Below are 454,826 nucleotides of genomic sequence, written 5' to 3'. Positions count from 1 at the left end.
GCGCCCGGGGCCACGCTGTCGATGACGAGCTGGCCCACCGGCACCGTCTGCCGGGAGGCTGGCCATTCCACGGTGGGGTCGGTCAGGTTGTCGCCGGCCTCGGCCAGCTGCAGCTTCATGTCGAACACCACCGCGCCGCGGGCGACCCGCTCGCGCAGCTCGCCAGCCAGGAAGTCGTCGGGCAGGCTTTTGATCTGCTCGTCGGTGAGACCGAGCACACCCGCCACCGGCACAAACTGCCAGCGCGCGAAGCGGCTGCTGCCGTTGGCCGCGACGAACTCAAACGCGTTGACGCCCCAGTAGTTGACCGCGCCGTAGCTGGCGGGCACCGGCGCCTGCGCCAGGTAGGCGCCCTGGCGCGTGGTTTCGGGGTTGGCGGCGTTGAAGGCTTTGAGCTTCTCGGCGTCGGGTTTGCCGGTGGCGGGATCGGCGGTGCGCGCCTGCACGAAGGGGGCGAACTGCTCGGGTCGCGCCACAAAGAACACCGGGGCCGAGATGTTGGCCATCTGCCAGGTCTCACCACCGGGCAGCTGAAAACTCAGGGCCAGCCCGCGCACGGTCTTGCCCTTGTCGCTGGCCTTCGGGTTGCCGCCGCCGACCGAGAAACGCGCCACCACCGGCACGCGTTCGCCGCTGAAGGCGCTGGCGCGGCTCAGGCTGCGGCCCACCGCGTTGCCCACGAAATGACCGGCCGCGCACACGCCTTTGGCGCCCGACCGGCGCGAACCCGGCTGGGCGCCGGCCAGCCCCTCCAGCGCATTGACTTGGGCCTCGGCCGCGTTTGTCTGGGCGTGGGCTGCGGAGGGTGTGACGGACAGCGAGAGCGTGGCCAGCAAAGCGGCGACGGCGGCGGCAGCGGGAAGCAGGGAAGGCATGGGGTTCTCCGAAAAGGTGGCCGGCGCACGGTGCGCCGGCTGGTGGGTGGTCGGCCCGGGCCACCGGTTCTTACAGAAGCGCGGCCCTGGGGGTATCGGCGCGCGTCGCTGCCTAGCATGCGCCGCAGGAGACCCCACCCACCGCACCGAGGGCCGCGCCGTGAAAAACGTCGACATCCGTCAACTGGCGCTCTGGTGCGCCTTGATCGACACGCAGAGCCTGACGCTGGCCGCCCAGCGGCTGGCCGTCACCCCGTCTGCCGCCAGCCAGGCGCTCGCGCGCTTGCGGACCCTGATGGGCGACGCCCTGGTGGAGCGCCGCGGTGGACGCTACGAACTCACTCCCTACGGTGAAGCGGCGATTGGCCCGGCCCGGCAGATCGTGGCGTTGTGGCAAGGCATGGGACGGGTGGCTCAACCTCCCGACCTGGCGGACTGCCGGGTCGACTGGGTGCTGGTGCGCGACGCCGCGCTGTCGGGCTGGCAACTCGCCCGCGCCCTGGCCGAGTGCAGCGCGGTGGCGCCGGGCCTGCGGGTGGAGGTCAAGGCGGTCGGGGCCGGCGCGTGCTTCGCCGACGCCCTGGGCGAAGGTCGGGCTGACCTGGCGCTGGGTCTGGGCGGCCCGGCGGAGACCCCGGTGGGGATCGAGCGCTGCACCTTGGGCACGCTGGCCTGGACCCACTGTGTACTGGCCGTCGATCACCCGCGCATCGATGGCACCCTCACGCTGGCGCGCTACCTGGCCGAGGAGCACCTCGTCTGGCACGACCGGCTGGACCCCATCGATGCCGCGCTCACGGCCGCCGGCGTGGGCCCGCGCCGCACCCGGCGCGTGGACAGTTGGCCCACGGCCGCCGAGCTTCTGGCCCACACCGGACGCTTGCTGACCACCCACGCCGGCGAGGCGCAGCGCATGTTGGCGTGGTCGCCCTCGCTGCGTTGCCTGCCGCTGCCGCGCGAGGTGGTGTCGCCGGCGCTGCCGCTGCATCTGGCCTGGCACCGCCGCTGGCAGGCCGATCCGGTGCATCGCTGGCTGCGCGAGCGGCTGACGGACGCACTGCGCCCGCCGCCGGTCACGGTGGCGGGAGTGTGAGCGCGCTGTCGACGGCCAGGTCGGCCGGGACCTCGAAGTCCGCGAGGACGATCACCCGGCCGTCGTCCGCATCCTCGCGCAGGGCGCGCTGCAGGGCGCGCGTGGACGGGGCATCGAGGGCGGCGAAGGGCTGATCGAGGCACACGATCGCGGCGCCGCTGGCCAGCCCGGCGGCCATCAGGGCCTTACGCCGGCTGCCGGTGGACAGCATGGCCAGGGTCTTCTCGAGATGTGGCCTGAGGGCGAGCGCGTCGACCAGGGCCTGCCAACGGTCGTCGTCACCGCCGGGCCAGCGCCGCCGCAGGTCGGCCCACACGGCGCCTGGCGTCCGGGCGTCCGTGGCGTCGTCGTGGACCAGGGCCTGCGGATCGTGGAGCCACACCGACCCGGAAGGCACACGCTCGACACGACCGCCCGACGGCTCCAGCCGGCCCGACAGCAGCCTCAGCAGCGTGGTCTTGCCGCAGCCTTCGTCGCCGGTGATGGCGTGCAGGCCCGGCCCCCAGTCGACGCTGAGGGGCCCCAGACGGGGCCCGTGCGGGCCGTCGAAGCGCAGGTCGGTGGCGGTCAGGCGGGGGGCTGATGGCACGTCACAAACCCACGCGGTAACGCAGGCCGCGGTGGTTGAGCACGGCCGACTGCTTTTCGATCGCTTCCAGCCGCAGCCCCGGCGCGATCTCATCGCCCTCTTGCAGCACCTGCCCGTTGACGATGAGGGTGCGCAGGGCCGCCCGTTCGCTGTAGGTGCTGCCGGTGACGTTGACCGGCGGCAGGGCCGCGCGCTGCTCGGCCGTGAGGTCGGTGAACGCGAGGATGGCCGGCGGTACCCCGGGCTGGGCGACGGGCGCGCCAGCGGCCGCGCGCGCGGGCGCCGCCGAGACGGACGCCGGCGCGGCCGGGGGCGGGGACGCGACCGGCGCAACCAGGGGGGCGAGGATCGGGGGCGGGGCCGCCACGCGGTGGGGGGGCTCGGTCGCGGGAGTGATGGCGGCTGTCGTGGGCGGGCGGTCGGCCGGGGTCGGCGCGGGGATCACCGCCGATCCGCTGTCGGTGGGGGGCGAGGCCGTGGGCCCGGTGTCCCGCGCCCAGAGCCACGCCGCCAGCGCCACCGCCACCAGCACGCCCAGCGCCCCAGCGACGGCCACCGCCTTCGGCGCGCCACCGCGCCGGGGCTGCCGGGCCGTCGACCGGGAGGCCGGTGCGGCGAGGGTGTGGCGCGTGTGCACGCCGGGGGCCTGTCCTTGCTCGCGTTCGGCGTCGGCCCGCCGCAGGGCATCGAGGATGTAGGACATGGGCGCTCAGCGGGCGGTGCCGGTCAGCCGGGGTTCATCGACCCCGGCGGCGCGGTTGAGTTGCATGAAGGTGATGGGGCCGGCCGGTCCGCGGGCGTCGATTCCCTGGCTGCGCTGGAAGGCTTCCAGCCGCTCGGCGGTGGTCCGCGCGGTGGCGGGAATCGCCTGCCGGGCCTGCAGCGCCACCAGCTGCTGGGCGAGCCAGTCACCGGCGGCGCCGGTGCGCCCGTCGGTGAGCCGCCCGCGCTGGCCCGGGGGCAAGCGCCAGACGGTGGCGAAGTCGCCGCGCCAGGCGCGGGCAAAGTCGTCGCGGCGCACGCGCCAGGGGCCGTCGGCCGTCTGCAGCGTCACGGCCTCGGCATCCACGCCCGTCACCAGCGCAGCGCCTGACGCGGTTGCCTGGCGCAGGAGCACGATGCCGGGTCGTCCGAGCGCCATGAGGCCCTCCAGCGTCAGCCGGTCGGTGCGGTAGCACTGCAGCCCGGCCGCCAAGGCCCCGGTGCACGGGTCCCCGGCGCCAGGGTCCACCCGCCACGGACCCAGCAGCGCTCGCCAGGCCTGCGGGTCTTCGCTGCGCCACAGGCCGGTGGTGGGCACGGGGGACAGTGGCAACACCGCCGGCGCCGCGGGGAGCGCGGGCGCGCCGGGGCTCGGCGCCGGGCCGGGGGCCGGATCGGCTGGCGCCACGGGCAGGGCGGGCGCGGTGGCGGCCGGTGGGGAGGCCGGAGCGGCCACCACGGGCGCCGCCGGTGCCGATGGGCTTGGTGTCGGTGCCTGCGCGGGCGACTGGGTCGGTGTGTGGGTGCCGGTCGGCCCGGCGGTGCGCGGCAGCCACCAGGCCAGCGCCACGCCCGCGACGGCGAGTGCCACCGCGGCACCGCCGACCGCCCAGGTCCAGGGGCGCGCGGCGCGGGGGCAATCGCGCGACTCGCCAAACACCTCCAGGGCAGCTCGCTCCACGGTGGTCCGGTCGATGCGGGCCTGGCCTGCGCCATAGGCGCCCAGCATCGCCCGGTCGCACAGCAGGTTGATGCGGCGGGGCACGCCGCCGGTGAGCGCGTGGACGCGCTGCAGCGCCGCGGGCTCAAAGGGCAGCGGACCGCGCAGACCGGCCACGCGAAGGCGGTGTTCGATGTACTGGGTGGCCTCCGCCGGCGTCAGCGCACCGAGATGGAAGCGCGCGATCACCCGCTGGGCGAGCTGTTCCAGCTCCGGGCGCGCCAGCATGTCCCGCAATTCGGGCTGACCGATCAGCACGATCTGCAACAGCTTCTGCTCGTTGGTTTCCAGGTTGGTCAACAGGCGCAGCTGCTCCAGCACGTGGGGTGTCAGGTTCTGGGCCTCGTCAATGATCAGCACGTTGCGCTCACCGGCCCCGTGGCTGCGCAGCAGGTAGTCGTTGAGCGGTTCGATGTGGTCGCGCACCGTGGCCGGCCCGCCCGTGCTGGCCGCCACCGGAATCTGGAATTCCTGGCAGATGGAGCGCAGCAGGTCGCCCACCGTGAGCTTCGGGTTGAAGATGTAGGCCACCCGGCAGTCCGCCGGGATCTGCTGCAGCAGGCAGCGGCACAGCGTGGTCTTGCCGGTGCCGATGTCGCCGGTCAGAACCACAAAGCCGCCTCCCCCGCGCACGCCATACACCAGGTGCGCCAGCGCCTCCCGGTGGCGCTCGGTCATGTAGAGGTAGCGGGGATCCGGCGCGATGGTGAATGGCTCGTGCCGGAGCCCGAAGAAGGCGGCGTACATGGCGCGAAGCATAGCCGCCGCGCCAGTCCCCCGGCAACGCCGGGGCGCGGAGCGCTCAGGCGGCGAGCGCCATGGTGGTGCTGCCGTGGGCGTCGGGGGTGCCGACCGGGCGGTGGCCGGCGTGGCCGCCGGTGCCCGCGCGGGGTGCCGCCGTGGTGCCGCATTCGATGTCGCCGCTGAGCTGGCCGCCTTCTTCCACCACGATCTTGCCGTAGCGGATCCGGCCGGTCACCCGGCCGCTGGCGTGGATGACCAGCTTCTGGCGCACCGTGAGGTTGCCCTCGAACCGGCCCCGGATTTCCGCGATGTCGATCTCGGCCGAGCCTTTGAAGGCGCCCTGCTGTGCGATCTGGATGACCCGCGAATCCATGGTGGCCTCGACCGTGCCTTCGACCACCAGCGTGTCGCAGTCGGTGATCTCCACGCCCTTGAGCTTGATGTTCGGCCCCACCGTGAGCTTGCTGCCGCCGGTTTCCGGCGCACTCACGTCGGCGGTCGCCGCGACGGCCTCTGGCGCGGCCGGCGCCACCGTGGCGGCGGGCGGCGTGATGGTGCCCGGCGCCTGCCGCGGCACGGCTATGCCGGGGCTCAGGGTCTTGGGTTGGTCGAGTTCGCGTTTGCCGAAGTGCAGTGCCATGCGGAAGCTCCTTGTCGGAATGATTTCAGGAGCGGCCATGCTAGGCGCCACGGGGCTTACATTCGACCCGTGCCCGTAAGAGGGGTAACCAGTTGCACCCATCGGCGATCAGGGCTGGGACGGGCGGCGCGCCTCCAGCTCGCGGATCGCGGCGCGGGCCTCGTCGCCCTCGGGGATGGGGCGGCCGCTGTCGCGCCACTGCACCGCGGCCTTGAAACCCTCGGCCTGCGCGTAACGCCGGAACCACAGGCCCTCGGGGTTGTGTCGGGTGATGCCGTCGAAGACGGTGGCCAGGCTTTGACTCTGCTCCAGGCCCATCGTGAGCATCACCTGGTTGACCACCAGCTTGTGCATCGCCAGGTGCGAGCGCGGCACACCGGCGATGCGCTCGGCCAGGCGGCGCACCGCGTCGTCCAGCCGGTCGGCCGGCACGGCCTCGTTGGCCAGACCCCAGGCGGCGGCGGTGCGCCCGTCGATGACATCGCCGGTGAACATGAGCTGCTTGGCGCGCATCGGGCCCAGCCGGTAGGTCCACATGGCGGTCGTGGGGCAGCCCCACACGCGGGTGGGCATGTAGCCGATGCGCGCGTCCTCGGCCATCACCAGCAGGTCACAGCACAGGGCAATGTCGCTGCCGCCGGCCACCGCCGCGCCGTGCACCTGCGCGATGGTGGGTTTTGGGCTTTTCCACAGGCTCATGAAGTCGTCCGTGTTGCGTTTCATGAAGGCGTAGTCGTCCATCGGGTCCCAGGGGTGTCGCTCCTGCTGGCAGGGGTGATCGATGTCGCCCTCACCGAACTGCGAGAGGTCGTAGCCGCCGCAGAAGCCCTTGCCCGCGCCCTGCACGACGATCACATGGACCTGCGGGTCCTCGTTGGCCCACTCCACCGCCGCCCGGATCTCGCGCGGGGTCTGGTCGTTGATGGCGTTGAGGCGTTCGGGCCGGTTGAGCAGCAGCCGGGCGATGCGCGGGTTGGCCGGGTCGTGGTCGATGCGCAGGGTGCTGAAGGCGGGCATGGTGGTCTCCGGTGAGCGCGGCGAGCGCGGTGTGACGCATCCTAGTGCGCGCGAGGCCAGTCCGGGACCGCGGCGGCCCACCGAGGGATGACGTGGCGCCGCTTCGGGCCGCGGCACCGCGTGGGGCCGGCGCCCGGGCGCTGAATGACCACGGGCCCCTCGTGGCGGGGGGTGGGCGCCTAAAATCGCGGTCTCCCGACGCACTCCCCGCCGCCCATCGTGGGTCCGCGCCTGCCCATGAACGCCCCCATCGACGTCTCCTTCTTCCCGCGCGCTGCCAAGCCGATCACCAGCTACCGGCCGTATTGGGCCAAGCGCTTCGGCACCGCGCCGTTCCTGCCGATGAGTCGCGCCGAGATGGAGGCGCTGGGCTGGGACAGCTGCGACATCATCATCGTCACCGGCGACGCCTATGTGGACCACCCGAGCTTTGGCATGGCGGTCATTGGCCGGGTGCTGGAGGCGCAAGGCTTTCGCGTAGGCATCATTGCCCAGCCTGACTGGACCAGCGCCGAACCGTTCAAGGCCCTGGGCAAGCCCAACCTGTTCTGGGGCGTGACCGCGGGCAACATGGATTCCATGATCAACCGGTACACCGCCGACCGGAAGATCCGCAGCGACGACGCCTACACGCCCGGCGATGTCGGCGGCAAGCGCCCCGATCGCGCCGCCATCGTCTACAGCCAGCGCTGCCGCGAAGCCTACAAGGACGTGCCGATCATCCTGGGCGGCATCGAAGGCAGCCTGCGGCGGATCGCCCACTACGATTACTGGAGCGACAAGGTGCGCCGCTCCATCGTGGTGGACAGCAAGTGCGATCTGCTGCTGTATGGCAACGCCGAGCGCGCGCTGATCGAGATCGCCCACCGCCTCGCGGCCCGGGTCCCGGTGGAAGCGATCACCGATGTGCGCGGCACCGCCTTCGTGCGCCGACCCGGTGATCCCACGGCCGAGGGCTGGGTCGAGATCGACTCGACCGAGGTCGACCAGCCCGGCCCGGTGGAAGCCCACCTGAATCCCTACCTCACCACCAGCGAACAGGCCCAGGCCCAGGGGCAGTCCTGTTCGAAAGACGAGCCGGCCAGCGATGCATCGACGCCCGCGCCGCAGGGCGGTGCCATCCAGCCGCTGACGTTTCTGCCGAATCCGGCGCTGCAGGGCAAGGGCAAACGCCCGCCGCGCGAGCGCACCGTGATCCGCCTGCCGAGCTATGAGCAGGTGAAGGCCGACGCGGTGCTGTACGCCCATGCCAACCGGGTGTTGCACGTGGAGGCCAACCCGGGCAACGCGCGCGCGCTGGTGCAGGCGCACGGCGAAGGCGCAACCGCCCGCGACGTGTGGATCAACCCGCCGCCGATCCCGCTGACCACGGCGGAGATGGACCATGTGTTCGACCTGCCGTATGCGCGCAGCCCGCACCCGGCCTACGCCGACGAGCACGGTCGCCACGACGGGCCGACCAAGATTCCCGCGTGGGAGATGATCCGCTTCAGCGTGAACATCATGCGCGGCTGCTTCGGTGGCTGCACCTTCTGCTCCATCACCGAGCACGAAGGCCGCATCATCCAGAGCCGCTCCGAAGACTCCATCATTCGCGAGATTGAGGACATCCGCGACAAGGTGGAGGGCTTCACCGGCGTGGTCAGCGACCTGGGTGGCCCCACGGCCAACATGTACCGCCTGGGGTGCCGCACGCCCGAGATCGAGGCCGCCTGCCGCAAGCCCAGCTGCGTCTACCCGGGCATCTGCCCGAACCTCACCACCGATCACGGCCCGCTGATCAAGATCTACCGCCGCGCCCGCGAACTGCGCGGCATCAAGAAGGTGCTGATCGGCTCCGGTCTGCGCTACGACCTGGCCATCAAGAGCCCCGAATACGTCAAGGAACTGGTGCAACACCACGTGGGTGGCTACCTCAAGATCGCGCCGGAGCACACCGAGGGCGGTCCGCTGTCGAAGATGATGAAGCCCGGCATCGGGAGTTACGACCGGTTCAAGCAGCTTTTCGAGAAATTCAGCGAAGAAGCCGGCAAGAAGCAGTATCTGATCCCGTACTTCATCGCCGCCCACCCGGGCACCAGCGACGAAGACATGATGAACCTGGCGCTCTGGCTCAAGCGCAACGGCTTTCGGGCCGACCAGGTCCAGACCTTCTACCCCAGCCCGATGGCCACCGCCACGGCCATGTACCACACCAGCCTCAACCCGTTGAAAGGCATTCACCGGGACGAGCGGGCCGAACGGGTGGATATCGTGCGCGGCGAGAAGCGCCGCCGCCTGCACAAGGCGTTTTTGCGCTACCACGACCCGAACAACTGGCCGCTGTTGCGCGAGGCGCTCAAGTCGCTCGGCCGCGCCGACCTGATCGGCAACGGCAAGCAGCACCTGATTCCCACCTTCCAGCCGGCCACCGACGGCGCCTACCAGAGCGCCCGCCGCAAGAACAGCACGCCGCCCAAAGGCCGCCTGCTGACGCAGCACACCGGACTGCCGCCGCGCGCCGGTCTCGCCGCGGCCAAGAAAAAGCGCTGAACAAAGGGCGGGCCGGGCGCGGAGCGGGCCCCGTGGCGGGCGCCCGTCAGTCGCCCAGCATGATCACCCCGGCCAGCAACAGGCCCAGGCACAGGCCGTGCAACACGACCGTGCCCCAGAAGGCGCGCTGGAACGGGACTTTGCGGGTCTTGTGGCGGAACGTGCGTTGCGCGCACCAGGCCCCGGGCCAGCCGCCGGCCAGCGCCAGCGCGTGCAGCAACTCCTCCTGGGTGCGCCAGTCGCCTTGCTCCGCGGCGGTCTTGTCGTACCAATAGGCGAAGAAGGTGGCGATGTTGAGCACCGCCAGCGCCGCCAGCCACACCCAGCCGACGCGGTCCAGCGCCACCGCCGCCGCCCAGCCGACCGCCCACGCGAGCATCAGGCCGAGCACGGCGGGAACCAGCCAGCCCGGCTCCCGCGGGCCGGCGGCCCGGGCACGGGCCGGTTCGCGGCGGATGGCGGCGCGGTCGCGCGGGAGCAGGTCGCCGCGGGTGTTGGCCACGCTCATCGCCACCGGGCCGAACTGCGGCTCGGTCATCGGTTCGCGGACCGTCAGCGCGCGCGGGCCCTGACCGCCGACCACGATCTCGTCAAACTCCACCGGCTGGCCGATCTGGATGGGCTGCGGCCCGAGGTAGTCGCGCAGGTGGAAAAACACGTCGGCCACCGTGTCGGGGCTGCGGATGAAGCCGAACGCGCGCTCTTTCTCCCAGCGGATGATGGTTCCCGTCTTCCTCATACCCCGTAGGCTATCGCACGGGGCGTTGTCGGAACCGCAAATCCGACCGGCGAAGCCATGCCAGTTTTCACGCCGCCGGTGCCGCAGCGGTCGTCAGGCCAGGGTGTGCAGCGGGATGTCGTGTTCGACGGCCAGCCGGTCCAGCTCGACCCGGCGGCGCGAGGCGAGGAAGGCGGCGATCGCGGCGTGGGTGGCCGGGCGGAACAGGGTTTTGCCGTCGGTGACCGCCACGCCGGCCAGGCGACACAGCGCCGCGGCGAAGTGGGGCTCGAGTGCGGCAACCGCCACCCGCCCGTCCCGGCAAGGATAGACGCGGTAGCCCGCGTGGGCACCGCCCACCGCGCCGCTGGGCTGGGTGAGGCCCCAGTGCCGCGGGCGGGCGAGCCACGCGGCCGCTTCGGACAAGGCCACCTCCTGAAAGCAGCCGCGGCCGGTGGCCAGCTGGTGCAGGCGGGCCTTGAGCGCGGCCTCGGCCGCCATCAGGGCGCCGCCCATGTCGGCAAACAGCGTGGGCGGCAGGTCAAGGCCGTTGACCAGCCCGGCGTCGGCCAGGTAGGTCAGGTCGTGGCCGGGCTCTTCGGCGCGCGCACCCGGCGCTCCCACGATAGCCACCATGGCCAGCGCCGGGTACTGCCGGTGCAGCCGCTTCCAGTCGAGCCCCAGTTTGGCGAGTGCCGACGGCCGGAACGAGGTCAGCAGCAGATCGGTGCGGGCAAGGGTCCGGTGGAGGGCGCGCTGGCCCGCCTCGCTCTTGAGGTCCATCGTGACCACCTTCACGCCGGCGTGCATCTCGGCGTAGGCCGCCGGGTTGTAGACCCCCATGGGGTCGCCGCTGCCGCCGTCGCGGCCCGGTGGTTCGGCCTTGGTGCAGCGGGCCCCCAGCTCGCGCAGGCGCAGCAAGGCGGCGGGGCCGGGCAGGTTGAGGGCGAGGCTGAGGACGCGGGTGCCGCGCAGCGGCTTGAGGACGGACGAGGGCATGGAAACGGGTCTCCAGTCGGGCAGGGGAATGCCCCGGCACTGTAGCGCCGCCACGGCCGCCGGCCAGCGCGGGCGCGACAGCCCGCGCGGCGGCTCAGGACCGCCCGAAGTCCAGCGGCAGACCGACGTAGTTTTCGGCCAGCGAGCGCGATGCCGCCTCGGAGTTCACCAGGTACTCCAGCTCGGCGTCCTGCACCTTCTGGCCAAAGCCCGCGGTGTCGGGAAAGCGGTGCATCAGCGAGGTGAGCCACCAGCTGAAACGCTCGGCGCGCCACACCCGCGCCAGCGCCCGCGCGGAGTAGTGGTCGATGCCGGCGTCGCTGCCTTCGCGGTAGTGTTCGATCAGGCCGGTCGCGAGGTATTTCACGTCGCTGGCCGCCAGGTTCAGGCCCTTGGCCCCGGTCGGCGGCACGATGTGCGCCGCGTCGCCGGCCAGGAACAGCCGGCCGAAACGCATCGGCTCGGCCACAAAGCTGCGCAGCGGCGCGATGCTCTTTTCGATGCTGGGGCCGGTGACGATGCGGCTGGCCATGTCGGGGTCGAGGCGCCGGCGCAGCTCGTCCCAGAAGCGGTCATCGCTCCAGTCGTCCAGCCGGTCGTCCACCGGACATTGCACGTAATAGCGGCTGCGGGTGAGGCTGCGCATGCTGCACAGTGCGAAGCCGCGCTCGCTGTTGGCGTAGACGATCGCGTGGGGCGACACCGGCGGCACGTCCGCCAGCACCCCCAGCCAGCCGAACGGGTAGACCTTTTCGTATTCGGTGATCGCCTCGCGCGGCACGCTGGCGCGGCAAACGCCGTGGAAGCCGTCGCAGCCGGCGATGAAGTCGCAGGACAGTTCGTGGGTCTGATCACCCAGGCGGTAGCGCACCACCGGGCGGTCACCATCAAAGCCCGACACGCTCACGTCGGCCGCGCTGTACACGGTCGGCAAGCCGGCCGCGGCGCGTGCGTCCATGAGGTCGCGCGTCACCTCGGTCTGGCCGTAGGCCGTGACGACCTTGCCGCCGGTCAAGCCAGTCACGTCGATCGGGTGGCGGGTGTTGCGGTAGACCAGCTCGATGCTGTGGTGCACCGTGCCTTCGCGAGCGACGCGCTCGCCCACGCCCGCCTCGCGCAGCAGGTCGACCGTGATCTGCTCGAGGATGCCGGCGCGGATGCGTCCGAGCACGTAGTCGGCGGTCTGCCGCTCGATGATCACGTTGTCGATGCCGGCCTTGTGCAACAGCTGGCCGAGCAGCAGGCCCGAGGGGCCGGCGCCAATGATGGCGACCTGGGTACGCATGGTGTCTCCTGAATGGGCAAGACTCTAGGAATGCACCGCGGGTCTCACAAGACGGCGCTGCATCCGCTGCGCGATCATCGGATGCTCTGTGCGATCACCGCGCAGAAATCGTCAGCCGGCCGATAATCGCGCGATGGACCAAGCCCCGATCCCTGACAAACCCCCCATCGCGCGGGCCGACTTCATCGAGGGCATGGCCAAGGGCATGGCGGTGCTCGAGAGCTTTGACACGGAGCGCCAGCGGCTCAACGCCACGCAGGCGGCCGAGCGTGCCGGCCTGACCCGCGCTGCCGCCCGGCGCCACCTGCTCACCCTGGCCCACCTGGGCTACCTGGAGACCGATGGCAGCCACTACTGGCTCTCGCCAAAGGTGCTGCGCTTCTCGGGCAGCTACCTCGCCTCGGCCCGGTTGCCGCGGCTGGTGCAGCCCACGCTCAACCGGCTGGCCGCGGCCACGCGCGAGTCGCTCTCGGCCGTGGTGCTCGACGACGACCAGGTGGTGATCGTGGCGCGCGGGGTGTCGCCCGCCGCGCAACGGCTGATGGCCTACGGCCTGCATCTGGGCGCGCGCCTGCCGGCCCACGCCACGTCCACCGGTCGGGTGCTGCTCGCTGCGTTAAAGCCGCGCGCGCTCGACGCCTGGCTGCGGGGCCGGGAACTGCCCCGGCTCACGCCCCACACCGTGGTCGATCCCCGGGCACTCAAGGCGTTGGTGGCCCAGGCGCGGGCCGGGGACCACGCGGTGGCGCGCGAGGAACACGAACTCGGCGTGCTGGCCCTGGCGGTGCCGCTGCGCGACTTGCGCGGACGCACCGTGGCAGCGCTCAACGTGGTGACCACGCCGCAGCGGATGGACGACGCGGCGCTGCGCCGTGAGTGGCTGCCGCTGCTCAGCGACGCCGCGCGGGAGTTGCAGCCGCTGCTGTGATCCCGTGCGGCCGGTGGGTCAGACGCCGAGGTGCTGCTCGAGCAGTTCGGGCTGGCGCAGCAGATCGGCGCTGCTGCCCTCGAACACGACCTCGCCCTTCACGAGGATCACGTTGCGGTCGCTGATCTGGGTGACGTGCTTCCAGTTTTTGTCCACGATCACGCTGCTGATGCCGCTGTCGCGGATGACGCCGCAGATGCGCCAGATCTCGCGCGCGATCAGCGGCGCGAGGCCCTCGGTGGCTTCGTCGAGGATGAGCAGGTCGGGGTTGGTCATCAGCGCGCGGCCGATGGTGAGCATCTGCTGCTCGCCGCCGCTGAGCTGCTGACCGCCGTGGTTGAGCCGCTCGCCCAGGCGCGGAAAGGTGTCGAGCACGCGCTCGTAGGTCCAGTCCCGCTGGCCCCGCGTGCCGGCGCGCGCGGCCATCACGAGGTTCTCCTTGACGCTCAGGTTGCCGAAGATGCCGCGGCCCTCCGGCACGTAGGCGATGCCCTCGCGCGCCACGGCGTACGGCGTGGCCCCGGTCATGGGGCGACCCTTGACACGCACCTCGCCACCGCTGGGCTTGACGATGCCCATCAGCGACTTCAGCAGGGTGGATTTGCCCATGCCGTTGCGGCCCATCAGGCCGATGGTTTCGCCCGGCCGGACGGTGAAATGGATGCCGCGCAGGATGTGGCTCTGCCCGTAGTGGGTGTGCAGGCCGGTGGCCTCGATCAGGGGCGTGCTCATGCGTGTTCCTCGCCCAGGTAGGCGGCCTGCACGCCCGCGTCGGCGCGCACATCGGCCGGGCTGCCGCTGGCGATCACCTGGCCGTTGACCATCACGGTCAACACATCGGCCAGCGCAAACACCGCGTCCATGTCGTGTTCCACCAGCAGCATGGCGTGGTCCGCCTTGAGCCGCTGCAACAGCGCCACCATCGACTCCGCCTCGGCCGCGCCCATGCCGGCCAGTGGTTCGTCGAGCAGCAGCACCGTGGGCTCGGTGGCCAGGGTCATGGCGATCTCCAGCTGGCGCTGCTCGCCGTGGCTGATGGTGGCGGCCACCGCCTGCGCGCGGGCGGTCAGGCCGGCGAGTTCCAGGGCGCGCTCGCAACGCTGGTTGACCGCGGGCATCCGCGCCGCGGCGCCCAGCCAGTGCAGCGGGTTGAAGGGGCGGTGGCGCTCGCGCGATTGCGCCGCCAGCCGCACGTTGTCCCACACCGTGAACGGCAGGAAGATGTTGGTCTTCTGGTAGCTGCGGCCCAGACCGCGGCGCGCGATCGACTCGGGCGATTGGCCGGTGATGTCGTGCCCGTTTAGCAGGATGCGACCCGCCGTGGGCGGCAGGTCGCCGGACAGCAGGTTGGTCAGCGTGGATTTGCCCGCGCCGTTCGGGCCGATGACGGCGTGGATGCGGTCGCGGTGCAGATCGACCGAGACGTCGTTGACCGCGGCCAGTCCACCGAAGCGCTTGGTCAGGCCCTGGGCCGAAAGCAGCGGCTCGCTCATGCGCGGTCTCCCGGGTTGCGGCGGGCCAGCAGGCCCAACAGGCCGCGCGGGGCGACGATCACCACCAGCACGATGAAGCCGCCCATGAGCAGCTGCCAGTGCTTGGTCAGGTCCTTGAAGAAGTGCATCACGTACTCGAACGCGAAGGCGCCGACGATCGCCCCGGCGAAGTTCCCCATGCCGCCGAGGATGACCATCATGATCGCGTGGGCGCTGAGGTGGAAACCCATCAGCTCCGGGTTGACGAAGCCGGTCTGCGCGGCCCAGAGGTAACCCGCCAGGCCCGCCAGTGCGCCGGCCAGCGTGAAGGCGGTGAGCTTGTAGCCGAAGGTGCCGTAGCCGACCGCGCGCATGCGGTGTTCGTTGACCCGGATGCCGGCCAGCACGCGGCCGAAGGGCGAGAACAGCAGGCGTCGCAGGAAGGCATAGACCAGCACCAGCACCGCCAGCGTGACGTAGTAGAAGGTGACTTTGTTCTCCAGGTCGAGGCCCAGCGCGGTGGCCTCGGGGCGGAAGGTGACGTAGATGCCGTCGGAGCCGCCCAGCGCCTTGTTGTCGAAGAAGATGTAGAACACCATCTGCGCGAACGCCATGGTGACCATGATGAAGTAGATCCCGTGGGTGCGGACCACGAAGAAGCCGATTAGCAAAGCCGCGGCGCCCGATGCGGCCACCGCCACCGGCAGCGTCCACCACAGCGCCACCGGCGCCGTCTGCGGCGTGAGGAAGGCCAGCGCATAGCCGGCCAGTCCGAAGTAGGCGGCGTGGCCCAGCGAGACCAGGCCCGTCACGCCCTGCAGCAAATCGAGGCTCATCGCGAAGATCGCCAGGATCATCATCTGCGAGAGCATGCCCAGGTAGAAATCCGCGCCGGTGAACGGCACCAGCGGAAAGGCGGCGAGGGCGATGGCCCCCAGACCCAGCATGAACTGGGCGCTGCGCGGCAGCTTTTCGAGTTGTGCTTTGGCGGCGCTCATCGGGTCCTCACTGCTTGAACAGGCCTTCGGGCTTGTAGAGAAGCACCAGCGCCATGAGCATGTACACCGCCATGCCCGCGATCTGCGGCACCAGCACCTTGCCGAAGGTGTCCACCAGCCCGACGAGCAGCGCCGCCACCAGGGCGCCCCGCACCGAGCCGATGCCACCGATCACCACCACCACGAAACACATGATCAGCACCGAGCTGCCCATGCCGGGGTACACGCTGGCCACCGGCGAGGCGATCATCCCCGCCACCGCGGCCAGGCCCACGCCGAGGGCGAACACCACGCCGTGGATCAGCCGGATGTTCACGCCCAGCGCCTCGGCCATCTCCCGGTTGAAGGCGCCGGCGCGGATCTTCATGCCCAGGCGGGTCTTGCTGATCAGCAGGTACAGGCCCAGCGCCAGCGCGATGCACACGCCCGACATCACCAGCCGGTAGACCGGGTACGACAGGTTTTCGGTGAGCGGGATTGACCAGTTCAGCACCTCGGGCACCTGCACCGCGTGGACATCGTCGCCCCAGAGGATGGAGCGCAACTCCTCGAAGATGTAGATCAGGCCAAAGGTGAGCAGCACCTGGTCGAGGTGGTCTCGGTGGTAGAAGTGGCGGAACAGCAGCCATTCCAGCACCCAGCCAAACACCACCGCCAGCACCGCGCCCAGCGCGATCGCCAGCGCCAGACTGCCCAGCTGGCCGGTGAAGAACCAGGCCAGGTAGGCGCCGAGCATGTAGAAGCTGCCGTGCGCCAGGTTGACCACGCCCATGATGCCGAAGATCAGCGTCAGGCCGGCGGCCAGCATGAACAGCAGCAGCCCGTATTGCAGGCTGTTGAGCAGCTGGATGAGGAAGTTGGCGAAATCCATGGCGCAGGGCGATCCCGGCCGGCCCCGGCGGGGGCCGGCCGATCAGGCCGGGAAAGGTGGTGGGTCGGGGAGGGGGTCAGGCCATGCGGCAGCCGGTGCCGGGGTCGGCCACGGCCTTGCCGGCGATGCCGATCACCTTGTTTTCGCGGTTTTCAACGCGGCGCAGGTAGATGTCCTGGATCGGGTTGTGTTGCGCGCTCATCTTCCACTTGCCGCGCGGGCTGTCGATTTCCGCGCCGCGCATGGCGGTGTACAGCGCCTGCTTGTTGGCCAGGTCGCCTTTGACGGCGTTGGCGCCGCGGATCAGCAGCAGGCCCGTGTCGTAGCCCTGCACGGCGTACACGTCGGGCTGCAGCTTGAAGGTCTTGGCGTATTCCAGGCGGAACTGCTTGTTGCGCGGCGTGTCCAGCGAGTCGCTGTAGTGCATCGTGGTCAGCACGCCGTTGGCCGCGTCGCCCGCTGCTTCGAGCACGCCTTCGGTCAGGAAGCCGGAGCCGTAGAGCTGGATGTTCTTGTTCAGGCCCGCCGCGGCGTAGTCGCGCAGGAACTTGGCCGCGCCGCCGCCGGCGAAGAAGCAGGCCACCGCGTCGGGCTTGAGGGCCGCGATCTCGGTCAGCAGCGCCTGGAATTCCACGTTCGGGAAGGGCAGCCCCAGCTTCTTCACGATCTGGCCGCCCGCGGCGGTGTAGCTCTGCTCAAAGCCCTCAAACGCCTCGTCGCCCGCGGCGTAGTTCCAGGTGATCCACACGGCCTTCTTGTGGCCGCGGTCCATCATCGGTTTGCCCAGCGCCAGCGTGGGCTGGCTGTTGGTGAACGACGTGCGGAAGACGTTGGGCGCGCACTGGGCGCGGGTGGCGACATGCACCCCGGCGTTCGGAATCAGGTTCAGCACGCCCGACTCCCGCGCCACGCGGTGGATGCCCATCTGCACGCCCGAGTGCACCGTGCCGACCAGCACATCCACCTTGTCGCGCTGCACGAGGCGGGTGGCGTTCTCGATGCCCTTGGCCGGGTTGGACTCGTCGTCCACCTTGAAGAACTCCACCTCGCGGCCGCCGAGCTTGCCGCCCTGTTCGTTCAGGGCAAGGCGGAAGCCGTTTTCGATGGCCACGCCCAGCTGGGCGAAGGTGCCGGTGTACGGGAGCATGAAGCCGACCCGCACCTTGTCGGACTGGGCGCGCACGATCTGCGGCAGCAACAGCCCGGTGGATGCGGCGCCGATCACGGCGGCGCTGCGGGTCAGAACGAGTCGGCGGGTGGTCATGGAAGGTCTCCTGTGGTGGGTGGTGTCGCTGGGCACTGTAGGGGGGCTGACCGGTGGTGGCGATCCAGAATTTCCCTTAGTTCACTTGTCAACTATTCAGATTTCAAAGATTCGCCGGCCAGCACCGCTTCCAGCCAGATCCGGCACCAGGCTGCGCCCGCGGCTTCCGGGTCGTGGCATTCCGAGGCGTCGAGTTGCAGCACCTCGCCCAGCCGCACGGCGCCCAGGTCGCGCAGGCGCTCGTCGAAGCGACGCCCGCCGTTGCAGAAAGTCTGGGGGTAGGCGCTGTCGCCCAGCGCGATGACGCCGTAGCGCACATGCCCGAGGAAGCGGGGCTGGGCGTCGAGCGACGTGTACAGGTGCTGGGCGTTGTCCGGCACGTCACCCGCGCCGTAGGTCGAGGTGCATATGACGTAAAGTGCATCTTCGTCGAAGACCGACCCGTCCAGTCCGTCCATCATCCGCACCTCGATCGCCGCCATCAGATCGCCGCACGCCATCTCGATGGCCTGAGCGACGTACTCGGCCGTGTTCGTCATCGTGCCGACGAGGATGAGGAGTTTGGATGGTGCGGGCATGCGATGCACTTTAGTGCATGTTTTGGTTTGGGTGGATGGGGTAAACCCGGGTGGGTCGGCGCCATCAGCGTCGCGCCCTGCCCGCCACCCAGGCGAGGATCCAGGTGCCGTCCTCGGTCCAGCGTCCGGGCAGGTCGTGTGTCAGCCCGCGCGGATCGGCCGGGCGGGCCTCAAAGGCGTTGTCGGGCAGCCAGATGACTTCAACCTCGTGAAACGAGAGCATCCGATGCGTCTGGGGGTGCTGCCACTTGTAGTACGCCTCCTTGGCGCAGAAGAGGCGTTTGGCCCAGCGCCCCCGCTGGACGTCGTCGTCGCCGGGCAGGCGTCGGATCTCGTCCGGGGTGCACACAAGGTCCCACAACCCGGCTTCCAGCGGCGCCGCCGCGTCCAGGTCAATGCCGACGGCGTGGAGGTCGGCGGCGGGAGCCGCCACGGCGAAGCATCCCCGCGCATCGTGCGCGATAGAACCGACCCAGTTCGCCGGCCACACGGGGGCGCGGTCGGCTCCCGCGGGGATGGCGCAGGCGGGCCGTCCGAGGGCTGCCATGGCCCGCCGGGCGGCACTCCGCCCGGCCGCGAACTCCCGCCGGCGTCGCTCGATGGCGCGTGCCACCGCGGGTCGCTCATCCGGCCACAAGGTGTCGGGGTCGCCGTCGACATCCCCCCAGGCGATACCGACGCCCGGTCCCAGCGCTGCCCGAAGCCGGTCGCCGAGGGGAGCCAGCGGATCGTGCCGAAGCCGCGCCGCAGGCGCTTCCATCACGCCTGGGGCGCCTTCCCCGCCCGCATGGCACGCCGGCGTGACATCGCGTCGGCCCGCATCGCCGCGCGCTCGGCGCTGTCGGACGCAGACTCCGTGGTCTCTCTCGGCTTGTCATCGAGGTGGGCTGCCAGCGCCGCGAGCGTGGGGAAGCGGAAGATGTCGGTGATGCTCATGCGGGCATGGCCGAGCGCCTGCTTGATTTCGCGATGCGCCTGCACCGCGAGCAGCGAGTGTCCGCCGAGCGCGAAGAAATTGTCCTTGGCCCCGACTTTGGGCACGCCCAGCACGCGCGACCAGATCGTGGCGATGGTTTGCTCGACTTCGTTCTCGGGCTCGACAAAGACCTCCGTGCGCTCCCGCACCGCAGCCACGCCCGGCGCGGGCAGCGCCTTGCGGTCGACCTTGCGGTTGGGTGTGAGCGGGAATTCGTCGATCACCACCGTGTGGCTCGGCAGCATGTGTTCCGGCAACCGGCTGCTGGCCCAGTCGCGCAGACCGGCGGGCTCGAAGCCCGGGTTGGCCCGCACGTACGCCACCAGACGCACGTCGCCCGGCTGGTCTTCCCGCGCCACCACCACCGCCTGCAGCACGCCCGGTGCGCCCTCCAGCACGGCCTCGATCTCGCCCAGCTCGATGCGGTAGCCGCGGATCTTCACCTGGAAGTCGGCGCGCCCCAGGAAGTCGATGCGCCCGTCCGGCCGCCAGCGCGCGAGATCGCCGGTGCGGTACATGCGTGCGCCGCCGGGCGCGGCACGCTCGGGTTTCACGAACGGGTCGGCGGGGAAACGCTCGGCGGTCAGGTCAGGGCGCTGCCAATAGCCGCGCGTCACGCCGTCGCCGCCGATGTACAGCTCGCCGGGCACGCCCACGGGCAGTGGCTGGCGGTTCTCGTCTAGCACGTAGAACTGCGTGTTGGCGATCGGTCGGCCGATGTTGACCACGGCCTCGGTGGCGCGGGCGGTCTCGGTGGACGACCAGATCGTGGTCTCGGTGGGGCCGTACATGTTCTCGATCGACGCCCGCGTGACCTGGCCCAGTTCGGCGACCAGCGTGCCGGGCAGGGCTTCGCCGCCGATCATCAGATGCTGCACGCGGCCCAGCGCTGCGCGCGCCTCGTCGTTCATCGCGATCATCCGCGCCATGCTGGGCGTGCACTGCAGGTGCGTCACGCCGTGGCGCAGGATCTGGGCGGCGATGGAGAAGTCGTCCTCGGCCACGGCGCTCGGCTCGTTGGCGCGCCGACGTACCTCCGCCAGCGGCTTGAGCCCCTCCAGGACCGTCTCCGTGGGAATGCCGTAGTCGATAAGGCAGGCGACCTCGCCCACGCCGATGGCCTTGAGCTCCTCCACGCGGCGCAGGCAGTCGTCCACCGTGCCGAACAGGCCCGAGTCTTCGAAATAGCGCTGGAAGGCGAAGTCAAGGATGCCTTCCATCTCTTCATCGCTGAGCGAGCGCAGGTCCAGCTCAAAAGGGTTGCTCACGCCGGCAGGCTTCTTGAACGCGGGGAACGCCCAGGCGTACTGCTTGATGAGGCCGGCGGCGCTGCGCAGGTAGGCCTTCATGGGCTCGCGGGCAATCTCGCGGGCCGTCTCGCGGTCGGCCGCCACGAAGGTGTGCAGCATCAGCGTGACGGTGAACTGCGCCGGGTCGTGTCCCGCATCGCGCAAGGCCTGGTGATACAGGCGGATCTTGTCGCCGACCTCCTGCACGCTCTGGCCGAGCAGGTGGGTCAGCACGTTGGCCCCAATCGCGCCGGCCTCGCGCCAGGTGTCGGGGTTGCCGGCGGTCGTGACCCACACCGGCAATTCCTTCGACACCGGACGCGGCTGCGTGACCACGTCGAACAGCGCGCCGCTGGCGGTGGGAAAGCCCACGGCCTCACCGCGCCAGAGTCGGCGCAGCTGGTCGATCGTGTCGAACATCGCCTTTTTGTTGTGCGGCGGCGTGTTCTGCGGCCGCAGGACGAAGTCGTCGGGCTGCCAGCCGGAGGCGATGGCCAGGGCCGCGCGCCCGTTGGTGAGGTTGTCGATGACCGCCCATTCCTCGGCGATGCGCGCCGGGTGGTGCAGCGGCCCGACGCAGCTGCCCGCTCGCACGCCGATGTTCTTGGTCACCGCGGCCACGGCGGCGCCGGTCACCGACGGGTTGGGGTACGGGCCGCCGAACGCGTGAAAGTGCCGCTCCGGCGTCCAGACAGCGCAGAAGCCGTGCGCGTCGGCGAACTTCGCGCCTTCGAGCAGCAGCTCGTATTTGCGCGGACCGGCGCCGTCGTCGTTGCCCCAGTAGTAGAGGCTGAAGTCCATCTTCTGCGCCGAGATGGCCACGCCGCCGCTAGAGACCAGCGTGCGGTTCTCGTCGCTGGACAACACCAGCTTGAAGCCGCGCGCCAAGGTGTAGAACAGCTCCAGCACCGAGATGTCGAAGGACAGGCTGGTGACCGCCAGCCACACGCCCGGCGGGTCGTGGCGGATGCGCTCGTCCATGCCGGTGAAGAAGTTCGACACATTGCGGTGCTCCACCATCACGCCCTTGGGGCGGCCGGTGGAACCCGAGGTGTAGATCATGTAGGCGATGTCCGCCGGCTGCACGCCGCTGTCCGGGTTGCTTTCGGGTTGCTGCGCCAGCGCGGGGTCGCGGTCGATGACCAGCACCTTGGCCTGGTGCGCCGGCAGGCTCGGCACCAGTTCGGCCGTGGCGACGATCACCGGCGCCTGGCTGTCTTCGATGTACAGCGCGATGCGGTCGGCCGGGTAGGCGGGATCCAGCGGCACGTAGCCGCCACCGGCCTTCTGGATGGCCAGGGCGCCGATCAGCAGCTCCAGCGAGCGTGGCGCGTACAGGCCGACCAGCGTGCCGGGCCGCACCCCGAGTTCGATCAGGCGGTGTGCCACGCGGTTGGCGCGTGCGTTGAGCTCGGCGTAGCTCAGGGCGGTGCCTTCAAAGACCACCGCGGTGGCCTCAGGCGTGCGACCGACCTGGGCTTCGAAGAACTGGTGCACGCAGGTGTTGCGCTCGTAGGGGCGCGCGGTGTCGTTCCAGCCGTAGAGCACCTGGTCGCGCTCCTGGGCGGACATGATCGGCAGCAAACCCAGCGCCAGGTCGTCGCCGGCGGTCGCTGCCAGCGCGTCGAGCACCGTCTGCAACCGCCCGACCAGCGTGCTCGCGGCCTCGCGCGGCAGGCGGGAGGCGTCGGTCCAGACGGTGGCGCTGCCGTCGCTGCTCTGGCCTCCCAGGGCCACGGTCAGCACCGCGCCCTCCACCGGGCGCGCACCCGCCGACAGCGCCACCTGCGGCACGGTCAGGCCGTGGATCGCCGGGTCGCGGACCACGAGGTCCAGCGCGAAGGCCGGGTGTTGTCGCGCCGCGGCCCATTCGCTGTTGCAGGCCGCGCGGAACGCGCCGAACCGCTGCTCGGCCGGCGCCGTCACGCGCACCGGCACCCAGCCACTCAGGTAGCCCGGCGCGGGGCTGGTGTCTCCGGCCGCCCAGGCCAAGTCGAAGGCCGCTTTGCCGCTCACGCGGGCCACCGCCGCCGCCAGCGCGGCCAGCACGGCGTCGCCCGAGAGACCCGCAGGCACGCGCAGCGGGTCGGACGCCCAGGCGGCGTCGGCCGTGCTGGCGGTCACCGAAGGCAGGTCGATGGCCTGGGGCGCCTGCAGCCGCGTACGCCACCGCGCTTCCCCCGCCACCACCGCGGCGTGGGCTTCGGTGAGCTGGCGGGCCGTGGCGGCGTCCAGCGGCAGCAGCACGGTGCCCGCGGTGGCCACCGTGCTGGGGCAGACGGGTTGTCCCAGCAGATCGCGCAGCCCGGTCAGGCGCACCGGCACACTGGCCGTGCCCACCACCAGACCGGCCGGCGTGGCCTCGAGCACGGCGCCCGCCGGCGCCGCGGCCCGGTCGGTCTCGGCGCGGGCAGCGCCCACCGCCAGAACCCGGCCGGCCACCTCGACCTTGGCGCAGGTCAGTGGGTTCCAGTACGCGCCATGGTCCAGCGCGCACACCAGCGCCACCAGCGCGTCCGCGGGCTGCGAGAAATCGAGCCGCGCGGCCGCCTCGGGCCGCTTGAGCCGCTCGTGATACGTGCGCTGGCTCAGGTCCTGGGCCACACGGCGCAGACCGGGCCCGCGCAGGTCGGCGAGCAGCTCGCCAAAACTGTCCATGGCCGCTTCGTAGCACCGGGTGTTGAGCGTGAGCGCCGTTTCGTGGGGCGCGAGGTCGAACATCACCTGCCCGACGATGTCACCTTCGTCGATACCGCCCTCAATCAGGTGCCAGGTCACGCCGTGGCGCTTTTCCTGACCGAGGATGGCCCACACCGGCGCGTTGAGGCCGGCGTGGCGGGGCAGGGGGCCGTCGTGGAAGTTGATGGCGCCGCGCGCGGCCTGGTCCAGCAGCGCCTGCGGAATCACCGACAGGTTGGCGATGCTGAACAGCCAGTCAAACGACAGGCCAGCCAGCCGCTGCGGCAGATCGGTGCCCGGCGCTTCGACGCGCAGGCCGTGGCCGGTGGCCCAGCGGCGCACGTCGGCATTGCGCGTGATGACGGCTTCAATCGAATCCCCGCCCTGCAACACCCGCTCGGCGCACTGCACCAGCAGGGATTCGTTGCCCATCACCACACAGGAAAAACGGCTCATCGTCGGCTCCGGAGTCGAAAGAATGGAAGTCAGTTGGCGTTGCCAGGACGGCCGCCCACCAGGCGTCGGTGCCACAGGCAGCGCAGGGCGTGGGAGACGAGGTCCGGGACGAATCGCGCCGGACCTTCCGCGCGTTTTTTGCCCAGCAAGTACCGGGCCATCAGGATCAGGGACCCAGCAGCGTACGCGAATGTGGCCATCGCTGCGTAGGCCGCGCCGTGGTTCTTGGTGAAGTACCAGAGGCGCGAATCGAACCAGTACCCGGGCGTACGGCCCCATCGCTTCATGCCGGTGGAGACCGAGCCGATGTGCATGATCCGGCTCTCCTTCACATAATGGGATCGCCACCCGGCTCGCGCGCCACGCAGGCATAAATCGGTCTCCTCAAAATAGAGGAAGAACGTCTCATCGAAAAGACCGATCTGGTCAAGGGTCGCGCGCCGGATCAAGAGACTGGCTCCTGCCAGCCAGTCCACAGGCATCGACGTCTTCGGCTCCGGAATCGCCACGATATGGCGCCGAAGCAGCCGGGAGATGACGCCGGTGCAGGCAGCCGCTTCGAACTCGCTGAACACGCTCGGAAAGCGAAAGGCGGTTTGATGGAAAGCGCTGTCCTGACCGAAGGTGTGCCCGCCGGCGAAACCACAGCCGGGATCTCCCTTCATGTGCTCCAGCAGCCGATGGATGGATCCTGGTTCTGGAAAGGCATCCGAGTTCAACAAGTAGACAAAATCGGGCGCGCTGCCATCCGGCAAGCCCAGACGAATGCCGATATTGTTTCCCGCGCCAAACCCGCCGTTGCGGCCCGACGCGACGACGCGCACACGGTCCCAGCCGCGCGCCGCCACGGTGTCGCGCATCTTTTCGTACGAGCCATCGCCCGAGTCGTTGTCGACCACCGTGATGCCGCCAGGGATGTCGACCATTTCACGAACGGCAGCCTCCAGCGCGCGCAGGGTCATGTCAGCGGTGCGGAAGTTGACCATCACGGTCAAGACGCTGGGACCAGAAGTCATGGTTGGGAAGACGCTTCGGCGTCCTGGATGCAGGATTTGATGCGCGCGGCCAGCACGCGGACGTTGGGCTCCAGGACCATCGAGTCATGGTCGCCGGGCACTTCCATGATGCGCAGGGCGCTGAGGTGTTGGCGCCACTCGTTGTCGTCGAACACGTACTCCCGGGCCGCGCTCACCCAGCGCCCGCCGGTGACTTTCCAGCGGCGGTCCAGCGGCGGGCGGAACAGAACCGTGGGTCCGTTCCAGGGCGCCACCTGATAGGCCGCCACCGCGGTGCGGAATGCCGCTTCGATTTCCGCGTTGTGCAGTTGATGGGCGTTGCCCGTGGGCACGGCCGGTCCGGCGCGGCGCTGCTTTTCCCAGGCCCAGCGGTCCTGGATCCATTGCCTGAGGTAACCGAGTCCCCCGCGGCGCAGTTCGGCGAGCTTGATGAGGGCCTTGTCCGGCCGCGTGAGCGAGGGTCGCACCGGCAGCGGGGTGTCCAGGAGCACCAGCAGCGAGACTTTTTCGCCGGCCGCTTCCAGCTGGCGGGCGATCTCGAAGGCGGTGATGCCGCCACCCGAGAACCCGCCCAGGAGGTAGGGCCCCTGGGGCTGGACCTGCCGCATTTCGGCGATGTAGTCGGTCGCGGCCTCCACCAGGCTGGTGTGGGGCTTTTGGTCGCCGTACAGCCCGCGCGCCTGCAGACCGTAGAAGGGGCGATCGGTTCCGATGAGGCGGGCGAGGTGGCGCAGGTTGAGCACGTTGCCGAACATGCCGGCCACCAGGAAGAACGGCGTCTTCGGACCGCCTTCGCCGTCGTGCATCGCCACCAGGTGGGTGAAGCGGCGGCGCGGCTCGGCCGCCGCACCCGTGCCGCTGGAGGCTGTCCCCGTGGAGGTGTCGCCGATGCGCTCGCGGATCATGGCCGCGCACAGCGCGATGGTGGGCGCCTCGAAAAGCACCGAGATCGGGAAGTCGACGCGGTAGGCCTTCTTCACCATGGCAAACAGCCGCACGGCAATCAGCGAGTGGCCGCCGAGGTCGAAGAAGCTGTCGTGGATGCCGACCTGATCGACCCCCAGCAACTCTTCCCAGAAACCCACCAGGGTCCGTTCGACATCGTTGGTCGGTTCGGCGTAGGTGCTGTCGAGGTCCGGCCGCTGGAACTTCTGGCCCGAACTGGCGGCGCTGGCGGCGGTGCGCTCGGCCTGGGCGATCAGCGCGGCCAGCGGCAGCGAGGACACGACGACCTGGGGCAGGCCGACGGCCAGGGCGCGGCCAAAGGCGTCGGCGCCCTCGGCCGGCCGGATGCCGAGCGACATGGTGTGTTGGAGCTGCTCTTCGGCGGGCGAGAGTTTGGCGGCGCCCTCGCTGCCACCGCCCGCGGCGAATTCGAGTTCGCGGGCGTCGAGGCGGCCCACCGACGCCGCAAAACCGCCTTCTTGCAGTCGCTTGATGGAAAAGCCCCGGATGTCCACGCACACCCGGCCTTCGGCGTCCGCCAGCGTGACGTCGAACACCGCGAAGGGCGCGTCGCTGCGGTTGTCCTGCGCGTTGCGCACCCAGCTCCACACCTCGGCGGGCAGGGCGCGGTGGACGCGGACTTCGCGGTACGACACCGGGACCCACAGGTGATCGGGTGCGTACCCGGCGATCAGTCGCATCGCCCAGCCGGTGGCCAGGTCCAGCAACGCCGGGTGCAGTTCAAAGCCGTCCGACAGGTCGGCGTGGAAGGCCTCGGGCAGGGCCAGCCGCGCCAGCCCTTCGCCTTCGCCGTAGCCGAGCTGCTGCAACACCCGCCAGCGCGGACCGAAGGCCAGGTGGGCCTCCTGCGGCGAGCGCAGGCCGGCGGAGTCCGAGGCCGTGTCCTGGGTGCAGCGGGCGCCGAGCGACGCCAGGTCGATGCGCTCGGGCGCCATGGCGGGGGTCGGCACCAGCGTGGCCTGGGCGTTCAGTGCAAAAGCCGCTCGGCCTTCGAAGCGAACGTCGCTCCGCACGTCGAACGCGTAACCCTCGTCGGTGCGCGCCAGCCGGACGCGGACTTCACGGTTGCGGTCGTCGGGCGCTTCCAGTGGGCGGAAGAAGTACAGGTCGCGCAGCACAAAAGGTCCGCGTTCGCCATTGCCGCGCAGCGCCTGCGCAGCGAGCTCCAGGTAGCCGGTACCGGGCAGGAGGGCGTGTCCATCGGCGGTGCGGTGACCGTCGAGAATCCAGCGATCACGGGTGACCCAGTGCGCCGTGAACAGGCGGTGACCCTGGGCGTCGAACGTGGCTTCATCCAGAAGGGGGCTGTTGGCGGGGTGCCGCGGCGCGGGCACCGGTTCGCCGAGCCGGGTGGCCATGGCCCGGGCGGCCATGCCGACCTCGTTCCAGATGCCCCAGTCGATCGCCATGACGCGGGTGCGGCCGCCCGCGCGGCTGTGGGCGTACGCGTTGAGGTATTCGTTGGCGGCCACGTAGTCGACCTGACCGGCGGGCGCGGTGATCGTGCTGGTCGAGGAGAACAGGATCAGGCGGTCCACGCTGCCGTCGGGCAGCAGTTCGTGCAGCACCTGCAGCGCATGGACCTTGGGCGCGAACACGTCTTCCACCGTGGCGGAGGTCTTGGTCAGCAGCGGACCGTCGTCGACCACACCGGCCGCGTGGATCACCAGATGGAGCCGGCCAAAGCGCTGCCGCGCGGTGTCAAGCGCCGCGCGCATGTCGGTGACGTTGCAGACGTCTGCGCCGAGCACCAGCACCTCCGCGCCGAGCCCTTCGAGACGGCGCACGGCCTGGATGCGCTGGGCCACGGCCGGTTGGGACGCGGCTTCGTCGAGTGCGCGGTCCCAGGTTTCCCGGGCGGGCAGCGGCTGACGCGCCAGCAGAACCAGTCGTGCCCGACGCTCCCGCGCGAGGCGCTCGGCCACGGTGAGTCCGATGCCGCCAAGGCCGCCGGTGATCACACAGACCACCCCCTCGGGCACGTCGGCCAGGGCGCCGTCTGCCGGCAAGGGCAGGGCGCCGAAGCCGAGCTCGAAGCGTTTGCCGCCGCGCAAGGCCGCCGAGCGATTGCCGGGCGTGGCCACGAGCTCTTCCAGCACCTGGTCGGTCAGCGTGCCCGGCACCGCGGTCGCGCTGCCCGGGCGCCAGCCTTTGGCAGTGGCGGGCAGCTCGAGGTCCAGCGTGTGGCAGGTCAGCCCCGGCAATTCGCGCGGCGCCACGCGCACGGGCCCGAGCGCCGTGGCTTTCTCCGGGTAGGGCAGTGTTTCGTCGCGCACGCGCACAGCGCCGGTGGTCAGCACCGTGATGTGCAAGGGCTTGGGCAGCTTTTCCTCTTCCAGCGCCTGGGCCAGGAACAGCAGGCTGAAGAAGCCCTGCTCGATGTTGCGGTGGAAAAAGCTGCTGCCCGGCCGGAAGCGCTCCTCGCGCGTGACCAGCCAGGCGTGGACGATGTGTTGCGGGGCCTGACCGCTGGCCACGAGGTCGCGCACCAGATCGTCGTAGCCCTCCCGGCCCCGCTCGGGCGCCAGGATGTATTCGCTGTCGCCCACGCGCGCGAAGGTGTCGCCCGCCCGCACCTGCGTGACCGGGTGGCCGACTGCGCGGAGCCGGTCGACCAGCGACTGCGCCAGTCCGGCCTCGTCCATGAAGACCAGCCAGCGGCGTGGCGCGAGATCGGCCAGCTCAACAGTCACGTCGATCGCCACGTCGGCCTGCCGCGGGCGCCAGCGGGGCTGGAAGCCCCAGCCGGCCACGTCCTCGAGACGCTCCAGCTCGGGTGCCTCGGCGGCCTGGGCGGTGGCCGTGCCGGGCTCGATGAAATAGGGCTTGCGCTGGAAAGCGTAGGTGGGCAGCGGCACCCGCTGCCGGCGCGCTTCGCCCCACACGGGCTCCCAGTCCACCGCCACGCCGGTGGCCCACAGGCGCCCCAGCGTACCCAGGAACCACACGTCGTCGGCCACCGCGTGGTCCGCGTGGCGCAGCGCATTGATCACTTGATTGGCCGGGATGCCGTTGGCCTGGGCCAGCGAGCCCAGTGCTTTGCCGGGCCCGCACTCGAAAAAGACCCGTGGCTCGGCGGTTTGCAGGGTGCGCAGGCAGTCCGCGAAATGCACGGTGTTGCGCAGGTGGCCCACCCAATAAAGCGGATCGGTGGCCTGCTCGGCCGTCAGTGGCTGCCCGTCGCGGTTGGAGATGATCGGCAGGCGCGGCGCGTTCAGCCGGATGCGGCGCAGGTAGGCCTCGAAGCGCCCGAGGATCGGCTCAAGCATGCGCGAGTGCGCGGCGATGTCGATCTGGATGCGCTGGGGCTCGATCTCCTGGGCGCGCAGCTCGGCCTCCAGGACGTCGAGCGCGTGCTGCGGTCCGGAAACGACACACAGGTTCGGGGCGTTGACGCTGGCCATGTCCAGCTCGGCGCCCAGCCGCGCGCGCACCTCGTTCTCGGGCAGCGGGACACTGAGCATGCCGCCCACCGGCACGGTGTCGAACAGCTGGCCGCGCAGCAGCACCAGGCCAATGCAGTCTTCAAACGACATCACCCCGGCCAGGCAGGCCGCGGTGTTTTCGCCCATGCTGTGGCCCACCAGTGCCGCGGGCTTCACGCCCCAGGACATCCACAGCTGTGCGAGCGCGTACTCGACGATCATGATCAGCGGCAGCTGGACCGATGGCCGCTTGAGCCGCTCCACCGCTGCCGCGTGACCTTCCGGCGACGGCAGCCAGATGGCGCGCACGTCGTAGTCGACCTGGCGCTGCAGCACCTCCAGACCCTGGTCCATCCAGTCGCGGAAGACGGGTTCGGTGTCGTACAGCTCGCGCGCCATGCCGGCGTACTGGGCACCGCCGCCGGGGAACATGAACACGACCTCGGGGTTGTCGCCCAGACGGCTGTGCGTGAACACCCGCCGGGTGTCGGTCCCCTCGAGCAGCGCCGCCGCCTCTTCGTGGGTTTCCGCCACCAGCACCCGCCGGTGCTCAAACGCCCGCCGGCCTTCCTTGAGCGTGTAGGCCACGTCGGCCAGCGGTTGTTCCGGGTGCGCCCGCAGGTGGGCGGCCAGTGCCTTGGCGTTGGCGTCCAGTGCCGCCTTCGAGCGCCCGGAAACCACCAGCAGCTGGAACGGCCAGTCCGATGGCTCGCTGGCGGCGACCTCAGGGGCTTCTTCGAGGACCGCGTGCGCGTTCGTGCCACCCACGCCCAGCGAGTTGACCCCCGCCCGGCGTGGTCCTTTGTGCGACGTCCAGGGACGCAACACCGCGTTCACCTGGAACGGGCTGTGGTCGAAATCAATGGCCGGGTTGGGACGTTCGTAGCCCAGGCTCGGGGGGATCTCCTGGTGCTTGAGCGCCAGGGCCACCTTGATCAGGCTGGCGACGCCCGCGGCGGTGTCGAGGTGCCCGATGTTGGTCTTGACGGAGCCGATCCGGCAAAAGCCGGTTTCATCCGTCGTTTCCTGGAAGGCCTGCGTCAGCGCAGCCACCTCGATCGGGTCGCCGAGGTAGGTGCCGGTACCGTGGCATTCGACGTAGTCGATGGTGTCGGCCGACACGCCCGCCACCGCGTGGGCCTCGGCGATCGCCTTGGCCTGCCCGTCCACGCTGGGCGCCAGATAGCCGGCCTTGGCCGCGCCGTCGTTGTTGACCGCGGTGCCCTTGATCACCGCCCAGATGTGATCGCCGTCGCGCAGCGCATCCTCCAGCCGCCGCAGCACCACGACCCCCGCCCCGGAGCCGAACACCGTGCCTTGGGCGCGGTGGTCGAAGGCGTGGCAGTGGCCGTCGGGCGAGAGGATCTCGCCGTCCTGGAAGATGTAGCCGCGGGCGTGCGGCAGCTCGATCGTGACCCCGCCGGCCAGCGCCATGTCGCACTCGCCACTGAGAAGGGCCTGGCTGGCGTAATGCACCGCCACCAGCGAGGTCGAGCAGGCCGTCTGGACGTTGACGCTCGGGCCCTTGAGGTCAAAGATGTGGCTGACCCGCGTGGACAGGAAGTCTTTGTCGTTGCCCGTGTGGCGGAGCAGGAACATCCCGGTGTTGGCCACCAGGTCGGGGTTGGAGCAGAGGTTGAAATAGAAGTAGCTGCCCATGCCGCAGCCGGCGAACACCGCGATCGCGCCGGGAAAGCGCTCTGGCGGGTGGCCAGCGCTCTCCAGCGCTTCCCAGGCGACCTCCAGGAACTGGCGGTGCTGCGGGTCGAGGATGGCGGCTTCCTTGGGGCTGAAGCCGAAAAAGTCGGCGTCGAACTGATCGAACCCGTCCAGCACCGCCGCCGCGGGCACGTAGTTGCGGTGGCGCATGCGCTCGCGCGATTCACCGTGGGCCAGGAGCTCTTCGTCGCTGAGGCGTCGGATCGATTCGATGCCGTCGCGGAGATTCCTCCAGTAAGCCTGCGGATCGGTGGCCCCCGGCAGATGCGCGGCCATGCCGACGATGGCGATATCGTTGTTCATGAAATCGTGAACTCGGTGAGTCCCTGGGGAATACATCCCGGCTACATCCCGCCGGCCAGTGCATCCAATGTTACTCAGGGGAAAGTCGGTACAGGTAGGAGTTACGTCACGCTTGGCGCCGCGGCAAGGCCGCCGGGGCGGACGTGACGCTCGGGCGCGACACCGGCAAGCCGGGGGTCACCCGGCTGCGGGTGTCTGCATGCCAGAGTCGCTGAAGACACCATACATCTGCCGATCGCGGATCACCTCGTCGACGATGTTCACATCGATGAGGCGGGCCTCGTGTCCCAGGCCATAGACCAGCGCCAGATCAGCCAGGATGTTGATCGTCCGGGGGATACCGCCAGCCACCTTCGCGATCTTGGCGGTGGCCAGCGGGGTGAACAACTGCCTGTCGCGTCCGGCCACCTTCAGGCGGTGGTTGATGTAGTCGTCCACCTCCACCGAGTTGAGCGGCGGAATGAAGAAATCGGCCGCCACGCGCTGCGCAAACTGGCGCAGTTCGGGCCGCAGGAGCAGCTCCCGCAGCTGGGGCTGCCCCACGAGGATCATCTGCAGGAGCTGATCCTTGTCGGCGTTGATGTTCGACAGCATGCGCAGCGCTTCCATGGCGGCCGGGTTCAGGTTCTGCGCCTCGTCAATGATGAGCACGGTCCGCCGGCCCTGGCGGTATTCGTCAATCAGGAATCGCTGGAAGGTGTCGAACCGCGCCACCGGGCTCATGCCGTCGTACGGCAGATCGAAGGCGAGCATGATCCACTCGGACAGGTCGGCGAGGTTCGGGTGGGTGTTGGTGACCAGCCCAACGGTCACATCTTCTGTCAACTCATTGAGCAACCGGCGAACGAGGGTCGTCTTGCCGCAGCCGATCTCGCCGCAGATGACCGCGAACCCTGCCCGGTTGTGGATCGCGTACTGAAGGATGGTATAGGCCAGCGAATGCCGCTTGCCCATGTAGAGGAAGTCGGGATCCGGCTGGATGGAGAAGGGTTTTTCCCTCAGGCCGTAAAACGATTCGTACAAGCTTGACCACCAAAAAAACGCATCGTAACAGCGTTCGTACTCATATTCGGTCCGCGCGAATCGAGGCAATCGTGAATTCCGCACACCGGTCAGAGCCCCGAAGTCCCCGGCTGCTCAGCCGGCGTTGCCACTACCATAGGCCAGTTTTGTCCACCCTCTGAATGAAGGGTTCCTCGCAGTCCCCCTCTCCGGCGCGTACCCATCACCTGTCATGCCGTTTGATCGCCAAGTTCACGCGCTTCTGGGTCTCCCCATGGATGCCCTCTCCATGTCGCAGGCTGTGCTTCGCGTTCGCGATGCGGCCTTTCTCGGGCAGTCCTGTTTCATTTCTACCCCTAACCTGAACTTCGTGGTGGCCGCGCGCACCGATTCTGAGTTCCGCGATTCCGTGCTGCACAGCGACTTGTCGCTTGCTGATGGAATGCCGCTGGTGTGGGTGGCTCGTCTGCTGGGGATCCCCATCACCGAGCGGGTATCGGGGGCAGGCCTCTTTGAGGCCCTGATGAAGCATCCTGGTGAGCCGGTCGCTGTGTATTTTTTCGGCGGACCGGATGGCGCGGCCGAGGCGGCTTGTCGGCGCGTCAACGCGCAGGAGGGAGGGTTGCGCTGCGTGGGTTTTGATTCGCCTGGATTCGTGACCGTCGAGGCCATGAGCACGGCTGAACATATCGACCGCATCAATCGCAGCGGTGCTCGGTTCGTGATCGTTTCCCTGGGAGCCAAGAAGGGCCAACGCTGGATTGAGCTCAATCGGCATCGCCTGGAGGCTCCGGTCATCTGCCACCTGGGCGCGGTGGTGAATTTCGCCGCCGGTACGGTCAGCCGGGCGCCATCGCTGGTGCAGCGGCTCGGGGCAGAATGGCTGTGGCGCATCGCTCAGGAGCCCATGTTGTGGCGCCGCTATTGGGCCGATGGCACGGCGTTCCTCAACATGGTATTCCGGGAGGTTTTTCCACTGTGGCTGCATACGCGAGGCCGAAAGCCCGGTGAATCCGACGCTGCATTCTCGATCTGCCGTGCTGTGCCGGGCCGCACGGTGCTGGCACTCACCGGTTCGTGGTGCCCAGGCCCCCTGCCTGCGTTTCGGCGTGCGCTGGCCGACGCCCTGGCCACGGGCGACGATTTGGCCATTGACTTGTCCGATCTCGTGGATCTCGATTCGGCGGGACTGGGTTTGTTGATGCAAGTGGCGGGGCAGCGCCGGGTCTACCGGGACGTGGCCGTTTACGGTGCGAAGTCGAGTCTTCGCGGCTTGTTCCGGCGCGCCGGAGCGCTCTACTTGCTGACGCCCGCCTCGAGAGCCGAGGCCTGACCGACGCAGGGCCGAATCAGCCAGGCTGGCGCACTTTCCTACCTGGCAATGGGCCGCTACAGTCGCAGCATGGACAAGACTTCACCCACCATTCAGCGCACGCAGCCTCGACTGCGCCGCCCGCACCTTCTGGGCTTGCTGGTGGCCGGCGTCTTGGCGGCGGGCGCTGGCTACTGGTGGGCTGAGACCGCTGAAGGAGGGAAAGGCGGCTCTAACGCTTCAGACCTCATGGCGGCTGAACTGGCCCGATCTGCTGAGCGAGCCGATCTTTGTATGGCCTCCAACGCCAAGGGCGTGGGCTTGAGAGGCGAATACTTCACAAACTCCAGCCCAGGTTCATTGCCCGCGCTGGTCCGGATCGACGAAGTGATCGATTTCGACCAGGAGATAGCCTTTGCTGCGGGCTCGGAAGCCGCCCCTTTGGTCGCTGTTCGGTGGTCGGGGTGGCTCAAGGCGCCTTTGTCGGGCCGTTACCGATTCCACGCGGACGCTCCAGGGATGAAAGTCGTTGTCGCCCGCCAAGCGATGGCCGGCACCGGAGCTCAGGTTAACGCGTCCATGGAGTTGGCCGCAGGACGCTTCTACCCGATCGAGGTGACGGTCAACCCTTACAGCGCTTCAACAGCTCGTGTTCGACTGGAATGGACAGCGCCCCACGGCGCTCGCTATGTGATCCCACGGGCCCTGCTTCACCTGCCGACCGACACAGTCACCAGCTCTGGACGCTGATACGTGCGGCTTTAGTGTCTGCGCTGGCCACGATCTTCTGAGCTTAGTAAATTGCTCGACCGTCACCGAGCAAGTGGGATGCACAGTCAACAGCGCGCTGATCGCAGTTGCGGACGAAGGTGTCCATGATGTCGGCCCGCCATCCGTTCATCCAGTCGGCGTGGGCCGAGTAGCCGCCCGGCTGGGACGTGCTGTAGTTGTCCGAAGACAGCCTCCAGAAGAGCGGGGCATTAGCTTCGGTGACTGTGTACATCACGTTAAAAGTGATCTCTGGCAGAGCGACCGGGTGGGTGGACGGGCATCCCACGCCAGCAGTTGGATACGCCATGTGGCTTTTGTTGTCCGGTGCAGATAAGTTCACGCCGTCCCAGCATTGCGGGAAAACGATCGTTTGCCAAACCTCACTGCCCGCGGGGCAGTTGGGTATCCCGTAGCCGGTCATGGTGGTGCCCGTGGGGAAGTGGCAATGGTAGGAGAAATGCCCACGCGCCTGCGTGTTGCCAGCGTCTCCTGCAATCATCCTCAGTCCCTGGGGAACGGGCTGTACCGTGCTGGGAACGACGCCGAAGTAGCCCGTCTTGTAATAGAAGTTGGCACCTTTCGGGCGAATGGGAGTACCTGTGCGGGTGTCCACCATAGCCGGAACCCAGTAGGCGCTACGGTTCAAGATTCCGCCGCGGCAGGTCGAGTTGCCGGTGGTGGCAATCGATGTCGGGGTCGAATTCCCGTTGGCTTCTGTGTTGCCGAAGAAGGTGTGCAGGTGCGACCGGCCGGGCTGGCCCGGAAACACCAGCGGGTCGTCAAAGGCCATGTGGCTGAAGTCACACACGGTGCGGAAGGCGCCGGTGCCGTCGCTCGCCCGGGGCTGCTCGGTGGTGGCGGACACGCGCTCGGTCGAGAAGCCAGAGTTGGGTGCCGGAATGGTCGCCGTGTTGATCACTGGCGCCAGGGAGGTCGTTGTGCTGCCGCTGGTGGTCGTCCCGCCACTGGTCGTGGTGCCGCCACTGGTCGTGGTGCCGCCGCTGGTGGTGGTGCTGCCGCTGGTGGTGGTACCGCCGCTGGTGGTGGTACCGCCGCTGGTGGTGGTGCTGCCACTGGTGGTAGTCCCGCCACTGGTCGTGGTGCTGCCGCTGGTGGTCGTACCGCCGCTCGTCGTGGTACCGGACCCACTGCCTTGGGTTTGCTTGGGGCCCTTGGCTTTTTGGCTGCTGTCAACGTCTGATGCGGATCCGCCGCCACCGCCGCCACAGGCCGCGAGGGCAGCGGCCACGATGACCGACAGGGCGACCCGATGGGCAACTGGGTAGGAGCAGGCGGTGGTGGTGTTCATGGTGTGGTACCCGGGCAAACGGTTGAGTCGGCGTGCGTCTAGGGGGTGGGTCAGGGCGGCAGGCTTGGCGAAAGTATCGGCAGCGGTATCTGCGTGATGGATGTCACATCGATAAGCGGAGACCGTGGAGGGCTGAAAGCGGCCGACACGTTCTCAACGGTGCGTTTGCGCGCTCGAGCGGCGCGGCCTTGTGATCTGCCTTCCCTTTCTCAGCATTGGTTCGTGACGAAGTTTGCATTCAGCGCGATTATCTGATCGGGGGAAAAGCGCCGGATCCGTGCCTGTTACAGGTCAGGAGGCCAGGTGGGCGCTGCATGGGTTTTGCCACGCGGACGCAGGGAGGTCTCCTTGGGCTGCGGCTGGGGGGGCCACCATTTATGCGGCGTTTCGGCGGCATCCGAACAGCGTCGACCGCGCTTGGCACCCGAGGCCGGTGTCCGTGGCCTCCCAGTGTGCGGTGATTGGAAGTAGTTCGTTTGGCGTACCGTGGTTGCTCAGTGGATCGGGGGCTTGACTGGCCTACAGCCAACGCTTGTTTCCGACACTTACATCCTGGCGGCTTTGATTCATGCGGGTTGCCGCCGTGCCTTCTGTTTGCAGCGGGACAAGGCCAGACGTCGTCTTCGCCAAGCCGTGTGGTGCTCGCCACGGCGCCTGCTGGCTGTGGTGGGTGGGAGGTCGGTGGTGACCCAGCTCAGCGCGACCAGATCGTTCAGCCCCGATGTTTGGGTTGCCCTGGTCAGTCTCTGCGGGTGCGAATCCACTGGAGCTGGCGGCGGGTCAGGAATGCCGCGTAGACGGGAACTTTGGCAAGCACGTACAGGGGAATCGTGCAGAGTTCGCCAGCCCGGATCCAGCGCCGACCCACACGCCACCACCCGGTCAAGACGATGATTCCCGTCGCGGCAGTCGCCGTCGCGCCTGACATCACCAGCCAGGCAGGAATCCATCCGAGTCCAAAAAGTGCAGTCACCACCGCCAGGAACCCTGCCAGCGCGAGAACCAGCAACGCCAACGGGGGCACGCTCATGTCCACCACCATGGCCAGCAGGGCAAGGTCTCGCTTGGTGACGGCTTTCCAGAGCAGGCGTGGTGCGGTGCCGACCATCATGCTCAAGTGGCCATGCTCCCATCGCTGTCGCTGGGAGCGGGCACCTTGTTCGTTGGCTGGAAACACGCTGGTGACCACGGCGTCAAACCCGTGCACCGGAGCCAAACCTGCGCTCGCCAGATCGAGACCCAGCTTGAGGTCTTCCACCAAATGTCCATTGGCCAGAGAGACTTTCTCCAGCGATGCCCAAGGAAAAGCCATCCCGCTGCCCATCAGTTGGCAGGGCAAGCCGAGACGCCGAAAACCCTCGCTGCGAAAGCGTGACCGGAAATCCCACGCAAAAGCAGCCATGCGCTGTTTGAGTCCGGCCGATTCCGGCGGAAGCATGTCGTATCGACCCTGCACGGGTCGATCGGCGTGCAGTGCCCGGTTGACCAGCCTGTCTACGGCACCGTCTTCGGCATGGCAGTCCGCGTCCAGGACCACCACGACCGCTGGTGGCGCCAATCTGAGCTGATCGACACCGTGCGCCAGTGCATAACCCTTGCCGCGGTGATGAGGGTCGTGTCGCTCCGTCACTTCAGCGCCTGCAGCGCGGGCCCGCCGGGCGGTGCTGTCCGTGCAGTTGTCGGCAATCACCAGCAATCGACCCGTTGGACCTAGCTTGCTGAGGGTGTGTCGTACCGTGTCTTCAATGATCGCCTCTTCGTTGTGCGCGGGCATCAGGATCACAAATTTGCCAGCACCGCTGGTGCACTCGGGCCCTCGTGCATCTGGCCGGGCTGGCAGGAGGTTGGCCAGGGCTTGCACGGCCAACACCAGAACGAACATCCAGAGCAAGACCAGCGGACCCAGCAGGATGAGAGTCAAGGCCGTGGTCACAGGCACTCCTCAAACATGCGGAGCAGCTTGCCCGCTTCCACATTCGCATCGTGCCTCTCCCTCACCCGCGCTCGCGCGCGGGTTCCCATGGCCGTCAGATCGGCTGCAGACAGAGCCAACGCCTGCTCCATCGCATCCGCGAGGGCATGCACATCCCCCGCAGGCACCAGCCATCCGTCTACGCCTTGTCTGACCAACTCTGGAATGCCCGCAATGCTCGTGGTGATCACCGGACGCCCCAAGGCCATCGCTTCCATGATCACCACCGGAAGCCCTTCAGCGAAGCTGGGCAGAACCATGATCCGGCTGTTGATCAAGGCATCTTTCACGGCGTCACTGCTGATCCAGCCGGTGATGTGGACCTGGTCGCCGAGGCGGTGGGTATCGATGAATTGCTCCAGCACGCCCCGCATTTCCCCGTCGCCCGCCAGCACCAATTTCAGTCGAATGCCTCTGTCCTTCAACTGCCGGACGGCCTCCAGCAGAAGGAATTGACCTTTTTGTTCGCACAGACGGCCCACACAGACAAAACGGGGTTCATCGGGGGGCGGCGTGATTTCCGCCGGGGCGAGAAACGATGCTTCCAGTCCGCAGTGAACCACCCTGACCTTCTTCCATTGCCCATGGTCGATCCATCGATACAACTGACTGCGTCCAAAAGAACTGATCGCCACCACGTGCGCGGCGTGATCGATCTTCTCGGCCAGATGGAGCCCCAGCGGCCTGTCGAACTCCTCGGGTCCGTGCACCGTGAACGAATAGGTCGGTCCGCCGACCATCCGGCACAGCATCGCCACTTCAGCCGCGTTGGTTCCAAAGTGCGCGTGAAGGCGATCGATGCCCTCGGACTGACACAACAGCGCCAGCCTGCAGGCCTCGGCCAGGTAGACGAGGTGGTAGGCGAAGCCCTTGTCCGACATCTGGGTCAGGTGGCTGGCCATTCGTAAGGCTTTTATCCAGGCTGCGGGCCGAGTCATCAGGATGCGAAGCATCGCGGGGAACAGACCGGCCAGCCCCTGTCCCAACAGATAGGTCGTCCGTGCGCGTTCATCGATGTCGCGGGGATCAACCAGGGGGTCGTCCCAGCCGCGCACGGCGAACCGCACCACGGGTTGCCCCAAAGCTTCCAGGGCCTGGATCTCGCGCCGGATGAAACTGTGACTGACTTTGGGGTATTGATTCGTGAAATAGGCAATTCGCATCACGGTGTTCCTCGGCGGCGCCATGCGCTGACGGAGATCAATAGAAGGCCGCCAATCTCCAGCCAATGGCTCAGCGTTGTCGCCAACGGCATACGCCCCGGCAGCAAGTCAATGTGCTGAAAACGCGACAGTCGCAGAAGCGCGTATGCGCCCAATCCGGCCGTCCCGAGCATGGCCCCGGATGTGATGGCGGGGGCGCGACGAATAAGCGCCCCTGTCAGCACAAGGAGCGCCAGGCCCGTGGCTCCACCGGCGAGTACCGCGCCGACTTGAAGGGTGTGGCGTTGGGCGTACCAGCCCTGCTCGAGAGCCAGCGCGCGCGCGCTTTGGATCATCAGCGTTTGCAGGTCAAGCTGTTTGTTGAGCCCGAGTCCAAACAATCCCAGGAGAAGCAACTTCCAGAACAAGCGTTCTCGTCCCGTGTCCGGATTGGGTTGCCAGGTCGGCTGGTGACCCACGAGCCTGCAGGTCAGCACCGTGGCCACCACGTAGAGGACGACCGTCAACCAGCCCCGGAAGTCAGGATCGCCGGCGGATGTGGTCCAAACATCGATTGGAGAGGGTGGCATGAATCAGCCGCTTGGAAGCAAGGGTAGGCTGCGTCGCCCGGTCATTTGTATTCGATGATCTGGCTGCTTCTTCCGCGCCATCGTTCGCGGTGGAATTTCCACGCGCCCTGCGCTTCAGCAAACTTCCCCAGCAGCAGGAAGCCACTGGATACCGCTGATCCACTGCGCAGTGCCAGTCTGATCCATTGCAGGGGATAGATCAGGGAAGCCATCAGCGCCCAAGGTCCCAGAACCAGAGTGCTCAAGGCCAGTGCGGCAGGCATGTAGCCGCCCCACCAACGGGCTCGCCTCGCTTCGGTCACCCAGTGCCGTTCGGGACCGCCGCCATGGATCCATGCGCCCTCCTCGAAGGCGTGTCCCGCCCGCATGCTGCGCTTCCACCACTGGCCGAATCGCGTCATGGCGGCGTCGTGCCAGGTCATGTCATGGTCAAGTCGGCGCAGTTTCCACCCCAGGCGCCGCAACCGAAGGCACAGTTCCGGCTCCTCGCCGGCGATGAGTTGATCTCGAAACCCACCGCTGACCTGGAGCGCACTCATCCGCATCATGGCGTCCCCGCCGCAAGCCGTTGTTTCTCCGAGCGGGGTGTTCCACTCTTCATCGCAGAGGCGGTTGTAGACGGAGCGTTCGGGAAAACGCTCGCGGCGTCGTCCGCACACAACCGCGTAGGCGGGGTGATCTCTCAGGAATGAGCTCGCCACATCAAGCCAGCCAGGCACGACCTCGCAATCACCGTCGACAAACTGCACCAATGACACCGTGGCATCAACTTGCATCAGATGCCGCCAGCCTTCGTTGCGCGCGCGCGCGGCGGTGAAGGGGCGTTGCATGTCGAGGTCGACAACCTGCGCACCCATGGCTCGCGCCATGGCGGGAGATCCGTCGGTGGAACCCGAATCGACGTAAACCACCAGCGCCGCCTGGGGCAGCACCGACTCCAGGCAGCGGCGCAAGCGTTCCCCCTCGTTGCGGCCGATGATCACGACCCCCAGGCTTGTCGTGCTCATACATTCGTCTCCGATAGGCGGCTATAGCTCCGTCTCTGACCTGCATTCCATTCACCGGGGCGCAGGCGTTCTCGACGCCAATCGGGTTGAACGGGCACGGTCATGGTGTGCAGAGGGGTCGAAGACGCTGGTGCGGGGCGTGGCAGGGGGGGGCTGGCCGGTGGCGGTCAGTAGGCGTTCTTGCCGGTCAGCGCACCGAGGGTTCTGACGAGGATCGTCAGATCGAGCCACACCGACCAGTTGTTGATGTACTCGATGTCGGCCTCAATCCGCTGCTGCATCCGCTCGATTTCATTGGTTTCGCCACGCAGGCCGCGCACTTGCGCCAGACCGGTGATGCCGGGCTTGATGTTGTGGCGCGCAAAGTACGCGCTGATCTGCTTGGAGTACTCGGCGTCGTGTTGGACCGCGTGAGGACGGGGTCCAACCAGCGACATGTCGCCTTTGAGCACATTGAAGATCTGGGGGAGTTCGTCGAGGCTGGTGCGTCGCAGAAAACGCCCGACTCTGGTGACGCGGGGATCATCCCGGGTGGCTTGCTTGACCTGGCCACCTTCCGGCTGGTGAACGTACATGCTCCGGAACTTCCAGATGTGAAACACCTTGCCACTCCAGCCTTTGCGCGCTTGACGGAAAAACACCGGGCCTTCGCTGTCAAGCCGCACGGCCACCGCGATGATCAGAAGCACTGGCGCGATCAGCAGCAGGATGAGGATGGCCAGCACGCGGTCTTCCACGGCCTTGAACAGGAGGCGTGTGCCCGTCAGGGGTGTTTCTGACAGGGTCAGCACGGGAAGTCCGGCCATTTCCTTCACGCTGTGGTTGACCAGCAGCAGAGAAAAAATGTCCGGCACCCAGTGCACCGCCACGTGACGGTCGAGCAGCTGGAAATGCACATCCTCGATCAGGTCTGACTCGCCCAGCGGGATGGCGAAGTACACCGAGCGCACGTCGTGCGCGTCGATCGTATCGAGCAGATGCTCCACGGACCCGATCACCGTGGGGTCGCTGAGACCGGCGAAGTCCGACGGCTCAAACAGGCCTGCACCGGCCCCGGCCCGGCGCGTCGACCCGGATTCCGGCAGCGCCAAGCACCCGACCACCCGCTGGTTCAGCCAGGGGTTGCTGGAGATCTTGTGGTGGAGGTAACGGGCCAGCTTTCCGTTGCCGATGATCAACACGTTCTCGCTCGGGACGGCGCGCAGCAGGATGCGGGTCTGCACTTGCCGGCTGATTGCGTGAAGCATCACCTGCAAGAGGTAGCCGCCCAGGTAGAGCTGTCCCAGCAACAGCCGTGAATACGTGTCGGTCTGTTTGGTCACGAAGCCAACCACCAGCAGAAACGCGAAGGCCAGGGACCAGGCTTTGAGCAGGGTCAGCGCCTTTCGGGCGAGGCTGCTGTTGCTGCGGTAAACGCCAAACTGGTCGTAGGCAAAAATCATTCCGATGGCCAGCAGCAGCACCAGCACCGAGTACTCGGAGGTCAGGTCGCCGACCTTGTGATCGACCAGGATGAGGGCCAGGACGATCACCGCGGCCAAATCGAGCAAAGTCTGGACGGCGGTGGAGATGCTGCCCCGGCGCTTCAGAATGGACCGGGCGGGGCGGTGGGGGAGAGCCATAGTACGGAAGTATAGGGGGGTGCTACTTTTTGAAGCATGACATGGGTCACGGATCGCATCGCAATCGCGGCGGTCTCAGCGGTCGCACGGGCCGACCAGCGACACGGTGGGGGGTAAGGCATTTCACGGTGATGGTCCCGGTGGTCGGAGGGGAGTGCGGTGGCTCCGCCACAATCCAACACTTGTCGAGGTGGCTGGGCGCGAGGCGATGGCAATGGATCGGATGGAATGCGTGGTCGTGGGCGCTGGCGTGGTGGGTCTGGCGGTGGCCAGGGCGCTGGCGCTGGCTGGGAGAGAGGTGTTGGTGCTGGAGCGCGAAGCCGCCATCGGCACCGGCACGAGTTCGCGCAACAGCGAGGTCATTCACGCGGGCATTTATTACCCGACCGGGTCGCTGAAGGCTGCCTTGTGCGTGCGGGGCAAGGCATTGCTGTACGACTACGCGCAATCCCGGGGTGTGGCGCACCGGCGCTGCGGCAAACTGATCGTCGCGCACACGCCGGGGCAGGTGGCGGGCTTGCCCGCCATCGTGGCCCGGGCGGCCGCCAACGGTGTCTCGGATCTGGAGTTGCTGTCGGCCGCGCAGGCCACAGCCGTGGAGCCGGCGCTGGCGTGCGAGGCGGCGGTGTGGTCGCCGTCGACCGGAATTGTGGACAGCCACGGCCTGATGCTGGCGCTGCAGGGGGATCTGGAGCATGCGGGTGGGCAAGTGGTGTGCCACAGCGGGGTTCGCGCGCTTCGTCGCTGCGCGGACGGTTGGCTGGTCGAGGCCGAAGACGGCACCGAGCTGTGGGCGGAGGTGGTGATCAACGCGGCCGGGCTGGGTGCCTGCGGTCTCGCCGCGCGCACCGAAGGCTTGCCGTCTTCTGCGGTGCCGCGTGCGTGGTACGCCAAGGGCAATTACTTCACGCTCGCCGGCCGGGCGCCCTTCTCGCGCCTGATCTACCCGGCGCCCGAGCCGGACCGGCACCTGGCGGGTCTGGGAGTTCATCTCACCATCGACTTGGGCGGCCAGGCGAAGTTCGGGCCCGATGTGCAGTGGGTGGACGACCCGACCGACCTCGTGGTCGATCCGGCCCGGGGTGAGGCGTTTTACGCGGAGGTGCGGCGCTACTGGCCCGCCTTGGCGGATGGGGCTTTGCTGCCGGGCTACGCCGGCATGCGGCCGAAGATCAGCGGCCCCGGTGAGCCGGCGGCCGACTTTCGCATCGACGGACCGGCCCAGCACGGCCTGCCCGGCTTGGTCAACCTGTTGGGCATCGAGTCGCCCGGCCTCACGAGTTGCCTGGCGATTGGCGAGACGGTGGTCGCGCGGCTCAGCGCCTGAGCGCCGCGATCGCGCGCGCCGCGGCTGGCACAAGCGCCGGGCCAGCGTAGATGAGGCCGGTGTAGATCTGCACCGCGTCGGCACCCGCCCGGATCTTGCCCACGGCGTCGTCGGCCGACATGACCCCGCCCACGCCGATGATCGGAAACTCGGGGCCGAGGGCTTGCCGCAGCGCGCCAATGACGCGGTTGCTGGCCTCGCGGACCGGCGCGCCCGACAGCCCGCCAGCCTCGCTGGCGTGCGGCAGCCCGGCAACGGCCTCGCGGGACAGGGTGGTGTTGGTGGCGATCACGCCGAGTGCGCCGCTGGCGCGGCCGGCGCTGTCGCAGCCATGGCGCTTGAGCGTGTCGGCAATGACCGCCACTTGGCCGTCGTCCAGGTCGGGCGCGATCTTGATGAACACCGGAGCGCGGCGGGCGTGGCGCTGGGCGAGTTGCTCGCGCCGCTCCATGACGGCGCCCACCAGGGCCTCCAGCGCCGCATCGCTTTGCAGGCTGCGCAGGTTTTGCGTGTTGGGGCTGGAGATGTTGACGGTCACGTAATCCGCGTGGGGATAGACGCCGTCCAGACAGATCAGGTAGTCCTCGGTGGCCCGCTCGATGGGCGTGCTGGCGTTCTTGCCGATGTTCAGCCCCAGCACCATGGGAGCCGCGCCGCCGCCCTGGCGAAAGCGGGCGCGCTGCACGTTGGTGAGAAACGCATCAAGCCCGCCGTTGTTGAAGCCCAGGCGGTTGATCAGCGCCTGCCGGGCGGGCAGGCGGAACATGCGCGGCTTCGGGTTGCCCGGCTGGGCCTTGGGTGTGACCGTCCCGACTTCCACAAAGCCGAAGCCCATCGCCGCGAGTCCGTCGATGCACCGCGCGTTTTTGTCCAGTCCGGCGGCCAGACCGACCCGGTTGGGCAGACGAAGGCCGGCGAGCGTGAAGGGATCCTCGACGCGGTCTTGCCGGTACACACAGTTCAGGGGCGAGTGCTGTGACCGCGCGATCGCGCCGAGCGTGAGATCGTGGGCAGCCTCAGGGTCAAGGCCGAACAGAAAGGGCCGCGCGAGGCCATAAGGGAGAAGGGACATCGGATAATCGCGGGTTGGCGGTCGACTCAGCAGCCGCGGATTGTCTCAAATGACCCAAGACGAACTCAAAGCCCTCGTGGGAGAGGCCGCGCTGGCCTATGTGGTGCCCGGTGAGGTGGTCGGTGTGGGCACCGGTTCCACCGTGAACAAATTCATCGACGCGCTGGCCCGTCTGAAGGACCGCATCCCGGGCGCGGTGTCCAGTTCGGTCGCGTCGACCGAGCGCCTTCAGGCCCTGGGCATCCGCGTGTTCGATGCCAATGAGGTCGGTGACCTCGCGGTTTACATCGATGGCGCGGACGAGATCGACGGCCGTGGGCACATGATCAAGGGCGGCGGTGCCGCGCTCACCCGCGAAAAGATCGTGGCGGCACAGTCGCGCCGCTTTGTCTGCATCGCGGACGCCTCTAAGCGCGTGGAACGCCTGGGCGGATTTCCTCTGCCGGTGGAAGTGATTCCGCTGGCCACCGCCCGCATCGTGCGGCAGTTTGCTGCGATGGGCGGGCAGGCCGCGGTCCGGCGCCGCCCGGATGGTGCCCCGCTGGTCACCGACAACGGTCAACACATCGTGGACGTGCGCGGTTTGGTCATTGACGATCCGCTGGCGTTCGAGTCGGCGGTGAATCAGTGGCCGGGGGTGGTAACGGTCGGTGTGTTTGCCCACCAGAAGGCCGACGTCTGCCTGCTCGGCACGCCCGAGGGCGTGCAGACCATCACCTATTGAGCGCGCCGCCGCGGCGGCGTCCGCTCAGAAGCGGATGCCCGCTGGGTTCGTGACCGGTGGCTCGACCGGGATCGGGGCCGGTTCGGTGCTGGCCGCGCTGGTACCGCGGGGTCGCGCCGGTGAGCCGGCGGGGGGCGCGTCCCCCGTGGCAGCGGGCGCGGCCGGGCGGCTGACCGCCACGAGGGGCTCGGCGGCCGGGCGGCGGTAGCTCGATGGCAGTGTGATCCGCGCGGGATAGCCGGCGGCGTTCAGGTATTGCGCCCACTCGACTTCCGAGAAGCCTTTGAGCTGTTGCGTCCCGATCGTCAGCAACGGCAGACCGGTGTCGCCGCCGGCGATGCGCTGGAAGGCCGCGATGTCTTCGGCTGATGTGACGGTCTTCTCGCTGAACGGGATGCCACGGCCCACGAGGTAGTTGCGACCGCTGTTGCACGGCGGGCATTCGGCGGCCGTGTACAGCAAGACCGGGTAGCGGGACGCCACGCGCTGCAGCTCGAAAGGCAGGCCCGCGCCACCGCCGGTCGGCGCCGCGCCGGTCGCCGCGGCCGGGCGGACGGGCGTGGCGGCGGGCGGTGGCTGGTCGGAGAAGGTCACGCGCCCGTCCGGCCCGACGATGCGGTACACACCTTGCGCGAGAGCGGTCGTGGCGAGCAGCGCCCCCACGGTGGCGATGAGGGCGTGGCGCCCGGTGAACACGGTCATTCGGAACTCCCTACAACGGCGGACGGCGTCAGGCCATGCCCTGGTGACGCAGCAGCGCATCGATCTGCGGTTCGCGACCGCGAAACGCCTTGAACGACTCCATCGCTGGCCGGCTGCCGCCCGCTTCCAGAATGGCCTGACGGTAGCGCCGGCCGGTGTTCACGTCCAGCGGTCCGCGACCGCCGTCCGCGCCGGCCTCCTCAAAGGCGGCATACGCGTCGGCGCTCAGCACCTCGGCCCATTTGTAGCTGTAGTACCCCGCGGCATAACCGCCGGCAAAAATGTGGCTGAAGGTATGCGGGGTGCGGCTGTAGGCCGGCGGCTTGAGCACCGCCACCTCGCTGCGCACGGCATCGAGCAGCGCGAGGATCGCGGCGCCATCGGCTGGCGGCGTCTGGCTGTGCAACAGCATGTCGAAGAGGGCGTATTCCACCTGGCGCAGCGTCTGCAGGCCGCTTTGGAAGTTTTTGGCCGCCAGCATCTTGTCGAACAGCGCGCGCGGCAGCGGCTCGCCGGTGTCCACGTGGGCGGTCATGTGGCGCAGCACCTCCCATTCCCAGCAGAAGTTCTCCATGAACTGGCTGGGCAGTTCCACCGCGTCCCACTCCACGCCGCTGATGCCGGAGACGTCGCGTTCGTCCACCTGGGTGAGCAGGTGGTGCAAACCGTGGCCGAACTCGTGGAAGAGCGTGATCACGTCGTCGTGCGTGAGCAGGGCGGGCTTGCCGTTCACGCCTTCGGCGAAGTTGCACACGAGGTGCGCCACCGGCGTCTGCAGGCGGCCGGTGTCCGGCCGACGCCAGCGGGCGCGCACGTCGTCCATCCACGCGCCGCCGCGTTTGCCGGTGCGCGCGCCGGGATCCAGGTAAAACTGTCCCACAAGCTGACCGGCACGCTCGATGCGGTAGAAGCTCACGCCGGGGTGCCAGGTCGGGGCCGTGTCGGGGCGGATCGCCACCTCGAAGAGCGTCTCGACGATCTGGAACAGCCCACTCAGCACCTTGGGCGCCGTGAAGTAGGGTTTGACTTCCTGCTCGCTGAAGGCGTAGCGCGCTTCCTTGAGCTTTTCGCCGATGTAGGTCCAGTCCCAGGCCTGCGGTTCGGTGATGCCGAGCTCGCGCACGGCGAAGTCGCGCATGTCCTGCAGGTCGCGTTCGGCGTGGGGGCGGGCGCGGCGGGCGAGGTCGCGCAGAAACTCGACCACCTGCTCGGGCGTGTCGGCCATCTTCGGCACCAGCGACACGTCGGCGAAATGGCGGTGGCCCAGCAGCGTCGCCTCTTCCTGCCGCAAAGCCAGCAGCTCGGCCATGATGGCCGCGTTGTCGAACCGAACGGCGTCACCGTCGGCCTGGTCGCTGGCGCGCGTCACGTACGCACGGTAGAGCTTCTCGCGCAGCGCGCTGCGGTGGGCAAACTGCATCACCGGCAGGTACACCGGCATCTTCAGCGTGAGTTTGTGGCCGGCGCGGCCCTCGGCTTGCGCCGCGGCGGCGGTGGCTTGCTTCACGTCGTCCGGCACACCATCGAGCTCGTCGGTGTCGACCCACAGGGCCCAGGAATCGGTGGCGTCGAGCGCGTTTTCGCTGAACTTCTGGGCGAGTTCCGCCGAGCGCTCCTGGATGGCGGCGAACCGGTCCTTGGCGGCGCCGCGCAGTTCCGCGCCCCCGAGAACAAAGCCGCGGATGGCGTTGGTGTGGGCGCGCGCCTGTTCCGGGGTAAGGCTCGCGGGGTCCATGGCCTTGTACTTGGCGTACAGACGCTCGTCGGCCCCGAGGCGGGTCCAGAAGTCGGTCACGCGGGGCAGGGCGGCGTTGTAGGCGGCCCTCAGGGCGGGCGTGTCGGCCACGCTGTTGAGGTGGCTCACCGCGCCCCAGGCACGCGACAGGCGTTCGGTCGCCACGTCCAGCGTGCGCGCCATCGCGCCCCAGTCGGCAGGGAAGTCGGCGGCGGTGACCGCTTCCAGCGCTGCGTCGGCTTCGGCCAGGAGGGCGTCGATCGCCGGCGCGACGCCTTCGGGCGTGATCGCGTCAAAGTGGGGCAGGTCGCGGAAATCGAGCAGGGGGGCAAGGCTGTCGGCGGGGGTGCGGTCGTTCATGGCGTCTCAGATGGGGAAACGGGTGCCGGAGTTCAAGCCGCCCGGGGGCACGATCAGCGCGGTGAGGTCTTCTTGACGCTTCTCTGGCGAACTTTGGCGCGCTTGATCTGACCGCCGGGGGTCAGCCGCTGGTTGCCCAGCACGCGAACCACCTTGATCTCGGGCTTCTGGCCGCCGCGCTTGCTGAACTTCACGACCTTCACGTCCTTCGGTCCCGGCATGCGGTCCTCATCGACGGCCCGGGCCTTCTCCGGGACCGGGCGCCAGAGCACGAGCAGCTTGCCGATGTGCTGGATCGGTGCGGCATCGAGCTCGTCGGCCAGGGTGGCCAGCATGCCTTCTCGCGCGGCGCGGTCGTCGCTGAGCACGCGAATCTTGATCAGACCGTGGGCCTTGAGGGCCGCGTCGGCCTCTTTTTTGACGGCGGCGGTCAGGCCCTCGTTGCCGATGTGGACCACCGGGTCGAGGTGGTGGGCGTCGGCGCGGTGCACCTTGCGTTGGGCGGGCGTGAGTGTGATTTGGGGCATGGGACAATTATCGTTGACGCAATCCACCGGCGGGCGCATGGGCATCAAGGTCAACACGAAGAGCAAGAAGGTCAACAAGGCCTGGCTGAACCAGCACGTCATGGATCCCTACGTCCAGCGGGCCCAGAAAGAGGGCTACCGCGCCCGGGCGGCCTACAAGCTGCAGGAAATCGACGAGCTGATGGGCCTGGTGCGGCCTGGCATGGCGGTGGTGGACCTTGGGTCCACGCCCGGCGCCTGGAGCCAGTACCTGCGCCGGCGCATGAACCCGCAGGGCGCCGCGGTGGGCGAAATGCAGGGCGCCATCGTCGCGCTTGACCTCCTGCCCATGGAGCCGATCGAGGGTGTCCAGTTCATCCAGGGCGATTTCCGCGAGGCTGACGTGCTGCAGGCTCTGGAGGCGGCCCTGGCGGAGCGCGGGCTCGAGCGGCTGGACCTGGTGGTGTCCGACATGGCGCCCAACCTGTCCGGCATCGGCAGCGTGGACGCCGCCCGGATCACCGACCTCATCGAGCTCGCCGTCGATTTCGCCCGGCAGCACCTCAAACCGGAGGGGGCGCTGGTGGTCAAGCTGTTCCATGGTGGGGCCTACGACCCGGCCGTGGCCTTGTTTCGCGACACCTTCCGGGTGGTCAAACCGGTCAAACCCAAGGCCAGTCGCGACAAATCGGCGGAAACCTTTCTGGTGGGGCGGGGTCTGAAAGTGGCGCCGGGTCGTTGAGCCGGCGCCGTTGGTCCCCCAGTTTTTGCCTAACCCCGCAATTGACACAACCAAGTCGTCTTTGGACGGCACGCGCGCTTGAAAGTCCTAGAATGGGATGCACATGCGGTGTTGACATTTGTCGTGCCGCTGATCGCGCAACCAGGAGCTGCCCTTGAACAACCAATGGTTTTCGAAAATCGCCGTGTGGATGGTCATCGCCATGGTGCTTTTCACGGTCTTCAAGCAGTTCGACACCCGCGGCCCCGCTGGTGCCGGCTACATGGGGTACTCCGAGTTTCTGGATGAAGTGAAGGCTCAGCGCATCAAGAGCGCGACCATCCAGGAAGGCCAGGGCGGCACCGAGATCGTCGCGATCACCACCGACGACCGTCGCGTGCGCACCACGGCAACCTACCTCGACCGCGGTCTGGTGGGCGACCTGATCAACAACAACGTCAAATTTGACGTGCGTCCGCGCGAAGAGGGCTCGCTGCTGATGACCCTGCTGGTCAGCTGGGGCCCGATGCTGCTGCTGATTGGCGTCTGGATCTATTTCATGCGCCAGATGCAGGGTGGCGGCAAGGGCGGTGCCTTCAGCTTCGGCAAGAGCAAGGCGCGCATGCTCGACGAGAACAACAACAACGTCACATTCGCCGACGTGGCTGGTTGTGACGAAGCCAAGGAAGAGGTGAAGGAAGTTGTCGACTTCCTGAAAGACCCGCAGAAATTCCAGAAGCTGGGCGGCCGCATCCCGCGTGGTCTGCTTCTGGTCGGTCCGCCCGGCACCGGCAAGACCTTGCTGGCCAAAGGCATCGCCGGCGAAGCCAAAGTCCCGTTCTTCAGCATTTCGGGCTCCGATTTCGTCGAGATGTTTGTCGGCGTGGGCGCGGCCCGCGTGCGCGACATGTTCGAGAACGCCAAGAAAAACGCCCCTTGCATCATCTTCATCGACGAAATTGACGCCGTTGGCCGGCAGCGCGGTGCGGGTCTGGGCGGCGGTAACGACGAGCGTGAGCAGACCCTCAACCAGATGCTGGTGGAGATGGACGGCTTTGAAACCAACCTGGGCGTGATCGTGGTGGCCGCCACCAACCGGCCCGACATTCTGGACGCCGCGCTGCTGCGCCCGGGGCGCTTCGACCGACAGGTCTACGTCACGCTCCCCGACATTCGTGGCCGCGAACAGATCCTGAACGTCCACATGCGCAAGATCCCGGTCGGCACCGACGTGAGCGCGTCGGTGATCGCCCGCGGCACCCCTGGCATGAGCGGCGCTGACCTGGCCAACCTGTGCAACGAGGCCGCCCTGATGGCGGCGCGCCGGAATGCCCGCACGGTGGAAATGCAGGACTTCGAGAAGGCCAAGGACAAGATCCTCATGGGCCCGGAGCGCAAGAGCATGGTCATGCCCGAGGAGGAGCGTCGCAACACGGCTTACCACGAAGCCGGGCATGCGCTCATCGGCAAGCTGCTGCCCAAATGTGACCCGGTGCACAAGGTCACCATCATTCCCCGTGGCCGAGCGCTGGGCGTGACCATGAGCCTGCCGGAAAAGGACCGCTACAGCTACGACCGCGAGTTCATGCTCAACCAGATCAGCATGCTGTTCGGCGGCCGGATCGCGGAAGAGGTGTTCATGAACCAGATGACCACCGGCGCGAGCAACGACTTCGAGCGCGCCACACAGATCGCCCGCGACATGGTGATGCGCTACGGCATGAGCGATGCCCTGGGTCCCATGGTGTACGCCGAAAACGAAGGCGAGGTGTTCCTGGGCCGCTCGGTGACTAAGACGACCAACATTTCGGAGCAGACCATGCAGAAGGTCGATGCCGAGGTGCGTCGCATCATCGATGAACAGTACAAGCTGGCGCGCGACCTGATCGAGCTGCACAGCGACAAGATGCACGCGATGGCCAAGGCCTTGCTGGAGTGGGAAACCATCGACGGCGAGCAGCTTGAGGACATCATGGCCGGCAAGCCGCCGCGGCCGCCGAAGGATTTCGTGCCGCGCAATCCCAACGTGGGTGGTGGCGGCGGCGGTGGCTCGGGCGCGGTGACCACCGACCCGGCGCCCAACGCGGCCTGATCGGCGCTAGCTTTCCACACACGGGGCCTCGGGCCCCGTTTTCACGTCCATGATGCCCATGCACTGGCACACCGCGCGCTTCGCCATCGACCTGACCCAACCCCGCGTCATGGGGATCGTCAACGTCACGCCCGACTCTTTCTCCGACGGCGGCCAGCACGCCGATGCCCGGGCGGCGCTGCGTCACTGCGAGCGCTTGCTGCGCGACGGGGCTGACATGCTGGACATCGGTGGTGAATCAACCCGACCGGGGGCGCCCCCGGTGTCGCAGGACGAGGAACTGGCGCGGGTGTTGCCCGTGGTGCGTGGCGCGGTGTCGCTGGGTGTGCCGGTGTCGGTGGACACCTACAAGCCGGCGGTGATGCGCGCGGTCCTGGATGCGGGGGCCGACATCATCAACGACGTGTGGGCCCTGCGGCGGGAGGACGCGCTGGCGGCGGTGGCGGCACACCCGGCGTGTGGCGTGTGCGTGATGCACATGCATCTGGAGCCGCAGACGATGCAGGTCGCGCCGATGGCCGGCGATGCGGTGGCGGCGGTGCGCGGGTTCCTGCGGGAGCGCGTGGCGGCGCTGCAAGCCGCCGGCGTGTCCCGCGCGCGCATCGCGCTGGACCCGGGCATCGGCTTCGGGAAAACGGTGGAACAGAACTTCGCGCTGCTGGCCGCTCAGCCGGCGCTGGCCACCGAGGGCATGCCGTGGCTGGTGGGCTGGTCGCGCAAGTCCTCCCTGGGGGCGGTCACGGGCCGCGCGGAGGCGGCCCAGCGGGTGGCCGCGAGCGTGGCGGCGGCGGTGCTGGCTGCCGAGCGCGGCGCGCACATCCTGCGGGTGCACGATGTGCGCGAGACGGTTGACGCGTTGAAGGTGCTGGGCGCGGTGCGGGCGGCCAGCACCGCGCACTGAGCCGTTTCGCTCAACGGGCGGTGGTGGGCAGCTTCAGGTCTCCCTCCAGCGCGCCGAACACATCACCCAGCACACCGGGCGTGCTGCCAGCCAGCCCACCGACGCCCTGCAGGCGGAAGCTGCCGTCGGCGCCTTCAAACCGCCCGGTGCCGCCGACGAAGCGGCCCTGGCCCTCCTGAGGTCCTGAGATGCTGCCGTCGGCGCTGCGCTGGAAGCGGCCTTCGAGTTGCCCGAGCAGCGTGGCGCCGTCGTCAAAGCGGTAGCGCAAGTCGATGCGCATGCCGAACCAGTTGTCGCCTTGCGGCCCCGTCATCTGGCCGCGGACCTCGAGCGTGGCGGGTTCGGGCCTGCCGCCGAGCCGGAACATGGCGACGCCGCGGCGGATGTAGCCGGCACCTTCGTAACGGTCGAACGCGTGGGCCTGACGCCAGCGCAGCTCTTCGGCGTGGGCCACCGCGGGGGTGAGGGTGATCAGCGCGGCCGCGGCGCAGGCGGCGGTGAGCGTGAGGCGGGTGAGGCGGATGAGGGCGGCGGGGTGACGGGCGGTCATGGTGTCTCCAGTGGGCGCGGCATGGGATGGGATGGGATAGCGCAGGACAGGCGCCCGGCAGGGCGCAGACCCATTCTGGAAACCGGTGGCGGCCGCGTCTTGACCTGGCGCAAGCAGGGCGCGGGGATAATGCGCGCCTTCGCTGGCTTTTGATCTGCATCATGACCCGCCACTACTTCGGCACCGACGGCATCCGCGGCACGGTTGGCCAAGCCCCGATCACCCCCGACTTCGTGCTGCGCCTGGCGCACGCCGTGGGCCGTGTGCTCAAGCGCACCGAGGTCCATCCCACCGTCCTGATTGGCAAAGACACGCGCATTTCCGGGTACATGCTGGAAGCGGCGCTGGAGTCGGGCTTCAACTCGGCGGGCGTGGACGTGGTGCTGCTCGGACCGGTCCCCACGCCGGCGGTGGCCTACCTCACCCGGGCGCAGCGCGCCAGCCTCGGCGTGGTGATCTCGGCCAGCCACAACCCGTTTGCCGACAACGGCATCAAGTTCTTCAGCGCCCAGGGGACCAAACTGCCCGACGCCTGGGAGCGTGAGGTGGAGGCTGCGCTGGACGAGGCGCCGGTGTGGGTGCCCGCGGCGCAGTTGGGCAAGTCGCGGCGGCTGGACGATGCGGCCGGTCGCTACATCGAGTTCTGCAAGAGCACCTGCCCAAACACGTTCACGCTGCGCGGCCTGAAGATCGTGGTGGATGCGGCCCACGGTGCGGCCTATCACATCGCTCCCGCGGTGTTTCATGAGCTCGGCGCCGAGGTGGTGAAGATCGGCTGCGCGCCGGACGGCCTGAACATCAACGCCGGTGTGGGCGCGACCCATCCCGAAGCGCTGGTCGCCGCGGTGCGCGAGCACCGGGCCGACGTCGGCGTGGCGCTGGACGGCGACGCCGACCGCCTGCAGATGGTGGACGCGCAGGGCCGCCTCTACAACGGGGATGAATTGCTGTACCTGATGGTGCGCGACCGCCTGGCGCGGGACGAAGACGTGCCGGGCGTGGTGGGCACACTGATGACCAACATGGCGGTCGAGGTGGCGCTGAAGGCGCGGGGCGTGAAGTTTGTGCGGGCCAAGGTGGGTGATCGCTACGTGCTGGAGGAGCTGGAACGCTGCGGCTGGGTGCTGGGCGGCGAAGGGTCGGGCCACCTGCTGGTGCTTGACCGCCACACCACCGGCGACGGCCTGGTGTCGGCGTTGCAGGTGCTCAGCGCCTGCGTGGACAGTGGCCAGTCGATGGCGCAGCTGCTGTCGGAGGTGACGCTGTTCCCCCAGACCCTCATCAACGTGCGCCTTCAGCCCGGACAGGACTGGAAGGCCAATGAGCGGCTGGCCAGCGAGACGGCCGCCGTGGAGGCCGAGCTGGGCGACAGCGGCCGGGTGTTGATCCGGGCCAGCGGCACCGAGCCGCTGTTGCGCGTGATGGTGGAAGCGCGCGACGCCACCGTGGCGCGCCAGAGCGCCGAGCGCCTCGCCGACACCGTGAGGGCCGGGTGATGGCGGCCGCTGTCGAGGTGCGGCGGGCGGATTACGCCGATCCCCGCGATGCGCAGGCCGTGGTCGATCTGCTCGATGCCTATGCCCGCGACCCGGCTGGCGGCGGCGAGCCCTTGTCGGCCGCGGTGCGCGGGCGCCTGGTGGCTGAATTGGCGTCGAGGCCCTGGGCGTTCAGCGTGCTGGCCTTCGACGCCGGCACGCCCGTGGGCCTGATCAACTGCCTGGAAGGCTTCTCCACGTTCAAGGCCCGACCGCTGGTGAACGTGCACGACGTCGCCGTGCTGGCCAGCCACCGGGGCCGGGGCATCGCCGAGGCCATGATGGGCGAGGTGGAACGCATCGCCCGCGAGCGCGGTGCCTGCAAGCTGACGCTGGAGGTGCTGTCGGGCAACGCGCCGGCCATGCGCCTGTACCAGCGCATCGGTTTCGCCGGCTACCAGCTCGACCCGGCGATGGGCACGGCGCAGTTTCTGCAGAAGTGGCTCTGAGACGCCGCTTGAGCCGCGCTCAGTAGAGCAGGAACGGCCGGCGCGTCTCGATCCAGGCGGCCTCGTCGGCGCGCGCCGCTTCGTCCAGGGCCTCGGGCGGCGCCGTGACGTCGTCCACCCATTCCCGCAGCAGCGGGCTGCCGTTGATGAGATCGATGGCCAGCCGGTCGCGCTCGTACTCGTAGGGGAAGTCGCGCCACAGCGGGTAGTCGGGCCGCTGGCGGCGGATCGCGCGGAAGGCCACCGCCTGCAGACGCCAGGGCTGGAACGCGGCGTGGTCGTAGTGGGTCGGGTCTTCCACGTGGATCTGCACGCCGGCGCACAGCTGGCCGGCGTGTTTGTGGAAGGTCGGCTCGAACCAGCACACGCGCAGCGCGCAGCCGCGCAGCCATTGCGGGGCCAGCGCGCGCATGTCGTCGAGCAGCGCGGTGGCGTCGAGGTCGGGCGCGCCGAACAGCTCCAGTGGGCGGGTGGTGCCGCGGCCTTCGCTGAGGGTCGTGCCTTCGAGCATCACCGTGCCGGCGTAGGCGCGGGCCATCCACAGGTTGGGCGCGTTCGGGCTGGGGTTGACCCAGGTCCGCTCGCCGAGCGGCCATCCGTGGCCGGGGCCCGCGTCGGGCTGCCAGCCGCTCATGGGGATGACGCGGTAATCGACGGACAGCCGCAGTGTGTGGATGAACCAGTGGCCCAGCTCGCCCATGGTCAGCCCGTGGCGCATCGGCATCGGGCCGGCGCCGACGAAGCTCTCCCAGCCCGGGCGCAGCGTCAAGCCTTCCACCGGCCGGCCCGCCGGGTTGGGCCGGTCGAGCACCCAGACGGATTTGCCGTGCTGCGCCGCGGCCTCCAGCACATAACGCAGCGTGGTGATGAAGGTGTAGATGCGGCAGCCCAGGTCCTGCAGGTCCACGAGCAACACGTCGAAGCTGTCCATCATGGCGTCGGTGGGCCGCCGGACCTCGCCGTAGAGGCTGAACACCGGGATGCCCAGCCGGGGATCGGTGAAGTCGGGCGACTCGACCATGTTGTCCTGCTTGTCGCCGCGCAAACCGTGCTGCGGACCGAAGGCGGCGCTCAGCCGGATGTCGGGCAGGGCGGCGAGGGCGTCGAGGCTGTGGGTCAGGTCGCGGGTGACGGACGCGGGGTGGGCGAGCAGCGCCACGCGGCGACCACGGAGGTCGGCGCGCAGCGCTGGGTCGGCGAGCAGGCGATCGAGGCCGAATGGCATGGCAGTTTCAGCGGGGGACGGTGGGGTGGGGCAGCCGGGCGGTCCAGCCGCGGCGGTCGTGGAAATCGGGGCGCTCGCCCGGGTGGTGCAGCGCCCAGTAGGTGAGCGGGCCGCCGCCGTGGTCGATAACGGCGCTGAGGCCCAGCGGCCCGTCGAGCCGCTGGGGCAGGGCCGCGCGCGGCAGCAGCGCGGTCACGGCAAGGCTGCCCGGTTCGGCTTCCACGCGGATCGAAGGCCACGGTGCGTCGGGCGCGCCCGCGGGGTCGCGTTCGCGCGGGCGCACGAACGCGTAGTGCGCGTGCCGGCCATCGGGCGCGAGGTTGAATTCGCGGTAAGCGGGCGTCGCGGGATCGCCGATGAAAAGCTCGAAGCAGGTGGTTTTCCACAGGCCGTCGGCGGGGCCCGCGGGTGCGGCGGGCGGCTGCAGGGCCTGGGCCGAGACGTCACGCCACGTGTAGCGGTAGCCCAGCGTCAGGCCGTCGCCGAGCCAGGCCAGGCTGACAGCCAACTCAGCGGCAGGGCGGGTCAGCGACTGGGGGTGGGGGAGGAGGTGCCAGGCGTTTTCGGTCACGGCGGTCATTGTCGCAGCCCATGCGCCGTGGACCCGCGAGCGCTGGCTGTCATGTGACGGTCACGCCGTCGCCACACGCCGGTCACGGCCGGCGGCCACAGTGCCGGCCATGCACACCGAAGCCATCTCCACCGCACCGCCCGCATTCGCGTTTCCCTTCACCGCCGGCTGGGCGGGCAGCGCTGTGCCCGCCGTGGCGCCCGCGGCAGCGGCCGGGCTCGCCGTGTCCTGGGCCCGCCATCTGGACGAGGTGCGCGAGGCGCAGCGTCTGCGCCACGCGGTGTTCGCCGGCGAGATGGGCGCGCGCCTGCCGGACACCGTGCCCGGCCACGACGTGGACCTGTTCGACGATTACTGCGAGCACCTGCTCGTGCGGGAGGTGGGCAGCGGCGCCGTGGTCGGCACCTACCGGGTGCTCACGCCGGCCCAGGCCCGGCGCGCGGGCAGTACCTACAGCGACACCGAGTTCGATCTCACCCGCCTGCGCCTGGTGCGCGACCGCATGGTGGAGCTGGGACGCAGCTGCGTGCACCCCGATCACCGCCACGGCGGCGTGATCATGGCGCTGTGGGGCGCGCTGGCCGGCTTCATGGCCCACAACCGGCTTGACATCATGATCGGCTGCGCGAGCATCCCCATGCAGCACGACGGCCGCGTGGCCGCGAGCATCTGGAGGCAGGTCCGCCAGAGCCACCTGGCGCCGATCGACTTTCACGTGCGGCCGCGGCTGCCGCTGCCGGTGGACCGGCTGGACGATTCGCTCGACGTCGAGGCGCCAGCGCTCATCCGCGGCTACCTGCGCCTGGGCGCCAAGGTCATGGGGCCGCCGGCCTGGGACCCGGACTTCAACGCCGCCGACCTGCCCATGGTCATGCGCCTGCAGGACCTGCCGCTGCGGTACCGCAAGCACTTCCTCGGCGCCTGACCGCCATGCACCTGCTGCTCGTCACCGACGCCTGGCACACGCCCGGGCTGGGGGTGGGCGCCCTGCTGGTGGAGCTGTCGCGCGAGCTGCAGCAGCTCGGTCACCGCGTCACGGTGGTGCAACCCGGCGCGTTCGCCACGCTGGCCGTCCCGGGCAGCGATGGCTGCCGCGTGGCGGCCTGGCCCGGGCGCCGGCTGCAGCGGCTCATGGACGAGGCGCGGGCGGACGCCATCCACATCGCCACCGAAGGGCCGCTGGGCTGGGCAGCGCGCGCGCATTGCCGCCGCCGCGGCTGGGCGTTCACCACGGCGTGTCACGTGGACTGGCCCGCCTTGCTGCACCGCCGGCTGCGCTGGCCCGTGGCGTGGGGGCGGGCGCTGTGGCGCCGGTTTCACGGTGCTTCCCAGCGGGTGCTGGCCACCCGGCCTGCCCGGGCCGAACAGCTGGCGGGCGATGTCGCCGTGCCGGTGCAGCTGTGGACACCGGGCGTGGACACGCGCCTGTTCTCATTGGCCGATCCGCCGCGCCCCACGGCGGCGCTGGGGGCGCTCGCGCGACCGGTGAGCCTGTATGTCGGACCACTGACCCATGACCGCCAGGTGGACGCGTTCCTGCGCCTTGACGTGCCGGGCAGCAAGGTGGTGTGTGGCGCCGGGCCTCTGGCGCAACCGCTGCGCGAACGCCACCCCAATGCCCACTGGATGGGCTGGTTGCCACGCCACGAGCTGGCCGCGGTGTACGCCGCGGCGGATGTGCTGGTGGTGCCCGACCGTCACGATGGCGCGGGGCGTGTCGTGCTCGAGGCCATGGCCCGCGGCACGCCGGTGGCGGGTCTGCCCGCCGAAGGCCTGCAGCGGCTGCTCGGCGCCGAGGGCGGCGCGCTGCACGAGGACCTCGCCGTCGCCTGGCATGAGGCGCTGCGTTGCCCGCGGCGTGGTGTGCGCGCCCGGGCGCAGTCCTTTGGCTGGGCGGCAGCGGCCCAGCGGTTCGCCCAGGCGCTGGTGCCGGTCGGCCCCGCGGCCGGGGCAGCGTGGTGCGCCGCGACCCGGGTTGTCCCACCGAAAGCACTGCGGCCGGGCCGTCTCGTTGAATAATGAGTCGACAGGACTCCCCACGCCGCCACGCATGACCGCCCCCGCCCCGACGCACCACCTGCTGGACCGCGATCACAGCATCCTTGCCTTCAACGAGCGGGTGCTCGACTGGGCCCGCCGGCCGGACGTCCCGCTGCTGGAGCGCCTGCGTTACCTCAGCATCGTGTCCAGCAACCTCGATGAGTTCTTTGAGGTCCGCGTGGAGCCCCATCTGGCGGCGGCGCAGAACCGCGAGGCGCGTGGCCCCTACACAGCCGAGACCTACCAGCGGCTCTCCGACGCGATCCATCAGCTCGTGGCGGAGCAGTACGCCATCTACAACGACGAGCTGCTGCCCTTGCTGGAGAAGAAGGGCATCAAGCTGGTCACCCACAGCGAGCGCAATGCCCGGCAGCGGCGCTGGGTGCGCGAGTTTTTTGCGGCCGAAGTCCAGCCCTTGCTGATGCCGGTCGGCCTGGACCCCGCGCATCCGTTCCCGCAGGTGGCCAACAAGTCGCTCAACTTCATCGTGCGCCTCACGGGCAAAGACGCCTTTGGCCGCGAGAACGAGATCGCCATCGTCAAGGTGCCGCGCGTGTTGCCGCGCTTCGTGCGCATGCCCCAGGTCAAGGGCTCGCGGCAAACCCATTTCGTCTCCATCTCCAGCCTGATCCGCTCGCACCTGGGCGACCTGTTCCCCGGCCGGCAGGTAACCGAGTTTTCTCAGTTCCGCGTCACCCGGCATTCCGACCTCGCGGTGGATGAGGAGGAAGTCAAGAACCTGCGCACCGCCCTGCGCCAGGGCTTGCAGCAACGCCATTTCGGCCAGGCGCTGCGGCTGGAAGTGTCCGCCGGTTGCTCAGAAACGCTGTCGGGTTTTCTGCTGCAGCAGTTCAACCTGCCGGCGGCGGCGCTGTACCGCGTGCCGGGACCGGTCAATCTCGTGCGGCTGAACCAGCTGATCGACAAGGTGGACGCCCCGGCGCTGCGTTTCCCGGTGTTCAACCCCGGCTGGCCCAGGCAGCTCACGCCGGGGCAGTCCACGTTCGAGCGCCTTCAGCAGGGCGATGTGCTGATCCACCAGCCGTATGAAAGCTTCGACGGCGTGCTGGCCTTCCTGCGCGAGGCGGTGCACGACCCCGACGTGCTGGCCATCAAGCAGACCATCTACCGCACCGGCGCGCGCAGCGAGCTGATGGAGCTGCTGCGCGAAGGCGTGCGCCGCGGCAAGGAAGTGACCGCGGTGGTGGAGCTCAAGGCCCGTTTCGACGAGGAGGCCAACATCAATTACGCCGAGCGGCTGGAGTCGGTGGGGGCGCAGGTGGTGTACGGCGTGGTCGGTCTGAAGACCCACGCCAAGATGCTGCTGGTCACCCGCCGGGAGCCCCAAGGCCTGCGGCGTTACGCGCACCTGTCCACCGGCAACTACAACGCCGGCACGGCGCGCTTCTACACCGACCTCAGCTACCTGACGGCCGACCCGGCGCTCACGGCCGACATCGACCAGGTGTTCCTCCACCTGGCCAGCCAGAACCGCCTGCCCAAATTGAACAAGGCGGTCATCGCCCCGTTCCACCTGCACCGCGCGTTGCTGGACAAGGTGGAGGCCGCCGCTGCGGCGGCCGCGGCCGGTCGCGACGCGCGCATCGTGCTGAAGATGAACGCCCTGACCGACGAACCGCTCGCCCACGCGCTGGCGCAAGCGTCGCAGCGGGGCGTGCGCATCGACCTGATCGTGCGGGGCGCCTGTGTGCTGCCGGCGGGCGTACCCGGCTTCACGGACCACGTGCGCGTGCGCTCGGTGATCGGTCGGTTGCTGGAGCATTCGCGGGTGTTTTACTTCCGCACCGGCGACGACGAAGAACTCTGGCTGTCGAGCGCCGATTGGATGAACCGCAACATGCTGCGCCGCATCGAGCTCGCCTGGCCCGTCACCGACCCTGCGCTGCGCCACCGCATCATCGACGAGTGCCTGCTGGCCTACCTGCACGACAACCGCGACGCCTGGCTGCTGCAGCCCGACGGCCGCTACGTCCCGGCGTCGGCCGCTCCGGGCAGCAAATCGCGGTCGGTGCCGTTTTCCGCCCAGGCCACCCTGATGGCCCGCTACGGCACGCCGGGAACCGCGACCTGACCATGGACCTGATCCTGTGGCGCCACGCCGAGGCCGTTGACCACCCCGATCCGGTGGCCGGCCGGCAGGGCGATGCGCTGGATCTGGCGCGCCGCCTCACGCCGCGTGGCGAAAAGCAGGCCGCCCGCATGGCCGCCTGGCTGGACAGGCAACTGCCGGGCACAGCGCGGGTCTGGAGCAGCCCGGCCCAGCGCTGCGAGCAGACCGTCCTGGCGCTGGGTCGGCGCTACAAGCTGTGTGAGGCGATTGCCCCGGAGTGCGAACCGCAGGCGGTGCTGGACCTCGTTCAGTGGCCCGACGGAAAGTCTCCGGTGGTCGTGGTGGGCCACCAGCCCACGCTCGGGCAGGTGATCGCCCGGCTGCTGGGCCTGCGCGAAGCCGACTGTGCGGTCAAGAAAGGCGCGGTCTGGTGGCTGCGCCACCGTGTTCGCGATGGCGCGGCGCGAACCGTGCTGGTCACGGTGCAGACGCCAGAACTGCTCTGAACCGGCGTCAGCCGATGACGCTCAGGCCGCCGGCGAAGCCGCCCGTTTGGCCCGCGGAGTGGCAGGCTTGGCAGACGCCTTCGGGGTGCTTGCCGCGGCAGCCTTGGGTGTTGCCTTCGGCGCTGCCGGGGCGGGCTTCTTGGCCGTGGCCGGCCGGGCGGCCGGTTTCCCGGTCACGGGTTTCTTGGCCGCAACGGCCGGGGTGCCTCCCGCGGCGTCGGTCGGTGCCGCGGCCTTGGAGGCCTTCGCTTTCGGCGCTGCCGGTCTCCCGGTCTTGAGCGTGGGCACGGCCGCGAGCGCTGCCTTGAAGGCGGCGTCGTTCAGGCCTTGCAGCGCCATCAGGCCGGCACGCAACAGCTCGCTTTTCTTGACGCTTGTGCCCAGCGCGATCGCGCGGTCCTTGAGCGTGTCGATGGCCGCGAACTCGGCCTTGGGGATGGTGAAGCTGTCGCGGACGAGCTTCGGTTTTTTGGACGCAGACATGGAAACCTCCGGAAACAGGGTGGTTTCAGTATAAACCGTATATATTGTTTATACGAAGCCCCGTCGCCGGCTGCCCGCGTCAGCGGATGTCGGCGCTGAGTTTCCAGTTCGTTTTCTGCCAGGCCAGCACCTCTTCGTCCAGCAGCCAGGCCGATTGCGGGTAGCGCCGCGCCCAGCCCGGCTGGGTGGACAAGCGGAACGCGCCGGCCTTGTAGCTGAGCTTCACGGCCTGGTGCTCCGGGAGCTGACGCGCGTGGCACAGGATCACCGCCAGCCGCAGGGCCAGCAGCTGCTTGGCGAACAGCTCGTCCTGCAGGGCGTCTTCGAGCTTGCGCAGCTTGCCGCGCTGACCCAGCACAAGCTGGCTCATGCGGTGCAGCTCGGGCAGCGAGAAGCCGGGCGCATCGACATGATCCAGGATGTAGGCGCCGTGGTGGTGCAGCCGTTCGTGGGAGATGTGGGCGCCGATCTCGTGCAGCCTGGCCGCCCAGGCGAGCTTTTGCGAATAGCGCGACTGACGCTCGTCCGGCGCGGCAATCTGGGCGAAGAGGGCGATCGCCACCTCGCTCACGCGCTGGGCCTGGGCCTCGTCGGCGCTGAAACGCTGGGCGAGCCAGTTCACGGTGCGCTCGCGCACATCGCCGCCGTCGGTGTCGCGGTCGATCAGGTCGTACAGCGCGCCGTGGCGCAGCGCGCCCTGGGCCGGCAGCATTTCGTGCAGGTCGAAGAGGTCAAAGATGGCGCGCAACACACTCAGGCCGCCGGCAATGACCGGCCGACGGTCGTCTTTGAGGCCTTCGAGGCGCAGGCTGTCCACGTGGCCGGCGCGGGCCAGCTTGTCGATCAGCCAGTCGAGGCCGCTGCGCGTGACCAGCCCGGTGGCCCAGCCGTTGGCGCCGAGCATTTCGGCCACCGCGCTGACGGTGCCTGAGGAGCCGTAGGCCACGTTCCACTCGGCCGCGGGAAACCGGTCGAGCGCCTCGTCGAGCACCGCCTTGGCCGCGACCTCAGCCGTCTTGAAGGCGGCGGCGGACACCTGCCCACGCGGGAAATACCGCTGCGACCAGGCCACGCTGCCCAGCCGGTACGACTCCATGCCACGCGCGACGTAGCCCTCGCCCATGATGATTTCGGTGGATCGCCCGCCGATGTCCACCACCAGACGGCGCTCATCGGAGTGAGGCAGCAGGCGAGAGACCCCCTGGTAGATCAGCCGCGCCTCTTCGTGGCCCGACACCACTTCGATGGCGAAGCCGAGGATGGCCTGGGCCTGGCGCAGGAAGTCATCGCGGTTGCGGGCCTCGCGCAGGGTCTGGGTGGCCACGGCCCGCACCTGGTTTTTCTTGAAACCGTGCAGCCGCTCGGCGAACCGTGCCAGGCACTCCCAGCCGCGCTCCATCGCCGCCTGGCTGAGCACCTTGTTGTCGTCCAGGCCATTGCCCTGGCGAACGGTTTCTTTCAGGTACTCGACGCGTTCGATGTGGCCGCCCTGGTACCGGCCGATTTCCAGCCGGAAGCTGTTGGAGCCAAGATCGATGGCGGCAAGGAGGGTTCCGTTTTGCATGGCGGAAAAAATGGCCCGCGGCGGGGCAGGAATCCGGGGGCGGGACGGGGCGATTGTGACGCATGGGGCGCGCGCGCCGTCTTCGGCGCGCGCTTGTGTGACAGGGCGGCCACTGTCACGCGGTCGTCACAAAGGCCTTCTAGAGTCTTGTTCGTTCCATCCACCAACCCTCGGGATTCGCATGAACACCAAACGCACCCTGCTGAAGTCCATCGCCGCCGCCGCCCTGGCCACCGTCGCTCTGGGCGCCGCACACGCTGCCGACATCACCGGCGCTGGCGCCACCTTCCCGTTCCCGATCTACGCCAAGTGGGCGGAGATGTACAAGGCCCAGACCGGCACCGGTCTGAACTACCAGTCGATCGGCTCGTCAGGCGGCATTCGCCAGATCCGCGCCAAGACCGTGGCCTTCGGCGCGACCGACGCCCCGGTGTCGGGCGCCGACCTCGACAAGGACGGCATGGTGCAGTTCCCCGCCATCATCGGCGGCACGGTGCCCGTGTTCAACCTCGACGGTTTCAAGCAAGGCGAAGTCCGCATCACCGGCCCGGTGCTGGCCGAGATGTTCATGGGCAAGATCACCAACTGGAACGATCCGAAGATCGCCGCCCTGAACCCGGGCAAGACCTTCCCGAACCAGTCCATCACCGTCGTGCACCGCGCCGACGGCTCCGGCACCACCTTCAACTGGACCGACTACCTGAGCGTGGTCAGCAAGGAGTGGGCCGACACCGTGGGCAAGGGCGCGGCGGTCAAGTGGCCCGCGCCGACGTCGGTGGGCGGTCGCGGCAACGAGGGCGTGGCCGCCAACGTGACCCGCACCCGCGGCGCGATCGGCTACGTCGAGTACGCCTACGCCAAGCGCAACAACATCCCGTACATGGCCCTGCAGAACGCCGACGGCAACTTCGTGCGCCCCGACGATTCGACCTTCGCCGCCGCGGCGGCTGGCGTGGACTGGTTCAGCGTGCCGGGCATGGGCGTGTCGATGGTCAACGCCAAGGGCAAGGACGCCTGGCCCGTGAGCACCGCCTCCTTCATCCTGATGTACAAGGAGCCCACCAACAAGGCCGAGTCGGCCGAGGTGATCAAGTTCTTTGACTGGGCCTTCAAGAACGGCAAGCAGGCCGCGCTGGAACTGGACTACGTGCCGATGCCCGACGCCGTGACGCAGCAGATCCGCCAGCGTGTGTGGTCGCAAATCAACAACCGCTGATCGTCCGGGCGCTTCCCACCCAACCCGTCGGCCGGAAATGACCCGCCGACGGGTTTTTTACAGTTCAATGTCTGTCACACAGACCCGGAGGGGGTCATGAACACCACCACCACCCGAGCAGACAGCCCCATGGCCAGCCCGATCCCGACACCCAGTTCCACCGAAGGACGCGACGACGTCGCCATGCAGGCCATCGCCCGCCGGCAACGCATCCAGGACGCGATCTTCCACCGCCTGACCCAGACGTTTTCCCTGCTGGTGCTCATCGCCCTGGCGGGCATCATCGTTTCGCTCTTCTACAACGCGTGGCCGACCTTCCAGAAGTTCGGCGTGGCGTTCCTGTGGACCATCGAGTGGGACATCGTCAACGAAGAGTTCGGCGCGGCGATCGCCATCGTCGGCACGCTGCTCAGCGCCGGCATCGCCATGGTGATCGCGGTGCCGCTGGCCTTTGGCATCGCGCTGTTCCTGACCGAGACCTGCCCGGTGTGGCTGCGCCGCCCGCTGGGCACGGCGATTGAGCTGCTCGCGGCGGTGCCGTCGATCATCTACGGCATGTTTGGCCTGTTCGTGTTCGCACCGATCTTTGCGGACTGGTTCCAGATGCCGGTGCAGCAGCTGCTGGGCGGCATGCCGCTGGTGGGCTGGCTGTTCGGCGGCGCCACCAACGGGCTCGGCATCCTGGCCGCTGGCGTGATCCTCGCGTTCATGATCCTGCCCTTCATCGCCGCGGTGATGCGCGACGTGTTCGAGATCACGCCGCCGATCCTGCGCGAGTCGGCCTACGGCCTGGGTTGCACGACCTGGGAGGTGGTGCGCAAGGTGGTGCTGCCATACACGCAAAAAGGCGTGATCGGCGGCATCATGCTGGGCCTGGGTCGCGCGCTGGGCGAGACCATGGCCGTCACCTTCGTGATCGGCAACGCCAACCGCATGCCCGGCACGCTCTTCTCGCCCGGTACCTCGATCGCCTCGGTGCTGGCCAACGAGTTTGGCGAGGCGGCCGACCTTCATTTCAACACCCTGTTCGCGCTGGGCTTCCTGCTGTTCTGCATCACCTTCCTGGTGCTGGCGGCGGCGAAGTGGATGATCCTGCGCGCCGAAAAAGCCAAGGGCATGTGAGCCTGACAGGACACCCGCGATGGAAATGAACCAAACCCTCTACGCCCGCCGCCGGCGGGCCAACTGGATCGGCCTGACGCTGTCCATGTCTGCCATGGCGCTCGGCCTGTTCGTGCTGCTGTGGATCCTGTGGGTGCTGTTCTCCAACGGCATCGCCGGGCTGGACGGCAACATCTTCACCGCCGACACGCCCGCCCCCGGCTCCGAGGGCGGCGGTCTGCGCAACGCGCTGCTGGGCAGCCTGATGATCGTGGGCCTGTCCGTGCTCGTGTCCACGCCGGTCGGCATTCTGGCGGGCGTGTACCTCGCCGAGTACGGTGACACCAGCAAGACCGCCGAGGTCACGCGCTTCGTCACCGACATCATGCTGTCGGCGCCCTCGATCGTGCTGGGCCTGTTTGTCTACGCCATCGCCGTGGCCACCGTGGGCAACTTCTCCGGCTTCGCCGGCAGCCTCGCGCTCTCGCTGATCGCCATCCCGGTGGTCGTGCGGACCACGGAGAACATGCTCCGGCTGGTCCCGGGCAGCCTGCGCGAGGCCGCTTTTGCCCTCGGCGCTCCGCGCTGGAAAGTGGCGACGATGGTCACGCTGCGCGCGGCCAAGAGCGGCGTGATTACCGGCCTGCTGCTGGCCGTGGCCCGCATCAGCGGCGAGACCGCGCCATTGCTGTTCACCGCGCTCAACAACCAGTTCTTCAGCACCGACATGACGGGGCCGATGGCCAACCTGCCGGTCGTGATCTTCCAGTTTGCCCTCAGCCCGTATGACAACTGGATCCGCCTGGCCTGGAGCGGCGCACTGATCATCACGTTGACTGTGCTGGTGCTCAACATCCTGGCGCGGGTTGTGTTCCGCGAAAAGGTCAAAGTGTGAAACACCCCCGACGCGCTTCGCGCGACCCCCTCAAGGGGGCAGTGCCAGCGGCCCGGCAAAGCCGGTTCCGCGGCACCACCCGGTAAACCCTCATCACAGGAATCGCTTCCATGTCTGACACCGCATTCGCGATCAAGCCCGAGAACTTTGCCGCCAAGACCGAGCCGCAGGGCGAGAAGCGCAACGCCATTGAGGTGCGCAACCTCAATTTCTTCTACGGCAAGTTCCAGGGCCTCAAGGACGTCACGCTCGATATTCAGGAGAAGCGCGTGACGGCCTTCATCGGTCCGTCGGGTTGCGGCAAGTCCACGCTGCTGCGCACGCTCAACCGCATGTACAGCCTCTACCCCGGCCAGCGCGCGGAGGGCCAGATCAATTTTTATGGCCAGAACATCCTCGACCCGAAGCAGGACCTGAACCTGCTGCGCGCCCGCATCGGCATGGTGTTCCAGAAACCCACGCCGTTCCCGATGTCGATCTACGACAACATCGCCTTTGGCGTGCGGCTGTACGAAAACCTGTCGCGCAGCGAGATGGACGACCGGGTCGAGTGGGCGCTGACCAAGGCCGCGCTGTGGAAAGAGGTCAAGGACAAGCTCAACCAGAACGGTCTGTCGCTCTCCGGCGGCCAGCAGCAGCGCCTGTGCATCGCCCGCAGCGTGGCGGTCAAGCCGTCGGTCTTGCTGCTCGACGAGCCCACCTCGGCGCTCGACCCGATCTCCACCGGCAAGGTCGAGGAACTGGTGCACGAACTCAAGAGCGACTACACCATCGCCATCGTCACCCACAACATGCAGCAGGCCGCCCGCTGCAGCGACTTCACGGCCTACATGTACCTGGGCGAGCTGGTCGAGTTCGGCGCCACCGAACAGATCTTCTTCAAGCCCAGCAAGACGGCCACTGAGGACTACATCACCGGCCGCTTCGGCTGATATCAGGGGGTTCCATGAGCGATAAACACCTTTCCAGCCAGTTCGACGCCGAACTCAACTCCATTTCCACCCATGTGCTGGAGATGGGCGGCATGGTCGAGTCCCAGCTGCATCAGGCCGTCTACGCGCTGGCCAACATGAGTCTGGAGACCGCGCGGCAGGTCATCGAGACCGAGGCGCGCATCAACCAGATGGAGCTGGCGATTGATCACGAGATCATTTCGACCATCGGCCGGCGCCAGCCGACCGCGCGTGACCTGCGCTTCCTGATGGCGATCTCGCGCACCACGCAGAACCTGGAGCGTGCCGGCGACGAGGTCGCCCGCATGGCCCGCATGGTGCAGTCGATCATCGAAGGCGGCTCGCCGCGCAGCCTGCCGATCTCCGAGCTGCGCACCGCCACCGACCTGGCGGCCGCGCTGCTGCGCAAGGCGCTCGACTCGTTCGCGCGGCTGGACACGAGCACCGCGCTGGCGATCATCAAAGGCGATGACGAGATCGACCAGGAATACAACGGCTTCCTGCGCAAGCTCATCACCTACATGATGGAAGACCCGCGCACCATCACGCCCAGCCTGGACTTGCTGTTCCTGGCCAAAGCGATCGAGCGCATCGGCGACCACGCCAAGAACATCGCCGAGCAGATCATCTTCATCGTCAAGGGCGAGGACGTCCGCCACACGCCGGTGGACAAGGTCGCCTCGGTGGTCGGGTGAGGCGGCCCGGCCATGAAGAAGCTGCCCCGCGTGTTGGTGGTCGAGGACGAACCCTCGATCGCCGAACTGATCGCCGTCAACCTGCGCCACAACGGCTTCGCGCCCACGGTCGTGTTTGACGGCGCGGCCGCCCAGCGTGAGATTGACGCCGTGTTGCCCGATGTGATCCTGCTCGACTGGATGTTGCCCGGCGAGAGCGGCGCCGCGCTGGCGCGCCAGTGGCGCAAGCACGAGCGCACCAAGACCGTGCCCATCCTGATGCTGACCGCCCGCAGCGACGAGTCGGACAAGGTACAAGGCCTCGACGCCGGTGCGGACGACTACGTCACGAAGCCGTTTTCCACCCAGGAGTTGCTCGCCCGCATCCGCGCCGTGCTGCGCCGCCGCGCCCCGGAAGTGGTGAACGACGCGGTCCAGGTGGGCGAGCTGGCCCTCGATGCCGGGACCTACCGGGTGAGTTTCCGCGGACAGGAGATCAAGGTCGGTCCGACCGAGTTCAAGCTGCTGCACTACCTCATGAAACACGCGGAACGGGTGCACACCCGTGGTACGCTGCTCGACAAGGTCTGGGGAGACCATGTCTTCATCGAGGAGCGCACCGTGGACGTACACGTCAAGCGACTCAGGGAAAGCCTGGGTGAGGCCGCCGCCATGATTGAGACGGTTCGTGGGGCGGGCTACCGTCTCACCGCGCAGGCAGCCGCCGGCGCCGCACGCCCTTCGCAGGGCTCCACCGCCTCCGCATGACCCGCCGCGCCATCGAGCTCCTGCTGCTCGTGGCCGCAGGAGCGGTGTGGGGCTGGGCTGAAAACAACACCGCGCTGGCGGTGGGGGGCGCGCTCGTGGGGGCGCTGGGCTGGTCGGTGTTCGATGGCTTGCGCGCCCGCCGGTTGCTCACCTGGCTCAACAAGGCCGACATCACCCGCACGCCTCGCCTCGGCGGTACCTGGGGCGAGGTGCTGGAGCGCTGCCGCAAGCTGGTCAAGAAGCTGGAGAAGAAGGCCCAGAGCAGCGATGCCCGGCTGGACGATTTTCTGGCAGCGATCCAGGCCTCGCCGAACGGCGTGGTGTTGCTGGACGCGGCCGGCCGCATCGAGTGGTCCAACATGACCGCCGCCAGCCATCTCGGCTTTGATCCCCAGCGCGACCTGGGTCAGTACGTGAGGAACCTGGTCCGCAATCCGGCCTTCACCGCGTACCTCTCGGCCGGCGACTTCAGCCACGAGGTCCAGGTGGATGGCGTCGGCCCGCGCCCGACGCAGCCCAGCAAGATTTCGCTGCAGATTCACCCTTACGGCAAGAAGCGCAAGCTGATGCTCACGCGGGACGTCACGGCGGTGCAGCTGGCCGAGACCATGCGCCGCGATTTTGTCGCCAACGTATCGCATGAGATCCGCACCCCGCTGACCGTGTTGAGCGGTTTTGTGGAAACGATGCAAAGCCTTGACCTGAGCGCCGACGAGCGCCGCCAGTACCTGGGGCTCATGAGCCAGCAGGCCCACCGGATGCAGACGCTGGTGAGTGACCTGCTCACGCTGTCGCGCCTGGAAGGCAGTCCGGCGCCGGGGCAGGGCGAATGGATCGATTCCGCCGAACTGCTGGGCCACGTCGTCCAGGAGGCGCGCGGCCTCACGCAGGCCATTGCCGACAAGCCGCACGAGATCGTGCCGGCGCCCGGACCGTCGTTCTGGGTGGCCGGCGCCAAGAGCGAGTTGCTCAGCGCCATGTCCAACCTGATGAGCAATGCGGTGCGCTACACGCCGGGCGGGGGCCTGATCCAGCCGGGCTGGCGGGTGCGGCCGGACGGCTGGGCGGAGTTCTTCGTGACCGACACCGGTCCGGGCATCGAGGCCGAGCACCTCCCGCGACTCACCGAGCGGTTCTACCGCGTGGACCGCAGCCGCTCCCGCGAAACCGGCGGTACTGGGCTGGGCCTGGCCATCGTGAAGCACGTGGCGCAGCGCCACGGCGGGCGGCTGGATGTGCAAAGCACAATCGGGCAGGGGTCGTGCTTCGTGATTGCGCTGCCGCCCACCCGCGTGCGCGAGCGACTCACGGACGCGCCGGCAGACTGACAGCCGATTCCCCGGCCAAGCCGATGCGCTGGTAGACCAGCACGCTTTCCTTGGTGTCCGTCAGCCGCCGCACCGTGGCCCGAAACGCCCAGTCGGTGAGCGTCACGCGCTGGTCCAGCGTGGGCTGGGCGGCGGGAGCGACGATCAGGGTGAGGCAGTCGCCGGCCGGTGCTGGTGTGCGCCGCAGCTCGAGGCCGCCGTGGTGGCGCAGCGCGGCGATCTGCGCCTGGTTCAGTCCGTCCACCAGCACACAGCTGCCCGGCGGCACCAGCGTGGCCACGCGGCGGGACAGGGGGCCATAGCTCCGGCCAAAGTCGAGCAGCGGCAGCCACAGCGTCATCAGCAGGAGCCAGCACAGCGTGCTGCCCGCGGCGGGCAACACCAGGCTTTTCCACAGCGCCTGCCGATGGCGTCCCACCCGCCAGGCGACCAGGCCGATCCATGCCACGGTGGCCAGCATCGCCAGCAGGAACAGGCCGGCGGAGAACTCCGGCACGAAGCCCGGCGCCAGCTTGGCCACGTTGGCGGCGGGCTTGGCCGGCACGCCGGTCTGCATCGCCGTCCACACGACCCAGATCGCGACCGCGCAGAACGTGAAAAACAGGAGGGTGAACCAATCCACCAGCGCCGACACACTGCGACGCAGCGTGGGCAGCGCGAAGGCGGCCAGCACGGCCAGCGCCGGCAGGGCTGGCAGCAGCGCGCGATCGCGGTCGTCCGGGGCGAGGGCGCTGGCGACCACCAGCACCAGCGCCGACCACAAGGGCAGCGCCACATGCGCCGCCACCGCCTGACGCCGCCAGCGCCACAACGTCCACAAGGCCAGCGGCCACGCCGGCCAGGTGAACCACACCAGCAATTGCGCCCAGCTGCCGGCGTCGAACGCGGTGACGGTGGCGTGGGAACCCGCCGGCAGGAGCGCCCAGGACAAGGGCAGCGACGCCCAGAGAACGACGAGCAGCGCTGTGCGCACCGGTCCGAGGGGCGTGCCCGCGGCACGGCGCCCCGGCATGACCAGCCAGACCAGCAACCCGCCCGCCAGTACCGCACCCCAGCCCGCAGCACCGCTGAGGGCCAGCCCGATCGTGCCCAGCCCCCAGAGGGCCACGCCGCGCCACATCTGGCGCAGGCCGTCGCCGTGACTGAGTCGAGCCGCGCCCCACAGGAGGCAGCCCGCGAAGGCCAGCCGCGCCACGTCGGGCGTCGTTTCGTGGCTGAGCTGTGCCAGCCCGAGGCAGGCCAGCAAGGCGAGCAGGCCCGCGTCGGCCAGCGCCCGCGCGTAGTCGGTGGGGTGGGCCTCGCCGCCGAACGCAAACGCGACCGGTTGCGCGGCCCGGTGGCGCGCGAGGTGGTAGGTGGCGTACCAGGTGCAGGCCAGCGTCAGCCCCAACAAGCCCGCGAACGGCAGTCGCGCGGCCAGCTCGGGCGGCAGGAAGGGCAGGGCAACCACGAACAGGGCGCCCAGCCAGTAAGGCAGCCAGGCCATGTCATCGACCGGTGCACCGAGTACGGTCGGATGCCAGGCGCTGGCCAGGCCCTGAGCGAGGTCGAGCATCGCGCCGAGCGAAGCCACGTCCGCCGTCTTCCAGGGTTCCCGGCCCACGAAACCCGGGAGCACATAAGCCAGGCAGAACAGCGCGAGGGCCAGCCGGGGCAGGCGGCGCACGGCCGACTGGGTCACGATGGCGGGAGTGGGCTGGGTCACGGCGCTGGACTATACCGAGAAGCAAGGCGACACCGCGCTCGCATCGAACGCAGTCGTCAGGCGAAAAAAAAGCAGCTGCAAGCAGCTGCTTTCCGGATGCGAGACGGGCTTATTTGGCGGCCGTCTTGCCGTAGCGGTTGCGGAAACGCTCCACGCGACCGCCCATGTTGTCCACGCTCTTCTGCGTGCCGGTGTAGAACGGGTGCGATTCGCTGGACGTGTCGAGCTTGAACAGCGGCAGCTCGCGGCCGTCGTCCAGCTTGATCTGCTCTTTGGTCGGGACGCACGAGCGCGTCACGAACTTGAAGTTGTTCGACAGGTCGAGGAAGCAGACCTCGCGGTAGTTCGGGTGGATGCCGTCTTTCATGGCGTTGCCTTCTGGGTCGGTTGCGACAGCCGCGCCGGAACCGTTCCAACGTACTTGCCGCCAAAAAACCAGGATTATAGCCCCCCGCGCCGCCTTCGGCGTCACCCCCCGAGGGGGCGATGCGAGCGGCCTGGCGAAGCCAGTTCCGCCGCATCCTCGATGAGGGCACACGCGCCGGAGAATGACCGGCAAGGAAGTCGAGGGGGAGTTCGTCCAGAAACGCCGAGGAACCGGCTCCGCCGGGCCTCTGGCGTTGTCCCCCCTCGAAGCGACGCAGTCGCGCCACGGAGGGGGGAAGCGCCGTGAGGCGCGCAGGGGGGAGTCGCCGTTACCCGCCCCTTCTCATCATGTCGAAGAACTCGGAGTTGTTCTTCGTGGCCTTCATGCTCTTGAGCACCATTTCCATGGCCTCAATTTCGTCCATGTTGTACATGAACTGGCGCAGGATGCGCGTCTTTTGCAGGATCTCGGGCTGCAGCAGCAGCTCTTCGCGCCGGGTGCCGCTGCGGTTGAGCTGGATGGAGGGGAAGACGCGCTTTTCGTACAGGCGGCGATCCAGATGGATCTCGCAGTTGCCGGTGCCTTTGAATTCTTCAAAGATCACCTCGTCCATGCGCGAGCCGGTGTCGACCAGCGCGGTGGCGATGATGGTCAGCGAGCCGCCTTCCTCGACCTTGCGCGCCGCGCCGAAGAAGCGCTTGGGGCGCTGCAGGGCGTTGGCATCCACGCCGCCGGTGAGCACCTTGCCCGAGGAGGGCAGCACGTTGTTGTAGGCCCGGGCGAGGCGCGTGATCGAGTCGAGCATGATCACCACGTCCTTCTTGAGCTCCACCAGCCGCTTGGCGCGCTCGATCACCATCTCGGCCACGTGCACGTGGCGCGCGGCGGGTTCGTCAAAGGTCGAGGCGATGACTTCCCCGCGCACCGTGCGCTGCATCTCGGTCACTTCCTCGGGGCGCTCGTCCACCAGCAGCACCATGAGTTCCACGTCGGGGTGGTTGGCGGTGATGGCGTGACAGATGTGCTGCATCATCACCGTCTTGCCGCTCTTGGGCGGCGCCACGATCAGCGCGCGCTGCCCGCGGCCGATGGGCGCGATGATGTCGATGATCCGGCCGGTGATGTTTTCATCGCCCTTGAACAGGTCACGCTCCAGCTTCATCTGTTCCTTCGGGAACAGCGGCGTGAGGTTCTCGAACATGATCTTGTGCTTGTTGTCCTCAGGGGGCAAGCCGTTGATCTTGTCGAGCTTGTTGAGCGCGAAGTAACGTTCGCCATCCTTGGGGATGCGAACCTCGCCCTCGATCATGTCGCCGGTGTGCAGGTTGAAGCGGCGGATCTGGCTGGGCGAGATGTAGATGTCGTCCGTGCTGGCCGTGTAGCTGGTGTCGGGCGCGCGCAGGAAGCCGAAACCGTCGGGCAGCACTTCCAGCACGCCATCGGCGACGATCTGCTCGCCGGCTTTCGCGCGCTTCTTGATGATGGCGAACATCAGCTCCTGCTTGCGCATGCGGCCGGTGTTTTCGATGTCAAGCGCTTCGGCCTGCTTGACCACTTCGGACACGTGCAGGGCCTTGAGTTCGTTCAGGTGCATGGACGGCACTCCGCAGGGAGTTGGGAATCGGGGAAGTCGGGGGAGGGAGCGCGGGGGCCCTGGTGGCGGGCGCTGCGCGGGGGGCTGTGCGGGCGGTGTTGGTGCCCGCTGCGCCGCGGATTATGACAGGAATGACCCGGGCCTTGCACCCGGGTCCCTGACCGATTCGCTCAGGCGAGTTGCTGGTCGATGAAGGCGGTGAGCTGGGCCTTGCTCATGGCGCCCACTTTCGTGGCCGCGAGCTGGCCGTCCTTGAACAGCATCAGCGTCGGAATGCCGCGAATACCAAACTTGGCCGGCACTTCACGGTTGTCGTCCACGTTCATCTTGGCAATCTGGAGCTTGCCGTTGTAAGCGCCAGCCACTTCGTCCAGGATCGGCGCAATCATCTTGCAGGGACCGCACCATTCCGCCCAGAAATCCACCAGCACCGGTGCCTTGCTGTCCAGCACGTCGGACTGGAAGCTGCCATCGGAAACGTGTTTGATCAGGTCGCTGGCCATGGGATCCTCTTCTTGGAAAACGGGGCGGTTACAGTCGGCGCACATGCCCGCGGGACGGTCGGACAAGCGACCCGGCCACCCGGCACGAACGCGCGCATTGTGACAGAAACGACCTTCCCATGATGCCCGTGCGCCCTTCGCCGCAGGCCCTCGCGGCCAGCCCCGAATTCCCCCCGCCGCCGCCCTTGCATCCGGCCTGGGCGTCCGTCGTCAGCGCGCTGGACGCGCTGTGCGATCGCGAGGCCCTTCGTCCATCGGCGGTGGTCGTGCTGGTCCCCTTTGCGCAACTGATGGGCGAGGCGCGGCGCGCGTGGGCGGCGCGCCATCCGCAAGGCTGGATGCCGCGCTTCGAAACCACGCGGAACTGGGCCCACACGGTGGCGCCCTTTGTGCCCGGGCCGACCGACCTTGGGGTGGACATGGCGCGCGATGCGGTGATCGCTGGCTCGCTGATTGATGGGGTGGGCCGCGCGCGGCCCGACGCCGCCCTGCGCCCCGAGCTGGTGGCGCGGCTGGTGGAGGCGGCACGGCAATTGGCGCCCCTCGCCGCCGCCCGTCCCCCGGAGGACCGTCTGGTGTGGGCCGAATCCGTGCGTCCCTCGCTCAGCGCCGGGGCCGCTTTCTTGCACTGGGAGGGGCTGATCGACGCGCTGGCGCTCAGCTGGGCGTCCACCTCCGGCTACGCCACCGACGCGCTGTGGAGCGAGCGCGCCGCGCCGGGCGTGGTGGCGCAGCGGTTGGTGGTGCTGCGCGGCCACCAACCCGACGCGCTGGGCATGGCGCTGGCGCAGCGCTGGGGCGAACGCGCTCAGGTGCTGGACCTGGCCGCTGCGGCGCCGTCACCCGCGACGTCACCCGCGACGTCACCCGCGCCGTCGGCAGCGGTGCACGAGGCCCGCGACGAGGCCGACGAGGCGCAACGCGCCGCCGCCGTCGTGCTGGCCCACCTCCACGCGGGTCGGGCACCCGTGGCGCTGGTGGCGAACGACCGGGTGCTGACCCGGCGCGCCGTGGCGCAGCTGGTCGGTGAAGGCGTGGCAGTGCGCGACGAAACCGGCTGGAAGCTCTCCACGACACGCAGCGCCGCGCGCGTGATGGCGCTGCTGCGCGCGGCCGACCCGAACGCGGGTGTGGACGATGTGCTTGACGCGCTCAGTGGCCTCGGCGCCGCGGCTGCCGCCTGGGACGAGGCCGCCGCCCGGGCGCTGGAGCGGGCGGTGCGCCAGGCGGGCGTGGCGCGCTGGCGCGCAGCGGCCCGGCACCCGGGGGTGGCGCCGTGCGTGCCGGCGGTCTGGGCGTCGGTGCAGGCCTCGCTGCAGCCGCCCCGGCCGCTGTCGCGCTGGGCGATGGATCTGGCCGGCGCGCTGCGGGCGGTCGGCGCCTGGGACCCCCTTGTGGCCGACGCCGCTGGCAGCGCCGTGGTGGCTGCGCTGCGCCTGGGCGACGGCGCGGCCGACGAGCTGGATGCCCTCGGCCCCGGAACCAACGCGCCGCGGCGCTGGACGCTCGCGGCCTTCACGGCCTGGGTGCGCGACGTGCTCGAAGCCGGCAGCTTCACGCCGCCGGTCGACGGTGTCCCGGACGTGGTCGTGCTGCCGCTGGCGCAGCTCGTGGGCCGGGCGTTCGGCGCGGTGGTAGCCCCCGGCTGCGACGACCGCCATTTGCCCGCCAGCCCGGAGCCGCCCGGCGGCTGGTCCGCCGCGCAGCGCGAGGCGCTGGGCCTGCCCACGCGCGACACCCTGGCCGCGGCCCAGCGCGCGGCCTGGCACGACCTGATCGCCCGCCCCACGCTCGACCTGATGTGGCGGCGCGCCGACGGCGGCGACGCCTGCCTGCCCAACCCCTGGCTGCAATCCCTCGGCGCGCCGCCGGCCCCCGATCCCCGCCCGAGCCGCGTTGTCGCCTGGCGGGGCACGCCCCGGCCCGCGCCGAGCGCGCCCGACCTGCTGCCGCGCGCGCTGTCCGCGAGTGCCTACGACAGCCTGCGCACTTGCCCCTACCGCTTTTTCGCGCTGCGGCAGCTGCGCCTGAAAGCCATCGACGAGATCGACCAGGCGCCCGACGGCCGCGATCTCGGGACCTGGATCCACGCCGTGCTGCACGCGTTCCATGCCGAACGGCCCGCTGCGTCCAGCCCCGACGAGGACCGTGCCCGCCTGGACGCGCTGGCCGAGTCCCAGGCGCGGGACTTGGGCCTGGCCGGCGAGGACGGGCAGGGGCCGGACTTCCTGCCGTTTCGGGCCACGTGGCCCGCGCTGCGCGACGGCTACCTCGCGTGGCTGTCCGCCCACGAGAACAGCCCGGGCGCGCCCCGGGTAGAGGCCCTGGAGACCGAGCGCCGCGCCACCGTCGGCCCCTGGACCCTGACCGGCACGCTGGACCGCATCGACCGTGCCCACCACCCCGCGCACGACGCCGCCGGCGACGGCCTCGTCCACTGGATCCTCGACTACAAGACCGAGCGCCGCGGCACCACCAAAGACCGCGTGCGGCCCACCGCCGAAGACACCCAGCTGCCGTTCTACGCCGCGCTGATGCCCGACGAGCGCGTGCGCGCGGCGTACCTGAGCCTCACCGACGGGCGTGGCACCGACGAGGACGAGGCCACCAAGGCCTTCGAGCTGCCGGACGTGGACGCCGCGCGAGACGCCCTGATCGCCGGCGTGCGACACGACCTCGACCGCCTCGCCGCCGGCGCCACCACGCCCGCCCTGGGCGAGGGCCGCGCCTGCGAGCGCTGCGACGCCCGCGGCCTCTGCCGCCGGGATTTCTGGGCATGAGGCCGGCCATGAACACCCCGCCGTCTTCCGGTTCGGCCGGCCTCGCCTACCGGATCGATGATCGTCCGGTCGATGATGCCGCCTTCTACGCCACCGCCTGTGACCCGCGGCGCAGCGTGGCGGTGGAGGCCTGCGCCGGCGCGGGCAAGACCTGGATGCTGGTGTCGCGCATCGTGCGGGCCCTGCTCGACGGCGCCGAGCCCGCGGAGATCCTGGCCATCACCTTCACCAAAAAAGCGGCGGCCGAGATGCGCCAGCGGCTCGACAGCCTGTTGCGCGAGGCCGCCACCTGGGACGAGCCCCGCCGCGAAGCCGAACTCAGGCTGCGTGGCCTGCCCCCTGACCGGGCCCGCTCGCTCGCCCCGGCCCTGGGCGCGCTGCACGCGCGCCTGCTCGACGGCGGCCGGCCGGTCGCGGTGCGCACCTTTCATGGCTGGTTCGCCGCGCTGCTCCGTGGCGCGCCCCTGGCCGTGCTGCAGGACCTGGGCCTGCCGGCGCGCTACGAGCTGCTGGAGGACGACGCCCCGCTGGTCGAGCGCGCCTGGCCGCGGTTCCACGCCGCGCTGGCCAGCGACCCCGCGGCCGAGGCCGACTACGTGGCCACCATCCGCGCGCTGGGTCGCCATCAGACCGCCGAGGCCCTGCGCCAGGCCGTGGCCCGCCGCGCGGAGTTTCGGCTGGCCGACGCCGCCGCGCCGCTGGAGGGTGCGGTGCAGCCGGTGGGTGCGCTGTATCCCGCGTTGCACGGCCTGTCCCACCCGGCCTGCGCGCTGGCCGGCGATAGCGCCCGAAACCGCTGGCACGCCTGGGCCCGCGCGCTCGGCGCCGAGACCACCAAGACCCCCCGGGACGCCGCGGACAAGCTGATCGACGCGTGGGCCGGCGACGACGACGAGGCCACCTGCGTGCGGCGCCTGGCGGACCTGCGCAAGGCCTTGTTCAAAAGCGATGAACTGCGTCTGCGGCAGCATCTGGCCAAGTTCGACGCCGCCCAGGCCGCCGAGGCCGAACTCGTCCTGCTTTGCCAGGCCGCCGACCACCACGCCGCCCTGGACCATCACCAGCGCCTCACCCGCCTGACCCGCGTCATGCTCGCCGCGCTCGACGCGGTCAAGCGCGAGCAGGGCTGGGTCGACATGACCGACATCGAAGGCGCCGCGCGCCGCCTGCTGGGCGACGCCGAGCTCTCGGGCTGGCTGCAGCAGCGCCTCGACGCCCGCGTGCGTCACCTGCTGGTTGATGAGTTTCAGGACACCAACCCGCTGCAATGGCAGGCCTTGTACGGCTGGCTGTCGGCCTACGCCGGCGCCGGCAGCGGCGAGGCGCCCTGCGTGTTCCTGGTGGGCGATCCCAAACAGTCGATCTACCGGTTCCGCCGCGCCGAGCCGCAGGTGTTCCGCGCCGCGCAGGCGTTTGTGGTGGAGGCGCTGGGCGGCGCGCGGCTGAGCTGCGACCACACGCGGCGCTGCGCCCCGGCCGTCGTCGCGGCGGTGAATGAGGTGATGCTGGCCGCGGCGCAGGCGGGTGAGCTGGGCGGTCCGGCCGGCGCCGGGTTCCGGCCCCACACGACCGCCAGCCGCGCCGACGGCGCCGTGCTCGCCCTGCCGCTGGTGGCGCGTCCCCCCAAAGCCGACGCCGGCGCCGATCGCGCGGCCTGGCGCGACAGCCTCACCGAGCCGCGCCACACGCCCGAGGAGGCCATACCGGCGCGCGAGGCCGCGCAGGTGGCCGACTGGATTGCCGCCGAGTGCGCCGCTGGCCGGGTGACGCCCGGGGACGTGATGGTGCTGGCGCGGCGCCGCGAGCGGCTGGGCTGGCTGCACGACGCGCTGCGCGAGCGCGGCCTGCCCAGCGACGCGCCAGAGACCACGGCGCTGCTGGACGCGCCCGTGGCGCAGGACGTGCTGGCGCTGCTGGACGCGCTGGTCTGGCCCGATCACCAGCTTAGTCTGGCGCGCGCCCTGCGATCGCCGCTGCTGGGCTGGGGCGACGACGACCTCGCGGCGCTGGCCCGGGCCGCGCGACGGACCGCGCACGACGGGGCCGAGCCAGCCTGGTGGGACGTGCTGCTCGCCGGGCCGCCAGCCCCTCGGTCTGGCGCCGACGCGGACCCCGAACCCGCCAGGGCCGAGCGCTGGCGCGCCACCGCCGCGCGGCTGCCCGCGTGGCGCGCGGCCTTGCACGCGCTGCCGCCCCACGACGCGCTCGCCCGCATCCTGCGCGAGGCCGACGCCTGGGCCGCCTACGCCGCCGCCGTGCCGCCGGCCCGGCGCGCCGCCGCGCTCGCCGAGCTCGACGCCGTGTTGGCCCAGTCGCTGGCCGTGGAGGGCGGCCGTTTCCTCGGCGCCCACCGCTGGCTGCGCGCGCTGCGCGCCGCCGCCCCCACGCTCGACGCCCCTGCCGCGCCCGGCGCGGTGCGCCTGCTCACCATCCACGGCGCCAAGGGGCTGGAGGCGCACACCGTCGTGCTGCTTGACACCCATTCGCCGCCTTCGCGCGCCAGCGGCCCGGCCGTGCTGGTGGACTGGCCTGGCGAAGCGCCGCACCCGCGCCGGCTGGTGTTCCTGGCGCGGGAGTCGCGCCCGCCGCGCTGCGCCGCCGAGGCCCTCGCCATCGATCAGGCCGCCCGCGCGGGCGAGGAGCTCAACGCGCTCTACGTGGCTCTCACCCGCGCCGAGCGCCGGCTGGTGGTGTCGGCCTTCGAACCCTTCCAAAGCTCGCGATCAACGACCGTCTGGCAGCGCCTGCAGCCACTGGCCGCGCCGCTGGACGCACCGGCGCCGGCCGCCCCGAGCCAGGGGGAAGCCTCTGACGGGGCGCCCGCCGTATCGGCATGGGCGCTGCCCGAACTGCCGTCACACCGCCGGCCGCCGGTGGCCGACACGGCCGCGTTGCCCCCCGCCATCGCCCCCGCTGCGATGAACGACGCCGGTGACGACTCCAGCGACGACGCCGCCACCCGCCTCGGTCTGGCCGTGCACCGCCTGCTGCAGTGGCTGCCCACGCCCGACGCGGGTTTCGACTGGACCGACGCCCACGCGCAGGCCGTCTCGCGCGAGTTCGGCCTCGACGCCGCGGCCCGCGCGCAAGCGCTCGCGCTGGCCGCGCGCATGCGCGGCGGCGACGCGGCCTGGGCCTGGTCGGCCGACGCGGTGGACCAGGCCGACAACGAGGTCGAGCTGCACCACGCCGGCCAGCCCCTGCGCTGCGACCGCGTGGTCCGAACCCGCGCCGACGGCACGTGGTGGGTGCTCGACTTCAAGACCCGCGAACACCCCGGGCGCGACCCGGCCCTGCGCGCGCAACTCGCCCGCTACCGCGACGCGCTGCGCGCGGCCCAGCCCGGCGCCCCGGTGCGCGCTGCCTTCATCGACAACCAGGGCCGCCTCATCGAGCTGCCCCACGCCCATCCCGATTTCGAAGCCGATCCCCCCGCATGACGCCCGCCGATGCAACGTCCGATCGTCCCGTGGCTACCGCCGTTGCTGTCGTCGGCGGCGGTCCCGCGGGCCTCATGGCCGCCGAGCGCCTCAGCGCCGCCGGCATCCCCGTTGATCTGTACGACGCCATGCCCTCCGTCGGCCGCAAGTTCCTGCTCGCCGGCAAGGGCGGCCTGAACCTCACCCACGCCGAAGCCCGCCCCGGCTTCGACCGGCGCTACGGCGAGCGCGCGGCCGACGTCGCCCCTTGGCTCGACGACTTCGGCCCCGACGCGCTGCGCGCCTGGGCGGCGGGCCTGGGCGTGGACACCTTCGTCGGCACCTCGCAGCGCGTGTTTCCGGTGGACCTCAAGGCCGCGCCGCTGCTGCGCGCCTGGCTCCACCGCCTGCGCCACCCGGCCCTGGGCGCGCCCGTGCGTTTTCACATGCGCCACCGCTGGCTCGGTTGGGACGCCCAGGGGCGCCTGCGCTTCGCCACCCCGCAGGGCGACTGCGCCGTGGCCGCCCGCGCCACCGTGCTCGCGCTCGGCGGCGCCAGCTGGCCCCGCCTCGGCTCCGACGGCGCGTGGGTCTCCGCCCTCGAAGCCGTTGGCCTGCCCGTGGCGCCCCTGCGCCCGGCCAACGCCGGCTTCGACGTCGAGGCCTGGAGCCCGCTGCTGGTGGAGCGCTTCGCCGGCCAACCCTTCAAATCCGTGGCTATCCGCGTGCAGGCGGCCGACGGCCGCGTCTTCCAGCGCAAAGGCGAATTTGTGCTGACCGCCACCGGCGTGGAAGGCAGCCTGATCTACGCCGCCTCGGCCCTGCTGCGCGACACCATCGAGGCCACCGGCCAGGCCACGCTGCACCTCAACCTGCTGCCCGACCGCAGCCCCGGGTGGGTGCGCGAGCAAGTCACCCATCCGCGCGGCGCGCGCAGCCTCTCCAGCCACCTCAAAAGCCGCCTGCGCCTCGACGGCCTCAAGCTTGCCATCCTGCATGAGTGCCTCGACCGCGCCACGCGCGACGACCCCGAGGCGCTCGCCGCCGCCATCCAGGCCGTGCCCATCACCCTGCGCCGCGTGCGCCCCATCGCCGAAGCCATCAGCACCGCCGGCGGCGTCCGCTGGGATGCGCTCACGCCCGACCTCATGGCGCGTGCGCGCCCCGGGCTGTTCGTGGCCGGTGAAATGCTGGACTGGGAAGCCCCCACCGGCGGCTACCTGCTCACGGCCGTGATGGCCAGTGGCGTGCGGGCGGGGGAGGGCGTGGTGCGCTGGCTGGGCGCCGGGGGCGGCGCTGCGGCGGGAGGCAGCGCAGATGAATGAGGTGACGAGCCTTGACCCCGGCACTGGCTCCACAGTTAGGGCTGCTTGGTTCCCCACCTGACCCGGTTGGCCGCTTCACCATGCGGGAAGGCCCGTCGGGGTGGATTGTAGGCGATGGGGTGGCGCCGCGCCGTCGCGGCGCGCTGGGGAGGCCGCGCGGGGGTGGCCCGTAGAATCGGCCGCATGTCTTATGTCGTCCTCGCCCGCAAGTACCGGCCGCGCCATTTCGGTGAAATGGTGGGTCAGGCGCACGTGGTGCAGGCCCTGGGCAACGCCCTGACGACCGGCCGGCTGCACCACGCTTACCTGTTCACCGGCACGCGCGGCGTGGGCAAGACCACGGTGTCGCGCATCCTGGCGAAGTCGCTCAACTGCGTGGGGCCGGACGGGCAGGGCGGCGTGACCGCCGAGCCCTGCGGCGTGTGCCCCGCGTGCGCCGACATCGATGCCGGCCGCTTTGTGGACTACACCGAGCTCGACGCCGCCTCCAACCGCGGCGTGGACGAGGTGCAGTCGTTGCTGGAGCAGGCGGTCTACAAGCCGGTGCAGGGCCGCTTCAAGGTCTTCATGATCGACGAGGTTCACATGCTGACCAACACCGCGTTCAACGCGATGTTGAAGACGCTGGAGGAGCCGCCGGAGTACCTGAAATTCGTGCTCGCCACGACCGACCCGCAGAAGGTGCCGGTGACGGTGTTGTCGCGCTGCCTGCAGTTCAACCTGCGGCCGATGGCGCCGGAGACGGTGGCCGAGCACCTGCAGCGCGTGTTGCAGGCCGAGCAGGTGGCCGCCGACCCGGGCGCGCTGCGGCTGCTGTCGCGGGCTGCGCGCGGCTCGATGCGCGACGCGCTGTCGCTCACCGACCAGGCGATCGCCTTTGGCGGGGGCGAGCTGCGCGAGGAGCCGGTGCGGCAGATGCTGGGCGCGGTGGATCGCAGCCACGTGTTGCGCCTGATCGGGGCGCTCGCCGAGGCCGACGGCGCGGCGGTGGTCGATACCGTCGAGGCGCTGCGGCTGCATGGCCTGAGCGCGGCCGGCACGCTGGAGGACATGACCGGGCTGCTGCAGCGCATGGCGGTGCTGCAGGCGGTGCCGGGCCGTTCTGGCGCGGGCGACGATGACCCGGACGAGGCTGAGATCGCTCGTCTCACTGGGGCGCTCCCGCCGGACGAGACCCAGCTGCTGTACAGCCTGTGCCTGCACGGTCGGGCCGAGCTGGGCCTGGCCCCCGATGAATACGCCGGCCTGACCATGGTGTTGCTGCGCCTGCTGGCGTTCAAGCCGCCCGGGGCGGAAAAAAAAAGCCTGAAAACGGCGCCGGCTGAGCCGGTCCGGGTGAGGGCGGACGCCGCCGCCGCACCCGTGGGCGCCGCACCGGCATCGCCGGCCCCGCGCCCGGTGGCGCCGGCGGTTCAAACACCGCCGCCCCCTCCGCTTTCCTCGCCGCCTTCTTCCCCGCCGCCATCGGCGGTATCCCCGGTGGCCGCGCCGCCGGCTGCGCGCCCGGCGCCTGTGTCGTCGGACGAGCCTCCGCTGGACGACGCGCCCTGGCCCGAGCCCGACGATGCCGGTCCGCCGTGGGAGCCCGAGGAGCCGCCCGAGCCGGTGCGTCCGCGGGCCGCCGCACCGGTCTCCTCGTCAGCGCCCTTGCCGCCCCCCGCGCGCGGCGCGGGCGTGATGGCGATTCCGGTGCGCGATCCGGGCGCGCCGGGTCGCCTGGACCAGCCGCGCGCGGCCGCGCCGGCGCTGCCCCTGGTCACCACGCCGGAGGGCGATGCGTGGTTTGAGGTGGTCATGTCGCTGGTCAAGGCCGAGGCCGTGACGGCGCTGGTGCGCGAGCTGGCCCTGCAGTCGCAGCTGGTGGCGCGCGACGACGGGCAGTGGTTGCTGCGCGTGGAGCGCGAGTCGCTCAACCAGCCGACCGCGCGCGAGCGCCTGAGTGCCGCGCTGCAGGCCCACGGTCATGGCGTGCGCCTGGCGGTGGAGGTCGGCGCGGTGAGCGATTCGCCGGCCCGGCGGCTGGCGGCCGAGGCGCAGCGCCGCCAGGCCGAAGCCGAGGCCACCATCCTGGCCGATCCCTTTGTGCAGACGATGATGCGCGACTTTGGCGGCACAATCGTGCCCGGCTCTCTCAAGGCCGTCGGCTGAGCGGCGCGCTCGTCCGTCGGCCCTCCCAACCCAAGGATTTCAGACATGTTCAACAAAGGACAACTCGCCGGCCTGATGAAGCAGGCGCAGGCCATGCAGGACAACCTCAAGAAGGCCCAGGACGAACTGGCTACGATCGAGGTGACTGGCGAGTCGGGCGCGGGGCTGGTGAAGGTCACCATGACCTGCAAGCACGACGTCAAGCGCGTGAGCATCGACCCCAGCCTGCTGGCCGATGACAAGGACATGCTGGAAGACCTCGTGGCCGCCGCGTTCAACGCCGCCGTGCGCAAGGCCGAGGAAACCTCCACCGAGAAGATGGGCAAGATCACCGCGGGCATGCCGGGTCTGCCCGGCGGCATGAAGTTCCCCTTCTGACCGCCCGCCCGGTGGCCGACGCCCATTCCCTGGAGCGGCTGGTGCAGGCGCTGCGCCGCCTGCCCGGCGTGGGCCTGAAGTCGGCCCAGCGCATGGCGTTCCACCTGTTGCAGCACGACCGCTCCGGCGCCCAGGAGCTGGCCGCGGCGCTCGATGCGGCCGCGCGCACGGTCAACCACTGCGCCCGCTGCCACACCTTCACCGAAGCCGAGGTCTGCGCCACGTGCCAGGACCCGCGGCGCGACCGCGGTCTGTTGTGCGTGGTGGAGACGCCTGCCGACCAGGCGGCGATGGAGCGCACCGGCGCGTACAAGGGCCTTTATTTCGTGCTCATGGGCAAGCTCAGCCCCATGGACGGCGTGGGCCCGCGCGACATCGGGCTGGTGCAGTTGTTCGAGCGCATCGACCAGGCCGACGACCCGGTGCGCGAGGTGATCCTGGCCACCAATTTCACGGCCGAAGGGGAGACCACGGCCCACGTGATTCAGCAGGCGCTCAAGGCGCGCGGTGTGCGCGTCACGCGCCTGGCCCGGGGGGTACCGGTGGGCAGCGAACTGGAATATGTGGACCTGGGCACCATCGCCCACGCGCTGGTGGACCGGCGCTGAGCCGCCACCCTCACCCGAGCAACACCATGAAGATCGCCGGACTCACCGTGGCCTACTGGGCCGTCATCGCCGCCGCCCTGATGCCCATCCTCTGCGCGGGACTGGCCAAGTCGGGCATGTTCCGCACGCCGCGCAAGGCGGGCGGCTACGACAACCACGAGCCGCGCGCTTGGCTGCAGCGCCAGACCGGCTGGCGAGCCCGCGCCAACGCCGCCCAGGCCAATTGTTTCGAGGCTCTGCCGTTCTTCATCGGCGCGGTCGTCATCGCCCACCAGCACATGGCGCCCCAGATGCGGCTGGACGTCCTGGCGTTCCTGTGGGTGTTCACGCGCCTGCTGTACGTGATGGCTTATGTGGCCGACATGGCCACGGTGCGCAGCATCGTGTGGACGGTGGCGCTGGCGCTCAACCTCGCGATCCTGTTCATCTGAGCGCGGTCGGCGGACGAACACCGCCTTCTGTGCCTCGGGGAAACCCGCTCGGGATTCGTCCCGATGCGCGATGGGATCGTCGGATGTAGTCTCAAGGTATTCATTTTCCTGAGACGACGCCGCACCCATGCTCCACCGCCGCCATTGGCTGCAATCCCTCGCGGGCCTCGCAGGCCTCGCGCTGGGCGCCGGTGCGCCGGGTGCGCTGGTGGCCGACACCGGGCCTCGCGCGGGGGCGGCGGGCCGCTTGGGCGGCACCCGGCTGGTGGTGGGGCTGGACCACAAAACGGCGCTGGCGAACCTGCCGCTCACCGTGGCGGACCGGTTGGGCTATTTCCAGGCCGAAGGGCTCGACGTGGAGCTGCGCGAGTTCGCCGACGCGGGCGCCGCGGCGCAGGCCGCGCAGTCCCGGGCGGTGCATGTGCTGGCCGCGCCTTACAGCCAGACCTGGTGGCTCGGCGCGCGCGGGCAGCCTTTCACGGCATTTGTGGTCCACGGCCGAGCGCCCCAGGTGGTGATGGGCGTCTCCCTGAAAACCGTGCCGCATTACCGCGGCCTGGAAGACCTGCGCGGCCGACGCGTGGCGGTGCAGTCGCTGGGGGGCGCGGCGTTTCGCGTCGCGCGCCTGCTGACCGACCGGGCTGGCCTGGGGGAGGGCGAGGTGGAGTTCGTCGTGCCGTCCAACCCCTTCGCGGCCGTGCAGGGCTTTCGCAACGGCCAGTTCGATGCCATCAGCTTTCCCGATCCCACCGTGATGCAGCTTGAGCAGCTCGGGGAAGTGCGGGTGGTGGCAGACACCCGCACGCTGCGCGGCACCGCCGATGTGTTCGGCGGGCCGATGCCGTCGGGTTGCCTGTGCGCGCCGGCGGATTTCGTGGATCAGTATCCCCGCTGGTGCCAGGCGTTGGCCGACGCCGTGGTCCATGCGTTGAAATGGCTGCAGACCGCGGGACCCTCCGACCTCATCAAGACCGTGCCGGAAAGCCACTTTCAGGGCGACCGGGCCCTGTATCTCGCGGCGTTCGAGCGCTCGCGCGAGGCGTTCAATCCCGATGGCCTGATGCCCGACGGGGGCCCGGGTGTGATGCTGCGGGTGATGGCGCAACTCGGTGAGCCACTGCCGCCTCAGCCCGCGGCGGCCCTGCCGCAGACATTCACGAACACCTTCGCTCGCCGCGCGAAGCAGCGTTTTCGCGCCTGACGAGGCCGCCCCCGCGACGGATCGGCGGACCTGGGCGCGCACGCCGTGCTCGCGCAGGCCGTGCTCGCCTCAGCGCGCGTCAGGGCTTCTTGGCGGCCACCCGCGTGCGGCTCTCGGCCGCCTTGCGCTGTGCGGTGCTGGTGCGCGCGGCCGGGCGCTTGCTGGCCTGGGCCGTGGCCCGGGGCCGGGGCGTGCCTTTCTTGGCTGACGCGGTGCGGGTGCCGCCGCTGGCGGCGGGGCGCTGCGGCAGCATCAGCGTGATCGACTGGCCCGCTTTCAGGCTGGCCGAGGCCGACACCGGGTTCCATTCGGCCACTTGCGCGGCACTCACGCCGTAGCGGCGGGCCAGCCGCGCGACCGTGTCACCCTGACGGGCTTTCACCACGGTGCGGCGCAACACGCGCTCGGGCTGCAGCGCCAGCATGGCGTTGTCGGCGACATGTCCGGGCACGTCGCGGTCGCGGGCCTGCGAACGGTGGACCAACAGGCTGGAGCCGGCCTTGACCTGCATGCGCGGCGGGATGTTGTTGACCTCGCGCAGCTCGCGCTCGCTCATGCCCACGCGCTGCGCCGCCTGCGCCACGGTCATGGTGCTGGGCACCACCCACGCGGTCCAGGTGGCCAGCGGTCCCTCGTGGGTGGCGAGGTTGCGCTGGAAGATGACCGCGTTGTCCCACGGCAGCAGCACCTGCGGCGAGGCGGCGGCCATGACCACCGGCTGCTTGTGCTGCGGGTTGAGCTGGCGGAAGTCGCTCTCGGCCACGCCGGCCAAGCGCGCGATCAGGGCCACGTCCATGTCGCGGGTGAGCGTGACGGTGTCGAAGAACGGGTGGTTGCCGATGGCGGGCAGGGCAGTGTTGAACGAAGCGGGACGCGCGATGATGTTTTTCACCGCCTGCAGCTTGGGCACGTAGTTGCGCGTCTCGGCTGGCATGGTGAGGTCGGTGTAGCGCGTGGGCAGACCGGCGCGCTGATTGCGCGTGATCGCGCGGTTCACGTTGCCCTGGCCCCAGTTGTACGCGGCCAGCGCGAGGTGCCAGTCGCCAAAGCGGGCGTGCAGCTGCTGCAGATAGTCGAGGGCGGCGCGGGTGGAGGCGAGCACGTCGCGGCGGTCGTCGCGGAAGGCGTTCTGTTTGAGATCGAAAGACGCGCCGGTGGCCGGCATGAACTGCCACATGCCCGCGGCCCGCGCGCTGGAGACGGCCTGCGGGTTGAAGGCGCTTTCAATGAACGGCAGCAGCGCCAATTCCATGGGAATGTTGCGCCGCTCAATCTCTTCGACGATGTGGAAGAGGTACCGGCTCGACCGCTCGGTCATGCGCTGGATGTAGTCGGGTCGCGAGGCGTACCAGCGCTCGTGATCGCGCACAAGATCATTGTCGAGGTCTTCCATCGCGAAGCCGCGGCGGATGCGCTCCCACAGATCGGCGGGTGCCGCCAGCGAAGCCACGGGCACCGCCGGTGCGTCGGCCGTGCCGATGGCGCTGAGCGAGCCCTGGGGCAACACCGGCGCCAATCCACCGCGGGCGCGGTTTGCGTCGTTGGCCACGGGCGCTGGGGTGCCGGCGGTGGGCCCGGAGGGCACGGACGCGCAACCGACCAGCACAAAGGCCAGTCCCACAGCGGCGACGAGCCGCCACACCGGGCGGGCAGTACGGGGGAGGGAAGTCATCGGAAGTTGTTTTTCCATTCGCGCAGCGCGCCCAGCACGGCCACCGGGTCGTTCGCCGCGGGATCGCGGGTTCGCGCGGCCTGCACCACGGCCGGCTCGGTCGTGCGCAGGAAGGGGTTGATGGCACGCTCGAGCGCGATGCGGCTCGGCAGCGTGGGTTGGTCGGCGGCCCGCAGCGTCTCGCAGTGGCGGGCGTGGGCTTGCAGGTCGGGGTTGTAAGGTTCCACGGCCAGGGCGAAGCGCAGGTTGGAGAGGGTGTACTCGTGTGTGCAGCACACGCGGGTCTCGTCCGGCAACGCGGCCAGACGCTGGAGGGACTCGTGCATCTGGCCGGGAGTTCCCTCAAACAGGCGGCCGCAGCCGGCGCTGAACAGCGTGTCACCGCAGAAAAGCAGCGGGCCGCCGGGCGCGCGCGGCGCAAAGTAAGCGATGTGACCGCTGGTGTGACCCGGCACATCGATGACCTCGAAGTCCACGCCGAGCGCTTGCAGGGCTTCGCCGCCCGCGACCCGCTGCAGCGGCTCGGGCATGGGTTCAAAAGCCGGACCGATGACGCGCGCGCCGGTGGCTGAGCGCAGCGCGTCGACGCCGCCGGTGTGATCCGCGTGGTGGTGGGTGATCAGAATCGTGTCCAGCGCCAGGCCGCGTGCCTGGAGCCACGCGAGCAGACCATCGGCCTCGCCCGGGTCCACGGCCAGCGCCCGTTGCCCGTCGTCCAGCAGCCAGATGTAGTTGTCGGTGAATGCGGGCAGCGGGGTGAGGTTCATGGACGGGCTGGCGAGAGGCGGGCGATCGCTGGAGGAGTCGGCCATCCGGGGATGGGGCGTGTAGAGTGCGCGGTGCGCTGCGGGCGCCGGGCGGGCCGGGTGGTCGGGCCCGGTGGTTCCGCCGGACTCTTCACCGGCCATCACGCCGCCGACATGACCGAAAAAATTATAGGGTTGCCCGAGTGGTTCGCCACGCCGCCTGGCCGGTACTTGCTGGCCTGGGAGCAGGACCAGTTCGACCTGGCCGTGGCCGACGTGTTTGGCTTCAATGCGCTGCAGCTGGGCCTGCCTGAGTTGCAGACGCTGCGCGCCAACCGCATGCCACATCGTTGGCTCGCGCTGCCCGAGCCTCAGCCGGGAACGGCCGCCGCGCTGGTCACCGACGCGGCAGCGCTGCCGTTTCCCGCCAACAGCCTGGATCTGGTTGTGCTGCCCCACACACTGGAGTTCAGTGCCGACCCGCACCACGTGCTGCGCGAGGTGGAGCGCGTGCTCGTGCCCGAGGGGCGGGTGGTGATTTCCGGCTTCAACCCGGCGAGCTGGTGGGGCCTGCGGCAGGGCCGCGCGCGGCTGGCGGAGCGGATTGGCCTGGGGCCGGCGCGGCTGTATCTGCCGGACGCGGGCGAGTTCATCGGACCCTGGCGGCTGCGCGACTGGCTGCGCCTGCTGAGCTTCGAGGTGGAGACCGGCCGCTACGGCTGCTACCGGCCGGCCGTGCGCACCGAAAAATGGCTGCAGCGCACCGCGTGGATGGACCCGGCCGGCGCGCGCTGGTGGCCGATCTTCGGTGCGGTTCACTTCATGGTCGCGGTCAAGCGGGTGCGCGGCATGCGGCTGCTGGGGCCGGCGTGGAAGCCGCGCCGGCAGCGCGCGGGCGCTTCGTTGCCGGTGGCCAACCGGCGTTGACGGCCGTGCGCGCCCAGCGTGGACAATCGCGGCCTGGATCGTCGAGCCGCTCGACGCAGTGATCGTTGGAAGGACTCGGTTTGAACCACGTGGTGATGTACACGGACGGCGCCTGCAAAGGCAATCCCGGCCCAGGCGGCTGGGGCGTGCTCTTGCGCAGTGACGGGCATGAAAAGGAGTTGTGGGGCGGCGAGCGTCAGACCACCAACAACCGCATGGAACTGCTGGCCGTGATCGAAGGTTTGAGCGCCCTCAAGCGGCCCTGCCGCGTGTCGCTCTACCTCGACAGCGAGTACGTGCGCAAAGGCATCACCGAGTGGATCCACGGCTGGAAGAAGAAGGGCTGGGTGACGGCGGCCAAGCAGCCGGTCAAGAACGCCGAGCTGTGGCAGCGCCTCGACGCGCTGGTCCACGGTGGTCCTCATCAGATCGAATGGCACTGGGTGCGCGGGCACGCGGGGGACCCGGGCAATGAGCGCGCCGACGCGCTGGCCAACCGCGGTGTGCCGGTCTGAACGATTGAGACCGGCCCATGAACAACCCGCCGCCGCGCTCAGGCCGCGGGAACCGGCGACAGCGGTTTCGCCTCTGCACTGCTACATTGAATGATTCTCATCGGCGCTCTCCCCGCGGAGGGCGCTCGCGTTCCGGCATGGCCGGAGAACCGGATGAACCGATGACACGAAAGAAGACGACGGTGGCGCTGGCGGTGGTGTCCCTCGCGCTGGTGACAGCGGGCGGCTGGTGGTGGCAGAACCGGGGCGCTGCGCCCGCGGGCCCGGCCGCCGCGGGCTCGGCCCCGGGCGGCGCGCGCCCGGGGGGCGGCACGCCCAGCGTGGAAACCGCGATCGTGAAGACCACGCGCCTGCAGGACGATGCGCAGGCCGTCGGCACCTTGCGCTCGCGCCAGAGTGTGGCGCTCAAGCCCGAGACCGCTGGCCGTGTGGCGCGCATCGCGTTTGCCGATGGCGCAGCGGTCAAGCGCGGTCAGGTGCTGGTGCAGCTGGACGACACGCTGCAAAAAGCGGAGCTGCAGCAGGCCCGGGCGCAGTTGTCCATTGCGCAGGCCAACCTCAAGCGCAACCAGGAACTGGTGGCGCAGGGCTTTGTGGCCCAGCGCGTGGTGGACGAGAGTCAGGCGGCGCTCGACGTGGCCCAGGCGCAGGTCACGCTGGCCAGCGCCCGGTTGCAGCGCATGCAGATCGTGGCGCCGTTTGACGGCACCGTGGGCCTGCGCACCATCAACCTCGGCCAATACGTGAAGGACGGCGACACGCTGCTCAACCTCGAGGACACGTCGGTGCTGACGGTGGACTTCCGCTTGCCCGAGCGCTTCCAGGACCGCATCCGCCCGGGACAGGCGGTGCAGGTCTCGCTGGATGCGTTGCCGGGCCGGCGCTTCGAGGCGCGCGTGCTCGCGGTGGATCCGCTGCTCGATGCCGAGGGCCGGTCGATCTCGGTGCGGGCCACCATGCCGCCCGAGGCCGGCCGCGACCTGCGACCGGGCATGTTTGCGCGCGTGCTGACGGTGTTTTCGGTGAATGAGCGGGCCGTGGTGGTGCCCGAAGAGGCGCTGGTGCCGCAAGGCGGCCAGCAGGTCGTGTTCGTGATCGAGGAGCAGGGCGAGGGCGACGCGAAGAAGCGGGTGTCTCGCCGCGTGCCGGTGGAGATCGGCCTGCGCCGCGGGGCGGAGGTGGAGATCGTCAAGGGCCTTCGGGGTGGCGAGACGGTGGTGATCGCCGGCCAGCAGCGCCTGCAGCGCGACGGCACCGCGGTGCGGGTGATCGATGTGGCCGGGGCCGGCCGCCCGGCCGCCGGGGCCGCGCCCGCCGCCGCAGCCGGTGCACCGGCCCCCGCCCGCTGAGCCGCTGGGAGAGAGTGCATGCAACTGCCCGAGATTTCCGTCCGCCGCCCGGTGTTCGCCACCGTGCTGTCCCTGCTCGTGCTGCTGGTGGGCATGGTCGCGTTCAATGGCCTGAGCGTGCGCGAGTACCCGCGCATCGATGAGCCGACGGTGACGGTCACCACGTCCTTCCGCGGCGCGTCCAGCGAGGTGATTGAGAGTCAGGTCACCAAGGTGCTGGAGGATTCGCTGGCCGGCATCGAAGGCGTGGACGTGATCACGTCGATCAGCCGGCAGGAGCAAAGCCAGATCACGGTCCGTTTCAAGCTGGAGCGCGATCCCGATGCCGCGGCCGCGGATGTGCGCGACAAGGTGAGTCGCGTGCGCCAGCGCCTGCCCAGCGATGTGGACGAGCCGGTGATCGCGAAGGTGGAGGCCGACGCCACCCCGGTGATCTGGGTGTCGCTCAACTCCGACACGCTGGATGCGCTGCAACTCAGCGATCTGGCCAACCGCATCGCCAAGCCGCGCCTGCAGACCGCGCCTGGTGCGGCGGATGTGCGCCTGTTCGGCGAGCGGCGGTATGCCATGCGCGTCTGGCTCGATCCCGACCGGCTCGCCGCGTATGGACTGACGGTGCAGGACGCCGAAGACGCGCTGCGCCGCTCCAACCTGGAGGTGCCGGCCGGGCGGATCGAGAGCCAGCAGCGCGAGTTCAACGTGACCGCCGCGACCGACCTGCAGACGCCGGCGGAGTTTGAACAGATCGCGGTGCGGACGGTGAACGGCCAGGCCATCCGCCTGCGTGACATTGCCCGCGTGGAGCAGGCGCCGCAGGACGAGCGCACCGCCATCCGCTTCAACGGCCGCGACGGCATCGCGCTGGGTGTGATCCGGCAGGCCACGGCCAACCCGCTGGAGCTGTCGGCCGCCGTGCGCGACATGCTGCCGCGCATCACCGCCGACCTGCCGGCGGGTGTCAACATCGAGATCGCCAACGACAACTCGGTCTTCATCGACCGCTCGATCAAGGCGGTCTACACCACCATCGCCGAAGCGGTGGTGCTCGTGGCCCTGGTGATCTTCGTGTTCCTGCGCACGCTGCGCGCGTCCATCATTCCGCTGGTCACGATCCCGGTCAGCCTGATCGGCGCGTTCGCGCTGATGGCCCTGTTCGGCTTCTCCATCAACACGCTGACGCTGCTCGCGCTGGTGCTGGCGATTGGCCTGGTGGTGGACGACGCGATCGTGGTGCTGGAGAACATCTACCGCCACATCGAGGCGGGCATGAAGCCCTTCGAGGCCGCGATCAAGGGGTCCAAGGAGATCGGCTTTGCCGTGGTCGCGATGACACTCACGCTGGCCGCGGTCTACGCCCCCCTGGCGTTCACGCCAGGACGCACCGGCCGGCTGTTTGCCGAGTTCGCGCTCGCCCTGGCCGGCGCGGTGATCGTCTCGGGTTTTGTCGCGCTCACGCTCTCGCCCATGCTGTGCAGCAAGCTGCTGCGCCACAACCCCCAGCCCGGACGATTCGACCGCGGCATGGAGCGCGCGCTGACCCGCCTGTCCGACGGCTATGAGGCCGTGCTGCGCAGCTCGCTGCGGCTGCGATGGGTGGTGGTGGCCATCATGGTGGCCAGCGCGGTCGGCAGCGCCTTGCTGCTCAAGACGACGCGGCAGGAACTCGCGCCGCTGGAAGACCGTGGCGTGATCCTCGTCTCCCTCAACGGTCCCGACGGCGCGACGCTGCCGTACACCATGCGTTATGCGCAGGCGGTGGAGCGGTTGGGCGAGGGCTACCCCGAGTTCGACCGCATTCTGAGCAACGTGGGCAACCCGTCGGTGGCGCAGGGCAGTGTGTTCCTGCGCGCCACGCCCTGGGAAGAGCGTGAGCGCACGACGCTGGAGATCGCGCGCGAACTGGGCCCGAAGACCGCCGGCCTGCCGGGGGTGAGCGCGTTCACGATCACGCCGCCCTCGCTCGGCCAGGGTTTCCGCGAGCGCCCGGTGAACTTTGTGATCGTCACCAACGACAGCTACGCCAACCTCGCGCAGGTGGTGCGCCAGTTCCAGGAGCGGCTCGCACAGAACCCGGGCATCGTGCAGGTGGACACAGACCTTAGGCTCAACAAACCGGAGGTGCGGCTGGAGGTGGACCGCGAGCGCGCGGCCGACGCCGGCGTGAGCGTGGACGCGATCGCGCGCACGGTGGAAACCATGCTCGGCGGCCGCACGGTCACGCGCTACAAGCGCGACGGCGAGCAGTACGACGTGATCGTGCAGACCGTCTCGGCCAACCGCAGCGCGCCCGACGACATCGAGCGCCTGTTTGTGCGCGGCCGCGCCGGCGAAATGATCCCGCTGGCGTCGCTGGTCACCACCCGCGAGGTGGTCGTGCCCCGCGAGCTGAACCACTTCGCGCAGCGCCGCAGCGCGTCCATCACCGCCAACATCGCGCCCGACTACTCGCTGGGCCAGGCGCTGGCCTACATGGATCAGGTCGCGGCCGAGGTCCTGCCGCCGGGCTACACGACCGACCTCAACGGCCAGAGCCGCGAATTCCGCAGCGCCTCCGGATCGCTGGCGGTGGTGTTCGTGCTGGCGCTGCTGTTCATCTACCTGGTGCTCGCCGCGCAGTTCGAGAGCTTTGTCGATCCGTTCATCATCATGCTCAGCGTGCCGCTGTCGATGCTGGGCGCGTTGCTGGCGCTGAAGTTCACCGGGGGGACGCTCAACGTGTTCAGCCAGATCGGCCTGATCACGCTGGTCGGCCTGATCACCAAGCACGGCATCCTGATCGTGGAATTTGCCAACCAGCTGCGCGAGCAGGGCGTGGACAAGGTGGAAGCGGTCACGCGCGCGGCGGCGTTGCGCCTGCGACCGATCCTGATGACCACCGGCGCGATGGTGCTCGGCGCGATTCCGCTGGCCCTGGCGTCCGGCGCCGGCGCAGAAAGCCGCCAGCAGATCGGCTGGGTGATCGTCGGGGGCATGAGCCTCGGCACGCTGCTCACCATCTTCGTCGTGCCGGCGATGTACACGCTGCTGTCGCGCGCTCAGGCACACCGGCCGGCGTCGCCGGTGGAGGCGATCCCCGCGAAGTGACGCCGGCCCCACGGCGCCCCGAGCCGGGCGGGCGCTGGAGCGGCGGCGTCAGATGACGCCGTCGAACATCATCACATCGACCGTGTCGCCCACCGCCACGTTGCCCTGGTCGTGGTGGAGCACGATCAGTCCGTTGGCCTCGGCCATCGAGCGCAGCACGCCCGAGCCTTGGTTGCCCGTGGTGCGCACGACCAGCCGGCCATCGGCTTCGCGGCTCACCACGCCGCGCTGGTACTCCGTGCGGCCGGCTTTCTTGCGCATCGCCTCGCCGCTGTGGGCCTGCAGCAGCACCGGCGGCTGCGCCTCGGCTCCCATCAGGCGCTGCAGCGCCGGTCGGACGAAGGCGAGGAAGGTCACCATCACCGCCACCGGGTTGCCGGGCAGCCCGAAGAGCAGGGCGCCCGGGTGCGCTCCTTCAGTGGCCTGTCCCCCGCGCGGCGCGATGCGTCCCACCGCCATCGGCCGGCCGGGGCGCATCGCGATGCGCCAGAACGCCACATCGCCGAGCTGCTTCATCATGGCCTTGGTGTGGTCGGCCTCGCCCATGCTCACGCCGCCGCTGGTGATGATCGCGTCGGCCCGGGCGGCCGCCTCACGAAACGCGGCCTGCAGCGCGGCGGGTTCGTCGCCCACCACGCCCAGGTCGATCACCTCCACGCCCAGGCGCGTCAGCAGCCCAAACACGGTGTAGCGGTTGCTGTCGTACACCGCGCCCTCGCGCGGCGCGTCGCCCAGGCTGAGGATTTCGTCGCCGGTGGAGAAGTAGGCCACCCGCGCGCGCCGGGTCACGCGCACCGAGGCCAGTCCCAGGCTGGCGATCAGGCCCAGTGCCGCCGGTCCCAGCGTTTGACCGCGCCGCAGGGCAGGGCGCCCGGCCATGAGGTCTTCGCCCAGCAGGCGGCGGTTGTCGCCGGGCTTGACCACCCCACCGGGCACGACCACCCGGTCGCCGTCCACCCGCACGAACTCCACCGGCACCACCGTGTCGAGGCCGGCCGGCATGATCGCGCCGGTCATGATCTTCACCGCCTCGCCGGGGCCGAGCGGACCGGACCAGGCCTTGCCGGCGTAGGCCGTGCCGACCACGCGCAGCGTCAGCGCCCCCTCGCCGAGGGCCGCACCGTCGAAGGCGAAACCGTCCATGGCCGAGTTGTCGTGCGGCGGCACGCTGATCGGCGACACCACGTCCTCGGCCAGCACGCGACCCAGCGCGTCAAACACGCCCACGGACTCGGTCTCCGCCAGGGGCACCACCAGGCGGGCCAGGAACTCATTCACTTGCGCCGCGCTCAGCGCCTGCGGGTCGTAGCCCTGCAGCTCGGCGGCGATCTGCTCAATGGTTTTCTGCATGGCGGGCGGCGCTCAGGCGCGTTCGAGGGCGCGGAGTTCGGCCAGGGTGTTGGCGTTGAAAAAGGCCTTGGGATCGTCGGTGGCGCGGTCGAAGGGGACGATCACCGTGCGGTGTTGCGCGGTCCAGGCGTCGATCTTGCGTCCGCCGGCGAGCGTGAAGGTGCTGAGGCTTTCCAGCAGCGTGGCCCGCATCAGGCAGAACACCGGCTGCGGGCGCAGCTGTCCGTCTTCCTCGGGCGCGGCGGCCATGGCGATCTCGGTGGCCTCGTCGTCGAAGGCGGCGGCGAGCCGCTGCGCCAGGTCCAGCGGCAGGCGCGGCGTGTCGCACGGCACGGTCAGCAGGAAACCGGTCTCGCAGCGCTCCAGCCCGGTCTGAAAGCCCGCCAGCGGGCCGGGAAAGTCCGCCAGCGAATCGGGCCACACCGGCACCCCGAACGCTTCGTAGGCGGCGAGGTTGCGGTTGGCGATGATCATCTGGTCGCCGATCAGGTCGCCTTGCTGCATCTGTAGGCGCAGCAGCGTGTGCAGCGCCAGCGGCGTGCCCTGGTAGGTCTGCAGGCCTTTGTCGGTGCCGCCCATCCGGGAGCCGCGGCCCCCGGCGAGCACGAGGCCGGTGATGTCGTGGGTGGCGATCATGGTGATTCGGTCAGTGGGGGAGCGCTGGGCGCTGGGGCGCCGGGGAAAAGGTCAGCCGCCGATGTAGGACATTTCGACGCGGCGCTGGCCGGTGGACTGGTCCGGCGGCAGGCTGGCGCGCAGTTCGGAGTAGCGGTCGTCGCGGCGCTGCCAGATGGAGGCGATGGCGCTGGCGAGTTCGTCGTCGCTGGCCCCGCCGCGGATCAGCGGGCGCAGGTCGTGGCCGTGCGTGGCAAACAGGCACAGGTAGAGCTGGCCTTCGGTGGACAGGCGCGCGCGGTTGCAGTCGTGGCAGAAGGCCTGGGTCACGCTGCTGATCACCCCGATCTCGCCGCTGCCGTCGGCATAGCCCCAGCGTTCCGCGGTTTCGCCGGGGGCCGACGGATCGAGCTGCACGAGCGGAAGCTCGCGGTGGATGCGCTGCACGACCTCGGCGCTGGGCAGCACCTCGTCCATGCGCCAGCCGTTGGTGGCGCCCACGTCCATGTACTCGATGAAGCGCAGCACGATGCCACTGCCCTTGAAATGGCGCGCCATCGGCAGGATCTGGTCGTCGTTGGTGCCGCGCTTGACCACCATATTGACCTTGATCGGGCCGAGCCCCGCCTCGCGGGCGGCGTCGATGCCGTCGAGCACGTCGGCGACCGGGAAATCCACGTCATTCATTGCGCGGAACACCGCGTCGTCGAGACCGTCGAGGCTGATGGTCACGCGCCGCAGGCCCGCCGCCTTGAGCGCCGCCGCTTTCTTGCGCAGCAGCGAGCCGTTCGTGGTGAGCGTGATGTCCAGCGGCAGCCCTTCGGGCGTGCGCAACGCCGCCAACTGCTCGATCAGGATCTCCAGGTTTTTGCGCAGCAGCGGCTCCCCGCCGGTCAGGCGCAGCTTTTGCACACCGTGCGACACAAACAGGCGCGCCACGCGGGTGATTTCCTCGAACGTCAGCAGCGCGCTGTGCGGCAGGTACTGGTAGTCCTTGTCGAAAATTTCCTTGGGCATGCAGTAGCTGCAGCGGAAGTTGCAGCGGTCGGTCACGCTGATGCGCAGGTCGCGCAGCGGCCGCCCGAGCGCGTCACCGAGCAGGCCGGTGGCCGCGATCGTTTGCGCAGGGACGCTGACCACGCGGTTGCGCAGCCGTTGGTCGATCAAGGGAATGACGCGTTCGGACATACCCCGATTATGGAAGATGCTCCCCCGGGCATTGGCCGCACAGGCCGTGCGGTTTTGCCCCGGCCGCAGGCTGGTGTCGTCGGCGGGGTTCAGGCCGCGCCGACGCGGGTGTACAGGTCGGCGTTGTCTGCCAGCCAGCGCTCGGAGAGTTCGCTGTGTTGCTGGTTGGGGTGAAAGTCGGGTCGGAAATAGGCTTTCCAGGGTGCCAGACAGACGCGCAGCAGGCCGTCGCGGCCCAGCAAATGGCGGGCGGCGCTGCGCCACGTCGACCAGCGCCAGAGCGTACCGTCGCGGCGCAGGTTGTCGACCGTCTGGCGCAACGCGTCGGTCAGGAAGATCAGGGTGATGCGGCGCATCCACGTCACCCGCCACGCGTGGTTGCCGCCCAGCGCCTGGTACAGGTCGAAGGCGGTGCACTTGTGTTCGGCTTCCTCGGCGCTGTGCCACAGCCACAGGGCGCGCAGGCGCGGCTCGGCGCCGTCGAGCACGGCCGGGCGCGACAGCAGCCACTCGGCAAACAGGGCGGTGAAGTGCTCGTTGGCGGCGGTGATGGCCAGCGCATGGCGCGGGTCGGCGCCGCCCATCAGCTTCATGCGCGACTCGGCGCGGGGCGCCCAGTGGTTCACCAGCCCGTGCTTCTCGATCTGCGCATTGAACAGCGCGTGGATGCGCCGGTGCGTGGCCTCCTGTCCAACGAAGCCCTTGACCTCAGCGTCCCAGCGCGGCTGCTGGTCGTCCGGCAGCGCCTTGTGGCCCGCGCGCACGCTGTCCAGAAAGAACTGCTCGCCCACCGGAAAGCTCATCGACAGCGCGTTGAACCAGGCGGTGAGGAAGGCGTCGCCGCCGCACCAGTGGCGGTCGATGGGGCGCTCCAGGTCGATCAGCAGGCGGCGGACGGTCAAGGCGGTCATGGCGGCTCCGGGGGCGTGGCGCGGAATGGGCAGCGTCGCGATGGTGGTACGAACGCGTACCAGCGCATGGTGCCGGGGTGGTAGCGCGCTGTCAAGCCGGGGCGACCCGGGGTGCACGGGCGCTACGATCCGCGGCATGACCGCTTCTGAAGACACCCCGCGCGACCGCCTGCTGGCCGCCCTGGCCCGCGTGGTCGCCGAGCGGGGGCTGGCGGGGGCCACCGTGGCCGAGGTGGTGCGCCAGGCGGGCGTATCCAAGCGAACCTTCTACGAGCATTTCACCGACCGCGACGACGGTTTCCTCGCGCTGCACCAGCTGGCCAGCGACGCGGCACTCCAGACGCTGCGCCGTGCGGTGGACCCGGCGCAGCCGTGGCAGGACCAGGTTGAGCGCGCCTTGGGCGCGTATTTCGCCCACCTGGCCGCCGGGCCCGCGCTGCTGCGCGCGCTGTTTGTGGACATCCATCACCTGGGTGAGCCCGGCGCGCGGGCCCGGCGCGGGGTGATGGACGCTTTGGCCACCTTCATGCGCGACACCGTCAACCGCGGCCGGCCGGCCGCGCAGCCCCTGGAGCCGGCCGTGGCCGTGGCCGCTGTGGGCGCGATCACCGAGCTGGTGTTGCTGGCGATCGAGCGCAACGAACAGGCCGACCTGGTAGGCCTGGTCCCCGTGGCCAGCGCCATCGTGCGCCGCCTGGCCCAGGTGTGAAAAGGCCCGCGCGAGGCGGGCCTTCCGGTGATGCGGCCTGAGGTCAGGCCAGGGGCAGCAAGGGCACGATCAGCAGCGCCACGATGTTGATGATCTTGATCAGCGGGTTCACCGCCGGGCCGGCCGTGTCTTTGTACGGATCGCCCACCGTGTCGCCGGTCACGGCCGCCTTGTGGGCGTCGCTGCCTTTGCCGCCGTGATGGCCGTCCTCGATGTACTTCTTGGCGTTGTCCCAGGCGCCACCGCCCGTGCACATCGAGATCGCCACGAACAGGCCGGTGACGATGGTGCCCATCAGCAGACCGCCGAGCGCTTTCGGTCCCAGGAACACACCCACCACGATCGGCACCACCACCGGCAGCAGGCTGGGGATGATCATTTCCTTGATGGCGGCGGTGGTCAGCATGTCGACCGCCTTGCCGTATTCGGGCTTGGCCGTGCCTTCCATGATGCCGGCGATTTCCTTGAACTGGCGGCGCACTTCCACCACCACCGAGCCCGCCGCGCGTCCCACCGCCTCCATCGCCATCGCGCCGAACAGGTAGGGGATCATGCCGCCAATGAACAGGCCGATGATCACCATCGGGTCACTCAGGTCGAAGCTGACCTTGGCGCCGTAGGTTTCGAGCTTGTGGGTGTAGTCGGCGAACAGCACGAGGGAGGCCAGGCCGGCCGAGCCGATGGCATAGCCCTTGGTCACGGCCTTGGTGGTGTTGCCCACGGCGTCCAGCGGGTCGGTGATGTCCCGCACGCTGCTGGGCAGCTCGGCCATCTCGGCGATGCCGCCAGCGTTGTCGGTGATGGGACCGTAGGCGTCCAGCGCCACGACGATGCCGGCCATGCTCAGCATGGCCGTGGCTGCCACCGCAATACCGTACAGGCCGGCCAGCGCGTACGAGGCGATGATGGCCGCGCACACGAACAGCACCGGCCAGGCCGTGGAACGCATCGACACGCCCAGGCCCGCGATGATGTTGGTGCCGTGGCCGGTGGTGGAGGCCTGGGCGATGTGCTTGACCGGGCTGTATTGCGTGCCGGTGTAGAACTCGGTGATCCAGACCAGCACCGCGGTCAGCACGAGGCCGACGGCGCAGGCACCAAACAGCTTGAGCTGGCTGCCGCTGGCGCCTAGCGCGTTGTCCGGAATGATCCACGCGGTGACGAACCAGAAGGCGATCAGCGACAGCACGCCGGCAATCGCCAGGCCCTTGTACAGCGCCGGCATCACGTTCTTCATGCCCGGTGTGGCCTTGACGAAGAAGCAGCCCACGATCGACGCCAGGATCGACACGCCACCCAGCACCAGCGGATAGAGCACCGCCTGCATCGGCGCGGCGGTCACCATCAGCGCGCCCAGCACCATGGTGGCAATCAAGGTGACCGCGTAGGTCTCGAACAGGTCCGCGGCCATGCCGGCGCAGTCGCCCACGTTGTCGCCCACGTTGTCGGCGATCACCGCCGGGTTGCGCGGGTCGTCCTCGGGAATGCCGGCCTCGACCTTGCCCACCAGATCGGCGCCCACGTCGGCGCCTTTGGTGAAGATGCCGCCGCCCAGACGCGCGAAGATCGAGATCAGCGACGAGCCGAACGCAAAGCCGATCAGCGGGTTGAGCAGTTTGGCCAGGCTGGTGGTCGGGTTGAGGTTGCCGTTGCCCACCAGAAACCAGAAGAAGCCCGCCACTCCCAGCAGACCCAGTCCGACCACCAGCATGCCGGTGATGGCGCCGCCGCGGAAGGCCACATCCAGCGCCGGGCCCATGCCCTGCGTGGCGGCCTGCGCGGTTCGCACGTTGGCCCGCACCGAGATGTTCATGCCGATGAAGCCGCAGGCTCCCGAGAGCACCGCACCCAGCACGAACCCGATGGCCGTGGGGCCATCGAGGAACACCCCAATGAGCACCGCCAGCACCACGCCCACGAGACCGATGGTCTTGTACTGGCGGGCGAGGTAGGCGGCCGCGCCGGTCTGGATGGCCCCGGCGATTTCCTGCATGCGGGCGTTGCCCGCGGGTTGAGAGAGGATCCAACTGCGGGACCAGAAACCGTAGACCACGGCGACCAGACCGCACACGAGCGCAAAGATCAGCGCACTTTGTCCAACCATGAAGTCATCTCCTGCTGGGTTCTAGACTTGGAGGGGGCAACGCCTCCGGGGCTGCCCCCGCTGCGTTGCTTCCTCGCTGTCGCCGGCCCGCAGAGCGGGACCGGGCAGGGCGATTGGCCAACGGTGTCAATGTAGCGAGATTGCCCGCGGCTGCCACCGGGGCGTCAGGCTCCGATCAGTAAAATCAGGGTAAATCCCGACCGCCCGGCCGGGCTTAGCGTCGCCCGCGCGACGGCCATCCCCCGTTTCCAACCAACCTCTCACGAGACCCATGTCCCTCGACAACGTCACCCCTGGCACCAAGGTTCCCGATGCGTTCAACGTGATCATCGAAATCCCGATGAACGCCGATCCCATCAAGTACGAGGTCGACAAGGAAACGGGCGCCATCTTCGTGGACCGCTTCATGAGCACGGCCATGCACTACCCCACGAACTACGGCTACATCCCCAAGACGATCTCCGGCGACGGCGACCCGGTGGATGTGCTGGTGATCACGCCGGTGCCGCTGATTCCGGGCGTGGTGGTGACCTGCCGCGCCCTGGGCATGCTGCGCATGGAAGACGAAGCCGGCGAGGACGCCAAGCTGTTGGCCGTGCCGGTGGACAAGATCCTGTCGATCTACAGCCAGTGGCAAAAGCCGGAGGACCTCAACCCGCTGCGGCTGAAGACCATCCAGCACTTCTTCGAGCATTACAAGGACCTGGAGCCGGGCAAATGGGTCAAGGTGCTGGGCTGGGCCGACAAGGCGGCCGCCCACAAAGAGATCCTCGACGGGATCGCCAACTACGAAAAAGCCCAGAAGCAGGGCTGATCGTGTGGGGCCGATGCCCCTTACGCCCCCTACGCGCCGCCCGCCGGCGGCACCGCGTCGCGCAGCACCGGCAACTGGTCCAGGTTGACCGTGCTGCGCACCGGCCCGCAGGTCTGCCCGCCGGGCATGACCTGCAGGCGCCGGGCCTTCAGGGATCCCCAGGTGATCCCACCGGGACCCACGGTCACCGTGCCCTGGGCTTCAAACTGGGTGTCGACCGGGCCACCTTCTTCGCTGCCCACTTCCCCGTACAGGTAGGCGTCGCCGGTCACCCGCACGCGCCCGCGCAGCCGGCCGCCTTCGGCCAGCACGAGGCGGCCGTTGACCTGCAGCTTGCCCGCCAGCGAACCCTCCACCAGCAGGCCCCCCTCGAAAAACAGGTCACCCTGAAGCTCGGTGCCGGCGGCCACGCGGTTGCTCAGCCGCATGGCTTCGAGGTTGAGGGCGGGGGGCAGGGCGGCCATGGGGGCAGTTTATCGGCTGGGCGTTGCCTCGCGGCGCAGCGGGTTGCGGTGGTCGAGGTGTTCGAGGTAAGCCTCGACCCCGGCGCCCTCCCTCGCCAGAAATCGATCCACCGCATCGGCAAATGAAGGGTGGGCCAGCCAATGCAGGCTCGTCGTCTTGACCGGCAGCAGGGCGCGCGCCATCTTGTGTTCGCCCTGGGCGCCCCCCTCGAAACGGCGAAAGCCGTGGGCGATGCACCACGCCAGGGGCTGGTAATAGCAGGCCTCGAAATGCAGGCAATCCACGCGCTCCAGCGCACCCCAATAGCGCCCGTAGGCGACGCCCCGCGCGGCGTCGAGCCCGATCAGGCTGCTGGCCACCGGCCGGCCATCGCGTTCGGCGATGAAGAGCAACAGGCTCTCGGGCTGAAGCCGGTGCACCGCCTCAAAAAAAGCCGGGGTGAGGTAGGGCGCGTTGCCGTGTTCGAGGTAGGTGCGTTCGTAACAGCGGTAGAAGAAGGCCAGGTCCTGCGGCGTGATCGACGCGCCACGGACCCAGCGGAAGCTCACGCCGGCCTCGGCCACCTTGCGCCGTTCCTGGCGGATCTTCTTGCGCTTGTCCTGTTGCAGGTCAGTGAGGAAGGCGTCGAAGCTTGGCCAGGGCGTGCCCTGCGCGCTGGCGTTCGTCCAGTGGAACTGCACGGTGTGGCGCCGCATGAAACCCGCGGCTTCCAGCGCGTCCGCGTCGTCGTCGCGGGCAAACAAGGCATGGACCGAGGACAGGCCCCGCGCCCGCGCCCACCCGGGCAGCCGGGCGGCCAGCGCCCGCCGCGCGCCGGCATCGCGCGCCAGCAGCCGCGAGCCGGGCACGGGCGTGAAGGGCACCGCAATCAGGCCCTTGGGGTAGTAGTCCAGCCCGTGCTGCGCGTAGGCGTTCGCCCAGGCCCAGTCGAACACATACTCGCCGTAGGAATGGGCCTTCTCATACAACGGGCAGGCGGCGCACAGGGTGTCGCCGTCCCACAGGGTGAGGTGGGCGGCGGTCCAGCCGGTGTCGGCCACCGCGCTGCCGCTGGACTGCAGGGCGTGCAGCCAGGCGTGGCGGACGAAGGGGCTGGGGTCGGCGTCCAGCGCCACAAGACCGTCCCAGGCTGCGGGCACCACTTCAGCCAAGTCGGTCACCACCCGGGTGACATAATCAATTTCAGCCACCCGCCGCCCCCGCGCGCGGCCCCGCCGGTGCACCTTCCATCCTGACCTCCATGACGTTTTCCGTTTCCGTTGCCCAACTCAATTTCGTGGTGGGTGACACGGCCGGCAACGCCCGCCGCATCATCGATGCCGCGGTGGCGGCCCACGCGCGTGGCGTGCGCCTGTTGCTCACGCCCGAACTGGCCATCTGCGGCTATGCGGCCGAAGATCTGCTGCTGCGCCCCGCGTTTCTGGACGCCTGCGATGATGCCGTGAACGCGGTGGCGGCGGGCACCGCCCACCTCAAAGGCCTGCGGATCGTGGTGGGACACCCGGCGCGCACCGGCGCCGTTGTCGCCCGCGAGCGCAGCGTCTCGGCCCCGGCCCTGTTCAACGCGGCCAGCGTGATCGCCGACGGCCAGCGCCTGGCGCGCTATGACAAGCAGGAACTGCCCAACTACCAGGTGTTCGACGAGCGGCGGTATTTCCGTCCGGGGGCGGGTCCGGTGGTGTTTGACGTGCCGGGCGACGACGGTCAAGCCGTGCGCGTGGGTCTGCTGATCTGCGAAGACGCCTGGTTCGAGGAGCCCGCCGCGCGCGCCCGGGCGGCCGGTGCCGAGGTCCTGGCGGTGATCAATGCCTCGCCGTTTCACGCGGGCAAAGGGGGCGAGCGCGAGGCCCGCATGGCCGTCCGCGCCCGGGCCACCGGCCTGCCGCTGATCTACGCCCACTTGGTGGGCGGGCAGGACGAACTGGTGTTTGAAGGCCGCAGCTTCGTCACGGCCGCCGACGGCAGCCTCGCGGGTCGCGCCGTGAGCTTCGCCGAAGCCGCGTTCGATGCGCGTTTCGATCGCGCCGGCGGCGGCGGGTGGCGCATCGATGCCCCGATGGACCGCCCGCACAGCGCCGAGGCCGACCTGTGGCATGCGCTGGTGCTGGGCGTGCGCGACTACGTGGGGAAAAACGGGTTCCCTGGCGCCGTTCTCGGTCTGTCTGGGGGCATCGATTCCGCGCTCGTGCTGGCCATCGCGGTGGACGCGCTGGGGCGCGACCGCGTTCGTGCGGTGATGATGCCCTCGCCCTACACGGCCGACATGTCGTGGATCGATGCCCGTGACATGGCCGCGCGGCTGGGCGTGCGCTACGACGAGGTGGCGATCGCGCCGGAGTTCGAAGCCTTCAAGGCCTCGCTGTCACCGCTGTTTGAAGGCCGGGCCGAGGACACGACCGAGGAGAACCTGCAGGCGCGCATCCGCGGGACGATGCTGATGGCGTTGTCGAACAAGTTCGGCAGCATCGTGCTGACGACTGGCAACAAGAGCGAAATGGCCACCGGCTACTGCACGCTCTATGGCGACATGGCGGGCGGTTTCGCCGTGATCAAGGACGTCGTCAAGACGCAGGTGTTCCACCTCGCGCGCTGGCGCAACGCGCACGACCCGTTTGGCACCGGCACCAGCCCCATCCCCGAGCGCATCATCACCCGCCCCCCGAGCGCCGAGCTGCGCCCCGACCAGACCGATCAGGACAGCCTGCCCCCGTATGAGGTGCTCGACGCCATCATCGAGCGCTACATGGAGAACGACGAAAGCCCGGCGACGCTGGTGGCCGCGGGCTTCGATGTCGCCGCGGTCGATCAGGTGGTGCGCCTCATCCGCATCAATGAATACAAGCGCCGGCAGGCGCCGCTGGGGATCCGCGTGACGCACCGCAGCTTCGGCAAAGACTGGCGTTACCCCATCACGAGCCGCTACCGGGCCTGAGGTCCGGCAGACCGGTGCAGGGTTCGGTCACGCCCTCTGCTGCGAATGCGGTATGGGCGTCGCCGGGGCGCTCACTAGCATGCCGGCACCCCGGGCACCATCGCCTGCGGGGCCGTCCGGAGCCTGCGCATGTCCCACGACCCCTTCCTTGGCGAGATTCGCGCCGTGGCTTTCGGTTACGCACCGCCAGGCTGGGCCACCTGCGAGGGGCAGCTGCTGGCCATCGCGCACCACCCGGCGCTCTTCGGCCTGATCGGCGCCGCCTTCGGGGGCGATGGCCGAACCACCTTCGCGTTGCCAGACCTCCGGGGTCGGACGATACTGGGTTGCGGGCTGGGCCTCGGGCTGTCGCCGGTGGAGCTGGGACAGGCGGGAGAGGGGCCGGCGGGTGCCGGCGATCCTGGCGGCGAGGGCCGAGGGATGCTGCCCCATCTGGGCATCCAGTTCATCATCGCGGTCGAAGGCGTGGTGCCTGCGACGCCGTGACCGGTCCAGCCGCCGCCGCGTGGTACATTTTTCGGCGTCGATACCCCCACCGGAGCCGCGCATGAAGCAGATCACCGCCGTCATCAAACCGTTCAAGCTCGAGGAGGTGCGCGAAGCCCTGGCCGAGCAGGGGGTGACGGGCCTGACGGTGACCGAAGTCAAGGGCTTCGGGCGTCAGAAGGGCCACACGGAGCTCTACCGCGGCGCCGAATACGTGGTGGACTTTCTGCCCAAGGTGAAGGTCGAGGTCGTGGTCAACGACGCCGACGTGGACCGCTGTGTGGACGCCATCATCCGCGCGGCGCGCACCGGCAAGATCGGCGACGGCAAGATCTTCGTGACTGCCGTCGAGCGCGTGGTGCGCATCCGCACGGGGGAGCAGGACGAGGCGGCCGTCTGAAGCCGCCCGCCCGGTCGGGCGCTCAGGTTTCGCCGAGGCGGTTCACTGCCGGCAGACCCGCCGCCTGCACCAAGGCCGGCAAGAGGCGATGCGGGTCGTCATCCACCTGCAGCAGCGCCATCTGGCCCGAACCCATGAAGCCTTGGTTCACGCTGCCGGCCAGGAAGTCCAGCAGCCCGTCATAAAACCCGGCGGTGTTCAGCAACCCGACCGGTTTGTCGTGGTAGCCCAATTGGCGCCACGTCCAGGCCTCAAACAACTCCTCGTACGTGCCGATGCCGCCCGGCAGGGCGAGAAAGGCGTCGGCGGACTCGGCCATCAGGCGTTTGCGCTCGTGCATGGTGTCCACCACCCGCAGCTCGCTGCAGCCGGTGTGCGCCCATTCGCGTTCGACCAGCGCGTGGGGGATGATGCCCAGCACGCTGCCACCGGCGGCCAGCGTCGCGTCGGCGAGGCGACCCATGAGGCCGTTGCGGCCGCCGCCATAAATCAGCCGACCGCCCCGGTCGCCGATCCACGCGCCCACGGTCTGGGCGACCGCCGCGAATCGCGGGTCGTCGCCGTCGCGCGAGCCGCAATACACGCAGAGGGAAAAAGCGGGTGTGGTCATCGGATCAGCCTGCGCGCGCGTGGGCCACGATGGCACCGATCCAGGTACCCGCGCACAGCACCAGGCTGAGCAGCACCGCGGCGCTGCCCATGTCCTTCGCCCGTTTCGACAGGGCGTGCCATTCCGGCCCGATGCGGTCAATGGCGGTTTCGATGCCGGTGTTGAGCAGTTCAACCACCATCACCAGCACCACCGTGCCCACCAGCAGCGCCACCTCCACCCAGCTGCGGCCGATCCAGAACGCCAGCGGAACCAGCACGACCGACGCCACGGCTTCCTGGCGGAAGGCCGTCTCATGCCAACCGGCGCGCAGGCCCGCGATCGAGTAGCCGAGCGCGTGCCACAGACGACTCAATCCGGTGCGCCGCTTTTGCGCGTCGGTGGCTTCGTGCGGGGCGCCGGCGTCGCTCACGCGGGCTTGCCTTTGCGCCGCCGGGGCGCCTCGGGGTGTTCGTGGTGGACCAGGCGGGTGCCGGCCAGCGCATCGTGCAAGAACTGCCGCTGGCGGTGGAAGCGGGAGAGGAGGGCCCAGATGAGAATCCAGCCGGTCAGCAGCACGGTGAGTTCGCCGCCGGACAGGCTGCCCAACCCCGACACCGCCAGCGGTGGCAGCAGCCACAGCCAGCTCAGCACATACCGCCACAGCGCTCGCGCCTGACTGAGCGGACGGCCAGCCGCGTCGACCACACGGATGTTCCAGGTCTTCATGGCCAGGGTTTGCCCCTTGGCCCAGAACCAGGTGAAGTAGATGCCGAACACGACAAACAGGAAAAACTGCTGCATGTGGCGGTTGTCCAGCGCGTGACGCGTCTGCGTGAGCGCCGAGAACAAATAGCCGGCGATGAACACCACGCCGAACAGCAGCATGCCTTCGTAGAGCCAGCAGGCCATGCGACGCCGCAGGGAAGGCGCCTGCAGTGGATCGCCGGGTCCGGCCGGCGGGGCCGAGAGCGCGGGATTGGCGGAGGCGGGCGTGGCGGGGGAAGGGGATGGGGGAGCGGTCATGGGTGGGCGCGAAACGGCGCGGATTGTCGCATTCCCGCCCGCAGACCCGCTTTTTTCGGGATGGTTCGCCCTGCGCGGAGCGAAATCGGGGTGTTGCGGTGCGATAATGTTGGGCTGCAATCATCACAAGGCAAACGGATCAGGGTCCGGCGGGGTATGTGCCTGCTCATGGCCACTGGTCTCAAGTCCCGATTCCGCCTCACAAGGGTCGGCGCAGGGGCACCCAAGGTTTTTCGTCAGAGAAATTCTCGAAAGGTTGATCATGGAAATCAGCAAGGCCGAACTGGCCTCGGCCGCTGCCGCCAACGTAGCCGTCCCCCAAGAACTCCGCGGTGCCGAAATCCTCGTCAAGGCCCTCCAGGCCGAAGGCGTGAAGTACGTCTGGGGCTACCCGGGCGGCGCGGTGCTGCACATCTACGACGCGTTCTACAAACAGGACACCATCCAGCACGTGCTGGTGCGCCACGAGCAGGCGGCGGTGCACGCCGCCGACGGCTACGCCCGGGCCACGGGCGATGTGGGCGTGGCCCTGGTCACGTCGGGTCCCGGCGTGACCAACGCGATCACCGGCATCGCCACGGCCTACATGGACAGCATCCCGATGGTGATCATCACCGGGCAGGTGCCCACGGCGGCGATCGGCCTGGATGCCTTCCAGGAGTGCGACACCGTCGGCATCACCCGCCCCATCGTCAAGCACAACTTCCTGGTGAAGGACGTGCGCGAGATGGCCACGGTGATGAAGAAAGCCTTCCACATCGCGCGCAGCGGTCGCCCCGGCCCGGTCGTGGTGGACGTGCCCAAGGACGTGTCCTTCAACAAGACCGCGTGGACCGGCTACCCGGACAGCGTGGAGATGCGTTCCTACAACCCGGTGCGCAAGGGCCACGGCGGCCAGATCCGCAAGGCGCTGCAGCTGCTGCTCAACGCCAAGCGTCCCTACATCTACACCGGCGGCGGCGTGCTGCTGGGCAACGCCACGGCCGAGCTCCGCGCGCTGGTGGATCTGCTCAACTACCCGGTCACCAACACGCTGATGGGTCTGGGCGCATTCCCCGCCACCGACCGCCGCTTTCTGGGCATGCTGGGCATGCACGGCACGATCGAGGCCAACAACGCCATGCAGAACTGCGACGTGCTGCTGGCCGTGGGGGCGCGTTTTGATGACCGCGTGATCGGCAATCCGAAGCACTTCGCCCAGAACGAACGCAAGATCATCCACATCGACATCGACCCGTCGAGCATCTCCAAGCGGGTCAAGGTGGATGTGCCGATCGTCGGCGATGTCAAGGATGTGCTGACCGAGCTGATCCACATGATCCGCGAGACCAGCACGCGCGCCGACGAAAAAGCCATGGCCGACTGGTGGAAGACCATCGAAGGCTGGCGGTCGCGGGATTGCCTCAAGTACGACCGCGGCAACAAGGACGTGATCAAGCCGCAGATGGTGGTCGAAACCCTGTGGAACATGACCAAGGACGTGGAGGCCTACATCACGTCCGACGTCGGCCAGCACCAGATGTGGGCCGCCCAGTTCTACAAGTTCGACGAGCCGCGCCGCTGGATCAATTCCGGTGGCCTGGGCACCATGGGCGTGGGCATCCCCTACGCCATGGGCATCAAGCTGGCCAAGCCGGACAGCGAGGTGTATTGCATCACCGGCGAGGGCTCGGTGCAGATGTGCATCCAGGAACTCTCCACCTGCCTGCAGTACAACACGCCGATCAAGGTCATCTCGCTCAACAACCGCTACCTCGGCATGGTGCGGCAGTGGCAGGAGATCGAATACTCCGGCCGCTACAGCCACAGCTACATGGACGCGCTGCCCAACTTCGTGAAGCTGGCCGAAGCCTATGGGCACGTCGGCATGCTCATTGAGCGACCCCAGGATGTGGAACCTGCGCTGCGCGAGGCCCGCAAGCTCAAGGACCGCACCGTGTTCATGGACTTCCGCACCGACCCGACCGAGAACGTCTTCCCGATGGTTCAGGCCGGCAAGGGCATCACCGAGATGCTGTTGGGCTCCGAAGACCTGTAAATCGTCCGGAGCGGCCCACGGGTCGCTCCTCACCCTTGGTCGAATCTATTGTCCGCCGAGCCTGACACTTACCGGTGTCGGGGGAGGGCGGCGAAAAGAGGAAACTGCACATGAAGCACATCATTGCCGTGCTGCTCGAGAACGAGCCCGGCGCACTCTCCCGGGTCGTGGGTCTGTTCTCCGCCCGCGGTTACAACATCGAATCCCTGACGGTCGCGCCGACCGAAGATTCTTCGCTGTCGCGCATGACGATCCAGACCACCGGGTCGGACGACGTCATCGAGCAGATCACCAAGCACCTGAACCGTCTCATTGAGGTGGTGAAGGTGGTGGACCTCACCGAGGGTGCCTACACCGAGCGCGAGCTCATGATGGTGAAGGTGCGCGCGGTGGGCAAGGAGCGCGAAGAGATGAAGCGCATGGCCGACATTTTCCGTGGCCGCATCATCGACGTGACTGAGAAGAGCTACACCATCGAGCTGACCGGGGATCAGGGCAAGAACGACGCCTTCCTGGAGGCGATCGACCGCAGCGCGATCTTGGAAACCGTGCGCACCGGCGCCAGCGGCATCGGCCGCGGCGAACGCATCCTGCGAGTGTGAGCCACCCCCGAAGCGCTTGCGGCGCCTCCCCCGTCTGGGGGCGCCACCGGCGGCCCGGTCACACCGGTGCCGCGGTGGCCCGCGACTCGGAGGTGGGTTGTCCGGCGTCGCAGGCGAATTCACCCGTGGTTTGATTTTTGTTTTTTTCTGGAGAGACTCATGAAGGTTTATTACGACAAAGACTGCGATCTGAGCCTGATCAAGGGCAAGACGGTGGCCATCATCGGTTACGGCAGCCAGGGCCACGCCCACGCCCAGAACCTCAACGACAGCGGCGTGAAGGTGGTGGTGGGCCTGCGCAAGGGCGGCGCCTCGTGGGACAAGGTGGGCAAGGCCGGCCTCACGGTCATGGAAGTCAACGACGCGGTCAAGGCCGCCGACGTGGTGATGATCCTGCTGCCGGACGAACAGATCGGCGACGTGTATCGCCACAACGTGGAACCCCACATCAAGCAGGGCGCTTCGCTGGCGTTCGCCCATGGCTTCAACGTGCACTACAACCAGGTCGTGCCGCGCGCCGATCTCGATGTGTGGATGGTCGCCCCCAAGGCGCCTGGCCATACCGTGCGCAACACCTACACCCAGGGTGGCGGTGTGCCCCACCTCGTCGCCGTGCACCAGGACCGTTCGGGCAAGGCCCGCGATCTGGCCCTGAGCTACGCGATGGCCAACGGCGGTGGCAAGGCCGGCATCATCGAGACCAGCTTCAAGGAAGAGACCGAGACCGACCTGTTCGGCGAACAGGCCGTGCTGTGCGGTGGCGCTGTCGAGCTGATCAAGATGGGCTACGAGACGCTGGTGGAAGCCGGCTACGCGCCCGAGATGGCGTACTTCGAGTGCCTGCACGAACTCAAACTCATCGTGGACCTGATCTACGAAGGCGGCATCGCCAACATGAACTACTCGATCTCCAACAACGCGGAGTTCGGCGAGTATGTGACCGGCCCTGAGGTGATCAACGAGCAGTCGCGCGCCGCCATGCGCAACGCCCTCAAGCGCATCCAGAACGGCGACTACGCCAAGATGTTCATTCAGGAAGGCCGCCTGAACTACCCGAGCATGACGGCTCGCCGTCGCAACACCGCTGATCACCAGATCGAGGTGGTGGGCGCTCAGCTGCGCGCCATGATGCCCTGGATCGCCAAGAACAAGCTGGTCGACCAGACCCGCAACTGATCGACGCCACCGATCGCGCGGAAGGCCACCTCGGTGGCCTTTCTTTTTGCCAGGCCCGGCATGGGCCTGCCGTACACTGCCCGCATGCACGACGGAACCGACACCCAGATTTCCCCGCCGGAGGCCCCGCGCCGCCCCAAGGGCATCTACTTTCTGCCCAACATGATCACGCTGGCCGCCTTGTTTGGCGGCTTCTACGCCATCGTGATGGCCATGAACGGGCGTTACGACCTCGCCACGGTGGGCATCTTTGCCGCGATGGTGCTCGACAGCCTCGATGGCCGCGTCGCCCGGCTGACCAACACCCAGAGCGCGTTCGGCGAGCAAATGGATTCGCTTTCGGACATGGTGTCGTTCGGGGCAGCGCCCGCGCTGATTGCCTACGAATGGACGCTGCGCGACCTGGGGCGGTGGGGATGGATCGCGGCTTTCGTCTATTGCGCGTGCGCCGCGCTGCGCCTGGCGCGCTTCAACGTGAACACGGGGGTCGTGGACAAGCGCTACTTCCAGGGCCTGCCGTCGCCCGCGGCGGCCGCGCTGGTGGCGGGGTTCATCTGGTTGATGCAGGAAACCGAAGTCCCGCCGCAGGACGTCACCTGGGTGATGTTCGCGCTGACCCTCTACGCCGGGCTGACCATGGTGACCAACGTGCCGTTCTACAGCTTCAAGGACCTGAGCCTGAAGAAGAGCGTGCCGTTCGCGGCGCTGGTGCTGGTGGCACTGGGTATTGCCGTGATCAACATCCACCCGCCCACGGTGTTGTTCCTGCTGTTTGTGGGCTACGGTCTGTCGGGCTACGGTGTGTACCTGTGGCGGAAATCCAAGGGGCGCCAGACCAGCGTGATCAGCACGTCCACCGACGAACCCGACGAGCGTGGTCTGCACGACTGAGCGGGGGATGGACCGATCGGCGCCATCGATTCTTCCAATGGTCTCGCCGCGTCGTTGTGATACATTGCCCAGCATGTTCCGCGCCACCGCCCTGCTACTACTGAGCGTCCTCCACGGGCAGCTTCACTAGCGCGCGAGCGTTTGACGTCAACGGCCCGTATGCACCCGCAGCGGGCCGTTTGTTTTGGAACTGTGGGTTTTTGCCGGGCGGCCAGCCGCCCCCACCGGAGCACGAGAGATGAGCGACAAACTGATCATTTTTGACACCACGTTGCGCGACGGCGAACAGTCGCCGGGCGCCTCCATGACGCGCGACGAAAAGCTGCGGATCGCCCGCCAGCTGGAGCGGCTGAAGGTGGACGTGATCGAAGCCGGTTTTGCCGCCAGCTCCAACGGGGACTTTGAATCGGTCAAGGCGATTGCCGATGTCATCAAGGATTCGACGGTGTGTTCGCTGGCACGAGCCAACGACCGCGACATTTCCCGCGCCGCCGAGGCGCTCAAAGGCGCCAACCGGGCCCGGATCCACACGTTCATCGCCACCAGCGCGCTGCACATGGAGAAGAAGCTGCGCATGACGCCAGAGCAGGTCTTGGAGCAGGCCAAACAGTCGGTGCGCTTTGCGCGCAACCTGGTCGCCGACATCGAGTTCAGCCCGGAAGACGGCTACCGCAGCGACATCGATTTCCTGTGCCGTGTGCTGGAAGCGGTGATCAAGGAAGGTGCGACCACGCTGAACATCCCGGACACGGTGGGTTACGCCGTGCCGGAGCTCTACGGCGAGTTCATCCGCACCCTGCGCGAGAAGATCCCGAACTCCGACCAAGCCATCTGGAGCGTGCACTGCCACAACGACCTCGGCATGGCCGTGGCGAACTCGCTGGCGGGCGTGAAGATCGGCGGCGCACGGCAGGTGGAGTGCACCATCAACGGCCTCGGCGAGCGGGCGGGCAACTGCTCTCTGGAAGAAATCGTCATGGCCGTGAAGACGCGCCGCGACTACTTTGGCCTGGACGTGGGCATCGACACGAGCCAGATCGTGCCGGCCAGCCGCATGGTCAGCCAGACGACCGGGTTTGTGGTGCAGCCCAACAAGGCCGTCGTCGGCGCCAACGCGTTTGCCCACGCGTCGGGCATTCACCAGGACGGCGTGCTCAAGGCGCGTGACACCTACGAAATCATGCGCGCTGAGGATGTGGGCTGGAGCGCGAACAAGATCGTGCTGGGCAAGCTGTCGGGGCGCAACGCCTTCAAACAGCGCCTGCAAGACCTGGGGATTGCCCTGGATTCCGAAACCGAGATCAATGCCGCGTTCGCCAAGTTCAAGGAATTGGCCGACCGCAAGGCGGAGATCTTTGACGAGGACATCCTCGCGCTGGTGAGCGACGACAGCGTGACCACCGAAAAAGAACAGTACGGGCTCGTGTCGCTGTCGCAGCGCAGCGAGACCGGCGAGCGCCCACACGCCAGCGTCGTGTTCACGGTCGATGGCAAAGAATTCCGCGGCGATGCCGACGGCAATGGGCCGGTGGACGCCTCCCTCAAGGCGATTGAGCAGCACGTCAAGAGCGGCGCGGAGTTGCTGCTGTACTCCGTCAACGCAATCACCACTGGCTCGACCGAAAGCCAGGGCGAAGTGACGGTGCGGTTGCAGCACGGTGGCCGCGTGGTCAATGGGGTGGGTGCCGATCCGGACATCGTGGTCGCGTCCGCCAAAGCCTACCTGAGCGCACTGAACAAGCTTCACAGCAAGGCCGACCGGGTGGCCGCGCAGGGTTAAATGACCAATAAAATCAAGTACTTGCGTCTGCTGGTCACCTGAAACGACGAATTGACACCAAATCTCACGTCTGTTCCACCGTTCACTTAAGACTGCGACGCAAGTTTTTGATATTGCTGCGATTTTCCGGAGTGCCTATACTGCGCGCCTAGTCGGTGTTGGCAGGAGTGGCGGAATGGCACAAACGGTGAGGTCGGGTCTGTGGCGGCGTTGGGTGGCAATGGCCGCGGCGTTGGCTTGTGCCGCGTCGGCCGCGCTGGTCGCCGCTCCCGCGGGCGCTGCGGAGAAGCGGGCGTCGGCCAAGAAACCCGTGGCCCAGAAAACCACCGCTGCGCCGAAGAAAAAGGCCACCACCGCCAAGGCCCCGGCGCGTGCCGGGAGCGCCCAGGCCAAGCGCCAGGTCGCGGCGCGCAGCAAGGCCAACACCCGGGTGAAGGCCACGATCCCTGCGGCCCGAAAGGGTGCGACGGCCAAAGCGCGGCCGGTGGTGGTTGTGGATCGACCCACGGTGGGGGAGAAGCTGGGTTTGGCCGCGGTGGCCGATCCGCTCGATCTCAGCAGCAACGTCGCGCTGGTGGTGGATCAATCCACCAACGAAATCCTGTTCAGCAAGAACGACCACGCGGTGCTGCCGATCGCGTCGCTAACCAAACTCATGACCGGCCTGGTGATCGCCGACGCGCACCTGGACATGAACGAGCCCATCACGATCACCCACGACGATATCGACACGCTCAAGGGCAGCCGTTCGCGTCTGGCCGTCGGCACCACGCTGAGCCGCGGCGAAATGATGCATCTGGCGCTCATGTCCAGCGAGAACCGCGCGGCGAACGCCCTGGGGCGGACCTTCCCGGGCGGCATGCGCGAATTCGTGCGGTTGATGAACGAGAAGGCCGCCGAACTGGGTATGCGGGACACGCGCTACGTCGAACCCACGGGGCTGTCCAGCGACAACCGGTCGAGTGCGCGCGACCTCGCCACGCTGGTGCAGGCGGCGTACGAGCGCCCCATCCTGCGCACCTTGTCCACCTCGCCCGGTCACGAAGTGGAGATCGGTCACCGCACACTGCAGTACAACAACTCCAACCGGCTGGTGAAGAGCCCCGAGTGGGACATTGGCCTGCAAAAAACGGGGTACATCTCCGAAGCCGGCCGTTGCCTGGTCATGCAGGCGCGGATCGCCGGGCGCCAGTTGATCCTGGTGTTCCTGGATGCGGCGGGCAAGATCAGCCGCCTGCAGGACGCTGAGCGTGTGCGTCGCTGGGTCGAGCTCAACGTGGAGCCGCGGGCGCCGGTGGCGCGTCCGCAGGGCTGAGTCCCCGGCCGGCCGGGCCGCGGCAGTGTGGCCTTAACTGCGGCCGGGTGGCTGCGGACAGCCCAGCGCGGCGGAGATGTCTGCGGCGGTGGCGCGCAGTTTGGGTAGCCAGCTCTCGTCGATGCGGTCGGCCGGCGCCGAAATCGACAAGCCCGCCACGAGTTTTCGCTGGTCGTCGTAAATGCCGGCGGCCATGCAGCGCACACCCAGTTCCAACTCTTCGTTGTCGCGGGCAATGCCCGCCTGCCGACATTGCGCAAGCTCACGCTCCAGCGCGGGCAGCTGGGTCAGGCTGTTGCGGGTGTTGCCGGCCAAACCGGTGCGGGTGGCGTAGGCACGGACCCGCTGCGGTTCGTCGTCGGCCAAAAAAAGCTTGCCCACCGAGGTCAGGTGCAGCGGCGCCCGCCCACCGATGGCGCGCACCACCTGCATGCCCGACCGCTCGCTGTACGCCCGCTCGACGTAGACGATTTCGTCGCCCTGGCGGACGCTGAGGTTCACCGGTTGCTGGATCAGCTTGTGGAGTTCGCGCATGGGCGCCAGCGCGGCATCGCGGACGCTCAGACGCGCCTTCACCAAGTTGCCCAACTCCAGCAGACGCATGCCCAGCCGGTAACTGCCGGCCTCGGGTCGATCGACAAAGCGCCCGATGGTGAGGTCGTTGAGGATGCGGTGGGCGGTGGAAGGGTGCAGACCGGTGCGCTCACTGATTTCCTTGAGCGACACCGGCTCTTCCTTGGACGCCAGCACCTCGAGCAAGGTGAACATGCGCTCGATCACCTGCACGGTGGGGGTGGCGGGGAGGGAGTCGGTTCGTTTCATCGTGGCCATGGGGTGGCCTTGATTTTACGAGGTGAAAACCGAAACCCGGTTCGTGGAAGCTACAGCCCGTCCTTCAGGCCGCGTCGCCGGGGCGCCAGGCCCCATCGATGAGCCGCTCGTTGGGCCGGAAAGCGGCCTTGTAGGCCATCTTGGCGCTGTCTTCGATCCAGTAGCCGAGGTAGACGTGGGGCAGCCCCAGTTGCCGGGCCTGCTCGATCTGCCAGAGGACACCATAGGTGCCGAAGCTCGCGCGGGGATCGGGATCGTAGAAGGTGTAGACCGCCGACAGGCCGTCGTTGAGGACATCCACGATCGACACCATGCGCAACCGCGGCGGCCCGCCCTGGGGGTCGGGCTCCAGAAATTCAACCAGCCGCGAGTTCACTCTGCTTTGCAGGAGGAACTGGGTGTATTGGTCGATGCTGTCCTGGTCCATGCCCCCACCGGCATGGCGGTGGTTCTGGTAGCGGAGATAGAGCTGGTAATGCTCTGGCAGGTAGCACAGCTTGAGCACCCGGGTGACAAGATGACTGTGCTGCCGCCAGCTGCGGCGCTGGCTGCGGTTGGGCTGGAATCGCGCCACCGGCACCCGCAGCGGCACGCAGGCTTGGCAGCCGTCGCAGTACGGTCGGTAGGTGAACATCCCGCTGCGCCGGAAGCCGTGGGTCACCAGGTCGGAGTAGGCGTCGTTGTGGATGAGGTGGCTGGGCGTGGCCACCTGTGAGCGCGCCTGCCGCCCGGGCAGGTAGCTGCAGGGGTAGGGCGCCGTGGCGTAGAACTGCAGCGCCTGGAGCGGGAGCTCTTTGAGCAGGGTCACGCGGTCGGGGGCACGATGGCTGGATGAAGCTCGGTCCAGTATAGGGGCTGCCATTCCCAGCGCGGTGCGTGTTGACGCAAAGCCAGGCGGACATGCCGGACAAAGTCCGCCCGGGGGATGGGCCGCGCGCCCATGTGGGCGAGGTGGGCCGTTTCCTGCTGGCAGTCGATGTGCGTCACGCCGGATCGCCGACACAGCGCGACCAGAGCGGCCAGCGCGATCTTGGATGCATCGGTCCGCCGGGCGAACATCGACTCACCAAACACCATGCCGCCCAGGTTGACGGCATAGAGCCCGCCTGCCAGTTCCCCGTCCATCCAGGCTTCGACGCTGTGCGCGAGACCGGCATCGTGCAGCCGGCTGTAGGCCTCCACCATCACCGGGAGGATCCAGGTGCCTTGCTGTCCGTCGCGCGGCGTGCTGGCACACAGGCGGATCACCCGGCGGAAATCGTGGTCCACGCGGATCTGCAGCCGGTCCGACGACAGCAGCGACTGGATCGTCTTGCGCAGCGACCGGTGCAGGCGGAAATCCTCCACCGCCAGCACCATGCGCGGGTCGGTGCTCCACCACAACACCGGCTGACCGGCGCTGAACCACGGGAAGATGCCCTGGCTGTAGGCCGCCGTCAGGGTGGGCACGTCCAACACGCCCCCGGCGGCCAGCAGCCCCGGCGCAGGTGAGTCCGGGCCCCAGGCGCGGTCGACCGGCGGAAAGGGGGCGCCGGGATCCAGCCAGGGCAGGCTCATGCGACCGCTCTGCGGTGCTGGCGCCAGTGATGGGTCAAGGCCAGGGCGAGCGCGAGGCCAATGCCATTGGCCAGGGCGTCCTGCCAGTCGCCCATTCGTTCACCCGAGGCGTGCTGCAGCACTTCGATGGTGATGCTCCACACCCAGGCGATCATCAGGACGAAGAGGTGGCGGTTGGGGTAGCCACACACGCCCAACACGCCGACCCCCAACCAAGCCAGCGCATGCTGGGCTTTGTCCCAAATGACGAGGCTGGCCTCGGGCAGGTCGCTGGCCGGCATCAGCGACAGCGCGGTGACCACGCCGCCCAGCACGAAGCACCCCACTGCGCCCGCACCGCTTCGAGACAGCCACGACAGAACCGTGTGTGTTGGATGCTTGATTAGTTCGAAGGAATTCATTTTTCAGCGCCGGAAGATCTGATTTTTCCGGTCGGACCGCTTTGTGTACCGGGCGTCGCCGTCCATCTGCCGTTGGACGCCGCTTGAAAACAATGTGACGACGTCGTGGTGCATCTGCGCCACACCGATTGTGCTCCGCCCCGACCTTGTACGGCCTGCCATGACCCCTCTTACCCCTGCGAAACGCGCTGGCGGCTTCACGCTGCTGGAGCTGATGATCACGGTTGCAATCATCGGGATTCTGGCCGCCGTTGCCTTGCCGTCCTATCGCAATTACGTTTTGAGGGCCCAGCTGGTAGACGCTACGACTGGACTTGCTAACTTCAGAGCCCAGATGGAAAAGCACTTCCAAGACAACCGCACTTACGCCACGGTTGGTGCCTTCACAACCCCTTGTGCTCGCGCCGATGGATCACGAACCATAGGGTCATTTACCGTCGCGTGCGTGGGGGTACCCGACCAAAACGGCTATGTCCTGAGTGCTGTCGGATCCGGATCAACGGCTGGTTTCGAATTCAGGGTGAACCAACAAGATGTGAGGGCTACGGTGGCTGCTCCCGCGGGGTGGAATACTTGTGCCAACCGATGGATTCTGCGGAGGGAGGATTCATGTTGAGACGTTGGCTGTCTCCACATGGGGCAGCTTCCCGTTGTTCGGGTTTCTCTCTGATAGAGGCGATGATCACCCTCACGGTCCTCGCTGTGATCTTGGTGTTGGGTGCGCCTTCACTGGTAAGCTGGACCAACAACGCTCGGGTCCGCACGGCCAGCCAAGGCTTGCAGGACGGTCTGCGTTTCGCTCAGGCCGAAGCGGTACGCAGGAACCGGACCGTGGAGTTTTTCCTGGTGGATGCCCAGCCGGCGCTCGCGTCGGTTTCCGCGGCGAACGGCCGCAACTGGGGCGTGCGCGCGTACCCGAACCCGCCGGCGGCACCCAACGAACTCATCAGGGTGGGTGTCGCCGCATCGAGCAACGACGAGGTGACCGTCACCGGTCCGCGTTCGGTTTGTTTCGGTCCCGCGGGCCAGCAGATCACGCTGGCCGCCATCAACTGCGCCGCAGCCGAGCAGCAATTCAACGTGTCATCCGCGCGTGCGGATCGACCTTTGCGGGTCGTCGTCTCGGTCGGGGGCCGGGTGCGGATGTGTGATCCTGCTCGGGCGCTGGCCGCCAACGTTCCGGAGGGATGCTGAACATGGTTCCTTCGATCTCGCCACAACGGGGAGCCGCTCAGCAGGGCGGGATCCTGATCGAGGTGCTGGTGGCCATCGTGGTCTTTTCGTTCGGGTTGCTGGGGCTGGTCGGCATGCAGGTGTCCGCCACGCAGTACGCGCTCGAGGCCGAAGACCGCGGACGCGCGGCCTTGTTTGCCGACGATCTGGCAGCCCAGATGCGCTTGTCCCGCTCGGTCTCGCTCAGTGTGGACCAGATTGATGACTGGACAGACCGCGTCCGGGGGGTCAATCCCCGCACCGGCGATCCCACCGGGTTGGGCTTGCCCAACGCCAACGTGGACGTGAATGCCGATCCGGCCGCCAACCGGGCGGTGATCACCATCACCTGGCGACATCCTTCACAAGCCGAAGGGGCGGAAAGCCGGCTGGTGACCGAGGTGGTGCTCTCGGCCGAGGAGGTGCTGTGATGAGATCGACCCGCCAGCGCGCGTTTGAACGGGGCGTCACGCTCATCGAGTTGATGGTGGGGCTGGTGATCGGCCTCATCGTTACCCTGGCGATCTTTGCTGTCCTCAATGCCAGCGAGGGGCGATCCAGGACGGCCACGTCGCTTAACGATTCTGCCCAGGCTGGCGCCTACTCAGCCTATGTGCTGGATCGGTACATCCGCAGCGCGGGTACCGGTTTCTCCGAGGGATGGACGCGAATTGGCAGTTGCCGGCTCAACGCCACCCTGCCGAGCGGGGCCGCACTGCCCCGTGTGAATGCCTTCCCCGCCCCGTTTGCGGGCGTCCCGCAGACCCTGCGACTCGCCCCCTTGATGATTTTTGAAGGCATTGGCGCCAACGGGGGCGACGTGGTGCTGGTCATGGGTGGAAGCTCGGGTTTTGCGGAGGTGCCGGTTCCGGTCAACCCGGGCGGTGCCTCGGCGGCCCAGCTCTTGCTGCGCAACACGATCGGTTTTAACTCGGCCGACCTTGTGATGGTCTCAGGCGCTGGCGAATGCCTGTTGTCACAGGTCGCGGCCGGCAAGGCGCCTTGCGCTGGCAATCCGGCAGCGGCTCCCAACACAACCTGCGGTTCTCAGCTGCAGTTGGGCGGCGCTTATTACGACGATGAGTTTCCCAACGCATCCCTGAACGCTTTGGCCGGCGTTCCGGATGTTCAGGTGTTCAACTTGGGGTCCCCCCTGACCAACCCGCCCACGTTTGCGCTGTTTGGCGTGGGCGACAACAGCGTGTTGTTCCGGATGGACCTGCTTGAGACGCAGGGGGTCCCGCCGGTGCCCATGGCCGAAGGTGTGCGGCGTCTGCACGCGGTGTATGGCATCGACACGAACGACGATGGGCGTCTGGACGCTTGGCAGCGCCCGGTCGCCGGCAGTGGCTGGGAGTCCGCGGCGCTGAACAACGGATCACAGGTGTCCGCCGACCGGCTTCGTCAGATCGTGGCGGTGCGGCTGGCGGTGGTCACGCGCTCGGATCTGGTCGAACGCGAACTGGAGCCGGGCGTCCCGGTGTCCCCGGCCAACCTTGAGCTGTTTTCCGATCTGCCGGCGGGCAACCAGGTCGTGATTGACCTCACGGCGGCTGGCGAAAACCGGAACCAGCGCCATCGAGTGATCGAATTGACCGTTCCCGTGCGCAACCACCTGCTGAGGACCCTATGAGACCGCTGCCTCGTCGCCGCCGACAGTCGGGCGTGGTGCTGCTGATTGCGTTGGTCGTTCTTGTGGTGTTGTTGATTTCGTCGACCGCCCTGATCCGGTCGTTTGACGTCAGTCTCAACAGCGCGGGCAACCTCGCCTTCAAGCGCGACCTGGCCCAGCAGAGTGAACTGGCCGCCGAGCAAGCCCTCGCCCGGTTCCGCCCCGCTGGCGATTTCGCCACGGCCGCATCGCGAGCCAACTCCAACGACGCCTTGTTCTACAGCGCCACCGTGCTGCCCACCAATCCGTCGGGCATTCCGCTGGTGCTGCTGGCCGAGCCGCGGCCCGCCAACGTGGCACAGATCGCGGGGCAGGGCGGTGTCACGATTCGCTACATCGTCGACCGCCTGTGCTCAGAGCCTGGCGATGACGGCGCGCTCGGTGGCGACCGATGCGTGCTGGGCGCCACCGTTCAGATTTCGGGTGGCAGCGGATCGGACTGGCTTCGCGCGGAACGGGGCAGCGGTGTGGCCGCCGGTGGTGCCGGCGCTGGCCTGGCTGGAGCGCTGGCGCAACCCGTCATGTATCGCATCAGCGTGCGGGTCGACGGACCGCGCAACTCCCAGAGTTTCTTCCAGACCACCTTCGCCTGCTGCGGCACGTGATTTCGCGTTTCCACAGGGAGCACAACATGTTCGACTCACTCCGCCATCGCCGCCCCTGGCTGAGCGCCGCCCTCGGTATTCCGCTGGCCATCGCCGCATGGCAGGCCGAAGCCACCACGCCGCTGTCCAACACGCCGATCTTCTCCACGACCAACGTTCCCGGCAACCTGGCGCTCACCCTGTCGGTGGAATGGCCCACGCTGCAGCGGACGGCCCACACCGGCCTCACGTACGCTCCCGCGACCACCTACCTCGGCTACTTTGATCCGAACAAGTGCTATCTCTACCGGTACTTTGCGACCGAGGTCGGCGACGATCTCAGTCACTTTTACCCGGAATCGGTGCAGCCCACGCGACAGTGCACCGGCAACGCCTGGAGCGGCAACTTCCTGAACTGGGCAACGACCCCGACGATCGACCCCTTTCGGTGGGCCATGACCGGCGGTTTCCGGGTGGTCGACACCCCGACCACCACCATCCTGCAAAAGGCCCGCAACACAGGTCAGGGCGGATTGGGCATTTCGCTGGACAAAACGCTGGGGACCACCGCGCTGGTGCAGGGCGCCACGCCGTTTGGGACTGCGGCCATGGTGACGCGGGTCAACGGGCTCGGCATTCGCATGCGCTTCGCGCTGACCACCGCCGTGCTGGACGCTCCCGTCACCCTGACGGCTTACAACGGCACGCAGACCACGATCGGTGTCACGCAGGCCTACGAGGTCCAGATGCGGGTGCGCGTGTGCGACTCGGCGGTGGGCGTGGAGTCCAATTGCCGCCAGTACGGCACGAACTGGAAGCCCGAAGGCCTGATTCAGCGCTATGCCAACCGCATTCGCTACAGCGCTTTCGGATACCTCAACGACCCGGCGATGCTGCGCGATGGTGGCGTGCTGCGGGCCCAACAGAAATTCGTGGGTCCGCGCCAACCTGTGCCGGGTGAACCGGACCAGGACAACAATTTCCGCGAGTGGGATCCCGTCACGGGCGTTTTTGTGCGCAACCCCGATGCAGCCGACGCGACCGCCACGACCAACGCGTTCACCCCGTCTACGCCGGTTGAGGACAGCGGTGTCATCAACTATGTCAACAAGTTCGGGCAACTCAACAACAACAACTACAAGGATTTCGACCCGGTCAGCGAGCTCTATTACACGGCGCTGCGCTACTACAAGAACCAGGGAAACGTGCCCGAGTACACGGCCATGACCGGGGCTACCCAGGCCAACCGCACCCGCTTTCTGGACGGCTTCCCGGTGATCACCAATTGGCGCGATCCGATCCTTTATTCCTGCCAGCGGAACTTCATTCTCGGCATCGGTGACGTCAACACCCACCGTGACAAAAACCTGCCGGGCGCGACGGGCACGGTCGATGAGCCGACCAAGCCGGCGGCTGTGGCCAACGACAACACGGTGGATACCGTCCGCTACACCAACCGCGCGTTCAACATCCAAGGCCTGGGCAACCCGAACATCAACAACTACAGCGGCCGCAACAACTCGGCGGGCATGGTGGGCATGGCCTTCTACGCCAACACGGTGGACATCCGCCCGGACGACACGTCGCAGCCCCAGACCATTGGCAAGCAAACCATCCAGACCTTCTGGGTGGACGTGCTGGAGAACCCGTTTGTCACCAACAACCAGTTCTATCTGGCGGCGAAGTACGGTGGCTTCACCGTGCCCGACGCGTTCAACCCGCTGACCTGGACCGGACCGCTGCCCGTGGAATGGTGGAGCACCTCCGGGCAGACCGTTGGCACGCAGCAGCGGCCGGACAACTACTTCACCGCCGGCCAACCGGACGCCATGGTGGCGTCGCTGACACAGGCGTTCGAGCGCATCACCGCGGCGCTGGAGGCGTTCACCACCTCGTTTTCCACCTCCCTGCCTCAGGTGGCCGAATCCGGCAACGCCAGCTACAGCGCCCTGTACGACCCCAACGACTGGAGCGGTGAAATCATCGCGTCCGAGCTGTCGTTCAACAGCTTCGGCGAGCCGCAGCTCTCGGAACGTTGGCGCGCCACCAGCCGCTTGGCCAGCCAGCTTGCCGGCACTGGTTGGGACACGGCACGCCGCGTCGTCACGTTTAACGGTTCCCAGGGGGTCCCGTTCCGGTTCACGGCCACACCGTCGGCCACGACGATGACCGCCGCGCAGCTCGCCAACCTCGACACCCCGCACGACGATCCGAACCTGGCCGATCGCCAGAACTTCATCAACTATGTGCGCGGCGATCGCACCCATGAACGTTCTTCCACCGTCGTGGGCAGCACGCGCGCCTACCGCACGCGCACCCAATTGCTCGGTGACATCGTGGGTTCACGCGCCCGTCCGGTCGGCCCCCCCGCGTTGCCTTTGTCGGATGCGACCAACCCAGGCTACGGTGCGTTCAAGATTGCTTATCGCAATCGCCCAACCATGGTCTACGTCGGTGCGAACGACGGCATGATGCACGCCTTCAATGGCTCTCTCTCGGGTACCGACTCCGGCCGCGAGCTGTTTGCCTACATCCCCAGCCGGGTGATCAGCGGCGTGACCGCACCGGCCGCCGACGGCCTGGCCTACCTCGGCGGCGTGATCGGCGGCAACGCCCACCGCTACCTGGTGAACGCCACGCCGAACGTGTTTGACGTCGACTTTGGCCGCACCTGGACCGGCACGGAGATCGGTACCGCCACCAACTGGCGCTCTTTGCTGATTGGTGGGCTGGGCAAGGGCGGACGCGGCTACTACGCGATCGACGTGACCGACCCCGCATCGATCACCACCGAGGCGATTGCCGCCGGCCGCGTGCTGTGGGAATTCCCGAACGCTGCCGACAACGACGCGCTCAACATCGGATTCACGTTTGGTGACCCGATCGTCGTGAAGACCCGCAAATACGGTTGGACAGTGATCTTCCCGTCGGGCTACAACTCCACCGGCGCGGGCGGCGCTGTTCAGGGCGGCGGCTATCTCTACCTCGTCAACCCCACCAACGGCCGCCTGCTTGAGCGCATCGCCACTGGCGAAGGCTCGGCAACGGCCGACGCCGGTCTCGCCCACATCAACGCCTACATCAACGACCTCTCCGACGGCTACGCGGACGCGGTGTACGGCGGTGATTTGTTGGGCAACCTGTGGCGCTTTGACCTGACGGCCGCCACCGGGCCGCTGCCGGCGCCGGTTCGGCTCGCTCGCTTCGTTCATCCCACCGACGGTGCCCAGCCGATCACGACCAAGCCCATGATCGAGATCAGCCCGCGCGACCGCAGCCGCTACGTGCTGGTGGGAACTGGCCGCTTGCTCGACAGCACCGACATCGGCTCCAACCAGATGCAGACCTTCTATTCGATTCGCGATGGCAACGCGATCCGTCCCAACGCCTCCAGCGATCTGCCGCCGGGCGTGGGCTTCCCCATCGAGCGCAACGAACTGCAGGCGAACACCAACGTGTTGACCGGCGTGACGCTGAGCGCCACCAGCACCACCATGGGGTGGTACTTTGATCTGGGCAAGAACAGCACGAACACGGTGGCATGGCGGCAAACCGCGGAGAGCACCTCCTTCTTCGGCACGGTGGCGTTTGCCCCAACGCTGCCCACCTCCGACGCCTGCAACCCGTCGGGCGTCAGCCGGATCTACAGCGTCGACATCGCCAGCGGGACCACCAAGCTGATTTCGGGCACCTCGTTGTCAGCCTTCCTCGCCGGCGGTGAGGGCGTCATCACCGACCTGCGGTTCCTGAGTGTCGGTGGGCGCATCCGCCTGATCGCGGGCAGTGATCAGGGCCGGCTCCAGCGCGTGCTTGGCGAATTCGGCACGAACCTGGGCCTTCGCCGCAAGAACTGGCGGGAGCTGACGCTCGCGAACTGACACTGCACCGAACCCCGCCCGAGAGACCGCACTTCGCCCGGCGGTGCGGTCTTTGTCTTTGGGGGTCGGTGGGACGCGGGCCCTTGCCCCCGCAAGCGCTTTTTCTGGAAACTGAGCAGCGATCCAGACACAAAAAAGGCCCTTGCATCGCTGCAAGGGCCTTGTGTTTTTTGGCTCCCCGACCTGGACTCGAACCAGGGACCTGCGGATTAACAGTCCGTCGCTCTACCGACTGAGCTATCAGGGAACAGACCAAGATTATAGCGTCATTTTTGACCTGTTTTCAAGGTGCGAGGCGTCGTATTCAGAAGGCGGTTTCGAAGGCGACCCGCAAGGTCCGGGGGGCACCGGGGAACAGGTAGATGTGGTCGTACTGGAAGGGCGCTTCGGCGAAGTAGCGGCGGTCGAACACGTTGTTCAGTCCCACGGTCCAGCTGGCCGGCTGGCCCTGGAAACGGATCTCGCGGCGCAGGCTCACATCCACGCGCGTCCAGGATCCGAGCTCGAGCTGGTTGTCGGGGGTGATGGCGCGGCGGCCTTCGTGCGACAGGTGCGCTCCCACGGTCGCGCCCGGCAGGGCAGCGAGGCGATAGCCGAGGTTGGCCCGCAGGACCCATTGCGGCACGTTGGTGGGCCGTTTGCCGGTCAGTGCCGGGTTGCTGATCACACCGCGGCGCTCCGCGTCGATCCAGGTGAGGCTGCTGTCGGCGCTCCAGGCGCCGACGGTTCGGCCGTAGCCCAGTTCGAGCCCGCGGTGGCGGGCATCGCCATCGATGATCCGGGTGCAGGTGGCCGCAGCGCCGCAGGCGCCAATGTCACCGGCCACGGGGCGCGTGGTGTTGAACCACGTGATTTGCCAGCGTGCTTGCGCGGTCTCTGACTTCAGCCCGATCTCCCACTGCCGGCTTTTGAGTGCTGGCAGCGGTTCGCCCTGGTTGGTGTAGCGTGCGCGACCGGGAGCGACCTCCGATTCGATGCCCTGGCCCCAGCTGGCGTACGCGGTGCGGGCTCCGTCGAGCTTCACGGTGGCCGCGATCCACGGCGTGGTGAACCGGGCCTCGTAGTCGGTGGCGCGCGAGCCGTCGGTGCGGATGCTTTGACGGTCGATGCGCGTGTGGCGCAAACCCAGCCAGGTCTGCCACGCTTCGTTCCAGCGGATGACGTCGGTCACGAACAGCTCGGTGCTGCGCTCCGTGCGGTTGGTGAAGGGATCCCCGAAGACGGGCACTGGTGCAAAGCCGGGCAGGGTGATGATGTTGCCGGTGCCGGCCGCCGCGTTGTTGTCGGCTTGCGGCTGGCCGCGCAGGGTGAAGCGGCTCACGAGCACGCCAGTGGTCAGGCGGTGCTGAAGCGCGCCGGTGTTGAATTGACCGTTGAGTTTCCACTGGGCCGCCTGTGTGCTGCGGCGCTCGCCGAGGCTGCGGAAGTCGTAGAGGTCGAAATCGCCGTTGGGGCAGTAGCGGTCGGCGTAGTAAATGCCCGATCCGGCGTCGAAGCAGCCGAACGGGTAGGCCAGGAAATCGTCGGTGCGCAGGCGCTGGGTGCCGAGCTGGGCCTGCCAGTTCCAGTCGCGGTTGATGGCCTGGGTGAAGCGCAGGCTGCCGCTGGCGTTGCGGAAGTCGACCGGTTGTGACCAGGGCTGGGTGTTGATGTTCAAGCGCGGGTCGGCCGGCGGCAGCGCATCGCCCAGCAGGCTGAGGCCCGGCACGGACGCCTGGCGGCGGCGCGACACCTCAAATTCGCCTTCCAGCAGGCTGTCCGCGGACAGTCGTGCGTCCATCGCCACCGCCAACAGGTGGCGCTTGCCCTCTGTACCGGCCGCCGCGGTGTTCAGGCGCTCAGCCGCCACGTTCACGCGGTAACCGACCGTGCCGTCACCCAGCCGTCCGCCCACGTCAAGATGGCCGAGCAGGTTGCCGTCGCTGGTGAGCTCGGTGCGGAACTGGCGCAGCGGGGTCGCGCCAGGGCGCTTGACCACCGCGTTGAACAGGCCGCCAGGCGCGCTCGTGCCGGCCTGGATGCCGCTGGTGCCTTTGAGCAGTTCGACGCGCTCGAGGTGGTCCAGCGGCAGGCTGGTTTCGGCGCTGATGGGCAGGCCTTCGCGGCGGAAGTTGTAGGTGTTGTCGATGACGAAGCCGCGCACGCTGGCGTAGTCGTAGTAGCCCGCGGCGTTGTAGGCATCGGTGACCGAGGCGTCGAGGCGGTACAGGTCTTTGAGGCGGCGCGCGCCGGTGTCGGCGATGGCGTTGCTGTCGATGACGGTCGCGCTGAATGGGCTGGTGGCCAGCGGCTGGTCGCCGAAGCCGCTGACGTCGGCGACCGGCGCGGCGGTGGCGCCGCTGACAGTGACGGCGGGCAGGGTGGCGTTGTCGGCGAGGGCCACGCTGGCGTTGCCCAGGCAGGCGAGGGCGACGGCGAGGGCCACGCGGTGGCGGCGCGGAAGGAAGGCGGAGGAGCGGTGGTGAAGGTGGGCCATGGTGTGGGTCCGGATGGACATTGCATGGCAGGGCACAGGCAGCCCGGGGCGACCGCGGACGCGGTCAGGCTGCGTTGCTTCCCTGCGCGAGGATTACCTCAATCAGGTTCAAAGGGACTGTCTCAGTCGCGGCCTGTGACGGCCGCAACACCCCCAGCGGAGTTGTTTTCCGGAGAAAACGGGCGTGATTGTAACGACGGGTTGTAGCGGCGGGTGCCGAAGGCCTGGTTTCGCCGGTTGACGATGACCGGCCCGCGTGCGGCCGGCCCGCTCAGTCGGGTGCGGCCACGCCCAGGCGCTGCTGGAGCAGGCGGCTGCTGGTCGTGTATTGCAGCGGGCCGCGTTCGTGGGGGCGCAGCCGGTCGGCGATGTCGAAGGCGGCGAGGGTCGCTTCGTGAAAGCCGCAGACGATGAGCTTCTTTTTGCCGGGGTACTGGTTGATGTCGCCCACGGCGTACACCCCGTCGGCGCTGGTGCGCAGGGTCGCGGGGTCCACCGGCAGCAGCTTGCGCTCCATGGCCAGGCCCCAGTCGGTGATGGGGCCGAGTTTGGGCGACAGGCCCAGACGCACCAGCAGGCGGTCCATGGCCAGCGTGTCGGTGGTCCCGTCCGGGCGGGCAAGCTGCAGGCCGCGCAGCCGGCCGCCGTCCTGCAGCAGCGCCACGGGTTGCCCGATCTCGGCCACGATTCGGCCAGCGGCGCGCTGCTCCCGCAGCGCGGCCAGCGCGTCGGGCTCGGCGTCGAACACATCGCGGCGGTGCACCAGCGTCACCGGCGGACCGGCGCGCGCGGCCAGATCCAGCGCGGCGGTGACCGCATCGGCATCGCCCCCGAGCACGGCGCAGTGCAGACCGTCCCAGTCACCGGGCGCCGGGAGGTGGTAACGCAGGTCCCGGCCGACCATGGCCTCGACACCGTCGAGCTTGAGCGCACGGGGTTCAAATGCGCCGACACCGCCAGCGATGATCACACTGGCGGCGTCCCAGGCCTGGCCGTCGCGCGTGGTAACACGCCAGCGACCGTCGTGGGAGACGAGGCTGGTGACGGTATGGCCGAGATGGAAACCCGGCTTGAAAGGGCTGACTTGTTGCAGCAGGCGCTGCGTCAGTTCACGACCGGTGCATCGGGGCAGGCCCGGGATGTCGTACAGCGGCTTGTCGGGATACAGCGCCTGCGGCTGGCCGCCCGGCTCGGGCAGCGCATCCACCACCTGGCAGGCGATGCCGTGAAGCCCGAGCTGAAAGACCTGCCACAGGCCAACCGGGCCGGCCCCGATGACCAGCGCGTCGGTCGGGATCGGGGCCGCCGCCATGGCGCTCAACGCACCAGCTGGTCGAGCTTGCCGGTTTTGTCTTTCCAGTCGTCCGCGTCGGGCAGGGGCGCCTTGCGCTTGGTGATGGGCTTCCAGCTGCTGAGTTTGGCCAGCTCGGCGTTGAGCTCGGTCATATGCAGCTGGTCCTTGGGAAGGTCTTCTTCGGCGTAGATCGCGCTCACCGGGCATTCGGGGATGCAGACCGCGCAGTCGATGCACTCGTCCGGGTCGATGGTCAGGAAGTTCGGGCCTTCGCGGAAGCAGTCCACGGGGCAGACATCGACGCAGTCGGTGTATTTGCAGCGGATGCAGGCTTCGGTGACAACGTGGGTCATGGTGTGAGGGGGTGCGGGCGGTGAATCCCGCGATTTTAGGGTTTGTGCGGACGTCTTCGGGTCATCGCACCAGAGCGGCCCCGGCGGTTCGATGGGTAGCGGTGTCCACCAGCACCAGGGCGCCGAGCGATCGTGCCTGGGCAAAGGGGAGCACCACGAGGGGCTCCTGCAGGGCCAGCTCGACATGGCCTATCGCGTTGGCTGGCAGGGCGGTCGCATCGCGCTCCTCCAGGGTGTGAATGTCGAGCTGGTGCACCACGCGCTTGACCTTGGCCTTCACCCAGCGGTGTCCGTGCAAGGCCCAATACACGCGACCGGGCACCAGCGGCTCATCGTCAAGCCAGGCCACCGTGGCGTCCAGCTCGCGGCGACCTTCCAGCGCGTCGCCGGCGTCGTCGGCCAGCAGCCAATCACCGCGCGACACATCGACCTCGCGGTCAAGCACGATGCCCGCGCTCTGGCCGGCCACGCCGTCGCCACGGCGGCGTACCGCGTCCAGCACCTGCGCCACCACGGCGGTCGCCCCGCCCGGCGCCACCCGCACGCGCTGCCCCGGTGCCACGCGCCCGCTGGCCACACGGCCCCAGAACACGCGCCGGCCCTGCGAGGTGTCGGCCGATCCGCTGAACTTCTCCACCCATTGCACCGGCAGGCCAAAGGGCAGGGCGGTGTCCGCCGGGGTCACCGGCAACCGCTCCAGGATCGCCAGCAGGGTGGGTCCGTCGTAGCCGCACCAGCCGGTCTGCTCAGGTCCATCCACCACGTTCCAGCCTTTGAGCGCCGAGACCGGCACCGTGGCCTTGACCGCAATGTCGGCCTGTTGGGCGAACGCCAAGAGGGCTGCACTGATGTGGCGGAAGGCCATGGCGCTGTCGTCCACGGCGTCGAGCTTGTTGACCGCAAAAATCACCGAAGGCACGCGCAGCAGCCGCAGCAGCAGGCTGTGGCGACGCGTCTGCGGCAGCAGCGGCAGCGCGGGGTCGCGCCAGTTGAGCTTGGTGGCGTCCACGAGCACGACGGCCGCGTCGGCGCTGCTGGCCGCCGTGACCATGTTGCGGGTGTACTGCTCGTGGCCCGGGGCGTCACCGATGATGAACTTGCGGGTTTCGGTGCTGAAGTAGCGGTAGGCCACGTCGATGGTGATGCCTTGCTCGCGCTCGGCCGACAGGCCATCGGTCAGCAGGGCCAGATCGGTCTGGCCCTGGCGCTGCACGCCGGCCAGGTGGTCCTGCAGCACGGCCTTGCTGTCAACCAGCAGGCGCCCGATCAAGGTGCTCTTGCCGTCGTCGACGCTGCCGCAAGTGATCAGGCGCAGCGCGCTGCGGGTGTTTTGTGAGAGGGCATCGACAGGCTCAGCCCGAACGGTGGTGGTGGTGTTCATGAGAAATCGCTGAGTGAGGTGTCTGCATCCAGTGGCGCCACGGATCCGGCTCTGCCGGTCCGTCGGCGCTGCCCTCCAGTGGGGGGGGGGGAGACGCTCCGCAGGCGCGGCGCGGGGGGGCGTCAAAAGTACCCGTCTTTCTTGCGCTTCTCCATGGACGCGTCGCTGGTTTTGTCGTCCATGCGCGTGGCGCCCCGCTCGCTGACCTCGGCCGCCAGCGTCTCGATGACGATGTCCTGTGGCGTGGCCGCGGTGCTCTCCACCGGGCAGGTGCAGGTGATGTCGCCCACGGTGCGGAAGCGCACGTCGCGCAGTTCAACCTTTTCGCCGGCGCGCGGCGGGGTCAGTTCGGTCACCGGCACCAGCAGGCCGCGGCGGTCCACCACCGGGCGGCGGTGGGTGTAGTAGATCGAGGGCAGGCCGACGTTTTCGCGGGCGATGTACTGCCACACGTCGAGTTCGGTCCAATTGCTGATCGGGAACACGCGGAAGTGTTCGCCGGGCTGCAGGCGGGTGTTGAACAGCGTCCACAACTCCGGGCGCTGGTCTTTGGGCTGCCACTGGCCGAAGCTGTCACGGTGGGAAAAGATGCGCTCTTTGGCGCGGGCCTTTTCCTCGTCGCGGCGGGCGCCCCCGATCAGGGCGTCGAAGCGGAATTCCTCGATCGCTTCCAGCAGCGTGACCGACTGGTGCACGTTGCGGCTTTCGCCCGGATGGGCGAGGCGCACGGTGCCGCGCGCCATCGAGTCTTCCACGCTGCGCACGATCAGTTCCGCGCCCAGTTCACGCGCCCGCTGGTCCCGGAAATCGGTCACCTCGGGAAAGTTGTGGCCGGTGTCGATCATCAGCAGCGGGTAAGGCAGGCGGCCGATGCCAAAGGCCTTTTCCGCGCACTTGAGCATGACCAGCGAATCCTTGCCGCCGGAGAACAGCAGCGCGGGACGCTCGAAGGCCGCGGCCACTTCGCGCAGGATGAAGATGGTTTCTTCCTCCAGCGCGTCGAGGTGGGCGTTGCTGAGGTGGTGGGGCTGGTCCAGCGCGGCTTGCAGCGCGGCGCTGTCGGTGCGTGCGTTCATGCGGCACTCCGTTCGAGGGAAGACACGAGGGGCGTCACGCCCGCGGCGGCATCGGTGGGTTGCACGTGCAGCCCGCACTCCTTGGCGCTCTCCTGCTCCCACCACCAGCGACCGGCGCGGAAGTCTTCGCCGACGCTGATGGCGCGGGTGCAGGGTTCACAGCCAATGCTGGGGAAGAAGCGGTCGTGCAGGGCGTTGTAGGGCAGCTGGTGTTGTGCGATGAAATGCCACACGTCGCCCCAGGTCCAGTCCACCAGGGGGCTGATCTTGGCGCGCTGCGGCTCCTGCACCACCTCGGCCACCTCGGCGCGCGCGTGGGACTGCTCGCGGCGCAGGCCGGTGATCCAGCCGTCGTGGCCGTCCAGGGCGCGCGCCAGCGGCTCCATCTTGCGCAGATCGCAGCAGGCTTTGCGCAGCTCGATGCTGCGGTACATGGCGTCGTCACCATGGGTGCGCACGAAGTGAACCACGGCCTCCTGGACCGGACGAAACACCCGCACGGCACGGCCGTAGCGCGCTTCGATCGCGGGGATCAGCGCGAGCGTTTCCGCGTGCAGCTTGCCGGTTTCCAGCACGAACACGCTGGCGTCAATGCCGGCGAGATGGATCAGGTGGGTGACCACCATGTCTTCGGCGCCCAGGCTGGAGGCCTGCGTGAGGCGGGGCAGTCGCGCGGCCTGTTCGCGCAACAGCGCGACCGCGCGCGCAACTTTGGCGTCAAAGTCCGCACCGGGGCGGTTGTAGAGGTCGATGGCGCTCATGCGGTCACCTCCCGGGAGCGGGAGACGAAGCGCGGGGCGGGCTGCACCGCGTCGCCCTGGTAGAACGCCGGCGCGCTGGCCAGGAGGCGTTCGGCGTGTGCCAGCGACTGGTCGTCGCGCAACACGGCGTCGGTGAAGCCGCTGCGCTGCATCTGCACCAGCTGGTCCACCAGCACGTCGCCGGTGGCGCGGATGATCCCGGTGAAACCCAGGCGGCGGCGCAGCAGGAAGGCCTGGCTGAAGGCGCGGCCGTCGGTGAATTTGGGAAAGTGCAGTTCCACGGCGTCGATGCCGCGCAGGTCGGCCTCGCGCGGGTCGGCGTCGTTGGGCAGGGCGACGCGGCGTTCGGGGCTTTCCGGCGCGGTGAACTGGTCGGCCCGGTGCAGCCGCAGGGTCGGTTCGGTCATGGCGGGCTCCTCAGGCGGTTTCGGTGGGGCGGGCGGTCGCGGTGCGCTGGGCGTTGGCCGCGGCCTTGAACGGATCGGCGCCGACACGGCGCAGCGTGGCGAGGAAGGTTTCCCCTCCCTCGCGCTGGGCGCGGTAGGTGTCGAGCAGGGCCTCAATGACGTCGGCCACCTCGCTGGCGGCGAACGAGGGGCCGATCACCTTGCCCGGCTGCGGCTCGCCGGACAGCGCGGAGCCATCGGAGCCGCCGAGCGTGACCTGGTACCACTCCTGCCCGTCCTTGTCGACGCCCAGGATGCCGATGTGGCCGCTGTGGTGGTGGCCGCAGCTGTTGATGCAGCCGCTCATGTGCAGGTCGATCTCGCCGATGTCGTGCAGTTCGTCGAGGTCGGTGTAGCGCGCGAGCACCGCCTGGGCAATCGGCAGCGAGCGGGCGTTGGCGAGGTCGCAGAAGTCGCCGCCGGGGCAGGCGATCATGTCGGTGAGCAGGCCGATGTTGGGCTTGGCCAGACCCAGGCGCCGGGCTTCGCGCCACAGCTCGGGCAACTGGTCGCAACGCACCCAGGGCAGCAGCAGGTTCTGGTCGTGGGTGACGCGGGCCTCGCCGCCGGAGAAGCGGTCCGCCAGGTCGGCGGCGCGCTCCAGCTGGTCGGCGGTCGCATCGCCGGGGGCCTGGCCGAGGCGCTTGAAGGAGAGCGTCACCGCGCGCAGGTCGGGGTTGCGGTGCGGATGGACGTTGCGCGTGATCCAGCGGCCGAACTCCACATCGTCCTCGGCCGCGGCCTTGAGGATGTGGGCGATCTTGGCGTCGGCGCTCTGGCGGTCGCAGGCCAGCGCCGGCGGCTCGAAACAGGCGCTCACGCGGGCAAGCTCGGCGTCGGTGATGGTGTGGGGGGCGCCATCGCGCTCGACGATGTCGCGGTATTCGGCTTCGACCGCGTCGGTGAAGGCCTGGCCCTCGGCTTTCACCAGGATCTTGATGCGGGCCTTGTACAGGTTGTCGCGGCGGCCGAAGCGGTTGTAGGCGCGCACCACCGCCTCGAGGTAGTTCAACAGCTGGTTCCACGGCAGGAACGGGCGGATCACGGCGCCGATCAGGGGCGTGCGGCCCATGCCGCCGCCCACGCGGACCTCAAACCCGAGGGCGCCCGCGTCGTCGCGCACGAGGCGCAGGCCGACATCGTGCCAGGCGGTGGCGGCACGGTCCTCGCGGGCGCCGGTGATGGCGACCTTGAACTTGCGCGGCAGGAACGCGAATTCGGGGTGCAGCGTGCTCCATTGGCGCAGGATTTCGGCGAACGGCCGCGGATCGGCGACCTCGTCGACCGCAATGCCGGCCAGCGCGTCGGTGGTGATGTTGCGGATGCAGTTGCCGCTGGTCTGGATGCCGTGCAGGTTGACGCTGGCCAGCAGGTCCATGACGTCGGCCGCGCGGTGGATCGGAATCCAGTTGAACTGGACGTTTTGCCGCGTGGTGAAGTGCGCGGTGCGGTCGGGCAGGCTGGGCACGTCGCTCAAGCCGGCATTGGCCTGGCTCGTGTCGTGGTCCTCCTTGTGGTCGAAGTCGCGGGCGACCACGGCGAGCGCGCGCAGCTGGGCACTGCTGATCTCGCCGTAAGGCACGGCCACGCGCAGCATCGGCGCGAAGCGCTGGATGTACCAGCCGTTCTGCAGGCGCAGCGGCTTGAAGGCGTCGGCGCTGAGCTCGCCGGCCTGCCAGCGGGTCAGCTGGTCACGGAACTGGTGGGCGCGCCACTGCACGAAGTGGCGGTCGAAATCGGTGTACTGGTACATGGCAGGTTCAGCGAAAAAAGGGGGGGCTCAGGCGGCGATGAGCTTCAGACCGGCGTAGGCCAGCAACATCGAGAGCAGGGATCGGACGAGCCGCTCGGGCGTGTGGCGCATCAGGCGGGCGCCGAGCCAGATGCCCGGCAGCGAGCCGCACAGCAGCAGGCCGAGCAGGCGCCAGTCGACCGAGCCCAGGCTCGCATGGCCCAGACCGGCGACCAGGGTGAGCGGCACCGCGTAGGCGATGTCGGCGGCCACGATGCGCGGCAGGGGCAGCAGCGGGAAAAGCAGCAGCAACACCGACACGCCGATGGCACCGGCGCCCACCGAGGTGAGCGTGACCAGCGCGCCGATCACCGCGCCGAACAGGACCGGCAGCGCCGGATGGCGGGCGCGGCTGGCCTCGGCCAGGTCGCCCTGGGCCAGGTGGCGCGGCAGCTGCCGGCCGCGCACCGCCTTGTACAGCATGGCCGCGGCGGTCAGCAGCAGTGCCACGCCCAGCGTGCCGGTCATGACCGATTGCACCGCCGGCGAAGCGGGCCCCACGCGGTGCAGCATCAGCAGGGTGATCGCCGCTGCCGGCAGGCTGCCGGCGCTCAGCTGGGCCACCACGCGCCAAGGGACGAGGCGCTGCCGGGCCAGGGTCAGGGTGCCGCCGGCCTTGGTCACGGCGGCGAACAGCAGGTCGGTGCCCACGGCCAGGTAAGGCTTCACCCCAAAGAAAAAGATCAGGATGGGCGTCATCAGCGACCCACCGCCCACGCCGGTGAGGCCGACGATCAGGCCCACGGCAAAGCCGGCCAGGATGAGCGGGAAATCGGGCATGGCCGCGACTGTAGGCGGCACCTTTTATATCGCGAACGATTTTTTTCTCATGCTGCTATATCTCATGAGGCATATAAAGAGCCGCCGGACCCCGCCCACGGATGCGCCCCGCCGGCGTGCCGAAAGCCACGGCCCCGCCATGAAATGCCCGGGCCGCCGCCCGGCAGCCGTCGTGAGTGCGCTTACCATTGCGCCCCATGCAACAGACGGTGATTGGTGTGAGCGTGGTGGGCTTTTCCGACGTGGAAAGGCACGCGCTGAACACGATCTTCCGGCTGTCTCAGGAGCGCGACCTGACCTACGCCCCCTGGATGCCCCTGAGCGCCCCCGGCGTGACGCCCCCGCTGGGCGAGGCCCCGGTGCTGCTGGTGGACGGCGACAGTGCCGAGGCGGTGATGGTGCAGGTGCGCGAGACGCTGCCGCCCGGCCAGCGCCTGATCTGGATCGGCGACGACCCGCCCCACCACGCCTGGCGTGTGCAGCAACGCCCGATTGACTGGGCCGCCTTGCTGCAGGACCTGGACGCGGTGTTCGCCGCCCACCGGGTCGACTCCGGCCTGCTGGATCTGGACATCACCGAACCCGCCCCCTTGGGCCCCGGCCTCGACCTGGACCTCAGCGGCGCCATCGTCGTGGCGCGCCGGGCGCTGGTGGTGGGCGCCTCGGCCGATGAGGCGGTGTATCTCAAGACCCGGCTGGCCCTGGCGGCTGTGCCGGCCATGGACGTGGCACACGACATGGCGACCGCCCACGCCCTGATCACGGACCATCAGTACTGCTGCGGCATCTTCAACCTCGACGCGGCCGGCCTCGACAGCTGGGGGCTCATCGGGCATTTCGTGCGCAGCCAACCGCAGGCGCTCACGCTGGCGGTGAGCGAACTGGCGGGCCCGCTGGGCGGCTGGTGGCGACGGCGACGGCTGCGGCGCGACGCGGCGCGCCACGGCATCGGCGCCTTGTTGCCGCGCCCGCTGCAGCCGCCCGAGGTGTCGCGCTGGCTCGACCTGCTTTGAACAGACGCGGTGGGCGCGCCGGGTGACGGCGCGGCCTCAGCCCGCGCGGCGCCGTGCGCGCCACGCAAACCGCGCCGGGTCCAGTGCCCGCCACAGGTCCTGCGGTGCCTGCACCGGCTCGCCATCGATGGCCTCGGCCAGCCGCTGGCCGCACCACGCCGCCAGCGACAGTCCCCGCGAGCCGAGCGCGGTCAGGAGGTACAAGCCCCGTGCGCGGGGCCACGCGTCCAGCGGCGCGCGGGGGTCGCCGGCCGCCAAGGCCGGCGCGGCACCCACCAAGGGCAGTCGGTCCAGCGAGGCGCAGCGCACCTGGGCCCAGCCCGCCACACCTCCGGCGGCCCAGGTGAGGTCGAAGGCCGCGGCCGCGCGGGCGTCGATGGCCTGCAGGCGCTCGCGGTTGAGGGCGTGGTCGCTGTCCCGGACCGCGGTATTGGTGGCGCCCCGCTCGAAGGTCGACCCCACGCTCCACAGACCGGCGGGCCAGGCCGGCAGCCCGGCGTCCCGGTACGCCGGCACGAAGACCCCATCGCGGCGCTGGGGGCGATCGGCGGTCGGCGCATCGGCGTGGGCCGCGTCGCCCAGGCTCATCTGGCCCCGCACGGGGCGCAGCGGCAGCGCGGCGGCCTTCAGCAGGTCGCGGCTGCCCAGCGCCGCCGCCACGACGGCGACGGGGGCCGAGACCAGCGGCTCGCCCTGGGGGCCGCGGGCGGTCCACCCGCCGGCGTCGTGGTGCGTCAATTCGCTCACGAGCTGGCCCCAGCGGGCCTCCAGGCGGCCCAGGGCCGTGGCTTCGGCCAGCCACGCGCGAACGAGCGCGCCCGGGCGGACCAGAGCGGCCTCGTGTCGTCCGGGGTCGTGGTCGAGGTTGTCGACCTCGGTCGGGCACCAGCCGTGACCGGGCGCTACCAGACGCTGCAGCTCGGCACGGGTCAGCGGGACGCCCAGCGCGGTCAGGCGCGACAGCGGCGTGGGCGATCGGGTGTGGTGGGGGCTGAGCATGCCCACCGGCAGGGCGGATGCCGCGGCGGCCGGCCCGCTGGCGGCGTCGAGCAGCGTGACCCGCCAGCCGCGCCGGGCCAGGGCATGGGCCACCGCGGCCCCCGCCAGGCCAGCGCCAATCACCAGGGCGTGGCGCCCGGAGGAGGGCGTGGCGCTCACGCGCTGCGCTCGGGCCTCAGCCCTGCGTCGGCGGCACGTAGCCGGCCGCTGCGTCCGCGCCTTCGCCGAAAAAGTGCTTTTCCATCTGCCGCGCCAGGTACTGGCGGGCCCGGGCGTCGGCCAGGTTCAGCCGGTTTTCATTGAGCAGCATCGTCTGGTGCTTCAGCCAGGCCGCCCAGGCCTCCTTGCTGACGTTTTCCCAGATCTTCTTGCCCAGTTCGCCCGGGTAGGGCGGGAAATCCAGGCCTTCGGCCTCGCGGCCCAGTTTGATGCAGTGAACGGTGCGTGCCATGGGGGTTCTCGTGGTTCTTGCGGGCGCGTTGAAGGGGACTTTTATATGGCCTGATTTATATCGGCCCAAAGAAAAGTGTTGTTCCCGGAATGAGGTGTTGTCGGCATGATGCGCGGCTTCGCCGCTGGCGCGGCGTGGGCCACCCACGCAGACTGGAACGCCCGGGACTGTACCAAGCCTCGGACGCCCCGGGCAGCGTCAGGGTCGCGCTGGGGGCCGGCAGCGGCCCCGGCGCGGCGGCTTTTTACAATAGCGGATTGCTTTCGCAGGACCCTTCATGAGTGCATTTCTCGAAGAGCGCGTGCTCAGCGTTCACCACTGGACCGATCGGCTCTTCAGCTTCACCACCACGCGCGACACCTCGCTGCGTTTTTCCAACGGCCACTTCACCATGATCGGCCTGCGCGTGGACGGCAAGCCGCTGCTGCGCGCCTACTCCATCGTCAGCCCGAACTGGGCCGAGCACCTCGAGTTCCTGAGCATCAAGGTGCAAGACGGCCCGCTCACCTCGCGCCTGCAGCACATCCAGGTCGGCGACACGATCATCGTCGGCAAGAAACCCACCGGCACGCTGCTGATCGACTACCTGCTGCCGGCCAAGCGCCTCTACCTGCTGGGCACCGGCACCGGGCTGGCGCCTTTCATGAGCATCATCCGCGACCCGGAAACCTACGAGCGATTCGAGCAGGTGGTGCTGATCCACGGTGTGCGGCAGGTCAAGGAGCTGGCCTACCGCGACCTGATCAGCGAACAGCTCAAGCAGGACGAGTTTCTGGGCGAGCTCGTGCGCCAGAAGCTGCTGTATTACCCGACCGTCACCCGCGAACCGTTCGTGCACCAGGGCCGGATTCCGCAGCTGCTGGCCGATGGCGTGATCGCCAAAGACCTCGGCGTGCCGCCGCTGAACCCGGCGGAGGACCGCGTGATGATCTGCGGCAGCCCCGAGATGCTGCGCGACCTCAAGGCCCTGTGCGAGAAGCTCGGCTTCAAGGAGGGCAACACCACCACGCCGGGCGACTTTGTCATTGAACGCGCGTTCGTCAGCTGACTCCAAGCCCATCATGAACGCTGTGACCACCTGGTTGAGTGACCGTCCCCGGGCCGTGCTGGCCCTGATCGCCGCCGCCAGCGTGGCGCTGCTGGCTTTTGGCATGGTGCTGCAGCACGTGGTCGGCCTGGAGCCATGCCCGATGTGCATCGTGCAGCGTTATGCGCTGATCCTGGTGGCGGTGCTCGCCGGTCTGGGGGCGGCGCTCGCGGGAGCCCGTGCTCGCGCGGTGGTGGTCGGCGCGCTGGGCCTGTTCGCGGGATTTGGCGCCTTCACCGCGGCGCGGCAGAGCTGGCTGCAGTGGTACCCGCCGGAAATCCTGACCTGCGGCCGCGACTTCTTCGGCATGATCGAGGCCTTTCCGCTCGGCCGCGCGATCCCCATGATCTTCCGCGGCAGCGGCGATTGCTCCAAGGTCGACTGGAGCTTCCTCGGCCTGACGATTGCGAACTGGTCGTTCCTGTGGTTCGTGGCCTTCACGCTGCTGGCGATCAGTCTTCTGCTGACCCGTCGCAAGACCTGAGGGGTCCTGTCGCGAGGCACCGTGGAACCGGCTTCGCCGGGCCGCCGGTGGCGCCCCCGGAGGGGGTAGCGCGAAGCGCGGCGGGGGTGCTTCAGAGTTTCTTGACCAGGACCTGGCTGCGGCGGTCCCAGTTGTACTTGCGCTTGCGCGCCTCGGGCAACCAGTCGGCGCTGACCTGCACGAACCCCCGCTTGATGAACCAGTGCATGGTGCGCGTGGTGAGCACGAAAATGCTCTGCAGGCCCTGGGCCTTGGCGCGCGCCTCGATGCGCTTGAGCAGCCGCTCGCCGTCACCCTGGCCCTGCGACTGGGGCGACACGGTGAGCGCCGCCATTTCGCCGGTGCGCTCGTCGGGGTACGGGTACAGCGCGGCGCAGCCGAAGATCACGCCGTCGTGCTCGATGATGGTGTAGTAGCCGGCGTCGCGCTCGATCTCGGTGCGGTCGCGTTTGACCAGCGTGCCATCCTTTTCGTAGGGCTCGATCAGCGCCACGATGCCGCTGACGTCGTCGCTGGTGGCTTCGCGCACGCTTTCCAGCTTTTCGTCCACGACCATGGTGCCGATGCCATCGTGGGTATAGATCTCCAGCAGCAAGGCCCCGTCCACCGAGAAGGGCAGGATGTGGCTGCGCTCGACGCCACCCTCGCACGCGCGGATGCAGTGCTGCAGGTAGAAGCCGGTGTCGGTGGGCTGCTCGGCCTTGGGCAGCGAGACCAGCAGACGCCGGGCGTCGGCCAGCGGCAGTTCGGTGTCGATGTCGCTGTTCGGATCGGCGGCGTCGACGCGGATGCCAGGCACCTCGGTCAGGAACATCAGCTTCTCCGCCTGCAGCGCCACCGCCACCGAGGTGGCCACGTCTTCCATGGTGAGGTTGAAGGCTTCGCCAGTGGGTGAAAAGCCGAAAGGCGACAGCAGCACCAGCGCGCCCATGTCGAGGGTGCGCTGGATACCGTCGGTGTCGACCTTGCGCACCAGCCCGGAGTGCATGAAGTCCACGCCGTCGATGAGACCGACCGGGCGCGCCGAGATGAAGTTGCCGGAAATGACGCGCACCGTGGCCCCCGCCATGGGGGTGTTGGGCAGGCCCTGGCTGAAGGCCGCCTCGATCTCGTAGCGCAACTGACCGGCCGCCTCCTGGGCGCAGTCCAGCGCCACCGGGTCGGTGATGCGCATGCCGTGCGAGTAGCGCGCTTCGTGGCCCTTCAGACGCAGCTGTTCGTTCACCTGCGGCCGGAAGCCGTGCACCAGCACGATCTTGGCGCCCATGCTCTGGATCAGCGCCAGGTCCTGCACGATCAGGGGCAGCTTGCCGGCGGCGATGGCCTCACCCGCGATGCCCACCACCAGCGTGTCGCCCCGGTGCTTGTGGATGTAGGGCGCCACCGAGCGGAACCACGGCACAAAGGTGAAATTGAAAACGTTGGACATGGGCGGGGGCGAAATCGGCGCCGAGTACGGCACAGGGGATGGCGCAGGGAACGGCGCGGGATAATCCGCGGCTTGCCGATTTTGACCGAAGTCCCCGCCTTGCCCGACACGCCGATCCACCTTGAGTTTCCCGATCACCTGCCGGTGTGCGGCCGCCGCCACGAGATCGAGGCGGCCATCCGCGACCACCAGGTCGTCATCGTCTGCGGCGAAACCGGTTCGGGCAAAACCACGCAGCTGCCCAAAATCGCGCTGGCCATGGGTCGCGGTCGGCTGCACGCCAAGCCGGGCGAGCGCGGTCGTCTGATCGGCCACACCCAGCCGCGGCGAATTGCCGCCAGCAGCGTGGCCAAGCGCATCGCCGAGGAGTTGCGTACGCCGCTGGGTGAGGTGGTGGGCTACAAGGTGCGCTTCCAGGACCGGTTGTCTGCGGGTGCCTCGGTCAAGCTGATGACCGACGGCATCCTGCTGGCCGAGACGCAGACCGACCCCGATCTGCGGGCCTACGACACGATCATCATCGACGAGGCGCACGAACGCAGCCTCAACATCGACTTTCTGCTGGGCTACCTGCGCCAGCTGCTGCCGCGCCGACCCGACCTGAAGGTGATCGTCACCTCGGCTACCATCGACGCCGACCGCTTTGCCGAGTACTTTGCATCGGCCCGGGGGAAAGCGCCGGTACTCATGGTGTCGGGCCGCACCTACCCGGTGGAGGTGCGCTGGCGCCCGTTCGAGGAGACGCGCGACCACGACCTGAACCACGCGATTGCCGAGGGCGTGGACGAACTGTGGCGGGGGGGACAGGGTGGGGACGTGCTCGTCTTCCTGCCCGGCGAGCGCGAGATCCGCGAGGCCGCCGACCACCTGCGCAAGCACCTGGCCCACCAACCGCTGCACCGCGACGCCGAGGTCCTGCCCCTGTTCGCCCGCCTGTCCCAGGCCGAGCAGGACCGCATCTTCCAGCCCCACGGCCAGCGCCGCATCGTGCTGGCCACCAACGTGGCTGAAACCTCGCTTACCGTGCCGGGCATCCGCTACGTGATCGACGCCGGCACCGCGCGCGTGAAGCGCTACAGCTTCCGCCAGAAGGTCGAGCAGTTGATGATCGAGCCGATCAGCCAGGCCGCGGCCAACCAGCGCGCCGGTCGCTGCGGCCGCGTGGCCGACGGCATCTGCATCCGTCTCTACGACGAGGCCGACTTCGCCGCCCGTCCGCGCTTCACCGACCCCGAGATCCTGCGCAGTTCGCTCGCGGGCGTGATCCTGCGGATGAAGTCGCTGCGGCTCGGGCCGGTCGAGGAGTTTGCCTTTGTGGACGCGCCGCAGCGCCGGGCGATCGCCGACGGCTACCAGTTGCTGGCCGAGCTGGGCGCGGTGGACGACGCCAACGAGCTCACGCCGATCGGCCAGGCGCTGGCGCGCTGGCCGCTGGACCCGCGGGTGGGGCGCATGATCCTGGCCGCCCGCGAGCTGGGCGCGCTTGACGAGGTGCTGGTCATTGCGTCGGCGCTGAGCGTGCAGGACGTGCGCGATCGTCCGATCGACAAGCAGGCGCAGGCGGATCAGGCACACGCCAAGTTCGACGACGAGCGCAGCGAATTCGTCGGCACGCTCAAGCTGTGGAAGTGGCTGGAGGACAGCCGCGGCGGTCACGGCACGGACCACAAGCTCAGCCACCGCCAGTACGAGAATCTGCTGCGCGAGCAGTTCATCAACGTGCGGCGCGTGCGCGAGTGGCGAGACACGCACAGCCAGTTGCTCACCGTGGTGGCCGAGCACGGCTGGAAAGCCACCGCGGCGCCGGGCGCCGGCACCGGCTCGCCGGCCAGCTACGAGGCGCTGCACTGCGCCATGCTCGCTGGCCTGCTGGGCAACGTTGGCTTCAAGAGCGAGACCGAGGACTGGTACCTGGGCGCGCGCGGCATCAAGTTCTACCGCCACCCGGGCGCGCACCTCAGCAAGAAGCCCGGTCGCTGGATCGTCTGCGCCGAGCTGGTGGAAACCGCCCGCCTGTTTGGCCGCGGCATCGCCACCATCGAGCCCGCCTGGATTGAGCGCATGGGCGCCCACCTGGTCAAGAAGCAGCTGCTCGACCCGCACTGGGAGAAAAAGGCCGCGCGCGTATCGGCGCTGGAGCGCGGCACGCTCTATGGCCTGGTGCTGTACGCCAACCGCCGCACCGACTACGCGCGGGTCGATCCCGCCGGCGCGCGCGCCCTGTTCATCCGGGAGGCGCTGGTGCAGGGCGAGTGGGACACGCGCCTGCCGTTCCTGGCGGCCAACCGGCGGCTGGTGCGCGAGGTGATGGAGCTGGAACACAAGTCGCGCCGGCAGGACGTGCTGGTGGACGACGAGGTGATCTTTGCCTGGTACGACGAGCAGGTGCCGGCGCAGGTGTGCTCGGGCGTGACGATGGAGCGGTGGTATGCCGAAGCGTCCCGGGGCAACCCGGCGCTGCTGCGGCTCACGCGAGAGGCGCTCATGCGCCACGAGGCCGCGGGCGTGACGGCGCAGGCGTTTCCGCGGGTCGTCCGCCTGGGCGGCGTGGACTGCGCCGCGGCGTACCTGCATGAGCCCGGCGATCCGCGCGACGGGCTGTCGGTCACCGTGCCGATCTACGCGCTCAACCAGGTCAACGAGGAGCGGTGTGAGTGGCTGGTGCCCGGCATGCTCAAGGACAAGGTGCTCGCGCTGCTCAAGACGCTGCACCAGCGCCCGCGCTCGCGGCTCGTGCCGCTGCCGGCCACCGCGGAGCGGTGGGCGGCGGAACTGGCCGAAGAAGCGGTGTTTGGCCACGGCAGCCTCACCGACGCCGTGCTGAAGAAGGTGAGGGCGGCCACGCAACTCGATCTGGTGCGCGCCGACCTCAAGGTCGACCAGCTGCCGCCCCACCTGTTCATGCACCTGCGCGTGGTCGACGAACACGGGCGCCAGCTCGGGCAGGGTCGCAGCCTGCCGGCCCTCAAGGCCGAACTGGGTGCCCAGGCGCGCGGTGCTTTCCAGGCGCTCGCCGCGCTGAAGGCGGTGGCCACACCAGCGCCCGCGCCGGCCGCGTCCCCCGCTGCCGCGCCCGCGGCCCCGGGGGCGCGGCGTGTGGCGGCACCGGCGCCCGCGCCGGCTGGTCCGCCCGCCGTGGATGCCGCGCAGCGCCACACCCGCTGGGACTTCGGCGCGCTGCCCGAGCTGCTGGAGGTGCGCCGCGGCGGTCAGACGCTGATCGGCTTCCCCGCCCTCGTCGACGACGGCGACGCGGTGCGGGTGGAGGTGTTCGACGAACCGGACGTCGCGCAGGCGCGCCACCGCGAGGGCCTGCGCCGCCTGTGCGCGCTGCAAATCCGCGACGCGCTGAAGTACCTGGAAAAAAACATCCCCGGCCTGCAGGCCATGGGCGCCGCCTACCTGGGCGTGGATAAGGACCGCGGCGGCGGCACCCTGGACGAGCTGCGCGCCCAGCTGATCGATCTGTCGCTGGACCGCGCGTTCCTCCAGGACCCGTTGCCCACCGACGCCGCGGCCTTCGAGCGCCGCGTGGCCGACGGCCGTGGCCGCCTCAACCTGATCGCCGCCGAGATCGCGCGCAGCGCTGGCGCGGTGCTGGCCGAGTTTGCGGCCGCCCAGCGCAAGCTCAAGGACGCGCGGCCGCCCGCCGACGTCGCGGCCGATATCGGGCAACAGTTGCAGTGCCTGGTCGGCCGCCGCTTCCTGACCGACACGCCCTACGCCCAGCTTCAGCACCTGCCGCGTTACCTCAAGGCCGTGCAGCTGCGGCTGGACAAGCTGCGCAACGACCCCGCGCGAGACGCCGCGCGGCTGGCCGAATTGCGCCCGCAAGAGCAGCGCTTCTGGCGGCTGGTGGCCGAACGCAAGGGCGTGCAGGACGCCCGGCTGCAGGAGCTGCGCTGGCTGCTGGAGGAGTTGCGCGTGAGCTTCTTTGCGCAGGAACTGCGTACCCCGCAGCCGGTGAGCCTGAAGCGGCTGGACAAGTGCTGGGCGCAGATCAACAGCTGACCGCCAGCCCCACCAGCCCCTAATCCCGTCGCCCGACTCGGCCTTCTTCCCCCCGCGTTTGACACCCGCGGAGCCATCGGTTTCACTCGGCGCGGGCCGCACAGGTGGCCGACACCACGAGGAGATGACGGGCATGGATCGACGAGAGTTTGTGGAAGTCTGCGGGCTGGGCGCGGGGGCGCTGGCGGCGACGCTGGCCAACCCGGCGTGGGCCGCCGAAGCCAGGGCGCGCAGCTACGGGCGCGTGCTGCTGACCGACGAATTCGGGCAGCCGCTCAAGGCCAAAAGCCTGAAGCCGCAGGTGAACTACGTCTTCCATTACCCGTTCGAGGCCACGCCGGTGTTCCTGCTCGACCTGGGCAAGGCGGCCGAGCCCACCGACCTGGTCACCCGAGACAAGCAGACCTACCGCTGGCCCGGCGGCGTCGGACCCCGGCGCAGCTTGGTGGCGTTCTCCGCCATCTGCGCCCACAAGCTGGTCTACCCGACCAAGGAGCTGAGCTTCATCAGCTTCCGCAAGGGCGGCGTGGCCAACCCGCAGACGCCGTCGCTGGGCGACGACCTCATCCACTGCTGCGCCGATCACAGCCAGTACGACCCGGCCCGCGGCGCCCGGGTGCTCGGCGGACCGGCCGAACAACCGCTGTGCGCCGTGCTGCTGGAGCACGACGCGAAGACCGACCAGCTCACGGCCACCGGCACGCTGGGCGGCGAGCTGTTCGACGACTTCTTCAAGAAGTACGAGATGAAGCTGAGCCTGGAGGTTGGCCCCAACGCCAAGCGGGCGGTGCAGGGCCGCAGCGTGGTGAAGGAGCTGGCCCAGTTCTGCCGCAACCCGGTGCGCTGCTGAGCCACCGGCGCCGGGGCAAGGCCGTCAGAGTCGCGCCAGCCGCTGCAGCGCGGCATCCAGCGTGTCGTCGCGCTTGGCAAAACAGAAGCGGATGACGCGCTGGTCGAACCCGTTGCCGTAGAACGCCGACAGCGGGATCGCGGCCACGCCCACCTCGCGCGTGAGCCACTCGCAGAACGCGCCGTCCGGCAATTCGCGCTCGGGCACCGCGAGCGCGCTGATGTCGGCGCACTGGAAATACGTGCCCTCCGAGGGCAGCAGGCGCAGGCGCGTGTGGGTCAGGCCGGCGCGGAAGCGGTCGCGCTTGGCGGCGTAAAAGGCACTGAGTTCCCGGTAGGGCGCCGGATCGGCCATGTAGGCGGCCAGCGCATGCTGCATCGGGGTGTTCACGGTGAACACGTTGAACTGGTGCACCTTGCGGAACTCGGCCGTCAGCGGCGCCGGCGCCACCACCGTGCCGACTTTCCAGCCCGTCACGTGGTAGGTCTTGCCGAAGCTGCTGACGATGAAGGCGCGGGCAGCCAGACCGGGGTAGCGGGCCGCGCTCTCATGGCGGCGACCGTCGAACACCATGTGTTCGTACACCTCGTCGCTGATCAGCAGCACATCGGTGGGCGCGAGCAGCGCCTCCAGCTGCCGCATCTCCTCGGCGGTCCAGACCATGCCGCTGGGGTTGTGCGGGCTGTTGATCAGGATCGCGCGCGTGCGCGGCGTCATGGCGGCGGCGATGGCGCTGAAGTCCGGCCGGAAGGTTCCGGGCGTGAGCGGCACGCGCACCACCACGCCGCCGGCCAGTTCGATGTTGGGCACGTAGCTGTCGTAGCAAGGCTCCAGCACGATCACCTCGTCGCCCGGGTGCACCACCGCGAGGATCGCGGTGAGGATGGCCTGGGTGGCGCCGGCGGTGACGGTGATCTCGGTGGCCGGGTCGCAGCGCCAGCCGTACAGGACGGCCATCTTGTCGGCCATGGCCTGGCGCAACGCCGGTACGCCCGCCATCGGCGGGTACTGGTTGTGCCCGGCGCGCATCGCCTCGTTCACCGCGTCGAGCAGGCGCGGGTCGCAGCCGAAATCGGGGAAGCCCTGGCCCAGGTTCACCGCGCCGTGCTCGGCGGCCAGCGCCGACATGGTGGTGAAGATCGTGGTGCCCACCGCCGGCAGGCGGGAGGCGAGGGCGGGTGTGGCGGGCGGGGTGGCAACCGTGTCCATCGTGGGGCGCAGGTGGGGTCAGAGTTCGTAGTCGTCCGGTGTGCCGTTCATGGCGCGGTGGATCTGGTCGCGCGACAGGCGTGGGCTGAGCAGTTCGGCAAAGCGCAGCACGAAGTGCCGCAGGTAGGTGCCGCGCTTGAAGGCCACACGGGCCAGGTTGTGCCCAAACAGCTGGGCCGCCGGGCGGGCCACCAGGTCGGGGGTCTGGTTGTCACCCTGCATGGCCATCTCGGCCACGATGCCCACGCCCATGCCCAGCTTCACGTAGGTCTTGATGACGTCCGAATCGATCGCTTCGAGCACGATGTTGGGCTGCAGGTGCCGCATCGCGAAGGCCTGGTCGATGCGGGTGCGGCCGGTGAAACTGGGGTGATAGGTGATCAGGGGCAAGGCCGCCAGATCGTCCAGGCTGATCCGCTCGCGCGAGACCAGCGGGTGGTCGAAGGGCAGCACCAGCACGTGCTGCCACTCATAGGCCGGCAGCGTGACGAGTTCGGGGTAGTTCACCAGCGACTCGGTGGCCATGCCGATCTCCGCCACCTCGTCGATGAGCATGCGGGCCACCTGGTCGGGCGAGCCCTGGTGCAGACTGATGCCGACCTTGGGGTAGGCTTGGCGCAGCGCCGCGACCGGCCCGGGGAGCACATAGCGCGCCTGGGTGTGGGTGGTGGCGATGGACAGCGTGCCGCTGTCCTGGGCGGAATACTGCTCGCCGATCCGCTTGAGGTTGTTCACCTCGCGCAGGATGACGTCGATGCTTTTGAGCACCTGCTGGCCAGGCTCGGTCACGCGCTTGATGCGCTTGCCGTGGCGGGCAAAGATTTCAATCCCCAGCTCGTCTTCCAGCTCGATGATCGCCTTGGACACACCGGGTTGCGAGGTGTGAAGCGCCTTGGCCGCTTCGGTGAGGTTCAGGTTGCGGCGCACCGCTTCCTGCACAAAGCGGAACTGATGAAGGTTCATCGCGGCGCCTCCAGGGCAATCTCGGCCAGCAGCGCGGTCAGGCGCGGGTCTTCGCCAGCGGCAGGCAACTGCTCAAAAACCACGCTGGGGTGCTCGTTGCGCAGCGCGGCCATCAGCTGCGGCAGGTCTTCGCGGGCGTGTTTGCCCATGCCGAAGAACAACGGCAGCACCCGAACCCGCGTGACCCCCGAGAGCACAAGCGCCTGCGCCGCCGCCGGGAGGTCGGGCTCGGTGAGTTCCAGGTAAGCGCAGGCCACCCGGGCCTGCGGGTCGCGCGCGGCGATGCGCGCCGCCACGGCCTCGACCGGCGCGCGCCAGAGCGGGTCGCGCGATCCATGGGCAAAGACGATCACACCCAGCATGACTTACCTCCGAAGGACGAGCCAGCCGAAGGCCCCGAGTGAAATGACCGAATAGATCAGCGCCGGCGAAGCCGCGGCCAGCCAGGGCTGCCACTGGTTGAGGTTGCCGATGTAGCCGAACACGTTGTTGAGCAGAAAGAAGCTGATGCCGGCCATCACGCCGCCGAAGACGTAGCCGGTGATGCTGCCGCTGCGGAAATGCAGGTAGGCAAAGGGCAGGGCGAGCACCACCATCACCAGACAGGACAGCGGGTAAAACACCTTGCGCCAGAACTCGATCTGGTAGCGCTGCGCGGTCTGGCCGTTGGCCTCCAGGTGGCGGATGTAGGCAAACAGGTCGGCGGTGCGCATGCGGTCGGGCCGCAGCAGCGCCACCGACACCATTTCGGCGTTGAGCTGGCTGGGCCAGCGGAAGGTCTCGGGCGCGCTGCGCGCCACGCGCGTCACGCCCTCGGTCACCTCAAACTCGCGCCGCTCCACGCCGCGCAGCGTCCAGCTGTCGTCGTTTTCGATCTGGCCGGTGCGCGCGTGCAGCGTGGAGACGAGGAAGCCCCGGTTGTTGAACTCGAAGATCCGCACGTTCGACAGCTCGCCCTGTGGCGACAGCGCGCCCACGTTGACGGAAAAGTTGCTGTAGTCCTGCTTTTCCTTCAGCCACGCGCCGGTCTGGCCAATGCTGATCGCGCCCTGGTAGCGCGCCTTGAGCAGTTGCCCGGTCTTGTCGGCCCACGGCGCGATGTAGTCGCCGATGGCAAACGTCACTGCCACGAACAGCGCACCCAAACCCAGCAGCGTGCGCAACGCGCGCCACGGCCCCAGGCCGCTGGTGCGCAGGATGGTGTATTCCGAATGCTGGGCCAGCCGCGCGAGCACGAAGATGGTGCCAATCAGCACCGAAATGGGCAGCAGCTCGTAGATCCGGCTGGGCGTGAGCAGCGCCACGTACAGCAGCGCGTGGGGCACGCCGTAGATCAGCGAGGGGTCCAGCGCGGAGGGTTTGCCCAGCGCCGGCAGCTCGTCGACGAAGTCGAAGAAAAAGAACAGCGACAGAAAGGCCAGCAACACAAACAGCACGGCGGCGAACACCTCGCCGTAGATCAGCCGGCGGATCGTTCTCATGCCGACCTCCGCGCCGCGCTGCGCAGCCAGCTGCGCAGGCTCAGGTTGTGGTGGCGCTTGGCCAGCCACAGCAGCGTGAGCACGAGCACCCCGCCGTGCAGCCCCGCCATGAACGGCACGAAGCCGACCAGGCCGCTGGCCATCCAGCTTTGGCCGAGGTTGAGCAGGTTGTAATAGAACACGAAGGCGAAGAGGGTGAAGAAGAGGTTGCCGCCGCGCCCGGCCCGCGGGTTGCCGGTGGTGGTGGCCAGGGCGATCAGCACAAAGTTCAGGGCGGTCAGCGCCATGCCCACGCGCCAGCCCAGCTCGGCGAGGTTCTCGCGGCTGGGCTCGCCCATCAGCACCCAGCTGGGGCGGGCCTTGAGTTCCTGCACCGATCGGGCGCCGACCGGCGTGCCGCCGATCTGGGTGGTGTAGCTGTCGAACTCGCTGACCCGCAGGCCTTCGCCGGGGGTCGATTCGAGGCGTTGCCCGTTGTTGAGCTTGAGCCACTGACGGTCCCCGTCCCACTCCACGCGGCCCGAGCGGGCGGAGGTCACGGTTTCGCGCCCGTCGGGTTCGGTGCTGGCGATGAACACGTTGCGGCCCACGGTGCCGTCGGCGGTGTCCTTGTCGATGAAGAAGACGCGGCGCCCGCTGGAGGACTCCTGAAACTGTCCGGGCGCCACGCGTTCGAGGTCGCCGCGCCGCTCAAACCGGTCGCGCAGTTCGCCGGTCTGCTGGTTGGCCCACGGCCACACGAAAAACACCATCAGCGCGATCACCGCCAGCACCGGCCACGCGAAGCGCAGCACCGGCCCCACAAAGCCCCCCAGCGAGCGGCCACTGGCGAACCAGATGATCATTTCGCTGTCGCGATACATGCGCGAGAGCGTGAACACGATGGCAATGAAAAGCGCCAGCGTGAGCACCGTGGGCATGCGGCCGATCACCGTGTAGCCCAGCACCAGCATGATCTCCTGCGGGTTGACGCTCCCCTTGGAGGCCGCGCCCAGCGTGCGGATCAGCAGCATCGTGATGACGATGGTGAACAGCACCACCAGGGTCGCCCCGAAGCTGCGCGCGAGCTCTTTGCGGATGGACGAATGGAATAACATCGATCGGGAAACGGAAAGCACGATTATGGACTTCGAACTCAAATCCCTTGGACTCTCGGACGTGGCCACGTGGAGCGGCGATGCGCTGCTGGTGCTGGTGCCCGAGCAGCCCGTGCAGGGCGCCGGCGCGCTGGCCTCTCTGGTGGATACCGCACACCGCAGCAAGGACCTGGAAGCCACCCCCGGCGCGACGCTCGCGCTGTACCGCCCCGCCGGCGTCAAGGCCCCGCGGGTGGTGCTGGCCCGAACCGGGGACACCGCCGCGGCGGTGCGCAAGGCGGTGGCCGCGGGGGTGGGTGCTCTGCGCCAGCCCAGCACCAGGCGCCTCGCGCTTGTGTTTGCCGGGGACACCGCGTCGCCCGCGGCGGTACAGGCCGCCGTGCAGGCGGTGGCCGAGTCCAGCTATGTCTACACGACCACGAAGCCCAGCGCCAAAGCGCGGACGCTGCAGAAAGTGACGCTGGGCGTGCCCGACGCCGCCGCGGTGAAAGCCGCGTTCGCCACCGGCCGGGCGCTGGTGGCGGGTGTGGAGACGGCCAAGGAGTGGGCCAACCGCCCGGCCAACCACGCCACGCCGAGCCACCTGGCCGAGGCGGCGCGCGCGCTGGCCAAGCGCCCGGGCTTGTCGGTCGAGGTGCTGGGGCCGAAGCAGGTGCAGGCGCTGGGTATGGGCGCTTTCCTCGCGGTGGCCCAAGGCTCCGAGGAGCCGCTGCGTTTCATCGTGCTGCGATATCAGGGCGCGGCCAAGTCGCAGGCGCCGGTCGTGCTCGTCGGCAAAGGCATCACCTTCGACACGGGCGGGATCTCGATCAAGCCTGCGCCCGAAATGGACGAGATGAAGTTCGACATGAGCGGTGCAGCCAGTGTGTTGGGTACCTTCGCCGCACTTGCCGACCTCAAGCCGGCCGTGAATGTCGTTGGCCTGATTCCCGCCTGCGAGAACATGCCCGACGGTCGTGCGGTCAAGCCGGGCGACGTGGTCACCAGCATGAGCGGTCAGACCATCGAGATCCTCAACACCGACGCCGAGGGGCGGTTGATCCTGTGCGATGCGCTGACCTATGCCAAGCGCTTCAAGCCGCACAGCGTGATCGACATTGCCACGCTGACCGGCGCCTGCGTCATTGCCCTCGGTGCGGTGCGCACCGGCCTTTTCAGCCCGCGCGACGAACTGGCTGACGCCCTGATGGCCGCGGGCGAGCGGGCGGGTGACCTGTGCTGGCGACTGCCGCTGGATGACGAGTACGCCGAGGGGCTGAAGTCGAACTTCGCCGATGTGGCCAACGTCGCCGGTCGCGCCGCGGGCTCGGTGACCGCCGCGAAGTTCCTGCAGCGCTTTGCCACCGAGCTGCCCTGGGCCCACCTGGACATTGCCGGCACGGCGTGGCGCGGCGGCGCTGCCAAGGGCGCCACCGGCCGGCCGGTGGCCCTGCTGGTGCAGTACCTGCTGGACACCGCCGCGGCCGCGGCGCCGGCCGCACCCCGGCGCGGCAGAACCGCTCGGGGCTGAGTCGTGCCGGTGGAGGTCGCGTTCCACTTCAACGCACCGGATCGGGTCGCGTACGCTGCCCGGTTGCTGCGCAAGGCGCACCACAAGGGCGCGCGCTTGTGGGTGCGGGTGGTGGGGGACGAGCTCACGGCCTTGGATCAGGCACTGTGGGTGCAATCGCCCGGCGAGTTTCTGCCGCACAGCGTGCCCGGCGATCCGCCGGCGGTGCGCCTGCGTTCTCCTATCCACCTCGACCCCGGGGAGCCGCAGCCCGGGCAGCATGAGGTGCTGGTCAACCTCGCGCCCGGCGTGCCACCCGGGCACGAGCGCTTCGAGCGGGTCATCGAGGTCGTCACGCTGGATGACGCCGACCGGGCGGCGGCGCGCGAGCGCTGGCGTGCCTACAAAGCGCAGGGCATCGAGCCGCTGCGCCACGACCTGAAAACCAACGCCGGGGCCTGATGCGCGAGGCCGGCACGCGCCGTGCTTATGCCTCATTCGCGGTATTGATCCTGCCCTTGAGGAAAACCCTTGGTCCGGGCGAACACGGGGCCGTATCCCCCGGAAGGCTTGGTTTTTTGGAGTATCTTTACGGGGTGGAGAAAAAAAGTTCCCTCCGCGTTTCAACATCATCCTTTCCGAGGAAACCTATGCAACTGAACATGAAACTGGCCGTCATTGCCGCCGCCGTTGCGCTGGCCGCGTGTGGCAAGAAGGAAGAAGCTGCTCCCGCGGCTGCGCCCGCCGCCGCGCCCGCCGCCGCCCCGGCGCCGGAGACGCTGGTCGTCAAGATCGGTCACGTCGGCCCCACCAGCGGTGCCATCGCCCACCTCGGCAAGGACAACGAAAACGGCGCCCGCATGGCCATCGACGAGCTGAACGCCGCCGGCCTGACCATCGGTGGCAAGAAAGCCACCTTCGAACTGCTGGCCGAAGACGACGCCGCCGACCCGAAGCAGGGCACGGCTGCCGCGCAGAAGCTGGTGGACGCCAAAGTCAATGGCGTGATCGGCCACCTGAACTCGGGCACCACCATTCCCGCTTCCCAGATCTACAACGACGCGGGCATCCCCCAGATCTCCCCGTCGGCCACCAACCCCAAGTACACCCGCCAGGGCTACGCCGGTGCTTTCCGTGTCGTGGCTGACGACGTGCACCTGGGTGGCACGCTGGGCAAGTACGCCATCGAGACCCTGAAGGCCAAGAACGTGGCCGTCATCGACGACCGCACCGCCTACGGCCAGGGCGTCGCCGACGAGTTCGAGAAGGGCGTGAAAGCCGCCGGCGGCACCGTCGTGGGTCGTGAGTTCACCAACGACAAGGCGACCGACTTCAACGCCATCCTGACCACCCTGAAGGCCAAGAAGCCCGACGTGGTGTTCTTCGGCGGCATGGACGCCGTGGCGGGCCCGATGCTCAAGCAGATGAAGCAGCTGGGCATCAAGGCCAAGTTCATGGGTGGCGATGGCATCTGCTCCAGCGAGCTGCCGAAGCTGGCCGGCGACGGCATGGCCGACGACCAGGTCTTCTGCGCTGAAGCAGGCGGCGTGGAAGGCGAAGAGAAGGCCGGCATGGAGAAATTCCGCGCCGACTTCAAGGCCAAGTTCAACGCCGACGTCCAGGTGTATGCCCCGTACGTGTACGACGCTGTGAAAGTCATGGCCAACGCCATGGTGACCGCCGGCTCTGCCGATCCGAAGGTCTACCTGCCGGCCCTGAAGGCCACGAACTACAAGGGCGTGACCGGCAACATCGCCTTCGACGAGAAGGGCGACATCAAGAACGGCGCCCTGACGCTGATGACCTACCGTGGCGGTGCCCGCACCACCCTGGCCGTCATCCGCTGATCGACGCTCGCTCCACAAAAAACCGCCTTCGGGCGGTTTTTTGTTGTCCGCTGCGGGCTCGTGTCATCACGCCGCAGGGTTGCACTGCAGCGGCATGCAGCACCCACAGCCATGAGTCAGTGCCGGCACCAGCACACAAGAAAAAAGCCACCCGCAGGTGGCTTTTTCATGGCGCCCGGGGTTTGACGGGCGCTTGTTCGTGGCGGAGAGGGCGGGATTCGAACCCGCGGTGGGGATTAGCCCACACACGCTTTCCAGGCGTGCGACTTAAACCGCTCATCCACCTCTCCGCGAAGCCTGCGATTGTAGCAGGGGCGCAAACCGCTTCAGGGCTCCGGCGGTGGCTCGGTGGCGGTGGTCGGGTGGGCGTGGGCCCGCAAGGTGGCGAGATCGACGTGGCGCAACGCCGCCTCGTGGGTGGCTTCCAGCACGACGGGCGGCGCCACCCCGGCCTCCAAGGCCTCGACCCAGCGGCTGACACACAGGCACCAGCGATCGCCCGGCTTCAGCCCGGCGAAGCGCCACGCCGGCCGGGGGGTGATGAGGTCGTTGCCCCGGCTCAGCGAGTACGCCAGAAACGCCTCGGTCACGCGCGCGCACACCACGTGGGTGCCGTGATCGTCCGCGCCCGTGCGGCAGCAGCCGTCACGCCAGAAGCCGGTCAGCGGGTCATACGAGCAGGGCACCAGTTCACCGCCCAGCACGTTGCGATCGGTTGTGTTCATGCGGCCGGGCGGGAGGACTGCACCATCTTCATGGCCGAGGCGATCAGGGCGGAGACTTCCCCCATGTGGCTGGGCACGATGAGGGTGGTGGTCGCGTCGGCGGCCACGCGGCCGTAGGCGTCCACGGCCCGTTCGGCCACCTTCAGCTGTACCGCGGCTTCACCGCCGGGCTGGCGAATGGCGGCGGCCACGCGTTCGATGGCCTGGGCGGTGGCGTCGGCCACGGCGGTGATGGCGGCGGCCTCGCCGAGCGCGGCGTTGATGGCGGCCTGCTTCTCGCCTTCCGAACGGGCGATGAAGGCCTCCCGTTCGCCGGTGGCGATGTTGATCTGCTCCTGGCGACGCCCTTCCGAGGCCGCAATCAGGGCGCGCTTCTCCCGCTCGGCGGTGATCTGCTGCTGCATCGCGTGCAGGATCTCCTTGGGCGGCGTCAGGTCCTTGATTTCGTAGCGCAGCACCTTGACGCCCCAGTTCAGCGCGGCTTCATCGATGGCTTGCACCACCTGGGCGTTGATGATGTCGCGCTCCTCGAAGGTCTTGTCCAGCTCCAGCTTGCCGATCACCGACCGCAGGGAGGTCTGGGCCAGCTGGGTGACGGCCACGATGTAGTTGGACGAGCCGTAGCTGGCGCGCATGGGGTCGGTGACCTGGAAATACAGGATCCCGTCGACCTGCAGCTGGGTGTTGTCGCGGGTGATGCAGACCTGGCTGGGCACGTCCAGCGGGATTTCCTTCAGGCTGTGCTGGTAGGCCACCTTGTCGATGAAGGGCACGATGAAATTCAGGCCGGGCGCCAGCGCGGTGTGGTATTTGCCCAGTCGTTCGACGACCCACGCGTGCTGCTGGGGCACGACCTTGACCGAGCGGGTGACGAAGATGACGGCGAGAACGAGGAGAACGATCGCAATTTCCATGGTGCTGAAGCCCGGTGGTCGGATGAGGAGGTGAAGGGAACGGCGGGGCGGGGCAGGGCGGAGTGGGGGGTCAGGCCGGGGCCAGCACAAGCCGGTTGCCCACCAGCTCGGCCACGCGGTGCAGGCCGGGCTGGGGCGTGTGGCCCGGGCTCAGCACCGCGGTCCACTGGGCGCCGCGGTACCGGACGCTGGCGGTGCCATCGGCCCGCCATTCGGCCACCTCCACGGTTTCGCCCACGTCAAGGTGCACGTCGCGCGACGTGGCCGCGTCCACCGGGCGGCTCTGCCGGCGGCGATGCCAGGCCACCACGGCCACGCTGGCCACCGCGGCGGCGGCCACGATCTGGCCCACCAGCGGCAGCCCGGCGTGGGCAGCCAGCGCCCCGGCCGCGAGGCCGGTGGCGAGCATCAGCAAATAGAACGTGCCGGTGACCATCTCCAGGGCCACAAAAGCCCCGGCCAGGATCCACCACCAGGTCGCATCAGACACAAGGCCTCCTTGTGGAAAACGGGAAATCGACGGCGCAACGTCCATCGCCGCCGCGGGTGATCGGTGCGGGCCCGCCACATTCTGCGGCAAAAAGGCCCGCCGAACCCCCGGCGCCGACACGGGATTTCCGTACACTTCGCGCCTTCCCGTCCCGCAAACGCCCACCGGCCCGCACGCCGCCTCCGCCATGAAATTCCGTTTCCCGATCGTCATCATTGACGAGGACTTCCGCTCCGAAAACACGTCCGGGCTGGGCATCCGCGCGTTGGCTCAGGCGATCGAAAGCGAAGGCATGGAGGTGGTCGGCGTCACCAGCTACGGGGACTTGTCCCAATTCGCCCAGCAACAGTCCCGCGCCAGCGCCTTCATCCTGTCGATCGACGACGAGGAGTTCACCCCAGGCCCCGAGCTGGACCCGGCGGTGCTCAACCTGCGCAACTTCATCGAAGAAGTGCGGCGCAAGAACGCCGATGTGCCGATCTACATCTACGGCGAGACCAAGACCAGCCGGCACCTGCCCAACGACATCCTGCGCGAGCTGCATGGCTTCATTCACATGTTCGAGGACACGCCAGAGTTCGTGGCGCGCCACATCATCCGTGAAGCCAAGAGCTACCTGGAGGGGATCCAGCCGCCGTTCTTCAAGGCGCTCCTCGACTACGCCGAAGACGGCTCCTACTCGTGGCATTGCCCGGGCCACTCGGGCGGCGTGGCCTTCCTGAAGACGCCGGTCGGCCAGATGTTTCACCAGTTCTTTGGCGAGAACATGCTGCGCGCCGACGTGTGCAATGCCGTGGAGGAGCTCGGCCAGCTGCTCGACCACAACGGCGCCATCGGCGCGAGCGAACGCAACGCCGCGCGCATCTTCAACGCCGACCACTGCTTCTTTGTCACCAACGGCACCAGCACCAGCAACAAGATGGTCTGGCACCACACGGTGGCGCCGGGCGACGTGGTGGTGGTGGACCGCAACTGCCACAAATCGATCCTGCACAGCATCATCATGACGGGCGCCATTCCCGTCTTTCTCAAGCCCACGCGCAACCACTACGGCATCATCGGACCGATCCCGCAGGGCGAGTTCGCCATCGAAGCCATCCGCGACAAGATCCGCGCCAACCCGCTGCTGGCCGGGGTGGACGCCGACGCCGTGAAGCCGCGGATCCTGGCGCTGACCCAGTCCACCTACGACGGGGTGCTCTACAACACCGAGGCCATCAAGGACATGCTCGATGGCTATGTGGCCAACCTGCATTTCGACGAGGCCTGGCTGCCGCACGCCGGCTTTCACCCGTTCTACGGCAACTTCCACGCCATGGGCAAGAAGCGGGCGCGTCCGCAGCAGTCGGTCGTGTACGCCACGCAGTCGATCCACAAGCTGCTGGCCGGTATCAGCCAGGCCAGCCATGTGCTGGTGCAGGATTCGCAGCAGGTCAAGCTCGATCGGCACCTGTTCAACGAGTCTTACCTGATGCACACCAGCACCAGCCCGCAGTACGCCATCATCGCCAGCTGCGATGTGGCCGCCGCCATGATGGAGCCGCCCGGCGGCCGTGCGCTGGTTGAAGAGAGCCTGCTGGAGGCGCTGGATTTCCGCCGCGCGATGCGCAAGGTCGAAGCCGAGTTCGGGGAAGACGACTGGTGGTTCCAGGTCTGGGGCCCAGAGCATCTGGCCGACGAGGGTGTGGGCGAGGCGCGCGATTGGGTGCTCAACCGCCAGCGGGACGACCACGACACCGAGAAGGACTGGCACGGCTTTGGCGACATGGCGCCGGGCTTCAACATGCTCGATCCGATCAAGGCGACCATCGTCACCCCCGGTCTCAAGCTCGACGGCAGCTTTGGCGACACCGGCATCCCGGCCTCGATCGTCACCAAGTACCTCGCTGAACACGGTGTGGTGGTCGAAAAGACGGGCCTCTACAGCTTCTTCATCATGTTCACCATCGGCATCACCAAGGGCCGCTGGAACACGCTGCTGACCGCGCTGCAGCAGTTCAAGGACGATTTCGAAAAAAACCAGCCGATGTGGCGGATCATGCCGGAGTTCTGCGCCAAGCAGCCCCGCTATGAGCAGATGGGGCTGCGCGATCTGTGTCAGCACGTGCATGCCCAGTACGCCAAGTACGACGTGGCCCGCCTGACCACCGAGATGTACCTCAGCGACCTGCGTCCGGCGATGAAGCCCAGCGACGCGTTCGCCTGCATTGCGCAACGCCGCACCGAGCGGGTGGCGATCGACGATCTCGAAGGCCGCATCACCACCAGCCTCGTCACGCCGTACCCGCCCGGGATTCCGCTGCTGATTCCCGGTGAGGTGTTCAACCGCAAGATCGTGGATTATCTGAAGTTCAACCGGGCCTTTGCCCGCGAATGCCCAGGCTTCGAAACCGACATCCACGGCCTGGTCGAGACGGTGGGCGCAGACGGCCAGAAGGCCTATTTCGCCGACTGCGTGGCGGTGGGCTGACCTGCGTCAAGGCGCCGGTCCTGGGCCGGCGCCATCATGGGCTTCCATTGGCCGAAAGGAAGCCCATGTTCCCCGAGTACCGCGACCTCATCTCCCGCCTCAAGGGCGTCGATGCCCATTTCACGCGCCTGTTCGATCGCCACAACGCGCTGGACCAGCGCATCCAGAACATGGAGGCGCACATTGAGCCCGGGACGCCCCAGGAGATCGAGCATCTCAAGAAGGAGAAGCTCGCCCTGAAAGACGAGCTCTGGCAGCACCTGCGTCAGGCAGCGGCCGCCGCCTGACGCCGTCCATCACGAGCCCGGACCCGCCGCACGCTCGCGCCAGAACGTCGCGAAGCGCGGCAGACCGCTGTCGTGCCACCCGCGGTAGCGGTAGGTCACCCACGAGCCCACCGGCGGCGGCGACTCGCGCTGGGCGTCGGTAAACCCGCTGCCCAGCCGGAAGCGCCGGCCCTCCGGTGTCTCCACGAGCAACGCGCCCAGTCGCCCCGCGTGCCGGCCTTGCCCGGGCAGGTGAGCAACCACGCGCGCCTCCGCGTCGTCGTGCAGCTTCAGCTTGAGCAGTTGATCGCTGCGCGCGGCCCGGTAGTGGGCATCGCCGTGATGCAGCATCAGGCCTTCACCGCCGGCGTTGACGGTGCGGTGCAGGCGCTGCATCAACGCGGCGTGGGTGGTGGCCGGCTCCTGCGGCACCGCCTGCACCCACGGCTGCGCGATCCGGGCCACGCGCTCCCGCAGCGCCTCCAGCCGGTCGCGGAACGGCCCGGGGTGGTCCGGCGCGTCGAACACCATGAAGAGCACACCTTGCCAGCCCGCGCGGTCGGTCTGCAGGCTGCGCACGGTGGAGACGGTGTCTTCGAACCGCCCGCGACCCATCCAGAGTTCGCCGTCGAGCGATTGCTCAGGCCAGCCCGCGGTGAACCAGGCCGGTGCCGCGATCACCTCGCCGCCGCGGGTGAGAAGGCGCTGGCCATCCCAGCGGGCGCGCACGCCATCGAGTTTTTCGCTGACGAAAAAGCCGGCCAGCGGGGTGTCCGGTCGAAAGGTGTGGGCCAGCATCAGCGCGGGCGGTTCGGCCGCCAGCACCCCACCCGCCGCCCACCAGCCCAGCCCGGCGAGCAGCCAGCGGCGGCGCCCGGGATCGCGCGGGTTCAAGCGGGAAACCGGTGCTTCAGCCGGCCGCCGGCGGTTCGGCGATGCCGCCCACCACCTGGCTGAAGCCGCCATCCACATAGACGATTTCGGCGCTCACGCCACCGGCCAGATCGGACAGCAGAAAAGCCGCGACGTTGCCCACGTCGTCGATCGTGACGTTGCGGCGGATGGGCGTGGTCTCGGCCACCACCGAGAGGATCTTGCCGAAGCCCTTGATGCCGCTGGCCGCCAGCGTCTTGATCGGTCCGGCGCTGATGCCGTTCACGCGCATGCCCTTCGGCCCGAGCGACTCCGCCAGGTAGCGCACCGACGCCTCCAGGCTCGCCTTGGCCAGACCCATGGTGTTGTAGTTGGGCACGGTGCGGATGGCGCCGAGGTAGCTCAGTGTGAGCAGGGCCGACTTGTCGTTCAGGTAGGGCAGGGCCGCCTTGGCCATGGCCGGAAAGCTGTAGGCGCTGATGTCGTGGGCGATCTTGAACGCCTCGCGCGACAGCCCGTCGAGGAAATCGCCGGCGATGGCCTCGCGCGGAGCGAAGCCGATGGCGTGCACAAAGCCGTCGAAACGCGGCCAGGTGTGCGAGAGATCGGCAAACAGGCGCTCAATCTGCGCGTCATCGCCGACGTCGCAATCGAAGACGAGCGAGGAGCCGAACTCGGCCGCGTACTCGGTGATGCGGTCCTTGAACCGCTCGCCCACGTAGCTGAACGCCAGTTCGGCGCCCTGGGCATGGCAGGCCTTGGCGATGCCATAGGCGATTGAGCGGTTGGACAGCACACCCGTGATCAGCAGCTTCTTGCCGGCGAGAAAACCCATCGTTCAGTCTCCAGAAAAATATCGCGCAGAATTGTCGCATGCAGCTTCAGCCACCCCCGCCCCGCTTGCGCCGGTTCGCCGCGTGGGTCGGGCTGTTCACCGGTGTGCTGCTGGCCCCGCTGGCCTGGGCGGCCCACGGCTACGCGATCTGGGGTGAGCTGAAGTACCCGCCCGGCTTCACGCATTTCGACTATGTGAATCCGCAGGCGCCCAAGGGCGGCGAGCTGCGTCTGGTGAGCAACCTGCGCGCCAGCACCTTCGACAAATACAACCCTTTCACGCTGCGCGGCACGGCGCCGGCCTACCTGTCGAACCTGATGTTCGATTCGCTGCTCGCCGGCGCGCTGGACGAAACCGGCGCCGCCTACGGTCTGCTGGCCGAGGACGTGGTGGCCGCGCCCGATGGGCTGTCGGTGACCTTCCGCCTGCGCACCACGGCGCGCTTCCACAACGGCGACCCGGTGCTGGCGGCCGATGTGAAACACAGCTTCGACACGCTGCTGGGGCCGCACACCTCGCCGGTCTACAAGACCATCCTGGCCGATGTCGCCGGGCTGGACGTGCTGGATGAGCGCACGGTGCGCTTCCGATTCAAGGTCGCCAACCGGGAGTTGCCCCTCACGGTGGGTGGCCTGCCGATCTTCAGCCGCGCCTGGGGCGATGCGCTGGACCCCAAGACTGGTCAGCGCAAGACCTTCGACCAGGTCGTCACCGACATCCCCATCGGCAGCGGGCCGTACCGCATCGGGCCGGTGAAGTTCGGGCGCGACATCACCTACGTCCGCGACCCGGCCTACTGGGCGCGCGACCTGCCCGTGCGCCGTGGCACCGCCAACTTCGACCGCATCACCGTCAAGATCTACAAGGACAACACGGCGCGGCTGGAGGCGCTCAAGGCCGGCGAGTTCGACCTGATGCGCTTTTTCTCGGCCGGTGACTGGGCCCGCCGCGTCACCGGCCGGCGTTTCGACACTGGCGAGCTGGTCAAGGGCGAGTTCACCCACCAGCTGCCCACCGGGTTCCAGAGTTACGTGCTCAACACCCGCCGGCCGCCCCTGGACGACATTCGGGTCCGCCAGGCGCTGGGGCTGGCGCTGGACTACGAGTGGATGAACCGGCAAATGTTTTACGGCGCCTACCAACGGGTGCGCGGCCTGTTCGGCAACACCGCGTGCGCCGCGCAGGGCGAGCCGTCGGCCGCCGAACGGGCCCTGCTTGAACCGTGGCGCGACCAACTGCCGGCAGCGGTGTTCGGGCCGGCCTATGTGCCGCCGCGCACCGACGCGGATCGCACGCTGCGCGACAACCTGCGCCAGGCACAGGCGCTGCTGCGCGAGGCCGGCTGGACCGTGCGGGATGGGGCGCTGCGCAATGCCGCCGGCCAAGCGCTCGTGCTGGAATACCTCGACAGCGCCGAGGTTGGCGCGCGCGTGGTGGCGCCCTGGACGCGCAACCTCGACAAGCTCGGCATCACCCTGCGCTTCCGCCCGGTCGATTTCGCCCTGTACCAGCAGCGGCTGCGCACCTTCGATTTCGACGTGATTTCCCTCGCTTACGGCGGCACCCACACACCCGGCGCCGAATACGCCGATCTGTTTGGCAGCGAAGCGGCCCGCACGCCCGACTCGGGCAACCACACCGGCATCGCCAACCCCGCGGTGGACGCGATCGTGCAGCGCATGACCGGCGCCCGTGACCGCGCCAGCTTTGAAGCCGCCTGCCGCGCGCTGGATCGCGTGATCAGCCACAGCCACGTGCTGATCCCGCAATGGTCTGCCCCCACCCACCGCATGGCCTACAACGCGTGGCGGCTGGGCCGGCCGGAGCGCATGCCGCCGTACGCGAGTGGCGAGGTGTGGGCCATCGATACCTGGTGGGCAACACCATGACCACCCCCGCGCCGCGCGGCGCGCGTCACCCCCTCAAGGGCGCAACACCGACGGCCTGGCAAAGCCAGATCCGTGGTGTTTCCCGCCCAGACACCTGCTGAAGTGCTATGTGGGTCTACATCCTCAAGCGCCTGCTGCTGATGATCCCCACCTTGCTGGGGGTGTTGCTGCTGACCTTCGTCGTCATCCAGTTCGTGCCGGGCGGGCCGGTGGAGCAGTATCTGGCCGAGGCGCGGGCGGCGGGCGGATCGGCCGGCGCCGAGGGCGGGGCGGTGTACCGCGGGGCCCAGGGCGTGGACCCGAAAAGGCTGGAGCAGATCAAGGCCCTGTACGGTTTTGACAAACCCGCCCACGAGCGCTTCTGGGACATGCTGGTGCGCTTCGCCCGCTTCGACCTGGGCACCAGTTTTTTCCAGAACAAGCCGGTCTCGCAGCTGATCGCCGAGAAGTTGCCGGTCTCGATCAGCCTGGGGCTGTGGACCTTTCTGATCAGCTACGGCGTGGCCGTGCCCTTGGGCGTGGCCAAGGCCGTGCAGGCGGGCACGCGCTTTGACCTCGTCACCACGCTCATCATCCTGGTGGGCTACGCCATTCCGGGCTTCGTGCTGGGCGTGGCCCTGCTGGTGATCTTCGGGGGGCAACTGCAGTGGTTCCCGCTGCGTGGACTCACGTCGGCGAACTGGGAAGAACTGAGCTGGGGCGCGCGGATCGTTGACTACCTTTGGCACATCACGCTGCCCGTCACGGCGATGGTGCTGGGCAGCTTTGCCGTCACGGCGATGCTGACGAAAAACGCGTTCCTCGAAGAAATCCGCAAGCAGTACGTGATGACGGCGCGGGCCAAAGGCCTGAGCGAGCGGCAGGTGCTGTGGAAGCACGTGTTCCGCAACGCGCTGATTCCCATCGTCACCGGCTTTCCGGCGGCGTTCGTGGGCGCGTTCTTCGCCGGGTCGCTGCTGATCGAAACGCTGTTCTCCCTCGATGGCCTGGGCCTGCTGAGCTACGAGAGCGTGATCCGGCGCGACTACCCGGTGGTGATGGGCACGCTCTTCCTCTTCACGCTGATCGGTCTGGTGACCAAGCTGATCTCCGACCTTTGCTATGTCTGGGTAGACCCGCGGGTGAAATATGACTAACCCCCCCGCAGCCCCCGCGCAGGGCGCAGACGCTTCCCTCCCCGTGGTGGGCGATGCGCGCGGTCTGGCAACGCCGGTTCCGCCGCATCCAGCGGTACCGGCCCGCTCGATCGGGCCGTGGCGACGGGCCTGGCTGCGCTTTCGCCGCAACCGGCTGGGCTACTGGAGTCTGGTCCTGTTCAGTGCGCTGGTGCTGCTCAGCCTCGCCGCGGAACTGGTGTCCAACGACCGCCCGCTGGTGGTGCGTTACGAAGGGCAAACCTATTTCCCGATGTGGCGCGACTACCCCGAGACCGTCTTCGGCGGCGACTTCGACACCGCCACCGACTACCTCGACCCCTTTATCCGGGAGCAGATCACCCGCGGCGACAACTGGGCGGTCTACGCGCCCAACCCCTACGGCCCGAAAACGCTCAACTACTTCGCCACGCAGCCCAACCCCGCGCCGCCGAGCCCGGCCAACTGGCTCGGCACCGACGACCGCGGCCGCGACCTGCTGGCGCAGCTCATCTATGGGTTCCGGGTCAGCGTCTTGTTTGCGCTGGCACTCACCGCCATCGGCGTGGTGCTGGGCATCCTCACTGGCGCCATCCAGGGGTTTTTTGGCGGCAAGACCGATCTGGCCTTCCAGCGCTTCATCGAGATCTGGGGCTCCATGCCCGAGCTGTACCTGCTGATCATCTTCTCGGCGGTGTTCGCGCCCAGCGTGGGGCTGCTGCTGGTGCTGCTCAGTCTGTTTGGCTGGATGGGCCTGTCCGACTACGTGCGGGCGGAGTTCCTGCGCAACCGGCAGCTGGATTACGTGCGCGCGGCCCGCGCCATGGGCCTGTCCAACGCGCAGATCATGTGGCGCCACATCCTGCCCAACAGCCTCACCCCGGTGGTCACCTTCCTGCCGTTTCGCATGAGCGCCGCGATCCTGGCCCTGACCTCGCTTGACTTCCTCGGCCTGGGTGTCCCGCCCGGCACGCCCTCGCTGGGTGAATTGCTGAGTCAGGGCAAAAACAACATCGACGCGTGGTGGATCTCGATCTCCACCTTCGCGGTCCTGGTGATCACGCTGCTGCTGCTCACCTTCATGGGCGACGCCCTGCGCGATGCGCTCGATCCGCGAAAGGCCGACGCATGAGCGCCTCTGCGTCGCTGGCGGCTGAGACCGCACTGCTGACCGTGCGGGGCCTGCGCGTGGCCTTCGCCGGGCGCCCGGTGGTGCATGGCGTGGACTTCTCCATCGCCCCGGGCGAAAAGCTGGCCCTGGTGGGCGAGTCGGGCTCGGGCAAGACGGTGTCGGCCCTGTCGCTGCTGCGGCTGGTGCCGCAGGCTGAGGTGAGCGGTGAAGCGTGGCTCGACGGTCGCAACCTGCTGTCCCTGTCGGAGACGGCGCTGCGCGGTGTGCGTGGGGATGCGGTGTCGGTGGTCTTCCAGGAGCCGATGACCGCGCTCAACCCGCTGTACCCGGTGGGCGACCAGATCGCGGAGGTGCTGCAACTCAAGCGCGGCCTGAGCCGGGCGCAGGCAGGCCCGGCCACCGTGGAGCTGCTCGCGTCCACCGGGATTCCTGAGCCGGCGCGCCGGGCCCAGGCTTACCCCCACCAGCTCAGCGGCGGGCAGCGGCAGCGCGCGATGATCGCCATGGCGCTGGCCAGCCGCCCGCGGTTGCTGATCGCCGACGAGCCCACCACCGCCCTGGACGTGAGCCTGCGGGGCCAGATTCTCGACCTGCTGTCCGACCTGCAGCGCCAGCACGGCATGGCCGTGCTCCTGATCACCCACGACCTCAACCTGGTGCGGCGGTTTGCCGACCGGATCGCGGTGATGGAACGCGGGCACCTGGTGGAACAGGGGCCCGTGGACGGGGTGTTTGCCGCGCCGCAGCACGCCTACACCCGCCTGCTGCTGTCGAGCCGTCCGGCGCGCGACGTGGTGGAAGACGCTGCTGATCCTTCCAACGCCGCGGTCACGCCGCTGCTCGCTGCCCGCGGCCTGCGCGTGTCCTACCCGGTTCCGTTGCCCGGGCTGCGGGGCTGGTTCCGCCAGGGGCGCTTCGTGGCCGTGCAGGGCGCTGACTTCGACATCCCACCCGGCCGCACATTGGGCGTGGTGGGCGAGTCCGGCTCGGGCAAAAGCACGCTGGCGCTCGCCGCGCTGGGCCTGATGCCCCACGAAGGCCAGCTTGCCGTGGACGGCACCGGTTGGGACGAGGCACGTCAGGCCGGCCGCACCCGGGCCTTGCGCCAGCGGGTGCAGGTGGTGTTCCAGGACCCGTTTTCCTCGCTGTCGCCGCGCCTGACGATCGAGCAGATCGTGGGCGAGGGGCTGCGTGTCCACCGGCCCGACCTGACCGCGGCGCAGCGGCGCGAGCGGGTCGTGGCTGCGCTGGCGGACGTGGGCCTGGTCAGCGACCCCCAGCAGGGCGGCGACTGGCTGCAACGCTACCCGCACGAGTTCTCCGGCGGCCAGCGCCAGCGCCTGGCCATTGCCCGCGCGCTGGTGGTGGAGCCGCGCTTGCTGGTGCTCGACGAGCCCACGAGCGCGCTCGACGTGACCGTGCAGAAACAGGTGCTGGCGCTGCTGCAGCGCCTGCAGCGCGACCGCGGTCTGAGCTACCTGCTGATCACCCACGACGTGGCGGTGATCGAGGCCATGGCGCACGAGGTGATCGTCATGAAGGACGGCGCCATCGTCGAAACCGGCCCGGTGGCGCAGGTGCTGCGTTCGCCCGGCCACGACTACACCCGCCAGCTGGTCCGCGCCGCGGCTTGACGCAGGTCATGCGGCCGGGCGGTGCCGCGCCCGACAATGCCGGCATGAGTTCCTCCGCCCCGGCCGCCCCGTTGCCACCCACCGCCTGCCTGCGCTGGCTCGCCCTGGGCTGGCAGGACCTGCGGCGCCATCCCGTCCCCGGCCTGTTTCACGGCTTTTTGATCACCGCCTTCGGTGCGGCGCTGTTGCTGCTCGCGCGCGACCGCTTCTGGCTGCTCGCCGGTGCGTTCTCCGGCTTTCTGATCGTCGCGCCCATCCTGGCCACCGGCCTGTACGCCGTCAGTCGCGCGCTGGAGCGGGGGCAGCGCCTGGGGCTCGGCGAGGTGGCGGCGCTGTGGCGCTCGGGCGACGGGCGGCTGGTGCGCTTCGGCCTGCTGCTCGCGCTGGCCGGCACCGGCTGGGTGCTCACGTCCGCCGGGCTGATCACGCTGGCCTCGCCGGTGCCGATCCGCGCGCCGGTGGACTTCATCCGCCACATCGTGCTGGCGCCGCAGGTCGGGCTGTTCGAGTTGTGGCTGCTGCAAGGCGCGCTGCTGGCCGCGCCGGTGTTCGCCTCCACCGTGGTGGCGCTGCCGCTGCTCGTGGACCGGCCGCTGCCGGTGCATCAGGCCGTGGGCGCCAGCTGGCGCGCGGTGGCGACGCAACCGGTCACCTGCGGGGTGTGGGCAGTGGTGATCGCACTGATCGTTGGGGTGGCCATGTCCTTGGCGCTCATCGGTCTGATCGTGGCCATTCCCTGGCTGGCTCACGCCAGCTGGCACGCCTACCGCGACCTTGCCGGGCGGGAGTGAGCCATGGAAGGCACCCTGTTTGGCTACACCGAGGCCCAGATCGCTCAGTTCGGGCTGACGTTCGGCGTCGGCGCGTTCATCCTGTACATGCTGTTCATCGTGCTGAACCTGGCGCGCGAGAGTCGTGCCGGTCGGTTCGGTACGTTCGTGCTGTTCATGGTCTTGTCCTTCGGCATGCTGGGCTTCCTGGCGAAGAACCTGATCCAGTGGGTGCTGGGCATCTGACGGCGGGCATCAGGCGTCCCGGCCAGCGCCGATTGGCTGGCTCGCGGCTTGCTTGGGGGCCATTCCCGGGCTACAATGCGGGCTTCACGACCAAATGGGCGGGTAACACCGGCCCATTTTTTTTGGCTGATCGCCGGGCAATCGTTCGTTTTTGCCCAGCTTCCGCCCCGATTTTTGACCGCACACACCGCTCACACGCACCGCATGGCCTGGCAGGACACCGTCGCCACCACCGTCGCCGGACTGGGATTTGACCTGGTCGACCTCGAACGGTCGGCCGGCGGCTTGCTGCGCGTGACGATCGATCTGCCCTGGACCCCGCCGCCGCCCGGTGAGCCGCGTCCGCCGGAGCAGTTCGTGACCGTCGAGGACTGCGAGCGCGTGACGCGCCAGCTCCAGTACGTGCTGGAGGTGGAAGGCATGGATTACCGGCGGCTGGAGGTCGGTTCGCCGGGCATCGACCGCCCGCTGCGCCACGAAGCCGACTTCCAGCGCTTTGAAGGCGCGGTCATCGACATCACCCTGAAGGCCCCGCTGGGCGCCAACGGCGGCGCGGTGTCGGCGAGCCGCAAGAAATTCCGCGGCACGCTGGAGCGTGCCGCCGACGGCGCGCAGTGGCAGATCGTCTGGAGCGACGAGCCGCCGCCCAAGCCGGGCCAGCGCGTGAGTCGCAAAAAGGCCGAGGCGCCTCTGCAGGCGCTGACGTTCTCGCTGGCCGAGCTGCAAGGCGCACGGCTGGCGCCGATTGTGAATTTCAAGGGGCGTTCTGCCCCGGGGGCGGCCGAGGGCTGACCCGCAACTCTTGACAGAACAACGAAGCGATCCGGAAAGGTGGGCGAGTGATATGAACCGCGAAATGTTGATGCTGATCGATGCCATCTCGCGCGAGAAGAACGTCGAGCGCGATGTGGTGCTGGGCGCCGTGGAACAAGCGCTGGCCTCGGCCACGAAGAAGCTCTACAAGGGCGAGGTCGACATCCGCGTGGCGATGGACCCCGACACCGGCGCCTACGAAACCTTCCGCCGCTGGCTGGTGGTGCCCGATTCCGCCGGCCTGCAGAACCCGGACGCCGAGGAGTTGCTCACCGACGCCCGGGAAGAGATCCCCGATATCGAAGAGGGCGACTACATCGAGAAGCCGGTGGAAAGCGTGCCGATCGGCCGGATTGGCGCGATGGCTGCCAAGCAGGTGATCCTGCAAAAAATCCGTGACGCCGAACGCGAGATGCTGCTCAACGACTTCATGTCGCGCGGCGACAAGGTGTTCGTGGGCACGGTCAAGCGCCTGGACAAGGGCGATCTGATCGTGGAGAGCGGTCGCGTGGAAGGCCGCCTCAAGCGCAACGAAATGATCCCGAAGGAGAACTTCCGAACCGGCGACCGCGTGCGCGCCATGATCATGGAAGTCGACCTCACGCTGCGTGGCGCCCCGATCCTGCTGTCGCGCTCGGCGCCTGAATTCATGATCGAGCTGTTCCGACAGGAAGTGCCCGAGATTGAGCAGGGCCTGCTGGAGATCAAGAAGTGCGCCCGCGACCCGGGTTCGCGCGCCAAGATCGCCGTGCTCAGCCACGACCGCCGCATCGACCCGATCGGCACCTGCGTCGGCGTGCGCGGCTCCCGCGTCAATGCCGTGACCAATGAGCTGGCCGGCGAGCGGGTGGATATCGTGCTGTGGTCCGACGACCCTGCCCAGTTTGTGATCGGCGCGCTGGCGCCGGCCAACGTCTCGTCCATCGTGGTGGACGAGGAGCGTCACGCCATGGACGTGGTCGTGGACGAAGAGAACCTCGCGATCGCCATCGGCCGCGGCGGTCAAAACGTGCGGCTCGCCAGCGAGCTCACCGGCTGGCGGATCAACATCATGACCGCCGACGAGTCCGCGCAGAAGCAGGCGGAAGAGGCCGATGGCATCCGCAAGCTGTTCATGGCCAAGCTGGACGTGGACCAGGAGATTGCCGACATCCTCATCGAAGAAGGTTTCACCAGCCTCGAAGAAGTGGCCTACGTGCCGCTGCAGGAGATGCTCGAGATCGAGGCATTCGACGAGGAAACCGTGACCGAGCTGCGCACCCGCGCCAAGGACGCGCTGCTGACCATGGAAATCGCCCGCGAGGAAAGCGTGGAAGAGGTGTCTCAGAACCTCAAGGACCTGGAAGGCATCACGCCGGAGCTGGTGGCCAAGCTGGCCGAGGCTGGCATCCACACCCGCGACGAGCTGGCCGATCTGGCCACCGACGAGCTCACCGACATCACCGGCCAGTCGCCGGACGAGGCCACCGCCCTGATCATGCAGGCCCGCGCGCACTGGTTCGCCGGTGACGAAGCGTCGTCGCAGTCCTGATCGCCGGAGGCCCACGGAGCATCGAACCCATGACAAGTACCACCGTCGCCGAACTGGCCGCCGAACTGAACAAGCCCACGAGCGTGCTGCTGGAGCAGCTGGCCGCCGCGGGCGTGCCCAAGCGCGCGGGCACCGATCCGATCAATGAGTCGGACAAGCAGCAGCTGCTCAACCACCTCAAGGCCGCCCATGGCACCGCGGGTGGCGAGCGCAAGAAGATCACCCTGGTGAAGAAGTCGACCTCCGAGATCAAGCAGGCCGACGCCACCGGCCGCGCCCGCACGATCCAGGTGGAGGTGCGCAAGAAGCGCACGTTCATCAAGCGGGATGACGAGGTCGCGCCCGAGGCACCGGCCCCGGTGGCCGAGCCGGCCGAGCCGGCAGCCCCGGTCGTGGACCAGGCCGAACTGGCCCGCCGCGAAGAAGAAGCCCGTCGCCAGGCCGAGCTGATCCGCCGCCAGGAGGAAGAACTCGCCGCCAAGCGCGCTGCGCGGGAAGCCGAAGAGGCGCGCGCGGCCGCCGCCGAGCGCGAGCGCGAAGCCGCGGAAGCGGCCGCGGCTGCCCTGGCCAAGGCGCAGCAGGCCGCGGCTCCCGCCGCCGCCGCACCGGACAACAGCGCCGAACGCGCGAAGGCCGAGGCCGCCGCGAAAGCGCAGGCCGCCAAAGCCGACGCCGCGAAGGCCGACGCCGCCAAAGCGGCGGAACTGAAGAAGGCCGAGGAGCAGCGCGCTGCCGAGCTGCTAGAGCGCCGCCGCAAGGCCGAAGCCGAAGCCGCGAGCATCCGCGCCATGATGTCCACCCCGGCGCGCACCCTGGTGGCCAAGAAGCCCGAACCGCCGCCCGCCGACAAGGCCGCCGGCCTCAAGGGCACGCTGCACAAGCCCGCCGGCACGCCGACCAAAGCCCCGGGCACGGCAGCCCCCGCCACCACCGCGGGCGGTGCTGGCAAAAAAGAAGTCAAGTCGGAGAACCTGTCCTCGACCTGGAAGGACGACGCGGCCAAGAAGAAGGAAATCAAGACCCGTGGCGACACCACCGCCGGGCGTGGCAACTGGCGCAGCGGCCCCAAGGGCAAGCGCAACGACCGCGACAGCCGCGATGGTGGCCAGGGTTCCTTCGCTGCGCCCGCCGAGTTCAAGCAACTCGAGGTGCACGTGCCCGAGACGATCACGGTCGCCGAACTGGCCCACAAGATGGCGGTCAAGTCGTCCGAGGTGATCAAGCAGCTGATGAAGCTCGGCCAGATGGTGACCATCAACCAGTCGCTCGACCAGGACACGGCGATGATCGTCGTCGAGGAGCTCGGGCACAAAGCGGTTCAGGCCGCGCTGGACGACCCGGAAGCCTTCACGGAAGAGGAAGTGCAGGGCCAGCAGGCCGAGGCGCTGTCGCGCGCTCCGGTGGTCACCGTCATGGGCCACGTGGACCACGGCAAGACCTCGCTGCTGGACTACATCCGCCGCACGAAAGTGGCGGCTGGCGAAGCGGGCGGCATCACGCAGCACATCGGCGCTTACCACGTCGACACGCCGCGGGGCACCGTCACCTTCCTCGACACCCCGGGCCACGAAGCCTTCACGGCGATGCGTGCCCGCGGCGCCCAGGCCACGGACATCGTCATCCTGGTGTGCGCGGCCGACGACGGCGTGATGCCGCAGACCAAGGAAGCCATCAAGCACGCCAAGGCGGCGAAGGTGCCGATCGTGGTGGCGATGACCAAGGCCGACAAGCCCGAAGCCAACATCGAGCGCGTGAAGGCCGAACTGGTGGCCGAGGAAGTGGTGCCCGAAGAGTTCGGCGGCGATTCACCGTTCGTGGCGGTGTCCGCCAAGACCGGCCAGGGCATCGACGCGCTGCTGGAACAGGTGCTGCTGCAGGCCGAGGTGCTGGAACTGACCGCGCCGGTCGATGCGATGGCCAAGGGCCTGGTGATCGAAGCGCGTCTGGACAAGGGCCGCGGCGCGGTTGCGACCGTGCTGGTCCAGTCCGGCACGCTGAAGGTGGGCGACGTGGTGCTGGCGGGCCAGACCTCGGGCCGCGTGCGCGCCATGCTGGACGAAAACGGCAAGGCCGCGAAGGAGGCGGGTCCGTCGATTCCGGTGGAGATTCAGGGTCTGGCCGAGGTGCCGCAGGCCGGTGACGAATTCATGGTGATGGCCGATGAGCGCCGCGCCCGCGAAATCGCCACCTACCGCGCGGGCAAGTACCGCAGCACCAAGCTGGCCAAACAGCAGGCCGCCAAGCTCGAGAACATGTTTGCGGACATGGCTGCCGGCGAGGTCAAGACGCTGCCGATCATCCTCAAGGCCGATGTGCAGGGTTCTCAGGAGGCGCTGGCCGCTTCGCTGCTCAAGCTCTCCACGGCCGAGGTCAAGGTCCAGCTGGTGTACGCCGGCGTGGGCGGCATCAGCGAGAGCGACGTCAACCTCGCGATCGCGGCGGGTGCGGTGGTGATCGGCTTCAACGTGCGGGCCGATGCCGGCGCGCGCAAGCTGGCCGAAGGCAACGAGATCGACCTGCGCTACTACAACATCATTTACGACGCGGTGGACGATCTGAAGGCCGCCATGTCGGGGATGCTGGCGCCCGAGAAGCGCGAGGAAACCATCGGTACGGCCGAAATCCGCACCGTGTTCGTGGCGTCCAAGATCGGCACGGTGGCCGGCTGTATGGTCACCTCGGGCCAGGTCACGCGCTCGGCCCATTTCCGCCTGCTGCGCGACAACGTGGTGGTTTACACCGGCGAGCTCGAGTCGCTCAAGCGCCTCAAGGACGACGTGCGCGAGGTCAAGGAAGGCTTCGAGTGCGGTATCAAGCTCAAAAACTACAACGACATCAAAGAGGGCGATCAGCTCGAGTTCTTTGAGGTCAAGGAAGTGGCGCGCACGCTGTAAGGCGCTGCGCGACAGAGCACCATGCCCCGCAAGGCGTCGTCCGTCCCCAACCGCGGCTACCGCGTGGCCGACCAGATCCAGCGCGATCTGGCCGAGCTGATCGCGCGCGAGCTCAAGGACCCGCGCGTGGGCATGGTCACGCTCAATGCCGTCGAAGTCACGCCGGACTACGCCCACGCCAAGGTGTTCTTCAGCCTGCTCACCGGCGATCCCACCGAAACCACCGCCGGCCTCAACGCCGCGGCCGGCTTCCTGCGCAACGCGCTGTTCAAGCGCCTGCACATCCACACCGTGCCCACGCTGCACTTCGTGTTCGACCGCACCACCGAGCGCGCGGCCGACATGAACGCCTTGATCTCCAAGGCGGTCGCTTCCCGCGCCAAAGAGGAGTGAGCATGTCTGCGTTGCGCCCACGGGGTTTCGCCGCCGGGCCGCCCCAAGGCGAAACGCGCCCCCTCGGGGGGCAGCGACCCGCGCCAGCGGCGGAGCGTGGGGGCCGAATCACACGGCGCCCTGTGCATGGGGTGTTGTTGCTCGACAAGCCGCTGGGACTCTCCAGCAACCAGGCTTTGCAGAAAGCCAAGTGGTTGCTGCGCGCCGAGAAGGCGGGCCACACCGGCACGCTCGATCCGCTGGCCAGTGGCGTGTTGCCGTTGTGTTTCGGCGCCGCGACCAAGTTCAGCCAGTTGCACCTCGATGCCGACAAGACCTACGAGACAACGGTCCGCCTGGGCGTGAGAACCACCACGGCCGACGCCGAAGGCGCGGTGATCGACGCCCGGCCGGTGCGATGCAGCATTGGGCAGGTGGTGGAGGTGCTCGACCGCTTTACCGGCGTGATCGACCAAGTGCCGCCGATGCACAGCGCGCTCAAAAAGGACGGCAAGGCCTTGTACGAATACGCGCGCGACGGCGAAACCGTGGAACGAGCGCCGCGGCGCGTGACGATCCACGACCTTGAACTGATCGATTTCCAGCTCGGCGGTGAGGCGCCCCAGCTGCGGCTTCGTGTGCGTTGCAGCAAGGGCACCTACATCCGTACGCTCGGGGAGGACATCGGCGAGGCCCTCGGTTGTGGCGGTCATCTCACCGCCTTGCGGCGCGTGGCCACGGGTCCGTTCGATGCGTCCGACTGCCTGAGCCTCGACGCCTTGGCCGAGATGGATGAGGCCGCTCGCCTGGCCGCCCTGCGCCCGGTGGAATGCCTGCTGGGCGACCACCGCGCGGTGCAGCTTGGCGACGAGGACGCCGGCCGCTTTCTCAGTGGCGTGCGCCGCCGCGGTGACTGGCCCGATCACGAACGCATCGCTGTTTTTGGACCGCCGTTTCACGGCCGCCCGTCGCTGCTGGGCACCGCCCATGCCGCGGGCGGCGAACTCATTCCGGGGCGTCTGCTGAGCCCCCTCGACATCCAGCACATCCAGTCTTCAGAGGAAACCTCCGCATGAGCACGACCCCCATTCGCAACATCGCGATCATTGCCCACGTTGACCACGGCAAAACCACCATGGTTGACCAGCTGCTGCGCCAGAGCGGCACTTTCGCCGAGCATGAGAAGGTGCAAGACACGGTGATGGACAACAACGCCATCGAACGTGAGCGTGGCATCACCATCCTGGCCAAGAACTGCGCAGTCAGCTGGAAGGGCACCCACATCAACATCGTTGACACCCCCGGCCACGCGGACTTCGGCGGCGAGGTCGAGCGTGCGCTGTCCATGGTGGACGGTGTGCTGCTGCTGATCGACGCCCAGGAAGGCCCGATGCCGCAGACCCGCTTCGTCACAAAGAAGGCGCTGGCCCTGGGCCTCAAGCCGATCGTGGTGGTGAACAAGGTCGACAAGCCCGGCGCGAATTGCGACAGGGTGGTCAACGCCGCGTTCGACCTCTTCGACAAGCTCGGCGCCACCGACGAGCAGCTCGACTTTCCCGTGGTCTATGCCTCGGGCATCAATGGCTGGAGTTCGCTCGAAGAGGGCGCGCCGGGCGAGCAGTGGGGCCCGGACATGTCGGCCCTGTTCGAGACCATCCTCAAGCACGTGCCGGCGCACGAGGGCAATCCGGCCGATCCGCTGCAGCTGCAGATTTCCGCGCTGGACTACAACAGCTTCGTTGGCCGCATCGGTGTGGGCCGGGTGAACGCCGGCACCATCAAGCCGGGCATGGACGTGGTCGTGATGGCCGGGCCGGAGGGTGCGCCGGTGAAGGGGCGGGTCAACCAGGTGCTGACCTTCCAGGGCCTGGACCGGGTGCAGGTGAGCGAGGCCGGACCCGGCCACATTGTGCTGATCAACGGCATTGCCGACATCGGCATTGGTGTGACGGTGACCGATCCGCTGGAGCCGCGTCCGCTGCCCATGCTCAAGATCGACGAGCCGACGCTGACGATGAACTTCTGCGTCAACACCAGCCCGCTGGCAGGCCGCGAAGGCAAGTACGTGACCAGCCGGCAGATCTGGGACCGCCTGCAGAAGGAGCTGCAGAGCAACGTGGCGCTGCGCGTGAAGGAAACCGGCGAGGACGGCGTGTTCGAGGTCTCGGGCCGCGGTGAATTGCACCTGACGATCCTGATCGAGAACATGCGCCGCGAAGGCTATGAGCTGGCTGTGAGCAAGCCGCGCGTGGTGTTCAAGGAGATCAATGGCGAGAAGTGCGAGCCGATCGAGCTGGTCACCGCCGACGTGGAAGAACAACACCAGGGCGGCGTGATGCAGGCGCTGGGCGAGCGCAAGGGCGAGCTGGTCAACATGGAACCCGACGGCCGAGGCCGTGTGCGCCTGGAGTACCGCATTCCGGCGCGGGGCCTGATCGGCTTCACCAACGAGTTCCTCAACCTGACCCGCGGCTCGGGCCTGATCTCCAACATCTTCGACGGCTACGAGCCGCACAAGGGCGAGGTGGCCGCGCGCAAGAACGGCGTGCTGATCAGCATGGACGACGGCGAGATCTTCAACTACGCGCTGGGCAAGCTCGACGACCGCGGCCGCATGTTCGTCAAGGCCAACGACCCGGTGTACGAGGGCATGATCGTCGGCATCCACAGCCGCGACAACGACCTCGTCGTCAACGCCACGCGCACCAAGCAACTCACCAACTTCCGAGTCAGCGGCAAGGAAGACGCGATCAAGATCACGCCGCCGATCCAGCTGACGCTGGAGTACGGCGTGGAATTCATCGAGGACGATGAGCTGGTCGAAATCACGCCCAAGAGCATCCGCCTGCGCAAGCGTTACCTGAAAGAGCACGAGCGCAAGCGCGCCAGCCGCGAGTAATCAGTGCCCCCACGCTGCGCCGCTGCGCGGGTCGCTGCCCCCCGAGGGGGCGCGTTCGGCCTTGGGGCGGCCCAGCGGCCGACCAGGGAGCCCCCACGCTGCGCCGCTGCGCGGGTCGCGGCTCCCCAGGGAGCGCGGCCTTGCCGGGGATGGCCCTCCGGCGCGGCGGCCCACCTTTCGAGAACGTAGTCATGCCTTTTCGCGCGCTCAGTCGCCTCACCCACACCCAGGCGGTGTTCCTGATGGTGGTGGTGACCCTGCTGTGGTCCATCGCCGGGGTGGTGTCTCGCCAGCTGGAATCGGCCGCGCGCTTTGAGGTGACGTTCTGGCGCAGCGCATTCACCGCGCTGTCCCTGCTGTTCATCCTGCCGCTGTGGCGGCGGGGCGCGGCGGGGCAGGGCGGGGCGTCCACCACCGAGCGGTCGGCGCTGGGGCGTTTCCTGCACCGTCACTGGGGCCTGCTGCCCGAGGTGCCGGCGTTCTGGATCAGCGGGCTGTGCTGGAGCGTGATGTTCACCGCCTTCATGCTGGCGCTGACCTTCACCACGGTGGCCAACGTGCTGATCATCATGTCGCTCGGCCCGCTGTTCACCGCGTTGCTGGCGCGGGTGATGCTCGGCCAGCGGCTGGCGCTGCGCACCTGGGCAGCGATCGTGGCGGCCGGACTGGGCATCGTCTACATGTACGGCTCGCAGTTCGTCGCCGCCTTCGGCGACCCGGCGATGGACACGCGCCAGCTGGTGATCGGCTCGCTGGTGTCGCTGTGCGTGCCGGTGGCGGGGGCAATCAACTGGACGGTGACGCAGCGCAGCCAGCAGCACGGCGCGTCGATCGACCTGGTGCCGGCGGTCTTGTTGGGCGGGGTGATCTCCGCGCTGGCCACGCTGCCGCTGGCGCTGCCGTTCTCCGCCACCGGCGCCGACATCGCCTGGCTGGGCATGCTGGGTCTGGTGCAGTTGGCCATCCCGTGTGCGCTGGCGGTGGTGTGCGCGCGCTCGCTGAAGGCGCCGGAAGTGTCGCTGTTGGCGCTGTTGGAAGTCATTTTCGGCATCCTGCTGGCGTGGCTGGGTGCAGGCGAACGGCCCGGCCATGAGGTGTTGATCGGCGGCAGTCTGGTGATTGGCGCGCTGGTGATCAACGAGTGGCTGGGCTGGCGGGCGCGCAGCGCCGCGGCCTGACCGCCCCGAACCCGAGTTGACCTGACCCCTGGAGGAGAAACAAGCATGTCGGAACCGATGGTGACCACCGAAGTCGTGGCCGAAGTGATGGGCCGCGTGGGCTGCCTCACGCTCAACCGCCCCAAGGCGCTCAACGCGCTGACCCTGGGCATGGTGCGCGACCTGACCACCGCGCTGCTGGCCTGGCGCGATGACCCGGCCGTGCTGGCCGTGGTGATTCGCGGCGTTCACAAGGAAGGGCCCTTCGGCGCCTTCTGCGCCGGCGGCGACATCCGCTTCTTCCATCAGGCCGCGCTGGCCGGCAACCCCGAGCTGGAAGACTTCTTCACCGAGGAATACGCCCTCAACCACCTCATCCACACCTACCCCAAGCCCTACATCGCGCTGATGGACGGCATCTGCATGGGCGGAGGCATGGGCGTCAGTCAGGGCGCGAGCCTGCGCGTGATCACCGAGCGCAGCAAGCTGGCCATGCCCGAGACCAACATCGGTCTGTTCCCCGATGTCGGCGGCGGCTACTTCCTGAGCCGCTGCGCCGGTCGCCTGGGCGAATACCTCGCGCTCACCGGCCGCGTGCTCGCCGGTCGCGAAGCCATCACCGCCGGGCTGGCCGACGGCCACATCGAGTCCGGCCGTCTGCCCGGCCTGTGGGCCAGCCTGGCCACCACGCCGTTCGAAAACGGCGACGCCGTCGAGCGCTGGGTGGCCAGCCACCTCAGCACCACGCCCGCCCCCGCGCCGTGGCCGGCCGCCGAGCTCGAGCGCGTGTTCGCGCTGCCCGACGCCACCGCCATCGTCCACGCCCTCGAAGCCACCGACAGCGCGTGGGCCCGCGACACCGCCGCCGCCCTGCGCCAGCGCTCCCCGCTGATGCTCCACGTCGTGCTCGCCTTCATCCGCCGCGCCCGCAGCCTCAGCCTCGCCGACGACCTGCGGCTGGAGCGCGACCTCGTGCGCCGCTGCTTCCACGTGCGCCCCGGCCCCGCCAGCGACACCGTCGAAGGCATCCGCGCCCTCGCCATCGACAAAGACCACCAGCCCAAGTGGCACCCCGCCCGGGTCGAAGAGGTCACGCCCGCCGACGTCGACGCCTACTTCGCCCCACCGTGGCCGCCCCACGCCCACCCCCTGCGCGCCCTGGGCTGATACCCCCGGCACAGCGGTCGTCGCGGCCACCTAAAGTCGCCGGCGGTCTGTCACACCGAACGCAACGAAATACCAGGGAGACGACTGAGCACCGCCCCGCGGTGCTTTTTTTTAGCGGTGGCGCGCCTTGAGCGCGCGCTCCACCTCGCGCTTGCCTTCGCGGTCCTTGATCGTGTCGCGTTTGTCGTGTTCGGCCTTGCCCTTGGCCAGCGCGATTTCGCATTTCACCTTGCCCGCCTTCCAGTGCAGGTTGAGCGGCACCAGCGTGTTGCCCTTTTGCTCGACCTTGCCGATCAGGCGGCGGATCTGGTCTTTGTGGAGCAGCAGCTTCTTGGTGCGCGCGGACTCGGCGCTGACGTGGGTGCTGGTGGTGCGGATGGGGTTGATCTGGCAGCCGATGAGGAACAGCTCGCCGTTTCGGATCACCACATAGCCGTCGGTGAGCTGGACCTTGCCCTCGCGTAGGGCCTTCACCTCCCAGCCTTGCAGCACCATGCCGGCCTCGAAGCGCTCTTCGATGGCGTAGTTGAACAACGCCTTCTTGTTGTCGGCGATGCGGCTGTCCACCGGCTTCTTGGGCGAGGACTTGCCGGCGGGCTTGCCGGGCTGTTTGGGCGCGGCGGTGGGAGCGGAGGAGGCCATGGGTATTGAGGTGGGGGCGCGGGGCACCGATGGCAAGCCCCCTAGAATTTGCGGTCCGGCCGCGACGCGCCGGGCGCCGATTGTATGAAAACCATCCACAAGTCCGTGCTGCTGTGGCACAGCGCCGAAGAGATGTACGCGCTGGTGACCGACGTGCAGCACTACCCGCAGTTTTTGCCGTGGTGCGACCATGGCGAGGTGATCGAGCACCGCGAGGACGGTATGGTGGCGCGCGTCGGCATGGCGATCAGCGGGCTGAAACAGAGCTTCACCACCCGCAACACCCACCAGCCCGGCCGTGGGGTGCAGATGGAGCTGCTCGATGGACCGTTCTCTCGGCTCGATGGCCAGTGGCAGTTCACTCCCCTGGGCGACGGCAGCCAGCGCGCCTGCAAGGTGGAGTTCACCCTGAGCTACGGATTCTCGAACGCGGCGCTGGCGGCGATCGTCGGTCCGGTGTTTGACCGCATCGCCGGCAGCCTGGTGGATGCTTTTGTCAAACGCGCGGACCAGGTGTATGGCGCCGGCTGATTCGCCCACACCGGCCCGGCTGCGCGTGACCGTGGTCCGGGCGCCGGCACCCCGCCAGACCGAGGAATGTGTGGTGGAGCTGGCAGCGGGCTCGTGTGTGCGCGACGCGCTGGCCGCCGCTGGCTGGTGGGACGGCGAGGACGGGCTGGCGACGTCGTGGCACGTCGGCGTCTGGAGTCGGGCGGCGACGCTGGACCAGGCGCTCCACGACGGCGATCGGGTCGAATGGGTGCGCGATTTGCGCGTGGACCCGAAAGTGGCGCGCCGGGAGCGCTTTGCAGGGCAGGGCGCCCGCACGGCCGGGCTGTTCGCGCGCCGGCGTCCAGGCTCGAAATCCGGCTACTGAACCGGGCTCGTTGCCCCCGGTCGTAAAGGCCGCCCGTCGCGGGCTCGGGCCTGATGCCCGCGCGAGGCAAGCGGGGTCAGCGGGCGGCGGGGCCGCAGTCGCTGCGGATGATGGCGTCGATGCGATCGGCCTCGGCCTTGCGCCCGGCGTCGTCCAGGACCTCCCGCTCGCCCTTGGCATTGGTGGTCGCGATGCGCACGCCCGAGTCCAGCGTGGCCTTGGCGCGGCGGGCACGCTCGCAGTTGTCGGCGCGGGCCTGGGCTTGCTTGTCGGCTTCGGCCTTCTTTTTGGCCTCTTCCGCGGCTTCGGCTGCCTTCTTGCGCGCTTCGAGCTCGTTGTCCTTCGCCGGCGCGGCGGGCGGTGCGGGTTTGCCGTCCGGTCCGAGGCGGGCTTCGGCGGCGGGGGCCGCTGCGGGTGCAGCCGGGGCGACCGGCGCGGCGGCGCGCACCGGTGCGGCCGGCGCTTTCAGGATGTTCTTGGTGGGCACGTCCGGCGGGGGCGCCGTGTCGCTGAACACCTTGCGGCCGCTGTTGTCGATCCACTGCCATTGCGCCGACGCCAGCAGCGGGGTGGCGGCGCACAACAAGGTGAGGGTGGTGTGGAGGAGGCGGGCGTGGGTGCTCATGCGCGGCAGTGTATCGCCGGGGTTGCGAGCCCGCGCTGGCTGCCGCCGGAGTGCCGTTTGTCGCCGCTGTGCGGCATGGCGCGGCGGCGGTTCCTGGGGTAGGCGCGCGTCCGGGAGGGGCGTGACGCGTGGGTACAATCCGGTTTTTGGAGATCTCCCTCATGCGCCTCCTCGGCAACGCGCTCACGTTCGACGACGTCTTGCTGGTGCCCGCGTACTCCCAGGTCCTGCCCAAGGACACCTCGCTGGCCACCCGTTTCTCCCGCAACATCCAGCTCAACCTGCCCCTGGTGTCCGCTGCCATGGACACGGTCACCGAGGCCCGCCTGGCGATCGCCATCGCGCAAGAAGGCGGCATGGGCATCATCCACAAGAACCTGACCGCGGCCGACCAGGCGGCGCAGGTCGCCAAGGTCAAGCGCTATGAAAGCGGCGTGCTGCGCGATCCGGTGGTGATCACCCCCGAGACCACGGTGCGGCAGGTGATGAAGCTGTCCGACGAGTTGGGTGTCTCCGGCTTTCCGGTGATCGCCAACGGCACGGTGGCCGGTATCGTCACCGGGCGCGACCTGCGCTTCGAGACCCGCTACGACCTGCCGGTGCGCGAAATCATGACGCCGCGCGAGCGGCTGATCACGGTGCCGGAGGGCACGACGCCGGAAGAGGCCAAAGCGCTGCTGAACAAGCACAAGCTGGAGCGCCTGCTCGTGGTGAATGACGCCTTTGAGCTCAAGGGCCTGATCACGGTGAAGGACATCACCAAGCAGCTCAACTTCCCGAACGCCGCACGCGATGCCGCGGGCCGGTTGCGCGTGGGCGCGGCGGTGGGCGTGGGCGAGGGGACGGAAGAGCGCGTGGAGGCGCTGGTCAAGGCCGGGGTTGACGCCATCGTGGTCGACACCGCACACGGTCACAGCCGTGGCGTGATTGAGCGGGTGCGCTGGGTCAAACAGAACTACCCGCAGGTCGATGTGGTGGGCGGCAACATCGCCACCGGCGCGGCTGCGTTGGCGCTGGCGGAAGCCGGTGCAGACGCGGTCAAGGTGGGCATCGGGCCGGGCTCGATCTGCACCACGCGCATCGTGGCGGGCGTGGGCGTGCCCCAGATCACGGCGATCGACAACGTCGCCACCGCACTGCGCGGCAGTGGCATTCCGCTGATCGCCGACGGCGGCATCCGCTACAGCGGCGACATCGCCAAGGCCATCGCGGCGGGCGCCAGCAGCGTGATGATGGGTGGCATGTTCGCCGGCACCGAAGAGGCCCCGGGCGAGGTCATCCTGTACCAGGGGCGCAGCTACAAGGGCTACCGCGGCATGGGCTCCATCGGCGCCATGCAGCAAGGCAGCGCCGACCGCTACTTCCAGGAAAGCAGCACCGGCAACCCCAACGCCGACAAGCTGGTGCCCGAGGGCATCGAGGGCCGCGTGCCCTACAAGGGCTCGGTGGTGGCGATCATCTTCCAGCTCGCCGGCGGCGTGCGCGCCAGCATGGGTTACTGCGGCTGCGGAACGATCCAGGAAATGAAGGACCGGGCCGAGTTCGTGCAGATCACGGCCGCCGGCATGCGCGAGAGCCACGTGCACGACGTGCAGATCACCAAGGAAGCGCCGAACTACCGGGCTGATTGATACCCCCCGCGCCGCCTGCGGCGTCACCCCCCAGGGGGCGGCACCTGCGGCCTGGCCAAGCCAGTTCCGCGGTGCCCTGGGTGGGTGGCCTCTTGCTCAACGGGTCGTCTTTCGAGGCGGCCCGTGCCTTTTTAGAAGTTCACCGACCACCATGCAGCACGACAAGATCCTCATCCTCGACTTCGGCTCCCAGGTCACCCAGCTCATCGCGCGCCGCATCCGCGAGGCGCACGTCTATTGCGAGGTGCATCCGTGCGACGTGAGCAGCGAGTGGGTGCGCGGGTTCGCGGCCGACGGGCGACTGAAAGGCATCGTGCTCTCCGGCAGCCACGCCAGCGTGTACGAGGTGGACGACAAGGCGCCCGACGCGGTCTACGAGCTGGGGATTCCGGTGCTCGGCATCTGCTACGGCATGCAGACCATGGCGCAGCAACTCGGTGGCAAGGTGGAAGGCTCCAACACCCGCGAGTTCGGCTACGCCGAGGTGCGGGCGCGTGGCCACACCGCGCTGCTGAAAGACATCGCCGATTTCCACACGCCCGAGGGCCACGGCATGCTCAAGGTGTGGATGAGCCACGGCGACAAGGTGACCGAGCTGCCCCCAGGCTTCAAGCTCATGGCCAGCACCGACAGCTGCCCCATCGCCGGCATGGCCGACGAAGCCCGGCGCTTCTATGCGGTGCAGTTCCACCCCGAAGTGACCCACACCGTGCAGGGCCGCGCGATGCTGGAGCGCTTTGTGCTGCAGATCTGCGGCACGAACCCCGACTGGGTGATGCGCGACCACATCGCCGAAGCCGTGGAACAGATCCGTGCCCAGGTGGGCGATGAAGAGGTGATCCTCGGCCTGTCGGGCGGCGTCGATTCGTCCGTCGCCGCCGCGCTGATCCACCGCGCCATCGGCGACCAGCTCACCTGCGTGTTCGTTGACCACGGCCTGCTGCGCCTCAACGAAGGCGACATGGTGATGGACATGTTTGCCGGCCAGCTGCATGCGAAGGTGGTGCGCGTGGACGCGGCCGACCTGTTTCTCGGCGAACTCGCTGGCGTCAGCGACCCGGAGCAAAAACGCAAGATCATCGGCCGCCTGTTCGTGGACGTCTTCAAGGCCGAGGCCGCCAAGCTGACTTCAAGTGGCGCTTCAACAAAAGGCGCCAAGTGGTTGGCACAAGGCACGATTTACCCGGACGTGATCGAATCCGGCGGCGCCAAGAGCAAGAAGGCCGTCACCATCAAGAGCCACCACAACGTGGGTGGCCTGCCCGAGCAACTGGGCCTGAAATTGCTGGAACCGCTGCGCGACCTGTTCAAGGACGAGGTCCGGGAGCTGGGCGTGGCCCTGGGCCTGCCGCACGACATGGTCTACCGCCACCCGTTCCCGGGCCCGGGCCTGGGCGTGCGCATCCTGGGCGAGGTGAAGAAGGAATACGCCGACCTGCTGCGCCGCGCCGACGCGATCTTCATCGAGGAACTGCGATCGACGATTGAGCCGCATTCGGGCAAGAGCTGGTACGACCTGACCAGCCAGGCTTTCACCGTGTTCCTGCCGGTGAAAAGCGTGGGCGTGATGGGCGATGGCCGCACCTACGACTATGTGGTCGCCCTGCGCGCGGTGCAGACCAGCGACTTCATGACCGCCGACTGGGCCGAGCTGCCCTACAGCCTGCTCAAGCGGGTGTCGAGCCGGATCATCAACGAGGTCCGCGGCATCAACCGCGTGACCTACGACGTGAGCAGCAAGCCGCCGGCGACGATCGAGTGGGAGTGATCCCTCTGCAGCGCTGAAGGATCAGGCCCGCTACATCGCCGGACCTTCCCAGGCTCGGCGCCAGGCCAACCCGGCCGAGGTTCCGCCGGGCACCACGCCCCGGCGCGGCCGGTATTCACAACCGATCCACCCGTCGTAGCCCAGCTCGTCGATCAGGCGGAACAGGTACGGGTAGTTGATCTCGCCGATGTCGGGCTCGTGGCGCTCGGGCACGCCGGCGATCTGGAGGTGGCCGACGCGGCCGGTGGGCAGCCAGCGGCGCAGCCGGGTGGCGAGGTCGCCTTCGACGATTTGGGCGTGGTACAGGTCCATCTGGACCTGCACGTTGGAGGCACCGATGTCGTCGAGCAGGGCGTGGGCCTGGGCCTGGTGGGTGAGGAAGTAGCCGGGCATGTCCCGCGGGTTGATCGGCTCGATGGTCAGCGTGACGCCCGCCGTCGCGGCGCGCGCGGCGGCGGTCTGCAGGCGCTCCACGAAGCAGGCGCGGTGGCGGGCCAGATCGGCGCCGGCGGGCAGGAGGCCGGCCATCACGTGGACCCGCGGGCAGGCGAGGGCGGTGGCGTAGTCGAGCGCCCGCTCGATCCCGGCCATGAACTCGGCATCCCGCCCCGGCAGGGCGGCCAGCCCGCGCTCGCCCGCCGCCCAGTCGCCCGGTGGCGCGTTGAAGAGGACCTGGCGCAGGCCATGGTCGCGCAGTCGCTGCGCCAGCGTGGCGGGCGCCTCGTCGTAGGGAAACAGGTATTCCACCGCCCCGAAACCGTCGGCCGCGGCGGCGGCGAATCGCTCCGCGAAGGGGAGTTCCGGGTAGAGGAAGGACAGGTTGGCGGCGAAACGGGGCATGGTGCTCGTCAGGGGGCCAGATGGGCGTGGGTGCGGGGCGCCACTGTACCCGGGGCAGGCGACGCGGCCTACACTGCAGCGCCACCGTTGAACACTAGCCCATGTATCTTCCGCCCCAATTCGCTGCGCGCGAGCCGGCCCACGCACTGGCTGTGATGCGCGAACAGCCGTTCGCCCAGCTGATTTCCACCGACGACGAAGGCTTTCCGTTCGTCACGCCGATCCCGCTCCACGCGGTCGAGGAAGACGGCGGCATCACGCTGCTGGGTCACGTCGCGCGGCCCAACCCGCACGCGGCCCACCTGCGCGCGCGGCCGCAGGCGCTGGTGGTGTTCCAGGGGCCGCAGGCCTACATGTCGCCGCGCGTGTATCCCGATCTGGTTCGCGTGCCAACGTGGAGCTATGTCGCGGTGCATGCGAGGGTGAGCGCGCGGTTCATCGAGTCGTTTGAAGACAAGGACCGACTCCTCAAGCACCTGATCCACGACCACGACCCGGCCTACGCCGCCCAGTGGCGCGCGCTGCCCGAGGACTATCAACACAAGATGATGAATGGCATCCACGCCTTTGAACTGCGCGTGGCCAGCCTGCAGACCAAGCTCAAGCTCAACCAGCATCGCCCCGAGGCCCACGCCGGCATGCTGGTGGCCTACGAGCGGGGCAACGACCACGAGCGCGCGCTGGCCGCGTGGATGCGACGCCTCGGCCTGACGGGAGCGTCGGCGGCATGAGTCTGTCGCGTCGGCGCTGGCTGGTCGGGCTTGGCAGCGCGGCGCTAGCCGGCTTGGGGCCGCTGGGCCGCGAGGCGGCCGCCCAGGCAGCGTTGATCCCGCCGCCGCCCGCGCGGTGGCAGGCGGAGGTCCATGCGTGGCGGGCGCTCGACCAGCGCCTCGCGCCGGTGCCCGGCGGCGTCGTGTTCATCGGCAGTTCCACGGTGCGGCTCTGGGGCGGTCTGGAGCAGGCCTTCCCCGGCGAGACACCCGTGGTGCGCCGCGGCGTGGGCGGGTCCCGGCTGAGCGACTGGCCGACATGGATCGGCCCGCTGGTGGTGCCCCACGCGCCCCGGCTCGTGATCGTGTATGCCGGGGAGAACGACCTGGCCGAGGGCGCGTCGCCGCAGGACGTGCTGGCCGCTTTCGTGCGGGTCGTTGACGGGCTTCGGCAGGCGCTGCCGGCGGTGCGGGTGGCTTTTGTGTCGATCAAGCCCAGTCCGTCGCGGCTGGCGCTGACCGACGCGATGCGCGAGGCCAACCTGCTGGTGCAGACCTGGGCGCTGGCGGGCGAGCGGCTGGACTACATCGACGTTCACACCGCCATGCTGGACAACGACGGCCGCCCCCGGCCCGAGCTGTTCGTGCGCGACCAGTTACACCTCAGCGCCGAGGGCTATGCCCTGTGGCGGCAGGTGATCTCAGCGCACCTGCGCCCCTGACAGCCAGCGGCCACCGGCCGCCGACCGCTCGGCCTTCTCCCGCCACAGCGCCACACCGCACAGCCCCGCAAAGGCCGCGGCCAACAGCCCCAGATCCGTGGTCCAGGGCCGCACCACCTCCGGTGAGCCAAAGAAGGCCAGCGTGAGCATCACGATCACCAGATGCGCCACAAACACCGGCAGCGACTGGCGACCCAGCAGTTCGAGCGGACGGGGCCGCGGCCAGAGACGCGCGAGCCGCGGCCCCCAGGCCAGCAGCACCACCACCCAGGCGGCCAGGTTGAGCAAGCGCCAGGGGCCGAGCGACCATTTGTCCAGCAGCGCCGCCACCGCCGCCACGCCGGGCATTGGGTCCTGGCCAGCCACGTGTCGCCAGGCCAGCATGGCCACCACCACCGCCAGCGCCGGCCACGCCAGACCGCGCGGCACCGCCGGCAGCGGCTGCGTCCGGCTGCCGAGCCAGAAGCCGGCCACCCACAGGAGCTGCCACGCCAGACCGTGAAAAGAGCCCATCCGCTCGTATGGCACGGCCCACGGCAGGCCGTCCGAGAGCACCGCGTACACGCGCGCCCCGGCGCCGGCCTGCTGGGCCAGCCAGAGCAGCGCGCTGACGGCCAGCACCGTCCCCCAGCCCCAGCGCTGCGCCGCGCGCCACACCCACGGCGTGAGCAACATCAGCCCGATGTAGAGCGGCAGGATGTCGAGCAGCGGCGGGCTGTACCAGAGCAGCAGCGCCGCGCGCACCGCCCGCGCCGGGTCCGCCAGGTAGAACTCCAGCATGCCGGTCACGCCGCCCTGGTGGTTGGCGACGCCGAACCAGGCGATCGCGGTGAACGCCAGCGCCAGCAGTCCTACGTGGCAGAGGTAGAGCGTGAGCGCGCGGTCGTGGCAGGCCGTCTGCAACGCCCCCACCCCGTGGCGCCGTGCCCTGGCCCCGTAAACGCGTCCGGCCAGGCAGGCCGACAACAGCACAAACCCCTCGGCCGCGGACACGAAACCCAGCGGCTGGCCCAGCGGCAGCGAGTACATCGTGGGCATGTGGGTCAGCGTCATCAGCACGAGCATCAGCCCGCGCAGCGCGTCGAGTTCCCAGCGGCGGTCGGAAACGGGGAGGGGCATATTCGGGTTAACCAGAACAACCCGCGATGATGCCACGCGCCCCCGGGCCCCGGCGCCCTGCGGATACCCCCGGCGGGCGGCGTCTACACTCGCCGCATGAGCCCGACCGACCCCGCCGCCGACCGCGCCTTCATGGAGGAAGCCCTGGCCCAGGCGCGGGCCGCCGCCGCGGCCGGGGAGGTGCCGGTGGGCGCGGTGGTGGTGAAAGACGGCGCGGTCATCGGCCGCGGCCGCAACGCGCCCATTGGTGACCACGACCCCACCGCCCACGCCGAGGTCGTCGCGCTGCGCGCCGCCGCGCAGGCCCTGGGCAACTACCGGCTCGACGGCTGCACCCTCTACGTCACGCTGGAGCCCTGCGCCATGTGCAGCGGTGCCATCCTCCACGCCCGGCTGGCGCGGGTGGTCTACGGCGCGGCCGATCCCAAAACCGGCAGCGCCGGGTCGGTGATCGACCTGTTTGCCCAGCCCGCGCTGAACCACCGGACCGGCGTCACCGGCGGTGTGGCGGCCGACGAAGCCGCCGCGCTGCTGCGCGGCTTTTTCAAGGAGCGACGCGTGAATCTTCACCCCCTGCGCGACGACGCGCTGCGCACGCCCGACAGCGCCTTCGATGGCCTGCCCGGCTACCCCTGGGCGCCGCACTACCTCAGCGACCTGCCCAGCCTGAACGGCTGGCGGCTGCACTACCTCGACGAAGGTCCACGAGATGCCTCTCGGGTGTGGCTGTGCCTCCACGGCAACCCGGCCTGGAGCTATCTCTACCGGCATATGATCCCGGTCTTCCTCGCCGCCGGCGACCGCGTGGTGGCGCCCGACCTGATCGGCTTCGGCAAAAGCGACAAGCCCAAGAAAGACAGCGCGCACAGCATCGATTTCCACCGCCGCGTCCTGCTGGAATTCATCGAACGCCTCGACCTGCAGCGCACCGTGCTGGTCGTCCAGGACTGGGGCGGCATTCTCGGTCTTACCCTGCCCATGGCCGCGCCCGCGCGCTACCGCGGCCTGCTCGTCATGAACACCCTGTTGGCCACCGGCACCGAGCCGCTGTCCCCTGGCTTTCTGGCCTGGCGCGCGATGTGCGCCCAGAAACCGACGTTCGACGTCGGGCGGCTGTTTGGCCGCGGCAACCCGCAGCTCAGCGAGGCCGAGTGCGCGGCCTACAACGCCCCGTTTCCCGACCCAGGCCACCGCGCCGCCCTGCGCGCCTTTCCGCCGATGGTGCCCGACGCTCCCGAGGCGCCCGGCGCGGCCGTGTCGCGCGAGGCGGCCGCGTTCTGGCGCGATCGCTGGACAGGCCAGAGCCTGATGGCCATCGGCCTGCAGGACCCGGTGCTCGGCGAGCCGGTCATGCAGGCCTTGCGGGCGCAGATCCGCGGCTGCCCCGAGCCGATGCGCCTGCCCGAGGCCGGCCATTTCGTGCAGGAACACGGTCTTCCCATCGCCGAAGCGGCCGTGCGCCACTTCACCGCCGGCTGAGCGGCCGCTACCCCACCGAGCGCACTCCACCGAGCGCACCCCCGCCGCCCCATGAGCCACATCTACATCTACTCTCCTTCCAGCGCCGTGCGCGACAAGGCCGCCTTCCGCCGTGGCGTGAAGCGGCTGCAGGCCCTGGGGCACACGGTCGAGCTCGACAGCGCCGCGCTCACCCACCACCAGCGCTTCGCCGGCGATGACGCCACCCGACTGGCCGCCATCGGGCGCGCCGCCGCCAGCGGGGCCGACGTGGCGCTGATCAGCCGCGGCGGTTACGGCCTCACGCGCCTGCTGGGCGACCTGCCGTACCGCGCCATCGCCGACGCCGTGGCCCGCGGCACCCAGTTCGTGGGCTTGAGCGACTTCACCGCCCTGCAACTGGCGGTGCTGGCGCGGGAGAAGACGCCGACCTGGGCTGGGCCGGCCCTGGGCGAGGATTTCGGCACCACCGAGGCGCCCGACGAGATCATGGCCGCGTGCTTTGACGACCTGCTGCTGGGCCAGGGCGAAGGCACTGGCTGGCGCCTGCCGGTGGCCGACGCGCGCCATTTCGGCGACGGACACCGGCTGCACATTCCCCGCGCCACGCTGTGGGGGGGCAACCTCAGCGTGCTGTGCGGGCTCGTGGGCACGCCGTGGCTCCCGGCGGTGAAAGGCGGCGTGCTGTTTCTGGAGGACGTGGGTGAACACCCCTACCGGATCGAGCGACTGCTCACCCAACTGCTCGACGCCGGCATCCTGGGACGGCAGAAAGCGGTGCTGCTGGGGGCGTTCAACCGCTTCACGCCGGTGGCGGGCTACGACCGGGGTTTCGGGTTGGCGAGCGTGGTCCAGCGACTGCGCGAGCGCTGCCCGGTGCCGGTGTTCACCGGGCTGCCCTTCGGCCACGTGCCGACCAAGGTGTTGTTGCCGGTGGGGCAGTCGGTGGAGCTGCTGGTGGAAGGGCGCGACGCGCTGCTGCTCTGGGGTTGACGGTACCCCCCGACCGCGGCCCACGGCCCCGCCGTTTGACTGCGCGGCGCCTGCGCGGGTCGCGCTCAGCGGGTGCGCTGGCGGGCGGCGTCGATCAGGGCCTGCGGGATCAGGCCCTGGAAGAGGGGGGAGAGGGCCTGCACGCGGTGCACCGCCAGGGCCTCGCCGTGGATGCGGCTGAGCGTGGCCACCACCTCGGCGCGCGCGTACCACAGCGCGTGGGCGTCGTGCAGGAACTTCAGCCGCCGCACCAGGCCGGGATTGGCCCGGGCACCTTCCGTGCCCAGCGTGTCCAGCATGGCCTGGCGCACCGGCTCCAGCATTTCCGAATAGTCACGGGCCAGGTCGGGCCCCAGCAGGGCCGACAGGCTGTTGCGCAAACCGGGCTTGAACCACCGCATGTGTCAGAAGGTACGCATCGTGAACGGGAGAAACAGCATAAGGTGCACATGTGACATACGGCAATCACCGCAGTCTCAAGCGGTCGAGGGTGATTCCAAAAAACAACATCGAAATCAAGCGCTTAGCGGCCGAATCTCGACAGTTACTTGAGAAAAACTAATACGGATGGGTACAAATGGGCACTTGACCAGCCGTTCGGTGGGGGTTTTCCCGGGCCCTTGTCGGGTACGTTGTTTCCACGCCGCGTCCTTGTGGTCGAATGCGGTGGTGCGCTCGCTTGGCGGGCCCGTTGTTGCGCCCCATGCCTGACCTCACCATCGCCTTCGTCGACCTCACCGGCAGCGTTTCGGTTTTCGAAACGCTGGGCAATGACCGGGCCACCAAGGCGATCACCAAGCTGACCCAGTGGATTGGCTTCAAGGGGCAGGAACACGGGGGCACGGTGGTGAAGATGCTGGGCGATGGCGTGCTGATGTCGTTCACCGACAACCGCAAGGCGCTCGATGCCGTGGTCCAGATCCAGCAGGAGCACGCCCAGCGCGCCCGGCAGTGGCCTTCCAACCTCAAGTTGCAGGTGCAGGTGGGCGTGGCGCGCGGGGCGGTGGTCGTGGTCGATGGCGACTGTTTTGGTGATGCGGTGAACATGGCGTCGCGCCTGAGCGATCTCGCCGGGCCGGAGCAGATCCTGGCCAGCGACACCGCGGTGCACGCGCTGGGCGCCGGGCGCGGCAGCATCCGCAGCCGCAGCCTGGGGCCGATGCGCATCAAAGGCAAAGCCGAGCCCTGCGAGGTGTTTCGCATCGAGTGGCAGTCGGAGATGCCCTCGGAATTCCTGACCATGCCGGCGGAGCTGCATTCGCTGCCGCCCCGAGACGACGCGCGCAACAGCGGTATCGAACTGGTCTGCCTGGACACCACGCGCGTGTTTGGCATCAAGGACCTGCCGATCGAAATCGGCCGCGCTGCGGAGGCCAGCTTTGTCATCAGCGACCCGCGCGTGTCGCGGCTGCACGCGCGCATCGAGTTCCGTTCGGGCAGCTATGTGCTGGAAGACACCAGCAGCTACGGCACCTGGGTGCGGTTCAACGGCGGGGAACACGTGATCGTGCTGCGCCGGCAGGAGTGTCTGCTGCACAGCGATGGCGAGATCGCCATGGGCGCGCCGTTCAGCGATTTCAGCGCACCCACGCTGTCGTTCCGCCTGGTGGACGGCGCGATGGTGCTGGGCGGATCGCCCTCGCGCCTGGCCAGCTGAAAGCGTCGCGCGCCCGCGGACGCCCGCGCCGCCGACCCGCCTGGCTTACTTCAGGTTGCCCTTCAGAAACTGCGCGAGACGCTCCGATTTCGGGCGGGCCAGCACCTCGGCGGGCACGCCCTGTTCCTCGATGCATCCCTGGTGCAGGAAGATCAGGTGCGAGGAGACCTCGCGCGCGAAGCCCATCTCGTGGGTGACCACCAGCATGGTGCGGCCTTCTTCGGCCAGCAGCTTCATCACCCGCAGCACCTCGCCCACCAACTCCGGGTCGAGGGCGCTGGTGGGCTCGTCGAACAACATCACCGCCGGCTCCACCGCCAGCGCCCGCGCAATCGCCACGCGCTGCTGCTGGCCGCCGCTCATGTGGGCCGGATAGCGGTCTTCCACGCCACGCAGGCCCACCCGCTCCAGGTATTTCCGCGCGGTGGCCACCGCCTGGTCGCGCGGCACCCCCAACACGTGCACCGGCGCCTCGATGATGTTTTGCAACACCGTCATGTGCGCCCAGAGGTTGAAGTGCTGGAACACCATGGCCAGCCGCGTGCGCAGGCGCTGCAGTTGCTCGGCACGCACGGCCTGGAGTTCGCCATGGCGGTCGGCCTTGAGCTGCAGCTCCTCGCCCCCGAGGACGATGCGCCCGGCGTTGGGCTTTTCCAGCAGGTTGATGCAGCGCAGCAGCGTGCTCTTGCCCGAGCCGGAGCTGCCGATCAGGCTGATCACGTCGCCCGCGCGCGCTTGCAGGGACACGCCCTTGAGCACCTCATTGGCGCCGAAGCGTTTGTGGATGTCGTGCACCTCGAGCAGCGGTTGGCCCGGGGCGGCGGTGGCGGATGGGGTGGTCATGGGAGGAAGCTTCAGGCGCCCAGCAGCGGGCCAGTGCGGAACGGACGGCTGCCCGCGATCTTGCCGAGTTCGCCACCAGCCACCGCATAACGTTGCGCGACGGTGGCGTACAGCACGCCGGCCACGCCCGCGCGCACCGTGTGCACGCGCGACGCACCGGGCGCGGTGGGATCAATGACATCGGCCACCGGATCGCCCACCGCCAGCGTGTCACCAGGGCGGGCGTGGAAGGCCACCACGCCGGGCACCGGCGTGTGCAAGGTCTCCGAGCCAGCCAGGGGCGTGGGCGTGCACGGCAGCGGGGGCAGGGCGGGGCGCTCGCCGGTGAGCACGCCGAGGTGGACCAGATAGGCCATCACGGCCTGCGCGTCCGGAGCGGCGAGCGCGTGGTTCACATCGGTTTCGCCGCGCAGTTCCACGGTCGTGCTGGCGCATCCCTGGGGCAGGGGCGCGTCGATGCCCGCCGCCCGCAGGCGCTGGGCGAGCTGCCACCACAGGCCCGAGAGGCATTCGTCGAAGGGGCCGCCCCCGGAATCGCGGGCGAGCAGCACCGCGCGCGCGCCCAGCAGCCGGGCCAGCGGCTCGATCGGTGCCCAGCAGGGCTCCTCCACATAGAGGTGCATCACGGCCTCCCAGTCGCAGTGCAGGTCCAGCACGACGTCCGCGTCGTGGGCCAGCCGCAGCAGGGCGCGGCGAAGGCTCTCCAGCTGCGTGTTCGGTGACCAGGCGTCCAGCCATTGACCCACCAGGCGGCGGACGGCGGCCACGTTGGCCGTTGCGTCGGCGCCCATCTGCCCACGAGCGGCTTCGAACACGGCGCTGGCGAGGTCGGGGTAGTGGCGGTTGAAGTTCTCGCCGGTCTCGAGTTCAAAGCGGCCCATCGCCTTGTAATCAAGGCGCTGGTTCAGCCCGATCGGGTTGGCCGCCGGGACCAGGATCACCTGGCCGCGCAGGCGGCCTTCGGATTCGGCGGCTTCGAGCGCGGCGCGCAGGTGGTGGGCCACCAGCATGCCGGGCAGTTCCTCGGCGTGAAGGCTGGCCTGGATGGTCACCTTGGGGCGGGCGTCGGGATCACCGAAGCGAAAGGCCACCAGCGTGGTGCGGGTGCCCAGACTGGGGTTGAGCAGCTCGATCTCGTCGCGGGTCATGGGCAGCGCCGGTGGTGGGACGGGTCAGTGGGTGCGCGGTGCCAGGTGGGCCAGGAAGCGGCGCTCGGCGAGCTTGAAGAGCCCCACCAGCGAGAAGGTGATCACCAGGTAGACGCAGGCCGCGGCGATGTAGGCCTCAAACGGCAGGTAGAAATCGGAATAGATCCGGCTGGCGGCGGCGGTGACGTCCAGCATGGCCGGCACGGCGCTGGCCACGCTGGTGCTGTGCAGCATCATCACGACCTCGTTGCTGTAGGCCGGCAGCGTGCGGCGCAGCGCGCTGGGCAGCACGATGCGGCGCATGGCGAGGGAGCGGCTCATGCCCATGGCCTGCGCTGCCTCGATTTCGCCGGCGGCGGTTTCGCGGATCGAGCCGGCGAGCATCTCGGCCGTGTAGCCCGCGGTGTTCAGGCTGAACGCCAGCAGCGCGCAGAAGAACGGGTCCTTGAAGTGCGTCCAGGGCCAGACCTCGTCCCACCGGGCCTGCACCCACTCCAGCTGCGAAATCCCGTAGTAGATCAGATAGAGCTGGATGAGAAGCGGTGTGCCGCGGATCACATAGGTGTAGGCGCCGACGATCCAGCGCAGCGGCGCGATCGTGCTCGTCAGGGCCAGCGCAAACACCAGCGCCAGCACCGCGCCCACCGCCAGCGACGACAGCAGCAGCGTCAGCGTGGTGGCCAGCCCCTCGGCGTACAGCGCCAGGGTGGTCGGCTGGAAAATGACTTCCCACTTCATGGAGCCCCCGCCTCAGACCCCCGGGCGCTTGACGCCCAGGCTGAAACGCCGGTCCAGCCAGCGCAGGGCCCACAGCGACACCGAGGTATAGACCAGGAACAGCGCCGCGGCGAACAGGAAGAACGTGAAAGGCTCGCGCGTGGCCGACGAGGCCTGCTTGGCGAGGTAGGTCATCTCGTGCAGACCGATCAGGCTCACCAGCGCCGTGGCCTTGATCAGCACCAGCCAGTTGTTGGTGAAGCCGGGCAGGGCGTAGCGCACCATCTGAGGCAGCGTGATGCGCAGGAAAGTCTGCAGGCGGCCCATGCCGAAGGCCCATGCGGCCTCCATCTGCCCCCGCGGGATCGCCAGGATCGCGCCGCGGAAGGTCTCGGTCATGTAGGCGCCGTAGATGAAGCCGATCGTCAGCACACCGGCGAGAAAAGGATTGATGTCCACCGTGGCCCGGCTGCCCAGGGCCTCCAGCAGGTGATTCATGCCGATCGTGCCGCCGTAGAAGACCAGCAACATCAGCACCAGTTCGGGAATACCGCGGACCAGCGTGGTGTACACGGTGGCCACGCCCACGAGCACCGGGCGGCCCGAGAGCTTGGCCGCCGCACCGGCCAGTCCCAACAAAATGGCCACCCCAAGGGCGGCCAGGGAGACGCCCACCGTGAGGAGGGCGCCTTCCAGGATGGAAACGAAGTAACCGGACAAACCGGATCGTCCCGTTGGCGGGAAAAACCGCGGTGATTACTCGCCGTACACGTCGAAGTTGAAGTACTTCTTCATGATGGTGTCGTAGGTGCCATTGGCGCGGATGGCCTTGATGGCGGCGTTCAGCTCGTCCTTGAGCGCGGTCTCACCCTTGCGCAGGGCCACGCCAGCGCCGTAGCCGAAGTACTTCGGGTCCTTCAGCACCGGGCCGACGAAACCGTAACCGGCGCCCTCGGGCTTGCTCAGGAAGCCGCCATTGACTTCCACCTGGTCGGCCACGGTGCCATCCAGACGGCCGGACTTGATGTCCAGATAGACCTGGTCCTGGGCTTCGTAAGGCACGATCGTGGCGCCTGCCGGCTTGAGTTCACCCATGGCGTACTTTTCCTGGGTGCTGCCCTTGAGCACGCCCAGCTTCTTGCCCTTGAGCGACTTGAGGTCGGTGAACGGCGTGTCGGCCTTCACGACGATGCGGCTGGGGGTGTTGTAGTACTTGTCCGTGAAGTCGACGACCTGCATGCGCTCGTCGGTGATCGACATCGAGCTGATGATCACGTCGTACTTCTTGGCCTGCAGGCCCGGGATCATGCCGTCCCACACCTGTTCGACGTACACGCACTGGCGCTTGATTTCCTTGCACAGCGCGTCGGCGATGTCCACGTCAAAGCCGGTCGGCTTGCCGTCGGGGGTCTTGAAGGTGAACGGCTGGTAGGTCGGGTCGATGGCAACCTTCAGCTCGGGCAGCGGCGCGGGCGCCGGGGCGGCGGCGGGCGCAGCGGCCGGTGCCGGGGCGGCGGGGGCCGCTTCTTCCTTCTTGCCGCAGGCGGTCAGGGCCACGGCGCCGATCAGGCTCAGGGACAGGATCAGGTGTTTCATGAACGGGTCTCTCTCCAGCGCGGGATCGCCGCGCCAACGGTTGTTGAGGCGATGGATTGTAGGTTCGGGAATCGCGCGCCCCAGGGCCACCGTCGGGGGTATTTCCCCTAAAGACAACAGCGCAGTGGCACCCTGGGGACGCCCGCGACGCATGTCGCGGCGAACCCGATCATGGGAAACCGCGAACCCGGTCGTTCGGAGATGGGAGGACCCAGATCGGCTGGACTGGATACGGTGGGCCCGCGCCCGTCCATTACTTTACATAATATACATCGTGGAATTCGCAGCAGCAGAAAACACGGGGCCTGAGCCCCGTGTCGACCACACCGGCTTCCACCGGCGGGTCCCGATCAGTCTTCCACGAACGCTTCCTCGCGTTTTTTCTTGATCGATGGCAACAACACGATCACCAGCAACAGCACCGCCACGGCCAACAGCGAGGCCGAGATCGGGCGAGTCACGAACACCGACCAGTCGCCGCGGGAGATCAGCAGCGCGCGGCGCAGGTATTCCTCCATCATCGGGCCCAGGATGAAGCCCAGGAGCAAGGGCGCCGGTTCGCAGCCAAGCTTGATGAACAGGTAGCCAATCAGACCGAACAGCGCGACCATCCAGATGTCGAAGTTGTTGTTGTTGGTGCTGTACACCCCGATCGCGCAGAACAGGATGATGGCCGGGAACAGCCAGCGGTACGGCACGGTCAGCAGCTTGATCCAGATGCCGATCAGCGGCAGGTTGAGGATCACCAGCATGGCGTTGCCGATCCACATGGAGGCGATCAGGCCCCAGAACAGCTCGGGGTTGCTGGTCATCACCTGCGGGCCCGGCTGGATGTTGTGGATGGTCATGGCACCCACCATCAGCGCCATCACGGCGTTGGGCGGGATGCCCAGGGTCAGCAGCGGGATGAAGGACGTCTGCGAGCCGGCGTTGTTGGCCGATTCGGGCGCGGCCACGCCGCGGATGTTGCCCTGGCCGAACGGCACTTCGCCGGCCTTCAGCTTGGTCTTCTTCTCGATCGTGTAGGCCGCGAACGACGACAGCAGCGCACCGCCGCCCGGCAGGATGCCCAGCACCGAGCCCAGCGCCGTGCCTCGGATCACGGCCGGCAGCATGTTCTTGAAGTCCTGGGCGGTCGGGAAGATGCCGGTCACCTTGCCGGTGAACACGTCGCGCTTCTCGTCGCCGTGGGACAGGTTGCTGATGATTTCGCCGTAGCCGAACACACCCATGGCAATCACCACGAAGTTGATGCCGTCGGTGAGCTCCGGGATGTCAAACGAGAACCGGGCGACGCCGGAGTTCACGTCGGTGCCGATCAGGCCGAGCAGCAGGCCCAGCACGATCATGGCCAGCGCCTTGACCAGCGAACCCGACGCCAGCACCACGGCGCCGATGAGGCCCACGATCATCAGCGAAAAATACTCCGACGGGCCGAAACTCAGGGCCACCTCGGTCAGCGGCGGCGCGAACGCGGCCAGCACCAGGGTGCCGACGCAGCCAGCGAAGAAGGAGCCCAGACCGGCGGCGGCCAGCGCAGGCCCCGCCCTGCCCTTGCGCGCCATCTGGTAGCCGTCGATCACGGTGACCACCGACGACGACTCGCCCGGCAGGTTCACCAGGATCGCGGTTGTTGAGCCGCCGTACTGAGCGCCGTAGTAGATGCCGGCGAGCATGATGAGGGCCGACACCGGCTCCAGCCCGTAGGTCACGGGCAGCAGCATGGCAATGGTGGCCAGCGGGCCGATGCCGGGCAGCACGCCGATCAGCGTGCCGAGCAGGCAGCCCACGAAGGCGTACAGCAGGTTTTGCAGCGTGAAGGCCACGCCAAAGCCGAGCGACAGGTTGTTGATCAGGTCCATGGCAAGGCTCCGGTCAGGCGGTCAGAAACGCAGGCCACACCGGGAACTGCAGGTTGAGCATGTAGACGAAGGCGCCGTAGCTGCCCACCGCCAGGATGGTGGCCAGAATCAGCGACTGCTTGATGGAGGTCCCGGGCTGGGCGAATCCGGCAATGATCACCAGCGCGTACAGCGCCACGATCAGCCCGAACGCCGGGATGCCCAGCGCGGGCACACCCACCAGCAGCGCGCCGAAGGCGAGGTTCGCGCCCAGCACAAAGACCAGCGGCCGCCAGGCGATCGCGCCCACCGGGTCGCCATCGGGGCCCCCCTTGCGGAAGGACTGGACCGTGATGATCACGCCCAGCACCGCGAGCAGCACGCCCAGCATCAGGGGAAAGTAGCCCGGTCCCATGCGGGCCGCGGTGCCGACCTCGAACTCGCGGGCGCCCAGCGCGAACGCAGCGCCCACCACGGTGAACATCAATCCGGAGAGAAAGTCTTTTTGGCTGGCCAGTTTCACGGCGTCTCCTGTGGTCAACAGACGGCGCGATTGTGGGGGCCGCCCCACCCTGTCCTGCTTGTGGGTTACACCTACGGGGCCCCCGCCCCCGCCCGGGGGTGTCGCGCCCGGCTCACCAGCGGCCCGCGGGCTGCCGGGCGCGTACGAAGGCGGCAATCAGGGCGGCCGCTTCCTCGCGGTTGGCGCGCTGCGCGAAGTCGATCGCGGTCAGGCCCTGCTCGTTGCGCAGCAGCGGATCGGCGCCCTCCTCCAGCAGCAGCTTGACCACGGCCGGGCTGCCGTAGTGCGCGGCCATCATCAGCGGGGTGCTGCCATTGGGCGATTCGGCGTCGATGTAGGCGTGGTGTTCGAGCAGCAGCCGCACCATCGGCACCGCGCCGGGGCCAGCCTGGGTGGCGGCGTAGTGCAGGGGCGCCCAACCCGGTTTGTTGACCTCGGCCTGTCGCGCGATCAGGCGCTCGGCCAGGGCGAGCTGCCCCTTGAGGGCCGCGATCATCAGCGGCGACTCGCCGGCCGCGTTGCGCACCTCGACGTTCACCGATGGGTGGCCCGACAGGAACGCGGCCGCTTCCCACGCTTCGTCCTTGAGCGCCAGCAGCAAAGGGTGCTCGCCGTTTTCGTTCACCGTGTTGAGGTCGAAACCCCGCGCCGCCAGGGTCCGCAGGCGGGCCGGGTCATCGCGCTTGATCGCGCTGAAAAACTCGTTGAAGGAGTTCGCATGCGCCGGTGTCGCCAGCCCGGCGACCAGCAAAAGCACGGGGAAAAATACTGCTAAAACAATGAACTTTCTGAGACTCTTCATGCGATGGATGAGGTGTCAGGCGGCGGCCACCCGCCGGAACAGGGCGTCAAAATTGCGCGATGTGTGCTCGGCAACCGCTTCCACCGGGAGTCCCTTGAGTTCGGCCACCTGCCGCGCCACCCACGGCACCAGCGCCGGCGTATTGGTCTTGCCCCGGTGCGGGACAGGCGCCAGATAAGGGCTGTCGGTTTCGATCAGCAGGCGGTCCAGCGGGACGAATCGCGCCACGGCGCGCAGGTCTTCGGCGTTGCGGAAGGTGAGGATGCCGGAGAAGGAAATGTAGAAGTCAAGGTCCAGCGCCGCCCGCGCCACCGCCTCGGTCTCCGTGAAACAGTGGAACACGCCGCGCGCCCGCGGCAGGTCGCCGGGCGCCGCGCCGCCGGCAAACCCGCCGGTCTCGCGCAGGATGGCCAGGGTGTCCTCAGACGCCGCGCGGGTGTGGATCACCAGCGGCAGGTCGGTCTGTCGGGCGGCTCGGATGTGGGTGCGAAAGCGCTCGCGCTGCCAGGCCATGTCGGCCACGGTGCGGTCCCCGAGGCGGTAGTAGTCCAGCCCGGTTTCGCCGATCCCCACCACGCGCGGGCGCGCTGCACCCGCCAGCAGGTCGTCCAGGGTGGGCTCGCGCACGCCCTCGTTGTCCGGATGCACGCCCACCGTGGCCCACAGGTGGTCGTGCGCGGCGGCCAGACCGGCCACTTCGTCGAACTCCTCCAGCGTCGTGCAGATGCACAGCGCACGGCTGACCTGCGCGTCCTGCATCGCGGCCAGCACCTGCGGGAGCTGCGCGCGCAACTCAGGGAAGCTCAGGTGGCAATGGGAATCGGTGAACATGGCAGCGAAAAAGGCGGGACGGGGCGAATTGCCGCGCCGGCGCGGCGCACGCCAAGAGGGACGGCCGCCGGGGTGTCAGAGGGTCTGGGTCGGTTTGTCCGAGCCCAGGCTGGTGCCGAGGATTTCCTCGATCTTGATCTTGAGCTGCCGCGACTTCTCGTCCGCCGGGAACCGGATGCCCACCCCCTGCGTGCGGCCCCCCTGGGCCTTGGCCGGGGTGATCCAGGCCACCTTGCCGGCCACGGGGTAGCGCTGCGGATCGTCGGGCAGGCTCAACAGGACGTAGACGTCGTCACCGAGGCGGTAGTCGCGCGCGGACGGGATGAAGATGCCACCGTCGGCAAACAAGGGGATGTAGGCAGCGTAGAGCGCCGCCTTTTCCTTGATGGACAGCTGAATCACGCTGGGGCGCGCGGCGGACGACGCGGTGGCGGCGGGCTGGGCGGGCGTGGTGCTCATGAGTTGGCGAGTGTAGCGGCTGGCCCCGCGCAGACGCAGCGGATGGGGCCATTCAGGGACGCGCGGTGGCGCGTGCGCCCAACACCTGCCGGGCCCGGGCGGCCCAGGCTTCCTGCTGGAGTCCCCCGTTGAAGGGATGTTCCACGTGCCGCGCGGCCTCCAGCAGCTCGCGCGACCAGGTGGCCAGCGCCGACGGCCGGGGCGGCGGCGGCAAGGCGTCGGACGGGAAGAAACGCGGCCGCCCGCCGGCCGCCACGGCGCTCAGGTCGTGGCAGAGCTTCTGCAGCGCACCCAGTTGCGCCGCCGGTGCCCAGTCGGCCAAGGAGGTCCAATCCCCCGCGGCAAGCGCCCGCGGCAGGCCGCGCCACACGGCGGCACTCAGGCCCGCGCGGGCCCACACGAGCGCGTCATCGGGCCGGCCGCCCGCGGCCTGCCAGCCGGTGGCGGCGGCATCGCGGTCGCGCACGCCGGGCTGCGCGGCCAGCCAGTCCAGCGCCTCGCCCTCGGTGGGCCAGTGCAAGGCGTGGGTCTGGCAGCGGCTGCGCAGCGTGGGCAAGAGCTGGTGGGCGGCGTCGGTGGCCAGCACGAAACGCACGTCGCCGGGCGGCTCCTCCAGCGTCTTGAGCAGGGTGTTGGCGGATTCGATGTTGAGGCGGTCGGCCGGGTAGATCAGCACCCCTTTGGTGCGACCGCGGCCGCGCGTCGTCTGGCCGAAGGCCACCGCGTCGCGCGCGGCCTCCACCCGGATCCATTTGCTGGGCTTGCGTTTCTTGTCGTCCAGCTCTTTCTGGGTGGACTCGTCCAGCGGCCAGCCGAGTGCCAGACTCAGTGTCTCGGGCATCAGCACACACAGGTCCGCGTGGGTGCGGACGTCGATGGCGTGGCAGCTCTCGCACTGGCCACAGGCCCCGGTCGGACCGGGCCGGTCGCAGAGCCAGGCGCTCACAAGCGCCAGCCCCAGCTCGTACTGACCCAGGCCCGAGGGTCCGCTGAGCAGAACAGCGTGGCCACGCTGAGCCAGCAGGTCAACCAGCTGCCGTTGCAGCCAGGGCGCCAGCGCGGCCGCGCTCACGCAGCCTCCGCCGCCAGCCAGCCGCGCGCCACCAGCACCGCGCGCACCGCCGCACCCACTGTGGCCGGGCTGGCGTGGGCATCGATGCGGGCGAAGCGCCCCGGCGCGGCCGCGGCGCGGGCCGCGTAGCCGCGCGCCACACGCTCGAAAAACGCGCCGGGCTCGGCCTCGAAACGGTCGGGCGCGCGCGCCCCGGCGAGGCGTTGGGCGGCCACGGCCGGGGGCAGGTCGAACCACAGCGTCAGATCCGGCTGGCGTAGACGGCCGTCCTGCGTCTGCACCCAGGCCTCCAGCGTGGTCAGCACCCCGAGGTCGAAACCGCGCCCGTGCCCCTGGTAGGCGAAGGTGGCGTCGGTGAAACGGTCGCACAAGACGACGCCGCCCGCGGCCAGCGCGGGCTCGATCACGCGCTGCAGGTGGTCGCGGCGGGCGGCGAACATGAGCAGCGCCTCGCACAGCGGGTCCATCGGGTCGTGCAGCACCAGGGCGCGCAGCTTTTCGGCCAGGTCGGTGCCGCCGGGTTCACGGGTCAGCGTGACCGCCTGGCCCTGGGCGCGGAAGGCGTCCGCCAAGGCGCCGATGTGGCTGGACTTGCCCGCGCCGTCGATGCCTTCGAACGTGATGAACAGGCCGCCGGGGGGGCGATGGGGGGCGTGGCTCATGGATCAGCGCTGCAGGATGTAGCGGCGCACGGCCGCGTTGTGCGCGTCCAGCGTGGCGCTGAACTGGCTGGAGCCGTCGCCGCGGGCCACGAAATACAGCGCGTCGGTGGCTTCCGGCCGCACGGCGGCGCGCAGCGAGGCCAGGCCTGGCATGGCGATCGGCGTGGGCGGCAGTCCGGCGCGGGTGTAGGTGTTGTAGGGCGTATCCGTGTCCAGGTCACGGCGGCGCAGGTTGCCGTCGAAACGCACGCCCAGGCCGTAAATGACGGTCGGGTCGGTCTGCAACCGCATGCCGATGCGCAGCCGGTTGGCAAACACGCCGGCGATGCGTCCGCGATCCGCCTCGAGCCCGGTTTCCTTCTCGACGATGCTGGCCAGGATGAGCGCCTCCTCGGGCGATTTCAGCGGCACCGACGGGTCGCGCGCGGCCCACACTTCCGCCAGCCGCTCGTCCATGGCGCGCGCGGCCGCCACCAGCACGCCCGAGGCCGGGCTGCGCCGGGCCACGCGGTAGGTGTCGGGGAAGAAACGGCCTTCGGGGTGGACGCCGGGTCGGCCGATCAGGGCCATGACCTCGGCCATGGCCGCATCCGTCGCCTGGGCGGGGTTGCGCACGGACAGGTCGTCGCGGAGTTCCGGGGTGTTGGCCAGCGCCTGCAGGACCTGCCGTGCGGTCCAGCCTTCGATCAAGGTCACGCTGATGAGCGACTGCTCGCCGCGCACCAGCTTGCCCAGCAGCGCGGGTGCCGTGGTGCCGGGCTCGACGGCATAGAAGCCGGCCTTGACGTCGCGCGACTGCCCCGACAGCCGTAGCCCCGCGAACAGCAGCCACGCCGGGACCTGAACGCCCGCGTCGCTGATCCGCTGCGCCACGCCGCGCGCGCCGGTCCCGGGGGGGATGTCCACGTCCACCGTCGCGCCGCCGGCCAGCGGCAGGGGCTGCTGCAGGGCCCACCACAGGCCCGCGCCCCCGGCCAGCGCCACCAGCAGGGAGCCGATCAACAGGGCTTTGAGCAGGCGCAGCACGGGCGTGACGGCATCAGGGTCATGGGGCCGGCCATGATAATCGACGCCCTGCCGACACCCCACCGATGCCACCGCCCTGCCCTGGCGCCGACCGGCCCTCATGGTGTCTGCGTTTGCGCCTGTTTCGTCTCCTTTCCGAACCCGCCCCATGACGCCACCCCCGACGTTTTCCGGCATCGCCGCCCTGCCCGCGCTGGGCGTGATTCGCGCCCAGGGCGCCGATGCGGCCAAGTTCCTCCACGGCCAGCTCACCCAGGATTTTTCGCTGCTCGGCCTCTCCGAGGCGCGGCTGGCGGCGTTTTGCTCACCCAAGGGCCGGATGCTCGCGTCCTTCGTGGCGGCCAAGCGCGCGCACGACGACATCGTGCTGGTGTGCCGCCGCGACCTGCTGCCGGCCACGCTGAAGCGGCTGCAGATGTTCGTGCTGCGCGCGCAGTGCAAGCTCAGCGACGCCAGCGACGCGTTGGCCCTGCGTGGACTGGTCGGCGCCGCCGTGCCGGCGGCGCTGCCGGCGCCTGACTGGAGCCAGTGGCGCGACGGGGAGGCCAGCGTGCTTCGCCTGCCGGCGGCCGATGGCGTCGCCCGGGCGCTGTGGATCGCGCCGCTGGAGGGTTCACCGGCGCCCGAAACCACGCTCGACACCACGGTGTGGGACTGGCTGTCCGTGCGCAGCGGCGTGGCCACCGTCGGTGCTGCGGTGGCCGATGCCTTCGTGCCGCAGATGCTGAACTACGAGTCGGTGGGCGGTGTGAACTTCAAGAAAGGCTGTTATCCCGGCCAGGAAGTGGTCGCGCGCAGCCAGTTCCGCGGCACGCTCAAGCGCCGCGGCGTGCTGCTGGCGGCCAGCGGGCCGGTCGCAGCGGGCCAGGAGGTGTTTCACGCCGCGGACGCCGAGCAGCCCTGCGGCCTGATTGCCGAGGCGGCGCCCCGGCCCGACGGCAGTGGCTGGGAGGCGATCGCCGCCCTGCAGACCAGCGCGCTCGACGGCGGCGCGCTGCGCGCGGGCGACGCCACCCTCACCCCCCAACCCCTGCCCTACCCGCTGCGGGACGACATCTGAGCGCGGTGCGACTCGTCGACGCCACCCCATGTGCCTGATCGCCTTCGCCCTGGACGCCGCGCCGGGCGTGGCCCTGCGCATCCTGGCCAACCGGGACGAAGACCTTCATCGGCCGACGGCGCCGCTGCACCGCTGGACGCTGGACAACGGCACCCCGGTGATCGCCGGACGCGACCTGCGCGACGGCGGGACCTGGCTGGGCATCACGCCCGCGGGCCGGGTGGCCCTGCTGACCAACGTCCGCCAAGCCGACCGGGAGACCGCGCCGCGCAGCCGCGGTGAGCTGGCCACGCGCTGGCTGGCCGGCGGACACGACGTGGCCGGCTTCGCCGACGCCCTGTCCCCCGCGGATTACGGCGGCTTCAACCTCGTGATTGGCGACCTGGCCGGCGGTGGCTGGGCGTGGCTGTCCAACCGCGACCCGGAAGCGCCCCACGCGCCGCAGCGCCCGCTCCTGCACCGGCGCGCGCTCGGCCCGGGGCTGTACGGCCTGTCCAACGCCAGCCTCAACACCCCCTGGCCCAAGACGCAGCGCCTGCTCGCGGCGCTGGACGCGGCGGTCCGGACCCCGCCCCGCGCGGACCACGCCTCCGCCGAACCGCTGCTGGACACCACGCCCGTGCCCGACGAGGCCCTGCCCCGCACCGGCGTGCCGCTCGACTGGGAGCGCGCGCTGGCCACGCCCTTCGTGCGCGCGCGGGAGCGCGCCCCTCACCACGCGTATGGCACGCGCAGCAGCCTGTCGCTGACGGTGTCCCGTGGCGCTGACGGGTGGGCAGCGCACGCGAGCGAATGGACCCACGTCCACGACGGGCAGGCCCCCACCCTGGACCCGGCCCGGCACCGCAGCGAGCGGGTGGTGCTGGGCTGAGGCACCGCGGGCCGCGCGCTCAGAGCGCGCGCACCATGGTCACGTGCGGGATGCCGGCCTCTTCGAAGGGCTCGCCGCGCACCGCAAACCCCAGCCGCAGGTAAAAGCCCTCGGCGCTGCGCTGCGCGTGCAGGACCACCTCGCGGTCGCCTCGTGCGCGGGCGGCCTCGCTCAACGCGGCCAGCACCTGCGCCCCGAGCCCGCCGCCACGCAGCGGACGCATCACCGCCATGCGGCCGATCTTGGCCACGCCCGGCTCACCCCCGCGCAGCAGCCGCCCGCAGGCCACCGTCTGGCCGATGCGGTTGGTGACCACCGCGTGCACCGCGCCCGCGTCCAGCGCGTCGAGTTCGAGCGACTCGTCGATGCGCTGCTCGCGCACGAACACCTCGGTGCGCAGTCCTCGCGCGGCCGGCCCCAGGGTGGCCCAGTCGCCGACGTGGACCGACGTGACCGGCCCGCCGGCCTCGTAGTCGGTCAGCAGCGCGCGCAGGGCGTCGGGCACCGGGCGCGACGACTGCGTGGCCGGGTCGGCGTAGACGTAGACGATTTCGCCACTGATCAGGTGCTGGTCGCCGCGGAAGATCGCGCCGCGAAAGGTCATGGAGCTCTTGCCGATGCGCTCGCACTTCATCGCGACATCGATCTGGTCGTCCATCTCGGCCGACGCATGGAACTCGACCGTGGCCTTCACCACATACAGGTCCCCGCCCAGGTGCGCCATGCCGGCCTGGTACGGAAACGCCAGGGCCCGCCAGTACTCGGTCACCGCGGTGTCGAAGTACATCAGGTAGTGGGCGTTGAACACGATCTTTTGCATGTCCACCTCGGCCCAGCGCACGCGCAGGCGGTGGAAAAAGCGGAAGTCGGCGCGGGTCAGGGGCATGTCGGTGTCTCCTCGGGACAGGCAGGGGAATTCAGGCCACGCCCCACGCGTGGCGCAGGGCGCGGGCGGCGTCTTCGTGGGCGGTCAGCGCTTCCGGCACGGCGCGGCCGAACTGGATGAAGCCGTGCACCACGCCGCGGTAGATCTCCAGATCCACCGCCACGCCGGCCAGCCGCAGGCGGTCGGCGTAGGCGATGCCCTCGTCGGTCAGCGGATCGCATTCGGCCAGCCCGATCCAGGCGGGCGCCACGCCATCGAGCTCGCGCAGGGCGCCTTCGGCGTCCACGCCGTCGAGGGGGGCGAAGCGCCAGTCGTCGCGGTCGGCGGGCCCGCGCAGGTAGTGGCCGAAGAAGTAGTCGATGTGCGCTTTCTCCAGCACGAAACCGTGGGCGAAACGGTGGTGGCTCGCGGTGGCCTGATGGCCGCCGCAGCCCGGATAGAAGAGCAACTGCAAAGCCAGCGGCAGCCCGGCGTCGCGCGCGGCGATGGCGGTGACGGCGGCCAGGGTTCCGCCCGCGCTGTCGCCGCCCACGGCGATGCGACTGACGTCCAGCCCCAGTGCGGCGCCCTCGGCGCACAGCCAGGCCAGGCTGTCCCAGGCATCGTCCACCGCGGTCGGGAACGTGGCCTCGGGCGCCAGCCGGTAGTCCACCGACACCACGGCGGCGTGCGCCAGGTGGGCCAGTCGCCGGCACAGCGGCTCATGGGTGGCGATGCTGCCCACGGTGAAGCCGCCGCCGTGGAAATACAGCAGCACCGGAAGACCCGGGGCGTCGCTGGGTGCGTACAGACGCGCCGGCAGGCTGGCGCCGTCGCGGGTGGGAACGCTCAGGTCCTGCACGCGCGCCAGGGCGTGGGGGGCGATGTCCAACACGCCCGCGCCGGCCGCATACGCCGCGCGGGCCTGGAGGGGCGACAGCGCGTGGAGCGGGACATGACCGGCCCGGTCGATGCGATCCATCAGGGTTCGCATCACGGGCGTGAGGAGTGAGCGGGGATTGGAGGGGTGGCTCATGAAACAATTGTCGTTTTAGCGACAAAATTAGGGGCCGCGGGCCACTACAGTCGTTGCCCCGCAACCTTACCCGGAGTTCCCCGTGGCCCAAATCCTGTATGTGACGAACATCCTGATCGACTTCGGCGCGCTGGCGCAGTTGTCGGCGGAATGCGATCGCATCGGCATCGCGCGTCCGCTGGTCGTCACCGACGCGGGCGTGAAGGCCGCGGGGCTGCTGGACCGGGTGGTGGCCGCGCTGCCGGGCCGCGCGCCGGCCGTGTTCGATGGCACCCCGTCAAACCCGACCGAAGCGGCGGTGCGTGCGGCCGCGGCGGTGTACCGGACGCAAGGCTGCGACGGCCTCATCGCGCTGGGCGGGGGCAGCGCCATCGACTGCGCCAAGGGCGTGGCCATCGCCGTGGCGCATGACGGGCCGCTCAAGACCTACGCCACCATCGAGGGCGGTTCGCCCAAGATCACCGCCGCCGTGCCCCCGCTCATCGCGGTGCCCACCACGGCCGGCACCGGCAGCGAGGTGGCGCGCGGCGCCATCCTCATCGTCGACGACGGACGCAAGCTGGGTTTTCACAGCTGGCACCTGGTGCCGCGCACCGCCCTCCTCGATCCCGAACTGACGCTCGGGCTGCCGCCCCTGCTCACGGCCGCCACCGGCATGGACGCCATCGCGCACTGCATGGAAACCTTCATGAGCGCGGCCTTCAACCCGCCGGCCGACGGCATCGCGCTGGATGGCCTGCGCCGCGGCTGGGCCCACATCGAGCGCGCCACCACGAATGGCGCCGACCGCGAAGCCCGGCTGCAGATGATGAGCGCCAGCATGCAGGGCGCCATGGCCTTCCAGAAGGGCCTGGGCTGCGTGCACAGCCTCAGCCACAGTCTCGGCGGCATCAACCCGCGCCTGCACCACGGGACCCTCAACGCGGTGTTCCTGCCGGCGGTGGTGGCCTTCAACGCACAGACCGAGTCCATGCGGCGCGAGCAACGGCTCGACCGCATGGCCCAGGCCATGGGCCTGACCTCTGGCAGCGACGTCGGCGACGCGCTGCGCGACATGAGCGCCCGCCTGGGCCTGCCCAGTGGGCTGGCCGCGATGGGCGTCACCGCCGACGTGCACGACGCGGTGATCGCCGGCGCGCTCGCCGACCACTGCCACAAAACCAACCCGCGCACCGCCAGCGCGGACGACTACCGCGAATTGCTCCACGCATCGCGCTGAACGAACGCGGCATTGGTCGCGCCGCGTTCCACCATTCCATCAGGGTCAATCCCTGGGCTAATTGCCTGATCCGATTGGATCGGCGCAATCCTGCGCATTCGTCCATCGATTAGTCACCCTAGCCCCGTCGCGGGAGGAATCTCCACGCTCGCCAACAGCGATGGAGAATGGGCCATCGACATCGAAAATTGAGCCTTTCGTTAGCATTGGGTGAGACCTTGAACGAACGGTGAATGCAAACTGCCTCCACGCATCAACCCAGATGCCTACACGCAGGGGGAAACGGCCCGACGAGGCCGTGGCCATTTGTCTTTCACCCAGGTTTCATTTTGACAGGAGTTGGAATATGAATGCACATTTGACGGGCGCCGGACACCCGCAGGAAACAAGCCTCACCGCCCGGGAGGCCGAAATTCTTGATCTGATCGCACAAGGCCTGACATCCAAACAGATTGCCCGTCAATTGAATATCAGTCCATACACCGTGAATACCCATCGAGACAATCTCCGGCGGAAATTGAATGTGCACAACGGCGCCCAACTCGCTTATTGCCAGGCCGCCCGCGCTGCGGCCCTTCAATCCAAATCAGTGCGATTCTGACACTGCAACATGTTTGCCCCATCAAGGAGTCACCCATGACCACTGCCATTCCCTATTCCCCCAATCTGGTGCTCGGCAATATTGTCGACAAAGAGGCCATGGACACCATTTTGGAGATCGCCAAAGAGACCGCGCCGATCGAGAGCGCGAAAGACACGCTCAATTCGTTTATTTCATTGAAACGAAGCCTGGACATGACGGTCCAGGAGTTGATCAACATGCAGATGGACCCGAAGGACCTGATCAAGAAAGTGGCGGACGTGGGGGTGCAGGTTGACACGGCCGCGAAGGAGTACGGCAAGGTCCAGATCGCCCAGCAGCGCAAGCTCCAGCCCCTGCGCGGCAAGCTGCGCCTGGTGAACGCGCCGTTGGAAAGTCCGATTGACTACAACCGCTGCAGTTTCAAGCTCATGCCGTTGGCGGCCGACTCGATCAAGATCGACGCGCAGTACTTCAGCTTCGACAAGAACGACCAGAACATCAGCAACACGCTGTCGCACATCAAAGACTACGTGTCGGGTGCCACGTCCGTGCTGGGCAATGAAAAGTCATTCCACATGGCCGAAACGGTCGCCAAACAGACCCAGAAGCAGAAACAGACCCACGACATCGAGGGCACGCTGCTGATCACGGCCAGTTGTACCCACAAGATGGCGACCTTGCTCTCGCCGCTCTTCCTCGACCCCGACAAGGCGATGCGCGCCTGGAACGCGCTCTACCCCAACGACAAGCTCAGGATCAAGGAAGAGGACCTCGAAGCTGCTCTCAAGCAGAGCGGTACCGAAGAGGAAAGGGCGATGCACATCATCTCCGGCTTCACCACGGGTTCCAGCTTCGTGGGGATGGTCCACATCCTGCGTCAGGAGTTCACGGACTCCAGCGAATCGGCTGCGAGCGACGCGCTGGACATGGCGGCCCAGATCAAGGTCGGCCTGATTGGCTCGGGCATGGCAGGTGGCTTTGGCTTCGCGGGCGGTGGGGGCTTCACCGGCAGTTTCAGCGAGTCGATGAAGCGCTTGCTGAGCAAGACCAGCATCAACGCCCACGTCAGCCTGGTCACGGCGGGTTTCATCCCCAGCATCAAGGCCAACCCCGTGAAGATCGGCGTCAAGAAGTTTGCCTCGTTCGATCCGAGCGCAGACATGACCCAACTGCTCAAGCTGGACAACTTCACGCAGAACCAGATTGCCACGCTGCAGGCTTCCGCCACCGCGGCCCGCACCAAGGGGGAATTTGTGTCGCTGAAGACCGCCACCATCGAGTCGGTGATCGGCGGCCTTGCCGCCATGGAGCAGGAAGCCAACAGCATGTTGGACATCAACTCGATGATGGAAGCCTTCAACGACTACATCACCGCGGCCACGGAAGACCAGGCGGGCAAGGAAACGACCGGCACGATCGGTGTGCCCATCAACTACATGCTCAAGCCGATCACCAAGCTGCAGATTGCGCAGCTCTGGGTGAACAAGTATTTCCCGGGCAAATACAAGGCGTTCCAGGGGGACGACGCTGATGTGCCACCGCCGGCGCAGCCCGGCGCCGAAGCCACCCCGGCTCAGAGCTGAAGTCCCGGCCTCGCCATTCCTCATCCCTGATTCCGGAGAAACGTCATGCCCTCGTCCATTCCCTACAACCCGTCGCTCGTGCTGGGCAGCATCGTCAAGCCCGCCGCTGTCAAAGAACTGCTGCAGATGTCGTCGCTGCTGGCGCCGGTGGATGCTGCCCAGGAAACGCTCAACTCCTACATTGCGCTCAAGCGCAGTCTGCAGATGACCGTCGACGAACTGGCCAACATGAACATCATGCCCGGCGAACTCATCGAGGAGATCCAGCAGGTGGACGCCGACCTGCAGAAGGCCGCGGTTGATTACGCCACGGTGCGCAGCGAAACCGAGCTGAAGCTGCAGCCCCTGCGCGCCAACATGCCCTCCGTCAACGCGGCGACGGAGAGCCCGATCGACTTCAAGGTCACCGAGCTCAAGCCCATGCCTTTGGCCGCCGACTCGCTGAACATGGACTCGCAGTACTTCACCTATGACAAGAACGATCAGGACGCCACGAACACCGTCGGTAGCATTCGCTCGTTCGTCTCGGGCTCTCTGGCCATCATGGACACCACGATCGCGGGCGAAGTGGCCCGGACCACGGCCAATCAGATCAACCGCCAGCGTCAATCCCACGACATCGCCGGCACGCTGGTGATCACGGCGACCTGCACGCACCGCCTGGCCAATGTGTTCGCCCCGCTGGTGCTGGATGTGGACAAAGCCATCCGCGCCTGGAACGACGTGCACCCCAACAGCGCCGACAAGATCAAGCCCACGGTCGAATTCATGACCAAGGCCCTGGCTGGTGAAGGGAAGGCCGACGAACCCTCGATTCAGATCATCTCGGGCGTGACGTACGGATCAAGTTTTGTCGGCATGGTCCACATGCTGCACAAGCAGTCCACGACGTCGTCCCAGGACATGGAAAGCAAGGTGTTTGCGGCCGAGGTGACTGCTCAGAAGGACAGCTTCTTTTCGTCGCAATCTGGCGGGCTCGGAATCGATGACGAGCAGGCCTCTGACATCAAAAAGATGCTCAGCACCGAGTCGGTGTCATCGCACGTCACGGTCATCAGCAACGGCGTGATCATGAGCATTGCGCCCAGCGAAATCGCCACGGCGGTCGACATGTTTGTCGAGAGCAACGAAGCCAACAGCATGGCCAACCTGGCCACCCTGACCACCCAGGCCGGCGAGAACGCCAACCAGGGCCTTGAGTTGGCCGCTCAAGCGCGAACGGGCCAGTCGATGGCAGACGTCCGGCGCGCAGAGATCACCTCGGTCCTTTCCGCCATCTCCAAGATGGAGACCACCACCAACAAGGTGCTGGATGTCAACTCGCTGGTCAAGGCGTTTGATGACTACGTGGCCAAGGCCAAAGCAGGGGGCGCCATCGGCGTTCCCCTGAACTACTACCTCAAGCCGATCACCCTGAGCCAGATCGCGCACCTGTGGATCAACAAGTACTACCCGGGCCGCACGCTGGAAGTCGAAGGCGATGACCGCAAGGCCGCGGCTGAGAAAAGCGGCGCTTGAGGACCGTGGTCGTGGACACTTCGACGCTGGCTGCCCTCACCTTGCGCCCGGAGGACGACGTGGCCGTCTGGGTGGATCCGCTGGACCAGGCCATGGCGGCCTTTGCCATCGACACACCCGCGCGCCAGGCCGCCTTTCTCGCGCAGATCGTGCACGAGTCCGACGGGCTGGCCCATCTCGTCGAGAACCTGAATTACAGCGCGGCGCGCCTGGTGGCGGTGTGGCCCCACCGCTTCTACCTGCCACCCGATGAGGACGGCGAGCGACTCTTGGCAAGCGACTACGAGCATCAGCCGGAACGATTGGCCAACGTCATCTACGCCCATCGGCTGGGCAATGGCGATGTCGACTCGGGCGATGGCTGGCGTTTCCGGGGTCGGGGGCTGATCCAGCTCACTGGTCGGCGTCTGTACAACGAGGCGGCGCAGGCGCTTCAGGCAGACCTGCTGAACCAGCCAGAACGGTTGCAGCAACCCGACCTCGCCGCCTTGAGCGCTGCCTGGTACTGGTCGCGCGTGAATGGCAACAGCCTGTCGGACACGGAAAGCGCTGACGACTTCGCGCACCTCACGCAGGCCATCAACGGGCAACTGACCGGCGAGGAGCACCGCGTCGCGCTGTGGCAGCATGCCCGGTCGCTGCTGGGTCTGCCAGCGGCCGGCTGAGTGGCATGGGCGCTGCCTTCGACCGCTCCTGGCGCCCTGTCCCCGCGCTGCTTCAGCTGGTTCTGTGGGCGCTGGCGGGGCTGACCGCCGTGGCGGCCCGCGCCGACCCCCCGGTGCACCCGGCCGGGGTGGACGACGGTCCCGTGGTGGTGGCAACCAGCCCCACGGTGCAGCTCAACCGGGTGCTGAACGTGCGCGTCCAGGGGCTGGCCGCGTGGCGGGCGGTCCCCGGGCACTCCCCCTGGCGGCTGGTGCCCTATATCAACGGCCGCGCCATCTTGAAGACCTACCCGGTGGCGGTGAATCTGGAAACCGGGTGGATTCGCTACCACCTGCGTCCCAACGATGACAGCCGCGAGGCCTGGGCCGAGTTGCTCACCCCACTGGGATTCACGCGGGAGGTCGGCCTGTCGGTGGGCCTGGAGCTGCAGGATCCGCTGCGCAGCCGCTTCGAGCCGCCGATGGGGACGGTTCGCCTGGTGATGGTGGACGTTGATCTCGCTGCCGCGGCGAGTGGGGTGATGGTGTGTGCCCTCCTGGCCTTCGTGGCACTGGCGTTGCGCACCTCGCTCCTGATGGAGCTGGTCACGACTGCGGGCGGCGATCAGGAGTGGCGATGGAGCCTGTCCAAGGTTCAGCTGGCCACGTGGTTCTTCCTGATCTTTGGCGCCTTTCTGGTCATCTGGCTGGTGACCGGCCGCATCGACACGATCAACGCATCCACGCTGGGTACGCTGGGCATCAGCGCCGGCACGGCGTTGGGCGATGCGTACACCCGAAGCAGGCAGTCGTCGCCGCTGAATTCCATGGAGTCGCGACCCAAACCGCCCTGGCGCCGGCTCGGCGTCGAACTCATCAGCGACGACAAGGGCTACTCCATCTTTCGCTTCCAGATGGCGGCCTGGAGCCTGCTGTTGATGGTGGTCTTCGTGGCCGACGTGCTGGTCGATCTGATCATGCCGGTGTTCAGCCCCGAGTTGCTGTATCTGTTGGGATTGAGTTCAGGCACCTTTGTCGCCCACCGGCTTCCCGACGTCCTGCACAGCGCGCCGGCGTCCAAGGCGTCCGGTGCAGCCCCTGCGGCCCCTGGGGCTCCCGCGACCCCGCCCGTGGCGCCACCCCCACCGACTGCGCCCTCGGCGAAGTCGGGCTGACGGCCGTGGGTTGCGAGGTTGCAATGGTTACTAAAGTAATCATTTTCAACTCGACGACACTCTTTTCAATTACATTTTTGGGCTGTCTACAGGAACAAGGAAACCTCGCAGAGGTGGCAGGGAGTGCGGGCCGGCTGTCCAGCGGGCGCTCTCGCCCACACGACGGCGCCTGAGTTCCCACCACCAGAAGGCCGCCCATGAACAAGAAGATCAGTGACTCCGCCCGGGAGGAGTTCCGATTTGACGACGTGGTTTTGCGCAGCGACACGCGCGAGCTGTGGCGCGCGGGTCAGCTCCAGGCCATCGAGCGGCGGTCGTTCGATCTCCTGCTCTACCTGATTCGTCAGGAAGGTCGGGTGGTCAGCAAAGAAGAGCTGCTCCAGAACGTGTGGGGCAACCAGTTCGTCTCCGACTCGGTGATCGCCCAGAGCATCATGAAGGTGCGCAAGGCCCTTGGCCTGTCGGGTCGCGCGACCGGCCCCATCAAGACGATCCATCGCATCGGGTACCGCTTCACCCAGTCCGTCGAGCGCGAGGTGCACCCCGACCCCGCAGCCCAGTCCGAAGGGGATCTCCCGGCTGCCCTCCAGCGGGTGCTGTGGCTGAACACGGTGGTGCCACCCGATCAGGGGTCGCTGGCCTGGGCCCGCACAGGGCTGGTCCCGGTCGCCCACCACGTGATGCAGGCCCACCGGCTCGAGACCGTGCCCGTCAGTCCCGATGCCGATCCGGTCGACGCAGCGTCCTTTTGGCCTCTCGCCCGGCGCCGGCTGGAGCAGGAGGATGTGCATGCCATCGTGGGAAGCTGGCTCACGATCGAGAGCGCCCAGTTTGCCTTGACCTGGTGCCTCGCCGGTGCGGGGGAGGAACAAACCCGCCATCTGCTGGGCGACTCGCCCGCGGAGTTGGCCCTGCGGGCGGCCACGGAGATTGCCCTGGTGCTGCGCCTGCATCTTCCCCAGAGCCTGTCGGCCACGCAGCGTGAACAGTATCTGCAGGATCTGTTGCCCTTGGTGCGGGCGGCCGAGCAGCATCAGCTGATTGATCGTGCCGGTCCGCTGCTACTGAGCCTGGCCGATCACCCGCGTTGTCCGCCAGCGATCGCGGTCGAACTCGCGGCGGTGCTGGCGCGACGCCACCACCCGGCAGCGCTGCCGCAGGTCCAGCGGCTGCAGGCCCTGGCGCGGCGGGACAAGCGACCGGGCCTCGACAGCTGGTCACAGCAGTGCCTGGCGCTGTACCACCTTTATGGCCGACAGCCAGCCCTGGCCCGCCTCTACGCCACCCAGGCCGAGGCCATGCTGGACGACACGAAGGCCGAAAACCTCCAGCCACGCGCGCTCTACACCGCCGGTCATCTCCGCGCGCATCTGGGCGACCGCGGCCACGCGCAGGAGCACTGGAACCGCCTGCAAGCCATCGTGGCATCGTCCCAGGACCCCAGCGCCGCTGCCTGCGTCGATCTGGCCCGGACCGAGCAGTTGCTGCTTGAAGGCCGTCACGCCATCGACCAGAGCCAGTTTGCGGAGTTGCTGCTGCGCGCGCGCCAGCGCGGGCAACATCCGCTCGCGGCGTGGGCGCAGATTGGCATGGGCTTGCACCACGCGTGCGTCGGCCGTTTTGACCGTTCGCTCGAGGCGCTGGACGCTGCCGAGCGCTGCGCGGACCAGTCCGGGGAGTGGCGGGTGACCTTGTACGGCCGGTGGCAGCAGGCGCTTCTGGCCGCCCGCATGGGCGATCGCAACCGCCTGCATGCGCACCTCTTGCGCTTGCGGGAGCCCGTGTACACCGCCTCGCCGCTCGGCCGCGCCTTGGCCCAATGGATCGAGGCACGTCACCTCGCCCTCGAGGATCGGTGGAACGACGCCCTCGCCCTCAGCAGCCTCACCCTGCCGCAACTGGCCGATTTCGGCCTTTGGTGGCCGGAAGACCAATGGCTCTGGACCGTGCAGGCCGCGCTGCGCGTTGAAGACCGCACCGCCGCCCTGCGCACCCTGCAGAAGGCCGAAGCCGGTCCACCCGGCTCCGCACCCCGACGCGCCGTGGTCCGCCTCATGAAGGCCTTGCTGGCCTGTCACGACCGGCAAATGCCGGTGGCCCTGGATCATGTGCACGCCGCCCAGCCCCTGGCACGGGACAGCTTTCTCGCGCCGGTGTGTCAGGTGTTGCAGGTCTGGCTGGACTTGCTGATGGGACAGCGGCCAGGGCTGGATCGGCTGGACAACCTGCACCACTGGATCGTTCAGACGCGCTCGGGCCGCCTGTTGCACACCGTGGTTCGCGAGGGCCTGGGGCTGGCCCGTACCGACAACGGCCCGCGGCCCGGCATCGTGGTCGGCGCTTTGGACGGCAGCACCACGCTGCTCACGCCCCTCACCGCGGCCGAACCGGGCCCGGCCACGGTCCCGAGTCAGCTCCCGCTGCCGCTGTGACCTGGCACGCTGCCGACATGGCGTTGACCGCGGGCAGCGGCCAGTTCGACCTGTCGCTGCCGCTCGGCCAGTGCCGCCCGCTCGGCCTCGGATCGCGTGCCATGGCAGCGAGGGCAACTCACGCCGCGCACGAAGCGGGGTGAGGCCCGGTCTTCGGGCGTGACCGGCCAGCGGCAGGCGCGGCACAGTTCGTGCGGGCCGGGCTGCAAGCCGTGGCCCACGCTCACGCGCTCGTCGAACACAAAACACTCGCCCCGCCACGCGCTCGCCTCGGCCGGGATCTCTTCCAAGTACTTGAGGATGCCGCCCTCAAGGTGGTACACCGACTCAAAGCCGCGCGCCTTGAGCAAGGCGGTCGACTTCTCGCAGCGGATGCCGCCGGTGCAGAACATGGCCACGCGGCGGCGCCGTCCGGCCTCGCCTTGCAAGTGGGGTTGCGCGTCCAGCCAGTCGGGCAGGTCGCGAAAGCTGGCGATGGCCGGATTGACCGCGCCCTCGAACGTGCCGATGGCGACTTCGTAGTCGTTGCGGGTGTCGATCAGGAGCACGTCGGGCTCGCGGATCAGCGCATTCCAGTCGGCCGGCTTGACGTAGGTGCCCACGGCGTGTGCCGGGTTGGCTTCCGGGCGCCCCAGGGTGACGATCTCGCGCTTCAGGCGCACTTTTAGGCGGTGGAACGGCGGCTCATCGCTCCAGCTTTCCTTGGCCTGCAGCGACGCCAGGCGCGGATCGGCGCGCAGATGCGCCAGCACGGCCCGCACCCCGGTTTCCGGGCCGGCGATGGTTCCGTTGATGCCTTCGGGTGCGAGCAACAGCGTGCCGCGCACGGCACCGGCCTCGCACACGCGGCGCAGCGGGGCCTGCCACGCGGCGAAATCAGGCAGATCGACGAAACGGTAGAGGGCAGCGGTCAGGAAACGCGGCATCCGCCGATTATCGCGGCCGCCCCACCCCCACCGATGCGATCACAGCGGTTCCACGCGGGACAGATCCGGGTTCGCCAGCCATTGCTCGAACTCGTCGGCGAGCTGTCGACTGGCTGACGTGGCGGCCGACCAGGCCTTCACCCGGGCCTCAAGGTCCTGGCCGTAGCGGGTGAAGTCGCTGCGGTCGGGCAGCTTGCCATTGGGCAGCCGGCGCACCCAGTCGGGATCGGGCGCGAGGACGACCATGGCGTCCAGGGCCGGTGTGCTGCGGTGGCGGTGCTTCCAGGCCTTGTCCAGCCAGCCGGGCACGACCGATTTCTGGAAATGCGGATACAGCACGATGGGGCTTTGCACCGGCGGTCGGTAGTGCAGATGCAGGTGATAGTCGGTGATGCCCCCGTCCCAGTACGTACCCGCCGGCGCTCCGGCGATCGGGTGCACCGGGCGCAGCATGAACGGGATGGAGCAGCTGGCCTGCAGCGCGTCGTGGAAGTTCGCGCTGGTCAGCGGCACCTGACGTGTGCGCAGGTCGTGGGCCGCGAAGGGCAGCGGCGCGCCGTCGCGGGAGAACACCACGCGCTCCAGCCATGCACCCAGGGACGGTCGATGAAGGGCGTTGGCGGCAAACGCCGCGAGGTAGCCCAGCGGAGTGCGCCAGCGGCCTTCGTTGGCGAGCAGCCGGCGGCCGCGCGAGGTGACGATGTGCAGCCGCCAGCGCGGGTGGTTGAGCACGTCCGGCACCCGATCGCCATAGAAGGCGCGCAGGTTGCGCCCGAAGGTTTCGCTGACCTGGTCGGGGGTCGGCCGCTTCTGGCCGGGCGGCAGCTCGTAGTGCTGGTGGATGTAGTCGTGCTCCAGCCGCTCGAAGGCAGCGACCGCGTGAGGCAGGCAGGCCGTGGCCATGCGCCACGCGCCGATGGAGGCGCCGATCAGGTCGACGGGATGACCGCTGTCGCGCAGCCAGTGGCCGAACAGAAACCGGTCAAGGGCCAGCAGGATGAGACCCTTGGGGCCGCCCGCGGCGGCCGGAATGGCGCCCACATCCTGGGGACGCAGCCCGTGGGCGTGGAGGTGTTGCAGGGCGCGGGGCCCGGCGTAGATTCTCAGGGCCGGCATGGGCGAGATTGTCCCCCAGCCGGGGGGCAGGCTCAGTGGGCCACCGGATCGCCCGACGAGGCTTCTTCGTCGCCGTGGCGCGACAACGACGGAATGTCTTCGGCCACCACCGTGTCGGGGTCGATGCCCAGCACGAGGCCCACCGGATCCGGGTAGGTGTTGATCAGCAGCTCACTGCGCATGGACTGCTCCTCCGCCCGCGCGCGCCACGACCCGATGTGGATCACGCCGGCGATCGGCTCGTACACGTCGTTGTCGAAGGGGGCGGTCTGGTGCTCGATCGCGTTGATCATGCGCTTGGGAAAGCGCCATTCGCGCGCCAGGGCGGCGCCGACTTCGGCGTAGCTGTAGCCAAACAGGCCGCGCTCGGCCTTGGAGCGCTTGAGGTCCAGCATGGGGATCGCGCGGTCGAGCTCCAGCATGGCTTCGGGCATGCCGGCGTGCATGACCAGCTCGCCGATGCCGTGGATCAGGCCCGAGGTGAAGGCGGTGTTTTCGTCGATGCGGATCGGCAGGGCGATGTATCGGGACAGGTTGGCGGTGTTCAGGCTGTAGCGCCAGAACTGGTTCATGTTCACACCGCCCACGGTGTGGAAGCCCTCGCCCAGCGAGGCCGCGATCACCAGCGCCCGCACCTTGATCAGCCCCAGCACGCTGATCGCCTCGCGCGCGTTGGTGACGTTGCGAGACAGGCCGAAGAACGCCGAGTTGGCGGTCTTGAGCAGCTTGGCGGTCAGGACCGGATCGTCCTCGATGTACGAGGCCACCAGCATGGGGTCCACATCCTCCTGATCGAACGAATCGATCAGCTTGCGGACCACCTTCGGCGCCGACGGCAGCGCGTTCGGTTGCTTCAGGAGCTTGTCGAGGTGCATGGTGTGCCTGCCTTGTCGGGAATTCGGGGGACGTGAAGGTGACATCGGCGGCGGCGGCCGCAACTTGAGGGCCCGCCGCTCAATCGACAAAAGCCCCCAGCGCCTGGCTGAACGACCATTCCTGCGGGTCCTTGCTCAACACGCTTTCCACATCCAGACCAAGCGTCAGGCCCACCATGTCCGGGAACGTCGCCACGAGCCCTTGCTCGTCGAGCTGAATCTCTTCGGCCCGCGCGCGCCACGAGCCGATGTGCAGCACGCCCGCCAACGCGTCGTACACCTCCCCGCCGAAGGGATCGATCTGATGACGCAGCGCCGAGACGATGTCCGGCGGGAACTGCCACCGCTCCACCATGCCCGCCCCCACCTCCGCGTAGGTGTAGCCAAACCGCGCCTGTTCGGCGGCGGCGCGCCCCAGGTCGAGCGGCGGGACGCCCATGTCAAGCGGGCCGATCTCATCCGGCATGGCAATGTGCATCACCAGGTCGCCGATCGCGTGGATCAGGCCGGCGGTGAAGGCGTTGCCCTCGTTCTGGCGCAGCATGCCGGCCAGCGAACGGGATATGTCCGCCACCCGCAGGCTGTAGCGCCAAAACTGTGGCAGGTTTACCCCGGGCACGTTCTTGAAGCTCGATCCGAGCGCCGCGGCCATGACCAGCGATCGCACATGGGTCATGCCGAGCAGCGCCACCGCCTCGTGCGCACTGCCGATGCGGCGGCTCACGCGGAAGAACGCCGAGTTCGACAGACGCAGCACCCGGGTCGTCAGCGACGGGTCCTGCGACACCAGGTCGGCCACCCGCTTGGGCGACGGGTCCTCCTTGTTCATCTCCTGCAGCAACTCCGTCACGGTGCGGGACATCGCTGGCAGGGCGCGCGGGTAATTCAGGAGGGCTTCGAGTTCCATGGTGCGTGTGCCGTGACGACCGTTTGTTCACTCACGTATCGGCGCCGACACCCCCAACTTGAGCCCACCGCGACCGGCAGCGGCCCCCGACCCACCGCGCGCAGCGGGCTGCCGGTTGTCAGCGCCGGCCGCCGGACTGCTGCAGCTTGGCAAACGCGCTGGCCATGGCCGACGGCGCAGCGGCGTCACCGCCCCGCCCGCCCGGTCGGGCGCCCCGCGCCGGCTCGTAGCGGTTGTCGCGCGGCGCCCCGTCACGGCGCCCCGCCGGTGCCGCATCCAGGCGCATGCTCAGGCCGATGCGCTGCCGCGCCACGTCCACCTCCACCACGCGCACCTTCACGATGTCGCCGGTCTTGACGACCTCGCGCGCATCACCCACGAACTTGTGGCTGAGCTGGCTGACGTGGATCAGGCCGTCCTGATGCACGCCCAGGTCCACAAATGCACCGAATTGAGCGACGTTGCTGACCGTTCCCTCCAGGATCATGCCTTCCCGGAGGTCTTTGATGTCTTCGACCCCGTCGTTGAAGCGCGCCACCTGGAAATCCGGGCGCGGGTCCCGACCGGGTTTTTCGAGCTCCCGGAGGATGTCGCGCACGGTGATCGCGCCCACGGCGTCGGTGGCAAACCGCTCCGGCTTGAGGGGTTGCAGCACCTCGCTGCGGCCCAGCAGCGCGGACACGGGTTGTCCGGTGGCCGCCATGATTTTTTCCACCACCGGGTAGCTCTCCGGGTGCACGCCCGTCATGTCCAGCGGGTTGTCGCCGCCGCGGATGCGCAAAAAGCCCGCGGCCTGCTCGAAGGTCTTGGCGCCCAGACCGCCGACCTCCAGCAGCTGTTGCCGCGTGCGGAAAGCCCCGTGGGCCTCGCGCCAGCGCACCACCGCCTTGGCCACGGCGCCGGACAGTCCCGACACCCGCGTGAGCAGCGGCACGCTGGCCGTGTTCAGGTCCACCCCCACCGCGTTCACGCAATCCTCCACCACCGCGTCCAGCGCACGCGCCAGCTCGCTCTGGTTGACGTCGTGCTGATACTGACCCACGCCGATGCTCTTCGGATCGATCTTGACCAGCTCGGCCAGCGGGTCCTGCAGCCGCCGCGCGATGCTCGCCGCGCCGCGCAGGCTGACATCCACGTCCGGCATTTCCTGGCTCGCGAACTCGCTGGCCGAGTACACCGAAGCACCGGCCTCGCTGACCACCACCTTCTGCACGCCCGGGTGCCGCTTGATCAGATCGCCCGCCAGCTTGTCGGTCTCCCGGCTCGCCGTGCCGTTGCCGATGGCGATGAGCTGCACGCCGTGCTTCTCGCACAGGCGGCCCAGCGTGTGCAGGGCGCCCTCCCAGTCGCGGCGCGGCTCGTGCGGAAACACGGTGGCGGTGTCCACCAGCTTGCCGGTGGCATCCACCACCGCCACCTTCACCCCGGTGCGAATCCCCGGGTCCAGGCCCATCACCACCCTCGGCCCCGCCGGGGCGGCGAGCAGGAGGTCCCGCACGTTGTCGCCAAACACCTTGATCGCCACCGCCTCGGCCTGCTCGCGCAGCCGCGCAAACAGATCGCGCTCGGTCGACAGGCTCAGCTTCACCCGCCAGGTCCAGGCCACGCAGCGCCGCAGCAGGTCGTCGGCCGGCCGACCGGCATGGCTCCAGCCCAGGTGGCGCGCAATCCGCCCCTCGGCCACGCTGGGCTGGCCAGGCACCGGCGCCTCGGGCAAGGCCAGCCGGGCATCGAGCAGTTCCAGCTGGCGCCCGCGGAACACAGCCAGGGCCCGGTGCGAGGGCACGCGGCCGATCGGCTCCTGGTAGTCGAAGTAATCGCGGAACTTGGCCACCTCAGGCGCGTTCGGGTCCTTGCCCGCCACCAGCTGGCTGGTGAACACGCCCTCCTCCCACAACCAGGCGCGCAGCGACTGGACCAGCGCCGCGTCCTCCGCCCAGCGCTCCGACAGGATGTCCCTCACGCCGTCCAGCACCGCCCCGACGGTGGTGAAGTCACTGCCGTCCTCGCCCTTGTCGGGCTTCACATAAGCCGCCGCGACCGCAGCGGGGTCCTGGGCCGGATCGGCCCACAGGGTGTCGGCCAGCGGCTCCAGCCCGGCCTCGCGGGCGATCATCCCCTTGGTGCGGCGACGCGGCTTGTACGGCAGGTACAGGTCTTCCAGTTCCTGTTTGGTGGGCGCCGCCTCGATGGCGGCCTGCAGGTCCGGCGTGAGCTTGCCCTGCTCCGCGATGCTTTTGAGCACCGCGGCGCGGCGTTCGGTCAGCTCGCGCAGATACGCCAGCCGGGCTTCCAGCTCCCGCAGTTGCACATCGTCCAGACCGCCCGTGGCCTCCTTGCGGTAGCGGGCGATGAAGGGCACCGTCGCCCCGCCATCGAGCAGGGCCACCGCCGCCGCCACCTGCGCCTCGCTCACCCGAATTTCCTGCGCCAGCTGCGCCACGATCGCCTGCATGTCACTCCTTGATCGGCCAGGCCGCCGGTCCCGGGGCCCCTGCAAAGCGCGCGAGTGTGCCACAGGCCCTCCGGCCGGCGTGACACCGTTCACGGCAGCTTGAAATGAATACCTTGCTACTACCTATGCGGTATCGGCCGGCCTCCGGGTCAACCCTAGCATCGCCGCCCATCCCCCGTTCCGCAGGTCCACCCATGTCGCCAGCGCCCTTTCGACTCACCCGCTACTTCACCCTCACCAGCCTGGCCGCGATCGCGACACTCGCCACCACGCTGGTCTACCTCGAAGGGCGGCAAACCGATTTCTTCGCGGGAGTCCAGGCCCGCGGCGCCCAGGCGGTCAGCGCCATCCAGAGCGACTTTGCCCGCCGAGCGGACGAATCGGCGCGGCAAGACCTGATCGCCGCGCAGGAGCAGGGCCACGTCAATCTGACGCAGCTGCTGTCCAACGCCTTGTGGCGTGAACTGGTGGATCCGTACCTGCTGGAAACCCAGCGCCTGGACGTGGCGCGCTGCCGCCCGCTGCCGGACGTCACAGACCCCAGCACCGGGAAAACCGTGCCTGGCCCGGAAAAGACCACCTGTCTGGCCGAGCTCGGGCTGGCCCTGCAGCAACTCCCATCCTTCCGCGCACTCGACCAGCGCATGCGCGAAGCTATGGCGCAGACCTCGATGGCCAAGATCAAGGTCTATTCACTGGACGGCATCGTTCGCTACACCACCGACTTCACCCAGTTGGGCGAAGACAAGGCCCAGAGCGCCTCCTTCCAATCCGCCCGCCAGGGCAAGGCGGCCTCTGAACTCAGCTTCCGGGAGCGCTTTCGCTCGGTGCACGGCGATCAGGTGAACCGTGACCTGTTCTCCAGCTACCTGCCCGTGCGCGCGCCCGGCACGGAGGAGATCGTGGGGGTGATCGAGCTCTACTCCGACGTCACGCCGATGGTGACCCAGGTCAAGGCCTCGGCCGCGCGCTTCCAGACCGTGGCGGCCGACAACGAACGGCAGCTGGCCGAACAGGCGGCCCAGGATCAGGCCGAGGTGCGGCTGAGCGGCCAGCGGCAGCTGATGATTCTGGTGGGGCTGCTCGTGCTGCTCTACCTGGTGCTCCTGGTGGTGGTGCGGCGCGCCCAGGGAGTCATTGAGCGCCAGGCGTCGGACGCGGAAGCGGCCAAGCAGCGGCTGGTGCAGTCCGAAAAGATGAATGCGCTGGGCCAGATGGTCGCTGGCGTGGCGCACCAGCTGAACACCCCCTTGGCCTTCTCCCGCAGCAACGTGCAGATGGTGTCCGACGCCCTGCAGGAACTCGACCGCGTGGTGGACGCCGAACTGCGCCGCACACTCGACCGCAACCCGGGCCTGCAACTCGCCGCCGAAGAGGTCAAGGAAAGCCAGGCGATGCTGGCGGACGTGTTCAAGGGGCTGGACCAGATGAACGAGCTGGTGGACAACCTGCGCAGCTTCAGCCGCCTCGATCGTTCTCCCACGCACCAGGTGTCGCTGTCCAAGATGCTGCAGAGCGTGTGCTACATCGCGCGCACGGTGATTCCGTCGAAGATCGTGCTAGAGGAGCACTACGACAGCGTGCCGCCGATCACCTGCAACGTCTCCGAGCTCAACCAGGTGTTCCTCAACCTGCTGATGAATGCCGCGCAGGCGATGGGCGACACAGGCCACATCCGGGTGGAAGCGCATGCCGCCGGGGAGCTCGTCGAGGTGGCGATCAGCGATACCGGGCCCGGTATCGCCCCGGCCATCCTGCCGAAAATCTTCGAGCCCTACTTCACCACCAAGCCGGCAGGCCAGGGCACGGGCCTGGGCCTGTCGATCGCGCGCGGACTGGTCCGCGACCACGGTGGCGACATCACCGTGCGCAGCACACCCGGTCAAGGCGCCACGTTTGTGGTGAGCCTGCCCTTGAACGACAAAGGAAGCTCCGCGTGAAAACCCCGGCCAAACCCCGCGTCCTGTGCGTGGACGACGACCCGAGCCTGCTGCGCTCGCTGCGCTGGCTGCTGCGCCATCACTACGACGTGATCATCGCGGAGGGCGCCGAGCAGGGTCTGCTGTTGATGAAGGCAGACGACTTTGACGTCGTGATCAGCGACCAGCGCATGCCGGGCATGACTGGCGTGGAGTTTCTCGAACGGGCGCGCGAGATCTCCCCGCGCACGGTCCGCCTCCTGCTCACGGGCTACGCCGATTTCAATGCGGTGCTGGGCTCGGTCAACGAAGGCGAGGTGTTCCGTTTCATCACCAAGCCCTGGGACAACCAGCGGCTGCTGGACACCGTGGGCGAGGCCGCCCGGGCGGCGGCCCTCTCCCGCGCGGGATGGACCGGTGCACCGGCCGCGCTCAGCGAACTGGACCTGGAGCGGGCGAACGAAACGGTGCTGGTCTACGACGAGGAGCGGGCCATCTCGACGCAGGTGGAAAGCGCTCTGCGCGGTGCCCTGCGCGTGCTCTGGACGCCTGACGTGGCCGATGTGGTGGGCATGGTGGCGTCGGGCCGGGCAGCGATCCTCGTCTGCGGGCTGCGCTCTGGCGATCACCAGACGTTTGAACTGATCCGGGCCTTGCGCCGCCGCCAGCCCCAACTGGTGGTGCTCGTGTACAGCGAGCAACGGGACAGCACCGCCCTGGCCAACCTCATCAACCAAGGCCAGATCTTCCGCTTCATCCACCGGCCCGCCGGCCCGGATTACCTGCGCCGCCACATCCTGGCCGCCCTGCTGCGCCACCGCGAATTGCTGACGCACCCGGACCGGCTGGCCCGCCACGCACCGCGCTGGGACAGCGGCGGCGAACTGGAGATGGCCTATGCCAGCCTCGACGACACCAGTGCAGCGAGCGCCACGGCCCCGGCCGCCGCTCCGCCCGCGCTGGCCAAGCGCGGGTGGCTGCAGCGATTGTTCCGTCGGTGAAGGCAGCGCTGCGACCGCCCTCCCCTTCAGCCTTGCCCCTCAACCCTGCCGCAACGCGGCGCGGAGTTGCGCGCCGATCTCCGGGCGCTCCAGAAACGGATCCACCGGGTTGGTGGCGGTGACGATGTTCTCCATGCGCGCGCGCACATTGCCCAGCGCCCGCGGGTGGCTGAACACATAAAAGCGGTCGTCGCGCATGGCGTCGAACACCAGCTGCGCCACCTCGGCGGCCGTGACCTTGCCGGAACTCACCGCTTTCTCGCTCATCGCCTGACCAATCAGCTGGCTGGCGGTCGGCTTCTCGTCGGCCAGCGCCGCGGGCCGGTTGCGGTGGCTCTGGCTGATGCCCGTCGGCACGAAATACGGGCACAGCACGCTGGCCCCGACCTGGTCGGTCACGAGGTGCAGGTCCTGGTAGAGCGTCTCGGTCAGGGCCACCACCGCGTGCTTGCTGACGTTGTAGATGCCCATGTTCGGCGGCGTGAGCAACCCGGCCATGCTCGCGGTGTTGACGATGTGGCCGCGCCAGGCCGGATCGGCCTTGGCGGCGGCGAGCATCATCGGCGTGAACAGGCGCACGCCATGCACCACGCCCCACAGGTTCACGCCGAGCACCCAATCCCAGTCCTTGACCGAGTTTTCCCAGATCAGACCGCCCGAGCCCACGCCCGCGTTGTTGAACACGAAGTGCGGCGCACCAAAGCGGGCCTGCACGGCCTCGGCCAGCGCCGCCATCTCGTCGGCGCTGGACACGTCGACGCGGCGGGCCATCACCGCCACGCCGGTGGCGCTCAGCTCGGCCTCGGCCTGGGCCAGCGCGTCGGCCTGCACATCGACAAGCACGAGGTTCATGCCCAGCCGGGCACCGAGACGGGCGCACTCAAGGCCAAAGCCCGAACCGGCGCCGGTGAGGACGGCGGTCTTGCCGCGGAAGTCTTGCAACATGAAAAGTCTCCTGGTGAAAAGCTCAAACGGAGCCGCCGGCGGGGTCGCGGCGCATCTCCACATGGTCAATGCCGTCCTCGTCGTACACCGGACTGGCGGTGACGAAGCCGTGCTGGCGGTAGAAATCCTGCAGGTGGGCCTGCGCGCCGATGCGAATGGGCTGCGGGCCCCAGAGGCGCTGCAGCGTATCGATGGCCTGGGACATCAGGGTGTGGCCCAACCCCTGCCCCCGGGCGGCGGGGTCCGTCACGACGCGGCCGATGCTGGCTTCGGCAAAGGCGCGCCCGGCCGGCACCAGCCGCGCAGCCGCCACCAAACCTCCGCCGCGCTCGCCCAGCAGGTGCAGGCAGTCGGCGTCTAGCCCGTCGAGGTCCTGGAACACGCAGGCCTGCTCCACCACGAACACCGCGCTGCGCAGACGCAGCAGCGCATACAGCGTCCGTGGGTGCAAGGCGTCAAACGGCAGGCAGCGCCAAGCCAGCGGCAACGGCACGGTCAAGCGCGGACTTCCTTGAGCACAAAGCCCACGCGGGGGAAATGCACATGGACCCGGCCGGCGCGCGGGTCTTCGCGCTCCAGGGTGTAGCGCGTGCGGGTGGCCGCGCGCAGCACGCCTTCCGTGGGCTCGGTGCCGAAGGACTCGGCCTGCACGGTGACCAGGCTGCCCAGGGCGATGCCATGGTCGTCCTGAAAAGCCTCGTCACTCAGCGGTGCCGGGCCGCTCTGACGGGCGATCTCGACCGCCTCGGCGCTGGTCAGGGGCGTGGCCTGGCCGTGGCCGCTGGCGGCCAGCCGATCCATCCACGCCAGCACCTCCGGTGTGGCCTCCAGGATGCTGGCCATGGTCGGGTTGACGACGCGGCTGAACCACAGCGGGTGGTACGCTGCGAAATCGGCCACGCTGGGCACCGCGCCCAGCAGGTAGGGCTGGCCGTCGAGCATGCTGGCCAGCCGGCGCAGGTAGCTGCGGTAGGCGCTGGTGGCGTCGCCGGGACGCAGCTGGGTCATGTTGGTGCGCATGGCGCCACGATCAGCGGCGAAGGCCTGCGCCGCCTCCGGAGGCTGACCGGCGAACAGGGCCGCGGCACCCTTGGGGCTCAGGTTGTACGCCATGGCCGCCCAGAACAGCGTCCCGTCGGCCCACTGCGCCACGGTCCGGGCCAGCCCGCGCACACCCGCCGGAAACAGCGTGGGCTCGGGCTGGCGGTGTTCGAGCACATCGGCGATCAGGGCGCTGTCACAGTAAATGTCGGCACCGATCTGCAGAAAGGGGGTCTTGCGGTAGCCGCCGGTCAGGGCCACGACGTCGGGCTTGGGCAGGATGCGCGGAATGTGCACGCTGCGCCAGGCCAAGCCCTTGTGACCCAGCATCAAGCGGACTTTTTCCGAGAACGGGGAGCTGGGGTAGTGGTGCAGGATCAGGTCGGACACAGCGCTTCTCCGGTGGGGTTGGGTGGAGATGGGTGGAGATGGGGTGGGGCAGCAAGGTCAGTGGGGCATGGCGCGGGCGATCAGTGCGTCCAGGTCGGCGCGGGCGGTCAGCGAGCCAAAGCTGTGGCCCCAGTGGCCGCCGAGCCGCGAATCGCAGAAAGCATGGAACACCGCCGCCGGGGCGGTCTGCGCCAGCAGCGCGGCCTGCACGGCCAGGGCCACGTCCTGTGCGAGCCGGCGCGCCTCCAGCTCGGTGGCCATCTCCTCGACACGCAGGGGCAGCCGGTCGGCCAGGTGATCGAGCGCCGGGTTCATGCCGCGCGCCGGGGCGAGTTCGTGGGCCAGCGCGGCGCCCGCGTCGGCTTTGCGCAGGGCGCGGAGCAGATCCAGCGCCATGATGTTGCCGGCGCCTTCCCAGATGGAGTTGAGCGGCATCTCGCGATAGATGCGGGCCATGGTGCCTTCGCCACCCTCCTCGACGTAGCCGTTGCCGCCCAGGCACTCCATGGCTTCCTGCGCGAAATGGCTGCCGCGCTTGCACACCCAGAACTTGGCCACCGGCGTGAGCAGACGGGCCATGACCTGCTCGTGGGCATCGTCGGGCCGGTCGAAGGCGCGGGCCAGGCGCAGCGACAGCGCGGTGGCGGCCTCCGACTCCAGGGCCAGGTCCGCCAGCACGTTTTTCATCAGCGGCTGGTCGATCAGGTACTTGCCAAACGCCTTGCGCTGGGTGGTGTGGTTCAGCGCGATCGACAGGGCCTGGCGCATCAGACCGCTGGTGCCCAAGGCGCAGTCGAGCCGCGTCATCGTGCCCATGGCCAGAATCTGCGGCACGCCACGGCCCTCCTCGCCCACCAGCCAGGCGGTGGCCCCGTGGAACTCGACCTCGGAGCTGGCGTTGGCCTTGTTGCCCAGCTTGTCTTTGAGGCGCTGAATGTGCAGCGCGTTGCGGCCACCGCCGAGCCAGTCGGGCAGAACCCGGGGCAGAAACAGGCAGGACAGGCCGCTGGCGGTCTGGGCCAGCACCAGAAAGGCGTCGCACATCGGGGCCGAGAAAAACCACTTGTGGCCGGTCAGGCGGTAGCGTGCGCCCCAGGCGTCGTGGCCGTCCAGCTCGGCGCGGGTGGTGTTGGCACGCACGTCGGAGCCGCCCTGCTTCTCGGTCATGCCCATGCCCAGCGTGACGCCCGGCTTGTCCCCCAGCGGCAGCAGGCCGGGCGCGTAGGCACGGCTGGCGATGCGCGGACCCCAATCGGCGCTGATGGCCGCATTGGCCCGCAGGGCCGGGGTGACCGCGTAGGTCATGGAAATCGGACACAGGATCGACGGCTCCAGCTCGGTGAACAGCATGAAGCCGGCCGCGCGGCGCAGGTGGGCATGGCCGTCGGTCTCGCTCCAGGGCGTGCCGTGCAGGCCAGCGCCCGTGGCGGCGGTCATCAGCGCGTGGTAGCTCGGGTGGAACTCCACTTCATCGATCCGGTGCCCCACGCGGCTGTGGGTCTTCAGGACCGGCGTGCACACGTTGGCCAGCCGCGCGTGGCCCTGGTACTCCGCGCTGCCCGTCAGACGGCCAAGTTCGCGCAGCGCCCCGGTGTCCAGTCCCGGTGCATTGAAGGCCAGCGCGGCCTGCATCGCCCGGTTGGTCTCAAACAGATTGACGTCGGCCAGCGGCGCGGGTTGATTGAACACCTCGTGGGTCACGGTCATTGCCTTCTCCAATCGCGGAGCACCGCGGAACCGGCTGTGCCGGGCCGCCGGTGGCGCCCCTTGAGGGGCGACGCCGCAGGCGGCCCTCGGGAATTAGAGCTTCACCAGCTGCTTGCCGAAGTTCTTGCCCTTGAGCAGGCCAATGAAAGCCGCCGGCGCCGCGGCAATGCCCTCGGCCACGGATTCGCGCGGGCGCAGTTTGCCGGTGCCCACCAACGTGCCCAGCTCGGCCAGGGCCTCCGGCCAGACTTCCATGTGTTCGCTCACGATGAAGCCTTCGATCTTCAGGCGGCTGACCAGGATCATGGCCGGGTTGGCCATCGGCAGCGGCTGGCCGTCGTAGCCGGCGATCATGCCGCACATGGCGATGCGGCCAAAGGCGTTCATGCGCAGCATCACGGCGTCGAGCAGCATGCCGCCGACGTTTTCAAAGTACCCGTCGATGCCGTTCGGGCAGGCTACCTTGAGCGCCTTGACCATGGCGCCGAGGTCTTTGTGCTCGCGGTAGTCGATGCAGGCGTCGAAGCCCAGTTCCTCGGTGACGTAGCGGCACTTGTCCGGCCCGCCCGCGATGCCGACCACGCGGCAGCCGCGGGCCTTGGCCAAGGCACCAAACGCGCTGCCCACCGCGCCGCTGGCGGCGCTGACCACCACCGTCTCGCCGGCTTTCGGGTTGATGATCTTGACGAGGCCGTACCAGGCCGTGACGCCGGGCATGCCGACCGCGCCGAGGTAGTGGCTGAGCGGCACATGCGTGGTGTCGACCTTGCGCAGCGCGCCGGGCTGGGTGGCGTCGACCGCGCTGTACTCCTGCCAGCCGCCCATGCCGACCACGCGGTCGCCGGGCTGGTACTTCGGGTGGCGCGACTCGACGACCTCGCCCACGGTGCCGCCAATCATGACCTCACCCAGCGGCTGCGGCTGCGCATAGCTGCGGCTGTCGTTCATGCGCCCGCGCATGTAGGGGTCCAGGCTCAGGAAATGGTGGCGCACGAGCACCTGACCGTCCTGGAGCGGGGGGGTCTCGGTGGTCACGAGACGGAAGTTGTCGACGGTGGCTTCGCCCTGGGGGCGGTTGTCGAGCACGATCTGGCGGTTGGTGGGCATACAGGCTCCTGGGTGAGGTCGGGTGGAGGGCCGCGCGGGCGGCCCGGAATCAGTCGGTGGGCAGGCGGTTGAGCGGCTTCACCTGGCCCGGGCCGGCGGGCAGCCGGGGCACGAACTTGAAGGTGCCGGTGGCGTGGCAGCACAGCTGCCCCGCCGCGTTGAACACCTGGCCCTCGGTGAAGACCATGGTGGCGGTGCGGTGCAGCAGGCGGCCGGTGGCCCGCAGTGGCCCTTGCGCCGCGCGCATGAAACTCGTCTTCATCTCAATCGTGACGCAGCCCATGTCGGGCTGCACCGAGCGCGCGGCGTGGGCCATGACCACATCAAGCAGGGTCATGCTGGCGCCGCCGTGCACCACGTCGAAGGAATTGAGGTGATCGGCCGCCGGGTTGAAAGCGATCTCCGCCTCACCACCGTCCATGCGGCGAAGCTCAAATCCGAGCAGCTCAACGAAGGGAATGCGGACTGAGAATTCCATGTGCAAACAACGCAGTCGGTCTGGTGATGCGCCTAACGACCAGTGGCACCGCGGGTCCGGCTCCGCCGGCCCGCTGGTGCCGCCCCCTGGAGGGGGTCGCGCGCAGCGCGGCGGGGGTGTTCCGGTTTCTATCCGCCGGCGATGATGGACACGCCGCCGTCCACCGCCAGCCACTGGCCGGTGATGTGCTTGCCGGCGTCGCTCGCGTAGAGCACGGTGAGGCCCTTGAGATCTTCGTCGTCGCCCAGGCGGCCCAGCGGCGCGTGGGCCGCCAGGCGCTCCTCGCCCATCGCCTTGAGCGTGCCCTGCGTCATCTTGCTCGGGAAGAAGCCGGGGCAGATCGCGTTGACGCGGATGCCATGGGCGCCCCACTCGGCCGCCAGCGCGCGGGTGAAATTGATCACCGCGCCCTTGGACGTGTTGTAAGCGATGGTCTTCATGTCGCGCGGGTTGCCGCCCAGACCGGCGATGGACGCGGTGTTGATGATGCTGCCGCGGCGGCGCGGAATCATGCTCAGCCGGGCGACCTCCTGGCTGAGGATGAAATAGCTGCGCACGTTGAGGTTCATCACCTTGTCCCAGGCGTCGACCGGGTGATCCTCGGCCGGGGCGCCCCACGCGGCGCCGGCGTTGTTCACCAGGATGTCGATCTGGCCGCCGAGTCGTTGCAGGCTCTCCTGCGCCAGTCGCCGGCACTCGGCCTCGCTCTGGCCGTCGGCGGCGATCCACTGGGCGTCGATGCCAGCGGCTCGAAGCTCGGCGGTCGCCTCCTCCAGATCCGACGCCTTGCGGGAGCTCAGCAGCACGCGCGCGCCGGCCTCGCCCAGGGCGTGGGCCATCTGCAGGCCGAGGCCGCGGGAGCCTCCGGTGATGAGGGCCGTGCGACCCTGGAGGTCGAAGAGCTGCTTGATCGTGCGGGTCATGGGGTTGTCTCCTGGTGAAGTTGCGCGCGCGGACGCGCGTCAGATGAGGAAATCCATGCAGTGGCGGCTGGCGACCGCCGCCTTCATGAAGGGCTTGATCGCCGCGTGGGTGGGGTGCGCCTGGTACGCGGCCAAGGCGTGGGCGTCGGTGAAGGTGCTGTCGAGAACGAGGTCGGCCGTGCAGTCCATGCCCGGTGTGGCGGTGGCCACCGTGAAATGCACGATGCCGGGGGTGATGCCGGCGCAGCCTTCGAGCAGAGCCCGGGCTCGGGCCACGTTGGTGGCGCGGTCGGCGCCTTCCGCCTGCTCCCGAAAGGTCCACATCACGATGTGGCGCAGCATCAGAAGGCCCCTTCGGGCAAGTCGGCACAGGTGGTGTCGCGACGGCTCACCACCCCCAGCCACGCGCCGATCTTCGGCAGCTCGTAGTGGAAGAAAAAGCGCATGGCCGCCAGACGCCCGGTGCGCGCGTCGCCGGGTTCGCTGGCGTGGGCGGCCAGCGCCACATCAAGCCAGATCCAGGCGAGCACGGTGTGGCCGAACGCCTGCAGGTAGGGCACGGCGTTGGCCAGCGCCTCGGTCGGCTCGCCGGTGGCCCACGCCGCCTTGGTTGCCGCACCGACGTCCTGCAGCGCCTTGCCCAGCGCGTTGGCGTGGGCCGCGAGGTCGGGCACCTGAATGGCGCGCTCGATGGTGGCGTTGATGCGACCGGCCAGCAGCTGCAGGCCGCGTCCGTTCTCCATCAGCACCTTGCGGCCCAGCAGATCCATGGCCTGGATGCCGTGCGTGCCCTCGTGGATCATGTTCAGGCGCTGATCGCGCCAGTACTGTTCGACCGGAAAGTCGCGGGTGTAGCCGTAGCCGCCGTGCACCTGGATCGCCAGCGAATTGCCCTCCAGACACCATTCGCTGGGCCAGCTCTTGGCGATCGGCGTCAACACCTCCAGCAGCAGGCGCGCCTCGTCGGCCGCTTCGGAAGCGCCGGTGTGCTGTTCATCGACCAGACGCGCGCAATACAGCTCCAGCGCCAGCGCGCCTTCGGCGTAGCTCTTCTGCGCCAGCAGCATGCGCTTGACGTCCGCGTGTTCGATGATGCGGATCGGCGGGCTGGTCGGGTCCTTGCCCGCGGGTCCCATCGGGCGTCCCTGCGGCCGGTTCTTCGCATAGTCGAGGCTCGCGTGGTAGCCCGCCATGCCCAGCATGGTTGCGGCCATGCCCACGCCGATGCGGGCCTCATTCATCATGTGGAACATGCAGCGCAGGCCCTCGCCCGGACGCCCCACCAGGTAGCCAATCGCACCAGAAGCGCCACGCACCGGGAATTTGCCTTCCCCGAAATTGAGGAGCGTGTTGGTCGTCCCGCGCCAGCCGCACTTGTGGTTCAGACCCGCCAGGGCCACGTCGTTGCGTTCGCCGGTCAGCTGCCCCTCGGTGCCCACGAGCTTCTTCGGCACGATGAACAGGGAAATGCCTTTCACGCCGGGCGGCAGCTTGCCATCGGGCCCCGGGATCTTGGCCAGCACCAGATGGACGATGTTCTCGGTCAGCTCGTGTTCCCCGGCCGAGATCCACATCTTGTTGCCCTTGAGGCGAAAGCGCGGACCCAGCGGATCGCGCTCGAAATCGGCCCCATCGGGCACCGCGCGCGTGGCCACATCGCTCAGGCTGGAGCCGGCCTGGGGCTCCGAGAGGCACATGGTGCCGCTGAAGCGGCCGGAGAACTCGTTGAGCGCAAACACGCGCTTCTGCGCCTCGGTGCCGTGGGCCATGAGCAGGTTGGCGTTGCCCACGGTGAGCATGCCGGCGCCGATGCTGACCGACGCCATGGCGAAGAAGGCGTTGGCAGCCGCTTCCACCGTGTAGGGCAGCTGCATGCCGCCAATATCGTAGTCCTGGGCGGCGCTCAGCATGCCGCTCTCGGCGTAAGCCTGCCAGGCGTCGTGCGTGGCCTGCGGCAGGATCACCCGCTCCCCGTCGAAGTGAGGCTCCTGCGTGTCGACCAAGCGGTTGAAGGGCGCGTACTTCTCCCTCGCCATGCGCTCGCAGGTGTCGAGCACCGCATCGAAGGTCTCGCGGCTGTGGTCGGTGAAGCGCTCGCGCTGCTGCAGCGACTGGACATCAAGCCAGTCGTGCAGCAGGAAGTCGATGGTGGGGCGAAGTGACATGGATCCCTCGGACAGTGGCGGCCAAAAACGCTCCGTGCGGAAGCGAACTTTCTGTGCCGGCGCGGAACCGGCTTCCCCGGGCCGCCTTCGGCGCCCCTTGAGGGGTGACGCCGAAGGCGGCGCGGGGGGAGTCACATCCTTCGGCGCGCGCGGTGTGGTGCGACCGCGCAACGCGCGGCGTCACAACACTTCGAATACCCCGGCTGCGCCCATGCCACCGCCGATGCACATGGTCACGCACACCCGCTTGGCGCCGCGGCGCTTGCCTTCGATCAGCGCGTGTCCGGTGAGCCGCTGGCCCGACACGCCATAGGGGTGACCGACCGCAATCGCACCACCGTTCACGTTGAGCCGGTCGGCCGGGATGCCGAGCTTGTCGCGGCAGTAGATCACCTGCACCGCAAAAGCCTCGTTGAGCTCCCACAGGTCGATGTCCTCCATCTTCAGGCCCAGGCGCGACAGCACCTTCGGGATGGCGAACACCGGGCCGATGCCCATTTCGTCCGGCTCACATCCTGCAACGGCAAAGCCCAGAAAACGGCCCAGCGGCGTGAGGCCCTTCTTCTCGGCCAGCGTCTCGTCCATCAACACGCAGGCGCCAGCACCGTCGCTGAACTGGCTGGCGTTGCCGGCCGACACCAGACCACCCGGCAGTGCCGAGCGCAGGCCATGAATGGCCTCGAACGTGGTGCCGGGGCGGATGCCTTCGTCGTTTTCCACGGTGACCTGCTTGGTGATCAGGCCCAGGGTCTTGTCCGCCACGCCAGCGGTGACGGTGATGGGCGCGATTTCGGCCTTGAACAGGCCGGCTTCCAGCGCGGCGGTGGCCTTCTGCTGGCTGGCGGCGCCGTATTCGTCCATCTTGTCGCGGCCGATGCCGTAGCGCTTGGCCACCTGCTCGGCGGTTTGCAGCATGTTCCAGTAAATCTCGGGCTTCTGCTTCTCCAGCGCGAGGTCCTTGAGCATGTGCTGGTTCATCTCCTGCTGCACGCAGGAGATGCTCTCCACGCCACCGGCCACGTACACGCTGCCTTCGCCGGCGATGATCCGCTGGGCGGCCAGCGCGATGGTCTGCAGACCGGACGAGCAGAAGCGGTTGACCGTCATGCCCGAGACGGTGATCGGCAGACCCGCCTTGAGCGCGATCTGGCGAGCGATGTTCGCTCCGGTCGCGCCCTCGGGGTTGGCGCAGCCCATGATGACGTCCTCAACCTCGGCGGCGTCGATGCCGGCGCGCTGCACGGCGTGATGCACGGCGTGGCCGCCCAGGGTGGCGCCATGGGTCATGTTGAAGGCACCCTTCCAGCTCTTGGTCAGCGGCGTGCGGGCGGTGGAAACGATGACGGCGTTGCTCATGTGATTTCTCCTGATTCGGTTCGGGGCGAGGCGGCGATCAGGCGTTGAAGCCCTTGCCTTCGGCCACCAGGCGCTGGATCAGCGGGGCCGGCTCCCAGAACTTGGCGTCGTCGAGCGGGTTCTGCTGGAAGCGCTTCATGGCCTGCACCACGTTGAACAGGCCCACCTCGTCGGCGTAGCGCAGCGGGCCGCCGCGGTGCACCGGGAAGCCGTAGCCGAAGATGTAGACCACGTCGATGTCGCTGGCCTTGTTGGCGATGCCTTCTTCCAGGATGTGTGCGGCCTCGTTCACCAGCGAGAAGACCAGGCGCTGCACGATTTCCTCATCGGAGATCTTGCGCGGCGTGATGCCCAGCGCCTTGCGGTGCTCGGCGATCATCTGCTCGACCTCGGCGTTCGGGATCGCGTCGCGCTTGCCCGGCACGTAGTCGTACCAGCCTTTGCCGACCTTCTGGCCGAAGCGGCCCTTCTCGCACAGCAGGTCAGCGGTCTTGCTGTACTTCATGTCGGGCTTTTCGGTGTAGCGGCGCTTGCGGATCGCCCAGCCGATGTCATTGCCGGCCAGATCGCCCATACGGAACGGGCCCATGGCGAAGCCGAACTTCTCGATCGCGCGGTCCACCTGCGCGGGCGTGCAGCCCTCATCCAGCAGGAAGCCGCCCTGGCGACCGTACTGTTCGATCATGCGGTTGCCGATGAAGCCGTCGCACACGCCCGACACCACCGCGGTCTTCTTGATCTTCTTGGCCACGGCCATCACGGTGGCCATCACGTCCTTCGCGGTGGCGTCACCGCGCACGACTTCCAGCAGCTTCATCACGTTGGCCGGGCTGAAGAAGTGCAGGCCCACCACGTCCTGCGGGCGCTTCGTGAACGACGCAATCTTGTTGAGGTCCAGCGTCGAGGTGTTGGAGGCGAGAATCGCGCCCGGCTTCATGACCTCGTCAAGCTTCTTGAACACGGCTTCCTTCACGCCCATGTCTTCAAACACCGCCTCAATCACCAGGTCGGCATCCTTGATGTCGTCGTAGTTCACGGTGGTGGCCAGCAGCGCCATGCGCTGATCAAGCTTGTCCTGCTTGAGCTTGCCCTTCTTGACCTGGGCCTCGTAGTTGCCGCGCATCACGCCGACGCCGCGGTCCAGCGCTTCCTGCTTCATCTCCAGGATGGTCACCGGAATGCCCGCGTTGAGGAAGTTCATCGAGATGCCGCCACCCATGGTGCCGGCGCCGATGACGGCCACCTTCTCGATCTTGCGCTGCGGCGTGTCGTCCGCGACGTCAGGGATCTTGCTCGCGGCGCGCTCGGCCATGAACAGGTGGCGCAGCGCCCGGCTTTCCGCGGTCCACATCAGGTTGATGAAGATCTCGCGCTCGAACGCCATGCCCTGGTCAAACTTCTGCTTGGTGGCGGCCTCGACCGCGTCAACGCACTTGCCCGGCGCCGGGAAGTTCTTGGCCATGCCTTTGACCATGTTGCGCGCGAACTGGAAGTACGCGTCGCCGTCCTTGTGCTTGGCCGGCAGATGCCGCACCAGCGGCAGTGCACTGCCGTCGGCGTGTTTCGCGCCCACTTCCTTGGCAAACGCCAGGGCTTCGGCGGCGAGCGAATCGGCGCTGGCCGCCATCTTGTCGAACAGCTTCTGGCCCGGCAGCATGGCGAGCATCTCGCTCTTGACCGGCTCGCCGCTGACAATCATGTTGAGGGCGGCCTCCACACCCACCACCCGCGGCAAACGCTGCGTGCCGCCCGCGCCGGGAATCAGGCCGAGCTTGACCTCCGGCAACGCCACATTGCAGCCGGGGGCTGCGATGCGGTAGTGGCAGCCCAGCGCCAGCTCAAGCCCGCCGCCCATGGCCACGCTGTGGATCGCGGCCACGACCGGCTTGCGGCAGTTCTCCACGGCCAGAATCACGCTGAGCAGGTTGGGCTCGGCCAGGGCCTTGGGCGTGCCGAACTCCTTGATGTCGGCGCCGCCCGAAAACGCCTTGCCGGCGCCGGTGATCACCACCGCCGTCACGGCGGCGTCCGCCTGTGCCTTTTCCAGACCGGCCACGATGCCCTGGCGGGTGGACAAACCCAGGCCGTTGACCGGCGGGTTGTTCAGCGTGATGACGGCCACATCGCCGTGCACCTGGTAATCAGCGGACATGAAAGCTCCTCGTGAAACGTTGGCGGGATCGGGGAACGCAAGCTCACTCTAAAAAAAGAACGAGCGTTCGATTTCTGGAATTCTAGGGAGGGAGAGACGGCGCGGCAAACGCCTTTGTCGCCGCAGGGACAAGCGCGGTCCTGCTGACGTGGGCGCCGGTCCAGGCGCCCGGCGGATTCACTTGTTCTTGTCTTTGCCGCGCGGGATGACGGCCGTCATCGGCGGCGTCGGGCGGTCAGACACCGGCGCGGGCGCCTTGCCACCGCCGGCATCCTTCTTCGGCTTCTTGCTCATCTTTTCGCTGCGCTGCTCTTTGCCCATGGTGAACTCCTGTGGGATGGTTGGGTGAATGCGCTCATCGTACCGAGCAAATCCCCGGCATCACACCTCGAGCCACTCTTTGCGCACCGTCGGGTTGGCCCGCAGATCGTCCGGCGACCCTTCGAACACGATGCTGCCGTGCCCCATCACCAGCGTGCGGTCGGAGATGGTGAGCGCGATCGTGAGCTTCTGTTCAATCAGCAGGACAGACACCCCGCGCGCCTTGAGCTTCTGCAGGTACTCGGCCACCAGCTCGACAATCTTCGGCGCGAGTCCTTCGGTCGGCTCGTCGATGATGATCAGGTCGGGGTCACCCATGAGCGTGCGGCACAGGGTCAGCATCTGCTGCTCACCGCCGGACAACACACCGGCCTCCGTGTGCTGCCGCTCCTTGAGGCGCGGGAACATGGCGTACATGTCGTCAAACGACCAGCGCGCGCCTTTGCCCTTGCCTTTCTGGCCGAGCAGGAGGTTCTGGTGCACCGTCAGGCGCGGAAAGATGTCGCGATTCTCAGGCACGTGGCCAATGCCCAAATGCGCGATTTCAAAAGGCTGTCGGCCGCGGATGTCCTGGCCCTTCCATTCGATGCGGCCGGTGCAGTCGACCAGTCCCATGATGGCTTTCGCCGTGGTCGATCGGCCCGAGCCGTTGCGGCCCAGCAGGGCCACGATTTCGCCCGGCTGCACCGAGAAGCCCACGCCATGCAGGACGTGGCTTTTGCCGTAGAAGGCATGAAGGTCGTGAACGTTCAGCATGTCAGTGTCCTGCCGCCTGTTGTTCGGCCAGCACGGAGCCCAGGTAGGCCTCCTGCACGCGCGCGTTGGCCCGCACCGCGTCCGGCGTGTCGCAGGCGATGACCTCGCCATACACCACGACGGCAATGCGATCGGCCAGACCGAACACCACGCCCATGTCGTGCTCCACGGTCAGCAGCGTCTTGCCCACCGTCACCTCGCGGATCAGCTCGATGAACCGGGCGGTTTCGCTCTTGCTCATGCCCGCGGTGGGCTCATCGAGCAGAACCACCTGCGCGCCGCCCGCGATGGTGATGCCAATCTCCAGCGCGCGCTGTTCGGCATAGGTCAGGTTCATTGCCAGCACATCGCGCTTTTTCTCCAGACGAATCATGCGCAACAGCTGCTCGGCACGCTCGTTGGCATCGGTCAGGCCGTTGAGGAAGCGGAACAGCGTGTAGCGGTAGCCCAGACTCCACAGCACGCCACAGCGCAAGTTCTCAAACACGCTGAGCTTGGGGAAGATGTTGGTGATCTGGAAGCTGCGGGACAGGCCCAGCCGGTTGATCTCGAACGGGCGCTTGCCGTCGATGCGCGTGCCGTGCAACAGCACCTCGCCGCTCGTGGGCGCAAAGCGGCCGGAGATCAGGTTGAACAGCGTGGACTTGCCCGCGCCGTTGGGCCCGATGATGGCCACCCGCTCGCCGGGCTGCACCGACAGGCTGGCGCCGCGGATGATTTCGGTCTTGCCAAAGCTCTTGCGCAGGTCGCGCAATTCAAGGGCGGGAACGGTGCTCATGCGGCCTCCTGCGCGCGCAACCGCGCTTCAATGGTGGTCTGCACCTCGCTCCATCGATGCGAGAAGCCGCGCCGCACCCATTCAAACAGACCCAGGCCCACCGCCGCCGCCACGGCCGAACCGATCCAGCTGGCGGCACTGCGGGCGTTGAGGGTCAGGCCCAGGAAATTGAGCTCGTCGCCCATGGCCGCGTTGAGCTGCAGGTGGTACACCATTTCGATCATCGCGCCGGCACCGACCAGCGCCAGCAGCGCAAACACGGTCATCAGCGCATAACTCCCCAACAGGGGTTTGAGCAGGCCGTGGGCCGCGACGCGGACGTTCATCATGATCAGGCTGGCCACCCCGCCCGGCGCGTACATCACCATGAACAGGAAGATCAGGCCCAGGTACAGCAACCACGCCTTGGTCAGCTCGGACAGCAGCACGAAGGCCAGAACCATCAGTACCGCGCCAATGATCGGCCCGAAGAAGAACGTGGCGCCCCCCAGGAAGGTGAAGAGCAGGTAGGCGCCCGAGCGCGGGGCGCTCACCACCTCGCTGGTCACGATCTCGAAGTTCAGCGCGGCCAGACCGCCCGACACGCCGGCGAAGAAGGCGGCGATCACAAACGCGATGTACCGCACGACCTGGGTGTTGTAGCCCACGAACTCCACCCGCTCGGGGTTGTCGCGCACGGCGTTGAGCATGCGCCCCAGCGGTGTGCGGGTGAACATGAACATCAGCACCGTGCACACGAAGGTGTAGAGCGCGATCAGGTAGTACAGCTGGATCTGGGGGCCGAAGGTGATGCCAAACGGGCTGCTGCCCGCCACCCGGTTGCCGGAGATGCCGCCCTCGCCACCGAAGAAGCCGGGAAACATCAGCGACATGGCCCAGACCAGCTCACCAATGCCCAGCGTGATCATGGCGAAGGTCGTCGCCGATTTCTTGGTGGTGACCCAGCCAAAGATCAGCGCGAACACCGCGGCAGAAAGCCCCCCCACGATCGGCAACAGGCTCACCGGGATCGGCGTGCCTTCGGTGACCAGGTTGAGGGTGTGGATCGTGAGAAAGGCGCCCATGCCGGAATACACGGCGTGGCCGAAGCTGAGCATGCCGCCCTGGCCGAGCAGCATGTTGTAGCTCAGGCAGACGATGATGGCGATGCCCATCTGCGAGAGCATGGTGTGCGAGAGGCTGCTGGTCCAGATCATGGGGGCGGCGATCAGCAGGATCGCGAAGCCGCCCCAGATGGCCAGGCGAGCGGGGGGAAGTCGTCGGGTAGAGACCATGGCGTTGTCGATGGCGGGTGTCCGGCGGGCTCAGCCTTCGCGCGTGCCCAGCAGGCCGCGCGGACGGAAGATGAGGATGAGCACCAGGAAGAGGTACGGCAGGATGGGCGCCACCTGGCTGACCTTGAGTTTCCACAGGGCGTATCCGAAGGTCTGCTCCGTGATCACCACCCCAAACTGACTCAGTGTGGTGGCCAGCGACACGTCGATCGCGACCGCGAATGTCTGAATCACCCCGATGAGCAGCGAGGCCAGGAAGGCGCCCGACAGCGAGCCCATCCCGCCCACCACGACGACCACAAAGATGATCGAGCCGACGGTGGCCGCCATGCCCGGCTCGGTCACGAAGGCGTTGCCCCCGATGACCCCCGCCAGGCCGGCCAGCGCGGCGCCGCCGCCGAAGACCAGCATGAATACACGCGGCACGTTGTGCCCGAGCGTTTCAACCGTCTGCGGGTGGGTGAGCGCAGCCTGGATGACCAGGCCGATGCGGGTGCGCGTGAGCAGCAGCCAGATCGACACCAGCATCAACAGCGACACGCCCATCATGAAACCGCGATACAGCGGAAACTGCGTGCCATAGAGCGTGAACAGCGGGCCCGACAGGGCCTCGGGCACCCGGTAGTCCACCGAACTGGTGCCCCAGACCAGTTGCACCAGCTCGAGGATGATGTAGCTCAGGCCGAAGGTGATCAGCAGCTCCGGCACGTGGCCGTGCGCGTGCACCCGCCGCAGCACGTGCTTTTCAAACAGCGCCCCCAGCAACCCGACCAGCAGCGGCGCCACGATCAGCGCCGGCCAGTAACCCACCAAGGCCGTCACGGTGTAGGCGAAATAGGCCCCCAGCATGTAGAAGCTGGCGTGGGCGAAGTTCAGCACGCCCATCATGCTGAAGATCAGCGTCAGGCCCGAACTGAGCATGAACAACAGCAAGCCGTAGCTCACGCCGTTGAGCAGGGAGATGGTGAAGAATTCCATGGCGGGCAGGGTAGGTCACACGGGCGAGCGATACCGGGGGGACTGGCCGCAACCAGTCCCCCGGGCCGCGATGCGGCCTGAGACGACGGCAACCGTCAGGGCTTCTTCATGTCGCAGCTGGTCGGCGTGCTGGCGACGTAGGCTTCGAGGTACTTCACCGGCGCGAAGGTGTAGCCGGTGTTCTCCACGCTGTATTTGTTTTTGGCGTCCACCTTCTGCCACTTGGAGATCCACAGGCCTTGCTGCAGCTGGTGGTCCTTGTTGCGGAACGTGCTGTCGCCATTGAAGCCCTTGAACTCGAGCCCGCTCAAAGCGGCCGCCACCTTGACCGGGTCGGTGCTCTTGGCCTTGGTCATGGCGGTGCCCAGGGCGACGATGCCGTTGTAGGTGGCGAAGGTGTAGTAGTCGTCGTTGAACCGCTTCTTGAAGTCGGCCATCAGCTTGGCCATCTCGCCGGTGTAGTTCGAGTGGTTGTAGGCGATCTGGTAGACCTCGATGTCGCCGCCCTGCGCCAAGGCCGTGGGCGTGCCACTGACGCCCGGGTAGTAGGCGTACATCGGAATCTTCAGGCCCGCGTCGTTGAGCGCCTTGACGAACAGGGTCAGGTCGGCGCCCCAGTTGCCCGTGACGATGGTGTCGGCGCCGGACTGCTTGATCTTCGCCACGTAGGGCGCAAAGTCCTTCACTTGGCCCAGCGGATGCAGATCCTCGCCGACGATCTTCACATCAGGCCGCTTGCGCTGGATGCCCTCCTTGAAGTACTTGGCCACCTGCTGGCCGTGGGCGTAATTCTGGTTGAGGAGGTAGACGTTCTTGACCTTCGGCTGGTCCTTCATGAAGGACGTCAGCGCCTCCATCTTCATGGTGGTGTCCGCGTCAAGGCGGAAGTGCCAGTAGCTGCAGCGCTCGTTGGTCAGCGACGGATCGACCGCCGCGTAGTTGAGGTACACGACCTCTTTGCCGGGGTTGCGCGCGTTGTGCTTGTTGACCGCGTCAAGAATCGCCGCGGCGGCGCCGGAGCCGTTGCCCTGCGTCACATAGCGGAAGCCCTGGTCAATCGCGGCCTTCAGCGCGTTCAGGCTTTCCTGCGGCGAGCCTTTGTTGTCGAAACCGACGACCTCAAACTTCACGCCAGCCGGGCTGTTGGCGCCACCCTTCTGCTCCGCCGCAAACTGCCAGCTCTTGAGCTGGTTCTGCCCCACGTTGGCAAACGGGCCGGACAACGGGTCGATGAAGGCGATGCGCACCGTTTCGCCCTTTTGGGCGTAGGCGCTGGCCGCACAGGCCAGCAGGGTGGCGACGAACAAAGGCTTGAAGGTCTGGGGGCTCACGCGTGTCTCCTGGGGTGGGTGAAGTTTGCGGGCAGCTTACAAGGCTGCTGCAGCGCACCACTCAGGGATAGCCCTAGCCTCTATCGCGCGGGTGACTGCCGGCGAGGCCGGCGGTCACCCCTGACGCTTCAAACGCCCGGCAGGCGGTAGTCAGCGAGCTGCTGACGCAAGGTCATCTTTTGCATCTTGCCGGTGGCGCCCAGCGGAATCGCGTCGACAAACACCACGTCGTCCGGAATCTGCCACTTGGCCGTCTTGCCTTCGTAGAAGGCCAGCAACTCCTCGCGAGTGACGCTGGCCCCGGGCTTTTTGACCACCACCACGATCGGCCGCTCGTCCCATTTGGGGTGCTTCATGCCAATGCAGGCGGCCATGGCCACCGCCGGATGCGCCATCGCGATGTTTTCAACGTCGATCGAGCTGATCCATTCGCCGCCCGACTTGATCACGTCCTTGCTGCGGTCGGTGATCTGCATGAAGCCATCGGGATCGATGGTGGCCACGTCGCCGGTGGGGAACCAGCCCTTGCCGTGCGCATCGGTGCGCAGCGGGTTGCCGCCCTCCCCTTTGAAATAACTTTCAATGATCCACGGGCCGCGCACCAGCAGATCGCCGTAGGTCTTGCCGTCCCAGGGCAGCTCATGGCCGGCCTCGTCCACGATCTTCATGTCCACGCCGAACACCGCGCGGCCCTGCTTCAGGCGAACCTTGAGTTGCTCCTCGGGTGAGAGGGCCAGCTGGGCATTTTTCAGGGTGCAGACCGTCCCCAGCGGCGACATTTCGGTCATGCCCCAGGCATGCAGCACTTCAACGCCGTACTGGTCGTTGAAGGCATTGATCATGGCCGGCGGGCAGGCCGAGCCGCCGATCACGGTGCGCTTGAGCGTGCCGAAGCGCAGGTTGTTTTGCTGCATGTGCCCCAGCAGCATCTGCCACACCGTGGGCACGCCTGCGGCCATGGTCACCTTTTCGGCTTCGATCAGCTCATACACCGATTTGCCGTCCAGCGCGGGACCGGGGAAGACCAGCTTGCAGCCGACGGCCGCGGCCGAATAAGGCAAGCCCCACGCATTGACGTGGAACATCGGCACCACCGGCAGGATGCTGTCGCGGGCGGAGCAGCCCAGCGCGTCGGGCAGTGCGGCGCCGTAGGCGTGCAGCAGGGTCGAACGGTGCGAATACAGCGCCGCCTTGGGGTTGCCGGTCGTGCCACTCGTGTAACACATGCTCGACGCGCTGTTCTCGTCGAACTCGGGCCACGGGTACGCGGCGTCGCTCTGTGCCCCGATCCAGGCTTCGTAGCTCACCAGCCCCGCAATCCCGGTGTCGGCCGGCAGCTTGTCCGCATCGCACAGCGCGATCCAGTGCTTGACGGTCGGGCACTTGGCCGCCACCGCCTGGACCAGCGGCAGGAACGTCATGTCAAAGCACAGCGCGCTGTCTTCGGCGTGGTTGACGATCCAGACGAGCTGCTCCGGATGCAGCCTGGGGTTGAGTGTGTGCAGCACGCGCCCGGTCCCGCTGACACCGAAGTACAGCTCCAGGTGCCGGTAACCGTTCCAGGCCAGGGTGGCCACGCGGGCGCCGAAGGGAAGCGCCGTTGTGTCGAGCGCCCGGGCCACGCGGCGGGCGCGGGCGGCTATCCCAGACCAATGAGTGCGGTGAATGTCGCCCTCCACCCGCCGCGACACGATTTCCGTGGCGCCGTGATGCCGATCGGCATGAACGATCAGCGACGAAATGAGCAGGGGCTGGCTTTGCATTTGTCCGAGCATGGACTGTCTCCGGGTGTGTCGTGGTGGGTGATCGGAACCGCCGGGGCCTACGCCCGAACGGGGCGGGGCCATGGTGGCACAGCGGCGGATGGTAACGCCGTCGGGCCGGGAGAACCGGCCCGACGGTGACTCCAGCCAGCCCTCAGCGAATGAACTTGCCGTTACCGCCGATGATGACCAGTTCGACGTACTTGAAGGCCTGTCGAGAGGTTTTTGAGAACCCAACGCGCATACCGCCCATGTCAAGCCCCCCCATCCCTTCGGCCGCGGCAACCAGACGCTGCCGGTTGAGATCGGGCCCAGCGCGCCGCAACGCTTCAGCAAGCAGCTTCGCATTCACGTAGCTCTCCAGGCTGACGAACGAGAAATCGTTTTGCCCGATGGCCCGCATCGCGGCCTGGTACTCCTTGACCAGCGGGTTCGCGTCGCTCCAGGGGAAAGGCATGACCGAAGCCACCACCACGCCGATCCCGTCTGGTCCGAGTGCCTTGATGTTGGCGGCGGTCCCCATCACGGAGAGGGTGTAGAACTGGACGCCCTTGCCGCCGGCCTTGTTGAACTGCTGGATGAACGAGAACGTCGGGCGCCCTGCCGTGATCAGAATCACGGCGTCGGGCTTGGCCTCCACCATCTTGGCCACCGCGTCGGCGGTGTCGGACGCGTCGGCCTTGATGACCACCTCGGCCACCGGCTTGATGTCAAGGTCTTGCATGGCAGCTCGCACTCCAGTCAGGCCGTCGGTGCCAAAGCTGCTGCCCTGATAGAGAACACCGATGCGCTTGATGCTGACCGTGTGTAGGTGACGCACCAGACGCTCGGTTTCCGCCCGGTAGCCGGCGCGCACATTGAAGACGTTCGGCACCATCGGGTTGCGGAGCGAATCCGCACCGGTGAATGGCGAGAACAGCGGCACGCCCAACGTGCGCACCATGGGCAGGATGGCTTCGCAATGGGGTGTACCGGTCACGTTCAACAACGCAAATACCTTGTCCTGCTTGATCAACTGCTCCACGTTTTTGACCGTGTTCGGCACCTGATAGCCGTCGTCCAGGGTCACCACCTTCAGGCGACGACCGTGGATGCCGCCTGCGCGGTTGAGCGACTCGACGTACGCGTTGACCCCGGTCTGAATCTCGCGGCTGAGGTCCGCGATGGGACCGGTAAGGGCCAGCGACTGCCCAACCACGATTTCATCGGCGGTGACCCCGGGCTCGGCAGGGGCCGAGGGAGCCGCGCCGGCGCCCCCACTGAGGGTCGCCACTATGGCAAAGATCACGGCAACGCGCTTATGATTGAAAAAAGTAAGCATCCGGAACACTCCTGTAATTCCTTTGAACACTTTAGAGGGCATCATCTCGCCATCTTTTTAGTGTTTTGGAATTAAATCATCCTGTTTTGCCCGTACCGCGCCTGCCGGACGCACGGGCATGTGGAAGGGACGAAACACATCACCTGTGCCCAGGAGGTTTCATGCTGTCGATCACCCCACGCCCCGAGGCGCTCTTCCTGTCGCGCCAGGAATGGTTTGCCGACCTGCCACCGCGTCAGCAGTCGCGCACCCTCGCCAGCGCCATCACCATCAGCGGCCGGCGCGGCGACACGCTCCTGCGCGCCGGCGCCCAGTCAGAGGGCTGGTACGCGGTCCTGGACGGGTTGGTCAAGATGCAGATGCGAACAATGAGTGGCCGGTTTGCGCATTACGTGGGCATGCAGGGCGGCGAATGGTTCGGGGAGGGGTCAGCGCTCAAACATGAGCTGCGCCGCTATGAAATCGTCGCGTTGCGCGAAACGACCCTGGTCTGCCTGCCCAACGCGCTGTTTGACGATCTGGTCGCCAGCAGCCTCGCCTTCAACCATGCCCTGCTGGCCAGCCTCAACGCGCGGCTGGGCCAGGCGATCACCTTCATGGGGACATCGCGCATGCTGTCCTCGATCCAGGTACTGGCCGGCTTCCTGTGCCGGCCCTACTGGATGAACTTTCCCCAGACCCAGCTCCACCGTGACGAGCTGGCGCTGATCACGGGCGTAAGCCGGGATCGACTGGACCGCCTGCTGGAACAGCTCATCGAGCGGGACCTTGTGCGCCTGAACGGGGAAGTGATTGAGGTGCCCGACGAGGCCAGCATCCGAGAGTTCATCAACAACGGGCTGGGCGATTACTGATCCCTGCCGCGGGAGACGGTCTTCCGCAGCCGGGCTCGGTGGTAGCACGTCCGACGCACCGCGCCATTGACCCTGCGTCGAACCCGGTCCGTCGGCGGCCTGGAAAATGCGGGGATGAGCAACACCGCTGTTGACACCGCCAGCCGTCCGGCGGACGTGCCCATCGAATGGCCCTGGATGGACCGCTTCGCCGGTTTGGGGGAGGCCTTTTTCACGCGACTCGACGCCACGGGCCTGCCAGCCCCGGTGTGGGTGGGCCGGCACGACGATCTGGCCCGGGAACTCGGGCTGCCGCTCGGTTGGTGGGACTCGGAAGACGCACTGGTCGCTCTCGCTGGCAACCAGCGCCTGCCCGGCAGCCACCCCCTGGCGAGCGTGTACAGCGGCCACCAATTTGGCCACTGGGCCGGCCAACTCGGCGATGGCCGCGCCCTGTGGCTGGGCGAGCTGTCCACGCCCCTGGGCCCGATGGAGCTGCAGCTCAAGGGCGCGGGCCGCACGCCCTACTCCCGGATGGGCGACGGCCGCGCCGTGCTGCGCAGCTCGATCCGCGAGTTTCTGGCCAGCGAGGCGATGCACGGGCTGGGCATTCCCACGTCGCGGGCGCTGGCCGTGGTGGGGTCGCCGCAGCCCGTGGTGAGGGAGACGGTGGAGACCGCGGCCGTGGTCACCCGCGTGGCACCCAGCTTCATCCGCTTCGGCCATTTTGAGCATTTCGCGGCGGCCAACCGGCTCGAGGAGTTGCGCCGACTGGCGGACTTTGTCATCGACAACCACCTCCCGGCCTGCCGCGAAACCGGGGGCAACCCCTACGCCAGCCTGCTGGCCGAGGTCACCCGCCGCACCGCTCAACTCATTGCCCGCTGGCAGGCCGTGGGCTTTTGCCACGGCGTGATGAACACCGACAACATGAGCATCCTGGGCCTGACCATCGACTACGGCCCCTTCCAGTTCATGGACGCCTTCGACCCGGCGCATGTGTGCAACCACAGCGACACCGGCGGCCGCTACGCCTACCACCGGCAGCCCAACGTCGCCTACTGGAACCTGTTCTGCCTGGGTCAGGCGCTGCTGCCCTTGCTGGACGACCAGCAACAGGCGCTCGATGCGCTGGAGCTCTACAAAACCGCTTTCCCCACCGCGCTGCAACGCGCCATGGGGGCCAAGCTCGGCCTGGATACCGTGAGCGATGGCGACGACGCCCTCATCGACGACCTGATGCGCCTGATGGCGGCCGACCGCGTGGACTTCACGATCGCCTTCCGGCGCCTGGGCGACAGCATCGCCTCGGGTGGCCCCGCCCGCGACCTGTTCCTTCAGCGCGACGCTTTCGACGCATGGCACGCCCGGTGGCGTCAGCGCCTGCAGACCGAACCGGACTTCAGCCCGGAGGCCACCCGACTGGCGATGCACCGCACCAATCCCCGCATCGTCCTGCGCAACCACCTCGCCGAGATCGCGATCCGGCGCGCCCGCGACGGCGATTTCAGCGAGGTGGACCGGCTGCTGAAAGCTTTCGCCGCGCCCTTCGACGAACGCCCGGACGAAGACGATCTGGCCGCCTTTCCACCCGACTGGGCGGCGGGCCTGGAGATCAGCTGCTCGTCCTGAACGACACCCTTGCGGAGCCCACCATGACTTTCCCGATCCAGAAAACCGATGCCGAATGGCGCGAACTGCTGCGCAACAAGGGCGCGGAGCCCGGCGCTTTCGACATCACCCGCCGCGCCTTCACCGAGCGGCCGTTCACCGGCAAGTACGAGCCGGTGTGGGCCGACGGCAGCTACCACTGCGTGTGCTGCGGCAACCACCTGTTTGACGCCGCCACCAAGTTTGACGCGGGCTGCGGCTGGCCCAGCTTCTGGAAAGCGATCCCCGGGGCCATCACCGAAATCGTGGACCGCAGCCACGGCATGGTGCGCACCGAGACCGTGTGCAGCCAGTGCGGTGCCCACCTGGGCCATGTGTTCGAGGACGGCCCGGCGCCCACGGGACTGCGCTACTGCATGAACTCCGCGTCGATCGAGCACCAACCCAAAGACGGCTCCTGAGGCCGTCCGGCGCTCAGCGCACGCCCTGACGAACCAGGTCCATCACACGCCCCGCGTCGAGCGTGGCCGCCTGCTCGCGGATCTGCGGCAGGTAACGCGTCTGCAGGTCGCGCGCCGGCCCCAGGAGTCCCTGGAAGGTCTCGCGCAAGACGGTGGTGTTCATCGTGCGCCCACCCGCGTAATAGCGCTGCGCGAGCTGACCCAGCGCGTAGGTCGTGGCAAAGGACATCGCGACCCCGGTGGCGGCGCTGCCCACGCGCGCGCCCGTCCCGCCGAGCTTGCGCCCGAGCAGGCCGCCGATGAGTTTGCGGCCGTACTGCTCCAGGGTCTGGGCGGTCAAACCGACGCCAGCGGCCGCGAGAAACTCCTTGATGTGGCCCTGATCCAGCGAATAGCCGTGGGCCTGGCCCACGCCGTACACCAGCTTGATCTGCAAGGGGATGATGGCCATCGACGCCCACGACTGAGGCAGCAGCTCCAGCGCACCGCAGAGGATCGCGTGGCGCAGGATGCTGCGGTCCACCGCGGCCGCATCGGCCGGCGTGGCGGCCACGGTCGGACCGGCCGGCGCAGTCCCCGCCGCCGCCGCTGCACCGGCCGCCGCCGCCGGCAGCGGACGCAGCGCCTCGGCAGCCAGGGCAGACTCCTCCCGCTCGAACCGTGCCGTCACCTCGGCCGGGGCATCGAGACGGGCGCGCAGCTGGTCGAGGAATGCCTGCTCGCTGGGCGTGCGCGCGCCATCGGCATCGCACACGCAAACAGCCATTTCGTACGCCAGCTCGCGTTCACCCGCGTCGCCCAGCGCAGCCCACGCCTGATCCAGCGTCGTGCGACGCAACAACACGCCCTGCAACGCACGCGCCAGCTCCGGCTGGCCCTGCCCCAGGGACTCGGCCAGATCGCGCAGCGACTGACGCTCGGCATCGGCCTGGGCGCCATCGGCGTAGGCGGCCATGAGGGCGATCGACAAGACGGCGGCGGTGGATTCGGTGTTCATGACAGGCAGATCCTGAAAGCGCGTGCCCGCGGCAGCGCGGCGTGCGGTGAGCGAAGGGTAATCCCGAGACCCGGGCGGGCCTGCAAAGTTCAGCCGCTGCGCCCGGGCGGGAGCGCCGCCGATAATGGTGCCATGCGTCTGCTCATCGATTTTTTCCCGATCGTCCTCTTCGTGGCGGCCTACAAGCTGCAGGACATTTACGTGGCCACCGCGGTGCTCATGGGCGCCACCGTGGTGCAGACCGGTTTGATCTACGCCATCGACCGCAAGCTGCAGACGATCCACAAGGTCACGCTGGTGCTGGTGCTGGTGTTTGGTGCGCTCACCCTGTTCCTGCAGGACGAGCGGTTCATCAAGTGGAAACCCACCGTTCTGTACGCCAGCATGGCGCTGGTGCTGGCCGCAGCGCTGTGGATCTGGAAGAAGAACTTCCTGCAGCTGCTGCTGGGCAGCCAGCTGAAGCTGCCCGACGGCGTGTGGGCGCGGCTCACCATGGCCTGGGTGGCCTATTTCCTGTTCATGGCGGGCATCAACGCCTGGTTCGCGGCCTTTCACACCACCGAGGAATGGGTCAATTTCAAGCTCTGGGGCTACATCTTCCCGGTGCTGTTCATCGTGGGCCAGGGTCTGTACGTGGCGCGCCACCTCAAGGACGAGCCGGAGGGCGGCGCATGAACGCCGCGGTCGTCCCCACCGCCGAGGCGCTCGAGCGCCGCCTGCGTGAGCGACTGTCGCCGCACACGCTGGAGGTGATCGACGAGAGCGCCGCCCACGCCGGCCACAGCGGCGCCAACGGCCTGGGCTACGGCACGCACTTCCGCGTGCGCATCGGCGCACCCGCTTTCGACGGATTGAGCCGGGTGGCGCGGCACCGCCTTGTGTATGATGCCCTGCGCGATTTCACCGACGCTGGGCTGCACGCCCTGGCCATCGACATCCGACCCTGACACGCCCCGCATACGTTTTGGCACAGGCTCCGGCACAGGTTCTGACAACCTCCGCCGGAACCCCTCGGCCCCGCGGCCGCTCTCACTCCCTCTCAACTCCCTAGGACCCCCATGAAACTGTCCCTGTCGGCCCTGACCGCGGCCGTGCTGATCTCCACCGCCCCGTGGGCCGCAGCCCAGAACGTGGCCATCGTCAACGGCAAGCCGGTGCCGACCTCGCGCGCCGACGCGCTGGCGGCGCAGGTGGCGGCCTCCGGCCAGCCGGTGGACGACACCGTGCGCGCCAAGATCCGCGAGGAAGTCATCCTGCGCGAGATCTTCATGCAGGAGGCCCAGAAGCGCGGCCTCGGCGGCACCGAGGATTTCAAGGCCCAGATGGAACTGGCCCGCCAGACGCTGATGATCCGCGCGCTGTTCGCCGACTTCCAGAAAAAGAACCCGGTGACCGACGCCGACGTGAAGGCCGAGTACGACAAGTTCGTCGCGGCCAACAGCGGCAAGGAATACCGCGCCCGCCACATCCTGGTGGAAAAGGAAGAGGAGGCGAAAGCAATCATCGCCTCCCTCAAGGGCGGCGCGAAATTCGAAGACATCGCCAAGAAGCAATCCAAAGACCCGGGCTCGGGCGCCAACGGCGGCGACCTCGACTGGGCGCCGGCGGCGAGCTATGTGCCCGAGTTTTCGGAAGCCATGGTGAAGCTGGAGAAGGGCAAAGTCAGCGAAGCGCCGGTGAAGACCCAGTTTGGCTGGCACGTCATCCGCGTCGACGACATCCGCCAGGCCGAGCTGCCGAAGCTGGACGAGGTGAAGCCGCAGATCGTGCAGCAGCTGCAGGGCATGAAGCTCAACCAGTTCCAGCAGGACCTGCGCAGCAAAGCCAAGATCCAGTGACCGGCCGGGCTCTCCCGCCCAGTCCGCTGCGTCAGAGACAACGGCCCCTCGGGGCCGTTTTTTGTGGGCGATCGGTCCTTGGCGTTCAGCGCGCGCCGGCGAGCCACACGCCGGCAGCCAGCAGGCCGATCATGACGGGTTGGTGCAGCAGGTAGTAGCTCAGACTCCAGCGGCCCAGCGCAGCCAGCCGCCGCCCCACGGCCCCGCCCGGGACCGGACCACGCAGGATGGTGGGGCGGCGGGCCGTCAGCCATTGGCCGGCGGCCAGGCCCCACCAGACCACGCCGAGCCACGGCAGCAGCGGCACGTAGTCCTCGGTGACCGGCTTCTGGGTGATCAGTCCCAAGGCGTTCGGGCCGGGCGCGTTGAGCCAGGCGGCCAGCGCCGGCGCGTCAGCCAACCCGATGGCGGCCAGGGAGGGGGCGATGAGCGCCAGCGCGCCCGCCGGCCACAACCACACCCCCCAGCCGGCGCTCAGGCGGGCCACGATCAGCATGAGCGCCAGCCCATGCAGCACCCCGACATAGATGAAGCTCTGCGGAAAGACGAGCGCGGAGCCCGCCGACACCAGCAGCGCCGCGCCTGCCACCTGCGCCCAGCGGCGCCAGAAACGCGACCAGCCCTGACCTTGGGCGAGCGCCACCGCCTGCGACAGCCCGGCGGTGAACAGGAAGGTGGTGACGATGGCGGTGCGCTGCAGCGTCCACACCGGGTCGGTGAGCATGGCCTGCGGCGGAATCAGCCGGAACCAGTTCAGGTCGTACACGAGGTGGTAGGCGGTCATCCACACCATGGCCAGGGCGCGCAGCGCGTCCAGGCGATCAAACCGGTCGGCGGCCGCCATGCACTAGCCCCGGGCGATGTCGAGCAGTTCGTCGGCCAGCGCCTGTGGGGCGCTGACCATGGGGTCGTGGCCGGTGGCCAGCCGGGTGACCTGCCAGCCCGGCGCGCGGCGCACGCGCTGGCGGGCGACGTCGATGGTCGGCAGCGCGGGTTCCGGGCAGTCGATGAACCACCGCGGCAGGCGGGCCAGGGCGTCGGCATCGAAATCCAGCGGCTCGTCGTACACCGCGAACGGTTGCGGCGTCTGGCGCCGGTTGACCCAGTCCCGGTCGGCGCCGGTCAGACCGAACACGGCGGCGTCGGGCGGCGGCAGGCTGAGGCCGCCGGTGGCGGTGGCGGCTTCGCGGCGGGCGCGACGGGTCTCTTCGGTGTGGGTGCTGCTCCAGGCCTCACCCGGTTCGGGGACACAGGCATCCAGATACACCAGCCGGGCCAACGCGCCCGGTCGCTCGCGCTGCAGGCGGTCGGCGACGCCGGTGATCACCAGGCCGGCGTAGCTGTGTCCGACCAGCACCACGCGATCAAGCTCTTCGGCCTCGATCAGGCCGATCACGTCCTGCACGTGGGTGGCCAGGGTCACGCCGGGCGTGAGCAGGTGGGCGCGCTCGCCCACGCCGGTGAGCGTGACGGCATGGGCGCGCGCGCCGGCCGCGGCAAGCCGGGGCAGCACGCGCGACCAGCACCAGCCGCCGTGCCATGCGCCATGGACCAGCACGAGGGGAAGGAATGCAGACACAGGGGTTCTCCGGGACAATCGGGGTTTTGCGGCTGGCGGGCATTGTGCCCGCGCGTGATGACATGTTGCCCCACCAGATCGAACTGCTTTCCCCCGCCCGCACCGCCGACATCGGCATCGAGGCCGTGAACCACGGCGCCGACGCGGTGTACATCGGCGGCCCCTCCTTTGGCGCTCGCACGTCCGCCGACAACCCGGTGAGCGACATCGCGCGGCTCGCGCGTCACGCCCACCGCTTCGGCGCACGCATCTTCGTCACGATGAACACCATCCTGCGCGACGACGAGCTGGAGCCCGCCCGCCGCCTCGCGTGGCAGTTGTATGACGCCGGGGTCGACGCGCTGATCATCCAGGACATGGGCCTGCTGGAAATCGACCTGCCGCCCATCCAGCTGCACGCCAGCACCCAGACCGACATCCGCACCCCGGAAAAGGCCCGATTCTTGCAGGACGCCGGCCTGTCGCAGATCGTGCTGGCGCGGGAACTCACCCTGCCGCAGATCGCCGCCATCCGCGCCGCCACCGACCCGGCGCGCTGCACCCTGGAATTCTTCATCCACGGCGCGCTGTGCGTGGCCTACAGCGGGCAGTGTTTCGTCAGCCATGCGCACACCGGCCGCAGCGCGAACCGTGGCGACTGCTCGCAAGCCTGCCGCCTGCCCTACGAGGTCAAGGACATGCAGGGCCGCATCGTGGCCCACGACAAGCATGTCCTGTCCATGAAGGACAACAACCAGAGCGCCAACCTGCGCGCCCTCATCGACGCCGGCGCGCGCAGCTTCAAGATCGAAGGCCGCTACAAGGACCTGGGCTACGTCAAGAACATCACCGCCCATTACCGCCGGCTGTTCGACGAGATCCTGGACGAGCGGCCCGAGCTGGCCCGCGCCTCGTCGGGTCGCTGCAGCTTCCGGTTCACGCCCGACCCCGACCAGAACTTCAACCGCGAGTTCACCGACTACTTCGTCAACGGCCGCCAGGAAGACATCGGCGCCTTCGACACACCCAAGAACCCAGGCCGCCCGATCGGCTGGGTCACGGCCGTCGGGCCGAACTGGGTCGAACTGCAGTGCGACGACGAAGCCACCGTCATCCACAACGGCGACGGCCTGTGCTACCTCGACCTGCACCGCGAGCTGGTCGGCCTGGCGATCAACCGCAGCGAACCCGCGGGCGCACCCGGGCGGTTTCGCGTGTTTCCCAAGGACGCGATGGATGGCCTGCGCCACCTCAAGCGCGGCACGGTGGTCAACCGCAACCGGGACATGGACTGGATCCGTGCGCTGGAGAAGAAGTCGTCCGACCGGCGCATCGGGCTGTGGATGACGCTGCGCGAAACCGACGGCGGTGTGCGGCTGGAACTCACCGACGAAGACGGCCATACCGCCGCCGCCGAGCTGCCAGGCGCGCCCGAGCCGGCGCGCGACGCAACCCAGGCCGACGCCAAGCTGCGCGAGTCGCTCGGCCGGCTGGGCGATACCCTTTTCGAGGCCACCGACATCGCGCTGGCCCTGCGCGGGCCGCGCTTTGTGCCGGCCTCGCAGCTCAACGCGCTGCGCCGCGACGCGGTGGCCGCCCTGGAGGCGGCCCGCGCCGCCGCGTGGCGCCGCCTGCCCCGCGCCCAGCCGGTCGAGCCGCCAACGCCCTACCCCGAGGACACCCTCACCTACCTGGCCAACGTGTTCAACCACAAGGCGCGCGACTTTTACGCACGCCACGGCGTGAAGGTGATCGCCAGCGCCTACGAGGCGCACGAGGAGACCGGCGAGGTGAGCCTGATGATCACCAAGCACTGCGTGCGCTTCTCGCTGAGCCTGTGCCCCAAACAGGCCAAGGGCGTCACGGGCGTGCAAGGCACGGTCAAGGCCGAGCCCATGACCATCACCCACGGCCACGAAAAGCTGACCCTGCGCTTTGATTGCAAGCCGTGCGAGATGCACGTCGTGGGCCGGCTCAAGCCGGCGGTGGCTCGTCAGACGGCGGCGGCGCCGGTCACGTTCTACAAGACGCGGCCGGTGCCGGTGTCGGGTCAGACGTAAGGCGTGGGCTGCGGCGCATGCCGCAGGTGCAGCGAGAGACCCAGAGCGGCCATGTGGTTGCCGTTGCGACCGAGGATGCGTTCAGCCAGCGGCAGGAAGGCCGCCTCCTCAAAGCCCGCGTGGGCCTGGTAATCGGCCACCAGCCGGTGCAGGTCGCCGACGTCGAGTTCGCTGTCCTGCCCCTTGGCCACCCGGCGCAACTCCCGCTCCAGCGACTTCCACAGCCCCTCCAGCGCGCGGTGCTGCTCGGTCAGGCGCTGCGTCATCGCCATCACCGCGTCGCGTTCCTCGCCGGCCACGGCGCTGGCCAGTACGGCGGGAAACAACTCACGCTCCTCTTCCAGGTGGTGCTCGAAAATGGCTTCGCGAAAGAAGGCCAGCGACTGTTCGGCGATCTGCCGCGCACGGGCGGCCGGTGCCAGCAGCGCGGGCAGCTCGTCGAGCGCCTGCAGGCGGCGCAGGATGCCGCTGTGGCAATGGGCGAATCGGGTGAGGGGCTGGTCTTCGACCGTGTCCATGGCGGCTCCTGGGTGATGCCACCAGTCTAGGCAGTGCTCGCCGAGCGCCTCTTGACGCAGGTCAAGCCGCCGCCGCGCCGCGCCAGCGGCCCACCAGGCCGACGAGCGCGACCACCACCGCCCCCGCCAGCAAGCCGAGCAAAGCGCCGGCCACGGCAGGGACCACCGACCCGATCACGCCCAGCGTCGCCGCCCAGGCGTCCACGGCATGTCCCAGCGGTGCCACGCCGTGAAGCAGGATGCCGCCACCGACGAGAAACATGGCGGCCGTGCCCAGCACGGACAGCGCCTTCATGAGCCACGGCGCCAGCGCCAGCAGCCCGCGCCCCAGCGCGCGCTGCCACGCCCGCGGCTGCCGACCCAGCCACAAGCCCAGATCGTCGAGCTTCACGATGCCGGCAACCAGCCCGTACACACCCACCGTCATGACCAGCGAGATCCCCACCAGCACGCCGATCCGCTGCTCCAGCGAGGCGCTGGCCACCGTGCCGAGGCTGATGACGATGATCTCGGCCGACAGGATGAAGTCGGTGCGCACCGCACCGCGGATCTTGTCGCGCTCGTAGGCCACAAGATCCACCGCCTCATCGGCCACGGCGCGCGCCAGCGCGTCATGGCGGGCCGCCGCGTCGCGGGCGGCGCCCGGACGGTGGTGCCAGAGCTTTTCGGCGCCTTCAAAACACAGGAACAGCCCCCCCAACATCAGCAGGGGCGTGATGAGCGCCGGCGCCAGCGCACTGATCAGCAGCGCCACCGGCACGAGGATGGCCTTGTTCAGCAGCGAGCCCTTGGCGACCGCCCAGACCACCGGCAACTCCCGGTCGGCGTTGACGCCGGTGACCTGCTGCGCGTTGAGCGCCAGATCGTCGCCCAGCACGCCGGCGGTCTTCTTCGCCGCCACCTTGGTCATCACCGACACGTCGTCGAGCAAGGTGGCGATGTCGTCAATCAACGCAAGCAGACTGGTTCCGGCCATGGGTCCTCCGAGTGTGAATGGATCGGGCGCCGAGACTGCCAGCGCCCCACCCGGCCTGCCCCCGGGGGTGTCAGCCCCCGGGCGACGGTCAGCCGACCCAGCGGCGGGCGTTGCGCCACAGGCGCATCCAGCCGCTGTGGGCCGCCAGCGGCTGGTCGGTCCAGCTCATCTGGACATTGCGGAACACGCGTTCGGGGTGCGGCATCATGGCCGTGAAACGGCCGTCGGCGGTGGTCACGGCCGTCAGGCCGCCCGGGCTGCCGTTGGGGTTGAACGGGTAGCGTTCGGTGGCCGCGCCGTGGTGGTCCACAAAGCGCATCGCCCCGATGACCTCGGCCGCGTTGCCGCGCTGGCGGAAGTTGGCGAACCCCTCGCCGTGGGCGACGGCGATCGGCAGCCGGCTGCCTGCCATGCCAGCGAAGAACAGGCTCGGCGACGGCAGCACTTCCACCTGCGACAGCCGCGCTTCGAAGCGCTCGCTGCGGTTGGTGGTGAAGCGCGGCCAGGCCTGCGCACCGGGGATGATGTCCGCCAGTTCGGCGAACATCTGGCAGCCGTTGCACACGCCGAGGCCGAAGGTGTCGGTCCGGGCGAAGAAGGCCTGGAACTGCTCGGCCAGGGGCGCGTTGAAGGTGATCGATCGGGCCCAGCCGATGCCGGCTCCCAGGGTGTCGCCGTAGCTGAAGCCGCCACAGGCGACCACACCGCGGAAATCGGCCAGACGGGCGCGCCCGGTCTGCAGGTCGGTCATGTGCACGTCGTGCGCGTCAAAGCCGGCTTGCGTGAAGCACCAGGCCATTTCCACGTGCGAGTTCACGCCCTGCTCGCGCAGGATCGCGACCTTGGGGCGCGACAGGTTGAGGAAGGGCGCGGCCACGTCCTCGGCGGGGTCGAAACTCAGGTGCGTGTGCAAGCCCGGGTCGGTGGGATCACCGGCGGCCGCGTGCTCGGCGTCGGCGCCGGCCGGGTTGTCGCGCCGCTGGCAGATCTTCCAGCTCACGCTGTCCCAGACCTGCTGCAGGTCCGTCAACGTGGCGCTGAACACCACCTTGGTGTCGCGCCAGACCTGCAGCTGGCCTTTGCCGGCGTCCATGGGGGAGGACGCCGGGCGGGTCTTGCCGATGAAATGGCTGTGGCGCGACAGCCCGTGCTCGCGCAGCACCTGCATCACCTCGTTGCGCTCGGCGGTGCGCACCTGGATCACCGCGCCGAGCTCTTCGCTGAACAGGGCCTTGAGCGTGAGTTCTTCGCGCCGGGCACTGATCTGCTTGGTCCAGTTCTTGGCATCGCCGAAGTCAGCACGGCTGTCGGCCACGCCGTCGCTCTCCGTGACCAGCTGGTCCACGTTGAGCGCCACGCCCACCTGCCCGGCGAAAGCCATCTCGGCCACGCAGGCCAGCAGGCCACCGTCGCTGCGGTCGTGGTAGGCGAGCAGGCGGCCCTGGGCGCGCAGGGCATTGATCGCGTCGACCAGGCGAACCAGGTCCTGCGGATCGTCCAGGTCGGGCACGGCGCCACCGGCATGGCCCAGGGTCTGGGCCAGGATGCTGCCACCGAGGCGGTTGCGGCCGCGGCCCAGGTCGATCAGCACGAGCGTGGTGTCATCCGCCGTGCGGTCAAGCTGCGGCGTGAGGGTGCCGCGCACGTCGGCCAGCGACACGAAGGCACTGACGATCAGGCTCACCGGCGCCGTGACCTTGCGGGTCTGGCCGTCGGCCTGCCACTGCGTGCGCATGGACAGGCTGTCCTTGCCGACCGGAATCGACACGCCCAGCGCCGGGCACAACGCCAGACCGACGGCCCGGACCGTGTCGTACAGGGCGGCGTCTTCGCCGGGCTCGCCACACGCGGCCATCCAGTTGGCCGAGAGCTTCACCCGCGACAGCTCCATCGGCGCAGCCAGCAGGTTGGTGATCGCCTCGGCCACGGCCATGCGGCCCGAGGCCGGCGCGTCGATGGCCGCCAGCGGGGTGCGCTCGCCCATGCTCATGGCTTCACCGGCGAACCCGGCGTAATCGGCCAGCGTGACCGCGCAATCCGCCACCGGCACCTGCCAGGGTCCGACCATCTGGTCGCGGTGGCTCAGGCCGCCGACGGTGCGGTCGCCGATCGTGATGAGAAAGCGCTTCGACGCCACGGTCGGGTGGCTCAGCACGTCGATCACGCTCTTCTGGAGGTCGACGCCGGTCAGGTCCAGCGACGGCGCCTGGCGCGCGACGCGCTGCACGTCGCGGTGCATGCGCGGCGGCTTGCCCAGCAACACGTCCATGGGCATGTCGACCGGGTGTCCATCGCCCCCCACGCCCCCCGCCGCATGCGGGTCGCTGCCCCCCGAGGGGGCTGCGCCGGCTTCGGGCGGCCCGGCGCGGCGCGCGACTTGTCCTTCGTCCACCAGCTGCAGCTGACGTTCCTCGGTGGCCACGCCGACCACCGCAAACGGACAGCGCTCACGCTCGCAGAAGGCGCGGAACTGCGGCAGCGACTCCGGCGCAATCGCCAGCACGTAGCGCTCCTGGCTTTCGTTGCACCAGATCTCCTTGGGTGCCAGGCCGCTCTCTTCGAGCGGCACCGCGCGCAGGTCGAATCGGGCGCCGCGCCCGGCGTCGTGGGTGATCTCGGGAAACGCGTTGGACAGGCCGCCCGCGCCCACGTCGTGGATCGCCAGGATCGGGTTGCGCTCGCCCTGGGCCCAGCAGTGGTTGATGACCTCCTGCGCCCGGCGCTCAATCTCCGGATTGCCGCGCTGCACGGAATCGAAGTCGAGCGAGGCGGCGTTGGTCCCGGTGGCCATGGAACTGGCCGCACCGCCGCCCATGCCGATCTTCATGCCCGGGCCGCCCAGCTGAATCAGCAGCGTGCCGGCCGGGAACCGGATCTTCTGCGTGAGCGTGGCGTCGATCGTGCCCACGCCGCCCGCGATCATGATCGGCTTGTGGTAACCGCGCTGCACGCCATCGATGTGTTGCTCGTACTCGCGGAAGTAGCCCAGCAGGTTCGGGCGGCCGAATTCGTTGTTGAAGGCCGCGCCGCCCAGCGGGCCCTCGGTCATGATCTGCAGCGGCGTGGCGATGTGCTCCGGCTTGCCGCCGGGCTGGTCGGACAAGCCGCCCCAGAGCTTGCCCACCGTGAAGCCGGTGAGACCCGCCTTGGGCCGGGCCCCGCGGCCGGTGGCGCCCTCGTCGCGGATTTCACCGCCCGCGCCGGTGGAGGCGCCCGGGAACGGCGAGATGGCGGTCGGGTGGTTGTGGGTCTCCACCTTCATCAGCACATGGTGCGTGGCCGGCTCGGTGACATAACGCGGTGCGCCCTGCCCGTCGTCGCGGGCCAGAAAGCGCTGCACCGCGTGGCCTTCCATGACCGAGGCGTTGTCGGCGTAGGCAATGACGGTGTGCTGCGGATTCGCCTGGTGGGTGTGGCGGATCATGGCGAACAGGCTTTTGTCCTGCGCCTGACCGTCGATCGTGAATTGCGCGTTGAAGATCTTGTGGCGGCAGTGTTCGCTGTTGGCCTGGGCGAACATCATCAGCTCCACGTCGGTGGGGTTGCGCCCGAGCGACTGGAAGGCCTCGAGCAGGTAATCGATCTCGTCGGCCGCCAGGGCCAGGCCCCAGTCGGTGTTGGCCCGTTCCAGCGCCGCCCGCCCGCCGCCCAGCACATCCACGCGCGCCATCGGCTCGGCCTGCAACTCGGTGAACAGCGCCGCGGCCTGGTCGCGCGAGGTGCTGACCGACTCGGTCATGCGGTCGTGCAGCCACTCGGCGGCGGCCCGCAGCTGCGACTCATGGAGGCTGGCCTTGCCCAGCAGGCCGGATTTCAGGCCCAGGCGGATTTCCACCAGCCGCTCCACGCGGTGCAGCGTCAGGCCGCAGTTGCGGGCAATGTCGGTCGCCTTGGACGCCCACGGGGAAACCGTGCCGAGACGGGGCATCACCACCAGCGCCGGCGCGCCGGCCGCCTCCAGCGCGCGGTGCGCGTCGGTCGCCGGTTCGCCGTAGGTGAGCAGCTCGCCCAGGCGGCGCACGGTGGCTTCGTCCGGTGCGGCGTCGAAGGCTGCGAGGTGCACAAACCGGGCGCTCAGCCCGGTGATCTTGTCGCTCACCGCGGCGAGCCGGGGCAGAAGCTGCTGGATCTTGAAGTCGCTGAGTGCGTTGCCGCCGTCGAAGAAGCGCAGGTGCTGGGACATGAAATGGCTGTACCCCCGGCGCGCGGCGCGGGGGTCGGTGGGGCGTTGGGAAGCCCCGGATTTTACCCGCCGCGCCCCGTGGCGATTGGGGCGCCGGCGGCGCCTCGGCGGGGCCCGGTGGAATAATCGCCCCATGAGCATCACCTACAAGGACGAGGCCGGCATCGCCGGCATGCGCACCGCCTGCCGCCTGGCTTCCGAGGTGCTGGACTTCCTCACCCCGCACATCCAGCCCGGCATCACCACGCTGCAGATCGACCGCCTGGCGGCGGATTACATGAAGCAGCAGGGCACGGTCTCGGCCACCATCGGCTACCAGCCGCCGGGTTACCCGCCCTACCCGGGCCACCTGTGCACCTCGGTCAACCATGTGGTGTGCCACGGCATCCCGAACGACAAGCCGCTCAAGAAGGGCGACATCGTCAACATCGACGTCACCGTCATCAAGGACGGCTGGTTCGGCGACAACAGCCGCATGTTCCTGATCGGCGGCGAGGCCGCCTGCTCGGTCCAGGCGCGGCGGCTGTGCCAGGTCACGTTTGAGGCCATGTGGAAGGGCATCGTCATGGTGCGGCCGGGTGTCCGGCTGGGCGACATCGGTCACGCGATCCAGACTTTTGCCGAGGGCAACGGCTACTCGGTGGTGCGCGAGTTCTGCGGCCACGGCATCGGCCAGAAGTTCCATGAGGAGCCTCAGGTGCTCCATTACGGCCGCCCAGGCACGCTGGAAGAACTCAAGCCCGGCATGACCTTCACCATCGAACCCATGATCAACGCCGGCAAGCGCGACATCAAGGAGATGGGCGACGGCTGGACCATCGTCACGCGCGACCGCTCACTGTCCGCGCAGTGGGAGCACACCGTGCTCGTCACGCCGACCGGCTATGAGGTGCTCACCCTGTCGGCCGGCAGCCCGCCGCCGCCGGCGTTCGTGGCCGCCGACAGCGCGCAGCCGGCCTGACCCGCCATGGACGAGCTCGCCGCCCTGCGCCAGCGCTACCGCGACGACAAAGCCGCCGTGTTCGCCGCGCTGGGCGACACCGGCGCGTCCACGCGCGGCGTGCGCCGGGCCCTGCAGCGCCTCGCCCGCCTCACCGACGACACACTGCGCCAGCTGTGGACGCGCGCTGGCTTTGGGCCCGACGCGGCGCTGGTCGCCGTGGGCGGTTATGGGCGCGGCGAACTGTTCCCCTACTCCGACGTGGACGTGCTGCTGCTGCTGCCCGAAGGCTGCACCCCGGAAACGGACGAGCCACTGCGGGCACGGCTGGAGGGCTTCATCGGGGCCTGCTGGGACATCGGGCTGGAGATCGGCTCGAGCGTGCGCACGCTGGCGGACTGCGTGGCCGAGGCGGAAAAAGACGTCACGGTGCAGACCTCGCTGCTGGAATGCCGCCCCGTGGCGGGCAGCCGCAGCGCTTTCCAGGCGCTGGTGCGGCGCCTGGGTGAAGCCATGGACCCGAAGGCCTTCTTCGTGGCCAAGACGCTGGAGATGCGCCAGCGGCACCAGAAGTTTGAAAACACCCCGTACGCGCTCGAGCCCAATTGCAAGGAAAGCCCGGGCGGCCTGCGCGACCTGCAGATCATCCTGTGGGTGGCCAAGGCTGCGGGCCTGGGCCGCAGCTGGGACGAACTCGCGCGCCGCGGGCTTGCCACAGCGCTGGAAGCGCGGCAGATCAAGGCCAATGAGGCCCTGCTCAGCCTGATCCGCGCGCGCTTGCACCTGATGGCCCGCCGCCGCGAGGACCGCCTGGTGTTTGACCTGCAGACCGCGGTGGCCGAGTCGTTCGGCTTCCAGGCCCAGCTGCCCGCGCCCGGCGAGAGCAACCCGCGCGGCACCCGCCGGGCCAGCGAAGCGCTGATGAAGCGCTACTACTGGGCGGCCAAGGCCGTGACCCAGCTCAACCAGATCCTGCTGCTCAACATCGAGGAACGGCTCAATTCCAGCGAACACGGCGTGGCCGCGCTGCGGCCGATCAACGAACGCTTCTTTGAAAAAGGCGGCATGCTGGAGGTGGCCAGCGACCACCTGTACCTGCAGCAGCCGCACGCCATCCTGGAGACCTTCCACATCTACCAGACCACGGTCGGCGTCAAAGGCCTGTCCGCCCGCACGCTGCGCGCGCTGTACAACGCCCGGCGCGTCATGAACGGCAAGTTCCGCGCCGATCCGGCCAACCGGGCAATGTTCCGCCGCATCCTGATGGAGCCGCAGGGCATCACCCACGCCATGCGGCTGATGAACCAGACCTCGGTGCTGGGCCGCTACCTCTGGGTTTTTCGCCACATCGTGGGCCAGATGCAGCATGACCTGTTCCACGTGTACACCGTGGACCAGCACATCCTGATGGTGCTGCGCAACGTGCGCCGCTTCTTCATTCCGGAGCATTCGCACGAATACCCGTTCTGCTCCCAGCTGGCCGCCGGCTGGGACAAGCCCTGGATCCTGTACGCCGCCGCGCTCTTCCACGACATCGCCAAGGGCCGCGGCGGTGACCACTCCGAACTCGGTGCGCAGGACGTGCGCACCTTCTGCCGCCAGCACGCGATCGACCGCGAGGACACCCGGCTGATCGAGTTCCTCGTCGCCGAGCACCTGACCATGAGCCGGCTGGCGCAAAAGGCCGACCTGTCAGACCCCGACGTGATCGCCGATTTCGCACGCCGCGTGGGCGACGAGCGCCGCCTGACCGCCCTGTACCTCCTCACCGTGGCCGACATCCGCGGCACCAGCCCGAAGGTCTGGAACGCGTGGAAGGGCAAATTGCTGGAAGACCTCTACCGGCTCACGCTGCGCGCCCTCGGCGGCCGAGCGCCCGATCCCGGGGCGGAGGTGGAGAGTCGCAAACGCGAAGCCCTGCAACTGCTCGCGCTGCACGCCCTGCCCCACAACGCCCACAAGGCCCTGTGGGACACGCTGGACGTGAGCTACTTCATGCGCCACCAGGCCGATGACATCGCCTGGCATACCCGCATGCTGACCCGCGAGCTCGCCAGGCCCGAGCGGCAGACCACCGAAGCCCGCGAGCGGTGCATTGTGCGGGCGCGCCAGTCACCCGAGGGCGAGGGCCTGCAGGTGCTGGTGTACGCGCCTGACCAGCCCGACCTGTTCGCCCGCATCTGCGGCTACTTCGACATGGCGCACTTCAGCATCCTCGATGCCCGCGTGCACACCACCCTCACCGGCCACGCGCTCGACACCTTCCAGGTCGTCGTGCCCGAGCTGGCCGACCACTACCGCGAACTCACCGCGATGGTGGAGACCCGGCTCGCGCAGGTGATTGACGAACGTGGCCCGTTGCCCCCACCCACGCGCGGGCGCCTGTCGCGCCGGGTCAAGAGCTTTCCCATCACACCGCGCGTGGACCTCCGGCCGGACGAGAAAGCCCAGCGCTGGCTGCTGTCGGTGTCCGCCAGCGACCGCGCCGGCCTGCTGTACGGCATCACCCGCGTGCTGGCCAAGCACGCGCTGAGCGTGCAACTGGCCAAGATCACCACCCTCGGTGAGCGCGTGGAAGACACCTTCCTGATCAGCGGCGCTCCGCTGCAGGTCAACAAGCGGCAGATCGAGATCGAGACCGAGCTGCTCGAAACCCTGGAGGGTCCGCCGGTCTGAGCGGTGGGGCCGCTCAGTCGTCGTCGGAGGCCGCGTCCAGGCCCGGGAACAGCACCTCGGTGAAGCCGAACCGGGTGAAATCGCGCACCCGCATCGGGTACAGCACGCCCCACAGGTGGTCGCATTCGTGCTGCACGACGCGGGCGTGAAAGCCCTCGGCCTCGCGGTCGATCGAGCGGCCTGCCGCGTCAAACCCCTGGTACCGGATGCGGCGCCAGCGCGGCACCACCCCGCGCAACCCCGGCACCGACAGACACCCTTCCCAGCCGTCTTCCTGCTCCTCCGACAAAGGGGTGATCACCGGATTCACCAGCACCGTGCGCGGCACCACCGGCGCCTCGGGGTAGCGCGGGTTCGGCGCCCCGCTGCCGAAAATGACCACCTGCAGATCTACCCCGATCTGCGGCGCCGCCAGCCCCGCCCCGCGCGCCGCCGCCATGGTGTCCTGCAGATCGGCCACCAGCGCGTGCAGCGCCGGGGTGTCAAAGGCGGTGACCGGCTGGGCCCGCCGCAGCAGGCGCGGGTCGCCCATTTTCAGGATGGTGTGGACGGTCATGCGCTCATTTCCCCGGGTGCGAGCAGCGCCCGCATCGCCGCTTCGTCAATCACCGCGACACCCAGGTCCTGGGCTTTGGTGAGTTTGCTGCCGGCTTCGGTACCGGCCACCACGTAGTCGGTCTTCTTGCTCACCGAACCGGCGACCTTGGCGCCGGCGGCTTCCAGCAGGGCTTTGGCCTCGTCGCGGCTGAGGGTCGGGAAGGTGCCCGTGAGGACGAAGGTCTTGCCCAGCAGGGGCTGCGGCGTGTTCTGCGCGCCCTCGCCCTCCGGCCAGTGCACCCCGGCGGCCCGCAACTGCTCCACCACCTCGCGGTTGTGGGCCTGGTCGAAGAAGGTGCGGATGCTCTGGGCGACCACCGGGCCGACGTCGTTGACTTGCAGCAGCGCGTCCACGCTGGCGTCCATGACGCGATCAAGGCTGCCGAAATGCCGCGCCAAGTCCTTGGCCGTGGCCTCGCCCACGTGGCGAATGCCCAGACCGAACAAAAAGCGCGGCAGGCTGGTGGTCTTGCTCTTCTCGAGCGCGTCGAGCACGTTCTGCGCCGACTTCTCGGCCATGCGCTCGAGGCCGGCGAGCGCGGTGAAGCCCAGCTTGTACAGGTCGGGCAGTGTCTTGATGAGGCCGCTGTCCACGAGCTGCTCAACCAGCTTGTCGCCCAGGCCCTCGATGTCGACCGCCCGGCGCTGCGCGTAATGCAGGATGGCCTGCTTGCGCTGCGCGCCACAGAACAGGCCGCCGGTGCAGCGGTGGTCCGCCTCGCCCTCCTCGCGCACGGCATCGCTGCCGCACACCGGGCAGTGGGCCGGCATGGTGAACGGCGCCGGTTCGCCGGTGCGCTTGTCCGCCAGCACCGACACCACCTCCGGGATCACGTCACCCGCCCGGCGCACGATGACGGTGTCCCCCACGCGCACATCCTTGCGGCGCGCCTCCAGTTCGTTGTGCAGCGTGGCATTGGTCACCGTCACACCGCCCACAAACACCGGGGCGAGCTTGGCCACGGGCGTGAGCTTGCCGGTGCGGCCGACCTGCACGTCGATCGCCAGCACGGTGGTCAGCTGTTCCTGCGCCGGGTACTTGTGCGCCACGGCCCAGCGCGGCTCGCGGGTGACGAAACCCAGGCGCTGCTGCAGGGCCAGGTCGTCGACCTTGTAGACCACGCCGTCGATGTCGAAGGGCAATTGGTCGCGGGCGGCGGCGATGCGCTGGTGAAAGGCCACCAGCGCCGGCGCGCCGGCGCAGCGCGCCGTCTGTTCGGCCACCGGGAAACCCCAGGCCTTGAGCTGCATCAGCGCGCCAAACTGGCTCATCCCGAACACGGCCGGGTCGCTCACCTCCCCCCAGCCGTAGGCGAAGAAACTCAGCGGTCGCTGCGCGGCCACCGAGGAATCGAGCTGGCGCACCGCGCCGGCGGCGGCGTTGCGCGGGTTGACGAAGGTCTTCTCGCCCTTGGCGCCGGCGGCGATCTTTTCGCGCTGGCGCTCGTTGAGGGCCTCGAAGTCGGCCCGGGCCATGTACACCTCCCCACGCACCTCCAGCACCGCCGGCACGTCGGCCGGCAGGCGCAGCGGCACCTGCCCGATGGTGCGCACGTTGTGGGTCACGTCCTCGCCGGTTTCGCCGTCACCGCGCGTGGCCGCGCGCACCAGCACACCGTGTTCGTAGCGCAGGCTCATGGCCAGACCGTCGAACTTGAGTTCGGCCGCGTACACCACCGGCGGGTCCGCCTCGCTCAGGCCCAGCTCCCGCCGCACGCGGGCGTCGAAAGCCTCGGCGCCGCTGGCGTCGGTGTCGGTTTCGGTGCGGATGCTCAGCATCGGCACCGCGTGGCGCACGGGGGTGAGCGCCTTGAGCACGGCGCCGCCCACGCGCTGCGTGGGCGAGTCGGGCGTGAGCAGCTCGGGATGGGCCGCCTCCAGGGCCTGCAGCTCGCGGAACAGGCGGTCGTACTCGGCATCCGGGATCTCGGGGGCGTCGAGCGTGTGGTACAGATGGGCGTGGTGGTGCAGCTGCGCCCGCAAGGTAGCGGCGCGCGCAGCGGCATCGGGGGGTGGGGCGAACAGGTCGTCGGTCACGGGTCGGCGAGCGCGGAGGATCGGTCGCGGAAGATGGGGCGCCGTGCTGCGCGGGGCGCGGCGGCTCAGGCAAACAGCCGGCGGGCCTGGGGCGATCCGGCCGACAGGTCGCGCGCGTCGAGCGCGTCGTACAGGGCTTCCAGGTCAGCACCGATGCGGTCGAGCGTGTCGTCGGACAAGGGGGCGCCCGCGTCGTCGGTGACCACGCCATCCATGGCGGTGGCCAGGGCCTGGGCCGCCTGCCGCAGCCGCACGAAGGGCTGCTCGGCGCGCGGCACGTGGGTCACCTCCAGCGACAGCGTGATGTCGCGCAGGGCGCTCTGTTCCGGGTCGTCCGCCATCGCCGCCTGCGGGTCGAACGCGAGACTGAGGATCGGGGCGGCACCGTCGTGGGGCGCGGGCAGGACCATGCGGCCAGGCAGCGCGCCGGCCACGAAACCGAGCTGCGCCGCGTGCTGCGCCACATAACCCGGGCTCCACAGGGCGCGCCGGGCGCGCAGGGTCAGGCCCAACTGGGCGTCGTGGCCGCTGGCGAAAGCGTCGAGTTCGCGGGCCCGTGCCACCTCGGCGCGCATCTCGGGGAACTCGGGCGCCGCGCCCAGGGCGTCGGCGAAGGCCTGGGCCTTGACGACAAACTCGGAGAACTCGATGTCGTTGAGCGCGCCGGCGCGGTTGGCCAGCTGCACGCCGGCCTGCAGCGCGCGGTAGCGTTGGCCGGGCCGGGGCGCCTCCCAGTCCTGACCGTGTTCGGGCAAGCCCTCCACGGCAAACGGCTTGCTGCCCACGCGCCGCGTGGCCGGCAAGGCCGCCAGCACCGCGTCGCCCGACACCGGCTCTTCGAGAGCAAGGGGCGCGATCACGTCGATGAGCGCGTCAAGCGCCGCCTTTTTTTCCGGGGGATGCACCAGGGCGCCGATCGGCGCTTCGCCGGGCGAGGTGTCCGCAAACGCGGGCAGCGGTTCGCCCAGCACGGGGTCGATGCGCTCGCGCGCGGGGTCGTCCACGTCGGGCACCGCGTCCTCGCGCGGGGCCTCGCCCGGGGCGATGCGTTCGCGGGCGGTGCGCGGCGCGCTGCGGCGGGTGACCCAGGCGTTGTAGGCCACCACGGCGGCCAGCACCAGCCCGCCAATGACAGCCAGTCCGAGTTGCAACGTGCTCATGCGTCGGTTCTCCGGGGCCGGGTCAGGTGGGCTGCAGCATGCCAGCGGCGGACTCCATGTCCACCGCCACGATGCGGGACACGCCCTGCTCCTGCATGGTCACGCCAATGAGTTGCTGGGCCATCTCCATGGCGATCTTGTTGTGGCTGATGAACAGGAACTGGGTCTCGCCCGACATGGCGGTCACCAGCTTGGCGTAGCGCTCGGTGTTGGCGTCATCCAGCGGAGCATCGACCTCGTCGAGCAGGCAGAACGGCGCGGGGTTGAGCTGGAAGATGGCAAAGACCAGCGCGATGGCGGTGAGCGCCTTTTCGCCGCCGGACAGTAGGTGGATGGTCTGGTTCTTCTTGCCGGGCGGCTGGGCCATGACCTGCACGCCGGCATCGAGGATTTCCTCGCCGGTCATCACCAGCTTCGCGTTGCCCCCACCGAACAGCTCGGGGAACATGCGACCGAAGTGGCCGTTGACGGTCTCGAAGGTGCTGCCCAGCAGGTCGCGCGTTTCGTTGTCGATCTTCTTGATCGCGTCCTCCAGCGTCTGCATCGCCTCGTTGAGGTCGGCAGACTGGGCGTCCAGAAAGGTCTTGCGTTCGCGCGCGGCCGTGAGTTCGTCGAGCGCGGCCAGGTTGACCGCCCCCAGCGACTGGATGTCGCGATGCAGGCGGTCAATCTCCCCCTGCAGCCCGGCCAACCGCACGTTGCCTTCGGTGATGCTCTGGGCCACGGCGGCGAGATCCGCCTGCGCCTCGGCCAGCTGCTGGCTGTATTGCTCCACCCCCAGACGCGCGGCCTGTTCCTTCAGCTGGAAATCGGTGATGCGCTGGCGCAGCGGGTCCAGCTCACGCTCAAGCTGCAGGCGGCGCTCGTCGCTGGCGCGCAGCTTGAGCGTCAGATCGTCATACTGGCTGCGCAGGGATGACAGCGCCTGCTCGCGCTCGGCCTTGGCGGCGAGCGCGGCCTGCAGACCCGCCTGGGCCGCGGCGTCCGTCAGCCGCGAGAGCTCGTCGCGGGCGCGCTGCTGCTCGTCGATCAGGGCCTGCTCCTGGCCTCCCGCGGTGTCGAGCGCGCGGCGCAGTTCGGCCTGGCGCGCCTGCAGGCTGCGCAGGGCGAAGGTGGCTTCCTGGGCCTGCCGCTCCAAGCCACGCTGCTGCTCGCGGGCCTGGTTCAGCGCGCGCTCGGCTTCGATCACCTTGTCGTCCAGCGCGGCGTGGCGCTCCTGGCTGTCGGCGAGCTGCATGTCCAGCTCCTCGAAACGCGCCTCGGCGGCCACGCGGCGCTCCTGCAGCTCCTCGAGCAGCGCGTCGACCTCGGCGAGGTCGGCGCCAATCTGGTCGCTGCGCGCGCGGGTCTGCTCCGCCTGCTGGGCCAGGCGCAAGGCCTCGACCTGCGCCTCGTGCGCCCGCGACTGCGTCTCGGCGGCCTCGCGGCGTGCGCTCACCAGCCGCGAGGCGGCGTCGCTGTAAGCGGCCTCGGCGCGCACCAGCGCGGCCCGCGCCTGCTCGGCGATCAGCGCCTGGGCCTTCAGGGCTTTGTCGAGGTTCTCGATCTCCTGCGCCCGCGCCAGCAGGCCGGCCTGTTCGCTGTCGGGGGCGTAGAAGCTGACGCTGTGCGCGGTGACCGCGTGGCCGGCGGGCACGTAGATGGCCTGGCCCGGCTGCAGGCCCGCGCGGCGGGCGAGCGCGTCGTCGAGGCTGTCGGCGGCGAACGCGCCCTGCAGCCAGTCGGTCATCAGGGCCTGCAGGGCAGCGTCGTTCAGGCGCAGCCGGGCGGCCAGCGGTGTCAGGCCCGCCGGGGCGGGCGGCGTCGCGGCGGGCGCGGCCGGCGCGGCGGGCGGGTTGAAGAAGGCCAGTTTGGCGGGCGGCGCGTCCTGCCCGAAGGCGCGCACCAGCTCCAGCCGGGACACCTCGAGCGCGCCGAGGCGCTCGCGCAAGGCGCCTTCGAGCGCGTTTTCCCAGCCAGTGTCCACGTGCAGGCGGCTCCAGAGCGCGGCCAGCCCGTCGAGCCCGTGCTTGGCGAGCCAGGGCTTGAGTTTGCCGTCGGTGCGCACCTTGTCCTGCAGGGCACGCAAAGCGTCCAGCCGGGCGCTCAGGTCGGCCTGGCGGGCCGACTCGCCGTTGACCGACTGCTGCGCGGCGCGGCGCTCGTCGTCCAGCGCGGGCACGCTGTCTTGCAGCGACTGCAGGCGTGCGGCGGCTTCTTCGGCGGCCTCGCGCGCGCTGGCGAGCAGCGACTGCGCGCCGGCCAGCCGGGCCTCGTCGGGCGCGGCCAGGGCCTGACGGTCGGCCAGCAGCCGGTCGCGCCGGGCGTTGAGGGTGCGGGCCTGTTCGTCGAGGCTGCGCTGCTCGGCCGCCAGCACCTGGATCTGCTGCTGCACCAGCGTGACGCTGGCGCGCTGTTCGTTGGCGCGCGCCTGCGCGGCGCGCAGCGCGTCTTCCAGCGCCGGCAGCGCGCCGGCCTGGTCTTCGCCCTGGGCGGCCAGCACGACCGACTGCTCTTCGGCCGCAACCAGCTGCTCGGCGAGCTGTTCCAGCTCGGCCTGGGCGTCCTGGCTGCGGGTGCTCCAGGAGGCAATCTGTTCGGCCAGCTGGCCCAGCCGCTGCTCCACGCGCTGGCGGCCTTCGACCACGAAGCGGATCTCGGCCTCGAGCTTGCCGACCTCGGCGCTGGCCTCGTAGAGGCGGCCCTGGGCCTGATTGACCTGGTCACCGGCGGCGTAATGGGCCTGGCGGATGGTTTCCAGATCGGCCTCGACGCGGCGCAGGTCGGCCGTGCGCGACTCCAGGTCGGTCAGGGCCTGCGCGGCGTCGGTCTTGATCCGGGCCTGGTCCGCTTCAGCCTCGGCCTTGCGCAGGAACCACAGCTGGTGCTGCTTGAGCGTGGCGCTGGCGTTGAGGCTGTGGTAGCGGGCCGCCACCTCCGCCTGCTTTTCCAGCTTGTCGAGGTTGGCGTTGAGCTCGCGCAGGATGTCTTCCACGCGCGTGAGGTTCTCGCGCGTGTCGGCCAGCCGGTGGGCGGTTTCGCGGCGACGCTCCTTGTATTTCGACACGCCCGCGGCCTCTTCCAGAAACAGGCGCAGCTCCTCGGGCTTGCTTTCGATGATCCGGCTGATGGTGCCCTGGCCGATGATGGCGTAGGCGCGCGGCCCCAGGCCGGTGCCGAGGAACACGTCCTGCACGTCGCGGCGGCGCACCGGCTGGTTGTTGATGTAGTAGCTGCTGGTGCCGTCGCGGGTGAGCACGCGCTTGACGGCGATTTCCGCGAACTGGCCCCACTGGCCGCCGGCGCGGTGGTCGGCGTTGTCGAACACCAGCTCGACGCTGGCCCGGCTGGCCGGCTTGCGGGTGGTGGTGCCGTTGAAGATGACGTCCTGCATGGACTCGCCGCGCAACTCGCTGGCCTTGCTCTCGCCCAGCACCCAGCGCACCGCGTCCATGATGTTGGACTTGCCGCAGCCGTTGGGGCCGACCACACCCACCAGCTGCCCGGGCAGCATGAAGGTGGTGGGTTCGGCGAAGGACTTGAAGCCGGAGAGCTTGATCGAGGTGAGGCGCACGGCGGGGTATCCGGTAGCTGCTGACGCGGCCGCGGGCAGGCCCGCGGGCAGCCGGGGATGATACCCGCCGGCGCCGGTCTCAGCCGGTCTGGCCGAGGGCGTCGAGCCGGGGGTGCATCCGCGCAAACCACAGCGGTGGCACCAGCGCCAGCAGCACGCAGCCGGCGTAGCCGGTGGGCAGCTGGGGCGCCGGCGCGGGCGCCGGGCGCAGCGTGGGGTACGGCCGGTGGGCGTGCTGGTGGTGATCGCTGTGGCGCTGCAGGTTGGCCAGCAGGGCGTTGGACCACGCGTGGTCGGCATTCCAGGCGTGGGCGTAGCCAAACGGCTCGACGCGCCCACCTGTCACGCGGCGTTGCAACCCGTAGTGTTCGATGTAGTTGACGATCTCCAGCAGGCACGCGGCCACCAGCGCCTGCCCCGCCCAGAATGCCAGCACGGGCGCCGCACCCGCCAGCGCCAGCGCGGACAGCGCCAGCGCGGTGCCCACCGTCCAGGCTGGCAGCGCGCCGGTCCAGACCGGCCACCCCCGCTCCCGTTGCCGGGCCGCGTGCAGCCGCCACGCGCTGCGCCAGCCCCCGAGCAGGGTGCGCGGCAGAAAGGCATAGACGGACTCGCCGCGCCGGGCGCTCGCCGGGTCCGCGGCGGTGGCGGCGCGGGGGTGGTGACCGCGGTAGTGCTCCACCATGAAGTGGCTGTAGCCCACGCTGCCCATCAGCAGCCACGCCAGCGCCCGGTCAACCCGAGCCGGTCGATGGCCGAGCTCATGGGCGTAAGTGATGCCGATCGCGCCCGCCAGCCAGCCCACGGCGAACGCCAGCCCGGCGATGGTCAGGCCGTCGAGACCGCCCTGCGCCACGCGCCAGCCCACCGCGGCCTGCAAGCCGATCTGCAGGGGCACATACCCGCGCAGGGCCCAGCGGTGCAGCGGGTGGGGCTGGCAGGGGGGCGGGGAGCGCTGCGCACCGGGCAGCCAGGCGTCGGCCGCGGCCACCACCGCCCAGGTGAGCAGCGTGCTCCCGAGCGCCCAGGCCGGCGCGCTCCAGGCCTGCCAGACCACCAGCGGCGGAAACAGCCAGGTGACCCAGAAGCGCCACTCGCGCCGGGCGGGCGGCAGGTCGGCACGACCGGCGGGCGACGGAGCGGCGGGCGCAGTCATCCGGTCACTTTGCGCGGGTGTGGCCCTGCCGTCAATCCGCGACAGCCCCGACTCGCCCCCGCCGCGGCGCTGGCCGGGCCCAGCGCCGATAATCGCGGCCCATGAATCCCCTGCTCTCCCGGCTGCAGCCCTACCCGTTCGAGCGGTTGCGCCAGCTCCACGCGGGCGTCACGCCCGCCACCGCCCACCGCCCGATCAGCCTGGGCATCGGCGAACCGCGGCACCCGGCCCCTGATTTCTTGAAACAGGCGCTGGCGACCGCACTGGACCACGGCCTGTCCACCTACCCCGCCACCGCGGGCGAACCGGCGCTGCGCCAGGCTTGCGCGGCCTGGGTGCAGCGGCGATACGGCGTGACCGTGGACGCCGCGACGCAGGTGCTGCCGGTCAACGGCTCGCGCGAAGCGCTGTTCGCGCTGGCCCAGGTGGTGGTCGACGGCAGCCAGCCCGGCGCCACCGTGGTCTGCCCGAACCCCTTCTATCAAATCTACGAGGGCGCGGCGCTGCTGGCGGGCGCCACGCCCTATTTCGTGCCCAGCGTGGCCGCGCGCAACTTCGCTGTCGACTGGGATCGGGTGCCCGAAGCCGTGTGGGCGCGCACGCAGCTGCTTTATGTGTGCTCGCCGGGCAACCCGGCCGGTGCGGTGATGCCGCTGGACGAGTGGGAACGGCTGTTTGCGCTCAGCGACCGGCACGGCTTCGTCATCGCCAGCGACGAGTGCTACAGCGAAATCTACTTCCGCGACGAACCGCCGCTCGGCGGCCTGGAGGCCGCGTGGCGGCTTGGTCGCACCGATTTCCGCCGCCTGATCAGCTTCACCAGTCTGTCCAAGCGCAGCAACGTGCCCGGCCTGCGCAGCGGCTTTGTCGCGGGCGACGCCGCCCTCATCAAGCCCTTCCTGCTCTACCGCACCTACCACGGCGGCGCCATGAGCCCGGTCGTGCAGGCTGCCAGCGTGGCCGCCTGGAACGACGAAGCCCACGTCGTGGACAACCGGCGCCTGTACCGCGAGAAGTTCGCCCAGGTCACGCCGCTGCTGGCCGAGGTGATCGACGTGAAACTGCCCGACGCCTCGTTTTACCTGTGGGCGGGCGTGCCGGCGTCGTTCGGTGGGCGCGATGGCCTGACCAGCGACGAAGCCTTCGCCCGCGAGTTGCTCGCTCAATACAATGTCACGGTGCTGCCGGGCAGTTACCTCGCCCGCCGCGCCGATGGCGACAACCCCGGCGCCGGCCGCGTGAGGCTGGCGCTGGTGGCCGGGGTGGATGAATGCCTCGAAGCCGCCCAGCGCATCGCCGATTTCTGCCGGGCCCATGCCTGAGGCGCCCCTCTTCAAGCTCCGACTTCCTCGGTTTCCTGCCCCTTCCCCAACGTGATCAACCCATGACCCAACAGCTCCAATCCATCATCGATGCCGCGTGGGAGAACCGCGCCAACCTGTCGCCCGCCGCCGCCCCGAAGGAAACGCTGGACGCCGTGGAACACGTGATCGCCGAGCTGAACAAAGGCCGCCTGCGTGTGGCCACGCGCGAGGGCGTGGGCCAGTGGACGGTGCACCAGTGGATCAAGAAGGCGGTGCTGCTGTCGTTCCGCCTGAAGGACAACCAGGTCATGCGCGCCGGCGATCTCGGCTTCTTCGACAAGGTGCAGACGAAGTTCGCCCACCTCGATCCGGAGCAGATGAAGGCCACCGGCGTGCGCGTGGTGCCGCCGGCCGTGGCCCGACGCGGCAGCTTCATCGCCAAGGGCGCCATCCTGATGCCCAGCTACGTGAACATCGGCGCCTATGTGGACGAAGGCACCATGGTCGACACCTGGGCCACCGTGGGCAGCTGCGCCCAGGTGGGCAAGAACGTGCACCTCTCCGGCGGCGTGGGCCTGGGGGGCGTGCTGGAGCCGCTGCAGGCCAACCCGACCATCATTGAAGACAACTGCTTCATCGGCGCCCGCTCCGAGGTGGTGGAGGGCGTCATCGTCGAGGAGAACTCGGTCATCTCCATGGGCGTCTACATCGGCCAGAGCACCCCGATCTACGACCGCGCCACCGGCGAGGTGAGCTACGGCCGCGTGCCGGCCGGCTCGGTGGTGATCAGTGGCAGCCTGCCCAAGGACGGCGGCAAATACAGCCTGTATGCGGCCATCATCGTCAAGCGCGTGGACGCGCAGACCCGGGCCAAGACCAGCCTGAACGATCTGCTGCGCGACTGACGTGAAACACCCCTGCCGCGCTTCGCGCGACCCCCTCGAGGGGGCGACAACTGAGGTCCGGCGAAGCCGGTCCCTCGGTGTCTCCCGAGGGCAAACCCGTCTGTAGAGGAACTGGCATGAGCAGCGGAACGATGGAGCGCATCCTGCGCCTGATGGCCGACAAGAAGGCCTCGGATGTGTACCTCACCGGCCACGCGCCGGCGATGATCAAGATCAACGGCAACACCATCCCCATCAACAGCCAGGTGTTGCCGGCCGACGCGCCGCGCAACCTGCTGTCCGAAATCGTGCCGGCCAAGCGCATCGAGGAGTTGCTGGAGACCGGCGAACTCAACATGGGTGTGCCGCTGGAGGGTGTCGGCAACTTCCGCATCAGCGCCATGCGCCAGCGCGCCACCTACGCGGTGGTGATCCGCTATGTGCCCGGTGAGATTCCCAAGATGGACGCGCTGAACCTCCCGCCCATCCTGGCGGACCTGATCATGGAAAAGCGCGGCCTGATCCTGATGGTGGGCTCCACCGGTGCGGGCAAAAGCACCACGCTGGCGTCCATGATCGACCACCGCAATGAACACGCCAGCGGTCACGTCCTGACGATTGAAGACCCCATCGAATACACCTACCGCAACAAGAAGTCGGTGGTGAACCAGCGGGAGATCGGTACCGACACCGCCTCGCTGCAGATCGCGCTGAAAAACGCCCTGCGCCAGGCGCCGGACGTGATCCTGATTGGCGAGATCCGCGACCGCGAAACCATGTCGGCGGCCATCGCCTACGCCCAGTCGGGCCACCTCTGCCTGGCCACGCTGCACGCCAACAACAGCTACCAGGCGCTCAACCGCATCCTGAGCTTCTACCCGGTGGAGGTGCGGCCGACGATGCTGGGCGACCTGGCCGCGGCGCTCAAGGCGGTGATCTCCCAGCGGCTGCTGCGCACCGAAGCGGGCGGGCGCGTGCCGGCGGTGGAGGTCATGCTCAACACCGCGCTGATCGCCGACCTGATCAGCAAAGGCGACTTCTTCGGCGTGCGCGAGGCGATGGAGAAATCCATGTCCGAAGGTTCGCAGACGTTCGAGCAGGACATCGCCCGCCTCATCAACGACGGCTTCATCACCCGCGCCGAGGGCCTCGCCCACGCCGACTCGCCCAACAACCTGATGTGGCGGCTGCAAAACGACTTTCAGCGCAGCCGCGCCGGCACGCTCGACGGCCTGGACGACGAAGGCGACCAGGACGACGCGCCCTCGTTCACCGAATTCACGCTCGACGTCAAGAACGGATGACCACCGACACGCTGCGCCTCACCGAGGCGCTGATCGCCCTGCCCTCCGTCACACCGCAGGACGCCGGTTGCCTCGACCTCATCGCGGGTCGGCTGACGCCGCTGGGGTTCGCCTGCGAGCGGCTCGACAGCGGGCCCGCCGATGCGCGCGTGAGCAACCTCTGGGCGCGCCGCGGGCGGGGTGACCGGCCCACGCTGGTGTTCGCCGGCCACACCGATGTGGTGCCCACCGGCCCGCGCGAGGCGTGGTCCAGCGACCCGTTTGTGCCGACGCACCGCGACGGGCGCCTGTTCGGTCGGGGCGCCAGCGACATGAAAGCGTCGCTGGCGGCGATGGTGGTGGCCTGCGAGGCCTTCCTGGCGGCGCAGCCCGAGCCCGCGATCGACATCGCGTTCCTGCTGACCAGCGACGAAGAAGGCCCGGCCACCGACGGCACCGTGGTCGTCTGCGACGCACTGCGCGCCCGGGGCGAGCGGCTGGATTGGTGCATCGTGGGCGAGCCGACCTCGGTCGAGCGCACCGGCGACATGATCAAGAACGGCCGGCGCGGCTCGCTCAGCGGCCGCCTCACGGTGCGCGGCGTGCAAGGGCACATCGCCTACCCGCAGCTGGCGCGCAACCCGATCCACCTCGCGGCCCCGGTGCTGGCCGAGCTGGCCGCCACCGAGTGGGACCGCGGCAATGCGTTTTTCCCGCCCACCAGCTGGCAGGTCAGCAACATCCACGCCGGCACCGGCGCGACCAACGTGATCCCCGGGACCGTGGTCATCGACTTCAACTTCCGGTTCAGCACCGAGTCCACACCAGACGGCCTCAAGGACCGGGTGCACGCCGCGCTGGAGCGCCACGGGCTGCGCGTCGGGCAAGACGCGGTGATCGACTGGACCCTCGGCGGCCGTCCGTTCCTCACCCCGCCGGGCACCCTGGTCGACGCGGTGCGCGACGCGATCCGCGCCGAAACCGGCATCGCCACCGAACTCTCCACCACCGGCGGCACCAGCGACGGCCGCTTCATCGCCGCCATCTGCCCGCAGGTCATCGAACTCGGTCCGCCCAACGCCACCATCCACAAGGTGGACGAGTCTGTGGCGCTGGCCGACATCGAGCCCCTCACCCGCATCTACCAGCGCACGCTGGCCCTGCTTGACGACCGCAGCCGCCGCGCCGGCTGACGCCCTCACCGTGACCCTGTCCGACCTGCTGCGCGACGCGCAGCACCGCCTTGAGGCCGCCGGCCTGTTCTTCGGCCACGGCACCACCAACGCCCGCGACGAGGCCGCCTGGCTGGTGCTGTGGCGCCTGGGCCTGCCCCTGGACGCCGATCTGAGCCCTGAGCCGGGCGGACTGGCCCAGCACCCGGTCACGCCGGCCGAGGCCGAGGCCGTGCACGCGCTGCTGCAACGCCGCATCGACACCCGCGAACCCGCGGCCTACCTCACGGGCGAAGCCTGGCTGCAAGGCGTGCCGTTCCACATCGACCGCCGCGCCATCGTGCCGCGCAGCTTCATCGCCGAGCTGATTGCCGACGGCAGCATCGATCCCTGGCTCAGCGACACCACGCGCGATGTGCTGGACTTGTGCACTGGCAACGGCAGCCTCGCCGTGCTGGCCGCCCTGGCCTGGCCCGACATCCGTGTGACCGGCGCGGACCTGTCCACCGAGGCGCTCGCCGTGGCGGCCCTCAACGTGGCCCGCCACGGGCTTCAGGATCGCGTGACCCTGGTGGAAAGCGACGGACTGGCGGCCTGCCTCGGGCCCTGGGACCTGATCCTGTGCAACCCGCCGTACGTCAACGCGGCCAGCATGGCCGCGCTGCCGGCGGAGTACCGCGCCGAGCCCGCACTGGCGCTGGCCGGCGGCGACGACGGCATGGACTTCATCCGCGGCCTTCTGGCGCAGGCGTCGACGGCGCTGCGCCCCGAAGGCGTGCTGGTGCTGGAAATCGGCAACGAGCGCACGCACTTCGAGGCCGCGTTCCCGCACCTGCCGGTCGAATGGCTGCCGACCAGCGCCGGCGACGATCAGGTGTTGCTCATCACGCGCGACGCGCTGGACACCACCGCATGATCACCCTGCGCGACGTCGTGCTGCGGCGCGGCACCCGGGTGCTGCTTGACGGCGCCTCGGCCACCATCAACCCCGGGGAAAAGGTCGGCCTCGTCGGTCGCAACGGCGCCGGCAAGTCCAGCCTGTTCCGCCTGCTCGACGGCGCGCTCCACGAGGACCGCGGCGACTTCAGTGTGCCAACGCAATGGCGCATGGCCCAGGTCGCGCAGGACATGCCCGAAACCGAGCAGGACGCCACCGGCTTCGTCGTCGATGGCGACACCACGCTCCTCGCCGCCCGCGCCGCGGTGGCCGAGGCCGAGGCCAGCGGCGACGGCGAGTCGATGGCCCACGCCTACACCGCCCTGCACGACGCCGGCGCACACGACGCCACCGCCCGCGCGCAGGCCCTGATCCTCGGGCTGGGCTTCCGGCCTGACGAGCTCACGCGCCCGGTCAACAGCTTCTCCGGCGGCTGGCGCATGCGCCTGCAGCTGGCCCGCGCCCTCATGTGCCCGAGCGACCTGCTGCTGCTCGACGAGCCGACCAACCACCTCGACCTCGACGCCCTGGTCTGGCTCGAAGGTTGGCTGCAGCGCTACCCCGGCACCCTGCTGGTCATCAGCCACGACCGGGAGTTCCTCGACGCGGTCACCAACGTCACCCTGCACATCGACGCCGCCCAGCTGCGGCGCTACGCAGGCGGCTACACCCGCTTTGAGGCCCAGCGCGCCGAGCAGCTCACGCTGCAGCAGGCGGCCTTTGCCCGTCAGCAAGACCGCATCGCCCATCTGCAGAAATTCATCGACCGCTTCAAGGCCAAGGCCAGCAAGGCCAAACAGGCCCAAAGCCGCGTCAAGGCGCTGGAGCGCATGGAAAAGCTCGCGCCGGTGCTGGCCGAAGCCGAGTTTTCCTTCGAGTTCAGCGAGCCCGACAGCCTGCCCAATCCGATGCTCGTGCTGCAGGACACCACCGTCGGCTACCCCGGCAGCGAAGGCGGCGCGGCGGTGCCCATCGTCCGCGGCATCCAGCGCTCGGTGCTGGCTGGCCAGCGCATCGGCATCCTGGGCGCCAACGGCCAAGGCAAATCGACCCTGGTCAAGACCATCGCCGGCGTGCTCGCACCGCTGGACGGGCAGCTCACCGAAGGCAAGGGCCTGCAGATCGGCTACTTCGCGCAGCAGGAGCTCGACGTGCTGCGACCCGACGACTCGCCGCTGGCCCACATGATCCGCCTCGCCCGCGACCTCGGCGCCACCGGGCGCCTGGGCAACCAGGCCACGCGCGAGCAAGACCTGCGCGGCTTCCTTGGCACCTTCAACTTCACCGGCGACCAGGTGTTCCAGGCCGTGGGCACCATGAGCGGCGGTGAGAAAGCGCGGCTCGTGCTCGCCATGATCGTGTGGCAACGGCCCAACCTCCTGCTGCTCGACGAACCCACCAACCACCTCGACCTCGCCACCCGCGAAGCGCTCGCCGTGGCCCTCAACGGCTTCGAAGGCACCGTCATGCTCGTCAGCCACGACCGCGCCCTGCTGCGCAGCGTGTGCGACGAGTTCTGGCTCGTCAGTCGCGGCGGCATCGAGCCCTTTGACGGCGACCTCGACGACTATCAGCGCTACCTGCTCGACGTGGCGCGGCAAGCCCGCGAGGCCATCCGCGACGCCGCGCGTGAGGCCTCCCGCGACAGCCGCGAGGCCGCCCGAGTCAAAGCCGCAGCGTCTTCGACCACCACGCCCGTCGCCACCGCGGCGCCCGCGCCCTCCGCCGCCGAAGCCCGCCGCCTGGACGCGCAGCGGCGCCAGCAGCGGCTGGAACAACTCCGGCCCCTGCGTCGAGAGCTCGAACAGGTCGAAAAACGACTGGCTGAACTCGCCACCCGCAAAGCCTCGCTCGAAGCCGCCTTGTCGCGCCCGCTATCACCCGCCGACATCGCCCAGGCCGGCCGCGACCTCAAGGCCGTCAACGACGAGAACGACACCCTCGAACAACGCTGGCTTGAACTCGGCGAGGCCATCGAAGCGATCGGCCCGGCCTGACCGGGGGTGGGGGTGTCCGCCGCGGCGCGGCGCTACAGTGGGCGCCCGTCATTTCCTCAGGAAAGGAACCGCCCCGTGTCGATCCTCATCACCATCGTCATCGGCTTCATCGCCGGCCTCATCGCCCGCGCCATCAAACCCGGCAACGACAGCATGGGCTGGATCATGACCACCCTGCTGGGCATCGCCGGCTCCTTCGTCGCCAGCTACGGCGGCAGCGCCCTTGGCCTGTACGCCCCCGGCCAGGCCGCCAGCTTCATCGCCTCGGTCATCGGCGCCGTGCTGATCCTCATCGTGTGGGGCTTCGTGCGCAAAAGCTGACGCGCCTCGGCGCGCCCAAAACAAAAAGGCCCAAGTCTTGCGACTTGGGCCTCATGTTTTTGGTAGGACGTGGCAGGCTCGAACTGCCGACCAACGGATTAAAAGTCCGCTGCTCTACCAACTGAGCTAACGTCCCACGCTTTTCGCGATGTCCTTTGCAGCACCCCGCGAAGCCTCAGATTATAGCGTGGTTTTTGGTGCCTTTTGAAGCCGGCTTCACTTTTTCCCCGGCGCCCCGCGCGATCGTGTCGATCACATGGCCGGCGGCGGCCATGCCGAAGGTGGCGGTAACGCTCACGAGTGAGCCGTAGCCGTGGCAGTTGAGGCTGCCATCGCCGCCGTCGAGCGCGCACGACGGATCGGGCGGCGCCACGGGCTCGCGGCTGAACACGCCAGTGACCCCCATGGCTCCGGCGCGCGGCGCCCCATGGTGCTTGCGCAGGCGGTAGCGCAGCTGCGCGAGAAGCGGGTCGTGGGTGATGTCGGCCAGATCGGCGAGCGCCACCGCTTCCGCGCGGCGCTTACCACCGGCCGCACCGACGCTGACGAAAGGCAGGCCGTTCGCCACCGCCCAGGCGGCGAGCGCGGTCTTGGCGCGCACCTGATCGCAGGCGTCGATCAAGGCATCGGGGCGCTCGCCACCAAGCAGCGCGGGCCAGTTGTCGGGTGTCACGAAATCGTCGATGCAGACAACGTCGGCCTGCGGGTGGATCGCGGCAATCCGGTCGCGCAGGGCCTCGGCCTTGGCCTGGCCGAGGGTGTCGTCCGTGGCCTGCAGCTGGCGGTTGATGTTGGACTCGCTCACGTGGTCGAGATCGATCAGCGTCAGGCGCCGCACACCGCTGCGCGCCAGGGCCTCGACCGCCCAGGAGCCCACGCCGCCCAGGCCGACCACCGCGACGTGGGCGTCAAAGACACGCTGCGCGCCCGCCACGCCAAACAGCCGCCGCAGCCCGCCGAAGCGGCGCTCGAAGGCGGCGTCGGTCTCGGTCACTCGCGCTCCAGCAGCCACATCTGGAAGCGGAAGCCCAGCCAGGCGCCCGCCACGATGGCCGCCACCGCCACCGCGCTCATGAGGCTCAGCGTCGACAGGCCAGACAGGCCCTGGCCGACGGTGCAACCCAGCGCGGTCACGCCGCCGGCGCCCATGCAGACGCCGCCCACCAGGTGCAGCGCGGTGTCGCGGGTGCCATTGAGCCCTTCCCAGCGGAAGCTGCGCTCCCACAGGGCGCACACCGCCGAGCCCACGACCACGCCGACCACCGTGACCACACCGAAGGTCAGGACCTTGGCGCGGTCGCTGTAGAACATCAGCCAGTCCAGCGTGGTGGCCATGGGCGCACTGAAGCTCAGGGATTCCATGCGCCCGGTGGTGCTGCCCAGGTACACGGCTTCGAGCGTCTCGGGGTGTTCGGCCACAAAGCCGAGGCGGCCGCTGACCCACCACATCGCCACGATGCACAAGCCAATGCCAGCGCCGGCGAGGAGGTTGTTGCCGGTGCGGAAGTCGCGCGAGGCGAGTGCCCAGCCGATCAGCGCCAGTCCCAGCGCCACGGCCGCCAGCGTGCCGGCGTCGCCACCGGCCGCCCGGCCCATCCAGCCGGCCAGCGTGGCCGCGCCGTCGAACTCCAGCACCGCGCGGTCCACCGTGTTCACCCGCCACACGCCAAACAAGCCGCGCAACGTCATGAACGCGGCCACGCCCATCACGACAAACACCACCAGCGCGCGCAGGCTGCCCGCGCCAATGCGCACCAGCGTCTTGCCGCCGCAGCCGGACGCGAGCACCATGCCGAAGCCGAACAGCAGCCCGCCCACCACCGCCGAGAGCCACATCACGCGCGGGCCGGTGTACAGCGCCGCGCCGGCGTCGATCCAGCCCAGCCAGACCAGCGCGTGAAACCCGATCGCCGCCACGCCAATGGCCATGACCCACATGCGCAGACGGTTCAGGTCACCGAAGTTGAACGCGTCACTCAGCGCGCCCATGGTGCAGAAATGGGTCCGCTGGCTGATAAAACCAAAGGCGACGGCGACGGCAAAGGCCGCCCACAGAACGGTGGTGTGCAGGGAGTCGAGGGCGGCAGCGTCCATGGCGCGCGATTGTAGGAGCGGCGGTCGTGGGACCGCCGCTGTCGGGTCTCCCGCGCGCGGGAACGGTCAGCGCAGGCGGGCGAGCCGCTCGCGGGCCGCGGCGGCGGCTTCCGATTGCGGGTAGCGCTTGATCAGGTCTTCCAGCGTGCGCCGCGCGCCGCGGGGATCCTTGAGCTCCACCTGGCTGTTGGCCATCGCCAGCATCGCCTCGGGGGCGCGGGCGTGGGTGCCGAACTCGTTGACCAGCCGGGTGTGGCTGACGATCGCGTCCTTGTAGGCGCGGTTGGCGTACTGCGCGTTGCCCAGCCAGTACAGGGCGGACGGGGTGTAGCCGCTGTTGGGGTGCTTGCGCAGGAACACGGTGTAGGCGGTGGCCGCGGCCTCGAACTCGGAGCGGCGCAGCGTGTCCATGGCGGCGTCGAACTCGCGCTTCTCGGCCGGCTGGGCGCTGAAGCTCAACCCGTCGAGCTCGACCTTCAGCGGCTCCACCTGGCGCAGGCGCTCGTCCAGCCCGACCTGCACGTCTTTCTGCGCCCGCTGCAGCTCCGCCACCTCGCGCGCGAGCTGCTCGTTCTGGCCCCGCAGGCGGGCGATTTCGGCGCGCAGCTGCTCGATCTGGTTGGCCAGATCGAGCAGGCCGCGGCGGGTCGTGGCTTCGCTCTCGGCCGCCGCGGCTTCCTGAGCCGCCCGGTTGGCGTCCACCTTCTGCCGCAGCTCGATGATGGCCTTGCGGGCCTCATCGTCGCCAAACAGCGCGTGGGCGGACAGCGGCGCGAACGCCGCCATGGCCACGGTCAGCGCCGCCAGCGGCCCGCGCGGGAAGGTCCAGTCGGTCAGGCGGGCCATGGCGTCGGTCCTCAGCGGTAGGTGATCTCGACGCGGCGGTTCTTGGAGAAGGCGGCTTCGTCGGCGCCGGCTTGGGCGGGCTTCTCCTCACCGAAGCTCACGGCCTCCATCTGCGACTCGCTCACGCCCAGCAGCGACAGCGAGCGACGCACGGCCTCGGCGCGCTTCTGGCCCAGCGCCAGGTTGTATTCGCGGCCGCCGCGCTCGTCGGTGTGGCCTTCCAGGCTGACGCGGGCGGTCTTGTTGGCGTTGAGGTAGCGGGCGTTGGCTTCCAGCGCGGCCGCAAACTGGCTCTTCACCTCAAAGCTGTCGTAGTCGAAGTAGATGACGCGCTGCAGGGCCTGGGGCTGCGCGCTGCCGGCGCCGGGGACCTGCACGCCGGCCACTCCGCGCTGGTCAACACCGCTGCCCTGGCCACCGGCACCGGCGGCGGTGCCGCTGCGGTCGGCGACGGGGACTTCGTCGAGCTTGACGTTGGAGCCGCAGGCGGCCAGCAGCGCGGCGGTGGAGAGGGCGACGGACAGGCCGGCCCAGCGGCGGAGGGTGGAGCGGGTGTGGGTCATGGTGACGTTACCTAGGGTTGAAAAAGCGGGGGATACGAAAGCGGTAGATACGAAAACAACCAAGATCAGCGCAGGAACGGGCCCCACTCGGGCTCGCGGATGTCGCCCTGCGAGCCGGCCAGGCGGGTCTTGATGCGACCGTCGACCGTGGTGGTCATGAGCGCTTCCTGGCCTTTGTCACGGGTGGCGTAAATGATCAGTCGGCTGTTGGGCGAGAAGCTGGGACTCTCGTCGGCCGAGGTGTCGGTGATGGCGCTCACCGCGCCGCTGGCGAGGTCCATCACGTGCAGGCGGAAAGCGCCGCCCACACGGGACACATAAGCGAGCCACCGGCCGTCGGGGCTGGGCGCGGGGGAGATGTTGTAGTTGCCGCTGAAGCTCAGGCGCTGCGCGTTGGCGCCCCCGGCGTCCATGCGGTAGATCTGCGGCGAGCCGCCCCGGTCGCTGACAAAGAAGATCGACTTGCCGTCAGCGCTGAACACCGGCTCGGTGTCGATACTGCCGCTGTTGGTCAGGCGCCGCGGCTCGCCACCGCCCGCGTCCATCGCGTAGATCTGCGCGTTGCCCGAGATCGAGAGCGTGGCCACCACGGTGCGGCCGTCGGGCGACCAGCTCGGTGCGCTGTTGGAGCCGCGGAAGTTGGCCAGCAGGCGGCGGCGCCCGGTCGCCACGTCGTGGGCATAGATCACCGGCTTGCGCGCCTCGAACGACACATAGGCCAGCTGTCCGCCGTTGGGCGCCCAGCTCGGGGAGATGATGGGCTCGGGGCTGGTGAGGGCGGCGCGGGCGTTTTCGCCGTCGGCGTCGGCCACCCACAGGTGATGGCGGTTGGCCGACTTGGTCACGTAGGCGATGCGCGTGGAGAACACGCCTTTGTCGCCGGTGAGCTTTTCATAGACGTAGTCGGCGATGCGGTGCGCAGCCAGGCGCAGATCGGCGGCCGACACGGGGTAGCTCAGACCACCGAGGTCCTGGGCACGCACCACGTCCCACAGGCGGAAGCGCACGTCGAAACGGCCGTCGGCCAGCCGCATCACGCTGCCGGTGAGCAGGGAGTCGGTGCCGCGCTCGCGCCACGGCGCGAGGTCGGGGCGGGAGGTTTCATCGAGGCCGCCGCCGACCGGTTCGACAAACCGGAACTGGCCGCTGCGCTCCAGGTCGGCGCGCACGATGGCCGCGATGTTTTCGCTGGCCACGTCGTTGCCGCGAAACGCCACCACGGAAAACGGAAACTGGGTCAGCCCGACACCGGCCACCTCGACGCGGAACTGCGCGTGGGCAGGCGCGAGGGGCCAGGACAGCAGCGGCAGACTCGACAGCAGGCCCACGGCTCGGCGGCGCGCCAGGGATGCCGTCGCGGCAGGGCGGATCGAAAGGGTCATGTGGAGGTTGTCGGGCCGGAAAAACGGCGGAACGAGGGCCGGCGGCGACCGGTCGATAATACCGGACGCGCCACACACACCCGTGACAAGATGTGCGCGCGGCCCTGTGCCACTGCGGCTCACTGACCCGCGGCGGCGCGCCGAGTTCCCGGGCCCGATCCCGACCCACCGATTTTTTCGCCCGCGTGTCCGAACCCTCCCCCGCCTCCGACGCCGCACCGGCCGCCCCCGCGCCCCCGCGCGGCACGCTGTCGCAGCGGCTGCGCCGCGTCTGGCCCTACTTCCGCGGCGCCCGGCCGGGCATCGTCATCGCCGCACTGGCCACGGTGATCGGCGCGCTCACCGAGCCGGCGATCCCGGCGCTGCTGCAAGGTCTGCTCGACAAGGGCTTCAGCGCGGGGCAGGTGCCTTTGTGGATGGTGCCGGTGGCGCTCATCGGTCTGTTCGCCGTGCGCGGCATGGCCACCTTCGTGGCGCAGTACGCCCTGGCCTACACCGCCAACATCGGCGTGCTCAACCTGCGCCGGGCCATGTTCGCCAAGCTCAACGACGCCGAGCTCACCCTGTTCGCCCGGCAAAGCGCGAGCAAGCTGTCGAACACGCTGGTGTACGAGGTGCAGAACGGCTCGCAGCAGCTGGTGTCGGCCTTCCTCACCCTGGCCAAGGACAGCCTCACCGTGCTCGCCCTCATGGGCTACCTGCTGTGGTTGAACTGGAAGCTCACGCTGATCGTGCTGGCGGTTTTTCCCGGGCTGATTCTCATCATGCGCGTGCTCTCCAAGCGCCTGTACCGGCTCACGCGCGCCAGCCAGGAGGCGACCGACGCGCTGGCCTACGTGGTCGAAGAAAACGCGCTGGCCCACCGCATGATTCGGCTGCACGGCGCGCAGGCGCAGCAGGCCGAGCGGTTCGACGGTCTGTCGGTGGCCCTGCGACGACTGGCCCTGAAGTCCACGGTCGCCATGGCCGCGATGACACCACTCACCCAGATCCTCGCCGCCACCGCCCTGTCGGCCGTGATCGCGGTGGCCCTGTGGCAAAGCACCACCAGCGGCGTGACCGTCGGCAACTTCGTCGGCTTCGTGACCGCGATGCTGATGCTGATCACGCCCATCCGCCACCTCGCCGAAATCACCGCGCCCATCACCCGCGGACTCGCCGCGCTGGAGCGCGGGCTGGAACTGATCGAGCAGACGCCGGAACAGACCGGCGGCGCCCACCGCGCCGACCGGGCGCGCGGCGCCATCGCCTGGGAGACGGTGTGGGTGCGCTACCCCGAGCGGGAGGGCGACCCGACCGCCACGCGGGCCGCGGCACTGCGCGGGGTGTCGCTTCGCATCGAGCCGGGCGAGGTGGTGGCCTTTGTCGGGCCGTCGGGTTCGGGCAAAACCACCCTGGTCAACACCCTGCCCCGCTTCGTGGACATCGCGGAAGGCCGCGCCACGCTCGACGGCGTGGCCCTGCCCGAGTGGGACCTAACCAGCCTGCGCCGGCAGTTTGCCCTGGTCAGCCAGGACGTGGTCATGCTCAACGACACGCTCGCCGCCAACGTGGCCCTGGGCGACAGTGCCTCCGCCATCGACGAAGCACGGGTGCGCGCCGCGCTGGCGTCGGCCAACCTCGGCGATCTGGTCCTGCGCCTGCCGCAGGGCATCCACACGCCGGTGGGGCACAACGCGGCCGAACTCTCCGGCGGCCAGCGCCAGCGGCTCGCCATCGCGCGGGCGATCTACAAGGACGCGCCGGTGCTGATCCTCGACGAAGCGACGTCCGCGCTGGACAACGAAAGCGAGCGCCTCGTGCAGGACGCGCTCGCCCGGCTCATGACCGGCCGCACCACCCTGGTGATCGCCCACCGTCTCTCCACCATCGAACACGCCGACCGCGTGGTCGTGCTGGCCGACGGCCGCATCGCCGAACAGGGCACCCACCGCGACCTGATCGCCGCCGATGGCCTCTACGCCCGCCTGCACGCGCAGGGCATGCGACCCGAGGTGTAAGCGGGCGAAGAGGCTCCACCCAGAACACCGCGGAACCGGCTTTGCCGGGCCGCAGGTGTTGCCCCTGGGGGAGGCGCCGCAGGCGCTTCGGGGGGGACCCTAGAGCAACACGATGTCGTACTGTTCCTGCGTCATCGTGCTCTCGCTCTGCAGCGAGATGGGCTTGCCGATGAAGTCGGACAGCCCGGCCAGGTGGGCCCGCTCCTCGTCCAGGAACAGCTCCACCACCTTGGGCGAGGCCACCACGCGGAACTCGCGTGGGCTGAAGGCCCGCGCTTCGCGCAGGATCTCGCGCAGGATGTCATAGCACACGCTGCGCGCTGTCTTGACCGAGCCCTTGCCGCTGCAGGCTTCGCAGGGCTCGCACAGCATGTGGGCCAACGACTCGCGCGTGCGCTTGCGGGTCATCTCCACCAGACCGAGCTGCGAGAAGCCACCGGTCATGGTCTTCACCCGGTCGCGCGCAAGCTGCTTGCGGAACTCGGCCAACACCGCCTCGCGGTGGTCTTCCCGGGTCATGTCGATGAAGTCGACGATGACGATGCCGCCGAGGTTGCGCAGGCGCAGTTGCCGCGCGATGGCCTGCGACGCTTCCAGGTTGGTGCGGAAGACGGTGTCGTCGAAATTGCGCGCACCGACGAAGCCGCCCGTGTTCACATCCACGGTGGTGAGGGCCTCCGTCTGGTCGATCACGAGGTAGCCACCCGACTTCAGGTCAACCCGCCGGCTCAGCGCCTTCGCGATGTCCTCGTCGATGTGGAACAGGTCGAAGATCGGGCGCTCGCCGGCGTAGTGCTGCAGCTTGGCCACGGTGTCCGGCATGAACTCGCTGGCGAAGGCGGTGAGCAGACCGTGTTGCTCGCGGGAGTCGATGCGGATGCTGGCGGTCTGCGCGCCCACCAGGTCGCGCAGCACGCGCTGCATCAGGTTGAGGTCTTCATGCAGCAAGGTGGCGGGGGGCTGGCGGGCGGCGGCGTCGCGGATCCGGGTCCAGGTCTTGCGCAGGTAGGCCACGTCGTCGCGCAGTTCGTCGTCGCTCGCATCTTCTGCGTTGGTGCGCAGGATGAAGCCACCCGCCGGGCTTCCATCGGGCAACGCCGTCAGGCTCTGCAGACGCTGGCGCAGCGCCTCGCGCTGGGCCGGCGGAATCTTCTGCGACACACCGATGTGGTTGTCCTGCGGCAGGAACACCAGCAGCCGACCAGCGATGCTGATCTGCGCCGTCAGGCGCGCGCCCTTGGTGCCGATCGGGTCCTTCAGCACCTGGACCATCAAGGCCTGCCCCTCGAATATCTGCCGCTCGATCGGCAGCACCGGGTTGGGCGCCAGCACCTTCGCACCCGCGTCGCCGCTCTCGGCCGCCTGCTGGCGCTGGGGCGCGTGCTTCGCCGCGATGTTGGGCATCAGGTCCGCCACGTGCAGAAACGCCGCACGGTCCAGACCGATGTCGATGAAGGCCGATTGCATGCCGGGCAGCACGCGCGACACCTTGCCCAGGTAAATGTTGCCCACCAGGCCGCGCTCGAGCGTGCGCTCCAGGTGCACTTCCTGCACCGCGCCCTGCTCCACCACGGCCACACGGGTTTCCTGCGGAGACCAGTTGATGAGGATGTCCTGCGTCATGGGTGCCTGGGGTCAAGGGTCAGTGGGTTCGTCATCAATAAAGGGCCAGCCCCGCGGCGCGCAACAGCGCCGCGGTCTCGTGCGCGGGCAAGCCAACGATGCCGGTGTGGCTGCCGGTGATGCGGCTCACCCACAGACCGGCTTGTCCCTGGATGGCGTAGGCCCCGGCCTTGCCCATGGGCTCTCCGCCCTCAACGTAGCGGCGGATCTGCGCGGCGCTGAGCGGCGCGAAGGTCACGGTGGAGACGCTGAGCGCGGTCCAGCGCCGCCGTCCGAGGCCCACACCCACGGCGGTCAGCACCCGATGGGTACGGCCGGACAACGCAGCCAACATGGCCCGCGCCTCGGCGGCATCCGCCGGTTTGCCCAGGATGCGGCGCCCCAGCGCCACCGTCGTATCGGCGCACAGCACCGGCGCGGCGGGCAGCCCGCGCCGGGCCCAACGCGCCATCGCGGCCTCCAGCTTGAGCGCGGTGACCCGCTGCACATAGACCGCCGGCGCCTCCGACCCGCGCACCGCCTCCAGCGACTCCACATCCTCGTCGTCATCGGGCAGCAACAACTCGGGGCGCACGCCCCACTGCTGCAACAAATCCCGCCGACGCGGACTCTGCGAGGCCAGGTAGATCCACGCGCCACCGCCGGGCCGTCCCAAGGTGGCGCGCTCCCCCGCTGGGGGCAGCGACCCGCGCAGCGGGGACGCGAGGGGGGCCTTTGTCTCACCGCCGGGCCGTCCCAAGGTGGCGCGCCCCCCCGCTGGGGGCAGCGACCCGCGCAGCGGGGACGCGTGGGCAGTCTTGGTCGTCATTCGCGGTGGTACGGGTGGTTGGCGTTGATGGACCAGGCGCGGTAGAGCTGCTCGATCAGCAGCACGCGCACCATCGCGTGCGGCAGCGTGAGGTCGGAGAGGCGCATCCGCTGGTGGGCGCCATCCCTGAAGGCCGGCTCCAGGCCGTCGGGGCCGCCAATCACCAGGGCCACATCATCGCCGCCGAGTTGCCACTGCTTCAGTTGCTGGGCCAGCGCCTGGGTGGTCACCGGCGTGCCCCGCTCGTCGAGCGCGACCACACGGGCACCGCGCGGCACCGCGGCTTCGATGCGCTGCCGCTCGGCAGCCCAGAGGGTTTCCACGGTTTTGGAGCCACGCGGTTCGGTTTTGACCGCCTTGAGCTCGACCCGCAGGTCGGGGGGAAAGCGCTTGGCGTAATCGTCGTAGGCGGTCTGCGCCCAGTCGGGCACCTTCTGCCCGACCGCGACGATCACCAGCTTCATGCCCGGGACTTGCCGGCCGCCGGCTTGGCCGAGGCCTGGCGCGAGGCCGCCTTCGCGGGCGCGGCGGCCTTCGCAGCGGGTTTGGCGGCTGATTTCGCGGCAGGCTTCTTCGCTGCCACCTTCTTCGCCGTCGGCGCACCCACCACGACTTTCGGCAACGCCACGCGAGGCTTTTTGGCGGGGGCCTTCGCCGCTGACTTGGCGGGCGCCCTGGTTGCGGTTTTGGCCGCGGCCTTGGCGGCTGACTTCGCGGGAGCGGCTGAACGGGCGGGTCGCTGGGCGGTCGCCTTCGCGGTCGGCTTCGTCGCCTTGACCGCGGCTTTGGCGGCGGCCTTGGCGGCGGTGGACTTCGCTTCGGACGGGGTGAGGGACTTGGCAGCGGTCTTCGCGGCCGTCTTGCTCGCCACCTTGCTCGCCGTCTTGGCCGGCGCTTTGGCCTCGGTGCCCGCCGCGGCGCGGGGGGCGGGCGCGGCCTTGGCCGGCGCCTTCAGACGCACGGGCTTGGCACCCCAGATTTCCTCCAGGCGGTAGTACTGGCGAATCACCGGCTGCATCACGTGGGCCACGGCCTGGCCGCAGTCCACGATGATCCATTCGCCGTTGTCCTCACCCTCCACGCGGGGCTTGTCGAAGCCGGCCTCACGCACCGCATCCACCACGCTGGCGGCCAGCGCCTTGGTCTGTCGGTTGGAGGTGCCACTGGCCACAATCACCCGCTCAAACAGCGGGGACAGGGCCTCGGTGTTGAACACCACGATGTCTTGACCCTTCACATCCTCCAGCCCCTCGACGATGGCTCGTTGCAGTTTCTGGATGTCTTTCTTGGCGGCGGTGTCGCTGGTCATGAAGGGTTCTGGTAGAGGTGGTGTTGCGAAATATAGCCTGCGACCGCGGGTGGCACCAGTTCGCGCAGGGCCGCGGCACGCGAGGCGGGATCGGCGAGGCGCGCGCGGATCGCGGTGGCACTGAGGTCGGAGAGGGTGAGGCTCAGGCGCGCGGGCGGCGCGCCGAGGTCGTCTGTGGGGGGCATGGCAGGGACACCGGCGCGGCCAGCGACCGCCACCGTGGCCCAGGCCCGGATGTCGCCGGGGCGGCGCCAGCCGGCGAAACCGCGCCACTGGTCCTCGCCGATCACGAGGAACCACTCGGCCGCCGGGTGCTCCCTGCGCAAGGCTTCCAGCGTGTCCACGGTGTAGCTCGGGCCCGGACGGCGCATCTCCCGGTCGTCGAGAGACACCCCGGGCAAGTCGCCGAAGGCGGCTGCGCACAGGGCCAGGCGGTGGGTTGCGGGGGTCAGGGTGCGTGTCTTGTGCCAGGCGTCGCCGGTCGGGATGATGAGCAGACGGTCCAGGCGCAGCTGGGCCAGGGCGGCGCGCGCCACGGCCACGTGGGCGTGGTGCGGCGGGTCGAACGCGCCGCCGTAGACCCCCAGGCGCGCGCGGGCCCCGGCGCTCGGATCGCCCATCAGGCCCAGTCCCGAGGCACGAGGAAGTGGCTGTACAGGCGAGCCTCCGGGCTGCCGGGCTGCGGCCGGCGGTTGTAGGCCCAACTCACCAGCGGCGGCATCGACAACAAAATCGACTCGCTGCGCCCGCCCGACTGCAGGCCGAAATGCGTACCACGGTCCCACACGAGGTTGAACTCGACATAGCGGCCACGGCGGTAGAGCTGGAAGCTGCGCTCGCGCTCGCCCCAGGCCATGTCCTTGCGCCGGTCCACGATCGGCAGGTACGCGTCCAGAAAGGCGTTGCCCACCGCACGCAGCATGGCGAAGCTGCCCTCGAAGCCGAACTCCGCGAAATCGTCGAAGAAAACGCCCCCGATGCCGCGCTGTTCCTGGCGGTGTTTCAGGTGGAAATACTCGTCGCACCAGCGCTTGAACCGCGGGTACTTGTCCACGCCAAACGGATCGAGCGCGGCCTTGCAGGTGCGGTGGAAATGGACCGCGTCTTCTTCAAACGGGTAATAGGGCGTGAGGTCCATGCCGCCGCCAAACCAGCACACGGGCGCGCCACCGGCCGGGGTGGCGGCGATCATGCGCACGTTCATGTGCACGGTGGGCACGTAGGGGTTGCGGGGGTGAAAGACCAGCGAGACGCCCATCGCCTCGAACGGCGCTCCGGCGAGCTCGGGGCGGTGCTGCGTGGCCGACGGCGGCAAACGGGGGCCGGTCACGTGGGAGAAGCCGCAACCCGCGCGTTCAAACACCGGGCCATCTTCCAGGATCTGCGTGATGCCGTTGCCTTGCAGGGTCTCGCCCGGCGGCTTGCGCCAGCGGTCGACCACGAAACTGCCGCCATCGACCATGGCCACGGTCGAGGTGATGCGGTCCTGCAGACCGGTGAGGTAATCGCGCACCTGCGCGACGGGGTTTTTGCTGCTCATGGTCACACCGTATCGGCCTTCACCGGTTTGGGCAAGGGTTGCACAGGGCTGGCCTGGTCGGCCCGCAAGCCGCGCACGCCCTCGTAGGCCGCGGCGATCCGCGGGTAATCGAGCGCCGGATCCCCCGTGAGGGACAGGAACTGTGTCAGATCCACCGTCTTGCGTCCGTAGTCCAGCCGCACACAGGCCAGGGGGACCGATGCACCGCAGGCGACCTGATAGAAGCCGCTGCGCCAGCCGGACGTGCGGCGGCGGGTGCCCTCGGGCGACAGGCCAAGCCAGAGCAGCTCATCGGCCGCCCGCGCCTCGTCGAAGGCGGCGACCATCTCGCCGACCGCGCCACGCGGGGAGTGCCGAACCAGCGGCATGCCGCCGAGCCAGCGCATCCACCGCCCCAGCAGGGGCACGCGGAACAGGCTGTCCTTGCCCCACCAGCGCGCGGGCACGCCAATGGCCCACTTCGCCAGCACCATGACGATGAAGTCCCAGTTGCTGGTGTGCGGGTACACGATGGCCACGCCCTGGCGGGTCGGAAAACCGTCGAACGCCACCCGCCAGCCGATCAGGCGCAGCGCCGCCACCGCCAGACGCGAGCCGCGAAAACGCACGGGTCGGCTGGCCGGGAGCGTGTCCCGGGTCGGTGACTCGTTCATCCCAGCGCGCGGTGGCCGATGTCGCGGCGGCACTGCATGCCGTCGAACGCAATCCCGTCGAGCGCGGCGTAAGCCCGCGCCCGCGCGGCCGACACGCTGTCGGCCAGCGCCGTGACACACAGCACCCGCCCGCCGCTGACCACCACCGCGCCATCGCGCTCGGCGGTGCCGGCGTGGAACACCATGCAGTCGTCCTGGTCGGCGGGTAGCCCGGTGATCGCGTCGCCCTTGCGCGGATCGAGCGGATAGCCGGCCGCTGCCATCACCACGCCCAGCGCCACGCGCGGGTCCCAGTCGAGATGCACCCGGTCCAACTCGCCGCGCGTCGCCGCCAGCAGTACCTCGGCCAGGTTGCTGCGCAGCCGCATCATGATCGGCTGCGTCTCCGGATCGCCCATGCGGCAGTTGAACTCCAGTGTCTTGACCGCCCCATCGGGGGTGATCATCAGGCCGGCGTAAAGAAACCCGGTGTACGGGATGCCGTCGGCCTTCATGCCGCGCAGCGTGGGCAGGATCACCTCCTCCATTGCCCGGCGGTGCACGGCCGGGGTGACCACCGGGGCCGGCGAATACGCGCCCATGCCTCCGGTGTTGGGGCCCTGATCGCCGTCCTTCAGGCGCTTGTGGTCCTGGCTGGTGGCCAGCGCGAGCGCATGCTCCCCGTCGCACAGCACGATGAAACTGGCTTCTTCGCCGGCCAGGAATTCCTCGATGACCACACGCGCCCCGCCCTCGTTGTGGGCGACACCGAGCTTGTTGTCCAGCAGCATGAAGTCGATCGCCTCGTGCGCCTCGGCCAGCGTCATCGCGACCACCACGCCCTTCCCCGCGGCGAGCCCGTCGGCCTTGACGACGATGGGCGCGCCCTGCGCATCGACATAGGCGTGGGCCAGCGCCGCATCGGTGAAGGTGTCGTAGGCGGCGGTGGGAATGCCGTGCCGCTTCATGAAAGCCTTGCTGAACGCCTTGGAGCTCTCCAGCTGGGCGGCCTGCTGCGTCGGCCCGAAGATCGGCAGCCCGTGGGCGCGGAATTCGTCCACCACCCCGGCGGCCAGCGGCGCCTCGGGGCCCACCACCGTGAGCGCGACGCCGTTGGCCTGCGCCCACGCACGCAGCGCCGCCTTGTCGGTGATCGGGAGATTGATCAACTCGGCGTCGCGCGCCGTGCCGGCATTGCCCGGCGCCACGAAAACCTGCTCCACCCCCTCCGACTGCTTCAGCCGCCAGGCCAACGCATGCTCACGGCCACCGCCGCCAATCACCAAGACTTTCACATCGTTCTCCAGAAAAGCCGCCGCGCGCGCGAGGCGTTCAACCGAGGCGGCCGCAGAACCGGCTCCGCCGGGCTGCCGGCCGCGCCCCTCGGGGGGTGACGCCGCAAGGCGGCGCGGGAGGATCAGATCTCTGCGTTGTGGAAGACGTTCTGCACGTCGTCCAGGTCTTCCAGCACGTCCAGCAGCTTCTGCATGCGGGCAGCGTCGTCGCCGGTCAGGGCCACCGTGTTTTCGGCGCGCATCGTCACCTCGGCGATGTCCGGCTTGAGGCCCTTGGCTTCCAGTGCGTTCTTCACCGCCTCGAAGTCGCCTGGTGCGGTCAGCACCTCGATCGCGCCATCGTCGTCGGTGATCACGTCCTCCGCGCCCGCCTCCAGCGCCACCTCCATCACCGCGTCTTCCGAGGTGCCGGGCGCAAACACGAGCAGCCCGCAATGCTTGAACTGGAAAGCCACCGAGCCGTCGGTGCCGAGGTTGCCCCCATGCTTGCTGAAGGCATGGCGCACTTCAGCCACGGTGCGCACCCGGTTGTCGGTCATGGTGTCCACGATGATGGCCGCACCGGCAATGCCGTAACCCTCGTAGCGGATTTCCTCGTAGCTCACGCCGTCCAGGTTGCCGGTGGCCTTGTCAACGTTGCGCTTGATGTTGTCGGCCGGCATGTTGGCCGCCTTGGCCTTGTCGATCGCCAGGCGAAGCCGCGGATTCATCGTCGGGTCACCGCCGCCACTGCGCGCGGCCACGATGATTTCACGGGTCAGGCGCGTCCAGATGCGCCCGCGCTTCTCGTCCTGGCGACCCTTGCGATGCTGGATGTTCGCCCATTTGCTGTGTCCGGCCACGAAAACGTCCTCTTGCCCGTTGGGCTTTGATCTAATAAGCCCACGATTTTACGTTTCCACCGCCCCGAGGGACCCGCCATGGCCGAACCGCAGCCGATTGCCCGCAACGCCACCACCACCTGCCACCTGCTCCCCGGGCTGGCCAACCGCCATGGCCTGATCACCGGCGCCACCGGCACCGGCAAGACCGTCACCTTGCAAAAGCTCGCCGAATCGTTTTCGGCCATCGGCGTGCCGGTGTTCATGGCCGACGTGAAGGGCGACCTCACCGGCATCAGCCAGCCTGGACGCATCGGGGAGAAGATGGCCGGCATCCTGCGCGACCGCGGCATCGAGCTGCCGGCGCCGGTGCAGTGTCCGGTCACGCTGTGGGACGTGTTCGGCGAGCAGGGCCATCCGGTGCGCGCCACGGTGAGCGACATGGGTCCGCTGCTGCTGGCCCGCATGCTCGACCTCAATGACACGCAGACCGGCGTGCTCAACCTGATCTTCAAGATAGCCGACGACAACGGCCTGCTGCTCCTGGACATGAAGGACTTGCGGGCCATGCTGCAGCACGTCGGGGACAACGCCAAGCAATTCACCACCGCCTACGGCAACATCAGCGCCGCGTCGATCGGTGCGATCCAGCGGGGCTTGATGCAGATCGAACAGCAAGGCGGGGACCGCTTCTTCGGCGAGCCGATGCTCGACATCCACGACTTCATGCAGACCGTCGGCGGGCGCGGGGTGATCAACATCCTGGCGGCCGACAAGCTGCTCAATGCACCGCGCCTGTACGCCACCTTTCTGCTCTGGATGCTGTCCGAGCTGTTCGAAACCCTCCCGGAGATCGGCGACCCGGACAAACCCAAGCTGGTGTTCTTTTTCGACGAGGCCCACCTGCTGTTCAACGACGCGCCGAAGGTGCTGATCGAACGCATCGAACTGGTGGTCCGCCTCGTGCGTTCCAAGGGCGTCGGGGTGTATTTCGTGACGCAGAACCCGCTGGACATTCCCGACACGGTGCTCGGGCAGCTGGGCAACCGCGTACAGCACGCCCTGCGGGCGTTCACCCCGCGCGACCAAAAGGCCGTGAAGTCCACCGCCCAGACCATGCGTCCCAAAGCCGGGCTGGACATCGAGGCCGCGATCACCGAGCTCGCCGTCGGCGAGGCCCTGGTCAGCCTGCTGGACGCCAAAGGTCGCCCGAGCGAGACCGAGCGCGTGTTCGTGCTGCCACCCGGCAGCCAGATCGGTCCCATCACGCCCGATCAGCGCCAGCAGCTGCTGCGCGACTCGCTGGTCAGCGGCACGTACGAAAAGGTCGTCGACCGCGAGAGCGCCTACGAGATGTTCCAGGCCCACGCCGGACAGCGCGGCGCCGCCGACGAGGCAGCGGCCGACGGCGCGCCGCGTCAGCCCCGCATCCCGGGTGCGCCCGCCGAACCGGCGGCCGATGCCGCGGGCGGCGGGCTCGGCGGCATGCTCAATGAGGCCCTGTTCGGTCGGACCGGCCCGCGGGGTGGGCAGTACGACGGCCTCGTTCAAACGATGGCCAAGACCGCGGCGCGCACCGTCGCCAGCAGCCTGGGGCGCCAGCTCGTGCGAGGCGTCCTCGGCGGCCTGCTCGGCGGTAAACGCCGGTGAAGGCGCCGACCGTGGCCGCCACCCTCGCCGCCGTGCTCGCGGCCGGCCTGCTTGCCGCCCAGCTGGGCGCACTCAGCGGTTCGCCGCCCAACGATCTGGGTGTGCGCGACGGGCTGCTGAAGCCACCGTCCACCACCCGCAACAGCGTCAGCAGCCAGGCCGAACGCCATCCCGGACACCCGCAGCGCGACTACGCCACCATCGCCCCCCTGCCCTTCAAGCCCGGCGGCGCCTCGGCCAGCCTCGCCGCGCTCGACACCGCCCTGAGCGAGGTGCCGGGCCTCACGCCGGTGACCCGCGCGCCAGACTACCGGCGGCTGGAGGCGCGCACACGGTGGCTGGCGTTCGTCGATGACGTGGAATTCTGGGCCGACCCCTCGGCGGGCGTGATTCATGTGAGAAGCGCCAGCCGCCTGGGACGCGAGGATTTCGGCGCGAACCGCGAGCGCGTGGAGGCAATCCGAGCGGCCTACGCCCGCCAGCCCTGATTCACCGCCCCGGCAACACGGTCGCCGGGGCCGCCTCGAGTCGCCGCCACGGAAAACACAAAACCCCGCCGAGGCGGGGTTTTGTCTGGCAAGCCCGTCGGGGTCTCAGACCTCGGTGGCTTCCTCCGGCTTGGCTTTGCCTTCCTTCTTCGGCAGCGGCTGGATGTCGAGGTCCACGTCGTGGATCTCCTTGCCGTCCTCGCCGGTCTTGGTCACCAGATCCACGGTCAGACGGCCGCCCTCGGTCAGACGACCGAACAGGAGTTCGTCGGCCAGCGCACGGCGGATCGTGTCCTGGATGAGGCGCTGCATCGGTCGCGCGCCCATCAGCGGATCGAAGCCCTTCTTGGCCAGGTGCTGGCGCAGCTGGTCGGTGAACGTGACCTCCACCTTCTTCTCGGCCAGCTGCTGCTCGAGTTGCAGCAGGAACTTGTCGACCACGCGCAGGATGATCTGCTCGTCCAGCGGCTTGAAGTTGACGATGGCGTCCAGCCGGTTGCGGAACTCCGGCGTGAACAGCCGCTTGATGTCGGCCATCTCATCGCCGGCCACCCGCGGATTGGTGAAGCCGATGGTCGCCTTGTTCATGGTCTCAGCGCCCGCATTGGTGGTCATGATGATGATCACGTTGCGGAAATCGGCCTTGCGCCCGTTGTTGTCGGTCAGCGTGCCGTGGTCCATGACCTGCAGCAACACGTTGAAGATGTCGGGGTGCGCCTTCTCGATCTCGTCGAGGAGCAGCACCGCGTGCGGCTTCTTCGTGATGGCCTCGGTCAACAGGCCGCCCTGGTCGAAACCCACATAGCCGGGCGGCGCACCGATCAAACGGCTCACCGCGTGGCGCTCCATGTACTCGGACATGTCGAAGCGGATCAGCTCGATGCCCATGATGTAGGCGAGCTGCTTGGCGGCTTCGGTCTTGCCCACGCCGGTCGGTCCGCTGAACAGGAACGCGCCGATGGGTTTGTCCGCCTTGCCCAGGCCGGACCGAGCCATCTTCACGCTGGCCGCCAGCACCTCCAGCGCCTTGTCTTGGCCGAACACCACGCTCTTGAGGTCGCGCTCCAGCGTCTGCAGCTTGCTGCGATCGTCGTTGGACACGTTCGCCGGCGGAATGCGCGCGATCTTCGCCACGATCTCCTCAACCTCGACCTTGCCGATGGTCTTCTTGCGCTTGCTCGGCGCCAGGATGCGCTGGGCCGCGCCGGCCTCGTCAATGACGTCAATGGCCTTGTCGGGCAAATGCCGGTCGTTGATGTACTTGGCCGACAGCTCGGCTGCGGCCTGCAGCGCGGCCACGGCGTACTTGACGTTGTGGTGCTCCTCGAATCGGGACTTCAGGCCCTTGAGGATGTCCACCGTCTGTTCCACGGTTGGCTCAACCACGTCCACCTTCTGGAAGCGCCGCGACAGGGCCGCGTCCTTCTCGAAAATGCCGCGGTACTCGGTGAAGGTGGTCGCACCGATGCACTTGAGCTGCCCGCTGGACAGCGCCGGCTTGAGCAGGTTGGAGGCGTCCAGCGTGCCGCCGGAGGCGGCGCCGGCACCGATCAGGGTGTGGATCTCGTCGATGAACAGGATCGCGTTGGGCTTGTCCTTGAGCGACTTGAGCACGCCCTTGAGGCGCTGCTCGAAGTCGCCGCGGTACTTGGTTCCGGCCAGCAGGGCACCCATGTCGAGGGAGTAGACCGCCGACTCGGCCAGGATTTCCGGCACGTCGCCCTGCGTGATGCGCCAGGCGAGGCCTTCGGCAATCGCGGTCTTGCCCACGCCGGCTTCCCCCACCAGCAACGGGTTGTTCTTGCGGCGGCGGCACAGGATCTGGATCACGCGCTCGACCTCGTACTCCCGCCCGATCAACGGGTCGATCTTGCCGTCTTTGGCCGCCTGGTTGAGGTTCTGGGTGAACTGCTCCAGCGGCGACTGCTTCTCGTTGCCCTTGGCCTCGGTCCCCTGCTCTTCGTTCTCTGCCGCGCTGTCACCGGGCTTGGAAGCCTCGGGGGGATCGCTCTTGCGGATGCCGTGGGCGATGAAGTTGACCACGTCGAGACGGGTCACACCCTGCTGGTGGAGGTAGTAGACCGCGTGCGAGTCCTTCTCGCCGAAGATCGCGACCAGCACGTTGGCGCCGGTGACTTCCTTCTTGCCGTTGCCGGTGGACTGCACGTGCATGATCGCGCGCTGGATCACGCGCTGGAAGCCCAGCGTGGGTTGGGTGTCGACCTCGTCGGTGCCGGCGACCTGGGGCGTGTTGTCTTTGATGAAATTCGTCAGGGACTTGCGCAGGTCGTCGATGTTGGCAGAGCAGGCGCGCAACACCTCAGCGGCGCTGGGGTTGTCCAGCAGCGCCAGCAGCAGGTGCTCCACGGTGATGAATTCGTGCCGCTGCTGCCGGGCCTCGACAAAGGCCATGTGGAGGCTGACTTCAAGTTCTTGGGCAATCATGGGCACTTCCTTGGGCTGGGGTCGGGATTCGGTGTTCGGTGATCACCAATGGTGTCGCATGTGGGGCGGCTGGTGGCTTATTCAACCGGTTCGCTCAGGCATTGCAGCGGATGACCCGCCGCCCGGGCCGCCTGCAGCACCTGGTCGACCTTGGTGCTGGCGACGTCGCGCGAGTACACACCGCAGATGCCTTTGCCCTCGAGGTGAATCTTGAGCATGATCTGCGTCGCTGTCTCGCGGTCTTTGCTGAAGAATTCCTGAATGATGTGCACGACGAACTCCATCGGGGTGTAGTCGTCGTTGAGCAGCACCACCTGATACATCTGCGGCGGCTGTACGCGCTGCGTCCGGCGCTCCAGCACGACCGCGTCGTCGGTGCCCGCGTCCGGCGGCGTGACCGGCTTGTTCGGGGGGGTGGGAGTCTGGGAAGCCATGAACCCATTCTAGCGGCGCGTCCCCCGCTGCGCAGGCCGGGGAAATAGCCCCCAGGGCCTGCGTGCCGGGACGGACGGAACCGCTGGAGCGCACGGAGTTCATGGCCTCATTGTGAAGCGCGCGGCGCGACTTCGAAGGCCCGAGCAGGACGGCGAACGCACCGCTCTTCCGGCGGTTGAACGCACCATGAAAAACGCCCCGCCGGGCGGGCCGGACGGGGCGTGGCGCGGAGCCGGCCGTGGGGCCGGCGCCACATCACATGTGGTCGATCATGACCTGACCGAAGCCCGAGCAGCTCACCTGGGTGGCGCCGTCCATGAGTCGCGCGAAGTCGTAGGTGACTTTCTTGGACTGAATCGCCTTCTCCATGGAGCTGATGATCAGGTCGGCCGCCTCTTTCCAGCCCATGTGGCGCAGCATCATTTCGGCGGACAGGATCTCCGAACCAGGGTTCACGTAATCTTTGCCGGCGTACTTGGGCGCAGTGCCGTGGGTGGCCTCAAAGCAGGCCACGGAGTCGCTCAGGTTGGCGCCCGGGGCGATGCCGATGCCGCCGACCTGGGCCGCCAGGGCGTCCGACACGTAGTCGCCGTTGAGGTTGAGCGTGGCGATCACCGAATACTCGGCCGGACGCAGCAGGATCTGCTGCAGGAAGGCATCGGCGATCGAGTCCTTGATCACGATGTCCTTGCCGGTCTTCGGGTTCTTGAACTTGCACCACGGACCGCCGTCAATCTCCACGGCACCGAACTCGCGCTTGGCCAGCGCGTAGCCCCAGTCGCGGAAACCGCCTTCCGTGTACTTCATGATGTTGCCCTTGTGCACGATGGTCACGCTGGGCTTGTCGTTGTCGATCGCGTACTGGATGGCCTTGCGCACCAGACGCTCGGTGCCCTCGATCGACACGGGCTTGATGCCAATGCCCGAGGTCTCGGGGAAGCGGATCTTCGTTACCCCCATCTCCTCCTGCAGGAACTTGATCAGCTTGACGGCCTTGGGCGACTTGGCCTCGTACTCGATGCCGGCGTAGATGTCTTCCGAGTTCTCACGGAAGATGACCATGTTGGTCTTTTCCGGCTCTTTCAGCGGCGAGGGCACGCCTTTGAAATACTGCACAGGGCGCAGGCAGACGTAGAGGTCCAGCTCCTGGCGCAGCGCCACGTTGAGGGACCGGATGCCACCACCCACCGGGGTCGTCAGGGGGCCTTTGATGGACACGACGTAATCGCGCAGGGCATGCAGCGTTTCTTCCGGCAGCCACACGTCGGGGCCGTACACCTTGGTGGATTTCTCGCCGGCGTACACCTCCATCCAGTGGATCTTGCGCTGACCGCCATAGGCTTTGGCCACCGCCGCGTCCACCACCTTGAGCATCACGGGCGTGATGTCAAAGCCGGTGCCATCGCCCTCGATGTAGGGCACGATCGGCTGATCGGGCACGTTGAGCGACATGTCGGCGTTAACGGTGATCTTCTGGCCGGCGGCGGGCACTTTGATGTGCTGGTACATGGAATCGGGTCTCCGGTGATGCTGGGATGGGCGAGGCGCGACGCGCCGGCCCAACTGTCTGAAACATCATTTCACATGATGCATCGGTGGGATTTTAGCCCCGTTGTATTCGATGGCCCTGACGAATCTTGGTTCGGGTGGCGCCGGGCCCGCTAGGATTTCACCCATGACCCGTCTCCCCTTGTCCTTTCGACGTCGCGCGCTGCCGGTGGCCCTGGCGCTGGGCCTGTCCTCGCTCGGCGCGCTCGCGCAAACGGCCGCCGGCCAGCCCCAGCTCAACCTGCCGCGTGTGGCCCTGCAGGCCGGCATGCACCGCATCGATGCCCAGGTCGCCTCCACCCCATCGCAGCACCAGACTGGCCTGATGCACCGCCGCGAGATGCCCTCGCACGAAGGCATGCTGTTTGTGTTTCCCCGGGCGGGCATCCAATGCTTCTGGATGCGCAACACCCTGATTCCCCTGACCGCCGCCTTCGTTGCCGACGACGGCCGCATCGTGAACCTGGCCGATATGCAGCCGCTGTCGGAGGAAAGCCACTGTTCCACCGAGCCCGTGCGGTATGTGTTGGAAATGAACCAGGGCTGGTTCGCCCGCCGCGGCGTTGCGGCGGGTTTTGTGCTCAAGGGCCCGCCTTTCAACGCGCCCCGCTGACCCCGCGGATCGGGCCAAGAAAAAAGGGGCCGAGGCCCCTTTGTCGGATGACCGCCAACCGAGGCTTCAGGCGAAGTTCTGCTCGGCAAACGACCAGTTGACCAGCTTGTCGAGGAAGGTTTCGACGAACTTGGGGCGGGCGTTGCGGTAGTCGATGTAGTAGGCGTGTTCCCACACGTCGACGGTGAGCAGCGCTTTGTCGGCGGTGGTCAGCGGGGTGCCAGCGGCGCCGGTGTTGACGATGTCCACCGAGCCGTCGGCCTTTTTGACCAGCCAGGTCCAGCCAGAGCCGAAGTTGCCCACGGCCGACTTGATGAAGGCTTCGCGGAAGGCGGCGTAGCTGCCCCACTTGGCGTTGATGGCTGCAGCCAGCGCGCCGCTCGGCTCGCCGCCGCCGTTGGGCTTCATGCAGCTCCAGAAGAAGGTGTGATTCCAGATCTGGGCGGCGTTGTTGTAAATGCCGCCGCTGGACTTCTTGACGATGGACTCGAGGTCCATGCTCTCGAACTCGGTACCCTTTTGCAGGTTGTTGAGGTTCACCACGTAAGCGTTGTGGTGCTTGCCGTGGTGGAACTCCAGGGTCTCGCGGCTGTAGTGCGGGGCCAGGTCGTCCAGGCCGTAGGGCAGTGCGGGCAGGGTGTGTTCCATGGGGTTCCTCAGTGAGTGGATGTGGGGAAAACGCGCATTGTAGGCAGCGCCCATGACGCCCTTGACGTCAGGGTCATGCCGGCGCTTCGGGGTCCACGGTCAGCGGCACCGAGCCGTCGGCCAGGCGCGCGCGGACCGGCTGACCGGGTCGCAGATCGGCGCGCCGGCGGACCACCGTGCCGTCGGCGGCGGTGACGATGGCGTAGCCGCGCTCGAGCACCAGCTGCGGATCGAGGAGCGACAGGGCCTGGGCGGCACGCTCGAGTCGGGCGCGGTGGCGCTCGGTGTTCCGGGCTGCGGCGCGTGGCAGGGCATCGGCCAGCCGGGCGAGCCGCTGCTGCCCCTGCCAGACGGGGCGCTGGAGCGCGGACCTCAGCCGCTGGTCGAGCCGGTCGAGCGTGAGCTGCGCGCCGTGCACCCGCGCCGAAGGTCGACCCAGGCGCTGGGCCAGACGGTCCAGGTGCTGCTGCCGGCTGTCGATGGCGGCCAGCACGCCGTTGCTCAGGCGCGAGGCCATTCGGTCCAGGGCTGCCAGACGGTCGGCGCGGGCCACCGCACACAGCTCGGCCGCGGCCGTGGGCGTGGGTGCGCGCAGGTCCGCGGCGAAGTCAGCGAGCGTGACATCGGTTTCGTGCCCCACGCCACACACCACCGGCAGGCCACACGCCGCCACCGCGCGCACCACGATCGGGTCGTTGAAAGCCCACAGGTCCTCCAGGGAGCCCCCGCCTCGCACCAGCAGGACGACATCGGCCTGCCCATGGCGCTGGGCGGCGGCCAGCGCTTGCGCGATGTCGGCGGGCGCCTGCGCGCCCTGCACAGACGCCGGGTACACCGTGACCGGGATGTGGGGCACGCGCCGCGCCAGCGCGGTGGCCACGTCACGCAGCGCCGCTGCGCCGAGCGAGGTCACCACACCGATGTGGCGAGGCTCGGCCGGCAGCGGCCGCTTGCGCGCCGGGTCAAACAGGCCCTCGGCTTCCAGCTGGGCCTTCAGGCGCAGGAACTGCTCGTACAAAGCCCCCTGCCCCGCCGGCTGCAGCGTCTCCACAATGAGCTGCAGGTCACCGCGCGGACCGTAGACGTCCAGCCGACCGCGGGCCACGACCCGCAGGCCGTCACGCGGCGCGAACCGGAGCTGTTCGGCCGAGCGGCGAAACAGCGCGCACCGGACCTGGCCCTGCTCGTCCTTGAGGGTGAAGTAGCAATGGCCGCTGGTGGCGCGCGAAAAGCCGGCGATCTCACCCTGGACCGCGACCGGGTTGAAGCGGGCGGACAGCGCGTCGGCGATGGCTCGCATGAGCGGGCCAACCGCCCAGACGCGTTCGGCGGCCGTCGAAGCGGCGGGGGAGGAAAAGTCGTCGGCGTCGGCCATACAAACGCGGTGAATGGAGGGCTGCGCCGCCGTGCGACACCACACCCCCGGACTTGTCCGGACATGCCGGCGTGAGGCGGCGGGTGGGGGGCATAATCCGCCCGTCTGTTCGCGTGACCGCCGCCCGAGCGGCCCCCGCCTGGAGCCCTGACTTGCTGTCCATCATACAAGCCGCCGGCTGGCCGATCTGGCCGCTCATTGCGTGTTCCATCGTTGGCTTGGCGCTCATCATTGAGCGCTTCATCAGCCTCAAGACACAGAAGATCGTGCCGCCCAAGCTGCTCGACGAAGCCATCATGGTGTCGCGCACCGGCGTGCCATCGGCCGACGTCGTGGCGCAGCTCGAACAGAACTCGGTGCTGGGTGCGGTGCTGGCCACCGGATTCCGCACCCTGAGCAACAACCCGCGCGCCAGCGAAGACGATCTGCGGGCCAGCCTGGAGGGCGCGGGCCGACAGGCCGCGGCGCAGCTGCAGCGCTATCTGGGGGCATTGGCCACGATCGCGTCGGCCGCGCCCCTGCTCGGCCTGCTCGGCACGGTGATCGGCATGATCGAGATCTTCGGCTCCCAACCTGGCGGCACGCTGGTGGTGCCGGAGGGCAGCAATCCCGGCCAGTTGGCGCACGGCATCTCGGTGGCGCTCTACAACACGGCCTTCGGCCTGATCGTCGCCATCCCGGCGCTGATCTTCTGGCGTTACTTCCGCGCCCGCGTGGACGACCAGCTCCTGGCGCTGGAACTCGCAGCCGAGCGTTTCGTGCGCCACCTGATGCTGCTGCGCAAAGGCTGATCGAGGACCGACGCGATGAACTTCCGCCCCGGCTCGCGCGAAGAACCCGAGATCAACCTGATCCCGTTCATCGACATCCTGCTGGTCATCCTGATTTTTCTGGTGCTCACCACCACCTACAGCAAGTACACCGAGCTGCAGGTCAATCTGCCGGTGGCCGACGCCGAGGCGCCCCGACAGAACCCCCGCGAAATCGTGGTCTCGGTGGGCAGTGACGGGCGCTACGCCGTCGACCGGCTGGTGCTCGATCCGTCCGGCGGCGTGGAGGCGCTCACCATCGCCCTGCAGCAGGCCGCCGCCGACCGCAAGGACCCGGTGATCGTCATCAGCGCCGACGCCGCCGCCGCCCACCAATCGGTCATCAACGTGATGGACGCCGCGCGCCGCGCCGGGCTGGTCCAAATCACGTTCGCCACCCAGCACAGCGGTGGCGGTGCCCCGAAACGCTGACCGCATGGCCGCGCCGCGCCGCGGTACCGCCGAAGCCCGCTGGCGAGCACTGGCCGAGCGCCGCGGAGCACTCGCCCGGGCGCTCTGGCCGTTGTCCTTCCTCATGACGCTGGTCGTGCGGGTGCGCCACGCGCTGTACGCCGCCGGGGTCTGGCGCAGCGAAGTGCTTCCGGTGCCGGTGATCGTGGTGGGCAATGTGGTGGCGGGCGGGGCCGGCAAGACGCCGGTCACGCGCGCGCTGGTGGAGGCCCTGCGCGCACGGGGCTGGCGGCCGGGCCTGATTTCGCGCGGCTACGGCGGCTCGGCCCACGGGGCGCAGGCGGTCGCGCACGACAGCGACCCAGCCGCGGTGGGTGACGAGCCCTTGCTCCTGCACCGCACCACCGGCGCGCCGGTGGTGGTGGCACGGCGACGCGCCGAGGCCGGGCGCGCCCTGCTGGCGGCACACCCGGATGTCAACCTTCTCATCGCCGACGATGGGCTGCAACACCGCGCGCTGCACGCCGACCTGCGCATCGTGGTGTTCGACGACCGCGGCGTGGGCAACGGCTGGCTCTTGCCTGCGGGCCTGCTGCGCGAGCCCTGGCCGCCTCGAGGCGCACAGCCGGTGCCCGACTTCGCCGTGTGGCCACAAGGCGCGGCACCACCGCGCCTGCCCGCGAACTGCCGCGGCTTCACGATTCACCGCGCGCTGCACGACACCGCGCTGGAACTGCGCCGGGGCGAACGACAGCGGTTGACCGCTCTGTCGCCGGCGGCGGCGCTGGCCGGCATTGCCCGGCCGGAGGTGTTCTTTGGCCAGCTGCGCGCCGCGGGCGTGACGCTGACCCAGACGCACGCCGCGCCCGACCACGCCGACGGCCCGTCGTTGACCGCGGCGCTGGCCCGGTTGCCGGCTGAGTGCCCGGTGCTGTGCACCGAGAAGGACGCGGTGAAACTGCCCGCGACGCTTCCCGTCGGACGCGTCTGGGTCGTGCCGCTGGCGGTGTCGCTGCCCGTCGCCCTGCTCGACGCCGTGGACGCGACGCTGGCCGCGCGCGCGCCCCGCCGCTGAGCCACGCCGCGCGACGCGCCATCGGGTGGCAACGCTCCTATCATTCGGCCATGGACACCAAACTGCTTGAACTGCTGGTCTGCCCGGTCACCAAAGGTCCCTTGGGCTTCGACCGAGAGCGCCAGGAACTCGTCTCCCGCAGCGCCCGACTGGCCTACCCGGTGCGCGACGGCATCCCCGTGCTGCTGGAGCACGAGGCCCGCGCGCTGAGCGACGAGGAACTGGCGCGCCCGAGCACGCCGGCGCCGCTGGCGTGATGGCGTCCGCCGCGCCCGACTTCACCGTGCTGATCCCGGCACGGCTGCAATCCTCCCGCCTGCCCGACAAGCCGCTGGCCGACATCGGCGGCCTGCCGATGGTGGTGCGGGTGGCCCGCCAGGCCGCGCGCTCGCGAGCCCGGGCGGTGGTGGTGGCCACCGACCACCCGCGCATCGCCGACGCCTGTCAGGCGCACGGGGTGTCGGTGGTGATGACCCGGGTTGACCACCCCAGCGGCAGCGACCGGCTCGCCGAAGCGGCGCTGGCGCTCGGTTTGCCCGACGAGGCCATGGTCGTCAACGTGCAGGGCGACGAGCCGCTGATCGACCCCGCACTGATCGACGCGGTGGCGCTTGCCCTGGCGGCGCGACCGGATTGCGCCATGGCCACGGCGGCCCACCGCATCACCGCGCGCGCCGACTGGCTCAGCCCCCACGTGGTCAAGGTCGTGACCGACCGCCACGGCACCGCCCTGACCTTTTCGCGCGCGCCGCTGCCGTGGTGGCGCGACGGCATGGACAGCGGCGCCCTGCCCGACCCGGCCCCGCTGCGCCACATCGGCCTGTACGCCTATCGCGTGGGCTTCCTGCGGCGCTTCCCGGGCCTGCCCGTGGCGCCGATGGAGCGGCTGGAGTCGCTCGAGCAGTTGCGGGCGCTGTGGCACGGCGAGCGGATCGCGGTGCACGTCGGCGACACCGCGCCCGGTCCCGGGGTGGACACGCCCGAGGACTTGGCCAGGGTGCGGGCCCTGATCGGCCACGGCGGCTGACGCTCTGAAGCGCCGCCCAAAGCCGGCCCTGTGTAAGGCGAGGCAAGGGAGGCGCGTGCTATCCTCGCCCGCGTTGCCCCGGGAGCCTTGAGCCTCATCCGGGCGCCGCCGCCGGAGACAAGCGGCCACGCCATTGAAGACACGACACAAAGGAAAGCGATGAGACTCATTCTGTTGGGCGCACCCGGTGCCGGCAAAGGCACGCAAGCGGCCTTCATCTGCCAGAAATACGGCATCCCCCAGATCTCCACCGGCGACATGCTGCGCGCCGCCGTCAAGGCCGGCACGCCGCTGGGTCTGCAAGCCAAGGCCGTGATGGAATCCGGCGGACTGGTCAGCGACGACCTGATCATCAACCTGGTCAAGGAGCGCATCGCCCAGCCCGATTGCGCCAACGGCTTCCTCTTCGACGGCTTCCCCCGCACCATCCCGCAAGCCGACGCCATGAAGGCCGCCGGCGTGAAGCTCGATTACGTGCTGGAAATCGACGTGCCTTTCGACGCGATCATCGAGCGCATGAGCGGGCGCCGCTCCCACCCCGCCTCCGGTCGCACCTACCACGTGAAGTTCAACCCGCCGAAGGTGGCCGGTGTGGACGATGTGACCGGCGAGCCGCTGATCCAGCGCGACGACGACAAGGAAGACACCGTGAAGAAGCGGCTGGAGGTGTACAGCGCACAAACCCGGCCGCTGGTGGACTACTACAGCCAATGGGCGAAGGCCGATCCCGCCGCCGCACCGAAGTACCGGGCCATCAGCGGCATGGGTTCGGTCGACGAGATCACCGCCCGGGCGCTGTCCGCGCTGTCGGCCTGATCCGCCCGCTCACCACGCCACAACCCGGCCCAGGCCGGGTTTTTTCATGGGCCAACGGGATCGGCGGGATGCTACCGGCTCAGGCCGGCGCGGAACGCAGGCCGTAGGCCTTGCCGTCGAGAAAGAGAAACTCGGCCCGCAGCACCGGGTCGCCGCGTTCTTCGTCGAAGGTGAAACCCAACACGCCCACGCGCGCGCCGGCCGCGATTTCCGGCACCGACCATTGCGACATGCGCGTCAGCGGCGCCAGTTCCACCTGCCAGCGCCGATCCCGGCGTCGCGGCAGCACCGCCTTGGCGAGCAGGCCGGGGCCGTCCACCGCGGCCACCTGCGCCGGCAGCGCGCGCCGCGCCAGATCGGCGGGCAGCGCAAGCTCGGCAGGCAGTTCCAGCACGAGTTCGGCATGCGGGTTGCGCCACTGGACCGACGCCGCGGTGCCCTCAAGATAAATCGGCCGGTTCTGATCGAAGCGCGCCCAGCCGTGGTGTGCCCGCGCCCCACCGGCCCACACCAGCATGCCCAGCGCCGCCGCGCCCTGCCACACCACCCTGCGTTGCATCGTTGTCCCCTTCAGCAAGGCCGCACCGGCCTCAGACATAGGCAATCCATCGGCCCGCGGTGAGCGTGGCCAGCCACAACACCGTCGAGAGCCCCATCAGCGCGCGGGCCGTGCCGTCCGCGCGCTCCAGCGAGCGCCGCGCATGGAACCAGCCGGCGTTGCAGCCGGCCAGCATGATCAGCGCCATCTTGGCTGTGAACACGCGATTGGCCAACAGTTCCGCGGCCTGGGTGGCAAACATGACCAGGCCCGAGGCGGCCGCCAGCGCAAAACCGGCCACCGACAACGCCAGGGCGAGTCGCGCAAGGGCGCGCAGGTCCAGCGCCGAGGCGGCGCCCCAGACCCGCGCCTCGAGCAGGAACAGGTTCCCCAGCAGCAGCGACACGCCCAGCAGGTGCAGCACCTCCAGAGCGGGATAAGCCCAGGCGCTGGTGGTGATGGCTGCGAGCACGGCTCATCCCCCCAGCAAGTCCAGCGCCAGCGCCAGCCGGGCCTGCGCCGGCGTGGCGGCGTCCAGCGTGGCAAACGCCTGGCCGGCGTACGGCACCACGCGCGCGTGGCCGCACCGCGAGGCCAGTCGGACCGCCACGCCCGCCGACGCGGCCGCCGCGAGCGCCGCCTGCAGGTCGCGGTGCAGGGAGCCGTTGCCGGTGCCCGCCACCACGATGCCGCTCACCACGCCTGAGCGGCACAACGCCTCCACCACCGCGCCGTCGGCATCACCGTGGCTGGTCAGCAGCGCCACCCGGGGCAAAGCGCTGGCACCCAGCAGCGCCGCACGGCGGCGTCCACGCCGGGCGAGGTCATCCGGGCTCGCCTCCCCGGGCCAGGGACGAAACCGGCGCAGCACGCCCTCCTCCACCACACCCAACGCCCCAGCATCCCCCGAAGAGAAGGGATCGGTGCGGTAGGGATGCACCTTGGCCACGTCACGGCCGACGTGCACCCGCGAGGCGCACACCAGCATCACGCCGCGCGCGCCCGGCGTGCGCGCCAGCGCCACCGCGTCGGTCAGGTTCTGAGGACCGTCGGGCGACACCGAACTCGCCGGCCGCATGGCGCAAGTCAGCACCACCGGCTTGTCCGCCGGCAGCACAGCGTCGAGCAGCCAAGCCGTCTCTTCGATGGTGTCCGTGCCGTGGGTGACCACGGCCCCGCTCACGTCGGGCCGCGCGAGGTGGTGGGTCAGTCGCTGCAGCAGGGCTTGCCAGTGAGACAGGTCGATGTCCTTGCTGTTGATCTGGGCCACCGATTCCACGTCAAGCGGCAGTCCGGCCAGGCCGGGCAAACCCGCGGTCAGCCGCTCCACCGGCAGCGCGCCGGCCACATACCCCACGTTGTCCCGCGCATCACCGGCTTGCCCGGCGATGGTGCCGCCCATGCCCAGCACCACGGTTTTCATGCCATCCACACACATCCCCTTGCCAAAGCCCTGAGAGCTGGTTAAAAATACAGGTACTGGTTATTCACACAGTCTGCCGGCCCAGCCGGCGCCCGAAAGGCAGCCCATGTTCGACCACAGCGCCCCCAAGCTCACCGCGCGGCAGCAGCAGATTCTGGCCCTGATCCAGTCGGCCATCGCCCGCACCGGCGCGCCGCCCACGCGGGCCGAGATCGCCGCCGAACTGGGCTTCAAGTCGGCCAACGCGGCCGAAGAGCACCTGCAGGCGCTCGCGCGCAAAGGCGTGATCGAACTGGTCAGCGGCACGTCCCGCGGCATCCGTCTGCGCAGCGCCGATCTGCAGCGTATCACCGAGTCGCGCGCCGGCCAGCTCAGCCTGCCGTTGCCCGGTCTGAGCCAGCTTGCGCTGCCCCTGATTGGCCGAGTGGCCGCGGGCTCACCCATCCTGGCCCAGGAACACGTCGACCAGACCTACCAGGTCGAGCGCAGCCTGTTCGCCCGCACGCCCGACTACCTGCTGCGCGTGCGCGGCATGTCCATGCGCGACGCCGGCATCCTCGACGGCGACCTGCTGGCCGTGCAATCCACGCGCGACGCCAAAAACGGCCAGATCGTGGTCGCTCGCCTGGGCGAAGACGTCACCGTCAAGCGCTTCATGCGCCGCGCCGACCGGATCGAGTTGCTGGCCGAAAACCCGGACTACGCCACCATCGTTGTCGAGCCCGGCGAGCCATTCGAAATCGAGGGTCTGGCCGTGGGCCTGATCCGCAACAGCTTTCAGCTCTGACCGCCCCGCGGTCGCGTTGCCTCAGCAGGTGGCGGGCGTTTGGCCGGCACTCACCGGCACATCCCTGCGCTGGCAATGACTTGTCGCAATCCTGCCTGTGTTCAACCCCTTCAGGAGTTTCACATGGGACTGTTTTTCACCTCCAGCCGCTGGCGCGCGCCCTTGCAACTGATCGACTGCTGGCTGCCCGAGCGCTCGCTCCAAGCCCCGTCCGGCGGCATGCGCAACCCCGTGCTGCAACGCTTCACGCGGGCGGGCTGGCTGGGACGCTCGGCCGCCAACGCACCGCGGCTTGCGGCCGAGGAACCGCGGGTGCGCGTGGTGCGGCCAGCCAGCGCGATCCGCAGCGCGGACGCCCGTCTGGTGGTCAGCGGGCGCATTGACGTGGTCTGCGCCGCGCTCGACCATCTGGCCGACCAGGACGCGCGGCGCGTCTCGCGCGCGGCCTGACCGACCCGGCCGCGCCCGCGGGGAGCGATGTCCCGCGCGGCACAATAGCGGGATGAACATCGTGATCCTTGACGACTATCAGGACGCCGTGCGCAAGCTGCGGTGCGCGGAGACACTGGAGCCCTACCCCGCCAAGGTATTCACGAACACCGTCAAGGGCGTCGGCCAGCTGTCGATCCGCCTGCGCGATGCCGATGTGCTGGTGCTGATCCGGGAACGCACCGTGGTCACGCGCCAGCTCATCGAAAAACTGCCCCGCCTCAAGCTCATCGCGCAGACCGGACGGGTCGGCCCCCACATCGACGTGCAGGCCTGCACCGAGCGCGGTATCGCGATCGCCGAGGGCGTGGGCTCCCCCGTGGCGCCGGCCGAGTTGACCTGGGCGCTCGTGATGGCTGCGATGCGGCGAATTCCCCAGTACGTGTCCAACCTGAAGCACGGCGCCTGGCAGCAGTCCGGCCTGAAATCGGCCTCGGTGCCCGCAAACTTCGGCATCGGCATGGTGCTGCGCGGGAAGACACTGGGTGTGTGGAGCTACGGCCGCATTGGCGAGCTCGTCGCCGGGTATGGCCGGGCGTTTGGCATGCGGGTCCTGGTCTGGGGCAGCGACGAAGCGCGGGCAAGGGCCGCTGCCGACGGCCACGAGGTGGCTGCCAGCCAGGCCCAGTTGTTCGCCGAGTCGGACGTGCTCAGCCTGCACCTGCGGCTGAGCGAGCGCAGCGTGGGCTGCGTCACGCTGGAAGATCTCAGCCGCATGAAGCCCACGTCGCTGCTCGTCAACACGTCGCGGGCGGAGCTTATCGAGCCGGAGGCCCTGCTGACGGCCCTCAACCGCGGCCACCCCGGGATGGCGGCGGTCGACGTGTTCGAATCGGAGCCGATCCTGCAGGGGCATGCCCTGCTGCGGCTGGAGAACTGCATCTGCACACCCCACATCGGCTACGTGGAGCAGGACAGCTACGAAACTTACTTCAGCGCGGCCTTTGACAACGTCGTGAGCTTCATCCGCGGCACCCCGACGAACATCGTCAATCCCGGCGCGCTGCAGGTCCGGCGCTGAAGATTGCTGCGGCGGGGCCGGCGCCCCGCCCGGGTTTGCCTCAGGCGTTGTCGTCGCGGGGCGGGCGCGTGTCGTCGGCGTCGGCGGGGCCGTTGCCGCGCGCGGCCGGGTCGTCCATGTCGACGATCTCGAAATCGATCAGGTTGCCACGCTGGGAATCGGCGCGCTGGGCGGTCGGCTCGATCGGGTGATCGATCTCCGGCAGCAGCGCCTCGAAAGCCACCACGTCGGTCAGCTGACTTTCGCGGCCGGCCGAGGCGTCCTCAATCTCATCGAGGTTCAGGTCCAGGCCCAGGTTGGGCGACGCCACCGGCACATCGGAAATGTCCATCGGGCGGGTCACGCGCACCGATTCGGCGATGCCCGGCGACACCATCGCAGCGGCGATGGCCGCGGCCTCCGGTGCCGTGCCTTTCTTGCCCGCTTTCAGGGGCTGCATGGCGGTATTCTGGAAATCGCTGAGGGGGCGACGCGGCGGCTGCTCACCCTGGATGATGTCCTTGGCGATGGCGTGCAGCATCAGCAGCTCGCGGTAGGCCTCGAGATCAAACACCTCGGTGTTGCCGTCCACCGTGTCGCGGAAGATGGACCGCTCGATCAGGTCGAGCACGCGTGGCTGCGGCCACAAGGACTGGATGCGCGCGAAGGCGGCTTCGTACGCCTCCAGGCCGCGGCCCTGATCCGCGTACCGGTCGAACTCGGGGGCGCCCGCGTTGAAGACCAGGTTGAACTCTTCCCGCAACCGGTCGTAGTCGTCGCGACGACCCAGCCGGTGATAGAGCTTGAAGAGGTCGAGGTAGGCCATGGCGCTGGGCTCCTGGCTCTCGGACAGGTGGTTGCGGAGCACCTCGATGGCTTGCTCGTCTTCACCCAAGGACACGAAGAAATCGGCCTGCTGCTGGATGTCGAACAGCTCCTCCGTGGCCACCGACCGGCTGGTGCCGGTCATGCTCATTGCGAAGCCGCGGCGCTCCAGGGAAGGCAGGGGCGGCAGCGGTGCAGCGCCGGTCTCGGCCACAAGGTCGGCGGGTCGGCTGTCTTCGTCGATGGCGGGTGTCGGATCCAGCGGGACCATGCCGCTGTCGCCAGAACGACGGCCAAACTTCACAGTCGGCGGCGGAGGCGTCAAGCTTGTAGCCGGTGGCGCCGCGGGCTCGGCGGCCGGCTCGGGCGTCCACCACTGGCGCTGCACCTCAGCCGTGCGCTGACGCCGCCACATCCAGCCCAGCGCGCCCAGCGCCGCCAACAGCAGCGCCACGAGCCCATAGATGACCGGATTGCGATAGCGAGAAGCCTCCGACTCGGCGAGCCGGATGGCCAGGTTTTCCTCGCGGCGCTGGGCTTCCTGCTGCTGCTTGGTCAACGCCGCGGCCTGCGCTTCCAGTTCAGCCACGCGGCGCGCATTCTTCAGCACCTCCTCCGGCGGCGCGTTGAGCGCCTTCCACAAGGCGGCCGCCTCGGCGCGCGCCGACTCGGACGTGGTGGGCTCCGACAGCATCTGCGACGACAGCTTGAGGCTGGGGTCGCGCTCAACGCCCGGGTCGATGTCCACGGGCACCAGCTGCAGCCGCGAACCGCTGGGAGCGGGTGCGCGTGCCGCCCGCTCGGCACGGGGCGCGGCACTACGCGGCGCCGGCGCCGCCGCCGGTCGAGGGGGGCGGGCCGCGGAGGCGGTCGCGCGCGGCGCGGCAGGCGTGGCCGGAGAAGCCGCGTCGCGCGTTGCGGCGGGGGCAGCTGCGGGGGCGGCCGCGGGAGCCGGTGCGGTCGGCGAACCGGCGACCGCGGCAGCCTGCGGCGCCGCGGCGGCAACGGCCGGCTCGTTGATGAGGTCGGCCAGGAGGACGTAGCGACGGGCGAACGGCGCGCCGCAACCCGCCTTGACGTACAGGGTCACCACCGGTTCGTTGACCGCGAGCGTGGTCTGAATCCGCACGACGGGTTCGCCGTCGCTGGAGCGGCGCAGCGGCGTGGTGCGGACCACGCCCTGGGGTTGCTGAAGATCACCGAAGAACACATCGGCGCTCAGGCACTGGTTGGCCAAGTCCTCGCCAGGCGCCAGCAGCACCTGCACGCTCACGTCCAGCGGACGTCCGATGATGGCCGCGCCGCTGTGCCTGCCGAGCGTGGCCGCCGAGGCGCTGACGGCCGTTGATAGCAAAATACAACCTGTCCAGTACGGGCGCACGGGCTTTTCCTTGATCACACGTTGAAACATTCTGGCATACCGGGCAGGGTGTTTCTTCCAAATACAACACACTTTATGCAACTCTCGTTCCACCAAGTCGCGGTCGTGGGTACTGGGGCCATGGGCCGCGGCATCGCACAGATGGCGGCGCAGGCCGGCAGCAACGTCCTGCTGTTCGACGCGCAGCCCGGCGCGGCAGAGACCGCGCGCACCGCGCTGCTGAACACCTGGCAGGCCCTGGTCACCAAGGGCAAGCTCGACGACGGCGCTGCCGCGGCCCTCGGCGCCCGGCTGGCGGTGGCTGCGCAGCTGGCCGATCTCGCGGGGTGCGACCTGGTGGTGGAAGCCATCGTGGAGCGGCTGGAGGTCAAACAAAAGGTTTTCGGCGAATTGGAAACCATCGTCGGGCCGGATACGGTGCTGGCCACGAACACCTCGTCGCTGTCGGTGACCGCGATTGCCGCCGGCCTGAAGCATCCTGAGCGTTTCGCGGGCTACCACTTCTTCAACCCCGTCCCGTTGATGAAGGTGGTGGAAGTGATCGCGGGACTCAAGACGGCACCAGCGGTGTGCGAGCGACTGACGGCCTTTGCCCGCGCTTTCGGCCACACGCCGGTGAACGCGCAGGACACGCCGGGCTTCATCGTCAACCACGCCGGGCGGGGTTACGGGACCGAAGCCTTGCGGGTGGTGGGCGAGCGTGTGGCGGACTTCGCCACCATCGACCGGATCCTCAAGGACCAGATGGGTTTTCGCCTCGGGCCCTTCGAGCTGATGGACCTGACGGCGCTCGACGTGTCGCACCCGGTGATGGAGTCGATCTACCACCAGTATTTCGAGGAACCGCGCTACCGGCCCAGCGTGATCACCGCGCAGCGACTGGCCGGCGGCGTGATCGGCAAAAAGGTGGGGGAAGGCTTCTACCGCTACAGCGACGGCAAGGCCGAGGTGCCGGCGGAGCCGCCGGCGCCGGCGGTGACCACGCTGCCGCCGGTGTGGGTGTCGCCCAAGGCCGCGCGGCGCGCGGAGCTCTATCAATTGCTCAAAGACCTCGGCGCCAGCATCGAAACCGGTGCAGCGCCGTCGTCGAATGCGCTGATCCTCGTGGCCCCGCTGGGCATGGACGTGACCACCATCGCCGCGGTCGAGCGCCACGACGCCACCCGCGTCGTGGGCATCGACATGATGCTGGAGGATGCGGCGGTGAAGCGCCGCGTGCTGGCGACCAATCCGGCCACGCGGCCGGACATCCGGGATGCGGCCCACGCCTTGTTCGCCCGCGACGGCAAGCCGGTGAGCGTGGTCCGCGACAGCGGCGGGTTCGTGACGCAGCGGGTGGTTGCGACGATCGTCAACATCGCGGCCGACATCTGCCAGCAGGGCATCTGCACCCCCGGTGACCTGGAACTCGCAGTGACGCTGGGCCTGGGCTACCCGATGGGGCCGCTGGCCATGGGCGACCGGATCGGACCGACCAACGTGCTGGAGATCCTGTTCAACCTGCAGACGGTCTATGGCGATCCGCGCTACCGTCCGTCCCCGTGGCTGCGCCGTCGCGGCGCGCTGGGTCTGAGTCTTCGCCACGAAGAGGCCTGACCGTGTCGGCCCGCCTCAACACCCACAGCGAGGGCGCCACGCTGGTGCTCACCATCAGCAACCCCGAACACCGCAACGCGCTCGGCCCCGAGCTGTACGCGGCCGGGGTGGAGGCGCTCAGCGCGGCGGACGGCAACCCGGACGTGCGCAGCATCGTGCTGACGGGCGAAGGCACCCACTTCTGCGCGGGAGGCAACCTGCAACGCCTGCTCGCCAACCGGCAAAAGGACCCGTCGGTGCAGGCTGAGAGCATCGAGGGACTCCACAGCTGGATCGAAGCGCTGCGCGCGTGTCCGAAGCCGGTGATTGCGGCGGTGGAAGGCTCTTGCGCCGGAGCGGGCTTTTCGCTGGCGCTCGCCTGCGATTTCGTCATCGCCGCAGCCAACAGCGTGTTTGTCATGGCCTACAGCAACGTGGGGCTCTCGCCCGACGGCGGCGGCAGCTGGTCGCTGGCGCGGGCACTGCCGCGCGCCACCGCGATGGCACTCCTCATGGGCGGAGAACGCATCGCCCCCGAGCGGCTGCAGTCGCTGGGCGTGATCAACGCGGTGTGCAACCCCGGTGATGCACTGACCCAGGCCCTGGCACTGGCCGAGCGCCTCAACCAGCGCGCGCCCACCGCGCTGGCCAGCATCAAGGAACTGGTGAACGACGCGTCCAGCGCGCCGCTGCACACGCAGCTCGCCGCCGAACGCGACCATTTCGTGCGCAACCTGCACCACCCCAACGCCGGCGAAGGCATCGCCGCCTTCATGGAGAAGCGCCCCGCGCGCTACCGCTGACCCGGATCGGCTGCGATCCCCCGGGTCCCGGGGGCGACTGCCCATTCCCCCACCAGTCACTCACAGGACAGACCATGGACGAGCCCATTCTGACAATGGAAGAACGCGAGGCGATCAACAGCGGTCGCTGGTTCAACAGCCTTTCCCCCTCCCTGCGGCACGACATCCTGCGATGCGCCTACGTCAAGCGATTCAAGGACGGCGACCTGATCGTCGCGCGCGGCGAACCGCCGTCCGAATGGACGGCCGTGGCCAAGGGGGCGGTGCGGGTGAGCTCGACATCGCTGTCGGGCAAGCAGATCACGCTGACCTACGTGGAGCCGGGCGTGTGGTTCGGCGACGTGGCGATGTTCGACGGAGACCAGCGAACGCACGACGCGTATGCCCATGGACCGACCACGCTGCTGTGCGTGGCGCGCACCGATTTCCAGAAGATCCTGGCCACCCACGTGGAGCTGTGGGAAGCCTTGATGCGCCTGCAGGCGCGACGCATCCGCACCCTGTTCGGTCTGGTCGAGGATCTCAATACCCTGCCGCTGCGCGCGCGCCTGGCCAAGCAGCTGCTGCACCTGGTGCGCAGCTATGGCGTGCCCTGCCTGGCCGACGGCAACGAGATGCGCATCGGGCTGCAGCTCGCGCAGGAGGAACTGGCGCAGCTGCTGGGCGCCTCGCGCCAGCGGGTCAACCAAGAACTCAAGTCCATGGAGCGCGAAGAAGCCATCCGCATCGAGCAGGGTGGTCTGGTCGTGCGCAACCGGGCGATGCTGCTGCGCATCGCCGAATCCGAAGCCTGAGCGCCGTCCCGGCGGCGCGGGGCACCACCCTCCCCCACGCCGCATGAGTGACCACCAGCAGTTCACGGGCACGCGCCCGGTCTCCGAACAACACGCCGTCGACACCGGTGCCCTGTCCGCCTGGCTGGGCGCCCACCTGCCCGGCTTCGAGGGGCCGCTCACGGTGGAGATGTTCAAGGGCGGGCAGTCGAACCCCACCTACAAGCTCATCACGCCACAACGCGCCTATGTGATGCGCGCCAAGCCCGGCCCGGTGGCCAAGCTGCTGCCATCGGCCCACGCAATCGAGCGGGAGTTCCGCGTGATGAAGGCGCTGGCCGGCACCGGCGTGCCGGTGGCGCAGATGCACGCGCTGTGCGAAGACGAGTCCGTGATCGGACGTGCGTTTTACGTGATGGAGTGCGTCGACGGCCGCGTCATGTGGGACCAGTCGCTGCCGGAGCTCGAGCGCGCCCAGCGCGGTGCCGTGTACGACGAGATGAACCGCGTGCTGGCGGCGCTGCATTCGGTGCGTCCGGTGGAAATCGGTCTGGGCGATTACGGCAAGTCCGGCAATTACTTTGAGCGGCAAATCGGGCGCTGGAGCAAGCAGTACGTGGCGTCGGTCACCGAGCCCATCGACGAGATGGACCGGCTGATGGCCTGGCTGCCGGCCAACATCCCGGCGATGGCGCGCGATGAGCGCCTGGTGTCGGTGGTGCATGGCGATTACCGGCTGGACAACCTGATGTTTCACCGCACCGAGCCGCGGGTGCTTGCCGTGCTCGACTGGGAACTCTCCACCCTGGGCCACCCGCTGGCGGATTTCAGCTACCACTGCATGTCATGGCACATCCCGCCCGGCCTGTTTCGTGGCATCGGCGGACTCGACCTGGCTTCGCTCGGCATCCCGTCCGAGGCCGAGTACATCGCGCGCTACTGCGAGCGCACCGGCTTCGCGACGCCGGCCCAGCTTCAGGCCGACTGGAACTTCTACCTCGCCTACAACATGTTCCGCCTCGCGGCCATCCTGCAAGGCATTGCCAAGCGGGTGGAAGCCGGCACCGCGTCCAGTGCGCAGGCGGTGAAATCCGCCGCCGGCGCCCGGCCCATGGCCGAGATGGCCTGGCGCTACGCCAGCGCCGCCTGACCCCCGTCAACGACCCGCCCCCAAGGAGATTCCATGCATTTCGACTACACCGACAAGGTCAAGGCGCTGCGCGAGCGGCTGCTCGCCTTCATGGACGAGCACATCTACCCCAACGAGCAGCGCTTCTACGCCGAGATCGCGGCCAACCGCGCCGCTGGCAACGCCTGGATTCCGACCCGCATCATCGAAGAGCTCAAGCCGAAGGCACGGGCGGCCGGGCTGTGGAACCTCTTCCTGCCGCGCAGCCCGCGCGCCCCGGAGGGGCTGTCCAACCTGGAATACGCCCCGATGTGCGAGATCATGGGCCGGGTGCCCTGGGCGCCGGAGGTGTTCAACTGCTCGGCGCCGGACACCGGCAACATGGAAACCTTCGAGCGCTACGCCTCCGAATCGCTCAAGGACCGCTGGCTGGAGCCGCTGCTGCGCGGCGAGATCCGCTCGGCCTTCCTGATGACGGAGCCGGAGGTCGCGTCAAGCGATGCCACCAACATCCAGTGCCGCATCGAGCGCGACGGCGACGAGTATGTGATCAACGGGCGCAAATGGTGGTCCTCGGGCGCCGGCGACCCGCGCTGCGCGGTCTACATCGTCATGGGCAAGACCAACCCCGACGCGCCGCGCCATTCGCAGCAAAGCATGATCGTGGTGCCGGCCAACACCCCGGGCATCACCGTGGTGCGGCCACTGTCCGTGTTCGGCTACGACGACGCCCCACACGGCCACATGGAAGTGGTGCTGAAGAACGTGCGGGTGCCGGCCGGCAACATTCTGCTGGGCGAAGGCCGCGGCTTTGAGATCGCGCAGGGCCGCCTCGGCCCGGGCCGCATCCACCATTGCATGCGCTCCATCGGTGCGGCCGAACGCGCGCTGGAACTCATGTGCAAGCGGCTGAACAGCCGTGTCGCCTTCGGCAAACCGGTCTCGGCCCAGTCGGTCTGGCACGAGCGCATTGCCGACGCGCGCTGCAAGATCGAACAGGCCCGTCTGCTCACGCTGAAGGCCGCGTACATGATGGACACGGTGGGCAACAAGGTCGCCAAGGCCGAGATCGCCATGATCAAGGTGGTGGCGCCCAACATGGCCTGCGAGATCATCGACATGGCCATCCAGGCCCACGGCGGCGGTGGCATGAGCGACGATTTCCCCCTGGCCTACAGCTACGCCAACCAGCGCACGCTGCGGTTGGCCGACGGACCGGATGAGGTGCACCGCCAATCGATCGCCAAGCTCGAACTCGCGCGCCACATGGCGGTGCGCGAGGACGTCGAGATGCCGATCACCCGGGGGTCTTGAACGACCCGGCCCCCTCGACCGGATCGTCCATCCCGCCACGAAGCGCTGCGGTGCGCTCCGCCAGGTGGCGCAGCGTCTCCAGGGCGTGCACCACCGTGTCGGGATGCGGCAAGGGGTCGAGTTGCAGCCGCAGGCCCAGCTTGCCCCGTTGGGCCTGGATCACCAGGGGCGTGTCTTCGGTCACGCCCCCCAGCGGCCACGCAAGCAGGCGTTCCTGCGTGGAATCGTCCAGCCAGCGCTTGGCCAGTTCCGGCTGGTCCGTGAGCACCGCGTAGCGCCGCCAGAACTCGGCCGAGGGCCCGGCCCAGCCGACATCGCGGAACGCCGACAGCCAGTGGTAGGCCTCAGGCACCTGCTGAGCCATCGTCTCCACCGGGTCGGTGAGCCGGGAAAACCAGGCGGTCGACTCCGCCTGCAAGCGCCGCTTCAGCGCACGATTGAGCAACACCACCGTGCTGGTCGACGGCAACGCCGGCTCCAGCCGCGCCGCGAGTTCGGCACCCTCGATGTAGTCGCGCCCGGGCTCCCCGGCCTGGACGCGCCACGCCTGCCCCCGGCTGCGGCCGGCGATCACAAAGCCGTTGTGCGGCAACGGCTCGTACGTGAGCCCGCGGGACAGCGCCCACCGCCGCACCGGCCCCGGCGTTGGGGCCTGGCCGCTGAGGCGGCGGATCGTCTGGCGCAGGGGCTCCCACATGGCGTCGGATTTTCCCGTAAAGTCGTCCGACAGCCGACCCGGCAATCCCCTTAAAACGACCATGATCGACGTCTATTCCTGGCCCACGCCCAACGGCCACAAGGTGCACATCATGTTGGAGGAATGCGGCCTGCGCCTCGGGCGCGACTGGCGCGTGCACCCCATCAACATCGGTGCAGGCGACCAGTTCAAGCCCGAGTTCCTGCGCATCAGCCCCAACAACAAGATCCCGGCGATCGTGGACCCGGATGGGCCGGACGGCCGCCCGATCAGCCTGTTCGAGTCCGGCGCCATCCTGCTGTATCTGGCCGGCAAGACCGGCCGTTTGCTGCCCAAGAGCGACCGGGCGCGGTTCGACGTCCTGCAATGGCTGATGTTCCAGATGGGCGGCGTCGGCCCGATGCTGGGTCAGGCCCACCACTTTCGCCTCTACGCCCCCGAAAAAATCGAATACGCCATCAACCGTTACACGAACGAAGCCAAGCGCCTTTACGGAGTGATGGACCGGCAGTTGCAGAACCGCCGGTTCATCGCCGGCAACCAGTACACGGTGGCGGACGTGGCGATCTTTCCCTGGCTGCGCAGCTGGCAGAACCAAGGCATCGACTGGGCGGACTTTCCGCGCCTGAAAGACTGGTTCGACCGAGTCGGCGCGCGGCCCGCGGTGCAGCACGGCGTGGCGGTGCTGGCCGAGGCGCGCAAACCGCTCACCGACGACAAGGCCCGCGACGCCCTCTTCGGCTCGACGCAGTACCGGCAGCGCTGAGCAGCAACGGCCTCAAGGAAGCCGGGCCGCGCAAGGGTAGAATGGGGGCATGTCGGAGCGTAGCGCAGCCTGGTAGCGCATCTGCTTTGGGAGCAGAGGGTCGCGAGTTCGAATCCCGCCGCTCCGACCATTCCTTCACCGCCAGGCCCACCCCGTGGGCCTTTTTCTTGGGTCGCTGCCACCGTGACCCACACTGCCCGTAGCTCAGCTGGATAGAGCAGCTGCCTTCTAAGCAGCCGGTCGGGGGTTCGAGCCCCTCCGGGCAGGCCAATGGGTCAGACCTGTCGGGTAGAGATCATCCGCCAAGGTTGTCACTCGGCAGGGCCAACCCCGGCGGGTCAACACGAAAAATGTCTCGAGAAGCCGGCGCGGGCTTGTCAGTCCCGGAATAGGCCGCGTTCGCCAATCTCAGTAATAGGCCGTTCGAACCGGCGCCTCATCTTTGTTGAGGACCACACCCACGAGATTGGCACCAGCCAAGCGAGCCATGGCCTCTTCCACCTCAGACCTGGTGGACACGCCACTCGCCACCACCATCAAGACACAGTCCACTTGTGGGACCAACGTCATGACGTCGTCGGCCGCCAACACCGGCGGTAGATCGAAAACCACCACGCGATCGGCGTAACGCTCCCGAAGCTCTCCGATGAGCTGGCTGACGCGGGGGGAGGACAACACCTCAGAGGCCCGATCTACCGGACGATTGGTCGGTAGAACCACCAAACGCTCAATGCCCGGATTGACCAGCGCTTCAGCGACGTCTGCCTTGCCCGCGAGCACCTCGTTCAATGAGGTTGGTCGCTCCACGCCAAGCACCCTCGCCACACTTGGCCGCCGCAAATCAAAGTCGACCAGAAGCGCCGTGCGATTGGTTTGCTGGGCGATGCTCATCGCAAGATTGATGGCGACCAAAGTCTTGCCCGACGCGGTGCTCGGCGACGTGATGGCCAGGGTGCGCCAGTGGTTCTCTTGCATCTTCTGCAATACCTGCGTACGCAGCACGTCGAACGCCCATACCGCAGGATGCGACTTTTGGTGGGCTACGACCCGCTCCCGCTCCAAGTGCGACGGATCAAGATACACCACCGCCGTTTGGCGGTAATCGATATCGACGGCCTTGGATGGTGGGGAGGTACCGCCTCGGGTCGGATGATGAATGAGCTGTGGATCAGAGCGACGCGCCGAGGACTGGCTTGCGGGGCCGACAGCCGGACCGGCACCATCCGACTCACCGAGACGGGCCTTTTCTATTGCGAGTTTGATGCGTTCCATGGCGACGAGACCTCAGGCCCCTCGAGACGCCAACGGCACGAATACCCCGTGCAAAGGCGTGATGAAAAAGTGGACGAGGAGCAGGCCAATCAACGCCGCGATCGCGCCACCGACCAGCAGCCGCTTGCGCAGCAGCGCCATGTAGCGCGTTTCCGCTGTCGTGGAGATGTAAGGAACCACCACCATGGGCTTGTATCCGGTAAGGGCGGTCAGCGCGTTCACGCCACGCACTCGGGCGAACAACATTTCCAGCAGGAAAGCGATGGCCACAGCAGCGCCCCCGCCGAGCAAGACACCCACCGCCACGAGCTTCTTGCGCTCGGGCTTGATGGCGTACTCGGCCAGATACGGAGGCTCAAGCAGGGTAAAGCGCTCACCCTGCTGTTCGCCCTCCAGGTTCTGTACCACCTGAGCGGACATCTGTCGCGCACGGAGGTCTTCATATTTCACCCGAGTGGCTTCGTAGTCCCGCTGCAACGCAGCCAAATCCCGCTCGACCTGCGGGGCACGCGCCAGTTGGCCACGCAATTGTCCGATCGTGCCCCTCAGCGTGCGCTGCTGATCAGCCAACAACTCGGCCCGGGCACGGGCGGTGCCCAACTGCGCCTCCAGGCGAGAAACCGCCAGGCGAGCCTGGGCTGCCGCGGCATCCCTTGCCGGCGAGCTGACATTCACCTCGGCGCGGGCAGCCTTCTCCAGAGCGTCCACCTTACGCTGCTGGGCCCGCACGTCAGGATGATCCTCTGTGTACACGCTGCGAACACGGGCCAACTCGGCACGTGCCCGATCCAGTTCCTGCTCGGTCATTGAGGGCCCAGCCGAGGACACAGCGCCGGGCGCCATGACACCAGAACGCGCGCCTGCCAGCTCCACTTGCAGCGTCTGAATCTCGTTCAACGCCTGACGATGCTCACGCTCCGCGGTGCGCAATTCGCCCTCCAGCGTCTGAATGTTGGCGAGCACCATGGTCTGGCCATCAGCGCTGGGGGCTCCTCCCTGTGCTCGCTTGTAGGCGGCAATGCGCCTTTCCGCCTCCTCCAGCTGCGCCCGGACCCGTTCGGCTTCCTGGCTCAAGAACTCGTTGGCGCGGGAGGCCTGTTCGACCCGCTCTCGCACGCTGCTCTCAAGAAAGAGCTGGATGAGTGCGTTGGTCACCTCCAACGCCTTTTCAGGGCGGCCATGGCGAAAGGCCACCGTGAAAGCAAAGTTGTTGCTCTGGCGCTCCCATTGTGAGGTATTGGCGATTTGGACATTGACCACGATGCTGGCCCGCATCGCTTCAACAACGTCGTTATCCTTCATCACCTGCAGAGCCTCCGCATCGAAGACTTCGTGCTTGGCTGCAATTCGCAGGAGACTCTCCCGGGTCATGATGCGGCGCCCCAGTGCCTGCACTCGCTGCTCGGCGTTGCCCGTTGCTGCGGTACCGCGAACGACCTCTCCGGCCACCTGCGGGGCCTCGGCAAGCAGCGTCCCGCTGGACTCATAGACCCGCGGCAGCAGCAAAGCGACCACGACAGACAGCAGGATCACACCGACGAAAGTCAGCGCCATCGGGATCCACCACCGCTTGGCAATCGCCAGGTAATCGTTGGGCGTCAGTTGGTAGTCAGCGGACATTCGATCCCTGCTTCATTTACAAACTGGAGAACGCGTAAACCAGACCCACGGATACCCCGTTGCTCCGTGCCACGATGCCGCCTGCCCCTTCCGAGCGTCGCTGATCGAGACCAGCGGTTGCGGTCCATCGCTCGCTGAGAGCTGATCGAACGCGCACGAAGGCCGTGGTCCCCGTGGTACGCACCAATTCTCGCGTCGTGGATTGCGAGATTCCGGCCGACAGCTCGGTGGACGAAGTCAGGTTGTAGCCCGCCGAAAACTCGACGGTCTGGGATGGCACATAACGCACCAACGTCCCGCTGGCTGATACGTCGCGGGCGATGGCGGCCGAAGCGCGGAAGCGCTCGCCCGTGTGATTCAAGCGAACCGCCGCAATGCCGACGGTATCCCGCACCGGGGCACTCACCCGGGTCGCACCCACCGATCCCGACACAGCGAGCGTGGCCGTCAAGTCGCGCTCGACGCCCAACGAAACGCCGGTCCGGGTAGCAGCGGTGCCCGGCGTGTCAAAGCGCAATCGAGAGATACTGGTACCGATCACATAGCGGGTGGTCGGTGATGTCTCGAATCGATATGAGGCAAGGCCGCGGGTTTCGCGGTAGTCCACAAATGAGGGCAAGTCGTAATCGACCGAGGCATGAAAAGCCCCCATCTCCAAAGACTGCGAGGCGGAAAGTTGACGTGTCCAGGTGGCGCCCAAGGAAGCGGTGCGCTGGGTGCCATCCAGCACAGTCTGTCCGAATTCACTGAACTCAGTCTCGCGGGTGGAGGCCTCTTCGACCGAGGCCCGCAGCTGAAGCACTGACACCGCCGAAGCGCTTTCCCACAGCAGTCGCAGGTTGGGATCTTCGCGATTACCACTCAGTGCGGTGTTGCTGGACCGCTCAATGGTTGCGCCAAGCGAGAGTTCGGTTCTCGCGTTTCCACTGACCGATGCGATCGTGTACTGCGGCGCGGCTCGAAGAATGACGACCGAACCGGCGCCTCCCACGGCCAAGCCCGGGTTGCTCACCGAGATCAGTTCTACCGGTATCGATACGGCCGTCTGAGCGGCGGCCTGACCAGCCCCCACCGCTGCAAGAACCGCCACCCAGCCAGCGATGCGCGAGGTCATAACCATTTCCTTCTCTTCAAGGCACGAGAACGGTGTCGCCGGGCATCAGCACCACATTGGTGTCCAACTGGTTGCCCTTGACCAGATCGTCGTATCGCACCGGCAGCACGCGGGTGCCTTGGGGTGTGCTGCGCAGGACACGAATTGAATTCCCGTCCGCAAACCGATCCAGTCCGCCCGCCTGGCTCAGCACCTGCAGCACAGTGGTCTGCGGCGATACCAGCGTAATCGCACCGGGCGTGGTCACTTTGCCCAGCACAAACACGCGATGGCCGTCGGTGGCGGTAATGGCCACGGTCACCACAGCTTCCGGCACATACTTCTTCAGTTTCTCAGCGACACGTGCTTCCGCCTCCGGCGTCGTGAGTCCAGCGACCTCCACCCGGCCTGCCAGAGGGAACGTGATGCTACCGTCGGGCAACACGCGCACTTCCATACGCAGCGCTTCATCACGCCACACCGACACCATCAGTGCATCGCCGTGCCGCAATCGGTAGGCCGCGTCGGTTTGCGCCAACGCACCACCGCAGGCCGAAAGCGCCAACAGGGCAAGAATCATCCGACGGAACATGCTCATGCGTAGGGCTCCAAGAGAAGTTGGCGGTTAAAGCGCGGCTCCGATGGAGCCGCGCGCATCCTGCCTCGACACCCTGGTCGTGCATGCTTTAGCACACTCGACTGGTATCAAAAAGTAGGCAGCATCTTACGTGATCAACACCTGCAGGCGGCCGATTCCGCCAACGAATACCCGAGGAATGCGGCTTGAGCGACCCTCGACTGCGCAGTATTTCTCATCTTCCCGAAGGTCTGTCCTGCGAGCGAACCGGAGCTGCCCGCAGCGACGTGTTTCGGGCTCCGGGGCGACTTTTTCACGTTCGGGACCGTTCGACCGAAGCGCACGAAGAAAAGCCGAGCCAGTGGCGGGCAAAATAACCAGAAAGGATGCGCGCTGTGGTCTGGCCCCAACCTACCCTCAAACCGGTCTGATCGGGTCTGGGAGGCTGGCCGATTGACGGGGTGATCAAGGGCGTCAGCCGCGGCCAGCTCGGTCTCACTCGACTGACCTGCTCTGCACGCCTGGACTGGCTCTGCCTGTGTATCACCACGATTGACTGCCCGCTTGCCGACCATCACTCCCTTTCCCCGCGAACGTCAATCGATGAAGGACAACGCTTCCGTTGCTGCGCTCACCAGCCTCCGTGACCTGTTCGAGCGGCAGACGGCGAGCCTGGGACCGGCATTGGCCTACGCTTTCGTGGGTGCCGATCTGCAGCTGAGCACCGTGATGACTTTTGGCGAGTTGGGTGCACAGTGCCGCCTCCTGGCCATGGCGGTGGCGCAATGCACCGAGCTCGGAGACCGGGTGCTCCTCGCGTTCGACAACGAGCCCGACGCGATCGTGCTGTTCTGGGCCTGCCTTCTGGCCGGCCGCATCCCGGTCCCTTGCCCGGCGCCAGGAGCCAAAGCCACGCTGGCCGCGCGTCGCCGCATGACTGCCTTGGTGAAAGACACCGGTGCGCGTTTGGGTCTGTGTCACCAGGGGTTCGTCGATCGCGCCTCAGCCCTCGAATCGAGTACGCCCTGGACACACCGCGAAGCGCTTTTGGGGGAATCAGCCTCCAAAGAGATTCATGCCCCCCCTCTGGGCCGAACCGCCGTGCTGACTGACTCCACGACCCGCACGGAAGCTCTGACCGCAGAGCTTGCTTACCTACAGTACACCTCGGGCTCAACCAGCGAACCCCGCGGCGTCGAAATCACCCATCAAGCGGTGCTGGCCCACTGTCAGGCGATGGCGGCCCGACTCGACGTGGATCAACCCCGAGGACTGGTGTGGCTGCCCTGGTTCCACGATTACGGGCTCATCCACGGCGTCATCCAGTCGATGTACCAAGGCTGCCCGTCGTACATCATGCCCACGGCTGGCTTCCTGACCCGGCCCCTGCATTGGCTTGAGGCGATAGACCGCTACCGCATCACACACACCGGCGCGCCCGACTTTGCCTATGCCGCCTGTGTGCAGGCCTTGGCGAAGACACCGGCCTGGCGTGGGGATTTGCGAAGCCTTGTCATGGCAAGCTGTGGTGCCGAACCCATTCGAGCATCTACGCTGAACGCCTTCGCAGCGGCGTTTCAACCGTTTGGCTTGGACCCTCAAGCGCTAGCGCCCTCCTACGGATTGGCAGAAGCGGTCTTGGCGGTTACCGTCGCGGGACCCAGGCAGGGCTTGCGTACGCTGTCACTCAACGCGGCCGCGCTGGAGAACGGGCGCGTGAAATTGGCGCCGGCCGAGGCGCGCGGGTCGCGCGAGGTGGTGGACTGCGGTACGCCTTTGGCAGGTCTTGAGGTGGTGATCGTCGACCCGAACACCCGCTTAGCGACGTCCCCAGACGCTATCGGTGAAATCTGGGTCCGGGGCGACAGCGTAGCGCGGGGTTACTGGTCACAGCCCACGGAGTCTGCGCAGATCTTCAAGGCCACCTTCGCGCAAGACAAGGCGGCCAAAGGCTCCTATCTGCGCACAGGCGATCTGGGCTTTGTCCACGATGGAGGGCTGTTCGTGGTCGGTCGCCTCAAGGACCTCATCATCGTCTCCGGTCGCAACATCCACCCCCAGGACCTGGAGCGCACGGCCGAATCGGTGGATACCGCCGTGCGGCGAGGTGGCTCGGTCGCCGTGTCTGTACCTCGCGATGGGCGCGAGGTGGTGGTGCTTCTGGTGGAGTGCCGCCCGCGGCGCATCGTGGGAGGTCCAGCCGCGCTGGCCGATCGAATTGCCCGACAGGTCGCCCAGGATCACGCCATCAGTATTCACGACGTGATTCTTCTCAACGTCGGCGCCCTGCCTCGGACGTCCAGCGGAAAGCTCCAACGGCGGGAGGCCGCGAACATCCTTGAACAGGGGCAGTGGGAGACGCAGCGCATCTCCAGTGCCAAACGCCCCCCATCGGCAGTGGTCACAGCCCAAGGCGTGACACACCCGAGGCTCCGTGAAGAACTGGAAGCAGTCTGGCGAGAAGTGCTCGGGTGCCCACCGGTCAACCCCCAGGCCAGCTTCTTTGACCTCGGCGGTGACTCCCTCCTGGCGACCCAACTGCTTTCGCGCCTTAGGGCGAGGTTTGGGGTCGATCTTCCCCTGCAGTCTTTGTTTGAAGGACCCACCCTAGAAGCGCTGACGCATGCGCTCGCGCAGGGGCTTGACGGGTTGTCATCAGCGGAGCGCGGCGATGAACCGTTCGGGCTGCTCCCCCCCGAGCCGTTGTCGGTAGGAACGCGCACGTCTCTGTCCTTTTCGCAAGAACGCATGTGGTTCATGCATGAGATGGCTCCTGCGGGCAGCGCCTACAACATGCCCCTGGCGATCCAGATCGATGGCCCGTTGGACATGACGGCGCTGCAGACTGCGTTGGACCAAATCATCGCGCGCCATGCCATCCTGCGCACCCGCTTCTTCAGCGAAGACGGTCGGGTGGTGGGAGAAATCGTCGACACCCCAAGGGTGATCTGGGAACGCGTTCGGCTCAACGCCAGGGCCGACCAAGAGCACGGGGCAGCGCTGGCTGCCCAGCTGGCGGAATTCACCGTACGCCCTTTCGCGCTCGACCGCGCACCACTCCTGCGAGCTCAGGCCATTGATCTCGCACCCAACCGCACCGTACTGATCGTGGTTATGCACCACATCGTCGGAGACCAGTGGTCCTTCGCGACACTCGCGCGCGAGCTGACCGACCACTACAACCGCATCGTCCGGGGCGCGTCGCTGGATGTTGAACCTCTCAAGCTGCAGTACGCCGACTACGCGACATGGCACCGGCGCTGGTTCCAGGACGTCCGCGAATCAAAAGAACTCGCGTACTGGACGAAGCGACTGGCAGGCCTCGAGCCCGTGGCTTTCCCGCGGGACAAAGATCAACCCCGCACGCCCAACCACCTGGGCCGCTGCGTGAAGATCTCGCTTGACGAAGGCTTGCTCGCCGAGCTTCGACGTGCCAGCTCGCGCCGCGACGCCAGCTTGTCAATGGTGCTGATGGCGGCGCTGTCGATCGTGCTCATGCGCCATTCCGGACGAACTGATATCGCCTTTGGCATGCCGATTGCCAATCGACAGCACCTGGCCACGGAAGCCTTGATCGGGACATTCGTCAACACGCTGGTGCTGCGTACCGATGTCGAGCCCAGTGATAGCTTTGACGGAGTCATGTCTCGGGTGCGAGCGGCGGCGCTGGAGGCCCATGCCCACCAGAACATGCCCTTCGAGCTCCTCGTTCAGTCCCTGCAGGAACGCGCGGGCCCGGGCAGGCCACCCCTGTTCAACGTGTTGTTCAACATGATCAATGCGCCCGCGCGCGGACTCCAGTTTGACGGTGCTGAATGGTCGCGGGTCGACTTCGACCGGCAGAGAGCTCAGTTTGATCTCACGGTCATTGCCGACCCCGACCACGACCGCTCAATCCTGCTGGAGTACGCCACCGAGTTGTTTCACCACAGCACAATCGAGCGGCTGGCTCGCCACCTGGAAATTACCCTGCGATGCATTGGGCTAGACGAGGCGTCACCGGTGGGTAACTGGCCACTGCTGGACCCGCTTGAGCGCGAAACGCTTCGCCGCTGGGGATCGGGCCCGGCCGTTCCGCTGGCTGCCGACACGGTGGTCGGATGGATGGCGCTTCACAGGGTCGACCAGCGCGCAGAGCGAACAGCGCTCGTGTGCCGCGGCGAAGCTTGGTCTTACGCTGCGCTCCACGCGGCAGCCAACCGCTGGGCCCGGCGCCTGCGTCGCCAGGGCATCGCGCGCGGCAGCCGCGTCGGACTCGCTTTGCGGCGGGGGCATTCGCTGGTCGCGGCTTTACTGGGCGTATTGCGTGCGGGCGCCGCCTACGTCCCACTGGATCCGGACTACCCCCTGGAACGTTTGAGCCACCAAATCAGCGACGCCAACCTGACCGCGATCGTCGGTGAGGGTGCCTTTCTGGACGACTTGGATACAGCCCAAGTGAGACGATTGCCCGCTGATCGAATGGCTGAAGAGCTGGCCTTGGAAGCTGCCGAGGATCTCCCTGCAGACGCTGATCTGGACGCGCGCGCCACCGATCCCGCGTACATCATCTACACGTCGGGCTCCACCGGTCTACCCAAGGGTGTGGTGGTACCTCACCGGGCGGTAGCGAACTTCCTTGCCAGCGTAGCCAAGCGACCCGGTATCGGACCGGAGGACACGATGCTTGCCGTGACCACGGTCGGCTTTGACATTGCTGTGCTGGAGCTGTTGCTGCCGCTGGGGGTAGGAGCGTGCGTGGTGCTCGCCACCGAAGAAGAGGGTCAGGATGGATCGACACTGGCGCGGCTGTTGAGGGAATCTGGCGCCACCGTCATGCAGGCCACCCCGTCACGCTGGCATCTGATGCTCGAGGCGGGCTGGTCTGGCACGGCGGAGCTCAGGGGTCTGGTGGGCGGGGAACCCCTGACTGCGGCGCTGGCCGCCGACCTTCTGGCCCGTTGCGGCGAGGTCTGGAACATGTATGGCCCCACGGAAACAACGGTGTGGTCAAGCCGCTGGCGTGTGACGGCCGAATCGCTGCCCGCCATCGCACTCGGGGAACCCTTGGACAACACCCTCATCGAGGTGCGCGACGCGCGAGGACAGGTCGCGCCGGTGGGGGTGCCGGGGGAGATCTGCATCGGTGGACTGGGCGTGGCCAATGGCTATCACAACCGGCCGACTCTGACTGCCGAACGATTCATCGAGGCGGATGAACCCGAGGCGCGCATCTACCGGACGGGCGATCTCGGACGCTGGCATCACGACGGTAGGCTGGAACACCTCGGTCGCATTGATGATCAGGTGAAGTTCCGCGGATTCCGGATTGAGCCTGGCGAAATTGAGGCCAGGCTTGAGGAGCATCCCGGCGTAGGCCGGGCGGTGGTGACCGTGCGCGAAGACAGGGAAAACGATCCCCGGCTGGTGGCCTACGTGATTCCCAAGGGCGGGGCGAAAACGCCCATCGACGATTTGAGGCAACACCTCCGACGGTGGCTGCCGGAACACATGCTCCCAACCGCGGTAGTCCACCTCGACGCGCTTCCCTTGCTCGCGAACGGCAAGACCAACCGCCGCGCCCTTCCCGCTCCGGCGGTAACGAGCGTCGGCTCACCGGCCCTGAAAGCTCCACCGGTCACCCCGGAAGAACAGCAGGTCTGGGCGGTTTGGAGTGAAGTGCTTCAACAATCGGCCATTGGCATTCATGACAACTTCTTCGACTTGGGAGGGCACTCACTGCTGGCGATACGGGCGGCCGGGTTGATCGAGAAGCGCATGAACCGGCCCTGCCCGCTGCGTCTGCTGTTCGACCTCCCCACCATCGCGTCGCTGGCGGCCGAACTGGCCAAACAAGGTCCGCCGTCGTTGGGTGCCACCCGCTGCGTCGCCACCCTGCAACCTCGAGGGTCGGGCGCCGGGCTGTTCCTGCTGGCGGGCGCGGATATTTATCGTGACCTTGCCAGACACCTCGGGGATGATTTCCCTGTCTACGGACTGTTCTCCCAGGCGGAAATCGATCTGGTGGATCGACCGACTGCACCGGGAACTCCCCCGCTGGACATCCAAGCCATGGCGGGCGACTACCTGAACCTGATCCGTTCTGTGCAGCCGCAAGGCCCGTATGTCATGGGCGGGTTCTCGATCGGCGGCATCCTGGCTTTCGAGGTTGCCCAGCGTCTGCGTCGGGCCGGAGAACAGGTCGAGCTGTTGATCTTGCTGGACTCGATGCTTCCCGGACGTGGGTGGCGGCATCTGATGGCAGGCCTTCGGCGCCGGTGGCGGCTGATTCGGCGTGACGGGGTGGGTCACCTGTGGCACGTGCTGCGAGTTCTGCACCGGGAACACGTTCAGCGAGATGATCCAGGCCAGCGCCGCATCGAGCAGTACGCCGAGGCAATCCATCGGTACCAACCGGCGGCCAGCGACGTGCCGGTGCTTTTTTTGCAGGCCGGCGACGATCCGTCGACCGATGTGGCCTACGGTTGGGGAGTCCATCTCGCGCAGATGACGGTCCACCGTGTGCCGGGCCGTCACATGGACATTCTGGCCGCGCCCGGCGTCAGGGAACTCGCGGCACACATCCGGACACAGATGCTCGCGCGGCGCGCATCCACGCCCCCCGCCGACACCCTCCCCGAGTCCCGCTGGCCATCATGCGCCTGAAACACTCCCTCACCTTCATCCTCGTCGGCCTTCTGACTGCTTGTGGCTGGCAGAAGTCGCTGGACGCGGCTTCGTTGGCAGCGCGATACGTCGACCCCCTGCCCGCCCCGACCAAACCCCTGCGCGTCTTCCATTTGGGCCACAGCCTCGTGGGGCGGGACATGCCGATCATGCTGGAGCAACTCGCCGGCCAGGGCCACGACCACCGCTCCCAACTTGGCTGGGGCGCGACGCTGAAGTCGCACTATGAGCCAGACGTGCCCATCAACGGATTCAAGGAGGAGAACGCCCATCCTCGCTACGAAGACGCCCGCGACGCCATGCGAAGCGGGCGATTCGATGCCTTGGTGCTCACAGAGATGGTGGAGATCAAGGACGCCATTCGATACCACGACAGTTCAAAGTACGTGCGGCAATGGGCCCGCTTGGCGCGAGAAAGCGCTCCGCAAACGCGAGTCTTCCTGTACGAAACGTGGCATCAACTGGACGACCCCGACGGCTGGCTGGAGCGAATTGACCGTGATCTGGCCCTTTACTGGGAAGGCGATTTACTCGCCAAGGCGATGGCCCGCGACGACACCGGGGGGCCAATTCACGTGATACCGGCCGGCCAGGTCATGGCAGCGTTTGTCCGTCGAGCCGAACAAGGCCCCAAGCTGCCCGACGTCACCCGTCGGCAGGATCTCTTCCGCAAAAACGCCGATGGGACCCAAGACATGATCCACATCAACGACCTCGGCAGTTACCTCGTGGCGCTCACCCACTATGCGGTGCTCTACCAGCGCAGCCCGGTGGGCCTGCCACACCGACTCAAAAAAGCCGATGGGACACCGGCCGTCGCACCCAGCGACGAAACCGCGCGGGTGATGCAGGAAACGGTCTGGTCGGTGGTCAGTCGTTACACCAAAGCAGGCCTTTCCGCCAGTGAATCTGGCCGTTGACGATGCAGGGGCCACATAAATTGACGTGGTCAGTCCACGATTTAGGCGAGGTCCTTTCTCAGACGCTTTTGCTCTGCGCCAAGACCTCTTCATAAAACGCCTTGGTCCGACGGGCGACGATAGAGGGAGTAAATCGTTGCCGGTAGTCTGACAAGGCTGCATCTCCCATGGCGGCAGCAGCCTGGGGATGGTCCAGAAGGAAACGCAGTCGCTGCGCCAGATCTTCAGGATCTGCTGGCCTCACCAAGCAACCCGTGAGACCGTCCCGTACGATTTCAGCAAGGCCCCCGGTGTTGGAGAGAATGAGTGGCACTCCCTGAGCGCAGCACTCGAGCGCTGCCACACTGAATACCTCATATCTCGACGGCTGAATCACGACTTGGGCACGTTGTCGCAACTCAACCAAACTTTCGTTGGGCTGGCGACCCAAGTATTCCAACTTGCCACGGTTTGGACCCAAACGGTCTGCGAAGTAGGACTCCGCCGACCAGGATCGACCAGAATCATCCACCAACCCGACATCCTGTCCGACAAATGTCAAACGAGCATGGGGATGGCTTTCCAAAAGCATGCGAAAGGCTTCCACTGCCGTATCGGCGCCCTTGAGGCGATCAAAACGCCCGATGAACAGAATTCGACCCGACTGCGCCCCAGCTGCGGTCCAACGATGAGACTCCACTGGCATCGGTCCCGGGTTGGGGATCACCGCGCTAGGCTGGCCCAATGTTCCATACTGGCCCACTACCCGATCCAGAACCTCACGCGAGGGCGCTGATACGCCTTTGGCGAACTTAATCGCCTCGCCCTCACGCCGAATCTGTCGCGCCAATCGGCTGTTTACGATCTCCCCGGCAGCCGTGCGAGTCAGAAAGGCCGGCCCGTGCAAACGCACCACCAACGGAGCCCCCACCGATCGCGCCAGACTGGGCGCGATGCCGAACGTCTCTTCCATCTCGACCAAATCAATGGCACTCTCCCGACGCAAGCGCCGCCCTGCCAGCCTAAGGTGGGCACGGAACGTCCAATCAATCGCGGCGTCCGGAGCCAAGCGATAAGCAATCTTATTGCCGAGCGACACCACGGGTGCCCAAGGACCGGATAAAGCCACCAAAGTTTGAACGTCACCCGAATAGCCCGGCCCAACCTGGGACACGATAACCTCGCTCCTAACACCTTCCTGAGCCAAGGCGGGACGCAAGCGGTCTACATAGCTGATGATCCCATTGGAGAAGTGGGATAGCGGCCAGGCGGGCGCATAAAAAAGAACGTTCATCGTTGTTGAGACAGGAGAAAAAGAAGCACTCGGCGAAATAGTTTTCAGCCAAATAATTGTTCAACCGAGCGCCAGAAGGCTATGGCTCCGACCAGCCCAACAACAAACGCAAGCGGTCCTACCGCTTCTCGGGTCCAGCGCAGATAGCCGTGACGTCTCGCGGCGAACCACAATACCACCGCAACGGGAATCTCCGATAGCGCAATCACCCACACTACCGCCACGAGTCCCCCAAAATGCCACGCCAACGGTATGGTGGGAAGCACCCACAACGCTCGCGCAATGTCTCGATAAAAACCATAGCGGGTGTGGCCAACAGAAAACAGAAAAGTTTCTACCGGCGCCAACAAGCAAACCATTGCAGCCCTTATACAAAGCGCCTGCAGCATCCATCCGGCCTCCGCGTACCGCGCATCAAACAGCAGGTCAACGATTTGCTGACTGCTGGCCGCAATAGCGCCAATAGGTAGCAAGGCGATAATGTCGCCCCACAGCCGAATGCGGTAGTAACGATCACACAAAGCAGAGGGATCTTCGCGCCCGACTTGGCTCAAAAGTGGAAACAACACGCCATGCGTGATTCGTACAACACCCGCTGAAATCGCTTCGGCCATGATGGTCGCAAAGTTGTAAACACCCAGCGAGGCCATCCCGATGTAGTGGGCCAGCAAGAACCGATCCGCTTGACTGCTCGCAAATGACATGGCAGAGGATGCTTGGATCCAGCGGCCGTAGGCATACATTTCTCGCCACGACGCGGAATGCCATTGAATCCGGTTGCGGTAGCCAACATCCAGCAAATGGCTAACCGCGGTTGAAAACACGCTGGCCACCAGGGGTGAGATCACGAGAGCCCACACCGACTGCCACCACCAAGCAAGCCAGACATTCAGGACAAACGTCAGAATTTGGGTAGCGGCTTCAAGCGCCAGGACGGGCTTCAATTGGAGTCGGCGCCGCAACGTGATGACCGACGTGCTGGACAGCCCGGTAATCAAGACACTCAGGCAACCGACTGGCAGCAACCACAGCAGCTGTGGTTCATCCAGCAACCAGGCCAGGGGATAGGTCAGCAACACCGAAACCAGCCACAGGCCGGCCCCTCGCGCCGCCAACACCACCCAGCCCGTATTCAAGAACTCCGGTCTGTCGCCATTCGGGCTCTGGATGATGCTCTGGGACACGCCCACGTTGGACAGCATGATCAGTCCTGTGGACACCAAACCCACGGTCACGGCGAGACCAAACGCCTCGGGGAACAGGAGTCGGCTCAGGATCAGCCCCGACACGAAGCGCAGCACCAGGCCCGCCCCGTACACAAGCGCTTCCAGTTTGGCCGCCGACAGCGCCAGTTGGCCGAAGGTTCGCTGAGTAGAAATAGAAAGCTCCGGTGTGAAAGAGGGAATGCGATGGAGCGTCAGCGAGGCCGCCGGCGGTTGGGGCCACCCGAGCCCACCGACCCGGACACGCGTGGACCGAGGCGCTTGGCTTGGGTTGGCGGCGGCGCCGGCACGGGCGGCCCCTGCACCCGCCGAGCCAGTTCATCCCGGCGACGATCGTCGCGCTGCATCCAGATGTAGCTCGACAGCAATCCGACGAGCATATAAATCATGGGGTCAATGCCCGCCGTAGCAATGAACAGCATGTTCGCCATCGTGGCCGCCACCAATGAGGCACCCACGATAGCCCGGTCCACGTCCCGCTTGCGGTACCAAGCCCACACCGCGCGGGCGCGCCACACCGCAATCAGCAAGAACCCAACGAACAGGGACAAACCCACCAGACCATTGAACAGCGCCACCGTGAGATAGCCATTAACCAGATCAATGATGCCTTGCCCCTGGCGCAGCGACTCCATCTGGCTCAGGACGAAGGGATCCCCAAACCAGGGATTGCGGGCAATCAGGCCCAAGGAAACCTCCAGCAATCGCTTTCGGTAAATCACGTTTTCACTGTCCACCGATCCCACAAAGGGCAGCAAGGCCAGAAAGTCGTCACCAATCGGCGACGACAAAAACAGCAGCGCGATCACGGCGAACCCTCCCATGGCCTTCACGGCGGGCAACGCCCCACGGGGATCCAGCAGGTAAAACACGACGAATGCAAAAAAGGCCGAAATCCAGGCTCCCCGGGCGAGGCTGGCGGCCAAGCCACCCAGAAGAACAGCGCCAAAGAACAGCTTGAGCCAGCGGCTGTCCCAGCGGGACTGCAGACCTAGGTACAGGGCCCATGCGATGGCCAGCCAGATCCCCAGCGTGAGGGAATGACCAGCGGTGACCTGGGCCCTCAGCAGACCGCCCCGCATCAGGTAGGCAAAAACGTTCGGATTGCCCCACTGGTGGGAAATATCAACGTACAAGAGCCACCCCCGGGCAGTCTCAAACATTGCCACAGGAGACATCATCATGGCCGCCAAGACCCAAGCGCCCATCACATCGCGGAAAGCCTCGACCCGAGGATTCAATCGGCTCCAGACCGCAAACAGGAGTCCGATGTCCAGCACGGCAAGAAAGGTCCGCCGCATCGTGTTGGTCACGCTGTCATGGGGCGTTGGCAAGACAAGTGTCAGGAGCACATAGAACACCAGGAACCAATCGGTCGCATCAAGGCCGCGGTATACACGTACCCCATTCGCCGATGTCTGGAAACGCTCCCGCCGGGCTTGAAGGTAGGCGGGAATCAGGACCCCGAGTGCCAGCAGGCGCTGATGGCTGATGTCAAACAGATCCACGCCGATGGACGGCAGGCGAATGCTGGTATTGGGAATGACAAAAAACAGCAGGATATAAAGAGCAACGGGGTTGGAGTCCCGCCGAGCCGCCCACAGCATGATGGGGAGCGCGAAAACCGTGTATATCCAAATGTTCGGGGCCAATAGCCCCAACACAGTCAAAGCCAGCCAGACGTTGCGGCGCCGTTCAAAATCGCCCGGTGCCGCCAAGGGCGCGAACACACGCTTGGCCAAGTGCCACAACGGCAGTGTCAAGCCCAGGACGACCACCAGGGCCTTGATATCCTGAATCACACAGCCCACCCCAAGAAAAGCGCTCCGAAGCCGACCAGCGGAGCGCCCGACGCGATGTCACGCATCGAACTGCCTTACATGCCGATCCTGCGCTTGAGCGCGAACACGTAGCGTTGGAGGGCGGGAGGCACCCACTGCCTGAGATGCTGGTCCAAACGCAGATTGAAGGCTTCCTTCTTCGTTTTCGCACTATCCGTTGGACGAGCCACATAGATCGTGGAATTAGACGGAACTTCCTTGTAAATCTCGCGGGATGCGGTGTAGTAATACAGGGCAATCGACCGCCGGTACACGCCCTCTGGGCAGGTTAATGGATCTGGGTGGCCGTGAAAAGAATCTGCGTCGGTATTGAAAATCACACACCGGTTGAACACCGGAAGCACCGAGGAATGACAGGCCTTCATTTGGCGGTCCCACAACTCGAGTTGACCGCCGTACTCCGGTTTCCACGCTTCGTTGAGGTAAATGATCACGTTCATGCGTCGGTGAACATGCAAGCGCTCATTGATTCGAAAGTCCGCGTGCACACCCAAATACCCGCCCCGTGCCGTTTCGTGGTACCCACCGCCCACAAAGTGGGGGTCCGGGATGAGGGATTCAATGGTCGAAAGACCCTCCAGAAAAGCGAGAAACGGCGCAGAATTGAAAAAATGAAATAACTGCCGAGCCGTCGCAGAGCAATCTTCGGGAAGTATCTGACGCTTGAACTGCCCTGCGTAACCAATTTCAAAATTGGTATCATTCGCCAACGGACGTCGCGGGAAATGATCGATGGCCGATTGAATGACATCTGCCGGCAGGAAGTTGTCAATGACGATATGCGGGAAAGGCTCAGCAAAGCAATAATCCGCCGCCAAACTTTCACCGATGCGCCGCGCCTCGACAGCATCTAAGAAAAATCCATTGGATGCATCGATCGGCAGCAGAGCCTTCACCGGAGCCTCGCTGGCGGGAGGCGCCTTATGTCCTGCGTTGACAACGATTTGATCAGCCAATGCATCCATGTGGGTTCTTTCAGTCAGAATTTTTGCGTTAACCATCGGAGCGATGCAGCTCCGCGTCGCGGCGGGCACGAAGACACACGCGGGCGGAGGCTGGGCCGACTGTACGGCCGCGACGCTCGGACCCAATTGATCGACGTCAATGCCGGCGGACGAACGTCAGCACCGGGCCGCACCAGCCGCTTTGTCCTAAAGCGTGCAGGCGCCGCCTCGAGACAGTCACCGGTCACACCTTAGTAGCAACCGCGTAACCGATGGTAATCCATGCGCGCGACGGTTCCCCACCCCACGAAGGGGCGCACCAGCGAACCAGTGATGTGGTTCGCGGAAATGCGCACTATTTCTCGGATGGCAGCGCAGGCGGTGCCAGATCGAAGGCGCTGAGTTCCAGGCGGCGGCGATCAGCCCGCCGGCATAAAATCCTGCTTTTTCCTTCCCAACCAGCCGCCATGTCCCTCTTCTCCGCCGTCGAAATGGCCCCGCGCGACCCGATCCTGGGTCTGAACGAACAGTTTGCTGCCGACACCAACCCCAGCAAGGTCAACCTCGGTGTCGGGGTGTATTTCGACGACAACGGCAAGCTGCCGCTGCTGCAGTGCGTGCAGGCCGCGGAAAAAGCCCTGATGGACAAGCCCGCCGCGCGCGGCTACCTGCCGATCGATGGCATCGCCGCCTACGACGCCGCGGTCAAGGGGCTGGTGTTCGGCGCCGACAGTGAACCGGTCAAGAGCGGCCGGGTGGCCACGGTGCAGGCCATCGGCGGCACAGGCGGCCTCAAGATTGGCGCCGATTTCCTCAAACGCCTGAGCCCGAACGCCACGGTGCTGATCAGCGACCCGAGCTGGGAAAACCACCGCGCGCTGTTCGCCAACGCCGGCTTCCAGGTCGGCACCTATGCCTACTACAACGCTGAAAAGCGCGGCGTGAATTTCGAGGGCATGCTGGCCAGCCTGAATGCCGCCGCGCCGGGGACCATCGTGGTGCTGCACGCGTGCTGCCACAACCCGACCGGGTACGACATCACGCCGGCCCAGTGGGACCAGGTCATCGCCGCGGTGAAGGCGCGTGGCCTCACGCCCTTCCTGGACATGGCCTACCAAGGTTTCGGGCATGGCATCGCGGAAGACGGTGCCGTGATTGCGAAGTTCGTGGCGGCTGGCCTGGACTTCTTCGTGTCCACCTCGTTCTCCAAGAGCTTCAGCCTGTACGGCGAACGGGTGGGCGCCTTGTCGGTGCTGTGCGCCAGCAAGGAAGAAGCGGACCGTGTGCTGTCGCAACTCAAGATCGTCATCCGCACGAACTACTCGAACCCGCCGACCCACGGTGGCGCGGTGGTCGCCGCGGTGCTCAACAACCCGGAGTTGCGCGCGCTCTGGGAGCAAGAGCTCGGCGAGATGCGCGTGCGCATCAAGGCGATGCGGCAAAAGCTCGTGGACGGGCTGAAGGCCGCCGGCGTGACGCAGGACATGTCCTTCATCACCACGCAGATCGGCATGTTCAGCTACTCGGGCCTGAGCAAGGACCAGATGGTCCGCCTGCGCAGCGAGTTCGGCGTTTACGGCACGGACACTGGCCGCATGTGCGTGGCCGCGCTTAACAGCAAGAACATCGACCACGTCTGCCGCTCGATCGCCGCGGTGATGTGACCGCCATTGCCCCGGCGCAGCCCGCCGCTGGCGGGCTTTTTCACGCCAGCACGGCCGCCTGACACGGCGCGGACATCGCCAACGCGACAACAACGGTACCCGGCCGGGTGTTTTCCCTTGAGCGGGAAATGCCACATTCCGTTATATTGCTGCACTGCAACAATCGGAGTTTTCGCGATGCTTTATCAGTTCTACGAAACGCAGCGCTCCATCATGGAACCCTTTGCCGATCTGGCGGAGGTGGCGTCGCGCATGTTCCGCAATCCGATGCTGCCGCTGTCGCAGCTGCCAGGCGCCCAGCGCATGTCGGCCAGCTACGACCTGCTGCACCGGCTGGGCAAAGACTACGAAAAACCGACGTTTGGCATCCGCACCGTGGCCGTGGATGGGGTGGACGTGGCCATCCACGAGCGCGTGGAAATGGACAAGCCGTTCTGCGAACTGCGCCGCTTCAAGCGTTTCAGCGACGACCCGGCCACGCTGACCAAGCTCAAGGCGCAGCCGGTGGTGCTGATCGTGGCCCCGCTGTCGGGTCACTACGCCACGCTGTTGCGCGACACGGTCAAGACGATGCTCAAGGACCACAAGGTCTACATCACCGACTGGAAGAACGCCCGGCTGGTGCCACTGGCCGAGGGTGAGTTTCACCTCGACGACTACGTCAACTACGTGCAGACCTTCATCCGCTACCTGCAAGCGACCTATGGCAACTGCCACGTGATGAGCGTGTGCCAGCCGACGGTGCCGGTGCTCGCGGCGGTGTCGCTGATGGCCAGCCGCGGTGAAACCACGCCCCTGTCGATGACGATGATGGGGGGGCCGATCGATGCCCGCAAATCGCCCACCGCGGTGAACAACCTGGCCACGCAACGCAGCCACGCCTGGTTCGAGACCAACGTGATCTACCGGGTGCCGGACAAGTTTCCCGGGGCCGGACGCCGCGTCTACCCGGGCTTCCTGCAGCACTCGGGCTTCGTGGCGATGAACCCCGACCGCCACGCCAACAGCCATTACGACTATTTCCAGAATCTGGTCAAAGGCGACAACGAGAGCGCCGAGGCGCATCGGCAGTTTTACGACGAGTACAACGCGGTCCTCGACATGGACGCCGACTACTACCTCGAGACGATCGCCACGGTGTTCCAGGAGTTTCGCCTGGTCAACGGCACGTGGGATGTGCGCAATGACGCCGGGCGGGCCGAGCGCGTGCGCCCGCAGGACATCCAGCACACCGGCCTGCTCACCGTCGAGGGTGAGCTCGACGACATCTCGGGCTCCGGACAAACGGCCGCGGCGCACGACCTGTGCACCGGCATCCCCGAGGCTCACCGCATGCACTACGAAGCCAAGGGCGCGGGCCACTACGGCATCTTCAGCGGCCGCCGCTGGCGCGAGATGGTGTATCCGGTGGTGAAGTCCTTCATCCTGAGCCACCAGCCAGCGGCCGCCGCCGGGGCCTCGGTCACGCCGCCCACCGCCAAGCGGCCCGCACGCCGCCGCGCTGCGACCGCCTGAGACAGCCCGGCCGGGATGGACGAGGCGCTCGTTCGGCGGATCGACGCGGCCCTGCCCCAGACGCAGTGCCAGCGCTGCAGTTACCCCGACTGCGAAAGCTACGCGCGGGCCATCGCTGCCGGGGAGGCGGGCATCAATCAGTGCCCCCCGGGCGGCCAGGCGGGCGTGGAGCGGCTGGCGCGCATCACCGGTCTGCCCGCGCAACCGATCGATCCGCGCTTTGGCATCGAGGGCCCCGTCACCGTCGCGGTGATCGACGAGGACTGGTGCATTGGCTGCACGCTGTGCATCAAGGTGTGCCCGACCGACGCCATCGTCGGGCTAAACAAGCGCATGCACACCGTCATCGAACCGTACTGCACCGGGTGCGAACTGTGCATCCCGGTCTGCCCGGTGGACTGCATCTCGCTGGATGTGGTCAGCGGCGAGCGCAGTGGGTGGGACGGCTGGAGCGCGGCACAGGCCGCGCAAGGCCGGGCCCGGTACGACGCCCGCCGCGCCCGGTTGGTGCGGGAGAAGCAGCACCAGGAGGCCCGGCTGGAGGCCAAAGCCGCGGCCAAGCTGGCCGACCTGCCGGCGCATTCGGCGATCACCGATCCCATCGAGCTGGACCGCAAGCGGGCGGTGATTGAGGCCGCGCTGGCCCGCGCGCGCAGCCGCCGCGCTGGCGGCTGATCGGGCCGCGGCTTCGCGGCGGCGATCAGGCCGCGGTCAGCAGCGCCGCCGTCTTGTACACGCCGCAGCCGACGTACAAGTCGTCGACCTTCACGACATACGACATCTTGGTCTGCACCGCGCCCGTCACCGGGTTCACGATGTCGTATTCCACCCAGCCCACCCCCTGCTCTGCCTGGGCGATGATGGCGCTCAACAAGGCCTGACCGTCCACGCCCGGGATGTCCTGCACCCGCGAGCCCACCTTCTCGGGTTTGCCGCCGAAGGCGCGATAGACACCCGTGCGATCGAGCGCGAACACATACATGTCGCGGTCGTGGAATCCGCTGGACGGCTCGGTGAGCTGGCGCACAAATTCGTCGCGACCGAGCCGCTGGCGCTGATCCATCGCGCGGTCCACCAGCGCCATGGCCTCTTCGGCCGTGCCCTGCTGCAGCTTGAACGAGGCCACCGCGCTCGCCAGGCTGGCCGCGCGCTGCTCCAGCAGGTTCGCCTGGTGGACGGCGCGCTCCACCATCTGGGCGTTGCGCTGCGTGATCTGGTCGAGCTGCGACACCGCCGAGGAAATCTCGCTCAGGCCGCTGCTCTGTTCGGCGCTGGAGGCGGAAATCAGCGACATGTTGGATGCCACGCCGCGCACGCCACCCACGATCTGCCCGATGCTCTCACCCGCGCCGCGGATGAGCGACACGCTGGAGGAAACCTGCGAACTCGACGACTCGATCAGCTCACGGATTTCCTTGGCCGAGGCCGCCGACCGCTGCGCCAGCGTGCGCACCTCGTTGGCCACCACCGCGAAGCCGCGGCCCTGCTCACCGGCGCGGGCGGCTTCCACCGCCGCGTTGAGCGCGAGGATGTTGGTCTGGAAGGCCAGGCTGTCGATCACGCCGATGATTTCGTTCATGCGCTGCGCGCTGCGCTGGATGCCTTCGACCGACGCCACCGCGTGGCCCATGGACTGCGCGCCCTGCTCGGCCACGTCCCGCACCCGTGCGGCCTGCTGATCGGACTCGTTGGCGGTCTGGGCGTTTTGAGCCACCGTGCTGGTCAGCTCCTGCACGCTGGCCGCGGTCTGTTCGAGGCTGGCGGCCTGTTGTTCGGTGCGGTCGGCCAGCTCGCGGTTGCCGTCGGCCAGGCTCTTGCCGGCGTGCGCCACCAAGGCCGAGTTGCTGCGAATCTGAGCGACCATGGCCGAAATGTTGTTCATCATCCGCGCCAGCAGCTCGGTCAGCTCGGCCAGCTCGTCGCGTCCGCGGGGCGCCACCGCGTGTTGCAGGTTACCCGCGGCCGTGGCGCGCATGGCACCCATCACGCGGTTGAAGTCGCCCACAAAGCTCAGGTAGAAGCCGGCCATCAGATACATGAGCAGCGCAATGCCGGTGAACGTGGCGCCCACCGCCACCCAGCGCCGCTGCTCGAGGGCGCTCAGGCGCGCCGACAGCTGGGTGTTCAAGGACTTCAGCACCGCGTCCTGAAACGCGGCCACCGCACCGATCGCTCGCGTGCCCTGCTCGAAGTAAGCCGCGGCTTCCAGACTGCCCGGTCGGTCGAACGCGCCGCGCGCCGCGGCCAGGAACTCGCCCGAAGTTGCGATGGCGGCCTGGCTGCCCGGCGGCACCTCAATGTGGCGCTTGAGCAGGTCGATCGCCGCGGACGCGTCGCCGATGTCGCCCTGCGCCATCTCAATCTTCAGACGCACCGCATTCACCACCTCGGGCTGGGGCTCGGAGCGGGCGAGCTGGCCGGCGCCCTGGCCGCGGATCTGGCCCAGCGCCTCGGTCCACGGCAGCGTGCGGCTCACGGCCATGTCCATCAGCAGGTAACTGCCCGGCTCGGGGTCAAACAGCAGACCGCTGCGGTCTGCGGTGGCGTAGACAAACCGCTGCAGCGACTGCACCAGTTCGGAATGGGTGCGGAAGGCATTCGGCGCATCCATGCTTTCGGTCTGGGTCAAGCCCTCCACGCGCGCCTTCAGCGGCGCCCACAGGCTGACCAGACCCAGGTCGGGGCGGGAGGCCAGCTCGCGGTCGATGTCGCCGAGCAGCCGCTGCTGCGCGCGGCGCGTGTCGGCCAGCGCCGCCGGGGCACCCGGGTTGCCAGCCTTGGCCAGGTTGGTTTGACCCCGATGCTTCTGCACCTCGGCCACGAGATCGCTCACCCCATCAATCACCCGCGCGCCGAACTGCTCGTTCTGGGTGAACGTGATGTCCGCGCTGACGCGCTGGATCAGCATCACCGCCACCACCACCAGCGGGACCAGCAGGGCCAGCGACAACATCGCGAGCTTGACCGGCAGTCGCAAGCGCCGCATGACCCAGATGGCGGGGTTGAAAAGTCGGGTGAACTGCATGAAAGGTCTCCGATCGGCTCCTGTCGGCCTATCGACTGTCCTAGACAAGACTTGAACGCGGCCGCTCAGTGGAGCGCGGACACCCCCGACGCCTCTTGCTGGAAACGGCGGAACAGTTCCATGGCCAGGCAATCGAGCGTGGGATCGCCGAGGGTTTGCGCCTGTGCCATCTGCGCCACCGCGTACCGGCGGTCGCTGCGCATGAGGCTGCGACTCACGCTCATGCCATGGCGGGCCATGCGCAGGCTGAACGCCTCCAGCAGATCGTCGCCGGCGAACGGCGGCGCGGTGGCGGCTTCCGGGGTCGGGACGGCGGTGGTGATCATGGGGGCTCCGGGACGGGGTTCGGGGTGATCCAAGCGTAGGGGCGCGCGGCCGCGGGCGATGCGATGAAAAGACGGCCGCGAGGCGGCTTAATCGGCGGTCCAGGCCGCGTCTGGATGCGGGTTTGCCTGGGGGGGTCCAGGAGAGGCCGAAGGGGCTTTGCGAAAATCCCGGGCATGAACACCCCCACCCGCCTGATCAAGCTCACCGCCCACCCCGACGGCACCCCCGACATTGACCACCCGCGCCCCGAGCGGCTCGTGCGCGGCAACCCGCGCCGGGAGACGTGGAACGTGTGGGACGATGCGCTGCCCGCCGGACGGGTCTACAGCGGTGTCTGGCGCTGCGAACCGGGGCGCTGGCGCATCGCCATGGGAGCGACCGAGCGCGAGCTGTTCACCGTGGTCGCCGGTCGCTGCCGCGTGCACGACAGCCACGGTGGCTTCGAGGAAGCCGGGCCCGGCGAAGCGATCCTGATCCCACCGGGCTTCAACGGCGAGTTCGAGGTGCTGGAGGCGGTGACCAAGACCTACCTGATCACCGAGTGAGGCGGACGGGCGCCCTGGCCCGCCGCGCTCAATGCGGCTGGGCGGCCAGCGCGGCGAACGCCTCGACCACCGCCGGTGGCGCCTGCACCAGCTCAATCAGCACGCCTTCGCCCGCGATGGGAAACTCGTCGCTTGCCTTGGGGTGCAGGAAGGTGATGTCGTGGCCAGCCGCGCCACGGCGAATGCCGCCCGGCGCGAAGCGCACGCCCTGCGCCGTCAGCCAGGCCACCGCCTTGGGCAGGTCGTCGATCCACAGGCCCACATGGTTCAGTGGCGTGGTGTGCACCGCCGGCTTCTTCGCCGGATCGAGTGGCTGCATCAGATCGACCTCCACCGTGAACGGCCCGGCGCCCATGGCGCAGATGTCTTCATCCACGTTTTCGCGCTCACTGCGGAAGGTGCCTGTCACCGACAGGCCCAGCATGTCGACCCACAGCCGCTGCAGGCGCAGCTTGTCCGGGCCGCCGATGGCGATCTGCTGAACGCCCAACACCTTGAAGGGGCGGGGCGGCGTGTCGGCACGATCCGGCGCCGGGCCGTCCGCAGCCGGATCAGCCCCCGGACCCGGCGAGGACCGGGGCCCTTCCCGGTCCAGGGGCAACGACCCGCGCAGCGGTGGAACGTGGGGGCCGGTCATTTCTCGAACTCCACGATCGGCTGATCCACCACCAGCGATTCACCCTGCTGGGCCAGCACCTTGGCAACCACGCCGTCGGCGCTGGCGAACAACACGTTCTCCATCTTCATGGCCTCGATCACGGCCACGCGCTCGCCCGCCTGCACCTTCTGGCCCGGCTGCACCGCCACCTGGACCAGCAGTCCCGGCATCGGGGACAACACGAAGCGGCTCATGTCCGCCGGTGCCTTGAACGGCATCAGCCGGTGCAGCGCCGCCATGCGCGGCGACACCACCATCGTCTCGACGCGCGTGCCGTTGTGCTGCACCACCAGCGCCAGCGGGTTGCGCGCCGTGCCGCGCTCGACCTGCGCGGTGAAGGGCTGTTCGTTGCAGACGCCGCTGATGCAGATGTCGTTCAGGCGCGAAGGGCTCTGGATCTCGTAACGGCGCTCGCCGATGGTGACCACGGCCGCGCCCACCTGCCCGGTGATCTCGTCCACATGGACCGTGGTGTAGCGGTGCTGGCCGGCCTGGGTGTCCAGCGTGATCACCACGAAATCGTGACCCACTTTCACGCCGTAGCCCGGCAGTTGCCCGCTGATGCCCGCAGCGCGCTCACGGCTCTTGCGGCGCACGAAGGCGGCCAGCGCGACCAGAAAGTCCGGGTCGTCGTGCGGCACATCTTCCGCCCGGAACCCGTGGGCATAGTGCTCGGCGATGAAGCCCGTGTTGAACTGCCCCGAGACAAACTTCGGGTGGGCGAGCAGCGCGGCCTGAAAGGGAATGTTGCTTTGCACACCGCGGATCACGAAACCGTTGAGCGCCGCGCGCATCTTGGCGATCGCGTCCAACCGGTCTTTCCCATGCACGATCAGTTTGGCGATCATCGAGTCGTAGAACATCGGGATCTCGCCACCCTCCTGCACACCCGTGTCCACGCGCACCCCGAAACGCGCCTGCGTGTCGGCCTGCCACATCGACTGTGTCGGCGCCGCGAAACGCACCAGGCGGCCGGTGCTGGGCAGAAAGTTGCGGAACGGGTCTTCCGCGTTGATGCGGCACTCGATCGCCCAACCCTCGCGCTTGACGTCCGCCTGGGTGAGCGGCAGCTTCTCGCCGGCGGCCACGCGAATCATCAGCTCGACCAGGTCCAGGCCGGTGATGCATTCGGTCACCGGATGCTCCACCTGCAGGCGCGTGTTCATCTCCAGGAAGTAGAAGTCCTGGTTTTTGCCGACCACGAACTCCACCGTGCCGGCGCTCTGGTACTTCACCGCCTTGGCCAGCGCCACAGCCTGCTCGCCCATGGCGCGGCGGGTCTCGTCGCTGATGAAGGGCGATGGCGCCTCTTCGATCACTTTCTGGTGGCGGCGCTGGATGGAGCATTCGCGCTCATTCAGGTAAATCACGTTGCCGTGGGCATCGCCCAGCACCTGAATCTCGATGTGGCGCGGCTCCTGGACGAATTTCTCCATGAACACGCGGTCGTCACCGAAGCTGTTGCGAGCCTCGTTGCGGCAGCTGGTGAAGCCCTCAAAGCATTCCTTGTCGTTGAAGGCCACGCGCAAGCCCTTGCCGCCGCCGCCGGCGCTGGCCTTGATCATCACCGGGTAACCGATCTTCTGGGCGATGGCCACCGCCTCGTCCGGGGTCTGGATCGGCTCGTTGTGGCCGGGGATGGTGCTGACACGGGCTTCGTTGGCCAGCTTTTTCGAGGCGATCTTGTCGCCCATGGCCGCGATCGAGTAGTGCTTGGGGCCGATGAACACGAGCCCGGCCTCTTCCACTTTCCGGGCGAAGTCTTCGTTCTCCGACAGGAAGCCGTAGCCGGGGTGGATGGCTTCAGCGCCCGTGGATTGGGCGGCGGCGATGATGGCGTCGCCGAGCAGGTAGCTCTCGCGCGAAGGCGGGGGGCCCAGGCGCACCGCCTCGTCAGCGAGCTGCACGTGGCGCGCCTCTTTGTCGGCGTCGGAGTACACCGCCACGGTGGCAATACCCAGCTTCTTGGCGGTGGCGATCACGCGGCAAGCGATCTCGCCACGGTTGGCGATCAGGATTTTCTTGAACATGGTGATGTCCTACTTCTCAAATGTGGGAGTGCCGAAGCCGCCATCCAGCGGACACCGCAGAACCGGCTTGGCCGGGCTGCAGGTGTCGCCCCCTTGAGGGGGTCACGCGAAGCGGCGCGGAGGTGTTCCAGTTCACAGCGGAATATTCCCGTGCTTGCGCCACGGGTTCTCCAGCTTCTTGTCCTTGAGCATCACCAGCGAGCGGCAGATGCGCTTGCGCGTTTCGTGCGGGAGGATCACGTCGTCGATGAAGCCGCGCGCGCCGGCCACGAAGGGGTTGGCGAAACGGGCCTTGTACTCGGCTTCGCGCTCGGCCAGCTTGGCCGGGTCCTTTTTCTCTTCGCGGAAGATGATCTCCACCGCACCCTTGGCGCCCATCACCGCGATCTCGGCGTTGGGCCACGCGAAGTTCACGTCGCCGCGCAGGTGCTTGGACGCCATCACGTCATACGCACCGCCATAGGCCTTGCGGGTGATCACGGTGATCTTGGGCACGGTGCACTCGGCGTACGCGTACAGCAGCTTGGCCCCGTGCTTGATGATGCCGCCATACTCCTGCGACGTGCCGGGCATGAAGCCGGGCACGTCCACGAAGGTCACGACCGGGATGTTGAAGGCGTCGCAGAAGCGCACGAAGCGCGCGGCCTTGATCGAGCTCTTGATGTCCAGGCAACCCGCCAGCACCAGCGGCTGATTGGCGACGATGCCCACCGTCTGACCGTCCATGCGCGCAAAGCCGATCAGGATGTTCTTGGCGTACTCGGGCTGCAGCTCGAAGAAGTCGCCATCGTCGACCGTCTTGAGGATCAGCTCCTTCATGTCGTACGGCTTGTTCGGGTTCTCCGGCACCAGCGTGTCCAGGCTCAGGTCCATGCGGTCGATCGGGTCACCACTGGGCCGCACCGGCGCCTTCTCGCGGTTGTTGAGCGGCAGGTAGTTGAACAGGCGGCGCAGCATCAGCAGCGCCTCCACGTCGTTGTCGAAGGCCAGATCGGCCACGCCGCTCTTGGTGGTGTGCGTGATCGCACCGCCCAGTTCTTCGGCGGTCACCTCCTCGTGCGTCACGGTCTTCACCACCTCGGGACCCGTCACGAACATGTACGAGCTGTCCTTGACCATGAAGATGAAGTCGGTCATGGCCGGCGAGTACACCGCACCGCCCGCGCTGGGGCCCATGATCATGCTGATCTGCGGCACCACGCCGCTGGCCAGCACGTTGCGCTGGAACACGTCGGCATAACCGCCGAGCGAGGCCACGCCCTCCTGGATGCGTGCACCGCCCGAGTCGTTGAGGCCGATCACCGGCGCGCCCACCTTCATGGCCTGGTCCATCACCTTGCAGATCTTCTCGGCGTGGGCCTCGGAGAGCGCACCGCCAAAGACGGTGAAGTCCTGGCTGAAGACGAACACCAGGCGGCCGTTGATCATGCCGTAGCCGGTGACCACGCCGTCGCCGGGGATCTTCTGGTCCTGCATGCCGAAGTCCACGCAGCGGTGTTCCACGAACATGTCCCATTCCTCGAAGGTGCCTTCATCGAGCAGCACCTCCAGCCGCTCGCGGGCGGTGAGCTTGCCTTTGGCGTGTTGCGCGGCGATGCGTTTGTCGCCGCCGCCCAGGCGCGCGGCGGCGCGCTTGCGTTCGAGTTCGTCGAGGATGTCTTGCATGGGTTGCTCCGGGAAAAATCAGTCAAACAAGGCCAGCAGCTGGCGCGCGGCGGCGCTCGCGGGCAGGCTGCCCGCGAGCACGCGGGCGGTGGTGTCGTCCAGGGCGGCGCGCACCGCGGGGTGCGCGCGGAAGCGTTGCTTGAGGCCGGCGTCGATGCGCTCCCACATCCACGCCCCGGCCTGCTGGCGGCGACGCGCCTGCCAGGCGCCATTGGCCTGCTGACAGTCGCGAAAGGCGCTCACCTCGGCCCAGAAGGCGTCCACGCCCTGCCCCAGCAAGGCGCTGAGCTGGATGGCGCGCGGGTGCCAGCGGGTGGTGTCGTGGTGGCCGTGCTCGGGCCGGCCCTGCAGGCCGAGCAGCCGCAGCGACGAGGTGATCTGGGCCCGCGCGCGGGTGGCGGCGTCGGGGTCGATGTCGGCCTTGTTGATCACCACCAGATCGGCCAGCTCCATCACGCCCTTCTTGATCGCCTGCAAATCATCGCCGGCGTTGGGCAGCTGCAGCAGCACGAACATGTCGGTCATGCCCGCCACCGCGGTCTCGCTCTGGCCCACACCGACCGTCTCCACGATCACGACGTCGTAACCGGCGGCCTCGCAAACCAGCATGGCCTCGCGCGTCTTGTCGGCCACGCCACCCAGCGTACCGCCGCTGGGGCTGGGCCGGATGAAGGCGCGCTCATGCACCGACAGGCGCTCCATCCGCGTCTTGTCGCCCAGGATGGAGCCGCCCGACACCGAGCTGGAGGGATCGATCGTGAGCACCGCCACGCGGTGACCGAGGCCAATCAGGTGCAGCCCGAGCGACTCGATGAAGGTGCTCTTGCCCACACCCGGCACGCCACTGAGTCCGAGCCGGAAGGCGCGCCCGGTGTGGGGCAGCAGCGCGGTGAGCAGCTCATCCGCCTGCGCGCGGTGGTCGGCGCGCGTGGACTCGAGCAAGGTGATCGCCTTGGCCATGGCCCGGCGCTGGGCCATGCCCGCGCCGCGCGCCACGCCGTCGATCAAGGCCTGCGGCATCGCTGCCCGCCCCTCAGGCCAGCGCCTGCTTGATCTGTTCCAGCACGTCCTTGGCGCTGGCGGGAATCGGTGTGCCCGGGCCGTAGATGCCCTTGACGCCAGCTTCATACAGGAAGTCGTAGTCCTGGCGCGGGATCACGCCGCCCACGAAGACGATGATGTCGTCCGCTCCCTGCTTTTTGAGCTCGGCGATGATGGCCGGCACCAGCGTCTTGTGGCCAGCGGCCAGGGTGCTGACGCCGACCGCGTGGACGTCGTTTTCGATGGCCTGGCGGGCGCATTCCTCGGGCGTCTGGAACAGCGGGCCCATGTCCACGTCGAAGCCCAGGTCGGCGAAGGCGGTGGCCACCACTTTGGCGCCGCGGTCGTGCCCGTCCTGCCCGAGCTTGGCGATCATCACGCGCGGGCGGCGGCCGTGCTGCTCGCCGAATGCGGCGATCTCTTGCTGCAGCTGCGCCCAGCCTTCGGCGCTGTCGTAGGCGGCGGCGTACACGCCGGTCACTTTCTGGGTGTCGGCGCGGTGGCGGCCAAACACCTTCTCCAGCGCGTCGCTCACCTCGCCCACGGTGGCGCGCAGGCGGATGGCGCGGATGCTCAGGTCCAGCAGGTTGCCCGCGCCGGATTCGGCCGCGGCGGTGAGCGCGTCCAGCGCGGCCTGGACGGCGGCGCCGTCGCGCTTCGCACGCACCGCCGTCAGGCGCGCGATCTGCGCCTCGCGCACGGCCACGTTGTCGATGTCCCGCGCCTCCACCGGCGGCTCGTCCTTCAGGCGGTACTTGTTGACGCCGACGATCACGTCCTTGCCGCTGTCGATCCGGGCCTGCTTCTCGGCGGCCGCCGCCTCGATCTTCAACTTGGCCCAGCCGCTGTCCACCGCCTTGGTCATTCCGCCCATGGCGTCGACCTCTTCGATGATGGCCCAGGCGGCGTCCGCCATGTCCTGGGTGAGCTTCTCCATCAGGTAGGAGCCGGCCCACGGGTCGATGACGTTCGTGATGTGCGTCTCTTCCTGGATGATGAGCTGCGTGTTGCGCGCGATGCGGGCGCTGAACTCGGTGGGCAGCGCGATGGCTTCGTCAAAGCTGTTGGTGTGCAGCGATTGCGTGCCGCCGAACACCGCGGCCATGGCCTCGATCGTGGTGCGCACGACGTTGTTGTACGGATCCTGCTCGGTCAGGCTCCAGCCCGAGGTCTGGCAGTGGGTGCGCAGCATCAGGCTCTTCGGGTTCTTCGCGCCGAAGCCCTTCATGATGCGGCACCACAGCAGGCGCGCCGCCCGCATCTTGGCGATCTCCAGATAGAAGTTCATGCCGATCGCCCAGAAGAAGGAGAGGCGCCCGGCGAACTCGTCCACGTCCATGCCCTTGGCGATGGCGGTCTTGACGTACTCCTTGCCGTCGGCCAGCGTGAAGGCCAGCTCCAGCGCCTGGTTGGCCCCGGCTTCCTGCATGTGGTAGCCGGAGATGCTGATCGAGTTGAACTTCGGCATGTGCTTGGCCGTGTACTCGATGATGTCGCCGATGATCCGCATGCTCGGCGCCGGCGGGTAGATGTAGGTGTTGCGGACCATGAACTCCTTGAGGATGTCGTTCTGGATGGTCCCGGAGAGCTTGTCCTGCGGCACGCCCTGCTCTTCGGCCGCCACCACATAGCCAGCCAGCACCGGCAGCACCGCGCCGTTCATCGTCATCGACACGCTGACCTTGTCCAGCGGGATGCCGTCGAACAGGATCTTCATGTCCTCCACCGAGTCGATCGCGACACCGGCCTTGCCCACGTCGCCGGTCACGCGCGGGTGGTCGCTGTCGTAGCCGCGGTGCGTGGCCAGGTCGAAGGCCACGCTCACGCCCTGGCCGCCGGCGGCCAGCGCCTGGCGGTAGAAGGCGTTGCTTTCCTCGGCGGTGGAGAAGCCGGCGTACTGGCGGATGGTCCACGGACGCACCGCGTACATGGTGGCCTGCGGGCCCCGGATGAAGGGCTCAAAGCCGGGCAGCGTGTCGGTGTGCGGCAGGCCGGCGGTGTCGGCCGCGGTATAGAGCGGCTTGACGACGATGCCGTCGGGCGTGGTCCAGTTCAGGGCGGCGAGGTCACCGCCGGGGGCCGATTTCTGGGCGGCGCGGGTCCACGCGTCGACGCTGGCGGGGGTGAATTCGGGGCGGTTTCCGGAGGTCGAGTCGCTCATGGTCGCGGCGGGGTCGAAGGCGTGGCGGTGGTCGGTGTGTCGGACACCGGGCGGCGGCGCGGAAATCGGCGGGCGGACTTCCGGGTGCGACGCGCGGGGCCCCACAGGCGGCGCGGAGTTTACATCATTCATAATTATTGATGCAAAATATCGTCCCACCGCCACCTGACTGCCCGCTGTCGATCCCATGTCCGCCGCCCCCCTCGCCCCCCGCGCCCTGTACGAAGAGGTCGCCGAGCGCCTGCGCCAGCGCATCTTCCGGCGCGAGCTCGAGCCCGGCAGCTGGATCGACGAGCTCAAGATCGCCGACGAATGGGGCATCAGCCGGACCCCGCTGCGCGAAGCGCTGAAGGTGCTGGCGGCCGAGGGACTGGTCACGATGAAAGTGCGGCGCGGCGCCTACGTGACCGAGGTGTCGGAAAAAGACCTGGCCGACGTGTACCACCTGCTGGCCCTACTGGAAGCCGACGCCGCCGGTGTGGTGGCGGCCGGCGCCGACGACGCGGCCCTCGACCAGTTGCGTGCGCTGCACGCCGAACTGGAGGCCGCCGTCCACGACCGCGACCGCTTCTTCGCCGTGAACGAGCGCTTCCACCTCGCGCTGCTGCGGCTGGCCGACAACCGCTGGCGCGAACAGATGGTGGCCGATCTGCGCAAGGTGATGAAACTCAACCGCCACCACTCGCTGTTCAAGGCCGGGCGGCTGGCCGACTCGCTGGCCGAGCACCGCGCCATCATGGACGCACTGGCCCGCCGCGACGGCGCGCTCGCGGCGCAGCGCATGCGCGAACACTTCCTCAACGGGCTGGAAGCCGCGGCCTAACGGGCGAGCATGGGGCCTGAGGGCATAAACCTCCTGTAAAGCCGCTGAAACGCGAGCAGGATCCGTTCGAGGCGGAGGCGGTTGACCGAGCCGCAGGCCAACTCACATACTTTTGCATGACACGTTGTTTCGAACCCAACCTCGACCCCCGCCTGCTGGACCGCGAGCCGTTCCGATTTAGCCACCGCTTGATGGAGCATCCCGCACTGAGCCTGGATAACTTGGGGCGGGTTCTGCCGGCCCTGCCGAAAGAGCAGGTGTTCTATTCGAGAAGCACGCGCGATACCGGGGAGGACTTGGATCGCCTGCACGAAAACAACCGCAATGGCCTCTCGATCGAGGAGACCATCGAGAACATTCGAGGCGCCGACTCCTACATCATGGTTCGGTCGCCGGAGACAGACGCCTCATTCGGCTCGCTGCACCGCGCCTTGCTCGAGGAAGTGAGCGCGCTGATGCGACTGAATGGAAGAAGCGGTGGTGTGCGCGAGTCCATGCTGTATCTGTTCATCGCATCGCCGAACAGCGTGACACCCTTTCACATCGACCGGTACTCGACACTCCTGCTGCAATTCCGGGGCAGCAAAACAGTCACCACCTACCCCGCTTGGGATCCCCGCGTGGCCGACCAGCAGGCGTGTGAGGACTATGTGGCCTATGCGGCACCACGCGGCCCGCGACGGCATCCGGGGGGCGAAGCGCTGGGCACCGCGTTCAGTTTCTCGCCGGGGGAGGCGTTGCACATCCCGTTCGTGGCGGGCCATCAGGTGGAGAACGGTCCGGACGATGTATCGATTTCCATGTCCATCATCTTCCAGACGGCCGAGACCGAACGACTTCGAAAAGCGATGATGTTCAACCGCCAAGCCCGAAAAGCGCTGTCCCGGTTCGGCCTACAGCCCAGTGTGGTTGGACAGGCACCCTGGCGGGACGCTATCAAGGCCGTGGCCTACAGCGGCGCCCGCCGTACCGCCCGGCTGCTCGGCTCCAGGTGACGCGGTTCTGCGCGATGGCTCAGGTCAGGGTTTGTCGCCGACGGGTGCGGCGACTTCGGTCAACGCCTGCTGCACAAATCGCGCAATTTCAGCCTCGGTAATCGGATCGATCGCGATGCGGAACCGACTGCGCAGCAGTTGCACCAATTCCTGCGACCACAACAGGTTCCACACCAAACCCGCGTGTTGGTTTGCGAGGACAGCATGGCGCGGGTGATCGCCTGCGGTGTTGGTGACCGTCAACACCTCGCCCACCCGGACCGGCTGGTCGATGGCTCGGCCAGTCTCGGGGTCGCGCTCACCCCAATGGCGGGCAAACCAGGCGCGGTCATCGAAGAACGCCAGCCGCGGGTCGGCGGCGGCCATGGCGCGCAGGGCATCGTCGAAGTGGTCGAGCCCGCGGTTCACGTTGGCTTGTTCCGACGGAGACGTCCATCGGTCGAGATAGGGAACCCAGTGGGCATTGTTGAAGATGCCCACCAGCACCACCCGCGTGCTGGGGTGCCGCTTGTGAATCAGTGCCACCGCGGCGCGGACGTGCTCGATGCATGCCGACATTCTGGCTTTGACCGCCTGGTCGTCTGGATCAGCGGCCAGTGCGGCCAGGTCGCTGTCCTTGCCGAAGTTGTTCACTCCGGTGCGGATGACCACCACACCCGACGCCCAACGCGCCGGTTGCTCGTCCATCACATCCACCAAGCGCTGTGTCTGTCGCCATCCGCCCGTGGTAAGCGACTCGCATCCCGATGCCCAGGCGAGGTTGTTTTGGTGGGTCTCCTTTCTCGGCCCACGCCACGGCAGCTGCAGCGCGTCACGCACTCGAGCCATCGACGCCCAGGGGGGTACGCCCCACACCGCCCACTCGCCCAAATCGATGCGAGACGCCCTCAGGCGCACCAGCGCCTCAGGCCATTGCAGGGTGATGGCGTGGAACTCACCACCCGGCCGGTCTCCCGACGCCGGAAAGCTCACCCGGTCCTGGTAGGCCGCTGAATCCGAATCGCCCAGCACGCCCAGCAGCAGCTTGTCGGGGTCGCTTGGTCGCGCGTGCGACTTTCGGCGCCCGTCCTGACTCAGGACAGCCGCCACGGCGATCGCCATCACCAGAATGCCCAGAAGGATCAGGGTGACGAGCTTCAGACCGGTGATGCTGCCCATGGACGCCCCACTTTTAAGACTCGGTTAACTAAAGGTGGGCAACCATCGCCCGATCGGCTATTCGGCGCAGACCCGAGAGGCGGATTCGCAAGTGAGCGCTGCGGCGCGCTGCGTCCCGACGATCCCGATGGGCCATCACACGACAGACGGAGCGCGATTACCTGGGCGGGCAAGCTCTTAGGCCGCACTCAAAATGCGCGCAAATCCCGCCTGCCGCCCACGGAGCGCTAGCCGCTCAAGCCCAAGACGGTCTTCCTTAATCCGCGATGTGCAGTTTATGACACGGTTGCTGTGTCTATTTGTGACCGGGATACCTCACTTTATGGTTACCATGAGACGCAGCGGGAGTTGCCGCCTGGGCGCGGCATAGAACTTTCAAACTCAAGAAGCGGACATCATGCGCAACCGGCCTGCCTCGGGCAACGCGCGGTGTTCATCGGGGAAACCCTTCGAGACGACACCTGAATCGCCATGGCTCTGATGATGCCTGGCCACACACCGGCCACCGAACCGCCGGCCTTGTCGAGCTGGCTGCGGTGCGCCCGGTCCAAGTGGCCTGAACGGATCGCTCTGGAAACGTCCGAGCGCCTATGGAGCTACGCGCAGCTCATGGTCGAGGTGGAGGCCTTGTCCGATACGTTGAAGCAGCGAGGCCTTCAGCCCGGTGACAGGGTCGCCATCGCCGCCAGCCGCTCGCCCGACACCGTGATCGCGATTCTGGCGGCCATCGACGCCGGCCTGGCTTATGTCCCCCTGGACCTGTCGTATCCCTCTGCTCGGCTGCGTGACATGATCGACGACGCCGGGCCTCGGCTGGTGCTGGGCGAGCCCGATGCGCTGCTCGCCCTGGAGCGCCTGATCGGTGATTTCCCCCGGCTTGAAGCCCCGAGGCCGGCGACCGAACCTATGTTCGCCGCCGAATCCGACCTGACCTACGTGCTGTTTACTTCAGGATCGTCGGGCAAACCCAAAGGGGTGGCCATGGGTTCAAGGCCACTCGCGCACCTGATCGCACACCACGCCAATGACGAGCGCCTGAGTCGTCCCGCACGAACCTTGCAATTCGCGCCGCTGTCATTTGACGTGCACTTCCAGGAAATACTGGGCTCGGTCGCCTGTGGCGGTACGCTGGTGCTGGTGCCCGAGGCAACCCGGCGGGATCCGCAGCAGTTGCACGCGGCGGTGTCGACCCTGCGCATCAACCGGCTGTTCATGCCCTACGTGGCCCTGCAAATGCTGGCTGAGGCCTCCGCGGATGCGGCTCCGCCGGCCTTGCTGGACATCATCAGCGCCGGAGAGCAATTGCAGATCACCCCCGCCATCCGGCGGTTGTTTGAGCGCCTCCCCGACGCACGCCTGCACAACCACTACGGCCCCACCGAGTCTCATGTCGTGCTGGTGCATGCGCTGCCGGCGCGGGTGGCGGATTGGCCAGCCATCCCCCCGATCGGTCGGCCCCTCCCCCATGTCGGGCTGGCGCTTCGCAACGAGCGAGGCGACGTGGAGGTTGGGGCCGACACCGGCGAACTGCTGCTGGGGGGTGACTGCCTCGCACATGGCTACCTGGGAGCCGCGGCGCTATCGGCAGAGAGGTTTCTTCCGACGGTACCCGGACTGCCTGGCCGCTGGTATGCCACGGGCGATCTGGTGCGGCGCGATGCCGCGGGTGACTTCGTGTACCTGGGTCGGGCCGACCAGCAGCTCAAGGTCGATGGCTTCCGGATTGAGCCTGGCGAGATTGAGCTGGCGCTGATGGCCCACCCGGCGGTGCGCGAAGCCGTGGTCACGGCTCCCGATCTGCCAGGCATTGGGCGGCAGCTCGTGGCGCACCTCGTGCTCCGTGAAGGAGGCAACACTGCTGAGATAAGGCCACACCTGCGCGAACGGCTGCCGGAGCACATGATCCCACAACGCTTGATTCCGGTGTCGGCCCTGCCGCTCACCCCAAGCGGCAAGATCGATCGGCGCCATCTGCCGCTGCCGACAACACCGGCAGCTGAGCCGGCGGACCCGGTACCAACCGATCCCCGGCGAGCCGTGCGGTCGCTCTGGCAGGAACTGCTGGGGCTCACATCGCTGGCCGACGACGCCAACTTGTTCGACCTGGGTGCGCGCTCCCTGCTGGTGCTGCGTTTTGCTGCGCGCCTGAAGGCGCTGGGCTTCGAGGGATTGACCATCGCCGATATCTACGACCGGCCCACAGTACAAGGCATCGCCGCTGCGCTGCAGAAGACACCGCTCAAGCGCCACGCTGGGGCCACGGACCGCTCCGGCGCATCGACAGGGATCGCCATTGTCGGCATGGCGGTCCGCACACCGGGTGCTGCGACGGTGGACGCCTTCTGGGAACAACTGCTGGAGGGTCGTGAGGGCATTCGCCACTTCAGCCCGGCAGAGCTCAATGCCTCCGTGCCCGCATCGCTGCGCGACCGACCCAACTTTGTTGCATCGCGTGGCGTGCTTGAAGACGCCGACCGCTTTGACGCCGCCTTCTTCGGCATCTCGTCGCGCGAAGCCACCATCCTCGATCCGCAGCAGCGTTTGCTGCTTGAGCTCAGTTGGACGGCACTGGAGCACGCCGCGATCGATCCCTGGGAAACGAATACCCGCGTCGGGGTGTACGCCGGCACCGCGAACAACAGCTACATCACGGCCCTTCGCCAGGAGCAACCCGGGCTGGTACAGCAATTCGGTGATTTCGCCACGATGCTGGCCAGCGAGAAGGACTACGTCGCCACGCGCATCGCCCACCGGCTGAATCTCAACGGCCCAGCGATCAGCATCCACACCGCCTGCTCCACCGGCCTGGTGGCAGTGGCGCAGGCCTGTCAGGCTTTGGCCGATGGGCAATGCGACCTCGCGTTGGCGGGCGGGGCCACCGTCATCGTCCCTCAGGAGTCGGGTTACCTGCATGTCGAAGGCGGGATGGAATCGTCGGATGGCCATTGCCGGCCCTTTGATGCAGCAGCCAGCGGCACGGTGTTCTCCAGCGGCGGGGCCGTCGTCGTGCTGAAGCGGCTCGACGATGCACTGGCCGACCGCGACGAGATCCACGCCGTGATTCGCGGCGTAGGTATCAATAACGACGGCGGTGACAAGGCCAGCTTCACCGCCCCCAGCGCCAGCGGGCAGTCCGCCGCGATCCGCATGGCACTCGACCACGCCCGCGTCGACGCCCGCAGCATTGGTTACGTCGAGGCGCATGGCACGGCCACGCCGCTGGGGGATCCGATCGAGGTGCAGGCGCTGTGCCGCGCGTGGCGGATGGACACCGCGGACACCCGCTTCTGTGGCATTGGCTCGGTCAAGGGCAACTTGGGTCACCTGGTGGCGGCCGCCGGCGTGGTGGGGCTGATCAAGGCCACCCTGGCACTACGACGGGAGCAGATTCCGAAAACCCTGCACTTCCGGCAGGCCAATCCCCAACTCGACCTCGACAACACCCCTTTTCGCGTCATCGCGGAGACCACGCCCTGGCCGCGTGGTCCATCGCCGCGGCGGGCTGCGGTCAGTTCTTTTGGCGTCGGGGGTACCAACGCCCATGTGGTGATTGAAGAGGCGCCTGTCACCGCGGCGAGCGCCGTGAACGCCGCATCGACGCCGGCCAAGGACGAATTGCCCCCCCTGTGGGTGCTGCCGCTGTCAGCGCGCAGCCCGCAGGCGCTGAAACGCCGGGCCACCGATCTCGCCGGTTACTTGAGTCGGCATCCGGACATCCCGTTGGCCGAAGTGGCGTACACCCTGATGCGCGGGCGCGCGAGCTTGTCGCACCGCGCGGGGGTGGTGGCTGAAAACCTGCCGGAGGCTGTCGCCGCCCTGCAGGGGATTGCAACGCCCATCCAGGCGCTGCATCGACCCCGCCTCGTTTTTCTTCTGCCCGGCCAAGGCTCGCAACGCGCCGGCATGGCGCGCGGCCTGTACCAACATCTGCCGGCGTTCCGCGACACACTCGATCACTGCCTCGGACAGATCAAGGCCACGCTGGGCATTGACCTGCGGCCCCTCCTGCTCGACGCAGACCCAGAGGACGCCCAGGCCAATGCCAGGCTAGCCGACACGCGGCTTGCCCAACCGGCGCTGTTCAGCATGTCCTGTGCATTGGCCCATTGGCTCGGCAGTGTGGGCGTCAAACCCGACGCCCTGATTGGCCATAGCGTGGGCGAATACGCTGCCGCGGCGCTGGCCGGCGCGATGACGCTCGACGATGCCTTGCGCGCGGTGATCGCCCGTGGCCAAGCCATGGCCGCGCAACCGCCAGGCGCCATGCTGGCGGTACGCGCCGGCCCGGATCGACTGGTCCCGCTGCTGTTGGATGGCACGGAAATCGCGGGCCTCAATGCGCCGGAACTCACGGTGGTGGCCGGTTCCCACGAAGCCATCGGTCGGCTGGTGACCGCGCTCGACGCGCACGCGATTGGTCATACCGCCCTGAACGTGTCCCACGCCTTTCACAGCGCCATGATGGAGCCCGCGCTGCCAGCGGTGCAAGCCGCGCTGGGCGCGGTTCACCTGACCGCTCCCGAGACCCGCGTGTACTCGTGCACCACCGGTGTGCCGCTGACCGCCGATCAGGCAACCGATCCGGTGTACTGGGCCCGGCAGGTCCGCGCGCCGGTGCAGTTCACCCGCGCCTTGACCGCCGAGCTGGCTGAGCCGAACACCGTGTTCGTGGAGGTGGGGCCCGGTCAGGCGCTGAGCGCCCTGCTGCGGCAACACCGTGCCGACGACGGCCCGCCAGCCCCCCATGTGACCCTGCTCGGCCATGACCGTCCGGGGCGTGATCCGGCCCGACAGGCCTTGCAGGCCCTAGGCCAGCTCTGGAGTCACGGCGTCCATGTGGCCTGGCCAGTGCCCAGAAGCATCCGCCGGGCTACCCTGCCCACCTACCCGTTCGCTGGCGAGCGTCACTGGTTCAGCCAGCAAGCCCAACAGACCCCACACCAAGTGCTGTCCACCACTCCCACCGGGACTGTGCCCATGAGTCGAAAGCCTCGCCTCGACGCCGAATTACAGCGCATCTTCGGCGATGTGTCCGGCCTATCCCTGGAAGAAATCTCGCGCGGGACCACCTTCCTCGATCAGGGCATGGATTCGTTGGCGCTGACGCAGGCCACGCTGGAAATCGAGAAGGTGTTCGGCGTCAAGCTGCGATTCCGACGGCTGCTCGAGGACCTCAACACCATCGACGGGCTGGCGCAGTTTCTGGATGACGAGCTGCCCGCCGATCGGTTCGCCCCCGCGCCGCCCCCGGCGGTCTCTCAGGCCGCGGGGGTGCAGTGGGTGCCCCAGGGGATCCCAGGCGAAATCCTCACGCCCTCCGCGCCGCGTACCCCTGGTCCGGACGCCAGCTTCCTCCAGCAAACGATTGCCCAGCAGTTGCAACTCATGTCGCAGCAACTGGCCTTGCTCGGGGGCCAGCCCCTGCCGGGGGGTGGTTTGCCGCTGCCATCCACGGGCGCAGCCCCGGCCCCGGCCGTGGCCGCCGCCCGGTCAACAGCAACAGCCTTGTCACCGTCCAGTGCCACCGGCGACCTCCTGGGCCCCGCCAAGGCGTCGCTGGTCGACAAACCCTTCGGAGCCTCGCCCCGACTCACCCTCACAGCGCAGCAGGATTTCACTCCTGTCCAGCGCGCCTGGCTCGACAATTTCATCGCTCGCTGCAACGCGAAATTCGGCCGGTCCAAGGCCTTCAGCCAGAAGCACCGGCATCGCATGGCCGACCCACGGGTGGTCACCGGATTCAACCCCCTCTGGAAGGACTTGGTCTACCCGCTCGTGGTAGAGCGCTCCCAGGGCTGCCGGATGTGGGACCTCGACGGCAACGAGTTCATCGACCTGCTGGCCTGCTTTGGCGCCAACTTCCTGGGTTACCAGCCACCAGACCTCGTTCAGGCAATGGTGCAGCAGGTGCAGACCGGCATTGAGCTCGGACCGCAGCACCCCTTGTCGGCCGACGTTGCGGACCTGATCTCGGCGCTCACCGGGATGGAGCGCGTCGCCTTCTGCAACACCGGCTCCGAGGCGGTGGTCGGAGCCCTTCGCATCGCTCGCACGGTGACAGGTCGCCAGACTGTCGCCATCTTCACCAACTCCTACCACGGGATCGTCGACGAAGTCATTGTCCGTGGCAGCAAGCAGCTGCGGCCCCTGGCAGCTGCGCCCGGCATTCCCCCGAGCGCGGTCGAACACATGCTGGTGCTCGACTACGGGAGCGAGGCGTCGCTTCAGGTGTTGCGCGAGCGGGCTCACGAGCTGGCGGCCATCATGATTGAGCCGATCCAGAACAAGGTGCCCACCTTGCAGCCTCGCGAGTTCGTGCAAAGCCTGCGGGACATCTGCGATGCAGCGGGCTGCGCACTCATCTTCGACGAATGCGTCACTGGCTTCCGCGTGGCGCCGGGGGGCGCACAAGAGTTCTATGGCATCCGCGGCGACCTCGCCTGCTACGGAAAGATCATCGGCGGAGGCCTGCCCCTGTCGGCGATCGCCGGATCGGCCCGATGGATGGATGCGCTCGACGGCGGCCACTGGCAGTACGGCGACGCGTCCTACCCAGAAGCCGGGGTGACCTACTTTGCGGGTACCTTCGTCCGCCATCCCCTCGCCCTGGCTGCGGCCAAAGCAGCACTGCTGCACCTGCAGCGCGCCGGACCCGCTCTGTACCGGGAGATCAATGCACGCACCGAGGCCCTGATACACCGCCTGAACGAGGCGTTTGCGGCGCGCGGCGCACCGGTGAAGGCCGTCCACTGCGCCTCGCTCTGGCGCCTGGCCTGGGACGATGGGCAAAAAAACGTCAGCCTCTTCTACTGGCTGGTGCGATTCCACGGTCTTCACCTCTATGAACAATTCGGTCATTTCCTGACCGCGGCGATGACCGACGATGACACCCGGCGGATCGGCGATGTTTTCATCGCGGCGCTCGACGAATTGATGGCACGGGGCTTCATCCCTCCCCGGGACGGCGCCCCCCCGCCACCGGATGGGCAGACCGACCCCGTGATTGAAGGCCCACTGACACCGGGGCAAACGGAGCGTTGGCTGGCCGGCACCTTCGATCCGGCGGCGCGGCGAGCCCTCAACGAGTCGCTCTGCCTGACACTGCGTGGCCCCGTGGACGCCGACGCGCTGGACCAGGCGCTGCAGGATGTGCTCGCGCGTCACGACGCCTTTCGCCTCTGTTTCAGCGTCGAACAACCGCGACAGCGCTTGACGCCTTCGCGCCCCTTCGAGATCGCCCATGTCGACCTGAGCGACCAGATCGATCCGGATCAAGCGCTGGACCGTTTCTGCCGGGAATCGAACGGACGCGACTTCCCCCTCGACCAAGCGCCGCTGGCCGCGGTCAGCGTGCTCCGTTTGTCCGATGGGCGCACGGTGGTGCACCTGGTCGCCAGCCACCTCATCTTCGACGGCTGGGCCTCGAGCGTGTTCAACGCCGAACTCGCCCAGGCGTACCACGCGCGCCGGTCGGGCCGTTCGCTGAACCTGCCTGATGCGGCCTCGCCACTGGCATTCGGCCTTGAAGAACAGCGCCGTTTCGCGAGCCCCCAGGCGCGCGACGATCTCGCCTTCTGGAAAGCCCGCCTGGCCAACCCACCGGCGCCGCTGAGCCTGGGGGATCGGGCGCCGGCCGGTGCCCGTCAGTACAGCGCCGACACGGAACGCACCCGCATCGACGGCCCGATGCTGGTGTCCTTGAGAGCGCAGGCCAAGGCGGCGGGCACCACCCTGTTCCAACTGCTGTTATCGGCCGTGTCGGTCGTGCTGCACCGGCGCAGTGGCAGCCGCGATTTCGTGCTCAGCGTCCCGTTTGCCAGCCAGAGCCTGCAGCGGCTGGGACCACTGATCAGCGATGGCGTGCTTGACCTTCCGCTGCGCGTGCAGATCCAGCCCGAAGACACCGCAGCCAGCCTGCTGCGGCGGGTGCGCAACGACCTGATGGATGCACTCGACCATCCCTTGATGACACAAGGCACGGTAGCTCGCGCGCTGAACCTTCGCAGCACAGGTGACCGCCCGCCGCTCACCGGTGTCTACTTCAACTTCAATCCGCTGGTGGACCTCACGACCTACGCGCCTCTGGATGCGAGCCTGCATGAAGGCACCAAGGCCGGCCTGCTGGGTGAGCTGTTCTTCAATTTTTACGAGAAGGGCGACGCGCTCAGCCTCGACCTGCACTACAGCACCGAGTTCTTCAGCGCCGAGCGCGCGCAGGCGCTGGTCGCCGAGCTGCAGGCCGAATGCTCGGCCCTGGCCGACACGCTCGATCGCCCGGTGGGAGTGGACGGCCCGTCGTTCGACCCGCGCCTGCTGACGTGGAACGACACCGCGGTACCCATGGATGCCGGGGCCCGGGTGGAGCAGTGGATCGACGCACAAGCGGCTCGCACGCCCGAAGAGATTGCCCTGGTGGCGCCGGGTGTACGGCTGAGCTACCGAGCGCTGGCGGCCCGCGCGCGCCGATACGCCCATGTGCTGCACCGGCGTGGCGTGGGTCCTGGTGCACTGGTCGGCGTATGCCTCGACCGGGGCGCCGAGCTCGTGCCGGCCTTGCTGGGCGTACTCAAGACCGGAGCCGCCTATGTGCCCTTGGACCCGCACTTCCCCAAAGAACGGCTGCACTTCATGGCGCAAGACGCTGAGCTGGGGCTGGTCATCACGGAAGCCAGGCACGCCGATCTCACCGGCATTCCCCGCGAACGGCAATTGCGGGTCGATGAAGACGCAGCTGAAATCAACCAGGCCCCGGTGACCGAACTGAGCGGCCTCGCGCCAGCGGCGGCGGACGCCCCTGCGTACGTGATCTACACCTCGGGTTCCACGGGGAAACCTAAGGGCGTCGTGGTGCCCCAGCGGGCGGTGTGCAATCTCTTGGCCAGTGTGAAGCGGGCGCCGGGTCTTGAAGCGAGGGACCGCTTGCTGGCGGTCACCACGCTGTCGTTCGACATCGCCGTGCTGGAGTTGTTTTTGCCACTGACCTGCGGCGCGCGCGTCATATTGGCCCAACGAGATGACACGATCGATGGCGAGGCGCTGTCCCGGTTGCTCCAGGCCGAGGCCATCAATGTCATGCAGGCCACTCCCACCACCTGGCATCTGCTGCTGGACACGGGCTGGCAGGCACCGAGCGGGTTTCGGGCCCTGTGCGGCGGCGAGGCCCTGACACCCGCACTGGCCGCGCAGCTGATCCACGCGGGCGTTGAACTCTGGAACCTGTACGGTCCGACCGAAACCACCGTCTGGTCCACGCTGGCTCGCGTGCAGGATGCGAGGGCTCCGATCGTCATTGGCCACCCCATGGACAACACCCAGATCTGGGTAATGGACAACATGGGCCGACCTGCCCCCATCGGCGGCGAGGGAGAGATCTGTATCGGCGGGCTGGGCGTCGCCAACGGTTACTTCAAACGCCCCGAGCTGACCGCCGAGCGCTTCGTCCCCGATCCCTTCGCCCGGACACCGGGCGCTCGCCTGTACCGCACTGGCGATCTGGGTCGCTGGCGCGAAGACGGGCAGCTTGAACACCTGGGCCGCCTTGACTTTCAAGTGAAGATCCGCGGCTACCGCATCGAACTGGGCGAGATCGAGGCCAGCCTGGAGGCCCAGCCCGGCGTGGCTCGCAGCGTCGTTCTTCCGGTGGAGGATTCGCCGGGGCAATCCCGCCTGATTGCGTTTGTCGTCCCCAGGCCGGGCGCGGGCCTCGACAGCTCGGTCCTTCGTGAGGCTTTGCGAGGGCCACTGCCAGCCTACATGGTGCCGCAGCAGATTGTGGTGCTCGACCAGTTGCCGCTGTTGCCCAACGGCAAGATCGACCGCAAGTCCCTGCCGGTGCCGACAGAGGCCGCCTCGGCCTCGGTCGGCACCGGCAAGCCGCCACGCAGTCCCCTTGAGGAGCAACTCGCCACCGCCATGGCGACGGTGCTGAAGCTGGCCGCGGTTGGCATCGACGACGACTTCTTTGCGCTGGGTGGTCATTCCCTGCTGGCCGCCCAGTTGATGGCTCGCATCAACCGTGAACTCGGCCTGCAGCTCGCCCTGCGCACACTGTTTGAGTCCCCCACCGTGGAGAAGCTCGCCGCCGCGGTCATTCAGGCGCGCGGTGCCGATGCGCCGCCGCCGCGCGAGCCGATCCTGCCGCGCCCCGAGCCGGGCACTGCGCCCCTGACCCTGATGCAGGAACGCATTCACTTTGTGGAGCGCATGCACCCGGGCCGGCTCGGATATCACGCGCCCAGCGGACACCGGCTGCGCGGGCCCATGAATCTCACGGCCTTCGATCAGGCCTTCCGCGAGGTGGTGAAACGCCACGAGGCATTCCGCACCTCCATCGTGGCGTCCGGCGCTGGCTTCGTGCAGCGCATCGACGCGTCGGCCGAACTGCGGCTGCTGCCCCCGACCGACCTCAGCGGCCTGCCGCCAGCGCAACGCGAACAGGCGCTGCTGGACGACATGAACCGCCTCACGGCGATGCCGTTCCAGCTCGACCAGGCACCACTCGCTCGGGTCCGCCTCTACAAGCTCGCCGACGACCACCACGCGCTGTTCCTGATGGCGCACCACATCCTGTGGGACGGCTGGTCGTTCGACCTCTTTTACGCCGAAATGGCGGCCCTCTACGAAGCCTTCGAACAGGGTCGGCCCTCACCGCTGCCCCCACTGGCCATCGGTTACGGCGACTTTGCTGCCTGGCACGCACGCTGGATGCAGAGCGAGGAAATCCGGCAACAGACCGGGTACTGGCAGCGCCAACTCGGGACGCTGCGGGCGCGCCCGGAGGCGCATCTCGACCGCCCGAGGCCTCAGGTCAGCTCCGGCAAGGCGGCCAACGCGTTGTTGACCGTTGACGCGGCGCAGATCGCGCTCATCCAGAACTTGGCCCGGCGCACCGGCAGCACCACCAGCATCGTGTTGCTGGCGGCCTATGCCGCCCTGATGTCGCAGTGGATGGATGAACCGATGCCGACCATCGGCCTGCCGGTGCGGGGGCGTCCCGCCGCCGAACTCGAGGGCGTGATGGGCTTCTTCAACAACACGCTGCCGCTGCGCCTGCCGGTGGACCTGTCGATGTCGATGACCGATTGGGTGCGGCGGGTGAGAAAAGAAGTCACCGACGCCATCGCCCACCAGGACGTCCCCTTCGAGCGGATCTCTCAGGAGTTGAACCTCCCCGCAGGGGCCATCTACCAGGCACTCTTCAACTTCCAGGACGTCCGCGGGCGCCAGACCCGCTGGGGCAGCCTCCAGCACGAGCGCATCCACGTGCCGCTGGACGGCGCCTCCGAGGACATGAACCTGTGGCTCGTGGAGGAGGCCCAAGGTATCTCGGGCGGGTTCAAGTACGACCCTGACATCTTCCTCGGCCCCAGCGTGGCAGCGCTGCGGGACCGCTTTGTTCAGCTGCTCGATGCCGGCACCCGATGCCCGGAACGAAGCCTGTCTCAACTGCTGGTGCCCACCACCGACCCGTTGGCCCAGGTTGTCGCCAAGTGCACCGCCGCGCCGGCGTCCAGCGCCCTGACACTGCCTGGCCGGTTGGAGGCCCATTGGCGTTCGCGGACCAGCGACATCGCCCTGCGCGGGGGGGAAACGTCCCGGACGGGTGATGACCTGAGCCAGGCCCTGGCGCGTTTCGGTACCGCCATCAAGGCCAACCTGGGTCCTGAGCGCCGGCTGGTGGTCGTGGTGTCGGATGACCCGTTCGACCACGCTGCGGCATTGCTGGCGGTCGTGTGCGCGGGAGCCGCGTGGTGCCCCTTGGCGGCGGATGATCCGCGGGGCTCGCAGGCTGGACAGCGCACCGACCTGGCCCTGTTGATCGGCGGGGTGGCGCCCGAAAGCAGCGCGCCCGCTGCCGGTCGATGGCTGGCCTTGTCGGCGCCCCCCAAGGCCCCGCGAAACATGTCAGACCCGACGCCTTGGCCGGTGTTGGATGCGGACCACGTGGCCGGGCTGCTCAACGCACTGGCCCTCGCCGTGTCAGCGGGTCCCGCAGACACCTGGTGGCTCCGGCAAGACGCCGAGCGGCCCCTGTTCACCTGGCTTCAGATTGGAGCAGCCTGGCTCTCGGGTGCCCGGGCTGAGGTGGTGCCCGCGCTCGGCGACCTGGCGTGCGCTGCCCCGGAAGCGGCCACGATCATTCACGCCTCGGCCACCGATTGGGACCGTTGGCTTGGGGAACACGGCGTCTTCGTGTCTGTCGGATCCCGGGTGGTGATGGACCGCGCGGTCGGTCAGACCGCGCGGGCATCGGCGCTCATCGCGTCAGGCCTGAAGCCGTTGACGGTGTACCGCGAGCCAGTCCTGGGCCTGCCGATCGCGGCGGGCGAGGTCAACCACCCCCACGAATGCCACCTCTTGGGTCGCCCCTTGCTGGACGATGCCCTGCAGCTGACGGATCCGGCCGGCGACCCGGTGCCCACCGGGGTTGCGGGCGAACTTCGTGTCCGGGTTGCCGATGCATTCGGCGGTTGGCAGAGCACCGGGACGCGGGCGCGCTGGCGCAGCGACGGTAGCCTGCAATATCTGGGCGGTGCCGAGGGTGCCAGCCTGGCGGTGTTGTCCAGCCAGGGGACGGCGGTTGTCGCCGGACCGGTGGCGTCCGATCCGCCGATGACGGATGCCGAGCGCAACATGCATGCCCTGTGGTGCGAGCTGTTGAAGCGGACCGACATCGGACTCGACGACAACTTCTTCGACCTGGGGGGTTATTCCCTGCTCGCCATGACCCTGGTGAGCCAGATTGAAGCGCGACTGGGCAAGCAGGTGCAGCCCGCCAGCCTGATCGAGTTTCCGACGATCCGCGGTCTGTCGGCATTGGTCGATCAGCGCCAGGGGCGCAGCGCGTTGATCAAGCTGCGGACGGGTACGGGTGGGCCCGCCGTGTTTTTCGTTCATGACATTGACGGTGAGGTGCTGCTGTACCGAAACCTCGCCATGCGACTGCATCCGCGCCATACGGTGTATGCGCTGCGTCCCCATGGGGACGATGAACTGCCGATCCTGCACACGCGCATCGCGGACATGGCGGACCACTACGCCCGCTTGATCCGAAGCGTGCAACCGCAAGGGCCCTACATCTTGGCGGGCCTGTGTGCCGGCGGCAGCATCGCCTTCGAGGTCGCGTGTCGGTTGGAAGCCCAGGGCCAGTCCATCGCCACGCTGGCGCTGTTCGAGGCCACCCATCCGGAGGCGGCGCTGCGTCCGCAGTTGCTGTCGTCGCGCCGGCTCAGCCGCTTGAACGACGCGGTTCACGGTTCAGCGCGGGGCAGTGCGTTGGGTCGCGTGGCTCGAGGAGCGGTCACGCTCACGCGCAAAGTTTTCTCGGCCGCTCGTTATGAGGTGGGCTCGCGGATCGCCCAGGCCAAACAAGACGCACAGATTCGTGCGTTTCAGAAGCGGCTCGATGCCGGGCTGCGGCCGGATCGGGGCGAGTCGCCACCCAGCGTGCGCGCCATCGTGAGGTATGCCCAGCGAACGGCCCGCGACCACGGCCACCTGAGCGGCGATCTGCTGCTGCTGCGAGCCACGCGCAGCCAGGGCCTGCCGGGCGACCAACCGTATGCAGAGCTGTTCGTCGATCCCTGTTTCGGATGGTCAGCATCGGTCGATGGGCAGGTGACCGTGATCGATGTCGATGGGGGCCATTCCAGCATGCTGCAAGAGCCATTCGTGGCTTCAACCTACGCCGTTTTGCAGGCACACATCGACGCAGCGCTGAAGCCCGCCCGGCCGACATCCTCGACCGAACCCGTCTGGCCCGGTGTGCCGGGCTCCGCCCCACCGGACGCCGCAGCCACCTGCCACGCCCATGACTTGGTCAAGACCTGACGGCAGCCCGGCACAACCGGCATCAGCGTGCAATGGAGGCGCCTCATTTGTCGCCCCATTCGACATGCCGGGCTCGACGCCGGCCCTGCCCGGGCTTGACCACCGCCCCGACCACGCACCGTATCGGTTTACGCCGCTGAGCGAGCCCGCCGATCTTTTCGTGATCCTGGTCAGCTACAACACGGCCGGCTTGCTGCACCGGTGCATCGATCACTTGCGCCGTGCCAGCGCCGCACACCGAGTAAGTGTCGCGATCGTGGACAACGCGTCCCGGGATGGATCGGTGGCTCTGCTCAAGCGTGACTTCACCGACTGCACGGTGGTCGAAAACACGATCAACGTGGGATTCGGACGGGCCAACAACCAGGTGCTGGACCGTTGCAACGCGCCATTCGTGCTGCTGCTCAACCCCGACGCCTACATGGCCCCGGATGCCCTGGACCACTGCCTGCGCCACATGGAGCAACAGCCGCGATGCGGGGTGCTCGGTTTGCGCCTGGTGAACGAAGCGGGCGAAGGCAATGGCTCAGCGCGCGACTTTCCAACGCCTTGGCGAAACTTCGCGATCCAGACCGGCCTGGTCAAACACCGTCCCGACGACCGCGCCCGGGCCCAGGGCAGGCAGGTTGTCGACTGCGACTGGGTGACAGGGTGTTTTTACTTGGTGCGCCGTGCGGTGATCGACCAGATCGGGCTATTTGACCCACGCTACTTCCTGTACTTTGAAGAGCTGGACCACTGCCGCGCGGTCCACCAGGCGGGCTGGGGGGTGCAATGCCTGCTGAGTTCCAGCGTGGTCCACGTCGGAGGCGCCAGCGCCCGGTCCGACGGTGAGCTGACCAGCGCGGGCAATCAACTCCAGGCTCTGCAAATCGAGAGCGAACTGCTCTATTTCCGCAAGCACGGAGGCTGGCTGGGATTGAGCCTAGCGCTCCTGCTGGGACTCGGCGCCGACGCGGTGCTGGGGACTAAGGACCTGTTGAAGGGACGCGGTCTGCGCAGGGCGCAGCGGCACCTGCGCCACGCCAGTACCTTGTGCCGCCTGTGCCTGCTCACCCGGGGGGGCATGCGCCCGACGCGGTAGTCCAGACCGAGGAACAGCCCGCAGCCCCTGGGGGCGTCCTTAAACCAAGGGCTCGCCTCAGGCCTTGCGCCAGAACGGATCGAGCCGCGCGGTGAAGGCGGCGAGATCTTCGAAATAGGGCAAGGCGCCGCCCGGCACTGTCTCAAAGCGCCAGCCCGGGCGAGCGGCCAGCCAATCGCGGCCGCGGAAATCGGTGAAGTCGCCGCGCGTGGCCAGGCTGGCCCACACCGGAACCTCGATCTGCTCGTACAGGGTGTTGATGTCGGCGCTGAACAGACCGCCGCTGATGAAGCTCAGCGGCGCGTGTCGCGCGCCGGGCTGGCGGGCGGTGGCGACCGCCGCGGCCCACAAACGCTCGTCGATGGTGGGGCTGCCGAAGGTGCGGCGCAGGAAGTAGCGGATCACGCCCGGCCGGGTGAGCTGGCGGAACAGCCATTCACCGCGGGTGGGATGGGCGAGCCAGCGTTGCAGCCAGGGCATGGCGAGCGTGGTGCCGGGCGGGCCGTGGCGCCGCCGCCGGCCCGACAGACCGGTGGGCGTGACGAGCGCCACCCGGCGCACGGACCCGGGCCGCTCGACCGCCGCGCGCACCACAAACTCGCTGCCGAGCGACACGCCCAGCAGATCCACGGGGGTCTCCACGGGGCCGCCGACTGCCGCGATCACCGCGTGCAGCGCATCGGTCATGTGCCGCGGGGTGTAGGCGATGGCCGGGCGGTCGCTGTGGCCGTACCCGGGCAGGTCGAGGGCCAGCACCGGGCGGCTCTGTCGGTAGTGCTCGAACAACGGTGCCACCTCCGCGACCGAGGCGGCGGCGTTGACGCTGTGGACGAGCACCAGCGGTGGCAGGCCGGACGCGGCCCCGGCGGGCGGATCGGCGCGGTAGACGGCCACGCGGCCCACGGGCGTGTCGATGGAGTGGCACGGTGCGTCCACCGGCGCGTCCAGCGGCCTGTCCAGTGGCATGTTCAGTGGCTTGTGCGGCTCGGCCGGGCGATGGGACCCGCTCATGGCTGCACCGCTGGCGCCGCATCGACCGCGACGGGCGCGGCCACCCCATCCGCGCCCTCTTCCGCGCCCTGCTCCAGGCCCACGTGGGCCTGCGCCAGACGCCAGACCTCGCGCGGCGGCAAGGGCTTGAGGCGGTGGTCGCTCCACACCTGACGCCAGCGGCGGGCGCCGCGCAGCCCGTGGCGCAGGCCCAGCATGTGCCGCGCGATCGCGTACCAAGGGCAACCGTCCTCGGCGTGGGCGCGCTCCATGTACCGGACCATCGCGTCCTCCACAGCGTCGCGGTCCACGGCGCGGGGCGCGTCGCCGAAGAAGGCGCTGTCCCAGCCGGTGAGCAGCCAGGGGTGGTGGTAGGCCTCGCGGCCCACCATCACGCCGTCGACGTGCCTGAGCTGCTCGGCGATCTGGTCGTCGGTGGTGATGCCGCCGTTGATGGCAATCGTCAGATCGGGGAAGTCCTGCTTCAGGCGGTGCACCAGCGGGTAGCGCAAGGGCGGAATCTCCCGGTTTTCCTTCGGACTCAGGCCCTGCAGCCAGGCGTTGCGGGCGTGCACGATGAACACCTGGCAGCCGGCGTCGGCCACCGTGCCCACGAAGTCACGCACAAAGCCGTAGCTCTCCTCGCGGTCGATGCCGATGCGGTGTTTCACCGTCACCGGCAGGCTCACCGCGTCGCGCATGGCCTTCACGCCATCGGCCACCGTTTGGGGCTCGGCCATCAGGCAGGCGCCAAACGCGCCGCGCTGCACCCGCTCACTGGGGCAGCCGCAGTTGAGGTTGATCTCATCGTAGCCCCAGTCTTGTCCCAGCCGCGCGGCGCGGGCGAGTTCGTCGGGCTCGCTGCCGCCGAGCTGCAGCGCCACCGGATGTTCCTCCGCATTGAAGCGCAGGTGGCGTTGCACGCTGCCGTGCATCAGCGCACCGGTCGTCACCATCTCGGTGTAAAGCAGCGTGCGGCGGCTGAGCAGGCGGTGCAGGAACCGGCAGTGGCGGTCGGTCCAGTCCATCATGGGGGCGACGGACAGGCGCCACGGCGACGCCTCGGCGGGCAGGGCCAGAGCGGTGGGGGCGGCAGGCGCCGGGGAAAGCGGGGCGTCAATGGTCATGGCAGGCGGGCGACTGTACCGCGCCCGGGGCCTCAGCGGCGCGCCAGCAGGTATTCCAGCGGCGGGCGGACCTTGACCTCGCCCGGCGCCAGCGCCGCTGCGACCGCCCACGACGCGTCGGCGGTGTCTCTCAGGGCCGGCTCGCCCAGCGGCAGGCCCTGGCGGCCCACCAGCACGAGCACTTTGGGCGCGTTGGCCTTGGCACCGCGGCGCACCACCACGCCGCGCTCGCCGCCGGCCAGCCGCACGTAGCTGCCCGGGGGATACAGACCCACCGCCTTGATGAACAAGGGCGTCAGCGGGTCGGTCGCGGCGCCCGTGTAAAGCTCGCGCGCGACTTGCTGGGACTGCAACCCGCCACGGCCTTCCCGAGGGCTGATGCAGGCGGTGTACACGTCGGCCATGCGCAGCAGGCGCAACGCGGGGCTGTCCACGCGCTCGCCGCGCGGGTAACCGATGCCATCGGGGTGTTCGTGGTGGTTGGCCACGAGGTCAAGCCAGCGGTCCTCGCGCACCCCCAGGCCGCGCAGCAGCGAGACGCTTCGCACCGGGTGTTCGCGGATCTGGGCGCGCTGCGCGGTGGTGGGCGGCGCGCTCTGGCGCGCCAGCTCATCGTGCAACCGCGCCATGCCCATGTTCATCGTGAGCGCTGCCCGAACGACCGCGTGCAACTCCGCGGGGGGCAGCTTGGCCGCGCGCCCCACGTGATCACACAGCAGGCCGCACAGCAGAGCATGGCTCGCGCTGTACGGCAGCACCGGATCAAACAGGCGCTGCACCAGCACCAGCAGGGCGGTGTCAAAAGCGCGCTCGCTGGCGTCGGTGACCGCGTCGGCGATGCGCTCGAGCCGATCCAGCCGCTCGGGAGAGGCCGCCTCCACGGGGCGGTGCAGCCAGGCGTGAAGCGCGGCGTGCAGGTCCGCCCAGCGCTCGGCCGGCGGGACGTCGGGCAGTTCGGCGGTGTCGGGCGTGGCCGCGGCCACCGCCAGCTCCCTGACGCCGGCGATGCGGGCCAGCGGCGCGTTGTCGCGCACCAGCCGGTCCAGCGTGGCGGTGTAGCCCCAGTTGAGGGCCTGCCAGTCGGCCGCCAGCACCATGGGGGTGTGCAGCATCAGGTGCCCGCGGTGCTGCTCGGAATGAATGGTTTCGCCCTTGCGCAGCAGCAACACGCCCTGCGCGTCCCAGATGTTCACGGGCACGGGCTGGTTCAGGGCGAGCGCGTCCAGGGGCAAAGGCCGGTACATGCGCGGGACTCTATCCCGGGCAGGCTGGCGCGATCGCCGGAAAAGCGGCGCGGAACGGGCGCAAAAAACCCCGCCGCGGCGGGGTGGTGGTGCGCCATCGGGCGGGGACCCGGGGTCAGCCCATGTGCAGGCCGCCGTTGACCGAGAAGTCGGCGCCGGTGGCGTAGCCGCCCTCCTCGCTGGCCAGCCAGGCGATGATGGACGCGATCTCGCTGGGCTCGCCCAGGCGCTTGACCGGCACGGTGGCCACGATCTTCTCCAGCACATCGGGGCGGATGGCCTTGACCATGTCGGTGCCGATGTAGCCGGGGCTCACGGTGTTGACGGTCACGCCCTTGGTGGCCAGCTCCTGCGCCAGCGCCATCGAGAAGCCGTGCATCCCGGCCTTGGCCGCCGAGTAGTTGGTCTGGCCGGCCTGGCCCTTTTCGCCGTTGACCGAGCTGATGTTGATGATGCGGCCCCAGCCACGCTCGACCATGTCCGGCACCACCTGCTTGGTCACGTTGAACATGGAGTCGAGGTTGGTGCTCATCACCGCGTCCCAGTCGTCCTTGGTCATCTTCAGGAACATGCGGTCTTTGGTGATGCCGGCGTTGTTGACCAGCACGTCGATCGGACCATGCTCGGCCTTGGCCTTGGTGAAGGCCTCGACCGTGGAATTCCACTCAGCCACGTTGCCCACGGACGCGTAGAACGTGTAGCCCAGCGCCTTCTGTTCGTCGATCCACTTCTGGAAATCGCGGGTGGGACCGCAACCGGCGATCACTTTGAACCCGTCGCGATGCAAGCGCTGGCAGATGGCGGTGCCGATGCCTCCCATACCGCCGGTGACGTAGGCCACTTTCTGACTCATTGGAACCTTTCTGTTGGTCGTGAAATAGACGTTTTGGACGTCAAAAGCGTTTTCATCCTATCGGGCTTGTCAGCGCTCGACAGCGAGGGAAACCCCCATGCCGCCGCCGATGCACAGCGCGGCCACGCCCCGCTTGGCGTTGCGCCGCTGCATCTCGTGCAGCAGCGTGACCAGCACGCGGCAACCCGAAGCGCCGATGGGGTGACCGATGGCGATCGCGCCGCCGTTGACGTTGACGCGGGCGGGATCAATGTCCAGCGCCTTGTTCACCGCACAGGCCTGGGCAGCGAAGGCCTCGTTGAGCTCGAACAGGTCCACATCAGCGGCCTTCCAGCCGGCGCGGGCCAGCGCCTTCTGCGACGCGGGCACCGGGCCCATGCCCATCGTGGCCGGGTCCAGGCCGCTGGTGCCGAAACTGGCGATGCGGGCCAGCGGCGTGAGGCCCAGCGCGGCCGCCTTCTTCGCGGTCATGACCATCACGGCCGCCGCCCCATCGTTGATGCCGCTGGCGTTGCCGGCGGTCACGCTGCCGGCCTTGTCGAAGGCCGGGCGCAGGCCCGCCAGGGCCTCGGCGCTGGTCTTCTTGTTGATGAACTCGTCGGTGTCGAACACCAGCGGATCGCCCTTCTTCTGCGGGATGTGCACGCCGACGATCTCGTCCTTGAAGCGGCCGGCCTCCTGCGCGGCGGCGGCCTTCTGCTGGCTGGCCAGGGCCAGCGCGTCCTGCATCTCGCGGGTGATGCCGTGGGCCTTGGCCACGTTCTCGGCGGTGATGCCCATGTGGTACTGGTTGTACACGTCCCACAGGCCGTCCACGATCATCGTGTCGGTCATCTTCCACTCGCCCATGCGCTGGCCGTCGCGGCTGCCCAGCAGCACGTGCGGGCTCGCGCTCATGTTTTCCTGGCCACCGGCGATCACGATCTCGCTGTCGCCCCAGGCCACCGCCTGTGCGGCCAGCATGACGGCCTTGAGGCCGGAGCCGCAGACGGCATTGATCGTCAGCGCCGGCGTTTCCTTGGCCACGCCCGCCTTCATCATGGCCTGACGGGCCGGGTTCTGGCCCGCACCCGCGGCCAGCACCTGACCCATGATCACTTCGCCCACCGCGTCGGCGGGCAGGCCGGTGCGCTCCAGCAAGGCCTTGATGACCACGCTGCCGAGCTCGGTGGCCGGGGTCTTGGCGAGCGTGCCGCCGAACTTGCCGACGGCGGTGCGGGCGGCGGAAACGATGACGATGTCTTCCATGAAATTCTCCAGGTCACAAACAGGTGGGGTTCAGGCTTTTGCCTTGACGTAGCGGCCGGGCGCCGGCTCGATGGCGGCGTAGGCCTTGCCGCGGCCGTAGGTCTTGGGGGCGGGGATCGGTTTGCCGGCCAGCGGCTTGAGCCAGGCGGCCCAGTCGGTCCACCAGCTGCCCGGGTGCTCGGTGGCGCTGGCGATCCAGTCGTTGACCCGCTCGGGGAAACGGTTGGCCGGGCCGATCCAGTGGCTGCGCTTGCCCTTGCTGGCGGGATTGATCACGCCAGCGATGTGGCCGGAGGCGCCCATGACGAAACGCTTCTTGCCGGGCAGCAACTGCGTGCTGCCGTAGGCGCCGCCGATGGGCACGATGTGGTCTTCGCGCGAGCCGTAGATGTAGACCGGCAGGTCAACCCGGCCGAAATCGATCTTCTGGCCGCACACCGTGGCCGAGCCGGGACGCGTGTAGCGGTTCTCCAGGTAGAGGTTGCGCAGGTACCAGGCGTAGTACGGGCCGGGCAGGTTGGTGGAGTCGCTGTTCCAGTACAGCAGGTCAAACGGCGGCGGTGTTTCGCCCTTGAGGTAGTTGCCGACCACGTAGTTCCACACGAGGTCGTTCGGCCGCAGGAAGCTGAAGGTGGTGGCCAGGTCGCGGCCGGGCATCAGGCCACCGTCGGCGAACTGCATTTCCCGGAACTTCACGAAGTTCTCATCGATGAACACGTCGAGCACGCCGGTGTCGCGGAAGTCAAGCAGCGTGGTGAGGAAGGTGGCGCTGTGCACCGGCTTCTCGCCGCGCGCGGCGAGCACCGCCAGCGCAGTGCCGAGCATGGTGCCTCCCACGCAGAAGCCCAGGGCGTTGATGTCGTCGGCGCCGGTGATGTCGCGCACCACGTCGATGGCGCGGATCACCGCGTCTTCGATGTAGTTGTCCCAGGTCTTTTTCGCGAGCGACGCGTCGGGGTTGCGCCAGCTCACCACGAAGGTGCGGTGGCCCTGCTCCACGGCGTAGCGGATGAAGCTGTTGTCGGGCTGCAGGTCCAGGATGTAGAACTTGTTGATGCAGGGCGGCACCAGCAGGAAGGGCCGCTCGTGCACCTTGGCGGTGAGCGGCTTGTATTCGATCAGCTGGAACAGTTCGTTCTCGAACACCACCGCGCCTTCGGTGGTGGCCACGTTCTTGCCGACCTCGAACACGCTCTCGTCGGTCATCGACACATGGCCCTGACGGATGTCGTGCAGCAGGTTGGCCACGCCCTTGGCGATGCTTTCGCCCTGCGTTTCGATGGCCTTCTTTTGCGCTTCCGCGTTGAACGCCAGGAAGTTGCTCGGTGCGCTGGCGTCGATCCACTGCTGCACGGCGAAGCGCACGCGCGCGCGGGCCTTTTCATCGCCTTCCACCGCGTCGGCCAGGGCCATCAGCGTGCGGGCGTTGAGCAGGTACAGCGCGGCGGTGAAGCCCGCCACCGGGTTGCTGGCCCAAGCGTCACCCGCAAAACGCCGGTCGCCCTGGGGTTTGGCGGTCAGGCCCTGGTTCCACAGGCCGACGGCGTCCTGCAGATAGCTCTTCTGGATTTCCAGCAGGCGGGCCGGATCGAGGCGCACCGCCTGACCCAGGCCTTGGGTGGCCTGGCCAAACAGGTCGCCCAGACCCGTCATGCCGGCCAGGCCCGCGCCTCCCGGCACGCCGGAGGGCAACCCGAAAGCGGCGAATGGGCCGGCCGCGCCGCCGGCACCGGGGGCCGCGGCGCTCCAGGCGCCCATGAGCTGTTGCTGGAACTGCTGGGCGGCGTTCGCCCAGTCCTGCGGCGACGTGGGGCCGGATGTCATGCGGGTCTCCTGTGGTATTGCCTGACGCCTATTATGGAAGGCGCTGGTGACGGGTGGTCCGACGGTGCATCAGTATGGGCGCGCCGGCTTCCGGCTCGCTGACGGCGGATCGGCCTGGAGCGGGAGCGCGGCGTGTACCTGGTGGTGATTGCGTGGATGTATGTGGTGCTGATGATGGCGGTGGCCGAAGCCACCAACACCACCGGCTCGGTGCTGGGCGCGATCATCACGTTCGTGCTGTACGGGCTGCTGCCGGTGAGCATCATCGTCTATGTGATGCGCACGCCCCAGCGTCGCCGCGAGAACAAGGCCCGCGAAGCCGCTGAGGCCGAGGCCGCCGCAGCGGCCGCCGCCACCGCCAACACCTCAGCCGAGCCAGACAGCAGCGGCCAGACGGCCGGTGGTGCCGAAACGGGCGGCGTCGCGGCGGTGCGAAAAGAACCGTGACGGCTGGCTGACGGTGCACCACGCGGCGCTGCCGTCGTTGCCCGCCACGCGCGTGAGCCCCGCCAGCCGCAGGCGGCGCCGCGCCAGCCCCGGCAGATCGGCCCACCACTGACCGGCTCGGCCAGCGGGCCGGAAATGCGCCGCGGCGCCAGCGTCGTCGGCGGTGAAGGCCGCGCGCACCTCATCACCGACCTCAAACGCCGCCGGCCCGATCGCCGGCCCCAGCCAGGCCACGACCTCGCCCCGCGGCTCGCCGGCCACCTCGCGCAGCTCACGCACCGTGCGCTCCAGCACCCCGGCGGCCAGCCCGCGCCAGCCCGCGTGGGCCGCCGCCACGCCCGCGCCAGACGCCAGCGCGAACAGCACCGGCAGGCAGTCCGCGACCATGATCGTGCAGGCCACGCCGGGCCCCACCGCCACCGCCGCGTCGGCCTCTGTGCCGTCGGGCGTGGCCCCATCGAGGCGACACACCGCCGTGCCGTGCACCTGGCGCAGGAACACCGGCCGCGCGGGGCGGGTGAAGCTGGCCAGGCGGGCGCGGTTGAGCGCCACCGCCGCGGGGTCATCCCCCACGTGGTCACCCAGGTTGAAGCGGTCCCAGGGCGGCGCGGACACGCCGCCGTCACGCTCGGTGCACAACGCGCGCACGCCGGCGGGTGCCGGCCAGTCCGGCACCCACACCCCGGGCACGTCGGCAGCATTCACGCGGTGGCCGCCCGGCTCAGGGCTCGAAGTCGGGACAGGCCTTGGGCTGCGCCTGCTGGAAGGCCGGGTGCTCCATGCAATGGGCAAACACCGCCATGGTGCGGTCCAGGCCGGTGAAGTCCACGTTGAACCGCTGGCCGTTGAAGATCTGCGGCACGAGCAGGCAGTCGGCCAGCGTGGGCGTGTTGCCGTGGCAGAAAGAACCCGTCGGGCCGGCCACGAGCTGCCGCTCAAACGCCTCCAGCCCGGTGCGCACCCAGTGGCGATACCAGGCGTTTTTCGGGTCTTCTTCGACCTTGAGCTCGCGCGTGAGGTACTTCAGCACGCGCAAGTTGTTGATCGGGTGGATCTCGCAGGCCACGATCTGCGCCAGGGCCCGCACGCGCGCCCGGCCGAGCGCGTCGCCAGGGAGCAGCGGCGGGGCGGGATGGGTCTCGTCGAGGTACTCGATGATCGCCATCGACTGGGTCAGGCGGGTCCCGTCGTCCAGTTCGAGCAGGGGCACGAGGCCCTCGGCAGCGATCTGCGTGTAGGCCGCCTCGCGGTGGTCGCCGCGCGCGAGGTGGACCGGCACGTACTCGTAAGGCAGCCCCTTGAGCGCCAGCGCAATGCGCACCCGGAAAGAAGCGGAGGAACGGAAATAGTTGTAGAGCTTCATGGGACACCAAGGATACCTGTACCCCCTGTGACGTGCACTAGCATGCGGCCACGTCTGAGGAGACGGAGGAGAAACGCATGAGAACCACCCGATGGGCCGCGACGGCCCTGGCGGCATCGCTGCTGGCCGGCTGCGCCACATTTCCCGTGCCGGGCTACAGCCCGGACTACCCGAGCCTGGACCGGCTCAAAACGGTGCCATTGGCGCCAGTGGCCGTGGGCGAGTTTCAGCCGCTCGATCCGGCCGCGCCAGTGAACCAGGTCACCCTGCGCGGGGCGCCCTTTGTGCCGCCGGGCGGGAGTTTTGCGGCGTACGTGGCCACCGCGCTGCGGGCCGACCTCGGCGAGCTGCGCCGCCTGGACCCCGCAGCGCCCACCCAAGTCAGCGGCACCCTGCTGCGCAACCACTTCGATATTTCCGGCTTTTCCACCGGGACCGGTGACATGCGGGTGCGCCTGCTGGTCACCCGCGGTGGTGTGACGCGGCTGGACAAGACCTACGACGCATCGATCAGCTTTCCGATCCACCTGGCCGCCAACGTGGCGGTGCCCCGCGCCCAGGCCGAATACCCCCGGCTGGTGCAGCGGCTGCTGCAGACCGTTTACGCCGATCCCGCCTTCCAGGCCGCCCTGCAACCCTGAACCCCGGAGACGCCCATGAGCCCCCTGAACCTGATGCAACGCGCCCGCCTGTGGGCCGGTGTGGCCACCCTGGCCCTGCTCACCGCCTGCGCCCACCCGATCGGCATTGGCCCGCTCGACACACCGGTGCGCGCCGAAGCGAGCCTCAGCCCGAAGAAGGCAGCCTACGTGATGACCGACGCCGACCGGGCGCGCGAAGTCACCACGCCCGGCGGCGGTGGCGACAAGGTGAGTTACTTCCCCTACCGCGACCTGGAAAAGTCGATCCGCGACGCACTGCGTGCCGTGTACAGCGACGTGTTCGTGGTGCCCAACGCCGATCCCGCCACGCTGCAGGCGCTGGGCGCCACGGTCGTCTTCACGCCCGTGATCACCACGCAATCGGCCTCGCCTTCGCTGTTCACCTGGCCGCCCACCGAGTTCACCATCGACCTCACCTGCGACGTCACCGACGCCAGCGCCCAGCGGCTGACGCAACTCAAGGTGCAGGCCCGGGGGACGGCGGAGTTCGCCGAGTTCAAGAGCGACTTCGGCCTGGCGGGGCGGCGCGCCGCGACCCGCCTGTCCGAAGAACTCAAACAGGCCATCCTCGCCCAGCCCGCGCTGCGCTGAAGCAGGCCGCTCAGGCCGCCGCACCCAGCGTCGGGTAGTCGGTATAGCCCGGGGCGCCGCCGCCATAGAAGGTGGCGCGGTCCGGGGTGTTGAACGGACCGCCGGCGCGCAGGCGCTCAACGAGGTCGGGGTTGGCGATGAACGGGCGGCCGAAGGCCACCAGGTCGGCGCCGTCGGCGAGCGCGCGCTCGGCCAGCGCGAGGTCGTACCCGTTGTTGACCATCCAGGCGCCCTGCCCGCCCGCGGCGCGGTACGCGGCCTTGAGCGCCGCGTAGTCAAACGGGCGGTCGGCCAGCTCGCGCGGTCCGCCGGTGGCGCCTTCGATCACGTGCACGTAGGCCAGCCCGTGCGGGGCCAGCGCTTCGACCACGTGGGTGAAGAGCGGCTGCGGGTCGGCGTCGACGATGTCGTTGGCCGGCGTCACGGGCGAGAGGCGGATGCCGGTGCGGCCGCCGCCGATTTCGGCCACGACCGCCGCCACCACCTCGCGCAGCAATCGGGCGCGGTTGTCGATGGAGCCGCCGTAGGCATCGGTGCGCTGGTTGGCGCCGGTCTTGAGAAACTGATCGAGCAAGTAGCCGTTGGCGGCGTGGATTTCCACCCCGTCAAAGCCAGCCTCGATCGCGGCGCGGGCCGCGCGGCGGTAGTCCGCCACGATGCCGGGCAGCTCGTCGAGGGCCAGGGCGCGCGGCTCGGAGGTGTCGACAAAGCTCGGCACGCCGTCTTGCAGCAGCACGGTCTTGGTCGCCGCGCGCACGGCCGAGGGCGCCACCGGGGCGCCGCCGCCGGGCTGCAGGCTGGTGTGCGACACGCGGCCCACGTGCCAGAGCTGGGTGACGATGCGGCCGCCGGCGGCGTGGACCGCGTCGGTCACGGCGCGCCAGCCGGCCACCTGCGCCGGCGCATACAGGCCCGGCACATCGGCATAGCCCTGGCCCTGGTGGCTGATGGCCGTGGCCTCGGTGATCAGCAGACCGGCGCTGGCGCGCTGGCGGTAGTACGTGGCCATCAGCGGCGTGGGCACCGCGTTCGGGGCGCGGTTGCGGGTCAGCGGCGCCATGACGACGCGGTTGGCCAGCGCGAGCGCGCCGGCGGTGACGGGATCAAACAGGGAAGCCATGGACAGAGCACCTTTCGAATCGTGAACAGCCGGCGACCATGCGGCCGGCGAGGGGCGCATTCTCGGCAGGCCCGCCCCACGGCGCACCCGCCCCGGGAAAACCCCGACGCGCCCCACGGCCGAATCCGCCGGCGTGGCGCCAGGGCCGGGCTTGCGCTAAGCGCGCGACAATCGCCACCCGAGCCCGAGTCTGCCCCGCGTCCCATGATCCAGCTGCGTTTTATCGCTGCCGACGGCAGCGCCCGCGACATCACCGCCGACACCGGCATCAGCCTGCTCGACGCCGCCGTGCGCGCCGACGTGCGAGGCATCGACGGCGACTGCGGCGGTGCCCTCACCTGCGCGAGCTGCCACGTGATGATCGGCGCGCCGTGGGCGGCGCAGTTGCCCGCGCCGGTGGCCGACGAGGCCGATCTGCTGGATTACGCGACCACCCCGCCCACCTCCGACAGCCGCCTGGCCTGCCAGATCCGGCTGATCGACGCGCTCGACGGCATGGTGATTCACCTACCCGAACGCCAGGCCTGAAATGGCACACTGCGGGGCATGACCACCTACGCCTTCACCCCGCCGCCCACCGTCAGCGTGCCCATCGTCGGCCGCGCCGAGCGATTCCCGGTCCACCGCATCTACTGCGTGGGCCGCAACTACGAAGACCACGCCAAGGAAATGGGCCACAGCGGCCGCGAGCCGCCGTTCTTTTTCCTCAAGCCGGCGGACACCATCGTGGTCGCCGAACCCGGCCAGACCGCGACCATTCCCTACCCCGACCTGACCGGCAACTTCCACCACGAGATCGAGCTGGTGGTGGCCATCGGGCGTGGCGGCCAGCAGATCGCCGCCGCCGATGCGATGGACCATGTGTTCGGCTTTGCGGTGGGACTCGACATGACCCGGCGCGACCTGCAGTCCGAGATGAAAAAGCAGGGCAAGCCCTGGTGCATCGGCAAGGCCTTCGACCACGCCTCGCCGATCGGCCCCATCACCCCGGTGGCCCACGCCCCCGGCGCAACCCAGGCCGCCATCTGGCTGCAGGTCAATGGCCAGGACCGCCAGCGCAGCCACACCAGCAAGCTCATCTGGAACATCGCCGAGACCATCGAGCAGCTGTCGCGCGGCTGGGCGCTGCAGCCTGGCGACCTGATCTACACCGGCACGCCCGAAGGCGTGAACGCGGTCGTGCGCGGCGACGTGCTGCACGGCCACGTGGACGGCCTCACCGACATCCGCATCCAGGTGGCCTGAGACCAACCCGCACCCCACACCCCACCGCGGCCCCTTCCCACCCCCCACCCCGGAGACCCCCCACCATGTTGTCCCGCCGTTCGCTGCTCCAATCCGGCGCCGCCGTCGCCCTGGGCGCCCCCGCCCTGACCGGCTTCGCCCAGTCCAGCGTCACGCTGAAGTTCCACACCTTCATGGCGCCGCAGTCCAACGTGTGGCTCAACATGCACAAGGCCTGGATGGACCGGGTGGAGAAGGACTCGGGCGGCCGCATCAAATTTGAGGGCTACCCGGCCATGCAGCTCGGCGGTACGCCGGTGCAGCTGTTCGATCAGGCGCGCGATGGCGTGGTTGACATCGTCTGGACGCTGCCCGGCAACACCGCCGGGCGTTTCCCGCGCACGGAGGTGTTTGAACTGCCGTTCATGATGAACAACGCCGAAGCCACGTCGCGCGCCTTCTGGGAATACATCCAGACCATGGCGCCGGACGAGTACCGCGAGGTCCACCCGATCGCCCTGCAGGTGCACGGCCCGGGCATGTTCCACATGCGCAACAAACAGGTGAAGAGCGCCGAAGACCTGCGCGGCTCCAAGGTGCGTGGTCCGACCCGCCAGATCACCAAGATGCTGGGCTACCTCGGCGCCACGCCGGTGGGCATGCCGCTGCCGCAGATCCCGGACGCGCTGTCCAAGGGGGTGATCGACGGCTGCGTGATTCCCTGGGAGGTGGTGCCATCGGTGAAGGTGCACGAGCTCACCAAGTTCCACAGCGAGTTCGCGCCAGCCGGTGGCGCGCTGTACACCACCACCTTCGTGATGGCGATGAACAAGGCCAAGTACGCCGGCCTGCCGCCCGACCTGAAGGCTGTCATCGACAAGCACTCCGGCCTGGAAACCTCCGGCTGGCTCGGCCGCACGCAACAGGCCGGTGACGCCGCCGGCCGCGAGGCCGCCGTCAAGCAGGGCAACACGATCTACACCATCCCGCCGGCGGACGCGCAGGAGTTCCAGCGCAAGGCCCGGCTGGTGGAGGTCGAGTGGGTGCAGGACATGGACAAGCGCGGCTTCAACGGCCGCCAGCTGCTGGAGACGGCCAAGTCGCTGATCGCCAAACACGGCGGCAAAAAAACCTGATCGGCTGCGCACCGAAAGCCGGGCGCGCGCCCGGCTTTTGGCCGGTCTGCGCGGACCGCGCCGCTACACTGCCCGCATGCTGCGACCGCCCGCCAAACACTGCCGCCACTGCGGCACCGCCGTCGTGATCCGCCGTCCGGACGACGGCGACACCCGCGAGCGCGCGGTGTGTCCGGCCTGCGGCACGGTGCACTACGACAACCCGCTCAACGTGGTGGGCACGGTGCCGGTGTGGGGCGACAGCGGCGAGTACGTGTTGCTGTGCAAACGCAACATCGAACCCCGCTGGGGCAAATGGACCCTGCCGGCCGGGTTCATGGAACTCGGCGAAACCACGGCCGAGGGCGCGGCGCGCGAGACCGACGAAGAGGCCGGCGCCCACATCGAGCTCGGCGAGTTGTTCACGCTGATGAACGTGGCCCGCGTCGGGCAGGTGCATCTGTATTACCGCGCCCGGCTGCTTAGCGACCGCTTCAACCCGGGCCATGAAACCATCGAGGCGCGGCTGTTCACCGAAGCGGACATCCCGTGGGACGAGATCGCCTTCCGCACGGTCAAGGAAACGCTCGAGCGCTACTTCGCCGACCGGCGCGCCGGCCGCTTCGGCTTCCACGCCTTCGACATCGCCTAAGGGCGGGGCGCTGCGGGCGCCGGTAACGGCCAGCCCAGCAACTCCGCCAAGCGGCCCAGCACCCAGTCTGCCTCCGGGCCCTGCACCACCAGCGGCTCGGTCCGCAGGCCCTGCCCCACCCGCTGCAGCACATCCTCCGGCGTGATGCCCAGTTGAAACTCCAGGTTGCGCGCGGTCTCGGTGAGCATCTGGGCCATGTCCTCGCACAACTCGTGGCGGGTGGCCAGTTCAGCCAGCGGCAGGGTCGGCTTGAGCCGGCCCGGCGGCAGGTACAGGGCCACGAAAGACGGCGGGATCACGAGCTGGCTGGAATCGTCGGGCATGGCGGTTCGGGGTGGTGGACGGGATGGCGGTGTCTTGAAACGGCGGCGCCCCGGAATCGCGGCGCCGGGCCCCTTGCTCGGGTATCGGCCGTCGCGCTGGCGCCGGGCGCCGTCCGGCGGCACCATGCACCCCTCGAACAGCAGGAGCGGCCATGGCGATCTGGTACGAACTGGGCATTTTCGCGCTCGCGCTGGCCTTTGGCTGGTGGCAGCTGCACGACGTGAAAAAAGCGCGCGCCCAGACGCGGGCGAAGCGGGAGGCAGAAGCCCGGCGCGCGGCGGCCGAAGCCGCTGCGGCGGGAGGGCCGGCGGCGGCGGGCTCGCCCGACGAGCCGCGCACACCCTGATCCACCGGCACCGCGGGCCGAAATGGCCTCAGTGGAAATCACGGCTGTGGGTGGCCAAGCGGCCGAGCAGCGGGCTGAGGTCTTCCAGGTGGCCGGCGATCAGGTTGGTGACGTCGCCTTCGCGCTGCCAGGTGCCATAGACCGCGAGCAGGCGTGAACGCAGCAACGTGTCGCGCTGGCGATCGCGCAGGCGCTTCCACACGATCACCTGCACCACGCCGGTCTCGTCTTCAAGGCTGACGAAGACCACGCCGCTGGCGGTTTCGGGCTGCTGGCGCAGCGTGACGAGGCCGGCGTGGCGGACCAGACGGCCGTGGGGCGCGGCGCGCAGCTCGGCGGCCGTGGCCAGCCGGCGTGCGGCGAGTTGCGGGCGCAGCAGGGCCAGCGGGTGGCGGCGCAGGCTCAGGCCGAGGCTGGCGTGGTCCCAGACGATGGCTTCGCCCTCGGGGGCCTCGGGCAGGTTCAGCGGTGCTTCTTCGACCGGGGCATCGCGCAGGAGCTCAGGCAGCGGTTGCAGCGCGGCGGCGTCCCAGACCTGCTGGCGGCGGTGGCCGCTGAGGCTGGTCAGCGCGTCGGCCGCGGCCAGGCATTGCAGGTCGGCCGGGCCGAGCCGGGCGCGCCGGGCGAGGTCGTCGGTGCTGTCGAACGGGGCCTGCGCGCGCGCGGCCAGCACGCGGCGCGCCACGGCCTCACCCAGGCCAGCCACCAGGCGCAGGCCCAGCCGCACCGGCGGGTGGGCGCGGCCGATGGGGTGGTGGGCGAGGTCTTCGAGGGTGCAGTCCCAGTCGCTGTGCATCACGTCGACCGGGCGCACGGCCACGCCGTGGCGCTGGGCGTCGGCGACGAGCTGGCGCGGGGTGTAGAAGCCCAGCGGCTGGCTGTTGATGAGGGCGGCGAGGAATTCGGCCGGGTGGTGGCACTTGACCCAGCCGCTGGCGTAGACCAGCAGGGCGAAGCTGGCGGCGTGGCTTTCGGGGAAGCCGTAGCTGGAGAAGCCCTTGACCTGCTCGAACACGCTGCGGGCGAAGTCGGGGTCGTAGCCGCGCGCGGTCATGCCGTCGATGAGGCGGCGCTCGTAGTGGGCCAGCCCGCCTTTGCGTTTCCAGGCGGCCATGGCGCGGCGCAGGCCGTCGGCCTCGCCGGGGCTGAAGCCGGCGGCCAGGATGGCGATCTGCATGCACTGCTCCTGGAACACGGGCACGCCCAGCGTGCGGCCCAGGGCCTGCTCCAGCGCGGGGCCGGGGTAGCTCACCGGCACGCGGCCCTGCCGGCGGTCGAGGTAGGGGTGCACGGCGCCGCCCTGGATGGGGCCGGGGCGCACGAGCGCGACTTCGATGACCAGGTCGTAGAAGGTGCGCGGACGCAGCTGCGGCAGCATGGCCATCTGCGCGCGGCTCTCGATCTGGAACACACCCACCGTGTCGGCCGCGCAGAACATGTCGTAGGTGGCCGGGTCTTCGGGCGGGATGTCGGCCAGGCCGAAGGCGTGACCGCGGCGGCGGGCGATCAGGTCGAGGCTGCGGCGCAGGGCGCTGAGCATGCCCAGCGCGAGCACGTCGACCTTGAGCAGGCCCATGGCATCCAGGTCGTCTTTGTCCCACTGGATGACGGTGCGCCCGGGCATCGCGGCGTTTTCGATCGGCACCAGCTGCGACAGCGGGCCGCGGGTGAGCACGAAGCCGCCGGTGTGCTGGGAGAGGTGGCGCGGGAAGCCGATGAGCTGGGCGGTGAGTGCGCTGAGCTGGCGCGCGACGAGGCTGTCGGGGTCGAGGCCGGCCTCGCGCAGGCGCTCGGGCTCAAGACGGTCGTCCCACCAGGTGATGCCGCGGCTGAGGCGATCGAGCAGCGCGGGCTCGACGCCCAGCGCCCGGCCCACGTCGCGCAGCGCGCTGCGCGGCTGGTAGCGGATCACGGCCGCGGCGAGGGCGGCGCGGTCGCGGCCGTACTTGGCGTAGAGGTACTGGATGACTTCTTCGCGGCGCTGGTGCTCGAAATCCACGTCGATGTCCGGCGGTTCGTTGCGCTCGCGGGAGATGAACCGCTCGAACAGCACCGACAGCCGCGCGGGGTCGACCTCGGTGATGCCCAGGCAGTAGCAGACCACGCTGTTGGCCGCCGAGCCACGCCCCTGGCAGAGGATGCCCTGGCGGCGGGCGAAGGCGACGATGTCGTGGACGGTGAGGAAGTAATGCTCGTAGCGCAGTTCGGCGATCAGGGCCAGCTCGTGTTCGACCTGCTGCTGCACCGCGGCCGGCGCGCCGGCCGGCCAGCGCCAGGCCATGCCGTCCCAGGTGAGGCGGCGCAGCCAGCTCGACGGGGTGTGGCCGGGCGGCACGACCTCGTCGGGGTACTGGTAGCGCAGCTCATCGAGCGAGAAGCGGCAGCGCGCGGCAATGGCCAGGGTTTCGGCCAGCAGGTCGGGGGCGAAGCGCTGGGCCAGCGCCAGGCGCGGGCGCAGGTGCTGCTCGGCGTTGGACGCGAGGTCGAGGCCGCAGTCGCGCAAGGGGCGGTTGAGCCGTGTGGCGGTGAGCACGTCGTGCAGCGGCTGGCGCGAGCGCACGTGCATCTGCACATCGCCCACCGCCACCAGCGGCACGGCGCACAGCGCGCCACTGTGGCGCAGGTGCTGCAGGCGCTGCTCGTCGCCGAGTTCGCGCCGGTGTTCCACGCCCAGCCAGCAACGGCCGGTGAAGTGGCGCAGCAGCCAGCGGGCCAGGGCGTCGGTGTCGTCGCGGGTGGCGTCGGGCGCGGGAATGGCGATGGCCAGGCACTCCGGCAGCGCGGCGGGATCGATGGCCTCGCGCGCCAGCCGGTACTGGCCCTTGGGTGCGCGCCGGCGCAGCGCGGTGATGAAGGTGCACAGGTGGGCGTAGCCGCGCGCGCTGGTGGCCAGCAGCACCAGGGTGAACGGCGGCTCGCCCTCGACCCGGAACTGGCTGCCCAGCAGCAGCGGCAGGCCGCACTCCCGCGCAGCCACGTGGGCGCGCACGACGCCGGCCATCGAGCACTCGTCGGTGAGGGCCAGACCGCGGTAGCCCAGCGCGTGGGCGCGTTGCACGAGTTCTTCGGGGTGGCTGGCGCCGCGCAGGAAGCTGAAGTTGGACAGGCAGCGCAGCTCCACGTAATCGGGCAGCACGGCCACCGCCGCCCCGCGGGGCGGCGCGGGCGGGGGGGCGGCAGCGGCGGGAACGCGGCGGGGCGGGGGCATGGCGAAACCGGGGGCAGCGGTGGCAACGGGTCAGCCGAAGTGGCCGTGGAGGTACCAGGCGGGGCCGGTGTCGGCGCCCTCCCCGGCCGCGCCGGCCTGGCCGGGCCGGGGTCGGGTCTGGAAGATCCACAGCAGGCCGGCGTGGTCGGACCAGGCGACCCAGTAATCGCGGGCGACGTGGCCGTGCGGCTGCTCGGCCAGGGCGCCGGGCGGCTCGCGGTCCCACCAGCCGCCTTCCACGCGCTGCGGGCCGAGCAGGAGTTGCAGCTCGCCGTGGTGCAGCGGGCGGTGCTGGCGCACCGCCAGGCGCAGCGGCCGCTCCAGCAGGAAGGCCGGCTGCGGCCCCGGCGGGCGGGGCCCGCTGCCGCGGGCCAGCGGCGGTGGCGCCGGGCCGTCGCGCCAGCGGGTCATGGCTTCAGGGCGGTGGTCTTCGTGCAGCACCGGCCAGCGCACCCGCTCGGGTCCCAGGCGCGCGGCGAGCCGCTCCAGCAGCGCGGGCAGCGGCTCGCCGCCGGCGCCTTCGTCGGGCAGCAGGCTGGCGCTGTCGGTGGGCAGGGGCTGCACCTCGTCGGCCCGCAGCCAGAGTTCGCCCACCGGCGCGGCCAGCGTGACGTGGGCGAGGTGTTCGGCGAGCAGGCGCGCGAGGTGGGCGGTGTGGCGGGTGGGGGTGGCGGTGCGCACGGTCAGCGCCCCGCCCTCACCGGCGTCGCGGGCGCGCAAGGCGTCGTGGGCCCAGCGCAGGGTGAAGGCGCTCACGCCGGCCTGCCGCGCGGTCAGCCAGCCGCCGAGCTGCAGCAGCAGGCGCTGCGCGCCGTCGAGCAGACCGGCGGCCTGCTCCTGCCGCCAGGGCAGCTCGAAGCGGGCCTCGAAGCGCTCGGGCACGCTGATCCACGCGTGGGCCTCGGGTCGCCGGCCGTGGGCCTGGTCGAGCGCGTGCAGCAGGGCATCGCCGAAACGCCGGCCCAGCGCCCCGCGCGGCAGCGCCTGCAGGTCGCCCAGCGTGCGGCAGCCGGCGCGGGCGAGCAACGTCCCGGCCGCGGCCGCCGCGCTCAGCGTGTGCAGCGGCAGTGGCGCCAAAGCCTCGGCCAGCGGCTGCGAGAAGGCCTCCCCCCCGCCGGCGCGCGCCAGCGCCAGGGCGGCCAGCGCGTGGGGCGCCCAGCCCGCCGGCGCGGCGTCCAGCGTGGCGGCCTCGGCCTCGACGCGGGCGCGCAGCGCCGCTTCGCCGCCAAACAGGCGGCAACTCGCGCGCAACTCCATCAGCACCGCCTCATCCAGCCGGGTCACGCGGGGCGTGAAGCCCAGGGCCCAGAGCGCGAGGGCGGCGAGCGCGTCATCCGGCGACGGCGACGCGCGGGTTCGCAGGGCGCACCACAGCAGCATGGTCGGGCAGTTCGGCGGGCACCGCGGCCAGCGGGATCGGACGCCGGTTCGGCGCGGGAGGGGACACGGTGGGCGACACCACCGCCGGCATCACCGCCGGCGTGCGCAGCCGCGCGGGCAGCAGCGGCGCGAGCGCGGCGGGCCAGGCCGCCAGACGCAGCGGCGCCGCCACCGGCGGTCCGGGGCGCTTGAGCACCTCCACCGACAGCGCGCCGGGCTCGGCGGCGCGCAGCCGCAGGCGCAGCGGGGCGGGCGAGGCGTCATGCTGCGCCGTCAGCGGGCGGCAGACGAACACCGGCCCCTCGCAGCCCGCGGCCAGCACCTGCAGCCGGCGCAACTGGGCGGCGCTGGCCTGCGGCAGCCAGGCGATGACGGCGCCGCAGGCGTTGGCGCGGATGAGCTGCTCCGTGGTCCACAGCCGCTCGGCCGGGGTGTGCGGCGCCAGCCACAGCAGGCGCGCCGGCGGCAGGCCTTCGGCGCACAGGCCCGGGGCGTGCGGCGGATGGGGCGGCGCCACGAAGGCCAGCGGCCGACGCAGGCCGCGCCAGCACGGGGCGAGCAGGCGGGCCAGCACGGCGGTGCTGTGCGGGGCGAGCAACTCGGTCAGCGCGTGACCGGGCCAGCCGCCGCCGGGCAGGACGGCGTCGAGCGCGGGCCAGCCGCTGGGCCAGACGCGCGGCGCGGCGACGCCAAGCCGGTCGGCGCGCCAGACGCCGGCGGGCCAGCCGGCCAGCGGGTCGGCGGTCGGATCGGGGGTCGGCTCGACCGCCGGCGGCGGGGAGGAAAAGGCAAGGGCATCCATGGCAAATACTGTACATCTGTACAGTAAATGACGGCGGCCGCCTTGTCCAGCGGCGGCGCAGAACCCGAGCGTTCCCGGCGGCCAAGGCCGGCGGCCTACCATGCCGGTATGACCCGCCACCCGCGCCCGCGCGCCTGACCCGCCCATGGCCGGCCGCATCCGCCGCCGCCTGCTCGCCGAGCGCCTGGACGCCCTGGCGCCGGCCGGCGGCGACCCGATCTGCCCCTTGTGTGGCCGGGCGATCCCGCCGGCGCAGCGCGACGCCCACCACTGGGTGCCCAAGTCGCAAGGCGGGCGCGACACCGCCTGGCTGCACCGCCTGTGCCACCGGCAGGTGCACGCGCTGTTCACCGAAACCGAGCTGGCCCGGCGCTACGCCAGCGCCGAGGCGCTGCGCGCCCACCCGGCGATGGCGCGCTTTCTGGACTGGGTGCGCGACAAGCCGGCCGACTTCAACCCGCCGACCCGGCGCAGCCGCGAGAAGGGCCGCGCGGGCGCGCCGGCCGCCGCGGCCCACCCGGCGTCGGCGCCCTGAGCCCCTCCGCATGACCGCTCCTGCTGCCACGCCAGCCCCCGCCCCCACCCCGCCCGAGCGTGTGCCGCTGGACGCGCTGGCCGCGCGCGTCTGGCAGGAACTCACCCGCGCACCACACGACCGCCACCACGACTGGCGCACCCCGGTGCTGGCCACGCAGGGCCTAGACGGTCTGCCGCAGGCGCGCACCGTGGTGCTGCGCGCGGCCGACAGCACCGCGCGCACGCTGACCGTCTTCACCGACGCGCGCAGCCCCAAGTGCGCCGAGCTGCAGGCGCAGCCCGCCGCGCAGCTGGTCTTCTGGAGTCCGCGGCTGGGCTGGCAGCTGCGGGTGCCGGTGCGCGCGGTGGTGTTCACCGAGGGCGCGCCGGTGGCCGAGGCCTGGGCGCGGGTCGGCGCCTCGCGCGCCGCGGCCGACTACCTCGCCCCCCTCCCCCCGGGCAGCCACTGGCCCGGTCGCGGCGAGACGGCGGCCGATCCGGGTCCGGGCGCCGGCACCGACGCCAGCCACCACCTCGCCGTGCTGCGGCTGCAGGCCGGCGCGATCGACTGGCTCGAGCTGCACCGTGACGGCCACCGCCGCGCGCGGCTCGATCCCGACGGCGCGCTCCACCCCCTCGTGCCCTGAGCCGCATCGACGGGCCGGCCTCCGCCCCGCCCCGTCACGTCATCCCAGCGTCACGCGGCCGACACCGCCGCGTCACCGCGTGGCATGGCGATTGCAGATACCCCCCCGGAGTCTCACCGGAGGAGGAAAAACGCACCCGCCCGGGCCCCGTGCCCGGCTGTGGTGCATCGCGTGCACCAGCGCGCGCCACCGCCGGGCCAGACACCGTCCCCCTTCTGTTCTTCACCACGGAGTCTCACCATGAACAACAACAACCGCCGCGCCCGCCGCTGGCTGGCCGCGCCCGTGCTGGGTCTGGCCGCGCTGGGTGCCCACGCCCAGAGCAACGTGTCGGTCTACGGCCTGATCGACGTCAGCGCCGGCGCCACCAAGAACCCCGGCGGCGCCTCGGTCACCGGCGTGGACAGCGGCAAGCTCACCACCAGCAACATCGGCTTCGGCGGCAGTGAAGACCTCGGCGGCGGCCTGTCCGCGCAGTTCAAGCTGGAAGCCTTCTTCCGCGCCGACACCGGCGAGACCGGCCGCTTCAACGGCGACCCGATGTTCGCCCGCACCGCCTCGGTGGGTCTGTCGCACAAGCAGTGGGGCACGATCAACCTGGGCCGCACCACCACGCAACTGTTCGTGGCCACGCTGTCCTTCAACGCGCTGGGCGACTCCTTCGGCTACTCCCCCAGCATCCGCCACTACTTCGGCGGCGGCCAGGGCGTGACCACCGGCGACACCGGCTGGAACGACTCCATCGCCTACAGCAGTCCGGTGATCAGCGGCTTTCGCTTCGGCGCCACGGTGACCAGCAAGGAAAGCGCCGCGGGCGTGGGCAACGGCGGCAACTGGAGCGCTGGTCTGAGCTACAGCGGCGGTCCGCTGGCGGCCACGGTCGTGTACCAGAGCGTGAAGAAAGACGGCGCGGCCGCGGTGCAGGACACCGAGACCACGCAGGTCGGCGCTTCCTATGACGCGGGCGTGGCGCGGGGCTTCCTGCAGGTGGGCCGGGTGAAAAACCTGACCACCGGCAACCGCTTCGACCTCACCGGCCTGGGCGTGCGCGTGCCGGTGGGCAAGGGCGCGGCGGTGGCCCAGTTCGGCCGCCTCGACCCGCGCGTCGGCGCCGAGCGCAACACGCTGTCGGTGGGCTACCTCTACAACTTCTCGCGCCGCACCGAGGGCTACGTGGTGGTGATGAACGACAAGGTCGACGGCCTGTCCAGCGGCGGCGGCTACTCGGTGGGCATCCGCCACCGGTTCTGACACCGCCCGGGCCCAGGTCCGCGCGCCGCGGTGGGCGGGCGCGGGCCGGCGCCGCGGGGTCGCCCCGCCGCCCGCCCACCGCGGCGACTCAGGCCGGGGTGGCGGCGCGGTCCGTGCCGGCCGCCGCGCGCGCCTGCAGGTAATCGACGAAACGGCGCGCCGGCAGCGGCAGCGGCACATCGGCGCGCCACACCACCGACCACTGCCGCTGGATCGGAAACCCCTCGACCGGCAAGCGCACCCAGGGCGCCGCGCCCGCCGGCGCGGGCCCGGCGTCCACCGCCAGGGCCGACACCACGGCCAGCCCCAGACCCGCGCCGACCGCGTGTTTCAGGGCCTCGTTGCTGCCCAGGCTCATGGCCACGCGCGGCGCCACGCCGTGGGTGGCGAAGTGTTTCTCGGCCACCAGCCGCGTGCCGCTGCCGGGCTCGCGCAACAGCCAGCGCTCGGTGGCCAGCCGCGCCAGCGGCACCGGCGCGCCCGCCTGCGCCAGCGGGTGACCGCGCGGCGCGATCACCACCAGCGGGTTGTCCAGAAACGGCAGGCTGTGCAGCGGCAGCTCGTCGGGCGGCAGCATCATCACCGCCAGGTCATCGGCCTGCCGGTGCAGGCGCTCGATCACCCGGTCCCGGTTTTCCACCGCCAGGTCGATCTCCACGCCCGGGTGGCTGGCGCTGAACGGCCCCAGCAGGTCGGGCACGAAATACTCGGCGGTGGTCACCGCAGCGATCCGCAGCCGCCCGCGCAGCAGCCCGCGCAGGTCGCCCAGCCGGCCTTCAAAGCGCTGCCAGCAGTCGCTGATCTCGCCCACCGTGTCGCGCAGCGCCTCGCCCACCGGCGTGAGCCGCACGCCGCGGCCCAGCGGCTCGAACAACGGCTCCCCCACCAGCTCGGCGAGCTGGCGCAGCTGCGCGCTCACCGTGGGCTGGCTCACATGCAGTTCGCGCGCGGCCTGCGTGACCGACAGGCGCCGCGACGCGGCTTCGAAGGCCCGCAGTTGCTGGGGCGAAATGCGCAACAGGCGCTTGAGCGGGGTGGGCATGGCGATGAAACGAAGGAGGAGGCCGTCGAAGCATAGCCTCACATCTATGCTTTTCATCCAAACAAAGTATTTTTCTTGATCAGTGAAGCCGCCTACGCTTCGGTCCGTTCTCACCCACCCCCGAACGACCATGAAAAGCGACGCCCCCACCCCCCTGCTCGCCGCCGCCGACCCCACGCCCGCCACCGCCGTGCCCATCACCGTGGCCCACGGCGACGGCATCGGCCCCGAAATCATGCAAGCCACGCTCAAGGTGCTGGCCGCCGCCGGCGCCCGCATCGCGCCGGAGACCATCGACATCGGCGAGAAGCTCTACCGCGCCGGCCACAGCAGCGGCATCGCGCCCGAAGCCTGGGAGAGCCTGCGGCGCACCAAGGTGTTCCTCAAGAGCCCCATCACCACCCCGCAGGGCGGCGGGTACAAGAGCCTGAACGTGACGATCCGCAAGACGCTGGGCCTGTACGCCAACGTGCGCCCTTGCGTGAGCTACGCGCCCTTCGTCGCCACGCGCCACCCGAAGATGGACCTGGTGATCGTGCGCGAGAACGAGGAAGACCTGTACGCGGGCATCGAGCACCGCCAGACCGACGAGGTCTTCCAGTGCCTCAAGCTGATCACGCGCCCGGGCTGCGAAAAGATCGTGCGCTACGCCTTCGAGTACGCCCGGGCCAACGGGCGGCGCAAGGTCACCTGCATGACCAAAGACAACATCATGAAGATGACCGATGGCCTGTTCCATCGCGTTTTCGACGAAATTCGCGCCGAATACCCGGAGATCGAAACCGATCACATGATCATCGACATCGGCGCGGCCCGGCTGGCGACCCGCCCCGAGCAGTTTGACGTGATCGTCACGCCCAACCTGTACGGCGACATCCTCAGCGACATCGCGGCCGAACTCACCGGCAGCGTGGGGCTGGCCGGCAGCGCCAACATCGGCGAACACGTCGCCATGTTCGAGGCCATCCACGGCAGCGCGCCCGACATCGCGGGCAAGGGGATCGCCAACCCCAGCGGCCTGCTGCTCGGGGCGGTGATGATGCTGGTCCACATCCGCCAGGCCGACATCGCCACCCGCATCCACAACGCGTGGCTTTGCACGCTGGAAGACGGCGTGTTCACCGCCGACCTGGCCGGCGCTGGCCGGGTGGGCCGCCCGTTTGGCAGCATGGATTTCGCCGACGCGATCATCGAGCGCCTGGGCCGCCTGCCCACGCAGCTCAAGCCGGTGCAGTACCAGAACCCCGCGGTCCCGGCCACGCCAGCCGCTGCCGCGGGGGCCGCGCCGGTCCCCGCGCGCCGCCCCGCGGCTCGCAAAGCCCTGGTGGGCGTGGACGTGTTCGTGCATTTCAGCGGCCACAGCGCCGACGCGCTGGCCGCCCGCCTGCAGTCGCGCCCGTCGGCGGCGCTGCGCCTGCAGATGATCACCAACCGCGGCGTGAAGGTCTGGCCCGGTGGCTTCCCGGAAACCTTCTGCACCGACCACTGGCGCTGCCGCTTCGTGGCCAGCGAATCCGGCGGTCAGGTCGCCGCGCGGGCCATCGTCGACCTGCTCGGCGCCCTCACCGACGCGGGCATCGACGTCATCAAGACCGAAAACCTCTGCACCTTCGACGGCGAACAGGGCTTCGCGCTCGGCCAGGGCCAGTGATCCGCCCCCGCCCGGCGGCCGGATTTACCGCCGCCGGGCGATTTCTGTCACACCTTCGCGCGACAAAGCCCGCAAGTTCCCCGCGAATCCGCCGACCTTCCTGGCATCGACCGATGCAAGGAGACAGCGATGGCGGCAAGGATCGGAGGTCGTGGATGGACCACGCGCCGGGCGTCCACCGGGGCAGCGTGGTTGGCCGGTGCGGTCGTGGCGCTGGCGGCCCCGTCGCAGGCCCAGACGAGCACGGCCACCTTCACCGTGACGGCCACGGTGCTGCCGGCCTGCACGGTGGTGGCTGGCGTCCCGCTGGCCTTCGGCGTGGTGACGCCGGGCGTGCAGCGCGACGGCAGCGTGAGCTTCACCGCCACCTGCACCCTCGGCACGCCCTACACCCTGTCGCTGGACGCCGGCACCGGCTCGGGCGCTACGGTGGCCAGCCGGCGCATGAGCAGCGCGGCCGACACCCTCGACTACGCGCTGTACCTTGACGCGGCGCGAACCTCGCTGTGGGGCGACGGCACCGCCGGGACGAGCGTGCGCAGCAGCACCGGCACCGGCCTGGCCCAGACCTTCACGGTCTATGGGCGGGTCGCCGCCAGCGCGGTGGCCCCCGCCGGGGCCTATACCGACATCATCACGGTCACGGCCGCGTACTGAGGCGCCGGGAGTCCACCATGACCCAGCCGTCCGGTCGTGCAGTGCGTGTGGCGCTGGCGCTGGCGCTGGCGTGGATGGCGGCCGCGTGGCTGGGCATGACCGCGGCACACGCGTTCCAGGTGCGCCCGGTGCGCGTCGAGCTCAGCGCACGCGCACCCACCGCGCAGCTGCTGGTGAGCAACCCGGGGCCGCACCCGGTGTTGCTTCAGGCGCAGGCCCTGCACTGGGCGCAGGACGAGCGCGGTGAGCGGCTGGAGCCGGATGCCGACCTGATCGTGAACCCGCCCATCTTCGAGCTGGCTCCCGGTGCACAGCAGCTGGTGCGGGTTGGCCTGCGCCGGCCGCTGCCGGCGGGGCGGCAGCGGACCTGGCGGCTGTGGCTGTCGCAGGTGGCGTTGCCGGCCGACGGCGCAGCGGGCGGGGTACAGATGCTGGTGCGGGTGAGCCTGCCGGTGTTCGGCGAGGGTGATGGTCTGGGCGGGCCGGAACCCGCGTGGCGGCTGGAGCCCGGCGGTCGCGCGCTGGTGCTCAACAACGGCGGTGCCCGCCACCTGCATGTGCGCACCCTGCGGCTCGTGGACGAGGCGCTGGCGCCGCTCACACTGGGCCCGTGCTACGCGCTGGCGGGCGGTCGGTGTCGCTGGGTGCTGCCGGCGGCCTGGGTCGGGCGTGCGCTCAGCGTGGACGCCGACACCGACGTCGGCCCCTGGCGCGGGCGCGTCGATGCGGTCCACGCCGACTGACCCGCGGCGCCAGGCGTGGCCCGGCGGGGCGGCCCGGCCGGGGCTGGCGCGGCGGGCGGTGGGCGTGGTGCTGGTGATGGGGTGGGTCTGCGGCGGCCCGGCCGCAGCGCAGGCTGAGCCGCCCTCGCCGCAGCCCACGCCGCGCGTGGTCGACGTGCGGCTCAACGGCGAGCCGCTGGGCGAGGCCAGTGTGGTCCTGCAGGTCGGCGATCGCTGGTTCATCCCGGCCTCCACCCTGGTCCGCTGGCGCCTGCGGCCACCGAGCCCACCCATCCCCCTGGACGGCGAACCGCACCACGACCTCGGCGCGTGGCGGCCCCGGCTGGAGCCGGCCAGCCAGTCCCTGCAACTCACGCTCGACGCGGCCGACTGGGGCGAGCGCCGCGAAGCCTGGACCAGCCCGCGGGACGACATCCCCGCGCTGCCGGCCCGCAACACGCCGGGACTGGCCCTGGATTACAGCGTGCAGATCGACCGCGACGGCGGCGGGACCCGGTCGAGCACCCTCACCGACTGGCGCCTGGTCGGCACCGCGCCTGGCCTCGTCCTGCGGCACACCGTGCTCTGGCGGCACCAACGCGCCTACCCCGGCGAGCCACGGCAGCAGCGGCTGGACACCGCGCTGCGCCACGCCGATCCCGCCCGCCTGCGGCGCAGCACGGTGGGCGACACGCTGAGCTGCGGCGGGGCTCTGGCGCCGGTGGTGCGGCTGGGCGGGCTGCAGGTGCACACCGACCACGGCCTGCAGCCCGACCGCGTGATCCACCCCTTGCCCGCGGTGCGCGGCAGCGCCGTGGTCCCCAGCGCCATCGACCTGCTGGTCAATGGGCAGTCGATGGGCGAGTCGACGGTATCGCCCGGCGTGTTCGAGTTCGACCAGCTGCCAGTGCCCACCGGCGCCGGCGACCTGCGCCTGATCCAGCGCGACGCCCAGGGGGTGGAGCGGGTGATGACCGTGCCGTACTACGTCAGCCCGCGCCTGCTGCGACCGGGGCTGCGCGAGCACTGCCTGGAACTCGGGCGGCTGCGCGTGGACTACGGTCTGCCCGCAGACCGCTACCGCGGCCGCCTGGCGGCCTGGGGCGGGCGCTGGGGCGTGTCCGACTCGCTGACCGCCCTGGCGCGCGTGGAAGCCGGCAGCGCGGTTCGCAACCTGCACGCCGGTGTCCACTGGGTACCGGGCGGCCTGGGCGTGCTGAGCCTGCAGACTTCCGTCGGCCGCAGCCCCGACGGGCGCGGGCTGGGGGCACGCCTCGGCTGGGAACGGCTCGCGCCCGACCACCACCTGGCGGTCAGTGCCGAGGCGTCGAGCCCGGCCCTGCGCCACGTCGACGGCAGCCGACCGCCCCGGCAGCGGGTGAGCGTGTTCGGCGGAGCGCGGTGGGGCGGCACGGGCGCCACCGTGGGTCATGTGTGGCAGCGCACTGCGTCCGGCGGCCCCCAGCGGGTATGGACCGCCGCGCTGCACACCCGCGCCGGCGACCGCGGCCAGCTCGGCATCACCGCGCTGCAGCGCGGCGGACGCTGGGACCTCGCGCTGCTGTTCAGCCGGCCGCTGGAGCGCGACACCAGCGTTGCCGTGCGCGTGCAGGCCGGCGCTCAGCCCGACCTGGCGGTGCAGGCCCAGCGTGCCGAACCGGAAGCCGGCGGCAGCGGCTGGCGCCTGCAGGCCGGCAGCCGCCCGGGGCGCGCGGCGTTGGGATGGAGCTGGTTGAACGACCACGGTCGCCTGGAACTGCAGGCCTCCCGACTGGGCCCGACGGGCACCGCCGCCCGCGCCTCGTGGCAGGGTGGCTGGTTGTGGCTGGGCGATCAGGCGGTGACGGGTCGATCTCTGGGCGAGGCGGCGACGGCCCGCGTCGAGCTCGACGGCCTGCCCGGCATACCGGTCTGGCTCAACCGCCGTCCCGTGGCGGTGACAGACGCCCACGGCGGAGCGTGGCTCCACGGGCTGCGGCCGTGGGAGGACAACGTGATCGGGATCGACGCCGACCGCCTGCCCATCGACGCCGTCGTGCCCGCCCACGAATGGCGGCTGCGCCCGCCCGGCGAGTCCGTGGTGGCGGCCCGCCTGCCGGTTCGCCGCGCGCGCGCGGCGCTGCTGCAGGTGCGCCTCGCCGACGGCCGACCCGTCCCGGCCGGCAGCTGGCTCGCGGACAGGACCGGCCGACGCCTGCCCGGCGCCCGCTTCGCGGCCGGCGGCTGGGTGTTTCTCAACAACCTCCATCCCACCGAAGGCAGCGCCCTGCCCGGTGGCGCCGCGCCCGCGGGCTCCCTGATCGTCGAAACCCCCGACGGCGCCTGCCGCATCGACGGGGTGACGCCCCCGTCGGACGACCCGCAACCCACCGTCGGCCCGCTCACCTGCCACGAGGTCCCGCCATGAACCGGTCACCGTGGATTCGCCTGCTGGCATTGGCCGCCTGCCTGCCGTGGCCGGCAGACGCACAAACCTGTCAGGTCACCGCCACCCCGCTGGCCTTCGGCCCTTACGCCGCGCCCCATGGACCTCGCGTGGACAGCAGCGCCACCGTGCAGGTCCAATGCACGCCCGCTTACCTGCTGCTCGGCTGTCAGGTCAGCTACAGCCTGAGCCTGTCGGCGGGCCTCAGCCCCGCCGGCGGTCACCGCCACCTGCGTGCTGGCACCGCTACCCTGCCCTACACCCTGCACAGCGATCCTGCGCGCAGCCAGCCATGGGGCGACGGCAGCGAACTGGGCCCGCCGGTGGCCGGCCGGGTCAGCACCAGCCTGCTGGGCCTCGTCTGCCTGCCCGGCAACCGCGTCCACACCCTCTACGGCCGCATCCCTGGCGGCCAGAACGTGCCACCGGGCGGCTACGCCGACCAGCTTGTGCTGACGGTGACGTACTGACGGTGACGTACTGACGGTGACGTACGGACGGTGACGTACGGACGGTGACGTCGCGACCGTGGGGTACCGACGGCGACAAGCGCCCCGAGAGAGCGCCGTGGGCATCGACGCGCCAGCCGCGAGCGTCCCGGGTGGGCCCGAAACCGTCGCGCGCCCGTCGTCGCCACGGCATTGGCCGCTGCGGGCGGCCAGCACCCCTGTCGGCAGTCCAGACCGGCCGTTGTCCGGTGTCCGGCCAGGTGCGCAGACAGAGGCCGCTATTTCTTCTCGCGGTTCTTGAAGTACGCCCGGTAGTACGCCCGAGGCTCCTCGGCCGTCTTGTCGGCGTCGGCCACCAGCCCATCGGCGCACTCCGCGATGCGGTTGGTGCCGCACGTGCCCACCAGGTTGTGCAGGTACGTCCACGTGCCGGTCTCGGGCTGCCAGGCGGAGAACACCGCCGAGTACACCGTGGAATAGCCGGACTTGTCGTCGAGCGTCACCAGGGAGAACCTGAACAGGGCATCCGCCCGCGCGCCCACCAGCTCAAAGCCAACGGACCGCCGGATCCGCTCCTTGATGGCAAAAGCCAGACGCCCGCCCACCGCCTCCTTGGCCGTGTCCTCGACGACGATGGTCATCTGCGCGGAGACGCCGGAAGAGATCAAGCACAAGGTGCAGGCGACAGCACCCGCCAGAGCGCGAACGCGCATGAACATTCCCCCAAGGTAAAGCGACATTGCCGAGGTTTGCGGTTTAGCGTACCGCAAAGATGAGGCATCTCAAGCCAGTCAGGTTGCCGAATACTTCACACGAAGGGGGCTCAGCGCGGGTCGGCGAGCGGTGAGCTCCGCCGCCGGGGCCTCGTCGTCGCCGAAGCCCCGCGCAGCCCGCCAACGAAAAAGCCCGCAACCTTTCGGTTGCGGGCTTTCGGAAGAAATGGTCGGCGTGGCGGGATTCGAACTCGCGACCCCTTGCACCCCATGCAAGTGCGCTACCAGGCTGCGCTACACGCCGACAAGCCTCGCATTATAGCCGGCCCAGCTCGGGCTTTAGCCCGGCAGGCGCAGGAGTTCGCGGATTTCGAGCAGTTCGCGGCGCAGATCGGCCGCGGGCACCACCTCGGTGGACGTCGGGCGGGCGCTGGGCGGCGCGGAGGATGCAGCGGGCGCCGTGGCGGTGATCACCCCGGTGTCGGCGTCGTCGGGCAGGTCGTCGAGCTCAATGACCTCGATGCCGGTGTCGTCGCCCTCCTCGTCCTGGCGGCGGCGCTCACGCTCCGCCTGGGCGAGTTCCTGCAGCTTGTTACGCGCGCCGCTGATGGTGAAGCCCTGGTCGTACAGCAGCTCGCGGATGCGGCGGATCATCAGCACCTCGTGGTGCTGGTAGTAGCGGCGGTTGCCGCGGCGCTTCATCGGCCGCAGCTGGGTGAATTCCTGCTCCCAATAGCGCAACACGTGCGGCTTCACGCCGCACAGCTCCCCGACTTCACCGATCGTGAAGTAGCGTTTCGCCGGGATGGGAGGGAGCGGTTTTTCCATGTAAATCAAGGCGGTTCTCACCGAACCTTGAAATTTACTCTAACTCGCGCGACGGCGGTCACGGCGGGCGGCGCGTGCGTGGAAAAACAGACACCCACCCACCCCGGTGGCCGACAGGCGGGCGCCGGGCGGTCCGGGACGGCTGGGCGGTCGAAGCCAGGTCAGGCGCCGCCGGCGGCCGCCTGGACCTGTTCCTTGAGTTTCGGGCTGGCGTGGAAGGTGACGACGCGGCGGGCTTCGATGGCCACCGGTTCGCCGGTCCGCGGGTTGCGTCCCGGGCGCGGGGCCTTGGTGCGGATCTGGAAGTTACCGAAACCCGAAATCTTGACGTCGGTGCCGTTGACTAGGCTGTCGGTGATCAGGTCGAAGAAGGCGTCGATCATGTCCTTGGACTCGCGCTTGTTCAGCCCGATCTGGTCGAACAGCAGTTCGGCCAGCTGGGCCTTGGTCAGCGCGGGGGTTTCCAGGCTTTCGACAGCGAGTTCCATGGCGGCTCCGGGGTCGGGATGGGGCGTTGGCGTGCGCCGGGTGCTCAGGCGCGCAGGCGGGCCTGGACCCGCTGCTGCAGACTGGCCAGGATGGCCTGCACCGTGGTGTCGATGTCCGCGTCGGTCAGTGTAGCGTCGTCGCGGTTGAGCACCAGCCGCACGGCCAGGCTCTTTTCATCGGGCGCCAGGCCGCCCGCGGGCGCGCCCTGCTTCGGGCGGTAGACGTCGAACAGGTGGGCGTCGCGAAGCCAGGTCTGGCCGGCGGCGTGGATGGCCGCAATGACCGCGTCGTGGGTCACGCTGTCGGCCACCACCAGCGCGAGGTCGCGCTCGACCGGCTGGTGGCGGCTGACACCGGCAAACACCGGCACGGGCCGGTGCAACACGGCGTCGAGCTCCAGCTCGAACAGGACCGGCGCGCTGGCCAGGTCGTACGACTGGCGCCAACGCGGATGCAGCTCACCCACATGGCCGATGCAGCGGCCGTCGAGATACACCGCGGCGCAGCGGCCCGGATGAAGCGCCGGATGCTCGGCTGGCCGGAATTCGGCGCGTCGGGGCGCCAGCAGCGCTTCAACATCGGCCTTCACGTCGAAGAAGTCCACCGGACGACCGGCCACGCCCCACTGCACCGGCGCCGCGGGGCCATAAGCCAGACCCGCCACGCGACGCGGCTGGTCGAAACCGGCCACGGTGGTGTCGCTGTCGGTCACCGACGGGTCCTTGCGGAACACGCGGCCGAGTTCAAACAGCCGCACGCGCTCCGCGCGGCGGTCGAGGTTGAACTTGAGCACCGCCACGAGGCTGCCCACCAGCGACGAGCGCATCACGCTCATCTGGCTGGCGATCGGGTTGAGCAGCTTGATCGGGTCGGCATTGCCCGCCAGTTCGTGCTCCCACCGGGCTTCCACGAAGCTGAAGTTGATGGTTTCCTGGTACCCGAGCTGGGCCAGTTGACGCCGCACGGCGAAGGGGCCGCGCTGAGACTCGGGACGCACCCGCGCGGTGACCGGCGCCAGCGGCGGCGTGTGGGGCAGCCGATCGAAGCCGATCAGGCGCGCCACCTCTTCAATGAGGTCTTCCTCGATTTGCAGGTCGAAGCGGTACGGCGGCGGCTCCACGGTCAGCACGTCGCCGCTGACTTGCACGCCCAGACCCAGGCGTTCGAGGGCTGCGGTCGCCTCGGCCGCCGTCACCGGCATGCCGATCACCTTGGCCGCGCGGGAGACGCGCAAGCTCACCGGTCGCCGCTCGGGCAGTTGCACCACATGATCGTCCAGCGGTCCGGCCTGTCCGCCGCAGATCGACAGCACCAGCTCGGTGATCCGCTCGACGTGCTCCCGGGTGGTCGACGGGTCCACGCCGCGCTCGAACCGGTGGCCCGCGTCGGTGCTGAAGTGGTAGCGGCGCGAGCGCCCGGCGATCGACTTGGGCCACCAGAAAGCCGCCTCGATGTAGATGTTCGCGGTGTCGTCGGACACGGCGGTGGCGTCGCCGCCCATGATGCCGGCCAGCGACTCGACCGCGTGGTCGTCGGCGATCACGCCCACGCCCGCATCGACGGTCACGGTGTTGCCGTTGAGCAGCTTGAGCGACTCGCCCTCACGCCCCCAGCGCACCTGCAGGCCGCCGTGGATCTTGTCGAGGTCAAAAATGTGCGACGGGCGTCCCAGCTCGAACATCACGTAGTTGGAGATGTCCACCAGCGGCGACACGCTGCGTTGGCCACACCGCGCCAACCGCTGAACCATCCAGTCCGGCGTGGCCGCCCGCGGATTGACGCCGCGCACCACGCGACCGGTGAAGCGGCCGCACAGGTCCGGCGCCTGCACCGCCACCGGCAGCACGTCGGCCACCGCCACCGGCACCGCCGGGAAACTGGGCGACAGCAGCGGCGCGCCGGTGATGGCCGCCACCTCCCGCGCGATGCCATGGACGCTCAGGCAGTGCGCCAGGTTGGGCGTGAGCTTGAGCGTGAACAGCATGTCGTCGAGCGCGAGCTGCTCGCGGATATCACGCCCCACCACCGCGTCGCCGGGCAGCTCCAGCAGGCCGCCGTGGTCTTCCGAGAGCTTGAGCTCGCGCGCGGAGCACAACATGCCCTGGCTTTCCACGCCGCGCAGCTTGCCCAGCTTGATGAGAAAAGGCTTGCCATCCTCGCCCGGAGGCAACTCGGCACCGACCAGCGCGCACGGCACCTTGATGCCCGCGCGCGCGTTGGGCGCGCCACAGACGATGGTCAGCGGCGCTCCCTGCCCGACGTCCACCTGGCACACGCGCAGGCGATCGGCGTTGGGGTGCTGCTCGGCCGACAAGATCTGCCCCACGACCACGCGGGAAAACGGCGGAGCGACCGGATGAAGCTCCTCCACCTCCAGCCCAGCCATGGTCAAGGTGTCGGCCAGCTGTTGGCTGGTGAGATCGGGGTTGCAGAAGGCGCGCAGCCAGGATTCGGGGAATTGCATGGTGTGTCGGTGCGCGGGTCAGCGGAACTGGGCGAGGAAACGGATGTCACCGTCGAAGAACAGGCGCAGGTCATTCACACCGTAGCGCAGCATGGTCAGACGATCGGGGCCCATGCCGAAGGCAAAGCCGATATAGCGCTCGGGGTCGAGCCCCATGTTGCGCACCACGTTGGGATGCACCTGCCCGGACCCGGCCACCTCCAGCCAGCGGCCGGCCAGCGGCCCGCTCTGGAACTGGATGTCGATCTCCGCGCTGGGCTCGGTGAACGGAAAGAAGCTGGGCCGGAAACGCAGCACCAGGTCATCGCTCTCGAAGAAGGTGCGGCAGAAATCCGTGAAGACGAATTTCAGGTCCTTGAAGCTCACGTTCTCGCCGATCCACAGGCCTTCGCACTGGTGAAACATCGGCGAGTGGGTGGCGTCGCTGTCGACGCGGTAGGTGCGGCCGGGGGCGATGACGCGGATCTCGGGCATCGAAAACCCGCCCCCACGCTCTGCCGCTTCGCGGGTCGCTGCCCCCCCTGGGGGCTGATTCGCCTGGGGGCGGCCCGGCGGCGAATCCTGCCCGGCCTCCCACAAAGCCTTGTAGCGCTTGACATGCTGCACCGCGTGGCGGATCTGCATCGGGCTGGTGTGCGTGCGCAGCAGGTTCGGCGCGCGTTCGCTGCCGCCTTCGACGTAGAAGGTGTCGTGCATCGAGCGCGCCGGATGGTCCTCCGGCGTGTTCAGCGCGGTGAAGTTGAACCAGTCGGACTCGATCTCCGGGCCATCGGCCACTTCGAAGCCCATGGAGCCGAAGATGGCCTCAATCCGCTCGAGCGTGAGGCTCACCGGGTGAAGCCCGCCCTGCCCGGCGCTTCGGCCCGGCAGGGTCACGTCCAGGGCCTCGGCGCGCAGCTGCGCCTGAAGTTCAGCGTCGGCCAGCGCCTGCCGACGCTCGGTCAGCAGCGTCTCAATCGCCTGTTTGGCCCGGTTGATGGCCGCACCCTGGGTTTTTTTCTCGTCCACCGACAGGGTGGCCATGCCCTTCATCAACTCGGTGATGCGGCCCGCCTTGCCCAGAAACTGGGCTTTGGCGTTTTCCAGGTCGGCCGGGGTCGGGGCCTGCGCGAAGGCGGCGCGGGCGCTGTCAACCAGGGCGTCCAACTCGTTCATGGGTGTGCTCGTGCGAATGCCAATAAAAAAGGGATTGAAGCCGCGCGGGAAGCCCGCCGCCCCAATCCCTTTGAGCGGCCGGCGGACAAGCCGCCGGTCCGTGGATCAAGCGGCCAGCTTGGCCTTGACCTGCTCCACGATGCTGCCGAAGGCCGCGGGATCGTTGACGGCCAGGTCGGCGAGGACCTTGCGGTCGATCTCGATCTGGGCCTTCTTCAGACCGTTGGCAAACTGGCTGTACGTCAGGCCGCAGGCGCGGGCACCGGCGTTGATACGCGCGATCCACAGCTGGCGGAACACGCGCTTCTTGGTGCGGCGGTCACGGTATGCGTACTGACCGGCCTTCATCACCGCCTGTTTGGCGATACGGAAGACGTTGCCGCGGCGGCCGCGGAAACCTTTGGCCAGAGCCAGGACTTTCTTGTGTCGGGCGCGAGCCGTGACACCACGTTTGACGCGAGGCATGTGTGTTCTCCTTGTCCGTCAGAAATTACAGGCCGGCGAACGGCAGCATCTGTGCCATGTGACCCATGTTGGTCTCATGCACATTCACCGCGCCACGCAGGTGCCGCTTGTTCTTGGTGGTCTTCTTGGTCAGGATGTGACGCTTGAAGGCTTGACCGCGCTTGACGGTGCCACCGGGACGGACGCGAAAACGCTTTTTCGCGCTGCTCTTGGTCTTCATTTTGGGCATCTTCATGCTCCTTCTTCGTTGTGCTCGTGAGGCGCCGCGGAAACCTTCCCCGGACTTGTTGGCCCCGAGCCACTTTTGTTCAGGCCCCCGAAAGGTGCCTGCGGGTCGCGCGACTTGCGCCGCGGCCCGGACTGGGCGGCCGGGGGACCAACCCCAACCACGCCAACCGCTCGCCGACGCCCGCTCAGGCGGCCGTCTGGCTGGCCGCCGGCGTTGCCGCCTCGGCCGGTTTGCCCGATGACGCGCCGCTCTTTTTGCGACCTGGCGCGATCATCATGATCATCTGGCGACCCTCGAGCTTGGGAAACTGCTCGACCACGATCGCGTCACCCAGTTCATCGCGGATGCGGTTGAGCAGGGCCAAGCCCAGCTCCTGGTGCGTGATCTCGCGGCCGCGGAAGCGCAGCGTGATCTTGCACTTGTCTCCGTCATCGAGAAAACGACGGATGTTGCGCATCTTGATGTTGTAGTCACCGTCATCGGTACCCGGGCGGAATTTCACCTCCTTGATCTCGATGACGGTCTGCTTGGCTTTCGCCTCGGCGGCCTTCTTCTGCTCCTGGTACTTGAACTTGCCGTAATCCATCAACCGGCACACCGGCGGGCTTGCCGTGGCCGCGATCTCGACCAGATCCACATCCAGTTCGCCCGCCATGCGCAGCGCCTCTTGCAGGCTCACGATGCCCAGCGGCTCGTTGTTCGGTCCGTTCAGGCGGACCTCGGGGGCCATGATCTCCCGGTTCAGGCGGTGTGCACGCTCTTCACGCTGGCGGCGGTCGCGAAAGTTGGTAGCGATGGTTCGTTCCTTGGGTGGGCAATAAAAGGCGGCTGCCACGCGCCATGGGCGCCGCAGCCGGCGGGCGTTTCAACGCAGGGTGACGGGGGACATCAGACCTTGGAAGAAATGTCTGCCGCGACGCGTTCGGCGAAAGCCTGCAGCGGCATGACCCCGAGGTCTTTGTTGCCCCGGGCCCGCACAGCCACCGCACCAGCTTCTTTCTCCTTGTCGCCCACGACAACAATGAAAGGCAGCTTTTGCAACGCGTGCTCCCGTATTTTATACGTGATTTTCTCGTTGCGCAGGTCGGTCACGACCCTAAGCCCTTGATTCTGCAGCGTTTTCGCGATTTCGCGACAGTAATCCGCCTGGGCGTCGGTGATGTTGAGCACCGCCACCTGCACCGGCGCGAGCCAGGTGGGCAGCGCGCCGGCGTGTTGCTCGATCAGGATGCCGATGAAACGCTCCAGGCTGCCAACGATGGCGCGGTGCAACATGACCGGGCGATGGCGCGCACCGTCTTCGCCGACGAACTCGGCATCGAGCCGCTCGGGCAGGTTGGGATCGACCTGGATCGTTCCGCATTGCCACGGGCGGCCCAACGCGTCCTTGAGCGTGTATTCGATCTTGGGGCCGTAGAACGCGCCCTCGCCCGGCAGGTACTCAAAGTCGCAGCCGGAGGCCTTCAGGCCCTCGGCCAGCGCCGCCTCGGCTTTGTCCCAGCTCTCTTCGCTGCCAATCCGCTTTTCAGGGCGGGTCGACAGCTTGTAGAGGATCTCGGTGAACCCGAAATCGCGATAAACCTTCTGCAACAGCGTGGTGAAGGCGGTCACCTCCGCCTGGATCTGGTCTTCGGTGCAGAAGATGTGGCCGTCGTCCTGGGTGAAGCCACGCACCCGCATGATGCCGTGGAGGCCACCCGTGGGCTCGTTGCGGTGGCACTGGCCGAACTCGCCATAACGCAGCGGCAAATCGCGATAGCTCTTGATGCCTTGCTTGTAGATCAGGATGTGACCGGGGCAGTTCATCGGCTTGAGCGCGTAGTCGCGCTTCTCCGATTCGGTGGTGAACATGTTTTCCCGGTACTTGTCCCAGTGGCCGGTCTTCTCCCACAGCGCTTTGTCGAGGATCTGCGGCCCCTTGACTTCCAGGTAACCGTTGTCGCGGTACACGCGTCGCATGTACTGCTCGACCTCCTGCCACAGCGTCCAGCCCTTGGGGTGCCAGAACACCGTGCCGGGCGAGTGCTCGTCGAGGTGGAAGAGGTCCAACTCGCGTCCGATGCGGCGGTGATCGCGCTTCTCGGCTTCCTCCAGCATGGTCAGATGCTGCTGCAAGTCTTCCTTGGTGGCCCAGGCGGTGCCATAGATGCGCTGCAGCATCTCGTTGCGGTGGTCACCACGCCAGTAGGCACCGGCCACCTTCATCAGTTTGAAATGCTTGAGCTTGCCGGTGGAAGGGACGTGCGGTCCGCGGCACAGGTCTTCAAAACCGCCCTCGCGGTACAGACTCACGTCTTCATTCGCGGGGATGCTGGCGATGATCTCGGCCTTGTAGTGCTCGCCCATGGCCTTGAAATGCGCCACTGCCTCGTCGCGCGGCAGCACCCGGCGCTCGACCTTCTCGTCTTTCGCGGCCAGCTCGGTCATGCGCTTTTCGATCGCGGCGAGGTCGTCCGGCGTGAAGGGCCGCTTGTAGGAGAAGTCGTAGTAGAAGCCATGCTCGATGACCGGGCCGATGGTCACCTGGGCGTCCGGGTACAACTCCTTGACCGCATAGGCCAGCAGGTGGGCGGTCGAGTGGCGAATCATCTCCAGACCGTCGGCGTCTTTCGCCGTCACGATGGACAGGGCAGCGTCCCGCTCGATCGAGAAACTGGTGTCGACCAGCTTGCCGTCCACCTTCCCGCCGAGCGCGGCCTTGGCCAGGCCGGCGCCTATCGAAGCGGCCACCTCGGCCACCGTGACCGGACCGGGAAACTGGCGTTGCGAACCATCGGGAAGCGTGATCTGGGGCATGGTCGGGTGAGGCTGGAGAAACAAAAAGCGCGGCCGGGGCCGCGCTGGAGAAAGGTGCTGGAAAGACGGGGACGCAGGCGCGGGCTGCAGGCCTCAAGGGGCCAGGAGCGGTGTTGCCTGAGTTCGCGGTGTCATAACCGGCGCGCCTTTCTTGCTCTTGCTGATAAAACTGCCGCGATTTTCCCATAAAAAAAGCCCGGGGCTCGCCCGGGCTGCGGTGCCGCAAACGCCGCCCGAGAGCGGCGCTGGCATCAGTGGAACTGCTCTTCTTCGGTCGAGCCGGTCAGCGCCTTCACGCTGGAGGAGCCGCCCTGGATGACGGTGGTCACGTCGTCGAAGTAGCCGGCGCCCACTTCCTGCTGGTGCGACACGAAGGTGTAGCCCTTCTCGCGCGCCTTGAACTCGGGTTCCTGCACCATTTCGGTGTAGTGCTTCATGCCTTCGCCACGGGCGTAGGCGTGGGCAAACTGGAAGGTCTGGAACCAGTTGATGTGGATACCAGCCAGGGTGATGAACTGGTACTTGTAGCCCAGCGCGGACAGCTCGTCCTGGAAGGCGGCGATGGTCTTGTCGTCGAGGTTCTTTTTCCAGTTGAACGACGGCGAGCAGTTGTAGGAGAGCAGCTTGCCCGGGCAGGCGGCGTGCACGGCCTGCGCAAACTCGCGGGCGAAGCCCAGGTCGGGCGTGCCGGTCTCGCACCACACCAGGTCGGCGTAGGGGGCGTAGGCCACACCACGGCTGATGGCCTGCTCCAGACCGTTCTTGACGCGGTAGAAGCCTTCCTGGGTGCGCTCACCGGTGAGGAAGGGCTTGTCGTTGGCGTCGTGGTCGCTGGTGATCAGGTTGGCGGCTTCCGCGTCGGTGCGGGCCAGGATCAGGGTGGACACGCCCATGGTGTCGGCGGCGAAACGCGCGGCGATCAGCTTCTCGATGGCTTCCTGCGTCGGCACGAGCACCTTGCCACCCATGTGGCCGCACTTCTTCACCGCGGCCAGCTGGTCTTCGAAGTGCACGCCGGCGGCACCCGCCGCGATCATGTTCTTCATCAGCTCGAATGCGTTGAGCACGCCACCGAAACCGGCTTCGGCGTCGGCCACGATCGGCAGGAAATAGTCGATGAACTCGGCAGAGCCCGGCTCGATGCCACGCGACCACTGGATCTCGTCGGCGCGCTTGAAGGTGTTGTTGATGCGGCGGACCATGGTCGGCACCGAGTCGTACGCGTACAGCGACTGGTCGGGGTACATGGTCTCAGAGGTGTTGCCATCGGCGGCGACCTGCCAGCCGGACAGGTACACGGCCTCCAGACCGGCTTTGGCCTGCTGCATGGCCTGGCCGGCGGTGATGGCGCCGAAGGCGTTGACGTAGCCCTTCTTGGCGCCGCCGTTGACCTTTTCCCACAGCTTCTCGGCACCGCGGGTGGCCAGGGTGTGCTCGATCGGCTGGCTGCCGCGCAGGCGCACCACATCAGCGGCGCTGTAGCCGCGCTTGATGCCCTTCCAGCGGGGGTTGGTGGCCCAGTCTTTTTCGAGGGCTTCGATCTGTTGGGCTCGGCTGAGCTGTTGGTTCAGGGATTGCGGCATGGAAGGGCTCCTTGGCGGTGGTTCATCAAACGGGGGCGGCGCCGCGACTGCGTGCCGCCGTGAGGACAAATGTAGGTCTTATAGAAGACCATGGGAAGCTCTTATGTCTTATATAAGAGACAAAATTTTCTTGTTTAAATTCAATGTTCTCCAGATCACTTTCCGCGATACAAAATTATTTTTCTTGGATTGAGAAAATTTTTTGCAGCGCAACAGCAGCACCTTTCGCTATGCGGAATTCATATTGCACGCTGTAAAAATCCCCGAACCACGCTGAGGCACACTCAACAGGATCCCGACCCGCCCGCCGAATCACCGTGACATCCACCCCCAGCGCCTTGAATCCCTGGACGGCCTGCGCCTGCCTGGCCCTGAGCATGGCGCTCGTCGGCAGCTACGTCGCCCTGTCCAAACCGCTGGTGGCGGTGTTTCCGGTGTTTCTCCTGGCGTGGCTGCGCTTTGGGATTGGCGCGGTGGCGATGGCGACCTGGCTGAAAAAGCCGCCGGGCGAACCACCGCTGTCGGCGCGCACGCGCGGCCTGCTCTTCCTGGAATCGTTTCTCGGCAACTTCCTGTTCTCGATCTGCATGCTCTTTGGCGTGAGCATGACCACGGCGGTGGCTGCTGGCGTGGTCATGTCATCCATCCCGGCGGTGGTGGCGGTGCTGAGCTGGGTGTTCCTGCGCGAGCGCATCGGCGCGCGCAGCGCCGCAGGCATCGCGTGCGCGGCGGTGGGTATCGGTCTGTTTTCACTGCAAAAGGGAGACGGCGGCGCGCCGGTGGGCGACCGCGCGTGGCTGGGCAACCTGCTGGTGTTTGCGGCGGTGGTGTGCGAGGCCAGCTACGTGGTGATCGGCAAGCGGCTGACCGACGGCCTGGGCCCCAAACGCATCTCGGCCCTGATCAACCTCGTGGGTCTGGCGCTGGTCACGCCTTTTGGGCTCTGGGCGGCGCTGAGTTTCGACTTCGCGGTGGTGAGCGCGCCGATCTGGGGGCTGCTGGTGTTTTACGGGCTGGCAGCCAGCGTGTGGACGGTCTGGCTGTGGATGACCGGCCTGAAGGGCGTCCCGGCGTCGCAAGCCGGCGTGTTCACCGTGATGTTGCCCATCAGCGCGGCGCTGATCGGCGTGATGTTCATGGGCGAGAGCCTGACAGCGCTGCAGGCACTGGCCTTCGGCATCGCCCTGCTCGGTCTGGTGCTGGCGACGCTGCCGGAGCGCCGCAGCGCGCCTTGATCCGACGCCGCCACCCGCTCAGGCGCACCACAGACCGGTCGGCTGCGTCATCCCCATCCACAAGGCCCAGCCGGACGTCAACAGCAAGGCCGCGCCGGCCAGCCGGATGCCCCAGGCGCCTGACCGGCCACCGCGCACACGGAGCATCAGCCAGGGCCCGACCGTGAGGGTCACCGAAGTGCCCAGCGAAAACAGGGCCATCACCGCAGCGCCATCCAGGGCACTGCCCGTGAGCGACGCCACCAGCAGCGCGGAATACAACAAGCCACAGGGCATGAGCGCCCAGCCCGCTCCCAGCACGAAAGGCGCGCGCGGCCCCAGCGCCGCCATCACCGGCCGCGCCCGGCGCCAGACGCCCTGCCCCAGGCCATCGATCCACGCCGGTTGCCGCGCCTGCCACAGCAACACCGCCCCGAGCAGGAGCGCCGCCACGTGGAACATCGTCCACACCGGACGCAGCACCGCGGTCTGCGCCCCAAGCCATGCCAAGGCTTCCACCGAACCCGCCGCCACGCCACCCAGCGCGGCATAGCCCCCCAGCCGGCTGGCCTGGAACGCCAGCAGCGCGCGGGTGGTGCGCGGCGCACCGGCCTTCGCAATCCCCGCGCACGCCGCGCCGCACATGGCCACGCAGTGCGGACCGCCGACCACACCCATGAACAAGGCGGTGAGAGCGAGCGAGGTCTGCATGGTGTCGCGGGCGCGGGCGGTCAGATGATGCGGGAGAAGCGCGCCCGGTCCTGGTCCACCTGCAGGTGGCGGTCGAACACCATGGCGATCGCCCGCACGAGGTACCAGCCGCGCGGCGTGACCTGCACGCCGTGGTCGCTGAGCTTGACCAGACCGGCCTGCTCCAGTTCGCGCAGCTGCTCCAGCTCCCGCGCGAAGTAAGACTTGCAATCGATCAAGTGACCCAGCTCGATCGACTCGAACAGCAACTCGCCCTGGCACATCAGCGACATGATCACGGAGCGGCGCAACAGATCGTCGCGCGTGAGCGCGAGACCGCGCACGATCGGCAGGCGACCCTGGTCGAGCAGATCGCGGTAGTCGTCGAGCGACTTCGCGTTCTGGCTGTAGGTGGCCCCGATGCGCCCGATCGCCGACACGCCGAGCGCGATGAGATCGCAATCGGGCTGGGTGCTGTAGCCCTGGAAGTTGCGGTGCAGCCGGCCCTGGCGTTTGGCCACGGCCAGCGCGTCGGTGGGCAGGGCGAAATGGTCCATGCCCACGTAGACATAACCCGCATCGCCCAGCGCGTCGAGTGACTGGCTGAGCATGGCGAGCTTGTCGCCCGGGCTGGGCAACTCGGCGGCGACGATGCGCCGCTGGGGCTTGAAGCGCGACGGCAGGTGGGCGTAGGCGTACAGGGCCACCCGGTCGGGCCGCAAGCGGTTGATCTGCTCCAGCGTGCGGGCGAAGCTCTCGGGCGTCTGCAGCGGCAGGCCGTAGATGAGATCGACGTTGACCGATTCGAAGCCGATGTGGCGGGCGTCCTGCACCAGGGCAAACACCTGCTCGGGCGGCTGAATGCGGTGGACCGCCTTTTGCACCGCCGGATCGAAGTCCTGCACGCCGAAGCTCAGGCGGTTGAAGCCCAGCCGATGCAGCGCCTGCAGGCGCTCGGTCGTGACCGTGCGCGGGTCGACCTCGACCGAGTACTCGCCGCCCGGCACGAACGCAAAGTGCCGCTTGAGCATGTGCATCAGGTCTTCGAGCTCGCCGTCGCTGAGGAAGGTGGGCGTACCGCCGCCCAGGTGCAACTGAGAGACCGACTGACCCGCGCCGAGGTGCTGCACCTGCAGCTCGACCTCGCGCGACAGGTAGCGCAGGTACTCCGCGGCGCGCTCATGGTGCTTGGTGATCACCTTGTTGCACGCGCAGTAGTAACACACCGACTCGCAGAAGGGGATGTGCACGTAGATCGACAGCGGCAGCGACATCGAACCCGCGCGGCGCTGCTCCAGCGCCTGCACGTAATCGCGCTCGCCAAAGGCTTCGACAAAACGGTCGGCGGTGGGGTAGGACGTGTAGCGCGGTCCGGGGACATCAAAACGCTGCAGCAGGTCGTCGGGAATGGCGTGGCTCAAGGCTTTCTCCGGTGTGGCTGCCACTGTGACGCAGCCACTGACGCGCTCCCTTGACGCGGATCAAGTCATGGGCATTTGACGCCGCCCCCACCGGTGGGGGTATCCTCGGGGGTGGAACATCTGTCTGCCGACCATGGACGCCCACGCCATCAAAGTCGCCTGCTCGAGTTGCAACCTGCGCGAGCTGTGCCTGCCCATGGGGCTCAACCCCGATGAAATGACCAAGCTCGACCGCGTGGTCTCCACGCGCAAGCGCGTCAAGCGCGGTTCATCGCTGTTCAACGCGGGCGACCCGTTCACCTCGCTGTATGCCGTGCGTTCGGGGTTCTTCAAGACGACCATCACCACGCCGGACGGCCGCGACCAGGTCACCGGCTTTCAGATGACGGGCGAAATCATTGGCCTGGACGGCATCGTCCACGACCGCCACTCCTGCGACGCGATTGCGCTGGAGGACGCCGAGGTCTGCGTGATGCCCTTCGATCAGGTGGAGCAACTCTCGCGCGAGTTCACCACGCTGCAGCACCACGTCCACAAGATCATGAGCCGGGAAATCGTGCGCGACCACAGCGTGATGCTGCTGTTGGGCAGCATGCGTGCCGAAGAGCGGCTGGCCGCGTTCCTGCTCAATCTCGTGCAGCGCCTGCACGCGCGCGGCTTTTCGCAGTCCGAGTTCAACCTGCGCATGACGCGCGAGGAAATCGGCAGCTACCTGGGCATGAAGCTCGAAACCGTGAGCCGCACGTTCTCGAAGTTTGTCGAGGACGGGATCATCGAAGTCAAGCAGCGCTACGTGCACATCAAGGACACCGAAGCGCTCAAGCGCATCGTCAATCCGCAGACCTGCGCGTGAGGGGTTCGTCCGGCGCGGGCGTGTTCATCAGCAGCGCCGTCAGGCCACAGGCCACCAGACACAAGCCCCAGAAGACGAAGAAGGCCAGGGTGTAAACCGCCTGCGCCGACAACGGAAGCGGCTCACCGCCCCAGTGCAGCTCGCCGGGATCGACGAGGGCGAACACCACCATCTCCAGCAGGCCCGCCACCAGAAAGGCCGGCCAGCCAATGCCCATCCACAGCCGGGCATTCACCTCACCGCTCCGCCGGCACCACGGGCGACGCTGCGTGGTTGCGCGCCTGGTGGGCCGGCTGCAGGCGCAGCAGGGCCGCCTCGCGCTCGCCGGGCGGCAGGCGGCGTGCAGCCTCCAGCTCCGCCGAGTAAGCCGCCTTGTCCAACACCGGATCGGCGTGCTTCACCGCGATCACGCCGGTGGCGATGCAGGCCACCACCACGGCGGCCGGCCCCCCGACCACCAGCCACATCGCTTTCACGCGCCACCAGGGTTCGGCTGGGGCGATGGCGGGGGTCAGGGCGTTGGTGTTGCTCATGGATGGCTCCTGAAAGCCGCTCAACGCGGCACGATGAAAGTCGAGGCTTCGCGCACGCTCAGGCGTTCGTCGCCATCGGCGCGGATGTCAAACGAGATGGGGTGCGAGCCAGTGGCGGCCACACCGGGCGGGATCTGCACGCGCACGGCGGTTGAGCGCAACTCGGTGGGCAACACCTCGACCGGCGTGGCCGGATCGATGGCGATCCCCGGCAGACCCTCGACGCTCACCCGCAGGCGCTGCGTCTGTTCGGTCGCGTTCATGATCTGCAGCCGGTAGACGTTTTCAATGCGCCCGGCCCCGACCTCGCGCGCCAGGGCGCCGCGGTCGCGGATGACGTCCACCTTCAGCGGCGTGCGCAGCCACAGGCTGGCGAACACCGCCACGGTGATGGCCAGCAGGATGCCGCCATACACCAGCACCCGCGGGCGCAGCGCCCGGCGCAGCATCTGCGATCGGGTCCAGCCCTGGGCCACACCGTTCTGCGTGGCGTAGCGCACCAGACCGCGCGGGTAGCCAACCTTGTCCATGACTTCGTTGCAGACGTCGATGCAGGCGCCGCAGCCGATGCATTCGTACTGCAGCCCGTTGCGGATGTCGATGCCGGTGGGGCAAACCTGCACGCACAGGGTGCAGTCCACGCAACTGCCAAGACCCAGCGCCGCCGGATCGGCCCTCTTGCTGCGGGCGCCCCGCGGCTCGCCACGCGCGGCGTCGTAGGTCACGATCATCGTGTCCTTGTCGAACATCGCGCTTTGAAAGCGGGCGTAGGGACACATGTATTTGCACACCTGCTCGCGCAGGAAGCCGGCATTGCCGTAGGTGGCAAATCCGTAGAACAGGATCCAGAAGGTCTGCCACGGACCGAGCGAGACGCTGGCCACCAGACCCGCGAGTTCGCGGATCGGTGTGAAGTAGCCCACGAAGGTGAATCCCGTCCACAGTCCGACCGCCGCCCACAGGCCGTGCTTGCTGGCCCGCTTGCCGAGCTTGGCCAGGCCCCACGGCGCGGCATCCAGCCGCAACCGGGCCGAGCGATCGCCTTCCACCTGTTTCTCAATCCACAGGAAGATTTCCGTGTACACGGTCTGTGGGCAGGCGTAGCCGCACCACAGGCGTCCGGCCACGGCGGTGAAGAGGAACAGCGACAGGGCCGAGATCACCAGCAGGCCGGTGAGGTAGATGAAGTCCTGCGGGTACAGCACGAAGTCGAACAGGAAGAAGCGCCGCGCTTCCAGGTCGAACAAAACCGCCTGCCGCTGGTTCCACACCAGCCAGGGCAAGCCATAGAACACGATCTGCGTGACCCACACCAGCGCCCAGCGCCACCGCGACAACAGGCCCGAGACCGACCGCGGGTGAATCTTCTGGCGCGCGGCGTAGAGGGAGATCATCACCTCGTCATCGCCCGCCGCGGCCGGGGTTGGGGTCGCGGGGGCGGGAACGATGGGAATGACGGAGCGCGGTTCGGCCATGGATCGTGGAGCGGTTCGTCGGCCACCCGTCACTGCGGCGCAGCGGTCAGCGCGGGCTTGTTCGACAGGCCCCAGACATACGCGCTGAGCACGTGGATCTGGTCGGCGTTGAGCTTGACCGACTGGCCCGGCATGTTGTTGTTGATGCCCTGCGCGACGGCGCGCACGATGGCTTCCTCGCCCCAGCCGTGCAACCAGGTGTTGTCGGTCAGGTTCGGGGCGCCCATGGCGGTGTTGCCCTTGCCGTCCTGGCCGTGGCAGGCGGCGCAGACACCGAACTTGGCTTTGCCTTGCGAGGCACGCACCCGGTCGTGCGGGCTGCCCGAGAGACTGAGCACGTAGTGCGCCACGTTGCGGACGTCCTCGGCCGAGCCCACGGCAGCGGCCATCGGTGGCATGACGCCGTTGCGGCCCTGGGTGATGCTGGCCTTGATGATGTCGGGCTCACCGCCATACAGCCAATCGGCGTCGGTCAGGTTGGGAAAACCTTTGGCGCCGCGGGCGTCGGAGCCGTGGCATTGCGCGCAGTTGTTCATGAACAGCCGCTCGCCGATGGCCATGGCCTGGGCGTCGCCGGCCAGCTGCGGGGCGGCCATGCCGTTGAAACGGGCGTACAGCGGGGCAATGCTGTCCTGCAGCTTCTTGACCTCCGCGGTGTGCTGGCCCTGGGAGGACCAGCCGAGGGCGCCGGCGTAACGGCCAAACATCGGGTACAGCAGGCCGTAGACCAGCGAAAACACGACGGTGATGATGAACAGCCAGACCCACCACTTGGGCAGCGGGTTGTTGAGTTCCTGCAGGTCACCGTCCCACACATGGCCGGTGGTGTTATCGTGGTGGGCCTTGACCTTGGTCGTGCCGCTGACCCACAGCAGGACAGCGCAGGCCAGGATGCTGACCAGGGTCAGCCCGGCCACGTAGAGGTGCCAGAAGTCGCTGGTGAAGTCGCTCATGATGGGGCTCTCGATCGGATCGGTTTCATTCGTCGCGGAACGGCAGTTGCGCGGCCTCGTCGAAGCGCGCGCTGTTGCGGCGCGACCAGGCCCAGGCGCAGATGCCCAGGAAGGTGAGCAGGCTCACGACGGTCACGATGCTGCGCAGGTCGTTGATGTCCATGGCGCGCTCCTTACTTGATGGCGGTGCCGAGCACCTGCAGGTAGGCGATCAGGGCGTCCATCTCGGTCTTGCCCTTGACGTCGGCGACCGACTGCTTGATCTCATCGTCGCTGTAGGGCGCGCCCAGCGTGCGCAGCACCTGCATCCGCTTGGGCAGGCCATCGGCCGCCACGGTGCGCTTCTCCAGCCAGGGGTAGGCCGGCATGTTGGACTCGGGCACCAGGTCGCGCGGGTTGATCAGGTGGGCGCGGTGCCACTCGTCGCTGTAACGGCCGCCCACGCGGGCCAGGTCCGGACCAGTCCGTTTGCTGCCCCACTGGAACGGGCGGTCGTACACGAACTCGCCCGCCACCGAATAGTGGCCGTAGCGCAGCGTCTCGGCCTGGAAGGGCCGGATCATCTGCGAGTGGCAGTTGTAGCAACCCTCGCGGACGTACACGTCGCGCCCCGCGAGTTGCAGCGCGGTGTAGGGCTTGAGCCCTTCAACCGGCTGCGTGGTCGACTTCTGGAAGAACAGCGGCACGATCTCGACGAGGCCGCCGACCGCGATCACCAGCACGATGAGCACGATCATCAGGAAGTTGTTGGTCTCGATCCGCTCGTGGGTGAAACCGGTGGATTTTTCAGCGTTGGCCATGGGGTTCACCTCAAGCGTGGGCGGGGTTCACGGCGGGGATGCGCACCGTCTCGGCGCGGCCGGCGCGGGCGGTCATGATCACGTTCCACAGCATCACGACCATGCCACCGAGGTACAGCAGGCCTCCGGCCAGGCGGATCACGTAGAAGGGGAACGTGGCCTTGACCGACTCCACGAAGGTGTAGGTCAGGCTGCCGTCGGGGTTGACCGAGCGCCACATCAGGCCCTGCATCACGCCAGCGATCCACATCGCGGCGATGTAGAGCACGATGCCGATGGTGGCGATCCAGAAGTGCAGTTCGATGGCGGGCACCGAATACATCTTCTTCTGGCCATACAGGCGCGGGATCAGGTAGTACATGGTGCCCATGGTCACCAGCCCCACCCAGCCGAGGGCGCCGCTGTGCACGTGGCCGACCGTCCAGTCGGTGTAGTGGCTCAGGGCGTTGACGGTCTTGATCGACATCATCGGGCCCTCGAAGGTGCTCATGCCGTAGAACGACAGGGACACGATCAGGAAGCGCAGGATCGGGTCATCGCGCAGTTTGTGCCACGCGCCCGAGAGGGTCATGATGCCGTTGATCATGCCGCCCCAGCTGGGGGCCAGCAGGATCAGCGAGAACACCATGCCGACCGACTGGGTCCAGTCCGGCAGCGCGGTGTAGTGCAGGTGGTGCGGACCAGCCCACATGTAGGTGAAGATCAGCGCCCAGAAGTGCACGATGGACAGGCGATAGCTGTACACCGGGCGCTCGGCCTGCTTGGGGATGAAGTAATACATCATCCCCAGGAAGCCGGCGGTGAGGAAGAAGCCCACCGCGTTGTGGCCGTACCACCACTGCACCATGGCGTCCTGCACGCCCGCGTAGGCCGAGTAGCTCTTGAACAGGTCCACCGGCAGGGCCGCGCTGTTGACGAGGTGCAGCACCGCGACGGCCAGGATGAAGGCGCCGAAGAACCAGTTGGCCACGTAGATGTGGCGCACCTTGCGCTGGCCGACGGTCCCGAAGAACACGATGGCGTAGGCAACCCACACCAGCGTGATCAGGATGTCGATCGGCCACTCCAGCTCGGCGTATTCCTTGCCGGAGGTGATGCCCAGCGGCAGCGTGATCGCCGCCAGCACGATGACGATCTGCCAGCCCCAGAAGGTGAACGCGGCGAGCGGACCGCCAAACAGGCGCGTCTGGCAGGTGCGCTGCACGACGTAGTAACTCGCGGCGAACAGACCGCAACCGCCAAACGCGAAGATCACCGCGTTGGTGTGCAGCGGGCGCAAGCGGCCATAGGTCAGCCACTCGATACCCAGGTTCAGTGCAGGCCAAGTGAGCTGCGCGGCGATGATCACGCCGACCAGCATTCCCACCACCCCCCACACCACCGTCATCAGGGCGAACTGCCTGACCACCCTGTCGTTGTAGACCGCCGAATCAGCGGCCGGGTTGCTCACGGACATGTGCTACTCCTCTTCAATGTCACTGCGCCGAGTGTGCGCAGGCGAGGAGCCGGCGGGGTTGATGCAGGTCAAGCGTCCTGCAGGATGGTGCGACCGATCACTCGTCGCCGAGGATGCGATGGCCCTCACGCTCGATGTTGTCGAGCTGCCCGGTCTGCAGTGCCCACCAGAACACGCCGAGGATCACGAAGACGATGACCACCGACAAGGGGATGAGCAAGTAGAGGATGTCCATGACAAACGGGCGATCGGCGGTCAGGTCTGCGCCGCAGGGCGTGGCGATGGCGCGGCGGCGTTCGCCTCATCGGGGGACAGGGGCTGCGACAAGCGCATGGCGTTGCCCACGACCAGCAGGGAGCTGGCGGCCATGCCGAGACCGGCGAGCCACGGCGGCATGTAGCCCGCGATCGCCAGCGGCACACCCACGGCGTTGTACACCGCAGCCCAGATCAGGTTCTGACGCACCACGCGCAAGGTCTGGCGCGACAGGCGCCACGTCTGCACGACCTCCATCAGCGCTCCGCTCTGCACCACCCAGTCGGCGCGCGCCTGCGTGAGCGGCGCTGCGCGGCCGATGGCGAACGCGGTGTCGGCGCGCGCCAGCACGGGTCCGTCGTTCAGGCCATCGCCCACCATCGCGACGCGGTGGCCACTGGCCTGCAGCTGTGCGATGACGCGCAGCTTGTCTTCGGGTGTCGCCTCGGCCTGCACCCGCGCGATGCCCAGGCGGCTCGCCACGCGCGCGGCCGCGGCCGGGCGGTCGCCCGTGAGCAGCATCGTGTGCAGCCCTGCGGCGTGCAGCGCCTGCATCGCGTCCCGCGCGTCTTCGCGCAAGGTCTCGACCAGGCCAAACGACGCGACCCAGCCGGTCCCGTCGCTGAGAAACACGCGCGGCGCGTCGGCCGGCAAGGCATCGGCCGTCGCGGGGTCGATCTGGGCAAAGGCCGCCGATCCGAGGCGCCATGGCACACCGCGGTCATCGGTGGCGGCCACACCCTGGCCAGCCACCTCGCCCGCCGACGCCCAGCCGGGCAGGACCGTGTCTGCGCCGGCGGCGGCCACGATCGCGCGCGACACCGGGTGCAGCGAACCCTGGGCCAGCGCAGCGGCCCAGGCCAGCGCCTGCTCGCGCGAGACGCCCGGCCGGGTGAGCACCCGGTCCACATCGAGGCGGTCTTCGGTGAGCGTGCCGGTCTTGTCAAAGACGACGGTGTCCACGCCGCTCAAGGCCTCGAACGCCTGCAGGCGGCGCACCAGAACACCGCGACGCGCCATCGCCCCGGCCGCGCTCAGCATGGCCGCAGGCGTGGCCAGCGAGAGCGCGCACGGACACGTGACGATCAACACCGCCACCGCCACCGCGAGCGAGCGCGAATGGTCGATGGGCCACCACCACACCGCCGCGATCGCGGCCGCGATCACCACCGCGATGAGGAACGGCCCGGCGATGCGGTCGGCCAGCTGCGCCAGCCGCGGCTGGTCGGTGGCGGCGCGCTCCATCAGGCGCACGATCTGCGCGAACCGCGTCTGCTCGCCCACGCGCGACACACGCAGCCGCACCAGCCCGCCCAGGTTGATGCTGCCCGCCACCAGCGACTCGCCCGTGCGCCGGGTGCGCGGGTGCGACTCCCCGGTGAGCAGCGCTTCGTCCACGGTGGCCACGCCATCCAGCAAGGTGCCATCGGCGGGAAAGGCGTCGCCGGCCGGCACGCGCACCACATCACCCTCGGTCAGGCGGCGGGCCGCCACGGTTTCCACCGAGCCATCGGCCCGCTCGCGCGCGCAGGCCGGCGGCAGGCGGTTCATCAACTGGTCGAGTGCGCCGGCGCTGCGTTCGCGCGCGCGCGCCTCCAGGTAACGCCCGCCGAGCAGGAAGAACACGAACATGGTGAGCGAGTCGAACCACACCTCGTGGCCCCAGGGGCCGGTGGGATCGAAGGTGGCGCCGGTGCTGGCGATGAACGTGATCAGGATCCCCAGGGTGACCGGCGTGTCCATGCCGACGCGACGCCGGCGCACATCGGCCCAGGCGTTGCGAAAGAACGGGCCGCAGGCAAACACCAGCACCGGCACGCTCAGAATCCAGCTGGCCCAACGCAGCAGCTGCTCGATGTCCGCCGGGATGTCCCCCGGTTCCGTGACGTAGGCTGGCCACGCGTACATCATCACCTGCATCATGCACAGCCCCGCCACGAACAGGCGCCACAGCGCCTGCCTCGTCTGGCGCAGGCCCTCGTCGATGCCCAGGGCCTGCTGCAGCGGCAGGAGCCGGTAGCCGGTGTCACCCACCGACCGCGCCAGCGCCGACAGCGTGGTGCGCGCCGGGTCCCAGCGCAGCACCAGCCGGCGCGTGGCGGCGTGGACCCGCGCGCCCGCCACGCCCTCTCGCCCGAGCAAGGCGCCCTCCACCGCGTCGGCGCAGGCAGCGCAATACATGCCCTGCACCACCAGCGTCGATTCGTTGAGCGCGCCCTCGCCCACCCCTTCGGCCGCGCGCGTGAACGCGCCCTGCTCCACCGGGTCGTCGAGCACGGCGAAATCATCGGTGACGGTGAGCGGGCCGCGGTGGTCGCTGACCCAGGGTGACGCTGTCATGCCGCGCAGCTTACGACGCACCATCCGTCGCGCCCTTGACCCACGTCAACCCACGCGCCGCCCCGCGCGCTACGCTGACCCCACCACGACCCACCGGAGACCACCATGTACCAGCGCATCCTCGTCGCCACCGACGGCAGCAAGCTCGCCCAGAAAGCGGTCGAACACGCCCTCAACCTCGCCGACCTGACCGGTGCCACCCTGGTGGCGCTCAAGGTCGTGCCGCGCTACCCGCAGACCTACTTCGAGGGCGGCGTGGCGCTCGCCGCGGCCGAGGTGCAACGCATCGAGAAACAATGGCAGGACGATGCAATGAAGACCGTCAACGCCATCAAGGATGCCGGTCAGCCCCGTGGCATCAAGGTCAAACCCGTGACCGCGCGCTCCGACCTCGTGTCCGACGCCATCATCAGCACCGCCAAGCGCCAGAAATGCGACCTGATCGTCATGGCGTCCCACGGGCGCAAAGGCATCAAGCGCCTGCTGCTGGGCAGCGAGACCCAGCAGGTGCTGACGCACTCGCACACGCCCGTGCTCGTGCTGCGCTGACCCCACGGCGGGCCCGCGGCGACCCCGCCCCGGCATGACCGGCCGGGCCGCGCGACAATGCGCGGCCCATGTCGCCCCCCCGCCCCGCCACCGCGCCCACCGCCGCCTTCACCTCGGGGTCCACCCTCGGCCACGTCGTGCGCATGACCGCCGCGGCCTCGGTCGGGCTCGCCGCGTTGTTCGCGGTGGATGTGCTCAACCTGTTCTACATCGCGCGGCTCGGCCAACCCAGCCTGACCGCCGCCGCCGGCTACGCCGGCACGCTGCTGTTTTTCATCGTGTCGCTGTCGATCGGGCTGTCGATCGCCGCGACCGCCCTGACGGCGCGCGCGCTCGGGGCCGGCGACCGCGATCACGCCCGCCAGCTGGCCGGCGCCTCGCTGGTGATCATGGCGGCCGCCATGGCCCTGGCCGCGGCGGTGGTCGCGCCGCTGGCCGGCCCCCTGCTCGGCTGGCTCGGGGCCACCGGCGAGACCGCCGCCCACGCGCACCGCTTTCTGCTGATCCTGCTGCCGTCCCTGCCGCTGCTGGGCCTGGGCATGTGCCTGGGCGCACTGCTGCGGGCGGTCGGTGACGCCCGGCGCGCGATGTGGGTCACGCTCGGAGCCAGCGGTGTGGCCGCGGTGGTGGACCCGCTGTTCATACTCGGTCTGGGCTGGGGACTCGACGGCGCCGCCTGGGCCACCTACCTCACGCGCGGCGCCATGGTGTGGATCGGCTGGCGCGCCCTGCGCCATGCCCACGACCTGTTCCGCTGGCCAGACCGGGCCCTGCTGCTGGCCACGCTGAGGCCTTATCTGGCCATCGGTGTGCCGGCGGTCCTCACACAAATCGCCACCCCGGTGGGCAACGCCCTCGTCACCCATGCGATGGCCGCCCACGGCGATGCCGCCGTGGCGGCCTGGGCGGTGATCGTGCGGCTGATCCCGGTGTCCTTTGTCGTGCTGTTCGCCCTGTCGGGCTCGATCGGCCCCATCATCGGCCAGAACCTGGGCGCGCGGCGCTACGACCGGCTGCACAGCACCCTGCGGAACAGCCTGCTGGTGGTGTTGCTGTACGTGATGGCGGTGTGGGCGCTGCTGGCGGTGGGCAGCGGCGCGATCGCCAGCGCGTTTGACGCCCACGGGCAGGCGCGCGAACTCATCGTCTTCTTCTGCCTGTTCGTGGCGGGCAGTTTCCTGTTCAACGGCGCGCTGTTTGTGGCCAACGCGGCCTTCAACAACCTCGGCTTTGCGTTCTATTCCACCGCCCTGAACTGGGGCCGCGCCACGCTGGGTGTGGCGCCATTCATCGCGGTGGGTTCCCAGCTGGCGGGTGCCACCGGCGTGCTGGCGGGCTACGGGCTGGGCGTGGTGCTGTTTGGCGCGGTCGGCGCGTGGCTGGCCTTCCGCGTGGTGGGGCGCCTGGCGCGCGAGGGCGCCCGCGCCGTCAGCTGAACAAGCCCTTGTACCGCTCGCGCAGCAGATTTTTCTGGACCTTGCCCATGGTGTTGCGCGGCAGCTCAGCCACCACCTCGCACCGCTTGGGGATCTTGTAGTTCGCCAGCCGGGTCTTCAGGGCGGCGATCAGGTCTTCCGGCCGCGGCTCGGCGCCCGGGCGGGCAATCACCAGCGCCACCCCCACCTCGCCGAAGTCCGGGTGCGGCACGCCCACCACCGCACTCTCGGCCACGCCGGGCAGCTCGTTGAGCTGGCCCTCCACCTCGGCCGGGTAGACGTTGTACCCCCCGGAAATGATGAGGTCCTTGCTGCGGCCGACGATGGTCACGTAGCCGCGCTCGTCAATCCGGCCCACGTCGCCGGTCTTGAAGTAGCCGTCGGCGGTGAACTCTTCGGCGGTCTTCTCCGGCATGCGCCAGTAGCCGGCAAACACGTTCGGCCCGCGCACCTGGATGCCGCCGATCTCCCCCACCGACAGGGGCGCACCGCCCTCGCCCACCACCCGCAGCGCGACGCCCGGCAGGGGGAACCCGACCGTGCCGCCGCGGCGCTCGCTCTGGCCGTCGTGGCGGGGGTCCGGTCCGTACGGGTTGGAGGTCAGCATGATGGTTTCGCTCATGCCGTAGCGCTCCAGGATGGTGTGGCCGGTGCGCTGTTGCCAGGCGTGGAAGGTTTCAATCAGCAGCGGTGCCGAACCGGACACGAACAGGCGCATGTGGCTGGCCTGCTCGTGCGTCAGCGTGGGCTCGGCCAGCATGCGGGTGTAGAGGGTGGGGACGCCCATGAACACCGTGGCGCGCGGCATCAGGTCGATCACCGCGCGCGGCTCGAACTTGTTGAGCCACAGCATCGGACTGCCGTTGATGAGAGCGCCGTGGATGGCCACAAACAGGCCATGGACGTGGAAGATCGGCAGCGCGTGGATCAGCACGTCATCCGCCCGCCAGCCCCAGTAGCGCTGCAGCACCTCGGCGTTGCTGCGCATGTTGCCGTGCGACAGCATGGCGCCTTTGCTGCGTCCGGTGGTGCCGCTGGTGTAGATGATCACGCCCAGGTCGTCGTCGGTGCACACCGCCGGGGTGTGGGTGTCGGCGTGGTGGGCAGCGCGCTCCAGCAGGCTGCCGCTGCGCTCGTCGGAGAGGGTGAAGACGTGGCGGGTGCCGGCCTGGAATGCGATCTTGCTGACCCAGCCGAAGTTGCCGGGGCTGCACACCACCACCGCAGGCTCGGCGTTGCCGACGAAGTACTCGATCTCACCGGCCTGGTAGGCGGTGTTCAGCGGCAGAAAAACATGGCCGGCGCGCAGCACCGCGAGGTACAGGATGAGCGCCTCCACCGATTTCTCCACCTGCACGGCGATGCGAGAGCGGGCCGGCAGACGCAGGCTCTCCAGCAGGTTGGCCATCATGGCGCTGGCGCGGTCGAGGTCGCGCCAGCTGTAGTGCAGTCCACCCCCGGCGCCCACGGTTTCCACCGCGGTCGCGTCGAGGTCAGCGGGAAAGGCCGCGCGCAGGGCGGCGTAGAGGTTGGCGTTGCTCATGGTGTCGTGGGAACGGTATCAGAGGGCGCCGAAGCGCGGGGGACGCTTGGCGAGAAAGGCGTCGATGCCCTCGCGGTGTTCGGCGCTGTCGGCGTACGCGTAAGCGGTGTCGATCAGGGCCGGTGGCGGGCCGTCGCCGGCCAGGGCGCGCAGGGTTTGCTTGTTGAGGCGGGCGGCGTGGGGAGCGAGCTGCGCGATGCGCGCGGCGCGCTCTGCGGCCTCGCTGGCGCAGCGATCGTCGGGCACCACCGCGTGGAGGAAGCCGCGGGCCTGCATCGTGGCCGCGTCGAGCACGGCGGCCTGCAAAAGCATTTCGCGGGCGGTGGCCAGGCCTGCCTCGCGCGCCACGAGCTGCGCTTCGCGAGGCGCCATGGGGAACCCGAGCTTGGCGATCGGCGCGCCGAAGCGGGCCGACTGGCCGGCCACGCGCAGATCGCAGCAGCTGGCGATCTCCACGCCCGCGCCCATGCAGGCACCTTCGATCTGGGCGATCACCGGCAGGTCGCAGGCCAGGATGGCCGACAGGCCACCCCACACATCGTCTTCGTGGAAGGCGCGCAGCGCCGCCTCGTCAAACCGGAAGTCGGGGTACTCGGCGATGTCGCCGCCCGCGCAGAACGCGCCGCCCGCGCCGGCGACGATCACCGCCCGCAGGCCTGGGCGGGCCGGCAGGTCGGCGAACACCGCGGCCAGCTCGCGCCACATGGCGCGCGACATGGCGTTGAGGCGGCCGGGGTGGTCGAGCGTGACGCGGGCGACGGCGCCGTCCACGCGGCAGTGCACGGTCCCCGGCATCCGCTCAGTCCAGCTTCGCGCCGGAAGCCTTGACGACCTGCGCCCACTTGCGCACCTCGGCCTTGACGAAGCTGTCGAAGGCGTTGCCGCTGAGGTCGGGGAAGTCGGCACCCTGGGCGTTCCACACGGCGCGGGCCTCGTCGGTGTTGACGGCCTTGCGGATCTCCTCAATGGCCGCACGCTGCACGTCGGCCGGCGTGGCGCGCGGGGCCCACACGCCGTACCAGGTGGTCACGTTGTACTCCGGCAGACCCACCTCGGCGGCACTGGGCACGTCCGGGAAAGCCGGGTTGCGCTTGTTCCCCGCCACCATGAGCGCCTTGATGCGGCCGCCCTTGATGTGACCCGCGGAAGACCCCAGGCCATCGAACATCATGTCCACGTTGCCGGCGATCAGGTCGGCCAGCGCCGGACCGGCGCCGCGGTACGGGATGTGGGTGATGAACGTCTTGGTCTGCTGCTTGAACAATTCGCCGGCCAGGTGGTGCGAGGTACCACCGCCGGCCGAGCCGTAGTTGAGCCGGCCGGGATTGGCGCGGACATTGGCGATGAACTCGGCGAAGTTGCCCGGCACCTTGCGCGGGTTGACCACCAGCACCTGCGGCACGCTGGCCACCAGGATCAGCGGCACGAAGTCGCGCTCAATGTCGTATTCCAGCTTGGGGTACATGCTGGGGGCGATCGAGTGATGCACCGCGCCCATGAAAAGCGTGTAGCCGTCGGCCGGCGCCTTGGCGGCAATGCCGGCGCCCAGCGTGCCCCCGGCGCCGCCGCGGTTGTCGATCACCAGCGTCTTGCCGGCGGTGCGCGCAAACGCGGCGGACAGCGGGCGGGCAAACGCGTCGGTGCCGCCCCCGGCCGGGAAAGGCACGATCATCGTGACAGGGCGGGCCGGCCAGGCCTGGGCGCGGGCGCCCACCGGGCCCAGCACGGCGCAGGCGGCGGCGGCGCGCAGCAGCGCGCGGCGGTTGAAGTGTGGGGTCATGGTGTCTCCGGTTCTGGTTATGGATCGCGCCCGGACGCTCCGGCGCGGGGCGGCAGCTTACGGTACCTCGGCCGGGCGGCCGTGCCGCTGGGGATTTCCCCCAGCCCGCCGTGGGCAATTCCGTTCAGACCGGGCGTCGACCGCTCCACCACCACAGGGCCACGCCGCCCGCGATCATCGGCACGCACAGCCACTGCCCCATGCTCAGGCCCAGCGCCAGGAGGCCCAGGTGGGCGTCGGGCTCGCGGAAGTACTCCGCCACGAAGCGGAACACGCCGTAACCCGCCAGGAACGCGCCCGACACCTGCCCGGTGGCGCGGGGCCGGCGGGCGTAGAGCCACAGCAGCACAAACAGCATCACCCCTTCCAGCCAGAACTGGTAGAGCTGCGAGGGGTGGCGCGGCAACTCGCCCGCGCCGCGAAACACCATCCCCCAGGGCAGCGAGGGATCGGCCACGCGCCCCCACAGCTCGCCATTGATGAAGTTGCCCAGACGGCCCGCGGCCAGACCGGTCGGCACGCAGGGAGCCACAAAGTCCATCACCTGCAGGAAGGGTCGTTGTCGCGACCGGGCAAACCAGGCCATGGCCGCGATCACCCCCAGCAGCCCGCCATGAAAGCTCATGCCGCCCTGCCACACGAAAAACACCTCCAGCGGGTGCTGCAGGTAATAGGCCGGCTGATAGAACAGGCAATAGCCCAGCCGCCCGCCCGCGACCACGCCGACCACGCCCAGAAACAAGATGTCCTCCACATCGCGCCGCTGCCAGCCGCCGGTGCCGGCCAGCGACGCGAACGGCGGGTGCGCGAGACGGCGCGTGCCGAGCCAGAGAAACAGGCCAAACGCGGCCAGGTAGGTCAGGCCGTACCAGTGGATGGCCAGGGGGCCGAGTTGCAGGGCAACGGGGTCGATCTGGGGGTGTTGGAGCATGGCGTCATTGTCGCAGCGCCGCGTGGGCAACCTGCGCGCGGGCGAAGTCGATGAAATGCCCGAGCGCCGGCAAGGCCGGCTGCGCGCGCCAGACCAGGCTGGTGTCGCAACGCGGCAGCTCGGCGCCGCGGCGCGCGGGCGCAGGCCGGTACACCACGCCCGGTCGCTGAAACTGCTTCACGCTCTGCGGCACCCACGCCAGCCCCAGCCCGGCCGACACGAGGTTGACGATGGTCTGCATCTGGATCGCCTCTTGCGCCACCCGGGGCTCCTGGCCGTGGGCCCGGTAGAGGGCCACCAGGGCGTCGTGCACCGCCGGCAGGATCCGCCGCGGAAACAGCACCACCGGCTCACGCAGCACCGCCGCCAGCGACAGCCGTGGTGCCAGGGCGAGCGGGTGATGGTGCGGCAGGGCCAACACGAGCGGTTCGGTCGCGATCGGCAGCACCGACAGCGCTCCCGCCACTTCACCCGGCGGGTGCAGCATCAGGCCGGCGTCGATCTCGCCGCGGGCCAGCCGCTCCAGCTGCACATCGCCCGTGGCCTCCTCCAGTTCCAGGGCGATGTCGGGCCAGCGCTCGCGAAAGGCCCGCACCCAGCGCGGCAGCAGCTCGTACCCGACCGTTGACACGAAGGCCACCCGCAAACGGCCCGTCTGGCCCTGCGCCGCGGCACGCGCCAGCGCCGGCAGCGCCTGGGCCCGCGCAAGCAGCTCGCGCACCTCCGGCACCAGCGCCAGCCCAGCCGCCGTGAGCCGCACGCTGCGCGGCGTGCGGTCGAACAGGCGCACGCCCAGCGCCGCCTCCAGCGCGGCGATCGCCTGCGTCAGGGGCGGCTGCGTCATGGCCAGGCGCGCCGCGGCCCGACCGAAGTGCAACTCCTCGGCCAGCACCAGAAACTGGCGCCACTGTCGCAATTCAGCCCGGACGCGAATTTCGCTCTTTTCCATACGCTGATCGTATCAATCGAAACGCCCGAATCAATTGGCGTCAGCGGGGCGGCCTCGCGCATACTGGCGCCCTCATCGCCCACCCACTCCCTCTTCCATCATGGCCAACGACAACAAGACCATCCCCATCCGTCCCGCCAACGCCCGCAGCGCCAACATCACGCAGGGCAAGTCCCGGGCGCCGAACCGCTCCATGTACTACGGCATGGGCTACCAGCAGGGCGACTTCAGCAAGCCCATGGTGGGCGTGGCCAACGGCCACAGCACGATCACGCCCTGCAACAGCGGTCTGCAGAAGCTCGCCGACGCCGCCGTGGCCGGCATTCTGGAAGCGGGCGCGAACGCTCAGATCTTCGGCACGCCCACCATCAGCGACGGCATGGCCATGGGCACCGAGGGCATGAAATACAGCCTCGTGTCGCGCGAGGTCATCGCCGACTGCGTGGAGACCTGCGTGCAGGGTCAGTGGATGGATGGCGTGCTGGTCATCGGCGGCTGCGACAAGAACATGCCCGGCGGGCTGATGGGCATGCTGCGGGCCAACGTGCCGGCCATTTACGTGTACGGCGGCACCATCCTGCCGGGCTACTACAACGGACAGGAACTCAACATCGTCAGCGTGTTTGAGGCGGTGGGCCAGAACGCCGCGGGCAAGCTCAGCGACGAAGAACTGACCGAGATTGAGAAGCACGCCATTCCCGGCACTGGCTCCTGCGGCGGCATGTACACCGCCAACACCATGTCTTCGGCCTTCGAGGCGTTGGGCATCTCGCTGCCCTACTCCAGCACCATGGCCAACGTGCATGACGAGAAGGTGCGCTCGGCCCGCGAGTCGGCCGCGGTCCTGGTGGAAGCGATCAAGAAAGACATCAAGCCGCGCGACATCGTCACCCGCAAAAGCATCGAAAACGCGGTGTCGGTGATCATGGCCACCGGCGGTTCCACCAACGCCGTGCTCCACTTCCTGGCCATCGCGCACTGCGCCGGCGTGGAATGGACCATCGACGACTTTGAGCGGGTGCGCCGCCGCGTGCCCGTGCTGTGCGACCTCAAGCCCAGCGGCAAGTCGCTGGCGGTGGAGCTGCACAAGGCCGGCGGCATTCCGCAAGTCATGAAGATCCTGCTCAACGCCGGCCTCCTGCACGGCGACTGCCTGACCATCACCGGCCAGACAATCGCCGAGGTGCTCAAGGACGTGCCGGACCAGCCGCGCGCCGACCAGAGCGTGATCCGCCCGATCAGCGACCCGATCTACGCCCAGGGCCACCTGGCGATTCTCAAAGGCAACCTGTCGCCTGAGGGCGCGGTGGCCAAGATCACCGGCCTGAAGAACCCGGTGATGACCGGCCCGGCGCGCGTGTTTGAAGACGAACAATCCGCGCTGCAGGCCATCCTGGACGGCAAGATCAAGGCCGGTGACGTGATGGTGCTGCGCTACCTCGGCCCCAAGGGCGGCCCGGGCATGCCCGAAATGCTGGCGCCCACGGGCGCGCTGATCGGCGCGGGCCTGGGCGAGAGCGTGGGTCTCATCACCGACGGCCGCTTCTCGGGCGGCACCTGGGGCATGGTGGTGGGTCACGTGGCCCCGGAAGCCGCCGCGGGCGGCAACATCGCACTCGTGCAGGAAGGCGACTCGATCACCATCGACGCCCACCAGCTGCTGCTGCAGGTGAACGTGAGTGACGACGAGCTGGCGCGCCGCCGCGCTGCCTGGACCGCACCGGCGCCGCGCTACACCCGCGGCGTGCAAGCGAAGTTCGCGTTCAACGCCGCCAGCGCCAGCAAGGGCGCGGTGCTCGACAACTTCTGATGGAGCCGGCTCCGGGGCCGGCGCTGCGTCAGCGGCGCTTGCCCTGGATGCCGAGGTTTTCGCGCTGTTTGTCGATGCGGGCCTTCTTCTTGGCGTCCATCCGCTCCATGGCCTTGCGGCGCGTGTATCCCGACGCATCAGCCCAGGCCCACCAGGCCACGGCGCCAGCGAACGGTGCCAGCACCACCCACCACGACCAGGCCGCCACCGGATCGACCTCCAGGTACTTCATCAGCAACAGCAGGATGCCTAGGCCCAGCAGGTACATACGACGCTCCGTCAACAAGCATGAAGCCCGCGCAAATCCTGTGAGCGCGGACCGTTTTCCACCGCACGTCCGGTGGGCCTCGGTAGAATGAATCGCGTTGGCAACTCACCTCCCAAGGACCCACTCCCATGAAACGTGCGCTGTTGATTATGGCCCTGACGGCCGCCGTGTCCGCCCCCGCGATGGCGGATGCGCAACTGGCGAGGACCAAAAACTGCATGGCCTGCCACGCGGTAGACAAGAAACAGGTCGGCCCCGCCTACAAGGACATCGCCAAGAAGTATGCGGGCGATGCCAAAGCCGTTGACATGCTTGCTCAGCGAATCATGAAAGGCTCCGAGCCGGGCAAGACGGTGTGGGGGACGCTCCCGATGCCGGCCAACCCGCAGGTCAACGAAGCCGAGGCCAAAAAGCTCGCGGCTTGGGTCCTCAGCCAGAAGTGAGACGCTTCTCGCCGTAAAAAAACCCGCTGGATTCAGCGGGTTTTTTGTTGGCGCGGCGCTGCATGAGCGCCGTGGTGCCGGTCAGTTGTTCTGCGACAGCTGATCCAGGATGGCCGGATTCTCCAGCGTGGAGGTGTCCTGGGTGATGGCCTCGCCCTTGGCAATGGCCCGCAGCAGGCGGCGCATGATCTTGCCGGACCGGGTCTTGGGCAGGTTATCGCCGAAGCGGATGTCTTTGGGCTTGGCGATCGGGCCGATTTCCTTGCCCACCCAGTCGCGCAGCTCCTTGGCGATGGCTTTGGCCTCGTCGCCCGTGGGGCGCGAGCGCTTGAGCACCACGAAAGCCACGATGGCCTCGCCTGTCAGGTCGTCAGGGCGCCCCACCACCGCGGCCTCGGCCACCAGATCGGTCTTGGCCACGAGCGCCGACTCGATCTCCATGGTCCCCATGCGGTGGCCCGACACGTTGAGCACGTCGTCGATGCGCCCGGTGATGCGGAAGTAGCCGCGGTCCGCGCTGCGCACCGCCCCGTCGCCGGCCAGGTAGTAGCCGCGGAGTTCCTCGGGGAAGTAACTCTTCTTGAAGCGCTCCGGATCGCCCCAGATCGTGCGGATCATCGACGGCCACGGCTTCTTCACCACCAGGATGCCGCCCGAGCCGTTGGGCACGTCATTGCCGGCCTCGTCCACGATCGCGGTCTGGATGCCGGGCAGCGGCAGCGTGCACGAGCCGGGCACGAGCGGCGTGGCGCCCGGCAACGGGGTGATCATGTGGCCGCCCGTTTCGGTCTGCCAGAAGGTGTCGACGATCGGGCAACGCTCGCCACCCACGTGGCGGTAGTACCACATCCAGGCCTCGGGGTTGATCGGTTCGCCCACCGAGCCCAGCAGACGCAACGAGCCCAGGTTCCAGTTCTTCGGATGCACCTTCTCGTCGCCCTCGGCCGCCTTGATCAGCGAGCGGATGGCCGTGGGCGCGGTGTAGAAGATGGTGCACTGGTGCTTCTCGATCATCTGCCAGAAGCGACCGGCGTTGGGATAGGTGGGCACGCCCTCGAAGACGATCTGCGTGGCGCCGGCGGCCAGCGGTCCGTAGGCGACGTAGCTGTGGCCGGTGATCCAGCCGATGTCGGCGGTGCACCAGAAGATGTCGCTGGCCTTGAGGTCGAAGGTCCAGTTCATGGTCAGGTTGGCCCACAGCAGGTAGCCGCCGGTGCTGTGCTGCACGCCCTTGGGCTTGCCGGTGGAGCCCGAGGTGTAGAGCACGAACAGCGGGTGCTCGGCTCCCACCATTTCGGCCGGGCAATCGGTCGACTGGCCGGCCATTTCTTCGTGCATCCAGGTGTCACGGCCGGCAACCATGTTGCAGGCCGTGGGCGTGCGCTGGAACACGATCACGCTCTTGATCGACTCGCAGCCGCCCAGCGCGATGCCTTCATCGACGATGGACTTGAGCGGCAGCTCTTTGCCGCCACGCAGCTGGTAGTTCGCGGTGATCACCGCGACGGCGCCGGCGTCCTGGATGCGCTCCTGCAGGGCCTTGGCCGAGAAACCACCAAACACCACCGAGTGCGTCGCGCCGATGCGGGCGCACGCCTGCATGGCCACCACGCCTTCGATGGTCATGGGCATGTAGATGACGACGCGGTCGCCGCGCTTGACGCCCTTGGCCTTCAAAACATTCGCAAATTGCGACACTTTGCCGAGCAGCTCGCGGTAGGTGACGCGGGTCACCTCGCCGCCATCGGCCTCAAAAATGATCGCGGTCTTGTGCTCGACCGGCGTGCCCATGTGGCGGTCCAGGCAGTTGTAGGACGCGTTGAGCTCGCCGTCCTGAAACCACTTGTAGAACGGGGCCTGGGAGCTGTCCAGCGTCTGGGTGAACGGCTTGTGCCAGGTCAGCGTCTCGCGGGCCAGGCGGGCCCAGAAACCTTCGAAGTCCTTCTCGGCCTCGGCGCACAGCGCCTGGTAGCCGGCCATGCCCGACACCCGCGCGGCCTGCACCGTGGCGGCGCTGGGCTCAAAGACGCGGTTTTCGACCAGGACGGATTCGATGGACGATGAAGGCACGGACATGGGTTGTCTCCTCGGGTGTTGTGAAAAACCGGATCGGCGGGCACTGTGCGCAGGCGCTCTTACAAGCCACTGACACAGGGGCGACACCTACAATACTTGGCTGGCCGCCACGGCTGTGGGGGCTTCCGGGCGCAGCGCGCCGCCATTCTCACTGCCCATGACCGATCCCGTCAAAACCCAGGGTCCGATCCGGACTTTGCCCAACCTGATCTTTGCCAGCCGCTGGCTGCAACTGCCGCTGTACATCGGTCTGATCGCGGCGCAAGCGATCTATGTCTTCCATTTCTGGGTCGAGCTGGTCCACCTGGTGGAAGCCGCGTTTGGCAGCCAGACCGCGCTGCAGAAACTGGTCACCAGCATTGGCTACAAGAGCGACGTGCAGCTCACCGGGCTGAACGAAACCATCATCATGCTGGTGGTGCTCGCGCTGATCGACGTGGTGATGATCAGCAACCTGCTGATCATGGTGATCGTCGGCGGCTACGAAACCTTCGTCAGCCGCATGCACCTGGAAAACCACCCGGACCAGCCCGAATGGCTGAGCCACGTGAACGCCAGTGTCCTCAAGGTCAAGCTCGCCACCGCCATCATCGGCATCAGCTCCATCCACCTGCTCAAAACCTTCATCAACGCGGGCAACTACGAGGTGAAGGTGTTGATGTGGCAAACCATCATCCACATCGCTTTCCTGTTCAGTGCGCTGGCCATTGCGCTGGCCGACCGGATCATGAGCGGCGACAAGCACTGACCCACTCGCCCGTTTTCCCCCGCATCCCTGCTCTCATTTCAATCAGTCGCGGCGATCCGCGCCGCCAGCCGGAGACCTCCCCATGACCACCATCCGCCAGGAAGACCTGATCGAGTCCGTTGCCGCCGCGCTCCAATACATCAGCTACTACCACCCGGCCGACTACATCGCCCACCTCGCCCGCGCCTACGAGCGCGAGCAGAGCCCCGCCGCGCGGGACGCCATCGCCCAGATCCTCACCAACAGCAAGATGAGCGCCACCGGCCACCGGCCGATCTGCCAGGACACCGGCATCGTCAACGTGTTCCTCAAGGTGGGCATGAATGTGCGATGGGAAGGCTTCAGCGGCGGGCTGGAAGACGCGGTGAACGAGGGCGTGCGCCGCGGCTACAACCACCCGGACAACCAGTTGCGCGCGTCGGTCGTGGCTGATCCGCAGTTCCTGCGCAAGAACACCAAGGACAACACGCCGGCGGTCATCGTCACGGAGCTCGTGCCTGGCGACACGGTGGAAGTCACCGTGGCGGCCAAGGGCGGCGGCTCGGAAAACAAGAGCAAGATGGTCATGCTCAACCCCGGCGACTCGGTGGTGGACTGGGTGCTCAAGACGGTGCCGACCATGGGCGCCGGCTGGTGCCCGCCGGGCATGCTGGGCATCGGCATCGGCGGCACGGCGGAGAAGGCGGTGCTGCTGGCGAAGCAGTCGCTGATGGAAGACATCGACATGTATGAGCTGCAGGCCAAAGCCGCCCGGGGCGACAAGCTCAGCCAGGTCGAAGAGTTGCGCCTGGAGCTGTACGAGAAGGTCAACGCCCTGGGCATCGGTGCGCAGGGTCTCGGCGGCCTGACCACCGTCCTGGACGTGAAGATCGCGATGTACCCCACCCACGCCGCCAGCAAGCCGGTGGCGATGATCCCCAACTGCGCCGCCACCCGCCACGCCCATTTCGTGCTCGACGGCAGCGGTCCGGTCTACCTCGACCCGCCGAGCCTGGACCTGTGGCCGAACGTGAACTGGGTGCCGGACACGCAGAAAAGTACGCGCGTGAACCTCGACACGCTGACCAAGGCCGAGGTGGCTTCGTGGAAGCCGGGCCAGACCCTGCTGCTCAACGGCAAGATGCTGACCGGCCGCGACGCCGCGCACAAGCGCATCCAGGGCATGCTGGCCAAAGGCGAGAAACTCCCGGTGGACTTCACCAACCGCGTGATCTACTACGTCGGCCCGGTGGACCCGGTGCGCGACGAGGCGGTGGGGCCGGCGGGTCCGACCACGGCCACGCGCATGGATGGCTTCACCGACATGATGCTCGCCGAGACCGGCCTGATTGCCATGATCGGCAAGGCCGAGCGCGGGCCGGTGGCCATCGAGGCGATCAAGAAGCACCAGAGCGCCTACCTCATGGCCGTGGGCGGTGCGGCCTATCTGGTGTCCAAGGCGATCAAGTCGGCCCGCGTGGTCGGCTTCGAGGACCTCGGCATGGAAGCCATCTACGAGTTCGACGTGGTCGACATGCCGGTGACCGTGGCCGTGGACGCCGGCGGCACCAGTGCCCACATCACCGGCCCGGCGGAGTGGCAGCAGAAGATCGCCTCCGGCGCGTTCAAGACCATCCCGGTGGCCAGCGCTTGAGCGATCCCCGCCCCATCGGCGTGTTCGACAGCGGCGTGGGCGGCCTGAGCGTGCTGCGCGCGCTGCGGGCAGCCCTGCCGGCGGAGGACATGGTCTATTGGGCCGACACCGCCCACGCGCCCTACGGCGAGCGCGGTGACGCGTACGTCATCGACCGCAGCTTCACCGTGACCGAGCAGCTGCGGCGCGAGCACGGCATCAAGGCGCTGGTGGTGGCGTGCAACACCGCCACGGCCGCGGCCATCCACCTGCTGCGTGAGCGCTATCCCGAACTGCCGCTGGTGGGCGTGGAGCCCGCGCTCAAACCCGCGGCCCAGCTCAGCCAGACGCGCCAGATTGGCGTGCTGGCCACGCGCGGCACCCTGGCCAGCGCCAAATTTCGCGCCCTGCACGACCGGCTGGCGGATCAGGCTCACTTCCACCTGCAGGCCTGCGACGGTCTGGCCGATGCGATCGAGCGCGACGATGGGGAGCGCATCGCCGCCCTGTGTCAGCGCTACCTGGGGGCCCTCGGACCGCTGGGCCAGGGCGGGTCGGCCATCGACACGGTGGTCCTGGGTTGCACACACTACCCCTTCGCCCAGGCCACACTGCAGGCGCTGGCCGGACCGTCGGTGCGGCTGGTGGAAACCGGCGAGCCAGTGGCCCGCCAGACCCATCGCCTGCTGGAAGCGTCGGCCCTGCTGCGTCCGATGGGCGCGCCGGGCTCGCTGGTTCTCACCGGCAACGGCAGTCGCGAAGCCCTGCTCGGCGCGGCGCGGCGCTGGCTGGGACCGATCCACTGAAGCGACCGCGGCGGCTCAACGCAGAAACCGGCCGTTGCGCGAGAGCATGGTGAGTTCGATGAAGCGCGAAGCGCTGGCGCCGGGCTCGGTGAACGAGACTTCAAAGCCCCCGACGTCGAAGCGCCGCACGCTCCACACGGCTTCGTTGAAGGTCGCCCAGTCGGCTTTTGGCCCGGCGCGACGCAAGGCCTCGACGAACACCTTGGCGTTGATGAATCCCTCCAGCCCCAGGTAAGACGGCTGCAGTTCCGTGCCCGAGGCCGCCCAGGCCTCGCGGTACGCGCGGACCACGGGCATGGTGGTGCTGTCCGGCGAGGGCATCACCTGGGACACCGCCATGCCAACGCCCTGTTCACCCAGCGCCTTCACGGTGGACGACGAGCTCAACACCGACAGCCCGTAGAGGGACAGACCGCGTGAACGGGCCCGCAGCGCGTGGACCGTGTTGATCGCCGGTTTGCCCGCGCTGGCGATCAGCACGGCCTCCAGCCGGCCGGCCGAGACCATGGTCTGGGCGGCGGCATCGGCCCCGTCACCGGAGCTCTCGACCGGCGCCGCCACCGCTTCAGGCAACCCTCGCTTGGCCAGGGCCTGTCGCACGCCTTCGAGGATTTCCGCGCCGAAGGAATTGTTCTGATAGACGACGCCGAGGCGCCGCAGGCTGATGGTGTGCAGGTGATGCACCAGCGCCTCGGCCTCCTCCGGGTAACTCATGCGAATCGGAAACACGTTGCGCGCCCCGCGCGGGCGGATCGACAGGGCGCCGCTGAAGGGGGCGAAGAAGGGGATGCCCGTCTGGGTGACCGCAGGCAGGATCGCCTCGATCATGGGCGTGCCCATGCAGTTGAACAGGGCCAGCAATTGCCGGTCGGCCATCAGGGCCTTGACGTTTTCCACCGTCCGGGGAGCGCTGTAGGCATCGTCCGCCACCCTCAGTTCGATGAGGCGCCCGTGCACGCCGCCACGGGCATTGACCGCGTCAAAGCCGACGCGGGCGCCATGGTGCATCTCAGCACCCAGCGGTCCCAAGGGGCCGGACAGGGCGGCCGACTGGCCGATCACCCAGCGAGGCGTGCCTTGGGCGCCACCCACACCGGGCCACGCCACGCCGGCGGCTCCGAGCATCAGCATGACGCGCCGGCGGGTCGTGCCGGTTCGGATCGACGGGGGACGGGCAAAGCGGGTTGGCATGGGGGCTCCAGATCAGCGGCAGTCGAGCCACCGCATTCTTGGGAACACCGCCGCACAGACCAATGGGCTCGTTCGCCCATGGACAGCCCCAGCCCCAGGGCGACGCGCGCAGGGTCAGCGCACCGCGCGCGCCTGACCGCGGGCCATGTCCACCCGCGAGAGCAGCCACAGCCCGGCCACGAAAAGCGCCGCCGTGGAGAGGATGGCCAACCGGTGGTTGCCGCCGGTGGCCCAGGTGATGGCGCCGTAGGTGAGCGGCCCCAGGATGCTGGCCACGCGCGTGGCAAAAGACCACAGACCGAAGAACTCGGCGAGCCTCGCCGGCGGCACCAGAAGGCCCACCATCGCGCGGCCGGCCGACTGGCTGGAGCCCATGCACACGCCAGCCAGGGTGGCGGCCCCCCAGAACACCGCCTTGTCGGTGCTGGCCGCGGCCAACAGGCAGGTGGCCACCCAGCCCACCAGCGTGATGGCAAGCGCGCGGCGGTGGCCGATGGCGTCCTGCCAGTGACCAAACGCCAGCGCGCCGACCATCGCGGCGATGTTGAGCACGAAGATCAGCGCCATCGTCTCCTGCGGCGCGAAGCCCACCACCTGTTCGGCGTAGATCGCCGCCAGCGCGATCGCCACCGCCACGCCGCCCTGATAGGCCACCGTGCACGCCAGCATCCACACCAGATCGGGGTACTGTCGGGCGTCGCGCCAGGTGCGACGCAGGTCGTGCCAGGCTCGGGCCAGGCTCGCGGCCCCCCCGGGTGCGGCGGGCTGTGGCACGGCCCGCTCCCGCAGCAGCACGGCGGTGACCACGGCAGCGGCCCCGAACATGCCGGCCGTGATCAGCATCGTCACGGGGACGAACGAGGCCGCGCCCTGCCCCGCCGCCTGCGCGCTGAGCACATGGGCGAGGCACAGGCCCAGCGTGAGCATGCCGCCGGCGTAGCCCAGCGCCCACCCCCAGCCACTGACGCGGCCCATGGCGGCGGGCCGGGCCAGCTCGGGCAGGAAAGCCGCCGCCAGCGATTCACCCCAGGCGAAGAACACATTGGACAGGATGATCAGGGCCACCCCCAGCGCCACCGCGCCCGGCCCCACCATCGCCAGCGCCGCCGTGCTGACCACGCTGCCGGCGGCCACCCAGAGCAGCGCCCGCTTCTTGGCACCGTGGCGGTCGGCCCAGGCCCCGATCACGGGCATGGAAAGCATGACGATCAGGTGCGACGCACTCAGCGCCGCCGTCCAGGCAAACGTGGCCCAGGGTGCACCACCGGCCACCGCGCCCACGAAGTACGCGGCGAACACGGCGGTCAACACCACCGTGGTGTAGCCGGAATTGGCGAAGTCAAACATGGCCCAGCCGAATACCTCACGCCGGCGCACGCCGGGGTTGAGGACGTTGGCCAGGCCTGACTTCACGCGCAACGCCGTCGGCGGGACGATCAGTGCAGATGCCGCGGCTTGCGGGGTCCGCCGTGGCCGGGGGCGCCGCCGTGGCCGCGCGGTGGGCGCCCCAGCTGCATCGAGTTCACCAGCGCGTCGAAGCGCTGGTGGAAGAGGCGGTCGATGGCCCCGACCACCTCGCCGAGTTCGGCGGCGTCGAAGTGGCGCTCCATGACCTGCACCACATCCTGCACCAGCAGATCCCGCTGCACCTGCATGATGGCGGCCGGCGTGGGACCGACGAAATACATCACGAAATCGTCGCGGGCCTCGCCCTCGGCGTTTTCGTCTTCGTCATCGAACTCGGTGTCGTAGAACGAAACCTCCAGCGGCGCGCCGTTGGCCGCGATGTCGTTCAGGCCCATGCAGGTGTCTTCCATGGCCTGGCGGAAATCGTCGTCGCCGTCGATGGTCCAGCACACCTGCAACTGGTGGGCCTCGGCATCAAAGCGGATGCCGGGTTCGTCTTCGTAGTTGCTTTCGGCCGCCGCCGCCAGGGAGCGCGCGCCGACGTACTGCCACATCGGCTTGAGCGCCTCCTGGATCTGCTCGTAGGCCACGTCATCGCGCAGCGGTACGTCGCCGTGCACGTGAATTTCGAAGGGGGCGTCGGTGTCGCTCATGCCATCTCACTTGGCCGGCTCGTGGCCGGCGTTGGGTCCCGCGGGACTGGTGCCTCGAACCGGGGTCGAACCGGTACGCTCCCTTTCGGGTGGCGGCGGATTTTAAGTCCGCTGTGTCTACCAATTTCACCATCGAGGCCGGGGGGTGATTGTCGCAGGTGGGCCCACCGGCACCGAGGCCGGTGTCGACCCGAGCCGCCGCCGCCGATCACGGATGACAGAAATGTCATCGAGCGCCGCCGCCGGCTTCTGACAATGCCCGCATGAAGACGCCCGCGCCCCTGCCGAATCCCGGCCTGTCAAACCCCGCCCCCGAACGTCCCCGGCCGCGCTGGCCGCGCCGGCTGACGGCACTGCTCGGCGCGGTCGCCGTCGGCCTGACGGTGGCCGGCTGCGGCACCGCGCGGGGGCAGGCCGAGTCCCCGCCCCTGGCCGGCATGCCGCCTGTGCCCTCCGTGAGCGATCAGCAGGCCCGGCTGGACCGCCTCGACGCGGAAATCGACATGCCCGACGCCAGCCGCTGGCGCTCCGTGTGGCTCGACTGGACCGACAACGCGCGGCAACGCGCGGTGCCGGCGCGGCTGTATCTGCCAACGGCGCTGTCGGCGCCCGTCCCGCTGGTGGTGTTTTCCCACGGCATTGGTGGCTCGCGCGAGGGCTACAGCTACCTGGGCACCCACCTCGCCGCCGAGGGCTTTGCGGCCTTGCACCTCCAGCACGTGGGCAGCGACAACCGGCTGTGGCGCGGCAACCCGCTGGAACTCCTGGCGCGGCTGCAGACCGCGGCGCAGGACGCCGAGGCCGTGGCCCGGGCGCAGGACGTGAGCTTCGCCCTCGACCGGCTGCTCGCCGAACCCGCGTGGGCCGGCGTCATCGACGCGCAACGCATCGTGGCCGCCGGCCACTCCTACGGCGCCAACACGGCGCTGCTGGTGGCGGGAGCCCGGGTAACGCGCGGCGGCGCGCCGGTTCGACTGGCGGACGCCCGCGTGCGCGCCGCGGTGCTCATCAGCGCACCACCGTTCTACGGCGAAGCATCGCCGGCGCCGATCGTGGGCGAGCTGTCGGTGCCCACGCTGCACATCACCGCCACCGGCGACACGATCCAGATCCCCGGCTACGAATCGCCGTACAGCGACCGCCTCGCGTTGTTCGAGGCCAGTGGTGGGCCGCGCAAGTGGCTGGCGGTGTTTCGCGACGGCTCACACAGCATGTTCACCGACCGCCTGGGCACCGGCGGCACCCAGCTGAACCCGGCGGTCAAGCGCGCCACCCGCGAACTGGTCAGTGCGTTTTTGCGCAGTGATCTGGGCGCCGACCCCCGGGCGCTGCAGACGTGGGAAGCGCGCCACCGCGACTGGATCGCCCGCACCGCCGTCCACCCCGCGCCCACCGACCCGGCGCGCACTGACCCGTCAACCCTGGCCGCGCAAGCCCGCTGAGGCCGCGGCTTCGCGCCCGCCGCCACCGCCCCACCGCCGCAGTCAAACGCCGCCGCGGGTGGCGTCCCTGGGCACGTACTGGGCCACCAGCGCCTGCAAGCGACTGACCACCTGGTCCACCGTGTCGGGCTTGTGCAGCACATCCCGGGCCCCGGCGGCGGCCGCGCGGCGACACAAGTCGTCGCTGACATAGCCCGAGGTGATCACCACAGGCACATCGGGCCACTCGGCCCGGATCTGCGCCGCCAGCTCCACCCCCGACACGCCGGGCATGTTCTGGTCGGTCACCACCAGGGCAAAAACGCCCGGCGATCGGCGCAAGTGCGCCAGGCATTCGTCCGCTCCATGGGCCACCGTTACCGCCCGCCCGGAGCGCTCGAACGCCCGACGCACCAGATCGCCTATGGCGGTGTCGTCGTCCACGTAGACGACCGGTCGGTCCGGGACGTTGGCCACCGGGGGCCCGCTCGACGGCGGTGCCGTGGCCGGCAACGCCGCCGTGTCCGGCGCCGCCGGAAAAAGCATCACGAATCGTGCGCCCTCGCCCGGTGCGGAGACCAGGCGGATGCCGGCACCGTGCTCACGCAGGACACCATGGACCACCGCCAGACCCAGGCCTGTGCCGGTGCCCGGCGGCTTGGTCGTGAAAAACGGTTCGAACACGCGCGCCTGGGTGGCCGCGTCCATGCCGCAGCCGTTGTCCTCCACCGTCAGTCGCGCGTTGCGCAGCGGCCACCGCGCGCCGGGCGCCCCGCCCGGCCACAACACGCCCTCGTCGGGCCCGGGCGCGGGCACGGCGTCCAGCGCCACCCGGATGCGCGGGGCCGGCGCGTCGCGGCAGGCCTGCCAGGCGTTGGTGCACAGATTCAGCAGGACCTGCTCCAGCTGGGTCAAGTCGCCCAGCACCGCCGGCGTGTCCGGGTCGATGTCGATTTCCAGGGCCACGCCGGCCGGCAGCCCGGCCCGCAACAGGCCTTCGGTTTCGCGCAACACGCGCCCGAGATCGAGCGGTTCCTTGTGCGCGGCGCGGCGCCGCGTGAAGGCCAGGATCTGCTGCACCACGTTGCGCGCCCGCCGGCCGGCCTTGCGCACCTCCTGCAGGCTGGTGTGAGCCGGGTGATCCGGCGGCACGTCCTCCAGCGCCAACTCGATGTTGCCCATGATGGCCGCCACGATGTTGTTGAAATCGTGGGCGATGCCGCCGGCCAGCGTGCCCAGCGCCTCCATCTTCTGGGATTCGCGGAGCTGGGCCTCCAGTTGCGCCCGCGACGCTTCCGCGCGCCGACGCTCGCTGAGGTCCACGTCCACGCAGAACATTTCGGGATCCTGTCCCTCGCGCGCCAGCAGCACGTGGCTTGAATAAACCGACACGGCGCCACCGTCCTTGTGGCGCAGGTCCAGTTCTCCGGGCGGGATCGGATCGCCGCGGGTGAACATCGCGTGCACCGCTTCCTGGACCGCGGGCTTCATCTCGTCGGGAATGATGAGATCGAGCAAGCCGCGTCCCATCGCCTCGTCGGGCGAGTATCCATACAGGGTTTCAGACGCACGGTTCCAGTAATGCACCTTGAGGTCGGTGCCGTAGCCCTGCACCGCCACGTTGGGTACCTGGTCCAGCAGGCGCCGAAACCGCTGCTCGGCCTCCAGCCGCAAGGCCTGGGCGTGGCGGCTGCTGGTCACATCCAGCACAAACACGTGCCACACCAGGGCGCCTTCCGGGCTGCGTTCAGGTCGGCCCACGCCGTGCAGCCATTTCGTGCGTCCTGACGGCGTGGCAATCCGCCATTGGTGCGACCAGTCCGTCAGCGCGGCGGCGCTGGCGTCCACGCTGGCGCGCATGGCCAGCCGGTCGTCTTCGTGGACCATCGCCCACAGCGCCCCCATGTCCAGCGCCACAGCCTGGGGATCGAGCTCCCAGATATCCCGGCAGCCCGGGCTCATGAAGTCCAGGCGCGATCGTCCGTCAAGCTCCACGCAATAACGGAACAAGGCGCCCGGAATCTTGCGCGCCAGGTTCTCCAACATGGAATCGCGCGCGGCCGAAGTGGCGGACTGGGGTGCTGTCATGGTCGCGGATGGAATACCCTTGCCCCCATCGTGACACAGGCGCTCGGCAAATGCTTGTTTTTGATCAAGATGGCGGGACTTGATGTCAGCCTGACCGTGGCACCGAGCGACACCGCGGCAGAGCCGGGTACCGTGCACCGACCTCCGGGAGATCTTGATGCAGCGCACCATGACCATCGGCGACGCCGCCCGCGCCGCCGGCGTTTCCGCCAAGATGATCCGCCACGCGGAACAGACCGGGCTGCTGCCCAGCACCGGCCGCTCCGCGTCGGGCTACCGGCAATTCACCGACCACGATGTGAATCTGCTGCGCTTCATTCGTCGGGCTCGCCTGCTCGGGTTTTCTACCGCCCAGATCGCCAGCCTCGTCGGGCTGTGGAGCGACTCACGGCGCAGCAGCCGAGACGTCAAGCGTGTGGCCGAAGAACACCTGCAGGACCTGGATGCGCGCATCGACGAGCTGCAGGCGGTTCGCGATGCGCTGGCCGATCTTGTGGCGATCTGCCAGGGCGACGACCAGCCTCACTGCGCCATCATTGACCGCTTGAGCGACGGACCACCGGATCAGGCTGCGCCGCCCCAGGCATCCCGCCAGCACCAGCCTCCCCGCCAGGCGCGCCCCCCGGCCGGCAGCGCCTCTTCCGCGGGGCGCGCGGCCGCGGACCTGATGGCGTGGTCACGCCGCGTGGGGAAACCATCGACCTGAGCCACAGAGCGGGTGCCACCACGCCGCACCCATGAGGCCATGGGTGCCCAAGCGGACGGAGAGGAAGGGTGGAGGCGCGATCCGGAGTCGAACCGGACTAGACGGATTTGCAATCCGTTGCATAACCGCTTTGCTATCGCGCCGAAACCGGCTGAAAAAAAAGGAAGCCGGGCTTCCTTTTTTTGCGGTGTTTGGAGCGGGAAACGAGGTTCGAACTCGCGACCTCAACCTTGGCAAGGTTGCGCTCTACCAACTGAGCTATTCCCGCGGGATTTCTTCGGTCAGCTGCTGCACTCGCATTGAAAGAGCGGCTGTCGTCAGAAGCTGGCATTGTAGCGCAAAAACAGGGCGCTCCTCAAGCGCCCCGTGTTCGCAGATCAATGCTTCACCGCATCGGGCGCCACCGCGCCGCGCTGCGCGGCCGCCGCCATCTGCGCGGCCACCTCTTCGTCGGTCAGCGGCACCGGTTGGCGCTCCAGCGCGATGGCCAGCACCTTGTCGATCCACTTCACCGGGACGATCTCCAGGCCCTGCTTGACGTTGTCCGGAATGTCGGCCAGGTCCTTCACGTTTTCCTCGGGGATCACGACCGTCTTGATGCCGCCGCGCAGCGCCGCCAGCAGCTTCTCCTTCAGGCCACCGATGGCGGTCACCTCACCGCGCAACGTGATCTCGCCGGTCATGGCCACGTCAGCCCGCACGGGAATGCCGGTCAGCGACGACACCAGCGCCGTGGTCATGGCGATGCCAGCGCTCGGGCCATCCTTGGGCGTGGCGCCGTCGGGCACGTGGATGTGGATGTCGCGCTTCTCGAACAACTCATCCTTGATGCCGAGGCTCTGGGCGCGGCTGCGCACCACGGTGCGGGCGGCCTCCACCGACTCCTTCATCACATCGCCCAGGGAACCGGTGCGCGTGATCGCTCCTTTGCCCGGCATGATCGCGACCTCGATGGTCAACAGGTCGCCGCCAACTTCGGTCCACGCCAGCCCCACCACCTGACCGACCTGGTTCTGCTGCTCGGCACGGCCATAGGTGTACTTGCGCACACCGAGGAAGTCGCTCAGGTTGTCCGGCGTGACGACCACGGTGGCGGTCATCTTCTTCAGCAGCAGGCCCTTGACCACCTTGCGGCAGATCTTGCCCAGTTCGCGCTCGAGCGAGCGCACACCCGCCTCGCGGGTGTAGTAGCGAACGATGTCGCGCACCGCGTCCTCGCGCACATCGATCTCGGCGTCCTTCAGGCCGTTGTTCTTCACCTGCTTGGGCAGCAGGTAGCGCATGGCGATGTTCGTCTTCTCGTCTTCGGTGTAGCCCGACAGGCGAATGACTTCCATCCGGTCGAGAAGCGCCGGCGGAATGTTCATCGAGTTCGAGGTGGCCACGAACATCACGTCGGACAGGTCGAAGTCGACCTCGATGTAGTGGTCGCCAAAGGTGTGGTTCTGCTCGGGGTCCAGCACCTCGAGCAGCGCCGACGACGGGTCGCCGCGGAAGTCGGTGCCCAGCTTGTCGATCTCATCGAGCAGGAACAGCGGATTGCGCGTGCCAACTTTCGACAGACTCTGCAACACCTTGCCCGGCATGGCGCCGATGTAGGTGCGGCGATGGCCTCGGATCTCAGCCTCGTCGCGCATGCCGCCCAACGCCATGCGCACGTACTTGCGCCCGGTGGCCTTGGCGATCGACTGCCCCAGCGAGGTCTTGCCCACGCCCGGCGGCCCGACGAGGCACAGGATCGGGGCCTTGACCTTGTCCACGCGCTGCTGCACCGCGAGGTACTCCAGGATGCGGTCCTTGACCTTTTCCAGACCGTAATGGTCGGCGTTGAGCACCGACTCGGCGTTGCTCAGATCGTGCTTGATCTTGGTCTTCTTGCTCCAGGGCAGGTTGACCAGCGCGTCGATGTAGTTGCGCACCACCGTCGCTTCGGCCGACATGGGCGACATGAGCTTGAGTTTCTTGAGCTCGCCCTCGGCTTTCTTGCGCGCCTCCGCCGGCATCTTGGCGGCCTTGATCTTCTTCTCGATCTCCTCGATGTCGGCGCCCTCTTCGCCTTCACCAAGCTCCTTCTGGATCGCCTTGACCTGCTCGTTCAGGTAGAAGTCGCGCTGGTTCTTTTCCATCTGGCGCTTCACGCGCCCACGAATCTTCTTGTCGACGTTGAGGATGTCGACCTCGCGCTCGAGCTGCTCAAACAGGTTCTCCATGCGCTTGACCACGGGGTCAAGGTCGAGCACCACCTGCTTGTTTTCGAGCTTGAGCGGGAGGTGCGCCGCGATGGTGTCGGCCAATCGGCCGGGGTCGTCGATGCTGGAGATGGAGGTGAGGATCTCGGAAGGGATCTTCTTGTTCAGCTTGACGTACTGGTCGAACTGCTGCATCACCGCCCGGCGCAGGGCTTCCAGTTCGTTGGGCTGCGCGCTGGCGCGCTCGGCGGCCGGATCAATCGGCGCCACCTGCGCCACGAAATGGTGCTCGCCGTCGCGGATCGACAGGACCTTGGCGCGCTGCACGCCCTCCACCAGCACCTTCACGGTGCCATCAGGCAGCTTGAGCATCTGCAGGATCGTGGCCACGCAGCCCATCTCGAACATGTCGTCCGTGGAGGGTTCGTCCTTGGCGGCGGCTTTCTGGGCCACCAGCATGATGCGCCGCTCGGCCTCCATCGCCGACTCCAGCGCCTTGATGCTCTTGGGCCGCCCCACGAACAAGGGGATGACCATGTGGGGGAACACGACCACGTCGCGCAGGGGCAGCAGCGGCAACTCGACCGGCGTGCTGGGCAAAGGGGTTTGTCCACTCATAGGAAACCTCGACAAATGGTCCGGATGGGTCTGGCGGTGACAGGTTCAAGCCGGCGGCCAGTGCGCGCCCTCGAACCGCCCGGCCTCAGGCCTGCTTGGCCGCTTCCCGATACACGAGCAGCGGCGGCTTGTTCTCTTCGATGGTGGACTCATCCACCACCACCTTCTCGACGTTGCTCATGCCCGGGAGTTCGAACATGGTGTCGATCAGCGCGTTCTCCAGGATGGAGCGCAGCCCCCGGGCGCCCGTCTTGCGCGCCAGCGCCTTGCGGGCGATCGCCTTGAGCGCACCCGGGCGGACCTCCAGGTCAGCCCCTTCCATCGACAGCAGACGCGCGTATTGCTTGACCACCGCGTTCTTGGGCTCGGTCAGGATCTGCACCAGCGCATCCTCGCTGAGCTCGGCGAGGCTGGCGATCACCGGCAGACGGCCGACGAGCTCAGGGATCAGGCCGAACTTGATCAGGTCCTCCGGCTCGATGCCCTGGAAGGCCTCGCTGATGGAGCGTTGCTGCTTGCTGCGCACCACCGCGCCGAAGCCCATGCCCGAGGCTTCCGTGCGGTTCTCAATGATCTTTTCCAGACCCGCAAACGCACCGCCGCAGATGAACAGGATGTTGGTGGTGTCGACCTGCAAGAAGTCCTGGTTGGGATGCTTGCGGCCACCCTGGGGCGGCACGCTGGCCATGGTCCCTTCCACCAGCTTGAGCAAAGCCTGCTGCACCCCCTCGCCCGACACGTCGCGGGTGATCGACGGGTTGTCCGACTTGCGGGTGATCTTGTCGATTTCGTCGATGTAGACGATGCCCTGCTGGGCGCGCTCGATGTCGTAATTGCAGCTCTGCAGCAGCTTGGCGACGATGTTCTCGACGTCTTCGCCGACGTAGCCGGCTTCGGTGAGCGTGGTGGCGTCGGCCATGACGAAGGGCACGTTGAGCATGCGGGCCATGGTCTGGGCCAACAGCGTCTTGCCGGACCCGGTGGGGCCGATCAGGAGGATGTTGCTCTTGGACAGCTCGACGTCGTCTTTGCGCGCCGCCTGCTTGTGGCGCAGCCGCTTGTAGTGGTTGTAGACCGCCACCGCGAGCGCGCGCTTGGCCGCGTCCTGACCAATGACATAGTGGTCAAGGTTGGCCTTGAGCTGCGCGGGCGTGGGCAGATCGTCGGTGCTGGGCTTGGCGGCATCCAGCCCGGGGAGTTCGTCCCGAATGATGTCGTTGCAGAGGTCGATGCATTCATCGCAGATGAACACCGACGGGCCGGCGATCAGTTTCTTGACCTCGTGTTGGCTCTTACCGCAGAACGAGCAGTACAGGGATTTTTCGCTGGAAGCGGCTTTTTTGTCGGCCATGGAGGTGAGTTGCGCGGACGCTGGGTCACATGATAGTGGAAGGGGCGCCGGGCGCCATCGGCCGAAAAGCGTGGAATTGCCCCGTTGTTTGGCCCAAGGCCGGTATCCCGGGGTCGCGGCGCTTCACGGCCGACCGGCGGCGCGCGCCCGTCAGGCCGCCGCGCCAGGCCGCTTGTCGATCACTTTGTCGATCAGGCCATATTCCATCGACTCGGCGGCGGTGAGGTAGTAGTCGCGCTCGGTGTCGCGCTCGATCTTCTCCAGCGGCTGTCCGGTGCGCTCGGCCAGGATCTTGTTCAGCTGCTCGCGGGTCTTGAGGATCTCCCGGGCGTGAATCTCGATCTCGGTGGCCTGGCCCTGGGTGCCGCCCAGCGGCTGGTGGATCATGACCTTGCTGTTGGGCAGGGCGAACCGTTTGCCTTTCGCGCCGGCGGCCAACAGGAAAGCGCCCATGCTCGCCGCCATGCCGATGCACAGGGTCGACACATCGGGCTTGATGAAATTCATCGTGTCAAAAATGGCCATGCCGGCACTCACCGAGCCGCCGGGCGAGTTGATGTAGAACGAAATGTCCTTGTCGGGGTTCTCGCTCTCCAGGAACAGCAGCTGGGCGACCACGAGGTTGGCCGACTGGTCATTCACGGGGCCGACCAGAAAGATCACACGCTCTTTGAGCAGGCGCGAGTAGATGTCATAGGCGCGTTCGCCGCGACCCGATTGCTCAATCACCATGGGCACCATGCCCAGGCCCTGAATGTCCATTGCGCTCATGCGTTTCTCCGTCGTTGTTGCATTGCCACGGGGCTACTGTAACCAAGCCACCGCCGCCCCGAGGACATGGGGGGCAAAGCGGCAAAAAAAAGGGCGGATCGCTCCGCCCTGCTGTTGCGATCTGCCGATCGGCAGCGGTCAGGCCTGCATCAGCTCGTCGAAGCCCAGCGCCTTGTCAGAAACCTGCGCTTTGCCCAGCACGAACTCGGTGACGTTGTTCTCCACCACGATCGCTTCGACCTCGGCCATGCGACGGTTGTCGCTCTGGTACCAGCGCACCACGTCGGCCGGCTTCTCGTAGGAGGCTGCCAGCTCTTCGATGTGGGCCTTGATCTGCTCGGGCTTGGCGAACAGCTCGTGCTGGCGCACCAACTCGGCCACCACCAGACCCAGACGCACTCGGCGCTCGGCTTGGGGGCGGAACAGCTCTTCGGGAATCGGGGCCTTGTCGGCGTCCTTGATGCCGCGCTGCTTGAGGTCGGCGCGGGCGCCCTCAACCATGCGGTCCAGCTCGGCCTGAACGACGGATTTCGGCAGGTCCAGCTCGGACACGGCGATCAGCGCGTCCATCACGGCCGCCTTGTTGCGGGCCTGCAGACGGAACTTGACCTCGCGCTCCAGGTTGCGCCGGATGTCGGCGCGCAGGCCTTCCACAGAACCATCGGCGATGCCGAGGGATTGGGCCAGATCGGCATTGACCTCGGGCAGGTGGGCGGCCTCGACCTTGTGCAGCGTGACAAGGAAGTCGGCGGTTTTGCCGGCCACGTCCTTGCCGTGGTAATCGGCCGGGAAGGCCAGCGGGAAGGTCTTGCTCTCGCCGGCCTTCATGCCGCGCACGGCGTCCTCAAACTCCTTGAGCATCTGACCGTCGCCGACGATGAACTGGAAACCCTCGGCTTTGCCGCCGTCGAAAGCCTCGCCGTCGATTTTGCCCTCGAAGTCGATGCTCACCCGGTCGCCGTCCTGCGCAGCCTGATCCTGGGCGCGCTGGGCAAAGGTGCGGCGCTGCTTGCGCAGGATGTCGACGGTGCGGTCGATGGCGGCGTCGGTGACGTCGGAGGTCAGGCGCTCGACGGTGGCGGTGGCGAGGTCACCGATCTTGACTTCGGGGTACACCTCAAACACGGCGTCGAAGGTCAGCTGGCCTTCCGGGGCGCCCTCTTTCTCCGTGATGCGCGGCTGACCGGCCACACGCAGCTTGGCTTCGTTGGCGGCGCTGGCAAAGGCTTCGCCGACCTTGTCGTTCATGACCTCGTAATGCACCGAGTAGCCGTAGCGCTGGGCCACGACGTTCATCGGCACCTTGCCGGGGCGAAAGCCGTCCATCTTGACGTCGCGCGCCAGGCGCTTGAGGCGGTTGGCCACCTCTTTCTGGATCACCTCGGCCGGCAGCGTGAGGGTGATCTTGCGCTC

390 protein-coding genes, 9 tRNA genes, 1 other RNA gene and 1 riboswitch (2 of these 401 cut by a window edge) are annotated in these 454,826 nt (G+C 68.6%); of the genes, 170 read left to right on the top strand and 230 right to left on the bottom strand.

The genetic code is table 11. The features are described 5' to 3' along the window. Window positions 1-875, bottom strand: partial view of a catalase family peroxidase gene (locus AC2D80_RS07180; protein WP_484632286.1) — the 5' portion only. The gene continues 148 nt to the left of window position 1, outside the view; only the first 875 of its 1,023 coding nucleotides appear in the window; the start codon lies at window positions 873-875; its stop codon lies off the left edge, out of view. A 160-nt stretch (window positions 876-1,035) separates the two neighbouring features. Between AC2D80_RS07180 and AC2D80_RS07175 the strand changes: the two genes are divergently transcribed. Beyond that, on the top strand, window positions 1,036-1,968 hold the full coding sequence (locus AC2D80_RS07175) for a LysR family transcriptional regulator (protein ID WP_484632285.1): 933 nt from the start codon (window positions 1,036-1,038) through the stop codon (window positions 1,966-1,968). Here AC2D80_RS07175 and AC2D80_RS07170 read toward each other — a convergent pair. The 5 genes from AC2D80_RS07170 to AC2D80_RS07150 all read right to left on the bottom strand — a co-directional run bounded on the left by AC2D80_RS07170 (window position 1,949) and on the right by AC2D80_RS07150 (window position 6,660). Then, entirely contained in the window at window positions 1,949-2,557 is a 609-nt protein-coding gene (locus AC2D80_RS07170) for an ABC transporter ATP-binding protein (protein WP_484632284.1), read from the bottom strand. The genes AC2D80_RS07175 and AC2D80_RS07170 overlap by 20 nt on opposite strands. A gap of 1 nt (window position 2,558) precedes the next feature. Next, window positions 2,559-3,260: a general secretion pathway protein GspB gene (locus tag AC2D80_RS07165; protein ID WP_484632283.1), complete on the bottom strand. Its 702-nt coding sequence runs from the start codon at window positions 3,258-3,260 to the stop codon at window positions 2,559-2,561. 6 nt (window positions 3,261-3,266) lie between these two features. After that, the gene (locus AC2D80_RS07160; protein WP_484632282.1) at window positions 3,267-5,006 is read right to left on the bottom strand and encodes an ExeA family protein; all 1,740 of its coding nucleotides are present in this window, start codon (window positions 5,004-5,006) and stop codon (window positions 3,267-3,269) included. Window positions 5,007-5,061: 55 nt separating this feature from the next. Next, the gene (locus tag AC2D80_RS07155; protein WP_484632281.1) at window positions 5,062-5,643 is read right to left on the bottom strand and encodes a bactofilin family protein; all 582 of its coding nucleotides are present in this window, start codon (window positions 5,641-5,643) and stop codon (window positions 5,062-5,064) included. Window positions 5,644-5,751: 108 nt separating this feature from the next. Beyond that, window positions 5,752-6,660: a crotonase/enoyl-CoA hydratase family protein gene (locus AC2D80_RS07150; RefSeq protein ID WP_484632280.1), complete on the bottom strand. Its 909-nt coding sequence runs from the start codon at window positions 6,658-6,660 to the stop codon at window positions 5,752-5,754. 237 nt (window positions 6,661-6,897) lie between these two features. Between AC2D80_RS07150 and AC2D80_RS07145 the strand changes: the two genes are divergently transcribed. Then, window positions 6,898-9,192, top strand: coding sequence for a YgiQ family radical SAM protein (locus tag AC2D80_RS07145; RefSeq protein ID WP_484632279.1), 2,295 nt, complete (start codon window positions 6,898-6,900; stop codon window positions 9,190-9,192). Between the two features lie 46 nt (window positions 9,193-9,238). On the opposite strand, the gene AC2D80_RS07140 is transcribed toward AC2D80_RS07145, so the two are convergent. From AC2D80_RS07140 to pobA, 3 genes are all read right to left on the bottom strand, one after another. Beyond that, window positions 9,239-9,931: a DUF1294 domain-containing protein gene (locus AC2D80_RS07140; RefSeq protein WP_484632278.1), complete on the bottom strand. Its 693-nt coding sequence runs from the start codon at window positions 9,929-9,931 to the stop codon at window positions 9,239-9,241. Window positions 9,932-10,024: 93 nt separating this feature from the next. Further along, window positions 10,025-10,909, bottom strand: a complete 885-nt coding sequence (locus tag AC2D80_RS07135) for a CoA transferase (RefSeq protein WP_484632277.1) — start codon at window positions 10,907-10,909, stop codon at window positions 10,025-10,027. A 94-nt stretch (window positions 10,910-11,003) separates the two neighbouring features. Beyond that, complete coding sequence (gene pobA, locus AC2D80_RS07130; RefSeq protein WP_484632276.1) at window positions 11,004-12,194, bottom strand: 4-hydroxybenzoate 3-monooxygenase; 1,191 nt, start codon at window positions 12,192-12,194, stop codon at window positions 11,004-11,006. A gap of 133 nt (window positions 12,195-12,327) precedes the next feature. Between pobA and AC2D80_RS07125 the strand changes: the two genes are divergently transcribed. Next, window positions 12,328-13,122, top strand: coding sequence for an IclR family transcriptional regulator domain-containing protein (locus tag AC2D80_RS07125; RefSeq protein WP_484632275.1), 795 nt, complete (start codon window positions 12,328-12,330; stop codon window positions 13,120-13,122). Between the two features lie 18 nt (window positions 13,123-13,140). On the opposite strand, the gene AC2D80_RS07120 is transcribed toward AC2D80_RS07125, so the two are convergent. From AC2D80_RS07120 to AC2D80_RS07070, 11 genes are all read right to left on the bottom strand, one after another. Next, a complete protein-coding gene (locus AC2D80_RS07120; RefSeq protein WP_484632274.1) occupies window positions 13,141-13,854 on the bottom strand; it encodes an ABC transporter ATP-binding protein in 714 nt (237 codons plus the stop codon). Beyond that, window positions 13,851-14,615, bottom strand: coding sequence for an ABC transporter ATP-binding protein (locus AC2D80_RS07115; RefSeq protein ID WP_484632273.1), 765 nt, complete (start codon window positions 14,613-14,615; stop codon window positions 13,851-13,853). The genes AC2D80_RS07120 and AC2D80_RS07115 overlap by 4 nt, the downstream gene beginning before the upstream one ends. Beyond that, the gene (locus AC2D80_RS07110) at window positions 14,612-15,592 is read right to left on the bottom strand and encodes a branched-chain amino acid ABC transporter permease (protein ID WP_484632272.1); all 981 of its coding nucleotides are present in this window, start codon (window positions 15,590-15,592) and stop codon (window positions 14,612-14,614) included. The genes AC2D80_RS07115 and AC2D80_RS07110 overlap by 4 nt, the downstream gene beginning before the upstream one ends. Before the next feature lie 7 nt (window positions 15,593-15,599). Beyond that, complete coding sequence (locus AC2D80_RS07105) at window positions 15,600-16,463, bottom strand: branched-chain amino acid ABC transporter permease (RefSeq protein ID WP_484632271.1); 864 nt, start codon at window positions 16,461-16,463, stop codon at window positions 15,600-15,602. A gap of 76 nt (window positions 16,464-16,539) precedes the next feature. After that, window positions 16,540-17,727 (bottom strand): ABC transporter substrate-binding protein, encoded by a 1,188-nt coding sequence (locus AC2D80_RS07100; RefSeq protein WP_484632270.1) that lies wholly within the window; start codon window positions 17,725-17,727, stop codon window positions 16,540-16,542. A 92-nt stretch (window positions 17,728-17,819) separates the two neighbouring features. Continuing rightward, on the bottom strand, window positions 17,820-18,305 hold the full coding sequence (locus AC2D80_RS07095; protein ID WP_484632269.1) for a flavodoxin domain-containing protein: 486 nt from the start codon (window positions 18,303-18,305) through the stop codon (window positions 17,820-17,822). Window positions 18,306-18,369: 64 nt separating this feature from the next. Then, on the bottom strand, window positions 18,370-19,065 hold the full coding sequence (locus AC2D80_RS07090; RefSeq protein ID WP_484632268.1) for a 4'-phosphopantetheinyl transferase family protein: 696 nt from the start codon (window positions 19,063-19,065) through the stop codon (window positions 18,370-18,372). Further along, window positions 19,065-23,705 (bottom strand): MupA/Atu3671 family FMN-dependent luciferase-like monooxygenase, encoded by a 4,641-nt coding sequence (locus AC2D80_RS07085; RefSeq protein ID WP_484632267.1) that lies wholly within the window; start codon window positions 23,703-23,705, stop codon window positions 19,065-19,067. The genes AC2D80_RS07090 and AC2D80_RS07085 overlap by 1 nt, the downstream gene beginning before the upstream one ends. A 29-nt stretch (window positions 23,706-23,734) precedes the next feature. After that, window positions 23,735-24,721: a glycosyltransferase family 2 protein gene (locus AC2D80_RS07080; RefSeq protein WP_484632266.1), complete on the bottom strand. Its 987-nt coding sequence runs from the start codon at window positions 24,719-24,721 to the stop codon at window positions 23,735-23,737. Beyond that, a complete protein-coding gene (locus AC2D80_RS07075; protein ID WP_484632265.1) occupies window positions 24,718-31,134 on the bottom strand; it encodes a type I polyketide synthase in 6,417 nt (2,138 codons plus the stop codon). Before AC2D80_RS07075 ends, AC2D80_RS07080 begins: the two co-directional genes overlap by 4 nt. Before the next feature lie 177 nt (window positions 31,135-31,311). Continuing rightward, window positions 31,312-32,157, bottom strand: coding sequence for an ExeA family protein (locus AC2D80_RS07070; protein WP_484632264.1), 846 nt, complete (start codon window positions 32,155-32,157; stop codon window positions 31,312-31,314). Between the two features lie 253 nt (window positions 32,158-32,410). Here AC2D80_RS07070 and AC2D80_RS07065 point away from each other — a divergent pair, with 253 nt between their 5' ends. Beyond that, the gene (locus AC2D80_RS07065; RefSeq protein WP_484632263.1) at window positions 32,411-33,469 is read left to right on the top strand and encodes a WecB/TagA/CpsF family glycosyltransferase; all 1,059 of its coding nucleotides are present in this window, start codon (window positions 32,411-32,413) and stop codon (window positions 33,467-33,469) included. Window positions 33,470-33,538: 69 nt separating this feature from the next. Next, window positions 33,539-34,198: a PA14 domain-containing protein gene (locus tag AC2D80_RS07060; RefSeq protein WP_484632262.1), complete on the top strand. Its 660-nt coding sequence runs from the start codon at window positions 33,539-33,541 to the stop codon at window positions 34,196-34,198. 43 nt (window positions 34,199-34,241) lie between these two features. Here the strand turns inward: AC2D80_RS07060 and AC2D80_RS07055 are convergent, their stop codons facing one another. From AC2D80_RS07055 to AC2D80_RS07030, 6 genes are all read right to left on the bottom strand, one after another. Beyond that, entirely contained in the window at window positions 34,242-35,528 is a 1,287-nt protein-coding gene (locus tag AC2D80_RS07055; RefSeq protein ID WP_484632261.1) for a DUF1996 domain-containing protein, read from the bottom strand. A 739-nt stretch (window positions 35,529-36,267) separates the two neighbouring features. Continuing rightward, the gene (locus AC2D80_RS07050; RefSeq protein ID WP_484632260.1) at window positions 36,268-37,461 is read right to left on the bottom strand and encodes a glycosyltransferase family 2 protein; all 1,194 of its coding nucleotides are present in this window, start codon (window positions 37,459-37,461) and stop codon (window positions 36,268-36,270) included. Further along, the gene (locus AC2D80_RS07045) at window positions 37,458-38,663 is read right to left on the bottom strand and encodes a glycosyltransferase (RefSeq protein ID WP_484632656.1); all 1,206 of its coding nucleotides are present in this window, start codon (window positions 38,661-38,663) and stop codon (window positions 37,458-37,460) included. Before AC2D80_RS07045 ends, AC2D80_RS07050 begins: the two co-directional genes overlap by 4 nt. Beyond that, window positions 38,663-39,232 (bottom strand): hypothetical protein, encoded by a 570-nt coding sequence (locus tag AC2D80_RS07040; RefSeq protein ID WP_484632259.1) that lies wholly within the window; start codon window positions 39,230-39,232, stop codon window positions 38,663-38,665. Before AC2D80_RS07040 ends, AC2D80_RS07045 begins: the two co-directional genes overlap by 1 nt. Before the next feature lie 41 nt (window positions 39,233-39,273). Next, the gene (locus tag AC2D80_RS07035) at window positions 39,274-40,239 is read right to left on the bottom strand and encodes a glycosyltransferase family 2 protein (RefSeq protein ID WP_484632258.1); all 966 of its coding nucleotides are present in this window, start codon (window positions 40,237-40,239) and stop codon (window positions 39,274-39,276) included. Between the two features lie 167 nt (window positions 40,240-40,406). After that, window positions 40,407-41,861, bottom strand: coding sequence for an undecaprenyl-phosphate glucose phosphotransferase (locus AC2D80_RS07030; RefSeq protein ID WP_484632257.1), 1,455 nt, complete (start codon window positions 41,859-41,861; stop codon window positions 40,407-40,409). 214 nt (window positions 41,862-42,075) lie between these two features. On the opposite strand from AC2D80_RS07030, the gene AC2D80_RS07025 reads away from it, so the two are divergent. After that, window positions 42,076-43,188: an NAD(P)/FAD-dependent oxidoreductase gene (locus tag AC2D80_RS07025; protein WP_484632655.1), complete on the top strand. Its 1,113-nt coding sequence runs from the start codon at window positions 42,076-42,078 to the stop codon at window positions 43,186-43,188. Here AC2D80_RS07025 and AC2D80_RS07020 read toward each other — a convergent pair. Beyond that, a complete protein-coding gene (locus AC2D80_RS07020) occupies window positions 43,178-44,260 on the bottom strand; it encodes a quinone-dependent dihydroorotate dehydrogenase (RefSeq protein WP_484632256.1) in 1,083 nt (360 codons plus the stop codon). The genes AC2D80_RS07025 and AC2D80_RS07020 overlap by 11 nt on opposite strands. Before the next feature lie 49 nt (window positions 44,261-44,309). Between AC2D80_RS07020 and rpiA the strand changes: the two genes are divergently transcribed. Continuing rightward, window positions 44,310-44,984 carry a ribose-5-phosphate isomerase RpiA gene (gene rpiA, locus AC2D80_RS07015; protein WP_484632255.1) on the top strand — a complete coding sequence of 225 codons (675 nt, stop codon included), beginning with the start codon at window positions 44,310-44,312 and terminating at the stop codon, window positions 44,982-44,984. Window positions 44,985-45,008: 24 nt separating this feature from the next. Here the strand turns inward: rpiA and AC2D80_RS07010 are convergent, their stop codons facing one another. The 3 genes from AC2D80_RS07010 to AC2D80_RS07000 are packed head-to-tail and all read right to left on the bottom strand — an operon-like array spanning window position 45,009 to window position 48,308. Further along, complete coding sequence (locus AC2D80_RS07010; protein ID WP_484632254.1) at window positions 45,009-45,686, bottom strand: glutaredoxin family protein; 678 nt, start codon at window positions 45,684-45,686, stop codon at window positions 45,009-45,011. Window positions 45,687-45,714: 28 nt separating this feature from the next. After that, window positions 45,715-47,781 (bottom strand): M3 family metallopeptidase, encoded by a 2,067-nt coding sequence (locus AC2D80_RS07005; protein WP_484632253.1) that lies wholly within the window; start codon window positions 47,779-47,781, stop codon window positions 45,715-45,717. 53 nt (window positions 47,782-47,834) lie between these two features. Then, window positions 47,835-48,308 carry a YhbY family RNA-binding protein gene (locus AC2D80_RS07000; RefSeq protein ID WP_484632252.1) on the bottom strand — a complete coding sequence of 158 codons (474 nt, stop codon included), beginning with the start codon at window positions 48,306-48,308 and terminating at the stop codon, window positions 47,835-47,837. A 43-nt stretch (window positions 48,309-48,351) separates the two neighbouring features. On the opposite strand from AC2D80_RS07000, the gene AC2D80_RS06995 reads away from it, so the two are divergent. The 3 genes from AC2D80_RS06995 (at window position 48,352) to folP (ending at window position 52,001) form a co-directional block, all read left to right on the top strand. Continuing rightward, entirely contained in the window at window positions 48,352-49,029 is a 678-nt protein-coding gene (locus AC2D80_RS06995) for an RlmE family RNA methyltransferase (RefSeq protein ID WP_484632654.1), read from the top strand. A 154-nt stretch (window positions 49,030-49,183) separates the two neighbouring features. Then, entirely contained in the window at window positions 49,184-51,100 is a 1,917-nt protein-coding gene (gene ftsH, locus AC2D80_RS06990; RefSeq protein WP_484632251.1) for an ATP-dependent zinc metalloprotease FtsH, read from the top strand. A gap of 58 nt (window positions 51,101-51,158) precedes the next feature. After that, on the top strand, window positions 51,159-52,001 hold the full coding sequence (folP, locus tag AC2D80_RS06985) for a dihydropteroate synthase (RefSeq protein WP_484632250.1): 843 nt from the start codon (window positions 51,159-51,161) through the stop codon (window positions 51,999-52,001). A gap of 10 nt (window positions 52,002-52,011) precedes the next feature. On the opposite strand, the gene AC2D80_RS06980 is transcribed toward folP, so the two are convergent. Then, window positions 52,012-52,551 (bottom strand): hypothetical protein, encoded by a 540-nt coding sequence (locus tag AC2D80_RS06980; protein ID WP_484632249.1) that lies wholly within the window; start codon window positions 52,549-52,551, stop codon window positions 52,012-52,014. A 161-nt stretch (window positions 52,552-52,712) separates the two neighbouring features. Between AC2D80_RS06980 and glmM the strand changes: the two genes are divergently transcribed. After that, entirely contained in the window at window positions 52,713-54,047 is a 1,335-nt protein-coding gene (gene glmM / locus AC2D80_RS06975; protein WP_484632248.1) for a phosphoglucosamine mutase, read from the top strand. Beyond that, window positions 54,047-54,535: a GNAT family N-acetyltransferase gene (locus AC2D80_RS06970; protein WP_484632247.1), complete on the top strand. Its 489-nt coding sequence runs from the start codon at window positions 54,047-54,049 to the stop codon at window positions 54,533-54,535. Before glmM ends, AC2D80_RS06970 begins: the two co-directional genes overlap by 1 nt. 19 nt (window positions 54,536-54,554) lie before the next feature. Here the strand turns inward: AC2D80_RS06970 and AC2D80_RS06965 are convergent, their stop codons facing one another. Together AC2D80_RS06965 and AC2D80_RS06960 are read right to left on the bottom strand one after the other, a co-directional pair. Next, on the bottom strand, window positions 54,555-55,760 hold the full coding sequence (locus AC2D80_RS06965) for an exo-beta-N-acetylmuramidase NamZ family protein (RefSeq protein ID WP_484632246.1): 1,206 nt from the start codon (window positions 55,758-55,760) through the stop codon (window positions 54,555-54,557). A 7-nt stretch (window positions 55,761-55,767) separates the two neighbouring features. After that, window positions 55,768-56,331, bottom strand: a complete 564-nt coding sequence (locus AC2D80_RS06960; RefSeq protein ID WP_484632245.1) for a DOMON-like domain-containing protein — start codon at window positions 56,329-56,331, stop codon at window positions 55,768-55,770. 109 nt (window positions 56,332-56,440) lie between these two features. On the opposite strand from AC2D80_RS06960, the gene AC2D80_RS06955 reads away from it, so the two are divergent. The 4 genes from AC2D80_RS06955 to AC2D80_RS06940 are packed head-to-tail and all read left to right on the top strand — an operon-like array spanning window position 56,441 to window position 60,948. Beyond that, window positions 56,441-57,256, top strand: coding sequence for a GNAT family N-acetyltransferase (locus tag AC2D80_RS06955; RefSeq protein ID WP_484632244.1), 816 nt, complete (start codon window positions 56,441-56,443; stop codon window positions 57,254-57,256). A gap of 5 nt (window positions 57,257-57,261) precedes the next feature. Then, window positions 57,262-58,350, top strand: a complete 1,089-nt coding sequence (locus AC2D80_RS06950) for a glycosyltransferase (RefSeq protein WP_484632243.1) — start codon at window positions 57,262-57,264, stop codon at window positions 58,348-58,350. Window positions 58,351-58,381: 31 nt separating this feature from the next. After that, a complete protein-coding gene (ppk1, locus tag AC2D80_RS06945) occupies window positions 58,382-60,463 on the top strand; it encodes a polyphosphate kinase 1 (RefSeq protein ID WP_484632242.1) in 2,082 nt (693 codons plus the stop codon). A 2-nt stretch (window positions 60,464-60,465) separates the two neighbouring features. Further along, complete coding sequence (locus AC2D80_RS06940) at window positions 60,466-60,948, top strand: SixA phosphatase family protein (protein WP_484632241.1); 483 nt, start codon at window positions 60,466-60,468, stop codon at window positions 60,946-60,948. Between the two features lie 21 nt (window positions 60,949-60,969). Here AC2D80_RS06940 and AC2D80_RS06935 read toward each other — a convergent pair whose 3' ends face one another. After that, window positions 60,970-61,431, bottom strand: coding sequence for a hypothetical protein (locus AC2D80_RS06935; RefSeq protein WP_484632240.1), 462 nt, complete (start codon window positions 61,429-61,431; stop codon window positions 60,970-60,972). A gap of 79 nt (window positions 61,432-61,510) precedes the next feature. Continuing rightward, the gene (locus AC2D80_RS06930) at window positions 61,511-62,995 is read right to left on the bottom strand and encodes a Ppx/GppA phosphatase family protein (protein ID WP_484632239.1); all 1,485 of its coding nucleotides are present in this window, start codon (window positions 62,993-62,995) and stop codon (window positions 61,511-61,513) included. Between the two features lie 181 nt (window positions 62,996-63,176). Between AC2D80_RS06930 and pstS the strand changes: the two genes are divergently transcribed. The 7 genes from pstS to phoR all read left to right on the top strand — a co-directional run bounded on the left by pstS (window position 63,177) and on the right by phoR (window position 69,930). Next, window positions 63,177-64,211: a phosphate ABC transporter substrate-binding protein PstS gene (gene pstS / locus AC2D80_RS06925; protein ID WP_484632238.1), complete on the top strand. Its 1,035-nt coding sequence runs from the start codon at window positions 63,177-63,179 to the stop codon at window positions 64,209-64,211. A 96-nt stretch (window positions 64,212-64,307) separates the two neighbouring features. Continuing rightward, a complete protein-coding gene (pstC, locus tag AC2D80_RS06920; RefSeq protein WP_484632237.1) occupies window positions 64,308-65,333 on the top strand; it encodes a phosphate ABC transporter permease subunit PstC in 1,026 nt (341 codons plus the stop codon). Window positions 65,334-65,352: 19 nt separating this feature from the next. Then, window positions 65,353-66,207, top strand: a complete 855-nt coding sequence (pstA, locus tag AC2D80_RS06915; RefSeq protein WP_484632236.1) for a phosphate ABC transporter permease PstA — start codon at window positions 65,353-65,355, stop codon at window positions 66,205-66,207. Window positions 66,208-66,317: 110 nt separating this feature from the next. Beyond that, window positions 66,318-67,139 carry a phosphate ABC transporter ATP-binding protein PstB gene (gene pstB / locus AC2D80_RS06910; RefSeq protein ID WP_484632235.1) on the top strand — a complete coding sequence of 274 codons (822 nt, stop codon included), beginning with the start codon at window positions 66,318-66,320 and terminating at the stop codon, window positions 67,137-67,139. Window positions 67,140-67,153: 14 nt separating this feature from the next. Next, window positions 67,154-67,855 (top strand): phosphate signaling complex protein PhoU, encoded by a 702-nt coding sequence (gene phoU / locus AC2D80_RS06905; RefSeq protein ID WP_484632234.1) that lies wholly within the window; start codon window positions 67,154-67,156, stop codon window positions 67,853-67,855. A 12-nt stretch (window positions 67,856-67,867) separates the two neighbouring features. After that, window positions 67,868-68,602, top strand: a complete 735-nt coding sequence (gene phoB, locus AC2D80_RS06900) for a phosphate regulon transcriptional regulator PhoB (RefSeq protein WP_484632233.1) — start codon at window positions 67,868-67,870, stop codon at window positions 68,600-68,602. Continuing rightward, entirely contained in the window at window positions 68,599-69,930 is a 1,332-nt protein-coding gene (gene phoR / locus AC2D80_RS06895) for a phosphate regulon sensor histidine kinase PhoR (RefSeq protein ID WP_484632232.1), read from the top strand. The genes phoB and phoR overlap by 4 nt, the downstream gene beginning before the upstream one ends. Here the strand turns inward: phoR and AC2D80_RS06890 are convergent. The 4 genes from AC2D80_RS06890 to trxA form a co-directional block, all read right to left on the bottom strand. Continuing rightward, entirely contained in the window at window positions 69,908-71,635 is a 1,728-nt protein-coding gene (locus AC2D80_RS06890; protein WP_484632231.1) for a hypothetical protein, read from the bottom strand. The genes phoR and AC2D80_RS06890 overlap by 23 nt on opposite strands. A 109-nt stretch (window positions 71,636-71,744) precedes the next feature. After that, on the bottom strand, window positions 71,745-72,002 hold the full coding sequence (locus AC2D80_RS06885) for a type B 50S ribosomal protein L31 (RefSeq protein ID WP_484632230.1): 258 nt from the start codon (window positions 72,000-72,002) through the stop codon (window positions 71,745-71,747). A gap of 328 nt (window positions 72,003-72,330) precedes the next feature. After that, complete coding sequence (gene rho, locus AC2D80_RS06880) at window positions 72,331-73,596, bottom strand: transcription termination factor Rho (RefSeq protein WP_484632229.1); 1,266 nt, start codon at window positions 73,594-73,596, stop codon at window positions 72,331-72,333. Window positions 73,597-73,766: 170 nt separating this feature from the next. Further along, the gene (gene trxA, locus AC2D80_RS06875; protein WP_484632228.1) at window positions 73,767-74,099 is read right to left on the bottom strand and encodes a thioredoxin TrxA; all 333 of its coding nucleotides are present in this window, start codon (window positions 74,097-74,099) and stop codon (window positions 73,767-73,769) included. 119 nt (window positions 74,100-74,218) lie between these two features. On the opposite strand from trxA, the gene AC2D80_RS06870 reads away from it, so the two are divergent. Genes AC2D80_RS06870 through AC2D80_RS06860 form a run of 3 tightly spaced genes read left to right on the top strand, consistent with a single transcriptional unit; the run spans window position 74,219 to window position 81,623 of the window. After that, a complete protein-coding gene (locus AC2D80_RS06870) occupies window positions 74,219-76,879 on the top strand; it encodes a PD-(D/E)XK nuclease family protein (protein ID WP_484632227.1) in 2,661 nt (886 codons plus the stop codon). A gap of 8 nt (window positions 76,880-76,887) precedes the next feature. Next, a complete protein-coding gene (locus AC2D80_RS06865; protein WP_484632226.1) occupies window positions 76,888-80,319 on the top strand; it encodes a UvrD-helicase domain-containing protein in 3,432 nt (1,143 codons plus the stop codon). Then, window positions 80,316-81,623, top strand: coding sequence for a BaiN/RdsA family NAD(P)/FAD-dependent oxidoreductase (locus tag AC2D80_RS06860; protein WP_484632225.1), 1,308 nt, complete (start codon window positions 80,316-80,318; stop codon window positions 81,621-81,623). The genes AC2D80_RS06865 and AC2D80_RS06860 overlap by 4 nt, the downstream gene beginning before the upstream one ends. Here AC2D80_RS06860 and ffs read toward each other — a convergent pair. After that, an RNA gene (gene ffs / locus AC2D80_RS06855) (signal recognition particle sRNA small type) lies at window positions 81,624-81,720 on the bottom strand. Window positions 81,721-81,806: 86 nt separating this feature from the next. Between ffs and dnaX the strand changes: the two genes are divergently transcribed. From dnaX to AC2D80_RS06830, 5 genes are all read left to right on the top strand, one after another. Further along, window positions 81,807-83,771 carry a DNA polymerase III subunit gamma/tau gene (gene dnaX, locus AC2D80_RS06850; protein WP_484632224.1) on the top strand — a complete coding sequence of 655 codons (1,965 nt, stop codon included), beginning with the start codon at window positions 81,807-81,809 and terminating at the stop codon, window positions 83,769-83,771. A gap of 45 nt (window positions 83,772-83,816) precedes the next feature. Then, window positions 83,817-84,149, top strand: coding sequence for a YbaB/EbfC family nucleoid-associated protein (locus tag AC2D80_RS06845; protein ID WP_484632223.1), 333 nt, complete (start codon window positions 83,817-83,819; stop codon window positions 84,147-84,149). Between the two features lie 11 nt (window positions 84,150-84,160). Then, on the top strand, window positions 84,161-84,757 hold the full coding sequence (recR, locus tag AC2D80_RS06840; RefSeq protein WP_484632222.1) for a recombination mediator RecR: 597 nt from the start codon (window positions 84,161-84,163) through the stop codon (window positions 84,755-84,757). A 26-nt stretch (window positions 84,758-84,783) separates the two neighbouring features. Continuing rightward, entirely contained in the window at window positions 84,784-85,188 is a 405-nt protein-coding gene (locus AC2D80_RS06835) for an MAPEG family protein (RefSeq protein ID WP_484632221.1), read from the top strand. A 127-nt stretch (window positions 85,189-85,315) separates the two neighbouring features. Further along, on the top strand, window positions 85,316-86,389 hold the full coding sequence (locus AC2D80_RS06830; RefSeq protein ID WP_484632220.1) for an ABC transporter substrate-binding protein: 1,074 nt from the start codon (window positions 85,316-85,318) through the stop codon (window positions 86,387-86,389). A gap of 79 nt (window positions 86,390-86,468) precedes the next feature. Here the strand turns inward: AC2D80_RS06830 and AC2D80_RS06825 are convergent, their stop codons facing one another. Both AC2D80_RS06825 and gloB read right to left on the bottom strand, forming a co-directional pair. Then, window positions 86,469-88,061, bottom strand: coding sequence for a transglycosylase SLT domain-containing protein (locus AC2D80_RS06825; RefSeq protein ID WP_484632219.1), 1,593 nt, complete (start codon window positions 88,059-88,061; stop codon window positions 86,469-86,471). Beyond that, a complete protein-coding gene (gene gloB, locus AC2D80_RS06820; RefSeq protein WP_484632218.1) occupies window positions 88,058-88,828 on the bottom strand; it encodes a hydroxyacylglutathione hydrolase in 771 nt (256 codons plus the stop codon). Before gloB ends, AC2D80_RS06825 begins: the two co-directional genes overlap by 4 nt. A gap of 153 nt (window positions 88,829-88,981) precedes the next feature. On the opposite strand from gloB, the gene AC2D80_RS06815 reads away from it, so the two are divergent. The 4 genes from AC2D80_RS06815 to AC2D80_RS06800 all read left to right on the top strand — a co-directional run bounded on the left by AC2D80_RS06815 (window position 88,982) and on the right by AC2D80_RS06800 (window position 94,682). Next, entirely contained in the window at window positions 88,982-89,734 is a 753-nt protein-coding gene (locus AC2D80_RS06815; protein ID WP_484632217.1) for a class I SAM-dependent methyltransferase, read from the top strand. A gap of 80 nt (window positions 89,735-89,814) precedes the next feature. After that, window positions 89,815-90,249 carry a ribonuclease HI gene (gene rnhA / locus AC2D80_RS06810; protein WP_484632216.1) on the top strand — a complete coding sequence of 145 codons (435 nt, stop codon included), beginning with the start codon at window positions 89,815-89,817 and terminating at the stop codon, window positions 90,247-90,249. A 161-nt stretch (window positions 90,250-90,410) separates the two neighbouring features. Continuing rightward, complete coding sequence (locus AC2D80_RS06805; protein ID WP_484632215.1) at window positions 90,411-91,598, top strand: efflux RND transporter periplasmic adaptor subunit; 1,188 nt, start codon at window positions 90,411-90,413, stop codon at window positions 91,596-91,598. An 18-nt stretch (window positions 91,599-91,616) separates the two neighbouring features. Continuing rightward, entirely contained in the window at window positions 91,617-94,682 is a 3,066-nt protein-coding gene (locus AC2D80_RS06800) for an efflux RND transporter permease subunit (protein WP_484632214.1), read from the top strand. A 48-nt stretch (window positions 94,683-94,730) separates the two neighbouring features. Here the strand turns inward: AC2D80_RS06800 and moeA are convergent, their stop codons facing one another. The 4 genes from moeA to AC2D80_RS06780 form a co-directional block, all read right to left on the bottom strand. Next, entirely contained in the window at window positions 94,731-96,032 is a 1,302-nt protein-coding gene (gene moeA / locus AC2D80_RS06795) for a molybdopterin molybdotransferase MoeA (protein WP_484632213.1), read from the bottom strand. Between the two features lie 12 nt (window positions 96,033-96,044). Further along, complete coding sequence (mobA, locus tag AC2D80_RS06790; protein ID WP_484632212.1) at window positions 96,045-96,668, bottom strand: molybdenum cofactor guanylyltransferase MobA; 624 nt, start codon at window positions 96,666-96,668, stop codon at window positions 96,045-96,047. A 51-nt stretch (window positions 96,669-96,719) separates the two neighbouring features. Continuing rightward, entirely contained in the window at window positions 96,720-97,835 is a 1,116-nt protein-coding gene (gene moaA / locus AC2D80_RS06785) for a GTP 3',8-cyclase MoaA (protein ID WP_484632211.1), read from the bottom strand. Between the two features lie 89 nt (window positions 97,836-97,924). Further along, entirely contained in the window at window positions 97,925-98,746 is an 822-nt protein-coding gene (locus AC2D80_RS06780) for a metal-dependent hydrolase (protein ID WP_484632210.1), read from the bottom strand. A gap of 136 nt (window positions 98,747-98,882) precedes the next feature. Here AC2D80_RS06780 and AC2D80_RS06775 point away from each other — a divergent pair, with 136 nt between their 5' ends. After that, window positions 98,883-99,455: a TetR/AcrR family transcriptional regulator gene (locus AC2D80_RS06775; protein WP_484632209.1), complete on the top strand. Its 573-nt coding sequence runs from the start codon at window positions 98,883-98,885 to the stop codon at window positions 99,453-99,455. Between the two features lie 43 nt (window positions 99,456-99,498). Here AC2D80_RS06775 and AC2D80_RS06770 read toward each other — a convergent pair whose 3' ends face one another. Next, entirely contained in the window at window positions 99,499-101,559 is a 2,061-nt protein-coding gene (locus AC2D80_RS06770; RefSeq protein WP_484632208.1) for a sodium-translocating pyrophosphatase, read from the bottom strand. A gap of 271 nt (window positions 101,560-101,830) precedes the next feature. Here AC2D80_RS06770 and ppa point away from each other — a divergent pair, with 271 nt between their 5' ends. Next, a complete protein-coding gene (gene ppa, locus AC2D80_RS06765) occupies window positions 101,831-102,373 on the top strand; it encodes an inorganic diphosphatase (protein WP_484632207.1) in 543 nt (180 codons plus the stop codon). Between the two features lie 29 nt (window positions 102,374-102,402). Here ppa and AC2D80_RS06760 read toward each other — a convergent pair whose 3' ends face one another. Together AC2D80_RS06760 and AC2D80_RS06755 are read right to left on the bottom strand one after the other, a co-directional pair. Continuing rightward, window positions 102,403-102,837: a bactofilin family protein gene (locus tag AC2D80_RS06760; RefSeq protein ID WP_484632206.1), complete on the bottom strand. Its 435-nt coding sequence runs from the start codon at window positions 102,835-102,837 to the stop codon at window positions 102,403-102,405. Window positions 102,838-102,846: 9 nt separating this feature from the next. Further along, complete coding sequence (locus AC2D80_RS06755) at window positions 102,847-104,028, bottom strand: GNAT family N-acetyltransferase (protein WP_484632205.1); 1,182 nt, start codon at window positions 104,026-104,028, stop codon at window positions 102,847-102,849. Between the two features lie 50 nt (window positions 104,029-104,078). On the opposite strand from AC2D80_RS06755, the gene AC2D80_RS06750 reads away from it, so the two are divergent. From AC2D80_RS06750 to AC2D80_RS06740, 3 genes are all read left to right on the top strand, one after another. Next, on the top strand, window positions 104,079-105,770 hold the full coding sequence (locus AC2D80_RS06750; protein ID WP_484632204.1) for an NAD+ synthase: 1,692 nt from the start codon (window positions 104,079-104,081) through the stop codon (window positions 105,768-105,770). A 129-nt stretch (window positions 105,771-105,899) separates the two neighbouring features. Then, entirely contained in the window at window positions 105,900-106,256 is a 357-nt protein-coding gene (locus AC2D80_RS06745; RefSeq protein ID WP_484632203.1) for a phage tail protein, read from the top strand. 61 nt (window positions 106,257-106,317) lie between these two features. After that, a complete protein-coding gene (locus AC2D80_RS06740) occupies window positions 106,318-106,656 on the top strand; it encodes a P-II family nitrogen regulator (RefSeq protein WP_484632202.1) in 339 nt (112 codons plus the stop codon). 22 nt (window positions 106,657-106,678) lie between these two features. Here AC2D80_RS06740 and AC2D80_RS06735 read toward each other — a convergent pair whose 3' ends face one another. The 3 genes from AC2D80_RS06735 to AC2D80_RS06725 are packed head-to-tail and all read right to left on the bottom strand — an operon-like array spanning window position 106,679 to window position 108,271. Further along, window positions 106,679-107,266, bottom strand: coding sequence for an LOG family protein (locus AC2D80_RS06735; RefSeq protein ID WP_484632201.1), 588 nt, complete (start codon window positions 107,264-107,266; stop codon window positions 106,679-106,681). A 4-nt stretch (window positions 107,267-107,270) separates the two neighbouring features. Beyond that, complete coding sequence (locus tag AC2D80_RS06730; RefSeq protein WP_484632200.1) at window positions 107,271-107,678, bottom strand: diacylglycerol kinase; 408 nt, start codon at window positions 107,676-107,678, stop codon at window positions 107,271-107,273. After that, window positions 107,675-108,271: an RDD family protein gene (locus AC2D80_RS06725; RefSeq protein ID WP_484632199.1), complete on the bottom strand. Its 597-nt coding sequence runs from the start codon at window positions 108,269-108,271 to the stop codon at window positions 107,675-107,677. The genes AC2D80_RS06730 and AC2D80_RS06725 overlap by 4 nt, the downstream gene beginning before the upstream one ends. Window positions 108,272-108,533: 262 nt before the next feature. On the opposite strand from AC2D80_RS06725, the gene AC2D80_RS06720 reads away from it, so the two are divergent. The 6 genes from AC2D80_RS06720 to AC2D80_RS06695 all read left to right on the top strand — a co-directional run bounded on the left by AC2D80_RS06720 (window position 108,534) and on the right by AC2D80_RS06695 (window position 116,073). After that, a complete protein-coding gene (locus AC2D80_RS06720; protein WP_484632198.1) occupies window positions 108,534-110,309 on the top strand; it encodes an acetolactate synthase 3 catalytic subunit in 1,776 nt (591 codons plus the stop codon). A gap of 110 nt (window positions 110,310-110,419) precedes the next feature. After that, the gene (gene ilvN / locus AC2D80_RS06715; RefSeq protein WP_484632197.1) at window positions 110,420-110,911 is read left to right on the top strand and encodes an acetolactate synthase small subunit; all 492 of its coding nucleotides are present in this window, start codon (window positions 110,420-110,422) and stop codon (window positions 110,909-110,911) included. Between the two features lie 159 nt (window positions 110,912-111,070). After that, a complete protein-coding gene (gene ilvC / locus AC2D80_RS06710; RefSeq protein WP_484632196.1) occupies window positions 111,071-112,087 on the top strand; it encodes a ketol-acid reductoisomerase in 1,017 nt (338 codons plus the stop codon). Between the two features lie 84 nt (window positions 112,088-112,171). Next, window positions 112,172-112,978: a CDP-diacylglycerol--serine O-phosphatidyltransferase gene (gene pssA / locus AC2D80_RS06705; RefSeq protein WP_484632195.1), complete on the top strand. Its 807-nt coding sequence runs from the start codon at window positions 112,172-112,174 to the stop codon at window positions 112,976-112,978. A gap of 238 nt (window positions 112,979-113,216) precedes the next feature. Next, the gene (locus AC2D80_RS06700) at window positions 113,217-114,758 is read left to right on the top strand and encodes a 2-isopropylmalate synthase (protein WP_484632194.1); all 1,542 of its coding nucleotides are present in this window, start codon (window positions 113,217-113,219) and stop codon (window positions 114,756-114,758) included. Window positions 114,759-114,978: 220 nt separating this feature from the next. After that, complete coding sequence (locus AC2D80_RS06695) at window positions 114,979-116,073, top strand: serine hydrolase (RefSeq protein WP_484632653.1); 1,095 nt, start codon at window positions 114,979-114,981, stop codon at window positions 116,071-116,073. Between the two features lie 33 nt (window positions 116,074-116,106). On the opposite strand, the gene AC2D80_RS06690 is transcribed toward AC2D80_RS06695, so the two are convergent. The 4 genes from AC2D80_RS06690 to AC2D80_RS06675 all read right to left on the bottom strand — a co-directional run bounded on the left by AC2D80_RS06690 (window position 116,107) and on the right by AC2D80_RS06675 (window position 118,862). Further along, window positions 116,107-116,895, bottom strand: coding sequence for an IclR family transcriptional regulator (locus tag AC2D80_RS06690; protein WP_484632193.1), 789 nt, complete (start codon window positions 116,893-116,895; stop codon window positions 116,107-116,109). Window positions 116,896-116,968: 73 nt separating this feature from the next. Continuing rightward, window positions 116,969-117,712 carry an arginyltransferase gene (locus AC2D80_RS06685; RefSeq protein ID WP_484632192.1) on the bottom strand — a complete coding sequence of 248 codons (744 nt, stop codon included), beginning with the start codon at window positions 117,710-117,712 and terminating at the stop codon, window positions 116,969-116,971. Beyond that, window positions 117,709-118,461, bottom strand: coding sequence for a leucyl/phenylalanyl-tRNA--protein transferase (aat, locus tag AC2D80_RS06680; RefSeq protein WP_484632191.1), 753 nt, complete (start codon window positions 118,459-118,461; stop codon window positions 117,709-117,711). The genes AC2D80_RS06685 and aat overlap by 4 nt, the downstream gene beginning before the upstream one ends. Continuing rightward, window positions 118,458-118,862, bottom strand: coding sequence for a VanZ family protein (locus tag AC2D80_RS06675; protein ID WP_484632190.1), 405 nt, complete (start codon window positions 118,860-118,862; stop codon window positions 118,458-118,460). The genes aat and AC2D80_RS06675 overlap by 4 nt, the downstream gene beginning before the upstream one ends. A 160-nt stretch (window positions 118,863-119,022) precedes the next feature. Here AC2D80_RS06675 and AC2D80_RS06670 point away from each other — a divergent pair, with 160 nt between their 5' ends. Genes AC2D80_RS06670 through AC2D80_RS06645 form a run of 6 tightly spaced genes read left to right on the top strand, consistent with a single transcriptional unit; the run spans window position 119,023 to window position 126,208 of the window. Further along, the gene (locus AC2D80_RS06670; protein WP_484632189.1) at window positions 119,023-119,478 is read left to right on the top strand and encodes a type IV pilin protein; all 456 of its coding nucleotides are present in this window, start codon (window positions 119,023-119,025) and stop codon (window positions 119,476-119,478) included. Further along, entirely contained in the window at window positions 119,448-120,056 is a 609-nt protein-coding gene (locus tag AC2D80_RS06665; protein WP_484632188.1) for a GspH/FimT family pseudopilin, read from the top strand. Before AC2D80_RS06670 ends, AC2D80_RS06665 begins: the two co-directional genes overlap by 31 nt. Before the next feature lie 2 nt (window positions 120,057-120,058). Further along, window positions 120,059-120,505, top strand: a complete 447-nt coding sequence (locus tag AC2D80_RS06660) for a type IV pilus modification PilV family protein (protein WP_484632187.1) — start codon at window positions 120,059-120,061, stop codon at window positions 120,503-120,505. Further along, on the top strand, window positions 120,505-121,707 hold the full coding sequence (locus AC2D80_RS06655; RefSeq protein ID WP_484632186.1) for a PilW family protein: 1,203 nt from the start codon (window positions 120,505-120,507) through the stop codon (window positions 121,705-121,707). Before AC2D80_RS06660 ends, AC2D80_RS06655 begins: the two co-directional genes overlap by 1 nt. Then, window positions 121,704-122,351: a hypothetical protein gene (locus tag AC2D80_RS06650; RefSeq protein ID WP_484632185.1), complete on the top strand. Its 648-nt coding sequence runs from the start codon at window positions 121,704-121,706 to the stop codon at window positions 122,349-122,351. Before AC2D80_RS06655 ends, AC2D80_RS06650 begins: the two co-directional genes overlap by 4 nt. Window positions 122,352-122,377: 26 nt before the next feature. Next, on the top strand, window positions 122,378-126,208 hold the full coding sequence (locus AC2D80_RS06645) for a pilus assembly protein (protein ID WP_484632184.1): 3,831 nt from the start codon (window positions 122,378-122,380) through the stop codon (window positions 126,206-126,208). A 171-nt stretch (window positions 126,209-126,379) separates the two neighbouring features. Here AC2D80_RS06645 and AC2D80_RS06640 read toward each other — a convergent pair. The 10 genes from AC2D80_RS06640 to AC2D80_RS06595 all read right to left on the bottom strand — a co-directional run bounded on the left by AC2D80_RS06640 (window position 126,380) and on the right by AC2D80_RS06595 (window position 136,567). Further along, window positions 126,380-126,455: transfer RNA gene (locus AC2D80_RS06640), tRNA-Asn, on the bottom strand. A 57-nt stretch (window positions 126,456-126,512) separates the two neighbouring features. After that, a complete protein-coding gene (locus tag AC2D80_RS06635; RefSeq protein ID WP_484632183.1) occupies window positions 126,513-128,684 on the bottom strand; it encodes a TonB-dependent siderophore receptor in 2,172 nt (723 codons plus the stop codon). Window positions 128,685-128,746: 62 nt separating this feature from the next. Next, window positions 128,747-128,849: riboswitch (TPP riboswitch) on the bottom strand. Window positions 128,850-128,955: 106 nt separating this feature from the next. Then, complete coding sequence (locus tag AC2D80_RS06630; RefSeq protein ID WP_484632182.1) at window positions 128,956-129,996, bottom strand: NAD(P)/FAD-dependent oxidoreductase; 1,041 nt, start codon at window positions 129,994-129,996, stop codon at window positions 128,956-128,958. Window positions 129,997-130,001: 5 nt separating this feature from the next. After that, window positions 130,002-130,331, bottom strand: a complete 330-nt coding sequence (fdxA, locus tag AC2D80_RS06625; protein WP_484632181.1) for a ferredoxin FdxA — start codon at window positions 130,329-130,331, stop codon at window positions 130,002-130,004. Window positions 130,332-130,392: 61 nt separating this feature from the next. After that, window positions 130,393-131,712, bottom strand: coding sequence for a sulfate adenylyltransferase subunit 1 (locus AC2D80_RS06620; RefSeq protein ID WP_484632180.1), 1,320 nt, complete (start codon window positions 131,710-131,712; stop codon window positions 130,393-130,395). A 122-nt stretch (window positions 131,713-131,834) separates the two neighbouring features. Continuing rightward, window positions 131,835-132,788 (bottom strand): sulfate adenylyltransferase subunit CysD, encoded by a 954-nt coding sequence (gene cysD, locus AC2D80_RS06615; RefSeq protein ID WP_484632179.1) that lies wholly within the window; start codon window positions 132,786-132,788, stop codon window positions 131,835-131,837. Further along, window positions 132,785-133,549, bottom strand: a complete 765-nt coding sequence (locus AC2D80_RS06610) for a phosphoadenylyl-sulfate reductase (RefSeq protein WP_484632178.1) — start codon at window positions 133,547-133,549, stop codon at window positions 132,785-132,787. The genes cysD and AC2D80_RS06610 overlap by 4 nt, the downstream gene beginning before the upstream one ends. After that, a complete protein-coding gene (locus tag AC2D80_RS06605; RefSeq protein WP_484632177.1) occupies window positions 133,546-133,956 on the bottom strand; it encodes a DUF934 domain-containing protein in 411 nt (136 codons plus the stop codon). Before AC2D80_RS06605 ends, AC2D80_RS06610 begins: the two co-directional genes overlap by 4 nt. A gap of 10 nt (window positions 133,957-133,966) precedes the next feature. After that, window positions 133,967-135,748 carry a nitrite/sulfite reductase gene (locus AC2D80_RS06600; RefSeq protein ID WP_484632176.1) on the bottom strand — a complete coding sequence of 594 codons (1,782 nt, stop codon included), beginning with the start codon at window positions 135,746-135,748 and terminating at the stop codon, window positions 133,967-133,969. A 27-nt stretch (window positions 135,749-135,775) separates the two neighbouring features. Further along, window positions 135,776-136,567 carry a sulfite exporter TauE/SafE family protein gene (locus AC2D80_RS06595; RefSeq protein WP_484632175.1) on the bottom strand — a complete coding sequence of 264 codons (792 nt, stop codon included), beginning with the start codon at window positions 136,565-136,567 and terminating at the stop codon, window positions 135,776-135,778. Window positions 136,568-136,764: 197 nt separating this feature from the next. Here AC2D80_RS06595 and AC2D80_RS06590 point away from each other — a divergent pair, with 197 nt between their 5' ends. Beyond that, window positions 136,765-137,580 carry a hypothetical protein gene (locus AC2D80_RS06590; protein WP_484632174.1) on the top strand — a complete coding sequence of 272 codons (816 nt, stop codon included), beginning with the start codon at window positions 136,765-136,767 and terminating at the stop codon, window positions 137,578-137,580. 36 nt (window positions 137,581-137,616) lie between these two features. On the opposite strand, the gene AC2D80_RS06585 is transcribed toward AC2D80_RS06590, so the two are convergent. Together AC2D80_RS06585 and AC2D80_RS06580 are read right to left on the bottom strand one after the other, a co-directional pair. Further along, on the bottom strand, window positions 137,617-138,738 hold the full coding sequence (locus AC2D80_RS06585; protein WP_484632173.1) for an FAD-dependent oxidoreductase: 1,122 nt from the start codon (window positions 138,736-138,738) through the stop codon (window positions 137,617-137,619). 16 nt (window positions 138,739-138,754) lie between these two features. Next, a complete protein-coding gene (locus tag AC2D80_RS06580; RefSeq protein ID WP_484632172.1) occupies window positions 138,755-139,030 on the bottom strand; it encodes an oxidative damage protection protein in 276 nt (91 codons plus the stop codon). Between the two features lie 277 nt (window positions 139,031-139,307). Here AC2D80_RS06580 and AC2D80_RS06575 point away from each other — a divergent pair, with 277 nt between their 5' ends. Then, the gene (locus tag AC2D80_RS06575) at window positions 139,308-140,078 is read left to right on the top strand and encodes a ferredoxin--NADP reductase (RefSeq protein WP_484632171.1); all 771 of its coding nucleotides are present in this window, start codon (window positions 139,308-139,310) and stop codon (window positions 140,076-140,078) included. A gap of 13 nt (window positions 140,079-140,091) precedes the next feature. Beyond that, window positions 140,092-140,601, top strand: a complete 510-nt coding sequence (locus AC2D80_RS06570; protein WP_484632170.1) for a disulfide bond formation protein B — start codon at window positions 140,092-140,094, stop codon at window positions 140,599-140,601. Between the two features lie 91 nt (window positions 140,602-140,692). On the opposite strand, the gene argA is transcribed toward AC2D80_RS06570, so the two are convergent. Next, on the bottom strand, window positions 140,693-142,030 hold the full coding sequence (gene argA, locus AC2D80_RS06565) for an amino-acid N-acetyltransferase (RefSeq protein ID WP_484632169.1): 1,338 nt from the start codon (window positions 142,028-142,030) through the stop codon (window positions 140,693-140,695). 72 nt (window positions 142,031-142,102) lie between these two features. Between argA and hrpA the strand changes: the two genes are divergently transcribed. Then, window positions 142,103-146,041, top strand: coding sequence for an ATP-dependent RNA helicase HrpA (gene hrpA, locus AC2D80_RS06560; RefSeq protein WP_484632168.1), 3,939 nt, complete (start codon window positions 142,103-142,105; stop codon window positions 146,039-146,041). Window positions 146,042-146,174: 133 nt separating this feature from the next. Then, window positions 146,175-146,891: a twin-arginine translocation signal domain-containing protein gene (locus AC2D80_RS06555; protein ID WP_484632167.1), complete on the top strand. Its 717-nt coding sequence runs from the start codon at window positions 146,175-146,177 to the stop codon at window positions 146,889-146,891. Window positions 146,892-146,915: 24 nt separating this feature from the next. Here AC2D80_RS06555 and AC2D80_RS06550 read toward each other — a convergent pair whose 3' ends face one another. Genes AC2D80_RS06550 through lptF form a run of 5 tightly spaced genes read right to left on the bottom strand, consistent with a single transcriptional unit; the run spans window position 146,916 to window position 151,641 of the window. After that, window positions 146,916-148,100, bottom strand: coding sequence for a pyridoxal phosphate-dependent aminotransferase (locus AC2D80_RS06550; protein ID WP_484632166.1), 1,185 nt, complete (start codon window positions 148,098-148,100; stop codon window positions 146,916-146,918). An 18-nt stretch (window positions 148,101-148,118) separates the two neighbouring features. Beyond that, on the bottom strand, window positions 148,119-149,063 hold the full coding sequence (locus tag AC2D80_RS06545) for a CysB family HTH-type transcriptional regulator (protein WP_484632165.1): 945 nt from the start codon (window positions 149,061-149,063) through the stop codon (window positions 148,119-148,121). Continuing rightward, a complete protein-coding gene (locus tag AC2D80_RS06540) occupies window positions 149,060-149,425 on the bottom strand; it encodes a sirohydrochlorin chelatase (RefSeq protein WP_484632164.1) in 366 nt (121 codons plus the stop codon). Before AC2D80_RS06540 ends, AC2D80_RS06545 begins: the two co-directional genes overlap by 4 nt. Window positions 149,426-149,428: 3 nt before the next feature. After that, window positions 149,429-150,544 (bottom strand): LPS export ABC transporter permease LptG, encoded by a 1,116-nt coding sequence (gene lptG / locus AC2D80_RS06535; protein ID WP_484632163.1) that lies wholly within the window; start codon window positions 150,542-150,544, stop codon window positions 149,429-149,431. Beyond that, window positions 150,541-151,641, bottom strand: a complete 1,101-nt coding sequence (gene lptF / locus AC2D80_RS06530; RefSeq protein WP_484632162.1) for an LPS export ABC transporter permease LptF — start codon at window positions 151,639-151,641, stop codon at window positions 150,541-150,543. The genes lptG and lptF overlap by 4 nt, the downstream gene beginning before the upstream one ends. A 25-nt stretch (window positions 151,642-151,666) precedes the next feature. Here lptF and AC2D80_RS06525 point away from each other — a divergent pair, with 25 nt between their 5' ends. The 3 genes from AC2D80_RS06525 (at window position 151,667) to AC2D80_RS06515 (ending at window position 154,977) form a co-directional block, all read left to right on the top strand. Further along, window positions 151,667-153,151: a leucyl aminopeptidase gene (locus AC2D80_RS06525; RefSeq protein ID WP_484632161.1), complete on the top strand. Its 1,485-nt coding sequence runs from the start codon at window positions 151,667-151,669 to the stop codon at window positions 153,149-153,151. Between the two features lie 3 nt (window positions 153,152-153,154). Next, entirely contained in the window at window positions 153,155-153,592 is a 438-nt protein-coding gene (locus AC2D80_RS06520) for a DNA polymerase III subunit chi (RefSeq protein ID WP_484632160.1), read from the top strand. 188 nt (window positions 153,593-153,780) lie between these two features. Then, window positions 153,781-154,977 (top strand): branched-chain amino acid ABC transporter substrate-binding protein, encoded by a 1,197-nt coding sequence (locus AC2D80_RS06515; RefSeq protein ID WP_484632159.1) that lies wholly within the window; start codon window positions 153,781-153,783, stop codon window positions 154,975-154,977. A 200-nt stretch (window positions 154,978-155,177) separates the two neighbouring features. Here the strand turns inward: AC2D80_RS06515 and AC2D80_RS06510 are convergent. From AC2D80_RS06510 to AC2D80_RS06495, 4 genes are all read right to left on the bottom strand, one after another. Further along, window positions 155,178-155,267, bottom strand: a tRNA-Ser gene (locus AC2D80_RS06510). Window positions 155,268-155,303: 36 nt separating this feature from the next. Then, a complete protein-coding gene (locus AC2D80_RS06505; RefSeq protein ID WP_484632158.1) occupies window positions 155,304-155,702 on the bottom strand; it encodes a DUF2237 family protein in 399 nt (132 codons plus the stop codon). Beyond that, window positions 155,699-156,616, bottom strand: a complete 918-nt coding sequence (locus AC2D80_RS06500) for an SPFH domain-containing protein (protein WP_484632157.1) — start codon at window positions 156,614-156,616, stop codon at window positions 155,699-155,701. Before AC2D80_RS06500 ends, AC2D80_RS06505 begins: the two co-directional genes overlap by 4 nt. 70 nt (window positions 156,617-156,686) lie before the next feature. After that, window positions 156,687-157,106: an NfeD family protein gene (locus AC2D80_RS06495; RefSeq protein WP_484632156.1), complete on the bottom strand. Its 420-nt coding sequence runs from the start codon at window positions 157,104-157,106 to the stop codon at window positions 156,687-156,689. Window positions 157,107-157,293: 187 nt separating this feature from the next. On the opposite strand from AC2D80_RS06495, the gene AC2D80_RS06490 reads away from it, so the two are divergent. Together AC2D80_RS06490 and AC2D80_RS06485 are read left to right on the top strand one after the other, a co-directional pair. Next, on the top strand, window positions 157,294-159,576 hold the full coding sequence (locus AC2D80_RS06490; protein ID WP_484632155.1) for an Orn/Lys/Arg family decarboxylase: 2,283 nt from the start codon (window positions 157,294-157,296) through the stop codon (window positions 159,574-159,576). A gap of 65 nt (window positions 159,577-159,641) precedes the next feature. After that, a complete protein-coding gene (locus AC2D80_RS06485; protein WP_484632154.1) occupies window positions 159,642-159,863 on the top strand; it encodes an HP1242/YdcH family protein in 222 nt (73 codons plus the stop codon). Window positions 159,864-159,872: 9 nt separating this feature from the next. Here AC2D80_RS06485 and AC2D80_RS06480 read toward each other — a convergent pair whose 3' ends face one another. Both AC2D80_RS06480 and fabI read right to left on the bottom strand, forming a co-directional pair. Further along, window positions 159,873-160,736 carry a DNA ligase gene (locus tag AC2D80_RS06480; RefSeq protein WP_484632153.1) on the bottom strand — a complete coding sequence of 288 codons (864 nt, stop codon included), beginning with the start codon at window positions 160,734-160,736 and terminating at the stop codon, window positions 159,873-159,875. Between the two features lie 16 nt (window positions 160,737-160,752). After that, window positions 160,753-161,550, bottom strand: coding sequence for an enoyl-ACP reductase FabI (gene fabI / locus AC2D80_RS06475; protein ID WP_484632152.1), 798 nt, complete (start codon window positions 161,548-161,550; stop codon window positions 160,753-160,755). 38 nt (window positions 161,551-161,588) lie between these two features. Between fabI and AC2D80_RS06470 the strand changes: the two genes are divergently transcribed. The 14 genes from AC2D80_RS06470 to AC2D80_RS06405 all read left to right on the top strand — a co-directional run bounded on the left by AC2D80_RS06470 (window position 161,589) and on the right by AC2D80_RS06405 (window position 179,187). After that, window positions 161,589-163,439 (top strand): extracellular solute-binding protein, encoded by a 1,851-nt coding sequence (locus tag AC2D80_RS06470; RefSeq protein WP_484632151.1) that lies wholly within the window; start codon window positions 161,589-161,591, stop codon window positions 163,437-163,439. Between the two features lie 107 nt (window positions 163,440-163,546). Beyond that, on the top strand, window positions 163,547-164,575 hold the full coding sequence (locus AC2D80_RS06465) for a microcin C ABC transporter permease YejB (RefSeq protein WP_484632150.1): 1,029 nt from the start codon (window positions 163,547-163,549) through the stop codon (window positions 164,573-164,575). Continuing rightward, a complete protein-coding gene (locus AC2D80_RS06460; RefSeq protein WP_484632149.1) occupies window positions 164,568-165,704 on the top strand; it encodes an ABC transporter permease in 1,137 nt (378 codons plus the stop codon). Before AC2D80_RS06465 ends, AC2D80_RS06460 begins: the two co-directional genes overlap by 8 nt. Continuing rightward, complete coding sequence (locus tag AC2D80_RS06455) at window positions 165,701-167,338, top strand: ABC transporter ATP-binding protein (RefSeq protein ID WP_484632148.1); 1,638 nt, start codon at window positions 165,701-165,703, stop codon at window positions 167,336-167,338. The genes AC2D80_RS06460 and AC2D80_RS06455 overlap by 4 nt, the downstream gene beginning before the upstream one ends. Window positions 167,339-167,382: 44 nt before the next feature. Beyond that, window positions 167,383-168,129 carry a DUF2189 domain-containing protein gene (locus AC2D80_RS06450; protein WP_484632147.1) on the top strand — a complete coding sequence of 249 codons (747 nt, stop codon included), beginning with the start codon at window positions 167,383-167,385 and terminating at the stop codon, window positions 168,127-168,129. A gap of 3 nt (window positions 168,130-168,132) precedes the next feature. Further along, the gene (locus AC2D80_RS06445; RefSeq protein WP_484632146.1) at window positions 168,133-168,354 is read left to right on the top strand and encodes a DUF2788 domain-containing protein; all 222 of its coding nucleotides are present in this window, start codon (window positions 168,133-168,135) and stop codon (window positions 168,352-168,354) included. Window positions 168,355-168,558: 204 nt separating this feature from the next. Next, entirely contained in the window at window positions 168,559-169,146 is a 588-nt protein-coding gene (gene rimP, locus AC2D80_RS06440; protein ID WP_484632145.1) for a ribosome maturation factor RimP, read from the top strand. A 52-nt stretch (window positions 169,147-169,198) separates the two neighbouring features. Further along, window positions 169,199-170,698 carry a transcription termination factor NusA gene (nusA, locus tag AC2D80_RS06435; protein ID WP_484632144.1) on the top strand — a complete coding sequence of 500 codons (1,500 nt, stop codon included), beginning with the start codon at window positions 169,199-169,201 and terminating at the stop codon, window positions 170,696-170,698. Between the two features lie 29 nt (window positions 170,699-170,727). Next, on the top strand, window positions 170,728-173,592 hold the full coding sequence (gene infB / locus AC2D80_RS06430; RefSeq protein ID WP_484632143.1) for a translation initiation factor IF-2: 2,865 nt from the start codon (window positions 170,728-170,730) through the stop codon (window positions 173,590-173,592). A gap of 21 nt (window positions 173,593-173,613) precedes the next feature. After that, complete coding sequence (rbfA, locus tag AC2D80_RS06425; RefSeq protein ID WP_484632142.1) at window positions 173,614-173,985, top strand: 30S ribosome-binding factor RbfA; 372 nt, start codon at window positions 173,614-173,616, stop codon at window positions 173,983-173,985. A 122-nt stretch (window positions 173,986-174,107) separates the two neighbouring features. After that, a complete protein-coding gene (gene truB, locus AC2D80_RS06420; RefSeq protein WP_484632141.1) occupies window positions 174,108-175,040 on the top strand; it encodes a tRNA pseudouridine(55) synthase TruB in 933 nt (310 codons plus the stop codon). Continuing rightward, the gene (gene typA, locus AC2D80_RS06415; protein ID WP_484632140.1) at window positions 175,037-176,863 is read left to right on the top strand and encodes a translational GTPase TypA; all 1,827 of its coding nucleotides are present in this window, start codon (window positions 175,037-175,039) and stop codon (window positions 176,861-176,863) included. Before truB ends, typA begins: the two co-directional genes overlap by 4 nt. Window positions 176,864-177,054: 191 nt before the next feature. Next, entirely contained in the window at window positions 177,055-178,041 is a 987-nt protein-coding gene (locus AC2D80_RS06410) for a DMT family transporter (RefSeq protein ID WP_484632139.1), read from the top strand. Window positions 178,042-178,086: 45 nt separating this feature from the next. Beyond that, window positions 178,087-179,187, top strand: coding sequence for an enoyl-CoA hydratase/isomerase family protein (locus tag AC2D80_RS06405; protein WP_484632138.1), 1,101 nt, complete (start codon window positions 178,087-178,089; stop codon window positions 179,185-179,187). Between the two features lie 111 nt (window positions 179,188-179,298). On the opposite strand, the gene smpB is transcribed toward AC2D80_RS06405, so the two are convergent. Further along, window positions 179,299-179,829 carry an SsrA-binding protein SmpB gene (smpB, locus tag AC2D80_RS06400; RefSeq protein ID WP_484632137.1) on the bottom strand — a complete coding sequence of 177 codons (531 nt, stop codon included), beginning with the start codon at window positions 179,827-179,829 and terminating at the stop codon, window positions 179,299-179,301. Between the two features lie 84 nt (window positions 179,830-179,913). Here smpB and AC2D80_RS06395 point away from each other — a divergent pair, with 84 nt between their 5' ends. Then, entirely contained in the window at window positions 179,914-180,360 is a 447-nt protein-coding gene (locus tag AC2D80_RS06395; protein ID WP_484632136.1) for a type II toxin-antitoxin system RatA family toxin, read from the top strand. Continuing rightward, on the top strand, window positions 180,347-180,706 hold the full coding sequence (locus AC2D80_RS06390; RefSeq protein ID WP_484632135.1) for an RnfH family protein: 360 nt from the start codon (window positions 180,347-180,349) through the stop codon (window positions 180,704-180,706). Before AC2D80_RS06395 ends, AC2D80_RS06390 begins: the two co-directional genes overlap by 14 nt. A gap of 76 nt (window positions 180,707-180,782) precedes the next feature. Here AC2D80_RS06390 and AC2D80_RS06385 read toward each other — a convergent pair whose 3' ends face one another. Then, on the bottom strand, window positions 180,783-181,331 hold the full coding sequence (locus AC2D80_RS06385) for a DUF4124 domain-containing protein (RefSeq protein ID WP_484632134.1): 549 nt from the start codon (window positions 181,329-181,331) through the stop codon (window positions 180,783-180,785). A gap of 161 nt (window positions 181,332-181,492) precedes the next feature. On the opposite strand from AC2D80_RS06385, the gene guaB reads away from it, so the two are divergent. Both guaB and guaA read left to right on the top strand, forming a co-directional pair. After that, window positions 181,493-182,962, top strand: coding sequence for an IMP dehydrogenase (guaB, locus tag AC2D80_RS06380; RefSeq protein ID WP_484632133.1), 1,470 nt, complete (start codon window positions 181,493-181,495; stop codon window positions 182,960-182,962). A gap of 151 nt (window positions 182,963-183,113) precedes the next feature. Next, window positions 183,114-184,730, top strand: coding sequence for a glutamine-hydrolyzing GMP synthase (gene guaA, locus AC2D80_RS06375; protein WP_484632132.1), 1,617 nt, complete (start codon window positions 183,114-183,116; stop codon window positions 184,728-184,730). 30 nt (window positions 184,731-184,760) lie between these two features. Here the strand turns inward: guaA and otnI are convergent, their stop codons facing one another. Continuing rightward, complete coding sequence (otnI, locus tag AC2D80_RS06370; protein WP_484632131.1) at window positions 184,761-185,570, bottom strand: 2-oxo-tetronate isomerase; 810 nt, start codon at window positions 185,568-185,570, stop codon at window positions 184,761-184,763. Between the two features lie 101 nt (window positions 185,571-185,671). On the opposite strand from otnI, the gene AC2D80_RS06365 reads away from it, so the two are divergent. Next, a complete protein-coding gene (locus AC2D80_RS06365) occupies window positions 185,672-186,301 on the top strand; it encodes an FMN-binding negative transcriptional regulator (RefSeq protein ID WP_484632130.1) in 630 nt (209 codons plus the stop codon). Further along, window positions 186,298-187,002: a GDSL-type esterase/lipase family protein gene (locus AC2D80_RS06360; protein ID WP_484632129.1), complete on the top strand. Its 705-nt coding sequence runs from the start codon at window positions 186,298-186,300 to the stop codon at window positions 187,000-187,002. Before AC2D80_RS06365 ends, AC2D80_RS06360 begins: the two co-directional genes overlap by 4 nt. Here AC2D80_RS06360 and opgC read toward each other — a convergent pair. Then, on the bottom strand, window positions 186,982-188,121 hold the full coding sequence (opgC, locus tag AC2D80_RS06355) for an OpgC domain-containing protein (protein ID WP_484632128.1): 1,140 nt from the start codon (window positions 188,119-188,121) through the stop codon (window positions 186,982-186,984). The genes AC2D80_RS06360 and opgC overlap by 21 nt on opposite strands. 96 nt (window positions 188,122-188,217) lie before the next feature. Here opgC and tadA point away from each other — a divergent pair, with 96 nt between their 5' ends. Beyond that, window positions 188,218-189,600, top strand: a complete 1,383-nt coding sequence (gene tadA, locus AC2D80_RS06350) for a tRNA adenosine(34) deaminase TadA (protein WP_484632127.1) — start codon at window positions 188,218-188,220, stop codon at window positions 189,598-189,600. A 51-nt stretch (window positions 189,601-189,651) separates the two neighbouring features. Further along, window positions 189,652-190,572 carry an LD-carboxypeptidase gene (locus AC2D80_RS06345; protein WP_484632126.1) on the top strand — a complete coding sequence of 307 codons (921 nt, stop codon included), beginning with the start codon at window positions 189,652-189,654 and terminating at the stop codon, window positions 190,570-190,572. Between the two features lie 65 nt (window positions 190,573-190,637). Here AC2D80_RS06345 and AC2D80_RS06340 read toward each other — a convergent pair whose 3' ends face one another. Further along, window positions 190,638-190,973 (bottom strand): hypothetical protein, encoded by a 336-nt coding sequence (locus AC2D80_RS06340; RefSeq protein WP_484632125.1) that lies wholly within the window; start codon window positions 190,971-190,973, stop codon window positions 190,638-190,640. A gap of 302 nt (window positions 190,974-191,275) precedes the next feature. Between AC2D80_RS06340 and AC2D80_RS06335 the strand changes: the two genes are divergently transcribed. Beyond that, window positions 191,276-192,229 (top strand): FHA domain-containing protein, encoded by a 954-nt coding sequence (locus AC2D80_RS06335; protein WP_484632124.1) that lies wholly within the window; start codon window positions 191,276-191,278, stop codon window positions 192,227-192,229. A gap of 45 nt (window positions 192,230-192,274) precedes the next feature. Here AC2D80_RS06335 and AC2D80_RS06330 read toward each other — a convergent pair whose 3' ends face one another. From AC2D80_RS06330 to mltG, 13 genes are all read right to left on the bottom strand, one after another. Beyond that, complete coding sequence (locus tag AC2D80_RS06330; protein WP_484632123.1) at window positions 192,275-193,072, bottom strand: ABC transporter ATP-binding protein; 798 nt, start codon at window positions 193,070-193,072, stop codon at window positions 192,275-192,277. An 11-nt stretch (window positions 193,073-193,083) separates the two neighbouring features. Further along, complete coding sequence (locus AC2D80_RS06325) at window positions 193,084-194,220, bottom strand: succinylglutamate desuccinylase/aspartoacylase family protein (RefSeq protein WP_484632122.1); 1,137 nt, start codon at window positions 194,218-194,220, stop codon at window positions 193,084-193,086. Between the two features lie 24 nt (window positions 194,221-194,244). Continuing rightward, window positions 194,245-194,958, bottom strand: coding sequence for an ABC transporter permease (locus tag AC2D80_RS06320; RefSeq protein WP_484632121.1), 714 nt, complete (start codon window positions 194,956-194,958; stop codon window positions 194,245-194,247). Between the two features lie 12 nt (window positions 194,959-194,970). Then, window positions 194,971-195,657, bottom strand: a complete 687-nt coding sequence (locus AC2D80_RS06315; RefSeq protein ID WP_484632120.1) for an ABC transporter permease — start codon at window positions 195,655-195,657, stop codon at window positions 194,971-194,973. 36 nt (window positions 195,658-195,693) lie between these two features. Beyond that, entirely contained in the window at window positions 195,694-196,533 is an 840-nt protein-coding gene (locus AC2D80_RS06310) for an ABC transporter substrate-binding protein (RefSeq protein WP_484632119.1), read from the bottom strand. A 350-nt stretch (window positions 196,534-196,883) separates the two neighbouring features. After that, the gene (locus tag AC2D80_RS06305; protein ID WP_484632118.1) at window positions 196,884-198,395 is read right to left on the bottom strand and encodes a tripartite tricarboxylate transporter permease; all 1,512 of its coding nucleotides are present in this window, start codon (window positions 198,393-198,395) and stop codon (window positions 196,884-196,886) included. A 13-nt stretch (window positions 198,396-198,408) separates the two neighbouring features. After that, window positions 198,409-198,897, bottom strand: coding sequence for a tripartite tricarboxylate transporter TctB family protein (locus tag AC2D80_RS06300; protein WP_484632117.1), 489 nt, complete (start codon window positions 198,895-198,897; stop codon window positions 198,409-198,411). A 112-nt stretch (window positions 198,898-199,009) separates the two neighbouring features. Beyond that, window positions 199,010-199,654, bottom strand: a complete 645-nt coding sequence (locus AC2D80_RS06295) for an ankyrin repeat domain-containing protein (RefSeq protein ID WP_484632116.1) — start codon at window positions 199,652-199,654, stop codon at window positions 199,010-199,012. A gap of 60 nt (window positions 199,655-199,714) precedes the next feature. Next, complete coding sequence (locus AC2D80_RS06290; RefSeq protein WP_484632115.1) at window positions 199,715-200,530, bottom strand: TatD family hydrolase; 816 nt, start codon at window positions 200,528-200,530, stop codon at window positions 199,715-199,717. Between the two features lie 75 nt (window positions 200,531-200,605). Next, window positions 200,606-200,989 (bottom strand): PilZ domain-containing protein, encoded by a 384-nt coding sequence (locus AC2D80_RS06285; RefSeq protein ID WP_484632114.1) that lies wholly within the window; start codon window positions 200,987-200,989, stop codon window positions 200,606-200,608. A 52-nt stretch (window positions 200,990-201,041) separates the two neighbouring features. Further along, complete coding sequence (locus AC2D80_RS06280) at window positions 201,042-202,061, bottom strand: DNA polymerase III subunit delta' (protein ID WP_484632113.1); 1,020 nt, start codon at window positions 202,059-202,061, stop codon at window positions 201,042-201,044. After that, entirely contained in the window at window positions 202,058-202,723 is a 666-nt protein-coding gene (gene tmk / locus AC2D80_RS06275) for a dTMP kinase (protein ID WP_484632112.1), read from the bottom strand. The genes AC2D80_RS06280 and tmk overlap by 4 nt, the downstream gene beginning before the upstream one ends. A gap of 3 nt (window positions 202,724-202,726) precedes the next feature. Then, window positions 202,727-203,746, bottom strand: coding sequence for an endolytic transglycosylase MltG (gene mltG, locus AC2D80_RS06270; protein ID WP_484632652.1), 1,020 nt, complete (start codon window positions 203,744-203,746; stop codon window positions 202,727-202,729). Window positions 203,747-203,897: 151 nt separating this feature from the next. On the opposite strand from mltG, the gene ygfZ reads away from it, so the two are divergent. Both ygfZ and AC2D80_RS06260 read left to right on the top strand, forming a co-directional pair. Then, window positions 203,898-204,809, top strand: coding sequence for a CAF17-like 4Fe-4S cluster assembly/insertion protein YgfZ (gene ygfZ / locus AC2D80_RS06265; RefSeq protein ID WP_484632111.1), 912 nt, complete (start codon window positions 203,898-203,900; stop codon window positions 204,807-204,809). Window positions 204,810-204,837: 28 nt separating this feature from the next. Further along, window positions 204,838-205,680 carry an NRDE family protein gene (locus AC2D80_RS06260; RefSeq protein ID WP_484632110.1) on the top strand — a complete coding sequence of 281 codons (843 nt, stop codon included), beginning with the start codon at window positions 204,838-204,840 and terminating at the stop codon, window positions 205,678-205,680. A gap of 19 nt (window positions 205,681-205,699) precedes the next feature. On the opposite strand, the gene AC2D80_RS06255 is transcribed toward AC2D80_RS06260, so the two are convergent. Further along, window positions 205,700-206,566, bottom strand: a complete 867-nt coding sequence (locus tag AC2D80_RS06255; protein ID WP_484632109.1) for a YbgC/FadM family acyl-CoA thioesterase — start codon at window positions 206,564-206,566, stop codon at window positions 205,700-205,702. Between the two features lie 31 nt (window positions 206,567-206,597). Further along, a complete protein-coding gene (locus AC2D80_RS06250; protein ID WP_484632108.1) occupies window positions 206,598-207,581 on the bottom strand; it encodes an alpha/beta hydrolase in 984 nt (327 codons plus the stop codon). 82 nt (window positions 207,582-207,663) lie between these two features. Between AC2D80_RS06250 and AC2D80_RS06245 the strand changes: the two genes are divergently transcribed. From AC2D80_RS06245 to AC2D80_RS06215, 7 genes are all read left to right on the top strand, one after another. Beyond that, window positions 207,664-208,800 (top strand): iron-containing alcohol dehydrogenase, encoded by a 1,137-nt coding sequence (locus AC2D80_RS06245; RefSeq protein ID WP_484632107.1) that lies wholly within the window; start codon window positions 207,664-207,666, stop codon window positions 208,798-208,800. 346 nt (window positions 208,801-209,146) lie between these two features. Further along, the gene (locus tag AC2D80_RS06240; protein ID WP_484632106.1) at window positions 209,147-209,401 is read left to right on the top strand and encodes a response regulator transcription factor; all 255 of its coding nucleotides are present in this window, start codon (window positions 209,147-209,149) and stop codon (window positions 209,399-209,401) included. A gap of 35 nt (window positions 209,402-209,436) precedes the next feature. Beyond that, window positions 209,437-210,966, top strand: coding sequence for a hypothetical protein (locus AC2D80_RS06235; protein ID WP_484632105.1), 1,530 nt, complete (start codon window positions 209,437-209,439; stop codon window positions 210,964-210,966). Between the two features lie 45 nt (window positions 210,967-211,011). Next, window positions 211,012-212,484, top strand: a complete 1,473-nt coding sequence (locus AC2D80_RS06230; RefSeq protein WP_484632104.1) for a hypothetical protein — start codon at window positions 211,012-211,014, stop codon at window positions 212,482-212,484. Window positions 212,485-212,495: 11 nt separating this feature from the next. Next, window positions 212,496-213,149 (top strand): glycoside hydrolase family 19 protein, encoded by a 654-nt coding sequence (locus AC2D80_RS06225; RefSeq protein ID WP_484632103.1) that lies wholly within the window; start codon window positions 212,496-212,498, stop codon window positions 213,147-213,149. Window positions 213,150-213,154: 5 nt separating this feature from the next. Continuing rightward, entirely contained in the window at window positions 213,155-214,303 is a 1,149-nt protein-coding gene (locus AC2D80_RS06220; protein WP_484632102.1) for a hypothetical protein, read from the top strand. Window positions 214,304-214,500: 197 nt separating this feature from the next. Continuing rightward, a complete protein-coding gene (locus tag AC2D80_RS06215) occupies window positions 214,501-216,735 on the top strand; it encodes a winged helix-turn-helix domain-containing protein (RefSeq protein ID WP_484632101.1) in 2,235 nt (744 codons plus the stop codon). Here the strand turns inward: AC2D80_RS06215 and trhO are convergent. The 5 genes from trhO to AC2D80_RS06190 all read right to left on the bottom strand — a co-directional run bounded on the left by trhO (window position 216,714) and on the right by AC2D80_RS06190 (window position 223,014). Beyond that, window positions 216,714-217,661 carry an oxygen-dependent tRNA uridine(34) hydroxylase TrhO gene (gene trhO, locus AC2D80_RS06210; RefSeq protein ID WP_484632100.1) on the bottom strand — a complete coding sequence of 316 codons (948 nt, stop codon included), beginning with the start codon at window positions 217,659-217,661 and terminating at the stop codon, window positions 216,714-216,716. The genes AC2D80_RS06215 and trhO overlap by 22 nt on opposite strands. Window positions 217,662-217,700: 39 nt before the next feature. Continuing rightward, window positions 217,701-218,777: a phospholipase gene (locus tag AC2D80_RS06205; protein WP_484632099.1), complete on the bottom strand. Its 1,077-nt coding sequence runs from the start codon at window positions 218,775-218,777 to the stop codon at window positions 217,701-217,703. Between the two features lie 32 nt (window positions 218,778-218,809). Further along, the gene (locus AC2D80_RS06200; protein WP_484632098.1) at window positions 218,810-219,652 is read right to left on the bottom strand and encodes an HDOD domain-containing protein; all 843 of its coding nucleotides are present in this window, start codon (window positions 219,650-219,652) and stop codon (window positions 218,810-218,812) included. Window positions 219,653-219,731: 79 nt separating this feature from the next. Further along, window positions 219,732-220,559: an HDOD domain-containing protein gene (locus AC2D80_RS06195; protein WP_484632097.1), complete on the bottom strand. Its 828-nt coding sequence runs from the start codon at window positions 220,557-220,559 to the stop codon at window positions 219,732-219,734. A gap of 118 nt (window positions 220,560-220,677) precedes the next feature. Continuing rightward, window positions 220,678-223,014 carry a Tex family protein gene (locus AC2D80_RS06190; protein ID WP_484632096.1) on the bottom strand — a complete coding sequence of 779 codons (2,337 nt, stop codon included), beginning with the start codon at window positions 223,012-223,014 and terminating at the stop codon, window positions 220,678-220,680. Between the two features lie 194 nt (window positions 223,015-223,208). On the opposite strand from AC2D80_RS06190, the gene AC2D80_RS06185 reads away from it, so the two are divergent. Together AC2D80_RS06185 and AC2D80_RS06180 are read left to right on the top strand one after the other, a co-directional pair. After that, entirely contained in the window at window positions 223,209-224,954 is a 1,746-nt protein-coding gene (locus AC2D80_RS06185; RefSeq protein ID WP_484632095.1) for a sensor histidine kinase, read from the top strand. Further along, window positions 224,951-225,934, top strand: a complete 984-nt coding sequence (locus AC2D80_RS06180; protein WP_484632094.1) for a response regulator — start codon at window positions 224,951-224,953, stop codon at window positions 225,932-225,934. The genes AC2D80_RS06185 and AC2D80_RS06180 overlap by 4 nt, the downstream gene beginning before the upstream one ends. Before the next feature lie 39 nt (window positions 225,935-225,973). Here AC2D80_RS06180 and AC2D80_RS06175 read toward each other — a convergent pair whose 3' ends face one another. The 19 genes from AC2D80_RS06175 to AC2D80_RS06085 form a co-directional block, all read right to left on the bottom strand. After that, entirely contained in the window at window positions 225,974-226,879 is a 906-nt protein-coding gene (locus AC2D80_RS06175) for an SDR family oxidoreductase (RefSeq protein WP_484632093.1), read from the bottom strand. Between the two features lie 22 nt (window positions 226,880-226,901). Next, complete coding sequence (locus tag AC2D80_RS06170) at window positions 226,902-227,372, bottom strand: GNAT family N-acetyltransferase (RefSeq protein WP_484632651.1); 471 nt, start codon at window positions 227,370-227,372, stop codon at window positions 226,902-226,904. A 2-nt stretch (window positions 227,373-227,374) separates the two neighbouring features. Then, window positions 227,375-228,310, bottom strand: coding sequence for a glutathione S-transferase family protein (locus AC2D80_RS06165; RefSeq protein WP_484632092.1), 936 nt, complete (start codon window positions 228,308-228,310; stop codon window positions 227,375-227,377). Between the two features lie 57 nt (window positions 228,311-228,367). Continuing rightward, entirely contained in the window at window positions 228,368-230,017 is a 1,650-nt protein-coding gene (locus tag AC2D80_RS06160; RefSeq protein ID WP_484632091.1) for an isovaleryl-CoA dehydrogenase, read from the bottom strand. 93 nt (window positions 230,018-230,110) lie between these two features. Beyond that, window positions 230,111-231,124, bottom strand: coding sequence for an NADP-dependent oxidoreductase (locus tag AC2D80_RS06155; protein WP_484632090.1), 1,014 nt, complete (start codon window positions 231,122-231,124; stop codon window positions 230,111-230,113). 49 nt (window positions 231,125-231,173) lie between these two features. Further along, complete coding sequence (locus tag AC2D80_RS06150) at window positions 231,174-231,602, bottom strand: PaaI family thioesterase (protein ID WP_484632089.1); 429 nt, start codon at window positions 231,600-231,602, stop codon at window positions 231,174-231,176. 128 nt (window positions 231,603-231,730) lie between these two features. Further along, window positions 231,731-232,525 carry an SDR family oxidoreductase gene (locus tag AC2D80_RS06145; RefSeq protein WP_484632088.1) on the bottom strand — a complete coding sequence of 265 codons (795 nt, stop codon included), beginning with the start codon at window positions 232,523-232,525 and terminating at the stop codon, window positions 231,731-231,733. A gap of 39 nt (window positions 232,526-232,564) precedes the next feature. Continuing rightward, the gene (locus tag AC2D80_RS06140) at window positions 232,565-232,867 is read right to left on the bottom strand and encodes a Dabb family protein (RefSeq protein ID WP_484632087.1); all 303 of its coding nucleotides are present in this window, start codon (window positions 232,865-232,867) and stop codon (window positions 232,565-232,567) included. Continuing rightward, window positions 232,867-234,690, bottom strand: a complete 1,824-nt coding sequence (locus tag AC2D80_RS06135; protein WP_484632086.1) for an acyl-CoA dehydrogenase — start codon at window positions 234,688-234,690, stop codon at window positions 232,867-232,869. Before AC2D80_RS06135 ends, AC2D80_RS06140 begins: the two co-directional genes overlap by 1 nt. Before the next feature lie 180 nt (window positions 234,691-234,870). Next, window positions 234,871-236,046, bottom strand: a complete 1,176-nt coding sequence (locus AC2D80_RS06130; protein WP_484632085.1) for an acetyl-CoA C-acyltransferase — start codon at window positions 236,044-236,046, stop codon at window positions 234,871-234,873. A 37-nt stretch (window positions 236,047-236,083) separates the two neighbouring features. After that, entirely contained in the window at window positions 236,084-238,198 is a 2,115-nt protein-coding gene (locus AC2D80_RS06125) for a 3-hydroxyacyl-CoA dehydrogenase NAD-binding domain-containing protein (protein ID WP_484632084.1), read from the bottom strand. A 177-nt stretch (window positions 238,199-238,375) separates the two neighbouring features. Further along, complete coding sequence (locus AC2D80_RS06120; protein WP_484632083.1) at window positions 238,376-238,519, bottom strand: hypothetical protein; 144 nt, start codon at window positions 238,517-238,519, stop codon at window positions 238,376-238,378. A gap of 60 nt (window positions 238,520-238,579) precedes the next feature. After that, window positions 238,580-239,275 carry an ABC transporter ATP-binding protein gene (locus tag AC2D80_RS06115; protein ID WP_484632082.1) on the bottom strand — a complete coding sequence of 232 codons (696 nt, stop codon included), beginning with the start codon at window positions 239,273-239,275 and terminating at the stop codon, window positions 238,580-238,582. A gap of 1 nt (window position 239,276) precedes the next feature. After that, the gene (locus AC2D80_RS06110; protein WP_484632081.1) at window positions 239,277-240,053 is read right to left on the bottom strand and encodes an ABC transporter ATP-binding protein; all 777 of its coding nucleotides are present in this window, start codon (window positions 240,051-240,053) and stop codon (window positions 239,277-239,279) included. Further along, window positions 240,050-241,327: a branched-chain amino acid ABC transporter permease gene (locus tag AC2D80_RS06105; RefSeq protein WP_484632080.1), complete on the bottom strand. Its 1,278-nt coding sequence runs from the start codon at window positions 241,325-241,327 to the stop codon at window positions 240,050-240,052. The genes AC2D80_RS06110 and AC2D80_RS06105 overlap by 4 nt, the downstream gene beginning before the upstream one ends. A gap of 30 nt (window positions 241,328-241,357) precedes the next feature. After that, window positions 241,358-242,305, bottom strand: coding sequence for a branched-chain amino acid ABC transporter permease (locus AC2D80_RS06100; protein ID WP_484632079.1), 948 nt, complete (start codon window positions 242,303-242,305; stop codon window positions 241,358-241,360). 95 nt (window positions 242,306-242,400) lie between these two features. After that, complete coding sequence (locus tag AC2D80_RS06095; protein WP_484632078.1) at window positions 242,401-243,636, bottom strand: branched-chain amino acid ABC transporter substrate-binding protein; 1,236 nt, start codon at window positions 243,634-243,636, stop codon at window positions 242,401-242,403. Window positions 243,637-243,764: 128 nt separating this feature from the next. After that, window positions 243,765-245,411: a 3-(methylthio)propionyl-CoA ligase gene (locus AC2D80_RS06090; RefSeq protein WP_484632077.1), complete on the bottom strand. Its 1,647-nt coding sequence runs from the start codon at window positions 245,409-245,411 to the stop codon at window positions 243,765-243,767. Between the two features lie 142 nt (window positions 245,412-245,553). Next, entirely contained in the window at window positions 245,554-246,720 is a 1,167-nt protein-coding gene (locus tag AC2D80_RS06085; RefSeq protein WP_484632076.1) for an ABC transporter substrate-binding protein, read from the bottom strand. 161 nt (window positions 246,721-246,881) lie between these two features. Between AC2D80_RS06085 and AC2D80_RS06080 the strand changes: the two genes are divergently transcribed. From AC2D80_RS06080 to msrB, 3 genes are all read left to right on the top strand, one after another. Beyond that, complete coding sequence (locus AC2D80_RS06080; protein ID WP_484632075.1) at window positions 246,882-247,574, top strand: Crp/Fnr family transcriptional regulator; 693 nt, start codon at window positions 246,882-246,884, stop codon at window positions 247,572-247,574. 114 nt (window positions 247,575-247,688) lie between these two features. Further along, window positions 247,689-249,185: a protein adenylyltransferase SelO gene (locus AC2D80_RS06075; protein ID WP_484632074.1), complete on the top strand. Its 1,497-nt coding sequence runs from the start codon at window positions 247,689-247,691 to the stop codon at window positions 249,183-249,185. 23 nt (window positions 249,186-249,208) lie between these two features. Beyond that, window positions 249,209-249,625 carry a peptide-methionine (R)-S-oxide reductase MsrB gene (gene msrB / locus AC2D80_RS06070; protein ID WP_484632073.1) on the top strand — a complete coding sequence of 139 codons (417 nt, stop codon included), beginning with the start codon at window positions 249,209-249,211 and terminating at the stop codon, window positions 249,623-249,625. Between the two features lie 13 nt (window positions 249,626-249,638). Here msrB and AC2D80_RS06065 read toward each other — a convergent pair whose 3' ends face one another. Further along, complete coding sequence (locus AC2D80_RS06065) at window positions 249,639-250,622, bottom strand: YcjF family protein (protein ID WP_484632072.1); 984 nt, start codon at window positions 250,620-250,622, stop codon at window positions 249,639-249,641. Window positions 250,623-250,754: 132 nt separating this feature from the next. On the opposite strand from AC2D80_RS06065, the gene AC2D80_RS06060 reads away from it, so the two are divergent. The 3 genes from AC2D80_RS06060 to AC2D80_RS06050 all read left to right on the top strand — a co-directional run bounded on the left by AC2D80_RS06060 (window position 250,755) and on the right by AC2D80_RS06050 (window position 252,460). Continuing rightward, window positions 250,755-251,297 (top strand): septation protein A, encoded by a 543-nt coding sequence (locus AC2D80_RS06060; protein ID WP_484632071.1) that lies wholly within the window; start codon window positions 250,755-250,757, stop codon window positions 251,295-251,297. Next, window positions 251,294-251,569, top strand: coding sequence for a BolA family protein (locus AC2D80_RS06055; RefSeq protein WP_484632070.1), 276 nt, complete (start codon window positions 251,294-251,296; stop codon window positions 251,567-251,569). Before AC2D80_RS06060 ends, AC2D80_RS06055 begins: the two co-directional genes overlap by 4 nt. Window positions 251,570-251,680: 111 nt before the next feature. Further along, window positions 251,681-252,460: a peptidylprolyl isomerase gene (locus AC2D80_RS06050; protein WP_484632069.1), complete on the top strand. Its 780-nt coding sequence runs from the start codon at window positions 251,681-251,683 to the stop codon at window positions 252,458-252,460. A gap of 85 nt (window positions 252,461-252,545) precedes the next feature. Here AC2D80_RS06050 and AC2D80_RS06045 read toward each other — a convergent pair whose 3' ends face one another. Further along, window positions 252,546-253,304: a heparan-alpha-glucosaminide N-acetyltransferase gene (locus AC2D80_RS06045; protein ID WP_484632068.1), complete on the bottom strand. Its 759-nt coding sequence runs from the start codon at window positions 253,302-253,304 to the stop codon at window positions 252,546-252,548. 3 nt (window positions 253,305-253,307) lie between these two features. Beyond that, window positions 253,308-254,039, bottom strand: a complete 732-nt coding sequence (locus tag AC2D80_RS06040; RefSeq protein WP_484632067.1) for an alpha/beta fold hydrolase — start codon at window positions 254,037-254,039, stop codon at window positions 253,308-253,310. A gap of 62 nt (window positions 254,040-254,101) precedes the next feature. Between AC2D80_RS06040 and AC2D80_RS06035 the strand changes: the two genes are divergently transcribed. Further along, window positions 254,102-256,078 (top strand): peptidase U32 family protein, encoded by a 1,977-nt coding sequence (locus AC2D80_RS06035; RefSeq protein ID WP_484632066.1) that lies wholly within the window; start codon window positions 254,102-254,104, stop codon window positions 256,076-256,078. Here AC2D80_RS06035 and AC2D80_RS06030 read toward each other — a convergent pair. The 3 genes from AC2D80_RS06030 to purL form a co-directional block, all read right to left on the bottom strand. Continuing rightward, entirely contained in the window at window positions 256,069-256,596 is a 528-nt protein-coding gene (locus AC2D80_RS06030; RefSeq protein WP_484632065.1) for a hemerythrin domain-containing protein, read from the bottom strand. The genes AC2D80_RS06035 and AC2D80_RS06030 overlap by 10 nt on opposite strands. A 61-nt stretch (window positions 256,597-256,657) precedes the next feature. Then, the gene (locus AC2D80_RS06025; protein WP_484632064.1) at window positions 256,658-257,572 is read right to left on the bottom strand and encodes a DUF808 domain-containing protein; all 915 of its coding nucleotides are present in this window, start codon (window positions 257,570-257,572) and stop codon (window positions 256,658-256,660) included. An 88-nt stretch (window positions 257,573-257,660) separates the two neighbouring features. After that, window positions 257,661-261,755, bottom strand: a complete 4,095-nt coding sequence (gene purL / locus AC2D80_RS06020; RefSeq protein ID WP_484632063.1) for a phosphoribosylformylglycinamidine synthase — start codon at window positions 261,753-261,755, stop codon at window positions 257,661-257,663. Between the two features lie 133 nt (window positions 261,756-261,888). Between purL and map the strand changes: the two genes are divergently transcribed. Next, entirely contained in the window at window positions 261,889-262,716 is an 828-nt protein-coding gene (map, locus tag AC2D80_RS06015; RefSeq protein WP_484632062.1) for a type I methionyl aminopeptidase, read from the top strand. A gap of 6 nt (window positions 262,717-262,722) precedes the next feature. Continuing rightward, window positions 262,723-265,371 (top strand): [protein-PII] uridylyltransferase, encoded by a 2,649-nt coding sequence (locus AC2D80_RS06010; RefSeq protein ID WP_484632061.1) that lies wholly within the window; start codon window positions 262,723-262,725, stop codon window positions 265,369-265,371. Between the two features lie 13 nt (window positions 265,372-265,384). On the opposite strand, the gene def is transcribed toward AC2D80_RS06010, so the two are convergent. From def to AC2D80_RS05985, 5 genes are all read right to left on the bottom strand, one after another. Then, window positions 265,385-265,927: a peptide deformylase gene (def, locus tag AC2D80_RS06005; protein ID WP_484632060.1), complete on the bottom strand. Its 543-nt coding sequence runs from the start codon at window positions 265,925-265,927 to the stop codon at window positions 265,385-265,387. Further along, the gene (gene ligA / locus AC2D80_RS06000) at window positions 265,924-268,005 is read right to left on the bottom strand and encodes an NAD-dependent DNA ligase LigA (RefSeq protein WP_484632059.1); all 2,082 of its coding nucleotides are present in this window, start codon (window positions 268,003-268,005) and stop codon (window positions 265,924-265,926) included. The genes def and ligA overlap by 4 nt, the downstream gene beginning before the upstream one ends. Window positions 268,006-268,070: 65 nt before the next feature. Beyond that, window positions 268,071-269,165 (bottom strand): cell division protein ZipA C-terminal FtsZ-binding domain-containing protein, encoded by a 1,095-nt coding sequence (locus AC2D80_RS05995; protein WP_484632058.1) that lies wholly within the window; start codon window positions 269,163-269,165, stop codon window positions 268,071-268,073. Window positions 269,166-269,187: 22 nt separating this feature from the next. Continuing rightward, the gene (gene smc / locus AC2D80_RS05990) at window positions 269,188-272,718 is read right to left on the bottom strand and encodes a chromosome segregation protein SMC (RefSeq protein ID WP_484632057.1); all 3,531 of its coding nucleotides are present in this window, start codon (window positions 272,716-272,718) and stop codon (window positions 269,188-269,190) included. A 79-nt stretch (window positions 272,719-272,797) separates the two neighbouring features. After that, window positions 272,798-273,874: an alkane 1-monooxygenase gene (locus AC2D80_RS05985; RefSeq protein ID WP_484632056.1), complete on the bottom strand. Its 1,077-nt coding sequence runs from the start codon at window positions 273,872-273,874 to the stop codon at window positions 272,798-272,800. A gap of 101 nt (window positions 273,875-273,975) precedes the next feature. Here AC2D80_RS05985 and dapC point away from each other — a divergent pair, with 101 nt between their 5' ends. The 7 genes from dapC to AC2D80_RS05950 all read left to right on the top strand — a co-directional run bounded on the left by dapC (window position 273,976) and on the right by AC2D80_RS05950 (window position 281,772). Continuing rightward, the gene (gene dapC, locus AC2D80_RS05980; RefSeq protein ID WP_484632055.1) at window positions 273,976-275,196 is read left to right on the top strand and encodes a succinyldiaminopimelate transaminase; all 1,221 of its coding nucleotides are present in this window, start codon (window positions 273,976-273,978) and stop codon (window positions 275,194-275,196) included. Between the two features lie 62 nt (window positions 275,197-275,258). After that, a complete protein-coding gene (gene dapD / locus AC2D80_RS05975) occupies window positions 275,259-276,083 on the top strand; it encodes a 2,3,4,5-tetrahydropyridine-2,6-dicarboxylate N-succinyltransferase (RefSeq protein WP_484632054.1) in 825 nt (274 codons plus the stop codon). 116 nt (window positions 276,084-276,199) lie between these two features. Then, a complete protein-coding gene (locus AC2D80_RS05970) occupies window positions 276,200-277,366 on the top strand; it encodes a PilT/PilU family type 4a pilus ATPase (protein WP_484632053.1) in 1,167 nt (388 codons plus the stop codon). Beyond that, the gene (gene dapE, locus AC2D80_RS05965; protein WP_484632052.1) at window positions 277,363-278,538 is read left to right on the top strand and encodes a succinyl-diaminopimelate desuccinylase; all 1,176 of its coding nucleotides are present in this window, start codon (window positions 277,363-277,365) and stop codon (window positions 278,536-278,538) included. Before AC2D80_RS05970 ends, dapE begins: the two co-directional genes overlap by 4 nt. 10 nt (window positions 278,539-278,548) lie before the next feature. Next, a complete protein-coding gene (prmB, locus tag AC2D80_RS05960) occupies window positions 278,549-279,433 on the top strand; it encodes a 50S ribosomal protein L3 N(5)-glutamine methyltransferase (protein WP_484632051.1) in 885 nt (294 codons plus the stop codon). Beyond that, window positions 279,430-281,451, top strand: a complete 2,022-nt coding sequence (locus AC2D80_RS05955; RefSeq protein ID WP_484632050.1) for an ABC-F family ATP-binding cassette domain-containing protein — start codon at window positions 279,430-279,432, stop codon at window positions 281,449-281,451. The genes prmB and AC2D80_RS05955 overlap by 4 nt, the downstream gene beginning before the upstream one ends. A 75-nt stretch (window positions 281,452-281,526) precedes the next feature. After that, entirely contained in the window at window positions 281,527-281,772 is a 246-nt protein-coding gene (locus AC2D80_RS05950) for a GlsB/YeaQ/YmgE family stress response membrane protein (protein ID WP_484632049.1), read from the top strand. A 60-nt stretch (window positions 281,773-281,832) separates the two neighbouring features. Here AC2D80_RS05950 and AC2D80_RS05945 read toward each other — a convergent pair. From AC2D80_RS05945 to tolB, 6 genes are all read right to left on the bottom strand, one after another. Next, window positions 281,833-281,908 (bottom strand) — tRNA-Lys (locus tag AC2D80_RS05945). A 39-nt stretch (window positions 281,909-281,947) separates the two neighbouring features. Next, a complete protein-coding gene (locus tag AC2D80_RS05940) occupies window positions 281,948-282,766 on the bottom strand; it encodes a tRNA threonylcarbamoyladenosine dehydratase (RefSeq protein WP_484632048.1) in 819 nt (272 codons plus the stop codon). Then, the gene (locus tag AC2D80_RS05935; protein ID WP_484632047.1) at window positions 282,763-283,866 is read right to left on the bottom strand and encodes a YeeE/YedE family protein; all 1,104 of its coding nucleotides are present in this window, start codon (window positions 283,864-283,866) and stop codon (window positions 282,763-282,765) included. Before AC2D80_RS05935 ends, AC2D80_RS05940 begins: the two co-directional genes overlap by 4 nt. A 66-nt stretch (window positions 283,867-283,932) precedes the next feature. Next, a complete protein-coding gene (ybgF, locus tag AC2D80_RS05930) occupies window positions 283,933-284,712 on the bottom strand; it encodes a tol-pal system protein YbgF (RefSeq protein WP_484632046.1) in 780 nt (259 codons plus the stop codon). 11 nt (window positions 284,713-284,723) lie between these two features. Next, window positions 284,724-285,275, bottom strand: coding sequence for a peptidoglycan-associated lipoprotein Pal (gene pal / locus AC2D80_RS05925; RefSeq protein WP_484632045.1), 552 nt, complete (start codon window positions 285,273-285,275; stop codon window positions 284,724-284,726). A gap of 65 nt (window positions 285,276-285,340) precedes the next feature. Then, window positions 285,341-286,657, bottom strand: coding sequence for a Tol-Pal system beta propeller repeat protein TolB (tolB, locus tag AC2D80_RS05920; RefSeq protein WP_484632044.1), 1,317 nt, complete (start codon window positions 286,655-286,657; stop codon window positions 285,341-285,343). Window positions 286,658-286,842: 185 nt separating this feature from the next. Between tolB and msbA the strand changes: the two genes are divergently transcribed. Further along, window positions 286,843-288,657 carry a lipid A export permease/ATP-binding protein MsbA gene (msbA, locus tag AC2D80_RS05915; protein WP_484632043.1) on the top strand — a complete coding sequence of 605 codons (1,815 nt, stop codon included), beginning with the start codon at window positions 286,843-286,845 and terminating at the stop codon, window positions 288,655-288,657. Window positions 288,658-288,756: 99 nt separating this feature from the next. Here the strand turns inward: msbA and rng are convergent, their stop codons facing one another. From rng to AC2D80_RS05870, 9 genes are all read right to left on the bottom strand, one after another. Next, on the bottom strand, window positions 288,757-290,280 hold the full coding sequence (rng, locus tag AC2D80_RS05910) for a ribonuclease G (RefSeq protein ID WP_484632042.1): 1,524 nt from the start codon (window positions 290,278-290,280) through the stop codon (window positions 288,757-288,759). A 34-nt stretch (window positions 290,281-290,314) separates the two neighbouring features. Continuing rightward, window positions 290,315-290,935 carry a Maf family protein gene (locus AC2D80_RS05905; protein WP_484632041.1) on the bottom strand — a complete coding sequence of 207 codons (621 nt, stop codon included), beginning with the start codon at window positions 290,933-290,935 and terminating at the stop codon, window positions 290,315-290,317. Between the two features lie 149 nt (window positions 290,936-291,084). Next, entirely contained in the window at window positions 291,085-291,552 is a 468-nt protein-coding gene (gene rlmH / locus AC2D80_RS05900; RefSeq protein ID WP_484632040.1) for a 23S rRNA (pseudouridine(1915)-N(3))-methyltransferase RlmH, read from the bottom strand. Beyond that, the gene (gene rsfS / locus AC2D80_RS05895) at window positions 291,549-292,397 is read right to left on the bottom strand and encodes a ribosome silencing factor (protein ID WP_484632039.1); all 849 of its coding nucleotides are present in this window, start codon (window positions 292,395-292,397) and stop codon (window positions 291,549-291,551) included. The genes rlmH and rsfS overlap by 4 nt, the downstream gene beginning before the upstream one ends. Beyond that, on the bottom strand, window positions 292,394-293,017 hold the full coding sequence (gene nadD, locus AC2D80_RS05890; protein ID WP_484632038.1) for a nicotinate (nicotinamide) nucleotide adenylyltransferase: 624 nt from the start codon (window positions 293,015-293,017) through the stop codon (window positions 292,394-292,396). The genes rsfS and nadD overlap by 4 nt, the downstream gene beginning before the upstream one ends. Beyond that, entirely contained in the window at window positions 293,017-293,937 is a 921-nt protein-coding gene (gene hemF / locus AC2D80_RS05885; RefSeq protein WP_484632037.1) for an oxygen-dependent coproporphyrinogen oxidase, read from the bottom strand. The genes nadD and hemF overlap by 1 nt, the downstream gene beginning before the upstream one ends. A 2-nt stretch (window positions 293,938-293,939) precedes the next feature. Next, the gene (locus tag AC2D80_RS05880; RefSeq protein WP_484632036.1) at window positions 293,940-294,590 is read right to left on the bottom strand and encodes a 1-acyl-sn-glycerol-3-phosphate acyltransferase; all 651 of its coding nucleotides are present in this window, start codon (window positions 294,588-294,590) and stop codon (window positions 293,940-293,942) included. Next, complete coding sequence (purD, locus tag AC2D80_RS05875; RefSeq protein ID WP_484632035.1) at window positions 294,587-295,864, bottom strand: phosphoribosylamine--glycine ligase; 1,278 nt, start codon at window positions 295,862-295,864, stop codon at window positions 294,587-294,589. Before purD ends, AC2D80_RS05880 begins: the two co-directional genes overlap by 4 nt. A gap of 122 nt (window positions 295,865-295,986) precedes the next feature. Continuing rightward, the gene (locus AC2D80_RS05870; protein ID WP_484632034.1) at window positions 295,987-296,706 is read right to left on the bottom strand and encodes a YebC/PmpR family DNA-binding transcriptional regulator; all 720 of its coding nucleotides are present in this window, start codon (window positions 296,704-296,706) and stop codon (window positions 295,987-295,989) included. Between the two features lie 78 nt (window positions 296,707-296,784). On the opposite strand from AC2D80_RS05870, the gene AC2D80_RS05865 reads away from it, so the two are divergent. Both AC2D80_RS05865 and AC2D80_RS05860 read left to right on the top strand, forming a co-directional pair. After that, window positions 296,785-298,335, top strand: a complete 1,551-nt coding sequence (locus AC2D80_RS05865) for a helicase HerA-like domain-containing protein (RefSeq protein WP_484632033.1) — start codon at window positions 296,785-296,787, stop codon at window positions 298,333-298,335. 11 nt (window positions 298,336-298,346) lie between these two features. Beyond that, complete coding sequence (locus AC2D80_RS05860; protein WP_484632032.1) at window positions 298,347-298,823, top strand: DUF1499 domain-containing protein; 477 nt, start codon at window positions 298,347-298,349, stop codon at window positions 298,821-298,823. A 105-nt stretch (window positions 298,824-298,928) separates the two neighbouring features. Here AC2D80_RS05860 and clpA read toward each other — a convergent pair whose 3' ends face one another. From clpA to icd, 3 genes are all read right to left on the bottom strand, one after another. Continuing rightward, on the bottom strand, window positions 298,929-301,268 hold the full coding sequence (clpA, locus tag AC2D80_RS05855; RefSeq protein ID WP_484632031.1) for an ATP-dependent Clp protease ATP-binding subunit ClpA: 2,340 nt from the start codon (window positions 301,266-301,268) through the stop codon (window positions 298,929-298,931). Window positions 301,269-301,345: 77 nt separating this feature from the next. Continuing rightward, the gene (clpS, locus tag AC2D80_RS05850) at window positions 301,346-301,702 is read right to left on the bottom strand and encodes an ATP-dependent Clp protease adapter ClpS (RefSeq protein WP_484632030.1); all 357 of its coding nucleotides are present in this window, start codon (window positions 301,700-301,702) and stop codon (window positions 301,346-301,348) included. A 256-nt stretch (window positions 301,703-301,958) separates the two neighbouring features. Beyond that, complete coding sequence (gene icd, locus AC2D80_RS05845) at window positions 301,959-303,212, bottom strand: NADP-dependent isocitrate dehydrogenase (RefSeq protein ID WP_484632029.1); 1,254 nt, start codon at window positions 303,210-303,212, stop codon at window positions 301,959-301,961. Between the two features lie 166 nt (window positions 303,213-303,378). On the opposite strand from icd, the gene AC2D80_RS05840 reads away from it, so the two are divergent. Then, entirely contained in the window at window positions 303,379-303,864 is a 486-nt protein-coding gene (locus AC2D80_RS05840; RefSeq protein WP_484632028.1) for a DUF192 domain-containing protein, read from the top strand. A gap of 66 nt (window positions 303,865-303,930) precedes the next feature. Here AC2D80_RS05840 and AC2D80_RS05835 read toward each other — a convergent pair whose 3' ends face one another. Beyond that, window positions 303,931-304,512, bottom strand: coding sequence for a superoxide dismutase (locus AC2D80_RS05835; protein WP_484632027.1), 582 nt, complete (start codon window positions 304,510-304,512; stop codon window positions 303,931-303,933). Between the two features lie 73 nt (window positions 304,513-304,585). Continuing rightward, window positions 304,586-305,887 (bottom strand): exodeoxyribonuclease VII large subunit, encoded by a 1,302-nt coding sequence (gene xseA, locus AC2D80_RS05830; protein ID WP_484632026.1) that lies wholly within the window; start codon window positions 305,885-305,887, stop codon window positions 304,586-304,588. Between the two features lie 152 nt (window positions 305,888-306,039). Between xseA and AC2D80_RS05825 the strand changes: the two genes are divergently transcribed. From AC2D80_RS05825 to adk, 6 genes are all read left to right on the top strand, one after another. Next, window positions 306,040-306,678, top strand: a complete 639-nt coding sequence (locus AC2D80_RS05825; RefSeq protein WP_484632025.1) for a MotA/TolQ/ExbB proton channel family protein — start codon at window positions 306,040-306,042, stop codon at window positions 306,676-306,678. A 15-nt stretch (window positions 306,679-306,693) separates the two neighbouring features. Continuing rightward, entirely contained in the window at window positions 306,694-307,128 is a 435-nt protein-coding gene (locus tag AC2D80_RS05820; protein ID WP_484632024.1) for an ExbD/TolR family protein, read from the top strand. Between the two features lie 4 nt (window positions 307,129-307,132). Further along, on the top strand, window positions 307,133-308,182 hold the full coding sequence (gene lpxK, locus AC2D80_RS05815) for a tetraacyldisaccharide 4'-kinase (RefSeq protein ID WP_484632023.1): 1,050 nt from the start codon (window positions 307,133-307,135) through the stop codon (window positions 308,180-308,182). Between the two features lie 50 nt (window positions 308,183-308,232). Further along, window positions 308,233-308,439, top strand: coding sequence for a Trm112 family protein (locus AC2D80_RS05810; RefSeq protein WP_484632022.1), 207 nt, complete (start codon window positions 308,233-308,235; stop codon window positions 308,437-308,439). Beyond that, complete coding sequence (gene kdsB, locus AC2D80_RS05805) at window positions 308,439-309,209, top strand: 3-deoxy-manno-octulosonate cytidylyltransferase (RefSeq protein WP_484632021.1); 771 nt, start codon at window positions 308,439-308,441, stop codon at window positions 309,207-309,209. The genes AC2D80_RS05810 and kdsB overlap by 1 nt, the downstream gene beginning before the upstream one ends. A gap of 159 nt (window positions 309,210-309,368) precedes the next feature. Continuing rightward, the gene (adk, locus tag AC2D80_RS05800; RefSeq protein ID WP_484632020.1) at window positions 309,369-310,025 is read left to right on the top strand and encodes an adenylate kinase; all 657 of its coding nucleotides are present in this window, start codon (window positions 309,369-309,371) and stop codon (window positions 310,023-310,025) included. Window positions 310,026-310,104: 79 nt separating this feature from the next. On the opposite strand, the gene AC2D80_RS05795 is transcribed toward adk, so the two are convergent. From AC2D80_RS05795 to AC2D80_RS05785, 3 genes are read right to left on the bottom strand one after another with little or no spacing between them, the layout of a single operon-like run. Next, a complete protein-coding gene (locus AC2D80_RS05795) occupies window positions 310,105-310,584 on the bottom strand; it encodes a DUF6152 family protein (RefSeq protein WP_484632019.1) in 480 nt (159 codons plus the stop codon). A gap of 31 nt (window positions 310,585-310,615) precedes the next feature. Continuing rightward, window positions 310,616-311,035, bottom strand: coding sequence for a hypothetical protein (locus AC2D80_RS05790; protein WP_484632018.1), 420 nt, complete (start codon window positions 311,033-311,035; stop codon window positions 310,616-310,618). A gap of 3 nt (window positions 311,036-311,038) precedes the next feature. Next, entirely contained in the window at window positions 311,039-312,001 is a 963-nt protein-coding gene (locus tag AC2D80_RS05785; RefSeq protein ID WP_484632017.1) for an asparaginase, read from the bottom strand. 91 nt (window positions 312,002-312,092) lie between these two features. On the opposite strand from AC2D80_RS05785, the gene lexA reads away from it, so the two are divergent. The 3 genes from lexA (at window position 312,093) to AC2D80_RS05770 (ending at window position 314,283) form a co-directional block, all read left to right on the top strand. After that, the gene (gene lexA / locus AC2D80_RS05780) at window positions 312,093-312,773 is read left to right on the top strand and encodes a transcriptional repressor LexA (protein WP_484632016.1); all 681 of its coding nucleotides are present in this window, start codon (window positions 312,093-312,095) and stop codon (window positions 312,771-312,773) included. 123 nt (window positions 312,774-312,896) lie between these two features. After that, a complete protein-coding gene (locus AC2D80_RS05775) occupies window positions 312,897-313,223 on the top strand; it encodes a hypothetical protein (RefSeq protein WP_484632015.1) in 327 nt (108 codons plus the stop codon). A 52-nt stretch (window positions 313,224-313,275) separates the two neighbouring features. Then, window positions 313,276-314,283, top strand: a complete 1,008-nt coding sequence (locus AC2D80_RS05770) for a D-2-hydroxyacid dehydrogenase family protein (protein ID WP_484632014.1) — start codon at window positions 313,276-313,278, stop codon at window positions 314,281-314,283. A 40-nt stretch (window positions 314,284-314,323) separates the two neighbouring features. Here AC2D80_RS05770 and AC2D80_RS05765 read toward each other — a convergent pair whose 3' ends face one another. After that, window positions 314,324-316,498, bottom strand: a complete 2,175-nt coding sequence (locus tag AC2D80_RS05765; protein ID WP_484632013.1) for a hypothetical protein — start codon at window positions 316,496-316,498, stop codon at window positions 314,324-314,326. 45 nt (window positions 316,499-316,543) lie between these two features. On the opposite strand from AC2D80_RS05765, the gene AC2D80_RS05760 reads away from it, so the two are divergent. From AC2D80_RS05760 to AC2D80_RS05740, 5 genes are all read left to right on the top strand, one after another. Further along, window positions 316,544-318,064 (top strand): 3-hydroxyacyl-CoA dehydrogenase, encoded by a 1,521-nt coding sequence (locus tag AC2D80_RS05760; RefSeq protein ID WP_484632012.1) that lies wholly within the window; start codon window positions 316,544-316,546, stop codon window positions 318,062-318,064. A 2-nt stretch (window positions 318,065-318,066) separates the two neighbouring features. After that, window positions 318,067-318,846, top strand: coding sequence for an oxepin-CoA hydrolase, alternative type (locus tag AC2D80_RS05755; RefSeq protein ID WP_484632011.1), 780 nt, complete (start codon window positions 318,067-318,069; stop codon window positions 318,844-318,846). A gap of 74 nt (window positions 318,847-318,920) precedes the next feature. After that, on the top strand, window positions 318,921-319,640 hold the full coding sequence (locus tag AC2D80_RS05750; protein ID WP_484632010.1) for a Crp/Fnr family transcriptional regulator: 720 nt from the start codon (window positions 318,921-318,923) through the stop codon (window positions 319,638-319,640). A 43-nt stretch (window positions 319,641-319,683) separates the two neighbouring features. Next, complete coding sequence (locus tag AC2D80_RS05745) at window positions 319,684-320,769, top strand: phosphotransferase family protein (protein WP_484632009.1); 1,086 nt, start codon at window positions 319,684-319,686, stop codon at window positions 320,767-320,769. Window positions 320,770-320,802: 33 nt separating this feature from the next. Continuing rightward, window positions 320,803-322,062, top strand: a complete 1,260-nt coding sequence (locus AC2D80_RS05740; protein ID WP_484632008.1) for an acyl-CoA dehydrogenase family protein — start codon at window positions 320,803-320,805, stop codon at window positions 322,060-322,062. Here the strand turns inward: AC2D80_RS05740 and AC2D80_RS05735 are convergent. Then, window positions 322,046-322,759, bottom strand: coding sequence for a hypothetical protein (locus tag AC2D80_RS05735; protein ID WP_484632007.1), 714 nt, complete (start codon window positions 322,757-322,759; stop codon window positions 322,046-322,048). The two genes, AC2D80_RS05740 and AC2D80_RS05735, sit on opposite strands and share 17 nt — an antisense overlap. A gap of 61 nt (window positions 322,760-322,820) precedes the next feature. Here AC2D80_RS05735 and AC2D80_RS05730 point away from each other — a divergent pair, with 61 nt between their 5' ends. From AC2D80_RS05730 to AC2D80_RS05720, 3 genes are all read left to right on the top strand, one after another. Beyond that, window positions 322,821-323,525, top strand: a complete 705-nt coding sequence (locus AC2D80_RS05730; protein WP_484632006.1) for a glutathione binding-like protein — start codon at window positions 322,821-322,823, stop codon at window positions 323,523-323,525. Between the two features lie 53 nt (window positions 323,526-323,578). Continuing rightward, window positions 323,579-323,655, top strand: a tRNA-Pro gene (locus tag AC2D80_RS05725). 63 nt (window positions 323,656-323,718) lie between these two features. Next, window positions 323,719-323,795, top strand: a tRNA-Arg gene (locus AC2D80_RS05720). A gap of 138 nt (window positions 323,796-323,933) precedes the next feature. Here the strand turns inward: AC2D80_RS05720 and AC2D80_RS05715 are convergent. The 4 genes from AC2D80_RS05715 to AC2D80_RS05700 are packed head-to-tail and all read right to left on the bottom strand — an operon-like array spanning window position 323,934 to window position 328,108. After that, window positions 323,934-324,797: a CpsD/CapB family tyrosine-protein kinase gene (locus AC2D80_RS05715; RefSeq protein WP_484632005.1), complete on the bottom strand. Its 864-nt coding sequence runs from the start codon at window positions 324,795-324,797 to the stop codon at window positions 323,934-323,936. Window positions 324,798-324,809: 12 nt separating this feature from the next. Continuing rightward, window positions 324,810-326,417, bottom strand: coding sequence for a hypothetical protein (locus AC2D80_RS05710; protein WP_484632004.1), 1,608 nt, complete (start codon window positions 326,415-326,417; stop codon window positions 324,810-324,812). 16 nt (window positions 326,418-326,433) lie between these two features. Further along, window positions 326,434-327,531 carry a hypothetical protein gene (locus AC2D80_RS05705; protein ID WP_484632003.1) on the bottom strand — a complete coding sequence of 366 codons (1,098 nt, stop codon included), beginning with the start codon at window positions 327,529-327,531 and terminating at the stop codon, window positions 326,434-326,436. 16 nt (window positions 327,532-327,547) lie between these two features. Next, on the bottom strand, window positions 327,548-328,108 hold the full coding sequence (locus tag AC2D80_RS05700; RefSeq protein ID WP_484632002.1) for a polysaccharide biosynthesis/export family protein: 561 nt from the start codon (window positions 328,106-328,108) through the stop codon (window positions 327,548-327,550). Between the two features lie 543 nt (window positions 328,109-328,651). On the opposite strand from AC2D80_RS05700, the gene AC2D80_RS05695 reads away from it, so the two are divergent. Together AC2D80_RS05695 and AC2D80_RS05690 are read left to right on the top strand one after the other, a co-directional pair. Beyond that, window positions 328,652-334,732, top strand: a complete 6,081-nt coding sequence (locus tag AC2D80_RS05695; RefSeq protein ID WP_484632001.1) for an amino acid adenylation domain-containing protein — start codon at window positions 328,652-328,654, stop codon at window positions 334,730-334,732. Further along, the gene (locus AC2D80_RS05690) at window positions 334,723-335,673 is read left to right on the top strand and encodes a hypothetical protein (RefSeq protein ID WP_484632000.1); all 951 of its coding nucleotides are present in this window, start codon (window positions 334,723-334,725) and stop codon (window positions 335,671-335,673) included. Before AC2D80_RS05695 ends, AC2D80_RS05690 begins: the two co-directional genes overlap by 10 nt. Before the next feature lie 58 nt (window positions 335,674-335,731). Here AC2D80_RS05690 and AC2D80_RS05685 read toward each other — a convergent pair whose 3' ends face one another. The 4 genes from AC2D80_RS05685 to AC2D80_RS05670 all read right to left on the bottom strand — a co-directional run bounded on the left by AC2D80_RS05685 (window position 335,732) and on the right by AC2D80_RS05670 (window position 340,975). Next, entirely contained in the window at window positions 335,732-336,946 is a 1,215-nt protein-coding gene (locus AC2D80_RS05685) for a glycosyltransferase family 4 protein (protein ID WP_484631999.1), read from the bottom strand. A gap of 44 nt (window positions 336,947-336,990) precedes the next feature. Continuing rightward, window positions 336,991-338,265, bottom strand: a complete 1,275-nt coding sequence (locus AC2D80_RS05680; protein ID WP_484631998.1) for an oligosaccharide flippase family protein — start codon at window positions 338,263-338,265, stop codon at window positions 336,991-336,993. A gap of 98 nt (window positions 338,266-338,363) precedes the next feature. Further along, the gene (locus AC2D80_RS05675) at window positions 338,364-339,971 is read right to left on the bottom strand and encodes an O-antigen ligase family protein (RefSeq protein ID WP_484631997.1); all 1,608 of its coding nucleotides are present in this window, start codon (window positions 339,969-339,971) and stop codon (window positions 338,364-338,366) included. Between the two features lie 74 nt (window positions 339,972-340,045). Next, a complete protein-coding gene (locus tag AC2D80_RS05670) occupies window positions 340,046-340,975 on the bottom strand; it encodes a 2OG-Fe(II) oxygenase (protein WP_484631996.1) in 930 nt (309 codons plus the stop codon). Between the two features lie 446 nt (window positions 340,976-341,421). Between AC2D80_RS05670 and AC2D80_RS05665 the strand changes: the two genes are divergently transcribed. The 3 genes from AC2D80_RS05665 to rsxB all read left to right on the top strand — a co-directional run bounded on the left by AC2D80_RS05665 (window position 341,422) and on the right by rsxB (window position 344,808). After that, window positions 341,422-342,618 (top strand): amino acid aminotransferase, encoded by a 1,197-nt coding sequence (locus tag AC2D80_RS05665; protein ID WP_484631995.1) that lies wholly within the window; start codon window positions 341,422-341,424, stop codon window positions 342,616-342,618. 177 nt (window positions 342,619-342,795) lie between these two features. Further along, complete coding sequence (locus AC2D80_RS05660) at window positions 342,796-344,133, top strand: polyhydroxyalkanoate depolymerase (protein ID WP_484631994.1); 1,338 nt, start codon at window positions 342,796-342,798, stop codon at window positions 344,131-344,133. A gap of 15 nt (window positions 344,134-344,148) precedes the next feature. Further along, window positions 344,149-344,808, top strand: coding sequence for an electron transport complex subunit RsxB (gene rsxB, locus AC2D80_RS05655; protein ID WP_484631993.1), 660 nt, complete (start codon window positions 344,149-344,151; stop codon window positions 344,806-344,808). A 25-nt stretch (window positions 344,809-344,833) separates the two neighbouring features. Here rsxB and AC2D80_RS05650 read toward each other — a convergent pair whose 3' ends face one another. Further along, the gene (locus tag AC2D80_RS05650; RefSeq protein ID WP_484632650.1) at window positions 344,834-346,210 is read right to left on the bottom strand and encodes a methyl-accepting chemotaxis protein; all 1,377 of its coding nucleotides are present in this window, start codon (window positions 346,208-346,210) and stop codon (window positions 344,834-344,836) included. 1,013 nt (window positions 346,211-347,223) lie between these two features. Then, the gene (locus tag AC2D80_RS05645; protein WP_484631992.1) at window positions 347,224-347,484 is read right to left on the bottom strand and encodes a hypothetical protein; all 261 of its coding nucleotides are present in this window, start codon (window positions 347,482-347,484) and stop codon (window positions 347,224-347,226) included. A gap of 174 nt (window positions 347,485-347,658) precedes the next feature. Here AC2D80_RS05645 and AC2D80_RS05640 point away from each other — a divergent pair, with 174 nt between their 5' ends. Next, window positions 347,659-348,030, top strand: coding sequence for a cupin domain-containing protein (locus AC2D80_RS05640; protein ID WP_484631991.1), 372 nt, complete (start codon window positions 347,659-347,661; stop codon window positions 348,028-348,030). 28 nt (window positions 348,031-348,058) lie between these two features. Here the strand turns inward: AC2D80_RS05640 and AC2D80_RS05635 are convergent, their stop codons facing one another. The 5 genes from AC2D80_RS05635 to scpA form a co-directional block, all read right to left on the bottom strand. After that, window positions 348,059-348,523, bottom strand: a complete 465-nt coding sequence (locus AC2D80_RS05635) for a VOC family protein (protein WP_484632649.1) — start codon at window positions 348,521-348,523, stop codon at window positions 348,059-348,061. A 140-nt stretch (window positions 348,524-348,663) separates the two neighbouring features. Beyond that, a complete protein-coding gene (locus AC2D80_RS05630) occupies window positions 348,664-350,718 on the bottom strand; it encodes an acetyl-CoA carboxylase biotin carboxylase subunit (protein ID WP_484631990.1) in 2,055 nt (684 codons plus the stop codon). A gap of 132 nt (window positions 350,719-350,850) precedes the next feature. Next, on the bottom strand, window positions 350,851-352,383 hold the full coding sequence (locus AC2D80_RS05625) for an acyl-CoA carboxylase subunit beta (protein ID WP_484631989.1): 1,533 nt from the start codon (window positions 352,381-352,383) through the stop codon (window positions 350,851-350,853). 18 nt (window positions 352,384-352,401) lie between these two features. Then, window positions 352,402-353,403 carry a methylmalonyl Co-A mutase-associated GTPase MeaB gene (gene meaB, locus AC2D80_RS05620; protein ID WP_484631988.1) on the bottom strand — a complete coding sequence of 334 codons (1,002 nt, stop codon included), beginning with the start codon at window positions 353,401-353,403 and terminating at the stop codon, window positions 352,402-352,404. Window positions 353,404-353,416: 13 nt separating this feature from the next. Further along, a complete protein-coding gene (scpA, locus tag AC2D80_RS05615) occupies window positions 353,417-355,585 on the bottom strand; it encodes a methylmalonyl-CoA mutase (RefSeq protein WP_484631987.1) in 2,169 nt (722 codons plus the stop codon). 187 nt (window positions 355,586-355,772) lie between these two features. On the opposite strand from scpA, the gene AC2D80_RS05610 reads away from it, so the two are divergent. Both AC2D80_RS05610 and AC2D80_RS05605 read left to right on the top strand, forming a co-directional pair. Then, complete coding sequence (locus tag AC2D80_RS05610; RefSeq protein WP_484631986.1) at window positions 355,773-356,408, top strand: GntR family transcriptional regulator; 636 nt, start codon at window positions 355,773-355,775, stop codon at window positions 356,406-356,408. Window positions 356,409-356,524: 116 nt separating this feature from the next. Further along, window positions 356,525-357,403 carry a cupin-like domain-containing protein gene (locus AC2D80_RS05605; protein ID WP_484631985.1) on the top strand — a complete coding sequence of 293 codons (879 nt, stop codon included), beginning with the start codon at window positions 356,525-356,527 and terminating at the stop codon, window positions 357,401-357,403. Window positions 357,404-357,427: 24 nt separating this feature from the next. Here AC2D80_RS05605 and AC2D80_RS05600 read toward each other — a convergent pair whose 3' ends face one another. Further along, window positions 357,428-358,561, bottom strand: coding sequence for a GDSL-type esterase/lipase family protein (locus AC2D80_RS05600; RefSeq protein ID WP_484631984.1), 1,134 nt, complete (start codon window positions 358,559-358,561; stop codon window positions 357,428-357,430). A gap of 471 nt (window positions 358,562-359,032) precedes the next feature. Here AC2D80_RS05600 and AC2D80_RS05595 point away from each other — a divergent pair, with 471 nt between their 5' ends. Together AC2D80_RS05595 and AC2D80_RS05590 are read left to right on the top strand one after the other, a co-directional pair. Then, a complete protein-coding gene (locus tag AC2D80_RS05595) occupies window positions 359,033-372,391 on the top strand; it encodes an amino acid adenylation domain-containing protein (protein ID WP_484631983.1) in 13,359 nt (4,452 codons plus the stop codon). Window positions 372,392-372,455: 64 nt separating this feature from the next. After that, entirely contained in the window at window positions 372,456-373,475 is a 1,020-nt protein-coding gene (locus tag AC2D80_RS05590) for a glycosyltransferase family 2 protein (protein WP_484631982.1), read from the top strand. 57 nt (window positions 373,476-373,532) lie between these two features. Here the strand turns inward: AC2D80_RS05590 and AC2D80_RS05585 are convergent, their stop codons facing one another. The 6 genes from AC2D80_RS05585 to phaC form a co-directional block, all read right to left on the bottom strand. After that, window positions 373,533-374,486: an alpha/beta fold hydrolase gene (locus AC2D80_RS05585; protein WP_484631981.1), complete on the bottom strand. Its 954-nt coding sequence runs from the start codon at window positions 374,484-374,486 to the stop codon at window positions 373,533-373,535. Then, complete coding sequence (gene dusA / locus AC2D80_RS05580) at window positions 374,483-375,496, bottom strand: tRNA dihydrouridine(20/20a) synthase DusA (protein WP_484632648.1); 1,014 nt, start codon at window positions 375,494-375,496, stop codon at window positions 374,483-374,485. Before dusA ends, AC2D80_RS05585 begins: the two co-directional genes overlap by 4 nt. A 128-nt stretch (window positions 375,497-375,624) precedes the next feature. After that, the gene (locus AC2D80_RS05575) at window positions 375,625-376,836 is read right to left on the bottom strand and encodes an HD-GYP domain-containing protein (RefSeq protein WP_484631980.1); all 1,212 of its coding nucleotides are present in this window, start codon (window positions 376,834-376,836) and stop codon (window positions 375,625-375,627) included. Between the two features lie 115 nt (window positions 376,837-376,951). Continuing rightward, window positions 376,952-377,689 (bottom strand): acetoacetyl-CoA reductase, encoded by a 738-nt coding sequence (gene phbB, locus AC2D80_RS05570; protein ID WP_484631979.1) that lies wholly within the window; start codon window positions 377,687-377,689, stop codon window positions 376,952-376,954. A 69-nt stretch (window positions 377,690-377,758) separates the two neighbouring features. Then, window positions 377,759-378,937, bottom strand: a complete 1,179-nt coding sequence (locus AC2D80_RS05565; RefSeq protein ID WP_484631978.1) for an acetyl-CoA C-acetyltransferase — start codon at window positions 378,935-378,937, stop codon at window positions 377,759-377,761. Window positions 378,938-378,967: 30 nt separating this feature from the next. After that, entirely contained in the window at window positions 378,968-380,761 is a 1,794-nt protein-coding gene (gene phaC / locus AC2D80_RS05560) for a class I poly(R)-hydroxyalkanoic acid synthase (protein ID WP_484631977.1), read from the bottom strand. A 132-nt stretch (window positions 380,762-380,893) separates the two neighbouring features. On the opposite strand from phaC, the gene AC2D80_RS05555 reads away from it, so the two are divergent. Further along, window positions 380,894-381,208 (top strand): hypothetical protein, encoded by a 315-nt coding sequence (locus AC2D80_RS05555; protein ID WP_484631976.1) that lies wholly within the window; start codon window positions 380,894-380,896, stop codon window positions 381,206-381,208. Here the strand turns inward: AC2D80_RS05555 and pgeF are convergent. Together pgeF and maiA are read right to left on the bottom strand one after the other, a co-directional pair. After that, window positions 381,128-381,913 carry a peptidoglycan editing factor PgeF gene (gene pgeF, locus AC2D80_RS05550; protein WP_484631975.1) on the bottom strand — a complete coding sequence of 262 codons (786 nt, stop codon included), beginning with the start codon at window positions 381,911-381,913 and terminating at the stop codon, window positions 381,128-381,130. The genes AC2D80_RS05555 and pgeF overlap by 81 nt on opposite strands. 16 nt (window positions 381,914-381,929) lie before the next feature. Beyond that, window positions 381,930-382,571 (bottom strand): maleylacetoacetate isomerase, encoded by a 642-nt coding sequence (gene maiA / locus AC2D80_RS05545; protein WP_484631974.1) that lies wholly within the window; start codon window positions 382,569-382,571, stop codon window positions 381,930-381,932. 77 nt (window positions 382,572-382,648) lie between these two features. Between maiA and AC2D80_RS05540 the strand changes: the two genes are divergently transcribed. Both AC2D80_RS05540 and AC2D80_RS05535 read left to right on the top strand, forming a co-directional pair. Then, the gene (locus AC2D80_RS05540; RefSeq protein WP_484631973.1) at window positions 382,649-383,212 is read left to right on the top strand and encodes a hypothetical protein; all 564 of its coding nucleotides are present in this window, start codon (window positions 382,649-382,651) and stop codon (window positions 383,210-383,212) included. A gap of 15 nt (window positions 383,213-383,227) precedes the next feature. Continuing rightward, complete coding sequence (locus AC2D80_RS05535) at window positions 383,228-383,824, top strand: hypothetical protein (RefSeq protein WP_484631972.1); 597 nt, start codon at window positions 383,228-383,230, stop codon at window positions 383,822-383,824. A gap of 10 nt (window positions 383,825-383,834) precedes the next feature. Here AC2D80_RS05535 and AC2D80_RS05530 read toward each other — a convergent pair whose 3' ends face one another. Next, entirely contained in the window at window positions 383,835-384,944 is a 1,110-nt protein-coding gene (locus AC2D80_RS05530) for an alkene reductase (protein WP_484631971.1), read from the bottom strand. Between the two features lie 204 nt (window positions 384,945-385,148). On the opposite strand from AC2D80_RS05530, the gene AC2D80_RS05525 reads away from it, so the two are divergent. From AC2D80_RS05525 to AC2D80_RS05510, 4 genes are all read left to right on the top strand, one after another. Further along, on the top strand, window positions 385,149-385,472 hold the full coding sequence (locus AC2D80_RS05525) for a 2Fe-2S iron-sulfur cluster-binding protein (RefSeq protein WP_484631970.1): 324 nt from the start codon (window positions 385,149-385,151) through the stop codon (window positions 385,470-385,472). 18 nt (window positions 385,473-385,490) lie between these two features. Then, window positions 385,491-386,189 carry a fumarylacetoacetate hydrolase family protein gene (locus tag AC2D80_RS05520; protein WP_484631969.1) on the top strand — a complete coding sequence of 233 codons (699 nt, stop codon included), beginning with the start codon at window positions 385,491-385,493 and terminating at the stop codon, window positions 386,187-386,189. A gap of 65 nt (window positions 386,190-386,254) precedes the next feature. Then, the gene (locus AC2D80_RS05515) at window positions 386,255-387,304 is read left to right on the top strand and encodes a TRAP transporter substrate-binding protein (RefSeq protein ID WP_484631968.1); all 1,050 of its coding nucleotides are present in this window, start codon (window positions 386,255-386,257) and stop codon (window positions 387,302-387,304) included. Between the two features lie 76 nt (window positions 387,305-387,380). Beyond that, window positions 387,381-387,935, top strand: a complete 555-nt coding sequence (locus AC2D80_RS05510) for an NUDIX hydrolase (RefSeq protein WP_484631967.1) — start codon at window positions 387,381-387,383, stop codon at window positions 387,933-387,935. On the opposite strand, the gene AC2D80_RS05505 is transcribed toward AC2D80_RS05510, so the two are convergent. After that, window positions 387,932-388,258, bottom strand: a complete 327-nt coding sequence (locus AC2D80_RS05505) for an ATPase with chaperone activity (protein ID WP_484631966.1) — start codon at window positions 388,256-388,258, stop codon at window positions 387,932-387,934. The two genes, AC2D80_RS05510 and AC2D80_RS05505, sit on opposite strands and share 4 nt — an antisense overlap. Window positions 388,259-388,410: 152 nt before the next feature. Between AC2D80_RS05505 and AC2D80_RS05500 the strand changes: the two genes are divergently transcribed. Next, on the top strand, window positions 388,411-388,605 hold the full coding sequence (locus tag AC2D80_RS05500) for a hypothetical protein (RefSeq protein ID WP_484631965.1): 195 nt from the start codon (window positions 388,411-388,413) through the stop codon (window positions 388,603-388,605). Window positions 388,606-388,633: 28 nt separating this feature from the next. Here the strand turns inward: AC2D80_RS05500 and AC2D80_RS05495 are convergent, their stop codons facing one another. From AC2D80_RS05495 to imuA, 3 genes are read right to left on the bottom strand one after another with little or no spacing between them, the layout of a single operon-like run. Beyond that, entirely contained in the window at window positions 388,634-391,813 is a 3,180-nt protein-coding gene (locus AC2D80_RS05495; RefSeq protein ID WP_484631964.1) for an error-prone DNA polymerase, read from the bottom strand. A gap of 30 nt (window positions 391,814-391,843) precedes the next feature. After that, the gene (locus AC2D80_RS05490) at window positions 391,844-393,193 is read right to left on the bottom strand and encodes a DNA polymerase Y subunit UmuC family protein (RefSeq protein WP_484631963.1); all 1,350 of its coding nucleotides are present in this window, start codon (window positions 393,191-393,193) and stop codon (window positions 391,844-391,846) included. After that, window positions 393,144-393,995 (bottom strand): translesion DNA synthesis-associated protein ImuA, encoded by an 852-nt coding sequence (imuA, locus tag AC2D80_RS05485; RefSeq protein ID WP_484631962.1) that lies wholly within the window; start codon window positions 393,993-393,995, stop codon window positions 393,144-393,146. Before imuA ends, AC2D80_RS05490 begins: the two co-directional genes overlap by 50 nt. 145 nt (window positions 393,996-394,140) lie before the next feature. Between imuA and AC2D80_RS05480 the strand changes: the two genes are divergently transcribed. From AC2D80_RS05480 to AC2D80_RS05470, 3 genes are all read left to right on the top strand, one after another. Beyond that, window positions 394,141-394,530 carry an HNH endonuclease signature motif containing protein gene (locus AC2D80_RS05480; RefSeq protein WP_484631961.1) on the top strand — a complete coding sequence of 130 codons (390 nt, stop codon included), beginning with the start codon at window positions 394,141-394,143 and terminating at the stop codon, window positions 394,528-394,530. A 10-nt stretch (window positions 394,531-394,540) separates the two neighbouring features. Continuing rightward, entirely contained in the window at window positions 394,541-395,158 is a 618-nt protein-coding gene (locus tag AC2D80_RS05475) for a pyridoxamine 5'-phosphate oxidase family protein (RefSeq protein WP_484631960.1), read from the top strand. Between the two features lie 240 nt (window positions 395,159-395,398). After that, window positions 395,399-396,409: a porin gene (locus AC2D80_RS05470; RefSeq protein ID WP_484631959.1), complete on the top strand. Its 1,011-nt coding sequence runs from the start codon at window positions 395,399-395,401 to the stop codon at window positions 396,407-396,409. An 88-nt stretch (window positions 396,410-396,497) separates the two neighbouring features. Here the strand turns inward: AC2D80_RS05470 and AC2D80_RS05465 are convergent, their stop codons facing one another. After that, window positions 396,498-397,451 (bottom strand): LysR family transcriptional regulator, encoded by a 954-nt coding sequence (locus AC2D80_RS05465; protein ID WP_484631958.1) that lies wholly within the window; start codon window positions 397,449-397,451, stop codon window positions 396,498-396,500. A gap of 130 nt (window positions 397,452-397,581) precedes the next feature. Here AC2D80_RS05465 and AC2D80_RS05460 point away from each other — a divergent pair, with 130 nt between their 5' ends. From AC2D80_RS05460 to AC2D80_RS05440, 5 genes are all read left to right on the top strand, one after another. Then, on the top strand, window positions 397,582-399,102 hold the full coding sequence (locus AC2D80_RS05460; RefSeq protein WP_484631957.1) for an NADP-dependent isocitrate dehydrogenase: 1,521 nt from the start codon (window positions 397,582-397,584) through the stop codon (window positions 399,100-399,102). Window positions 399,103-399,231: 129 nt separating this feature from the next. Then, window positions 399,232-399,759, top strand: coding sequence for a Csu type fimbrial protein (locus AC2D80_RS05455; protein ID WP_484631956.1), 528 nt, complete (start codon window positions 399,232-399,234; stop codon window positions 399,757-399,759). 17 nt (window positions 399,760-399,776) lie between these two features. Further along, window positions 399,777-400,502: a fimbrial biogenesis chaperone gene (locus tag AC2D80_RS05450; RefSeq protein ID WP_484631955.1), complete on the top strand. Its 726-nt coding sequence runs from the start codon at window positions 399,777-399,779 to the stop codon at window positions 400,500-400,502. Continuing rightward, the gene (locus tag AC2D80_RS05445) at window positions 400,483-402,888 is read left to right on the top strand and encodes a fimbria/pilus outer membrane usher protein (protein ID WP_484631954.1); all 2,406 of its coding nucleotides are present in this window, start codon (window positions 400,483-400,485) and stop codon (window positions 402,886-402,888) included. Before AC2D80_RS05450 ends, AC2D80_RS05445 begins: the two co-directional genes overlap by 20 nt. Next, on the top strand, window positions 402,885-403,376 hold the full coding sequence (locus AC2D80_RS05440) for a Csu type fimbrial protein (RefSeq protein ID WP_484631953.1): 492 nt from the start codon (window positions 402,885-402,887) through the stop codon (window positions 403,374-403,376). The genes AC2D80_RS05445 and AC2D80_RS05440 overlap by 4 nt, the downstream gene beginning before the upstream one ends. Before the next feature lie 257 nt (window positions 403,377-403,633). On the opposite strand, the gene AC2D80_RS05435 is transcribed toward AC2D80_RS05440, so the two are convergent. The 11 genes from AC2D80_RS05435 to aceA all read right to left on the bottom strand — a co-directional run bounded on the left by AC2D80_RS05435 (window position 403,634) and on the right by aceA (window position 414,077). Further along, entirely contained in the window at window positions 403,634-403,996 is a 363-nt protein-coding gene (locus tag AC2D80_RS05435; protein ID WP_484631952.1) for a hypothetical protein, read from the bottom strand. 299 nt (window positions 403,997-404,295) lie between these two features. Continuing rightward, a tRNA-Pro gene (locus AC2D80_RS05430) sits at window positions 404,296-404,372 on the bottom strand. A 35-nt stretch (window positions 404,373-404,407) separates the two neighbouring features. After that, window positions 404,408-404,896: a MerR family transcriptional regulator gene (locus tag AC2D80_RS05425; RefSeq protein ID WP_484631951.1), complete on the bottom strand. Its 489-nt coding sequence runs from the start codon at window positions 404,894-404,896 to the stop codon at window positions 404,408-404,410. A 161-nt stretch (window positions 404,897-405,057) separates the two neighbouring features. Continuing rightward, complete coding sequence (locus AC2D80_RS05420; RefSeq protein ID WP_484631950.1) at window positions 405,058-405,384, bottom strand: integration host factor subunit alpha; 327 nt, start codon at window positions 405,382-405,384, stop codon at window positions 405,058-405,060. Window positions 405,385-405,428: 44 nt separating this feature from the next. Next, on the bottom strand, window positions 405,429-407,849 hold the full coding sequence (pheT, locus tag AC2D80_RS05415) for a phenylalanine--tRNA ligase subunit beta (RefSeq protein WP_484631949.1): 2,421 nt from the start codon (window positions 407,847-407,849) through the stop codon (window positions 405,429-405,431). 18 nt (window positions 407,850-407,867) lie between these two features. Beyond that, window positions 407,868-409,004, bottom strand: a complete 1,137-nt coding sequence (locus tag AC2D80_RS05410; RefSeq protein ID WP_484631948.1) for a phenylalanine--tRNA ligase subunit alpha — start codon at window positions 409,002-409,004, stop codon at window positions 407,868-407,870. A gap of 105 nt (window positions 409,005-409,109) precedes the next feature. Next, window positions 409,110-409,469: a 50S ribosomal protein L20 gene (rplT, locus tag AC2D80_RS05405; RefSeq protein WP_086120609.1), complete on the bottom strand. Its 360-nt coding sequence runs from the start codon at window positions 409,467-409,469 to the stop codon at window positions 409,110-409,112. Between the two features lie 25 nt (window positions 409,470-409,494). Continuing rightward, entirely contained in the window at window positions 409,495-409,698 is a 204-nt protein-coding gene (rpmI, locus tag AC2D80_RS05400; RefSeq protein ID WP_009517525.1) for a 50S ribosomal protein L35, read from the bottom strand. 184 nt (window positions 409,699-409,882) lie between these two features. Further along, window positions 409,883-410,494, bottom strand: a complete 612-nt coding sequence (infC, locus tag AC2D80_RS05395) for a translation initiation factor IF-3 (protein WP_484632647.1) — start codon at window positions 410,492-410,494, stop codon at window positions 409,883-409,885. Between the two features lie 92 nt (window positions 410,495-410,586). Further along, entirely contained in the window at window positions 410,587-412,494 is a 1,908-nt protein-coding gene (thrS, locus tag AC2D80_RS05390; RefSeq protein ID WP_484631947.1) for a threonine--tRNA ligase, read from the bottom strand. Window positions 412,495-412,745: 251 nt separating this feature from the next. After that, on the bottom strand, window positions 412,746-414,077 hold the full coding sequence (aceA, locus tag AC2D80_RS05385) for an isocitrate lyase (RefSeq protein WP_484631946.1): 1,332 nt from the start codon (window positions 414,075-414,077) through the stop codon (window positions 412,746-412,748). A gap of 317 nt (window positions 414,078-414,394) precedes the next feature. Between aceA and AC2D80_RS05380 the strand changes: the two genes are divergently transcribed. Next, window positions 414,395-415,312 (top strand): DMT family transporter, encoded by a 918-nt coding sequence (locus tag AC2D80_RS05380; RefSeq protein ID WP_484631945.1) that lies wholly within the window; start codon window positions 414,395-414,397, stop codon window positions 415,310-415,312. A gap of 18 nt (window positions 415,313-415,330) precedes the next feature. On the opposite strand, the gene AC2D80_RS05375 is transcribed toward AC2D80_RS05380, so the two are convergent. Further along, window positions 415,331-416,002 (bottom strand): sulfite exporter TauE/SafE family protein, encoded by a 672-nt coding sequence (locus AC2D80_RS05375; RefSeq protein ID WP_484631944.1) that lies wholly within the window; start codon window positions 416,000-416,002, stop codon window positions 415,331-415,333. 20 nt (window positions 416,003-416,022) lie between these two features. Next, window positions 416,023-417,402, bottom strand: coding sequence for an oxygen-independent coproporphyrinogen III oxidase (hemN, locus tag AC2D80_RS05370; RefSeq protein WP_484631943.1), 1,380 nt, complete (start codon window positions 417,400-417,402; stop codon window positions 416,023-416,025). A 133-nt stretch (window positions 417,403-417,535) separates the two neighbouring features. Here hemN and fnr point away from each other — a divergent pair, with 133 nt between their 5' ends. Beyond that, on the top strand, window positions 417,536-418,255 hold the full coding sequence (gene fnr, locus AC2D80_RS05365) for a fumarate/nitrate reduction transcriptional regulator Fnr (RefSeq protein WP_484631942.1): 720 nt from the start codon (window positions 417,536-417,538) through the stop codon (window positions 418,253-418,255). Here fnr and AC2D80_RS05360 read toward each other — a convergent pair. From AC2D80_RS05360 to AC2D80_RS05320, 9 genes are all read right to left on the bottom strand, one after another. Beyond that, the gene (locus AC2D80_RS05360; RefSeq protein ID WP_484631941.1) at window positions 418,233-418,490 is read right to left on the bottom strand and encodes a hypothetical protein; all 258 of its coding nucleotides are present in this window, start codon (window positions 418,488-418,490) and stop codon (window positions 418,233-418,235) included. The genes fnr and AC2D80_RS05360 overlap by 23 nt on opposite strands. A gap of 1 nt (window position 418,491) precedes the next feature. Beyond that, the gene (locus AC2D80_RS05355; RefSeq protein ID WP_484631940.1) at window positions 418,492-418,788 is read right to left on the bottom strand and encodes a nitrogen fixation protein FixH; all 297 of its coding nucleotides are present in this window, start codon (window positions 418,786-418,788) and stop codon (window positions 418,492-418,494) included. Between the two features lie 20 nt (window positions 418,789-418,808). Further along, window positions 418,809-420,263 (bottom strand): cytochrome c oxidase accessory protein CcoG, encoded by a 1,455-nt coding sequence (gene ccoG / locus AC2D80_RS05350; protein WP_484631939.1) that lies wholly within the window; start codon window positions 420,261-420,263, stop codon window positions 418,809-418,811. Window positions 420,264-420,292: 29 nt separating this feature from the next. Continuing rightward, window positions 420,293-421,216, bottom strand: coding sequence for a cytochrome-c oxidase, cbb3-type subunit III (gene ccoP / locus AC2D80_RS05345; protein ID WP_484631938.1), 924 nt, complete (start codon window positions 421,214-421,216; stop codon window positions 420,293-420,295). A gap of 25 nt (window positions 421,217-421,241) precedes the next feature. Beyond that, window positions 421,242-421,379, bottom strand: coding sequence for a cbb3-type cytochrome oxidase subunit 3 (locus AC2D80_RS05340; RefSeq protein WP_484631937.1), 138 nt, complete (start codon window positions 421,377-421,379; stop codon window positions 421,242-421,244). Between the two features lie 10 nt (window positions 421,380-421,389). Then, on the bottom strand, window positions 421,390-422,016 hold the full coding sequence (gene ccoO, locus AC2D80_RS05335; RefSeq protein WP_484631936.1) for a cytochrome-c oxidase, cbb3-type subunit II: 627 nt from the start codon (window positions 422,014-422,016) through the stop codon (window positions 421,390-421,392). A 10-nt stretch (window positions 422,017-422,026) separates the two neighbouring features. Beyond that, window positions 422,027-423,472 carry a cytochrome-c oxidase, cbb3-type subunit I gene (gene ccoN, locus AC2D80_RS05330; RefSeq protein ID WP_484631935.1) on the bottom strand — a complete coding sequence of 482 codons (1,446 nt, stop codon included), beginning with the start codon at window positions 423,470-423,472 and terminating at the stop codon, window positions 422,027-422,029. A 97-nt stretch (window positions 423,473-423,569) separates the two neighbouring features. Continuing rightward, complete coding sequence (gene ccoS, locus AC2D80_RS05325) at window positions 423,570-423,707, bottom strand: cbb3-type cytochrome oxidase assembly protein CcoS (protein ID WP_484631934.1); 138 nt, start codon at window positions 423,705-423,707, stop codon at window positions 423,570-423,572. Between the two features lie 20 nt (window positions 423,708-423,727). Beyond that, window positions 423,728-426,067 (bottom strand): heavy metal translocating P-type ATPase, encoded by a 2,340-nt coding sequence (locus AC2D80_RS05320; protein ID WP_484631933.1) that lies wholly within the window; start codon window positions 426,065-426,067, stop codon window positions 423,728-423,730. Window positions 426,068-426,172: 105 nt separating this feature from the next. Between AC2D80_RS05320 and AC2D80_RS05315 the strand changes: the two genes are divergently transcribed. Beyond that, window positions 426,173-426,616: a universal stress protein gene (locus tag AC2D80_RS05315; RefSeq protein WP_484631932.1), complete on the top strand. Its 444-nt coding sequence runs from the start codon at window positions 426,173-426,175 to the stop codon at window positions 426,614-426,616. A gap of 68 nt (window positions 426,617-426,684) precedes the next feature. After that, window positions 426,685-428,052 (top strand): MATE family efflux transporter, encoded by a 1,368-nt coding sequence (locus AC2D80_RS05310; protein ID WP_484631931.1) that lies wholly within the window; start codon window positions 426,685-426,687, stop codon window positions 428,050-428,052. Here AC2D80_RS05310 and AC2D80_RS05305 read toward each other — a convergent pair. The 5 genes from AC2D80_RS05305 to AC2D80_RS05285 all read right to left on the bottom strand — a co-directional run bounded on the left by AC2D80_RS05305 (window position 428,045) and on the right by AC2D80_RS05285 (window position 433,255). Next, on the bottom strand, window positions 428,045-429,595 hold the full coding sequence (locus AC2D80_RS05305) for a malonate--CoA ligase (RefSeq protein ID WP_484631930.1): 1,551 nt from the start codon (window positions 429,593-429,595) through the stop codon (window positions 428,045-428,047). The genes AC2D80_RS05310 and AC2D80_RS05305 overlap by 8 nt on opposite strands. 18 nt (window positions 429,596-429,613) lie before the next feature. After that, complete coding sequence (locus AC2D80_RS05300) at window positions 429,614-430,390, bottom strand: enoyl-CoA hydratase/isomerase family protein (protein ID WP_484631929.1); 777 nt, start codon at window positions 430,388-430,390, stop codon at window positions 429,614-429,616. A 4-nt stretch (window positions 430,391-430,394) separates the two neighbouring features. Continuing rightward, window positions 430,395-431,375, bottom strand: coding sequence for a Bug family tripartite tricarboxylate transporter substrate binding protein (locus AC2D80_RS05295; protein WP_484631928.1), 981 nt, complete (start codon window positions 431,373-431,375; stop codon window positions 430,395-430,397). 124 nt (window positions 431,376-431,499) lie between these two features. Then, a complete protein-coding gene (gene lgt, locus AC2D80_RS05290) occupies window positions 431,500-432,306 on the bottom strand; it encodes a prolipoprotein diacylglyceryl transferase (RefSeq protein ID WP_484631927.1) in 807 nt (268 codons plus the stop codon). Between the two features lie 4 nt (window positions 432,307-432,310). Beyond that, entirely contained in the window at window positions 432,311-433,255 is a 945-nt protein-coding gene (locus tag AC2D80_RS05285; protein WP_484631926.1) for a LysR family transcriptional regulator, read from the bottom strand. A 100-nt stretch (window positions 433,256-433,355) separates the two neighbouring features. On the opposite strand from AC2D80_RS05285, the gene ilvD reads away from it, so the two are divergent. Next, entirely contained in the window at window positions 433,356-435,065 is a 1,710-nt protein-coding gene (ilvD, locus tag AC2D80_RS05280; protein ID WP_484631925.1) for a dihydroxy-acid dehydratase, read from the top strand. Between the two features lie 28 nt (window positions 435,066-435,093). On the opposite strand, the gene AC2D80_RS05275 is transcribed toward ilvD, so the two are convergent. Beyond that, the gene (locus AC2D80_RS05275) at window positions 435,094-435,333 is read right to left on the bottom strand and encodes a TIGR04438 family Trp-rich protein (RefSeq protein ID WP_484631924.1); all 240 of its coding nucleotides are present in this window, start codon (window positions 435,331-435,333) and stop codon (window positions 435,094-435,096) included. Window positions 435,334-435,461: 128 nt separating this feature from the next. Here AC2D80_RS05275 and AC2D80_RS05270 point away from each other — a divergent pair, with 128 nt between their 5' ends. After that, window positions 435,462-435,776: a c-type cytochrome gene (locus AC2D80_RS05270; protein WP_484631923.1), complete on the top strand. Its 315-nt coding sequence runs from the start codon at window positions 435,462-435,464 to the stop codon at window positions 435,774-435,776. An 81-nt stretch (window positions 435,777-435,857) separates the two neighbouring features. On the opposite strand, the gene acs is transcribed toward AC2D80_RS05270, so the two are convergent. Then, window positions 435,858-437,852 (bottom strand): acetate--CoA ligase, encoded by a 1,995-nt coding sequence (acs, locus tag AC2D80_RS05265; protein ID WP_484631922.1) that lies wholly within the window; start codon window positions 437,850-437,852, stop codon window positions 435,858-435,860. 157 nt (window positions 437,853-438,009) lie between these two features. Here acs and AC2D80_RS05260 point away from each other — a divergent pair, with 157 nt between their 5' ends. The 3 genes from AC2D80_RS05260 (at window position 438,010) to murI (ending at window position 441,018) form a co-directional block, all read left to right on the top strand. Further along, a complete protein-coding gene (locus AC2D80_RS05260; RefSeq protein WP_484631921.1) occupies window positions 438,010-438,600 on the top strand; it encodes a YqhA family protein in 591 nt (196 codons plus the stop codon). Window positions 438,601-438,682: 82 nt separating this feature from the next. Next, complete coding sequence (locus AC2D80_RS05255) at window positions 438,683-440,233, top strand: fumarate hydratase (protein ID WP_484631920.1); 1,551 nt, start codon at window positions 438,683-438,685, stop codon at window positions 440,231-440,233. Next, window positions 440,230-441,018: a glutamate racemase gene (gene murI / locus AC2D80_RS05250; RefSeq protein WP_484631919.1), complete on the top strand. Its 789-nt coding sequence runs from the start codon at window positions 440,230-440,232 to the stop codon at window positions 441,016-441,018. The genes AC2D80_RS05255 and murI overlap by 4 nt, the downstream gene beginning before the upstream one ends. A gap of 15 nt (window positions 441,019-441,033) precedes the next feature. Here murI and AC2D80_RS05245 read toward each other — a convergent pair whose 3' ends face one another. The 4 genes from AC2D80_RS05245 to AC2D80_RS05230 form a co-directional block, all read right to left on the bottom strand. Continuing rightward, window positions 441,034-442,209, bottom strand: a complete 1,176-nt coding sequence (locus AC2D80_RS05245) for an ABC transporter substrate-binding protein (RefSeq protein ID WP_484631918.1) — start codon at window positions 442,207-442,209, stop codon at window positions 441,034-441,036. A gap of 114 nt (window positions 442,210-442,323) precedes the next feature. After that, the gene (locus AC2D80_RS05240) at window positions 442,324-443,556 is read right to left on the bottom strand and encodes an MFS transporter (protein ID WP_484632646.1); all 1,233 of its coding nucleotides are present in this window, start codon (window positions 443,554-443,556) and stop codon (window positions 442,324-442,326) included. Window positions 443,557-443,645: 89 nt separating this feature from the next. Then, window positions 443,646-444,269 carry a DUF6806 family protein gene (locus AC2D80_RS05235; RefSeq protein WP_484631917.1) on the bottom strand — a complete coding sequence of 208 codons (624 nt, stop codon included), beginning with the start codon at window positions 444,267-444,269 and terminating at the stop codon, window positions 443,646-443,648. 47 nt (window positions 444,270-444,316) lie between these two features. Continuing rightward, window positions 444,317-444,408, bottom strand: a tRNA-Leu gene (locus AC2D80_RS05230). A 124-nt stretch (window positions 444,409-444,532) separates the two neighbouring features. Between AC2D80_RS05230 and AC2D80_RS05225 the strand changes: the two genes are divergently transcribed. Next, window positions 444,533-445,711 (top strand): alpha/beta hydrolase family protein, encoded by a 1,179-nt coding sequence (locus AC2D80_RS05225; protein WP_484631916.1) that lies wholly within the window; start codon window positions 444,533-444,535, stop codon window positions 445,709-445,711. A 42-nt stretch (window positions 445,712-445,753) separates the two neighbouring features. Here AC2D80_RS05225 and AC2D80_RS05220 read toward each other — a convergent pair whose 3' ends face one another. Beyond that, the gene (locus AC2D80_RS05220; RefSeq protein ID WP_484631915.1) at window positions 445,754-447,778 is read right to left on the bottom strand and encodes a hybrid sensor histidine kinase/response regulator; all 2,025 of its coding nucleotides are present in this window, start codon (window positions 447,776-447,778) and stop codon (window positions 445,754-445,756) included. A 157-nt stretch (window positions 447,779-447,935) separates the two neighbouring features. On the opposite strand from AC2D80_RS05220, the gene AC2D80_RS05215 reads away from it, so the two are divergent. Further along, entirely contained in the window at window positions 447,936-448,484 is a 549-nt protein-coding gene (locus tag AC2D80_RS05215; protein WP_484631914.1) for a MerR family DNA-binding protein, read from the top strand. 69 nt (window positions 448,485-448,553) lie between these two features. Here AC2D80_RS05215 and AC2D80_RS05210 read toward each other — a convergent pair. The 6 genes from AC2D80_RS05210 to tig all read right to left on the bottom strand — a co-directional run. After that, window positions 448,554-448,627 (bottom strand) — tRNA-Cys (locus tag AC2D80_RS05210). 49 nt (window positions 448,628-448,676) lie between these two features. Further along, window positions 448,677-448,752 (bottom strand) — tRNA-Gly (locus AC2D80_RS05205). Window positions 448,753-448,861: 109 nt separating this feature from the next. Continuing rightward, the gene (gene lon / locus AC2D80_RS05200; protein WP_484631913.1) at window positions 448,862-451,291 is read right to left on the bottom strand and encodes an endopeptidase La; all 2,430 of its coding nucleotides are present in this window, start codon (window positions 451,289-451,291) and stop codon (window positions 448,862-448,864) included. Between the two features lie 85 nt (window positions 451,292-451,376). Beyond that, window positions 451,377-452,642, bottom strand: coding sequence for an ATP-dependent Clp protease ATP-binding subunit ClpX (gene clpX / locus AC2D80_RS05195; RefSeq protein ID WP_484631912.1), 1,266 nt, complete (start codon window positions 452,640-452,642; stop codon window positions 451,377-451,379). A 150-nt stretch (window positions 452,643-452,792) separates the two neighbouring features. Beyond that, window positions 452,793-453,413, bottom strand: a complete 621-nt coding sequence (gene clpP, locus AC2D80_RS05190) for an ATP-dependent Clp endopeptidase proteolytic subunit ClpP (protein ID WP_484631911.1) — start codon at window positions 453,411-453,413, stop codon at window positions 452,793-452,795. 138 nt (window positions 453,414-453,551) lie between these two features. Next, on the bottom strand, window positions 453,552-454,826 hold the 3' portion of the coding sequence (tig, locus tag AC2D80_RS05185) for a trigger factor (RefSeq protein WP_484631910.1). 33 nt of this gene lie beyond the right edge of the window; the window shows 1,275 of its 1,308 coding nt (coding positions 34-1,308); its start codon lies off the right edge, out of view; it ends in the stop codon at window positions 453,552-453,554.

The sequence above is a fragment of the Hydrogenophaga sp. T66 genome, assembly GCF_057219855.1.
Note: the sequence above shows the minus strand (reverse complement) of the source record. Positions and strands in the feature narration are given on the sequence as shown.

Excerpts from the sequence above, each read along its gene's own strand:
- AC2D80_RS05700 (WP_484632002.1), bottom strand. The coding sequence starts at position 328,108 with ATGAGCATGTTCCGTCGGATGATTCTTGCCCTGTTGGCGCTTTCGGCC.
- ilvD (WP_484631925.1), top strand. The coding sequence starts at position 433,356 with ATGGCCAACGACAACAAGACCATCCCCATCCGTCCCGCCAACGCCCGC.
- AC2D80_RS05775 (WP_484632015.1), top strand. The coding sequence starts at position 312,897 with ATGGGACTGTTTTTCACCTCCAGCCGCTGGCGCGCGCCCTTGCAACTG.
- ygfZ (WP_484632111.1), top strand. The coding sequence starts at position 203,898 with ATGACGCCACCCCCGACGTTTTCCGGCATCGCCGCCCTGCCCGCGCTG.
- AC2D80_RS07125 (WP_484632275.1), top strand. The coding sequence starts at position 12,328 with ATGGACCAAGCCCCGATCCCTGACAAACCCCCCATCGCGCGGGCCGAC.
- AC2D80_RS05770 (WP_484632014.1), top strand. The coding sequence starts at position 313,276 with ATGAACATCGTGATCCTTGACGACTATCAGGACGCCGTGCGCAAGCTG.
- AC2D80_RS06140 (WP_484632087.1), bottom strand. The coding sequence starts at position 232,867 with ATGCTGCGCCACATCGTGATGTGGACCTTTCGGGAGCAGGCGGAAGGC.
- imuA (WP_484631962.1), bottom strand. The coding sequence starts at position 393,995 with ATGGATGCCCTTGCCTTTTCCTCCCCGCCGCCGGCGGTCGAGCCGACC.
- AC2D80_RS05315 (WP_484631932.1), top strand. The coding sequence starts at position 426,173 with ATGTACCAGCGCATCCTCGTCGCCACCGACGGCAGCAAGCTCGCCCAG.
- AC2D80_RS06155 (WP_484632090.1), bottom strand. The coding sequence starts at position 231,124 with ATGCCCACCAACCGCCAGATCGTGCTCGACAACCGCCCCCAGGGCGAA.
- AC2D80_RS06090 (WP_484632077.1), bottom strand. The coding sequence starts at position 245,411 with ATGCTCGGACAAATGCAAAGCCAGCCCCTGCTCATTTCGTCGCTGATC.
- AC2D80_RS06670 (WP_484632189.1), top strand. The coding sequence starts at position 119,023 with ATGACCCCTCTTACCCCTGCGAAACGCGCTGGCGGCTTCACGCTGCTG.
- AC2D80_RS07115 (WP_484632273.1), bottom strand. The coding sequence starts at position 14,615 with ATGAGCGAGCCGCTGCTTTCGGCCCAGGGCCTGACCAAGCGCTTCGGT.
- AC2D80_RS06485 (WP_484632154.1), top strand. The coding sequence starts at position 159,642 with ATGTTCCCCGAGTACCGCGACCTCATCTCCCGCCTCAAGGGCGTCGAT.
- AC2D80_RS06460 (WP_484632149.1), top strand. The coding sequence starts at position 164,568 with ATGACTAACCCCCCCGCAGCCCCCGCGCAGGGCGCAGACGCTTCCCTC.
- AC2D80_RS06830 (WP_484632220.1), top strand. The coding sequence starts at position 85,316 with ATGCTCCACCGCCGCCATTGGCTGCAATCCCTCGCGGGCCTCGCAGGC.
- AC2D80_RS06740 (WP_484632202.1), top strand. The coding sequence starts at position 106,318 with ATGAAGCAGATCACCGCCGTCATCAAACCGTTCAAGCTCGAGGAGGTG.
- pstC (WP_484632237.1), top strand. The coding sequence starts at position 64,308 with ATGAACACCACCACCACCCGAGCAGACAGCCCCATGGCCAGCCCGATC.
- AC2D80_RS05525 (WP_484631970.1), top strand. The coding sequence starts at position 385,149 with ATGATCCAGCTGCGTTTTATCGCTGCCGACGGCAGCGCCCGCGACATC.
- dapD (WP_484632054.1), top strand. The coding sequence starts at position 275,259 with ATGACCCAACAGCTCCAATCCATCATCGATGCCGCGTGGGAGAACCGC.
- AC2D80_RS06655 (WP_484632186.1), top strand. The coding sequence starts at position 120,505 with ATGAGATCGACCCGCCAGCGCGCGTTTGAACGGGGCGTCACGCTCATC.
- AC2D80_RS07095 (WP_484632269.1), bottom strand. The coding sequence starts at position 18,305 with ATGCCCGCACCATCCAAACTCCTCATCCTCGTCGGCACGATGACGAAC.
- AC2D80_RS06320 (WP_484632121.1), bottom strand. The coding sequence starts at position 194,958 with ATGAAGTGGGAAGTCATTTTCCAGCCGACCACCCTGGCGCTGTACGCC.
- otnI (WP_484632131.1), bottom strand. The coding sequence starts at position 185,570 with ATGCCCCGTTTCGCCGCCAACCTGTCCTTCCTCTACCCGGAACTCCCC.
- AC2D80_RS06940 (WP_484632241.1), top strand. The coding sequence starts at position 60,466 with ATGGACCTGATCCTGTGGCGCCACGCCGAGGCCGTTGACCACCCCGAT.
- AC2D80_RS06235 (WP_484632105.1), top strand. The coding sequence starts at position 209,437 with ATGACCACTGCCATTCCCTATTCCCCCAATCTGGTGCTCGGCAATATT.
- AC2D80_RS06805 (WP_484632215.1), top strand. The coding sequence starts at position 90,411 with ATGACACGAAAGAAGACGACGGTGGCGCTGGCGGTGGTGTCCCTCGCG.
- AC2D80_RS05740 (WP_484632008.1), top strand. The coding sequence starts at position 320,803 with ATGCATTTCGACTACACCGACAAGGTCAAGGCGCTGCGCGAGCGGCTG.
- AC2D80_RS05625 (WP_484631989.1), bottom strand. The coding sequence starts at position 352,383 with ATGCAAGACATCCTCGACGAACTCGAACGCAAGCGCGCCGCCGCGCGC.
- hemF (WP_484632037.1), bottom strand. The coding sequence starts at position 293,937 with ATGAGCAGCAAAAACCCCGTCGCGCAGGTGCGCGATTACCTCACCGGT.
- AC2D80_RS05750 (WP_484632010.1), top strand. The coding sequence starts at position 318,921 with ATGGACGAGCCCATTCTGACAATGGAAGAACGCGAGGCGATCAACAGC.
- guaB (WP_484632133.1), top strand. The coding sequence starts at position 181,493 with ATGCGCCTCCTCGGCAACGCGCTCACGTTCGACGACGTCTTGCTGGTG.
- AC2D80_RS06500 (WP_484632157.1), bottom strand. The coding sequence starts at position 156,616 with ATGGAAATTGCGATCGTTCTCCTCGTTCTCGCCGTCATCTTCGTCACC.
- AC2D80_RS05665 (WP_484631995.1), top strand. The coding sequence starts at position 341,422 with ATGTCCCTCTTCTCCGCCGTCGAAATGGCCCCGCGCGACCCGATCCTG.
- AC2D80_RS05610 (WP_484631986.1), top strand. The coding sequence starts at position 355,773 with ATGTCCGCCGCCCCCCTCGCCCCCCGCGCCCTGTACGAAGAGGTCGCC.
- AC2D80_RS05765 (WP_484632013.1), bottom strand. The coding sequence starts at position 316,498 with ATGTTTCAACGTGTGATCAAGGAAAAGCCCGTGCGCCCGTACTGGACA.
- msrB (WP_484632073.1), top strand. The coding sequence starts at position 249,209 with ATGACTTTCCCGATCCAGAAAACCGATGCCGAATGGCGCGAACTGCTG.
- AC2D80_RS05420 (WP_484631950.1), bottom strand. The coding sequence starts at position 405,384 with ATGGAACTCGCTGTCGAAAGCCTGGAAACCCCCGCGCTGACCAAGGCC.
- clpA (WP_484632031.1), bottom strand. The coding sequence starts at position 301,268 with ATGATTGCCCAAGAACTTGAAGTCAGCCTCCACATGGCCTTTGTCGAG.
- AC2D80_RS05820 (WP_484632024.1), top strand. The coding sequence starts at position 306,694 with ATGAACTTCCGCCCCGGCTCGCGCGAAGAACCCGAGATCAACCTGATC.
- AC2D80_RS06455 (WP_484632148.1), top strand. The coding sequence starts at position 165,701 with ATGAGCGCCTCTGCGTCGCTGGCGGCTGAGACCGCACTGCTGACCGTG.
- AC2D80_RS06045 (WP_484632068.1), bottom strand. The coding sequence starts at position 253,304 with ATGGCGGCCGCCGACCGGTTTGATCGCCTGGACGCGCTGCGCGCCCTG.
- AC2D80_RS06365 (WP_484632130.1), top strand. The coding sequence starts at position 185,672 with ATGTATCTTCCGCCCCAATTCGCTGCGCGCGAGCCGGCCCACGCACTG.
- AC2D80_RS05715 (WP_484632005.1), bottom strand. The coding sequence starts at position 324,797 with ATGGAACGCATCAAACTCGCAATAGAAAAGGCCCGTCTCGGTGAGTCG.
- clpP (WP_484631911.1), bottom strand. The coding sequence starts at position 453,413 with ATGAGCGCAATGGACATTCAGGGCCTGGGCATGGTGCCCATGGTGATT.
- AC2D80_RS06970 (WP_484632247.1), top strand. The coding sequence starts at position 54,047 with ATGGCGGCCGCTGTCGAGGTGCGGCGGGCGGATTACGCCGATCCCCGC.
- AC2D80_RS05450 (WP_484631955.1), top strand. The coding sequence starts at position 399,777 with ATGACCCAGCCGTCCGGTCGTGCAGTGCGTGTGGCGCTGGCGCTGGCG.
- AC2D80_RS06410 (WP_484632139.1), top strand. The coding sequence starts at position 177,055 with ATGCCTTTTCGCGCGCTCAGTCGCCTCACCCACACCCAGGCGGTGTTC.
- pobA (WP_484632276.1), bottom strand. The coding sequence starts at position 12,194 with ATGCGTACCCAGGTCGCCATCATTGGCGCCGGCCCCTCGGGCCTGCTG.
- AC2D80_RS07105 (WP_484632271.1), bottom strand. The coding sequence starts at position 16,463 with ATGGATTTCGCCAACTTCCTCATCCAGCTGCTCAACAGCCTGCAATAC.
- AC2D80_RS07135 (WP_484632277.1), bottom strand. The coding sequence starts at position 10,909 with ATGCCCTCGTCCGTCCTCAAGCCGCTGCGCGGCACCCGCGTCCTCAGC.
- maiA (WP_484631974.1), bottom strand. The coding sequence starts at position 382,571 with ATGAAGCTCTACAACTATTTCCGTTCCTCCGCTTCTTTCCGGGTGCGC.
- ccoO (WP_484631936.1), bottom strand. The coding sequence starts at position 422,016 with ATGGCCAACGCTGAAAAATCCACCGGTTTCACCCACGAGCGGATCGAG.
- AC2D80_RS05730 (WP_484632006.1), top strand. The coding sequence starts at position 322,821 with ATGATCGACGTCTATTCCTGGCCCACGCCCAACGGCCACAAGGTGCAC.
- AC2D80_RS05240 (WP_484632646.1), bottom strand. The coding sequence starts at position 443,556 with ATGTTTGACTTCGCCAATTCCGGCTACACCACGGTGGTGTTGACCGCC.
- smpB (WP_484632137.1), bottom strand. The coding sequence starts at position 179,829 with ATGGCCTCCTCCGCTCCCACCGCCGCGCCCAAACAGCCCGGCAAGCCC.
- AC2D80_RS06545 (WP_484632165.1), bottom strand. The coding sequence starts at position 149,063 with ATGAACCTTCATCAGTTCCGCTTTGTGCAGGAAGCGGTGCGCCGCAAC.
- AC2D80_RS06965 (WP_484632246.1), bottom strand. The coding sequence starts at position 55,760 with ATGCCATTCGGCCTCGATCGCCTGCTCGCCGACCCAGCGCTGCGCGCC.
- AC2D80_RS07145 (WP_484632279.1), top strand. The coding sequence starts at position 6,898 with ATGAACGCCCCCATCGACGTCTCCTTCTTCCCGCGCGCTGCCAAGCCG.
- AC2D80_RS05515 (WP_484631968.1), top strand. The coding sequence starts at position 386,255 with ATGTTGTCCCGCCGTTCGCTGCTCCAATCCGGCGCCGCCGTCGCCCTG.
- AC2D80_RS05505 (WP_484631966.1), bottom strand. The coding sequence starts at position 388,258 with ATGCCCGACGATTCCAGCCAGCTCGTGATCCCGCCGTCTTTCGTGGCC.
- AC2D80_RS05510 (WP_484631967.1), top strand. The coding sequence starts at position 387,381 with ATGCTGCGACCGCCCGCCAAACACTGCCGCCACTGCGGCACCGCCGTC.
- AC2D80_RS05355 (WP_484631940.1), bottom strand. The coding sequence starts at position 418,788 with ATGAGCAACACCAACGCCCTGACCCCCGCCATCGCCCCAGCCGAACCC.
- mobA (WP_484632212.1), bottom strand. The coding sequence starts at position 96,668 with ATGATCGCCACCCACGACATCACCGGCCTCGTGCTCGCCGGGGGCCGC.
- aat (WP_484632191.1), bottom strand. The coding sequence starts at position 118,461 with ATGAGCCTGCCCTGGCTGGATCCCGGCGCCCCCTTTCCGCCGGTCGAC.
- AC2D80_RS06605 (WP_484632177.1), bottom strand. The coding sequence starts at position 133,956 with ATGACCGAACCGACCCTGCGGCTGCACCGGGCCGACCAGTTCACCGCG.
- AC2D80_RS07100 (WP_484632270.1), bottom strand. The coding sequence starts at position 17,727 with ATGACCACCCGCCGACTCGTTCTGACCCGCAGCGCCGCCGTGATCGGC.
- AC2D80_RS07075 (WP_484632265.1), bottom strand. The coding sequence starts at position 31,134 with ATGAACAACGATATCGCCATCGTCGGCATGGCCGCGCATCTGCCGGGG.
- tadA (WP_484632127.1), top strand. The coding sequence starts at position 188,218 with ATGAGCCCGACCGACCCCGCCGCCGACCGCGCCTTCATGGAGGAAGCC.
- AC2D80_RS06465 (WP_484632150.1), top strand. The coding sequence starts at position 163,547 with ATGTGGGTCTACATCCTCAAGCGCCTGCTGCTGATGATCCCCACCTTG.
- AC2D80_RS06215 (WP_484632101.1), top strand. The coding sequence starts at position 214,501 with ATGAACAAGAAGATCAGTGACTCCGCCCGGGAGGAGTTCCGATTTGAC.
- AC2D80_RS05260 (WP_484631921.1), top strand. The coding sequence starts at position 438,010 with ATGACCGATCCCGTCAAAACCCAGGGTCCGATCCGGACTTTGCCCAAC.
- dnaX (WP_484632224.1), top strand. The coding sequence starts at position 81,807 with ATGTCTTATGTCGTCCTCGCCCGCAAGTACCGGCCGCGCCATTTCGGT.
- AC2D80_RS05255 (WP_484631920.1), top strand. The coding sequence starts at position 438,683 with ATGACCACCATCCGCCAGGAAGACCTGATCGAGTCCGTTGCCGCCGCG.
- fdxA (WP_484632181.1), bottom strand. The coding sequence starts at position 130,331 with ATGACCCACGTTGTCACCGAAGCCTGCATCCGCTGCAAATACACCGAC.
- thrS (WP_484631947.1), bottom strand. The coding sequence starts at position 412,494 with ATGCCCCAGATCACGCTTCCCGATGGTTCGCAACGCCAGTTTCCCGGT.
- AC2D80_RS05310 (WP_484631931.1), top strand. The coding sequence starts at position 426,685 with ATGTCGCCCCCCCGCCCCGCCACCGCGCCCACCGCCGCCTTCACCTCG.
- AC2D80_RS06930 (WP_484632239.1), bottom strand. The coding sequence starts at position 62,995 with ATGCAAAACGGAACCCTCCTTGCCGCCATCGATCTTGGCTCCAACAGC.
- AC2D80_RS06450 (WP_484632147.1), top strand. The coding sequence starts at position 167,383 with ATGAGTTCCTCCGCCCCGGCCGCCCCGTTGCCACCCACCGCCTGCCTG.
- phaC (WP_484631977.1), bottom strand. The coding sequence starts at position 380,761 with ATGACATCCGGCCCCACGTCGCCGCAGGACTGGGCGAACGCCGCCCAG.
- AC2D80_RS06770 (WP_484632208.1), bottom strand. The coding sequence starts at position 101,559 with ATGGTTGGACAAAGTGCGCTGATCTTTGCGCTCGTGTGCGGTCTGGTC.
- AC2D80_RS06490 (WP_484632155.1), top strand. The coding sequence starts at position 157,294 with ATGAAATTCCGTTTCCCGATCGTCATCATTGACGAGGACTTCCGCTCC.
- ccoN (WP_484631935.1), bottom strand. The coding sequence starts at position 423,472 with ATGTCCGTGAGCAACCCGGCCGCTGATTCGGCGGTCTACAACGACAGG.
- AC2D80_RS06035 (WP_484632066.1), top strand. The coding sequence starts at position 254,102 with ATGTTGCCCCACCAGATCGAACTGCTTTCCCCCGCCCGCACCGCCGAC.
- AC2D80_RS07120 (WP_484632274.1), bottom strand. The coding sequence starts at position 13,854 with ATGAGCACGCCCCTGATCGAGGCCACCGGCCTGCACACCCACTACGGG.
- nusA (WP_484632144.1), top strand. The coding sequence starts at position 169,199 with ATGAACCGCGAAATGTTGATGCTGATCGATGCCATCTCGCGCGAGAAG.
- AC2D80_RS06065 (WP_484632072.1), bottom strand. The coding sequence starts at position 250,622 with ATGAACACCGAATCCACCGCCGCCGTCTTGTCGATCGCCCTCATGGCC.
- AC2D80_RS05710 (WP_484632004.1), bottom strand. The coding sequence starts at position 326,417 with ATGTCCGCTGACTACCAACTGACGCCCAACGATTACCTGGCGATTGCC.
- AC2D80_RS06190 (WP_484632096.1), bottom strand. The coding sequence starts at position 223,014 with ATGCAGGCGATCGTGGCGCAGCTGGCGCAGGAAATTCGGGTGAGCGAG.
- AC2D80_RS06325 (WP_484632122.1), bottom strand. The coding sequence starts at position 194,220 with ATGACCCGCGACGAGATCGAGCTGCTCAACCCCAGTCTGGGCACCCGC.
- AC2D80_RS05500 (WP_484631965.1), top strand. The coding sequence starts at position 388,411 with ATGGCGATCTGGTACGAACTGGGCATTTTCGCGCTCGCGCTGGCCTTT.
- AC2D80_RS06570 (WP_484632170.1), top strand. The coding sequence starts at position 140,092 with ATGAACGCTGTGACCACCTGGTTGAGTGACCGTCCCCGGGCCGTGCTG.
- rpmI (WP_009517525.1), bottom strand. The coding sequence starts at position 409,698 with ATGCCCAAAATGAAGACCAAGAGCAGCGCGAAAAAGCGTTTTCGCGTC.
- AC2D80_RS05690 (WP_484632000.1), top strand. The coding sequence starts at position 334,723 with ATGCGCCTGAAACACTCCCTCACCTTCATCCTCGTCGGCCTTCTGACT.
- AC2D80_RS05835 (WP_484632027.1), bottom strand. The coding sequence starts at position 304,512 with ATGGAACACACCCTGCCCGCACTGCCCTACGGCCTGGACGACCTGGCC.
- AC2D80_RS06345 (WP_484632126.1), top strand. The coding sequence starts at position 189,652 with ATGAGCCACATCTACATCTACTCTCCTTCCAGCGCCGTGCGCGACAAG.
- AC2D80_RS05235 (WP_484631917.1), bottom strand. The coding sequence starts at position 444,269 with ATGAGCGACACCGACGCCCCCTTCGAAATTCACGTGCACGGCGACGTA.
- AC2D80_RS06105 (WP_484632080.1), bottom strand. The coding sequence starts at position 241,327 with ATGGTCTCTACCCGACGACTTCCCCCCGCTCGCCTGGCCATCTGGGGC.
- pal (WP_484632045.1), bottom strand. The coding sequence starts at position 285,275 with ATGACCCACACCCGCTCCACCCTCCGCCGCTGGGCCGGCCTGTCCGTC.
- AC2D80_RS06505 (WP_484632158.1), bottom strand. The coding sequence starts at position 155,702 with ATGAACACAACCGATCGCAACGTGCTGGGCGGTGAACTGGTGCCCTGC.
- AC2D80_RS06660 (WP_484632187.1), top strand. The coding sequence starts at position 120,059 with ATGGTTCCTTCGATCTCGCCACAACGGGGAGCCGCTCAGCAGGGCGGG.
- AC2D80_RS05685 (WP_484631999.1), bottom strand. The coding sequence starts at position 336,946 with ATGAACGTTCTTTTTTATGCGCCCGCCTGGCCGCTATCCCACTTCTCC.
- AC2D80_RS06725 (WP_484632199.1), bottom strand. The coding sequence starts at position 108,271 with ATGACCGCTCCCCCATCCCCTTCCCCCGCCACGCCCGCCTCCGCCAAT.
- ppk1 (WP_484632242.1), top strand. The coding sequence starts at position 58,382 with ATGACCGCCCCCGCCCCGACGCACCACCTGCTGGACCGCGATCACAGC.
- AC2D80_RS05410 (WP_484631948.1), bottom strand. The coding sequence starts at position 409,004 with ATGAACGAGTTGGACGCCCTGGTTGACAGCGCCCGCGCCGCCTTCGCG.
- pssA (WP_484632195.1), top strand. The coding sequence starts at position 112,172 with ATGCACGACGGAACCGACACCCAGATTTCCCCGCCGGAGGCCCCGCGC.
- AC2D80_RS06405 (WP_484632138.1), top strand. The coding sequence starts at position 178,087 with ATGTCGGAACCGATGGTGACCACCGAAGTCGTGGCCGAAGTGATGGGC.
- AC2D80_RS05585 (WP_484631981.1), bottom strand. The coding sequence starts at position 374,486 with ATGAGCGGGTCCCATCGCCCGGCCGAGCCGCACAAGCCACTGAACATG.
- AC2D80_RS07060 (WP_484632262.1), top strand. The coding sequence starts at position 33,539 with ATGGACAAGACTTCACCCACCATTCAGCGCACGCAGCCTCGACTGCGC.
- AC2D80_RS07160 (WP_484632282.1), bottom strand. The coding sequence starts at position 5,006 with ATGTACGCCGCCTTCTTCGGGCTCCGGCACGAGCCATTCACCATCGCG.
- trxA (WP_484632228.1), bottom strand. The coding sequence starts at position 74,099 with ATGGCCAGCGACCTGATCAAACACGTTTCCGATGGCAGCTTCCAGTCC.
- AC2D80_RS06110 (WP_484632081.1), bottom strand. The coding sequence starts at position 240,053 with ATGAGCACCGTTCCCGCCCTTGAATTGCGCGACCTGCGCAAGAGCTTT.
- AC2D80_RS06125 (WP_484632084.1), bottom strand. The coding sequence starts at position 238,198 with ATGTCCGCTGATTACCAGGTGCACGGCGATGTGGCCGTCATCACGCTG.
- nadD (WP_484632038.1), bottom strand. The coding sequence starts at position 293,017 with ATGGGCGATCCGAGCGCCGGGGCCCGCGCGCGCCTGGGGGTCTACGGC.
- AC2D80_RS06860 (WP_484632225.1), top strand. The coding sequence starts at position 80,316 with ATGACGCCCGCCGATGCAACGTCCGATCGTCCCGTGGCTACCGCCGTT.
- AC2D80_RS06825 (WP_484632219.1), bottom strand. The coding sequence starts at position 88,061 with ATGACTTCCCTCCCCCGTACTGCCCGCCCGGTGTGGCGGCTCGTCGCC.
- AC2D80_RS06360 (WP_484632129.1), top strand. The coding sequence starts at position 186,298 with ATGAGTCTGTCGCGTCGGCGCTGGCTGGTCGGGCTTGGCAGCGCGGCG.
- AC2D80_RS05455 (WP_484631956.1), top strand. The coding sequence starts at position 399,232 with ATGGCGGCAAGGATCGGAGGTCGTGGATGGACCACGCGCCGGGCGTCC.
- AC2D80_RS06885 (WP_484632230.1), bottom strand. The coding sequence starts at position 72,002 with ATGAAAGACGGCATCCACCCGAACTACCGCGAGGTCTGCTTCCTCGAC.
- folP (WP_484632250.1), top strand. The coding sequence starts at position 51,159 with ATGCACTGGCACACCGCGCGCTTCGCCATCGACCTGACCCAACCCCGC.
- AC2D80_RS05245 (WP_484631918.1), bottom strand. The coding sequence starts at position 442,209 with ATGCCAACCCGCTTTGCCCGTCCCCCGTCGATCCGAACCGGCACGACC.
- AC2D80_RS06580 (WP_484632172.1), bottom strand. The coding sequence starts at position 139,030 with ATGGCACGCACCGTTCACTGCATCAAACTGGGCCGCGAGGCCGAAGGC.
- AC2D80_RS05460 (WP_484631957.1), top strand. The coding sequence starts at position 397,582 with ATGAAAAGCGACGCCCCCACCCCCCTGCTCGCCGCCGCCGACCCCACG.
- argA (WP_484632169.1), bottom strand. The coding sequence starts at position 142,030 with ATGTCCAACGTTTTCAATTTCACCTTTGTGCCGTGGTTCCGCTCGGTG.
- AC2D80_RS07150 (WP_484632280.1), bottom strand. The coding sequence starts at position 6,660 with ATGCCCGCCTTCAGCACCCTGCGCATCGACCACGACCCGGCCAACCCG.
- dusA (WP_484632648.1), bottom strand. The coding sequence starts at position 375,496 with ATGATGGACTGGACCGACCGCCACTGCCGGTTCCTGCACCGCCTGCTC.
- AC2D80_RS05465 (WP_484631958.1), bottom strand. The coding sequence starts at position 397,451 with ATGCCCACCCCGCTCAAGCGCCTGTTGCGCATTTCGCCCCAGCAACTG.
- AC2D80_RS07010 (WP_484632254.1), bottom strand. The coding sequence starts at position 45,686 with ATGACCGTGTTCACCGGGCGCCACGCCCTCATCGCCACCGTGGGGGCG.
- AC2D80_RS06935 (WP_484632240.1), bottom strand. The coding sequence starts at position 61,431 with ATGTCTGCGTCCAAAAAACCGAAGCTCGTCCGCGACAGCTTCACCATC.
- tolB (WP_484632044.1), bottom strand. The coding sequence starts at position 286,657 with ATGACCCTTTCGATCCGCCCTGCCGCGACGGCATCCCTGGCGCGCCGC.
- AC2D80_RS06845 (WP_484632223.1), top strand. The coding sequence starts at position 83,817 with ATGTTCAACAAAGGACAACTCGCCGGCCTGATGAAGCAGGCGCAGGCC.
- AC2D80_RS05840 (WP_484632028.1), top strand. The coding sequence starts at position 303,379 with ATGACCCGTCTCCCCTTGTCCTTTCGACGTCGCGCGCTGCCGGTGGCC.
- AC2D80_RS07045 (WP_484632656.1), bottom strand. The coding sequence starts at position 38,663 with ATGCGAATTGCCTATTTCACGAATCAATACCCCAAAGTCAGTCACAGT.
- phoU (WP_484632234.1), top strand. The coding sequence starts at position 67,154 with ATGAGCGATAAACACCTTTCCAGCCAGTTCGACGCCGAACTCAACTCC.
- AC2D80_RS05470 (WP_484631959.1), top strand. The coding sequence starts at position 395,399 with ATGAACAACAACAACCGCCGCGCCCGCCGCTGGCTGGCCGCGCCCGTG.
- AC2D80_RS05445 (WP_484631954.1), top strand. The coding sequence starts at position 400,483 with ATGCGGTCCACGCCGACTGACCCGCGGCGCCAGGCGTGGCCCGGCGGG.
- AC2D80_RS07040 (WP_484632259.1), bottom strand. The coding sequence starts at position 39,232 with ATGCCACCCTCTCCAATCGATGTTTGGACCACATCCGCCGGCGATCCT.
- AC2D80_RS07080 (WP_484632266.1), bottom strand. The coding sequence starts at position 24,721 with ATGACTTCTGGTCCCAGCGTCTTGACCGTGATGGTCAACTTCCGCACC.
- AC2D80_RS06030 (WP_484632065.1), bottom strand. The coding sequence starts at position 256,596 with ATGGACACGGTCGAAGACCAGCCCCTCACCCGATTCGCCCATTGCCAC.
- AC2D80_RS07025 (WP_484632655.1), top strand. The coding sequence starts at position 42,076 with ATGGATCGGATGGAATGCGTGGTCGTGGGCGCTGGCGTGGTGGGTCTG.
- AC2D80_RS06385 (WP_484632134.1), bottom strand. The coding sequence starts at position 181,331 with ATGAGCACCCACGCCCGCCTCCTCCACACCACCCTCACCTTGTTGTGC.
- AC2D80_RS06205 (WP_484632099.1), bottom strand. The coding sequence starts at position 218,777 with ATGCCGGCCCTGAGAATCTACGCCGGGCCCCGCGCCCTGCAACACCTC.
- meaB (WP_484631988.1), bottom strand. The coding sequence starts at position 353,403 with ATGCCGCAGGCCTTGATCGACGGCGTGGCGCGCGGCGCGGGCATGGCC.
- ccoS (WP_484631934.1), bottom strand. The coding sequence starts at position 423,707 with ATGGACATCCTCTACTTGCTCATCCCCTTGTCGGTGGTCATCGTCTTC.
- AC2D80_RS06075 (WP_484632074.1), top strand. The coding sequence starts at position 247,689 with ATGAGCAACACCGCTGTTGACACCGCCAGCCGTCCGGCGGACGTGCCC.
- AC2D80_RS06600 (WP_484632176.1), bottom strand. The coding sequence starts at position 135,748 with ATGTACCAGTACACCGATTTCGACCGCCACTTCGTGCAGTGGCGCGCC.
- AC2D80_RS05480 (WP_484631961.1), top strand. The coding sequence starts at position 394,141 with ATGGCCGGCCGCATCCGCCGCCGCCTGCTCGCCGAGCGCCTGGACGCC.
- AC2D80_RS06060 (WP_484632071.1), top strand. The coding sequence starts at position 250,755 with ATGCGTCTGCTCATCGATTTTTTCCCGATCGTCCTCTTCGTGGCGGCC.
- AC2D80_RS07020 (WP_484632256.1), bottom strand. The coding sequence starts at position 44,260 with ATGTCCCTTCTCCCTTATGGCCTCGCGCGGCCCTTTCTGTTCGGCCTT.
- AC2D80_RS05270 (WP_484631923.1), top strand. The coding sequence starts at position 435,462 with ATGAAACGTGCGCTGTTGATTATGGCCCTGACGGCCGCCGTGTCCGCC.
- AC2D80_RS05305 (WP_484631930.1), bottom strand. The coding sequence starts at position 429,595 with ATGAGCAACGCCAACCTCTACGCCGCCCTGCGCGCGGCCTTTCCCGCT.
- infB (WP_484632143.1), top strand. The coding sequence starts at position 170,728 with ATGACAAGTACCACCGTCGCCGAACTGGCCGCCGAACTGAACAAGCCC.
- pstS (WP_484632238.1), top strand. The coding sequence starts at position 63,177 with ATGAACACCAAACGCACCCTGCTGAAGTCCATCGCCGCCGCCGCCCTG.
- AC2D80_RS05435 (WP_484631952.1), bottom strand. The coding sequence starts at position 403,996 with ATGACCATCGTCGTCGAGGACACGGCCAAGGAGGCGGTGGGCGGGCGT.
- AC2D80_RS06620 (WP_484632180.1), bottom strand. The coding sequence starts at position 131,712 with ATGAACACCACCACCACCGTTCGGGCTGAGCCTGTCGATGCCCTCTCA.
- AC2D80_RS05575 (WP_484631980.1), bottom strand. The coding sequence starts at position 376,836 with ATGTACCGGCCTTTGCCCCTGGACGCGCTCGCCCTGAACCAGCCCGTG.
- trhO (WP_484632100.1), bottom strand. The coding sequence starts at position 217,661 with ATGCCGCGTTTCCTGACCGCTGCCCTCTACCGTTTCGTCGATCTGCCT.
- aceA (WP_484631946.1), bottom strand. The coding sequence starts at position 414,077 with ATGCCGCAATCCCTGAACCAACAGCTCAGCCGAGCCCAACAGATCGAA.
- AC2D80_RS05640 (WP_484631991.1), top strand. The coding sequence starts at position 347,659 with ATGAACACCCCCACCCGCCTGATCAAGCTCACCGCCCACCCCGACGGC.
- AC2D80_RS05540 (WP_484631973.1), top strand. The coding sequence starts at position 382,649 with ATGAGAACCACCCGATGGGCCGCGACGGCCCTGGCGGCATCGCTGCTG.
- adk (WP_484632020.1), top strand. The coding sequence starts at position 309,369 with ATGAGACTCATTCTGTTGGGCGCACCCGGTGCCGGCAAAGGCACGCAA.
- AC2D80_RS06250 (WP_484632108.1), bottom strand. The coding sequence starts at position 207,581 with ATGAGCCACCCCTCCAATCCCCGCTCACTCCTCACGCCCGTGATGCGA.
- AC2D80_RS06335 (WP_484632124.1), top strand. The coding sequence starts at position 191,276 with ATGCCTGACCTCACCATCGCCTTCGTCGACCTCACCGGCAGCGTTTCG.
- AC2D80_RS06955 (WP_484632244.1), top strand. The coding sequence starts at position 56,441 with ATGCACACCGAAGCCATCTCCACCGCACCGCCCGCATTCGCGTTTCCC.
- AC2D80_RS06340 (WP_484632125.1), bottom strand. The coding sequence starts at position 190,973 with ATGCGGTGGTTCAAGCCCGGTTTGCGCAACAGCCTGTCGGCCCTGCTG.
- AC2D80_RS06540 (WP_484632164.1), bottom strand. The coding sequence starts at position 149,425 with ATGCTGGGTGTGATCGTCTTTGCCCATGGATCGCGCGACCCGCTCTGG.
- AC2D80_RS07035 (WP_484632258.1), bottom strand. The coding sequence starts at position 40,239 with ATGAGCACGACAAGCCTGGGGGTCGTGATCATCGGCCGCAACGAGGGG.
- AC2D80_RS07090 (WP_484632268.1), bottom strand. The coding sequence starts at position 19,065 with ATGGAAGCGCCTGCGGCGCGGCTTCGGCACGATCCGCTGGCTCCCCTC.
- acs (WP_484631922.1), bottom strand. The coding sequence starts at position 437,852 with ATGTCCGTGCCTTCATCGTCCATCGAATCCGTCCTGGTCGAAAACCGC.
- AC2D80_RS06055 (WP_484632070.1), top strand. The coding sequence starts at position 251,294 with ATGAACGCCGCGGTCGTCCCCACCGCCGAGGCGCTCGAGCGCCGCCTG.
- AC2D80_RS06870 (WP_484632227.1), top strand. The coding sequence starts at position 74,219 with ATGATGCCCGTGCGCCCTTCGCCGCAGGCCCTCGCGGCCAGCCCCGAA.
- AC2D80_RS06160 (WP_484632091.1), bottom strand. The coding sequence starts at position 230,017 with ATGACCGTGACCCACGAGGTGTTCAATCAACCCGCGCCGCTGGCCGAC.
- AC2D80_RS06285 (WP_484632114.1), bottom strand. The coding sequence starts at position 200,989 with ATGAGCACCACGCCCGCCCAGCCCGCCGCCACCGCGTCGTCCGCCGCG.
- AC2D80_RS05225 (WP_484631916.1), top strand. The coding sequence starts at position 444,533 with ATGAAGACGCCCGCGCCCCTGCCGAATCCCGGCCTGTCAAACCCCGCC.
- AC2D80_RS05375 (WP_484631944.1), bottom strand. The coding sequence starts at position 416,002 with ATGCAGACCTCGCTCGCTCTCACCGCCTTGTTCATGGGTGTGGTCGGC.
- AC2D80_RS05985 (WP_484632056.1), bottom strand. The coding sequence starts at position 273,874 with ATGACTGCGCCCGCCGCTCCGTCGCCCGCCGGTCGTGCCGACCTGCCG.
- AC2D80_RS05300 (WP_484631929.1), bottom strand. The coding sequence starts at position 430,390 with ATGCCGGGGACCGTGCACTGCCGCGTGGACGGCGCCGTCGCCCGCGTC.
- AC2D80_RS07085 (WP_484632267.1), bottom strand. The coding sequence starts at position 23,705 with ATGAGCCGTTTTTCCTGTGTGGTGATGGGCAACGAATCCCTGCTGGTG.
- AC2D80_RS06115 (WP_484632082.1), bottom strand. The coding sequence starts at position 239,275 with ATGCTGAACGTTCACGACCTTCATGCCTTCTACGGCAAAAGCCACGTC.
- fnr (WP_484631942.1), top strand. The coding sequence starts at position 417,536 with ATGGACGCCCACGCCATCAAAGTCGCCTGCTCGAGTTGCAACCTGCGC.
- AC2D80_RS06255 (WP_484632109.1), bottom strand. The coding sequence starts at position 206,566 with ATGCCCCTGACCCGCGCCGACTTCCGCTTTTTCCACCGCCTGCGCGTG.
- AC2D80_RS06980 (WP_484632249.1), bottom strand. The coding sequence starts at position 52,551 with ATGACCGCCCGTCACCCCGCCGCCCTCATCCGCCTCACCCGCCTCACG.
- AC2D80_RS05605 (WP_484631985.1), top strand. The coding sequence starts at position 356,525 with ATGACACGTTGTTTCGAACCCAACCTCGACCCCCGCCTGCTGGACCGC.
- clpS (WP_484632030.1), bottom strand. The coding sequence starts at position 301,702 with ATGGCTTCCCAGACTCCCACCCCCCCGAACAAGCCGGTCACGCCGCCG.
- AC2D80_RS05600 (WP_484631984.1), bottom strand. The coding sequence starts at position 358,561 with ATGGGCAGCATCACCGGTCTGAAGCTCGTCACCCTGATCCTTCTGGGC.
- moaA (WP_484632211.1), bottom strand. The coding sequence starts at position 97,835 with ATGTCCGAACGCGTCATTCCCTTGATCGACCAACGGCTGCGCAACCGC.
- AC2D80_RS06610 (WP_484632178.1), bottom strand. The coding sequence starts at position 133,549 with ATGAGCGCCATCGACCTCTACAACCGCCCCGGTGCGGACTTTGACGCC.
- ilvC (WP_484632196.1), top strand. The coding sequence starts at position 111,071 with ATGAAGGTTTATTACGACAAAGACTGCGATCTGAGCCTGATCAAGGGC.
- rpiA (WP_484632255.1), top strand. The coding sequence starts at position 44,310 with ATGACCCAAGACGAACTCAAAGCCCTCGTGGGAGAGGCCGCGCTGGCC.
- cysD (WP_484632179.1), bottom strand. The coding sequence starts at position 132,788 with ATGAACGCACGCACCGACAGCGCCGCGCTGCAAGCCGCGCTGGACCAG.
- AC2D80_RS06700 (WP_484632194.1), top strand. The coding sequence starts at position 113,217 with ATGAGCGACAAACTGATCATTTTTGACACCACGTTGCGCGACGGCGAA.
- AC2D80_RS05595 (WP_484631983.1), top strand. The coding sequence starts at position 359,033 with ATGGCTCTGATGATGCCTGGCCACACACCGGCCACCGAACCGCCGGCC.
- AC2D80_RS05795 (WP_484632019.1), bottom strand. The coding sequence starts at position 310,584 with ATGCAACGCAGGGTGGTGTGGCAGGGCGCGGCGGCGCTGGGCATGCTG.
- AC2D80_RS06595 (WP_484632175.1), bottom strand. The coding sequence starts at position 136,567 with ATGCCCGATTTCCCGCTCATCCTGGCCGGCTTTGCCGTGGGCCTGATC.
- AC2D80_RS05530 (WP_484631971.1), bottom strand. The coding sequence starts at position 384,944 with ATGGCTTCCCTGTTTGATCCCGTCACCGCCGGCGCGCTCGCGCTGGCC.
- AC2D80_RS06220 (WP_484632102.1), top strand. The coding sequence starts at position 213,155 with ATGGGCGCTGCCTTCGACCGCTCCTGGCGCCCTGTCCCCGCGCTGCTT.
- AC2D80_RS05935 (WP_484632047.1), bottom strand. The coding sequence starts at position 283,866 with ATGGACGCTGCCGCCCTCGACTCCCTGCACACCACCGTTCTGTGGGCG.
- AC2D80_RS06120 (WP_484632083.1), bottom strand. The coding sequence starts at position 238,519 with ATGGGCAAAGAGCAGCGCAGCGAAAAGATGAGCAAGAAGCCGAAGAAG.
- ccoG (WP_484631939.1), bottom strand. The coding sequence starts at position 420,263 with ATGGCCGAACCGCGCTCCGTCATTCCCATCGTTCCCGCCCCCGCGACC.
- AC2D80_RS06390 (WP_484632135.1), top strand. The coding sequence starts at position 180,347 with ATGGCGCCGGCTGATTCGCCCACACCGGCCCGGCTGCGCGTGACCGTG.
- AC2D80_RS06665 (WP_484632188.1), top strand. The coding sequence starts at position 119,448 with ATGGATTCTGCGGAGGGAGGATTCATGTTGAGACGTTGGCTGTCTCCA.
- AC2D80_RS06185 (WP_484632095.1), top strand. The coding sequence starts at position 223,209 with ATGTCGCCAGCGCCCTTTCGACTCACCCGCTACTTCACCCTCACCAGC.
- AC2D80_RS06200 (WP_484632098.1), bottom strand. The coding sequence starts at position 219,652 with ATGCACCTCGACAAGCTCCTGAAGCAACCGAACGCGCTGCCGTCGGCG.
- kdsB (WP_484632021.1), top strand. The coding sequence starts at position 308,439 with ATGGCGTCCGCCGCGCCCGACTTCACCGTGCTGATCCCGGCACGGCTG.
- AC2D80_RS06635 (WP_484632183.1), bottom strand. The coding sequence starts at position 128,684 with ATGGCCCACCTTCACCACCGCTCCTCCGCCTTCCTTCCGCGCCGCCAC.
- glmM (WP_484632248.1), top strand. The coding sequence starts at position 52,713 with ATGACCCGCCACTACTTCGGCACCGACGGCATCCGCGGCACGGTTGGC.
- rbfA (WP_484632142.1), top strand. The coding sequence starts at position 173,614 with ATGCCCCGCAAGGCGTCGTCCGTCCCCAACCGCGGCTACCGCGTGGCC.
- AC2D80_RS05565 (WP_484631978.1), bottom strand. The coding sequence starts at position 378,937 with ATGGAAGACATCGTCATCGTTTCCGCCGCCCGCACCGCCGTCGGCAAG.
- AC2D80_RS06950 (WP_484632243.1), top strand. The coding sequence starts at position 57,262 with ATGCACCTGCTGCTCGTCACCGACGCCTGGCACACGCCCGGGCTGGGG.
- AC2D80_RS05320 (WP_484631933.1), bottom strand. The coding sequence starts at position 426,067 with ATGACAGCGTCACCCTGGGTCAGCGACCACCGCGGCCCGCTCACCGTC.
- AC2D80_RS05970 (WP_484632053.1), top strand. The coding sequence starts at position 276,200 with ATGAGCAGCGGAACGATGGAGCGCATCCTGCGCCTGATGGCCGACAAG.
- AC2D80_RS05880 (WP_484632036.1), bottom strand. The coding sequence starts at position 294,590 with ATGAACGAGTCACCGACCCGGGACACGCTCCCGGCCAGCCGACCCGTG.
- AC2D80_RS07165 (WP_484632283.1), bottom strand. The coding sequence starts at position 3,260 with ATGTCCTACATCCTCGATGCCCTGCGGCGGGCCGACGCCGAACGCGAG.
- AC2D80_RS06050 (WP_484632069.1), top strand. The coding sequence starts at position 251,681 with ATGAAACTGTCCCTGTCGGCCCTGACCGCGGCCGTGCTGATCTCCACC.
- AC2D80_RS05645 (WP_484631992.1), bottom strand. The coding sequence starts at position 347,484 with ATGATCACCACCGCCGTCCCGACCCCGGAAGCCGCCACCGCGCCGCCG.
- AC2D80_RS05955 (WP_484632050.1), top strand. The coding sequence starts at position 279,430 with ATGATCACCCTGCGCGACGTCGTGCTGCGGCGCGGCACCCGGGTGCTG.
- AC2D80_RS06025 (WP_484632064.1), bottom strand. The coding sequence starts at position 257,572 with ATGGCCGGAACCAGTCTGCTTGCGTTGATTGACGACATCGCCACCTTG.
- AC2D80_RS06675 (WP_484632190.1), bottom strand. The coding sequence starts at position 118,862 with ATGAATTCCTTCGAACTAATCAAGCATCCAACACACACGGTTCTGTCG.
- AC2D80_RS05220 (WP_484631915.1), bottom strand. The coding sequence starts at position 447,778 with ATGACAGCACCCCAGTCCGCCACTTCGGCCGCGCGCGATTCCATGTTG.
- pheT (WP_484631949.1), bottom strand. The coding sequence starts at position 407,849 with ATGCAATTCCCCGAATCCTGGCTGCGCGCCTTCTGCAACCCCGATCTC.
- AC2D80_RS06550 (WP_484632166.1), bottom strand. The coding sequence starts at position 148,100 with ATGGACACGGTTGCCACCCCGCCCGCCACACCCGCCCTCGCCTCCCGC.
- phoB (WP_484632233.1), top strand. The coding sequence starts at position 67,868 with ATGAAGAAGCTGCCCCGCGTGTTGGTGGTCGAGGACGAACCCTCGATC.
- AC2D80_RS07110 (WP_484632272.1), bottom strand. The coding sequence starts at position 15,592 with ATGAGCGCCGCCAAAGCACAACTCGAAAAGCTGCCGCGCAGCGCCCAG.
- AC2D80_RS05810 (WP_484632022.1), top strand. The coding sequence starts at position 308,233 with ATGGACACCAAACTGCTTGAACTGCTGGTCTGCCCGGTCACCAAAGGT.
- guaA (WP_484632132.1), top strand. The coding sequence starts at position 183,114 with ATGCAGCACGACAAGATCCTCATCCTCGACTTCGGCTCCCAGGTCACC.
- rlmH (WP_484632040.1), bottom strand. The coding sequence starts at position 291,552 with ATGAAGCTGGTGATCGTCGCGGTCGGGCAGAAGGTGCCCGACTGGGCG.
- clpX (WP_484631912.1), bottom strand. The coding sequence starts at position 452,642 with ATGGCCGACAAAAAAGCCGCTTCCAGCGAAAAATCCCTGTACTGCTCG.
- AC2D80_RS05660 (WP_484631994.1), top strand. The coding sequence starts at position 342,796 with ATGCTTTATCAGTTCTACGAAACGCAGCGCTCCATCATGGAACCCTTT.
- AC2D80_RS05295 (WP_484631928.1), bottom strand. The coding sequence starts at position 431,375 with ATGACCCCACACTTCAACCGCCGCGCGCTGCTGCGCGCCGCCGCCGCC.
- lptF (WP_484632162.1), bottom strand. The coding sequence starts at position 151,641 with ATGTTATTCCATTCGTCCATCCGCAAAGAGCTCGCGCGCAGCTTCGGG.
- AC2D80_RS06525 (WP_484632161.1), top strand. The coding sequence starts at position 151,667 with ATGGACTTCGAACTCAAATCCCTTGGACTCTCGGACGTGGCCACGTGG.
- AC2D80_RS06515 (WP_484632159.1), top strand. The coding sequence starts at position 153,781 with ATGCAACTGAACATGAAACTGGCCGTCATTGCCGCCGCCGTTGCGCTG.
- rimP (WP_484632145.1), top strand. The coding sequence starts at position 168,559 with ATGGCCTGGCAGGACACCGTCGCCACCACCGTCGCCGGACTGGGATTT.
- ccoP (WP_484631938.1), bottom strand. The coding sequence starts at position 421,216 with ATGAGCGACTTCACCAGCGACTTCTGGCACCTCTACGTGGCCGGGCTG.
- rsfS (WP_484632039.1), bottom strand. The coding sequence starts at position 292,397 with ATGACCAGCGACACCGCCGCCAAGAAAGACATCCAGAAACTGCAACGA.
- AC2D80_RS05865 (WP_484632033.1), top strand. The coding sequence starts at position 296,785 with ATGGCCGAACCGCAGCCGATTGCCCGCAACGCCACCACCACCTGCCAC.
- map (WP_484632062.1), top strand. The coding sequence starts at position 261,889 with ATGAGCATCACCTACAAGGACGAGGCCGGCATCGCCGGCATGCGCACC.
- AC2D80_RS06395 (WP_484632136.1), top strand. The coding sequence starts at position 179,914 with ATGAAAACCATCCACAAGTCCGTGCTGCTGTGGCACAGCGCCGAAGAG.
- AC2D80_RS07030 (WP_484632257.1), bottom strand. The coding sequence starts at position 41,861 with ATGGCTCTCCCCCACCGCCCCGCCCGGTCCATTCTGAAGCGCCGGGGC.
- fabI (WP_484632152.1), bottom strand. The coding sequence starts at position 161,550 with ATGGGTTTTCTCGCCGGCAAGAAGCTGCTGATCACGGGTGTGCTGTCC.
- AC2D80_RS06150 (WP_484632089.1), bottom strand. The coding sequence starts at position 231,602 with ATGGAATTCTCAGTCCGCATTCCCTTCGTTGAGCTGCTCGGATTTGAG.
- AC2D80_RS06310 (WP_484632119.1), bottom strand. The coding sequence starts at position 196,533 with ATGAAACACCTGATCCTGTCCCTGAGCCTGATCGGCGCCGTGGCCCTG.
- AC2D80_RS05425 (WP_484631951.1), bottom strand. The coding sequence starts at position 404,896 with ATGGAAAAACCGCTCCCTCCCATCCCGGCGAAACGCTACTTCACGATC.
- icd (WP_484632029.1), bottom strand. The coding sequence starts at position 303,212 with ATGTACCAGCACATCAAAGTGCCCGCCGCCGGCCAGAAGATCACCGTT.
- AC2D80_RS06815 (WP_484632217.1), top strand. The coding sequence starts at position 88,982 with ATGACCGAAAAAATTATAGGGTTGCCCGAGTGGTTCGCCACGCCGCCT.
- AC2D80_RS07000 (WP_484632252.1), bottom strand. The coding sequence starts at position 48,308 with ATGCCCCAAATCACACTCACGCCCGCCCAACGCAAGGTGCACCGCGCC.
- lpxK (WP_484632023.1), top strand. The coding sequence starts at position 307,133 with ATGGCCGCGCCGCGCCGCGGTACCGCCGAAGCCCGCTGGCGAGCACTG.
- AC2D80_RS07140 (WP_484632278.1), bottom strand. The coding sequence starts at position 9,931 with ATGAGGAAGACGGGAACCATCATCCGCTGGGAGAAAGAGCGCGCGTTC.
- AC2D80_RS06010 (WP_484632061.1), top strand. The coding sequence starts at position 262,723 with ATGGACGAGCTCGCCGCCCTGCGCCAGCGCTACCGCGACGACAAAGCC.
- AC2D80_RS05785 (WP_484632017.1), bottom strand. The coding sequence starts at position 312,001 with ATGTGTGTGGATGGCATGAAAACCGTGGTGCTGGGCATGGGCGGCACC.
- AC2D80_RS06645 (WP_484632184.1), top strand. The coding sequence starts at position 122,378 with ATGTTCGACTCACTCCGCCATCGCCGCCCCTGGCTGAGCGCCGCCCTC.
- AC2D80_RS06260 (WP_484632110.1), top strand. The coding sequence starts at position 204,838 with ATGTGCCTGATCGCCTTCGCCCTGGACGCCGCGCCGGGCGTGGCCCTG.
- AC2D80_RS05760 (WP_484632012.1), top strand. The coding sequence starts at position 316,544 with ATGCAACTCTCGTTCCACCAAGTCGCGGTCGTGGGTACTGGGGCCATG.
- AC2D80_RS06230 (WP_484632104.1), top strand. The coding sequence starts at position 211,012 with ATGCCCTCGTCCATTCCCTACAACCCGTCGCTCGTGCTGGGCAGCATC.
- lexA (WP_484632016.1), top strand. The coding sequence starts at position 312,093 with ATGTTCGACCACAGCGCCCCCAAGCTCACCGCGCGGCAGCAGCAGATT.
- AC2D80_RS05745 (WP_484632009.1), top strand. The coding sequence starts at position 319,684 with ATGAGTGACCACCAGCAGTTCACGGGCACGCGCCCGGTCTCCGAACAA.
- AC2D80_RS05590 (WP_484631982.1), top strand. The coding sequence starts at position 372,456 with ATGCCGGGCTCGACGCCGGCCCTGCCCGGGCTTGACCACCGCCCCGAC.
- AC2D80_RS05995 (WP_484632058.1), bottom strand. The coding sequence starts at position 269,165 with ATGAGCACGTTGCAACTCGGACTGGCTGTCATTGGCGGGCTGGTGCTG.
- AC2D80_RS05285 (WP_484631926.1), bottom strand. The coding sequence starts at position 433,255 with ATGGAAAAGAGCGAAATTCGCGTCCGGGCTGAATTGCGACAGTGGCGC.
- AC2D80_RS05520 (WP_484631969.1), top strand. The coding sequence starts at position 385,491 with ATGACCACCTACGCCTTCACCCCGCCGCCCACCGTCAGCGTGCCCATC.
- rho (WP_484632229.1), bottom strand. The coding sequence starts at position 73,596 with ATGCACCTGAACGAACTCAAGGCCCTGCACGTGTCCGAAGTGGTCAAG.
- AC2D80_RS07155 (WP_484632281.1), bottom strand. The coding sequence starts at position 5,643 with ATGGCACTGCACTTCGGCAAACGCGAACTCGACCAACCCAAGACCCTG.
- rplT (WP_086120609.1), bottom strand. The coding sequence starts at position 409,469 with ATGCCTCGCGTCAAACGTGGTGTCACGGCTCGCGCCCGACACAAGAAA.
- phbB (WP_484631979.1), bottom strand. The coding sequence starts at position 377,689 with ATGAGTCAGAAAGTGGCCTACGTCACCGGCGGTATGGGAGGCATCGGC.
- AC2D80_RS06195 (WP_484632097.1), bottom strand. The coding sequence starts at position 220,559 with ATGGAACTCGAAGCCCTCCTGAATTACCCGCGCGCCCTGCCAGCGATG.
- AC2D80_RS06750 (WP_484632204.1), top strand. The coding sequence starts at position 104,079 with ATGACGTTTTCCGTTTCCGTTGCCCAACTCAATTTCGTGGTGGGTGAC.
- AC2D80_RS05440 (WP_484631953.1), top strand. The coding sequence starts at position 402,885 with ATGAACCGGTCACCGTGGATTCGCCTGCTGGCATTGGCCGCCTGCCTG.
- lon (WP_484631913.1), bottom strand. The coding sequence starts at position 451,291 with ATGAGTGGACAAACCCCTTTGCCCAGCACGCCGGTCGAGTTGCCGCTG.
- AC2D80_RS06800 (WP_484632214.1), top strand. The coding sequence starts at position 91,617 with ATGCAACTGCCCGAGATTTCCGTCCGCCGCCCGGTGTTCGCCACCGTG.
- AC2D80_RS06175 (WP_484632093.1), bottom strand. The coding sequence starts at position 226,879 with ATGTTGCAAGACTTCCGCGGCAAGACCGCCGTCCTCACCGGCGCCGGT.
- AC2D80_RS06690 (WP_484632193.1), bottom strand. The coding sequence starts at position 116,895 with ATGAAACGAACCGACTCCCTCCCCGCCACCCCCACCGTGCAGGTGATC.
- AC2D80_RS06290 (WP_484632115.1), bottom strand. The coding sequence starts at position 200,530 with ATGTTCACCGATTCCCATTGCCACCTGAGCTTCCCTGAGTTGCGCGCG.
- AC2D80_RS05735 (WP_484632007.1), bottom strand. The coding sequence starts at position 322,759 with ATGTGGGAGCCCCTGCGCCAGACGATCCGCCGCCTCAGCGGCCAGGCC.
- pstA (WP_484632236.1), top strand. The coding sequence starts at position 65,353 with ATGGAAATGAACCAAACCCTCTACGCCCGCCGCCGGCGGGCCAACTGG.
- AC2D80_RS06575 (WP_484632171.1), top strand. The coding sequence starts at position 139,308 with ATGAGTGCATTTCTCGAAGAGCGCGTGCTCAGCGTTCACCACTGGACC.
- tmk (WP_484632112.1), bottom strand. The coding sequence starts at position 202,723 with ATGAGCCACGCCCCCCATCGCCCCCCCGGCGGCCTGTTCATCACGTTC.
- AC2D80_RS05535 (WP_484631972.1), top strand. The coding sequence starts at position 383,228 with ATGAGCCCCCTGAACCTGATGCAACGCGCCCGCCTGTGGGCCGGTGTG.
- AC2D80_RS06100 (WP_484632079.1), bottom strand. The coding sequence starts at position 242,305 with ATGGAATTCTTCACCATCTCCCTGCTCAACGGCGTGAGCTACGGCTTG.
- pstB (WP_484632235.1), top strand. The coding sequence starts at position 66,318 with ATGTCTGACACCGCATTCGCGATCAAGCCCGAGAACTTTGCCGCCAAG.
- phoR (WP_484632232.1), top strand. The coding sequence starts at position 68,599 with ATGACCCGCCGCGCCATCGAGCTCCTGCTGCTCGTGGCCGCAGGAGCG.
- ybgF (WP_484632046.1), bottom strand. The coding sequence starts at position 284,712 with ATGGCCCGCCTGACCGACTGGACCTTCCCGCGCGGGCCGCTGGCGGCG.
- AC2D80_RS06735 (WP_484632201.1), bottom strand. The coding sequence starts at position 107,266 with ATGACCACACCCGCTTTTTCCCTCTGCGTGTATTGCGGCTCGCGCGAC.
- dapC (WP_484632055.1), top strand. The coding sequence starts at position 273,976 with ATGAATCCCCTGCTCTCCCGGCTGCAGCCCTACCCGTTCGAGCGGTTG.
- AC2D80_RS06865 (WP_484632226.1), top strand. The coding sequence starts at position 76,888 with ATGAACACCCCGCCGTCTTCCGGTTCGGCCGGCCTCGCCTACCGGATC.
- AC2D80_RS06590 (WP_484632174.1), top strand. The coding sequence starts at position 136,765 with ATGCAACAGACGGTGATTGGTGTGAGCGTGGTGGGCTTTTCCGACGTG.
- typA (WP_484632140.1), top strand. The coding sequence starts at position 175,037 with ATGAGCACGACCCCCATTCGCAACATCGCGATCATTGCCCACGTTGAC.
- AC2D80_RS07055 (WP_484632261.1), bottom strand. The coding sequence starts at position 35,528 with ATGAACACCACCACCGCCTGCTCCTACCCAGTTGCCCATCGGGTCGCC.
- AC2D80_RS06650 (WP_484632185.1), top strand. The coding sequence starts at position 121,704 with ATGAGACCGCTGCCTCGTCGCCGCCGACAGTCGGGCGTGGTGCTGCTG.
- AC2D80_RS06630 (WP_484632182.1), bottom strand. The coding sequence starts at position 129,996 with ATGGCGGCGGCCCCGATCCCGACCGACGCGCTGGTCATCGGGGCCGGC.
- AC2D80_RS06445 (WP_484632146.1), top strand. The coding sequence starts at position 168,133 with ATGGAAGGCACCCTGTTTGGCTACACCGAGGCCCAGATCGCTCAGTTC.
- AC2D80_RS06775 (WP_484632209.1), top strand. The coding sequence starts at position 98,883 with ATGACCGCTTCTGAAGACACCCCGCGCGACCGCCTGCTGGCCGCCCTG.
- opgC (WP_484632128.1), bottom strand. The coding sequence starts at position 188,121 with ATGCCCCTCCCCGTTTCCGACCGCCGCTGGGAACTCGACGCGCTGCGC.
- AC2D80_RS06305 (WP_484632118.1), bottom strand. The coding sequence starts at position 198,395 with ATGGACCTGATCAACAACCTGTCGCTCGGCTTTGGCGTGGCCTTCACG.
- rsxB (WP_484631993.1), top strand. The coding sequence starts at position 344,149 with ATGGACGAGGCGCTCGTTCGGCGGATCGACGCGGCCCTGCCCCAGACG.
- dapE (WP_484632052.1), top strand. The coding sequence starts at position 277,363 with ATGACCACCGACACGCTGCGCCTCACCGAGGCGCTGATCGCCCTGCCC.
- AC2D80_RS06130 (WP_484632085.1), bottom strand. The coding sequence starts at position 236,046 with ATGAGCAACGCCGTCATCGTTTCCACCGCCCGCACGCCGCTGACCAAG.
- AC2D80_RS06780 (WP_484632210.1), bottom strand. The coding sequence starts at position 98,746 with ATGACCGCCTTGACCGTCCGCCGCCTGCTGATCGACCTGGAGCGCCCC.
- moeA (WP_484632213.1), bottom strand. The coding sequence starts at position 96,032 with ATGCAGAAAACCATTGAGCAGATCGCCGCCGAGCTGCAGGGCTACGAC.
- AC2D80_RS06240 (WP_484632106.1), top strand. The coding sequence starts at position 209,147 with ATGAATGCACATTTGACGGGCGCCGGACACCCGCAGGAAACAAGCCTC.
- AC2D80_RS06330 (WP_484632123.1), bottom strand. The coding sequence starts at position 193,072 with ATGACCACCCCATCCGCCACCGCCGCCCCGGGCCAACCGCTGCTCGAG.
- AC2D80_RS05630 (WP_484631990.1), bottom strand. The coding sequence starts at position 350,718 with ATGTTCAAGAAAATCCTGATCGCCAACCGTGGCGAGATCGCTTGCCGC.
- purL (WP_484632063.1), bottom strand. The coding sequence starts at position 261,755 with ATGTCCCAGCACCTGCGCTTCTTCGACGGCGGCAACGCACTCAGCGAC.
- ppa (WP_484632207.1), top strand. The coding sequence starts at position 101,831 with ATGTCCCTCGACAACGTCACCCCTGGCACCAAGGTTCCCGATGCGTTC.
- AC2D80_RS06080 (WP_484632075.1), top strand. The coding sequence starts at position 246,882 with ATGCTGTCGATCACCCCACGCCCCGAGGCGCTCTTCCTGTCGCGCCAG.
- AC2D80_RS06695 (WP_484632653.1), top strand. The coding sequence starts at position 114,979 with ATGGCCGCGGCGTTGGCTTGTGCCGCGTCGGCCGCGCTGGTCGCCGCT.
- rng (WP_484632042.1), bottom strand. The coding sequence starts at position 290,280 with ATGACGCAGGACATCCTCATCAACTGGTCTCCGCAGGAAACCCGTGTG.
- AC2D80_RS05275 (WP_484631924.1), bottom strand. The coding sequence starts at position 435,333 with ATGTACCTGCTGGGCCTAGGCATCCTGCTGTTGCTGATGAAGTACCTG.
- AC2D80_RS05670 (WP_484631996.1), bottom strand. The coding sequence starts at position 340,975 with ATGGATGCATTGGCTGATCAAATCGTTGTCAACGCAGGACATAAGGCG.
- AC2D80_RS07005 (WP_484632253.1), bottom strand. The coding sequence starts at position 47,781 with ATGAACGACCGCACCCCCGCCGACAGCCTTGCCCCCCTGCTCGATTTC.
- AC2D80_RS06760 (WP_484632206.1), bottom strand. The coding sequence starts at position 102,837 with ATGGCCGCCCTGCCCCCCGCCCTCAACCTCGAAGCCATGCGGCTGAGC.
- scpA (WP_484631987.1), bottom strand. The coding sequence starts at position 355,585 with ATGAGCGACTCGACCTCCGGAAACCGCCCCGAATTCACCCCCGCCAGC.
- AC2D80_RS06720 (WP_484632198.1), top strand. The coding sequence starts at position 108,534 with ATGGAAATCAGCAAGGCCGAACTGGCCTCGGCCGCTGCCGCCAACGTA.
- AC2D80_RS05215 (WP_484631914.1), top strand. The coding sequence starts at position 447,936 with ATGCAGCGCACCATGACCATCGGCGACGCCGCCCGCGCCGCCGGCGTT.
- AC2D80_RS06835 (WP_484632221.1), top strand. The coding sequence starts at position 84,784 with ATGAAGATCGCCGGACTCACCGTGGCCTACTGGGCCGTCATCGCCGCC.
- xseA (WP_484632026.1), bottom strand. The coding sequence starts at position 305,887 with ATGGCCGACGCCGACGACTTTTCCTCCCCCGCCGCTTCGACGGCCGCC.
- AC2D80_RS06470 (WP_484632151.1), top strand. The coding sequence starts at position 161,589 with ATGCAGCTTCAGCCACCCCCGCCCCGCTTGCGCCGGTTCGCCGCGTGG.
- AC2D80_RS06085 (WP_484632076.1), bottom strand. The coding sequence starts at position 246,720 with ATGCTTACTTTTTTCAATCATAAGCGCGTTGCCGTGATCTTTGCCATA.
- AC2D80_RS05340 (WP_484631937.1), bottom strand. The coding sequence starts at position 421,379 with ATGGACATCAACGACCTGCGCAGCATCGTGACCGTCGTGAGCCTGCTC.
- AC2D80_RS06145 (WP_484632088.1), bottom strand. The coding sequence starts at position 232,525 with ATGACCCGCACGATCAAGCAGCTCTTCGACCTCCAGGGTCGCACGGCC.
- AC2D80_RS05495 (WP_484631964.1), bottom strand. The coding sequence starts at position 391,813 with ATGCCCCCGCCCCGCCGCGTTCCCGCCGCTGCCGCCCCCCCGCCCGCG.
- ilvN (WP_484632197.1), top strand. The coding sequence starts at position 110,420 with ATGAAGCACATCATTGCCGTGCTGCTCGAGAACGAGCCCGGCGCACTC.
- lptG (WP_484632163.1), bottom strand. The coding sequence starts at position 150,544 with ATGAGAACGATCCGCCGGCTGATCTACGGCGAGGTGTTCGCCGCCGTG.
- AC2D80_RS05490 (WP_484631963.1), bottom strand. The coding sequence starts at position 393,193 with ATGCTGCTGTGGTGCGCCCTGCGAACCCGCGCGTCGCCGTCGCCGGAT.
- AC2D80_RS07065 (WP_484632263.1), top strand. The coding sequence starts at position 32,411 with ATGGATGCCCTCTCCATGTCGCAGGCTGTGCTTCGCGTTCGCGATGCG.
- gloB (WP_484632218.1), bottom strand. The coding sequence starts at position 88,828 with ATGAACCTCACCCCGCTGCCCGCATTCACCGACAACTACATCTGGCTG.
- def (WP_484632060.1), bottom strand. The coding sequence starts at position 265,927 with ATGACCGTCCACACCATCCTGAAAATGGGCGACCCGCGCCTGCTGCGG.
- AC2D80_RS05475 (WP_484631960.1), top strand. The coding sequence starts at position 394,541 with ATGACCGCTCCTGCTGCCACGCCAGCCCCCGCCCCCACCCCGCCCGAG.
- AC2D80_RS06555 (WP_484632167.1), top strand. The coding sequence starts at position 146,175 with ATGGATCGACGAGAGTTTGTGGAAGTCTGCGGGCTGGGCGCGGGGGCG.
- AC2D80_RS05705 (WP_484632003.1), bottom strand. The coding sequence starts at position 327,531 with ATGACCTCGCGCATCGCTGGCTGGGTGGCGGTTCTTGCAGCGGTGGGG.
- AC2D80_RS06135 (WP_484632086.1), bottom strand. The coding sequence starts at position 234,690 with ATGTCACTTCGCCCCACCATCGACTTCCTGCTGCACGACTGGCTTGAT.
- lgt (WP_484631927.1), bottom strand. The coding sequence starts at position 432,306 with ATGCTCCAACACCCCCAGATCGACCCCGTTGCCCTGCAACTCGGCCCC.
- AC2D80_RS06745 (WP_484632203.1), top strand. The coding sequence starts at position 105,900 with ATGTCCCACGACCCCTTCCTTGGCGAGATTCGCGCCGTGGCTTTCGGT.